This is a genomic window from Variovorax sp. GW821-FHT09B05, assembly GCF_059418265.1.
The window spans coordinates 397,369-849,285 of sequence record NZ_JBWKPN010000001.1 but is presented as its reverse complement, the minus strand read 5'-3'; the positions used below and the strand labels follow the sequence as shown (position 1 = coordinate 849,285).

Sequence of the window (451,917 nt, the reverse complement as noted above, 5' to 3'; positions counted from 1 at the left end):
TCCATTGCCGCCCGCGGTCTTCGGCTTGCTCGCGGGCCGCGCGGCGAGCGCCGGCTTCTCGCCCGCGAACAGGAAGACCCAGGCCAGCAGCCCCGCGAGGCCGGTGGCGGCGAAGGCCCAGCGCACGCCCAGCGTGCTGGCGATGCCCATCAGCAGGGCCGGCGCGATGGCGCCACCGACGAAGCCCGCGAAGGTGTGGACCGAGAAGGCCTTGCCCATGCGCGCGCTGTCGATGCCGGCGGAGAGCATCGCGTAGTCGGCCGGGTGGTAGACGCCATTGGCGATGCCCGCCAGCGCCATCGCGGCGAGCAGCCAGGCGTAGTGGCCCGAGAACGCGAGCGAGCCGAAGGCCGCGCTGCCCAGCAGCAGGCCGGCCATCAGCAGGCGCCGCGCGCCGAAGCGGTCGACCGCGAAGCCCAGCGGCGCCTGTACCAGCGCCGAGACCACGTTGAACACGCTGAGCGCGAGGCCGAGCTCGACGAAGCTCAGGCCCCACGCGCCGGGCAACACCGGCAGCAGCGCGGGCAGCGCCATGATGTGCAGGTGGCTGACGAGGTGGGCGGCGGAGACCTGCGCGAGCAGGCCGGTCTTGGGAAGGGGCATGGCCGGGGGCGTCGAAAGGACGGCGCATTGTGCGGCAAGCCCGGCGTCCGCGCTTGCCGTCCCCCGCTCAGGCGATCACTGCACCGCGACGAACTCCCCGCCCTTCACCTGCAGCAGCACGCCGCCATAGCTCGGGTTGCGCCCCGCGTCCACGCTCCAGGTGCCGTTGCCCAGCACCATCGGCACCTTGTTGAGCTTCGCGAGCTCGTCGCGGATCTTCGTGCGGTCGGGGTTCGGGCCCGCGTTCTTCACCGCCTGCACCGCGACCTGGCCCAGCGCGTAGCCCATGCCGGCCCAGTTGTCGGGCGCGGCCTTGTACTTGGCCTGGTAGGCCTTCACGAAGGCCTGGTTCATCGGCGAGGGATTGTTCGGCGAATAGTCCGACACGAAGTAGGTGCCCTCGACCGCCTTGCCGCCGGCCTTGATGAAGCCGGCCGAGCCCAGCGTCGAGGGGCCGATGAACTTGACCTTCGATTCGAGCCCGGCCTGGCGGATCTGCAGGATCAGGTTGGCCGAGACCTCGGCCGGGGCGGCGATGAAGATGGCGTCGGTGGGCGTGGTCGCGACCTTGGTCGCGAGCGCGAGGAAGTTCGAGTCGGAGGAGATGAACTTCTCGTCGGCCGCGATGGTGACGCCGGCCTTGGCGAAGTAGTCGGCCAGCGCGTTCTTCTGGCCGATGTAGCCGTCGCTGCTCTGGTCGTGCAGCAGCACCACGCGCTTCACGCCGAGCTTCTCCGAGGCCAGCTTGCCGAGGAAGCCCATGATGTCGGTCGGCGTGGCCTGGATCTTGAAGGCCCAGGGGCCGGTGGCCAGGATGCCGGGCGAGCTGCCGATGGCGAGGATCGGCAGCTTGAGGTCGTTGGCCACCGGCGCGCCGGCCAGGGCCTCGGCGCTGACCGTGGGGCCGAGGATCAGCATCACGTTGTCGCGCTTGCCGAACTGGTTGACGAGGTTGATGACCTGGCCCTTGTCGCCCGCGGTGTCGCCCTCGACGATCCTGAACTTGTTGCCGCCCGGCAGCCCCTGCGCGTTGGCTTCCTCCAGCGCGAGCTTCATGGCGTTCTGGATCGGCACGCCGCCGAAGGCGTAGGTGCCGGTCATGGCGTTGAACACGCCGACGGGGATCTCATTGCCCTGCCCGAAGGCGAGGCCGCTGAAGGCGAGAAGCAGCGCGCCGGCGACGGCGGCTCTGCGATGCATGGTCATGGTGTGTCTCCAAGGGCGCGCGAAGGTGCGCGGTTTTTCTCAGGGGGCCATGGCAGTGTCTTCATGCATCCGGGTTGCGTCAGTCCCCATCACAGGGGACGGACCGACCCGAAGCAGCGCCGGGCCTACTCGGCCACGAGATTCAGCGGCAGCACGTCGAGCGTGCGCAGCGTGTTGACCGGCCGCCAGCGCGATGCGCCCGCGGGCTCGATGCGCTGCACGCGCCGCACCAGCGCGCCGAGGATGCTCTCGGCCTCGAGCCGCGAGATCATCTGGCCGATGCACACGTGCGCGCCCACGCCGAAGGCGCGGTGCACGCCCGCGGTCTGGCGCGTGACGTCGAAGCGCGCGGGGTCGGGCCACTGGCGCGGGTCGCGGTTGGCGGCGCCCATGTGGTAGCCGACCTTGGTGTCGGCACGCAGCCGCACGCCGCCGAGCTCGACCTCGCCCGTGGTGGTGCGGAACATCACCTGCGCCGGCGACTCCAGGCGCAGCGCCTCCTCGAACGCGCCCTTGATGAGCGCCGGGTTGGCTTTCACGAGCGCGAACTGGTCGGGGTGCTCGGCCAGCAGCTTGAGCGTCGAGCCGATGCCGGCGATGGTGGTGTCGACGCCGGCGCGGAAGAAGGAGCGCACGTGCAGCGGCGCCGTCCCCTTGTCGAAGTGGCCCGCGTCCTCGGCCTCGTAGATCTTCTCGGCGAAGCCGCCGGGCAGCGTGTGCTCGCGCTGCAGCACCTGCTGGTACCAGTCCATGATCGGCGCGGCACGCTCGAGCGCCTGCGCCACGCGCTCGTTGTTTGGCCCGAGCTGGTTGAAGTTGAGCTCGCCCGTGAGCTTGATGCGCTCGGGCGGCACCGCGATGCCGAGCACGGCCGGGAACACCTCGAGCACGTAGGCCTCGGTGATGTCGGCCACGCCGTCGACGCGGCCGCGCGCCACCGCGGCCTCGGCGATCTCCTCGGCGCGCTGCGCGAACTTCTCCTTCCAGCTCTTCACGACCAGCGGCGACAGGATGCGCTGCAGTGCGGCGCGCACGCGCGTGTGCTCGGGCGGGTCGATCTCCGAGATCGGGCTGCGCGTGCGCCAAGCGCCGGGCTTGCGGATGTCGCTCATGCCCACGCCGCCCTCGACCGTGAAGCGCTCGAAGTCGCTCGCGACGATGCCGGCCTCGGCATGGCGCGTGACGGCGTAGTAGCCATGCGGCGCGACGTAGACCGCGGGCGCCATCTCGCGCATGCGGTCGAACAGCGGATAGGGATCGGCGATGTTCGCGTCGGAGAACGGGTCCTCGTCGAGGACCGGTGCGTCGGGGATCGACAGGGTGGCGGTGGCGTTCATGGGTCGGTCCTTTTCAATCCGCGCTCGGCAGCACGCGCACGGTCATGTCGGCGATGCGCCAGCCCTCGCCGGTGCGCCGGAAGCGCAGCTCGTACTTGCCGAACATCGCGATCTTGCCGGGGCCGTCGCGCCAGTCGGTGATGAGCGCGCGCGCATGGCCGTGGGCCTCGTCGGCGCCTTCGCCGGGCACGGCGTAGAAGTCGGTCATCTGGTGGTGCATGCGCTGCCTGAACTTCTTCTTCATCACCTCTTCCATCAGCGCGAGCAGATGGTCGCGGCCGTGGATGGTTTCGGGCGGCAGGCCGCTGCCGCCCTGCGAGGCCGGCGGCGAGTTGGCTCGGGTCCAGCTGGCGTCCTCGGTGAACAGCTGGGCGAAGTCGGGATCGCCGGCGTCGGCCAGGTGGCCGTAGCGGGCGAACAGGGAACGGATCTCGAGCTCGTCCTCGACGGGCAGTTGCGGAAAGCGCATGGGGTCTCCAGGGTCGGCACAGTGCTTTGCCCAGTGTCCGCAGGCGCGCCGCGCGCGTCTGTCCCCATGCGGGGGACGGCGGCCCCGGGCGCACCCGTACCACCGCAAGGGGACATACAACCAAGGGCCGCATTCCGATGATCGCCGCCATGCTGATGCAACAACTACTCAATGGCGTGGTCGTGGGCAGCGTCTATGCGCTGTTCGCGCTCGGGTTTACCCTTCTGTTCGGGGTCAACCACATCATGAACATGGCCCACGGCTCGGTGTTCATGTGGGGCGCGTTTGCGGGCCTGTACGCGGTCACGGTGCTCGACGCGCCGATCTACGTCGCCCTGCTGATCGGCATGCTCGCGGGCGGGCTGGTGTCGGTGGCGCTCGACCTGTTCGCGTTCCGCCCGCTGCGCCGCCGCGGCGCGCCCGAGTTCTCGGCCATCGTGTCCTCGATCGGCGCCGACCTGGTGCTGCTGGCACTGGCGCAGAAGCTGTCGAACACGGCCGTGATGCGCTTTCCCTTCGATGCCTTCCCGGTGGTCATCTACACCATCGGCGGCGTGCGCGTGCAGCTGCTGCAGCTGGTGATCGTGGCACTGGTGGTGGCGATGGTGTTCGGCCTGGTCTGGTACCTCTACCGCACCGGCTTCGGCCAGCGCATCCGCTGCGTGGCCTATTCGGAGCAGACCTCGCGATTGCTGGGCATCAACCCCGGGCCGGTGAACATGCAGGTGTTCCTGATCTCGGGCGCGCTCGCGGGCATGGCCGGCGTGCTGATCGGGCTGGTCTTCAACTCGGTGCACTTCGCGATGGGCGAGCCGCTGCTGCTGCGCGCCTTCGTGATCATCATCCTCGGCGGGCTCGGCAGCATTCCGGGCGCGCTGATCGCGGGGCTCGCGATCGGCATCGTGCAGACGCTCGCGGTGGCCTACGTGTCCTCGGGCGTGGCGGAGGCGATCGTCTTCACCGCGCTGTTCGTCGTCATCCTGGTCCGGCCCACCGGGCTGTTCGGTCAATCGTCCGCCGCCATGCGGGTGCAACGCGCATGATGAACTTCTTCTACACCTACCAGTCGCTGTTCGACCACATCCTGGTCTACGCGATGCTCGCGATGAGCCAGTACGTGGTGCTGCGCGCGGGCGTGTTCTCGCTCGGCAGCGCGGGCTTCGCCGCCATCGGCGCCTATGGTTGCGCGCTGCTGGTGGTCAAGGCCGGCTGGCCGCCGCTGGCGGCGATCGCCGCGGGCACGGCGCTCGGCGGCGCGGCGAGCGCGGTGCTGGCCTTTCCGCTGTCGCGGCTGCGCGGCGTGTTCCAGGCGGTCGCCACCCTGGCCATGGTGCAGATCGTGCTGTCGGCCACGCAGAACTGGACCAGCGTGACCAACGGCGCGATCGGCATCAGCGGCATTCCGAAGGTGGCCGGCACCGGCGAGCTGCTGCTGATCGTGGTCGCGGTGGTGGTGCTGCTGGCCGCGATGGGGCGCCACAGCATCGGCCGCGCGATGGACGTGATCCGCGAGGACGAGACCGTGGCCGTGTCGCTCGGCATCTCGGTGCCCTACCACCAGCGCATCGCCTTCATCCTCTCGGGCCTGCTCGCGGGCCTGGGCGGCGCGCTGCAGACCTCGAGCAGCTACGCCATCACGCCCGGCGAGTTCGGCTTCGGCATGCTGGTGGCGGTGCTCGCGATGGTGGTGCTCGGCGGGCGCACCTCGGTGTGGGGCGCGCTCGTGGGCGCGGCCATCCTCACCACCCTGCCCGAGCTGTTCCGCGTGTTCGCCGACTACCGCAACGTGGTGCAGGGCATCCTGCTGATGCTGGTGATCGTCTACCTGCCGCGCGGCGTGGCCGACACCGCGATCGCGCTGCTGCACGACCGCCGGCTGCGGCGCCAGGCGGGCCATGCGCCGCGCGCGCCCGCGTCACCGGCGGTGCCCAAGGCACCCATCGTCAAGACATCGATCGAAGGAGGCGTGCGCCCATGACCGCGACCCTGGTTCTCGAAGGCGTGGCCCGCCATTTCGGCGGCGTGCCGGCCGTCGACGGCCTGAGCCTGCAGGTGCCGGCCGGCCAGATCACCGGCCTGATCGGCCCCAACGGCGCGGGCAAGACCACGGTGGTCAACCTGATCACCGGGCTGCTGCACCTGACCGCGGGCCGGGTGCTGCTCGAGGGCCGCGACGTGTCGCGCGACGAGGCGCCTGTGCTCGCCCGCGCCGGCGTGGCGCGCACCTTCCAGAACATCCGGCTGGTGCCCGACGCGAGCGTGCGCGAGAACGTGGTGGCGGGCTTCCACCGGCACGAGAAGTCCGGCCTGTGGGCCAACCTGCTGGGCCTGCCGTCGGCGCGCGCCGAGGCGCGCGAACTCGATGCGCGCGCGATGGAACTGCTCGAGCGCTTCGGCATGGCCGCGCTGGCCGAGCACCGCGCGGGCAGCCTCTCGTACGGCCACCAGCGCCGCATCGAGATGATGCGCGCGCTGGCCACCAGCCCCAAGCTGCTGCTGCTCGACGAGCCCGTGGCCGGCATGAACGACGCCGAGGCCGAGAGCCTCGCCGGCATCTTCCGCAACGTGGCCGCGAGCGGCGTGGCGGTGCTGCTGATCGAGCACAACATGCGCTTCGTCATGTCGCTGTGCTCGCACCTGTACGTGCTGGCCTCGGGCCGGCTGATCGCCGATGGCCTGCCCGAGGCGGTGGGTCGCGATCCGAAGGTCGTCGAAGCCTATCTGGGAGCCTGAACCATGCTCGAGATCCGAAACCTCGACGTCCACTACCGCGGCATCCAGGCGCTGCGCGGCGTGAGCCTCCATGTGAAGCAGGGCGAGATCTTCGCGCTGATCGGCCCCAACGGCGCCGGCAAGTCGAGCCTGGTGAACGCGCTCTCGGGCCTCGTGCCCGCGGGCGGCGAGATCCGCTTCGATGGCCAGCCGCTGGGCCGCATGCCCCCGCACCTGCGCTCGCGCGCCGGCATCATCCAGGTGCCCGAAGGCCGGCGCGTGATCGCGCCCTTGTCGGTGGCCGAGAACCTCGAACTCGGCCGCCAGGCCGCCGGCGTGCGCGGCAGCGATGCGAAGGACCTGGAGCGCGTGCATGCGCTGTTCCCGGTGCTGAAAGACCGGCGCAATCAGCTCTCGGGCTCGCTGTCGGGCGGCCAGCAGCAGATGCTCGCGATCGGCCGCGCGCTGATGGCGCGCCCGCGCGTGCTGATGCTCGACGAGCCCAGCCTCGGGCTCGCGCCCGTGATCATCAAGGAGGTGTTCCGCGCGCTGGTGCAGCTCAACCGCGAGGGCATGACCATCCTGCTGGTGGAGCAGAACGCGCGCCTCGCGCTGCAGACCGCGCACCGCGCCGCGGTGCTAGAGCAGGGGCGCATCGTGCATGAGGGCATGGCGAGCGAGTTGGCGAACGATCCGGTGATTGCGGACCACTACTTCGGGCGTGCAGGCCTGATCGCCTGATCGGCGCGCTCGGGGTCAGGCGGTGGTGATCGTCTTCGGCTCGAGGAATGCCTCGAGCCCGAACACCCCGAACTCACGCCCGATGCCCGACTGCTTGACCCCGCCGAAGGGCGCGAGCAGGTCGGGCGCGATGCGGTTGACGAGCACCGTGCCGGCCTCGAGGCGCGCGGCGACGCGGCTGGCGCGCCGCGCATCGGACGAGAACACATAGGCCTGCAGTCCATAGGGCGAGTCGTTGGCGATCGCGACGGCCTCGTCTTCGCCTTCGTAACCGAGCACCGACAACACCGGACCGAAGATCTCCTCGCGCGCGATGTCCATGTCGTTGCGCACATCGGCGAACACCGTGGGCCTGACGTACCAGCCGCGCGACAGCCCCTCGGGCCGGCCTTCGCCGCCGGCCACGAGCGTCGCGCCCTGTTCCTTGCCGCGCCGGATGAAGCGCTGGATGCGCTCGAACTGGGATGCGTTCAGCAGCGGCCCGATGGCCGTGGCCGGATCGCGCGGATCGCCCACGCGCAACGCTGTTGCGATGGCGGCGATGCGCTCGATCGCTTCCCGCATGCGCGCACGCGGGATCAGGAGCCGCGTGCCCGCGACGCAGGCCTGGCCGTTGTTCATGAAGGCTGCGTTGAGCGCCAGCGGCAGCGCGTTCGCGAAGTCGGCGTCGTCGAGCACGATCGAGGCCGACTTGCCGGTGAGCGCGAGGCTCACGCGCTTCATGGTGTCGAGCGCGGCGCGCGCGATCAGCTTGCCCGTGGGCGTCGAGCCCGTGAACGACAGCTTCGCGATGCCGGGATGGGTGGCGATCTCGTCGCCCACGTCGGCGCCGCGGCCGAGCAGCACATTGAACGCGCCCGCGGGCAGGCCCGCGTCGTGCAGCGCCTCGGTCACCACCTGAGCCTGGATCGGCCCCAGCTCGCTGGGCTTGATGACCGACGCGCAGCCCGCCGCGATCGCCGAGGCGAGCTTGCTGCAGACCGAGCCGGCGACGCTGTTCCACGGCGCGATCAGCCCGGCCACGCCGACCGGCGCCATCGTCACCGTGGAATCGCCCACGCGGCGCGTGAACTCGAAGGCCTCGAGCGCGCGCGCCGCGTTGGCGAAGCATTGTGAGGCGTAGTCGCTGACCCACTGGGCGCGCGCGAGCGGGCCGCCGTACTCCTCGATGGTCGCGTCGCGGATCGCGTCGGTGCGCGCGAGCACGGCGGTGCGCAAGCGCTCGAGCATCTCGATGCGCTCGGCCTTGCCGCTGGCGGCCAGCGCGGGCTGGGCGCGCTGCGCGGCCTCGATGGCGCGTCTCGCGTCGTCGCGGTTGGCGAGCGTCGCGGTGCCGATGCGCTGCTCGGTCGCGGGGTTGGCGATCTCAACGATCTCGGTGCCCTGCACGGGCACGAGGGCGCCGTCGATGTAGGCCTTGTCGATGTTCCACATGGTGCTGACTCCTGACGGGTACCGCCGGATGGCGGGTTGAAGGCAGTCTAGGAATCCGCCATCGTTTTGAGAATCCGATCAAAATGAGATGACTCATCCAGAAAATCGGAACAATGCACAAGAGCGGCCTGATCGAACTCGAGGTGGTGCTGGCAGTCGCGCGGCGGCAGGGCTTTCGCGCCGCGGCGGTGGAACTGGAGATGTCGACCACCGCCGTCAGCAACGCCGTGTCGAGCCTCGAGGCCCGGCTCGGCGCGCGGCTGTTCCATCGCACCACGCGCAGCGTCTCGCTGACCGAGGCCGGCCGGCAGTTCGTCGCGCAGATCGGCCCGGCCGTCACGAACATTCGCGATGCGATGGACAGCGTCGGCGAGCGCCGCGCCACGCTGGGCGGCACCCTGCGCATCAACAGCGCGCTGGGCGCGGCGCTGATGGTGTTCCGGCCGCTCGTGGCGGAGTTCCTGCGCCGTCATCCGGGCGTGACCGTCGACATCGTCACCGAGGGCCGCATGGTCGACATCGTCGCCGAGGGCTTCGACGCCGGCCTGCGCCTCGCGCCGCTGGTGCCGCGCGACATGGTGCGCGTGCCGCTCGGCGGCAGCCTGCGAATGGCCGTGGTGGCGTCGGCCGAGTACTTCGCGAATCGGCCCCGGCCCGAGGTGCCCGCCGACCTGATGCAACACGCCTGCATCCGCGCGCGCCTGCCGAGCGGCGTGCCCTCACCGTGGGAGTTCGCGCAAGGCGGCGAGCCTTTCACTGTCGATGTGCCGGGGCCACTGGTGCTCGACGCGCCGATGCTGATGCTGGAGGCGGTGCGGCAAGGCGCGGGCGTGGCGCAGCTGGCCGAGTGGTATGTGGCGGAGGACATCGCGAGCGGTCGGCTGGTGCGCGTGCTCGACGAGTGGACGGTGCCTGTGCCGGGGTTGTGCCTTTATTACGCGGGGCATCGGCATTTGCCTGCGGCGTTGCGGGCGTTGGTGGATCTGGTGCATGAGCTGCGGGCGGGTGAGGAGAAACGAAGCGTCGGGGCAGGGAGGGCGAAAGCAAAGCGCGCAGGTGGCGCGGCAAGGTCGAGCGGACGTTGATTCGGATCAGGGTGTCGAGGTAGATTTCGGGTGGTCAGCGCAGGCGTGAAGCGAAGGGAGTGGAAAAAATGGCAACCACTGGCAGTGGAGAGCGGATGCCGAAAGGCAAGCCGCATGACGACGCAATGGCCGAGCTGTACCGCAGCGATCCGGCCCTTGCGATGGACGTCATCAATGACATCCTGGCCGACGGCGACCAGGCCGAGCTGCTGATCGTGCTGCGCCAGATGACGCAGGCATTCGGCGGGGTGCGGGCCGTGGCCGAGCAGGGGCAGCTGGATCCGACCCAGCTCTAGCGCACGTTGTCGGCGAAGGGCAACCCTGCCTCCTTCGATGCCAACGCCCGCTCGACAGCTTGCTTGGCATGCGCCACAAACGCCGCCACTTCAACCTGCCGCGCCGCCAGATCGTCCGCCGCCTGCCCCAGATAAGCCTCCCTCGCCCGCGCCATCAACGGCCGCAGTTCATCAGACAGCCGTTCGATCACCCAAACCGCAGCCGCATCCTTCGAAGCAATGCCACCGGTCGCGGCACTGAACCAGATACGCGCCAGCGCGAGCACCACGTTGCGCTCGTCGCCATCCCAGTCCGAAGGTTCGTTCCAGATGCCGATGGTGTCGTGCAGCGCCTGTGCGAAGTCGCTCGCGGGCACCGGATCGAACAAGGTCTCGGCCACCGGCCCGATCAGCGCGACGCTGTGCTGCCTGGCCTTGGTCAGCAGGATCGCGAGGTCGCGGTCGATCTCGGGCGCGTCGAAGACGCCGGCCTTCAACTGGTCGCGCAGCCATTCGCCGAACTGCAGTTCGCGTCGCGGCGGGTAGCGCCAGGGCAGCACCTCGTCGTGCACGACGATCGTCACCTCGAGCGGGCGCAGCGCCGCGTCGGTACCGGGCGGGGCCGACACCGAAAGCAGGTCGGTCATCAGCGCCTGCCGGGTCGCGGCCGTCAGCGGCGCGGTCACGCAGACCAGCAGGTCGATGTCGCTCTCGGGCTGGAGGCCGCCGTCGACGGCCGAGCCGAACAGGTGGAGGGATTCGATGGTGCCGGGCAGATGGCGTTCGAGCACGACGCGCGAGAGCGAGAGTTGCGGTGCGATGTCGATGGGGAGCAATGCGGTCATCGGGGCAGGGCTGGGTGGAGCGGCAAAGCGCCTATTCGAGCGTCCTCCACCCCTGCGTGCAATCGTGCACCTGCCCGTACCAGGGGCATTCCTCTGTCCGAAGCTGCGCAGACTCCTAGAGATCCAGCACCAAGGCCGGGCTGCAGGCGCGCGAGCAGCACACCATCATCGTCTTGTGGCTGGCCCGCTCGGCATCGGTCAGGATCTCGTCGCGGTGGTCCGGCACGCCCTCGAGCACGCGGACCTCGCAGGCGCCGCAGATGCCTTGCCGGCACGAGTAGTCCACGTCCACGCCGGCCTCGAGCAATGCGTCGAGGGTGCTCATGTCCGGTTTCACGAGCACGCGTCGATTGCTTTTCGCGAGCCGGACTTCGAAGCTTCCCGCATCCGCGGGCGGTGCGGCGGCACCGAAGCGTTCCATGTGCACGCGCGCCGGATCGAGATCCCGCGTCGCCTCGGCGAAGGCATCCAGCATGCCCGCGGGACCGCAGCAATAGAAATGCGCTCCGGGCTCCGCCTTTGCCACGAGCGCGGCCAGGTCGAGGCGTCCGGCGGTCTCGCTGTCGTGCAGGCAGACCCGGTCGCCCAGCTGTCGAAGCTCGCGCACGAAAGGTGCCGCCGCGGTGCCGCGCGCGGCATAGTGCAGGCGCCAGGAGCGGCCCGCACGCTCGAGCGCACGCGCCATCGGAAGCAGCGGCGTGATGCCGATGCCTCCCGCGATCAGCACGGCGGGACCCGTGTCGTCGGCCAGGGCGAAATGATTGCGCGGCGCCGAGACCCGGATCAGGTCGCCGACACGAAGACGCTCGTGCACATGGGCGGAGCCACCCTGGCCGGATGGCTCGCGCTTCACGGCCAGCACGTAGATGCCTTCGTCGCCACGCACGACGGAGTACGGGCGGGTCAGTCCATCGCGCAGGCGCACGTCGACGTGGGCGCCAGGTGATGCCGGGGGGAGTTCCAGGCCATCGACGCCGCTCAGCTCCATGCTGAGCACGTCGGGCGACTCCAGGCGCATGGCGCTCACCTGAACCCGCAGGAGCTCGTCGGCCTGCGAGGGGGTGTCGGTGGTCGTTTGCTGCATGTCCATTCGAGGCCGCATCGGATGCGGCCTCGTCATCCTTCCTCGTTACTGCTGCACGGCCAGGCCGGCTGCCTTGATCACCTTGCTGAACTTGGTGACGTCCTTCTCGAGCCACTTGCGCGCCTCGGCCGAGCCCACGAAGGTGGGCTGCACGTCGAGGTCGTTGAGCTTCTTCACGATCTCGGGGTCCTTCATCGTGGTCTGCAGCGCGGACTCGAGCTTGGCGATCACCGGCGCCGGCGTGCCCGCGGGCGCCGACAGGGTCACGAGCTGCTCGTTGTCGTCCATCTCCGCGTAGCCCTGCTCGCCCGTCGTGCCGACCTGGGGCATGGCCTTGAGCCGTTCATGGCGCTGCACCGCGATGTTGTGGATGCCGTTGCCCTCGAAGTTGCGCACGATGGTGCTGTAGGGCAGCGCGCAGGCCTGCACCTCGCCGGCCTTCAGCGCGGTGAGCGCGGGTGCCACGCCGTTGTAGGGCACGTGGATCACGTTGAGCGCGGTCCCGGTCTTCGCCTTGACCAGGCCCTTGAACATCTCGAGCTGGAGGTGGTTCAGTCCGCTCACGCCCGTCGTGCAGAAGCTCAGGCCGCCGGCCCTTTCGTGCGACAGCTTCACCAGTTCGGGCAGGGTCTTGGCCTGCACCGACGCGTTGGTCGCGAACAGCGAGGTGTAGACGGCCACGCCACCCAGCGGGGCATAGTCCTTCAGCTGGTACTCGAAGTTCGGAACGATCAGGTTCAGGAAGCCGAAGGCCGAGCCGGAGGCGATGAACAGCGTGTATCCGTCCGGCTTGGCCTGGGCGACGTAGCGCGCTCCCACGGCGCTGCCGGCGCCGGGGCGGTTCACCACCAGCACCGGCTGGCCGAGCAGGTCGCGCAGCTTCTCGGCGATGACGCGCGCCGTCGCATCGAGGCTGCCGCCGGGTGCGAAGGGCACGATGATGCTCACCGGCTGCCTGGGGTAATCGGTCTCGGCCGCCTGGCTCTGCGCGAGGCCGAGGCTGAAGAGGCCGGCCAGAACAATGGAACGGATCAGCGCTCGCGCGCCGGGTCGGGCATGGGGGGATTTCATCGTGGTCTCCTGGTGTTTGGTATGTAGGGGTGGGGCAGCAGGGCGTGGGGCCTCTTGTGCTGCCGTTGTTTGCAACCGGCTCAGGCCGAGGCGGCTGGCAGATCCTTGGGGCGCGCGGTGCCCATGAGCTCGTCGGACTCGGTGGGGTCGAGGCTTTCGGGCAGAACCGTCTGCGTGGCGCGAACGCCGTAGAGGTACGGGTGGTCCGGTCCAACGGGCCGCTGGCCGTCCACGCAGGCGCGCGCCGCCTCCATGAGCGAGCGGCGCATCGCGACCACGGCACGGTCGCTGCTCCCCAGGTGCTCGCGGGTGCGGTCCACGATGGGACCTGCCGACTCCGACACCATCGCGTCCTGCGCGCGGATGCCCGCGATGCCCGTGAAGGAGACGGTCTTCTGCTGCTGCCGATCGATCAGGTAGTCGTTGTCCAGCCGCTCGGTGGGACGCGTGGTGCCGGGAATCACCCGGCGGTGCGCATAGTCGCCGTTGCGCCAGGCCGTGAGTTCCTTCTCCTCCAGCGGACGGTCCGGCCGGAAGGTGGCGCACAGCACCCAGCAGCGCTCGTCGTTCATCGGCACCCACATGCGCACCAGCCGGGCTTCGGCGGGGTGCGGCGGAATCATCGTGTAGAACGGCAGCAGGAACTGGTTCACGCGCCAGTAGCGCTGGCTCTCGTCGACGCGACGGCCATTGCAGGCCAGGAAGCCGGAAGGCGTCGGCACGATCTTCCACAGCGGCGCCTTGTCGTTCTTGAAGAAGCGCCCCGTCAGCGCGCGGTCGTCGTCGTGGGTCTTGTCGACGAGGCTGTGCAGGAAGCCCACGTGCGCGCTGTCGAGCTCTCCCTCCATGGCCTGCGCATAGTTGCAATCCTGTTCCCAGCGCGAGACGTAGACGTGCGAGGAAGGCAGCCCGAGCCACTCGAAGTCGGGCAGCGGCGGCATCTTGTCGGGATCGCCCATGTAGACCCAGAGCACGCCGCCGGCGATGCGCGCCGGGTAGGCGCGCGCGCGCACCTTGCATCGCATGGGGCTGTCGGATGCCTCGGTCGGCATGTCGAGGCACTCGCCATCGACGCCGAATTTCCAGCCGTGGTAGACGCAGCGAACGCCGCCTTCCTCGTTGCGTCCGAAGAAGAGGCTGGCACCGCGGTGCGGGCAGTGCTGGTCGAGCACGCCGACCCGGCCTTCGGTGTCGCGGAACACCACGAGTGCTTCGCCGAGCAGTTGCAGGCGCACCGGCGCCTCGTCGGCGGCCGGCACTTCGGCCTCGGTCATGGCCGGTGTCCAGAAGCAGCGCATCAGTTGGCCCATGGGAGTGTCGGGGCCGGTGCGGGTCAGGAGGTTGTTGTTTTCTTTGCTGAGCATGGTTCGCGTGGGGGTTGTCTTGGAATGGAGGAAGTCAGTCCGCGGGATCGGCGTCGAGGCTGTCGTCGCCCATGCGCGGCAGGTTCTCGATCAGCTGGTGCAGGTCCGCGCGCAATCGCTTGACCTGGGCCGCGCTCATGCCGTGGGTCAGGCGCGTCTCGCGCTGCAGTGAGGTGCTGTAGAGCTCCTGCGAGAGCGAGCGCCCGGTTTCGGTCAGGCTGATCGTCATCTCCCGCCCATGCCGGGCGAGAACGACCAGGCCCTGCTGGCTCAGGACCTGGAGGCTTCGGCTGGCCGCCGCCTTGTCGACATCGGCGGCGGCGGCCACGAACGCGGCACTGCATTCATGCTCGACGCCTAGCGCCAGCAGCAGCCGGTATTCGGTGGTCCCGATGTCCCAGCGCTGCATGTAGTAGCTCGAAGCGCTGCGGCTCAACCGCACGGACAGGCTCGTGACCAGCCAGCCGATGAAGTCGGTGGCGAGCCCGGGCACCGGGCGTCCCACGACGGGGTCATGGCCGTCGTGTCTGCGCTCCTGCGTCCTGGCGGGAGGGCTGGCGCGCTGGGCGCGCCGAGGTGCGGAAGGCGTTTTCTTGGCCGGCATGGTGAGTTGGGAAGCTTGCGAAACGCTAATTGTTGATCTATCAACGTTGATGTGTCAACAATGGATTCGACGGGCCTCCGATGCATGCGTTGGCGCTGCTCAGTCGGCCGTGGCCCCGGTCGCCTTGATCACGGGCGCCCACTTGAGGATGTCGCCGCGGATCCGCTGGTCGTACTCCTGCGGCGAGGAGCCCACGGGGTCGAGGCCCATCGTCAGCAGGCGGTCGGCGAAGGCCTTTGCCCGCACCGATCGCGCGATGTCGGAACTGATCCTGGCGATGACGGCGGAGGGCGTGCCCGCGGGCGCGACCAGGCCGACGCTGCTGGTGGCCGAGACATCGGGAACCGTCTCCGCGACCACGGGAATGTCGGGCACGCTGGCTGGCCGCTTCGGGCTGAACAGGGCGATCGGCTTGAGCTTGCCGGCCTTGATGAGCGCCTCGCTGGCGTAGTACGTGTCCATCAGCAGGGGCACCTGGCCGCCCATCACGTCCTGCTGCGCGGGAGCGCCTCCGCGGTAGGGGACATGCACGATGTTGACGCCGGTCCTGGACTTGAGAAGCTCCATCACGAGGTGATGGGCCGTGCCGCTGCCGGGACTGGCATAGCTGAGCTTGCCGGGATCCTTGCGCGCGAGTTCGAGCACCTCCTGCAGGTTGTTGGCCGGCAGCGATGGATTGGCCACGAGGATGATGTGCTGCACGCCGATCTCCGAGATGGGCAGCAGATCCTTCAGGGTGTCGTAGGGAAGGTTCGGGCGCAGCGTGGGATTGATGGCATGAGAGGACACCACGATCCCGAGGGTGTAGCCGTCGGGCTGTGCCTTCGCCACCGTGTTGGTTGCCAGCACGGTCCCGGCCCCCGGCCTGTTGTCCGCGATGACCGGCTGTCTCCAGAGTTCGCCGAGGTGCTGGCCGACCAGCCGGCCCTGCGAGTCGGTGGATCCTCCCGGCGGAAAGGGAATGATCAGCCGGACCGGATGGTTGGGCCAGGGGTCCTGCGCGCGGGCTGCCCAGGGGCCGAACGCCAGCGGCAGCAGGAAGAGCGCGGAGCGGCTTCTGTATTTCATGGGGGTCTGTCTCCTGTGAATGTTCTGTCTCTTGCTCGGCAAGGCGCCATCCATCCAAGCATCCGGTCCCGGTCCGTCTCGGCCCGAAACCGCGCCTTGATACTTGCATTATGAAAATAAAAAACCAAGCCCGCAATCGGTGTTTGGCATCCCCGGACAGATGGGCGAGGCGGTTCAAGGCCACCGCGCGCGACCGGGTCGCTGCGCTATCCTCGGAAACCCTTGCTCAAGCAGCTCGCGCTGGCAGTCATGGCCTCAAAGAAGAAGCTTCCCCTGGAGAACTGGATCTCCTACCGTTTCGGCCTGGTGGCCTCTCGCGTCGGCGCGGTGATGGCCGCCAAGTACGTCGAACAGCACCAGCTCACGATGCCGGCCTGGCGCTCGTTGGCCGTGATCGCTCGCTATGGGCCTCTTTCGGCGGGCGAGCTGGGCGCCAAGACCTCCTCGGATCCCTATCGGGTGGTGCGTTCCATCGATCTGCTGGTCAAGCGGGGCCTGATCACGCGCGAAGCGGACCCCGCCGACCGCCGGCGCGCCAGCCTGCAACTGACCCCACAGGGCCGCTCGACCTACGACGAGATCGAGCAGGGCGCGATGACCAACGAATTCTTCCTGCGCGCGGGGCTGACCAGCCAGGAAGTGCGCAGCCTCGAGAGCATCCTGGAACGCATCGATGCGCAGGTGGCGGCGCTCGCGCAAGGCGTGCTGGCCACGAGGCAAGGCGAAGACGATTGAAGGGCCCGCGCTCGTGTCATGCGGGCACGGCGCATGGTTTCTCGCGGGCATGAGCCGACTTGCGAGGCGACATAATCATTTGCATAATGCAATTAATTGATCCCGATGACGGGGTCGAGGCAATGTCGCCAGCGTCCACTTCGCAAGCCCTCATCCATGAACGACACCGCGTCTCCTCGTCAGCAACCGATCGTGTTTCTCGGCAAGCGCCAGCAGGGCGGTGGCTATGGCAAGCAGCCCGGGCGTTCCGACGACTTCCTGACCTTGGTGGAACCGGGAACGCCGTGCGGGGAGCTGATGCGCCGCTATTGGCATCCGGTCGGGATCTCGGCCAAGGTCACGAGCGATCCGGCGAAGGTGCGGATCCTCGGGGAGGACCTGATCCTCTTTCGCGATGGCAAGGGTCGCGCGGGATTGCTGCACGAGCATTGCGCGCACCGTGGAAGCTCGCTGTACTACGGCAAGGTCGAGGACGACGGCATCCGCTGCTGCTATCACGGATGGCTGTTCGCCGTGGACGGCGCATGCGTCGAGCAGCCGTGCGAGCCCGGCGGCGGACAGCATCGCGACAAGTGCCGGCAGCCCTGGTATCCGGTGGAGGAGCGCTACGGCCTGGTGTTCGCCTACATGGGGCCGCTCGATGCGATGCCCCCGCTGCCGCGCTATGACGTCCTGGAGGAGCTGGGGCCGGACGAGGAGCTGCAGCAGGAGGACAAGAGCTTCTACATCGGCGGCGGCACGACGGCCGAGAACCCCGTGGCGCCCTACAGCTGGCTGCAGAACTTCGAGAACGTGATGGATCCCTTCCATGTCGTGATCCTGCATTCCCGCTTCAGCGGCGTGCAGTTCAGGCAGCAGATGGCCGTCATGCCGAATGTCGAGTGGGAACTGTGCGACCACGGCGTGATGTATCGATCGGTCCGCCAGACCGAGTCGGGCGTGCTCACGCGCATCACGCAAACCCTGCTGCCGAACGTGCGCATCGTTCCCTCGATCGAGCTCACGCCCGGCAAGGGCCGCGAGGTGGCGTGGCTGGTTCCCGTCGACAGCCATCACCACCGCTCGTTCGGCGTGGCCAGGGTGCCGAAGAACGAGGAACCGCTCTATGCACGCCGCTCGCGGATGGCGACGCACGAGGGCAAGACGTGGTGGGAGATGAGCGAGCAGGAGCACAAGCAGTTTCCCGACGACTATGAAGCGCAGTCCAGCCAGGGGAGCATCCCGGCCCACAGCGACGAGCACCTCGCGACGAGCGACAAGGGCGTCGTGATGCTGAGGCGGCTCCTGACCCGGCAGATCCGCGCGATCCAGGAAGGCGCCATCCCCGAGGGCACCGGGCCCGAGTCGCGGCGAGTGATCGTGCGGGCGGGCAACTACTTCGAGTGAGGTCCGATGGCGCGGACCCTGGCGTCGTCCTGAAGGATGCGGAATCGCGCGCTGGCTAGCGCGTCGCGATCAACAGCAGACCGGCCGCCGCCAGCGCCACGGTCCAGCCCAGTCGCAACGTCCGGCCCTTGAGCAGCCGCGGATGCCGCGCGATGCCGCGGCACACGCTGGTGGCGATCAGCCCGGTGGCCAGCAACATCGCCGCCGTGTGCACCGCGACCGCGGCGAGCGCCAGCGCCATCGAGCCCGATGCGGTGATGGCCCGCGCGGGATCGCCGGCGAGGCACAGCGGCACGAGCGCGGGCACCAGCATGAGCCCGGCGCCATGCGCGGTCGCCATCGCGAAGGACCAGCCCGCGAGGCCCGCATGGCCGGCTCGCAAGCCGATGGTGGATCGACCGCTGCGAAACAACCGGTAGGCCGCCGCGCCTAGAAGCAGCGCACCGGCCAGCACCTGCACCAGCGCACGGTCCAGCCACAGCCCCTGCGCGACGACCAAGGCCACGATCGCGACCGATGCGAAATGCCCGACGGCAATCGGCAGCAGCGCGCGCCGTGCCTTTCCAGCGTCACGCGCCCGCACGCCCCAGGCCGCGGCAAACATCCAGCCATTGGCCGGACTCAGCCCATGGAAGGCGCCGAGTCCCGCGACAGCCAGCCAGGGCCAGAGCGCGGTCATGGAAGGTCTCAGCCGCGCGATCCGCAGCACGCATGCGCCGCGGGCCGCGTCTCGTAGCGGTCGTGATGCCGCACCCACGCCATCGTGTGCTCGAGCCCTTCTTCGTCGCGCCCCTTGGGCACGAGGTCGATCAGCGGATAGGCGCCCATCATCACCTCCACGCCGCGGCCATAGCGCGAGTAGGTGTGGAACACCTGGCCCGCCGTGTCCTTGAAGAACACGCTGATGCCGGGCGCCTCGGTCTGCGGAAAGGGCTGCATGGCGAAGTTGTAGTAGACCGAGCCGCTCGCGAATTCCTCGGGCGTGAAGCTGACGTGGAAGTCGTGGTTGAAGTCGTTGCGCGCCGACGAGACCCATTTGAACCGCCAGCCCATGCGCTCGCGAAAGCGCTCGATCTCGGGCAGCGCATTGCGCGAGACCACGAGCAGCGTGACGTCGCGCGCGGCCAGGTGCGGGGCGGCGCCGTCGTTGTGGTCGGCCATGTACGAACAGCTCGGGCAGCCCTGTTCCCAGCCCGGCGCGAACATGAAGTGCTGCACCAGCAACTGGCTGCGGCCCTCGAACAGATCGGCCAGCGCGCGCGGGCCGTCGGGCGTGTCGAAGACGTAGTCCTTCTCGACACGCACCCAGGGCAGGGCGCGGCGTTCGCGCGCGATCTGGTCGCCCAGTCGCGTGAGTTCCTTCTCGCGTTCCAGCAGGGCGCGGCGCGCCTCGGTCCATTGCGCCCTGGAGACGACGGCGTGGTGCGCCGTGCCTGCTTCGGTGGTCGTTGCATTCATCGGATGCTCCTTGCGTGAGGTTCGGTGGATCAGTGCGCGGGCCGGCGCACCGCGCGGACCTTGCCGCTCGGGCCGCCGCCGCAGTAGAAGAGGCCGGCGCCGTCGGACTCGAGCCCGCTGACGCCGGTGCCGCGCGGCATCTCGAGCCGCTCGAGCACCTCGCCGCTGCGCGGGTCGATGCGGCGGATGTCGCTCTCCTCGGCCTCCCAGGTGCCGTGCCACAGTTCGCCGTCGACCCAGGTCACGCCGGTGACGAAGCGGTTGCACTCGATGGTGCGGCGCACGGCACCGGTCGCGGGATCGATCTCGTGGATCTTGCGGTCGCGGTACTGGCCCACCCACAGGCTGCCCTCGGCCCAGGTCAGGCCCGAGTCGCTGCCCTGGCCGGGCGCGGGGATCGAGGCCAGCACTTGGCCGGTGGCGGGATCGATCTTGTCGATGCGGGCCTCGGCGATCTGGTAGAGGTGCGTGCCGTCGAAGGCCGTGCCGGCATCGCAGGTGCGGTCCAGCGCCTTCGTGGTCTCGCCGCTGTCGGGGTCGAAGGCCACCAGCTTCTCGCCGGTGGCGGCCCAGACGCGCTGGCCGTCGTGGGTCACGCCGTGCACCTGGGTGGCGCCCGCGAAGGGCCCGTACTCGCGCACGATCTCGGCCGCCCGGGCCCTGGAACTGTCGTGGATGGTCTTGGCTGTCATGGTTGGCTCCTTGGGGGGGCACCGGACATCGGCGCCTTGGAGACAACTCTATGCAATCGCGAGCGTGGAGGGGAGTAACAAGATCGTCGTGAAACCGGCCAGCGGCGGTGCCAGCCAGCGCCGCGCGCGGGTCTGGCCGATGGCGCGCACGCGGCCCTCGGCCTCGAGCTCGGCCAGCGCGCGCTGCACGGTGCGCTGGCTGGCGTCGAGCGCGAGCGCCAGCGCCGAGGTCGACCAGGCGGCGCCGTCGGACAGCAGCGCCAGCAGCGCGGCCTGCTCGCCGGCGATCGGTGGCGCCAGCACTGAGACGGGCCGCTCGTCGTGCGGCCGCAGCACGAAGCCACGCGCGCTGGCCTCGATGCGCGCCAGCGGCTTGACCAGCGCGCGCAGCCGGCCGATCTCGACGCGCAGGCGCGCGCGGTGGGTCTCGTCGGGGTCGCGCGTGCGAAACACCTGCGCGATCAAGGCTTCGCGATCGATGTCGCCTGGCCAGGCTTCGGCCAGCGCGAGGGCGAGCGCGAACAGCACCGGCCGGCGCGCCAGCGCGCGCCACGTCGTGCCCGCGCCCACGGCGCGACGGCAGGCATCGACCACCAGCGTGCCCGAGTCGAGCAGCGCCTCGACCTCGTCAAGCCGCAGCATCCGTTCGCCGCCGGGAAAGCGTTGCCGCGCGGCGGGACGGTCGAGCGCGGCGCGCGTGTCGACCACCTCGGCCAGCAGGGCCGGCACGCCCGCATGCTCGGCGGCGATGCGCGCACGGGCCAGGGCGTCGCGCGCCGGCGCGGTGCGCAGGGAACGCAGCGCCAGCTCGGCGGTGGCGAGCTCGGCCACGGCCGCGAGCGAAGCCGGCAGGCCCTGGCCGTCTAGATGGGCCAGCGCGTCGCGCGCCTCGTCGAGCCGTCCGAGCAGCAGCGATCGCCGCGCCGCGATCAGCCAGGCCTGCAGCGCGTTGGCGGGATCGGCATGCGCCTCGAGCGTGGCGGCGGCCGCCAGCAGCGCGCGCGGCGAGCCGCCGAGGTCGCGCATCGCCAGCGCCACCTCGGCCTCGGCGACCACGCAGCGCGCGCGTGCCAGCGCCTCGTGCGCGCCGAAGCCGCGCGCGGCGCGGCGCAGCAGTTCGCGGGCGCGCGCATGGTCGCCGAGCTGGGCCATGGCGATACCGCGCAGCGCCAGCGCCGGCGGATCGTCGCGCAGCGCGACCCGCTTGAGCGCGCCGAGCGCATCGCCCGCGGCCAGCGCGCGCGCGGCGGCGGCGATCAGGGAGTCCATCGAAGCGGCGCCGCTATTCGATCCAGGTCCGCGCGCCCACGCCCTGGTACTGGCGTCGGTAGGCCGAGGGCGTGGTGCCCACCACCTGCCGGAACCGGCGCGCGAAGTGGGCCGGCTCGGCGAAGCCCGTGCTCTCGCCGATCTCGGCCGCCGAGGCCGAGGTGAAGACCAGCAGCGTCTTGGCGCGGTCGATGCGCCGCTCGGTCACGATCTCGAGGAAGGTCTTGCCGGTCTCGCTCTTGAGCAGGTGCGCCAGGTGGGTGGCCGACACGTGGCTGGCCTGCGCCGCGTCGCCCAGGGTCAGTTCCTGCGCCAGGTTCTGCGTGATGTAGCGGATGCAGCGCAGCACCGCCTGCTTGTACGACTGCAGCACCATGCCCTGGGCCTCGCAATGGCGGAAGTCATCGCCGTAGCGCCGCCACACCATGCCGATCAGGTTCAGCAGGTGGCCTCGGATCAGCAGGTGGCTGGCCGTGTCCTCGCCCGAGGGCCGCTGCGCCTCCTGCGTCATGCGCTCGCACAGCGCCTGCAGCGCTTCAGTCTCGGCCGCGTCGAAGCGGAAGTCCAGGCAGTGCTGGAAGCGGAACGGCGCGAGCTCGGGCGCGCGCGCCAGCGGCACCTCCGACAGCTCGAACACGTCGAGGTCGAGCGAGGGCAGCAGGTAGTCCTTGCTGATGTTGATGATGTGGAACACGCCGTCGGCCGCGTTCGGGATGTAGTGGACCAGGAAGGGCAGCACGAAGCTCACCGTGCCCGGCCCGATGGGGCGCTGGCCGCCGCCGATGTAGTGCGTGGTCTCGCCGCGCGTGTTGACGTAGATCTGGAAGTACTCGTGCCGGTGCGGCACCGGGTTCGGCAGGATGTTGGTCTGGTCGTGGATGCCGAAGTAGGCGCGCTGCGCCCGCGTGGCCATGGTGTAGTTGCTGATGGCGGCGCGCGCGGCGCGGGCGGGGCCAGGGTGCGGCGGAAGCGGGTCGATGAGGGAGGGCGCTGGTTGCATGGCGGGCCTGGCACGAGGAATCGCAAGGATTGCATATCTTTGCGCAAGCCTGTGCGTTGAGGCCGAAGGGCCTCGTTCCTAGACTCTAGCCACTCCTTCCACAACCTTCCAGAGAGACAACCGCAATGTCCCCCAGTCCCGCGCCCGGCGCCGCCGATGCCCTCCAGGTCGCCCCCATCTCCATCGACATCGTCGGCAGCGATCGGCAGTTCCCCGTGCGCCGCGTCTACTGCGTGGGCCGCAACTACCTGGCCCACATCCGCGAGATGAAGGAGGGCGACGAGCGCGATCCGCCGTTCTTCTTCCAGAAGCCGGCCGATGCCGTGGTGACCGACGGCCGCGTGCCCTATCCGACGCTGACCGAGGACTTCCAGTTCGAGTTCGAGCTGGTGGTGGCGATCGGCAGCGAGGCCTCGGACGTCTCGCCCGACACCGCGCTCGACCATGTGTTCGGTTACGCGGCCGGCCTCGACATGACGCGCCGCGACCGCCAGCGCGAGTGCAACAAGCGCGGCCTGCCGTGGGAGCAGGGCAAGTCCTTCGACCATTCGGCGCCCTGCGGCCCGATCCATCCGGTGGCGCGCGTCGGCCACATCCGCTCGGGCGCGCTGAACCTCGCGGTCAACGGCAGCGTGCGGCAGGATTCGGTGCTCGAGAAGATGATCTGGAACGTGCACGAGATCGTCAGCGAGCTCTCGAAGCAGTACCGCCTGCTGCCCGGCGACCTGATCTTCACCGGCACGCCCGAGGGCGTGGGCCCGGTGCAGCGCGGCGATCGGCTCACGGGCCGCATCGAGGGCCTCGCGCCGCTGCAGGTCGAGATCGTCTGAACGCACAAGGCCAAGGAGACACCGCATGAAACCGCTCGAACGCATCGCCTACTCGGCCATCGCCGACCGTCCCGCCCGCCGGCTGCCCGGCGGCAAGCGGCTCGCCGTCTGGGTCATCGTCAACGTCGAGGAATGGAACATCGACGAGACCATGCCGCGCACCGTGCTCACGCCGCCGGCCGGCGGCTCGCCCATGCCCGACATCCCGAACTGGGCCTGGCACGAGTACGGCAACCGCGTCGGCTTCTGGCGCATGCTCGAGGCGATCGACGCGCTCGGCATTCCCGCCACGCTCGCCATCAACGGCTCGGCCATCGGGGCCTACGAGCCGATCGCCCGCGCGGCGAAGGCGCGCGATTGGGAATTCATCGGCCACGGCTTCGGCCAGCGCAACATGCAGAAGGTGCCCGACGAGGCCGAGGACATCGCCAGGACCACCGAGGCGATCCGCGCCTACACCGGCAAGCGCCCGCGCGGCTGGCTCGGCCCGGGCCTCACCGAGACCTGGCACACGCCCGACATCCTGGCCGAGCAGGGCTACGAGTACGTCTGCGACTGGGTGCTCGACGACCAGCCGGTGGAGCTGAAGACGCGCAACGGCGGCCACATCGTCAACGTGCCCTACACGCAGGAATGCAACGACGTGGCGATGATGCTGATCCAGCACCACAAGGCCAGCGAGTACCGCGACCGCGCCATCGACCAGTTCGAGCAGCTGTACGCCGACGCCAGGGACTCGGCGCGCGTGATGGCGCTGGTGGTGCATCCGTACATCATGGGCGCGCCGCACCGGCTGCGCTACTTCCGCGAGGCGCTGGCGCACATCCGCGAGCGCGAGGACGTCGGCTTCTTCACCGGCGAGCAGATCCTCGACTGGCATCTCGCGACGCGCGACGCCGCTTGAGACCCGCCCCGGCGCGCGCCGCCGGGGCTGCCTTTTCCCCAGAACAAGAGTCTCGCCCCGGCGAGAAGGAGACAGATCGTGCATTCCACCACCTCGGCCCTGCCGCTGGCCGGCGACGCGCGCCGCGAGGCGCCCATCAGCGGCCTAGAGATCGCCATGTTCCTGGTGCTGCTCGCGTCCTACGCGCTCAATGCGATGGACCGGCAGATCTTTCCGCTGATCGCGGCCGACGTGCGCCGCGAGTTCGGCTTCGGGCTGGCCGACACCGGCCTGCTGTCGACCATCTTCACGCTCGGCATGGCGGTGGCCGGCGTGCCCACCGGCTACCTGCTGGCGCGGCTGTCGCGCAAGACCGTGCTGCAGATCGGCATCGCCATCTTCTCGCTGGGCACGCTGCTCACGGCCTACTCGCACGGCTTCGCCGACATGATCGCCTACCGTGCGGCCACCGGCATCGGCGAGGCGATGCAGCTCACGGTGGTGATCGCCATCGCGGCCAGCCATTTCGCGCGCTACCGCGCCACGGCCGTGGGCGCGATCAACTTCTCGTTCGGCATCGGCGCGATCGTCGGGCCGCTGCTAGGCGGCCACCTGATCGGCGCCGAGCGCGACTGGCGGCTGCCGCTGGTGGTGTTCGGCGTGGCGGGCTTCGCGGCCATGGCGCTGATCGCGCTCACGGTGGGCCGGCGCATGACCGAGAACGTGGCCGCGACCGACACGCGCGCCGACCAGCGCGGCGCCGAGCGCATGTGGAACCGCAACACCGTGCTGCTGACCGCGATGAGCGTGATCGGCGGCCTGTGCATCTACGGCTACCTCGGCATGTACCCGACCTTCCTGCGCGAGCACCTGCACTACACGCCGGCCGACACCGGCCGCGTCATGAGCATCTTCGGCTTCGGCGTGTTCGCCTCCATCTTCGGCGGCTGGCTCGGTGACCGCTTCCATCCCAAGCTGGTGCTGTCGCTGAGCTTCGTCGGCACCGGGTTGCTGGGTTTCCTGCTGTTCTCCGGGCCCACCGGCATGTGGGTGCAGTCCGCGCTGTCCTTCGCCTGGGGCCTGGTGGTCAGCGGCGTGCTCTACGTGAACCTGGCCGGCTACCACATCAAGGCAGTGCGGGCCGCGCTCACCAACCGCGCCACTGGCGTGTTCGTCACCACGCTCTACGGCGCGGGCGCCTTCGCGGGCTACATCATCGGCGCCATCGCCGCGCGCCTGGGCTGGGGCTCGGCCGGGTTGCTGCAGATCACGCTGCTGGCGGCCGTGGGCGTGGTGCTGACGGCGCTGCTGCGCACCGACCGCATGTCGCTGCCGGCGCGCAAGCCGTGACCACGGCCTTCGAATGGGCGCTGCTCGGCGGCGCCGCGGCGCTGGCCGGCGCGCTCAACGCGGTGGCGGGCGGCGGCAGCTTCCTCACCCTGCCGGCACTGGCGCTGGTCGGCGTGCCGCTGGTGTCGGCCAATGCCACCGGCACCGCCGCGCTGCTGCCGGGCTACCTGGCCGGGGCCTGGGCGCTGCGGCGCGAGCTCGCGGGGCCGATGTCGCCCTCGCTGCTTCGGCTGGGCGTGCTCTCGGTGCTCGGTGGCGCGGCCGGTGCGGCGCTGTTGCTGTCGACCTCGAACCAGGCCTTCGGCCGCATCGTGCCCTGGCTGCTGCTGGCCGCGACGCTGCTGTTCGCGATCGGGCCTGCGCTGGTGCGCCGCCGTGCCGCTACCGCCGCGCCGGGGCGTGCCTGGCTCGCCGACCTGGGCATCGTGGCGGTCGCGGTCTACGGCGGCTACTTCAACGGCGGCCTCGGCATCCTGCTGCTCGCGGTGCTCGGCGCGCTCGGGCATGCGGACATGGGCCGCATGAACGGCATCAAGAACTTCGTCTCGGCCATCCTCACGCTGATGGCGGTCGCGATCTACGCGGCCAGCGGCGCGATCGTCTGGACCCATGCGCTGTGGATGGCGCTCGGCGCCACGGCCGGCGGCTATGCGGGCGGCACGGCCGCACGGCGGCTGCGGCCGGAGCTGGTGCGTGGGTTCGTGGTGCTGACGGGGCTTGCGATGACGGGGGCCTTCTTTCTCAACGCGCGCTGAGGCGCGCGATCCTTTTCCTCACTTCCTCACCGGGACAGCCCATGCAAACCAGCAAGAGAGACTTCATCCGCCTGGCCGGCGCCCTGGCCGTGGCCGCCACCGGCGCGCCAGCGCTCGCCGCTCCGGCGCGGGCCAGCCGCGGCAGCTACCTGATCCGCAACGGCGCGGTGATCACGGTCGACCGCGCCACCGGCACCCTGCCGCGCGCCGACGTGCTGGTGCGCGACGGCACCATCGAGAAGGTGGGCCGCGGCCTGCGCGCACCGGGCGTCGAGGTGATCGACGCCACCGACCGCATCGTGATGCCGGGCTTCGTCAATTCCCACTACCACCTGTGGAGCGCGATCGGCCGCAGCTTCACGGCGCGCGAGGGCTTCTCCTACTACCCGGCCAAGGGCGCGACCTCCACGCTCTACACGCCCGAGGACTTCTACAACAGCGTGCTGCTGGGCTGCGCCGAGCTGGCCCATGGCGGGACCACCACCGTGCACAACTGGTCGCACAACACGCGCTCGCCGGCCCATGCCGACGCCGAGCTGCGCGCGCACCGGCAGTCGCTGCTGCGCGCGCGCTATTCCTATGGCCACGTCGACCAGATGCCGGCCGATGAACTCAACCGCTACGAGGACCTGGCGCGCGTGCGGCGCGACTGGTTCGGCGAACGTTCGCCGCTGGCCGGCCTGGTGCACCTGGGGCTGAACCTGCGCGGCCCGCAGCAGAGCACCGAGGCCGTCTTCCACGAGGAGATGAAGTTCGCCAAGGCCAGCGGGCTGCCGGTCGCGATCCATGCGCCGCAGGAAGCACCCAACAACGTCGACGCGCTCGACTACGAGCGGCGCGGCTACCTCGGGCCCGATTTCATGATCGCCCACTACGTGCCCGCGAGCCCGGCCGACCTCGCGGCGCTCGCGCGCACGAGGACGCCGCTGAGCTTCGCCACCCATTCCGAGCTGCGCCTCAGCGGCACCGGCGACGCGCGCGCCGCGCTGTTCGCGATGCGCGCGGCGGGCCTCGCGGTCTCGTTGTCGAGCGACGCCACCTCGATCGCGCCGCCCGACATGTTCGAAGCGATGCGCTTCACCTGGAACCTCGGCGTGCCCTGGGCCGGCACGCCGAGCGCGGGCGCGAAGCCGGTGGGCGTGCACGAGGTGATCGAGATGGCGACGATCAACGGCGCCATCGCGCTGGGGCTCGGCGATGTCACGGGCTCGATCGTCGAGGGCAAGCGCGCCGACATCATCCTGGTGCGCACCGACGACCTCAACATCGGCCCGGTCGGTAATGCCGAGACCGCGATCGTGCAGAGCGGCAGCGCCGCCAACGTCGAGACCGTGATGGTCGACGGCCGCATCGTCAAGCGCGGCGGCCGCCTGGTGGCCTACGACACCCCGGCCATCATGCGCCGCGCGCGCCAGTCGGCCGAGCGGATTCGCGCCGCGGCGGGGGCGGCCCTGCAGTCCTGAATTCAGCGCCCGCATGCAAGCGCCGGGCTTCGGCGCTGACACGTGTCCACCATTGACTCCCATGCGTCGGGCCTGTTGTTCGGTGAGCATCAGGAGCTGACGGGGCTCGCGATGACAGGGGCCTTCTTTCTCGATGCGCGCTGAGGGTATGGGTCGTTTGCAGCACACTTGTGCTACATTGGCTTGCGGCCGCTGGCCGAGAGAAGGACCTGCATGTCTACCACCACCATTCGAATCGAAGACGCTCTGAAGGCAAGGATTGCAGCGGCCGCGGAGCGTGCAGGGAAGACATCTCATGGATTCATCCTCGACACGCTCGCGGAGACCGTCGAGCGCAGCGAGATGGATGAGGAACTGCACCGCGTGGCGGAGGAGCGGTGGGCCTTGCTGCTGCAAACCCGGCAGACCGTCTCCTGGACTGACGCCAAGGCGTATCTCGAGGCCCGCGCCAAGGGAGACAAGCCGCGCCGCCCGCGCGCGCGCGCGTGAGGGCGAGCTGACCCTGTGGCGCACATCGAGCTCGCCCCAGCCGTGCTCGAGGACATCGATCGCTTCGTGGAGCACATGGTGCTTCACCAAGCGGTAGACATGCCCAAGCGGGTCGACGAAATCATCCAGGCGATTCAAGTCCTGGCCCACAGTCCGCTGATCGGAAGGCCGGTGCGGCAAGGCAAGCGAGAGCTGGTGATCGGCAAAGGCGTTCGTGGATACGTCGCGCTCTACCGCTACTTGGCCGAGATCGATACCGTCTTCATCCTTGCGCTTCGCGCGCAGCGCGAATCGGGGTTCAAACACTAGCGCGGCGAATACAGCGCCCGCCTACAAGCGCCGTGCTCCGGCACTGACGGGTCCCCACCCGCCCGGCCCCCACCATCGGTCCCCATGCGCCGGGCCTGTTGCCCGGCAAGCACCAGGAGCCGCACATGACGAAAAAAATAGGATCGCTGGCAGCCGGTGCTGCCCTGCTGGGATCGTTCTTCCTCGCGATCCTCGCGCCCATGGCCTGGGCGGTGGAGAAGGACGATGCCGCCGGCGCCACGGTCATCCAGACCGCCGCGCCGGCCTGCGAGGCCACGGCCGCGCACGACGGCGTCTTCACCAAGACCTGCCTCAAGTAGCCGTCATTCGGCCTTGATGCCGCGCTCGCGCACCACGCGGCCCCACTTGGCGGTCTCGGACTGGATGTACTGGGTGAACTGCTCGGGCGTGCCGCCCACCGGGTCGATGCCCGCCTCGCCGAGCTTGCGCCGGATCTCGGCCGGCGCGATGGCCTTGAGATAGGCCGCCTGCAGCGCCTGCACCACGGCGTCGGGCGTGCCGGTGCGCACGCTGAAGCCCTGCCAGCCCTCGACCTCGAAACCCTTCACGCCCTGCTCGGCCACGGTCGGCACCTCGGGATAGGCCGCGATGCGCCTGGCGCCGGCGGCGGCGATCGGGCGCAGCCGGCCCGACTCGATGTGCGGCCGCGCGGTGGCGCGGTCGAGGAACATCAAACCCACCTGGCCGCCCAGCAGGTCCTGCACCGCGGGGCCGCCGCCCTTGTAGGTGATGGCCACCAGCTTCATGCCGGTCTCGCGCGCCAGCAACTCGGTGGCGAGATGGTGCGTGGTGCCCACGCTCGGCGAAGCGTAGTTCAGGCCCTCGGGCGTGCGCGCGGCCAGCGCGATCAGTTCCTGCAGGTTGCGCACCGGCAGCGTGTTCGGATTGACCACCAGCAGGAAGTCGAACTTCGCCGTCATGGTCACGGTGCGCAGGTCCTTGAGCGGGTCGTACGACAGCTTGTCGAACATCGCCGGGTTCACCGCGTAGGTGGTCATGTCGCCGAGCAGGAAGGTGTGGCCGTCGGGCGCGAGCTGCTTGGCCACGGCGGTCGCGCCGATGATGCCGGAGGCGCCGGGGCGGTTGTCCACGATCACCGGCTGGCCCAGCACCTCGCCCATGCCGGGCGCGACCAGGCGCGCGAAGAAGTCGGTGCCGCCGCCGGCCGGGTAGGGCACGATCAGGCGGATCGGCTGGCTGGGCCAGCTGCCTTGCGCGGCGGCGCCGAAGGTCGCGGGGGCCAGGGCGCCGGTGGCCAGGAGCGAAAGCAGGGTGCGTCGTTGCATGGTGGCTGTCTCCTCGTTCGTTGGAATGTCAGGCCGCGAGATCGCGCTGCAGGATCTTCGCGAAGGCCGCCGCGAGTTGTCCGCGCGCGCTGTCGCTGCGGCCCATGGCGCGCCAGGCCACGTGCTGGTCGGGCCGCACCAGGATCGCGCCGTCCGACGAGACACCGCGCAGGCAGCGCCAGGTGCCCTCGACGTCGCGCACCGCGGCCGTGTCGTGGATCTCGACGATGTCCACCGGCAGGCCCGCACCATGCGCCAGCGTGGCCGCGGCATCGGCCCAGGCCGAGCCCTGGCGGCCGGTCAGCAGCGTGAAGCGGCCCGGGCGTACCAGGTCGAGCGTGGAGATCCTCTTGCCATCGCGCTCGAGCCAGGCATGCGGCAGCCGGTGGCCGGGCCGGGTGGTGGGCACGTAGGTCTGGCCCAGCGGATCGCGCTCGGGCGTGGGCGTACCGTCGGGCATCACCGCGCCGAGGTCGTAGTGGTAGCCGAGCTCGATGTCGTGCGCCTGCCATTCCATGCGCTGCACTTCCATGATCTGCGCGAGGCGCGCGCGCCGCGTGCGGCCCTCGGCGTCGTCGGCGAAGTAGCGGCGGAAGTTCGCCTGGCTCAGCTCGGCATTGCCGCGCACGAGGCCGATGCCGGCATCGGTGAGCTGGTGGTTCTGGAAGGTCATCAGCGCCCACTGGATGTTGAACGCGGCCACCGGGCGGCGCTCGGCCTCGTAGCTGTCGAGCAGGCTGTCGTGCGCCTCGCCCTTCAGCACCGCCGCGAGCTTCCAGGCCAGGTTGTGCGCGTCCTGGATCGCCGAGTTCAGGCCCAGGCCGGTGGTCGGCGGATGGCGGTGCGCGGCATCGCCCGCGAGCAGCGCGCGGCCCCAGCGGTAGCGGTCGACCAGCACGCCCTCGACCGTCCAGTGGCCGATGCCGATGATGTCCGGATGCAGGTCGGGGATCTTGAGCAGCTCGCGCATGCGCGGCAGCAGCGACGACTCCTCGAAGCGCGAGGGATCGTCGGGCCGGAAGCTGAAGTGGAACATCCACTCCTCGGAATGCCGGCCGAAGCGCGTGGGCCCGAGCTGGCCCAGCACGCCGCTGGCCCAGGAGCCGCCCTCGGGGTTGACGAACCAGGTGGTCATCGAGTGGTCGTCGTCCCAGTACTTCGAGAGGTCGGCGCGGAAGTAGACCGTGACCATGTGCGCGAGGTCGGTCGCGCCGCTCATCACCGCGCCCAGCGCCGGGCCCACGGTCTTGCCGCCGTCGGCGCCGATCAGGTACTTCGCGCGCACGCGGTACTCCTCGCCGCTGTCGCGATCGAGCACGCGCGCGGTCACGCCGTCCTCGTCCTGCTCGAAGGACTGCAGCTGATGGTGGTAGCGCACCTGCGCGTTCGCTTCGGCCGAGGCCAGCTCGCGCAGCAGCGGCTCCATGCGCACCTGCGGGTAGAGCGTGGATTCGCAGGGGCTGTCCTTCGCATAGTGCTGCGCGAGCGAGCCGCCGCCGAAGGATTCGATGCGGTAGAAGGTGCGACGGTCGAGTTCGCCGTCGCCGGCCAGCGTGGTGCACCAGCGGATGTGCGAGATGTGGGCCAGCGGCATCGAGCGCTCGTAGACGCGCTCGGCCACCTCGAATTGGCGCAGCAGCTCCATGGTGCGCTGGCTGATGTAGCGCGCCTTGGGCAGCCGGCCCGGCGCCGGATGGCGTTCGATCAGCAGGCTGGCGATGCCCTGGCGCGAGAGGAACAGCGAGGCCGCGAGGCCGCAGCCTCCGCCGCCGACGATGAGAACGGGAACGTCGATGTCTTGCATGGTCATTTCTGGAGCGTGGGATCGGGGCAGGAGGTGCGGGCGGTGATGCGCGCGAACAGCGCGCGGTGGCCCTGCGTCATCGCGGCATCGGTGTCGCCGCGCTGGCGCGCCAGCGCCTCGGCGAGTTCGCGCCAGTCGGCGGGCGAGAGGTAGTCGGCGGCCACTGGCAGCACGTAGCTTTCCTCGACCTCCATGTGGCCGAGGTAGACGGTGGCATGCGTGTGCAGCAGCAACTGGAAGGATTCACGGTGCACCTCGCCCATCAGCTCCCAGGCGGTCAGCGCATGCTCGAGCTCGCGCACCGACGATTCGCCGCGCTCGTGCTCGGCCTCGAGCCGGGCCAGCACCGGGCGCAGCGCCGGGCAGCGCTCGCGGATCTTCGGGAACAGCAGCTCGCTCTCGCTCGCGTGGTGCATGCGCGCGGGCATCTCGTCGAGGTAGAACAGCATGGCGCGCAGCTCGTCGAAATCGGGCCGGCGGGCCGAGCGGCGCGCCTGCTCGACGCTGTCGCCCAGGGCCCGCAGCACCGTCGCGAGGGCCTGGTGATCCTCGAGGATCAGCTGGACGGCGGAGGGTTGGAGCAGGGGTGGCATCGGTGCGACTCGGGCATGGCCTCATTGGGGCACAGCCGGGCGCCGGGGTCAGTCCCGCTGCAGGGGACGCTCGAGGGGGCTAGTGCAGCGCGCGCGAGGCCATGGTCTGGAAGCGCTCCGCGCTCCAGCGGCCCCAGCGCGCGAGGTACCAGGTCAGCAGCTCGCGTTCGCTGCCGATCACCAGCCGCTGGTAGGCGCGCTTGCGGTAGGTCTTCACGGTCTCCTCGCTCACGGCGAGGTCGAGCGCGATGCCGACCGACGACAGCCCGTAGAGGATGCGCGCGCAGACCTCGGCCTCGCGTCGCGGCAGCGGGCTGGTCGCCACGATGCAGTTCTCGATCTCGTCGAGCGTGGTCAGCGCCTGCGACACGTCGGGCCGGCTCTGGCAGACGTCGGCATGCTTCGAGAGCATCGCCAGCAGCAGTTCGGCCGCCTGCGCGAGGCGCTCGATGCCGTCGTGCGCGAACGGCGTGTGCGGGTCGGCGCGCAGCACGCTGAGGCCGAAGGCGCCGTTGGTGCCGCGGCCGCACAGCAGGATGCGGTCGCGCACGTGCGGGTAGACGCGCGGGCGCAGGTCGTCGTACTCGTGGTCGCTGAAGTCGACGTGGATGATGGTAGCGGCCGCGCCGTCGACGCGGCGCTGGGCTTCCGTCATGGCCGGGTCGTGCTTCCACAGGCCCTGCTTGACGTAGCTCTCGACGCGGTCGCGCGCGGTGCGCTCGGGCTGCACGCAGCAGGCCGCCACTTCGCGCAGTTCGTCCTGGCCGAGGCGGAACGCCGCGAAGTGATCGGCGCCGCACAGCGCATGCAGGTAGTTCGCGAGCGCGGGGGCGAAGCGCTCGCTGCCCATGCCGTCGACCAGGCGCGCGAGCTGCGCTTCCGAGGTGGAGGCGACCGGGGGCCGGTCCTGGATCGTCACCGTCATCATCGTTGTCTCCTGGGGTGCTGCCATGCGCCTTCGAGGGCGCTCGCTGCCCGGACTTCTGTGTTCCGGGCAGGTTTCAAATTCCGTAATCAGATTACGCTCATCGAAATCCTGACTGTGTGAGGAGAAACCCTCCGCTGCGCTGCGGCAGGCGGTTTCAGCCCCAGCCCATGCGGCGCGAAACGTCCTCGGCGCGCGCCGACAGCACGGTCGCCACATGGCCGTCGAGCCGGGTGTCGATCAGGCCGGCCGAGCCCATCACGGTGATCACGCCGGCCACCGCGCCCGCGTGGTCGAAGATCGGCGCCGACACGCCGTGCAGCCCCGGATTGAGGTCGCCCTGGATGCGCGCGAGCTTGCGTTTGCGCACCGACTCGAACAGCGCGTCGACATCGGCGCGCGTCATCCGGCCGGCCGCCGGGTTCGGCGTCGCGCCCGGATGCGGCACGCCCGAGAGCTCGCGATCGATCAGCGGCGCCGTGACCGAGGCCGGCAGGTAGGCGCCGAAGATGCGGCCGGTGGAGGAGGTCAGCATCGGCATCACCGAGCCGGGGCGACCGCTGATGATCAGCGCGTCGTTGGTCTCCTCGAAGCGCACGAAGGTCGGGCCGGCCGCGCCCCAGACCGCGAGGCCGACGGTGAAGCCGAGCTCGTCGCGCAGCTCGCCGAGGGTGGGCGAGGCCACCTGCACCACGTTGAGCCGGCGCAGCGCCGCGAGGCCCAGCCGCACCGCCAGCGGCCCGAGCCGGTAGCCGCCGCTGGCGGCATCGCGCTCGGCCAGCCCGTTGCGGCAGAAGCTCACGAGGTAGCGGTGCGCCTTCGGCGGCTGCATCTCGGCGCGCTCGGCCACGGTCTTGAGCATCAGCGGCGCGCCGGTGTCGATCAGCGCGGACAGCACGCGCACCGCGGTGTCGACCGCCTGCACGCCGCCCGCGTCCTCGTCACCGGCACCGGGGCCCGCGCCGGTCGTCTCGTCGGCGCCATGGCCGGACTTCGCATCTTTCAGGGGGGAGGGCGGGACCATCCGCACGAGACTAGCACGGGCATAGTCGCTGCCTGCCCCCCTGCGGCGGGACAGACAGCCGCCGCGCGATGGCTATGGTGGCGGCCATGATCCACGAACTGCGCCTTTACTCGGTGGCACCGGGCCGCATGGCCGACGTGCACGACCGCTTCAACCGCCACTTCCCGGCCCTGTTCGAGAAGCACGGCGTCGACTGCGTCGCGCGCTGGCAGGCCGTGGCCGGCCCCGACGCGCCGCGCTTCGCCTACCTGATGGCCTACCGCGACTATGCGCACCGCGAGGCCGTGTGGGCCAGCTTCTATGCCGATGCCGAATGGTGGCGCGTGCGCGCCGAGACCAACGCGGGCCACGAGATGGTGGAACGCCACGACCTGTTCTTCCTGAAGCCGAACGCGGCCTGGCCGGCGCTCGCGGCGGCCGAGGCCGCGGAGCCCGTGGGCGGCCTGCACGAGCTGGTGCAGCAGCAGATCGCGCCCGGGCAGAACGCCAACGCCAATGTGTTCCTGCACGAGACCTGGCTGCCGCGCGTGCGCGAGGCCGGCGCGCGCGTGCTCGCGGTGTGGGACATGGCGGCCGGTGCCGGCATGCAGAAGATCGTGCTGCTCTACGCCTGGCCCGATGCCGCGGCCTGGCATGCCGGCCGCCAGCGGCTGGACCGCGATGCCGCGCTGCAGGCCGAGTTCGCGGCGCAGCGCGCGCGCCATGGCACGGCGCTGTTCCAGCGCGCCGAGGTCAACCTGCTCGAGCCTGCGCCTGGCGCGACCATCCGCGCCGGGCTGGGCCGCATCGCCTGATGCCGCCGCTGAAGATCGCGCTGGTGGGCGGCAGCGGGCGCGTGGGGCGCCACATCGCGCTCGAGGCCGAGCGGCGCGGCCACCTGCTGCGATCGTTGCCGCGCGCCGAATTCGACGTGTTCGATGCGGCGGCGCTCGCGCGCGGGCTGCGGGGGCGGGACGTGCTGGTCAGCGCCTATGGCGCGCCGGCCGAGCTGGCGCAGCTGCTGGTGCGTGCCACGGCCTCGATGCTGGAGGCCGCGCGCACGGCGGGCGTCGCGCGCATCGTCACCGTGGGCGGTGCCGGTGGCCTCGCGGTGGCGCCGGGCCGGCGGTTGGCCGACACGGCGGACTTCCCGGCCGAGCTATTGCCCAAGGTCAAGGCGCACGAGGAGGCGGTGGCCCTGCTCGCGGCCTCGGGGCTCGACTGGACCTGCCTCGCGCCCGCCGCGCGCATCGCGCCGGGCGAGCGCAGCGGCCGCTACCGCTGCGCGGTCGGGGCGCTGGTCAGCGATGCGCAGGGCCGCAGCGGCATCTCGTATGCCGACTTCGCCTGCGCGCTGGTCGACGAGCTCGAGGCCCGGCGCCATTCGAGGCAGCTGGTCGGCATCGGCGATTGACCCGCGGGCCGTTCAGGGCACAGCCAGCGGATCGGCCCGGCAGGGCTGCAGCAGCACCGTGCCGCAGGCCGGATAGGCCGCGGGCCCCTTGACGTCCTCGAGCACGCCGAAGCGCACCAGCGAGTCGTACTTCGCGGTGTGCAGCACGTGGATGCGCTGCTTCAGCGAGTAGGTGTCGAACACCATGCCGCCGGTCTGGGCCGGCGTGTCGATCCAGATGCGCAGCCGCGAGCCCTGGCGGAAGTAGTGGCCCATCCTGTGCAGCTCGACGCGCGCGAGCACCGGGCGTCCGGGCAGCAGCGCCTCGAGCTGGTCGGGCTGCTCGAGATGCACGGGTAGCAGCGGCGTCGAGCGCGCCGCGTCGAGCCGGCGGTTCGACAGCCGCAGCCAGCCGCGCTGCACGTAGGTCTCCTGCCCGTCGGGCCGCAGTTCGGTGACCGTGACCTGCAGGTCGGCATCGCCGCCGTCAGCCGTGACCCAGAGGTCGGCGCTGCCCGATCCGTAGACCAGCATGTCGGCGGCCAGCGGCGCCGAGGTGTAGGCCAGGCTGGTCTTCTTCCAGTCGGCCGGCAGCGCGCCCCAGAAGCCGTTGCCCGCCACGTCGTTGACGGCCACGCCAACGCCCGGGTAGTCGTAGCCGTCGGCCGCGCCCGGCACGGCCTGCGCGGAGAGCACGCCGCCCGCGCCGAGGCGGAACTCGCGCACCGCGAGGTCGCCGGCCTGGATCGGGCCCTTCTGCACCACCCAGCGCGGCACCGGCGCGGCGCGCTGTTCGAGCGGCGTGCGGCCACCGCCCGAGGCTTCCATCCACACGGTGGTGCGCGGCGTGTCGCGCTCGAAGCCGTTGTCGCGGCCCTTCACGAAGCGGTCGAGAAAACGCAGCGCGGTGGCCTGGAAGGCGGTGGCGAAGTACATGTCGTGGCGGCCGTTCGACTGGAAGCGCCACAGCTTCGCGGGATCGAGCTTCGCGTGGTAGTGGCCGCCGCGCGCCGTGATCGCCTGGTCCTGGAACGACTCGAAGGACAGCACCGGCACCTCGATGCGGTCGGCGTGGCGCGACAGGTCGAAGCTGTTCATGTAGTCGTCGCGCAGCGGATGCGAGAGGTAGAGGTTCATCACCGAGCGGTTCTCCTCGGCCGCGAGGTTCTTCTCGATCTGCGCCAGGCAGCCCGCGTCGCCTTCCTCCTTCGCGGTGCCTGCCACCACCTGGTGCCAGTAAGCGCGGAACACGACCCGGAACGGCGTGATGAAGCCGGGCTGCAGCACGCCGCCGGGCATCAGCGCGTCGCGGTAGTCCACCAGCGGCACGCCGGGCACGATGGCGCGCAGGTGCGGCGGCCGGAACTGCGCCGCCGCGAGTTGCGAGGAGCCGCCGTAGGAGGCGCTGACCATGCCCACGTTGCCGTCGGACCAGGGCTGCGCGGCCGCGAACTCCACCGCCTCGGCACCGTGCCGGCCGAGTTGCGGGCGCGTGTATTCGAGCGGGCCGTTCGAGCAGCCGGTGCCGGCGGTGTTGACGCCCATCACCGCATAGCCGGCCTCGAGCAGCCGCTGGTCGAGGTCGAGCGCCATCGAGGTCTGGTGCTTGAGGTAGGCCGAGCCGCCGATCGAGCCGGCGTCGTAGCCGTTGACGGTCAGCGCCACGGGAAAGCGGCCCGGGCCCTTGGGCAGCAGCACGGTGTAGCGCAGCCGGTGGCCGTCGGCGGTGGCGATGTAGCCCGTGAGGCGGCGGTCCCAGAACGGCGCCGCGGGGCCCTGTTCGGGAAACGCGAAGGGGCGCGCCACCGGCAGGCCGGTGTCGGGGTCGAGCTTCGCCTCCTGCGCATGGGAGCACAGCGGCGCGGCACATGCCGCGGCGAGCGCGAGCAGTGTCGCGATGGTCGTTTTCATGGTTCGGTGTCCTCGAGAAATGTCCGCCGAGGGCTTGGCGCTTGCGCGCGCGCCCTTCTCGCCCTTTGCGCATGATGCCCATGGCGCAGCGGTGGCACCCCCCCGAAAGTGAGAGGGGCGGGTCTGGCTTTCGGGCCGTGCCGGCGCCGCTCCCGCCCCGCGTGCGCGCCCTATTTGCCCCGCTTCGCCTTCGCCGCGCTCTTCGTCACGTTGAGCGCCACCGCTTCCTGGATCAGCGCCTTGAAGGCCTGCGCATCGACCGTCTCGCCTTCGCCGATGTCGATCGCGCGCCGCGCATTGCCCTCGAGGCTCGCATTGAACAGGCCGGTCGCATCCGCGAGCGAAGCGCCCTTGGCGAAGGTCAGCTTCACCTTTCCCTTGTACGACTCGCCGGTGCAGACGATGCCGTCGTGCGACCAGGTCGGCGTGCCCATCCACTTGAGCTCCTCGACGATCTCCGGATCGGCCTCCTTGATCAGTTGCCGCATCCGGCCCAGGGTCTGGGTGCGCCAGTCGCCGAGCTCGGCGATCTTCTGGTCGATCTGCGCGGAGATCGCGGGGTCGGTGCCCGACTCGGATTTCTTCATGGGTGCTCCTGGCTTTCTTCCATGGGGCCGGGCGGATCCGGCCCCCTGCGTGGGAACGCATTCTGCATACGCGCGGCGCATGCCGGAAGAAAAGCGCCGTGGGCGCGCGGCCTCAGCCGATGGTCCGCGGCTGCGCCGCCGCCCGCTGCCGCAGGCTCAGCGCGAAGCCCGCGCCAATCGCCAGCAGCGCGGCCGCGCAGGCCAGGAACACCGGCCGCGTGCCGATGCGGTCCACCGCCGCCGAGGCCACGGCCACGCCGAGTGCGATGCCGAGGAACATGGTGGAGGCGAACAGGCTCACCGCGGTGCCGCGCAGTGCGGGCACCATCTGCGTGGCATGGGTCTGCAAGGTGCCGTGCAGCGCGTAGAAGCCCAGGCCCGCCACCAGGCAGGCCGGCAGCGCCAGCGCCCAGTGTTGGCCGAGCGCGAGCGCCAGCCAGCCCAGGCCCAGCGCGATGCCGCCGCCCAGCACCAGCCCGCCTTCGCCAAATATCGCCAGCAGCCGGCGCGCCGCGAAGGCATAGAAGAAGCCACCCACGCCGTAGAGCGCCACCACGCCCGCCGCGCTCGAGAGCCCGAGGCCGTACTCGCGTACCAGGAAGGCCGGCAGGAAGGCCAGGCCCGAGAAGGCGAAGGCGCCCTCGGCCATCACCACCAGCAGCATCCAGCGCGCCCAGGGCTCGGCCAGCACGCGCAGGATGTCGCGCAGGTGCCCATGGCCATGGCCGGAGGGCGCGCGCACCGGCTCGGCGCGTACTTCGCGGTTGAGGCTGATCGCGAGTCCGCCGATGCAGAACACCACCGCGAGCAGCGCGAACACCGCGCGCCAGCCCAGCCATTCGGTGAGCACGCCCGACACCCACTGCCCGGCGATCATCCCGCCCAGCGACAGCATCAGGAAGCGCGCCAGCACCGGCTGCCGCTCGGCATAGGGCACCGTGTCGCCGACCCAGGCCAGCACCAGCGCGATGATGCCGGCCGCCGCGGCGCCGGCGAGAAAGCGCGCCACCACGAGCATCTCGAGGCTCAGCGCCGCCAGCGCGAGCAGGTTGCCGGCCACGCAGCCCAGCGCCGCGAAGCCGATGGTGCGGCGCTTGCCGAAGCGGTCGCCGAGCGGGCCGAACAGCAGCTGCAGCAGCCCATAAGCCACCGCGTAGACCGACACCGTGAGCGCCGCGCGGCCCGTGGTGACGCCGAAGGTCTGCGCCAGCGCTGGCAGCATCGGGTCGCAGACGCGCATCATCGCGCTGCTGCAGCAATGCACCGTGGCCAACGCCGCCAGGCCACCGGGCCGCACGCGGGTCATCGGGCCTGCGCGTCCTGCTTCTCGAAGCCGGGGCGGGGAATCAGCGACAGCCAGGCGGTGCTGAGGCCGCCGTCGACCAGCAGGTCCTGCCCGTTCACGTAGCCCGAGCGCGGGCTGGCCAGGAAGGCCACCACCTCGGCGATGTCCTTCGGCCCGCTGATGCGCCCGGCCGGCACGATGGCCTCGCGCTTCGCGAGCACCTCGGGCTGGGTATAGATGCCCTCGGTGAGCGGCGTGCGCACCATCGCCGGGCTCACCACGTTGCTGCGGATGCGGTGCTCGCCGAGCTCCACCGCCAGCAGCTGCGACAGCATCTTCACGCCCGCCTTGCTGATGCTGTAGGGACCGCTGTAGGGCTGCGGCACGCGGCCCGAGATCGAGGCCACGTGCACCATGCTGCCGCCGCCCGCGGCGATCATCTGGCGGCCGAAGGCCTGCGCGCACAGCAGGAAGCCGTCGAGGTTCACCGCCATCAGCCGGTGCCAGCGCTCGATGTCGATGTCCATCAGCGCCGCGGCGTAGATCGTGGCCGCGTTGTTCACCAGCACGTCGCAGCGCCCGAGCTCGCGCTCGACGGCGGCCGCGGCGCGTTCCACGTCGGCCTTGTCGGTGATGTCGCAGCCCAGCGCGATGGCGCGTGCGCCGCTTTCCGCGATGTCGGCGGCGGCGCGGGCCGCGCCCGCTTCGTCGCGGTCGAGCAGCGCCACCCTGGCGCCCACCGACGCGAGCTCGCGCGCGATCTCGATGCCGATGCCGCCGGCCGCGCCGGTGACCACGCAGACCTTGTCTTCCAGTTGCAGCCAGTTCGCGGTCATGGCGTCAGACCTGCGGGTTGGCGATGCGCAGCACCAGGCCGTCGAGCGCCGCGCTCATCACGAGCTGGCACGAGAGCCGGCTCGTGGCCTGGCGCGGCGCGGCCGTGTAGTCGAGCATCTGGTCCTCGGTCGAGGCCATGGCGGGCAGTGCGTCCGCGGGGCCGTCTTCCACGAAGACATGGCAGGTGGCGCAACTGAGCGAGCCGCCGCAGTCGCCGACGATTTCGTCGATGCCGTGGTCGCAGGCGGCGCGCATGAGGTTGGTGCCGACGGGAACGTCGACGTCGCGGCGGGCGCCGCCGGCGCAGATGAAGGTGGCCTTGGTCATGGCGCCACTGTCGGGCGCGCTCGCCCCGGTGTCAGTCCCCTCGGAGGGGACGGGCGCGGCGCGGCACTCCTGCGCACACTCGCGGCATGCAATCCATCGCCATCCATCGCCACGGCGGCCCCGAGGTCCTCGAAGCCCTGAACCTCGAACTGCCGCCGCCCGCGCCGCGCCAGGTGCGCGTGCGCCACACCGCCATCGGCCTCAACTTCTCCGACATCAACGTGCGCAACGGCGGCTTCTACCTCGGCCGTGGGCCGCGCTTCCCCGTCATCCTCGGCAACGAGGCCGCCGGCGTGGTGGAGGCCGTGGGCACCGAGGTCACCGAATGGCGCGCGGGCGACCGCGTCGCCTATGCCGGCACCGGCGGCCTGTTCTTCCAGGACACCGGCGCCTACGCCGAGGCGCGCAACCTGCCGGCCGACTGCCTGGTGCGCCTGCCCGACGACATCGACGACCGCCAGGCCGCCGCCATGCTGCTCAAGGGACTGACCGCCTCGGTGGTCATCCACCGCTGCCACCGGCCGCAGCCCGGCGACACCATCCTCGTACACGCCGCCGCGAGCGGCGTCGGCAGCCTGCTCGCGCAATGGAGCCGGCACCTGGGCGCCACCGTGATCGGCACCGTCGGTTCGCAGGCCAAGGCCGAGTTCGCGCGCGCGCACGGCTGCGACCACACCATCCTCTACCGCCAGGAAGATTTCGTGGCCGCCACGAAGCAGCTCGCGCCGCAGGGCCTGGCGGCCGTGTTCGACGGCGTCGGCAAGGACACCTTCATCCCGTCCTTCGACTGCATGCGCCCCTTCGGCGCCGTGGTGAACTACGGCAATGCCTCGGGCCCCGTGCCGCCCTTCGACCTGATGCTGCTGGCGCAGAAGGGCTGCCTCGCGCTGCACCGGCCGGGCTTCGGCTTCCACGCCATCACGCCCGAGACGCGGACCCAGGCCTGCGGCGAACTGTTCGACCTGGTGCGCGGCGGCGCGCTGAAGGTCGAGGTGAGCCGGACCTATGCGCTGGCCGACGCGGCGCTGGCGCATGCGGACGTGGAGCAGGGGAGGACGGTGGGGTCGGTGTTGTTGATACCGTGAAGTGATCGTCCGGGCTGAGCTTGTCGAAGCCTCGCGCAGCGCTTTGCCGCATCGACGCGGCGGTATTCTCCTTTCATGAACTACAAGGTTTCGACCGATCGAACGGTGACGTGGCAGGAGTTTGGTGCCCTGATGGAATCGGTGGGGTGGGGCTCGGGGTACGACGAAGCGGCGTTTGCCAGTACGAGCCGGGCCTATCCGTTGATTGCCCATGCACGTTCCGACGAGGGGATGCTTCTCGGCTATGTCTCGGCGTTCAGCGATGGCGCATTCAGCACCATGCTGGGTGAACTGCTCGTTCATCCTTCGGCACGGAGCTCCGGCATCGGACGATCCCTGCTGCGTACGGTCGAGGCCGAGTTTCCCGGCATTCCGATCTACGTGAAGGCACTGGGCGAAGCCAAGCGGTTTTTCGAGGCATGCGGCTATCGCAGGCCCCGGACCGAGATGACGGTTTTGTTCAAGGTGCCGGGTCCATCTCTATAGATCCTGGAGGCCTCGCGTCAAGCATCGCTGTTGAGCCGATTCGAATCGGTTCCTATAGTCAAGCTCGATCGGGGGCGCATTCGACTTGCCGCAGTCGAGGCCCGCGTCTAGCATGCCGTTCGTCCGCAACCACACAGCCCCCGGGGAGGCACCATGGAACTTCACACCGCGCGCATCTTCGTCCAGGACCTCGGCGATGCCGCCCGTTTCTACGAACAGACACTGGGCCTGCCATTGAAGGCCGATGGGCGCGAGCATGGCTATTGCGTGTTCGGCTCGGGGCCGTTGAGCCTGGTGGTCGAACGTGTCGACGAGGACGCCCCGACGGAGGACCAAGTGCTCGTGGGACGGTTCACGGGGTTGTCCTTCGACGTGAAGGACATCGACGCGAAGTACAAGGAACTCTCGTCGCTCGGCGTCGCGTTCAGCGGGCTTCCCGAGCGGCAGCAATGGGGCGGGATTCTCGCGACGCTGCGCGACCCGGCGGGCAACGAGATCCAGATCGTGCAGCAGCCCTGACGGCACGGCCCAAGGAAAGAAGACGTGCCGAAGAAATTCTTCAACCTGCGCTTCGACAGCGAATCTCCGCAGGACTCCGTGGGCGGGGCCTATCTGGCGCCCGAGGGCCAGGGCCTGCCGTGTTGCACCCGGTGCGACCGGCAGATGATTCCCTTCCTTCAGTTCACGCTGCCTCGCGCGGCCGAGCTTCCGTTTGTCGACGGAAGCAGGCTGTCGGTGCTGATGTGCCCCGAGCACAACGAGATCCCGAGCTTCGAGTCCTTCGAAGCGCTGCCACCGGCCTACTGGGACCAGGGCGAAGGCCACTGGTTCGCATCGCTCGAAAAGCCGCGGCCCATGCATCGCGTGCCCAGTCCCCCCGTTCTGCAGACCGCCGAACTCGTGATGGCCGATGCGCCCGCCGACGAGTACTACCGCATCGCAGTGGGTGGCGAGCCCGAGTGGGTGCAGGACGAAGAAAGCTTCACCTGTTCGTGCGGCTCGCCGATGGAATTCGTGTGCCAGGTCAGCGACAGCTTCCAGTTTCTCAAGTTGCCCGATGCACCCGAGCAGCCCGACGGTTCTTCGGCCCGAGGCTATGTGCTGTTTCTGGGCAACGAGGTCTACGTGTTCGCATGCGCGCGGCAATGCGATCCGCGGGCCGTGTGGGTCACGGTGCAGAACTGATCGCGCCCTCTCTGCGCTTGCGCGCAGCCGTGGCCTCTGCCTAGCCCCCCGAGCGCCGTCGTCCTACCTGCTCGCCACCCCTGTTTTCCTAGAGTGCATTCACTGCAGCCGCACAGGGCGGCTCGGTGACAAAGACACTCAACCAGACAGGGGCCTTCTCATGAAAAAACATCTTCTCGTTCTCGCCATCGCATCGAGCTTCTTCGCCATGGGCGCAGCCAACGCGGCCGACGGCATGACCAAGGACCAGTACAAGGTCGCCAAGGAAAAGATCGAGGCCGATTACAAGGTCGCCAAGGCCCAGTGCGACACGATGAAGGACAACGCCAAGGACGTCTGCGAGAAGCAGGCCAAGGGCACGGAGAACGTGGCCAAGGCCGAACTCGAACAGCAATACAAGCCGACCGCCGGCCACGCCAAGAAGGTCGCGGAAGAGAAGGCCACGGCCACCTACGAAGTCGCCAAGGAAAAGTGCGATGACCAGTCGGGCGATGCCAAGAACGCTTGCGTGAACCAGGCCAAGGCCGATCACGACAAGGCCAAGGCCGACATCAAGGCCATGAAGGGCTGAGAAAGCCCATGAAGGTGCCCGCGCGAGCGGGCGCCTTGCAGTGGCCGCAGCCGCTGCAGGCCTAGCGTTCGCCGGGCCAGATATCCCGCATCCGCTCGGCTTCCTGCGCGAATTGCTCCGCCAGGAAGTCCAGCAGCGCCCGCACCCGCGGAACCATGTACTGCGTGGCATGCCGTATCGCGTACACACCCGGTTCCTTCGCCACGTACTCCGGTAGCAGGATCCGAAGCCGGCCGCACCGCACATCCTCGGCCGCATCCCAGATCGTCTTGCGCGCGATGCCTCGTCCCGCCAGCGTCCAGGCGCGCACGAGTCCTCCATCGTTCGTTTCCCATGCATCGGCCATCGGCACCGTGTGCTGCCAGGTCTCGCCGCCTCGCGCGAAGTGGAATTCGTTGAGCGGCCCGGCCGCGGTCGCCAGCACGATGAAGCGATGGCCCGCGAGCGCCTCGGGCGTGCGTGGCGTGCCGTGGCGCTCCAGGTAGTCGGGCGAGGCGCAGAGCACCCGGCAATTGGGTGCCAGCCGCCGTGCGACCAGGGCGCTGCTCTCGGGCTGCCCGAAACGGATCGCGAGGTCGACGTTGTCCTGGTGGAGGTTCGACACCGAGTCGGTCAGTGTCAATGCCACCCGTACGCCGGGGTGAAGGCTCGCGAACATGTCCAGCCACCGATCGAGCACCTGCCGCCCGAAGTCGGTGGAGGCCGAGATCCTGACCTTGCCCTGCACCATGCCCTGCCCCTCGCGCAGCAGGGCTTCCACCTCATGGATGCTCTGCAGCGCGACCTCGCAATGCGCCAGATAGAGCCGGCCTTCCTCGGTCAGCCGCAGGTGCCGGGTCGTGCGGTCGAGCAGCTTCGCGCGCAAGGCCGTCTCCAGCTTCTTCAGCCGGGCGCTCGCCGCCGCGGGCGACAAGCCCAGCTTGCGTCCAGCGGCGGAGAGGCTGCCCGTCGAAGCCGTCTCCGCGAACAGGCGCATGTCGCCCCATCGATCGGTTGCCATCTTTCACTTGGATTTGAAGTTCATTCAATTTTCCGCCCAATTATCAAAGTTGGAGCGCAGTCACACACTGCCCGCTTCCGTCCTGGCTGGCCAGGACCCCGCACACACAGGAAGCATCCGACATGACACGAGCCATCGGCGCAGCAGCGCGCCCCAGCGACCTTTCCTCCGAGCCGGATGCAGCCACGCGGCTGCCTTGGGCCGCGCTGCTCGCGCTGACCCTGACCAGCTTCATGGCCACGGCGAACGAGGCGGTGCCCGCGGGCCTGCTGCCGCAGATCGCGCGGGGCCTGGGGGTGTCCGAGGCCTGGGCCGGACAGTTCGTCACGCTGTGCGCGCTCGGCGCCGGATTGGCCGCCATTCCGCTCACGGCGGCCACCCGCGCGTGGTCGCGCCGCAAGGTGCTGTTGCTCGCGCTGGCCGGGTTCTGTGCCTGCAATGCCGTGACCGCGCTCTCCACCCACCTCGCGCTCTCGCTGGCTGCGCGCCTCGTCGTCGGCCTGGCGACCGGCCTGGCCTGGAGCGAACTGGCGACCTGTGCCCGGCGCCTGGTGCCGAGCCGCCTGCAAGGTCGCGCGCTGGCGATCGTCATGGTCGGCATTCCGCTGGCCTTGTCGTTCGGCGTGCCGATGGCCGCGTGGCTCGGTCGTCAGATCGGCTGGCGCTGGATGTTCGGCGGCATGTCCGCGATCGGTCTGGTGCTGGTGGTCTGGGTGCGCGCGAGCGTTCCGGACCTGCCGGGCCGGGACAGCGGCGAGCGGGCGGACTATCGCCGGGTGCTGGCCACGCCCGGCGTCGGGCCGGTGCTGCTGATCGTCATGCTCTGGATCTTCGCGCACTACCTGCTCTACACGTACATCGCGCCATTCCTCGCGCAGCGCGGCCTGCTCGACCGGCTCGATACCCTGCTGCTGAGCTTCGGGCTGGCCACGGCCATCGGCCTCTGGGGCGTGGGCTGGTTCGTCGACCGTCATCTGCGTGCGTTGCTCCTGGGATCGCTCGGCACTTTCGCGGCGGTCGGCGTGGCGCTGGGAGAGGCCGGTTCATCCTTCGCGCTCGTGTTCATCGGCGTGTGCGTGTGGGGATTGAGCTTCAGCGGCGCGCCCACGCTGCTGCAGACCGCGCTGGCCGATGCGGCGGGAGACACGTCCGACATCGCGCAGTCGATGCTGGTCACGGTCTTCAACCTGTCGTTCGCGGCCAGCGGCCTGCTGGGAGGCGTGCTGCTCGGCACCGTGGGCAGCGCGGTGTTTCCCTGGCTCATGGCGGCGTTGGCATGCGCGGGAGCATGGGTGGCGTGGCGCTTTAGGGCCAGCGCGTTCCCTTCGGACCGGCGTCGCGCGTCGACGCGCTGAGATCGGGCCCTGGCCCGGTGCTGACAGCGGGGCGGTCCGGAACAGGCACTCGGCTCTATGGCACGATGCGCGCCAAGAAACCCGAAGACGAGGAGACGGCCATGTCCTTGCTGCGACGCTTGCGCGGAGAGCCCCGATTCGCGATGCCCTGCCTTGGCAGAACCTTGACGCTGTATCGGCAGGGTTCGCAGCTCGGATTGCTCACCGGTCTGGGGACTGTTGCGCTGTTCAATCTTCCCTGGCATCTGGTGGTGGGCGGCGAGGAAGTGGCCCGGCCCTTGGTCGCCGTTGCCGGGGCTTATCTTGCTGCGACGCTCATTGCGTCGCGTGCGCCGGTCGAGATGGATGCACGTGACGCCGCGTCTCGCTGGCTTTGACTACCGCTGCCGGCTGGAAGCCGGCTCTTGAATCATGAGCAACTTCGAGATCTACACCCCAACCACTGAAGAGGTGCACTCGGGCGAGTTGGGCCGCCGCATGCGGCAGTTCAACTATCGGTTTGTCGGCGAGTACGGGCAGGTACAGCCGGTCTGGGTCAGCGCAAAGGACGACACGGGTGGGCTCGTGGGTGGGTTGCGCGGATTCGTGTTCCTGCATTGGCTGAACGTGGAGCTGCTGTTCGTGGACGATGCGGCTCGGCACCAAGGCCTGGGCGCAAGGTTGCTCGCAACGGCGGAAGAGAAAGCCCGCGAGCTGGGTGCGCGCAATGCGACGTTGAATACCTTCGAATGGCAAGCGCGTGAGTTCTATCTCAAGCAGGGCTACGAGGAGTTCGGGCGCATCGATGACTACGTTCAGGGCTTCTACGTGGCGTACATGAAGAAGGCGCTGTAGTCATAGTGCTTGCTGAGCATGGTGGGAATTCATTGGATGAGCGAGCGCGAAGCACATAGGGTCGGTCGAAGTGCGGATTCCATTTCGACAACGCCGACTTCAATGATCAGGCCAGTTGCAACCCAAACCGAAGTGGCGCATGGGATCTGAAATCGTCGTGCTGTTTGCGCCTCTTGGTGTGCTGAGCCTCGCATGCCTTGTCTACGGATTTCGCGCCCCTGGTCAGCGCCTGTCCACCTTCGCATGGTTGCTCGTCACGTTGCTGGCAAGCCTCGGGGTCGTCTCGTTTTCGGGCGGGAGCATCGCCATATTCTCAGTCGTTGGAGGGCTGCTGCTGACGTCGGCAGCCGTGGTCGCGGTCTTGGTGTCGGCGGCGACTGCTGTGGCGAAGAAGGCGCGTTCATTTCGCAGTCGTGACTGATCAGAGAGCGCCCGCTATCGGTCTTCATCCTACTGGTCCATTCGCCGCTCACGCTACTTATCAAATGGACCGCCACCCTGAGCGTGCCTAGCTGGAGTCATTCTTTGGGACTGCCAGTGTGTCCGAGTACGTCAGCACGACCGGAGACTGGCACTATGACATCCGGCGTTTCGATTTCTCCTCCGCGGAAGGCCACGTGATTTGCCGCTTTGCTCCGGGGGATGGGGCGATTTCTTTCGACTATTCAGTGGCCGGTATGGCGAGATGGAATATCGCGCTGGTTGGTCTGAGCTCACTTGATGTGGAAACGTCAGCAGGAAACCTCCTTCTCGTGGGCCGTGTGAGGGTCGCGGTCTCGCAGCGCAGCCGGAAAATTTCGGCTGGCAAGCGCCAGCGTGATGTGTGTGGCGACCGCGCCCGAGACACCGGCCGCCCGCGTTCGGCGCTGCAACAGTCAGGAGCGCTTGTAGCCCTTCAGCAGGGATTCCGGAACGAATGTCAGATTGCCTCTTGCCCGGGAACAGGCAACGTAAAGCTTGTTGCGCGTCTCCGGGTTGATGTCCCGGAAGCTGCCGGCATTCCAAGCCTTCACGTTGCCGGGATTCAGTACCACGCATACATCCTCATAGCGGTCCATGCCCTTGGACGCGCCCCAGTTCTGGGAGAAGCAGCCGTACTTCTGGTGCTCTTTGTAGAACAGTTTGACCGTTCCAGGATCTTGGTAGAGGGCCGCAACCGCTGGCGGGTCATCCTCGAAGCGTACAGCAGTGATCCGCTCGTCATGCGCCTGGATGTCGATGCCGATCTTCTCCGAGATGAAGTCGCACACGCTCTTGCTGCAGCGGCGGCTGCGCTTGAGGCTGTCGGTATCGACCTTCATCCGAGCTCGCTCAAACCTTTTCTTGTAGGCATCGTAGTTCTCATGCAGGTTGGCATTGACGTTGCCGTCACGGCTCGTGTCGAAGGTGTGCTGATGGAAGTCGCCGACGAAGCTCATGTTCACCTGGGCTGCGCTGATGCTTAACAGAAAGTTGAAGTCATGCCCACCGAAATCCTGGACCTCGTCGACGAAGAAGACGTCGAAGTACTTTTCAATGCGGGCCACCACCGCTCCGACCAAGCCGGACTGCTCGATAAACTTCGCGAGGCGGTTTGCATAGAGCCACCGGCCAGGCGACATGTAGCGCCGGTCATCGGTCAGGGGGTAGACCGGAAACCGGTCGGGCGCATTGAAGGTAATGCCGCGCGTGTTCTTCTTCGAGCGCAGGAAAGGCCGGTAGCAGAAGCTGTGCAGGAACCGGAAGTAGGTGTAGATCGCGATATTGGGCGGTAAGTAGCCGAAGCGCTCAATGACCTTGGCGCGTAGGTTGTCGTGGTTGGCCTCGGTATACGTGACCAGCAGGAAGCGTCTCACCTCGTCCAGCGCAGAAACCAGGCGGGTAGTCTTGCCCGATCCAGCGACCGCAAAGACTACGCTCTTATCCACGCCACCGCCTGCTGGATGTAGGCCGGGGCTGCCAGTGCGGCGCCTTTCTTCTCCAGCAACTGGAACGCGGCGTCGGTCTTGTTCTTCAGCATATAGTCCTCGACGCTCAGGGTCTTGCGGCTCGCCGCGAACAGATCCTCGCAGGCGGCCTGGTTGGCCTGGTACATGCAGACCTCGAAGGTATGGCGGGTGTTGTCGGGATCCGCAAAGACCTGGATGGACGCCGAAACGTGGTCCACGTAGTTCGCGACGCAGTTGGCTGTATGGTCTTTGTCGTTGTCGCGGATCGCTGCCACCTTGATGCCCAGCAGCTTGGCAAGTTCGAGGTAGCGCTTGAAGCTGGTGCCATCGACCGAGATCACATGGATGCCGTCGGCATCCAGGCTGCACCCGGGTGCGCTGATCTTATAGAGGGCTTCCATGAGGATGAACTCCGCGTCGCCCTCGACAAGGATCGCCTTCTTGCACAAGGCTAGCTCCAGGACGTTGTTGTCGGGGGCCTTCATGAAGAACTCGGCGGTTCCCGGACTGAGATCCTTCAGGCTGGCTGGCCGCGACGGGGTTTCCTCGCTCAGGATCAGGACCTTCCGGAGATTCAGCCGCGTGGCGATGAAGCTGCTGTGCGTGGCGACAAAGAGCTGCTTCTTAACGGATGCGCGGATACGCTCGATCAGCTTGCGCATATGCACCTGGCTGAGATGGTTCTCCGGCTCTTCCAACAGCAGCACGTCAAGTGCATGCTCACGGTTGCGCAGTGCGAACTCGGTCTTGATGAAGCACTGCCGGCCCTTGCCCTTGCTGTCCACCGGGATGTCGTCCTCGGTGATGATGATGTCGGTCTCGACGCTGGATTTCGGGCTGGTCCTGACGTCGAACTTGTAGGCGTCTAGCGCGTCGTTCATCGTCTTGAAGACGTCATCCTTAAATTTCGCCTTCGCTTTACGGTACTCGAAGCCGTGCAGGTTGCGCTGGGCAACGCTCGCATGCGCTGCATACATTGAGCGCGTGTATTCACGCGTGGCGTGCTCGTTGTTGATTAGCGAGCTGTCGATCAGCAGGTGCCGCAGCGGTTTCTTGTAGGTAAAGACAGGGTCGTCCGTGAACGTCAGGAAATGCACGCTGTAGTACTCGAAGGGGAAGTTCTCGTGCTTCTCCGCCAGGATGGCTTGAATTTCCTTCGTGTACTCGTCGACAGGCTTGCACACCATCTTGATGCCCAGGTGGTCGGCACCCTTGCTGTTGTTGCGCCCATCCAAGTCATGGCGGCCCGGCAGGTCATCGAAATAGACTTCGATCAGCAGTACGGGCAGATCGGCAATTTTCCTGGCGCCCGCGAGAAACTCGGCGATGCAGTCGGCGTTGAACAGCGCTTCGAGCCCAATGCCCTCGACCTTGCTACGACTGGCGCTCAGCACCATGTCCATGGCCTGCAGCACCGAACTTTTCCCGGCTTCGTTGCCGCCAACGAGGATGTTCAACTCCGGATCGAATTCCAGTTCCAGCGCCTTGAAGCGCTTGAAATTTTTGAGCACTAACCGCCGTATTGTTCCCACGCCATTTTCTCCCATTCAGTACCGAATTAGATCGGCAATGCTCGCGATGCCGCCCTGCTTGGCGCGCTATCGGATCTACACATCCAGGATGGTACCCGCGGTGAATCCCGACGATGTTAGAGAACGGCCTGGCGACGCTACAGCGAATGCTTGGTCGGCTACGGTTCCCAGAGCGGTCCTCCATGCTGAAAGCGTGACGGACAGTAACCGCTGCGAAATGCTCGGTTGCTTAGTCGTCGTCGGATTGAGACTAGTTGGAGCCATTCGCAAAGCGCGCTTCGAGCGGCGGATATCCGCCCCTTTTGCCGGCATCTTTTGATCGGATTTGACACCGGTGGAGCTGCGCTGTTCAACGCTCCAAGCGAAAAGTTAATCAGGCGCTCGCGCGAGATTCCGTAGCTAGCCGACAGTTGCAGGTACGGTATGGGCAGCATTAAGACGGCCGCACCTTCGCGAATCAAGCCTTCGGCCTCCGGTTCCAGTAAGCGTCCCGAAGCGCCGTGAAAAGTGTGACGTCACCATCGAAGAGCCGCTCGGCGATCTCGGTATCCGGCAAGCGCTGCAACTGTGCACCTTGCGCAATCCCCAAGATTTCAGAAGCAGCCCACGAACCGCAAGCCGCAATCCGCTGGACATCAGCGCTGTGATTGGCAAGTGTGTACTCGCGCCAGTCTGGGATGTCTTTCAACACGCACAGCACGCTGTGGCCCAGCGAGTCGTAGTCGATCCAGTTGTGCTCTGTCGGATAAACCTCACCCCCAAGTCCTCGGCCGTCCAGGCTCCTCCAGTAGTCAGCGCCGTCACTGAGCAGCAGACGTTCTGCATTCCATGAATCATTTAGCAGCGTATGCGCCCGGTTCAAGTTGAAGCGTCCACGAAACTGCTGCTTGTCGGCGCACTGATGCACGAACCGCTCGGTGAGCAGATACGCGTGCACGTCGAGTTGCCGGAGGTTATGTCCCTCGGGGGTCGACATGAATTGGGCGTAGTCGAACTCATCAAAAAAGTGGCGCACTTGCTGGTGTCGGATGCGCCCCAGCTGCGTTAACGTCGGGATGAGCGCCATCGAAATCTTCGACAGCCTTCGCGCGCAGGCCGCAAACTGGAGCACAGCCCTGAACTCCGGCGCAGCCAGGAAGGCCGTGAGCGAGAGTGCAATGAGTTTCTTGATCGGCACCTCCAGATTGGTGCCGGGCTGCTGGGCACCAAGCCAGGCAGGCATCCAACTAGCCTCACGTCCTGACTTGCCGAACTCTATGAGGGTTCTTAGAGCCTGCGACACGTAGTGGTCGTTCAAGTTCCCAGGATGGTCCGGAAACATCGCGTACATCAACTCGAACGCGCCCGGCTTCGCCTTGTCTACTAGAGACTTGGCGACAACCTCGAGGCCGCGCGCTGTCTGGCCTGAAAAGAACTCGGTCGCGACAATGTCCCGGATAGATGCCTTTTCAATCGTTCTGCGCCATTGTGCGTCTTCGTCAGTGGAGGGTTTTACTTTTCGCCAGTTTTCGTAAACCGTCGCACGCGCATCCTGCACCCGCCGTTGCATGGCATCCGAAAACTCCTCAATTCGGCCGGGCGTCATCTCCAGCTGCAGGACGCGGCTGGCCACCTTGAGCGCGCGCCGCTTCTGGAAGAACCAAGCCTGCCACGGACCGAGCAGAGCCTGCAACACGTGGAATTGCTCCGGCAGCTTCTTGACCTCTACGCGCGCGGCTGGCTGGGTGACGCTCTCATCGCGGTCATACACCTCAAAAACTCGCCCGTCACATAGCACAACGAGAGCAGCGTCGATTTCCGGATGCACCGCATACAGCAGCGCCTGTTGCAATTCCGCGGAGGTGAACTTCAGGGGCTTGCGCTTGACCTTCTTAGCCTCGATCACCCAGAAGGCCTGTGACCACAAAGTCATTCGGTAGTCGATGAACAAGTCGCCGTCGGCCACTTTCAGGTGCTTTTCACGCTGTGTGGAGAAGTAGGTTTCCTTGGCATAGCCCAGGAGCCGGATGACGGGATCAATGATCTCTGCCCGGACATCTTCCTCCGAATAGGTCGAGACGTCGTACTTCGAAATGCGCTCCAGCTCTGCGATCTGCGCTGGGGTTAGAGGCCGTGGAGCCTTCGAGTGGAGCAGCAGCTCTCTGATGTCAGCAGCGGTTTCGATTTGAGGGCGTTTGGAGGCCATGGAGATTCGACGAGCGTGGCTAATGCGCTTGCATTATCGGGGCGGTGTGGTCAACGAGCACGGGCCTCGGCCGTGTACGAGCGACCGGTTTGGCCGATAGTACATATTCGCCTCGCCACAGCCAACGTCAGGAACCTGCACAGCCGACTCTCATGGCGAGCCTCTGAAGAGGCTATTGAGATCTTCCTACGACTTGCGTTGAGCGCCTGCTTTTCGGTGCGACCGATGTTCGCGATGGAGCAAAAAACCGCCTCTGACTCAGACCATTGAGCCAATCCCCCATCTGCAAGCTGTCGCCCGCCTCGGCGAACGCTAGCAGCAGCGCGACCAGCTCACAGCCGTAAAGCAATCGCCTCCCGTCGTTGCTATTCGCAATGGCTGCTAACGGATCGCGCCAGTCAGAGCCCAATAGCCCCCACGATGTGATCCGCCAACAACCCAGCCGCCCGCGGCAGACCAGTCGCCCGATGCAGCCGTATATCCGCCCCAGGCAACCGCGGCATGCCATCGCGTTCCGACAGCGCCCGCAGCCTCGGCGGAAAGGTGCCCGACTTCACCACCGTCACCGCCAGTCCCTGCGCCGCAATGGACTCCACGGCCGCGAGGCTATGGCTCACGAAGGCCAGTCGCCATGGCCGCCCCGACGCATCGAGCGCCTCGGTCGCCCATTGGCGGAACAGGCAGCCCTGCGGATAGAGCGCGACCGGCAGCGGGTCCTGCGATTCCACCGATTGAGAAACGGCGGTGGCCCAGACCGCCTGCTCGCGCCGCAGCAGCTCGCCGCCGCCCTGGCCTTCGGGATGCATCGCGATCACGAGGTCGAAGTCCTCGCCCAGTCGCTCGGGCATGCGCGCGGTCAGGCCGGTCTCCATCTCGATGTGGATGCGCGGGTAGGCGGCCACGAAGCTGGCGAGCACGGGCGGCACGACGAAGCTGCCGTAGTCGTCCATGACGCCGAGCCGCACGCGGCCCTCGACCTTGTGTTGCTGCAGATGGCCCACCGCCTCGTCGTTGAGCAGCAGGATGCGGCGCGCATAACCGAGCAGCCCCTCGCCCGCGAGGCTCAGCTCGACGGTGACCTTGGTGCGGTGAAAGAGCGCGGTGCCCAGCCGCTCCTCGAGCCGCTTGATCTGCATGCTCACGGCCGACTGCGTGCGGTTCAGCGCCGTTGCCGCGCGGGTGAACGAACGGTGGTCGGCCACGGCCACGAAGGCCTTCAGCAGCTCGGGATCGAGCGTCGGGATGCTCATTCGATTCGTTGATCAGAGTGACCAAATAAATTCCATTGATTGATGATAGAGGGCTGCCTACGCTGCTGTCACTTCATCGATCAGGGAGTACGAGCGTGGGAGAACTCTTGGGCATCGCGGCCGCGATGCTGTCCAGCGCGCTGGGCGGCGCCGCGGTGGGCGCAACGCGCTATGTCGCGGGTGTCATCGATCCGGTGGCGCTCGGCGCCTTTCGCTTCGGCATCGGCTTCTGCCTGTTGCTGCCGATGGCGCTGCTGCGCACCGGCGAGTCGTGGCCCGCGCCGCACGACTGGCCCGCGGCCGCCGGGCTGGGGCTGTTGTTCTTCGGGCTGTTCTCGTTGCTCTTCAATGCCTCGCTGCACCACACGACCGCCGCGCGCGGCGCGCTGGCGCTGTCGGCGCTGCCGCTGCTCACCATGGCGGTGGCGGGCGTACTGCGCGTCGAGCCCTTCACGCGCCGCAAGACGATCGGCGTGCTGATCGCGATGGCGGGCGTGGGGCTGGCGCTGCTGTCGGGGTTGCGCACCGCACCGCCCGATGCCTGGCGCGGCGACCTGCTGATGCTCGCGGCCGCGCTGTGCATGGCGTTCTACAGCGTGGGCTCGCGTCCGCTGATCCGTCGTTCGGGGCCGCTGACCTTCACGGCCGTGGCGATGGCGGTCGGCGCGCTGTGCCTCACGGGCATCGCCTGGCAGGGCCGCAGCTTCGCGCCGGTGGCTTCCTTCAGCACGGCCCAATGGCTGGCCATCGCCTACCTCGGCGTGTTCGGCGGCGCGATCGTCTTCTTCCTCTGGGCCTTCGCGCTCGGCCGCACCACGCCCACGCGCGTGGCGATCTCGATGACGGTCAATCCGGTGGCGGCCGGCCTGGTGGGCGCCTGGCTGCTGGCGGAGCCGCTGCGGTGGAACCTCGTCGTGGGGCTGCTGGCCGTGCTGGCGGGGATCGTGATTGCGGCGACCAGAGCGGCGCGCGGGTAGGTCGAGTGTGCACTCGGTAAAGAAGACCCCTGTACCTCCACCGGGGGACTGCCATCCCCCCCGCCCGGTCCTACATTCCCCCCATGACCGAGTCCTTCACCGTCCAGACCGAGTGGGTGCACCTCCAGTACGACGAGCACGCCGCCTTCACCGAGACCTACGGCTTCTCCGGCAACCAGGGCGCGGTGAACCTCGAGGCGATCCGCTTCAGGCCCGAGGGCCAGGCGTCCGACACGCTGATGGTCTTCATGCATCCCGCGTCGACGCTGCAACTGCTGCCGGTGCCGCGCGCGATGGCGGCCACCGGCGCGCACGTGCTGTGCGCGGGCAGCCGCTACCAGCGCAACGACACGGCGCTGATCATGGAAAAAGTGTTCCTCGACCTGAGCGCCTATATCCGCCATGCGAAGCAGGTCTGGGGCTATCGCCACGTGGTGCTGGTGGGCTGGTCGGGCGGCGGGGCACTGGCGGTGAGCTACCAGGCCGAAGCCGAGGACCCGCGCATCACGCACACACCTGCTGGCGACGCGGTCGATCTCAAGGGCAAGGGGCTGATCCCGGCCGACGCGGTGATCTACCAGGCCGCGCACCTCTCGCGCGCGCACCTGCTGGCCGAGACCATCGATCCCTCGGTGAAGGACGAGCTGAACCCCGACGACCGCGACGTCGAGTTCGACATCTACGACCCGCGCAACCCGAACCAGCCGCCGTATTCGCCGGCCTACATCCAGCGCTACCGCGTGGCGCAACTCGACCGCATGCGCCGCATCACGGCCTGGGCGCGGTCGAAGCTGGCCGAGCTCCAGGCGCGCAACACCGGCGAGATGGAACGGCCCTTCCTCGTGCACCGCACGCTGGCCGATCCGCGCTTTCTCGATTCCACGCTCGATCCCAACGACCGCCGGCCGCGCTGGTGCTACATGGGCAATCCGGAGACGGTGAACTCCGGGCCGGTCGGGCTCGCGCGCTTCACCACCTTGCGCAGTTGGCTGTCGCAATGGTCGCTCGACGACTCCTGCGGCAACGGACTCGAAGGCGCGCGCCGCATCCGCGTGCCGCTGCTGGTGATCGAGAACAGCGCCGACGACGCGGTGCCGACCACGCATCCCAGGATGCTGTTCGAGGCCGCGGCCTCGCCCGACAAGCTCTTTCGCGTGGTGAAGGGCGCGACCCACTACTACGCCGGCCAGCCCGAGCTGCTGCAGGAAGCCACGGCGCTGATCCGCGGCTGGCTGCAGGAGCGCGACCTGCTCGAGCGCTGAGCCCGTGAAGACCGGCGCTGTCGCCGCAGTCGCTGCGATGGGGCCGGCGCTGGTCGTCGGCGTGGTCACGCTCTCGACCGCGGTCCAGCCGCTGGGCACCGACCTCTACCTCGCGGCGCTGCCCGCGATCCGCAACGAGTACGCGGCGCGCGTGGGCGTGGTGCAGCTCACGCTCGCGGTGCTGGTGTTCAGCTTCGGATTGAGCCAGCTGCTGTGGGGCCCGGCTTTCGACCGCTTCGGCCGCCGGCCGGTGCTGGTGGCGGGCTTCCTGCTGTACGCGGCGGGCGCCGCGGTGGGCGCGATGGCGCCGAACATCGAGGTGCTGATCGCCGCGCGCGCGGCGCAGGGCCTGGGCATCGCGGCCTGCATGGTCTGCGGCCGCGCGATCGTGCGCGACCTGTTCGAGCAGCAGCACGGCACGCATGTGATGACGGTCGCGATGTCGGTGCTGGCCTGCCTCACGATGCTGATACCCGTGACCGGCGCGCTGCTGGCCCAGACCCTGGGCTGGCGCGCCACGCTGTGGTCGATGGCGCTGTGCGGCCTGGCCGGCGCGCTGCTGGTGCTCGCGCGCGTGCCCGAGACGGCGCGCGCGCTCAAGCCCGATGCGTTGCGCCTCGGCCCGCTGCTCGCGGGCTATGCACGCATCGCGCGCGATCCGGCCTTCCAGTCGTGGACCTTGCTCAACGCCTTCGGCTACGCGGCCAACTTCGGCTTCTTCTCGAGCTCGGCCTACCTCTTCATCGAGACCTTCGGTGTCTCGCGCGTGGGCTTCGGGCTGGTGATCGGCGGTGCCTCGGTCACCTACCTCGCGGGCACCATGCTGTGCCGGCGCTGGATCGCGGCGCACGGCATCGTGACCTCGGTGCGGCGCGCGGGTTTCCTGTCGCTGCTGGCCGCGCTGCTGCTGGTGGTGCCGCAGCTTGCCGGCGCGCACACGGCCGGCACGCTCACGGCGGGCCTGTGGCTGATGCTGCTGGCCTACGGCATCCACCAGCCCTGCGGCCACGTCGGCATGGCCACGCCGTTCCCGCTGCAGGCCGGCGCGGCCTCGGCGCTCGGCGGCTTCATCTTCGCGGGCGCGGCCTTCCTCTGCGGCGGCTGGATGGGCCTGATGTACCGCAGCGGCAGCGCCGCCGTGCTGTCGCTCACCACGGGCGTGCTCGCGGCCGCGGCCGGCACGATCGCGCTGACCTTGGTACAACGTCATGGCCGGCCCGTGCCCGCGCGGCCCGCCGTGCCCTGAATCCCCGCTTTCCATTCCTTCCAGGAGACATCATGCGCAACGACAACGCCTACATCGTCGGCTGGGGCCACACCCCCTTCGGCAAGCTCGACAACGCCGAGCTCGAGCAGCTCATCCGCGACGCCGTGCAACCCGCGCTCGACAGCGCGGGCGTGGCGGCCGAGGACATCGACGGCATCTTCGTGGGCCACTTCAACGCCGGCTTCGTCGGCCAGGACTTCACGGCCGCGCTGCCCGCGGTGGCCATGCCCGAGTTCCGCCACACGCCGGCCGTGCGCTGCGAGAACGCCTGCGCCACCGGCTCGGCCGCGATCTGGGCCGCGCTCGACGCCATGGCCGCGGGCCGCATGAAGCGCACGCTGGTGATCGGCATGGAGCGCATGAACGGCCTGCGCACGCCCGAAGTGGCGGCCACGCTGATCAAGTGCTCGTACGTGAAGGAGGAGGGCGCCGACCCGGCCGGCTTCGCGGGCATCTTCGGCGGCATCGCGAGCAACTACTTCGAGCGCTTCGGCGACCAGTCGGACGCGCTCGCGGCCATCGCGGCCAAGAACCACGCCAACGGCATGCACAACCCCTATGCCCACATGCGGCGCGACTTCGGCTTCGACTTCTGCCGCACGCCCTCGGACAAGAACCCCTTCGTGTCGGGACCGCTCAAGCGGTCCGACTGCTCGCTGGTGTCCGACGGCGCGGCCGCGCTGGTGCTGTCGACCGAGCCGCTCGCGGGCGCCAGGGTGCCCGCGGTGCGCTGGCGCTCGCGCACGCACGTCAACGACTTCCTGCCGATGTCGCGGCGCGATCCGACGAAGTTCGAGGGCGCGGCCATGGCGTGGAAGAAGGGCCTGGCCTCGGCCGGCGCCTCGCTCGACGACCTGGGCTTCGTCGAGACGCACGACTGCTTCACCATCGCCGAGCTGCTCGAGTACGAGGCCATGGGGCTGGCGCCGCACGGCGAGGGCGCGCGCGTGATCCTCGACGGCGTAACGCGCAAGGACGGCCGGCTGCCGGTCAACCCCTCGGGCGGGCTCAAGTCCAAGGGTCATCCGATCGGCGCCACCGGCGTGTCGCAGCACGTGATGGCCGCGATGCAGCTCTCGGGTACGGCCGGCGGCATGCAGGTCGAGCGCACGCGCATGGGCGCGGTGTTCAACATGGGCGGCTCGGCGGTGGCCAGCTACCTCAGCATCCTGGAGCCGGCCTCGTGAGTGCGGCGCAGGCGATGAACCTGGGCCGGCTGCTCACGCAGACGGCCGCGCTCTTTGCCGAGCGGCCGGGCCTCATCCAGGAAGGCGGCCGCAGCTGGACCTGGGGCGAGATCGAAGCGCGGGTGGCCGCGATGACCGCGGCGCTGCGCGCGCTCGGACTGAAGAAGGGCGACCGCATCCTCGTGCAGTCGCGCAACAACCTGCAGATGTTCGAGAGCTGCTGGGTCGCGTTCCGCCTCGGCTGCGTCTGGGTGCCGACCAATTTCCGGCTCACGCCGCCCGAGGTGGCCTACCTCGGCGCATCGAGCGGCGCGGTCGCGATGATCGTGGAGGACATCTTCCCCGGCCACACCGACGCGGTGCGCGCGGCCTCGCCGGCGCTCGCGCACGTGGTCGCGATCGGCCGCGCGCGCGAGGGTGAGCATTCGTACGAGGAGCTGCTGCGCGCGCACGAGGCGCACGACGCAGCGCAGTCCGAACACGAGACCGTCGACCGCGACGACCCGCTGTGGTTCTTCTACACCTCGGGCACCACCGGTCGGCCCAAGGCCGGCGTGCTCACGCACGGGCAGATGGCCTTCGTGGTCGCCAACCACCTGGCCGACCTGATCCCGGGCACGACCGAACACGACCGCTCGATCGCGGTCGCGCCGCTGTCGCACGGCGCGGGCATCCATGCGCTGCTCAACGTGGCGCGCGGCGCGGCCACCGTGCTGCCGGCCAGCGAGAAGCTCGACCCCGAGGCCTTCTGGGCCTCGGTGCAGGCGCATCGCGTCAGCAACCTCTTCACCGTGCCGACCATCGTCAAGATGCTGGTCGAGCATCCGGCGGTCGACCGCTATGACCACAGTTCGCTGCGCCATGTGATCTACGCGGGCGCGCCGATGTACCGCGCCGACCAGAAGCTCGCGCTGCAGAAGCTCGGCAAGGTGCTGGTGCAGTACTTCGGGCTCGGCGAGGTCACCGGCAACATCACGGTGCTGCCCGCCGCCATGCATTCGGCCGACGACGAGGACCCGAACGCCAACATCGGTTCGTGCGGCCGCGCGCGCACCGGCATGGAGGTGGCGATCCTCGATGCCGACTTGCGCCGCCTGCCCACGGGCGAGGTCGGCGAGATCTGCGTGCGCGGCCCCGCCGTGTTCGCGGGCTACCACGGCAACGAGGAGGCCACGCGCAAGGCGCTGCGCGGCGGATGGTTCCACACCGGCGACCTCGGCCGGCTCGATGCGCGCGGCCTGCTCTACATCACCGGCCGCGAGTCCGACATGTACATCTCGGGCGGCTCCAACGTCTACCCGCGCGAGGTCGAGGAGGTGCTGCTCACGCATCCCGCGGTGGCCGAGGTGGCGGTGCTCGGCGTGCCCGATCCCAAGTGGGGCGAGGTCGGCGTGGCCGTGGTGGTGCGGCGCGAGGGCACGCAGATCGACTGCGATGCGCTGATCGCGCACCTCGACGGACGCTGTGCGCGCTACCGCTGGCCGCACCACGTGTTCTTCTGGGAGGCCTTGCCGAAGTCGGGCTACGGGAAGATCGCGAAGAAGGACATCCGGCAACTGCTGGTCGAGCGCGGGGAGATCGCGGCGTAGGCGGCGGCTTGCTTCAGGCCATGGCGCGCGAGGTCGCCCACATCGCCTCGACCAGCCGGTCGATATCCGCCGCGTCCGCCCACAGGTGGGTCGACACCCGCACGGCCCAGTGCCGCTGGGTGGCGCCGATGACCGGGACATCGACGTTGCGGATCAGGAAGCCCGGCGCGTGGTCGCTCATGAGCCTGGCCACGAAGCTGGCGGACTTCTCCCTGTTGCCGATGTCCGCCGGGTTCACGAAGGGATTGAACGAGGTGATCGCCGACAGCAGCCTGGGATCGTCCTTGGGCGAGTAGAGCCGGTCCACGCCCCACTTCTCGGCGATGCGCTCCTTGAGGTAGCTCGCCAGGGCCAGGTCGTAGGTCTCGATCTTCTTGCGGCCGATCTGGTCCCAGAGCTGGCCGGCCTTGACCAGCCCGTTCCACAGCGGCAGATGCATGCTGCCGCACACGCTGACCTGCGCGGCGATGTCGTAGGTCGCAGTCTGGTTGGTGCTGCGCGCCATCGGCTTGGCGAAGCTCGAGGTGTGAACGGGATACCACGTCGGCAGGGGCAGCGGGTTCGATGCCGCGCGGATCTTGTTGCGCACGATCAGGATGCCGGTCGATCCGGGCCCGCACTGCCACTTGTGGCCGGCACCGGACATGAAGTCCATGCCGAGCCTGGCGTAGTCGTAATGCATCATGCCCGGCAGATGCGCGCCGTCGACGATGCTGATCAGCTCGTACTTCCTGACGACGGTCATCAGTTCCTCGATCGGCAGCATGGTGCCGGTCTTGTAGGTGGGCGAGGACCACATCATGGCGCGCACCCGCTTGCCCGCGTTGCGCAGTTCGAGGATGCGCTGCTCGAAGAGATCGGCGTAGTCCGAGGCCCGCTGCGCGTTGCCCACCGGCAGCTCCACCCTCGACACCTCGATGCCGTAGCGGGCCTGCGCGATCCACAGCGGCGTGTCGCCGCCGATGTGCTCGTGGTTGGTCGTCACGACGACGTCGCCGCTCTTCCAGTCCAGGCCCAGGATCGCGTGGCACATGCCCGAGGAAGTGTTGGCCGAGAGCGCCAGCTCGTCGGGGTCGACCCCGAAGGCCGGCGCCAGCGCCTTGCGCTGCTCCATGAGGTCGGTGTAGCCGCTCGCCGATTCCCTGGCCTTCGCGCGGTTCTCCTCGTCGAACAGGTCGAGCACCAGCTTCGGCATCGATCCCGCGGTGCCGATGTTCATGAAGGTCTTCGCCGGGTTGAGCACGAACATGCCCTGGACCTGGGTCCAGAAGGCTTCGTCCTCGAGCAGGCGAAGGCGCAGTTGATCGGCCGCGGTGGGCAGCGTTCCCGCGAAGGCGATGCCGCCGCCGTCGCCACCCCCGCAGCCCGAGAGTTGGCCCAGCGCGGCGAGTCCGGCGCCCGCGCCCAGCACGCGCAGGAAATCCCGTCGCTTGGCGGACCATCGGTCGGCCGCTCGAACCGAAAGGTCCGGATGCGCGTTGGCGGCTTGCGTGCGTGGCTCGGCTGGATGCATTGTGTTTCTCCCTGCGTTGGCTCGATGAATGAATGGACAGCGGGTATCCGGTGGCGGCGCTACCTTCTTCCGGCGACGACCGCGATCTCGATCAGCACGTCGCGCGGCAGCCTCGCCACCTGCACCGTGGCGCGCGCGGGCGGCTGGCTCTTGAAGTACTCGCCGTACACGCGGTTCATCGCGGCGAAGTCGTTCAGGTCCTTCATGTAGACCGTGCTCATCAGCACGTCGGCGTGCGAGAGCCCCTGCGAGGCGAGCTTCTCGCCGATGTGGTCGAGCACCGCCTTGGTCTGCTCCTCGATGGTGGTGCCCTGGGTCGCGGTGCCCTTCGCATCCAGCGGGAGCACGCCCGAGAGATAGACGAGGCCGCCGTGCGCGACCATCTGCGAGTACGGGCCGATCGCCGGATAGATCCGGTCGGTCGAGAGCACCTGCCTGGCGGATGGCGGCGGCAGGGCGCAACCGGTCAGAAGCGCGGCGAGTGCGATCGCTGACAGCAGCGCGGGGCGGCGCGTGTGATGGTGCATGTGGTTTTCTCCCTCGGGGCACGATGAAAGGAATCGGTGCTGTGTCGTCGTGCTGGCGACCCGGGAAATTCTGCGGACCGTGCCGCCACGCACTCAGAGGACTTCTCCCCGCGTAGTCCTACGCGAAATATTCGCCGGCGCATTGCATGGCGTCCGCGGGAGATCGCGGTGCAATATCGCGGTGTTCGAACGGAAGAGGGATGGGAAAGATGAAAAGCAAGACCACGTTGCTGCTCACGCTCGTGCCGACCGCATTCACCCTGGCTGCGATCCTGCTGGCTGTCTACTTCTATTCGATCGAGCTCAGCAACCAGCAGCACCGGTTGCTCAAGGACGCGTTGATCGCGAGCAAGATGGCCGAGCTGCGCGGCTACGTGAAGCTCGCCCGCAGTGCCCTGCCATCGCGCGAGCAGCTCGAAGGCGGCGAGACGGACGAACGATCCGGGCGCTTCGCCGACCTGCTGTCGCGCCTCGACTTCGGCACCGACGGCTACTTCTTCCTCTACGACGACAAGGGCCGCAACCTGATGCATCCGCGGCAGCCCGACCTGGTCGGCCAGGACCTGATGGAGATGCGCGATCCCTACGGCGGCACGCCCATCAAGGACCTGGTGGCCGCGAGCAACCAGGGCGGCGGCTTCGTCTACTACTACTGGAACAAGCCCTCGGAGCGGCGCACCGTGCGCAAGCTCGGCTACGTGGAGCCGGTGTCGCCGTACCGCTGGATGCTGGGCACGGGCCTCTATGTCGACGACATCGAGAAGAGCATCCGGGAATTCGATGCACGGGCGCGGGCGAACATCCATGGCGGGCTGCTGGTGCTGCTGGCCGTGTCGGTGCTGTGCATCCTGCTCATCAGCGGCACCGGGCTGGCCCTGAACCTGCGCAACCAGCATCGCGCGACCGAGGCGCTGCGACAGCTCGCGCGCCGCGTCGTGCGCTCGCAGGAGGACGAGCGGGCGCGGGTGGCGCGCGACCTGCACGACGGCATCGGCCAGATCCTGGTGTCGATCAAGTGGCTGCTCGAAACCGCGATGGCGACGCAGGGGCGGGCCGCCGGACCCGCGGCCGTCCTGCCCGGCAAGCTGGGCTCGACGCAGTCGTTCCTGCAGCGCGCGCTCGAGCGCCTGGGCCAGGCCTTGCTCGAGATCCACCACATCTCGAACGACCTGCGGCCGGCCGCGCTGCAGGACCTGGGCCTGGCGGCGGCGCTGCGATCGATGGTGCTGGCGATCGGCGAGGAGGGCGGCCCGCGGGTTCGCTTCTCGGCCCACGGCGCGGGCGGCGAACTCACGCCGCAGCAGGGAACGGCGCTGTTCCGCATCTGCCAGGAGGCATTGACGAATGCGCGGCGGCATGCGGCCGCGCAGCGCATCGACGTGGTGCTGCTGTCCGCGTCGCGGCGCGTGATCCTGAGCGTTCGCGACGACGGCAAGGGATTCAACCCGCAGCGCGCGCATGCCGGTGGCGACGGCGGATCGGGACTCAGCCACATGCGGGAGCGCATGCTGATGCTGGGCGGAACGCTGTCCATCGACTCCACGGCTGCCGGGACCACGGTCACCGCGGTGCTGGAGCCGAGGGGCGCGGCATGAGCGCCGCGCCGGGCCGCCCCAGGCAAGCTCGCAGCGCAGTGCGAAGCACGAAGGGACTTCGATGAGCCAGTGCGACACCGTCAGCATCCTGCTGGTCGACGACCATCCCTTCGTTCGCGAAGGCGTGCGGGCACGCCTGGAGGCGGTTCCGGACTTCCGGGTCGTGGCGGAGGCCGACAACGCGGTGGATGGCCTGAGCCTCGCGCTGATGCATTCGCCGTCGCTGCTGCTGACCGACATCGGCATGGGCGGCATGACGGGCCTGCAGCTGGCCGAGAGCTGCCAGCAGCGACTCCCCGGCATGGCCGTGATCGTGCTGTCGATGCATGGCAGCCTCGATTACTTCGAGCGCGCGTTCCGGGCCGGCGCCAGGGGCTACGTGCTGAAGCACGCACCGGCCGACGAGCTCGTCGGTGCGATCCACGTCGTCGTCGGCGGCGGCAGCTATTTCAGTCCCGAGTTGATGCACCGGCGAGTCGGCGAATGCGGTGCCTCTTCAGATCGACTCCACCGGCTGACGGCGCGCGAGCGCTTCATCCTCGCGGGCGTCGCGCGCGGCCTGTCGAACCGCCAGATCGCGGCCGAACTGCAGATCTCGGCGCGCACCGTCGAAAGCTACAGGTTCAGCCTGAAGCGCAAGCTCGACATCACGGGCCAGGCGGCGCTGGTCAAGTTCGCGGTCGAGAGCGTGGCGGGTCTGGCGCGGGAAGTTCCGATGTTCGAGGGCGGTGCCGATCCCGGGGCCGGCCGTCGCGGCACCGTCACTGGCGATTCGGGCAGGCCGTGACGGCGTAGTGGTCGTCGTCCGTCAGGACGACCTTCACCTCGGGCAGCGCCGACAGGTGCCGTAGCAGCCCGGCATCGTTGACCGTCGACAGCAGGATCGCGGCCTCGCCGAAGGTGGCGGCCGTGACCGGCGTGTAGCGCGCGGCGTTCATCGAGAAGGCATCGGCCCCCACGAACGCATAGGCCAGCTTCATGAAGGCCGCATGCAGCCGGTACAACGGCGCACCGTACTTCCGATCATTGGGGCTGATGGCATAGCTGGTGTGCACGCCCTGGTCGGCCAGCCAGGACAGGTACAGCGGCTGGCTCGATTCCACGAACGCGCGCTCGGTGAGGCCGTAGCGCTCGAGCAGCGCGCTGAGCCGGTGCGTCGCCTGGTGGGCGGTCCAGGGCGAGAGCTTTCGCAGATCCTTCGCATCGAGCCAGAAGAGGCCGTTGCGCGGGGCGCTCGACAGCACCGCTTCCAGCCGCAGCGGCCGGCCGTCGAACAGGGTGTAGGGCCGGTCGTGCGAGACCACGAAGTCGTCCAGCTCGGGGTCGAAGAGCACGTCGATCTCCACGCCGGCCGCGCCGCGCCTGAAGGCCTCCGCCACGGCCCGCAGGCTGTTCTCGCCACCGGTGGCCGCATGGCCGCGATGGGCCCAGGCCTTCTGGCAGGAGGCAAAGACGAAGGCCGATGCCCGCGCCGCCGCCTGCCGGTAGAGCAGGTCGCTCAGCGACAGCAGGAGGCCGAACAGGAAGAGCGGCACCAGCAGCCATCGCCACCGGCGCCATCGAGCGGTTGCACCAGCCATGGAACCTCGCGGGCGGAAAGTGGAGGGAGTGCGATGCGGGCCAGCGGATTGGCCGGTGCAGTGTAGGTGGCTTGCGGCCGGGCCGAGGCGCGAGGCGCCTTGCCCCGCTATATTGAAAGCCTTTGGCAACTACAGAGAAATCAACATGGCAAAAGCCTATTGGGTCAGTGCATACCGTGCCGTCAAGGACGCCGACAAACTCGCGGCCTACGCGAAGCTGGCCGGTCCGGCCATCGCCGCGGGCGGCGGGCGTTTCCTGGCACGCGGCCTGCCCGCCAAGACCTACGAATACGGCCTGGCTGAACGCACCGTGCTGATCGAGTTCGACAGCGTGGCGCAGGCTACGGCCACCCACGACAGCCCCGACTACCAGGCCGCGCTGGTCGCGCTGGGCGACGGCGCCGAGCGCGATCTGCGGATCATCGAAGGCACCTGAGCGAAGCGGGAGCGGGCCGGACCGGGGCCCGCTTCAGTCCAGCGTGATCCCCGTGCGCCTGGACAGCGCCGCGTACTTGTCGACCTGCTGACGCAGGAAGGCGGCGAAGGCCGCCGGCGGCGCGACCGAGACCACCACCCCGCCGGCCGCCAGCCGGTCGTGCACCTGCGGGGTCTGCAGGGTCCGTGCGAGTGCGCTGCTCAGCGCCTCGACCTGCACCGGCGGCGTGTGCGCCGGTGCCACGAAACCATAGAAGCCGATCAGCTCGAAGCCGGGCAGCGACTCCGCGATCGCGGGCAGCTGCGGATAGGACGCGGCCCGCTGCGCGCTGGTGATGCCCAGCGCGCGCAGGCGCTGCGACTGCAGGTGCGGCAGCGCGCTCTCCAGGGTGACGAAGGCCAGCGGCAGATCGCCGTTGAGCAGCGCGCGGTAGATCTGCGCGCTGCCGTTGTAGGGCACGTGCTCGAGCGTCACGTCGGCCTCGATGGCGAGCAGCTCGCCGGCCAGGTGCGACACCGAGCCGATGCCCAGCGACGCGTACTGCAGCGGCGGATCGGTGCGCCTTGCCAGCGCGATCAACTGGGCCACGTCGCGCGCGGCGAAGCCCGGCTGCGTGACCAGCACGACGATCGAATGGCCGCCGAGGCACAGGGGCTCGAAATCGTCGAGCGCGTCGTAGGGCATCTGCTGGCGCATGGCCTCGTTGGCGGCATGCGGCGAGAACACCATGCCGATGGTGTTGCCGTCGGGCGCGGCCATGGCCACGGCCTGCGTGCCGACGATCATGCCGCCGCCCGCGCGGTTGTCGACCACCACCGGCCGATCGAGCACGCTCGACAGCTCCCTGGCGATCAGCCGTGCCATGAAGTCGGCGGCGCCGCCCGGGGCCTGCGGCACGATCATGCGCAGAGGCCGGCCCGTGTCATTGGCGGCCAGCGCGTGGCGGCCGGACAGGCCGGCGCACGCGATGGCGGCGAGCATCGCGCGCCGCGTCGCCAGCGTGCCGCCGTTCACCGCCGCAGCCTGCGCGAGGCGCGCCGGAACTCGTCGGCCAGCGCCGCGGCCGAGGGGGTCAGCGGCCGCTTCGTCGGCGTCACGAGATGCTGCACGGCCGGCGGCAGATCGAGCTTGATGGGCAGGACCTTGAGCAGCCCGCGTTCGCGCAAGGGCTCCAGCCCGCCCAGGCTGTTGAGCGTGACGAGGTCGCTCTGCAGCAGCATCGACACCAGCGCGCTCGAGGAATCGCAATGCGCCACCAGCGTCGGCGCCGGCAGGCCCTGCCGGGTCATCAGCGTGACGATCATCGGCCCGCCCGACTGCTGCACGCTGTAGAGCCAGCCATAGGGCACCAGCGCGGCCAGGTCGCGCGCATCGGCGGCCGGATGGCCCGCGCGCACGACGATGCCCATGTCGGAGCTGCACAGCTGCTCGGTGTGCAGGTCGGACAGGCTCTGGTCGGTGGGCAGCGGGCCGACCGCGAAGTCGATCCTGGCTTCGCGCAGCGCCGCGATGGTCGATGACGAGCGGCCGCCGAGCACGCTGATCAACGCATTCGGCGTGTGCTCGCGAAAGCGCGCCACCGCCGTGGGCAGCAGCATGGCCTCGGCCGTGGCCGACAGGCCCACCGTGATCAGCTTGCGGCCCTCGCCGCCGGCGCTCTCGAGCTCTTCCTGCAGATGGCGCAGCTCGGCATCGATCACGCGCGCGCGGCGCAGCACGATGCGGCCGAACTCGGTGGGCTCGACGCCGCGCGCGGAGCGCACCAGCAGCGGCACGCCCAGCGATTTCTCGAGCGCGGTGAGGTTCTTGCTGACGGCCGCCTGCGCAAGGCCGAGCTTGCGCGCGGCGGATCGAACGCTGCCGGTTTCGATGACGGCTATCAGATCTCGGAGGTGGGCCTCGCGCACTTTGTCTCGTGTCTCGTTGTCGTTGTGATCGGTCGGATTATCCGGCAAGCGTTCCCGGGGCGCAGCGGAGCCGCGGGCGTGTGCTGCATGCGCCGCAACGAGGGAAACGCCAGCATCCATGCGGGTTTGCGGCGTTCGCGGTGCATCGGGAGCCGATGACATGTGCCCACCTTTGGTGAACGAGTTAACCGCCGATGTCCTTCCGGGGCGCCACGGGCCGCGACTAACCTCTGCCGCTTTCGCGCCGCGGCGCCGGCGCATCCGAACAAGAACAGAGACATGCGACTTCCCGCTACAGATCGCGCCAGGCCTTCATGAACAGGTCCCTCCTGTCGCTCGCGCTGGTCGCGGCCTTTCCCTGCGTTGCAACCGATGCCATGGCCCAGGACGCGCCCGAGCGCGCCAGGTCGCTCGGCATCGTCACGGTCACCGGCGCCCGGCCGAGTTCGCTGCCCACGCAGATACCCACCACCATCGAGGGCGTGACGCGCGCCGAGATCGAGACGCGCGTGAACGCCACCGACAGCGAGGACGCGCTCAAGTACCTGCCGAGCCTGCTGGTGCGCAAGCGCTACATCGGCGACTACAACCACGCGATCCTTTCCACGCGCGCCTCGGGCACCGGCAACAGCGCGCGCTCGGCCGTCTATGCCGACGGCATCCTGCTGTCGAACTACCTGGGCAACGGCATCGCCAACGGCACCAACTTCGCGCCGCGCTGGGGCCTGGTCACGGCCGAGGAGATCGAGCGGGTCGACGTGATGTACGGCCCGTTCTCGGCCGCGTACCCGGGCAACTCGGCGGGCGCGGTGGTCGACTACGTGACGCGCATGCCCGACAAGCTCGAGGCCCATGTGAAGGCGGGCTTCTCCTCGCAGCCCAACGAGCTCTACCGCACGAAGAAGCGCTTCAACGGCTGGCAGACCAGCGCCTCGCTGGGCAGCCGCAGCGGCGACTGGTCATGGTGGATCGACGTCAACCGCACCGACAGCCAGGGGCAGCCGCTGACCTTCACCACGGCGACGCTGGCCTCCACCGTGGCCAGCGGCGCGGGAACGCCGGTGTTCGGCGCGGTGCCCGGCCTCAACACCACCAACGCCCCGTGGCTGATCCTCGGCGCGGGCACGCAGTACCGCACCGTGCAGGACCACGCCAAGCTCAAGCTGGCCTACGACATCTCGCCCACGCTGCGCGCGAGCTACACGCTCGGCTGGTGGCAGAACGCGGGCAGCGGGCAGAGCGAGAGCTATCTCGTCGATGCACGCGGCCAGCCGGTCTACAGCGGGCCGGTCAATATCGGCGGGCGCAGCTTCACGCTCGCGCCCACGGCCTTTCCGTGGACCGAGGACCGCGCCACGCACTTCATGCACGGGCTGTCCGTCAAGAGCAACACCCAGGGCGCCTTCGACTGGGAGGTGGCCGCCAGCCTCTACGACTACGCCAAGGACACGCAGCGCTCGCCCACGGTCGCGCTGCCGCTGGCGGCCCTCGGCGGTGCCGGCACCTTGCAGGACCAGGGCGGCACCGGCTGGAACACGCTCGCGGCCAAGGGCACCTGGCGCCCGCAGGGCGTGGGCGGTGCGCACGTGGTCGACTTCGGTGTCGGCCGCGATGCCTACAAGCTGGTCATCGCCAAGACCAACGTGCTCGGCGACTGGCAGGACGGCCCCGCGTTCACGCCCGTGAGCCAGGTGGGCGGGCGCAGCCAGACGCTGAGCGCCTGGGCGCAGGACGCGTGGTCCTTCGCGCCGCAATGGAAGACCGTGCTCGGGCTTCGCTACGAGAAGTGGAAGGCCACGGACGGCTTCACCGCCACGGCCACGAGTGCGCAGCCCTATGCCTCGCGCAGCGAGTCCGACCTCTCGCCCAAGGCCGCCCTGGCCTACCAGCTCGCGCCTTCGACGGTGATCAAGGCCTCGGTGGGCCGCGCGGTGCGCTATCCGACGGTGGGCGAACTCTATGGCGCGACCTCGGGCGGCGCGCTCTCGTTCGTCAACGACCCGAACCTCAAGCCCGAGAAGTCGTGGACCGGCGAACTCACGGCCGAACAGGACCTGGGCAACGGCCTGCTGCGCGCCACGCTGTTCCACGAGACCACGAAAAACGCGCTCTATAGCCAGTTGATCCCGAACTCGACCGTCTCGCGCGTGCAGAACGTCGATCGGATGCGCACCACCGGCGTGGAGCTTGCCTACACCGGGCAGGACGTCGGCATCCAGGGCCTCGACCTCGGCGGCAGCCTGACCTATGCCGATTCGAAGACGGTGGCCGACGCGGCCTTTCCGGCGGCGGTGGGCAAGTGGCAGCCGCGCGTGCCGCGCTGGCGCGCCACGGCCTACGCCACCTACAAGCCCGATGCGCGCTGGGCCTTCACGGTGGCCGCGCGCTACAGCGGCCGGCAGTACTCGAACCTCGACAACAGCGACGTCAACGCCTTCGCCTACTTCGGGGCGAGCCGCTACTTCACGGTGGACCTGCGCGTCCGCTACCAGATCGACAAGCAGTGGTCGGCGGCCTTCGGCATCGACAACGCGAACAACGACCGCTACTGGAACTTCCACCCGTACCCGCAACGCACCTACACGGCCGAACTGCGCTTCGACCTGTGAGGGGCCGCGCTGCGCTCAGGGCGCGGCGGGCCGGGGCGGTTGCGCCCAGAGCTTGTCGCTCGACCAGTGCAGGTGGACGATGCGGAAGCTGTCGCCGGCACGGCGCACGATCGCGGTCTCCTGCATCACCTGGTCGATGGGCTTGCCGTCGGGCAGCTTGCCGGTCACGTGGTAGGTGCTGAGCACCCAGCGCTCGTTGCCGCTGCCGCCGAGGCGGCGTGTCTGCAGGGTCCAGGTGGAGACGGCCGCCATGTCGATGTCGCCCGGCAGGTGGCTCAGCGCATAGGCCTCGATCGTCGGGTCGGTGACGCCGAACTCGAACACCACCAATGAACGGTCGAGGTAGGAGAGCGCACCGCCCGTGTCCTTGCGCTTGAGCGCGGCGTGGAAGCCGTCGACCGCGTCGGCCGGCAGCTTCACGGTCTGCGCTCCCGCCGCGGCGGCCAGGACCAGGCTCGTGGCGGCGAGCAGCAGCCTACGCATGAGGGTCGACCAGCTTGGGGTCGATCAATTCGATGATGACGATGTCGCCGGCGTTCACGCCTTCCATCGAGGGATCGGTGGCGCGCACCGTGAGCTCGTCGGGCGTATTGCTCTTGAGCCACAGGGTGCGGCCGAACATCTTGCCGCGGATGAAGGTGAGTCGCCAGCCGCGCATCTCGTTGCGCTGGGGCGCCACCATGCCCGGGCCGATCGGTTCGAAGCGCAAGGTAGCGATGCGGCCCGCCTTGCCGGCCTGGCCCACGCCGGTCACCTTGGCCGTGAAGCGCCGCAGCGCGGGGTCGACCGCGTCGTGGCCGGCCACCGCGTGCTGTGCGAGCAGCAGGGCCGCGGCCATGGCCGAGGCCCGCGCGCCGGCGAGGATCCATGTCGTCAGCAACATCGCTGTCCCTTGCCTCCATTCAAAGAAGCCGGCGATGTTATCGACGCGGCGCGCGCGCGCAAGGGAGGGCCACGCGTTGCGATCGATGTCCGCGCGCGCGGAAAACGCGTGACGTCGGTGCCGCAACGCCAATGTCGGCGAGGGTTTGCAGCGAGCCTGGCAAGGCGATGCACGTGCTCACCTGCGACGAACGTTTTAACCGTTGGTCGTCTTCTGACGCAGGACTTTCACAACTAATCTCTGCGCCCACTCCACAACCACATCGACATCCATGCAGGCTTCCGTGACGCATCGCATCCGCTGGCCCTGGTGGCTCGTGGCGGTGCTCGCCGTCGCGCTGTCGGCCACGTGGTGGTGGCCGTCGTCCGATGAGGCCATCGTGCCGATGCCGCCGGTCGCTGTGGCTCCCGCACCTGCGATGGCACCGGCACCGAAGCCCGTGCCGGTGGCCGCGAAGCCGATCGATGCCGCGCTGTCGGTCTCGGCCTTCAAGCTCGTCGGCACGGTCGTGGCGGCCGATGGCGTGGACAGCTTCGCGCTGATGCGCCGCGCCGGCGATTCGCAGCTGTTGCAACTGCGTGTCGGTGGCCACGTCGAGGGCCTGACCGTCAGCGCGATCCAGCCCGACAGCGTCGTGCTCGCGGGCGCGGGGCAGTCGGTCGTGATCGAGACCGACCGCACCGTCGCATCGCCGCTGCCTTCCCGCCCGGCCCACCCGCCGGAGCCGGACGTGGAACCGGCATTCGCGGGCGACCCCGCCCCCTTCGGACATTGACGCGAAGACTTTCCCCTGGCCCCGTGTTTTTTGACAGAGAAAGAAGAACCATGAAGAGAAGACAAGCCCCCAGAGCCAACCTGCTGTTGGTTGGCGCCCTCGCCAGCGCCTTGCTGCTCGCCGCGTGCGGCGGCAGCAACGACAGCGCGCCGCTCATCGTCGGCTCCGCACCGCCACCCGCGGGATCCACCGACCAGCCGCCCACCGACACCGGGCCTGTGGCCCAGGACTACGTGACACCGCCGCGGCTGTGCGAGCCCGGCCCCGGGGACCAGGGAGAGCCGGGCGTCAATGGCCACATCCCCAAGTCGGCGATGTACGACGCCACTGCCAATCCCGATGGCTTCCAGGGCTACTGGTGCGGCGCGCGCAAGGTCGCGCAGAACACGCTGTTCGGCCGCGGCGCCTTCGGCGACCTGCAGATCAAGGCCAAGGGCTCGACGCGCTGCGCCTATGCCTCCAACCGCGATGGCGCGGCCGGCGGCGATGCCGCGCTGACCACCGGCATCATCGTGTTCGACATGAAGACGCCGACGAAGATGCAGGTCGTGCCCGCGAGCGGCGACACCACGGTCGTCGGCACCGCGCCGTCGGCCAGCGTCAAGACCACGAGCACCAACAAGTGGGGCGAGGAAACCACCGCCGCCACGCCGGTCAACCCGAACGGCAAGATCCTGCGCACTCCGGCCGCGCTCGAAGCCTACTCGGGGCTCGAGCTGTCGGGCGACCTGCTGGTGGCCGGCTACAAGGACAACAAGATGGTGGACGTCTACGACGTCAGCGACTGCCTGCACCCGGTGCCGCTGAACGCGAGCTACCAGTCCTCGGGCGGCCACCACGACGGCTGGCTCTCGCCCGACGGCAAGACCTGGTACGGCGTGCCCTTCGGCACCACGGCCAAGGACGGCGGCACCACGCTCATCACCGGCGGCACCTCGCCCACGGACGACAACTTCGCCAACTACACCATCGACAACAAGCGCGTCGACCTGCACATCACCAACCTCGACGATCCGAAGAACCCGAAGCTGCTGCTGAGCTGGAACCGCTCGCAGCTGCCCGACGAGGTGAAGAACAACAAGAACTGGCGCATCATGGCCGCGACCAACATCCATGACGTCAGCACCAACCCCGACGGCACGCGGCTCTATCTCGCGGTGTACGGCGGCGGCGGCCAGGTGGCCGGCAACCTGCCCACGCCCACCACCACCTTCTGGCGCGACCAGACCTGCGCCAACGGCCTGCTGATCATGGACTCGAGCGACATCGTCAAGCGCGCGGCCGATCCGAAGCTGAAGTACGTCAGCTTCCTCTCGTGGTGCGACCAGCAGCCGAACCCCGAGTTCGAGCAGGGCGGCTATGCGCGCATGACCTCGACGGCCGCGACGCACGCCACCGAATGGGTGCGGCACGTCAATGGCAAGGAGTACATCGTCTCGACCGACGAGTCGTACGCCCTGACGACCAGCGACACCAACGGCCTGCCGAACCAGTGCAAGCAGCAGAGCTTCGGCCGCATGATCGACATCTCGGACGAGAAGCATCCGAAGATCGTCGGCACCTACGAGCAGGATGCCAACAAGGCCAGCGTCTGCCCGACGCTGGTGGCCGAGGGCGGCAACGTCCCGATGGTCCACTACCTGAACTTCGACGACCGCAACCACATGCGCGTGGCCGTCTACGCGGCCGCATCGGGCGGCATCCGCTTCGCCGACTGGACCGATCCCACCAGCCCGAAGGAGATCGGCTACTACGTCGCGCGGCGCAACACGCCGAGCAAGATGGACTTCACGCGTCCCGACCCGCGCTACGACGCCGAGAACTGCCTCTACTACACCGGCTGGAACCAGGGTGGCCTGGTCTCGCTCGAGCTGACCAACCCGCAGTACAACCCGTGCATGAGCCGCAGCGCGAACGTCAGCGGCAAGGTGGCGACCGCGCAGGGCGACATCACGGTGGCGCTGAAGGCCGGCCGCGACAGCAAGGGCGCTAGCGTCAGCCTGAGCATCGAAGGCCTGGGCAACAAGGTGCAGCTGGGCGCGGTGACGCGCCTGGGCTCGGCCATCGACGCCGATGGCGCGCAGGTCACGGCCACCAGCAACTCGGTGCAGATCGACGCCGACGGCAGCTTCGACGGCCAGCCCGCGAAGTTCCGCCTGCAGGTGACCGACAATGGCGGCAACAAGGGCTTCTTCTCGCTGAGCTGCACCGAAGGCTGCTCGTTCACGACCAATGGCTACCTGCAGAGCGGCGGGAAGCTGGCGGTGGCGAACCTCAAGAGCTGAAGATGCCAAGGACCGCGCATGTCTGTTGACCTTCGCTCGCGCGGTCGATAACATCGCGGCACTTTCAAAACGCCCTCCCGGTTCGCCGGGAGGGCGTTTTCTTTTTGTTCCGCAACTTCCATGGAACCCAGAGATGAAAGCAGCCCTCGAGATTCGCCCCGCATCGCACGCCGGCCTCGGATACGTCCGGCATGGCCATGGGCCGATCCGCGTGCTGGTCCTGCACGACTGGCTCGGCGATCACGCGAACTACGACGCGCTCCTGCCCTGGCTCGACGGCCAGGCGTTCACCCATGTCTTCGCCGACCTGCGCGGCTATGGGCTGTCGATCGCGCTGCCGGGCGAGTGCACGGTGAAGGAGATCGCCGCGGACTGCCTCGCGCTCGCCGACCGCCTCGGCTGGCGGGGCTTCCATGTCCTCGGCCATTCGATGACCGGGATGGTCACGCAACGCCTCGCGGCGGACGCGCCTTCGCGCATCGCGAGCGCGATCGCCGTGTGCCCGGTTTCAGCTGCCGGCAACAGGCTGGGTCCGGAGGCCTTGGCCTTCTTTGCCAGCACGGCCGACGATGACAACGCGCTTCGGCGGCTGTTCAGGTTCGTCGGCGGGGGCTTGCCCGACGAATGGGTCGAGGAGAAGCTGCGGCACCGCCGCGAGGCGGTGGCGCCCGCGTGCCGCAGGCGCTACCTCGACATGCTGGTCACGGCCGATTTCGCCGACGAGGTGCGGGGGCTAGAAACGCCGTTCCTGGTCGTCGTCGGCGATAGGGATCCGGGGCTCGATGCGGAGGCGATGAAGCACACCTTCCTTGCGTGGCATCCGAACGCGGAGCTGCAGGTGGTGCCCGATTGCGGTCATTACCCGATGCAGCAGCATCCGTCGTACTTCGCGGGTGTGGTCGAGAGCTTTCTGAAGCGCCAGGCCGCCTTGGCTTGACGCCGCTCACCCCACGATCGGCTGCGCCATGATCCAGAGGCTCAGGCTCGTATAGGCCACCATCAGCACGAGCATCGGCAACTGGCTCAGCATCGCCGCGCGGTGGTTCGCGAAGCGGCGCGTGGCCTCGACATGGGCGACGACCACCGCGAGCACATGGCCGACGACGATCAGCGTCACGGCCGTGTACCAGTAGACGGCCGGGCTCACGATGCCGAGGTCGACCGTGCGGCCGCGCGTACCGAACAGGTTCCAGCCCCAGCCGAAGGGATCGGAGGCGAGCGGAACGATGAACTGCCCTGTTGTCAGCAGCAGCGAGGCATAGTGCGCGAGGTGGTAGGCCACGGCAATCGGCACCAGGCTCCAGACCATGGCATTCACGGCCGCGCGTTCGGTGCTGCCGGCCAGGCGCAGCATCCACGCGCCCACGCCGCGGAAGATCAGCACGAAGGCCACGGGGAACAGCAGCAGCATGACGCTGTTGAGCCACTGGGTCTCGTCCATGCCGGTCGCGGAAGACAGCGTGAACAGCGTCTCGGCCACCGTGCGCGAGGTCTGGGCGGCGGTGCCGATGCGGTCCATCAGCGGGGTTTCGTGGAAGCCGTCGAAGGTGACGGTGGCGAGCATCAGCAGCACGAAGGCCGCCACCGAATTCGGCACCGGCTCGGTCGTCAGCAGCCCCGCACCGTAGGGCCGAAGCCGCAGGCGCGCGGGCTCGGTCGGCGTCGAGCCACGCAGCTCGAGCGGCGCGAAGCGGCCCAGCACGCGGAAGGCCATCGCGAAGGCATCGGCCCGGTGGCGCCAGGCCTCCACGCCGAACAGCAGCATGCCGGCCCAGCTCAGCAACGCATAGCCCAGCAGGGCGCCGGCGAGGGCGGAGGGCAGGTCCTTGTCCTGCCACACCAGCTCGGTCCAGGCGAAGGCGAAGAACAGCGCGACCGCCGGCCAGGCGCCCAGCCATTTCGGCCAGGGCAGGCCCAGCGATTCGCGGCCGCCGCCGACCAGGCGCGCGGCGGCGCGGTACAGCGTGGGCAGCGGGTTGACGATCTCCCACAGGTCGCCGACCAGCGCGCAGAAGAAGGCCATGCCGACCCACCACAGCACCCAGACCATCGTGACGATCAGGTTCGCATAGGCGTCGGAATTGCCGAGGAAGCCGGTGGCCAGCGTCAGCACGAACAGCGCGCAGCCCAGCGCTCGCAGCACGGCCGCGACCGGATGCGCGATGCGGCGCAGCGGCGCGAAGCGCAGCAGGTCGGTGTCGCGCAGGAAGGAGGAACCGAAGTCGTGGCGCCGCGCGAACAGCGCGAGCGCCGCGAAGGTCAGCACGAGGGTCGCGCCGGCGCCCGTGAGCCACAGCCACAGCGGCAGCGGCAGGTCGAAGCGCTGGCCGAAGCCGTGCGCCCGCGCGCCGGCCGAGGCGCACGCGATCGCGAGACCGGTCCCGAAGCGAAGCGTTTTCAGGGCGCGCCTAGGGATGGACTTCGATGAACATCACGGCGCGGTGGTTGCCCGGGCCGTGGCGATGCTCGTGCACCGGGAAGCGGCCCGCGAGGCTGGCCTTGAAGCTCAGCAGCGCCGGCGCGGGCGGCGTCACCTGGGCCTCGATGTCGTAGCCGTGCAGGTGCAGCACCAGGGGCTGGTCGCTGACCACGCTGATCTGCACCTGGTCGCCCTGGCGCACCTTCAGCGTGTCGTCGCCCTTGATGCGGCCGCCCACGAGCTCGACCGAGAACTTCGGCGAGGCGGCCGCGGCGGCGCCCGCGAGCGCCGCCAGCGCCGCCAGGGCGATCAGCCGCAGGCGCAGGCGGTTCGGATTCGTCGTCATGGCGCGGTCCATGCTCAGTCCGCGTACTGGCCGGCCGCCTTGATGACCGCGCCCCACTTCTCGATCTCGGTCTCGACGAACTTCTTGTGCTCCGGACCGTTGACGCGGGCGTCGGTGATGATCACGGCGCCGAGCCCTTCCTGGCTCTTGATGAAGGCCGGGTCCTTGAGCGCCACCTTCAGCGCCGCATTGAGCTTGTCGGTGACTGCCTTGGGCGTGCCCGCGGGCGCGAACAGGCCATGCCAGATGCTGACGTTGAAGCCCTTCAGGCCGCTCTCGTCGAGCGTGGGCAGCGCGGCCAGCACCGGCGTCTTCAGGCGCTGCTGCGTGGTCACGGCATAGGCCCTGACCATGTTGCCCTCGATCTGCGCGGTGGTGTTGGTGGTCTGGTCGCACATGATGTCGACCTGGCCGCCGATCAGGTCGGTCATGGCCGGTGCCGTGCCCTTGTAGGGAATGGTCTGCGGCGCGATCTTCAGCGCGCTCTGCAGCATCAGGCCGCACAGGTGCGAGGCCGAGCCGATGCCGGCGTTGGCGAGGTTGGTCTTGCTGCCGTTGGTCTCGAGCCACTTGCGCAGCTCGGTGAAGTTGTTCGCGGGCACCGACTTTGAGCTGATGAGCGTCATCGGCACTTCGTTGATCAGGCCCAGGTATTCGAAGCCCTCGAGGGTCTTGTAGGGCAGCTTGCGGTACAGCGAGGGCGAGGTCGCCATGCTCACATGGTGCAGCATCAGCGTGTAGCCGTCGTTGGCCGCGCGCGCCGCCTTGGCGGCGCCGAGCGTGCCGCCGGCGCCGCCGGTGTTGTCGATGGTGATCGCCACGTTGCCCAGCGGCTTGCGCAGCGCCTCGGCGAAGTCGCGTGCCACCTTGTCGGTGGGGCCGCCGGCCGCGAAGGGCACCACGATCATGATCGGTTTGTCGGGATACTCGGCGAACGCAGGAAGGGCGGCGAGGGCCGCGATCGCGATCGTGAACAGGCGCTTCATTGATGTCTCGTTATGGGTGAAGCCGAAAATGCTATAGCCCACCCACGCCGCGCAGAAGACGCCTGGTTGTTAAGGCGGTCACCTTAGGTGAACACCGACAGCCTGGGCATCGGTGGCGCCCGATGCCCGGCCGTGCGAACTCAGAGGCTCGCGAGCGGCAGCCGCGACCGATAGCGCGAGCGTCCCTGCGGATAGAGGCCGACCGAGCACTGCACCAGCTTGCCCGCGCCATCGAACCAGTGGCGCGTGACCTGCAGGCAGGGCGAGCCGGGCACTGCATCCAGGCGCTCGGCCAGGCGGGATTCGAGTGGCGCCGCGTCGATCTCCTGTTCCACCACCGCGACGCCCACGCCGTAGAGCCGCTCGATCAGCTTGAAGACCGGGCCGTTCCATGCTTCCAGCCGCTCGGCCACGCCCGCGAACTCGGGCCGCATGTAGAGCCACAGCGCGCCGGTGGGGCGCGCTTCGCCGCGCAGGTAGCGCAGCGTGTCGAGGAAGAGCCACTGGCTGCCCGGCTCGGCCTGCAGCAGGCCGGCCAATTGCTCGTCGGCGGCGACGAGCCCGGCGCGCTCCAGCTTGAGCTGCGTGGTGCGCGCGGCCTCCATGATGCTTTCGAGCGTCTGCTGCGAATGCACGAAGAAGGGCGTGGGATTGCGCGCCAGCACATGGGTGCCGATGCCGGCGCGCGAATCGATCACGCCGAGCTTGCGCAGCGCGCTCATGGCCTCGCGCAGGCGGTAGCGCGTGGCACCGAACTGCGCCTGCAACTGGGCTTCGGAAGGCAGCAGGCTGCCGACGGGATAACGGCCTTCGTCGATCTCGCGGACGATGGCGTCGACGATGTCCTGGATGGTCAACGCCGCGCCGGCACTTGTTGGATGCGCCATGAAGAGATAATATTCGAATATTCGACTAATTAGGCGAAGCAGACGCCACTGGAGACAAACGCATGCATCGTAGAGACTTTATCCGCGCGCTGTCCGCAGGCGCCGCACTGCCGCTGGCCGGCGGGGCACCGCTGGCGCTGGCCGACACCTACCCGAGCAAGCCGATCCGGCTGGTGGTGACGCAGGGCACGGGCTCGGGCAGCGACGTGATCGGGCGCCTGCTCGCGAGCAAGCTCGGCGAGCGGCTCAAGCAGAGCGTGTACGTGGAGAACAAGGCCGGTGGCGGCGGCATCATCGGCCACCAGTTCGTGCTCGACCAGCCGGCCGATGGCTACACGCTGCTGCTGAGCACCACCGCGCCGCTGGTGGTGGTGCCCGCGATGAACCGCAACGCGAAGTTCCACCTGCGCGACTTCACCGCGGTGGCCGCGGCGCTGCGCAGCCCCTACATGGTGCTGGTCGGCACCCAGCCCGACAGCCCGCGCAGCCTGCAGGAACTGACGAAGCGGCTGGCCGCGGCGCCATCGAGCTATTCGTCCTCCGGCACCGGCACGCTCACGCACCTGGCGACCGAGATGTACCTGCAGCAGGTCCATGCCAAGGCCACCCACGTGCCCTACAAGGGCAGCGGGCAGTCGCTGGCCGACCTCGCGGGTGGGCAGGTGCTGTTCTCGACCGACTCGCCGATCGCCGCCGGCGCGCTGATCCGCGGCGGGCGGCTGCGGGCCCTGGCCGTGACCTCGGCGCAGCGCCTGGCCACTTATCCCGAGGTGCCGACGATGGCCGAGCTCGGCTACCCCGGCCTCACGCTCAACACCATGGGCGGGTTGTTCGGTCCCTCGAAGCTGCCCGCGCCCATCGTCGAGCGCATCAGCACCGAGATGGCGGCCGTGATGTCCTCGCCCGAGGTCAAGGCCCAGTTCGCGAGCATGGAGACCGAGCCGCTGGTGATGCCGGTCGAGAGCTTCCGCACCCAGATGCTGAAGGACGCGCCGGTGTGGGAAGGCGTGGTGGCCCGCCTGGGCATCACCGCCGATTGAGGAGCCGCCGATGGACGCCCACCGCATTCGCTGCGCGCTGTTCGTGCCGGTGCTCGAGCCGCGCTTCTTCGCGCGCGCGGGCGAGCGCGGCGCGCAGGCGCTGATCCTCGATCTCGAGGACGCGATCGCGCCGCAGCGCAAGGCCGAGGCGCGGCTCGCGCTGGCGCATGCGGCCGGCGCGCTGCGCGGCACCGGCCTGCCGCTGATGGCGCGCGTGAATGCCGAGGCCGAACTGCTCGATGCCGACCTCGAGGCCTGTGTCGCCGCGGGCGTCGATGCCGTCATGCTGCCCAAGGTCGAGTCGCCGAGCGAGGTGCGCGCGGCGGTCGTGCACCTCGAGCGGCATGCGCGCGAGCGCGGCTCGAACGGACCGCGCTCGCTGGTCGCGCTGATCGAAACCCCGCGCGGCGTGCTGCGCGCCGATGCGATCGCGGCCGCCCATCCCGCCTTGCGCGCGCTGGGCTTCGGTGCCGAGGACTATGCGGCCGCGATCGGCCGGCCGCCGCATGCCGACCTGCTGGTGCCCGCGGCGGCGCGCGTCGCCATGTGCGCCGCTGCCGAGGGCCTGGCCTGCTGGGGACTGGCCGCCTCCATTGCCGAGCTCGACGACCTGGACGCGCTCGAAGACGCGGCGCGGCTGTCGCACCGTCTCGGCTTCGGCGGCACGCCCGCCGTGCATCCGGCGCAGGTGCAGGTCTTCAACCGTGTCTTCGCGCCCACCGAGGCCGAGATCGCGCAGGCCCGCAAGGTGCTCGAGGCGCATGCCCGCGCCGACGCCGAGGGCCTGGGCGCGCTGCGGCTCGATGGCCGCATGATCGATCGCCCCATGGTCGATCGCGCGCGGCGCCTGCTCGCCTAGTTCTTCATCACCCCCCACGACCCGAAACGACCACATCGATGGCGCAACAGATACTCGACGGCATCCAGGTGCTGGACTTCACCACCTACATCGCGGGCCCCTACGGCGCGAGCCTGCTGGGCGACCTCGGCGCCGACGTGATCAAGATCGAGGCGCCCGAGGGCGACCCGATGCGTTACTACCCCTCGACCCTGCCCGGCGAGAGCCGCGCCTTCATCGGCGTGAACCGCAACAAGCGCAGCATCGTGCTCGACCTCAAGCAGCCCGCGGACCGCGAGGCCTGCCACCGGCTCGTGGCTCAGGCCGACGTGGTGCTGCACAACTTCCGCCCCGGCGTGGCCGAGCGGCTGGCGCTGGACTGCGACACGCTGACCGCGATCCAGCCGCGCCTGATCTATTGCAGCTTCACCGGCTATGGCCCCGACGGTCCGCAGGCGCAGCGCCCCGGCTTCGACCAGGTACTGCAATGCCGCACCGGCATCGCCAGGGCACAGGGTTATCCGGGCGACGAGCCGCGCGTGGTGTGGGGATCGGCCGTCGACTTCTACGGCGCGAGCCTGATCGCCACCGGCATCTGCGCCGCGCTGTTCCAGCGCGAACGCACCGGCCTGCCGCAACGCGTCGATACCTCGTTGCTGCAAGCGGCGCTCGCCATGCAGGCGGGTCGCATGGTGTGGGCCGAAGGCGAGGGCCCCGGCGTCGACCGCGACCTGCGCGGCGGCGCGCTCTCGGGCATCCACCCCACGCGCGAAGGCTACGTCTACCTGCAGGCCCAGACCCCGCCGTTCTGGGAGGCATTGTGCGAACTCACGGGCCTCGCGCATCTGGCGCGCGATCCGCGCTTTGCCGACATGCGCCTGCGCAAGGCCAACGAGGCCGAGCTGGTGCCGCAGTTGCGCGCCGCGCTGATGCGGCACGGTGCCCGCGAATGGGAAGCGATCTTCGGTACGCGCGTGCCATGCACCGTGGTGCGCGGCATCGAGGAGGTGTTCGACGACGAGCAGGTCGAACACCAGGGGCTGCTGGCGACGCATGCGCATCCCACGCTGGGCAGCTACCGCGCGGTGGTGGAGCCGATCCGCTTCAATGGCGAGCGCGGGGTGAAGCGGGAGGCGAGGGCGCCGATGCTGGGGGAGCATACGGTGCAGGTCGTGGGTGGACGGGTCGAGCGCGCCTGACGCGGAGAGTGCTTCGGCGGTTGCTAGACTGACGTCGACGCAATCCTTATCAGACTCGGCGAAATGACATCGACGGCATCAGACGTTGTTCCCATCAGCGAGGCGCGCGCTCGTCTTTTTGCACTCGCCACGGCGGTGGTCGAAAGCGGCTCGGAGAAGGTGCTGACCAGGAATGGCGTGCCTTACGTCGCGTTGGTCGATGCGCGTCGCCTGGACTACTACCATGTCCTCCAAGCGGAGCACGCGAAGCTCGTGTTGGCTGAAGATGCCATCACTGGCTTGCGGGAGGCCTTGATCGGGTCGTTCGTGCCCGATGAGGAATTGGAAGAAGCACTCGGCGTTCGACCGGCACCGTGAGCGCTCGCGGCTGCGGCAGGATTCTGGCGATTCCATTGGCCGCCACTACCATCCGCCTGTCAACGCGTTTCTCAGCAACCACGACATGACCGCCGACCCCGACCTCAACATCGCCGAGATCCTCTACGAATCGGGAACCATCCGATTCCGCTACGCGAGGGTGATGTCGCCCGACAGGACGCGATGGATCCGGCATGGCTTGTTCGTGGCCTATCACGAGAACGGCACGGTGGCATCGGAAGGCCACTACGTCGACGGCAAGGAAGAGGGGCTCTGGCGCGACTTCCATCCCGATAGCCGGCTGGCCTCCGAGGGCCACTATCGCGATGGGCGCGAAGTCGGCGTGTGGCGCTTCTGGAATGCCGATGGGACTGAAGGGCCGAGCGAGAGCCACGGCGGTTGAGGGCAGAGGCCGTGCCGAAGCTGTGGCAAATCAAGCTTCGATGAGCGCGCGTGGCGCGTCACCCAATGCACGAAACGACCCGGATTTCTGGACGTTGAAACCAGGAGGGAACCAGGATGAATATCGGATTTCGCATCGCCACCTTCGCCGCTTTTTTCGTGCTCATCAACTGGGTGGTCGGCGGTGCGTGGGGTGTCATCCTCGGCTTGAGCATGGCATTCATCGGGACCGTGTTTCTTCACAGCTACGTGAAGGAGCGCAGGGAAAAGGCAGGCTTGGGCTCCGAGGCTGAACTCCAGCGCACGCCACCGCCGGCGGCCGAACTTCGCCTGATCGATGCGCACAAGACCTTGAATTGGGCACGCCTGTGTTTCCTGCTTATGGTGATGGGCTTCTTCTTCGCGGGCTCTCCGGACACACGGTATGCAACGTACAACACGGCGGGATATGTCACGCTTTTCTTCGCGTTCCACGTGCTGATCGGGCGTGCGGCGGTCCTGGCCGAACGAAGCTGGGTCGGCTATGGGCTGCTGCCTCTCTTGCTGCCCGGCCTCGGCGGGCTCGTCGCCTTTGGCGTGCTGCGTCATAGGGTCCCCTATCCCGACCAGCGTTCCCTGCCGCGGTAGTCCATTGAGGCTTTGGACGCCGGCCATGCTGAGGCGCGGTCGCTTGCGCTCGCGATCTCCAAAGCATCCGTCCCATTGGAACCTCTTCCACCCTCCAACCCATTGGAAGATCCTTCCAGCCCCGATCCCCGCCGATCTCGTTGACCCTGCCTGGCGCATCCGTTCGAATGCCTCACGTTTCGAACCCGCACCAACCAGCGCAAGGAGTCACACCAATGCAAACCCAACGCACCCGCATGACGCGGGACAACACCGCCGTTCTGCTCATCGATCACCAGGTCGGCCTGATGACCGGCGTGCGCGACATGACGGTCAGCGACCTCAAGCACAACGTCGTCGGCCTCGCGAAGGCGGCCAAGGTCCTGGGCCTGCCGATCGTCGCGGTGACGACGGCGCGCGACAGCATGTGGGGGCCGACGGCCTCCGAGCTCAAGGACGCCTTGGGCGGCGGCGAGATCATGGACCGCTCGACGGTCAACGCCTGGGACTACCCGCCGTTCGTGGAGGCGGTGAAGGCGACCAAGCGCGATCACCTGATCATCGCGGGGCTGTCCTTCGAGGTCTGCGCCTCGCTGCCGGCGATCTCGGCGCGCGAGGAGGGCTATCAGCCGATCATCGCCATCGACGCCTGCGGCACCTTCTCGGCCGCCAAGCGCGAAGCGGGCATCGCGCGCCTGACGACGCTCGGCATCGAGATCTCCGACTACGCGACCTTGATGGTCGAGATCATGGGCGACAACGCCGATCCGAAGGCGCTCGACGTGTATGCCGCGCTCGACATGCCGTTCGCGGTGCTGATGGGCCAGGTGGCCGGAGCGCTGTCGCGATGAGCGCTGCCTTCGACGTCATCGTTGTCGGTGGCGGCTCGGCGGGCGCGGTGCTCGCGCATCGGCTCAGCGCCGATCCCGCGCGCCAGGTGCTGCTGCTCGAAGCCGGCGAAGCCTACCGGCCGAACGTGTTTCCGCGCGACCTCGCGGATGCCGACACGGCCGGTGGGCCCGATGGCCACGACTGGGGCTACCAGGCCGAGACCGGCCTCGCGGGACGCAGCATCCATGCACCGCGCGGCAAGACGCTGGGCGGCAGCTCGGCCGTCAACGCGGCGGTGGCGATGCGCTCGCGGCCCGAGGACTTCGCGAAGTGGCGCGCGTTGGGCATCGAGGGCTGGCAATGGCCCGAGCTGCTCGAGGCCTTCAAGGCGATCGAGAACACGCCCGACGGCGACGACGCGTTCCGCGGCCGCGCGGGGCCGCTGCCGATCCGCAACCGGCGGCGCGACGAGTTGACGCCTGCGCTCAATGGCTTCGTCGATGCAACGGCCGCACTCGGCTTCGCGCGCGTCGCGGACTTCAACGGCGAGCAGCAGGCCGGCGTCGCGCCGTATCCGCTCAACGTGATCTCGGGGCGGCGCATCAACACCGGCATCGCCTTCCTCGGCGAGGACGTGCGCGCGCGGCCCAACCTCACGATCCGTGGCGGCGTGGAGATCGACCGCGTGCTGTTCGAGGAAGGGCGCGCGGTGGGCGTGGTCGATGCCGAGGGCGAGAGCCATCGCGCGGGCCAGGTGATCCTCAGCGCGGGCGCCTTCGGCAGTCCGGCGATCCTCATGCGATCGGGCATCGGTCCCGCGCCGCACCTAGCGTCGCTGGGTATTCCGCTGGTGGCGGAACTGCCGGTGGGGCAGGGGCTGCAGGAGCATCCGTTCTACTACAACGTCTATGCGCTGACGCCCGAGGCGGCCGGCATGCATCCCGCGGCGGGCGCGATCCTCTGGGCCGCGTCCTCGCAGGCCGAGCCCGGCGACCTCGATCTGCACATCTCGGCCACCCATCTGTTCGATCCGGCGCTGAGCCCGACGGGCGGCGCGATCGTGCTGGCGGTGTCGGTGACGCAGCCCGAGGCGACCGGCAGCCTCGAGCTGGCCGACCGCGATCCGCGCAGCGCGCCGCGCATCCGCTACAACCTGCTGGGCACGCCGCGCGACATGGCGCGCATGCTCGAGGCCGTGCGGCTGTCGCGCGCGATCGGGCGGCAGTCGCCGTTCGCGCAGATGGTCGCGGCCGAGATGGCGCCGGGGCCGGAGTTCTCGGATGGCGACGACCTGCAGCGCGCGATCGAGCAGCAGCTCGACGGCTACGCGCACCCGACCTCGACCTGCCGCATGGGGCCGCCCGGCCAGGGCGTGGTCGATGGCGGCGGCCGCGTGCACGGCGTGCCGGGCCTGTTCGTGATCGACGCGTCGATCATGCCCAGGGCACCGAGCGCGCCGCCCAACATCACCACCATGATGATGGCCTGGCATCTCGCGGGCCACGGCTTCGGAGCTCGCTGATGGCCCTCGTTCCCATCGATCCACAGGACATCGCCGCGGCGCGCGCGCTGCGCCTCGAGTTCGGCCGCTTCTGGTCCACCGCGCCGGGCACGCCGCGCGACATCTACGACCGCTTCATCGCACAGACGCCCACCGCTTCCGAAGTCGCGGCGCGCGAGGCCGTCGACGAAGCCGCTTCCGGCTGGTGGGTCGAGCCCGCGCAGGCCGTGCCCGGGCGCGCGCTGCTGTTCATCCATGGCGGCGGCTATGGCCTCGGCCATGCGAACGCCTATGTCGGATTGGCCAGCCAGCTCGCGGCACGCACGCGCGTGCCGGCCTTCGTGCTCGAGTACCCGCTGGCGCCCGAGGCCGTGCTGCCTGCCGCGCGCGACCTCGCGCTGCGCACGCTCGCGGGGCTGGCATCGCGCTTCGGCGCGGTGGCGGTGGTGGGCGACTCGGCCGGTGGCGGCCTGTCGCTCGCGACCGTGCTCGAGGCCGCGAGGCAGGGCATCGCCGTGTCCTCGCTGGTCGCGTTCTCGCCCTGGACCGACCTGAGCCTGAGCGGCGCGAGCGCACAGGAACTGGCCGTCGGCGATCCGCTGCTCGACGTCGGCTACCTGCGTGCTTCGGCCGCGGCCTATCTGGGCGGCGCGCCGGCCATCGATCCGCGCGGCTCTCCGTTGTTCGATGCCGACCTGCGGCGCCTGCCGCCCACGCTGGTCCAGGTCGGCTCGGACGAGGTGCTGCGCGACGATTCGCGCCGTCTCGCGGAGGCGGCCGGCCAGGCGGGCGCGCAGGTCGAGCTCGAGGAGTGGCAGGGCATGCACCATGTGTTCCAGCTCAACACCCGCGAGCTGGCCAGCGCGCGCAAGGCGCTCGACCGCGCGGCCGCGTTCTTGTCGCGCCACTGGAACGCCTGACCCTTTGCCCGGGTCCGCGCGTGGCCGGTGCGCGCGGAACGTGCTAAGTTGCCGCGGACTCGGAAGAACCCATCGGCGAAAGACACGCGTGCTCGACCTCAACGACTTTCGGTACTTCGTGGAAGTGATCGACCGGGGCAGCCTCTCGGCCGCGGCGCGCGCGCTGCAGCGGCCGGTCTCGACGATCAGCTACCGTATCCAGCAGCTCGAGGCCGAGCTCGGCCTGACGCTGCTGGCGCGCACCTCGCGGCGCATCACGCTGACCGAATCGGGCGAGGCCTTCTACGGCCACGCGGTCGCCACCATCGCGCGCGCCAACGAGGCCGAGGCGGCGATGCGCAGCCGCAGCACCGAGCCGACCGGCACCGTGCGCTACACGGTGTCGGTCGCGACCTCGCAGTTCGCGATGACCGAGATGGTCGCGAGCTTTCTCGCGAAGTACCCGAAGGTCAACCTGCTGCAGGACGCGAGCGATGCCAACGTCGACATCGTGGCCGACCGCTACGACTTCGCGATCCGCGCCTACTCGGGTGCGCTGCCCGATTCGAACCTGGTGCAGCGCGCGCTCGCGGAAGCGCCCTGGCACCTGTTCGCGGCGCCCGAGTTCCTCGAAACCGCCGGCGCCATCGAGACGCCCGACGACCTGCGGGGTTGCGCCACCCTGATCATGAAGCGCGGGTCGCTCACGCCCGCGTGGCTGCTCAAGCGCGAGGACGACCGCGCGCAGACCGCGCAGGTCGCGATCCGCCCGCGCATGGAGGGCACCTGCATGGTGACCCTGAAGCGCGCGGCCGAGGCGCGCATGGGCGTGGTCGCATTGCCGGCCTACATCTGCCGCGACGAGCTGCGCGCCGGCCGCCTGCGGCGCGTGCTGCCCGACTGGGTGGCGGCCGATTCGACCATCTCGGCACTGATGCCGAGCCGGCGCGGCATGAGCGCCGCGGCGCGCGCCTTCATCGAGCACCTCGTCGAGGCCTTTCCCGCCGCCGTCCGGCTCGACTGAGCGCAAGCGCAACCCCTGTGATCCGACCCGCCGCGCCGATGCGGCGGCGCAGTCGCGCGCGCCATCAGGGTTTACGCAAAGACGTGGCCTCGGCATCGATGTCTACAATATGGACATAAATCCACAATATGGACAATCGATATGCCCCTCGATGATTCGGACCCGACCCCGAAGATGCCCTACCAGTACCCGAATCCTCCGGACGCGTTGCCCGAGATCGTGGTGCAGCACGCGATCCCGACCGACGAGCGCCTGTGGGTCCCGCAGGCCGAGAACGTGTGGTTCCGGCCGCTGTGCCTGAACGCGAGCCAGGGCTACTGGATGAACCTGCTGAAGGTGCGCAAGTCGGGCGTGCTGAGCCGCCACCGCCATCCGCAGGCGGTGCACGGCTTCGTGCTCAAGGGGCGCTGGCGCTATCTCGAGCACGACTGGGAAGCCACCGAGGGCAGCTACGTGTTCGAGCCGCCGGGCGAGACGCACACGCTGTACGTGCCCGAGGACGTCGAGGAAATGATCACCTACTTCCAGGTCAACGGTGTCATGTACTACACCGACCCCTGGGGCAAGGGCATGGGCTACGAGGACGTGTTCACCAAGATCGACATGTGCCGCAAGCACTTCGACAACGTCGGCCTCGGCGCGGACTACGTCAAGCAGTTCATCCGATGAGCACGACGGCCTACGGCCGCGCCGGCTACGACTTCGCGGGCGCGGTGGCGGTGGTCACCGGCGGTGCCAGCGGCATCGGCGCGGAGGTCGCGGCGCAGCTGCGCCGCAGCGGCGCGCGGGTGGCAGTGTGGGACATGGCCGAGGTCACTGCGAACGACGACGCCTGGCAGGTCGACGTGAGCGATCTCGCCATGGTCGAGCACGCGGCCGCCGCGGTGGTCGCGCACTTCGGCCGCATCGACTTCGTGGTCAACAGCGCGGGCTTCGCGGGACCGACGGTGCCGCTCGATGCCTACGACCCCGCCACGTGGCGCCGCATCGTCGACGTGAACCTGGTCGGCACCTTCAACGTGTGCCGCGCCGTGGTGCCGCACCTGCGTGCCGCGGGCGCGGGGCGCATCGTCAACATCGCCTCGCTGGCCGGCAAGGAGGGCACGCCCAATGCCTCGGCCTACAGCGCGGCCAAGGCCGGCGTGATCGCGCTGACCAAGTCGCTCGGCAAGGAGCTCGCGACCACCGGCATCCTGGTGAACGCGATCGCTCCGGCCGCGGTGCGCACGCCGATCCTCGAGCAGATGTCGGCCGAGCACGTGCAGACCATGATCGGCAAGAGCCCGATGCAGCGCCTGGGCGAGAGCGCCGAGGTGGCCGAGATGGTGGCCTGGCTGTGCTCGGGCTCGTGCAGCTTCAGCACCGGCGCCACCTTCGATCTCTCGGGCGGTCGGGCCACGTACTGAAGCGCCGCCAAGTTTTTTTCGGTCCCATTCATTTTCAAACCACGGAGACACACCCCATGATTCGCTTCGCCTCGAAACTGCAACGCCTCGCGGCGCTGTCGCTGCTGCCGGTGGCGGCGCTGCTGGCCGCGGCGCCCGCCTCGGCGCAACCGCGCGACTATCCCAACAAGCCGGTCGAGCTGGTGGTGCCGTTCCAGCCCGGCGGCGGCACCGACGCACTGGCGCGCGCCTTCGCCGATGCCACGCGCAAGCACATGCCGCAGAGCATGATCATCGTTAACAAGCCCGGCGCCAGCGGTGCCATCGGCTGGCAGGACGTGATCAACGCCAAGCCCGACGGCTACCGCCTCGCGGTGGTCACGGTGGAACTCACGACGCTGCCGCACATGGGTCTCGCCAAGTTTACCTACGAGGACCTCGCGCCCATCGCGCGCCTCAATGCCGACCAGGCCGCGATCACCGTGCGCGCCGATGCGCCGTGGAACACCATCGAGGAGTTCCTGGCCGCCGCCAGGAAGGACAGCGGCAAGCTCAGCGTGGGCAATGCCGGCAACGGCTCGATCTGGCACCTGGCGGCCGCCGCGCTCGAGGACAAGACCAGCGTGAAGTTCAACCACACGCCGTTCCAGGGCGCCGGCCCCGCGGTGCTCGCGTTGATGGGCGGCCACATCGACGCGGTGGCGGTGAGCCCGGCCGAGGTCACGACCTACGTGCAGGCCGGCAAGCTCAAGACGCTGGCCGTGATGGCCGAGCAGCGCGTGAAGGGCTTCGAGAAGGTGCCCACGCTCAAGGAACGCAACATCGACCTGGTGATCGGCACCTGGCGCGGCATCGCGGCGCCGAAGAACACGCCGCCCGAGGTCATCGCCTACCTGAAGACCGTGAGCCAGCAGGCCGCCAACGAGCCGGCCTTCCGCGAGGTGCTCGACAAGCAGAACCTGGGCTTCGCCTATGCCGACGACGTCGCCTTCAAGGCCACGATGGCCAAGGACAGCGCCTACTTCAAGACGCTGATGGGCAAGCTCGACATCAAGAACTGATCCACGCAAAGGCAACTCCCTCTTCATGACTTACGAGGCAGCACTCTTCAAGGGCAAGCGGGCACTGGTGTCCGGTGCCACCCAGGGCATCGGCGCCGTGATCGCCAACCACCTGGCCGCGCTCGGCGCGCAGGTCACGGCCATCGGCCTGGGCAACGGCGACGGCACGCTCGATGCCGCGGTCGAGGTCCGGCAGGCCGACGTGACCTCGGACGCGAGCCTCGAGGCCGCGATCGGCGGCATCGAGCGCCTGGACATCGTCTTCAACTGCGCCGGCATCATCCAGCGCGGCGCGGAGCACGACCTCGCGGTGTTCGAGAAGGTGCTGGCCGTGAACCTCACCGGCACGATGCGCGTGTGCGGCATGACGCGCGAGCGCCTCAAGGCGAGCGGCGGTTGCATCGTCAACACGGCCTCGATGCTGAGCTTCTTCGGCGGCGGGCTGGTGCCCGGCTATGCCTCGAGCAAGGGCGGCGTGGCCCAGCTCACCAAGTCGCTGGCGATCGCCTACGCGGCCAACGGCATCCGCGTGAACGCGATCGCGCCGGGCTGGATCGCGACGCCGCTCACGAAACCGCTGCAGGACGATCCCGCGCGCGCGGGCCCGATCCTCGCGCGCACGCCGCTGGGCCGCTGGGGCACGCCCGACGACGTGGCGCGCGCCGCGATGTTCCTCTGCACGCCGGCCGCGTCGTTCATGACCGGCGTGGTGCTGCCGGTCGACGGCGGCTACATGGTGAGCTGAGGGCGCGCCCGATGCGCGTGGACTGGATGGAGGGTATGGATAATGGCCCGGCCCTCGTTCCCGCCGGTGCCCGCGCCGGCCTCGTCCCTTCGTCCATGCCCGCTCCCCGGTCTTCCTCCGCCGCTCCCGCTTCTTCCGCCGCTTCCGCGAACCAGGTCGCGGGCACCGCCTCGTTCTCCAAGTTCATGCACGTGCTGCAACTGGTGGCCGATGCGCAGGAGCCGGTCAACGTCGCGGCGCTGATGCGCGCGAGCGGCTATCCGCGGCCCACGGTGCACCGCATCGTCGCGGCGCTGATCGCCGAGCGCCTGCTGGTCGAGCACCCGCACAGCGCGACCCTGGGGCTGGGCCCGCGGCTGATCCAGCTCGCGAGCCGCAGCTGGGGCCGTTCCGAGCTGCGGCTGGCGGCCGTCGACGAGCTCAAGCGGCTGCGCGACCTCACGGGCGAGACCGTGCACCTGGCCGTGCCCAACGACACGACCATGGTCTACATCGAGAAGCTCGAGAGCCCGAGCGCGGTGCGCATGGCCTCGCGCATCGGCACCAGCGTGTCGCTGCACGCCACCGCCGTCGGCAAGGCCTACATGGCGGCGCTCGACGACGGCGCGCTGCAGGCGCTGGTCCAGCGCCTGCCGATGCCGCGCTACACGCCCAACACCACCGTCGATGCCGCAGCGCTGCGCGCCGAGGTGCAGAAGACGCGCGAGCGCGGCTGGTCGGTCGACAACGAAGAGAACGAAGCCGGCATCTTCTGCTTCGGCGCGGTGATCCGCGGCGTGGGCGGCGTGCCGGTGGCGGCGATCAGCGTGAGCACGCTGGTGTTCCGCCAGAAGGAGGACCCGGCCCAGGCCTACGTGGCACCGCTGCTCGAGGCCTGCCGCGTCATCTCGGAGCGCATCGCGCAGACGCCTTCGCTGTCGGGCAGCGACGTGCTCTGAAGCGCGTGCGGCTCAGGCCAGCGCCTTGAGCTGGAAGCCCGGCGCCCGCGCTTCTTCCTCGCTCAGCGCCACGCCCTTGGCCAGCAGCCGGCGCGCCAGCATGTGATCGCCCGCGCGGTTGAGCGTCTCGACCGCCGCGAGGCGGCCTTCGCGGATGCACAGCACGGTGGCGGCCGGTGAAGCCGCATCGCGCAGAACCACGTGCGCATCGTCGGCCGCGCGCAGCCCGGCGATCTGCAGCCTGAGTTCGCCCTGGTCGCTCCAGAACCACGGCACCGGGCCGTGCGCCACCGTCTTGCCTGTGAGCCGCGCCGCCACGCTGCGCGCCTGGTCGCCGGCGTTCTGCACCGACTCGAGCCGGATGGGGCGACCGCTGACCGGATCCGGAAAGGCCGCCACGTCGCCGATGGCCGAGATCGCCGGATCGGAACTCAGCAGCTGCGCATCAACGCGGATGCCGTTGTCGACCGCGAGCCCGGCCTGCGCCGCGAGCTGCGTGCGCGGCTCGGCACCGATGCCCACCACCACGAGGTCGGCCGGCAACGTCTCGCCGTCGGCGGTGCGCACCGCCGCGATCCCGCCCTCGCGGCCCGCATGGCCCTCCAGCGCCGTCACGCCGCAGCCGAAGCGCAGCCGCGTGCCGCGGCCCTCGTGCGAAGCCGCCACGGCCTGCGCGCTGTGCGGCGAGGCGGCCCGCGCCAGCGCGCGATCGGCCACGTCGAGCACCGTCACGTCCAGGCCCAAGGCACGCGCCACCGAGGCGAACTCGAGCCCGATGAAGCCGGCGCCGATCACCACCGCGCGCCGGCTGTCGGCCAGCCGCTCGCGCAGCCGGTCGGCATCGTCCAGCGTCTGCAGGCTCATCACGCCCTCGAGCTCCGCGCCCTCGACGCGCATGCGGCGCGGGCTCGATCCGGTGGCGATCACGAGATGGTCATAGGCGATCGCCTGGCCCGACGTCAGCACCACGCGCTGCGCGGCGCGGTCGATCAGCTCGACGCGGCCCCGCACGCGCTGCACGCGCTGTTCCTCGAAGAAGCGCTCGGGCCGGAAATGCAGGTCGCTCGCGCTCGCCTTCGCGAGCAGGTAGGCCTTCGACAGCGGCGGCCGCTGGTAGGGCAGGCTGGCCTCGTCGCCGACCAGCACGATGGCGCCCTCGAAGCCTTCCTGGCGCAGCGAGGCGCAGCACTGGAAGCCCGCATGGCCCGCGCCGACGATCACGACCTGTTGCATGGCGCGCGCATCGGGTGTGGGGAGAAGAGGGCGCGCACGGGCGCCCATGCGTCGCGATGCCGCGCGGCGTCGGGCCGCTTTTCAGGCGCGCTCGGGGCCTGGATCGAGGGCCGCCCGCCGTCGGGCGCGTCGGTGTCGAGCTTGTAAGGGATCAGCCATTCCATCTGCGTGTCTCCTGCAGCGCGATGGTGTTCGCAGGGGCCCGGCTTGTCTGTCCCCGCTGTAGGGGACGCGTGCGGTGCCTGGCGAGGATCTACTTGATTCGAAGGATGCCAAGGAACGGGCCCGTCTCAATACTTCCGCCGCGGAGCACCCGGAGGGGGCGCTTCAACTCACGCCTCGAGGCGGATAGGAGATCGAAAGCATGAGAACCCTGCAACATATCCGTCGCTGCGCATTCGCAGCGGCTGCGCTCGGGATCGCTCTGCCGGCTGCGCTGGCCCAGTCGGCCGCGCCGGAATTTCCGGCGGAGGCCGTGGCACTGACGCCCGAGACGCTCAAGGGCCTCAACGGCAAGAAGTTCGTGGGCACGCGCGTGGACGGCACGGGCTGGACGATGGACTTCGGCCCCGACGACTACTTCCGGCTGGCGTACCGGCGCGGCGGCACCGGTGCCGGGCCCGGTGGAGGCATCTTCGACGGCACGGTCCGGCTCGATGGCACGAAGCTGTGCCAGGACATGCGCAAGGCCCTCGAAAGCCGATGCAACGAGGTGCGCCTGAAAGGCAACGAGCTGTTCTATCAGCGGGGCTCCAACGGCGAGATCGTGGTTCTCACGGCACAGTGAAATCCGATCCCGCTGGCCTGCGATCCGGCGCACGGGGGCGCTGCTGCGTGACCGGGTTGCAGCGGCGCATGCACCGATGCGAAAACCCGCCAGTCCTGGCCGCTGAATTCCTCGCGCCCCGGACGGCGACACAGCCCGATCGCCGCTGACGGTTGCCGCCGAGGGCGCCGATCCTCGTCGACGCTCGAGTGGGGCGAGCCGCTCGCATCTCTCTTTCGACACCTCGGCAGTCCGGCCCGCCAGGCCAACCGAATCCAGTGGCCCCAGCAGGATGGCCGACCGCAAATGTCGGCAACGTCCCACGGATCGCGCCGCCGGGCGGGGGAATACTCCCCGGTCCAGCCGAGGGGGAACCGGCGCGAACCCACTGTCCGAGAGAACAAAACACATGCCAGATCCCGCCGCCGAGTGGCTGTCCATCGCCAACCTGTCGGACGCCGATCACCGGCAGATGATCGATGCGGTCACCGACTACGCGATCTTCTTCCTCGATCCCGACGGCATGGTGCTGAGCTGGAATGCCGGTGCGCGGCTCGTCAGCGGCTACGAAGGTTCCGAAATCCTCGGGCGCCATGTCTCGATGCTCTATCCGGCCGAAGCGCAGCAGCGCGACGGCCCGCGCCAGGAGCTCGCGCAGGCACGCGAGGCGGGCCATTTCGAGGACGAGGGCTGGCGCGTGCGCAAGGACGGCACGCGCTTCTGGGCCAGCGTGGTCATCACGCGGCTCACCGGGCCCGACGGCACGGTGCGCGGCTTCTCCAAGATCACGCGCGACCTCAGCGAGCGGCGCCTGCAGGACGAACTGCTGCGCGCGAGCGAGGAGCGCTTCCGGCTGCTGGTCGAGGGCGTGAAGGACTATGCGATCTTCATGCTCGACCCCGCGGGCCACGTGATCAGCTGGAACGCGGGCGCGCAGAAGAACAAGGGCTACGAGGCGGCCGAGATCATCGGCCGGCACTTCTCGACCTTCTATCCGCCCGACGTGGCCGCCAGCGGCTGGCCCGCGCAAGAGCTGCGCAACGCGCTGCGCGACGGCCGCTTCGAGGACGAGGGCTGGCGCGTGCGCAAGGACGGCAGCCGCTTCTGGGCCAGCGTGGTCATCACGGCGCTGTACGACGCGGCGGGGCACCACAAGGGTTTCGCCAAGGTCACGCGCGACCTCAGCGAGCGCCGGCGCATCACCGCGCTGGAGGACGAGGGACGGCGCATGGCCACCTTTCTCGCGATGCTCGGGCACGAGCTGCGCAACCCGCTCGCGCCGATCTCGAATGCGCTCGAGCTGCTCAAGCGCGAGAAGATCGAATCGCGCATCTTCAACAGCACGCGCGACATCATCGACCGGCAGCTGCGGCAGATGACCCGGCTGATCGACGACCTGCTCGACGTGGGCCGCATCACCAGCGGCAAGATCCACCTCGAGGCCAAGCCGGTGCGGCTGCGCGACGTGATCCACGACGCGGTCGAGACGGTGCGTCCGCTGGTCGCGCTGAAGTCGCAGGTGCTCGACCTGCAGGTCGATGGCGCCGACCCCTGGGTCACGGGCGACCGGGCGCGGCTGGTGCAGGTGGTCAGCAACCTGGTGCACAACGCCGCCAAGTTCACCGACAACGGCGGGCGCATCGAGCTGCGGCTCGGCGCCGGCCCCACCGCGCCCGGCGTCGCGGGCGCCAGCCCGATCGAGGCCGAGATCGTGGTGCGCGACACCGGCCCGGGCATCGCGCCGCAGGACGTCCACCGCATCTTCGACCTGTTCGTGCAGGGCGAGCAGGACGCCGCGCGGTCCAAGGGCGGCCTCGGCCTCGGGCTGAGCCTGGTGCAGCAGCTGGTCGCGCTGCACGGCGGGCGGGTCAGCGTGTTCAGCAGCGGGCACGCGGGCGAGGGCAGCGAATTCATCGTCAACCTGGCCGCCGTGGCCGAGCCGCTGGCGGGCGAGGGCGCCTCGGGCCGGGCGCCCGGCGAGCGGCTGGTGCTGGTGGTCGACGACAACCAGGACGCCGCCGAGACCATGGCGCTGCTGATGGACGCGCTGGGCTATGCCAGCGCGGTCGTGCACGACGGCTTCGCGGCGATCGAGGCGGTCAAGGCCGGCCGGCCCGACGTCGTGCTGCTCGACATCGGCCTGCCCGGCATCGACGGCCACGAGGTCGCGCGCCGGCTGCGCGCCGAACTGGTCGACCCGCCCGCGCTGATCGCCGTGACCGGCTACGGCCAGCCCAGCGACCGCGACACCAGCTTCGAGACCGGCTTCCTCGGCCATCTGACCAAGCCGGTGGACGTGGACCGGCTGGCGCGGATGCTGGAGCGGCTGTTCCAGGAGGAGCGGCCAGGGAGCGTGGCGGGCTGAAGCGCCGCGCGCAAGGTCCTCAGCCGCCGCGCTTCACCAGCGTCATGAACTCCAGCCCCTGGACCTTGCTGGAGCGCATGTCGAACATCGACAGCACCGACTGACCGAGCAGCGGCAGGCAGTCGGCACAGGTGATGGCCTGCACGTTCTTCAGCTCGAAGCGGCCGATGCGGATGGCATCGATCACGATCGCCTTGGCGACGACCCGGCGGCCGTCGGCGGTGAACATCCTGACGCTCGGATCGACGACGCGGTAGGGCACCTTCGATTGCCGCAGCGTCTCTTCCGCCAGCGACAGCCGCGTGGCGCCGGTGTCGACCATGAAGGCCATGGCCTTGGCTTCGCCGAGGTTGACCGGCGCGAAGAAGTGCCCGCCGTAGGCCGGCAGGCGCAGGCCGGCGCGCTCCGGGGCCGCGGCGCCGCCGCCCTGGTCGATGGCGGTCTCGATGGCGATGCGCTGGCCCGCGAAATAGAGCGGGCTGCCGCGCGCTTGGGCCTGGCTGTCGTAGGCCTGCAGCAGCGACAGGGCTTCGTAGGGCCGGCCGGCCGCGACCAGCAGGCGCGCGAGCTTGGCGCGCACGTCCACCAGCGCGGGCTGCGCCGCCAGCGCCTTGTAGGACCACGCGATGGCCTCCTCGCCGCGGCCCAGCTTCGAGAGGCTGTCGGCATGGAAGGCGAACAGGTCGTAGGCGCCTTCGCCGAGCGCTTCCGCGCGCTCGAAGTTCTCGACCGCCTGCTGGTGCTTGCCGCGCCGGGCCTGTGCCATGCCGAGGTTGGCGAGGCCGAGGGTGTCGCCGGGCAGCAGGCGCACGTAGTCCTGCCAGTTGGCTTCCTCGCAGGCCAGGTCGGCTTCGCGCGCGCAGCGCCCGGCCTGGCGCCGGAAGTCCTCGGCCGTGAGGTTGTCCTTGTTGAGCCAGCGCTGCCAGTAGCCGCGGGTGGTGGCGATGCTCGCGAAGGACACGGCCGCCAGCACGAGGCAGGTCCAGGCGAAGACCTTGACGCCGCGGCGCTGGCTGAAGCGGTGGTCCCAGAGCGAGCAGAGCAGCACCACGACGAAGGGCCAGAGCAGGGCGCCCAGCGCGGTGCCGATGCGGAACGCGGGGGACATCGCTTCCGAGCGCCCGAAGAACAGCGTGGTGGCCTCGAGCGCCGCCAGCGAGAGGGCCGCCAGGCCCCACAGCAGCGGACCGGCCTTGCGCCCGCGCTCGCGGTCGTCGCGCAGGAAGCCCGGCTCCCAGCCGGGGGCCGCGGCTGCGATGTCTCCCGTCCACTGCGGTTCGCGCCGCGATCCCGTGTGCTCGTCCATGAGGTCCTCCCGAGGCACCGGCGTTGTGTGCGTGTTCCCGCGCGAGCGGGGGCCGGTTGCCGCAAAAATGTGTCGGAAAGTATACCTAGCCGGGGTGTCGCGGGCCTGGCATCGCGCCGGGCCCGAGCGGCCGGCGGTGGCGCGATCCGCGCCGAGAATCCCCGCATGGACCTGCTCAAGACCTTCGCCCTCTTCGTCGCCACGGCCCTGGCCGAGATCGTGGGCTGCTACCTGCCCTATCTCTGGCTGCGCCAGGGCCATTCGGCCTGGCTGCTGCTGCCCGCGGCGGTCTCGCTGGCGCTGTTCGCCTGGCTGCTGACCCTGCACCCGACCGCGGCGGGCCGGGTCTACGCGGCCTACGGCGGGGTCTACATCGGCGTGGCGGTGCTGTGGCTCTGGGCGGTCGACAAGGTGCAGCCGAGCGTGACCGACTGGGTCGGCGTGGGGGTCAGCCTGCTCGGCATGTTCATCATCATGGCCGGGCCGCGGCTGGTGCGCTGACAAGGTGTGAATAAACCTGCTGCGCCCCCCGATCTCGCACCTGCGGTCCTCACCGTACAGAGTACGGCTCCGGTCCTCGGCGCGACCTCGGGGCGCTCGCTACGGTTTCTTCACACCTTGTGAGCGGCGGCAGGGACATCGGATCGGCGGTAGATTCGGCTTTCGCTATGTCGGCCGGAATATCGCGCAATCGCATTTCGTGGATGGGGCTCATACGCCGGCGCGGATCGCGCCGCCCGGATGCGCCGCGCAGAATGCCGGCCTGTCGCCTGCTGATCACCGAGGAACCCCGATGAGCCTGGATGCCGTTGTGCCCGTGGAGCCGCGCCGCGCCGCGAGCGAAAGTCCGAACCCGCCGGCAAGCGCGCTGCTGCACGTGCTGGGCGGCGTGCCGCGGCCGGCCGCGTTCGCGCGCGAGGCGCTCGAGCGCCTCGCGCGCCACGACCTCGGCCCGACCCAGGTGCTGTGCTATTCGGGCCGTGCCGTGGCGCAGGTCGACAGCTACGCGGGCGCGCGGCTGATCGACGTGCTCGATGCCTGCGGCTTTTCCGAGCGGCCGCGCTCGGAGCTCAAGCGCTGCGTGGTGGTTGCGCTCGGCGACGACGGCTACCAGGCCATCTTCAGCTGGAACGAGCTTTACAACAGCACCATCGGCGAGAAGGCGCTGGTCTTGTACGAGAAGAACGGTGGCCCGCTCGAGCCGCACCTGGGCGCGCTGTGCCTGATCTCGGCCAACGACGCGCGCCTCGGGCCGCGCCATCTGCGCGGGCTGTCGCAGATCGCCGTGAAGATGCCCTGAGCCCCGGCTTGGAGCCCGGTCGCCGGGAGCGTCGACAATAGGCCCCAAGATTCAGGACAGGAGCTCCCCCATGAAAAACGTCACCATCCCCCCCGGTATCGGCGTGCGCAACGACGGCCCCTTCGTGCTGTTCGGCGGCGTCAACGTGCTCGAGTCGAAGGACCTGGCGCTGCGCACCGCCGAGGAGTTCGTGCGCGTCACCGGCAAGCTCGGCATTCCCTACGTGTTCAAGGGAAGCTTCGACAAGGCCAACCGCTCGTCGATCCACTCGTACCGCGGCCCCGGCCTCGACGAGGGCCTGCGCATCCTGCAGGAGGTCAAGTCGGCCTTCGGCGTGCCGGTGCTGACCGACGTCCACGAGCCGGCCCAGGCCGCGCCGGTGGCCGAGGTGGTCGACGTGCTGCAGCTGCCCGCCTTCCTCGCGCGCCAGACCGACCTGGTGGTGGCGCTCGCCAGGACCGGCCGCGTCATCAACATCAAGAAGCCGCAGTTCCTGAGCCCGAGCCAGATGTTCAACATCGTCGAGAAGTTCAGGGAAGCGGGCAACGACCAGATCATCCTGTGCGACCGCGGCACCTGCTTCGGCTACGACAACCTGGTGGTCGACATGCTGGGCTTCGGCGTGATGAAGAAGACCACGGGCGACCTGCCGGTGATCTTCGACGTGACCCATGCGCTGCAGCAGCGCGAGGCCGGCGCCGCCGCTTCGGGCGGCCGTCGCGAGCAGCTCGTGGACCTCGCGCGCGCCGGCATGGCGCTGGGCCTCGCGGGCCTGTTCATCGAGGCCCACCCCGATCCGGCCCAGGCCAAGTGCGATGGACCGAGCGCGCTGCCGCTGCACCAGCTCGAGCCCTTGATGACGCAACTCAAGTCGCTCGACGACCTCGTGAAGTCGTTCCCCGTCCTGAAGATCTAGCTTTCTTCAGACCGTCATGCGGGGCTGCGAGCATCCCCGCATGTTCGGCCCTCTCATCTCCATCGCGCTGACGGTGGAACAGCACGACACGAGCGAGTACTACTGGGTGCTGCTCGAATCGTTCGACGGTTCGCCCGAGTACGAGCGCCTGCTCGAAGCCGCGGCGGGATTCCCCACCTACCTCGATGCGCTCCAGGCCGGCTTTGCCGTGCTCAAGGGCCTGTCGGAAGACCTCGCGGTCGGTCCGCGCGACGACCGGCGGGCGCGGTATTTCTAGCGCTCAGCGCCGGACGTAGCGCGTGGCCGTGAGCGCCTCGGAGACTCCCGAGGTCTTGTGGTCGACATAGCCGCGCTCGCGCAGCGCCTGGCGGATCGCGCTGTCGCCGATCGAGGCGCCGCGCCCCTTGGGATGGACGACCCAGAGCCCGGGGCAGGGCAGCGCGGCATGCGCCTCGAGCGTGGCCGCGAGCTCGGCGTCGCTGCGGACCACGGCCACGACCGAATGCGCGGCCGCTGCGTCGTCGGTGCGCGCGCCGCGCAGCGCTTCGGTCAGCGCCGCATCGTCGACGCGGCCGAGCACGAACGCGGGCTGCGCCGGTCCCACGCCGAGCTTGGACGCGAGCGAGGGCGGCGGCGTGGCGATCTTCGTGGCCCAGCGCTGGCTCTCGGTGTCGCCGAGCGCCAGCGCGACCGCTTCGCCGTTCGCCTCGAAGCGCAGCTCGCCGGCCGTGGCCTGCACCTGCGCCAAGGCCGCGATCGCATAGCGGCGCTTGAGGGCGCCGCGCAGGATCAGCTCGGTCGATTCGAGCAGGGCCTTGACCTCGGCCGATTCGTCGCCGACGCGCGCGGCGCAGGTCGCTTCACGTCCCATGTTGTGTCTCCATCCTCGTCTCCTGCGGTGGTGGGCGACGCATTATCCGGATGCGGGCCCGGGAGGCCGTGGGCATTTTCGAGAGGACAATCGCGGGAGCTCCCCCGACACCACCCCACGACCATGCCCCGCCTCGACGACCCCCTTCACGACGCCGAAATCGGCTCCCGCGACAGCACGCTCGACACCACCCGGATCGACGACGTGCGCATCGGCGCCGTGCGCCCGCTCATGACCCCCGCGCTGCTGCAGGAGCGCGTGCCGGTGCGCGACAACACCCTGGCGCTGGTCGAGGGTGCCCGCGCCGCGATCGCCGACGTGCTGCACGGCCGCGACGACCGGCTGGTGGTGGTGGTCGGCCCGTGCTCGATCCATGACCACGACCAGGCCATCGAGTACGCGCAGCGCCTCAAGAAGGTGGCCGATTCGCTGCAGGACGACCTGCTGATCGTGATGCGCGCCTACTTCGAGAAGCCGCGCACCACCGTGGGCTGGAAGGGCTACATCAACGACCCGCACCTGGACGGCAGCTTCGCCATCAACGAGGGCCTGGAGCGCGCGCGGCGCCTGCTGCTCGAGCTGACCACGCTGGGCCTGCCGACCGGCACCGAGTTCCTCGACCTGCTGAGTCCGCAGTTCATCGCCGACCTGATCGCCTGGGGCGCCATCGGCGCGCGCACCACCGAGAGCCAGAGCCACCGGCAACTGGCCTCGGGCCTGAGCTGCCCCGTCGGTTTCAAGAACGGCACCGACGGCAGCGTCAAGGTCGCGGCCGACGCCATCCTCGCGGCCCGCGCGCCGCATGCCTTCATGGGCATGACCAAGATGGGCATGGCGGCGATCTTCGAAACCCGCGGCAACGACGACTGCCATGTGATCCTGCGCGGCGGCAAGGCGCCCAACTATTCGGCCGCGGACGTCGAGTCCAGCTGCCAGGCGCTGCTGGCGAACGGCCTGCGGCCGCAGGTCATGATCGACGTCTCGCACGGCAACAGCAGCAAGCAGCACCAGCGCCAGATCGTGGTGGCCGAGGACGTCGCGGCGCAGATCGCGGGCGGCGAGCGACGCATCACCGGCCTCATGATCGAGAGCCACCTCGAGGAAGGGCGGCAGGACCTCCAGCCCGGCGTGGCGCTCAAGCACGGCGTGTCGATCACCGATGCCTGCATCGGCTTTGCGCAGACGGTGCCGGTGCTCGAGGGGCTGGCTTCGGCGGTGAAGGCAAGGCGGCGGTTGGCGAAGGGCTGAGGGGATCCGGGCGCATTGCTTGCCCGCGGTCTCGTTCGCACCTTGCATCCAGAAAACCGCGGGAGGAACCGTGCGCTTCGTCTTCGTCTGCCTGCTCGCCCTGCTGAGCGCCTGTCACAGCGCGCCGCGGGTCGAAGCGAGAAACTTCGAACTGAACCTGGCCGAGAACTGGATCGATACCGAGGTGCGTGGCGAGGGCGTGTGGAGCTTCATCTCGAAGGAGCCGCTGGCGTCTCTGGTGATTTCCGAGCACCTGGTCTCCGTGCGCGAGGGGCAGATCTACGCGGTCGCGGCCGGCGTGGTCCGCGAGCGGAAAAAGCTCGAACGCCAGGTGAGGGGCGGCCGCACGATCCATTTTCTCGACGACTCCGTCCGGATGAACGAGGACGAGACAGCGGCGGAGATCTCCTATCTCGGTCGCATCGAGGGGAGCGATGAATATATCCACTACATCGCGTACGTGTCCCGCTTCCGCATTCATGGTTTCTGGGTGTCGGTGGAGACGTCCGACCCGCAGGCCGCCACGGCCGTTCTCGCGACGGTGTTGAAAGGTTTGAAGAGCAAGCCGTCCTAGACAGGGAGCGCCGCCTCGAGCGGTCGATGCGGCATGCCATGATCCAGCCAGAAAGAAGGGGTGGCTTCATGGAACGTCTAGAGGGAATCCGGATGGATCGACGACAACTGCTCATCGGCATCGCCGCGCTGCCTGTCGCCGCGTGGGCGGCGCCGCAGGGGGAATACGCCTTCGTGGACGCGAAGTCGCTGGCGCGTGTCGGCGAACCGCGGCGCGTGAAGCTGGCCGAGTCGATCGCATGGTCCCGATCGAGCAAGAACACCGAGTACGGCCTGCTCGCGGGGGACTACGCGTACCTCGCCGACTTCGACGGCGGACGGCTGTTCTTCGGCAGCGACGCGTCCACCTACATGCGATCGCCCCGTGGCGAATACTTGCTCGCGCCCGGCGGACTGTGGCTCGGCAATGGGACCACGCGGTCGCGCTTCCTCATCGTTCAGCGCGCCGATACCTTGCGCCGGGGTTCGAGCCTGGCGGCGGTGCAGGAGGCCACGCCGGGTTCGCCATGGCTTCCGCCTGGGCTGGCGCTGCTCGATGCCCTGACGCAATGGGCCAGCGAGGGCGTGGTCATGCTGCTGCCCGAGATCGAGGACGCCAAGGTGGAGGCGTCGCTTCGCGCGGCCTTCGAGTTCTGACCTCGGGGCCTGCGGTTTCGATCGAAGCCCGAGCCTAGTTCGATGACGCCAACTCGGCCGCCTCGGCCCGCTTGCCGCCGACCAGTGCGCCCTTCGCAAACGCATGGCTGCCAAGCCCCCGCGCGGTGACCAGATGCGCGGCCCCGCCCTGCCCATTCACATCGACCAGGAACTCCGAGCTGAGCACCGGCGCGCCGCAGAAATCGAAGATGCCGTGGTCGATCTGCGTGCGCATCGCCTTGTCGTAGCCGTGCCGCGCATAGGTGCCGCCGTCCGCGCCGCCGATGCCGATCAGGTGGATCGGGAGGTGGCCGAGCCGCTTGCCGAGCGAGCCGTCGGGCCGCTCGTCGTAGGCCCAGCCGTTGGAGAACACGCGGTCGATCCAGCCCTTGAGCTGGCCCGGGAACGACCACCAGTAGACGGGATAGACGAGCACCAGCGCGTCGGCGCGGTCGATGCGTTGCTGCTCGCGCAGCACGTCGGCCGGCAGCGGCGCCTGCAGCAGGTAGGCGGTGGCATCGGCCTGGCTGAAGGCCGGCTGGAAGCCCTCCGCGGCGAGGTCGGCGATCTCGGTGCTGTGGTCGCCGGAGGCCTCGACGCCTTCGGCGAACGAGCGCGCGATGGCGTGCGTGAGCGACTGCGGGGAGGGATGGCTGACGACGATGAGGGCATGCATGGAGGTGGTTCCTTTGAGGCTGGGTGTAAACTACCTTTAGTAGTCTACGCTTCGTAGGTTACCTTTGGTAGTTTAAGGATGTCAAGCAACCCGACGAAACCGGCCGTGCAAGTCGCGGCGAAGAAGCGCCTGCCCAAGGAGGAACGCAACCGCCAGCTGCTGGACGTGGCGTGGTCCATCGTGCGCGGCGAAGGCACCGACGCGCTCACGCTGGGCTACCTGGCCGAGCGCGCGGGCGTGACCAAGCCCGTGGTCTACGACCATTTCGGCACGCGCACCGGGCTGCTCGGCGTGCTCTACGAGGAGTACGACGGCCGGCAGCACGCACTGATGGACGAGGCCCTGCGGGCGTCGGCCCGGTCGCTGCCGGCCGTGGCGAAGGTGATCGCCGCCACCTACCTCAACTGCGTGATGGAGATGGGCCGCGAGATGCCGGGCGTGAGCGCCGCGCTGGCCGGCTCGCCCGAACTCGATGCGCTCAAGAAGGAGCACGAGGCGTTGTTTCTCGCCAAGTGCCGCGATGCACTGCAGCCCTTTGCCAAGCAGCCGCTCGCGCTCGCGGGCATGCGCGCGATGCTGGGCACGGCCGAGGCCGTCTCGTTCGCGGCGGCCGCGGGCGAAATCGATCCGGCGGACGCGGAGCACGAGATCTACGACGCCATCGTGCGGATCGCGCGCAGGACCTGAGCTGTTCGCGTTGGTGCCCGCTCAGTCTTCTTCGAACACCGACGAGGCCTCGAGCCAGAAGCCTCCGATCATCCCGACCGTGAGCGCCCCGATGGCGCACCACAGGCTCAGGAAGGTGTGGATGTTGTAGTGCCCGGGACGCTGCGCCAGCGCGGCCGACAGCTCGGGTTCGACGATCCCGCCGAGGCCGCGCGCGGCCGCGAAGTCGAAGCCGGCGGCGCCGAGGAAATGGACCGCCACCAGCAGCGGCAGCATCGTGATGAACGGCAGCCAGGCACCGCGCACCTTGCGCCACGCCAGCAGGTAGGCGGCCAGCAGCAGCACCGCGCCCACCACGATCGTGCCCAGCACCACGGGGCGGCGGGTCAGCGGCAGCAACCAGGGCCAGAGCCATTGCAGCGGATAGAGCGGCCATTCCGCGTTCGGCGCCAGCCCGCCCGGCCGCGCGAAGGCCTGCCAGCCCAGCGCGAGCGTGGCGCGTCCCACCAGTGCCGAGGCGCAGGCCACCGCCGCGATGCCGAGGCAGGCGATGCGCAGCGGCGAGCTGCGCGGCTGCGGCCACACATGCGGCGGCAGGGCAGGCATCGGCGGATCGCCCACGCGCCATGAGCGCGTCGTGACGATCACCGAGGCACGCGGGGTGGCCAGCTCGCCGCGCACCAGCCAGTCGGTTGCCAGCACCGCGAGCGCGAAGGCCATCGCGGCCGTGAGCCAGGCGCAGGCACCGGGCATCTCGACGAAGCCGAACGGCGTGAGCATCGGCAGTTCGCCATAGACGAGCCCGGCGCAGCCGTAGGCCAGCATGATCGGAACGCAGCAGATCAGGGCCGCGCGCGTCAGCAGCACGTCGCTGCGGGCCGGCTGGTCGCGCAGTGACTGGAGGCGCGACCATGCGCGGGTCAGGCTCATCGGTCCAATCTTCGTCGGAGTGGTCGGGGCCTCGGCCGAGGCCCCTTTGGCATCGACGTTAGCACGCCGCTTCGCCGAGCCCGGCCACGAATCTAGGAGCACCCCGAGCTCGGCAGCTTGCGCACGATCAGCCGCGCCGCATCCACCGTCGTATCGCTGCGCAAGGCGCTGCCGAATGCCAAGAGGTATGCAGTGATGGCGGCCTCCACCGCTTCGCCGGGACGGCACGCCGGGAGATCCATGCGGCTGCAGAAATCCGCTGCTGCGTTCGGCATCGGGTTGTCGCGAACCATGTCCGACACATGGCTCAGGGCGAAGCGCGGCAGCGCCTGGGTCAAGGTCAACCAGCGTCGCACCACCTCGATCCGCGCGACGCGCTCGTAGGCCTCGTGGTCGGCGGGCGTCAGTTGCTCGAAGAACCGCGGGGCCAGCGTTTCGCCGGCCTGGGACACGGCGCGGAGCAAGGGCTCGTCCGCGGGTGTTCCGGCAGGCACGAGGCTGATGTTGCGCAGGCGCGCGGCCGCACCGGGAACCAGCGTCTCCAGCGTCGCGTCGACTTCCGCCCGCAGGCCCTGCGCGTCGGCCAGTCGCCCCACCCGTGCCAGCGGCCAGCCCCAGTAGCGCCCGGAGTTGATGTCGACGATCGCGTCGCTCGCCTTGACCAGCGCGACCTCGACTTCGTGCAGCGCCAGGCCCCGTCGAATCTGCGCCGAGCCGCGCACGGCGTCCCAGGACGCGAGCTCGTCGGCATTGAACACGTGCGTCGCCAGGACCGGCAGCACGTTCCGCAGCGCCACCGAGTAGGGTTCGGGCGGCAGGTCGGTGTGACCCTCGCCTGTCATCCAGTGGAAGACCTCGGTGCTGGCCGTGACCATCGCGGGCGCGGGTCGTTCGGGAAAGCGGGGATCGAACGCGGTGCAGCGTCCCAGCAGCAGCGTGCGTCGCGCATTCTCGTGCGCGACCAGCCAGACATCGATGCCGAGCGCGACGTTCTTGATCCAGGCGGCAGACCCGGCGAGGCCATGAGGCACCTGCACGGACAGGGCCTGTGCGCGCGAAGCATCGGGCAGCAGCGCGCCTGCGAGCAGCAGCATCGCCAAGGCCTTGCGAACGGGCGCCCGCACGATCGAGCGGCGCGCCATGGCGCCGGCCGATGACAGGGTGGCGTGCTTCTTCATCTGTCTGGGGGAGCGCATGACGACGCGCGTGTTCGTTCCGGGGGCGTCATGGCGAACGGCAATGCTCGCCAGCGACGGATCACGGCGACACGATATCGCAAGCAGCGACGCAGCCGCCGGCCCGGCGCTTCATGAAATTTTCATGACAAAGCGCAGTTCCGCCCGCCCCGGACCGTCTTGTCTTCGAGGCCCGCCCCGTCCGCGCGCCTCGACCCTGTTCGTCGGCGCATCGTGCGGCTGGGCCCACCTTGCTCCTGAAAGACCGCCATGACCGTTTCGTCCGCCACACCCTCGCCGCGCGCCGCCGGAGCGAGCACGCGGACGTGGCGCTTCTGCGCGGCATTGGCCGTCGCGCTCGCGGGGCTGGCGTTCGGCCTGCCGCTGCAGGCGGCGATGCCATGGCCGAGCTCGGGGCTCGCGGAGCTGGTCAAGAGCTACGGGCCGGCCGTGGTCCACATCGGCGTGGAGCGGCCTTCGGCGCCGGCACGCCGCCTCAGCGACCGCTGGCTGCTGCTGGTGCCCGGCGCGCAGCCGCAGCCCGCCGAGACCGACCAGGCCAGCCTGGGCACGGGCTTTCTCATCAGCGCCGACGGGCTGATCCTGACCAACGCGCACGTGGTGGCGCGCGGTACGCAGATCACGGTGAAGCTGCCGGACCGGCGCGAGTTCCGCGCGCGGCTGGTCGGGCTCGACGCGGTGGCCGACGTGGCCTTGCTCAAGATCGATGCGAGCGGCCTGCCCACGGTGCGCATCGGCGAGCCCTCGAGCGTGGAGCCGGGCGACGGCGTGGTGGCGATCGGTTCGCCCTACGGCTTCGGCAACTCGGTGACGGCCGGCATCGTGAGCGCGAAGGGGCGCCTGCTGCCGGGCGCGGAGTACATGCAGTTCCTGCAGACCGACGTGCCGATCAACCCCGGCAATTCGGGCGGGCCGCTGTTCAACCTGCGCGGCGAGGTGATCGGGATCAATTCGCGCATCTACAGCCGCAGCGGCGGCTACCAGGGCCTCTCGTTCGCGATTCCGATCGACGCGGCCATGCGCATCAAGGACCAGCTGCTGGCCACCGGCAAGGTCACGCGCGGGCGCATCGGCGTGTCGGTACAGGAGGTGGGGCAGGCGCTGGCCGACACCTTCCGCCTGCCGCGCCCGGCCGGCGCGCTGGTGAACTACGTGGAGCCGCGCGGCGCGGCCGAGACCGGCGGGCTGAGGCCGGGCGACGTGATCCTGGCGGTGCAAGGCCGCGAGGTGGTGCAGGCGGCCGATGCGCTGGGCTTCATCGCCGAACAGACGCCGGGCGACAGCGTGCGCCTGATGGTGTGGCGCGACCGCACGGAGCAGGTGCTCGAGGTGCGCGTCGACGGCTTCGAGACGCCGCCGCTGGCCACCGGCGCCGCGAGCGCGCCGTCGCGCCTGGGCTTCGCGGTGCGTCCGCTGGCGCCGGCCGAGCGGCAGCTGCTGCGCGTGGAGGGCGGCCTGCTGGTGCAGCGCGTGAACGCGGCGGCCTCGCGCGCGGGGGTGCAGCCGGGCGACCTGATCCTCGCGCTCAACGGCCAGCCGATCGACAGCGCCGAGGCGCTGGCGCAGCAGCTCGACACGGCCGACGGCACGGCGGCGCTGCTGGTGCAGCGCGCGGGCACGCGCATCTTCGTGCCGATCTGTACCCGCGCGGGCGAGCCGCGCTGCGGATGAGCGGGAAGGGCGGTCGCGGCGGCGCTGCGTGAAATTTTCGTGACAAACAACAGGTGCGCGGCGCCTCGATCGTTCTGGCACAGAGCCTTCACGACCGCCCGCCCATGACCGAGCCCCAGCCTCTCCTGTTCGCGCTTTTCCGCCAGCCAGTGCCCGGCTGCCTTCGCGCGCGGGCGGCATGGTGAGCGGCATCCGCGCGTGCCGCGGGCGCGGCGCTGTCACCCGAAGGTCATCGCGGCTGCCTAGCATCCGCCGCGCAACTCCTCACGGTGGACCCTTCGCAGATGCACACGCTCGCCGGCGCGCCCGGGCCGCTCCGCCGCGCACGGCCAGCCCCTGCCTTTCACGCCCGCCGTCTTCTGCTCGCGTGCTGGGTGGCCGTCATGGGCCTGTGCGTGGCCGCGGGCGCGGCGCGGGCCGAGGCCGTGGCAACGCTGTTCGACCTGCCGGGCGGTCCGCTCAAGGACGCGCTGGCGCGCTACGACACGGCGACGCGCATGTCGGTGTTCTTCCCGTCCGAGCTGGTCGAGGGCCGCAGCGCCGCGCCGGTGCGCGGCCGCATGGCGCCCGAGCAGGCGCTGCATCGCCTGCTCGAAGGCAGCGGACTGGTCGCGCGCCTGGTCGCGCCCGAGGCCTTCGTGCTGCAACCCGCGGGGCCGGACGACGCCGTGCCGCCCGAGCCCGTGCCGGCCGTTGTGGTCGAGCGCGGCTACGAGCAACGGCTGGAATCGCGGCTGCTGCGCGCGCTGTGCGAGCGCGGCGACCTCGCGCTCGGCAGCTACCGCTTGGCGCTGCGCGTGCAGGTCGACACCGGCGGCCGTGCCGCCCAGGTGCGGCTGCTCGACAGCACCGGCGACCGGGCGCGCGACGGTGCCATCGTCGAGACGCTGCGCCGTGTCGATGTGGGCCAGGCGCCGGCCGATCCGGCGCGGCCCTTCGTGCTGCTGCTGCGCGCGCGCACGGCCGACGCGGCGCCGGTGTGCCCGGGCGCCGGCCGGGCCGCGGCGCCATGAGCGCCGCCACGGGCCTCGCATGAGTGCCAACAGCCTCGGGGCGCTGCGCGAGCTGCTGACCCAGCGCTACGACGAGTTCAAGCGCCGCCTGACCTGGCGCCTGGGCTCGGTCGAGCTGGCGAGCGATGCGCTGCACGACACCTGGGTGCGGCTCGACGAGCGCAAGGAGTCGTCGGGCCCGCTGACCAATCCGGCCGCCTACCTGATGCGCATGGCAGTCAACGTGGCGCTCGACCGCATCGAGCGCGACGGGCGCTACATGAGCGCCGACGACATGGGCGCGCTGATGGACGAGCTGGTCGATCCGGCCCCCGGCCCCGACGAGGTGGCCGCGGCGCGCGACGAGATCGAGGCGCTGGCGCGCGTCATCGACGGCATGCCGCCGCGCCGGCGCGCGATCTTTCTCGCGGTGCGCGTGGACGAGCTGTCCAACCAGGCCGCGGCGGCCCGCTTCGGCGTGTCGGCGCGACTGATCGGCCTGGAGCTCAAGCGTGCGCACGAGCATTGCATGGCGCACGGGAACAGGGAAAAAAAATGAAAAGCGTGCCGATTCCGTTCGCGCCGGCGGTCTAGTGAGTGAAGCCTTGCCGAACATGACATATCCCGGATCGATGCCCCCGCGCGAAACGACCGACGCCATCGAGCGCCAGGCGATCGCGTGGATGAGCCAGGTCGCGGCCGGCCGCATGACGCAGGCCGACGGCGCGGCGATGCGGCGCTGGTGCGAGGCCGACCCCGCGCACCGGGCCGCGCTGGCCGCGGCGCGCCGCCAGTGGACGCTGTTGGGTGCCGCGGGGCAACTGGTGGCGGCCCGCGCGCCGTCGTCATCGCAACCGCAGGCGTCGACGACCCAGCGCGCGCAGCGCGAACCGCGCTTCGCCCCGGGCCGGCGCGCGCTGTTCGGCGGCGCGCTGGGCTTCACGGCCGTGGCCGCCGCGGCCATGGTGCATCCGCCGCTGGGCCTGTGGCCTTCGCTGGGCGAGCTGCGCGCCGACCACCGCACGGGCATCGGCGAGCGCCGCAAGGTGGCGCTCGCCGAGGGCGTGACGGTCGAGCTCAACACGCGCTCGGGCATCGTGGTGCGCGAAGGCCGCGTGCCGCTGCAGGAGGTCGAGCTGATCGCCGGCGAGGCGGCCATCGAGGTGCGGGACGCGCGCATCCGCACCGTGGTCGAAGCGGGGGCGGGCCGTCTCACGGCCCGGCCCGGACCGCTGGGGCCGCATGCGCTGTTCGCGCTGCGGCGCCAGGGCGCGCGCGTGGTCGTGGTCTGCCTCGAGGGCCGGCTCGAGGTGGCGCATGCCGCGGGCGGCGTGCTGCTCGAGGCACATCAGCAGCTGGACTGGGACGAGCGTACCCACGGGCCGGTCGCGACGCTCGCGGGCGCCGAGCTCGCGCGGCGAGTGGCCTGGCGCGAGGGCTACCTGCGCTTCGTCGACACGCCGCTGGGCGAGGTGATCGACGAGATCAACCGCTACCGCCCCGGCCAGGTCGTGCTGCTCGACGGGCAATTGGCGGCGCGCCAGATGACGGGGCGCTTCCAGATCGGCGGGCTGGACCTGGCCATCGTGCAGATGAAGCAGTCGCTGGGCCTGAAGGTGCGTTCGCTGCCCGGCGGCGTGGTGCTGCTGGGCTGAAGCGGCGATTCGACGAGGACCCGCCGCGCTGTCACGAAAGCTTCAAAAGAAAAGCTTGCCGATCGCGCGGTGCCCGGCGGTCTAGTCAAGGAGCGCTGTCGACCTGGAGGTCGCGGCGCGCAGGACTCGAACTGCGGCATTCACCTGACTGGATCGGCATCACATGAACACGCGTATTTCTCTCGGCGGCCAGCGTGCGGGCGCTCCCACTTTCTCGCTGCGGCTCAAGCCTCTGGCGCATGCGCTCGCGGCGATGCTCGCCGCGGGCGGCGTCATGCAGGGCGCGCACGCGCAGCGGGCCTTCGGGCCGGCCTGGTTCGCCAGCAAGAACGTGGCGCAAAGCATGGCCACGGCCACGGGACGCATGCCCGACGGCACGCCCGCCGCGTCGCTGACGAACCCGCTCGCGCTGCAGCAGCGCGACAACGCCCAGTTGCGGCGCTCGATGGACAACCTGAACCTGGCCGCGCGCGGCATCGCGGCGCAGCAGGCGGCCCAGGACGCGGCGCGCCAGGCGGCGCTCGACGGCGGCTCGGACATTCCCGAGGGCCTGGCCGATGGCGGCCTGAAGGTCGACACCAACAGCCTCACGGCCGGCTGGCTCAACGCGCGCGCGCCGGTGCAGACCGTGGCGGGCGGACGCACCGTGGTCGGCATCGAGCAGACCGACGAGAAGGCGATATTGAACTGGGAGAGCTTCAACGTCGGCCGCAACACCACGGTGCAGTTCGACCAGAAGGGCGGGGCGAAGCCCGACGGCAGCAATGCATGGATCGCGTTGAACCGCATCAACGACCCGAGCGGCCGGCCGAGCCGGATCGCGGGCCAGATCAAGGCCGACGGCTCGGTCTACCTGATCAACCGCAACGGCATCGTCTTCACCGGCTCGAGCCAGGTCAACACGCGCACGCTGGTGGCCTCGAGCCTGGCGCTGTCGGACAAGCAGTTCAACCTCGGCATCAACAACGCGCAGGTGTTCAAGGACGCCACGGGCCAGGCCAACGACTTCGCGATCCCGCAGTTCGGCGCCTTCGCCTCGGCCGCGCCCGACATCTACGGCAGCTACGTGGCCGGCAACGGCACGGTGCCCGACCGGCTCGGCGGCGTCGACCGCTTCGACCCGGGCGCGGCGCCCGGCGCGGTGCAGGTGCAGGCCGGCGCTCGGCTCGAGGTGGCGAGCGGCGGCAAGGTGATGCTGTTCGCGCCCAAGGTCCACAACGCCGGGCGCATCTCGGCGCCCGACGGGCAGGTGATCCTCGCGGCCGGCGAGAACGTCTTCCTCAACACGGTCCGGAACACCACCGCCAACGGCACCATCGATGCCAACGCCATCCGCGGCCTCGACGTGGCCGCCGCGGCCGCGCCGGGCTGGGCCATGCCGTGGGCCTTCGTGAGCAGCGCCATCCGCACCGGCACCGATCCGTTCAACCCCGGCTTCGTCGAGGCCATCGCCCAGCACGTGCTGCCCGAGATGGCCGCGCGCGCCGACGCGGTCGGCTACGACGTGACCAACAGCGGCATCGTGCAGTCCGAGCGCGGCAACATCACGCTGCAGGCGCGCGACGTGCATCAGAACGGCGTGGCGCTGGCGACCACCGCGCTCAACAACCGCAGCGGCTCGATCCTGCTGCGCGCCTGGGGCCAGGGCACGCACATCTACGTCAACGACGACCCCAGCAACATCCTGCTGAGCTGGCAGGCCGGCACGCTGACGCTGGGCCAGGGCAGCGTCACGCGCATCCTGCCCGATGCCTCCGACACCAGCGAGATCGAGACCACCGCGCTGGCCACGCGCTACAAGCCGGGCGCGATCGGGCTGTACGGCCGGTTGATCGACGTGCAGGCGGGCGCTGGCGTGCTCGTGCCCTCGGGCACGATCAGCGTGGAGTCGGCGGCCAACCCGCTGCCGACCCAGTTGCCGGGCTACCGGCCCGACAGCCTGGGCGACGGCAGCCGCATCTACATCGACAGCGGTGCCTACCTGAGCGTGGCCGGCCTGCAGGGCGCGGCGGTGCCGATGGCGCGCAACTTCATCGAGGCCGAGCTGCGCATCAACGAGCTGCGCGACTCGCCGCTGCTGCTGAACGCATGGGTGCGCGGCAAGAAGGTGATCGTCGACCGCCGCGCCGGCGGCGTGTTCGAGGACGGCCCGATGGCCGGCGTGCTGTGGGTGAAGGACGCGGCGGGCAACTACCTGCCCGGCAGCTGGGCCGGCACGCCGCTGGGCGACGTGACCGGCTGGGTCGGCGTGGGCATGACCGACCTGAACGAGCTGTCGACGGACGCCGGCAAGATCACGATGCGCGCGGGCGGCTCGGTCATCACCCGCGCGGGCTCGCTGCTCGACGTGTCGGGCGGCTCGGTGCGCTACACCGACGGCCTCAACACAGCGACCAAGCTCATGGGCGCGGACGGCCGGGTCTACACCATGGACCGCGCGCTGCCCGACGGCAGCTACACCGGCATCGCCGGGCGCTACACCGACGGCCATGCGCGCTGGGGCGTGTCCGACAGCTGGAGCAGCGCGGTGATCGGGCGCGACAGCGTCGAGGCCGGCTACACCGAGGGCCGCAAGGCCGGCGCGGTGCAGATCTTCGCGGGCAGCGCGATGGTGCTGGAAGGCGACTACGCGGGCGGCGTGGTGGTGGGCGACCGGCAGCAGAAGCAGCCGACGAAGAACGCGGGCGGCGAACTGCAACTCGGTGGCGGCAGCGTCGAGGACCGGCCGTGGTCGCCCAACCGCATCGTCATCGCCCGCGATCCGCACCGGCTGGACGCCGCCTTCCAGGCCGGCTCGGCGCTGGACAGCGCCTACGAGGCCCAGCCCGATCCCGATGCGGCCAATCAGGCGATCGGCAAGGTGACCTTCCTGTCGGACGAGGTGCTCAGCCGCTCGGGCATGGGCCGCATCGTGCTCAACATCTCGGGCGACTACGGCTTCGTGCTGGAGTCCGGCGCCTCGCTCGACCTGTCGCCGGGCGCCACCTTCATCGCCAGCGGCGGCGACCGCTCGACCAACCCGATGCACATCGACGGCGCCATCCGCGCACCGGGCGGCAGCATCGTGCTCGGCACCATGGACGGCCCGCTGACCCTGGGCGCCGAGGCCCGGCTCGACGTCGGCGGCCAGTGGATCAACGCCTGGCGCGACGGCATGGCGCCCGCGCGCTGGGCCATGGACGGCGGCGCCATCGCGCTGCAGGTGGGCGAGCTGCGGGTCGACCCCGCGGCGGTGCTCGACGTGTCGGGCGGCGGCCGCGTCGACCGCGCGAAGAACGGCCTGCCGGGGCTGCGCGTGGGCAATGCCGGCTCGCTCACGCTGAGCGGGCTGACGGACAAGACCGACCTGTCGACCTTCGACATCCGCGCCTATGCCGCGGGCTCGGCCGGACGGCTGGTGCTCGAAACCAAGGCCAATGTGCAGATCGGCGGCACGGCGCCCGTGCCGGTCGAACCCGCCGAGCCGGCCGCGCCCGATGCCCCGGCGGCACCGGGCGTGCTGGTGCTTCCCGCCACGCTGTACGCCGACCGCGGCTTCGGCGACGTCACGGTGCGGGTGACCGCGGCCGAGGGCGGCCGCATCGCCGTGCCCGAGGACGTCGGCGTGTCGCAGTCCGTGAAGGGCATCGACCTCAGCGCCTTCGCCTACCGCGAGCTGGAGACCGGCGCGCGCCTGGCCAGCCTGGCGCCGGTGGGCGAGCTGCGGCTCGAGGAGCGCCTGCAGCGCGCGCCCGCCTCGCTGAGGCTCGTGGTCGACAGCGGCTCGATCGACGTCGGCGCCGGTGCCGTGCTGCGCACCGACGTCGGCGGCGCGCTGACGCTGTCGGCCGTGGCCGGCGCGCTCACGGTGAACGGCACGCTGGAGGCGCCCGCGGGGCGCATCGAACTCAACGGCAAGTCGATCGCGCTGGCCTCGGGCGCGCAGCTGCTGGCGCGCGGCGTGCCGGTGATCCGGCCCGATGCGCGCGGCTGGCGCACGGGCGAGGTGCTGCCGGGCGGTGACATCGTGCTGAGCAACGGCGTGACCGGCGCGGCCCTGGCGCTGGACCCGGGCGCGCGCATCGACGTCTCGGGCGCCAGCGGCGAGTTCGACGAGCCGACCTACCGGCGCTTCGGCGGCGCCGAGGTGCGCAGCGTGGTGCGCGACAGCGACGGCGGCAGCATCCGCCTGTTCGGCGCCGGCGTAGTGGGCTCCGCGATGGTCGGCAAGGCCGGCGGCCCCACGGCCGTGGGTGGCTCGCTGTCGATCGTCGATGCCGGCGGCGAATCGGGCGGCGACCCGGTCGTGCTGCCGGGGCGCTCCTACTACTGGCGCGACCCCGTGACGGGCGCCATCAAGAGCTCGGCCTCCTACGCCAGCATTCCCGACCTCGACCTGTTCGACGAGTACGGCACCGAGCCGCTCAAGCTGACGGCCGCGATGCGCCTCGCGATCCTGGGCCTCAAGACCCAGGTGCAGACGGGCATGGAGGTGGTGGTGGACCTCGATGCGCCCGGCTCGGGCGGCATGAAGAACCCGTCCGAGGTGAACCCCGCCATCAGCGCCGCGGTGGTCAGCCTGCTCAACCGCTACTTCTACTCCGACGCGGCGGCCAGCAAGCACATCGTGATTCCCGACATCCAGGTCGCGCCGACCATCCGCATCGCGGCCGGCTCGCTGGGCGCGGGCGGCTTCGACACGGTCTCGCTGCAGTCGGGCACGATCACGCTGGGCAATGGCGTGGACCTCGGCGTGCGCGGCGCGCTGAACCTCATGGGCACGCTGACCAACGGCGCCACGGGCGGCAGCGCGCGGCTGTCGGCACCGCGCATCACGCTCGAAGCGCGCGCGCCCTACACCGCCGCGCAGTGGACCGACGCGGCGAAGCTGGGCGGCCAGCTGACGCTCGAGGCCCGCCTGCTCGAGGTGGGGCGCGACGCGCTGGACGGCGCGGCGGGCACGCGCATCGCGGGCTTCGCGAACACGCTGCTGCAGGCCGACGAGATCCGTTTGGGCGCCGAGGTGCCGAGCCAGATCAACACCACGGACAGCCTGCGCGTGGGCCTCGATGTCGACGGCCGGCTGGTGCTGCGGGCCGGCCAGGTCTATCCGGCCACGGCCACCACGGCGGTCATCCGCGCGGGCCAGTCGATCGCCGTCGAGCGCCTGGGCGACGCGGGCGCGCCCGCGCTCTCGGCCGGCGGCACGCTGCGGCTGGAGGCGCCGGTGATCGACCAGAACGGCGTGCTGCGCGCGCCCTTCGGCGCCATCGCGCTCGAAGCCAGCGAGCGCCTGACCCTCGGCACCGACAGCCTGACCTCGGTGTCGGGCCGGGGCCTGGTGCTGCCCTACGGCACGCTGTCCAACGACGAGCACTGGCAGGACCCGACGCAGCGGCTGAACACCGCGCTGCCCTCCGACAGCGCGCTGGTCGCGCCGCCCGAGAAGCGCATCGCGATGAAGGCGCCCAACGTCGACCTCGCCAAGGGTGCGGTGGTCGACATCGCCGGCGGCGGCGACCTGTACGCCTGGGAGTTCGTGCCGGGCCCCGGCGGCTCGCACGACGTGCTGGCCACGCCGGGCATGTACGCCGTGCTGCCGGGCTACGGCAGCACCGCGCCGCCCAGCGGCACGGCGGCCGGCGAGCGCGTGTGGCTCGCGGGCGGCGGCGGCCTGGCCGCCGGCTGGTACACGCTGCTGCCCGCGCGCTACGCCATGCTGCCCGGCGCCTTCGCCGTGCAGACCACGGGCACGCCGTGGGCCGGGCCGGTGGCGGCCGGCGCGGTGGCGCCCGACGGCAGCATCCTCATGCAGGGCAAGGGCGGCAACGCGCTCGGCGGCAGGCAGGACGGCGTGGCCTCCGCATGGCGCGTGATGTCGGGCGCCACGCTGCGCCAGTACACCGAATACAACGAGGCCTTCGCCAACGACTTCTTCGCGTCCGACGCCTTCAAGCTGACGCAGTACCGCCTGAGCGGGCAGGACGTCGTCACGCCGCGGCTGCCGCGCGACGGCGGCGCGGTGGTGTTCGACGCCACGCAGCGCCTGACGCTGGACGGCACGTTGCGCTCGGCGCCCGACGCCGGCGGGCGTGGCGGGCTGGTCGACATCGCGGGCAGCCGCATCGCCATCGTCGGCGCGGCGCAGGACGCGGGCACGCTGCGCGCCGACGGCTACCTGGTGATCGACGCGGCCAGCCTGTCGGGCTTCGGCGCCGGCAGCCTGCTGGTGGGCGGCACGCGCACCGGCGACCCGCTGGGCACGCGGGTCGACGTGACGGCCACCGACATCGTGCTGCGCAACGGCGCGGACTCGGCGCTCGCGGGCCCCGAGATCATCCTGGCGGCCACCGACCGGGTGGCGATTGACGCGGGCAGCGTGCTGCGCGCCGTGGGCGATGCCGGCAGCGGCACCAGCGACCTCGTGATGACGCCGCGGCAGGCCGCGGTCTACGACACCAAGGGCACGCCGGGCGTGGGCGACGACGTGCTGCTGACGCCCTCGCGCGACTGGGGCGCGCTGGTGCGCGTGGCCAACGGCGAGGCCATCGCGGTGCGGCGCGAGAACGTCGACATCGGCACCGGCGGGCTGGTCGGCATCGGCGCGGGGGCCGTGCTCGAAGGCGGCGCGGCGCTGCTGATCGATGCCACGCGCACCACCGAGCTCGCGAGCTCGGCGCGCATCGCCGGGCGCGCGCTGTCGGTGTCCTCGGGTCGCGTCGGCTTCGGCGGCGGCACCGAGGGGCTGGTGCTCGACGCGGCGGCGCTGGCGCAACTGGCCAACTCCGAGCGCCTCACGCTGCGCAGCTATTCGAACTTCGACTTCTACCGTTCCGTCGACCTGGGCGCGTCGGGCCTGCGCGCATTGACGCTCGACGGCGCGGGCTTCGCGGGCCACGGCAACGGCGACATCGTCATCCGCGGCGATGCGATCGCGCTGGTCAACACGCTGGGTGCCGCCACGGCGGGCGGCACGGGCGGCGGCAGCTTCACGCTCGACGCCGGCACGCTGACCCTGGGCGCGGGCCAGAAGACCGTCTCGGGCTTCGGCAATGTCACGCTGGCGGGTCGCGGCCAGATCGTGGCCGAGGGCACGGGCGGCATCGACGTCGGCGCCAGCGCGCTCACCTTGCGCACGCCGCTGCTCACGGGGCGCGGCGGCGCGGCGCAGTCGATCGTCACCACCGGCGCGCTGCAGGCACTGGAAGGCGAGGGCGCGCCGGACGACCGCTCCGCGCAGAGCCTGCAGGCCAGCCTGGGTTCGCGCCTGAGCCTCAGCGGCGGCAGCGTGCGCTTCGCCACCCGCGCGGTGGCGCTCGGCGGCAGCGTCGACATGACGGCCACGGCCGGCGACGTGGTGCTGGCCGAGGGCGCGCGGGTCGACGTGGGCGGCTTCGCGAAGCAGTTCTTCGACATGGCGGAATACGCGGACGCGGGCCGCATCGGCCTGTCGGCCGTGGGCGGCGACGTGCGCCTGGAGACCGGCAGCCGCCTCGACCTCGCGGCCCATGCCGCCGGCGGCAGCGCCGGCACGCTGACGCTGGCCGCCTCGGGCGGCGGCACCGTCGTGCTCGACGGCGCCATCGCCGCGCAGGCCGGCACCGGCGGCCATGCGGGCGCGTTCTCGCTCGACATCGCCGCGCTGCCCGATTTCGCGGGCTTCAGCCAGCGCCTGAACGAGGCCGGCTTCAACCGCTCGCGCCAGTTCCGCATCCGCCAGGGCGACGTGGTGCTCGCGGGCACGACCACGGTGGAGGACTTCGGCCTCACCACCGACCAGGGCCGCATCGACATCGTCGGCACGGTCGACGCGCGTGCCGCCTACGGGGGCGCGATCCGCATCACCGGCGGCAACGGCGTGGCGATGGAGCAGGGCGCGCGCCTGCTCGCGGGCGCCACCACCGAGCTGGGCAGCGGCCGCGTCACGCTCGAGGCCGCGGGCGGCCAGCTCGACCTGCGCGGCGGCGCGATCGACGTGGCCGGCGGCGACGCCGGCGCGGTGCGACTGCGTGCGCGGCGCAACGCCGCCAACACCGACCTGGCCGTGACCCGGCTGGCGCTCGAGGTGACCGGTGCGCGCTCGAGCGTGCTCGAAGGCGTGCGCAGCTACGACAGCGACCGCGTCGATGCCGTCAAGGCCGAGGCCGTCGCCGATGCCAATGCCTTCGCGGCCGGCGCCGACGCCGTGCGCGCGCGCCTGGGCACCGGCATGGCCGTGATGCCCGGCATCGAGATCCGCAGCGCGGGCGACCTCGTGCTCGGCAGCGACTGGAACCTGATGAGCGACTTCGCCGGCGCGCGCGAAGGCAGCCTCACGCTGCGCGCGGGCGGCAACCTGATCGTCGGCGGCCACCTGAGCGACGGCTTCGACCGGGCCGACCGCGGCGGCGTGCTGCAGGCACCGGCCTCGTGGAACCTGCGCCTGGTCGCGGGCGGCGACCTCGACTCGGCCAACGGGCTCGCGCTCAAGCCGCTGGCGGCGCTGGCCGCGGGGCAGGGCAACATCGTGGTGGGCAGCGCCAACACCAGCACCGACCCGGCCGTCGACAACGGCGCGGGCAAGCTGATCCGCACCGGTAGCGGCGACATCGAGGTGCGCGCCGGGCGCGACCTGACGCTGGCGCACAAGGACTCGGTGATCTACACCGCGGGCCGCAGGGACACCACGGCCTGGAGCGACTTCACCACCGCCCGCGCCGACGCGAGCTACGGCGTGGGCGGCGGCAACCTCGACATCGACGCGCACGGCAGCATCAGCGCGCAGCTGTCGGGCCAGCGCTTCACCCAGTGGCTCAACCGGCAGGGCAACCTCGACCGCAACCTGGCGTTCGGCCCATACAGCCTGGAGAACGGCTACGTCGACGGCCAGCCGGTTCCGATCATGGAGCGCGCGCAGCAGTCGAGCTGGTGGATCAACTACGGCGAGTTCCAGCAGGGCGTGGCCGCCTTCGGCGGCGGCAACGTCAAGGTGCGCGCGGGCGGCGACCTCGGCAACCTGGTGGTCGCGCTGACCAGCAACATGCGCATGCGCGGCGGCCGCACGCCGGGCGAGGCGATGCGCATGGAGGTGCGCAACGGCGGCGCGATGACGGTGGATGCCGGCGGCGCCATCCGCGGCGGCCAGTACTACGTGGCGCGCGGCGCGGGCGAGATCACGGCCGGCGAGACCGCGGTCGGCTTCGACGTGACGGTCGCCAGGTCGGGCGCGCAGACCCAGGTGTTCCCGATCGCGCCGGTGCTCGCGCTCGGCGATGCGACCCTGAGCCTGCGCACCGCCGGCGACCTGCGCCTGCAGTCGGTGATCGACCCGCTGCTGGTGCGCTACGGCGACGGCTACGTGCCCGACAGCCCCAGTGGCCGGATGCGCGACTACGGCGCCTACATGAGCGGCTACACCGAGCGCAGCGCACTCAGCCTGGCCTCGGCCGGCGGCGACGTGACGCTGGTCAACCAGGCCGTGTTCGCCTTCCGCGACCTGGTGCTGACCGATGCGACCACGCCCGCGGACGGCCTGATCGGCATGGGTGCCAACCGCTACCCCGCGCTGACGCATGCGGTGGCGATGAACGGCTCGCTCGATCTGCAGGGCCCGATGTACGTGATGCCGGGCAGCAGCAACGACGTGCGCCTGATGGCGCAGAAGGACGTGCGCTTCGACAACCGCAACTTCAGCGCGCTGATGGCCGTGGGGCGTGCCGAGTTCAACAGCACCTACCAGAACGAGCCGTATGCCGAGGTGGTGATGGCGCGCGCCACGCCCGCCACCATCCCGACGGCCTTCGCGCCGCTGGGCGGCCTGTATGGCGTGCAGATGGAGGCGCTGCTGCGCAACGACATCGGCGCCTACTTCCAGGGCACCCGGCAGGACTTCTATCAGAAGGAAGGCAACCCCGATCGACTGGCCCTGGCGGGCGACTACGAGCCCAGCCGCATCTACGCGGCCGGCGGTTCGATCCTGGGCGCTGACGTGATGGCCAGCGAGCAGACCTGGCTGCGCGCCGGCACCGACATCCGCGGCGTGCGCCTGAGCGCGCGCAACGTGCATGCGAGCGACACCACCCTGCTGGAGGCCGGCAACGACATCCTGGCGATGACCTATGTGCGCACGCCCTATGCCTTCACCGACAACACCGGCAACGTGTCGGTGCAGGGCGCCGGTGCGCTGGTGCTGTCGGCCGGGCGCGACGTGTATGCCGACGACCTGAAGATCCAGACCCTGGGCAACCAGCGCTACGACGGCGCCAACCGGCCGGCCTTGCTGACCCAGGTCAACGGCCTGTCCGAGCAGGGTGCTTCCATCACCGTGATGGCGGGCATGAACCGGCCCGCGGCCTACGAGGCATTCAGCGCCGCCTACCTCGATCCGTCGAAGGTGGCGTCCATGCCCGAGTATCTGAAGGTGCGCGGCGACGACGGCAGCGTGCTGCCGCTGTACCTGAGCGACCTGGCCGAGACCCGCGCCGGCGGCCAGCAGAAGGTGGTGCGGCGCGGCCTGGTGTCGTACATGCTCGACATGACCGGCGAGAAGCTCGCGCCGCTCGAGGCCTGGACCCGCTTCCAGGCCCTGCCCGAACTGGCGCGCCAGCAGTTCCTGCGCCAGGTCTACCTGCTCGAACTGCGCGAGGCGGGGCGCGACCAGAACGAGCCCGGCGTGGAAGGCCTGCCGCGCAACGGCGGCTACAACCGCGGCTACGCGGCCATCGCCACGCTGTTCCCGGGCAGCGACTGGCAGGGCAACGTGGCGGCCAACAAGCTGATGCTGCGCACCATGGCCGGCGGCGACATCGACGTGCTCACGCCCGGCGGCGGGCTGCAGGTGGCGGCGCTGGGCGCCACCGTGCCCGACGGCTACGGCCTGGTGACGCTGGCCTCGGGCCACATCGGCATCTTCGCGAAGGACGACGTCACGGTGAACCGCTCGCGCATCCTGTCCTTCGTGCCCGAGGCGACCGACCGCGGCAGCGACCAGATCATCTGGTCGAGCGTGGGCGACATCGACGCCGGCAAGGGCTCGAAGACCGTGCGCGTGCCCTCGGCCGCCGAGGTCGTCACCGATCTCGACGGCGTGACCGTGGTGCGCGAGAAGTCCGACATGAGCGGCAGCGGCATCGGCACCGTGGGCGATGGCGACGTCGACCTGGTAGCGCCGAAGGGCACCGTCAACGCCGGCGATGCCGGCGTGCGCGTGGCGGGCAACCTCAACATCGCGGCGCTGCAGGTGCTCAATGCCGACAACATCCAGGTCAAGGGCGAATCCAGGGGCCTGCCGGTGGCCGTGGCCGTGAACATCGGCGCGCTCACGAACGCGAGCGCCGCGGCATCGCAGGCGGCCATGGCCGCGCAGGACGTGGTGCAGCGCGAGCGCGCCGCCGGCCGCCAGGCCTTGCCTTCGGTCTTCACCGTGCGGGTGCTCGGCTTCGGCAACGAGCCCCTGCCCACGAACGAAGCCCCGCGGCGCGACGACAAGGCGGCCGGCGACGGCGGCCGCGGTGCCTTGCAGGTGGTCGGGCAGATGGCGCTGGACGCGGCTCAGCTGGAGCAACTGACGCCGGTCGAGCGGCGCAATCTGATGCGGCGTTGAGGGCGGTGCGGGGCGCGGCGCTCAGGGTGCGCCGCGCGGCGCCGGCTCGAACGCCGGCGGATCGAAGGCCGTGATCGCCGGCAGCTCGCCGCGCCACAACGCCACCTCCACGCGCGCGCTCTGCGCCGCGCAGCCTTGCGCCAGCTTCGAACTGCCGACATCGGGCGTCACCACGTTCGGATTGCCATGCTTCTCGAGGCTGCCCGGTGCCTGCGCGTCGAGCGGGTCGTACCACGCGCCGGTGGCGATCTGCGCCACGCCGGGCCGCACGTCGTCGGACAGCACGGCGCCCGCGAGGAAGGCGCCGCGTGCATTGAAGACGCGCACCACGTCGCCGGCCGCGATGCCGCGCTCGCGCGCGTCCCGCGCATTGAGCGTGATCGGTTCGCGGCCCGCGATCTTCGAGGCGCGGCTCAGCGCGCCATGGTCGTACTGGCTGTGCAGGCGCGTCGCGGGCTGGTTCGACAGCAGCTGGATCGGCCCCTCCGGCGCCTCGGGTTCGAACCAGTGGGCATGGCCCGGGCAATCGTCGTAGCCGAAGCCCGCGATGCGCTCGGAGTACAGCTCGATGCGCCCCGAGGGCGTGGGCAGGGCATGGGCGAGGGGGTCGGCGCGAAAGGGCGCGAGCAGCACCACCGGTTCGCTCGCCACCGCGTTCGTGCGGCCGATGTCGATGCGGCCGATCTCCCAGAAGGCATCGAACGAAGGCAGCACCAGTCCGGCGGCCTCGGCACGCGGCCGCGCGACTTCCCACAGATGCCGCAGCCATTCGCGCGCATCGCGGCCCTCGGTGTAGGCCGGCGCGATGTCCAGCCGCTCGGCCAGCCGCGACAGGATGTCGTAGTCGTCGCGCGCCTCGCCCACGGGCGCGATCGCCGCATGCATCGCGACCATGAAGCGCTCGCTGCCAGCGCTGCCGATGTCGTCGCGCTCCAGCGTGGTGGTGGCGGGCAGCACGATGTCGGAGTGGCGGGCCTGCGCGGTCCAGTACTGCTCGTGCGTGATGACGGTCTCGGGCCGGCGCCAGGCCTCGAGGGTGCGGTTGAGGTCTTGGTGGTGGTGGAACACGTTGCCGCCGGCCCAGTACACGAGCCGGATGTCGGGGTAGTGGTGCCGGCCGCCGTTGTAGTCGAAGGGGGCGCCGGGGTTCAGCAGCATGTCGGCGATGCGCGCGACCGGAATGAAGTCGGCCACCGGGTTCACGCCCTGCGGCAGGCGCGCGCCCGAGAAGCTGCCGTGGCCGCTGCCGATGTAGTTCATGCAGCCGTAGCCCAGGCCGAAGCCGCCGCCCGGCAGGCCGATCTGTCCAAGCAGGGTGGCCAGGGTGACGGTCATCCAGAACGGCTGCTCGCCGTGCCGCGCGCGCTGCAGCGAGTAGGTGCAGTTCACCAGCGTGCGGCTGCGCGCCATGCGGCGCGCGAGCGTGGCGATGGCTTCGGCCGCGATGCCGCTGCGCTCGGCGGCCCAGGCCGGTGTCTTGGGCACGCCGTCGGCGTGGCCCAGGATGTAGTCGCGCACTTGGTCGAAGCCGACCGCGTGGCTGCGGCAGAAGGCCTCGTCGTGCAGGCCCTCGTCGATCAGCACGAAGGCCAGGCCCAGCATCAGCGCGGTGTCGGTGCCGGGGCGCAGCGGCAGCCATTCGGCATCGGACACGGCGTCGAGGTCGGCGCGCACCGGGCTGAGGTTGACGAAGCGCGTGCGGCCCGAGGCCGCCATGCGCCGCAGCGCCGGTGCCACGCCATGGTCGCTCGCGCCGCCGGGGCTCACCTGCGTGTTGCGCAGCGGCAGGCCGCCGAAGGCCACGAACAGCTCGCAGTGCTGTTCGAGCACGTCCCAGCTCGTGTGGTTCTGCAGCAGCGCGTCCATGCCGTCGACGATGTGCGGCAGCAGCACGCGGCCGGCGCCGAGGCTGTAGCTGTCCTTGCTGTGGACGTAGCCGCCGAAGGCGTTGAGGAAGCGGTGCAGCTGGCTCTGCGCATGGTGGAAGCGGCCCGCGCTCGACCAGCCGTAGCTGCCGCCGTAGATCGCCCGGTTGCCATGCGCCTGCTTCACGCGCCGCAGCTCCTGCGCCACCAGGTCGAGCGCCTCGTCCCACGGCAGCTCGACGAAGGCCTCGCGTCCGCGCCGGTCGCCGCTGCGGTGCCGCGTGGCGGCATCGAGAAAACCGCGGCGCACCGCGGGGCGCCGCACGCGCGTGGGCGAATCGACCGCGCCGACCATCGAGGCACCGATCGGCGAGGGCGCCGCGTCCCATTCGGCGGGCCGCATGGCCACGAGGCGGCCGTTCTCGACCACGGGGCGGTACACGCCCCAGTGGGTGGATGTCAGCGGCATGGGGCCGGACTCCGCGCGGGCCTCACAGCCGCGCGAGGTAGTCCGTGACCTTGGCCTTCTGCGGCAGGATCTTGCGCTCAGACAGCCAGTCGGAGGCCTTCTGGAATTCCTGAAGGAACTTCGCGTCCTGCACGCCGCGCACGTCCCAGCGGCGCTTGAGCTTGACCAGGGTGTCGCGCACCGCGTCGCTGTAGCCGGCGTCCTGCTGGTTCAGCGTCTCGGCCTCCACCGGATGCTCGCTGATCCACTTCGCCTCGGCCGCATAGGCCGCGTTCACGGCGCGCACGATGGCCACGTTCTCCTCGGCGAACTTGCGGTGCGTGACGTAGGAGTTGAAGTCGATCAGGAAGTCGAGGTCGCGGCCCTCGAAGAAGACGTCGTGCGCCTTGTACTCGGTGCGCGCGATGTCCACGCCCGGGCTCCACATCGACCAGGCGTCGATCTTGCCCTGCGCGAAGGCCGGGCCGGCGTCGGGTGGATTGAGGTAGACGAACTTGACCTTGCTGCGGTCGATGTTGTGCTTCTCGAGCGCGGCCACCAGCAGGAACTCGCCGAGGCCCGAGCGGTTGACCGCGACCGACTTGCCCACCAGGTCCTGCACCTTGTCGATGCCCGAGCCGTCCTTGGCGATGATCGCGGTGCTGCGCGGCTCGACGATGGCGAACTGCGTGAACACCAGCGGCGAGCCCGCGAGCATGGCGGCCAGCGCGGGCGTGGTGCTCCCGCCGAAGCCGAAGTCGGCGCTGCCGCCGGTCACGGCCTGCAGCGAGGGCGCATGGTTGGGGAAGGGGCCGATCCACTGCACCTTGATGCCGTCCTTGGCGAGCAGCTTCTCGAACTCGCCGCGGTTCTTGGCCAGCGCGGGCAGGCCGCCGCGGCCCCAGGTGAGGCGCACGGTGTCGGTGTTGCGCGTGGCCTTGGCCGGGCCGGCGGCCTGTGCCTGGGCCAGGCCCGTGGCCAGGGCGCCGGCGCCGACGACGGCGGTCTGCAGGAAGCTGCGGCGCGAGGCCGGGGAGAACGAGGAGGTCATGAAGGGAGGAGGCCGGTGGAGAAAGGAAAACGAAAAGGAGGTTCAGGCGGGCACGCTGTCGGCCGCCACGCCGAGCTCGGCCAGCAGCGCCTCGCGCAGCGCCGTGGCATCGGGATGGGTGCGCCTGGCATTGGCCTCGGGCGACACGGCGTACTCGCTCGCGATCGCGCCGTCGCGCATCACGAGCACGCGGTCGGCCAGCGCCACCGCCTCGTCGACGTCGTGCGTGACCAGCAGCACGCCGGGCCGGTGGCGGCGCACGAGTTCCTTCACCAGGCCATGCATGCGGATGCGCGTGAGCGCGTCGAGCGCGGCGAAGGGTTCGTCGAGCAGCAGCAACCGGGGCTCGCGCACCAATGCGCGCGCCAGCGCCACGCGCTGCGCCTGGCCGCCCGAGAGGTTGCGCGGCCAGTCGTCGAGCCGGTCGCCGAGGCCGACCTCTGCCAGCGCGGCCTGCGCCAGCGCCTTGCCGGTGGCCTCGTCGAGGCCCAGCGAGACATTGCGCCAGAGCGAATCCCACGGCAGCAGCCGGTGTTCCTGGAACACCACCGCGGGCTGACGCGGTCCGTCGATGCGCCCGCCGTCGATGGCATCGAGGCCGGCGAGCGCGCGCAGCAGCGTGGTCTTGCCGCAGCCGCTCTCGCCGAGCAGCGCGACGAATTCGCCGCGTGCGATGCGCAGGTCGAGCCCGCCGATCACGGTGCGCTCGCCATAGCGGCGCTGCAGGCCGTGCACGACGACGGCGGGGGCCTCGGGTTGCGATGCCGCAGCGCTCATCGACGTTCTCCGGCGGCGTAGTTGGGATGCCAGGCCAGCAGCCGGCGCTCGAGCAGCCGCGCCACCGCATCCGAGGCCACGCCGATGGTGGCGTAGACCACGATGGTCAGCACGATCACGTCGGTGCGCAGGAACTCGCGCGCATCCATCGCGAGGTAGCCGATGCCCGAGCTGGTGGCGATGGTCTCGGCGATCACCAGCGCGAGCCAGGCCACCGCGAGCGCATAGCGCACGCCCGCGAGGATCGAGGGCAGGGCGCCCGGCAGCACGATGCGCCGGATCAGCGTCGCGTTGCTCAGGCCCGTCACGCGGCCGAGCTCGAGCAGCTTGGGGTCGACCTGCCGGATGCCCAGCACGGTGTTGATGTAGATCGGGAACATCACGCCCAGCGACACCAGGAAGATCTTGCCGCCCTCGTCCACGCCGAACCAGACGATCACCAGCGGCAGCATCGCGAGGAAGGGAATGGCGCGGATCATCTGGATGCTGCGGTCGAACAGCGCCTCGGCCAGCCGCGAGAAGCCCACCACCGTGCCGAGCGCGAAGCCGATCGAACCGCCGATCACGAAGCCGGTGGCCGCGCGCAGCAGGCTGGTGCCCATGTCGCTGATCAGCCGTCCTTCCTGGATCAGGCCCCAGGCCGTGGCCGCCACCTTGCTGGGCGCGGGCAGCACGTGGATCGAGAGATAGCCGGCGCGCGCCGCCAGCTCCCACACCACCAGCACCAGGGCCGGCACCAGCCAGGAGATCAGCAGCAACTGGTTGCGCGACAGCAGGCGCGGCGCGCGGCGGGGCGACGGTGGCTTGGTGGCCGGCACGGCAGCAGCGGGTGCCGTGGGCAGCGGGAGGTTGTCGAAGACATGAGACATCGAGGCGAGGCTTTCCATGAGGGTCCCCGTGAGTCGGGAGCCGGCGCAGGCTAGCGCGCGCTTACCTGCGGGCCAAAGAACAAAAACGGATCAACGTATGCGGATTCCGTGCTTGCATTGCGCGCGCCAGGGCCAAGACTGGGAGCGGCTGTCCCTCGGGCAGCGTGTCTTCTCGTTGGTAACCCCACGCCGCGAGGCGGTTTATTCTTCGCGCCATGACCTTGCTGCTCGACGCCACCTTCCCCCGCACGCTGGTGCAACTGGTCGAACGCTTCGGCGCCAGCCCGGTCACGCGCATCGAAGCCTGGCTGTTCGAGGACGCGCCCATGCGCCAGGCCGCCGAGCAGGCGCTCGCCGCGGCGGGCGTGCAGGCCGTGCTGCGCAGCGCCTACAAGCCGCTGGTGCATTTCTTTCTCGAGGAGTTCGAGGGAGATGGCGCGACCTCGGTCGAGGTCCGCACGCCCGCGGGCCAGGGCCAGCGCTTTCGCCTCGAGGCCTATCCGCTGGCCGGCCTGCTCGGCGAGAGCGTCGCGCTGCGTTTCGCCGAAGGCGAGCTGCCCGGCGAGCACCTCGTGACGGCCGGAGAACGGCAGTGGCGCGTGTTCGCGCCCAACGATGCCACCGCCTCGCCCTGCGGCTGGTTGCGCGTCTGGGACGGCGATGCGCTGGTGCACGACGCCGCGCTGCCCACCGAGTTCGAGGCCGCCTGCGCGGCCGCGCTCGATGCGGTGCGCGGCCATGCCTGGAGCTACACGCTGCCGCTGTTCGACACGCTCGAGATCGCGATCGCCACCACCGGCATCGAGCGCCGGCTGCCCTTCGGCGAGGAGACGATCGACACCTTCGAGGCGCTGCACGAGGACTGCTACTACGGCGCGCTCGAGTTCTTCAAGGCGCGCGCCGGCCTCGACGATGCCGACCGCACGCTGCAGCCCGGCCACATCGTGCCGCTGATCTCGCGCAGCGAGGACGACACGCGGGTCACGGTGCGGCTGGCCGCGCATCGGCGGGTCGACCCGCCCGTCGACACCACGCTGGTGCTCGACACCGCTGACCGCTCGCTGGCTCCGGTCGAGGTCGAGGCCGCGATGGAACGCCTGCCCGGCGAGCGCTTCGGCGTGACCTCGTTCCAGGGCCGCCCGGTCGCGGGCCTGCATGTGCGCGGCACGCTGCCTGGCCTGGTGGTCACGGCCGGCCAGCATGCGAACGAGAGCTCGGGCGTGGTCGGTGCCCTGCGCGCGGCGCCGCTGCTCAATGCGCTGCCGGGCGCGCACTATGCGCTGGTCGCGCTCGAGAACCCCGACGGTGCGGCGCTGCATCACCGGCTCCAGCAGGCCGACCCCACGCACATGGCGCATGCCGCGCGCTACACCGCGCTGGGCGACGACCTCGAGGCGCGCACGAAGCCGCCGTTCGGCGAGAAGGCGCCGCGGCTCGAGGCGATCGCGCGCACCGGCGCGCGCCTGCACCTGAGCCTGCATGGCTACCCGGCGCACGAATGGACGCGCCCGCGCGCCGGCTACGTGCCGCGCGGCAGCGAGCTATGGACGGTGCCCAAGGGCTTCTTCCTGATCCTGCGTCAGCACCGCGGCCACGACGGCCTGCGCTTCCTCGATGCGCTCACGAAGGAGCTGCTCGCGGGCTCGACCGAGCTGGCCGCGTTCAATGCGCTCCAGCAGCGCATGTGGCATGCCCACGTGGGCGAGCTGCCGTTCGCGCCCATCAATGGCATTCCCTGCATGGTGATCACCGACGAGCGCTCGACCGTGCCGTTCACGCTGATCAGCGAGTTCCCCGACGAGACCGTGCGCGGCGCGGCCTTCAGGCTCGCGCACACGACGCAGATGCGGACCGTGCTGGCGGCGGCGCGGCTCTACTGGGACGGACTTCTGGATTGAGCGGATGAAAGGCGCGGGAGCACTCCATGCGCGCTGAGCGAGATAGCTTCTGCGAAAACTTTCGTTAGCCGCGAAGCCCTGAGCTTCGAAGATCGGCGCTGCCCGTGCACGGGCGTTCGCCCGGGCCTGCACGGCCGGCGCCGCGCGCGCCGACTCCTTGTCCTTTCTTCCAGGCGCGGACTCGTCCGCGCGGCTTTCCCACGTTCCTTTCCGTCGTCATGAAGATCTCCCTTGCCCTTGCTTCCCCGCGGCGCGCGCTGCCGCGCATCCTCCTGGCCGGCCTGCTCGCGGCCTGCGGCATGAACCTCGCGCTGGCCGCCGACACGCCGCGCCAGGGCGGCGAGGTGGTCTTCGGCGTCACCACCGATCCGATCTGCTTCAACCCGCACCGCTCGACGCAGCAGAACTCCTACATCCTGATCCGCAACTACATCGACTCGCTGGTCGCCAAGGGCAAGGGCGGCAAGTTCCTGCCCTGGCTGGCGCAGGAGTGGAGCGTCTCGCCCGACGGCAAGACCTACGCCTTCAAGCTCAAGCCGGGCCTGCAGTTCCATGACGGCACGCCGCTCGACGCGGCGGCCGTGAAGTTCAACTTCGATTTCGTGCGCGACACCAAGAACACCAATGCCGCGGGCGAACTGCTCAAGGCGGTGGAGCGCGTGCAGGTGGTGTCGGCCAGCGAAGTGCGGCTGCAGCTGGCCCGGCCCGACTCGGGCCTGCTCGAATCGATCGCCAGCGTGCGGCTGGGCCTGATCTCGCCGAAGTCGCTGCAGTCGGGCGACGACCTCTGCGGCGGCGGCCCCGCCATCGCGGGCAGCGGCCCGTTCCTGTTCCAGAACTACGTGCGCGGCCAGTCGGCCGGCTTCGCGCGCAACCCGCGCTACCAGTGGGCGCCCGGCTATGCGGCGCACCAGGGCCCGGCCTGGCTGGACCGCGTGACGGTGCGCTTCCTGCCCGAGTACGCGGTGCGCGCGGGCGCGCTGAGCTCGGGCCAGGTCGACGTGATCGAGGGCGTGCAGCCCACCGACGTGGGCCTGTTCAAGGACCAGCCGGGCTTCCAGTTCCTGGTCGGACCGGCGGGCGCACAGACCTCGTTCACGCTCAACGTCAACTACACGATCCCGCCGGCCACCGACGTGCGCGTGCGCCGCGCATTGCGCGACGGCGCCGACATCGACGCGCTGGTCAAGAGCGTCTACCGCGGCACCTACCGCCGCGCCTGGTCGAACATCGGCCCCGACAGCTTCTTCTACAACAAGGCGCTCGAAGGCAGCTGGGGCAACAACCCGGCCGCGGCCAACAAGCTGCTCGACGAAGCGGGCTGGACCAGCCGCGACGCCGAAGGCTTTCGCACCAAGGACGGCCAGCGCCTGACCATCGAGGTCGGCTATCCGCAGCCCTTCGTGCGCGACAACCGCGACGTGCTGATCCAGGGCCTGCAGGCGCAGCTGCGCAAGAACCTGGGCTTCGACCTGCGGCTGCGCTTCGTCACCGGCGGCGAGTGGGCGCAGCAGCTGCAGAAGGGCTCGTGGAGCATCTATCCCAACACCTACCTGCCGGCCGACGCGGCGCAGGAGCTGCAGGGCAACATCGGCGAGAGCGGCTTCATCCGCGCGGTGGCCGAAAAGGGCGACAAGACGCTGTTCGGCTACATCAACGACGCGCTGGCCTCGACCAACCTCGACGAGAAGAAGAAGCTGGTCGACGCGGCGCAGCGCCACGCGGTGGACCAGGGCATCATCGTGCCGCTGTTCTCGGCCAACTACCAGCTCGCGGCCAAGAGCCGGGTGCGCGGCCTGTCGTTCGAGACGCAGCTCGACTCGCCGTCGAACTTCCACGACGTGTGGCTGTCGGAGCGCTGAGCCCGTCATGTGGCGACTGGTGATCTCGCGGCTGGGCGCCGGCCTGCTGGTGGCGTGGGGCAGCGCCACCGCGGCCTTCCTGGCCCTGCATGCGCTGCCGGGCCGGGTCGAGGACATCCTGGCCGGCGACCTCGACTACCCGGGCCTGCGCGAGGCCATCGCGGCCGAGTGGGGGCTGGACCGACCGCTGTGGGAGCAGTACCTGGGCTTCCTGGCGCGCATCGCCAGCGGCGACTTCGGTACCTCGTACGAACTGCGCCAGCCGGTGGCGCGCGTGGTGATGGCGCAGCTGTGGCCCACGGTCGAGCTCGCGCTCGCGGCCGGCGTGCTGGCGCTGCTGTTCGCGGTGGTGGTGGCCACGCTGACCTCGGGCCGCGGACGCTTCGCGCGCGCGGCGGCCTCCACGCTGGAGCTGGTGTTCGCCTCCACGCCGGTGTTCTGGCTCGGCATCCTGCTGCTGATGGCCTTCTCGTTCACGCTGCGCTGGTTTCCGGTCTCGGGCGCGGCCGACTGGCGCGCGCTGGTGCTGCCGGCGACCGCGCTGGCGCTGCCGACCGCGGGCCTGCTGGCGCAGGTGCTGCGCGAGGCGATGGAGCGCGCGCTCGAACAGCCCTTCGTGGTCACGGTGCGCGCGCGCGGCCTGGGCGAGCTGTGGCTGCGCCTGCGGCACGTGCTGCGCCATGCGGCGCTGCCGGTGGTCACGCTCGGCGGCTGGATCATCGGCGGCCTGCTCGGCGGCGCCGTCATCACCGAGAAGGTGTTCGGCCGGCCCGGCCTGGGCACGGTCACGCTCAACGCGGTGCTGAGCCAGGACGCGCCCGTGGTGCTCGCGGTGGTGCTGCTGGCGGCCTTCATCCACGTCGCGGCGTCCACCCTGCTGGACCTGCTCTATGCACTGATCGATCCGAGGCTCAAGGCATCATGATTTCCGCATCCGATACCGTCGCGCTGCCCGCGGGCAGCGCTCCCGCGTCGAGCGCACCGCGCCGGCGCCTGCCGCCGCTCGCGGTGCTGCTGTCGGCGCTGTTCGTCGCGCTGCTGGTGATCGCCACCGTCGCGCCGCGCTGGCTGGCGCCGCTCGATCCGCTCGAGGGCGACTTCCTCGCGGTGCTGCAGCCGCCGGGCGCCGAGCATCCCTTCGGCACCGACCGGCTCGGCCGCGACGTGCTGTCGCGCACCGTGCATGGCGCGCGCTACTCGCTGTTCATCGGCATCGGCGGCACGGCGATTTCTGTGCTGGCCGGCGTGCTGCTGGGCCTGGTGGCGGGGCAGAAGCAATGGCTGCTCGACGAGGGGCTGTCGCGGCTGTTCGACGTGATCTCGTCCTTTCCGGGCGTGCTGCTGGCGATGCTGGTGGTGGTGTTCCTCGGCCCGGGGCTGGCCAACATCGCGCTCGCAGTCGGCATCGCGGGCATTCCGAAGTTCGCGCGCGTGGTGCGCGCGCAGACGCGCATCGTGCGCCAGGCCGACTACGTGACCCATGCCTACATCTACGGCCGCAGCCGCGCCCAGGTGTTCTTCGGCCACCTGCTGCCCAACGTGCTGGTGGCGGTGCCCGTGACCGCCACTGTCTACGTGGGATCGACCGTGCTCGCGGCCTCGGGCCTGAGCTTCCTGGGCCTCGGCCCGCAGCCGCCCACGCCCGAGTGGGGCGTGATGCTGGCCGAGAGCCGCGACGTGCTGCGCGTGGCCTGGTGGCCCGGCGTGTTCCCGGGCGCGGCCATCACGCTCACGGTGATCTCGTTCACCGTGCTCGGCCACCATCTGCAGCGGCGCTTCGAGGGGAGGCTGGCATGAGCGAAGTGCCGCTGGTCGACGTCGAGGGCCTCACGGTCCGCTTCGACACGCCCGCGGGCGAGCGCACCGTGGTCGAGGCGCTCGACCTGCGCATCGCGCGCGGCGAATGCGTGGCGCTGGTCGGCGAGTCGGGCTCGGGCAAGAGCGTGACCGCGCGCAGCCTGCTCGCGCTCGCGGGGCCGGGCGCGCGCGCGAACGCGCGCAAATTCCTGATCGACGGGCGCGACGCGAACCGCTTCGATGCCACCGACTGGCGCCGCCTGCGCGGCACCTTCGCGGGGCTGGTGATGCAGGACGCGCTGGTGTCGCTCGATCCGCTGCGCCCCATCGGCCGCGAGGTCGGCGAGGTGCTCGAGCATCACGGCCTGCTGCGCGGCCGCACGGCGGTGCGCCGGCGCGTGCTGGAAACGCTCGCGCGCGTAGGCATGCCCGATCCCGAACGCCGCATCGGCCAGTACGCGCACCAGCTCTCGGGCGGGTTGCGCCAGCGCGCGCTGATCGCCGCCGCCATCGCGGGCCTGCCGCCGCTGATCGTGGCCGACGAGCCCACCACCGCGCTCGACGCGGCGCTGCAGAAGCAGGTGATCGAGGTGCTGGCGCGGCGCGTGCGCGACGAAGGCAGCGGCCTGCTGCTGATCAGCCACGACCTGTCGGCGGTGGCGGGCATCGCCGACCGCGTGCTGGTGATGCGGTACGGCCGCGTGCTCGAGCAAGGCCCGGTGCGCGACGTGCTGTCGAGCCCGCGCCATGGCTACACCCGGCAGCTGATCGCGGCCGTGCCCTCGACCTCCTCGCGCGGCAGCCGGCTGTCATCGGCGCGTTTCGAGGCGGCGGGCGAGGGCCCCGAGGCGCGGCTGCGCATCGTGCGCGAGCCGCTGCCGCCGCGCGCACCCGTGCCGGCCGCGCAGGCACCGGTGCTCGAGGTCCAGGGCATCGGCAAGCGCTTCGCGGTGCGGCGCGGGCTGGGCCCGCGCGAGGACTTCGTGGCGCTCGAGGACCTGTCGTTCTCGATCGCGGCCGGCGAGGTGCTCGGCCTGGTCGGCGAATCGGGCTCGGGCAAGTCCACCTGCGCCAAGATCGTGCTCGGCCTGCTCGAGCCCGACGCGGGCACGGTGCGGCTGCTGGGCCAGCCGTGGTCGGGCATTTCCGAGGCTGTGCGCCGGCCGCTGCGGCCGCGGCTGCAGTACATCCCGCAGGATCCGCTGAGCAGCTTCGATCCGCGCTACCGCGTGTCGCAGGTGATCGCCGAGAACCTGCAGGGCCTGCCGCGCGCCGAGGTGGGCGCGCGCATCGCGGCGCTGCTGCAGCAGGTGGGCCTGGCGCCCGAGCTGGCCGAGCGCTTTCCGCGTTCGCTCTCGGGCGGCCAGCGCCAGCGCGTGGCGATCGCGCGCGCGCTCGCGGCGCAGCCCGCGCTGATCGTCTGCGACGAGCCGGTGTCGGCGCTCGACGTCTCGGTGCAGGCCCAGGTGATCGACCTGATCGCCGAGCTGCAGTCGCGGCTGGGCACGGCGCTGCTGTTCATCTCGCACGACATCAACCTCGTGCGCCACGTGGCCGACCGCGTGCTGGTGCTCAACCGTGGCCGGCTGGTCGAGCAGGGGCCGGTGGAGGAGGTGCTGTCGCGGCCTGCGCACGACTACACGCGTTCGCTGCTGGCCGCGGTGCCCGAGCCGCTGGCGGCTTGAGGCCGGCGCTCAGGCCAGCACGTCCACCGTCAGGAATTTCGCGAAGCGCGCCGGGTCGGTGCTCTTCTTGAGCACCCCCACCTGCTTGAGGTCGACTGCATAGCTCTCGATCTCCTTCGCGAGATCGAAGCGCTTGGCGTGGTGCGTGTAGCCGATGGTCGAGAGGATGCTGCCGAGGTCCTGCTGCGCCACCTTCGGGAACAGCTTGCTCACCGCGCGCCCGGCCTCGTTGGGGTTCTCGGCGATGAAATCCGCCGCCTGGTGCAGCGAGCGAACCACGGCCGCCACCTGCTGCGGATTGCGCTTCACCAGTTCGCCGCGTGCCGCGACGATGCAGCACAGCCGGTCCTTGAAGTCGCCCTTGAGGATGTTGGCGATCTCGAGGTAGGCGCCGGGGTTGCGCTTCTCGATCAGGTAGAGGTTCGGGTCCGAGTCGGCGATGACGTCGATCTCGCCCTTCTTCTGCGCGATGTCGAGCTGGTCGGCCGGGAACACGCGCCACTGCACGTCCTGGTCGGGGTTCACGCCGCGCCGCGCCAGCGCGGTCGAGAAGAACTGGCGGCCATAGCCCGCGGGACTCGAGACGCCGATGGTCTTGCCCTTCACGGCCTCGATGCTCGCGATGCCCGAGGTCTTGGGCGCGAGCACGCGGATGCAGCCCGCGTGCGCGGTGCCCACCACCTTCACGTCGAAGCCCGCTTCCAGCGGCTTGAGCCAGGCATGGATCAGGCCCAGCGAGATGTCGGCCTTGCCGGTGGCGATCGATTCGAGCACCTGGTCGACCGCGCCCGCGAAATTGATGATCTCCACCTTCACGTTGTTCTTCGCGAAGTAGCCCAGCTCATTGGCGACCACGATCGGGCTCAGGCACAGGCCGGTGCCGGTCCACGACAGCGTGATCGGCTTGTCGTTGTCGGCGCCCCAGGCACGGCGGCCCAGCAGGCCGAGGCTGGCGGCGCCGAGCGCGGCGGCGGCACCGCGCACCAGCGTGCGGCGGCTCGGCGGAAGCGGGAGGGAAGGCAGCGAAGCGGTCATCGAAGGAACTCCAGGCAGGGTGGCATGCGAAGCCGTCGACCGTATCGGCGGGCCTGCGCCACGGCAACTTCGGAATGCGCATGTGCAAGCGCGCCGCCGGTGCGCGGCGCGGATCGATCCGCGCCTTCGTCGCGCAGCGAGATTGCTTGTGCGAAAACTTTCCTTTCCCGCCATGGCGCGGCCTTCGAAGATCGGCCGCAGCAAAAAACCGGCAACCGAAAAGAGAAAGTCATGCACACACGCAGTGTTCTTCGCGCCTTGGGCGCACTCGTCCTCGCCTCGACCGCGCTCTGGTCGCAGACCGCGGCCCTCGCGCAATCGCAGACCCTGCGCGTGGGCGTGCGCGGCGGCGTCGACGAGGAGATCTGGGAAGTGGTCACCAAGGTCGCCAAGCGCAACGGCCTCGAGGTCAAACCCGTGGTCATCACCGGCTCGGCCAGCCCCAACGAGGCGCTCAACAACGGCGACCTCGAGGCCAACTCGTTCCAGCACATCCCCTTCCTCAACGACCAGGTCAAGCAGCGCGGCTACAAGCTGGTCAGCGTGGGCAACACCTACATCTCGCCGATCGCCTTCTATTCGAAGAAGCACAAGGCCTTCAAGGACCTGCCCGACGGCGCCAAGCTCGGCATCCCCGACGACCCGAGCAACCAGACGCGCGCGCTGGTCGTGCTGCGCGACCAGGGCGTGCTCACCTTGCGCGAGGGCTTCGATCCCTTCAAGGGCACCGCCACGCTGGCCGACGTGACCGGCTACAGGAAGAAGGTGCAGCTGGTGGAGGCCGCCTCGGTGGTGCTCGCGCGTTCGCTCGAGGACGTGGACGCCTCGGCCATCGTCAACACCTTCGCCTACCAGGCCGGCCTGATCGCTACGCGCGACGGCCTCGCGGTCGAGAAGAAGGAGAACAACCCCTACGTCAACATCATCGTGGTGCGCGAGAAGGACAAGAACGCGGCCTGGGTCAAGCCGCTGGTCCAGGCCTACCAGTCGGAGGAAGTGCGCCAGTTCATCCAGACGCGGTACCAGGGTTCGGTACTGCCCGTCTTCTGAGCGCCGCGACGACGCCGGCGGCGCCGGCCCACATCGTCTTCGAGCAGGTCTCCAAGAGTTACGCGGGCGCGGCCGGCACGGTGGCGGCGCTCGAGGCGGTCTCGTTCGCCGTCGAGCGCGGCGAGGTCTTCGGCATCATCGGACGCAGCGGCGCTGGCAAGTCCACGCTGCTGCGCACCATCAATGCGCTCGAGGCCGCGAGCGGCGGCACGGTGCGCGTCGACGGCGTGGACGTCGGCGGCCTCGACGAGGACGGCCTGGTCGCGCTGCGCCGGCGCATAGGCATGATCTTCCAGCACTTCAATCTGCTGTCGGCCAAGACTGTGCGCGACAACGTCGCACTGCCGCTCAAGGTGGCGGGCGTGGAACCGCGGCGCATCCGCGAGCGCGTGGACGAGCTGCTCGAGCTCGTGGGCCTGGCCGACAAGGCTGATGCCTGGCCGGCGCAGCTCTCGGGCGGGCAGAAGCAGCGCGTGGGCATCGCGCGCGCGCTGGTGCACCGGCCGCAGATCCTGCTGTGTGACGAGGCGACCTCGGCGCTCGATCCCGAGACCACGCAATCGATCCTCGCGCTGCTGCGCGACATCAACCGGCGCTTCGGCCTCACGGTGGTGCTGATCACGCACGACATGGCGGTGATCCGCGAGGTCTGCGACCGCGTGCTGGTGCTCGACCGTGGCCGCCTCGTCGAGCTCGGCGAGGTGTGGCGCGTGTTCGGCAAGCCGCGGGCCGAGGCCACGCGCGCGCTGCTGCAACCGCTGCTGCACGACCTGCCGGGCGACCTCGCGGCGGCGCTGGTGCCCGACCTCGAAAACCTCGAAGGCATCCCGGGCCGGCCGGCCCTGCGGGTGCTGAGCCTGGGCTTCGACGGCGCCGCGCGGCCGCGGGGCCTGCCCTTCGAGGCACTGGCCGCGCTGGGCCCGGGCGCGACCTGGCTGCACGGCGGGCTCGACCGCATCCGCGGCCATGCGCAGGGCCGGCTGCTGGTGGCCGTGCCGGTGGGCGCGGACCCTTCTTTCGACATCGACGCCGCGCGCCAGGCGCTCGGGGCCGACCGCATCGAGGTCCTGGGCTATGTCCACGCCGCAGATTGACAAGTACGTCCAGGCCTTCTTCCAGACGCTGCTGATGGTGGGCATCTCGGCCTTCATCGCGATCGCGCTGGGGCTGGTGCTGGCGGTGGTGCTCACGGTGACGGCGCCGCGCAACCTCTATCCGCGGCGGCGCTTCCACAGGGCGCTGTCGATCGCGGTGAACGTCTGCCGGGCGATCCCTTTCATCATCCTGCTGATCGCGCTGCTGCCGGTCACGCGCTTCCTGGTCGGCACCACGCTCGGCACCTGGGCCGCGGTGGTGCCGCTGGCGGCCAACCTGATCCCGTTCTATGCGCGCATCGCGCAGGTCAGCCTCAACGACGTCGACCCGGGCCTGGTCGAGGCCGCGCGCGCCATGGGCTGCCGGCGCTGGCACATCGTGCGCCACGTGCTGCTGCCCGAGGCGCTGCCCGGGATCATCGGCGGCATGACGGTCAGCGTGATCGCGATGGTCAATGCCTCGGCCATGGCGGGCGCGGTGGGCGCTGGCGGCCTCGGCGACCTGGCGATCCGCTACGGCTACGAGCGCTACGAGACGCGCGTGATGTTCGAGGTGATCGTGATCCTGATCGCGCTGGTGTCGGCGATCCAGTTCGTCGGCGAGTGGCTGGCGCGGCGCGTCGACCACCGGCGCTGAACGCGCCGCGCATATCCATGCGCCGGAATGTTCTAAGCGAACGGGGTCCGGTTCGGCATCATGCGTGCAGCCGCCGCGGCAGGCGTCGCCGTTCTCCGATCCCGCGTTCCGGCCCGCCCCCGCTTTCCGCTTCCTCTTCTCCACCGCAGGCCGCCATCCAGTGTCCTCTTCTTCCGCTCTCCAGGGCACGCCATCGGCGGCCGATCCCTTCGCCGAGGACTTCGGCATCTTCACCGAGCCGGTGCTCGCGCTCGCGAACACCCTGGCCGCCAGCGCCGCCGAGCGCGACCGCGCGGGCGGCACGGCATTGGCCGAACGCGCGCTGCTGCGCCGCAGCGGCCTGCTCACGCTCGCGATCCCCGCGGCCCATGGCGGCCAGCAGGCGGCCTGGCCGCTGATCTTCCGCATCCTGCGCCGGCTCGCGCAGGCCGACAGCTCGCTCGCGCACCTGTTCGGCTTCCAGCACCTGCAGGTGGCGAGCGTGCTGCTGTTCGGTTCCGAGGCGCAGCAGGCGCGCTTCCTCGGCGAGGCGGTGGAGAAGCGCTGGTTCTGGGGCAATGCCGTGAATGCGCGCGACACCCGGCTGCAGGCGGCGCGCACCGACGACGGCATCGAGATCGACGGCGTGAAGGGCTTCTGCTCGGGCGCCCCGGACTCCGACGTGCTCAATGTCTCGGTGGTGCTCGGCCCCGAGCCGACCGACCGGCTGTTCGCCGTGGTGCCGACCTCGCGCGCGGGCATCACGGTGCTCGGCGACTGGGACAACATGGGCCAGCGCCAGACCGACAGCGGCAACGTCGAGTTCCGGCGCGTGCGCATCGCGCACGACGAGATCCTCGGCCCGCCCGGCGTGGCCTCGAGCCCGCGCGCCACGCTGCGCAACCTGATCGGCCAGATCGTGCTGACCGAGATCTACCTCGGCAATGCCTTCGGCGCGCTGCGCGCCGCCATCGAGCACCTGCGCGCCCACACCCAGCCCTGGCCCATGGCCGGGGTGGAGCGCGCCGAGGACGACCGGCTGCTGCAGCTGCGCGCGGGCGAGATGTGGTCGGCGCTGCAGGCCGCCACGGCGCTGTCGAACCAGACCAACGAACGCTTCCAGCAGGCCTGGGAGCAGGGCTTCGCGCTCACGGCCGACAGCCGCGGGGCGCTCGCGATCGACGTGGCCGCGGCGCGCACGCAGGCCGCGCGCACGGCGCTGCACGTCACCTCGCAGATCTTCGAGCTGGTGGGCGCGCGCGGCACCGCCTCGAAGCACAACCTCGACCGCTACTGGCGCAACGTGCGCGTGCACACGCTGCACGACCCGCTCGACTATCGGCACCAGGGCATCGGCGCCTGGCTGCTGGCGGGGGACGTGCCCAATCCCTACGGTTACGGGTGAGGTGGGCCGTTGTGGGCCGTTGTGTCCCCTGCCTGTCGCGCGTGACCCGCACGGCCGGCGCATCGATTCGCTACAGGAAGATTTCGCGCGTATCGGTCGTGAACTCGGGTTCCGCCTCGAGCTGGCGCAGGTGGAAGTCCAGCGTGAGCTTCCACCCGTCCGCGCCGAATTGCTCCTGCCTGCACTCGAGCCAGCCGTCTCCGTCCCAGCTGTCCAGCGTGGTCGCGACCACAGTGCCTCCCTCAACGGGGATTTCTTCCCTGGAATGGAGCGTGTCCTTGCTGGAGTTGGCAAAACGCATCGGCGCGTGCAGCGGCGGTGCAACGATGGTGATGACTTTCAGCTCGCTGTCGATCGCGACCTCGCCCAGGGCGGCGCAGTGATAGTCGCTCGACAGCAGGATCACGTTCGCGATCCTCTTGCGGCGGATGAGTTCGAAGATCCGCTGGCGATCCTCGCGGGCCAGCTGCCAGGTGTCGCAATCGCGCGGTGACGGGTTGCCGTCGCCGCTCTTGAGGCCGGGCGCAATGACCGATCCCGATACCAGCCACTTGGGCCTGCGCGCGGGTTGCCTGTCCAGCCAGTCCTCGAGCACGGCCCATGCCGCCTCGGTCAGTATCCGGCGCGTGGGCTTGAGCGTGCGCTGCGTGCGGGAGTCCAGCACCAGCATCGATGCGCATCCCGCCTCGAAGCTGTAGAAGTTGGTCAGCGAGGAGTCCGGCGCCACTTGCGGGAAGTGGATCAGGCTCGCGTCCGGCAAGAGGAGATTCGATGCAGCGCCAGGTCTCGAAGGCACGGAGGCAGAGGCCGGACCATGCACGCGCTGGAATGCGTGGAATGCGGAAAGCGCGGTCTGGGTTCGTTGTTCGCTCTCGTTCTCGGCCTGGAATTGTTCGAGCGTCCAGTTGTCGTTGATCTCGTGATCGTCGATGACCATCATGAGGGGAATCCGGGCCGCCACTGCGCGGAATCCGGGCGAGCCGAACGCGCTCCGGTAGCGCGGCACCACGCGTTCGATGGACGAGGACGTGTCGAAGAAGCCGGCACGCGCATCCGCGTAGATCTGGTCCCCCAGCATGAGCATGAAGCGCGGGGAGAGGCGCTCGGCACCGGCCGCGATCGCCTTCAGCGAGTGATCGGCGCGGTCGGCCTCGAGGCCCGTGATGCCCGGATGCCGGCATCCCGCGGCGAGGAAGACGACCGGGTCGGAACCGTTGGCCGACATCGCGCTGTCCGGTACGCGAACCTCGGCGCGATCGATGGGGCCCGGCTGGCGGATCAGGTGAGACAGCGTTCCGGGCGCGGCGCTGTAGGCGATGGCGGCAAGCGCTTCCTGTCGAGCCGTTTGCACCGCGATGAGCGCGTCGGCCGATTCCTCATCCAGCGGCTTCTTGGGCAGGATGCGGTCTTTGACCGCGGGCTGATCGCGCAATGTCCGGATCAGGTCGGGGCCGTGGAGCTTGAGCAGCAGTTCCCCGAGATTCAGATCGACAAGGTCCGCAAGCGGAAAGAGATGGCTGTAGGGGCGCAGTTCGCCCGGCATCGCGGGCCGGTGCCAGCCGCTCGGGAAGCGGGGGGGCCTGTCGGCGCTCGAGGTTTCCAGCGCTGGCGGCGCGCTGGCATAGGTGTAGACACCCAGGACCTTGATGCGCACGTCGCGGGCGCGCGCGGGAAGCACGACGTCGGCGACCACCGTGGCCACCGGGTAGCTTGCGACGGGCGTCCGCGATCCGCCGATCGTCGGCACCGCCGGTCGGGAGGGAAACAGCTCGGTGTCGAGTTCCCAGATGGCCGCGTCGCGGCACGACTTGCCATCCAGCGTGTACTCGGCGACGGTGAAGGCATCGGCCAGCGTGTCGGAGCTCATGCTGTCGAACTCGGCCCAGACGCGCACGAGCACCTGGTCGTTCTTGGCCGGCCGCACCCAGCCGACGAGCGGGCCGGTCATGGGAAGGCGCGCGTGGCTGGTCATGGTGGGCTTGCCCGGCACCGGGAGGCCGCGCTGCCACGCTTCGCCGAAGAAGAACTCGATGTGCGGATACACCTCCTGGGGCGCCAGGTGGCCGATCGTGCAATCGAAGTGCGCGTAGTCCTTCAGCCGCAGCGTCGACACCCGGCCGTACTGGCGCACGCCCTGCTCGTTCACGTCGGCATCGTTGATGTTGCCGAAGATGCGGTTGATCTGGTCGCGCGTGCGGTCGAGCGATTCGATGTCGAACAGCCGATTGGCCGTTCCCTGCATGAGCAGCAGGGGCATGTCCATGCGATCGCTCACGATCTGGTCGGAGAGGTAGTTGCGCCCGTCGTAGTCGACCATGCGCTCGTACTCGACGCACTTCACGCCATGCAGGAACACGCCGAGATTGGCGCGTCCGAAGTAGGTGTCCAGCTTCTTGTGGCTCTCCTCGCCGAGCTTGTCGTGGTCGACCAAGCGGCTCAGGAAGCCGGCCATGCGCTTGCAGGTGGTGGAGTCGTGGCGAAGCACCCGCAGGTCGCTTTCGCCCGGGCATGGCTGGTCGCCGCCGAAGGTTCCGAACAGGCGGTCGAGCATCGAGTGCATCAAGTCCGGCGCGACCATGCCGGCGGCGAAGTGCAGGTGGTCGCGCCCCACGATGTTGTGGATGAACGAGCCCAACTGCAACCGTGCCTGCGCCGTGGTCGAACCGATGACGTAGGGCAGGAATTGCGAGAACGAGACGCCCGCGAGGCGGTCGATCTTCTCGCGCCTGTTGCGCGGATGCTCGATCTGGAGAAAACCCTCCGCCAGCGACATCGCGAGCGAGGCCGAGCCCACGCAGTGGCTGAAGCAGAAGATGCGCAGACGCCTGGCGAGGTCGTCGGTCCTGTCCTCCGGCGGGAGATGGCCGGACTCGATCAGCTCCTTGGCGAGCACCTCGCAGACCGCATCCACGCCGGTCGGAATATCGAAGGCCGCGATGTCGTCCATGGTCGAGAAGCGCGCCGAGGCGGCGAGCAGGGGGCTGACGCGGTATTCGAGCATCCACACGTCCCAGCCCTCGTGCAGGAGGCGGGCTGCCAGGCAGTCCTTGCCGAGCTCCGGCGCCACGAAGGTCAAGGTCGATTGGGCGAAGCCATTGATCAACAGGATGGCCTTGGCCTTCTTGAGCCCCTCGCCGTGTCGCGTGTCGTCCAGCACCTGCAGGGGCTGCGGCTGCGGGTAGCGCACCAGCGCGAGGCGAACGGGCTTGTCCGTCTGCGGGGCGCGGACGCTGTCATGCACGGCCAGCTGGTAGATCCGCGGCTGGACCTCCACGTCGCCGTGCGTGCGGATCGTCGGAAATGCCTTCAGTGAACAGGCCGCGTAGAAGGTCAGCAGGTCCGGGTCGGGATCGGGGTTGGGATGGGGCGGTGGTGGCCCGCCGGGCGCGGGTGACGAGGTCGTCGGCTCGGTCTTCGGCAGGCCTGGCGCATAGTCCGGCGCCCGGAAGTCGAGGATGCGCGACAGCGCCAAGGCCCGCACCATCATCAACGGGTACCCGGCCATGTCGAGCAATGCGCCGAGGCTGTCGCCCGCAGGGCCAGCCTGCGGCAGCATGCTGCGGACGATCTGGGGCAGGTCCATGGCCAGGCGGCCATGCATAACCTGCCGTTTCCGCGCGCCTTGCGCGTCGGTCTCGAACAGGCGGACATCGAGCTCGCCGAGCTGGGCCCAGATGCTTCGGCGCGGGACGGGCGGCCAGCCGCCATTGCGGATGCGGTCGAGCAGCCATTGGCGCAGATCGGCCCCCGAGGCCGCGGCCTCGACGCGTTTGGATCCGAGCAGCAGATAGGTGGCAGGAGGGCCGGCATCCGGGGCCAGGTCGGCGACCAGGTTCAAGCGGTACTCGAAGACTCGCACGTCGGTGGCGTGCCACAGCGTCTTCGCGCCGCTGACGAGCGTGCGCAGCCAGGAGCGCTGCTTCCGGGCGGGTTGTCGATCGTTCTCCTCTCCCGGCGCCGATGCGCGTGGCGACTTGATCCAGTCGGGCAGCCAGCGGTTGAACGCGTAGGTGAGCAGGACCGGCAGGAACCGGCGCGCCCGCTGCAGGACCGAAGTTTCGGCGCGGCGGAACAGCTGCACTGTTCCGCCCTCGACCCGCAGGCAGAGGTCCGGCCCCGTCTTGCAGCTCAGCAGGAAACGCGGTGCCTCGAGCGGCGCGCCATCGTCTTGCGCGAAGGCCAGGGCTTTCACCTCGTGCTGCGGGTCACGCAGAAAGGCCTGCCAATCGGGAACCTCCAGCCGCACCGTGAGCGTGGCCGTCCTGTTGTCCCTGGCCTGGGCCTTGGCCGGGGCGAAGGCGTCGTCCATAAGCACTTCGCCACTCAGCACCTCGGCGAGCACGGCACCCGTCGGCGCGGTCACGTCCGTCTCGAAAGGCCGAGGCGCGGGTGGCGGCGCGAGGGCGATGTCGCTGTCGCTGTTGCGAGCGGGCGCGGCGTCGATGCCCCGCGCCATCAGTTCGCCCGCAATGTCCTGCGCGATGCGCGCGCAACTGCGTTCGGCCAGCGCGGTGATGGTCAGCAGCGGATTCACGCCGAGCGAGGTCGGAATGATGGAGCCATCGAGCACGTACAGCCCTTCGTGCAAGTTGCCCTGGGCGTCGAACACCTGGCCCAGGTGGTTGCAGACGCCATGCTGCGCGTCCTCGGCCATGCGGCATCCGCCGAGCGGATGCACGGTCACTCGCGCGCCGCCGAGATCGGGGCCTTCGAGCAGATCGCCAAGCTGCGCGGGCAACAGGTTGGTGGCCGGATTGCGCACGTAGAGGGCATCCTGGCCCATCTTCTCGACAGCGGGAGCCATGCGGGAATGCTGCAGATCGGTAGCCGACTCGCTCTCGGGAGCGGGAGTGGGACCACGCTCCGGCCACAGCCATCGCACGCGGTCGCTGCCGGCGTCGAAGCGGATCTCTCCCAGGCATGGGTCGTGTCCCATGCCCAGCAGCGTCAGCGTACGGGTGAGGATCTGCGCCTGCGGGGCCATCGGGTCACTGCCGGAGGATGCGGGAATGCGCCACCGGTCGAGGCGCGAGACCGTCGACAGCGTCTGCACCAGTTCCTGGAACACCGTGCCCAACAGTCCCGGTATCGCGCCGTCCTGTACCAGCGAGTCGCGCTGGCCGTCCGTCGCATCGCGGATCCGGATCATCGACGAGATGGTCGGGCCCACGTCCTTTCTCTGGTCACGGACCGACGCGGTGCGGCCGACGGCATGCACCGGCGCGTCCAGGCCGGTCGCGCAGGCAATGTCGTCGCCATTGCCCGAAACGCGCCGCCCCAGGTGCTCGAGCGGCAGCGAGAGCGCCTCGGTGCTTGCCTGGCCTTCGGACAGCCGCAGCGTGGCGTCCGGCTGGCCCGATCGCATCAGGATCTCGGTGGATCCGAAGGTGCCTGCCGAGAGGACCACGCGACGGGCCAGCACTTCGTAGATCCAGTCCTGGCAGCCGTCGTTGCCGGCGCGCTCGATGTCCCGGCGCAGCCTGCGCTCGGCGGTCCGCACGAACTGGATCGCCCAGGGATAGTCGGTGGAGGTCGAGCGCGCGATGCGCAGCACGCTGAGACCCGTGAACATGCGTGCGCCGGCCAGGCGCGCGGCAGGCAGGTAGGTCTTGGCCAGGCTGAGCTTGGCGTTGTGATTGCAGCCTGACACGCAGTTGCCGCAGCCCGTGCAGGGCAGGCGCGTACCCAGCGGTCCGGTATAGGGCTCGTAGCCTTCGTCGCCTGCCTCCCGCGTGGCGGCCGGGGACGTCCGCGGCGGCAGCTTCTTGCCGAAATGAACGGCCACCGGCACTTCCTCGAAGGTCGAACGAAGATCGCCGCCGAGCGTGGCCTCGACCTTGTCGTGCAAGGCCTGCATGCTGCGGTACTTCGGCGTCTCGCGCGGATCGAAGTAACGCCCCGGGGCCCCGACCTCGGACAACTCCAGCCGCTCCCGTGCCTTCGAATACCACTCCACCAGACCCTCGGCACGGATTTCGGGGGGCCATTCCCTGCGCCCCAGGACCTCCGGGTCGGCGGCCAGTCCGACGCCCGCATTGATCAGGCTGCCGCCTCCCAGCCCGTTGCCCACCAGCGCGCCGATGCGTTCGCCCAGCCGCAGGTCGAACAGCGCGTCTTCGTAGCCCATCACCTGCACGCCGCCGGTCTGGCTCGTCTCGGCCCGAACGTGGCCTCCCACCTGGCTCAGGTCGGTCGGGAACTCGCCGGCGACCCATTCGTTGCCGCGCTCGAGCATGCACACGCTGGCACCCGTTTCGGCGGTGCGCAGCGCGGCGACCGAGCCACCGTAGCCCGAGCCCACGACGACGACATCGAAGCGGCGTGCTTCGGCTGCCATGGCGATCAACTTCTCCGCGCTCTCCGACAGCCAGTGCATTTCGCGTCTCCTCAGTCCATGGTCCGAAAAATTCCGAGCATCCGCCGCAGCTCGCCCGGGTCCACCGGTTTGTCGAGCTTGGGCAGGCCCGAGTCCGACAGCTCCTTGAGGACGGCCTCGTCCGATTCACCGGTGACCACGATGACGCCGAGGTCCGGGTGCTGTGCGCGCAGTTCCGCGATGGCCTCGAGCCCGTTCAGGCCGGGCTCGAAGCGGTAGTCGACCATGACGACGTCGGGCTGCCATGCCTCGGTGCGCAACTGCTCGATCTGCGCACGCGTGCGGCACAGCCGCACATCGCAGGCCCATTGCGACAGCAGGGCCCGCGTGGCGTCGAGCACGGCCTGATCGTCGTCGACGACCAAGACCTTCAGGCCCGCGACCTCCGGGACCGCCTGCGCGGCCGCGTCGTCGTCGCCGGGCGCGTCGGTGTCTTGCGCATCGGCCGACACCAGCGGCAGCGTGATGGCGATGCAGGTGCCGCGATGGGTCTGGGGATCGGTCTCGGTCAGCGAGAGGTGACAGCCCAAGGACCTGGCGAAGCCCCGCACGATCGAAAGACCCAGGCCCATGCCGTTGGTGGAAGCGGTGTCGGAGCCGCGAAAGAACTCGTCGAAGATCTGTTCGCGCTGCTCCGGCGGGATGCCCGGCCCGGTGTCCGATACGCTGACCGTCGCCTGCTGCCCATGCACCGCGAGCGCGAGCCGTACGGCGCCTTTTTCGCCATGCTTGAGCGCGTTGTCGAGCAGATTGCGAACGATGCGTTCGAACAGCGCGGGATCGGTGTACACATGGGCGCGTTCGATCTGGCAGTCCCAGCGCCGGTCCCGGTCCAGGCAGAGGATGCGGTACTCGGTATCGAGGCGCACCACGAGCTGGTGCAGCGGCAGGTTGCGCGGGTTGGGACGCACGGTGCCGCTGTCGATCCTGGACAGGTCGAGGATCTCGGAGAAGAGATGGTTGAGACCCGCGAGCGCCAGTCCCAGCGCCTCGCGTGCGCTGGCCAGGGCGTGCGGGTCGCTGGCGCGCGCGAGCACGCCACCCAGCAGGCTGATGGCATGCAGCGGCTGCCGCAGGTCGTGGCTGGCGTTCATGATGAAGCGCGTCTTGGCCGCATTGGCGGCCGACAACTGGCGAACCAGCCTGGCGTTCCAGTTCCGGATCTCGATGCCCTCGGTCACCCGGCGAGCGAAGTTGAGCGCGAACATCGTGAGCACCATCCAGTAGATGACGAGTCCGGCGAGTACCGCGAACGCATCGACGTAGCGTGCCCTGAACCAGCCCGCGACAATGCCGCCCAGCATGAGCCCCAGATAGGTCGTGTAGATCGCCGGAATGCTGCCCAGGGACGGCAGACCTGCCACGCACCAGCAACAGAAGAAGAGCGTGAGCAGGAAGCGCTGCTCGGCGTCCACATGGGGAAAAGCGAAGACCGGCAGTGTCGCGATGGTCAATGCCATGACGACGGAACTCGAGCTCAGCAGACGGCGCGTGCGCACGATGCCTCCAGGCGCATCGAGCGTTTTCGCGACGCGGCCGAGCAGGGCATTCCGGCCCAGCAGGACTGCCGCCGTGGCACCGGCCCAGGCCGCGGCGCCTGCCCATCCGACGCCTGGCGCCGCAATGGCGGCGATGATCACCGCGCCCGCGATCGCGAGGTAGGAGGCGCGCGTCGACTGCGCCAGCGTGAGCCGCAGGATCTCGCGCTGTGCGTCGTCATTGTCCAAGGGCGATCCCCCGGCGATGCGCTTCGATCACGGCCTGGGCGCGCGAATTCACGTTGAGTGACCGGAACACCGCCACCGTGTGGCTCTTGACCGTGCCCTCGGACAACGCGAGCGCCCGGGCGATCTGCTTGCTTTGCATGCCGCGCAGCAGGCAGTCGAGCACTTCGCGTTGGCGCGGCGAGAGTCGCAGCGCATCGACGGGGGCGTCGATCGGGTGGCCCGCATAGCCGGCCGGCAGCGTCAGGCGCCTCTGGACCGCTTCTTTCAGCGCCAGGAACAGCGCGTTCTCGGTGCAGGACTTGAAGAGATAGCTGGACGCGCCTGCCGCGAGCGCGGCGGTCACGCTCGAGGCGCTTTCGTCCGCCGACAGGATCATCACGGGAAGCTCGGGCCTCAGCTTCTTGGCCTCGATGAGCATCTCGAGCCCCGATCGCCCTGGCAATTGCAGGTCCAGGGTCAGCAGATCGAAGTGGCGGCGGCCCTGCAGCGCGTCGACCAGTTCCTCCGCATTGCCCGTTTCGGTGACTTCGCAGCCACCCGACGCCTCTCGCGCCAGCAGTCGCACCGCCGTCCGGATCGCTGGGTGATCGTCGCAGATCAACAGGTTGAACAAAGTGCTCCTCCAGGCCTGTCCGGCTTGTTTGATGACGGTCTCTCTCCATCGCGGGTTCGCATCCTGCCATCAATTCGAGGCCGGAAACTATCCGTTTGGATGAGCCGAAGTGTGGATGCCGACGAGCGGCCGCCTGATTAGCCTTGGAGTGCGCGGTGCCATGCCAATTGCCGCGACCAGGAACGAGGACGAGGGCCTGGGCCGATGGCGCAGCTGGAGGTAGAGATGGAAGAAACGAGCTTGCAAGCGAGGGACCGCTTCCATGTGCACCCACCGTCGGAGGGGGCGACGGGGTGGGCATGGCGGGCCATCACGGTCGGCCTACCTGATCCGGTGGGCGCCGGGTCGATGCGCGTGCTTCGGATGCCGCTCGAGGGTGCCGCCCTGGCGTCCCTGCTGAGCTCATTGGCCGACGGGGAGTCGGTCATGCTCCAGAAGGTCGGCGACGACGGCCGGACGCTCGCCGTGACGCTTCCCTGCGCGGATCACGCGGCCGAATGGCCTCGGTCATCGGCGGCGGGCGTGCCTACGAACGCGACGCCATGGAACAAGCATTCCTCAGTGGACGCGCTTCGCAGGGCGCTTTGCATCACGGCCGCGGAAGCACGTGTCCTGACCGCACTCATGAGCGGCGAGTTGCCCAAGCAGTATGCGGCTCGGACGGGGTTGTCCGTGCACACGGTCAGGAGCCATATCTCGTCCCTGCTGTCGAAGACGGGCTGCCGGCGTCAGCTGGATGTGGTCCGCATGGGCCTGTCGCTCGCGGCGCGCGATGCCTGAGCCTCGTCCCGGGACGCAGGAGCCTCGGCTCTGCATGGCCGACTCGTGCCAGTGGCGCAGCAGCGGCGTTCAGCTCCTGCCGACCCGATAGAAGGTCGGCGGCGGCGTGCCGTTGACCGCGAAGGCGCCGACCTGGCGCTCGCGGTAGACGCGCGGGTTGTGCGAGGAGATGGTGCGCGCATTGCGCCAGTAGCGGTCCAGCCCGTGCGTGCGCAGCGTGGCCGAGGCGCCGAGCGCGTCGAACAGCTCGGTGCTCGCGTCGAGTACCAGCCGCGTGACGACCGAGACCGCCTGGTCCACCTCCACGTGCGAGGCGGCCGCGGCGGCGGCGCGCGCCTCGTCGGGCAGCACGCCGTCGAGGTGCGCATCGTGCGCGCGCTGCAGCGCGCCGGCCGCCTGCAGCACGATCGCGCTCGCGCCATAGGCCGCGCTGCGGCCGCGGCCCACCACCTGCAGGATCTGCGGATCGTCGGACACGCGCGCGGCATTGCCGTGGCTGTAGCTGCGGTCGCGCTCGCGCACGCGCTGCGCGAGGTCGTCGCTCGAGGCGCGCGCGATGCCGGCCAGCGAGGCCAGGTGCACGGTCTGGAAGTAGGGTGAGGCGTAGGGAAAGCGCAGCTTGCTCGGGTTGACCCACAGCGGATCGATCGCCACGTCCTCGAAGGTGGCGGTGCCGCTCGCGGTGAGCGCCTGGCCGAAGCCGTCCCAGTCGTCGAGCACCTGCACGCCCGCGGCTTGGCGCGGCACCGAGATCATCGTGGGCTGGCCTTCGTCGTCGTCGGCCACGGCGTTGATCCAGTCGGCGAACAGCGAGCCGGTGGTGTAGAACTTGCGCCCGTCGAGCCGCAACCCGCGCGGCGTGGCGCGCAGCCGGGTCGAGAAGGCGCCGACCTTGGCGTCGCCGGTCTCCGAGAAGCCCGAGCCCACGAGCTCGCCCGCGGCGAGCCGCTCGAGCCAGTGCGTGCGCCACGGCGACTCGGGCGCGAGCAGCACGTCCTCGGAGAAGCCGAAGTGCGCGCGCAGGGCGTTGACCACGTTGGTGTCGGCCGCGCCGAGCTCGGTCAGCAGCGCGAACAGCTCGACCAGGCTGGCGTCGGCGCCGCCGCGTTCGACCGGCAGGCGCAGCCGCGCGAAGCCGGCCTCGCGCAGCCAGCCGATCTCCTCGTGCGGCAGCTGGTGCGCGAGGTCGCGCGCCACCGCGCCCTCGCGGATGCGTGCGAACACGGCGCGGAACGGCCGCGCGAGTTCGTCGTAGCGCGCGCTGGGCGGTGCGCCCCAGGGATGGTCGATGGCGGAGGTGGGCGTCATGCGGGAAAGAGAGAAGAGGGGGAGGGGGAAGGCCGGCGCGATTCTGGGACGCGCATCGGCCGTGCGGAACGAACGATTGCGCACATCCATATGCGGCCCTTCCCATGGCCGCCGCGCATGCCTGCCATGCGCGCGGCGCACCCCGTACGGCGCATAGACGAAGTTCGCAGAAGCACATGCGAAAGTCGAGGTTCACGCGCCGCGCACGGCGCGCAGAATGGCCGCAGCCCTAGTCTGCACACGCGCAGCCCGCCGGCCGCGCCATCCATCCCATGCCCCAAACCCCCCTCAAGATCGTCGCCCTGTCCGGCGGCCTGCAACGCCCCTCGCGCACCCTGGTGCTGGTCGAGGAGCTGATCGAAGGCATCGCCCAGGCGATCCCCGTCGAGAGCCGCGTGATCGAGATCGGCAACCTGGTGCCGCAGTTCGGCGCGGTGCTCTACCGCCCGCAACTGCCGGCCGCGGTCGAGGAAGCCCTCGTGGCCCTCGAGTCGGCCGACCTGGTGATCGCCGCCAGCCCCGTGTTCCGCGGCGCCTACAGCGGCCTGTTCAAGCACTTCCTCGACTTCGTGCACCACGATGCGCTGATCGACAAGCCGGTGCTGCTGGCCGCGACCGGCGGCAGCGAGCGCCATGCGCTGGTGATCGACCACCAGCTGCGGCCGCTGTTCAGCTTCTTCCAGTCGCACACGTTGCCGATCGGCGTCTACGCCACCGACCGCGATTTCGAGAACTACCAGGTGCGCAGCGAACTGCTGCGCGCGCGCATCGCGCTGGCGGTCTCGCGCGCGCTGCCGGTGCTGCGGCAATTGCAGCCGCAGGCCGAGCGCGCCGCCGCGCCGCGGCCGCAGCTGCACGCCGTGGCCTGAAGCCGGGCCCCGGCGAGCAACTGCGGCCGCCGGAGGTCAATGCACCTTCGGGAAGCCGTGGCGCTCGGCCAGCAGCGCGAGGATGCGGCGCGTGTCGGTGACGAAACGCAAGGCGCCGAGCGACTGCGCGTCGGCCGGTGCCGGCGGCTCGTCGCCGAACACCAGCACCGGCAGGCTCTGGTGCGCCTCGTCGAGCAGCGCCACCACGGCCGCGCGCGGGCGCGGGAACGGCAGCCGGTGCACCTCGAGGCGCGCGGCCTGTTCGGGCGCCGAGGCCAGCAGCCCCTCGATGGGCAGGCCGTCGGGGCAGACGAAGGCATCGCCCGGGTGCTGGTCGTCGGTGAAGCCTGCCTCGAGCAGGAAGAGTCGGTCGCGGCTCATGCGAGGAATCCTTTGGAAGTCGGTGAAATGAAGAACCCAACGATGGAGCGAAGCCGCTCGCGGGCGAACGAAGAAAAGCACATGTGCATATCCGCATCGCGCGCTTGCGTTGCGGTGGTGGAGGCACGGCGATGAGCGAACCCACCGAATTCCTCTGGTATGTCCCCAACCAGGTCGTGGCCGGCCATCGCGGCGACGCCGCCGTCGAAGGCCACAACAGCCTCGACACGCTGACCCGGCATGCCCTGGCGCTCGAGGCGCACGGCTGGAAGGGCGCGCTGCTCGGCGCCGGCTGGGGCCGGCCCGACACCTTCACGGTGGCGACCGCGCTGGCCGCGCGCACCACCACCTTCGAGCCGCTGATCGCGATCCGCCCCGGCTACTGGCGACCCGCGCAGTTCGCATCGGCCGCGGCCACGCTCGACCACCTGAGCGGCGGCCGGGTGCGCATCAACATCGTCTCGGGCAAGGACCAGCTCGCGGCCTATGGCGACAGCGAGGGCGACCCCGAGCAGCGCTATGCGCGCACGCGCGAGTTCATCCACCTGGTGCGCCGGCTCTGGACCGAGGAGGGCGTGACCTACCGCGGCGAGCACTTCGGCGTGGAGAACGCCACCGTGCAGCCGCGCATCGAGGTGCGCGGCGCGCGACGCCATCCGACGATCTATTTCGGCGGCGCCTCCGAGGCGGCCGAGCGGGTGTCGGCGACCGAGGCCGACGTGCAGCTGTTCTGGGGCGAGCCGCGCGACGGCATCGAGGAACGCATCGAGCGGCTGAAGGCGCTGAGCCGCAGCCTCGACCGCGATATTCCGCCGCTGCGCTTCGGGCTGCGGGTCACGACGCTGGTGCGCGACACCACCGAGGAGGCCTGGGCCGATGCCGAGGCCAAGGTGGCGCAGATGGCGCGCGGCGCGGCGCCCGGCGAGCCCGACCGCGCGCAGGCCGTGGGCCAGCGCCGGCTGCTGCAGTTGCACGAGCGCGGCGAGGTGCTCGACGACAACCTCTACACCACGCCCGGCAAGTACGGCGGCGGCGGTGCCGCCACCACCTGGCTCGTGGGCTCGGCGCAGGACGTCGCGCGCTCGCTGCGCAAGTACCAGGCGCTGGGCATCACGCACTTCGTGCTGTCCGACACGCCCTACCTCGACGAGATCCGCCGGCAGGGCGAGCAGTTGCTGCCGCTGCTGCGCGATGCCGCCGCATAACCCTTCCTCATCGCCATGACCTCTGCTTCTTCCCACGGGCCCGGCCCGCGCTTCGGCATCTGGGCGCTGGTGCACGGCAGCCGCGCCGCGCTGCAGGACCCCGACGAGCCCTACGACGCCTCCTGGCGGCGCAACCGCGCGCTGGTGCTCGAGGCCGAGCGGCTCGGTTTCGACTCGGTGCTGGTGGCGCAGCACACGGTCAATCCGCACGATGGCGAGAGCGCGCAGCTCGAGGCCTGGACGGCGGCCGCGGCGCTGGCCGCGCTGACCTCGCGCATCGAGATCATCGCGGCCATCAAGCCCTATCTCTATCACCCGGCGGTGCTCGCGAAGATGGCGCTGGGCATCGAGGAGATCAGCGGCGGGCGCTTCGCGATCAACCTCGTCAATGCCTGGAACCGGCCCGAGCTCGAGCGCGCCGGCATTCCCTTCGCCGAGCACGATGCGCGCTATGCCTATGGCCGCGAATGGATCGAGGTGGTGGAGTCGCTGCTGCGCGGCGAGCGCACGCGCTTCGCGGGCGAGCACTTCAAGCTCGACGACTACCGGCTGAGCCCGGCGGGCCTGCACCGCGCGCGGCCGCGCATCTACGTGGGCGGCGAATCGGAGCCGGCGCGCGCGCTGGTGGCCGAGCGCGGCGACACCTGGTTCATCAACGGCCAGCCGCTGGCCGACGTGCAGGCGCTGATCGCCGACCTGCGGCGCCGCGAGCGACCGGCCGGCTGGGCGCCGCTGCAGTTCGGGCTTTCGGCCTTCGTGGTCGCGCGCGAGACCGACGAGGAGGCGCGCGCCGAGCATGCGCGCCTGCTCGCGCTCGCGGCGCTCGACGCGCCGCTGCGCGCGGCCAACAAACCCAACATCGATCCCAAGGCCGTGATGTTCCAGACCGCGCAGAAGTCGCCGCGCGTGGGCTCGAACGGCGGCACCGCGGCCGAGCTCGTGGGCAGCTACGACAGCGTGGCGCGCCGCATCGAGGCCTTCCACGCGGCCGGCATCGAGCTGTTCATGCTGCAGTTCCAGCCCTTCGAAGCGGAGATGCGCCGCTTCGCCGATCATGTGCTGCCGCGCGTGGCCGGCGCGGCCGCGCGATCGCTCGCAGCACGCGTGGATGCCGCCCTGGCCTGAGAGCGTCCATTTCGAGAAAGAGAAGCGTCCCATGTCCATCGCATCCCTTGTCGCCATGCCCGGCCGTCACTCGGACCGGCGCCGCGCGCTGCTGCTGGGCCTGGCCGTGGCCGCCGTCGCGCCCGCTGCCGTGGGCTCGACCGATCCCGCGCTCGCCGCGCTGCAGTCGGCCATCGACGGCCCGCAGCGCAGCGCGGCCAACCGCGCGCGCGACGGTGCGCGGCATCCGCTCGAGACGCTGTCCTTCTTCGGCCTGCGGCCCGAGTGGTCGGTGGTCGAGATCGCACCGGGCGGCGGCTGGTACACCGAGATCCTCGCGCCCTTCCTGAAAGCCCGCGGCCGCCTCTACGCGGCCCATGCGCCGGCCGACGGCACGCCCGAGCAGCAACGCGCCCGCGCGGCCTTCGCGAAGAAGCTCGCGGACGATCCCGCCAACTACGGCCGCGTGGTGCTCGGCACTTTGCCCACCGACCGCTTCACCGACATCCATCCGCCCGGTGGCGCCGACGCGGTGCTGACCTTCCGCAACATCCACAACTGGATCGCCGACGGCCATTTCGACGAGACCTTGCGCGCCTTCCACGACGTGCTCAAGCCCGGTGGCGTGCTCGGCGTGGAGGAGCATCGCGCGCTGCCCGGCACATCGCTCGCACGGACCATCGACAGCGGCTACGTGGCGCAGGACTTCGTGATCGCGCGCGCCCGCGCGGCCGGCTTCGTGTTCGACGGCGAGAGCGAGATCAACGCCAATCCGCGCGACACGCACGACCATGCGAACGGCGTCTGGGCGTTGCCGCCGACCCTGCGCGGGGGCGAGGTGGAGCGCGCGAAGTACCTCGCCATCGGCGAATCGGACCGCATGACGCTGCGCTTCGTGAAGCCGCGGCGCGGGCCGGCGCGCACATAGGAAAAGCGCATAAGCAAGCGCGCGCAGCGCATTCGACAAGCGGCGGGCCGCGGTTCAGCATCGCGGCCTCTACCGACTTGCTTCGAGGTGTGCTCTTGTCTTCCGGATCCGACTTCTCCTTGCGCCGCCGACAGGTCGCGCCCACGCTGCTGGCTTTGGCCACCGGGCTTTCGCTGCCCGCCAGGTCCCAGGCGCAGAACACCTTGCCCAAGGAGGTGAAGATCGGCTTCCAGAAGGGCTCGGCCGTGCTGGTGCTGGCGCGCAAGCAGCAGGTGGTGGAGAAGCGCCTCAAGGCGCTGGGCGTAGGCAGCGTCAAGTGGGTCGAGTTCCAGTTCGGCCCGCCGATGCTCGAGGCGCTGGGCGCGGGCGTCATCGACCTGGGCTCGGTCGGCGACACGCCGCCGGTGTTCGCGCAGGCCGGCGGCTCCGACCTCGTCTATGCGGCCGCCACGCCCTCGGCGCAGCATGCGGTGCTGGTGCCGAAGAACTCGCCGATCCGTACACTGGCCGATCTCAAGGGCAAGAAGGTCGCGTTCGGCAAGGGCTCGAGCGCGCAGAACGTGACGATCAAGGCGCTGGCCACCGCGGGCCTGGGCTTCCAGGACATCCAGCCCATCTACCTGTCGCCGGCCGATGCCACCGCCGCCTTCAACGGCGGCAACATCGACGCCTGGGTGGTCTGGGATCCCTACTACGCGATCGCCGAGGAGCGCTATGGCGCCCGCGTCGTCGCCGACACCACCGACAAGCGGCTCACCAGTGCTTCCTACTACATGGCCGGCCGCGACTTCGCCACGCGCCATCCCGCGGTGCTGGCGGCCGTGCTCGACGAACTGCGCCTGCTCACCGTCTGGTCGGGCCAGCACCGCGACGAACTGGCCGCCATCGCGGCCGAGGCCACGGGCATCGACGTCAAGCCCTGGTCGGCCGCCTTCGCGCGCGCGGAGTTCTCGCTCGGGCCCGTGACCGAGGCGCATATCGCGCAACAGCAGCAGCTGGCCGATGCCTTCCAGGCACTGGGGATCATTCCGCGGCGGATCAGTGTGCGGGAGATCGTCTGGCGGGCGCCTGGGGTGTTCTGACGAATCCAGGTCGTGCAACCACGACGGGCGGTGGCGTGGAGTCCCGGTGGTTTCGTTGGCGCGATCAATGTGAGCGCAGCGCGAGTGCCTCGCGCACGAGGGCGAAGACTTCGGGGTCCATCTTCCTGGCCTGGAGGTCCTTGTACTCCTCGGCAATCGAGCGATCGAGCAGAGCCGTTCCATCGGGGCTGAAGCGGATCAGACCGGCATCGAACAGGCGGTGGATATCCACGCGCAGCAGCATGCAGTTGGACCAGAGTGCCCGACCGCCGTTCCTGGCCTCGTCGATGTGGGCGATATCGAGGATCGCTTCGGTCGTGGTGCCGGTGATGGCGCAAGCGCCATTCTTCTTCAGCATCTCGTCCCGCAACTGGGCTTGACCGGGGCGTGCCACGCGAAGGTAGGTGTCGTAGCTCATGTCGGCGAAGAATGCCGCATCTTCTTCATTGACGATCCTGCAATGCCTGGCGTTGCCATTCCATTTTTTCGGATCGTCCTTGTCGGTCCACCGCGCTTCGGCAGTTCTCTTGCCCAGGTCGACCGAGATTTCGGAGACCCCCCAGCGAACCTGATCCTTGCTGAGCTCTTCGTTGTGCTCGTGCTCATACCGCAAGGAAATCTCGAGCGTCGACGCCTCGAGGCGCCACTTGACGCAGGTTGCCTTGTACTTGACCCGCTTGCGTTCGGCCGGCCACCACTCGGTGGTTGCCACCGTGGCGCCTGGTTCAAGCGGGGCGAGGGTGTCGAACTGCAGATACTCGCAACCGTAGTCCCATTCGACGCGCAAAAGAATGACTGCCATTTTTTCAGGTCCCGGTGAAGAGATTTTTCGTTGAAGGAAGGAAAAGCATCGCCTGCGAGTGCTCGCTGGCTCGAATCGATAGCCGCCGGGACAAGACTCAAGCGCGCAGCGCCGTCACCTCGATCTCGATCTTCATGCGCGGATCGGCCAACCCCGCCGAGATCATCATCGCCGCGGGGCGCACCTCGCCGAAGTACTTGCGCAGCACCGGCCAGCAGGCCTCGAACTCGGCGCCGTCGGGCAGTACGTAGGTCACGCGCACCACGTCGCGCAGGCTGGCGCCGGCTTCCTGCAGCGCCGCCTCGATGTTCTTCAGGCATTGCTCCGCCTGTTCGACCACGTCGTCCGAGATGGTCATGGTGCGGTAGTCGAAGCCCGTGGTGCCCGAGACGAACACCCAGTCGCCCGCGACGACGGCGCGCGAGTAGCCGATCTGTTGTTCGAAGGTGGAGCCGGAGCTGATGAGCTTTCTGGTCATGGGAGCCTTTGCGAAATTGGTGGGTGGGGGCCGGGGACGGCGGCTCGACTCTACCGGCCGGGGGCCAGGCCCGTTTTCGGCCGAGCCCGGCATCCTCTAAAATGAGAACCATTCTTATTAATCCGATGCCCCCGTCCCCCGGGGCACCGGCCAGAGGTCCTCTTGGCGTTCACCGAAGCCGCATCCGCTCAGCCCGTCGAAGTCCTGTACAGCGACCACCATGGTTGGCTGCGCGGCTGGTTGCGCAAGCGCCTGGGCAATGCCTTCGATGCGGCCGACATCGCGCACGACACCTACCTGCGCATCCTCTCGACCGGCCGCGTGCCGCAGCCCGAGGAGTCGCGCCGCCACCTGACGCAGATCGCCAACGGCCTGGTGATCGACCTGTACCGGCGCCGGCAGATCGAGGCCGCTTACCTCGAGGCCATCGCCTGCATGCCCGCGGCGCTGGCACCCTCGGAGGAGGAACGCGCGCTCGCGGTCGAGGCGCTGGTCGAGGTCGACACCATCCTGCACGGCCTGCCGGCCAAGGCGCGCACGGCCTTGCTGCTGTGCCGGCTCGAGGGGCTGAGCTACCGCGAGATCGCGCAGCGCCTGAATGTCAGCGTCTCCTCGGTCGAGAAGTACGTCGCGGCCGGCCTGCAGGCCTGCTACCGGGTGATGCATGGCTGACGCGCGCATGAACCCGAGCCCCGCGCTGCCGGGCCCGCTCGATCCCGCGGTGGTGCGGCGCGCGGCCGAATGGATGGCGCGGCTCTGGTCGGGCGAGGCCAGCGACCAGGACCGTGCCGCCTGCGAACGCTGGCGCGCCCAGCATCCCGACCATGAACGCGCCTGGAACCGGCTGCAGTCCTTCGAGGACAAGCTCCATGCCCTGCCGCGCGAAGCCGCGCGCCACGCGCTGCGCGAGCCGGTGCGCACGGGCCGGCGCCGCGCGCTGCAATTGCTGGGGCTGACGGCCGCCGTCGGTGGCATCGCCGCGGCCCTGCGCGGCACCGAGGCCTGGCAGCTCGCCGCGTCCGACCACAGCACGCGCACCGGCGAGATCCGCGAGATCGCGCTGCCCGACGGCACGCGCGTGGTGCTGGGCACGGCCACCGCCATCGACCTGCGCTTCGACGCGCACGAACGCCGACTGGTGCTGCGCGCCGGCGAGATCCTGGTGACCACCGCCCCCGATCCCGCCAGCGCGCACCGCCCGTTCCGCGTCCACAGCCGGCAGGGCAGCGTGGAGGCGCTGGGCACGCGCTTCATCGTGCGGCAGGAGGCCGAGGCCTCGCGCGTGGCCGTGTTCGAGGGCGCGGTGGCGGTGCGGCCGGCGCGAGCGCCCGAGGCCGTGGTGCGCGTGGGCGCGGGGCAGGGCACCGTGTTCTTCGCCGACCGTGCGCAGGACCCCGATGCCGTGGCCGACAGCGCGGCCGCCTGGACCCGCGGCGTGCTGGTGGCCGAGGACATGCGCGTCGCCGATTTCGTCGCCGAGCTGGCGCGCTACCGGCCCGGCGTGCTGCGCTGCGATCCCGAGGTGGCCGAGCTGCGCGTGACCGGCGTGTTCTCGCTGCGCGACACCGACCGCGCGCTCGAGAACCTCGCGCTCGCGCTGCCGGTGTCGGCGGCCTACCGCACGCGCTACTGGGTCACGGTGCGGGCCCGGTAGACGGGCCGACGCCCGTGCCTGCGAACGGCGACCGAAACTTTTTTCGATTTTTTTGCGTTGCCGCTTGAGGTTCCGCCTTTCTCGTCCGGAAGACATGGGAGCACCAGACATCTTCCGAACTGAAAGGACCCCCGTCATGGCGAAACGCCTCCCGCAGCGCCCCCTCCCTCCACGCAGTCCGAGGCGCGCCGCCCCGATGACCGCGCCGAGCCGCCTCGCGGCCGCGCTCTGGATGGGGCTCGCGCTCGGCGCGACGACCGTCGGCCTCGCGCAGGCCCAGCCCGCGGGCCAGGCCGCGGCCGATGCCAGGCGCGGCTTCAACATTCCCGCCGGCCCGCTCGATCGCGCGCTCGGCAGTTTCGCGAGCGCCGCGGGTGTCGAGCTGTCGGTCGATGCCAGCCTGCTGCGCGGCCGCAGCAGCGCCGGCCTGGCGGGCAGCTTCACGGTGCGCGAAGGCTTCGCCGAGCTGCTGCGTGGCCATGGCCTGCAGGCCGTGCGCCAGGCCAATGGCAGCTTCACGCTCGATGTGGCACCCCCGCCGCCAGCGCCGACCGGGGCGGGCGAGGTGCAGGCCGGCCACGGCATGCTGCCCGAGGTGCGCGTGCACGACAGCGCGCCGCCCGAGACCGCCACCGGCCCGGTGGTCGGCTATGTCGCGAAGCGCAGCGCCAGCGGCACCAAGACCGATGCCTCGCTGCTGGAGACGCCGCAGCTCGTGAACGTGGTGACGCGCACGCAGATGGACGACCAGGGCGCGCGCACCGTGGCCGAGGCGCTGCGCTACACGGCCGGCGTGCTGGCCGAGCCCAACGGCTTCGACGTGCGCTACGACTGGAACTACATCCGCGGCTTCAACACCTTCGGCACCCAGTGGCTCGACGGCCTGCCGCTGCCCGGCGACCCGGCCAGCTATGCAGTGCCGCGCATTCCGGGCTATGCGCTCGAGCGCGTCGAAGTGGTCAAGGGGCCGGCCTCGGTGCTCTACGGCAAGGCCATACCGGGCGGCCTGGTGAACCAGGTGACGAAGCGGCCGCAGGCGGTCGCGCAGCGCGAGGTGCGGCTGTCGGCCACCCACTTCGGCGGCGCCGAGCTCGCCACCGACCTCACGGGTCCGCTCGACGAGGACGGCAAGTTCCTCTACCGGCTGATCGCGCTGCGGCGCGATGCGCACACGCAGGTCGACCTGGAGCGCGACCGCCAGACCATGATCGCGCCCAGCCTCACGTGGCGGCCGTCGGCCGACACCTCGCTCACCGTGCAGGCCCACTACCAGAAGGACGATCCGCGCATGAGCCCGCGCTTCTACCCGGTGGTGGGCTCGCATGTGCCGAGCCCGCTGTTCGGCTACATCCCGCGCAGCCTGTACCTGGGCGAGCCGTCGACCGACAGCTTCAACCGCAGCTACAAGTCGCTGGGCTACAGCTTCGAGCACCGCTTCAACGACACGGTCTCGGTGCGCCAGAACCTGCGCTACGGCCATGCCGCGCAGGACATGTTCCTGGTGCGCGTGCATCCCTTCAATGCCTACCGGTCCGACGGCCACACGCTCAACCGCGTCTCGGCGATCTCCGACGACGACATCCGCTCGCTCTCCGTCGACACCCAGCTCGAGGCGCGCCTGCGCACCGGCCCGCTCGCGCACACGCTGCTGGCCGGCGTCGACCACCTGCGCGGCAAGCTGTCCTTCAACTTCGCCAACAGCGCCATCGGCGTGCCGCCGCTCGACGTGCTGAACCCGGTCTATGGCCTGCCGGTCACGCGGCCGACCAGCTACACCAACTCGACCTTCCAGGCGGTGCGCCAGACCGGGCTGTACCTGCAGGACCAGATCCGCTGGGGCCGCGCCATCGCCACGCTGGGCCTGCGCCACGACCGCTCGTCCATAGATACCACCAACCGCATGCTGGCCTCGCGCCCCGTGGTGCCGACCGAGGACTCGGCCACCACCGGCCGCATCGGCCTGGGCTACGTGTTCGACAACGGCGTCGCGCCCTATGCGAGCTATTCCACCTCGTTCCTGCCGGTCACCGGCGTGGACCGCTACAACCAGCCGTTCCGCGCGCAGAAGGGCCGGCAGTTCGAGCTCGGCCTGAAGTACGAGCCGACCGGCGGCTGGGGTTTCATGACCGCGTCGCTCTACCAGAACGACCTCGAGAACAGCCTCACGCCCGACCCGATGGACTCGCAGCGCTCGGTGCAGTCGGGCCGCCAGCGCCTGCGCGGCCTCGAGCTCGAGGCCAAGGCCGAGCTCACGAAGCGGCTCAGCATGATCGCGGCCTATTCGTACACCGACTCCGAGGTGCGCAGCAGCAACGACCGCAACCAGTTGGGCCGCCCCACGCTGCGCACGCCGCGGCACCAGGCCTCGGCCTGGCTCGATTACCGCTTCGAGAGCGTGCCCGGCCTGCAGGCCGGCATCGGCGCGCGCTACATGTCGGCCTACGACACCGCCGGTACCTACGACCCCTACCTGCGCGTGCCCGCGCTGTTCCTGTGGGACCTCGGCGCCTCCTACGACCTCGGCCTGCTCGGCGATGCCTGGAAGGGCGCGCGGCTGCGGCTGACGGTGGCCAACGTGTCGGACCGGCGCTATGTCTCGCACTGCCTGATGCTGGCCGGCTCGCCCTGCAACTACGGCGCGCGCCGCACCGCCACCGCCACGCTCTCGTACGCCTGGTGATGGCGGTGCTCGCGGGTCTTTGCACGGTGCTCGGCGCGCTGTGCGTGTACCGGGCCGCGCCGCACCAGCGGCTTGGCGGCGCAGTGTCGAAGCCGCGCGCGTGGCGCGGCATCGGTGGCGTGCTGGTCGCACTCGGTGCGTGGTTGTTCTGCCGCGCGCTGCAGCCGGCAGCCGGCCTCTTCAGCGCCCTCACGCTCGTGATGTGCGCGTGGATCGCGCTGCCGTACGCCACCGCGCTGCGGCGCTCGCCGAGCGAGGACCGCCATGGCGCGCGCTGAGGACCGGAGCGGCGCGACCTGGTGCGCTCTCGCGCTCGCGGGCGCGCTGCCCGGCTTCGCGCTCGCGATCGCGCTGTCGGGCCTGTTCGCCTGGCTCGGGCCGGGCGGCATGGCGCCGCTCAACAAGTACCAGTTCAACATGTGGATCGTGCCGCCGCTGTGGCTGGGCATCTGCTCGGCGGTGTTCATGTTCCGCTCGGCACTGCGTGCCTGGGCCTGGCTGGGTGGCGCCACCGCCGTGGCGGGCGCGGTACTGTTCGCCATGCGCCATCTCTCGGGCTGAGCCATGCGCGCCGACACCCTTCGCACCTACAAGACGGTCCACACCTGGACCGGCATCGTCGCGGGCCTCGCGCTCTTCATCGCCTTCTATGCCGGCGCCCTGACCATGTTCAAGGGCCCGCTCGACCGCTGGGCCACGCCGCCCGCCGTGGCGGCGGCGCCGTCGCCGGGCGCCGATGAACTGATCGCGCAGACGCTGGCCGCGCGGCCCGATGCGCGCGCCGACTTCACCTTGCACCGGGCGCGCCACGGCGCGCCCGAGCGCCTTGCGTGGAAGGCGCGCGGCGAGGAGCGCGGCTGGAGCGCCAGCTTCGCGCCCGACGGCACGCTGCGCATCGCACCTGACGCGCCAGCTGGCCTCGGCCAGTTCATCGACGTGGTGCACCGCACCGTCGCGCTGCCGGTCGACCTCGAGACCGGCACGCTGGTCATGGCCATCGTCAGCGCGCTCTATGCGCTGGCGATCGTCTCGGGCGTGGTCGTGCTGTGGCCGACGCTGGTGAAGGACTTCTTCGCCTTGCGCGTCGGGCGCAACCTCAAGCGCATGTGGCTCGACGCGCACAACGTGATCGGCATCGTGAGCCTGCCGTTCCATCTGGTCATGGCGCTGAGCGCGGTGGTGTTCGGCATGCACGACCTGATCTACGACGCGCAGAAGGCCGCGGTCTACGGCGAGCCACGCTTCGAGCAGATCTGGAAGGCCAGCGGCCCCTTCAGTGCGATCCGCCCCGATCCCGCGCCGGCCGCGCTGCTGCCGCTGCCCGCGCTCGAGGCGCGCGTGCGCGCGCAGGCCGAGGGCTTCGTGCCGCACACGTTGCGCTTCCGTGGTGCCGGCACGGCCGGTGCCGCGGTCTGGATCGCGGGCGACATGCCGTGCTGCATGACGCGCCAGGCGCAGGGTTCGTTCGTGCTGGCGAGCGCGGTCGACGGCCGGTTGCTGCACACCGAGTACCTGGCGGGGCAGCAATCGGGCTGGATGGCCTCGGTCTCGGCCTTCTTCGCGCTGCATTTCGGCGCCTATGGCGGCGGCACGGTGCGCTGGGGTTATTTCTTCCTCGGGCTGGCCGGGGCCTTTCTCTTCTATTCGGGCAACCTGCTGTGGGTGGAGTCGCGCCGGCGCGCCGAGCGCGGCGGGGTGCCCGTCGAGCAACGCCGCTCGAGCCGGTGGATGGCCGCGGGCACGGTCGGCGTGTCGCTGGGCTGCGTGGCGGCGCTGTCGCTCACGGTGGCGGCCGAGAAGTGGCTGTGGGCCTGGCAGGGCGAGGTGCTGGCGCCGTGGCGCGAGCAGGTCTATCACGCGGTGTTCCTGGGCAGCGTGGCCTGGGCCTTCCTGCGCGGCGCCTCGCGGGGCGCGGTCGAGCTGCTCTGGCTGGCCGCGGCCGCGGCCTTGGCGGTGCCGCTGACCAGCATCGCCGGGTGGCTGCTGCCGTCCTCGGGGTCGTGGCTGCGCGCCGATGCGCTGGGCGTGGACGCCATCGCGCTGCTCGGCGCCGGTGCCTTTGCCTGGATGGCGCTGCGCACGGCGCGCCGCGTGCGCGAGGGGCCGGTGGACAGCGTCTGGGCCGCGCCCGCACCTCGGCCGGCAGGCTGAGCCCGGGACGCGCTCGCGCCGGGCGCGGCGACGGCGCGCTTTCCGCAGGCCCGCCACGCCGCTGTCCGACAAGCCCGGCATGCCCCCAAACTGTAAATTCCTGTGTCAGCGAACCGGATTCTTCGGTTATTTTCCCTGCCGACCCGGCGGGGCCCGGTCGCAACAACGAGGAGCAAACGCGTGAGGCATTGGTGGCTGGCGGCGGGTCTTTCAGTGGCGGGCAGCCTGGCATGGGCGCAGCCCGCATGGTTCACCGTGGTCGGCGATCCGCTCGACAAGTCGGCCGACACGGTTCAGGTCGACCCCAACCGCATCGCGGCAACGCCGCCCGCGGAAGGCGAGGCCGCGCCCGAGAAGCCGCTGATCGAGATGAACGTGCGCGTGAACCGCTCGGGCCCGCGCTTCAACTGGGACCGTGTCCCCTACCGCTCGTACGAATCGCGCGTGGTCTTCGACTGCCACGCGAAGAGCGCGACCTATGTGCAGGCGCGCTTCTATGCCGAGCCGCTGTGGCGCGGCGAGCCGCACCAGATCGCCGATTACAGCGCGGCGCCCAAGCCGATGCGCTTTCTCGACATGACGCCGAATCCGACGGCGCGGATCGTGCGGGCGGCTTGCCGGATGCGGGCGAGCTGAGCAGTGCGGGTTGCCGACCGACCGGCATGATTTGTCAACGTAAGCTATTGATGGGATTGAAGTTTCGAGTATTTCTTGGGTAAGGTGATAAAAAGGAAGCGACACCAAGGCACCCATGAAACTCGAGGATCGCATGCACCCGCCATCGCGCGCGCACGAGGGGCGCACTTGCTGCGATCTGGTGTTGCCCACCACCGGTGTAGCGACCTTCATCCGCGACCTCGCGCTCAAGTTCGGTGTGAGTTACACCATCACCCCCACGGATCGATGGGCAGAGACGGCCACGCTGCTGGCGGGTGACGAGGCCCGCTCTGGCGAGGTCCAGGATCTGCTGATCGCACTGAAGCGGGCGGGCAAGCTCTCCACCCAGGACATGGCGACCTTGCTGGTCAACCATCTGCGCGAGCAGAAGCTGCGTGTTCGATCCGTTGAGGATGTTGCCAAGCGAGGATGATCGGTAACGGGACTACCGCATCGAACCCGACGCATGAGGTAGTCCCCATTCCGTTGTCAGCCCGTGCCATGACCGCCAACGCACGCAGCCGCCAACGGGTTCCCCCGCGGCGGCTGCATTGCCCCTCGAGGGGGCGCTCAATCAGCGAACGAAAACGTCGAGCCGCTTACTTCGCCGTAGGCATCACGAACTCCGCCCCCTTCGGCGTGCTCTCGGGCCAGCGCTGCATGATCGACTTCTGCTTCGTATAGAAGCGCACGCCTTCCTCGCCATAGGCGTGCATGTCGCCGAACAGCGAGCGCTTCCAGCCGCCGAAGCCGTGCCAGGCCATCGGCACCGGGATCGGCACGTTGATGCCGACCATGCCGACCTGGATGCGGCGGCCGAATTCGCGGGCCACGTTGCCGTCGCGGGTGAAGCAGCTCACGCCGTTGCCGAATTCGTGGTCATTGACGAGGTCGACGGCGTCCTTGAAGTTGGCGACGCGCACGCACGACAGCACCGGGCCGAAGATCTCTTCCTTGTAGATGCGCATCTCGGGCGTGACGTGGTCGAACAGGGTGCCTCCCATCCAGAAGCCGTCGTCGCAGCCCTTGCCGGCCTTGGCGCCGTCGAACTGGCGGCCATCGACCAGCAGCTTCGCGCCTTCCTTCTCGCCCTGGGCGATATAGCCGGTGATGCGCTCGTGCGCGGCGCGCGTGACGATCGGGCCCATCTCGGCCTCGAGGTTCTCGCCGTCGAGCACCTTCAGCGTCTTGGTGCGCTCGATCAGCTTCGGCATGATCTTCTCGGCCGCGTCGCCCACCAGCACCGCCACGCTGATCGCCATGCAGCGCTCGCCGGCCGAGCCGTAGCCCGCGCCGATCAGCGCGTCGACGGCCTGGTCGATGTCGGCGTCGGGCATCACCACCATGTGGTTCTTGGCGCCGCCCAGGGCCTGCACGCGCTTGCCGTGGCGCGCGCCGGTCTCGTAGATGTAGTTGGCGATCGGGGTCGAGCCCACGAAGCTCACGGCCTTGACGTCGGGATGCTCGAGCAGCGCGTCGACCGCGGCCTTGTCGCCCTGCACCACGTTGAACACGCCGTCGGGCAGGCCGGCCTGCTTGAGCAGCTCGGCGATGCGCAGCGAGGGGCTCGGGTCGGTCGGGCTGGGCTTGAGGATGAAGGTGTTGCCCGCGGCGATCGCCACCGGGAACATCCACATCGGCACCATCACCGGGAAGTTGAAGGGCGTGATGCCCGCGACCACGCCCAGCGGCTGGCGCAGGGTCCAGTTGTCGATGCCGGTCGAGACCTGGTCGGTGAAGTCGCCCTTGAGCAGCTGCGGAATGCCGCAGGCGAACTCGACGATGTCGATGCCGCGGCTGACTTCGCCCTGGGCGTCGGTGAACACCTTGCCGTGCTCGGCGGTGATCAGGTGGGCCAGTTCGTCCTTGTGCTCGTTGAGCAGCTGCAGGAACTTGAACATCACGCGGGCGCGGCGAATCGGCGGCGTGTCGGCCCAGGCCGGGAAGGCAGCCTGCGCGGCGGCCACGGCGGTGGCGACCTGGCTGGCGTCGGCCAGGCCGGCGCGGCCGGTGACGGCGCCGGTGGCGGGGTTGGTCACGTCCTGCGTGCGGCCCGAGGTGTTGGCGACGGCCTGGCCGGCGATGTAGTGATCGATGGACTGGATGGGCATGGTGCGTGTCTCTCGTGTGAAAGGAGGCGGGGATGCGAAGGAATGCGGGGGGTCGAGGGCCAGTTTATGCAGCGCGCTCGTCCTCGCCTAGACGCGAAGCTTGAACTTATTGTTTGCGATAGTGAACAATGGATCCATGAAGACCCAAAATATCGAGTCGCTCTGGACCCACCTGCACTGGCTCACGGTGCTGGCGCAGCAGGGCAGCTTCACGGCGGCGGCGCTGCGGCTCAACGTGAGCAAGGCGGCCATGAGCCAGCGCATCGCCGAGCTCGAGCGCGCGGCCGGCGCCTCGCTGGTGCAGCGCACTACGCGCAGCGTGCGGCTCACCGAGGCCGGCCAGCGGCTGGTGGAGGACATGCGCGGGCCCTTCGAGCAGATCGCCCACAGCTTCGAGGGCGTGCGCGACCTGGCCGGCGTGCCGCGCGGGCTGGTGCGCGTCACCGCGCCGGTGGCGCTGGCGCGCCAGCAACTGGTGCCGCGGCTCGCGGCCTTCCTGCGCGCGCAGCCTGAGGTGCGCATCGAGCTCGACATGTCCGATCGCCTGAGCTCGCTCGCGATGGAGGGCTTCGACCTCGCGATCCGCCACACGGCCGCGCCGCCCGACACCCACGTCGCCTGGACCCTGTGCGACACCCGCTCGGTGCTGGTCGCGAGCCGTGCCTACCTGCGCCGCCGCGGCACGCCGCGCGAGCCGCAGGCGCTGGCCGAGCACGACTGCCTGCACTACCCGCGCGCGCAGGAAACGCCGACCTGGCATTTCGAGGCGCGCGCCGCGGCCTCGAAGGCGGCGGTGCAGCGCATCACGGTGCCGGTGTCGGGGCCGCTGGTGGCCAACAACAGCGAGGCGTTGCGCGACGCGGCAGTGAGCGGTCTGGGCATCGCGCTGGTGCCCGACTTCAGCGCGCAGTCGGCGCTGCAGTCGGGCAAGCTGCAGGAGGTGCTGCCGCAATGGCGTTCGGTCGGTGCCTTCGGCGAGAAGCTCTACGCGATCCGCCCCTATGCCACCCATGTGCCGCGCGCGGTGGCCGTGTTCGTGGCCTGGCTGCGCGAGACGCTGGCCGAGGGCTTCGACGCGTGAACGAAGCACCGACAATGCAACGCCACGGCGCGAGCGCGCCGCACCCTCCCATCCTTTCATGACACGTTTTCTCCACACGGCCGACTGGCAGATCGGCCGCCAGTTCGCGAGCTTCGACCCCGAGCACGCGCCGATCCTGGCCGAGGCGCGCATCGCCGTGGTCGAACGCCTCGCCGCGCTCGCGCTCGAGCACCGGGTCGACGCGGTGCTGGTCGCGGGCGACGTGTTCGATGCCCAGACCGTGTCCGAGCGCACGCTGCGCCGGCTGTTCAATGCACTCGCCGCCTATCCGGGCCCCTGGCTGCTGATCCCCGGCAACCACGACGCCGCGCTGGCCGAGAGCGTGTGGACCCGCGCGCAGCGCCTGGGCGCGGTGCCGCCCCATGTGCACCTGCTGCTCGCGCCCGAGCTGCGCCTGTTCGAGGCCCAGGGCTTCGCGGTGCTGCCCGCGCCGCTCGCGCAGCGTCACACCTACAACGACCTGACGGCCTGGTTCGACGAGGCCGACACGCCCGCGGGCCTGCTGCGCATCGGCCTCGCGCACGGCAGCGTGCAGGGCCTGCTGTCGGAGGACATCGATTCGGCCAACCCGATCGCGCCCGAGCGCGCGGCGAGCGCGCGGCTCGACTACCTGGCGCTCGGCGACTGGCACGGCTGCAAGCGCATCGACGCGCGCACCTGGTACGCGGGCACGCCCGAGCCCGACCGCTTCAAGGACAACGGCTCGGGCCAGGCGCTGCTGGTCGAGATCGACGCGCCCGGCGCCGAGCCGCGCGTCACGCAGCTGCAGGTCGGCCGCTTCCGCTGGCAGGCCATCGCCGGCGTGTTGCAGGTCACGACCGACGCCGATGCGCTCGAAGCGCAGCTCGAGGGGCTCGATGCGCACGACGTGGTCGACCTGCGCGTGCAGGGCCGCATCGACCTCGCGGGACTGCAGCGGCTGCAGGCCGCGATCGGCCGCGCGGAGGCGCGCGCGCGCCATCTGCAGGCCGACCTGTCGGCGCTGCGGCTCGAGCCCACCGACGAGGACATCGCGGGCCTGCGCGCCGACGGCTACCTCGGCGAGGTGATGCAGGAGCTGCGCGAGGCCCAGGCCGGCGCGGACCCGGCGCAGGCGCGCATCGCGCAGGACGCGCTGGCGCTGCTCGCGGCCGAACTCGCGCGCGGCGCGGCGGAGGGGGCCCGGCCATGAAGCTGCAGATCACCCGCTTGCGCGTCGAACAGCTGCGGCGCTTTCGCGCGCCGTTCGAACTCGATGGCTTCGAGCCCGGGCTCAACATCGTCGCGGCCGCCAACGAGGCCGGCAAGAGCACGCTGGTGCGCGCCATTCGCGCGGCCTTCTTCGAACGCCACCGTTCCACCCAGGTCGAGGACCTGCGCCCCTGGGGCGAGGGCACGGGTGCCGCGCCGCAGGTCGAGCTCGACTTCCTGCTGGACGGCCAGCCGCACCGGCTCATGAAGAGCTTCCTCGCGAAGAAGCGCTGCGTGCTCGATGCCGGCGCGCGCAGCCTCGAGGGCACCGAGGCCGAGGACCACCTGGCGCAGTTGTTCGGCTTCTCGTTCGCGGCCAAGGGCGCGAGCCGGCCCGAGAACTGGGGCATTCCGGGGCTGCTGTGGGTGGAGCAGGGACGCGGCCAGGAGCTCGACGTGAGCCATGCGCGCGACCACCTGCACGATGCGCTGCGCGACCCGGCCGGCGATGCCGCGGCGCCGCTGGCCGCGAGCGGCGGCGATGCGCTGCTCGACAGCCTGCGCGCACAGCGCGACGAGCTGCTGACCTCGACCGGCAAGCCGCGCGCCGCCTATGCCGAGGTCATCGAGCAGGCCGCCGCGCTGCAGGCGCAGCGTGCCGTGCTCGATGCGCAGATCACCACCTACCGCGAGCAGGTCGACCAGCTCGCGCTGATGCGCCAGCAGCACCAGGCCGACGAGACGGCCCGGCCCTGGGATGGCCTGCGTGAGGAACTGCAAGCCGCGCAGACGCGCAACGAGTCACTGCAGGCCGGCCAGGCGCAATTGCTTGGCGACCGCGCGCGGCTGCGGCAGCTGCAGGACACGCGCGACCTGCTCGCCAAGGCGCTCGAAGGCCTGGCGCAGCAGCAGGCGACCGCGCAGGCGCGCGAGCGGGCCGCCGAGGAGGCCGAGCGCCAACTGCGCGAGAGCGACGAGGCCGTGGCCCAGGCGCGCACGCAGGCCGATGCGGCGCAACGGCGCGTCGATGCCGCGCGCGAGGCCTGGCGCGCGGCGAGCCAGGAAGCGCAGCGGCGCGGCCTGCAGCAGCAACTGCAGCAGGCGCAGGCCGAAGTCGCGCGCCATGCCGAGAACCTCGCGCGCGCCGAGGAGGCGCAGGAGCGGCTCGCGGCCCTGCGCGCCACGGCCGCTTCCACACCGGCGATCCAGCCGGCCGAACTCGATCGGCTGCTCAAGCTCGAGCGCGCCGAGCGCGATGCCGACCTGCGCCGCCAGGCTGTCGCCACGCGATTGCAGTTCATGCTGCCCGAAGGCCAGGCGCTGCGCCTGCAGGCGCGCGGCGAAAGCCACGAGCTGCGCGCCGAGGGCGAACGGCTCGTCGACGCGCCCGCCACGCTGCACCTGCCCGGTGGCGGGCAACTGATCATCACGCCCGGCGGCAACGACCTCGCGGGCCTGGCGCGCCAGCATGCCGATGCGCGCGAGGCGCTGCTGGCGGCGCTGCGCTCGCTCGGCGTGGACGAGGTCGCGCAGGCCCAGGCGCGGCAGCGCGCCGCGGCCGACCTCGAGGCCCAGACCCGGCTCGCGCAGCAGGCGCTGGCGATCGTCGCGCCGCGCGGCATCGACACGCTGCGCGGCGAGCATGCCCAGGCGCAGGCCCGCCATGCGGGCGCGCAGGTCGCGCTCGAACGGCTGCCCGCACCGCCCGAGGGCGAGTTGCCCTCGATGGAAGAGGCCGAGGCCGCGCAGGAAGCCGCCGTGACGGCCGAGCAGGCGCTGCGCAAGACCCTGGGCGAGGCGCAGCGCCGCCAGTCGGCCGCGCAGGGCGCGAGCGAGGCGGCACGGCGCGAACTGGCCGCGGCCCAGGCCACGCTGGCCGACCCGGGCCGTCAGCAGCGCCAGGCGCAGGCGAACCAGCAACTGCTGGCCGCGAGCGCCGAGGCCGATGCCCTGGCCGCGCGCATCGATCGCACCGAGACCGAATTGCAGGCCGCGCGGCCCGACATCGTGCTGCAGGACATCGAGCGGCTGCGGCGCAGCATCGAGCAACTGATGCGCGGCCACCAGCAACGGCGCGAACAGTTGCTGGTGCTCGAGAGCGGCCTGCAGCAGGCTGGCGCCCAGGGCCTCGAGGAACAGCGCGAGGCGCTGGCCGGCCAGCTCGCGCAGGCCCAGCGCCGGCAGGCCGACCTGCAGCGCCGCGCCGAGGCGCTGTCGCTGCTGTGCCGCAAGCTCGAGCAGAAGCGGCAGGCCACGCTGACCCGGTTGCAGGCGCCGCTGCAGGCGCGCATGCAGCACTACCTGCCGTTGCTGATGCCCGGCGCCACGGTGGAGATGGATGCGGGACTCGCGCCCGCCACGCTCACGCGCGCGCGCCTGGGCGGCGCGGTCGAGAGCGGTCAGTTGCAGGAATTGAGCTTCGGCGCGCGCGAGCAGTTGCGGCTCATCAGCCGCTTCGCCTATGCCGACCTGTTGCAGGAGGCGGGTCGTCCGACCCTGCTGATCCTCGACGACGCGCTGGTGCACAGCGACGCGCCGCGTCTGGCGCAGATGAAGCGCGTGCTGTTCGACGCGGCGCAGCGGCACCAGGTGCTGCTGTTCACCTGTCACCCCGAGGACTGGCGGGACATGGGGGTGGCGCTGCGGCCGCTGGCCTGAGCGGGCCGCGCCCGGCTGGCCTTACTTCGCCAGCCCGACCGGCATGCTCGCCAGCGAAATCTCTTCGGGTTGCGTCTGCATCGACACGGCCGACACGGGTGCCTGCGCCACGGCCGCCCGCTCGCGCTGCACCGCGAGGTAGAGGCAGGCCATCGTGACGACGACCACCAGCAGCGACACGAGCACGGTCCATGTGGCGAGCGATGCCTCCTTGTGGCCGCTGCCATCCGCCATCCAGTTCTTTTGCGCCACAGCCATTTTGGGAACCTCCAGGAATATGGCCGCAATGATCGCGAGGGGCGCCGGGGGAGGCACGTCGGACGGCGCCGATGGCGCATGTAACTGAATGCCTCCTGCGGCTGGCGGCGGCCTGCTCAGTCGGCCGCGACCAGCTTGAGCCCGATCACGCCCGCGAGGATCAGCCCTATGCACAGCAGCCGCAGCGGCGCCGCCGAATCGCCGAGCGCGAGCACGCCGACGATCGCGGTGCCCGCGGCGCCGATGCCGGTCCAGACCGCGTAGCCCGTGCCCATGGGCAGGGTGCGCATCGAGAACGACAGCAGCACCACGCTCGACAGCCCCGTGGCGACCGTGAACAGGGCCGGCACCAGCCGCGTGAAGCCCTCGGAGGACTTCATCGCGAAGGCGAAGGCGATCTCCAGCAGCCCGGCGATGCCGAGCAGGGTCCAGGCCACGCTCAGGCCTTGGCGGCGGCCGCGGCTGCCGCCGGCGTGGCGCGGAAGGTCACGCCGAGGCGGTTGAAGGCATTCATCAGGCCGATGGCATAGGTCAGGTCGACCAGTTCCTTCTCGCCGAATTCGGCGATGGCGGCCTGGTAGTCGGCATCGGGCACGCCGGTGTCGGCCACGCGGGTCACCGATTCCGACCAGGCCAGCGCGGCGCGTTCGCGCGCGCTGAACACGGCGCCGGCTTCGTGCCACACCGGCACCAGCACCAGCTTGTCGACGGCGAGGCCGCCCTTGAGCAGGTCGCGCGAATGCATGTCGATGCAGTAGGCGCAGCCGTTGATCTGCGAGACGCGCAGGTAGACGAGGTCGACCAGTTCCTTGGGCAGGCCGCTCTTCTGGAGAGCGGCGTACACCCCGCCGAAGGCCTTGTAGCCTTCGGGCGAAACCTTGGCGTAGTCGATGCGATGGGTCATGACGGATCCTCTGGAAGCAATGTGCGTTGAATGAAGAACCGTATGGTGCCGCGGCTTGGTCTACTTCAGAAGAGCCATGATCTACCTTGCGTTCTAGGCCATGATCCGGCCGCGGCGCTTCACATCAGCGGCAGGATCCGCCGTGCGAGCCGCTCGGCCGTGGCGGTGGAATCGACGTTCGTGAAGGCCACCATCAGCGCGGGCGCGATGTCCCGGTCGACGGCCCAGTCGGTCAGTGCCTCCGCGAACAGGCCTTCCTCGCGCATGCGCGCGACCAGCCGGCGGTCGGAGCGCCGGCCCTGCAGCCGCAGGATCAGGTGCATGCCGCCGGGCTGTTCGTCGATGCGCACCTTGGCGCCGAGCACGCGCTCGAGCCCGATGCGGGTCGCGTCGCGGCGCTCGGCATAGAGCCTGCGCATGCGCTGGATGTGGCGCGCGAAATGCCCTTCGGCGATGAAGTCGGCGACGATGGCCTGCGTGAGCTGCGGGCTGCCGCCCGCGAACATCGCCTGGGTCCGTTCGAAGCGCTCGACCTGCGCCTCGGGCACGACGAGGTAGGCCAGCCGCAGGCTCGGGAACAGCACCTTGCTGAAGGTGCCGGCATAGATCACGCGGCCGTCGCGGTCCAGGCTCTTGAGCGCGGGCAGCGGGCGGCCGGCATAGCGGTACTCGCCGTCGTAGTCGTCCTCGACGATCCACGACTGGTTGCGCCGGGCCCAGTCGAGCAGCGCGAGCCGGCGCGGCAGCGACAGCGAGACGCACAGCGGGCTCTGGTGCGCGGGCGTGACCACCGCGGCACGCGCCTTCGGGGCGAGCCGCAAGCCCTCGGCCACCACCAGGCCCTCGGCGTCCACCGGCACGGCCACGCCCGCGAGCCGCATCGCGGCCAGCAGTTCGCGCGTGGGCGGATAGCCGGGGTTCTCGAACCACACGCGGTCGGCGGGCTTGAGCAGCGCCTGCGCGACCAGCTCGAGCGTGTGGCGGTAGCCCGAGGTGAGGAAGACCTGCGAGGGCGCGCAGTCGATGCCGCGCGATACGTGCAGGTAGGCGGCGATCCCGGCGCGCAGCGCGGGCAGGCCCGGCATGGCCGGATGGGTCATGTCGATCGGTTGCATCGCGCGCGCGGCGCGTGCGCCCAGCCGCGCCCAGATCTTGCGCGGGAAGACGTCGAGCGCCGGCAGGCCCATCTGGAACGGCAGGATCGAATCGGGCCGGAAGCTCGGCTTGTAAGGGCTGGCCGCCGGCGCCGGCTGCTCGCGCGCGACCGGCATGCGCGGGCGCAGGCTCGGCGACACCACCGTGCCCGCCTGCCCGCGGGCCTGGATGTAGCCCTCGGCCGCGAGCAGGCCGTAGGCGGCATCGATGGTGCCGCGCGCCAGCCCCAGCTCCTGCGTGAGCGCGCGCGCCGAGGGGATGCGGTCGCCGGGGTTCAGCGTGCCGCTCGCGATCGCGTTGCGAAAACGCCCGTAGATCTGCCGGTAGTAGGGCTCCGGCGACTTCGGGTCCAGCGGCGAGAGATGGGTGACGGTCCCTGCGGCCATGGCGTGATCGAGGAGAGAAGAAGGTGCGCGGGATCGTAGCACCGGGCCATCGATCATGGTCCATTCGATATGTCGATTCATGGCTCTTCATGGCAGGCCATGCAATTTTTAGAATCGCCGCCATCACATCATGGGGAGCGAACGATGAACATCCTGCACCTGGACTGCAGCACGCGCGGGCAAGACTCCGAGAGCCGTCGGCTCTCGCACAGGATCGTCGAGCACCTTCGCCGGCAGGCGCCCGCGGCGCTGCTCGTGCGGCGCGCGATCGGCGATGGCGGCCTCGCGCACATCGACGCCAACTACGCCTCGGGGCAGCACTCGGCCACGGCCGAGGTCGCGCCGCGGGGCGCGGTCGCGACTTCCGATGCCCTGATCGAGGAACTCGAGAAGGCCGACGTCGTGGTCATCGGCACGCCGATGCACAACCTGAGCCTGCCCTCGGTGCTCAAGGCCTGGATCGACCACGTGGTGCGCGCCCGCCGCACCTTCCGCATGACGCCCGAGGGCAAGGTCGGCATGCTGCGCGACCGGCCCGTGTTCATCGCGATTGCCTCGGGCGGCCGCTTCTCGGGCGAGCGCGCGCGGCAGCCCGATTTCCTCACGCCCTATCTGCGCGCCATCCTCGGCAGCATCGGGCTGACCGAACTGCACTTCTTCTCGGTGCAGGGCACGGGACTGGGCGAAGCGGCCGTGGCCGAGGCGAGGTCCGCGGCGGACCTCGCGCTCGCGGCGCACTTCGCGAACTAGTTCAGTCTCAGGCGAACATCGCGCGCGAGATGCCCGCGCGCCGCAGCATGGCCTCGAACACCAGCCGGTTGACGGGGCCGCGCCCCGCGACGCGCGTGGCCGGCACGGTCTCGAGGATCTCGGCGGGGATCGCGCGGTTCGACCCGCGCCCGGCATCGGACGCGAGCTGGATCTCGCAGGCGCGCTGCAGGGTCCACAGGCGGTTGAAGGCGGTCGGGATGTCGGGCCCCGCGGTCAGCAGCCCGTGGTTGCGCAGGATCAGGTGGTTGGCCTTGCCGAGCGAGCGCACCAGCCGCGGCTGCTCGTCGAGGTTCGTGGTCACGCCCTCGTAGTCATGGTAGGCCACGTCGCCGTACATCATCGCGCTGTAGAAGTTGTCGTGCCGCAGGCCCTCTTCCTTCGAGGCGACGGCGCAGCCCGCGGTGGTGTGCACGTGCATGATGCAGTGCGCATCGGGCCGCGCGGCATGCACCGCGCTGTGGATCACGAAGCCCGCCTTGTTGACCGTGTAGGCGCTCTCGCTTTGCGAGTTGCCGCCGATGTCGGTGCAGATCAGGTTCAGTGGCGTGACCTCGGCGTAGTGCAGGCCGAAGGGGTTGATCAGGTAGCGCGCTTCCGATCCCTCGCCGGCCTCGTCCACGCGCAGCGTGATGTGGTTGAAGATCAGCTCGGTCCAGCCGAGGTGGTCGAACAGCCGGTAGCAGCAGGCCAGGTCGAGCCGGGCAGTCCATTCGGCGGCCGACATGCCGGCCGGCGCGGGGGGAGCGGGTGGGGCCGAGGCCGCATCCATCGTCATTCGTGTGTCTCCTGGGTTCTTCGTTCAAATCGTGGGTGCGCTGGTCAGTCGACGGTGGCGCCGGTCGACTTGATGACCGCACCCCAGCGGTTCACTTCCTTGTCGATCCAGCGCGAGAAATCCTCGGGCGAGCCGGCCACCACGTCGAATTCCAGCTCCCGGAGTTTCGCGCTGATCTCGGGCGAGCGCACGATCTTCACGATCTCGGCATTGAGCCGGTCGATCACGGGCCGCGGCGTGCCGCCGGGCGCGAGGAAGCCGACCCACGACGTGGCGACGAAATCGGGATAGCCCGACTCGACCATCGTCGGCACCTCGGGCACGTTCGCGAAGCGCTTCTCGCCCGTGGTCGCGATCACGCGCAGCCGGCCGTCCTTGACGAACTGCTGCACGTTGCCCGGCACCAGGAAGGCGCTCTGCACGTTGCCGGCCACCAGGTCGACCAGCGCCGGCCCGGCGCCCTTGTACGGCACGTGCGTGATGTCGACCTGCGCGGCGGACTTCAGCATCTCCATCGTCAGGTGCGAGGCGCTGCCCACCGCCACCGAGGCATACGACAGCCCGCCCTTACGCGCCTTGGCCAGCGCCACGAACTCGGCCGGCGTCTTCGCGGGCAGGTCGGCATTGACCACGAGGTACTGCGGCGAGGTCACGGCCAGCGTGATCGGCGCGAGGTCCTTGCGCGGATCGAAGGGCATCTTGCGGAACAGCGTGGCGTTGATCGCGATCGGCCCGTTGTAGCCCACCAGCAGCGTGTGGCCGTCGGGCGGCGACTTGGCGACGTAGTCGGCGCCGATGTTGCCGCCCGCGCCGGGCCGGTTCTCGACGATCACCGGCTGGCCCAGCGCCTCCTGCAGCTTCGGCTGCACCAGCCGCGCCACCGTGTCGTTGGTGCTGCCGGTGATCGGCACGATGATGCGCACCGGCTTGGTGGGCGCCCAGGGCGCGGCGGTGCTGGCACCGGCCAGCACGGCCAGGCCGAGCAGGCTCGCGAATCTCTTCAGGCGGATCATGGCGTCTCCTTGGCGGGGCTATTTCTGCGGCGCGGGAATGGAGGCGATCACGCCTGCCCATTTGTCCGACTCGGCATGGATGAAGCTCTTGAACCCGGCCGGCCCGAGGTAGCGCGGTTCGGCCGCGAGCCCGACGATCTGCGACTGCACCTCGGGCTTGGCGACCACGGCCTGGATCGCGCCCGCGAGCTTCTCGATCGCCTCGGGCGGTGCCTTGGCGGGCGCGAACAGGCCCATCCACGCGGTGGCCGAGTAGCCGGGCACGCCGCCCTCGGCGATGGTCGGAATTTCGGGCGCCACCGCGCTGCGCGTGGCGCTGGTCACGCCGAGCGCCACCAGCGCGCCGCTCTTGATGTGCGGATAGGCCGAGGTCAGGTCGACCACCGCCACCGGCAACTGGCCGCCGAGCAGGTCGGTCACTGCGGGACCGCTGCCGCGGTAGGGCACGGCGACCAGCTTGAGCTTCGCCATGCTGGCCAGCAGTTCGCCCGCGAGGTGTTGCGCGGTGTACTGGCCGGTGGTGCCGTAGCTCGTGCCCTCGGGCGTGGCGCGCGCCTTCTCGATGAAGCCGCGCAGGTCGCGCAGCCCGGTCTTCGCGCCGGCCACCAGCACCAGCGGGATGTCGGCCACCTTCGCGACCGGCGCGAGCTGCTCCTGCGGCTTGAGCGGCGCGGCATCGGGCAGGTTCGGATTGACCACGATCGCGCCGGTGGCGCCCATGCCGATGGTGTAGCCGTCGGGCGCGGACTTCGCCACGCCGATCAGGCCGGTGGCGCCGCCGCCGCCGGGCTTGTTGTCGACCACCACGGGCTGGCCCAGCGAGGCCGAGAGCTCGCGTCCGACGATGCGCGCGATGCCGTCGGCCGAGGCGCCGGGCGCGAAGGGCACGACCAGCGTCACGGGCCGGGAAGGAAAGGGTTGGGCCGTGGCAGCGAAGGCGCAAAGCGCGAGGGCGGCGCTCGCGAGCGCACGCGCGTTGAAGCGCGTCGAGAGGATCTTCATGGGGCTTGTCTCCGGTGTGTGGGGGGCGTCGACGGATGGCCGGGCTTCGACGGCCCGGTCCTGCCTGTCGCGTGTCGATGTCAGTCGGGCGCGAGGTCCTTGATGTCCTCGCAATGGATCAGCTCTTCGTCGCCCGCGGCGAAGTCGCCGCGTGGCGCGCTCAGGATGCGCAGCTGCACCCAGATGCCGTCGCCCATGTTCTCGATGATCTCGCCGATGGCGCCGCTGCGCAGTTCGAGCCGGCGGCCCGGCTCGAGGTGCATGATGTTCAGCATGGGCGGGCCTCAGAAGAACATGGTGAGGTTCTTGGCCAGCAGCACGTTCTGGCCGAGCCGGATCTCGCGCCGCGCGAGCTGCCACCGGCCGTCTACGCGCCGCAGCACGTCGCTGCGCTTGCCGGCGAAGTAGTACTCCTCGTGCTCGCAGCGGTTCTGGTAGATCAGGAAGCCGCTGAGCACCGACACCTCCTGCTGGCCGGCCGCGTTCTCTTCGATCGCGGTGAGCTGCACGTTGGTGACGAGGCGGCACAGCCGCGACAACGGCTCCTCGGCCCAGTGCACGCCGGTGAGGATCTGCTCGGCGCGCTTGGTCAGGGTCCACTTGCCCTCGTTGAACCAGCTCATGTCCTTCTCGTAGCGGGTCTTCTCGCGCGTCTCGTGCTGGCCGAACTTGACGTTGAACATCATCGGCATGAAGTACACGAGGTCCTCGGCCAGCGTGTCCAGCCATTCGCGAAAGCGCCGCTGGTCGAGCATCTCGGCCTCGTCGTAGAGGAACTCCTCGATATCGCGCTTGAGTTCGTAGTAGCGCGCGTCGCGTGGCGGCCTCGGCGGCGGGCTGGCGACGGCGGTCGGTTCGGTGAGGGTCTCGGTCATCGATGCGTCCTTCGTGGGAGGTTCGGTCAGGAATTCGGTGCGGGCGGGATCGGTCCGCCCTGGTTCGCGAAGCAGCCGACGTCGACCACCGTGCCCGAGACGGTGGCGGCGTCGTCGGACAGCAGGAAGGCCACGGCATTGGCCAGGTCGCGCCCGGTGGCCGGGCGGCCCGCCACCGTGCCCGCGACCTTGCGGCCCGCGAACAGCGCGGTGTCGCCGCCCACGCGGCCCACGCTCATGCCCGAGACGATGCCGCCGCCGCCGGGAATCGCGAGGTTCACGCGGACGTGCTGGTGGAAATGGTCGTAGGCCATCGCGGTGGTGAGCGCGAGCACCGCGCCCTTGCTGGCCGCGTAGGCCGCCATGTTGGGCTTGCCATGGCCGGCGCCCGAGCCGATGTTGACGATCGAGCCGCCGCGCTGCGCGGCCATCGTGGGGATGACGGCGCGCGAGGCGAGGTACACGCCCTTCACGTTGACGGCCAGGATGCGGTCGAACATCTCTTCGCTCGTGTCGAGCACCGTGCCGAGCGGGCCGATGGCGGCGTTGTTGACGAGGCCGTCGATGCGGCCGAAGCGCGACAGCGCGCGTTCGACCACGCGTTCGACGTCGGCGGCGCTGGACACATCGGCCTCGAGCACCTCGATGCGCTCGGCCAGGCCCGCGGCCTCGGCCGCGGCGCGCACGCCCTCGAGGCCTTGCGCGGTGCTCGAGACCTGCGGCTGCGCGAGCCCGAAGGCCAGCACGCGGTGGCCGCGCCGGGCCAGTTCGAGCGCGATGGCTTCGCCGAGGCCGAAGGTGCCGCCGGTGACGAGGGTGACGGGCTGGTGCGCCATGCCTGCCATGCCTGCTATTTCCGCGGCCATCATCCGGCGAAGCTCGCCGCGCCGGTGTCGTGGCGGCCCAGCAGGGTGTCCCAGTCGGCGCCGTCCATGTAGTCGCGCCAGCGGCGGTAGAACTGGCGCGGGTTCTCCTCGCTGACCTGCAGGCTCACGTTGCCGGGCACCGGGCCCTCGGTCGTGACCTTGCCCATCGACTGCTGGTAGTTGTAGGGATAGCGCTTGGCGATGGTGCCGCGGCTGCCGGCGGTGGCGTAGTTCCAGTTCTCCATGTCGTCCTGCTCGGTCATGCCGGCCGGGCCCGAATAGCGCATGTAGTAGGTGCGCAGGAAGTCCTTCACCTCCTGCGGCGCGTCGGCATCGACCAGGAAGAAGCGCCAGGCCTCGGTCGACTCCGGCCCGTTGGGATGCCACACGCAGAGGTTGCGCGGCTGCTTGCCGTGGAACGAAGTGTTTGGGTAGATGGTGCCGACGAAGGGCACCAGCCGGTTCTTCTCGGCGCCGAGCCGGCGCTTGCGCTCCTCGTGGCAATGGCGGAAGTACTCGGCGATCACCGGGTTGTTCTTGTAGGTGTCGACGAAGGGCGTGTCTTCCGGCAGCAGCGCGCTGTGCACGCCGTGGCCGGCGGGGAAGTTCACCCACAGGTGCTGCGCGTACTCGAGCTCGTTGTCGCGCCGGCCCTTCACGCCGACCTCGGCGCTCGGGCCGATGCCGATCAGGTCGACCGAGCGGTGGCTCACGTTGTGATAGGTGTCGCCGAGGAAGTTCTCGGCCGCGAACTTCCAGTTGCAGGGGATCACCCATTTCTGCACGCCCACCAGCACCTCGGAGCCGCCCTCGCGGCCGTCGCGGCAGTCGAGCGCGAGGTCGAGGTGCGCGCGCGCGTCGCCCAGGTAGGTGAGGAAGTCGGGCGCGTCCTTGTCCCAGGTGGCCCACACCGTGCCCTTGTAGATCGCGAGCTGCGCGACCTCGATCAGCGACCAGTTCTCCTTCTCGAGGCAGCCGTCGTAGATGGCCTTGAACTGCGGCACGCCGAACAGCTTGCCCTCGGTGGTGTAGCTCCAGCTGTGATAGGGGCAGGTGAAGAGCTGCGTGTTGCCGTGGTCGTACTGGCACACCTTCATGCCGCGGTGGCGGCAGGAGTTGAGGAACACGTGCACCTTGTTCTTCTTGTCGCGCGTGAGGATCACCGACTCCGCGCCCATGCGCGAGGTGAAGTAGTCGCCGGGCTTGGGGATCTGGCTCTCGTGGCCCACGAAGAGCCAGGCGCGCGTGAACACCTTCTCGAGCTCTTCCTCGTAGACGTCCTTGCTCGAGAAGATCTCGCGGCTGATCGTGCCCTGCTTGAGGTCGACCATCCGGTGATAGACCATCGGTGTCGTCGTCGTCATTCGTTGCGTCCTTGTCGTCGTGTGCGTCGGGTGGGGAATCGGAAAGCGGCGCTTCAGTTGAAGCGTTCGCAGAGCATGTCGGCGCGTGCCAGGCCGGCCGAGGCCGCGGCGCTGCGGCCGGCCTCGACCATCGGCGGCGGACCGCACAGGTAGATGCGCGTGGCGGGATCGAGCGCGAGCGTGCCGATCAGGTCGGTGGCATAGCCGCCATGGCAGGCGTCGCCGGGCTCGGCCTCGGCGGCCAGGCGCACCTCGAGCGCCGGCAGCCGTTGCTTGAGCTGTTCGATCCGCTCGAGCGCGAACAGGTGGGCGCTTGTGCGCACGCCGAGCAGCAGCGTGGTCGGCTGCATCGCCTCGCCTTCGCGCGCGGCGATCGCCTCGAGCATCGAGAGGAAGGGCGCGAGCCCGGTGCCGCCGGCCACGAACAGGCGCGGGCGCGGTTCCTGGCGCAGGAAGAAGCTGCCGCGCGGTTCGCTGAGTTCGAGCGTGGCGCCGACCGCGGCCGACTGCGCGAGCCAGCTCGAGAAGGCGCCGCCGTCGACCAGCCGCACGTAGAACACCAGCGTGCTGTCGCCCGAGGCATTGGCCATCGAGTAGGAGCGCCAGGCCTCGCTGCCCGCGGCGCGCAGGCGCACGTACTGGCCCGGCTGGAAAGTCACGGGCGCATCGACGCGGACCTCGAGCCGCATCGTCTCCAGCGCCACGCGCTCGAGCGCGCTCACCGTGCCTTCGATCGGCGGTGGCTCCTCGGCCGTGGCCTCGGAGAGGTCGTAGGGCAGTTCGATCACGCAGTCTTCCGCCGTGACGCGCGAGACGCAGCACAAGGTGGCGCCGTCCGCGCGGTCGGCATCGGGCAGCACCGCGCGGTCGTAGTCGCCGAGTTCGACGCTGCCGCAGACCAGCTGCGCGGTGCAGGTGCCGCACTGGCCGTTGCTGCAGTCGGTGAGCAGATTGAGCCCGGCCTCGGCGGCCGCGGCCACGACGGTGTCGCCGGGATTCGCATCGACGCGGCGCGTGCCGCCATCGGCGAAGAGCAGGGTGATCGCGACGCTGGCGCTCATCGGTGGTTCCTTCGGTGCGCCGATCAGTCGACCTTGAGGTTGGCGTTCTTCGCGAGCGCGGTCCAGCGCGCGATGTCGGCGGCGATCTGCCTGCCGAAGGCCGCGCTGTCGACATGGCCCGGCTCCATGCCGAGGGCCTGCAGCTTCTTCACGGTGTCGGGCTCGGCCAGCACTTCCTTGAGCGCGGCGCGGATGCGGTCCGCCACCTCGGTGGGCGTGCCCGCGGGCGCCACCAGGCCGGTCCAGATCGGCACGTCGTAGCCGGGCGTGCCCGACTCGGCGATGGTCGGCACCTGCGGCAGCACGCTCGAGCGCTTCGCCGTCGTCACCGCCACGGCCTTGAGCCGGCCGGCCTGGATCTGCGGCAGCACCGCCGCGATGTCGAGGAAGCCGAGATCGACCTCGTTGCCCAGCAGTGCGGTGATGACCGGCCCGGTGCCCTTGTAGTTGACGTGCGTGAACTTCGCGCCGCCTTCGCTGGTGTAGAGCTCGGCCGCGAGCTGGAACGAGGACGAGGCCACGCCGTGGTTGAGGCCGCCGGCCGGCGCCTTGGCCGCGAGCGCCTTGAGCTCGGCCATGGTCTTCGCGCTCGACGCGGCGTTGGTCGTCACCACCAGCGGGAACGAGCCCAGCAGCGCCACCGGCTGGAAGTCCTTGACCGGGTCGTAGGGCAGCTTGCCGTAGACCGCCGGGTTCACCGTCATCGCGCCCGACGAGGCCACGAACAGCGTGTAGCCGTCGGCCGGCGCCTTGGCCACCAGCTCGGCCGCAATGATCGAGTTGGCACCCGCGCGGTTGTCGACCACGAAGGACTGCTTGAGCCGCTCCGAGAGCTTGACCGAGATCAGCCGGGCCAGGATGTCGTTGGTGCCACCGGGCGCGAAGCCGACCACCACGCGCACCGGCTTGTCGGGGTAGATGGCGTGCGCGGGGGCGGCCAGCGCAGCGAGGCAGAGGGCCGCGGCCGCCAGCAACGAGCGGCCGCGGAGGCGGGAAGGGGTGGCGGGGTTCATCGTGTCTCCAATCGCTTTTTGATGGCTGATTGTCCGTTGTATGGACTGTACGCTCATTATACGGACAAGATTCGATCGCGCAATCGGGCCGCGCCGGTGCGGCCGCGCGGCGTGGGGGAGGGGATCGGGCGGGAAGCGAAAATGCCGCGATGCAAAGCGACAACACAGGAGGGGCCATGGAGCCGAAGGAGAAGAACTCGGAGAACGTGCGCGCGGTCAACCGCGCCCTCGACATCCTTCTGGCGTTCACCAAGGACGACGCCGAGCTCACCGCCGGCGAGCTGCTGCAGCGCGTGGACCTGAGCCGGCCCACGCTCTACCGCATCCTCTACACGCTCGAGACCAAGGGCTTCATCGTCTCGGTCGGCGACCCGCAGCGCTTCCGGCTCGGGCCTTCAGTGGCGCGGCTGTCGCACGTGTGGACCGAGACGCTGGACCTGTCGGCGCTGGCCGAATCGATCATGCGCGAGCTGTGGAGCGAAACCCGCGAGACGGTCGCGATGTTCGTGGCGCAGGGCGAGATGCGCCTGTGCCTGGCCGAGATGCCGAGCCCGCAGCCGCTGAACTTCAAGCGCGGCGTCGGCTACACCGAGCGCATCGCGCGCGGCGCCAGCGGCCGCGCGATCCTGGCCTTCATGCCCGGGGCCGACGAGGGCCTCGCGCACTACACCAAGGACCTGAAGATCGACCTCAAGAAACTGCGCGCCGAACTCGAACGCACGCGCGAGCGCGGCTATGCCGTGAGCCGCGACGAACTGATCGAAGGCGCCGTGGCCGTGGCCGCGCCGTTCTACAACGGCCGCGGCGTCGCGGGATCGATCGGCATCTTCGGCCCGGCCGCGCGCATCGGCGAGGGGCATGTGGAGGCGCTGGGGCGGCAGGTGGTCGCGGCTTGCGCGCGGCTGTCGCAGGCGTTGGGGGTGAAGGGGGCGGGGGAGGCTCCACCCACGTCACTGCCATGACGATGTAACAAACATCCGTAGGATGTCCGGACTCATACAAAGAGGGAGTTCGCGATGGCAGGGAGACGATGCGCTCCTCCGGCTTGGCTCGGAGTGGCGATGCTGCTGACCGCCTGTGGCGGCGGTGGGGGTGGTGGTGGCGGGTTTCCGATGATCGCGCCGCCCGCGGCCGTGGCGCCGCCGGCCGCACCGCCGGAACCGGCGCCGGAGCCCGAGGCCGATCCGATGGCGATCACGCCCTATACCTACCAACTGGGCACGCAGGACATCAGCGATCCGAAGGCCTTGCTGGCGGAGCTGCACAGCACCCGGATGAGCGGCTTCCTGGTCTACCTCTCCTTCGGCATCCATGACCTGGTCAAGGGCGAGCAGAGGGCGCTCTATCAGAAGAAGGGCAACGCGGCCGGCTACGAGCATCGGATCCGGCCCATGAACGAGGCCAGGACCCTGGCCAGCATGCAGTCGCAGGGCGCCGAGGGCTATCGGATCACGGGCGACCAGTTCACCGAGACGGAGTTCAACGCGATCCTGAGCAAGGCCACCGACAGCACCACGACCTACGAATTCGTCGATACCGGCATGGTGTTGGGGCTGGACGGCATTCCGTCGAATCTCCTGGCCACGTTCAACAAGCTGGGACAGCAGGGCTATTGCGCGTTCGATTCCATCTACCCGGACGGCAAGCTGGTGCTGGGGCGCGAAGTGCCCACCTCGGCGCGCTGCGTCTTCGAGCTGGTGCCCACGCGCTCGGAGGCCAGCCATCGCGAGAACGTGGAGCAGCTGAACGCGCAGGGCGCCAAGGGCGCGAAGTTCGTCACGGGACTCTCTTCGTCGGGCGAGCCGAAGAACCTGTTCGTCCGGGACGAAACCCAGCGAAGCACCTTCAGCTACCGCATCGTGGACACCTCGTCCTTCGAGGCGCCGACCGCGATCGAGTCGGCCGTGAAGGCGGTCGCGCTGTTCAACCAGGAAGGCGAGAGCGGCGCCAAGCCCTATCGGGTGTTCAGCGATCCCGGGGGGCGGCCGTACACGGTCTTCATGACCGCCCGCGGCTGCAAGGGCCTGCTGTGCTGATCGCCTAGAGCGTCTCGGCCGGATCGAAATCCAGCTCCACCTTGGCCCCGTTCGGATCGTGGCAGAACAGCTGCCAGGTCCCCGCGCCCGCCTGCTGCCGCAACTCGTACTTCACGCCCGCCGCGTCGAAGCGCGCCTTCACCGCGCGCAGGTCCTGCGCGGTGAAGGCCATGTGGTCGATGACGCCGGTGCGTTGCGCGGGCACGGGGCGGCCGAAGTACAGGTGCAGCACGGCCTGCGGCCCGCTGCCGTAGAGCCAGGCGCCCGGAAAGCCGAGGTCGGGCCGGTGGCCCACGCGCAGGCCGAGCAGGCCGGTGTAGAAGTCCAGCGTCTGGCGCTCGTCTTCCGCGGTGACGGTGAAGTGGTTCATGCCGACGATCACGGGCGTTCTCCTTGCATAGCGTTAACAGGCCCTAGGCCAGCAGAACCAAGGCGCCGATGCTGGCGCGCGATTCGAGGCGTTCGTGGGCGCGCGCCGCGGCATCGAGCGCGAAGCGTTCGATCGGCGGCTTGCGGATGGCGCCGCTGGCGAGCGCATCCCACAGGCGCTGCGCGCGCTCGGCCAGTTGCGCGGGCGTGGCGACGTAGTCGAACACCACGGGGCGCGAGAAGCTCAGCGACTTGGCGATCAGCAGGTCGGGCGGCAGCGCGGCCAGCGCGCCGCTGGCCTGGCCGAGGCTGATCCAGTGGCCGCGGCGCGCGAGCGCCGCATGGTTCTCGGCGCGCGCGGCCTCGCCGAGGCCGTCGACCAGCACGTCGACGCCGCCGCAGGCGCGCTGTACCGCATCGGCGAAGCGGTAGTCGCGCGTGACGATCACGTGCTCGCAGCCATGGTCGCGCGCGACGCGCGCCTTCTCCTCGCTCGAGACGGTGCCCACCACGACCGCGCCGAGGCTGCGCGCCCAGGAACACAGCAGCAGGCCGACACCGCCGGCCGCGGCATGCACGAGGATGCGCGTGCCGCGCTGCACGCGGCCGAGGTCGCGCAGCAGGTAGTCGGCCGTGAGGCCCTTGAGCAGCAGCGCCGCGGCCTCGTCGTCCTCGACGGCCGCGGGCAGCCGCACCACCCAGTCCGCGGGCACCGAGCGCACGCTGCGGTAGGCGCCGGGCACGGGCCCGAGGTAGGCCACGCGGTCGCCGGGAAAGAGGCCGCTGACGCCGGGGCCGACATCGATCACGCTGCCGGCCGCTTCCATGCCGGGCACGCCGGGCGCGCCCTCCGACACCGGCAGCATCGACGGCATCCAGCCGCGGCGCAGGTAGACGTCGAGGAAGTTCACGCCGATCGCGCGCTGGCGGATGCGCACCTCGCCCTCGGCGGGCGCCGGCGCTTCGTCGTCGCGCGGGCGCAGGACCTCGGGGCCGCCATAGGCTTCGAGGCCCACGCTGCGCCGGGGCAGCGCGAGCGCGGCCGATGCGGCGATGCCCGCGGAAGACGTGGGCGCCCCGCGCTCGAGGTAGCGCCGCAGGTTCTCGAACCCCGCCTCGTACACGCCGCGCGCCACCGTGTCGCGCAGTTCGCGTTCGCGGCCCGGCGGCGTGGCGAAGGTCGATTCCCAGTGCCAGAAGGTGCGGTCGCCGTCGGTCACGGGCTTCAGGGTGACGGTTGCCACGTAGCGCTGCAGCGGTAGCGTGGCCTCGACGATGCAGTAGGTGCTTTTGTGTTCGCTGTCAGACAGGCTCAGCAGCTGCTCGCGGATGCGGTTGCCGTCGCGCAGCGTGAAGCTGCGCACGCAGCCCACCTGGTCGCCGCGCTCGTCGCCCTCGATGCGGCTGGCCTCCACCACCTCGTGCCAGTCGGCATGGCTGTTGAAGTCGCGCAGCACCGCCCACACGCGCTCGATCGGCGCGTCGATGACGGTGGAGCGCACGACCCGCTGCAGCATCAGCGGCCTCCGAAGTGCCGCTTCAGCGCATCGAAGCCGCCCTGAAACACGCCCTCGCCGATCGAGTCGGCCAGCTCGCGCTCGCGGTGTTCCTCGCAGTCGAACTCGGCGCTCCATTCGGCGAAGCAGCGCCCGCCGTCGGTCACCGGCGTGAGCTTGAGCGTCGCCGTGTAGTGGCTCACGCCCATCGGACTCTCGAGGATCTCGTAGCTGCAGCTGTAGTCGTAGTCCGAGAGCGCGAGCAGCCGCTCGCGGATCATGCCGCCGTCGCGCAGGTGGAAATGGCGGATGCAGCCCACGCGGTCGGCCGGCTGGTTGTTCTCGATCCGGCTGTCGGCGATCAGCGGATGCCATTGCGGCAGGCCGTTGAAGTCGCGCACGCGCGCCCACACGTTGTCGGCGCTCGCGTCGATCACGCTCGAGACGTAGACGTTCACCATGCCTTATTCCTTGGGCGTGCCGGCGCCCAGCGCGGCACGCGCGCCGCTGCTCTCGTTGACCAGCTTCTGGATGTCGCCGCCCTCGATGCCGATCTCGCGCAGCAGCTGGTCGACCAGCGGTGCCTGGGCGCGGAAACGCAGCGCCGAATTGACCAGCCCGTCGGCGAAGTTGCCGCCGCCCTCGGCATTGCGCGCGCCGCCCGAGGAGCCACCGAAGCCGTCGACCTGCAGGATCTTGATGCCCTCGATGCGCTCCATCGGCCGCACCGACTCGCGGATGATGCCCTCGGCCTTCTCCACCAGCCGCATGCGCAGGGCCGACATGCGCGCCTCGGGCGTGAGCATGTTGTGCGCCTCGTTCATCCAGCGCGCGGCCTCGGCCTCGATCTCGGCGCGCACGCGCGTGGCATCGGCGCGGATCTTCTCGGCGTCGGCATCGGCCTCGGCCTGGGCACGCAGCGCGGCGCCGCGGTGCGCGCTCGCGTCGTGCTCGGCCTGGGCCGCGGAGGTCAGCCGCAGCGCCTCGCGCTCGGCGATCAGCGCGGCCGCGATCAGCTCGATGGTCTTCTTGCGCTCGGCGCTCTCGACCTCGCGCGCGGTGAACACCTTCTCCTCGGCCGTCACCGCCTGGGCGCGCGCGGCCTCGGCCTCGGCCTGGGCCTCGCTCTGCGCCTTGCTCTCGCGCGCCACGGCGATCGAGCGCTGCTGCTCGGCCAGCTCGAGCGAGGTGCGGCGCTCGAGCTCGGCGCTCTGGATCGCGCGCTCCTTGCCGATGCGCTCCTCCTCGAGGGTCTGCTCGGAGCGGATGCGCGCCGCATCGATGCTCTGGCGCGCCGCGATCTGCGCGCTCTCGGCATGCTGCTCGCGCTGGGCACGCTCGATCGCCACCTCGGCGCGCTGGCGCGAGCGCGCCATCTCGACCTCGCGCTGCTGCGTCAGCCGCGCATGCTCGCTCTCGCGGTCGATCTCCAGCGACAGTTTCTCGGCCTCGAGGTTCTTGTTGCGGATCGCGATCAGCGTGTCCTGCTCGACGTCGTTGCGCTGCTTCTTGCGGTGCTCGATCTGCTCGGTCAGCCGCGTCAGGCCTTCCGCGTCGAAGGCATTGCTCGGGTTGAAGAACTCCATGCCGGTCTGGTCCAGCTGCGTGAGCGAGGCGGCCTCGAGCTCGAGGCCGTTGTTGGTCAGGTCCTCGGCCACTGCCTCGCGCACCCGCTTGACGTAGGCGCCGCGCTTCTCGTGCAGCTCCTCCATCGTCATCTCGGCCGCGGCGGTGCGCAGCGCGTCGACGAACTTGCCCTCGACCAGCTCCTTGAGCTGCTCGGGTTCCATGGTGCGCAGGCCCAGCGTCTGCGCGGCCACCGCCACCGCCTCGGCCTTGGCCGCCACGCGCACGTAGAACTCGGCGATCACGTCCACGCGCATGCGGTCCTTGGTGATCAGCGCCTTGTCGCGCCCGCGGCTGACCTCCAGCCGCAACGTGTTCATGTTGACCGGGATCACGTCGTGCACGATCGGCAGCACGAAGGCGCCGCCGTCGAGCACCACCTTCTGCCCGCCGAGGCCGGTGCGCACGAAGGCGCGTTCCTTGGAACTGCGCAGGTAGAGCCAGTGCAGCAGCAGGACGACGATCGCGACCGCGATCGCCACCACCAGCAGCCCGAGGATGAAACTTCCGAATTGAGAACCTGACATGGATGTCGTCTCCTGGTTTATCGCGTGATCTGAACGAAGCGGCGCGTGGTCTCGGTCAGCGCCACCTCCGCGGGCAGGCGCTCCATCGAGCTGGCGCCATAGAAGCCGTCGCAGGCGGGGCAGCGCGCGAGCACGTACTGCGCATCCTCCGGCGTGGCGATCGGGCCGCCGTGGAAAAGCACGATCACCCCGGGGTTCACTTCCTGCGCGGCCGCGGCCCAGCGGTTGATCAGCGGCACGCAGTCGTCGAGCTTCAGCGAGGTCTCGGCGCCGATCGCGCCGCCCGTGGTCAGGCCCAGGTGGCACACCACGATGTCGGCGCCCGCGCCGGCCATGGCGCGCGCATCGGCCTCGCTGAAGACATAGGGCGTGGTCAGCAGGTCGAGGGCGCGCGCTCGCGCCACGAGCTCGACCTCGAGGCCGTAGCCCATGCCGGTCTCCTCGAGGTTGGCGCGGAAGGTGCCGTCGATCAGGCCCACGGTCGGGAAGTTCTGGATGCCCGAGAAGCCGAGCGCGATCAGCCGGTGCAGGAACTCGTCGGGGATCATGAACGGGTCGGTGCCGTTCACGCCCGCGAGCACCGGCGTGTGCTTGACCACCGGCAGCACCTCGCGCGCCATCTCGCAGACGATCTCGTTGGCATTGCCGTAGGCCATCAGCCCCGCGAGCGAGCCGCGCCCGGCCATGCGGTAGCGGCCCGAGTTGTAGATCACGATCAGGTCGATGCCGCCGGCTTCCTCGCACTTGGCCGACAGGCCGGTGCCGGCGCCGCCGCCGATCAGCGGCCGGCCCGAGGCGATCTTGGCGCGGAAGCGCTCCAGCAGCGCGGTGCGTGAGATGCGGGTCATGGTGATGGGCTCCTCCTGGGTTGTCCTTGGCTCATGCCCGGCGCGCACCGGGCATGGCCCGCGAGACCTCGCGCCAGGCCTCGACCAGCGCATCGGCGAAGGCTTCGTCGTTGATGTGCAGCGGCAGCCGCTTGAGCTGGCGGTTCGGCCCCGGCCGGAAGCCGGCCTCGAGCGCCGCGAACAGCGCGCGGTCGGCCTCGGGGTCGTGAAAGGGCTGGCCCGGCCGGTCGATGGCCGAGACGCCGCCCTCGGGAATGAGGAAGCGCACCGGCCCGCGCATCGCGTTGAGCTTGGCGGCGATGAACTCGCCGATGGCGCGGCATTCGTCGGCCGTGGTGCGCATCAGCGTCACCGTCGTGTTGTGGCGATAGAGATTGCGCGCCCGGAAGCGCTCGGGCACGGTGTCCCAGGCACCGAAGTTCACCATGTCGAGCGCGCCGCACGAGCCCACGTAGGGCAGGGCGTGGCGCGCGAACACGTCGAGGCGGTCGGGCCCGGCCGACAGCACGCCGCCCGCGATCTCGTCGGCCACCTCGGTGGTCGACACGTCGATCGCGCCCGCGAGCAAGCCCGAATCCGCGAGCTTCTCCATCGACTGGCCGCCCACGCCGGTGGCATGGAACACCAGGCAGTCCCAGTCGTCCTCGAGCCGCCGCGTCACGGCCTGCACGCAGGGCGTGGTCACGCCGAACATCGTGAGGCCGATGGCGGGCCGGGTCACGGCCGAGACCGAGGCCGGATGCGCCACCATGCCGGCCAGCGCATTGGCCGCGTTCGATAGCACGCTCTCGCTGATGCGGTTGATGCCCTGCACGTCGGTGACCGAATACATCATGCAGATGTCGCTCGGGCCCACGTAGGGCCGCGTGTCGCCGCTGGCCATGGTCGAGACCATGAGCTTGGGCACGCCGATCGGCAGCGCGCGCATGCCCTGCGTCGCCATCGAGGTGCCGCCCGAGCCGCCGGCCGAGATCAGGCCGCCGAGGTCGCGCCGCGTGCGCAGGAAGGCCTCGAAGGCCAGGCCCATGGCGGCGGTGGCGCTGCCGCGGTCGCCGCTGAACACCGCCGACTCACCCTTGGGATGGTGGCGCGCCACCTCGCGCGGATGCACGCTCGCGGTCGAGGGCTTGCCCGAGGTCGAGAGGTCGACCGTGACCACGCGCAGGCCCAGCCGCTCGATGCACTGGCGCAGGAAGAACAGCTCGCGGCTCTTGGTGTCGAAGGTGCCGGCCACGTAGGCCGCGCGCACGCTGCTCGCGGCCACCGGGAAGTCGAACACCTGGCCCGAGGCGGCCGCGGGCTGCGCCGGTTCGGGCGCGGGCTCGGGCGGTGCGATCAGGCGCGGGATGTCGGCCGCGGGCGCGGCCGTGCCGCCGGCATTCCAGCGCGTGAAGCCGCGCACGCTGGCCGGCGCGAGGTCGTCGAGCGAGGGCGCGCCGTCGCCATGGGCGCGGCGCACGGTGTAGACGCGCGGCGCGTTGTCGCGGCCGTCGTCCTCGCCCATGCGCGGTGCCGGCTGCTCCGCCTCGGCCTCGTCGCCGTGGCCGCCCGAGCGCACGCCCAGCAGCTTCTCCTGCAGCTCGCGGTCGGCCGCGAGTTCGGCCGCCGGCATTTCGCGCGCGATGCGGCCGTTGACCATCAGGCCGATGCGGTCGGCCACCGAGATCGCCACGCCGAGGTTCTGCTCGATCAGCAGCACCGCGATGCGGCCTTCGGCCGCGAGGTCGCGCAGCGCCTGCGCCACCTGGTCGACGATGACCGGCGCCAGGCCCTCGGTCGGTTCGTCCATCACCAGCAGCTTGGGGTTCAACAGCAGCGCGCGGCCGATCGCCAGCATCTGCTGCTCGCCGCCCGAGAGCTGGGCGCCGCCATTGCCGCGCCGCTCGGCCAGCCGCGGGAACATCGCATAGACGCGGTCGACCTCGCGCCGGCGGCTGGCCACCAGCCGCAACGTCTCGTCGACCGAGAGCGAGGGCCACACGCGCCGGCCCTGCGGCACGTAGGCGATGCCGCGGCGCGTGATCTCGTTGGGCGCCAGGCCCAGGATCTCCTCGCCGCCGAAGCGCACGCTGCCGCGCGCCGGCACCAGGCCGGTGAGCGCGTTGCACAGCGTGGTCTTGCCCATGCCGTTGCGCCCGACGATGCCGAGCACGCCGCGCTCCAGCGACAGGCTCACGCCCTGCAGCGCATGGGCACGGCCGTAGTAGACGTCGAGGCCCTCGACCACCAGCGCGGTGGACCGGCCGGCCGCCGTGTCGCGATCGCCGCCGCCGAACCAGGCCATCAGTGCTTGCTCCCCATGTAGATCGCCTGCACCTGCGCATCGCCCTCGATCTCGGCCGGGCTGCCGGTGCGCAGCACGCGGCCGTTGTGCATCACTGTCACGCGGTCGACCACGCGCAGCGCGATGTCCAGGTCGTGCTCGATCAGCACGAAGCTCATGTGCGCGGGCAGCGAGGTCAACAGCGCCACCAGCTCGCGCCGCTCGGCCGGCGAGAGGCCGGCCGCGGGCTCGTCGAACAGGATCAGCCGCGGCGCGCCGGCCAGCGCCATGCCGATCTCGAGCTGGCGCTGCTGGCCGTGCGCGAGGTTCGCGACCTTCTCGTCGGCGATGTGCGAAAGGCGCGCGCGCTCGAGCAGGTCCTCGGTCGCGCGCGTGCTGGCATGGCCGGCGCCGGGCCGGCGGAAGCTGAAGCGGCCGCTGGCCACGCCGCGCACCGCGAGGAACAGGTTGTCGCGCACCGAGAGGTCGCGAAACAGCAGCGAGGACTGGTAGGTGCGCCGCAGGCCCTTGCGGATGCGGTCCTGCGGCGGCAGGTCGGTGATGTCCTCGCCGAAGAAGTGGATGCGTCCCGCGGTCGGCGGGAAGTCGCCCGTGATGGCGTTGAACAGCGTGGTCTTGCCGGCGCCGTTCGATCCGAGGATGGCGTACTTCTGGCCCGCCGTGACCGCGAGCGAGACGCCGTCGACCGCGCGCAGCGCACCGAAGGCGCGCGTCACGCCGTCCAGACGCAGCGCGTCGCCCGACAGGAGCTGCGTGCTCCCGCCGCGGGCGGGCTGGGGCGTGCGCGAAGCGGGCGGTCGCAGCGTGGTGATCGTGGCCATCCTGGATGTCTCGAAGTGGGGTGGGCGCGCGGGGCGGACCCCGCGCGTTCGTTCGACGGTGGTCGCCGGCCTCAGGTCCGGCAGTCCGGCACGTCGCGCGTGCCCATCCCCATCTTCTTGAATTCGGCCTCCGACAGCCCCAGCGTCTGCGAGATGTTCGGCACCGACTTCACGACCTTGTTGTAGAACGAGCCGTCGGGCGCCTTGCTCACCTCGGTGATGTAGGTCGTGCCCACGCCGTTGCGGTTGGCATCGATCTTCACGTCGCCGGCCGGGCCCTTGAAGTTGGTCTTCTGCAGCGCCTCGCGGTAGGCCTTCTGGTTGTTCGACAGGTCGCCCTTGACCGCGTCGAGCGCATCGAGCGTGGCCTTGGTGTTGATGTAGTAGAGATAGGCGAACAGCGACGGGCTCGGGAAGCCGTCCTTGAAGCTGGCCTTGTAGTCGGCCACGAACTTCTTCCACTCGGGCGTGTCGATCGAGTCGGCCATCGGGCCCGCCGAGGCCGTGCCCAAGAGCGATTCGCGGCGCTTGCCCTTGAAGTTCAGCACCGTCTGGTCGACCGTGATCGAGCCGCCGATCATCGGCTTGTCGCCGCCGGCCTGCTCGTACTGGGTCAGGAAGTTCACCGCGTCGGAGCCGCCGAGCACCACCACCAGCGCATCGACGTTCTTCGGGATCTTCGCGATCACCGAGGCGTAGTCCTTGGTGCCCAGCGGCACCCAGGCCTTGTCGACCACCTTGCCGCCCTTGGCGCAGTAGCTGGCCATGAAGCCCTGCACCTGCGAGTAGGGGAAGCCGTAGTCCTCGGCGATCAGGAAGGTGCGCTTGTAGCCCTTGGACAGCGCATGCTCGCCCAGGCCCACCATCCACTGCGCGCCCTCGGTGTTGAAGCGGTAGAAGTTGGGCGCCGGGTCCTGCAGCGTCGCGGCCTGCGCGCCGGCCGAGCCGTTGATGAAGGTGACGTTGGGCTGCGTCTTCGCGTAGTTCTTGACCGCGATGCCCTCGTCGCCCGACAGCGGGCCGATCATGATCTGCACCTTGTCCTGCTCGACCGCCTTGCGCGTCGAGTTCACGGCCTTGTCGGGCGTGGCGTCCGACGAGACCTTCACGAACTCGATCTTCTTGCCGCCGGCCATGCCCTTCTTCTCCTTCAGCGCGAGGTCGGCGCCGCGCATGCCGTCCTGGCCCGGCGCCGCGAACGGTCCCTCGAGCGAGGCCAGCAGGCCGATCTTGAGGGTTTCCTGCGCCTGCGCGAGGCCCGCGGCCCCGGCCATCGCAAACAATGCCGCGGCGGCGACGATGCTGCGTCCGAACACGTTCTCGACTCTCTTCATGTCTCGCTCCTTCTTATCGCTGGTGAATGCGGCCTGAGCCACGGGTGGGGAAAGGTGCGCCCAGGCGCGTGCGCAAGCGATGCCACAGGCCCAGCAGTCCGTCGGGGGAAAAGAGGACGATCGCGAGGAAGACCCCGCCGATCACGAGATTGAAGCGTTCGCGGTCGACCAGGTCGATGGCGAAGTTCTGCAGCAGCACGAAGACGATCGCGCCGATGAAGGCACCGATGGGGTGCTTCATGCCGCCGAGCACGGCGATGATGAGGATGTTGATCATCGCGCCGATGCCGAGCGTGCCGGGCGAGATGCGGCCGTTGTACCAGACCAGCAGCACGCCGCCGACCGCGGCCAGGAAGCCCGAGACCGCATAGGCCGCGACCCGGTGCGCCGTGACGTCGAAGCCCAGCGCCTGCATGCGGCGCGGGTTGTCGCGGATGCCCTGCAGCGCCACGCCGAAGGGCGCGCGGATCAGGTGCTTGATGAAGAAATAGCCCGCCACCGAGCAGCCCAGCGTGAGCAGGTAGAAGGGCACGGGCTCGCGCAGGTCGAGCCCGAACACGGTGGGCGCGGCCAGCTTGCTGAAGCCCTGGAAGCCGTTGAACAGCGTGTAGTTCTGCTGCGCGAGGTAGAAGAAGGCCACGCCCACGGCCAGCGTGATCATGATGGTGTAGATGCCCTCGGTGCGCACCGAGAGCCAGCCCACCGCGGCCGAGAACAGCGTGGCCAGCGCCAGCGCGACGAGCACCGCGAGCCACCAGGGCCAGCCCAGGCTGATCGCCGTGTTGCTGCTGCTGCCCACGATCGCGACCACGTAGGCCGCGAAGCCCGCCACCGTCATCTGCGCGAGCGAGACCATGCCGCCATAGCCGCCGAGGAAGGTCAGCGACAGCGCGATCAACCCGAGCGCGAGCGACTGGGCGCCGATCTGGAAGGTGAAGAAGGGCGAGGCGACGAAGGGATAGACCAGCACCAGCAGCGCGACCAGCACATGGCGCCAGCGCACGGGGCGCAGCAGCCTGCCCAGCCAGCGCGGCAGCTCGCCGTGGGCCGGCGGCGGCTCGGCGGGTTGCGATGGCGATGCGACCGCGCGCGGCAACGCGGTGACGCGCGCCTCCTGAGCGGGCATCGCACCGCCCGACTTCATGGCACGGCGCCACTGCGCGGCGCTCATGCGGCTTTCCCCATCAGCCCGCGCGGCTTGAATGCCAGCGCGACGACCATGATCACGAAGGTGAAGACCACGCTGTAGGTCGGCGCATAGGCCAGGCCGAACTGCTCGGCCAGCCCGATCAGCAGCGCGCCGATGGCGGCACCGACCACGCTGCCCATGCCGCCGACGATCACCACCACCAGCGAGGCCAGCAGGTAGCGCGTGTCCTCGCCCGGCGAGATCGACAGGGCCGTGCCGCCGACCACGCCGGCCAGGCCCGCGAGGCCGGCGCCGATCGCGAAGGTCAGCGCGAACACCAGCTGCACGTTGACGCCCGAGGCGGCCAGCATGCCGCGGTCGTCGACGCCGGCGCGGATCATCATGCCGATGCGCGTGCGCGCCAGCAGCAGCCACAGGCCCACGCCGATCAGCACCGAGGCCAGCAGCACCACCAGCCGGTAGGTCGGGAACTTCTCGACCAGCGGCAGCGTGGTCGAGCCGTAGATCCACGAGGGCGGATCGAAGGTGTAGATCTCGGCGCCCCAGATCCACAGCATCAGGTCGGCGAACACGATCGACAGGCCGATGGTCACCAGCGTCTGGCGCAGGTCCTGGCCCTGCATGTGGCGGAACACCAGCAGCTGCATCAGCAGGCCCAGCACCGCGGCCGCGAGGAAGCCCGCGATTACCGCGAGCACCCAGGAGCCGGTGTGCTCGCCGACGAACCAGCCCACGTAGGCACCGAACAGGTAGAGCGAGCCGTGCGCGAGGTTCACGTTGCGCATCAGCCCGAACACCAGCGTGAAGCCGCTGGCCACGAGGAAGTAGAGCGAGGCCAGCGTGAGCCCGTTGAGCAGCGTCTTGAAGAACAGCGAGGCGTTGTCGGCCACGGCCCAGACCGCGAACACCGCGATCGGCACGCCGAGCACCAGCCACAGGGCCCAGCGCGTGAGGGCGGCGCGCGTCATGCGGCGCGCTCCCAGCCCCGGTCCCAGCCGCGCTCGGACGCGATCGCCGGTGCCTTGGCGAACTCGCCGTCCTTCATCACGGCCAGGATGCGCTTCGCATCGCGCAGGATCGAAAGGTTGGCCAGCGGATCGCCGTCGACCAGCATCAGGTCGGCGAGGTAGCCTTCCTTGACGAGGCCGAGATCGTCGGGCCGCATCATGATCTGGCCGCCGTAGAGTGTGGTCGAGCGGATCGCCTCCATCGGCGTGAAGCCCAGGTACTTGACGAAGAACTCGAGGTCGCGCGCGTTCTGCGTGTGCGGCGTGAAGGCGAAGCCGTAGTCGCCGCCGGGCAGCACGCGGATGCCGCGCTTGTGCATCTTCGCGAGCGAGACGCAGGCCGCGTCCCATTCGATCTGGTAGCCCATGTCGGCCGCCATCTGGTAGGTCACGCCATAGGGCTCGGCCTCGTGCAGCATGGCGTAGAGGATGGCGATGCCGGGCGCGACGAAGACGCGGTCCTTCGCGGCCTCGAGCATGTCGAGCGCCTCCTCGTCGACGAAGCTCGCGTGGTAGATCAGGTCGATGCCGTGGCGCAGCGCCTGCTTCACGCTCTCCGACGAGCGCGCATGCGCCACGCCGCGCTTGCCGCGGATCTTGACCTCGCGCATCGCCGCGGCCACCTCCTCGTCGAGCATCCAGGTGGTTTCCGAGGGCGACTGCGGCGTGAAGTTGTCGCCCGAGAGGTTGAGCTTGATCGAGTCGACGCCGTACTTGAGGAACAGGCGCACCGCCTTGCGCATCTCGTCGGCGCCCGAGATGTTCACGCCGAAGCTGAACTCGGGAAAGGGCAGGTGCGGCAGCGTCTCGTCGCCCAGGCCGCCGAGCACCGTGATCTCCTGGCTCGCCGCGAGGTAGCGCGGGCCCGGTACCTGGCCCGAGTTGATCGCGTTGCGGATCACCACGTCGAGCCGCGGCTTGGCGCAGGCCGCGCCCACGCAGGAAGTGAAGCCGGCCTCGAGGTAGCGCTTCGCGACCTTGGCGCACCACAGCACGTGCTCCTCGAGCGGCATGGTCTGGATCGCCGCGAGCGTGGCGGCGTCGTTCCACGAGAAGTGCGTGTGGGCCTCGCACATGCCGGGCATGAGCGTGGCGCCCGCGCCGTCGATCACGGTGGCGCCGCCGGGCGCGATCGGCGCGGTGCTGCGGCCGACCTGCCGGATGCGGTTGCCGCGCACCAGCACGCTGCCGCTGTAGGGGTTCTGCCCCGTGCCGTCGAGGATGCGCACGTTGGTGAAGACGACGTCGGCCATGCGGTGCTCCGGTCGGTGATCGGTGGTCGCGGGCGAGCCTAGGCGGCCCAGCGGGTGGGAGAGGCGACACGCAGGCCCTGCGCCTGGCGCAGCGGCGGGGCGCGGTGGAACTCGCCGTCCTTCATGACGGCCAGGATGCGCGACTTGTCCTGCAGCACCGTGATGTCGGCCAGCGGGTCGCCGTCGACGAGCAGGATGTCGGCCAGGTAGCCCTCGCGGATGTAGCCCAGCACCTTGCCCATGCGCATCATCGGACCGCCCCAGGCGGTGGCCGACAGCAGCGCCTCCATCGGGCTCATGCCCACGTACTTCACGAAGTACTCGAGGTCCTTGGCATTGGTGCCGTGCGGCGTCCAGGCGAAGCCGTAGTCGCCGCCCGGCAGGATGCGGATGCCGCGCTTGCGCATCGCGCGCATGCTCTCCACCGCGGCATCGAGCTCGCGGTGGTAGCCCATCTTCGTGGTGACTTCCTTCGTCAGGCCCCACTGGCTCGCGTGGTGGCAGGTGTTGATCAGCCACGCGAGGCCGGGCGCGATGAAGTGCTCCATCTTGTGCGCCTCGAGCAGGTCGAGCGCCTCGCTGTCGGTGAAGCTCGCGTGGTAGATCACCTCGATGCCGTGCTTCACGCACTGCTTGATCGACCAGGTCGAGCGCGCATGCGCGGCCACGCGCTTGCCCCAGGCCTTGGCTTCCTCCACGCAGACGCGGATCTCCTCCTCGGTGAACTGGCTCATCTCGCTGGGCATGCCGGTGATCGACTCGCCCGAGAGATTGATCTTGAGCGAATCGACGCCGTACTTGGCGAACATGCGCACGCAGCGGCGCATCTCCTCGGCGCCGCTGACCACCGCGCCGAAGGCGAACTCGGGCTGCGGCAGGTGCGGCTGCGTGGTGTCGCCGAGCCCACCGGGCACGGTGATCTCCTGGCTCGCGGCCAGGTAGCGCGGGCCGACGATGGTGCCGTCGTTGATGGCGTTGCGGATCACCACGTCGAGCCGCGGCTTGGCGGTGGCGGCGCCCACGCAACTGGTCCAGCCCATGTCGAGGTAGCGCTTCGCGACCTCGGCGCACCACAGGATGTGCTCCTCGGGCGGCATGCGCTGGATCGCGTCGAGGCTGGGCTGGTCGTTCCACGAGAAATGCGTGTGGGCCTCGACCATGCCGGGCATCAGGAAGGCGCCCGCGCCGTCGATGACCTGGGCGCCATGCACGGGCGCGGAGCGCGCGCCGTGCGAGGTCTTCAGGACGCGCGCGATGCGGTTGCCCTGCACCAGCACGTCGCCGGTGAAGGGCGCCTCGCCGCCGCCGTCGAAGATGCGGACGTTGGTGAACAGCACGTCGGCCACGGTCAGCTCCTCGCCTGCGCCGCCAGGAATTCGCGCAACTCGCGCTGGCACTCGTCGGGGCGCTCGACGGGTGTCCAATGGCCGCACTTCGGCAGCACCACCACGCGCTTGCTCGCGGCACGGTGCAGCCGGTCGGCCATGGCGCGCACGGCCTGCGGCGGCGCCACGCCGTCCTCGTCGCCGGTCACCAGCAGCACCGCGGCCTCGATGTTCTCCACCGCCGCGGGCTGCGCGCCGGCCAGGGCCTCGCAGCTGCGGGCATAGGCTTCGCCGTCTTGCCGCATCAGGCTCTCGCGCACGAAGGCCACCGCCACCGGCAGTCGCTGCCGCGTGTCGGCCGAGATCGCGCCCTGCAGCAGCGCTTGCGTGATCTCGTGCATGCCCGCCGCGCCGCCGCGTGCCTTGTCGGCACGGGCCTTCATCGCGGTGCGCGCCGCGTCGGGCGGCGCGATCAGCGGGCCGAACAGCGCGAGGCTCGCGACGCACCTGGGATGCGCCGCGGCGATGTGCTGGCAGACGATGGTGCCCATCGAATGGCCGACCCAGTGCGCGCGCTGGATGCCCAGGCGCTCGCAGACCGAGAGCACGGTCGCTACGTAGCGCTCGATCGTGAGCGGCCCTTCGGCGCGCTGCGAGCGACCGCTGCCCGGCAGGTCGATGCGCACCACGCGATGGCGCGCCAGCGCGGGCATCAGCGGCGTGTAGGTGTTCGAGCTGCCGCCCAGGCCATGCACGCAGACGACCACCGGGCCTTCGCCCTCGTCCTCCACCGCGATGCGGTCGATGAGCTGGAAGCTCATGCCAGCGCCTCGAAGCGGTTCTCGATGACGCCGATGCCGTCGATCTCGATGCGCACCGTGTCGCCCCGGCCCAGCCATTGCGGCGGGTTCAGGCCCATGCCCACGCCCGAGGGCGTGCCGGTGGCGATCACGTCGCCCGGATGCAGCGTGATGCCGCGCGAGCAGGTCTCGATCAGCGTCGGGATGTCGAAGATCATGTCGCGCGTCAGGCCGTCCTGGCGCAGCGCGCCGTTGACCCAGCCGCGCACGCGCGTGGCGCGGCCGTCCATCTCGTCGGCGGTCACGATCCACGGGCCCATCGGGCAGAAGGTGTCGAAGCTCTTGCCGAGGTCCCACTGCTGGTGGCGCATCTGCACGTCGCGCGCCGTGACGTCGTTGACGATGGTGTAGCCGAACACGTGCTCCATCGCCTGCGAGCGCGGGATGTCGCGCCCGCCGCGGCCGATGATCACCGCGAGCTCGGATTCGTAGTCGATCTGCACCGACACCGAGGAGCGCGGCAGCCGCACCGGATCGTGCGGGCCGATCACGCATTCGCCGAGCTTGCCGAAGACGATCGGCCACGGATCGCTCTCGGGCATGCTGCTGCGGAACACCGAGCCCGCGAGTTCGGCCGCATGCGCGCGGTAGTTGCGCCCGACGCAGAACAGGCCGCGCAGCGGGCGCGGCAGCGGGGCGCGCAGGGTGATCACCTCGACCGGCAGCCGCGTGCCCGAGGGCTGCGGCAGCGGCTCGTTGCGTGCCAGCGCCTCGATCAGCGGCAGCACGCCGCGCGAGGCGTCGCCCACCGCCAATGGCGTGGCTTCCCGGCCGTCGGCCGAGATCGTGCCCGCATGGTTGCGGCCACCCCAACTCCAGCTTGCGAAGCGCATCGACTTTGTCTCCATATGGCCCCGAGGTCGTCGCGCTGTGCGCCGATCGCCTCGGTGGCTCCGGAAGTCATCTAGGGATTTTTGAGACTTGCGTCTCAAATCTGGGTGCGCGGATCATACGAGCCGTGTCACCATCTCCACAAGACGACTTCCGCATTTCCGAACCCCGTACAAACCCGATGGCAAGACTCAAGCACACACCGAGCGAGGCGCCGCGCGCGCCGGAACGCGGCGTTCGCGCCGCCACCTTCCGCCAGCTGCTGCAGGCCGCGATGGACATCATTCGATTGAAGGGCCACATCCCCTCGGTGGCCGAAGCGGCGGCGCGATCGAACGTGTCGCGCGCCACTGCCTACCGCTACTTCCCGAGCCGCAGCGCGCTGGTCACCGCGGTGGTCGACAGCTCGCTGGGCCCGGTGCGCCAGATGGCGTCGGACAACCCGAACGGCCGCGAGCGGCTGCACGAGCTGTTCTGCCAGACCTTCCCGCGCTTCAAGGAATTCGAGGCGCCGATGCGCGCCGCGGCGCAGCTCTCGCTCGAGCAATGGGGCCTCGAGCGCGCGGGCCTGCTGGCCGAGGAACCGTACCGGCGCGGCCATCGCGTGCGCATCCTCGAGCATGCGCTCGAGCCGATGTCGCCGCTCTTGAGCCCGCGCATGCGCGACCGGCTGCACCATGCCCTCTCGATCGTCTACGGCATCGAGCCCTACGTGGTGCTCAAGGACATCTGGGGCCTCGAGGACCGGGAGGTCGAGCGCACCGCGCTGTGGATGGCCGATGCATTGGTCGATGCGGCGCTGCGCGACTCGGCGGCGAAGCGCGCGGCGGCTGAAGCCGCGGCGGCGTCGACACCGCCGCCGGCCCCCGAATGGTTCGATGCGCAATACAACAACCGCGCGCGCATTCCCGAGCATCCGTCGATCCTGAAGTACTGGGCCGATGCATCGGCGCAGGCGCTGCAGCGGCCCGAATGGATTCGCGATGTGGCCTACGGCGACGACGAGAGCGAGCGGCTCGACATCCTGCCGGCCGCATCGGGTGTCGAAAAGGCGCCCGTCTTCGTCTACATCCACGGCGGTTACTGGCGCGCGCTCGACAAGCGCGACCATGCCTTCCTCGCGCCGCCGCTGGCCGATGCCGGCGCCACCTTCGTGCAGCTCAACTACGCGCTGTGCCCGGCGGTCGACATCGAGCACATCGCGCGGCAGATGACGCAGGCGCTGGCCTGGGTGCATCGCAACATCGCGGCGCATGGCGGCGATCCCGCGCGCATCGTCGTCGCGGGCCATTCGGCCGGCGGCCACCTCGCCACCATGCTGCTGGCCTGCGACTGGCAACGGGTCGGGCCCGACCTGCCGCGCGATCTCGTCAAGGCGGCGCTGCCGATCTCGGGCGTCTACGAGCTCGAGCCCTTGCGGCACGCGCCTTTCCTCGCGGCCGACATCGGGCTGACCGAGGCCTCGGCGCTGCGGCTGAGTCCGGCCGCCATGCCCGCGCCGAAGCAGGGCACCTTGGTGACCGTGGTCGGCGGCGACGAGAGCGAGGAGTTCCACCGCCAGGCCGAGCTGATCGCCAGCGCCTGGGGCCCCCGCGTGGTGGTGGGCGCCGAGCGGCCCGCGAACCGCAACCACATGAGCGTGCTGGCCGATCTCGTGGACCCGGCATCGGGCACGCACCGGCAGGCGCTGGGCCTGCTCGGGCTCGCCGATCCGGCGCGCTGAGCCCCGGTCCTCGCGCGGGCCGTACCACGGCGGGGGTCTGGAAGCCCCACGACGTGGCGCGCCCACGTCCGACAAACCACCGGGGGGCCTCGCGTCGTACAAGTTGCTCAACCTGCTTCAACTTCATTCCCAGGAGAGCAATCGATGAGCGACAAGAAGCCGAATCCCGTGATCAATGCGGTGTCCAACGTCGTGGCGGCCCTGCGCGCCGATGACGACCAGATCGCGGTGGCCAAGGCCCACGAATCCCTCGAGCCCGAGGCGATCGAGAAACTCACGCCCGAGGAGGCACGCCGGCAGCCGACCGTGGCCGATGCCGTGAAGAAGGTGCTCGAGCAGCAGAACCGCTCGGCCGTGCCCGAGACCCTGGTGCCGGGCGTCACCACGCGCGAGCTCACGGTCGATGGCGCCACCGGCCCGCTGGCCGCCACGCTCTACACGCCCGCGGGGCAGGGGCCCTTCCCCGTCGTCCTGTATTTCCATGGCGGCGGCTGGGTGATCGCGAACCGGCAGGTGTACGACGGCGGCGCGCGCGGCCTGGCCGCGGCCGCGCAGGCGATGGTGCTGTCGGTCGACTACCGGCTCGCGCCCGAGCACAAGTTTCCCGCCGCATGGGACGACGCGCTGGCCGCCTACCGCTGGCTCGCGGCGAACGCGGCCTCGTTCGGCGGCGACGCTTCGCGCCTCGCGCTCGCGGGCGAATCGGCCGGCGGCAATCTCGCGGTGGCCACGGCGATCGCCGCGCGCGACGCCGGCCTGCGCGCGCCGCGCCATGTGCTGTCGGTCTACCCCGTCACGCAGACCAGCCGCAACACCGAGTCCTACCTCGAGAACGCGATCGCCAAGCCGCTCAACCGCGCGATGATGGACTGGTTCTTCACCCACGTGACGCGCGGCGAGCAGGACCTCGACGACCCGCGGCTGTCGCTGGTCGACGCGCAGCTCGCCGGCTTGGCGCCGGTCACCATCGTCAATGCGCGGCTCGATCCGCTGCGCAGCGATGGCGCGAGGCTCGAGAGCGCCCTGATCGACGCGGGCGTGGAGGTCGCGCGCAAGGAATTCGAGGGCGTGGCGCACGAGTTCTTCGGCGCCGCGGCGGTGCTCGAGAAGGCCAGGGACGCGCAGGCCTTCGCGGGCGAGCGGCTGCGGCGATCGTTCGCGCCCTGAAGGCCGGACCCACACGATGGCGAAAACACCATGAGCCTGACCGGTTACCTCGTCGAGGACAACCCCCTGATTCGCGACAGCCTGATCGCGACGCTGGAGGAGCTCGCGCCCGTGCACATGGTCGGCAGCGCGGAGACCCAGGCCGAGGCCGTGGCCTGGCTGCACGATGCCGACGGCCAATGGGACGTGGCCGTGGTCGATCTCTTCCTGCGCCACGGCACCGGCTTCGGCGTGCTCATGGGCTGCAGGGATCGCCTGCCGCGCCAGCGCATGGTGATCTTCTCGAACTTCGCGACCAAAGACATGCGCGAGCGCGCGCTGCTGCTGGGCGCCGATGCGGTGTTCGACAAGTCGACGGAGATCGAGGGCCTGCTGCGCTTTCTCGAGGAGACCGAGCGCGCGGTCGACCGGTCCTGAAGCGGCGCGCTACAGCGCCTCGATGTCGGGCAGCACCCAGGAGCGGTCGAAGTAGGCCGCGAGTGGGCCGAAGAGACGGAAATAGACGTACCAGGAATGCCCCGGCGTGGTGGGAATCCAGTTCTTCTCGAGGCCCGGCGCAGGCGTCGGGCCCAGCACGATGTCGACCGACCCATCGGCGTTCTTCGCCAGGTCCTGGCGCGAGGAGCGATCGACGATCTGCTGCGCATTCTCGACCAGGCCGCGGGTCTGCGTGTCGTACAGCGTGACCGACCAGAACAGCCTGGCGGGCACGTCCGCCGGCACGCGCAGGCGGTAGCTGCGCGCGCCGTCGAACGGGGCCGCCTTCGCGTCGTAATAGGCGGCGAGATAGGCCGCGCCGACGCCGGGCGTCCGCGTCAGCACGGCCGCCGAGGTGCCGGTGACTTCGTAGAAGAAGGCCGTGCGCTCCTCGAACAGCGTGCCGCCGGGCACGTCCTGCGCGTTGTCGAAGCCGGGCGCGATCAGGTATTCCCAGTGGGTGTCGGGCCGATAGCGCATGCCGGGGATGCGCTTGCGGAAGGCGATGGCCTTGGCCGTGGCCTCGCCCACGATCGCGGCCTTCTCCAGCGCGGCCTGTTGCCGGGCATCGGGCGCGAAGGGGCGATCGGCGCCGATGCCGAGCGGCGCGAGCAGGGCGGCGAAGAAGCGGTCGCGATCCTCCACGGGCTCTCCCCGTAGCGCGTTCGCCAGCCGTTGCCAGTAGGCGAGGCCCTGCGGATGCGCCATGCTCGTCAGTTCGCCCTCGGGCTTGAAGCGCAGCAGGCGTGTCCTTGCCGCGGCAGGCTGCTGGCCGGGCGGATGGACGCGCAGGGCCGAGAAGACCGTTTCCACCTGCGCCAGGTCGGCATCGAGTCCGCGGCAGAACAGCAGGACCTTGAAGGTGCGCGATCGCAGCAGCTGCGCGCCGGCCGGCAGCTCGCCCGGCGCCTGCTGCCCCGGACCGAGCAGCACGAACACGGCGCCTCGGCCCGCATCGGGCCCGGTCATGCCGACATCGCACAGGGGACGGTCCCACCAGTCGATCAGCGAGCCCGCGGTCGCGCCCGGCGGATAGTGGAGCACCAGCGGTTGCCGCGAAAGATCGAGGAAGGCGAAGACATAGGGCGTGGTGACGTTCGAGCCGAGCATCGCGCTGACGTCGCGGTAGCCCGACACCCGCACGAAGTCGCCGCTGCGGGCGCCCGCGTTGTCGACCAGCATCTGCCGCGCGCTTTCCATGCCGACGGTCGGGATGGCCCAGAGATAGCTCATCACGGCGCTCTGATGGTCGAGCGCCTGGTAGAGACTGTCCACGGTGCGCGCCGTGGGCATGCCGAGCTCGAACTCGAGCGCGCCGGCCTGCGTGTCGACCGCGGGGCGCCTGCCCGCGCCCTGGCCGGTGCCCGCGGCCGTGGGTTTCGAACTCAGCAGCGCCAGGTCGTGGTCAGCTTGAAGGCGCCTCGTCGATTCAATGCCATGAACATCGGTCCTCGAATGCTTGCAGCCTGCGTCAGTCTGGAAAACGCAGCACGGCCTTGATGGTCCGGCCCTGCTCGCCGTCTTCCACGGCCTCGTTGATCTGGTCGAAGGCATAGAACCGGATCAGCTTGTCGAAGGGGAAGCGCCCCTGCCGATACAGCTCGACCAGCTTCGGGATGAACAGGTCGGGCACCGAGTCGCCTTCGCAGATGCCGCGGATCTTGCGGCCCAGCAGCAGGCCCCAGGTGTCGAGGCCGATCTCGCTGCCGAAGGCGGGTGCGCCGATCATGCCGCACTCGCCCATGATCTGGATCGAATCGACGGCCTGGCGCAGGGCCGAGAGGTTGCCCGAGGTCTCGAGCGAGAACTGGGTGCCGCCGCCGCCGGTGATCTCCTGGATGCGCCGCACCGGATCGGTGGTCCGCGGGTTGACCACATGGGTGGCGCCGAGCTCGAGCGCGAACTGCAGGCGCGCCTCGTTCGGGTCGACGCAGATGCGGATCGCGCAGCCGGTCACGTTGGCCGCGAGCAGCGCCGAGAGTCCGACCGAGCCCGCGCCGTAGATGGCGATCGAATCGCCGGCCTGCGGGCGCAGCGAGTTGATGACCGCGCCCGCGCCGGTCTGCACGCCGCAGCCCAGCGGCCCCATGATCTCGAGCGGCACGTCGGACGGGATCTTCACCACGCTGCGTTCGGTGCCCAGCGCATGGGTCGCGAACGAGGACTGGTTGAAGAAGGCCCCGTGCACGACGTCGCTGCCCTGGTGCATGGTGGGCGTTCCGTCCATGCGCGCGAAGCCGAAGTTGGCCTTGAAGAAGTGCCGGCAGTACATGGGCTTGCCGGTCTGGCAGGTGTCGCAGTGGCCGCAGAAGTTGCAGCTCATCACGACGTGATCGCCGGGTTTCAGTTTGCTCACGCGGCTGCCGACCTGTTCGACGATGCCCGCGCCTTCGTGGCCATACACCGCGGGGAAGGGCGCCGGCACCACCTGGTCCCGCGGCAGGGTGTCGGTGTGGCAGACGCCGCAGCTCTTCATGCGGATGAGCACCTCGTCGTCGCGCGGCGCCTCCAGTTCGATGTCCTCGAGGGTGAACTTGCCACCCTTCTCGCGCATGACGGCGGCTGTGATCTGCATGGGATGACCTCTTTGGATGTAGGGAGTGGGGAAGGGCGAAGCGCTGCGTGCCGCGGGCTCAGGCCCTGGGGGCGAACCACGGGGCCGCCACCTGCGTCTGGATCGTCACGGCCTTGAGGTGCGTGTACATGTTGAGCGTCTCGTGGCAGTACTCGCTGCCGATCCCGCTTTCCTTGAAGCCGCCGAAGGGCGAGCCGCTCGCGAGGTTGAAGTAGTGGTTGATCCACACCGAGCCGGCCTGCAGCCGGTCGGCCGTGTCCCAGGCGTTGCGCAGGTTGCTGGTGTAGAGGCCGGCGGCCAGGCCGTAGCGCACGCCGTTGGCCTCCTCGATCATCCGGTCGTGGTCCTTCCAGCGGATCACGCTGAGCACCGGGCCGAAGATCTCCTCCTGCGCGATGCGCATGCGGTTGTCGGCCTCGAACACGGTCGGCGCGATGAAGTGGCCGTGGGCCTGCCCCTCGACGTCGATGCGCTGGCCGCCGGTCATCAGCCGTGCGCCCTCGGCCTTGCCGATGTCGATGTAGTTCATCACGCGCCGGCCCTGCTCGGGCGACACGAGGTTCGAGAGCACGGTGTCGGGCGCGAGCGCCGCGCCGACCCGCACGCGCTCCATGCCGGCGACGAGGCGGTCCATCACGGCGTCGTAGACCGCGTCGTGCACGAACAGCCGGGTGCCCGCGAGGCAGGACTGGCCGTTGCAGTACAGGGTCGCGAACATCGCGTTGTCGACCACCGCGTCGATGTCCTCGATGTCGGGAAAGATGATGTTCGGGCTCTTGCCGCCCAGTTCCAGCGACACCGGAACCAGCCGGTCGGCGCCGGCGCGCGAGATGATCCGCCCGACCTCGCTGCTGCCCGTGAAGGCCAGCTTCGCCACGCCGGGGTGCGCGGTCAGCGCGGCCCCGGCCTCCTCGCCGAAGCCGGGCACGATGTTGATGACGCCGGGCGGAAAGATCTTCGCGATGTGCCGGCACAGCTCCAGCGTGCTGAGCGAGGCGTTCTCGTCGGGTTTCAGCACCACCGTGTTGCCCGCCGCGATCGCCGGCGCGATCTTGAAGGCCGCCATGATCGCGGGCACGTTCCACGGAATGATCTGGCCGCACACGCCATAGGGCTCGCGCCTGGCGACCAGGTAGCCGCCGGGGATCGGGCGGCCGAATCCCTCGTGCGTGAGGGCCGCGGCCGCGAAGTAGCGGTACTGCGAGATCGCGAACTGGTGATCGAGGCCGGTCTCGAACAGGCGCCGGCCGATGTCGATCGAATCGATGCGCGCGAGGCGCTGCTGATCGGCCTCCACGGCCGCCGCCAGCTTCAGCAGCAGGGCCGAGCGCTCCTCGGGCGCGGTGGCGCGCCAGGCCGGGAAGGCCCTGGCGGCGGCCCGCACGGCCGCATCGACCTCGGCCGCGCCGCAGCGCGCGATGCGCGCGACCTGCTCGCCGGTGCCCGAATGCCGCGCCTCGAAGGTCGGACCGTCGACCGGCTGGAACGCGTTGTCGATGAAGGCACCGTAGGTTTCGGAAAGACCGAGGTCGTGGATCGAGCTCATCAAGGGACTCCTGTGCATGGATGGATGGGGGCGCGACCGGCCTGTGGGGCACGGTCGGCTCGGCTGGCGCCAGTCTTCAGGAAGACGCGCCGCGCCGCGATCCGGAATGCGAAGCGCTATCCGCGATGCGCAGGACGAGGGCTCCGGGCGTTCCCGCATCGCGTCGCTCAGCGAGGGAACGCGAGGGAACGCGAGGGAACGCACCCCTAGAATGCGGGCCCGGCGGCAGCATGCAGAAGCTGTCGCGCCGTCTGTGGAAGGGGCGACCATGCACTATCGGACCCATGATCTCGACGAAGCCATCCACGCCGTGGGCGCCGTGTACTGCCCGCACGAGCTCCACCTGGATCGCCGGGCCAAGGCCCTGGACACTCGGCTGAGCGCGACCGAGGCGAGGCCGCTGGCGCTGGTCCAGCTCGCCTACGGCGCGCGCGTGGAGGTCGACGCGGGCGAGTTCCCCGGCCTGTTCCTGTTCATGCGCTGCACCGCCGGCGAAGGCACCGTGTCGCAGGGCAGCCGCAGCGCCACCTGGCGCGCCGGCACGACGATCCCCGTATCGGCGGGCCGGCCGACCCGCTTCGATTTCGGTGCCAGCTTCGAGCAGATCACCTTTCGGCCCGACACGGCGACGCTGGAGGCGTGCTGCGCCAGCCTCGTCGGCCGTCCGCTGGACGACGGGCTGAAGTTCGACCCCGTGCCGTTCACGCCGGCGCTCGAGCGTTCATGGTCCGGCGTGTGGGACCTGGTCGACACCTTGCCCGCGGCGCTGCCGGCCCCGGCGTACCGTTCGCTCGAGCAGTTCGTTCTCATGTCCCTGCTGCACGGGCATCCGCACAACTACACCGGCTGGATGCGCGGAGAGCGGCCGGCATCGCGGCCCGCGCGCCTCGCGGGCCTGGCCGAGGCGCTCATTCACGACCGCATCGCGGACCCGTCGCTGACGGTGTCCGACATCGCCTCGTCGCTGGGCGTGGGCGTGCGTGCCTTGCAGCTGGCGTTCCAGGCGCACCGGGGGATGACGCCGACGGCCTACCTGCGGCAGATCCGCCTCGCGCAGGTGCGCGAGCGATTGCTGGACGGCGCGGACGACGACACGGTGACGGACATCGCGTTCGCCCACGGCTTCTTTCATCTGAGCCGCCTCGCGCAGCAGTACAAGGCGCAATTCGGCGAGGCGCCATCGGACACCCTGCGCGCGCGCCATCGCCGGACGGCATGATGGGCGCATGCCTCGTTCCAACCCCTCATCCATGCCAGAACCCGTTTTCCGCCAGGCCCTTCCTTCCGATGCCGAACGCTGCTACGCGATAGAGATCGGCGCCTACGAGGGCGACGAAGCCGCCACCCTGGCCAAGATCCGCACGCGCATCGACCAGTACCCGCAGGGCTTCCTCGTCATGGAGCTCGAGGGGCAGCTCATCGGCTTCATCAACAGCGGGTGCGCGCACGAGGTCGTGATGTCGGACGAGGCCTTCAAGGAGCTGGTCGGCCACGACGCCGCGGCGCCCAACGTCGTGATCATGTCCGTGGTCATCGATCCCCTGTTCCAGGGGCGCGGGTACGCCAGCGTGATGATGAAGACCTTCGTCGACCGGATGCGGCGGGCGGGCAAGCAAACGATCCACCTGATGTGCAAGGAGCGCCACGTGGCGCTCTATGCACGGCAGGGGTACGGCTACGTGAGGCCTTCGCCGTCCGACCATGGCGGGATGTCCTGGCACGAGATGCTGATGGTGCTCTAGCGGGCACCATCAGCTCTGCCGCAGGCTCTCAGCCTTCGTTGGTCGGAGGCAGGAAGCAGAAGGCCATCGGCGTGTCCTTCTGGTAGTCCAGCGCCACGCCGTAGCAGTCCTCGGTGTGGTCGATCTCCACGCCGATCACCGTGGGCACGTACGAATCGGTATTGACGATCGGCACGTCGCTGGCCTGGTACTTGTTCTGGATGAAGAAGTAGCCGAGTTCCTCGGTCGACACCAGGTTCCACAACTGGCGATCCCGGATGTCGTCCTGCCGCGCCTGGACCGTGACCCTGGAGGCCGCGCCGGTGTCGTCGCCCGCCAGCGTCATGACGAAGTTCGTGCCCATGGCGGTCTTCAGGTACCACCATCCCGGGGCTTCGACGGAGGGCACGAATTCCCAGAGCTGGTTCTTCACATCGGGGTCGGCCATGGACTTCTTGCTGTAGGCGATCACCTGCGCGCCGGCTTGGTAGGACGCGTCCTTCACATCGAGCACGCGGACGATGCTGCCCTTGTGCCGGATGAAGAACAGCGCGCCCTTGACGGGCGTGGTCTGGCTGGCCTTGGGCGGGGTCGCGGCCTTGGGTGTCGCGGCGGCGGGGCTCTTCGCAACGGGCCGGGACGTGGTGCCCGTCGTCACCACGTTCTTGCTCCAGTAGTTCTCGATCAACGCCAGCGCGTCGGTGATGTCCACGGTCTGGCCGTGGCGCTGCAGCAGCGAGATCGCCTGGGTATTGGTCGAGTTCTCGGGGATGAAGCAGGGCAGCCGCGGATTGATGTTGACGTAGCGATCGCCCAGCAGCATCTTGGCGATGTGGGGCATGAGTTCCGACGAGGTCCCGTTCAGGCTGAGGTCGAGCACGGGCGACGACCGCTTCTGGTTCATGAGGAACGGCGTGATGTTGTCGAAGGGATTGCCGTCCCCTTCCATCCACTGCTGGGCGCCCCAGTCGTGGGTGTCGCTCTGCAGCCAATAGGGCATGTAGCCCGTGCCGATCGTGATGGCCGCGATCTGGTCGAGGGCGTAGCCGCTGCGCACCGCGAGCGCGATCGCCGCCACCGTCGGGTCGTGGTTGAAGAAGGCGCCATCGACGTTCCCGTCGATGGACCCCAGCTGGCCCGGCATGGCGCCGCTGGACGTCGCGGCCACCGCGATGGGGGTGTCGCCGTTGCCGTCGAGGCCGTCCAGCCGGTCCCGGTCGCTGCCGAGCATGTTCGTGAACATCATCGGCTTCCACGGCGTGGGCATCATCTTGTTGTCGCGGTCGGGTTCGACCTGGCCGACGTTGAACGAGACGAGCAGGACGTCCTTGCGCGCGTCGGCGATCTTCGTGTCGAAGTGGATGGCCTTCTGGCTGCCCAGCACCTTGTCGATCGAGTAGGCGGGCGTCCGCGGGTCGGGGTTCATGGCGTTGTAGAAGTTCAGTTCATCGCCGGTGAACATGTCGATCAGGTCCTTCGGCGTCTTGTGCCCCAGCAATTCGCTCGAGATGATCGCGCCGGTCGAGCAGCCGGCGAACATTCTCGTTTCGTCCAGCAGCGCCTTGTTGGCGTCGTACAGGCGCTGGAGGATGGTGGCGGAGAGCAGGCCGCGGATGCCGCCGCCGACGAACGAGAGAATTGTGTAATGGCCGGGAAGAGTCGACATTGCGAAAGCTCCTTCAGATGAGTTGACCCCATGCGGGGAGTCGCAGTGTCGAGTGCCGCTATTGCAATTGCACCTTACTTTTTCTTGCAGTGGATATCTCTATGCAATGGAGAAATTGCCAATTAGGCCTATTGGCTGACAACGGATTTCAGTGGGGAATGGCGGAGGTCGTGGGGTCAATCAGGCGCCCGCGAAGTTCGCCATGGATCGGTCACCGGAATCGGTGAGGCAGGAAGTTTCGGGGTGTCGCGACCTCGGCCACCCATGGCCATGGAGTGCGAAGCGCCATTCGCACGGTCTTGCCGCCGCGTCGGGGGAAATTTCTTCGAAGTGCCGCTAGTCGCCGAACCAGAAGATCACCCAGATGCCGACGGAGCTGTAGGCGACGAACATGGCCAGCATCTCGCGTTGAAGCGCCAGGCGCGCGTACTGCAGGCGAATACGAACCATCATGTCGACCCCCTCTCTCCACGGCCGCTCCCTTCGGTGGAGATTGCGCGAGGCTTGTCCATTCGTCAAGCCGAAATTAGTTCACGCGGAGAGCGGCGACATAGAGATGCAATTGCGTCGCAATAGCGAAGTAATTGAACAGGGAGTCGCACAAGACGATTGGCCTTCAGGCACCCGCCGAAATGATCAGCGAATGCGTGGCGTCGACCGCTTCAGACTCAGTTCGATCCCCGCGGCGAACTCTGGAGGGCATCGACCAGAAAGTCGACCATCACCCGCACCTTTGCGCTGAGATGGCGACGGCTGGCGTAGATCGCGAGGATGTCGATCGGCGGCATGCGATAGCCGGGCATGACCTCGACCAGTCGCCCGGCCTGCACGTCGTCGCCAATCACGAAACTCGGTTGCCAGATGACGCCGGCGCCGGCAAGCGCCGCCGCACGAGCGGTTTCGCCATTGTTGGCCCGCAAGGCCCAGCGCACGCGAACCGATTCCAGCGACCCGCCGGGGCCGGCGAACTGCCACTCGTCGGAGGTCGCGCCGTAGGTATAGCCCAGGCACAGGTGCCGCGACAGGTCCGCGGGCACCTCGGGCATGCCATGCCTCGCCAGGTAGTCGGGCGAGGCGCACACGAGGTTCTGCGAACGCCCCAGGTTGCGCGCGATGTGATTGCCCGAGGTGGTCCGCGAGATGCGGATCGCCAGGTCGTAGCCCTCCTCGACGATGTCGACCACGCGGTCGATGAGCGCGATGTCGAGTTCGACATCGGGGTACTTCGCCATGAACTTCGGCCACAGCGGCGCCAGCACGAGGCTGCCGAAGCTCAGCGGCGCATTGAGGCGCAGCCGCCCGCGCGGCTGCAGCGACGCGGTGGTCGCGAGCGCCTCGGTCTCCGCCACTTCTTCGAGGATCGACTTCGCCCGGTCGAACAGGGCTTCGCCGCCCTCGGTGAGCGACAGGCGGCGCGAGGTGCGGTTGATCAGCCGCGTGCGCAGGTGGGCTTCGAGCTCGTTGACGTAGCGCGTCACGTTGGCCGGGGAGGTGTCGAGCGCGTCGGCCGCCTTGACGAAGCTGCCGCGCGCGACCACGGTCACGAACACCTCGTATGCACGCAATCGGTCCATGGCCCTGGGCTCCAATCATTCATGAAAGCTGAATGAGTAAACCACTTTTGGGGCCTTTCTGGAAGTGAAGCTGAATCATAAATTCGCTTCACCCCAAAACACGGACCGAAAGGCCTAGACATGAACACCCCCCATCCCGCCCCCACCCGCCGCGCGCTGATCGCCGGCGCCGCCGCATTCGGCGCCGCGCTGAGCTTCGGCCCCGTGGCGCACGCCGCGCCCGCTGTCGACGCGGTACCGGGCTTTCGCGCAGGCAGCGCCGAGGTGAACGGCACCCGCATCGACTACCGCATCGGCGGCACCGGGCCGGCCATCGTGCTGCTGCACGGCTACGCCGAGACCGGCCACATGTGGAACCCGCTGATGCCGCTGCTGGCCAAGACGCACACCGTGCTCGTGCCCGATCTGCGCGGCGCGGGCAATTCGTCGAAGCCCGAGAGCGGCTACGGCAAGAAGAACATGGCCGTCGACATCCACGAGCTCGTCAAGTCGCTCGGCATCCGCAACGTGAGCATCGTCGGCCACGACATCGGCCTGATGGTGGCCTACGCCTATGCCGCGCAGTTTCCGTCGGAGACCGACAAGGTGGTGCTCATGGACGCCTTCCTGCCCGGCATCGGCCAATGGCAGAACGTCTGGCTGCTGCGCGACCTCTGGCATTTCCATTTCCACGGCCCGACGCCGCTGGCGCTGGTGCACGGACGCGAGCGCATCTACTTCGAGCATTTCTGGAACGACTTCGCGGCCGATCCCAAGCGCTCGGTGCCCGAGGCCGATCGCCGCTTCTATGCCAAGGCCTATGCGCAGCCCGGCGGCATGCGCGCCGGTTTCGAGTACTTCAAGGCCTTCGAGCAGGACGCGGCTGAGTTCGCCGAACTGGGCAAGACGCCGCTGCCGATGCCGATGCTGGTGCTGTCCGGGGAAAAGGCCGGTGGCACTTTCCTGATCGAACAGGGCAAGATGGTCGCGACCAACGTGCAGGGCGTGATCGTCAAGGGCTCCGGCCACTGGCTGATGGAAGAGGCGCCCGACCAGGTCATTCCCGCGCTGGTCAATTTCCTGGGCTGACAGGCAACCCATCTCGTCATCGACACAAGGAGCATCGACATGGATCTTCAACTGAAGGGCAAGCTGGCCCTGGTCAGCGGCAGCACCGCCGGCATCGGCTATGCGATCGCGCACACGCTGGCCCAGGAGGGCGCCAGCGTCATCGTCAACGGCCGGTCGCAGACCGCGGTCGACGAGGCGGTGGAGCGCATCCGCTCGCAGACGCAGGGCACGGTGGTCGGCTACGCCGGCGATCTCAGCCGCGCCGACGCCGCCGAGGAACTCGTGCGCCGCCATCCCGGCATCGGCATCCTCGTCAACAACCTCGGCATCTTCGAGGCCAAGGCCTTCGAGGACATTCCCGATGAGGACTGGCTGCGCTTCTTCGACGTCAACGTGCTGAGCGGCGTGCGCCTTGCGCGCCTGGTGCTGCCGGAGATGAAGCGAGCGAACTGGGGCAGGATCATCTTCATCTCGAGCGAAAGCGCGGTGCAGATACCGACCGAGATGATCCACTACGGCGTGACGAAGACCGCGCAGCTCGCGGTGTCGCGCGGGCTCGCGGAATCGGTCGCCGGCACGAACATCACGGTGAACAGCGTGCTGCCCGGACCGACGAAATCGCGCGGCGTCGGCGACTTCGTCGAGGGCATGGCGCGCTCGAGCAGCAAGAGCTTCGAGCAGGTCGAGGCGGAGTTCTTCGACCATGTTCGCCCGACCTCGCTGATCAAGCGTTTTGCGTCGCCGCAGGAGGTGGCCTCGCTCGTGGCCTATGTGGCGAGCCCGCTCGCGTCGGCGACCACGGGCGCGGCGCTTCGCGTGGATGGGGGCGTGGTCAAGAGCGCCTTCTGAGCTCGCTGGCGCGGGGCGCTCCTCGAGGCCGTCTTTGGTATCGTGCGGTCGAATCGCAGGGCGGTGTACGCCGCCTGGCGATGCGGGCTCGACACCCGACGACGGGCTCAACGATCGCGAGGAGACGCGCAATGGTGGTGCGGCAGTGGTGAGCGAGCACGCAGCGGCACGGCCGCCGATCCGCATCGGGCGCCTTCGGCGTGCGTCGTGTGTGGCCGCGGTGACTGAGTGCGGGATCGTAGCAACGAACATCGATCGGATGGCGCTGCACGATCGGTGTTGGCCTACCGTGAGAAGCGGAACCCGCGGCCAGGTCTGCAGCTCACCCAGATGACGGCGCTGAGCAGGCCCAGCGATGCGATGGCCAACGCGAAGCCGGCGGGGTTGGTGCCCATCGATCCAAAGGGGGCGCAACGCGGGGGCGAGTAGCTCTTGGCCCTTGGTGCCAGAGCTTCACAGGCAACGTAGGTTCCGGAGGGTGTTCTGTAGCCCTTGCCAGGTTGTGCGAACAGCATCTCGGTGGCTATGCTCAGTGCGAACAGAAATGGAAGCGTGACGAGCAGCTGCACGCCGATCCATGTCCGTCGACGTGTCGCTCGCGCTTTTTCGTCTGGTGCGTACACGGAATCCGGGATTCTCAACATGTGAGGAGCTATCGGCGGGGCCTTGCTGCAGCCAATTCGTCACAGGCGGCGAGCGCCTGATCGGTGCTTCGAATGGATTCGAAGAGTGGCCGCTCCGACGCTCGAAGCCGCGCATTCTCGGCGTCGATGTCTTCGAGCGCCCGATCCAGCAAGGCGCGGCGCTGGGCGGTCGTGGGAGCCAGTTCCTCGAGCCTGTCGATGTAGCGCGCCGACAAGCGCATCCAGCGCATCGCGGCGGCACGCGTTCCGTCTTTGGAGATGTCTTCCACGGTCCGGGAGGCCAGCGCGACACAGTAGGCGAGTTGTTGTTCCGCACCGCGGTTCTCCGTGGCGTGGGTCGACGAGACGAGCACGGCGAGCGCGAACCATAGACCTTGCTTCATATGCATCTGTCGAAGTTGTGCAGGTGGGGCGCGACGAATGGATCTACCGTCGATGGTATCGATGTTGCTGCAGCTTCAACGCGGCACCTGGGCATCGGCTTCCTTGACCGGGCATGCCGGAGCATTGACGGACTTGCCGGGCGCGATGACACCGCCTTCGTACACGCAACGATGCAGCGGGCGATCGGGCCAGCGCGCTTCGTACCACTGCACGCGGCCAGCGATGTAGTAGGCGGTGATGACCTTCTCCATGGTGGACGGCGCATTGCCATCGCCGATCCAGCCGTATTGGCAACCGGTGAACGAATTCGGAACCGGCTGAGGATCGACGATGAAATCGAAGCCGTGCGTGTGGGTGACTTCGGTGCCCGCGCGCGGTGAAGCCCGGGAACAGAGTTCGGCCGCGCTCGCAACCCCCGCGCACAAGGCAGCGGTCGAAACGATCATCGGGATGAACAGCCTGTACAGGCGCATGGGTCGATTCCTTGCATGACGGGTCACGCCGGCCTCATGCATCGGCCGGTGCGCAATTCTCGTCCAAGGCCGGGCATCAGACCCGGAACCAGACCTTGAACGTCACGTACAGCGCATACCCCAGCGCGAGAACGAGCCACACCATGTAGAAGATGTTCGACCAATACTCCCCCGCATGCGTCGTCAGCGCATACACCTGCCCCGAGCAGGCCTTGCCGAGGCACGGCACCTCGCCCCGGATCAGCGCGCGCAAGGTGGAGACGAAGAGATAGCACGCGATGGCGCCGGCCACGAGAAAGCCGACCGGTCCGACGAAGCCCTTGGTGAGCTCGTCGTTCTCGTCGCGGTTGCCCTTCTTCAGCAGGCTCTGCCCGAAGCGGTACCAGGCGAATCCCAGCAGGAGCATCAGCGAGTAATAGAGAAAGTCACGCATGGCATCGAAGGGGCGAGGGCGGTCGAAAGCACGGCTTCGTCACGAAGCCGTCGCGGCCACGGCGTGGCCTTCGTCGCATTTTCCGACAGCCGGCTCCCCGGTTCTTCCGATGCCGTCCGCGCCATTCGGCCTGGCCGCGGTCCATGCGCGAGCGCCCAGGCCCTTCGGGGATGAAGTGGCTCGAGCCGGCGCTCAGCCTTCGCAACGCCTCGACGGAAGCGCGTCCATCCCCCTTGATTCCGTCAGGCCGCCTTGGCAGGCACCGGCGTGTTGAGCAACTGCTGCTCCCAGAGGTACGCGATGCCGCTGCCTCCCGCGTGTTGCGTGATCACCTGGGTCAATGCAGCGGCGCTCTCGGTGCGTGCCCAGTCGCGCTGCCATTCCGAGGCGACCGCGAGCCAGGTGAGCATGTTCGCGCCGGCCGCGATCATTCGCTGGATCGCGACCTGGTGCGACTCGACGGAGACGCCGCCGGACGCGTCGGTGACCACGGTGACGTCCCAGCCTTCGCCGAGCGCCTGGATCGTCGGCATCGCGACGCAGACCTCGGTCCACAGGCCCGCGATGATCAGTTGCTTGCGGCCCGTGGCCTTGACCACATCGACCACCGCCTTGTCCTGCCAGGTGTTGATGAACGTACGGTCGATGACCTCCTGCCCGGGGAAGACCTCGGTGAGCTGGGGAAAGAGGAGGCCGCCGCGCTCGGCGATCACGCTCGTCAGGATGGTGGGGACGCCGAAGGCCTTGGCGGCCTTCGCGAGGCCGACGGTGTTGTTGATGACCATCTGCGGTTCGTGACTGTTCAGGTTCGCGAGCTGGTAGGGCTGGTGGTCGATCAGGACGAGGACCGAGTCTTCGGGACGAAGAAGCGAAGAGAGGCCGTTGCGAGAAGTCATTGCTGGTTCCTGTGTTGCCGCTGTCAGCGGGAGGGGTTCTGGACGACGGCACCGCTCGTGGCGATGCCGTCCGCAGGGAGTATTGCGATCCCGCTCTTCGCCCGGTAGTACCATTCTTCGGCGAACTGTGTCGCGATTGGAGGAACGCCAGCTTGGACATCGAGGACCTGCGTACATTCGTCGAAGTGGCCAGTGCCGGAGGGGTGTCGCCGGCGGCGGTGCGACTGGGCATCTCGAAGTCGATGGTGAGTCGGCGACTGCTTCGGCTCGAAGCGGAACTGGGTGTTCAACTGCTCGCGCGATCCACGCGCGGCGCCGCGCTCACGGAAGCCGGCAGCACGTTCCGCGACTACGCGGCCAAGGTCTGCGTCGACATCGACACGGCGATGGAGACGATCCTGCCCGCGGGCGAGCTTCGCGGCCGCCTGAGGATCGCGGTGCCATTGAGTTTCGGCCCGACGCACTTCGCGCCCATGCTCGCCGAGATGGCGAAGCGCCATCCCCAGCTCCACATCCAGACCTGCTACAGCGACAGATTCGTCGATCTGATCGCCGAAGGCTTCGACTGCGCGATCCGGGTCGGCTATCTCGAGGACTCCAACCTCATTGCAAGAAGCGTCGGCCCGATCTACGGCAAGCTCGTGGCGAGCCCGAGCTATATCAGCGCGCACGGGTCGCCCGAGACTCCGGACGAACTCGGTGCCCATGAAGCGCTGATGCAGGGCACCGAGGCCTGGCAACTGATGGATGGCGACCGGATCATCACGGTCCGACCGCAGGGACGATTCAAGGCCGACAACGGCACGGCACTGGTCGCCGCCGCGGTGGCGGGCCTCGGGATCGCCTATGTGCCGGACTGGCTCACGCATGAATACATCGCCGCCGGTGCGCTGGTGCCGGTCATGACGCGCTATCCACCGCCCCCCGCAGGGGCTTACGTCATCCGGCCGCCCGGCCAGCATCCGGCCAGGAAGATACGCGTGCTGACCGAACTGCTGATCGAGCACTGCGAGCGGTTGTCGCATCCCGCGTGAGCTGGGGACAACCCACGCCGGCGGGCGCTTCGGGAACGCTCCGTTCGGCGCACTGGCCCAGGGCCTGGCGCAGCGTCGTGTCCACGGTACGCAGCGAGATGCACAGCCAGTCGGCGACGTCTTCGCGCGTTCGTTCCTCGATGCGCAGCGCGACCAGCACGGCGCGATGCCGACGAGGCAAAGCTCGCAGGGCACGGTCCAATGCCAGCACTTCGGAGCGCTGCTCGGCGATCTCGTGAGGGCCGGGCGTGGCGTCCGCCAAGGCGTCCAGGTCGACCTCCTCCATGCTCACCGTGCGCCGAGCGCGCGCGCCGCGCAGCCGATCGATCGCCGCGTTGCAGGCGACCCGGTAGACGTAGGCCTGCCGGTTGGGCAGCGGCACCGCCAGGCTGCTTTCACCCAGGCGCAACCATGCGTCGTGCAGGCATTCGCTGGCCATGTCCGCGCAGCCGAACTTGCGCGCCAGCTGGCGTTTCAAGCCGTCGTAGTTCATGACCAGCACGTCGCGCAGCGCGAGGCTGTCGTCGATCCCGGCGAGATCCTCCTGCGCAGCAGGGGCGGCCGCGGGCATCTCCAGGTACTGCACAACGCTCAGGTCCATGGCGGATCGATCCTCGGGTTGGGGGACGTGCCATCCCAGGCCTCGCGCGAAGCGAGGCCTGCGAAAGCGCGGACGCGGAGAGAGCGGAGCTATCGATCCCGCTGCAGGCTGCGACGTTCGTCGTCGGTCAGGCGGGCCCATTGCCTGGGATCGATGTTGTTTCCCAGCCCCACGATCTGCGCGACGCTGGAGGCGTTGTAGGGGCGCGGAACGCCGGACTGCGCGCCTGGACGGGGCAAGCTATCCGTGCCTTTTTCGTCGGGCACCTCGTTGCCGAAACCGAGCACGCGTACCGTGAACACCGAGGGCAGCGCCTGGCGCGCGGCCGTGCGTTCGCGCTGCACCGTGTCCTGCGCGGCCATCGCGGCCTGCGATGCCGCGGCACTCGCATTGGTCAAGGCGCTCACGTTCACCGACGCGACCACCGGCAACCCGGCCGATTCACCCTTGACCTGGATGTTGGCCGCGTTCACCACCTGCAGCGCCGCGAGATTGACATTGCCCGAAACGCGGATGCCTGCTTCGCCCGCGTCGATCGTGCCCAAGGGCGCGATCAGGTCCACGTCGCCCGGCGGCACTTCGGGAATCGGATCGAGCGTGGCGATGCCCGCGCCCGTGCTCGGCACGTTGGGCGACAGCTTCACATTACCCAGCGTGTCGTACTCGCGCTTGGGCGGCGTGTACACCAGCGTCGTCTTCGAGCCGCGACCCGCGTTGATGTCGCCCTCGGCGGACCACGCGAGGATGTCGCCGCCGAAGGTGGTCATGATGCGCGACAGGCCCAGCAGGATGCTGCCCTTGCTGTACATGTCGATGCTGCCTTCGCCTTGCGTGAGCAGGCCGGCGGGCACGGCGGTCTCGCCCGCCGCGGGCGTGACGCCTTCCACGCCGACGATCGTCTGGCCGCCGGGCGTCAGCGTCTGGATGTCGCCGCCCGCCACCGTGCGGATGCCCGCATTGCTGCCCGTGCCCTGGAACAGGGTGATGTTGCCGTCGCGCACGAGCGGATGGCCGCCGGCGTCCTGCTCGGGGAACAGCGCCGCGATCGCGTTGCGCCCGCGCAGGTAGCTGCCGTAGCGCTTGCTGTCGGGGTCGTTGTACTCGCGTCCGCCCGCGGTCAGCTCGGCGTAGAACACTTCGCGCACGAAGACGCGCTGCTGCTCGGGCGGCAGCGCTTCGAAGTACGCCAACGCATCGGCCGGCGACGACGACGCGTGGCCGAAGCGCTGCTGCAGCCATTGCATGAGTTCGCCCTCGTAGCTCCTGACCACCTTGCCGGGCTGATCGGCCAGCGCCCCCGAGGCATCGATCGCGTTGGCCGGATCGAGGTAGCGGCGTGCGAAGCCCGCGAAATCGCTGGCACCCACGCCCGGCGTGCCGGCGCCCAGGCCGGCCTGCACCACGATGCTCGCCCCCGGGCGCTTGTCGCTCGCCGTGACCGGCCCGAGGCTGGAGAAGGATGCGACGTTGCCCAGGTAGACGTCGCCACCCGCGCTCACTTCCAGCGTGCCCGGGCCGAGCACCGAGAAGCCCGCATTGCTGGCGTTCACGTAGAAGATGTTGCCGCCCGCGGCCACCATGGACACGTCGGTCTGCGCGCCGTGGGCGATCAATCCGCTGCTGTTCACGATGTCGCCGGCGGCCAGCATGCGCAGGGGCTTCGAGCTCAGGTAGGAGATCGTGTGCGTGCCGTCGCCGTTGTTCAGGTCGATCAGCTCGCCCAGCTGCACGTTCTGGATGTCGCCGCTCAGGGCGTAGATGCGCGAGACCGCGTCCTTGCCGGCCATGCTGTCGTCGGTGAGGGTGTTCGGGCCGAACATGAACAGCGTGCCGCCGGTGCCGCCGAAGCGACCGGTGTCCACGTTGTAGCTGGTCCTGTAGGCCGCGTCGGCGAAGCCGCCGTCCGGAACCGCGCTCCAATAGTTCGATGCCAGCGGGTTCGCGTCGTCGAAGCCGCCCGACGCCTGCAGGCGCCACGCGGGACGCAGCGGTGTCGTCATCGACGAGGCCGAGGTTCCGAGCACGGAGACCGCGCCGGCCACGCTGAAGACATTGTTCTCGGCGACGCCCGAGACCCGGGCACCGGCCAGCATCTCGAGATGGCCTCCGGGCGCTGGCATCAGGTCCATGTCGCTCGCGTAGTAGATGCTGCCGCCCGGTGCCACGGCACTGAGGACCGGCGGCAGGTAGCGGGTGTTGCTGATGACCCCGTTGGTGAAGCTGCTGGCGTTGCCGCTGCCCAGCGGCGCGAGATTGCCGCCGGCCGAGAACAGCTCGACGCCGGTGGCGCCGGTCCACAGCGTGTACCAGCTCGCCGCCGAACCGCGGCTGCCGTCCGCCAGCGTCGCATCGGTCTCCAGCCGCTCTTCGACCAGGCCGGGATCGACGAGCCGGTCCAGCACCAGGTCGCCCAGCGTTTCCACCCGCACCGGGCCATCGCCGGGCGCGAAGCTGGCGCCGGCCCGGCTGGCGGCGGAGTACGCGGTGTAGGGATCCGGTGCGCGCGGATCGCCGCCGAGCCGCCCGTTGTAGTTGGTCAGCTGCACCACGCCCACGGCCGCGGCCCGCACCGTCGTGTCGCCGCGCAGGTTGGCATAGAGGCCGCCGAAGATGCGTCCACCGGCGTTCACCGACAGCGTGCCCCCGCCGGTCTGCATCACATTGCCATCGATCACGCGGCCGCTACCGCCCACGGCCACCGCGATGGCGTGGGTCGCGTCGTCGCGGTCGCTGCCGATGTCGCCGCCCGCGCGCACCGTGGCATTGCCGCCGCCCAAGGCGCCCAGGCCCGAGTAGGCGGCCAGTCCCAGGCTGGAGGTGAAGGGGCTCTGGCCCGGACCGTCGAGCACATAGGTGCCGAAGTTGATGCCCCAGCCGGTGGCCTGGCCGAGCTCGGTGCCGCCCTGGCGCAGCAGCCAGTTGCCGACCGCTTCGGTATTGGCCTCGCGCAGTCCGCGGATGTCGCCGCCGGCCGCGAGCGTGAAGTCGCCGCCGCTGGTCGTGTACCACATGCGCTCGGGGTTGAGCGCCGCCAGATAGGCATCGCGCGCGATCACGTTGCTGCCCAGGGTGGTGCCGTCGGGCTGCAGCTCGCGCGGCGCGTTCCAGACCGAGCCGGCGCCGGTGCCGGGCACCCAGGTGCCGGCGGTGTACACGCCGTAGGGCGACTGCTGCTCGTAGTCGCCGGCCGCGTAGAGCTCGAGGTCGCCCGTGCCGGTGCGCAGCACGCTCACGCCGGGCACGGTCACACCGAGGCCCTTACCCTGCAGGTTCACGCTGAAGGGATCGTTGAGCACGATGCCGCCCGCGCTGCGGCCCAGCACCGCGCGCGAATCGGCCGCGGCGAGGTCGGCGCCGCCCACCAGCCGCATCGACCACGAGGCGCTGCCCGCGTCGAGCATCGGCGCCAGCGCCCAGATCGCTCGCTCGCCGACCAGCGCCGACGCGCTGGTGACGAACATGCCCGCCGGCAAGGTCTTGCCGGCCGGGATGTCGAGCGGCGTGGGCAATGCATAGCCCTGGAACACCGACACATCGGTGCCGGCGCGCCAGGTGGTGGCGACGAGCTTCATCGCGGTGGCGCCCACGTCGGCGAGCTGGATGGCGTTCATCCCGGCCTTGAGCACGGTGCCGGCGGGCAGCCGCAGGTTGGCGGTCGTGGTTCCGATGACGCCGACCAGCGACGAGGTGTTGGTGCCGGCCCGGATCACGGTGCCGTTGGGCAGCACGATGTCGGCGGCGATGACGACATCGGCCCTGACGCGGTTGGAGATCGCGTTGCCGCCCAGCACGATATCGACGGGCAGCGGCGTCGCGTCGGACAGGAAGATCGGCGTGTTCGCTTCCACCTGGAAATCGAAATCGAGCGCGCCGCTGAACGGCAGCGTGCTGCCGGCGTCCACCGTGATGCCGCCCGCGGGGATGGCGTAGTCCGTGTCCAGCGTCACGAAGGAGAACACGGTGTCGTAGATGGCGCCGTCGGGCGACGCGCGCGGCGGCGAGAAGCCGTCGTTGATGCTGCCGTTGATGTGCAGCGCGCCGCCCGCGCGCAGCGTGAGCACGCCCGCCTCGCCCGAGCCGCGTCGCGACGGGTCGGCGTCCGGTCCGTAGCGGTAGCCCGAGAGGTCCAGGTCGCCCGAGGTGTTGAGGTCGCCGGTGGTGCGGATCTCGACGCCGGGTCGCAGGTGGAAGGCTGGCCCCGAAGCCTTGAGCCCCGCGAGCCGGCCCTGCAGGTCGGCGTTGGTCCAGGCCGCGTCGATGAAGGCGCGGCTGCGCACGTCGATCTGGTCCAGCCCGGCCACGCCGTCGGCACCGATGGGCGCGCCGCCGGCATCGCCGTTGTCCTGCTTCACCGTGCCGTTCGCATCGGTGGGCTGGTAGGTCCAGAAGCCATTGACCGCCACACTGGCCGCGCCGCGGATGGCGAGCGCCTGGCCCGCCTCGATGCGCAGGTCGCCGCTGGTCTCGCCGGTGCGAACGGCGTTGATGTTCAACTGCCCGCGCGCCACGTCGTCGGCCGAGCGCAGGTCGAGCGTGGCACCACCGGCCAGGCGCACCGTGCCCTGCGTGGCGCCCAGCGAGATCCTGGCGCGGTTCGAGGCATCGATCGCCGCGCCGCGGCCGTCGGTGACCAGGCGCGTGCCGTGCGCGTCGAGCACCGCGCTCGCGGCCAGCGAGAGATCGTCGCGCGCCGACAGCGTGATGCTGCCCGCGCCGGGTCCAGAGGCGTCGATGGTGCCGTGCACCGCGAGGCTGCCGCCATCGGTGGCGATGCTCACCGTGCGCGCGCGCACGCCGTCGCCCACGTCGAGGTCGCCGGTCTTGAGGGTGAAATCGCGCGCGCCGAAGAAGCCGGCGTCGCTCAGCCGCTGGTTCAGTGCCGTGAACTCGGCGCCGCCGATGGACGCCTGCGTCAGCGCGAAGCGGCCGTCCTCGTAGCCTTCGCCACCGCCGCTGGCCCGCAGCGTGCCGGCCAGGCTCGCCGCGCCCCGGGGCGTCTCCAGCGTCAGCGAACCGGCATGGTGATGGCCGGCCGACACGTCGATGGTCGATCCCGCCGCCTGCGCGATGCCGCCTGCGTCGCTGTGCAACGAGACATCGCCGCCCCAGCTGTACTTGGTGACGTCGAAGAAGGCGATGGCACGGCCCGCGAGGTCGACGTCGGCATGCTCGCCGAGCGCGATGTCGCCGTCGGCGCGCACCACCAGCTTGCCGCTGGGCAGCGCCACGGCGGTGTCGAGTTGGACCGACTTCGCATCGAGCGTGAGGGTGGCGCCCAGCGCCTGCACCGCGGCGGTGTCGGCCGCGGTCGCACCCTGCGGTGCGCTCAGGCGCAGGGTGCCGCCGGCCACGTACTTCATGTTCGCGGCGGCCTCGCCGGTCAGCAGCGGCGTGACGATCGTCAGGTCGCCACCGCTGCGCGTGCCGTCGGCCGCCTGGGTGCCGCTCACGAGCAGCGTGCCGGCGTTGTTGGCGGTCACGCGCTCGGAGGCCTTGACGGTCACGCCGGCGAAGCCCAGCGCCAGCCGGTCGAGCGCGGCCTGGCGCTGCTGCTGGCTCATCGCGTCGTAGCCGAAGCTCACGGTCTGCGCGTCGATCACGAGCTGGCCGCTGCCGGTGCCCGGCCCGCCCGGTTCCACCGGCGTGGGCGGCGCGCTGGCGTAGGGGCCATCGCCGCCGACGTCGGTCGGCGTGCCGACGCCCGTCGAGATGCCGCTCCAGACGAAGTTGCGCGTGGCGATGCGCACCGTGTCGTCGGCGCTGCCCCAGCCGTAGAAAGCCGGTGTGTTGAACACCATCTGCACCGGCGATTCGCCGGTGTCGAGCGTGACGCTGCCGTAGAAATTGAAGGCGCCGCCCGCGGTGAGGCTCAGGCGTTCGAGCGCGGGCACGCCATCGGAGGGCGAGGGGCGCAGCAGCCGGTCGAGCACGGCCTGCGTGAGGTGCCAGCCCGGCCGCAGCGCGCCCGAGGCCTGCGCGGCCGCCAGGCTGTCGGCGTTGCCGATGTCGATCTGGTCCTGCGACACCGTCAGGTAGCGCGCGCCGATGTTCACGTCGCCGAGTTCCAGCCCGCCGGGCGCGACGAAGGCGATGGTGCCCTCGGTCAGCAGCGCCGCGCCGTCCTTGACCGCGATCTGGCTCGCGCCGCTCGAGGGCAGGAAGTCGAGCCAGCCGTTGCCCACCGCGAGCACCGCCGGGCCGAAGTCCCCTCGGTTGAGCACGTTCGCATAGACGTAGCCGAGCGACGAATCGAGCAGGTGGCCGCCGAAGCCCCGCGTGTCGATGGTCGCGCCGCCGTCGACCGTCACGGCCAGGCCCGCGAGGAACACCTGGCCCGCCTTGAGCACGCTGCCCTCGCGCAGCTCGACGCCGGGGCCGCCCGAGAAGAAGAGCCGCGCGCTTTCGCCCGAGGTGGAGCCGCCCGCGAAGTAGGTCCAGGCACCGCCCATCAGCAAGGTCGGCGCCGCGAAGGCATTGAGCGCGCCATCGGCCAGCGACAGGCTGCCCGTCGTCGGCGCGGCATCCCGCGGGCGCACCTCCATGATCGCGTTGCTGCTGACGATCATCGTGCCGTCCACCCCATCGATGCCGCCGCCCGTGACACCGCCGAAACGCGCCGTGCCTTCGAACACCAGCGGGTCGCGCACCTTGTCGCTCGGAGCGAGGACCAGGCTGAGGAGCTTGCCGTCCTCGGGCAGCCGCGAGCGCACGGTGTCGAACTGCCCGGCCTGCGCCTGCAGGAACTGGCTGAAGCTGGTCTCGTTGTATTGCGCCAGCTTGCGCACCGCCTGGCCCGGCAGCAGCAGGACCTCGGTGGCCTGGCCGCTGCGCGCGCCGGTGCCCGCGATCCCCTGCGTGGCGAGCGTGCGCCACGCGCCGCCGGGCAGCGCGGTGGCGAGCGTGGCGTCGTGCAGCGCCGCCTGTGCGCCGAGTTCCACACGCCAGGCGCCGGGCATCAGCGCAAAGCTCGAGGGCAGCAGCGTGTAGGTGCCCGGCGGCAGGCCCGGCACGCCAGTGCCGATGGTGATCTGCCGGCCGATGGCCGGGTCGCCCGCGCCCTTGTCGAGGATGACCGGCGCGTAGTCCGAGGCATAGCCCGGCACGATCGCGTAGACGCCGTTGCCGGCGCGGCTGTTGCCGTAGAGCGCGGGGTTGGCATTGGCCAGCGGCGTGTTCAGCACGTTGACCGAGCCGCCACGGCCCGAGACGAAGCCCTCGCCGTGCAGCGTGCCCCCGCCCGAGAGATCGAGCACCGCGCCTTTCTCGCCGATCAGTTGCGTGGCGCCGATGTTGATGCCGGTGGCCAGCACGCTGCCGTCCGCGGTCTTGGTCCCGCTGTTGTCGCCACGCGAGACGAAGGTATCCGCGAGGTTGTATTGCGTGGTGTAGCGCCCGTTGGGCGACGCGCCCTGGTAGGTGACGCCGTCGACCGTGCCGCCGAATGGCATCTCCATGCCGGCGGCGCTCACCGAGGTGAGGCTGCCGGTGCGCAGGATCACCCGCGGGTCGGTCTGTACGGGGCTCACGGTGCCGACCCGGTCCAGGACCATGATGCCCTGCCAGTCGGTGCCCAGCGACCCGCCCGTCGTGTTGAGCGAGATCACGCCCAGCGGCGCGCGCACCACGCCGCCCTGGTCGACCGTGCCGCCGAGCAGCACCAGCTGGCCGAAGGCGGAGTAGGGCACGTCGGGCACGGCACCGGTGCTCGAGCGGATCGTGAGCGTGCTGTCGGGAGCGATGCCGCTGCTGCGATTGCCCGCGACGAGGGCCGCGTAGGCACCCGAGACGGGGTAGACCTGGGCCGCCTCGACCTCGAGGTTGCCGGGCGCGTTGAGGCCGCCCGACAGGCGCAGGTCGCCGTTGCTGTGCAGCAGGATGTCGGCGAAGCCATCGAGGTCCGCGCCCTGGGCCACGGGGCCCGCGCCGCGCTGGCCGAGGGCGCCGGAGAGCACCGCGCCGTAGACATCGATCAGGTCGGCCGCCAGCGTCAGCCGGCTGCGGCCGGCCGGCGCATCGCCGGCTCTCGCGAGATAGAGGCCCGGCGCGGCGTCGGTGGACGACAGGGTGGGCAGGGCCCAGGCGCCGCCGTCGAGCCGGATGTAGGGCGCGGCCAGGCGCACCTGGGCGTCGGGCGTGCGGTCGGACACGGTCAGCACGCCGTGCTGCAGGTTCAGGCTGCGGCCCAGCGAGAGATCGAGGTCGCCTTCGAAGAGGATGCGGTCGTGCGTGGACAGGGTCAGCGCATCGAAGCCGCCGGCCTTGAGCTGGTCGGCCCCGAGCGCGGCGCGCCCGAACACCAGGTGCTCGTCCGCCTGGCCCGCGGCCAGGTCGGCGGCCAGGCCGCTGGGCCGCGCGTTCTGCGCCAGCTCGATGGTGTAGAGCGACGTGCTCGCGGTATCCGGCAGTGCCGGATCGGATGCGTAGATGCGGTTGTCCAGGTACAGCGCGAGCGAACCGCCCAGCGCGCCGGTGCCGCCCGACTGCGCGCGCAGCGTGCCGTCGAGCAGGATGCCGTTGTAGGAATGCAGTTCGATGCCGCCGCCGTTGCTGGCCAGCGTCAGTTGTCGCGTCGTGGCATGGGGAGCGCTTCCGGCCGCGGCGTCGAGCACGGCCGAGGTGCCGGAGGCATCGAGCAGCGCGCCGGGGCGCACGACGATGAAGGCATCGCTCGTGCCCACGGCGATGGTGCCGCCATCGGGCACCACGCCGTAGGCACGGCCCTGGCTGTCGCGGGCCACGTAGGCATGGCCGGAGACATCGAGCATCGCCTCGTCGCCGATCCACACCGAGCGCGTGCCGTCGTAGCGCAGGCCGTTCGCGTCGGCCGGCAGGCTCGCGAGATCGATCCGGCCGCCCCAGGCATTCACGCGGCCTTCCACCGTGAGCTGGCCCTCGGCGTGCAGCGCGACGGACTGGCCCGGGTCGACGCCGATGACGGCCCCGCGGCCGATCGTGAGCGGCGCCTCGTCGCTCGCGACCTGCGAGCCCGCGCTCAACGACAGGCTCGCGCCGCCGCGCTGCGTCAGCACGCCGTGCACGGCATCCTCCGCATACAGCGGCGGCGTCCAGCGCGACAGCGCCTCGGTCGGCGCGGCGCCGGTGGGCACGTCGCGCGCCGTCGCGGGGTTCGCGAGCAGCACCGGCATCGCGACCTCGATCACCGTGCCGTCGGCCACCTGCAGGCCATCGCGCGCCTGGATGTCGTAGTGCGAGAAGCCGGTGCGGAACAAGGCGGTGTCGAGCGTCGTCGTCGCTGCCACCGGCAGCGCGCGGGAGGACGCATGGCCGGCCGCGAGCACGGTGCCCGCCGGCATCACCAGCGCGTCGGCGGCGACGTCGCCGGCCGCGTAACGGGTCGTTTGCGGCGGCGTCGGGATGCCGCGCGGAAAGGCATCCGCGGGGACCACGTAGCCGGCGGGCAGCGAGCCCTGGATGCCGACCATCACGGCACCCGCGGGCACCGTCTGGCCGGGGAAATAGAACCCCAGGTCCCGGGTCTGCACGAAGGAGATGCCCTCCGGCACCACCCAGGGCGCCGCCGCGCTCAGCGGCTGGTCCGGCCTGACATCGACCGGCGTGTCGGTGCCCAGCTGGCGTCCCGGCGCGAGCAGTGACACGGTGATCGAGAAATCGACCGGCACCGTCTGGCCGGCCTCGATGCGGTAGTCCTCGGCCAGGCGCAGGTTGACCTGCGCGGCTTCGCCGGGCCGCAGCACCTGGCGGCCGCCCAGCAGCGGCGCGCCGATGCCGATCGCGCGGCCCGATGCGATGGTCAGCGTGCCGCCGCCGCTCACGCCGTAGGCACGCAGCTCGCCGTCGAGCTGCAGCGGGGCATCGATGGCCTTGTCGTTGGCCTGCGCGACATAGCCGGCAGCCAGCGTCACATCGCCGCCGTGGCCGCCGCGCAGCGACCCGTCGCTCATCAGCGCGGCACCGGAGGACACGTCGACGAGCGTGCCGGCCGCGAGCGTCGTCGCGCCGCTGCTGCGGATGTCGACCCGCCCGCCTTCGATGTACGGCAAGCCCGCGCCTTCGCCCGGCGCGAGCACGAGGTTGCTCCAGAGGCCGCGCGCATCGAGGGTGGCGCCGCCGGAGACCACGACCTCGGTCGGCTGGCCGAACGGGGCTTCCATCAGCTGTTCCGTCGAGATGCCCGTTTCCTGCACGGTGCTCAGCACATTGCCCAGCGTGATCCGGCCGCCGCGCGCGCTGAGGTCGGCGTTGACGTGGACCCGCGGCGCATACAGCGCGATGGCACCGCCCGGCACCACGGACAGCGGTGCATCCACCGCCATGCTCGCCGTGCCGCCGGCCAGCACTTGTCCGAGCGCCCAGTCGTTCAGGCGCGCGCTGTCGACGTGGAGCACGTCCTTTCGCGCCTGCGGCAACGGGCCGTCGGGCGACAGGCCTTCGCCGAGATCGGGCAGGTCGTTGCCGAACACGATGGATGCGAAGCTCGGCGTGAAGTTGTGGAACACGCCTTGCGATCCGTTCTTCGGATTGGCGTTGTAGGCCGTGAGGTAGTTGCCGAGGATCAGTTGCGCGGCGAGCGCCGCGGCATCATGCGATTGGCCGTAGCCATCCATTCCGTCATCGCGCTTGATCGTTTGGCGCGGGCCCTGGTACACGTTCGACGTGATGTCGCCCTCGAGCACGGCCGCACCGGTCGAGACGATCAACTGGCCCGCATCGCGGCCCACCGTGTAGCCGTTCTCGAGCCGCTGCTGCGGCCCGATCAACGGGTTGTAGAAGAAGCCCGTGGTCTTGTCGCCCCAGCGCTTGTGTGCGTCCTCGTAGCCCTTGTAGAGGCCCGTGTACTGCACATCGGCGGGCGCGCTCGAGACTTCGTAGAGCCGGCCGTCGGCCCCTTTGAGCCAGCTTTGCTTGATCATCCCGGTCTGCACGTCCAGCGTGCCGCCCGAGAGGTTGATGTTCGAGCCCGCCTGCGCGACCAGCTCGTTGCCCGCGAACACCACGCTGCCGCCCTGCGCGCCCCACTCGCCCACCGTGTGGCCCTGCAGGCCCAGGTAGCCGCCGACCTCGAGCAGGCCGCCCGGCGTGTACCAGCGCTCCTTGTCGTAGCCGCCCACGCCGGCCGCCACGCGCAGCAGCTTGCGCCGGTCGATCCACACGTTGCTGTTGTTGAGCATCGTGGTGTCGCGGTTCAGCGGCGCATCGCGCTGCTCGTTGCCCTGGATGTTGATCTCGACGTTGTTCGAGGACATCGCGACCTGCACGCCCACGGCGCCCGAGACATCGAGCCGCGCGCCATTGGCCACCGTGCTGCGGCCATTGCTCGCGGCCACCGCGATCTGGCCGCCCGTGGCCAGCGTGGTCGAGCCGCCCTCGAACACCACGCCGCCGCCCGAGACGATCTCGATGCGCGACTGGTCGCGGCGGTCGTCGAGGCGCGCGAGGTTGTCGAAGCCTCCCGACGCCGCGATGCGGCGTGCCAGGTCCTGCACGGCCGAATCGGCGATCAATGCATCGCGCTGGCTGTCCAGTGCGGTGCGGCCGTTCTGGTCATCGAGCAGGATGGCATTGAGGCCACGCGCGGTCACCGTGACGCTGCCGAGCTTGTCGCTGGCCGAGTTCAGCAGATGGATGGTGCCGCGCGTGTCCACCGTCGTCGTGGACACGGCCACGCCATCCTGCACCACCTTGCGGCCCGCGAGCGTGATATCGCCTTCGGGCGCCTGCAGCAAGCCGGTGTTCGTCACTGCGCCCGCCGTGCTGTCAGCGTTGAACTGCGGCGCGACCTCGTTGCCGCGCGTGGTCGCGTACTGGTTGCCCGTGGTGCTCTGGCCGGGCCGCACGATGAAGAAGTCGCCGGCCGCCATCTGCACCTGGCCGCGCGGCGTGGTGATGGCTCCGGCGTTGCTGACTTCCTTGCCGAGCAGAAGCGCATAGCCACCGCCTTGCGTGACGGTCGTCGGCACCGCGGTGTTGATGCGCGCACCGGCCTGCACCTCGACCTTGCCATTGGCATCGGTGAAGCTCGGCGTGTAGGCCCCGCTTTCCTGCGCGCTGTAGATGCCGCGCGCCTTGAACTGGTCATCGCCGATCCTGGCAGCGGCCGCCACGAGGTTGCGTGTATCGGTCTGGCTCGAGCCGCTGAACACGATGCCGTTGCGGTTCGCGATCAGCACCGTGCCATCGGCCTTGATCTGTCCCTGGATCTGCGAAGGCCGTGCCTGCGGGTCGTTGACGCGGTTGAGCACCGCCCAATCCGTCTGCTGCTTGAAATCGACCGTGGTGCGCTTGCCGACGTTGAAGGTCTCCCAGTTGAGGATCGCGCGATCGCCGGTCTGCCGGATGGTGACCGTGGTGCGGCCATCACCGCCTTGCGATTGCACAGGGGCCTGCGCGTTGAGCCAGCCGGCAGTGAGTGAGTTCGTGTCGACACGCAGCCCACCATCGGCAAGGCCATCGGGCACCGACGAAGGATCGTCCAAGGAAGCCTGCCGTGCGGCGGCTTGCGCGGCCTGCTGCGCCGCGATGCTCTGCGCCGCAAGGTTCAGGTTGCCGAGCGAACGCTGCAACTGCTCGCGCGCCTGCTGCTGTTGCGCGCTCGGCGTGTTGAGCGAGGACACCGGCAGGCCATTGGGCAAACGCCCCGTAGCGATCGCCTGTCCCTGCGCGATGTTCTTCTGCGCCATCCAGGCGGCACTGAACGCACGCTGCTGCGCATGCGCCGCACCCGCCGCGCCGATCGCAGCCAGCATCAGCGTGATGACCCGTGCCACCGGTGCCATCCTGAATACCGAAACCTCCCCGCCTGCCCTGTGGTCCTTCGCGCCGCGCTGCCGTGTGCTCATTGAAATGCCCGCTGATAGGTTGTGTCGATATCAAGCGGCCGTCCGACTCCTGCCGGCCAGCCAAGTCCGTGTCCATTCACGCGGTACTGCGACGGGTCGCGAGCAGTGCGCAAATCTTCTGTGGGACTAAGACAAATGGCAGCCAACGAGTCCGCAAACTTTTTTTGTTTTCTTTTTGAAGCGAGGCGCTGCCCCAACGCGCATCGAACAGGAGAGCCCCTCGCGGATGACGCGACGCGATGGTGTCCGTCAGCTCAGAACGTACAGGCCACCCGGCAGGGAGCGGGCTTTCAGGTCATAGGTGCGCTGCAGCAGCGACAGGGCCTCGCTCAAGGAGGCAATGTAGAAACTGCCGCTCACGGGCATGTCGCGCACCGATGCATTCATCAGCAGCACGCGGCCAGGGCGGTAGCGGTTGATCTCGGCGATCACTTCCGCCAGCCGGGTGTTGTTGAACACCAGTTCCCCCTTTCGCCAAGCCGATGCCTGCGCGGGATCGACGGTGCTCGCGAGGCCCAGCGTGCCGCCGTCATAGATCAGCTGTTGATGGGCGGCCAGGCGGCGTTCCCCGCGTGGATGCTCCACGCGGGCCGAGCCCTCGATGCAGGTCACGCAGATCTTCCCTTCCAGGTTTCGCACCTCGAAGCGTCCGTCCTCGGCGAGGCTGCGGCCGGTCCCGGCCACGACCGCGAAAGCGCGGCCGCCGGAGGCCATCGCGGGCCTGTCGATGTCGACGGCCGCCTCTCCGCTCAACAGCTCGATCCCCGTGGTCTCGCCGCCCGCGCCCTGACGACGGATGCGGGTCTGGGTGTTCAACGTCACCTTGACCCGAGGAGCCAGCTCGAGCGCCTGCTGCTCGCCGGTCGCGGTACGGTAGTCCGCCCCCCATTCGCCGGCGGCCGGCCAGAGGCCGGCCGGTGGATACACCAGGGCAACGCCCGCCACCGCCGCGGCGCCGGTCGCAGCGGCCAGGAAGGCGCGGCGGTTTCGCGGATCGCGCGCGCGTTCTTGCTTGCCTCGCTCACGCGCGGCAACGGCATCGGGCATGCGACGCAGCGCGGCGCCGGCCACGGGCTTGAGCGTCGTCCACTGCTGCTTGGCGGCCCGAAAGGCGCTCTCGTGCGCCGGGCTCGCGTGCAACCAGCGTTCGAAGCCTTCGACATCCCAGGCCTTGGCATCGCCGGACGTGAGCAGGCGCAGCCACACCCAAGCCTGCTGGAAGGGCTCGTCGGAGGGACTCGCTCGATGGTCGGCACTGATCTTCATGGCGCTACCTCAGGGGCTCGCACGCCCGGGGCTGCATTCATCAAGACAAATGGCGCGGCATCGGTCCGCAAACTTTTTTTCATCGGCGTGACATCCGGGCCGTCAATTGGTCGTGCGCGTGCTTCAGTTCATATTCGACCGTGCGCTTGGAGCATCCCATGCGCCGGGCCGCCTCCTCCTGGGTCACGCCCTCCCAGTGCACCAGGATGAAGATGTCCCGGCGGCGCGCGGGCATGCGCTCCACCCACTGGATCAGGATCTCCATCTCCTCGCGGGATTCGGCGGTCTGCGCCGGACCGGGCGCCGGATCGGACAGGTCCGCGAGCGCGTCGATCTCCTCGATCGACACCGAGCGGCTCTGCCGCCGCTGGACGTTCACCGCCAGGTTGATGGCCATGCGCACCAGGTAGCTGCCCGGACTCTGGATCGATCCCTCCACCTCGTGGGTCTTCAGGCGCAGCCAGGCATCGTGCAGTGCATCGCTGGCCAGGTCGTTGTTGCCGACCAGCCGGGCAATGCGCTGCTTGAGCGTGCCGTAGTGCTTGGTGAGGTAACCGATCAGGAGCAGGCGGGCTTCTTCGCTCATGGCCGCAGCGCTCCGGCAGCGCACGGCGTTTCATCGCCGTGGCCCTCGTCGGGTGGCGCGATCAGCAGGGTCACCGGCTGTGGCAGCCCGGACGGCGGGGGACCGCCCACGCGCACCCCCTGCAGAACCGTCAGCACCGCGGCGTCCCGCGGTGCGTCGCCGGTGGAGCTCAACAGGCGCGGTTGGCGGATCTGCCCGGCGGCATCCAAGCGAAAGCGCATCAGCGAGCGATAGCTGCCTGGCCGGGTCCGGGCGTCGGCACACAGGGCCTCGAGCACGCGTGCCTGGATCTCGCCCGGATAGCCGGACAGGTCGTTCAGGCGGGCGCGCGGGGCGACGGACGACGGATCGAGCGCCATCAGCACGAAGCCGGCACGCGGACCGGCGTCGGCCCTCTCGGCCGTGAGGCCGGTGCCCTCGAGCAGCAGAAACAGGGCGGCCGCCGCCGAGTAACGGCCCTGCACGGCGGCTGCCGAACGGCCGTCGACCAGGTCGCTGCGAAAGAGCGTGGGTTGCCGCGTCAGCGACGCATAGAGGCGCAGTGCATCGGCGAGCGGCTGGGCAGGAAGATCGAAGTCGAAGCGCTCCGCGGCAAGCTCGGGGTCGGCCGCGGCGAGTTGCACGGCGCGCATGTCGGCCGGCCATGCCGACTGCATGACCAGGGCGAGCAGCGCCGCCTGCATCGTACGAACGCCGGTCGAGCCGGCCACGCGCAGGAACATGCGGCTCAGCCAGCGAATCTGGATCGGCCGCGCGTCGGCTTTCCGCAGCAGCAGTACCGTGTTCGCCGCAGTTGCGATGGGAAGGCTCGAGACCGATTCGACACGATGCAGACGCCGTGGGGGAACCCGGCATGGTGCGACGGCTGCGTGACAGGGCTGTTGCAACGCGTGCTGCATCGGCTTGCGCGGACAGGGGCCGAACGAGCGGAAGAGCCGGCGTCGTTGTCGCCGTTCTGTCACGTACATGTAAACAAATCGAACTAGCCTCGCCGACAACTTGCTGAGCGGTCTGCCTCGGGCACTTTCATTTCAACTTCCGGACGTGTGCGATAGCAGATGACAGCTAACCCGGCATCGGTCAGTGTGCTGGCACTGACAGGGTGCCTGCTGTGGGGCTGCCTCGCGTTCATGGGCACGCTGCTGGTGGCTTCGGAGGCGCGGGCGCAAGTGCCGGCGGCATCCGATGCCGTGATCACGAATCCATTCCTCTTCGACATTGCCGCCCAGGACCTGGGCAGCGCGCTCAACGCCTACAGCCGCCTGACCGGCCTCGCCGTGATGATCGACAGCGCCGACGCGAAGCGCCAGGCCGGCGCGGTGCAGGGCAGCTTCGGCGCGGACGAGGCGCTGCGGCAACTGCTCGCGGGAACGGGGCTGCGCGCGCGCCATGCCGATGCGCAGTCCGTCGTGATCTCCGCAGCGGACGATCCGGCGCCCGCCACCGCGGTGCCGCCGGTCGCTACGACGGGAGGCCCCGACATCCCGGGCATCACCGGCAGGAACCCCGACTTCATGGCCTACATCGCGCGGGTGCAGCAGAGCCTGCGCGATGCGCTGTGCGCGTCGCCGCAGACCCGGCCCGGCCCGTACCGGCTGGCGTTGCAGCTTCGCCTCGATGCGCGCGGCATGGTCGAGCGCTTCCGGCTGCTCGACACGACGGGGCAGGCAACACGCGACGCGGCGATCGCCCGGGTGCTGCGGCGCATGGCCGTGGGTGCGCCGCCGCCCGCCGCGATGGCGCAGCCGGTTTCGATCCTGTTGCTGCCCGAAGGGCCCTCGGCGCGCCCGCAATGCCCGTCCGTCATCGAGGGCGAAGGGGAGGGCGCGGCCCTGACCGCCGCGCGCACGCCGGACGCGTTCCGGATCGTCGGGCCCTGAGCCACGCCATGCCGGATTCGCTTCGCTCCACGCTGCGCCTGCGCCTGACCGCGCGCTATGCGGAGCTGCGCCGCAGCCTGGAGCGCATCGTGGGCTCGCGCGACGACGCCGCCGATGCGTTGCAGGAAACCTGGGTGCGGCTCGAGGCGACGGCCACGGCGGGCTCGGTGCGCAATGCCGATGCCTACCTGCTGCGCATGGCCGCCAACATCGCGATCGACACGCACCGCCACAACAACGTGCTGCTGACCGATGGCGACGTGGAGGCGCTGATGAACATCGCCGACGAGGTGGGCGATCCGCTGCGCACGGTCGCGGCGCGCAGCGAGCTCGCCACGCTCGATGAAGTGCTCGCGGAGATGCCGCCGCGGCGCCGCGCGATCCTGATCGCGGCGCGCATGGACGGCCTGCTCAACACGGAGATCGCCGAGCGCTTCGGGATTTCCGAGAGCTCGGTGGAAAAGGAGCTGCGCCACGCCATGCGCCATTGCCGCGAGCGCATGGCGCAGTCCGATGCGGTCGAGCGTTCGAACGTCGCGGGCCGTCGGAGATACTGATGTTCATGAGCGCCGACCGCAACGCCCACGCCTCGATCCGCGAACAGGCCGACGCCTGGTGGGCGCGGCTGCGCTCGGGTCGGGCCACGCGCGCCGATGCCGAAGCGCTGCGCCAGTGGTGCGCGCAGAGCGCCGAGCACGCACGGGCCTGGCGCGAAGTGAAGAAGGCCTGGGAGGCGCTGGAGCCGGCCGCCGCCCGGGCGGTGCAGGCGGATCCCTCGGCGGCGTTTCCCGAGCGGCCGCGGCGCGCGGCCGCACCAGCCTACCGGCCTGGCCGGCGTGCCTTCGTCGCGGGCGCGGTGGCGGCGTCGGCCACCACCTTCCTGGCCTTCAGGCCGCCGCTGGGGCTGTGGCCGTCGGTCGCGGAACTGGGCGCCGACTACCGCACGGGCACCGGCGAACAGCGGCAGGTGGCGCTGTCCGACCAGGTCAGCGTGCAGATGAACACGCAGACCCGCATGAACCTGAAAGCCGGCGAGGCCGGCGACGGCATCGAGCTGGTGGCGGGCGAGGCCGAGATCCTCGCGGGCCCGCAGCGGCCGTTCGCGGTGTATGCGGGGGCCGGGCGGCTGCTGGCGCGTTCCGCGCGCTTCAACGTGCGCCACACCGGCCCGCAGGTGTGCGTGAGCTGCCTCGAGGGCACGGTCGACGTCGACCTGGCGGGCCAGCACCGCGTGCTCGAGCGCGGCCTGCAGCTGGTCTACGACGCGCAGGGCGCGCGCGCCGCGGTGGCCGTCGATCCGGCGAGCGTCAGCGCCTGGCGCAGCGGCGCGCTGATCTTCACCGACGTGCCGCTGGCCGAGGTGATCGACGAGATCAACCGCTATCGGCCGGGCCGCGTCATCCTGCGCAATGCCGAGATGGGACGCCGGCCGGTGCAGATGCGCTTCGCCATCCACCAGACCGACACGGCGTTGACGATGATCCGCGAGCTGTACGGCGCCAAGCTGACGGCGCTGCCGGGCAACATCGTGCTGATGAGCTGAGCGGCTTCACCGCTCCTTAGCCACAGCGGCGGCTGCCCCAAGTCGCGGGTAGCGCGCGAAATTCTGGAAAAAAAGTTCGAGAAGCATTGCGACTTCTTTCGACGAGGCACGTCATCGAGGCATGGATGTCCTTTTCCCATGCGTCGCGTGCCCGGGGCCGGCGTCCTTCGTCACCCTTTCAAACAGTTCCAGGAAAGTACCCTCATGAAATCGTTCCATGCAGCGGCGCGCCGCAAGGCCGTCGGCAGGCCGCCCGCGTCGTCTGCGCCGGCCTCGCAGGGGCTGGGCTGGCGCCTGACGCCGCCGGCATCGGCCGTCGCCGCGCTCCTGATCGCCGCGGGTGCGGGCGGCAGCGCGCATGCGCAGCACGCCTTCAGCGCGGGCTGGATGGCGCAGAAGAACATGGCGCAGAGCACGGCGATGGCCACGGGCCGGCTGCCCAACGGCATGCCGGCCTCCACGCTGACGAACCCGCAGGCGCAGCAGCAGCAGGCCAGCGCGCAGTTGCAGCGTTCGATCGGCAACCTCAACCTGGCCGCGCAGGCAATCGCGGCGCAGCAGGCGGCGCAGGCGGCCGCGCGCCAGGCCGCGCAGAACGATCCCTCGTCGGTGCCCGACGGTCTCGCCGACGGTGGCCTGAAGGTCGATACCGATTCGCTGACTGCCGGCTGGCTCAACGCCAATGCGCCGGTGCAATCGCAGGTCGGCGGCCGCACGCAGGTCGCGATCCAGCAGACCGGCGACAAGGCGATCCTCAATTGGGAGAGCTTCAACGTCGGCAGGAACACGACGGTGCAGTTCCAGCAGCAGCCCGATTGGGCTGTGCTCAACCGCGTCAACGACCCGCAGGCACGGCCTTCGCAGATCCAGGGCCAGATCAAGGGCGACGGCACGGTGCTGATCGCCAACCGCAACGGCGTGCTGTTCTCGGGCAGCAGCCAGGTCGACACACGCAACCTGGTGGCGGCAGCCGCGAAGATCGGCGACGAGCAGTTCAAGGCGCGCGGCATCTACAGCGCGCAGCAGGACGGGACCTATGCACCCAGCTTCACCGACGCGCTGGGCAGCGTGAAGGTCGAGGCCGGCGCGCGGATTGCGACCACGGCGCCCGCCTCCGTCACGCAGGGCGGCGGCTATGTGCTGCTGCTGGGCACCGAGGTCGGCAATGCCGGGCAGATCAGCACGCCGCGCGGCCAGGTCCAGCTGGCGGCCGGCGATTCCTTCCTCATCCGCGCCGGCCAGGCCACGACGGCGAATGCCTATGCGACCACGCGCGGCAACGAGGTCTCGCCGCAGTTCAAGGTCGACAGCACGGCGGGCGCGGTGAGCAACACCGGCCTGCTGCAGGCGCCCGAAGGCGACATCACGCTCGCGGGCCGCCAGGTGGTGCAGGACGGCGTCGCGCTCGCCACCACCACCGTCAATGCCCGCGGCAGCATCCACCTGCTGAACTCGGCCAGCGATGCGCTGGGCAGGGTGACCATCGGCGCGCACGCCACCAACGCCATCGTGCTCGACGACAGCGCCGGCAGCGCGCTCGACAGCCAGCGCGACGCCTTGATCGCCGAGTCGGCGAAGCAGGACCTGGCGCGGCTGACGGTGCCGGTCACGCCCGGCGTGTTCGACAACCTGGCGCGCATGGACGACCGCCGCGACCTGTCGCGGGTGGAGATCGTCTCGGGCGGCGACGTCGGCTTCGAGGGCGGCTCGCTGACCCTGGCCACCGGCGGCCAGGTCGCGGTGAGCGCGAAGGGCCGCAGCAACGTCGCGAGCCAGGCCCGGCTCGACGTCTCCGGCGCGGTCGGCGTGCAGGTGGCGATGGCCTCGAACAACGTCGAGATCAACGTGCAGGGCAACGAGCAGCGCGATGCACCGCTGAACCGCGACACCACCCGGCTCAACAACGCCAACGTGTGGATCGACCGCCGGAAGCTGCTCTACGTGCCCGCCGGCGTCGGCGGCTACGACAAGGAACGCTGGTACACGCAAGGCGGCCTGCTCGAGGTCGGCGGCTACCTGGGCCTGCAGGGCCACGGCATTGGCGAGTGGGCCGCGCAGGGCGGCAGCATCGCCTTCGCGGGCGGCGAGCTCGTCACGCAGAAGGGCTCGAACCTCAACCTCTCGGGCGGCACGCTGGACGTGCAGACCGGCATGCTGCGCCAGAGCTGGCTCAAGGGCGCGGACGGGCGCCTCTACCGCGTCGACGATGCGCCGGCGGACGTGCAGTACCAGGGCCTGTACAAGGGCTACGAGGACGCGCACCCGCGCTGGGGCGACGAGAACACGGCCTACTACTACAACCCGCTGATCGGGCCGCAGCAGCGGCTGGAGAGCGGCTACACGATCGGCCGCGACGCGGGGCAACTGATCGTGGCCACCGGCGCCGCGGTGCTCGAAGGCGATGTCACGGCCACCGCCTACCAGGGGCCGCGGCAGGTGCAGAAGCCGCAGGCCGGGCTCGACGGCTACGGGCAATCGCAGTTCGCGGCCGCGCGCGCGGCGCAGTGGATGCTGGGCGACTGGCGCACGGCGATGAACACCGATGCGAAGAACGGCCCGCTGGGGATCTTCCACAACCTGGCGCCGACCTCGAACGAGATCGTGTTCGCGCCCGACACGGCCGCGGTCGCGGACAGCCTGCAGGGCGGCAGCCAGGCCGCGCCGCTGCCCGAGGAACTGCAGGGCAAGGTGGTGGTGGACAGCCGCCTCGTCGACGGCTTCGGCCTGGGCACGCTCATGGCTGCCGCGAAGAACGGCGTGACGGTCGACGGCGAGCTCGCGGTGACGCCTGGCGGCGTCATCCGGCTCTACGCGCCGCAGGTCGACGTCAACGCCGACCTCACGGCGCGCGGCGGCGAGATCGCGCTGGGCAACGTGCGCGCCGTCACGCTGACCACGGGCCGGACCGTCGACCAGGCGATCTATGCCGCCACGGGCAAGACGACGCAGGTCACGGTCGGCGCGGGCGTGATGCTCGATGCACGCGGCCTGTGGAGCAACCTGCAGCAGGACGCCGGCGACATCGCGTTCGCGCCCTACATCGACGGCGGCAGCGTGTCGATCCGCAGCATCGGCGACGTGCGGCTGGGCGCGGGCAGCGTGGTCGACGTCTCCTCGGGCGCCTCGGTCGGCCAGAACGGCGCATTGACCGGCGGCAGGGGCGGCGACATCGCGCTCGCGGCCAGCATCAACCTCAACGACGGCAGCAACCGCGCGCCGGGCCATGCGGAACTGCAACTCGGTGGCACCTTGCGCGGCTACGGCGTCGCGGGTGGGGGCAGCCTCAGCATCGAGTCGGGCACGGCGATCGGCATCGGCGGCGAGGTGCTGCGCAACCCCGGCGAGCTGATGGCCGGCGAAGGCGCGCAGGTGAGCCTGCGGCTGCTGCACGACTACGTGATCCAGCCCGGCGAGACGGTGCCGGTCGACCAGATCACCGTCAGCCGGCTCGCGCCGGGCGAGCAGGTGCAGGCCACGGTCGTGCCCGCGCTGAGTTACGGCACCTCGGTGGTGGTCACGGCGGCCGCGTGGCGCCTGAGCCCCGGCCAGGTCGCCTACGGCATCGACGCGCGCGGCGCCACCAGCCTGTTCCAATCGGGCAGCGTGGTGCCGGCCGGCATCAGCCTCTACTACATCTCGCAGTTCGCGGCCGGCGACGTGGTGCCCGCCGATGCCTTCCCCGACGGCATCCCGATCCCGCCCAGCACCCAGCACTACGCACCCGGCAGCGTCGCGAGCGCGCCGATCCGGCTCGCGGCCGGCACGCTGCTCGCGCCGGGCGTGGTGCTGCAGCGCGACAGCGCGGTGCAGCCGGTGCTCGGCCTCGATCCCTCGCTGTTCCGCAGCGGCTTCTCGCACTACACCGTGACGGGCCACGACGGCGTTGCCGTGCTCGACGGCACGCAACTGGACGTGCGCATGCCGGTCTACCGCTGGGACGGCAGCGCGCCGCTGCCGCCGACCGGCACCGAGACGGCGCGCGCGCTGCAGCTGTGGACGCCGCCGCTCTACACCGAGGACCCGCTGCACGCGAAGCTCGCGCAGCGCGGCGGCGCCAGCCTGGCGCTGGGTTCGCAGGTCGCGGGCACCACCATCGGTGCGGTGTCCGACGTGGTGCCGCTGTCGATCGGGGCGGGCGCGGTGGTCACGGTCGATCCGGGCCAGGAGATCGCGCTGCTCAGCAGCGGCGGCCAGGTCACCATCGACGGCACGCTCAACGCCTGGGGCGGCCGCATCTCGGTCGCGTCGCTCAACCTGGCGGCCGGCGGGCCGGGCACCTCGATCTGGATCGGCGACGACGCGCGGCTCGACGTGGCGGCGCGGCCCTACGTGGCGCGCGACACGCTGGGCCGGCCCTACGGCATCGCGCCCGATGGCGGGTCCATCGAGCTGGGCCTGGCGCAGGCCTTCATCGTGGTGCGGCCCGGTGCGGTGCTCGACGCCTCGGGCAGCCAGGCCGGCATCGATCTCGCGGCCGGCGGCGCCGCGTCGGCGCCCGCGCATCCGGTGCAGATCGCGGGCGACGGCGGCAGCATCGCGCTGCGCTCCTACGACGGCATGTTCCTCGACGGCCAACTGCTGGCGCGTGCCGGCGGTGCCGGCGCGGCGGGCGGCACGCTCACGCTGGAGATGAACAACCGCATCTACGACACGGCCACCGACGACGACCAGGTGCTGCACCGCATCACGCTGTCGCAGCGGCACGTGCCGACCGCGCTGCCGTCCACGCTGCGGCCCGGCCAAACCGATGCGGCGTTGCGCTGGGGCAATGCGGCGCTGGGCGTCGACCAGGTCGAGGCCGGCGGCTTCGATGCGCTGACGCTGTATGCGCACGACCTGATGGTGTTCGACGGCGACGTCGATCTCTCGCTCGGGCGCAGCCTCAACTTCAAGAGCGGCGTGTTCACCATGGCCGACGGCACGCCCACGGCGCAGGTCCGCATCGCGGCACCCTACATCCGGCTCGACGGCGGCGTCGACTGGACGCCGAACGGCAGCCGCTACCAGCCCGGCCTGGTCGGGCCGACGGCCGGGCCCGGTGTCTCGAAGGGCAGCCTGCTGTCGCTCTCGGGCGACCTGATCGACATCTACGGCCAGGTGCTCGACGGCATGAGCGTGTACCTCGGCGGCGCGGGACCGATGGTGCCGGCGCACACGGCCACGGCGCTGGCCTTCGACACGACGGCGCTCACCAGCAGCGGCGACATTCGCTTCGCGGGCGCGGTGACATCGAGCGGCGACATCGTGGCCACCGCGGCGCAGCTCTATCCGATGAGCGGCAAGTACGGCGGCCTGCTCGCGGGCGCCAGGGGCAACGGCACCAGCGGCGGCATCGATCCCGACAGCGTGCTCGCGATCCGCTCGAACGGCAATGCCGCGCCGGTGCCGGCCTCGGTGTTCGGCGCCCTGCTGCTGGCCGGCGGCACGGTCGACCAGGGCGGCGTGGTGCGCGCGCCGCTCGGCGTCATCGCGCTCAACGAACTCGGCGGCCCGCTCACCAACATCGCCTGGCAGACCGCGGCCGGTGCGAACCGCCTGTTCGACGGCAAGGTGGTGCTGCGCGACGGCAGCCTGACCTCGGTCAGCGCGCAGGGGCTGGTCATGCCCTTCGGAGGCACCCAGGACGGCCTGACCTACCAGGGCGCGAGCGGCACGCTGTTCGACCTCGCGCAGGCGCAGGTCAACATCGCGATCGCCGGCAAGTCGATCCAGGTCGAGCCCGGCGCGGTGCTCGATCTCTCGGGCGGCGGCCAATTGATGGGCGAGGGCTTCGTCTCGGGCCGCGGCGGCTCGGTCAATGTGCTGGCCACGCCGCTGTACAACGCCAACCCGGCGCTCAACCGCTACAGCAGCGCCGGCAACGCGGTGTATGCGGTCGTGCCCGGCTATGCCGCGGCCTATGCGCCGACCCTCGCCGACAAGGGCGCGGGCGATCCCGCCATCGGCCAGCAGGTGACGGTGGGGGCCGGCGTGCCGGGCCTGCCCGCGGGCACCTACACGCTGCTGCCGGCCAGCTATGCGCTGCTGCCCGGTGCCTTCCGCGTCGAGCTCGGCGCGCCGCAGGACGCACTGCTGCCGGCACGCCAGTCGGGCCTGGTGGCCGTGCCCGGCGGCTCGTGGCGCACCGAGGGCACGCTGCAACTGGCCGGCACCGGCATCCGCGAATCGCTGCCGCGCGAACTGCTGCTGACGCCCGGCCAGGCGGTGCGCAGCTACACCCAGTTCAACGAAACCAGCTATGCCGACTTCGCGCTCTCGCAGGCGGCGCAGTTCGATGGCCGGCGCGCGCGCCTGCCGTCGGACGGCAAGACCCTGCTGCTGGACTTCAGGCAGAGCGACGAGGTGGCCGCGCCGCTGCGCTTCGGCGGCAGCGCGCGCTTCGACGCCGCGGCCGGCGGCATCCCGGGCCAGCTCTTCGTGATCGGCAATGCCGACATGGAGATCACCGGCCCCGGCGCGGCCCCGGTGCCCGGCGCGATCTCGCTCGCGGCCAGCGAGCTCAGCGCCTTCGGCGCCAGCACGCTGGCCCTGGGCGGCTGGTACACCTACTTCAACGGCCTGGATTCGTCGGGCGACGGCGCGCGCCTGTACTTCACGCAGGTCTACAACGGCGGCAACGCGCTGCACGTGCGCGACGGCGCCACCCTGCGCGCGGGCCAGATCTTCCTGCTCGGGCGCGACGAGGTCACGGTGGACGGCGGCGCCACGCTCGACACGCGCGGCTTCGGCTCCCCCGGCATCGACTCCGACCTCGGCTACATCTATGCCAACAACCTGCGCAGCAGCGCCACCAGCGACACGCCCGCGGTGCTGGCGGTGGGCAACGGCTGGCTCGACTTCCTGCCGTCGGTGGGGCCGGGCCGCGTCACCGTGGCCGACGGCGCCACCTTGCTGACCGAAGGCACCATCGCCTTCGCCGCGCCCGGCGATCTGGTGCTCGGCGATGCGCGGCTGGGCGCGCGCTACCTCTCGGTGTCGCAGAACCAGATCAACATCGGCACCGCCGATTCGCTCGCCGCGGCGCGGGCCGCCGGTGCGCTGCCCGCGGGCTGGCAACTGACCCAGGACGTGCTCGACCGGCTGCTGCGCCCGGCCGCCGACGCGGGCGTGCCGGCACTCGAGCGGCTGAGCCTGTCGGCCGGCGGGGCCTTCAATTTCTTCGGCTCGCTCTCGCTCGACACCGGCAACGCGCAGGCCCAGCTGGTGCTCAACACGCCGGCCTTCTACGGCTGGGGCGACAGCGCGGACACGGTGCGCATCGCGACCCGCTCGCTGGTGTGGAACGGCGTCGCGACCGGTGCCGGCACCGTCGCCAGTCCCTACGCCAGCGCACTGCCCGCGCCGGTGCAGGCCGGCGGCCCGGGCACCGGCAGCGGCCGGCTGGTGATCGATGCGCAGAGCGTGCAGTTCGGCTACGACGCGCTGAGCCGGCCGCAGGCGCAGGCCACGCTCGACCGCGTCGCGCTCGGCTTCGCCGGTGTCGAGATCAATGCCAGCGACAGCATCGTGTCCAACAGCGCCGGCTCGCTCTCGGTCGGCCATGCGCGCGGCGCCGACGGCCGGCTGGTGGACGGCGACCTGCGCATGAACACGCCGCTGCTCGCGGGCCAGGCCGGCTCGTCGATGCGTTATGCGGCCGGCGGCGCGCTGCGCATCGCCACGCCCGAGGGCGTGGCGGTCGCCGACACGGCGGCCTTCGACGAACTCGGAGGCCGCATCGCGCTGCAGGGGCGCTCGGTGTCGCTCGACACCGCCGTGGCGCTGCCCAGCGGCAGGCTCGACGTGCAGGCCGAGGGCGACATCGCGCTCGGCGACCACGCGCAGATCGACCTGGCGGGCCGCGGCATCGCCTTCTTCGACCTCACGCGCTACAGCTGGGGCGGCAGCGTGACGCTGACCAGCACCGGCGGCAGCATCGCGCAGGGCGCGGGCTCGCGCATCGACGTCTCGGCCGCCCACAACGACGCCGGCTCGCTGAGCGCGAGCGCGCTCGGCGCGGGCGGGCAGGTCCGGCTCGGCGGCACGCTGCACGGGCAGGGCGGCGGCACGCAGGAGGGCCGCGGCTTCGCGGACGGCCGCTTCACGCTGGCGGCCGACCGCTTCGGCGATGCCGACTTCGCGGCCTACAACACGCAGCTCGACGGCGCGGGTTTCTTCGGCGCGCGCGATTTCACGCTCGGCAGCGGCGACCTGCGCGTGGGCAGCCTGCGCGCGCACGAAGTCAGCATCACGGTCAATGGCGGCAGCCTGGCCATCGACGGCCGCATCGACGCCTCGGGCGCCGACGTCGGCAGCATCGCGCTGGCGGCGCGCGACGATCTCTCGCTGGGTGCCGGCGCGGTGCTCGACGCGCACGGCACGCGGCTCGCGGTCGACAGCCAGGGCCAGGCCATCGATGCCTCGAACCGGGCCCGGGTCTCGCTCGCCACCACGGCCGGCACCTTGCGGCTGGCCGGCGGCGCCAGCGTCGACCTGCGCGCGGCCGACGACGTGGCGCGCGGCCAGCTCGGCCTCGCGGCGCCGCGCCTCGGCGAGACCGCCGGCGACCTCAGGATCGAGGCCGGCGGCGCGCTGTCGGTCAAGGGTGCCGCGAGCATCGCGCTCGATGCCTTCTGGACCTACACGCCCACGGATGCGAACGGCACCGTCACACAGGACAACGGCGATGCGGCCGGCGGCGCGGTCGGCGCCAACGGCAAGGTGGGCCTGAACCAGGTCGACCGGCGCAACGCCGCCTTCATTGACGCGGCCTGGGCCAACGCCGGCCTGCGGGGCCGGCTCGCGGGGCTCACGGCCTACGGCGATGCCTTCCACCTGCGCCCCGGCGTGGAGATCCGCGCCAGCGGCGACCTGAGCACCGAGGGCGACCTCGATCTCTCGGGCCTGCGCTACGGCCCGAAGGCCGATCCCGCGCGGCGCGGCGCGGGCGAGCCGGGCACGATCGTGCTGCGCGCCGCGGGCGACCTGAACATCCGCGGCAGCATCAACGACGGCTTCGCGCCACCGGGCGCCACGCCCGACGACAACGGCTGGGCGGACCGCCCGACCGGTGCCGACGGCACGCAGGGCCGCATGTGGGCGACGGCGCCGATGCTCGCGCCCGGCATGCAGTCCTGGTCGATGCGGCTGGTCAGCGGCGCCGACCTGCAGAGCGCCGACAGCCGCGTCGTGCTGCCGTCGTCGCGGCTCGGCGGCAAGGGCGCGCTGGTGCTCGACGACCTGCACTATGCGGGTACCGCGGGCGATGCGCCCTTCGCCGCGGTGAGCGTGGTGCGCACCGGCACCGGCGACCTCGGGCTCTATGCCGGCGGCAGCTACGTGCAGAAGTCGCCGTTCGGGGTCTACACCGCCGGCACGCAGCTGGCGGACACCGGCCCCGACTCGGGCTACAACGCGCCGCGCTCGCTGCAGTCCGACGGCACGGCCTTCGGTCCCTACCAGGACGCCTACGGCGCCACCCTCGGCGCGCAGCGCATGTGGTACACGGGCGGCGGCGGCGACCTGAACCTCTGGGCACAGGGCGACATCACGGGCTTCCAGGACGCCGGCACGCAATCGGTCGGCGAATGGCTCTGGCGCCAGGGCGGCGATGCGCTGGGCCAGAAGACCGGCTGGGGCATCAACTTCGGCAGCTACGCGGTCGACAGCGACGGCTTCAACTACTCGCTCACGCTGCCGGCCTTCTCGGGCATCGGCGCGCTCGGCGGTGGCAACGTGTCGGTGCGCGCCGGCGGCAACATCGGCAGCCCGCACGGCTGGAACGATTCGAGCTCCAAGCCCGGCCTGGACGGCATCGCGGTCGCGGTGGGCGGCAGCGGGCGCGTGGTCGACGGCCGGCTGCAGCAGACCGGCGGCGGCACGCTGCGCGTGAGCGCGGGCGGCGGCATCTACGCCGGCGTGTACGCCAACCTGCGCGGCGACACCCTGGTCGACGCACAGCACGCGGGCACGCTCGAGCTCAAGAACTACGGCGCGCGCAACACCGACCCGCGCACGCTCGATCCGCGCACCGCCTATGCGGCCGAGACGCGCGATGCGCTGAACTTCGCGCCCGGCGACGGCACGGTGTCGGTGCGCACGCTGGGCGACCTGGCGCTCAACACGCTGATCGACCCGGGCCGCGTGGGCCAGCACGTCGACACCGCCGTGCCGCTGGACGGCAATCCCACCGGCGGCGCGGGCGCGACCTGGTTCACGCTGTGGTCCGAGGACAGCGGCGCCGAGCTGTTCTCGGCCGGCGGCAACCTCACGGCCTTCGGCACCACGCTCACGCAGTTCCTGCCGCCGGTGATGCGCGCGGTGGCCGCGGGCGGCAGCATCTACAACGCCCCGGCCAATTCGGCCACCCTGATGCTGCCCTCGCCGCGCGGCGCCCTCGACCTGCTCGCCAAGGGCAGCGTGGTGGGCGACTCGGCCAACAACCCGGCCAACAACACCGGGCAGATCGGCCTGCTCGGCAGCTCGCGCGCGACGCTGGCGACGCCGCTGAACCCGGCCTGGCGCGTGATCCAGACCGGCACCGTCGGCGACTACATCGTCGCGAGCAACTACTGGACCGCGCCCTATCCCTTCTCGTACATCGACCCGTTCGACTACACGGCGATCTACGAGCACCTGTACGACTACTACGGTGCCCACGGCTACATGGGCATCGGCGGCACGCCGTTCGTGTTCGGGCCCAACACCCTGACCGACGACAGCGCGGCCGGCAACGGCACGCCGATCCACGTCTATGCGGTGCACGGCGACGTGCTCGGGCTGCAGCTGGGCCTGGAGCTGGTGACCGACACCAGCGCGCCGAACTCGCCGGGGCCGCTGTACTACCAGGCCTCGAAGCCGGTGCGCGTTCTCGCGGGTGGCGACATCGTCGGCAGCCGCGGCCTGATCGTGCACGACGCGCCCACCGACGTGTCGATGATCGCGGCCGGCGGCAGCGTGATCCAGAGCAACTTCGACATCGCCGGGCCGGGCACCCTCGAGGTCAGCGCGGGCCGGCAGATCTACCAGGGCAACAGCGCCAGCCTCACCAGCCTGGGCGGCATCGAGAGCGGCGACCTGCGCCCGGGCGCCAGCATCGTGCTGCAGGCCGGCCTGGGCGCCGGGCTGCCCGGGCAAGGCGCGAGCGATTTCGCGGGCTTCGCGGCGCGCTACCTCGATCCGGCCCATGCCAGCGATGCCTCGCGCGCGCTGGCCGACCAGCCGGGCAAGGTCGCCAAGACCTACGACGCCGAACTGGCGCAATGGCTGCGGGAGCGCTTCGGCTACGCGGCCGCGTCGGCCGCCGATGCGCTGGCCTACTTCGAGGCCCTGGCGCCCGAGCAGCAGCGCATCTTCGTGCGCCAGGTGTTCTATGCCGAGCTCACGGCCGGCGGGCGCGAGTACAACGACGCGAGCAGCAAGCGCTTCGGCAGCTACCTGCGCGGGCGCGATGCCATCGCGGCGCTGTTCCCGGGCGTCGATGCGCAGGGCCGGGTCATCGTGCACGACGGCGGCATCACGCTCTACCAGGGCGCGAACACCAATGCCGGCGTGCGCACCGTGGCGGGCGGCGACATCCAGACGCTGGCGCCCGGCGGCACGACGCTGGTGGGCGTGGAGGGCATCACGCCATCGAGCCTCTCGGGCGTCACGCCCGCGGGCCTCGTGACGCAGGGCGAGGGCAGCATCGACATGTACAGCGAGGGCAGCATCCTGCTGGGCCTGTCGCGCATCATGACCACCTTCGGCGGCGACATCCTCGCGTGGTCGGCCACGGGCGACATCAATGCCGGCCGCGGCGCCAAGACCACGCTGGTCTACACGCCGCCCAAGCGCGAGTACGACACACTGGGCAACGTGAAGCTCTCGCCGAACGTGCCGAGCACCGGCGCGGGCATCGCGACGCTGAACCCGATTCCCGAAGTGCCGCCGGGCGACGTCGACCTGATCGCGCCGCTGGGCACCATCGACGCGGGCGAGGCCGGCATTCGCGTGTCGGGCAACGTCAACCTCGCGGCGCTGCAAGTGGTCAACGCGGCCAACATCCAGGTGCAGGGAAAGAGCGCCGGCATTCCCGTGGTGGCCGCGGTGAACGTGGGCGCGCTGACCAATGCCAGCGCCGCCGCCTCGCAGGCCGCGATGGCGGCGCAGGACACGGTGCAGCGCGAACGCACGGCCGCGCGCCAGGCCTTGCCCTCGGTCTTCACGGTGCGCGTGCTGGGCTTCGGCAACGAGAGCCCGGCGGGCAACCCCGATGCGCCGGCGAACGCGCCGCGCAGGGAGCCGGCCAGCTACGACGCGACCAGTTCGGTGCGCGTGCTGGGCGTCGGCGACCTGCCCGATTCGGCGCGCCGGCAACTCACGCCGCGGGAGCGCGCCAACCTCGGCCTGTAGCGCGCCGGACCGGCGCGCCTTCGGTGGATTCGGGCTGCCGTGACCGGCAGGCCCGGCCGCCGCATGCCTTCTTCACCCGAGCATCACCACCATGACCCCCTCCCTTCATGCGAGCGCGGCGCGTCCGGCATCCGGTGGCCGCTGGGCCGCGTCCTTCGAGCCCCTGGACTTCGGGCGCGAAATGCCGTCGCGCGAACGCGGGGAACAGCGCGGCGCAACGGAAGGCATTGGCCCCGATCTGCAGGTGTTCCTGGTGGCGAACTACGCGCGCCTGCACCGGCGCCTGATGCACCACCTAGGATGTCCCGACCTGGCCAGCGACAGCCTGCACGATGCGTGGATCCGCCTCGGTGATCGAACCTCCGCGCAGGCGGCGCAAAGCCCCGAGGCCTATGTCTACCGCGTCGCCTGCAATGCGGCGACCGACCGGCTGCGTGCCGACAGGCCGTGGCAGTACGCGAGCGATGCCGAGACCGAGCTCGAGCATCTCGCCGATCTCTCGCCGGGCCCCGAGGCCATCGCCGATGCGCGCTCCGAACTCGCGGCGGTGGAGCGCGCCTTGCAGCACCTGCCGCAGCGCCACCGCTCGGTGCTGATCGGGTTGCGCATCGAGGAGATGACGCGCGAGGAGGTCGCCCGGCGCTGCGACCTGAGCCTGCGGCGGGTCGACACGGTGCTGCGACGGACGCTGGACCACTGCGCGTCGTCGGTCAGCGTGAACAGGCTCTAGAGCGACGCCACCGCCGCCACGGCCCGCTTGCCCGCATTCGCCGCCTGCGGGTGCGCGTGCGCCGCGCACATCGATGCGATCTCGCGCAGCGCTTCGGACGGACGCTTCGCGATCTCCACCGCGAGCGCTTCCGCCACGAAGATGTTCTCGTGCGATGCGAGCTCGCGCAGCAGCCCGGTATCGCGCAGGTCCAGCGAGGGAATGAAGGCAACGGCCCCATCCTCGTCGTCCGCGGAAGCGAGCAGCGAGCGGATCAGCGCGCCCACGCCCGCCTGGTCGTTCGCGGGCGGCGATACCGAGGGATGGAAGTCCTCGATCTCCCGATCGTCGGCGGCAGCGCGCCGGACCGCGTCGAGAAAGTCCTCGACGTCGGCGAACACCACGCGCGAGTCGCCGTCGTGGCTCAGGTACAGGACCGCGCCGGCCAGTGGCGGCGCGGTCAGCAGCAGGTGGTGGTTGCTCGTCTGCGGATCGTCGAGCACCAGGCCGTCGAGCCGCCGCAATATCGGGAGCGACCGCAGGTCCAGGCTCCAGCGGACGATGTCGTCACCGGAAAGCAGCGACGCGCCGGAGAAGTCCTGACCCTGGATCCGCGCCAGGTAGGCATCGAGTGCTTGCCGTGCAGCCGCCGAGATGGATTCAGGCGATTCGGGGGGATGGGAGGAGGGGGTGCTCGACATGGACCGATGGTATCGGCGGCCCGGCGGGTGACGTGCTGCTCGTGCCAGTGCCACTTCATCATGAACATACCGATTGGTATCTATAGAAGGGTAAATCGCCGAGCGACACCAGATAGTCAAAGGAATCGCATAGAACCTGTCCTCGAGCCCGAGGGTCACCCTCGATTGACTGCGCGCCATACCTAATAGTATGTTTCGTCTGCTGCCGGCGGCGTGACACGACTCCACGCGCAGCCCTTCTTTGGCCTCTCTCTTCAAGAAAGCTCCGCCCATGGACAAGCCACGCTGGCAACACCGCCCCGAAGGATCGAACTGGGGCGATTTCGGCCCCGACGACCAGATCGGCCGCATGAACCTGCTGACACCGGCCACGCGCCTGCGCGCCTTCCGCGAGGTCGAGCACGGCACGGCGTTCTGCCTGAGCCTGCCGCTCGACCATCCGGGCGGCAACACGCTGTTCCAGCACCGCAAGGCGCCGAAGTTCGTCTACGAGAAGCGCGGCGACAGCTTCAACTTCAACTATCGGCTGTCGAACGTGAACGACTGCTTCTGCGACGTGATCTCGGACGACGCGGTGCTGATGTTCCTGCAGTACTCGACGCAGTGGGACGGCCTCGGCCACGTGGGCCAGATGTTCGATGCCGACGGCGACGGCCGGCCCGAGAAGGTCTACTACAACGGCTTTCGCGCCGGCATCGAGATCGTCGGCCCCGACGACGCCGAACGCGGCTGGGGCGCGCGCTCGATCGGCATCGAGCGCATGGCCACGGCCGGCGTGCAGGGCCGCGGCGTGCTGGTCGACCTCGAGCGCATCCACGGCCGCGAGCGCGCGCTGGTGGGCTACGACGGCCTGATGGCCGCGCTCGAGGCGCAGGGCGCGAGCGTGGAGCAGGGCGACTTCCTGTGCCTCTACACCGGCTTTGCCGACCTGATCCTCGAGATGAACAAGCAGCCCGACGGCGAGGTGCTGGCGCGCTCGTGCGCGGTGCTCGACGGCCGCGACGAGAAGCTGCTGCAGTGGATCACCGACTCGGGCATCGTCGCGATCTGCGCCGACAACTTCGCGGTCGAGGCCTATCCGGCCCGGCCGGGCGCGAACGGCTCGTACCCCGGGCTACCGCTGCATGCGCACTGCCTCTTCAAGCTCGGCCTGCACCTGGGCGAGCTCTGGTATTTCGCCGAGCTCGCGCAATGGCTGCGCGCGCACAAGCGCTCGAGCTTCCTGCTGACCGCGCCGCCGCTGCGGCTGCCGGGCGCGGTGGGCTCGCCGGTCACGCCGGTGGCGACGGTCTGAAGCGCGCGCATCGACACGCGCGAACCGACGAAGAACCAAGGAGACAAGAGACATGCGAATCCGATCGAAGACCCTGGCGCTGGCCGCCGCGCTGGCCCTGCCGCTGCTGCCGCTGGCCGCGGCGGCGCAGGCCGATGCCGCGGCCAACTGGCCGACCAAGCCCGTCACGCTGGTCGTGCCGTTTCCGCCCGGCGGCACCAGCGACGTGGTGGGGCGCCAGCTCGCGGTGCAGCTCGGCGAGGCGATGGGCGGCACCTTCATCATCGACAACAAGGCCGGCGCGGCGACCGCGATCGGCGCTTCGTTCGTGGCGCGCGCGCCCAAGGACGGCCACACGTTGCTGCTGTCGGCCGGCAGCACCTTCACCACCACGCCGCACCTGATCGACAAGCTGCCGTACAAGCTCGAGGACTTCGCGCCGGTGGCGGCGGTCGCCACCGTGCCCTTCGCCTTCGTGGTGAAGAAGGACTTCCCCGCGAAGACGGTGGCCGAGTACGTGGCCTATGCCAAGGCCAACCCCGGCAAGATCAACAACGCCACCAACGGGCAGGGCAGCATGGTCCACCTGCTGGGCGAGCTGATCGCCACCGGCCTCGACGTGAAGATGACGCAGGTGCACTACAAGGGCGCGGCGCCGGCCACCATGGACATGATCGGCGGCATCGTCGATTCGAACGTGGAGGCGCTCACGAGCGCGCTGCCGAACGTGAACGCGGGCAAGTACCGCGCGATCGCGGTGCTCAGCGCCGACCGCCAGCCGCTGATGCCCGAGGTGCCGACCTTCAAGGAGCTCGGCTATCCCTCGATCGTGGGCGAGACCTGGTATGCGGTGTTCGCGCCGGCCGGCACGCCCAAGCCGGTGATCGACAAGCTCAATGCGGCGCTGCGCAAGGTCACGACCTCGAAGCGCTTCGCCGATGCGATGCACAAGATCGGCAACGAGGCCAAGGCGAGCACGCCCGGCGAGCTGATCGAGGTGACGCAGCAGCAGAGCCAGAAGTGGGGCGAGCTCATCACGCGCCTCAACATCAAGGCGGAGTGAGATCCGCGGGCCGCCTGGCGCGGCCTGCCGGTCAGGGCAGGTAGCGCAAGTCGCGCATCGCCTGCAGGTGCTCGACGATGCATTGCTCGGTGTCGATGCAGTCGCCGAAGCCGGCCTGCCGCAGCTTGACGGTGGACACCAGCGGCGGCAGCGCGAGCGGGCGCCGCGCGGCCCAGGTCGCCTCGGCGTACTGCCACGAGAGGCCGATCAGCGCATCGAGGTCGCGCTCGCGCAGGCCCTCGCGCTGCGCGATCCGCTGCCACAGCGCGGCCTGCGCGGGCATCTCCTCGCGCAGGCGCGTGCCCGTGGCTTCGCCCAGCGGCATCTCGAAGAAGGCCGCCAGCCGCTCGAACAGGCTGGCCCAGACCACCACGTCGCCGTTGGCGATGTTGAAGGCCTCGCCGTGCGCGCGCGGCTCGTGCCAGGCCCATTCAATGGCCTTGGCGATCAGGCGCGCGTCGGTGCACTCGGTCAGCAGGTGCGGATGGGCGGGACAGGCCAGCGGCTGGCCGCGCTCGCGCGCGAGCACCGCGTAGGCACCGATCGCGGCCACCGGGTTCATCGCGCTGCCGGTCGCCACGCCCAGCACGATCTGCGGCCGGAACACGGTCCAGCCGAAGCGCGCGCGCGCCGCGCGCTCGGCCACCAGGTCCTGCTGGTCGAAGTAGAAGTTGGCGTGGTCGCGCACCGCGTCCTGTTCGCGCGCGGGCACGCGCATCGGCCGGCCCGTGTGCACGCCATAGGCCTTGGTGCCCTGCAGCAGCGTGACGTGCCGCAGGGGCGCGCCCTCGAGCGCGTCGAGCGTGTGGCGCAGCATGCGGTTGTTGAGCTCAATGTTCTCGCTCGCGCGCCAGCCCTGCAGCAGGTCGGGCTGCTCGTTGAGCGCGGCATAGACCAGGTGCGTGGCATCGCGGTGCGGCGCCAGCGCCTCGCGCGTGGCCCGGGCATCGCGCAGGTCGGCCGAGACCCAGGTCGCGTCGGGCGCGAAGTCGGGCCGCCTGCGCGCCAGGCCCACGGCATGCAGGCCGGGCCGGGCCGCGAAACGTTCCATCGCGGCGCGCCCGACCACGCCGAGCGCGCCCGCCACCAGCACCTTGTCCATGGCCTCAGTCCTCCGTGGTCAGCACGACCTTGCCGTGCACGCGGCGTTGCACCAGGTCGTCGAGCGCATCGGCCGCGCGCTCGAGCGGATAGCGCGCCGAGACATGGGGCCGCAGCCGCCCGTCGCCGACCCATTGCATCAGCTCGCGCAGGTTGGCGGCATTGCGCTCGGGCTCGTTGCGCGTGAAGGCGCCCCAGAAAACGCCGAGCACCGCGCAGCCCTTGAGCAGCGGCAGGTTCAGCGGCAGGCTCGGGATGCGGCCGGCCGCGAAGCCCACCACCAGGAAGCGACCGCGCCAGGCCATGCCGCGCAGCGCGGGCTCGCTGTAGTCGCCGCCGACCGGGTCGTAGACCACGTCCACGCCGCGGCCGCCGGTCAGCGCCTTGATGCGCTCGCGCAGGTCCTCGGCGGCGTAGTCGATCAGCTCGTCGGCGCCATGGTCGCGGCACACGGCGAGCTTGGCCGGGCTCGAGGCCGCCGCGATCACGCGCGCACCCATCGCCTTGCCGAGCTCCACCGCCGCCAGGCCCACGCCGCCCGCGGCGCCGAGCACCAGCAGCGTCTCGCCGGGCTGCAGCACGGCGCGATCCTTCAGCGCATGGTGCGAGGTGCCGTAGGTGAGCGTGAAGGCCGCGGCGGTCGCGAAGTCCATGCCATCGGGCATCGGCAGCGTGCGCGCGGCCTCGGCCACCACCTCCTCCGCATAGCCGCCCCAGGTGGTGGCGGCGATCACGCGGTCGCCGGGCTTGAACTGCGTGACGCCTTCGCCCACCGCGTTGACGATGCCGGCGACCTCGCCGCCGGGCGAGAACGGCAGCTCGGGCTTGAACTGGTACTGGCCCTGGATGATCAGCGTGTCGGGAAAGTTGACGCCGCAGGCCTTGACCGACACCACCAGCCGGCCCGGGCCGGCCACGGGCGAGGGCACTTCCTCCACCACCAGCGAGGAGGGCGGCCCGAACTGCTTGCAGAGCACCGCCCTCATGGCCGTTCCCCCTGCGCGATCGCACCTTCGGCGCCCAGCTCGGCGAGCTCGGCGTCGCCGACCGCGAGCAGCTCGCGCAGCACCTCGTGCGTGTGCTGGCCCAGCAGCGGCGGCGGCCGCTTGTATTCGACCGGCGTGGCCGAGAAGTTCAGCGGATTGGCCACCACCGACAGCGAACCCGACAGCGGATGCGCGATCTCGCGCACCATCTCGCGATGCCGGATCTGCGGATCGTCGAACACCTGGCGGAAGTCGTTGATCGGCCCGCTGGGCACGTTGGCCTCGCGCAGCAGCGGCAGCCAGTGGGCGAGCGGCTGCCGGCGCAGGATGTCGGCGATCGCAGGCACCAGCGCCTCGCGGTTCGCCACGCGCTCGGGCGTGGTCGCGAAGCGCGGGTCGGCCGGCCATTCGGGATGGCCGAGCACGCGCGCGAGCGAGGCGAACTGCGAGTCGTTGCCCACGGCGATCATCATCGGCCCGTCGGCGCAGGCGAAGTCCTGGTAGGGGCAGGTCAGCTGCGAGCGGATGCCCACGCGCTGCGGCAACTGGCCGGCCACCAGGTAGCTCATCGCCATCGAGGAGGTGGCGGCCACCTGCGCGTCGAGCAGCGCGAGGTCGATGTACTGGCCCACGCCGCTGACCGTGTCGCGGTGGTGCAGCGCGGCCAGGATGCCGATGGTGGCGTAGAAGCCCGCGGTGGTGTCCGACACCGGGTAGCCCGCGCGCTGCGGCCCCGCGCCGGGCTCGCCGTCGGGAATGCCGGTCAGGCTCATCACGCCGCTCATCGACTGGAAGATCAGGTCGTAGCCCGGCATGGCGCTGTAGGGACCCGACTGGCCGAAGCCGCTGATCGAGCAATACACCAGCTTGGGATTGACGCGCGCCAGCGAGGCGTGGTCGAGCCCGTAGCGCGCGAGGTCGCCGGCCTTGAAGTTCTCGACCACCACGTCGGCGCAGGCCGCGAGCCGGCGGATCAGCCGCTGGCCCGCGGGCTTGGCCATGTCGATGGCGATCGAGCGCTTGCCGCGGTTGAGCGCGAGGAAGGTCGAGCGCTCCTGCGTCTCGCCGCCCGCGCGGTCCTTCAGGCGCGCGCCCTGCTGGCGCACGTCGTCGCCGATGCCGGGGCGCTCGACCTTGATCACGTCGGCGCCGAAGTCGGCCAGCATCTGCGTGGCCCAGGGGCCCGAGAGCACGCGGCTCAGGTCGAGCACGCGGATTTTCGAAAGCAGTCCACTCATCGGGTGTGTCCTCAGGCGGTTTCGAGATGGCCGTTGTCGATGACGACGACGCCGCGCGCGGGCACGCTGGCGCGGAAGGCGGCGCGGGTCGGTCCCTCGCGCCAGAGTTCGAGCCGCACCGTCTCGCCGGGGAACACGGGCGAGGAGAAGCGCCCGCCCATCTCGCGCAGCGCGGTGGGGTCGCCGTCGCACCAGCGCTTGACGATGCCGTGGCCCGCCACGCCGAAGGTCGCGAGGCCGTGCAGGATCGGGCGCGCGAAGCCGGCCTCGCGCGCGATCGCCGGCACCGCATGCAGCGGGTTGTAGTCGCCGCACAGCCGGTAGATCAGCGCCGACTGCGGCGAGGTCGGCAGCTCGATCGCGGCATCGGGCGCGCGCGCCGGTATGGCGTGCGGCGCGGGTTGCGCGCGGCGCTCGCCGCCGAAGCCGCCGTCGCCGCGGCAGAACACCGTCTGGCGCACGGTGGCCAGCAGCTCGCCGCTGTGCATGTCGGCGATCTCGCGCTCGACGAAGATCAGCGCGCCGCGGCCCTCGCCCTTGTCGATCAGGTCGACGATGCGGCTGGTGCCGCGCACCGAGGCCTTGGCGGGCAGCGGCCGGTGGATGCGCGTCGAATGCTCGCCGTGCACCGTGCGCACCCAGTCCAGGCCCAGCGGCAGGTCGCGCATCCAGAAGCCGGGGTAGCCCATCACGTTGGCCATGGTGGGCTGCACCTTGAGCCGGGTCTCGTCGACGAAGGCCAGGTCGGCCTCGTCCATCGGGTCCAGGCCCACGCCGATGCCCAGCGCGTAGACGATGCATTGCTGCCAGTCGTAGTGCTGCTCGATCCGCGGGATCTGGGCGGCCAGCAGCCGTTCGGGGTCGATGGTCATGCGGTCCTCACAAGGTGGCGGCCGTGCCGAGGATGGCGGTGGCCTGGCTCGACAGCACGCCGCCGTTGGCATGCGCGAGCGAAATCTCGACGCCCTCGACCTGCCGCGCGCCGGCGCTGCCGCGCAGTTGCTCGACCGACTCGATCACGGTGAACAGGCCGTACATGCCCGGGTGGTTGCACGACAGGCCGCCGCCGTTGGTGTTGACCGGCAGCCGCCCGCCCGGCGAGATGGCGCCCGAGGACACCATCGCGCCAGCCTCGCCCTTGGCGCAGAAGCCCAGGTCCTCGAGGAACAGCAGCGTGTTGATGGTGAAGGCGTCGTAGACCATCAGGTGGTCGATGTCCTTCGGCCCGACGCCGGCCATCGCATAGGCGCGCTGGCCCGATTCGACCGCGCAGGTGGTCGTGAGGTCGGGCATGGCCGAGATCTGGCGGTGGCTCACGGCCACGCCGGTGCCCAGCACGTAGGCCGCGGGCCGCGGCATGTCGCGCGCGCGCTCGGCGCGCGTGAGCACCAGCGCCGCGCCGCCGTCGGTCACCAGGCAGCTGTCGGCCTTGGTCAGCGGATCGCTGATCATGCGCGAGGCCAGCACCTCGGCGCGGCTCAGCGGATCGCGCGCGAAGGCATCGGGATTGAGTCGCGCCCAGTCGCGCGCGGCCACCGCCACGTCGGCCAGTTGCTCGCGCGTGGTGCCGTACTGGTGCATGTGGCGCGCCGCGGCCAGCGCGTAGCTCGACAGCGGATAGCGCGGGCGAAACGGCGACTCGTAGGGCTGCGGATCGGGCATCGAGGCCAGCTTGCCGCCGGCCGTGAGCTGGTTGGAGCCATAGCAGATCAGCGCGACCTCGCACAGGCCGAGCTCGAGCGCCATCAGCGCCGACTGCAGGTGGAACAGGAAGGAGGCGCCGCCGACCATGGTGCCGTCGGCATGCCGGGGCTTGATGCCCAGGCGCTCCGCGACGTTGAGCACCGGCAGGCCCGAGGTCGACATGGCGCAGAACAGGCCGTCGACCTGCGACATGCGCAGGCCGCAGTCCTCGAGCGCGAGCACGGCCGCTTCCTGCAGCTGGTCGAAGGGCGTGCGGCCGGGCGCGTTCCAGCGCCGCGTGTTGCCGATGCCGACGATGGCGCCGCGGCCGCGCAGGGAATGCGCCGCGCGGCTCATGGCGCGTCTCCCTCGGCCGGCGCGAAGACCACGAAGGGCTCCTCGCCGGGCACGATGCGTGCCCGCACGCGCTGGCCGATGCGCACCGCGTCGGGCGCGACGTCCTCCACGCGGCTCATCATGCGCGCGCCGCCCTCGAGGTCGACCAGCGCCACGTTGTAGTCGCCCGCGCGGTCGCGCACGGTGGTCAGCGAATACACGCTGCCCAGCCCCGGCGAGGCGCGCCATTGCAGCCGCGGGCTGCCGCAGGCGCGGCACACCAGCGCAGGCGGGAAGCGCACCGCGGCGCAGTCCTCGCAGTGCTGCAGCATCAGCCGGCCTTCCTGCAGCGCCTGCAGGTACTGCGCATCGGGGCCGGGGCCGTCGAATCGGGTGTCGGTGGCCATGGCGTCACTTGCCCTGCCACACGGGCTTGCGCTTCTCGGCGAAGGCGGCCGAGCCCTCGCGCGCATCGGCCGAGCTGAACACGTGCTCGGTCAGCGCGGCCTGGCGTTCCCACAGCTCGGCGGCGGGCCAGTCCTGCGACTCGACCACCACGCGCTTGCTCGCGGCCACCGACAGCGGGCCGTTGGCCGCGATGGTCTGCGCCAGCCGGCGCGCCTCGGCCAGTGCCTCGCCGGGCGCGGCGAGCCGGTTGACCAGGCCGTAGTGGTAGGCGCGCGCGGCCGGGAACATGTCGCCCGTGAGCGCGAGCTCGAGCGCGATGCGGTAGGGCAACTGGCGCGGCAGCCGCACCAGGCCGCCGGCGGTCGCGGCCAGGCCGCGCTTGACCTCGGGCACGCCGAACTGGGCGTTGTCGGCCGCCACCACCATGTCGCAGGCCAGCACCAGCTCGAAGCCGCCGGCCAGCGCATAGCCCTCGACCGCGGCGATCAGCGGCTTCACGGGCGGCTTCGCGGTCAGGCCGCCGAAGCCGCGGCCCTCGATGCTCGGGCGCTCGCCGCGCAGGAAGCCCTTGAGGTCCATGCCGGCGCAGAAGGTGCCGCCGGCACCGGTGAGGATGCCGATGCGCAGGTCGTCGCGCCGGTCGAGCTCGTCGAGCGCGGCCGCGATGCCGCGCGCCACCGCGAGCGTGGCCGCGTTGCGCGCCTGCGGGCGGTTGATGGTGATGGTCAGGATGCCGTCGCTGCTGTCGACGAGGACTTCTTCGGTCATGGGTGCTTCCTCTGGGGGGAGAAGGGTGAACGGAGGTAGGGCGACTCAGCGCGGCGCCATGCGCAGCGCGCCGTCGAGCCGGATGGTTTCGCCGTTGAGCATCGGGTTGCTCACGATGTGCAGCGCGAGCTGCGCGTATTCGTCGGGCGTGCCCAGCCGCGAGGGATGCGGCACCGAGGCGCCGAGCGAGAGGCGCGCCGCCTCCGACACGCGCGCGAGCATCGGCGTGTCGAAGATGCCGGGCGCGATGGTGCACACGCGGATCGCCTTGCTCGCGAGGTCGCGCGCCGCCACGATGGTCAGGCCCACCACGCCGGCCTTCGACGAGGCATAGCCGATCTGCCCGATCTGGCCCTCGTAGGCCGCCACCGAGGCGGTCAGCACGCAGACGCCGCGCTCGCCCTCGGCCGTGTGCTCGTTGCGCGCCATGCGCGTGGCCGCCAGCCGCAGCGTGTTGAAGGTGCCGACCAGGTTGATGCGCACGATGTTCTCGTAGGTTTCGAGCGAACCCGGGCTGCCGTCCTTGTCGACCAGCCGCACCGGGCCGCCGCGGCCCGCGCAGTGCACCAGCACGCGCAGCGGACCGAAGGACTCGGCCACGTCGCAGGCTGCGTTCATGTCGACCTCGCTGGTGACGTCGGCGGGCGCGAAGCGGACCCGTTCGCCGAGGCTCTTCGCGATGGCCTCGCCCTGCGAGGAGGGCAGGTCGGCGATCACCACGCTGGCGCCCGCCGCGTGCAGCCGATGGACCGTGGCGAGGCCCAGGCCCGATGCGCCGCCGGTGACGAGCGCGCTGATTCCTTCTGTGTTCATGAGTGCTTGCCTTGTGCAGTTGGGAAGATGCGTCGGTTCATGATACATACCGATGAGTATCGTTGCAACGAGACCGGGATGGATTCGCGTGGCATGCCACCTGTCCCATAGGGTATTCGCCTAGGGTTCTTTCATCGCGATGGCGTTGACCCGATTAAATACTCAATGGTATGTTTGCTCCGCGGCACGATCTGCGCCGCCTGGCCCGAGGTCGCGCACCGCGCAAGGAGACGAGATGGATCCGACACGACGCATGTTTTCGATGGCCGCGATCGCCGCGGCGGCACTGGCTTCGGGGGCGGGCGCGATGGCGCAGTCGCCCGCGCCGATCAAGGTCGGCGTGATCCTTCCGCTGTCGGGCGGCGCGGGGCCGCAGGGCCAGCACGTGACCGAGGCGATCCAGGCCATGGCCGCGCTCATCAACGAGGCCGGCGGCGTGCTCGGGCGGCCGATCGAAGTGCTGGTGCGCGACGACGAATCGACGCCGGCGGTCGGCGTGTCGCGCGCCAACGAACTGATCGGGCAGGGTGTGGCCGTGATCATCGAAGGCTGGAACAGCCCGGTGGCGCTGGCGATGCAGCCGGTGATCGCGCGCGCCGGCGTGCTCGACATCACGACCTTCGCGAGCGCCGATGCGGTGCTCTCCGGCGAGGGCAACCCGCTCGCGATCCGCCTCAATGCCTCCAACTCGCAGGGCGGCGCCGCGGTCGCGCAGGCCATCGCCACCGGCTTCAAGGGCCGGCGCATCGCCTTCCTGACCGAGAACGACGCCTACGGCATCGGCACGCAACAGGCGATCGAGGCCGGGCTCAAGGCGTTGAACCACGACTACCAGAAGGTGGCCGAGGAGAAGTTCCCGTTCACGCAGTCGGACTTCCGCATCGCGCTGACCAGCATCCGCGCCGCCAATCCCGACGTGACCGTCGCGATCAATGCCAACGAGGGCCTGGGCATGCCCGCGATCCTGCGCCAGTTCAAGCAGGGCCGCGTGCCGGGCCAGCTGCTCGCCGCGCTGGGCACGGTGGCGCCGAGCGTGATCTCGGTGGCGGGCGAGGCCGCCAACGGCGTGGCCGGCGTGGACATCTACTTTCCCGACGTCGAGCCCTTCGCCTCCGATCCCGTCAACAAGCGCTTCGTCGCGCGCTCGCAGGCGATGTTCAAGCGCACGCCCGACAAGTTCATGGCGGTGGGCGCGGCCGCGCTGCAGTTCTGGGCCATGGCGGCGAACGAACTCAAGACGCTGGAGCGCGAGCCGCTGGCGCGCCGCATCCGCGGCGGCAGCTTCAAGGGCACGGTGTTCGGCGACGTGAGCTTCGCGCCCAACGGGCAGCTGCAGCTGCCCACCCATGCCTTCACGGTCAGCAACGGCGCGATCGTCGTGCAGAAGCCGGCCGGCCGATAGACGACGAAGAGCCTTTCCCTTCCATAACGAGCTGGAGACACACCATGAAGCTGATTCGGAACCTGATGACGGCGGCGGGCCTGGGCCTCGCGCTGTTCGGCCTCGCGCCGGCCCAGGCGCAGACGCCGCCGACCGTCAAGGTCGGCACCATCTTCCCGCTGTCGGGCGGCGCGGGCCCGCAGGGGCAGCACGTGACGCAGGCGATCCAGGCGATGGCGGCGGTCATCAACGAGAGCGGCGGCGTGCTGGGCCGGCGCATCGAGATCGTCTCGCGCGACGACGAGTCGACGCCGGCCGTGGGCGTCTCGCGCGCCACCGAGCTCGTGAGCTCGGGCGTCGCGGTGATCATCGAGGGCTGGAACAGCCCGGTCACGCTCGCGATGCAGCCGGTGATCGCGCGCGCCGGCGTGCTCGACATCACGGCGGTCTCGAAGGCCGATCCGATCCTCTCGGGCGAAGGCAATCCGCTGGCGGTGCGGCTCAACAGCTCGAACTCGCAGGACGGCGCGGTGATCGCGAACTACATCGCGAAGGTGGTGAAGGCCAAGCGCGTGGCCTTCCTGACCGAGAACGACGCCTACGGCAACGGCGCGCAGGAATCGATCGAGGGCGAGCTCAAGAAGCTCGGCTATGCCTACGAGAAGGTGGCCGAGGAGAAATTCCCGTTCGCGCAGGCCGACTTCCGCGTGGCGCTGACCAACGTGCGCGCCGCCAACCCCGACATCACGGTGGCGATCAACGCCAACGAGGGCCTGGGCATGCCCGCGATCATCCGCCAGGCCAGGCAGTCGCGGCTGCCGGGCGCGCTGGTGGCCGCGGTGGGCACGGTCGCGCCCAGCGTGATCGACGTGGCCGGCGATGCAGCGCACGGGCTGGTCAGCGCAGACATCTACTTCCCGGCCGTGGAGCCCTTCGTCTCGAACCCCGCCAACCAGCGCTTCGTGGCGAAGACGCAGGAGCTCTTCAAGTACACGCCCGACAAGTTCATGGCGCTGGGCGCCACCTCGCTGCAGGTGTGGGCGATGGCCGCCAACGAGCTCAAGACGCTGGACCGCGAGGCGATCGCCAGGCGCATCCGCGGCGGCAGCTTCAAGGGCACGGTGATGGGCGACCTGACTTTCGAGCCCAACGGCCAGCTGCTGTCGCACCACTACCTGTTCAAGGTGGACGGCCGCAAGATCGTGGTGCAGCAGTGAGCCGGGCATGCACAGCGACGCGATGAACCCGGCGACCGCCAACGCCACCGCCCCGCCCGCGCTGCGCGTGGAAGGCCTGGGCGTGCGCTACGGCGCGCTGGTCGCGCTCGACGGCGTGGGCTGGGAGGTGGCGCCCGGCGAGCTGCTGGGCATCATCGGCCCGAACGGCGCCGGCAAGAGCTCCTGCTACGACGCGGTGACCGCGATGGTGCGGCGCGGCGGCCGCGTGAGCCTGCACGGGCGCGACGTGACGGCGGTGCCGCCCTATGGCCTCGCGGGCCTGGGCCTGAAGCGCGCGTTCCAGCAGAACGCCTTCTTCGACGACCTCAGCGTGCTCGGCAACTTCGTCGCCGTGCTCGGCGCGCAGGCGCACGCGGGCCTGTGGTCGAGCGTGCTCAACCCGGTCGGCGCCGCGCGCCGGCGCGGCGAGGCCGAGGATTTCGCGGCGCGCCAACTGGTGCGCTTCGGCATCCCGGCGCTCTATCACGCGATGAGCCCGAAGGAGATCCCCTACGGCGTGCAGCGCATGCTGTCGATCGCGCTGGCCTACGGCGCGGGCGCCAGCGTGCTGCTGCTCGACGAGCCGGCCGCGGGCCTGGGCGGCGAGGACATGGCGGCGCTGGTCGCGCTGCTGTCCGCGCTCAAGCGCGAGGGCGTGGCGCTGGTGGTGATCGAGCACCACATGGAACTGATCATGGCCGTGGCCGACCGCATCTGCGTGCTCGACCTGGGCCGCCAACTCGCCTACGGCACGCCGGCCGAGATCCAGCGGGATCCGCGCGTGCGCGAGGCCTACCTGGGGAAGGCGCAATGAGCCGCACGGATCAGGACACGGTGCTCGAGGTGCGCGGCCTCGCGGTCTCCTACGCGGGCAACCGCGCGGTGGCGCTCGATGCGCTGCGCGTGGGACGCGGCGAGATCCTCGGCGTGATCGGCGCCAACGGGGCCGGCAAGTCGACGCTGGTGAACGCGCTCGCGGGCTGGTCGCGCGGCGATCCGCGCGTGGCCGGCGAGGTGGTGCTGAACGGCGAGCGCATCGATGCCTGGCCCACGCACGACCGCGTGCGCGCCGGCCTGCTGCTGGTGCCCGAGGGGCGGCTGGTGTTCTCGCGCATGAGCGTGGAGGAGAACCTCTCGACCGCCTTCGCGCCGCTGGCCGCGCCCGGGCGCAAGGTCTACACGCGCGACGAGATCTACGGCCTGTTCCCGCGCCTGCACGAGCGCCGCGGCCACCTGGGCGCGCAGCTCTCGGGCGGCGAGCGCCAGATGCTGGGCATCGGGCGCGCGCTGATGATGGGCCCGCGCCTGCTGCTGCTCGACGAACCCTCGATCGGCCTGGCGCCGATGCTGGTCTCGCAGGTGTTGCAGACCATGCGAACGCTGGCCCGCTCGGGCCTTTCCATCCTGCTGGTCGAACAGAACGTGCGCGCCGCCATGGAGGTGGTCGACCGCCTCGTGCTGCTGGAGCGCGGCCGCGTGGTCCTCGAGGGACCGGCGGCCGAGTTCGGCAACGACCCGCGCATCGCGCAAGCCTACCTCGGAGCCCACGCGGCATGAACCTGTTGCAACAACTCATCAACGGCATCGTGCTCGGCCATGCCTACGCGCTGGTCGCGATCGGCTGGACCGTGCTGCTGGGCGTGGCACGCCTGGTGAACTTCGGCCACGGCCAGATGTACATGCTCGGCGCCTTCGTCAGCTGGTGGGCCGTGACGCGCGCCGGCGTGCCCTACGCGCTGGCGCTGCCGATCGCCATGGCGGTGGGCGCGGCCTTCGGCGTGGCGATGCAGCGCGTGATGCTGCGCGCGACCTTCGAGCAGAACCTGGTCTCGATCATGATCATGACGCTGGGCTTCGGCTACGTGCTGCAGGGCGCGGCGGCGCTGATCTTCGGCTCCACCGGCCAGATCCTCGAGACCGCGCTGTCGCAGCGCGAGATCGACATCGGCGATCTCTGGCTGACCTGGCAGGACGCGGCCATCGTGCTGGCCGCGATCGCGGTCTTCATCGGCCTGAAGTGGACGCTCGACGGCACCCGCACCGGGCGGCTGGTGCGCATGGTGGCGGAAGACCCGAAGCTGGCGCAGCTCGCCGGCGTCAACGTGCGGCGCGTCTACTACGGCGTGTTCGCGTTCGAGGGCGCGGCGGTCGCGTTCGCGGCCGGCATGGTCGCGCCGCGAACGCCGATCCTCACCTCGATGGGCTTCGAGGAGGTCATCATGACCTTCGTGGTGGTGGTGCTCGGCGGCATCGGCAGCGTGGCGGGCAGCTACGTGGCGGGCGTGGCGCTGGGCATCTTCACGGCGCTGTTCGGCGCGCTGGTCTCGCCGGCCTACACCACGGCCGCGGCCTTCCTGGTGCTGATCGCGGTGCTGGTATTGCGGCCCGGCGGCCTGGGCGCCGGCGCGCGCGGGGGAGTGCACTGATGGCCCGCCTGCGTCCGCAGCGCGCCGCGCTGCCCATCGTCGCCGTGCTCGTGCTGTTCGCGCCGGGCTGGCTCGGCGGCGGCGCCTCGGTCTACAGCGCGGCCGTGCTGATCGCGATCCTGGCCGTGCTGTCCTACGGCCTCGACGTGATCGTCTCCGACCTCGGCGAGGTCAGCCTCGGCCATACCGTGTTCTTCGCGGTAGGGGCCTACACCACGGCGCTGCTGTCCACGCGCGCCGGTGCCGGTTCCTGGGCCACGCTCGGCGCCTCGATCGCGCTGGCGCTGGTGTTCGCCGCGGCCATCGGGCTGGTGACGCTGCGGCTGCGCGAGTTCGTGTTCTCGCTCGTCACCTACGCGATGGCGGTGGTGGCGATGACGCTGGCGGCCAACTGGGCCTTCCTCGGCGGCTCCGACGGCGTGCGCGGGCTGCCGATGCTCGATCTCTCGATCGGGCCGCTGACGCTGACCGCGCGCAACGACAAGGAGCTCTGGCCCTACGCCTTCGCGCTGCTGGTGGTGGTGATCTACCTGGTCGATCGCTTCCGCCATTCGCAGCTCGGCGCGGCGGCCATCATGACCCACCTGAACCCGCGGCTCGCGACCATCGGCGGCATCGACCCGGCGCGCGTGCGGCTGCAGGTGTTCCTGTTCTCGGCGCCGATCAGCGCGCTGGCCGGCTGGCTCTACGCCTACCAGCGCGCCTACGTCAGCGCCGACATCCTGGAGAACTACTTCCTGATCCTGATGCTGACGGCCGTGGTGCTGGTCGGGCGCCGGCAGCTGCTGGGCCCGCTGCTGGCGACGGCGCTGGTGCTGGTGCAGGAGAAGTTCTTCTCGCTCGGCGGCTACGTCGACAAGATCGTGCTGGGCAGCGTGCTGGTGCTGATCCTGGCTTTCTTCCCGCAGGGGCTGATGGGCCTGGCGCGTCCGCTGGGCCGCCTGTTCCGCTCGCGCGCCGCCCCGGCCACACCTTCTTTGACCACCCTGGAGACTCCCAAGTGACCGTGATCTGGACCCCCTCGCTCGACGACGCCGCCACCCGCTGGCAACAACTGGCCGACCGCCTCGGGCGCGAACGCTTCGCGCCGCTGGCGCCCGAGCTCGACCGCGACCAGCGCTATCCCTGGGAGACCATCGAGGCGCTGGTGGCGCACCGCTTCACCGGCCTGTTCCTGCCCACGCAGTGGGGCGGCGAGGGCCAGAGCCTGACCGCCACCGTGGCCGCGGTCGAGACGCTGGGCATGCATTGCGCGTCGACCGCCGCGATCATGTGCGCCTACCAGCTCGGCGCCTTCCCGATCCTGCTGGCCGGCACCGACGCGCAGAAGGACTTCTACCTGCGCGAGATGACGCAGGGCCGCGCCACCAGCTTCGCGCTGTCCGAGCGCGTGGCGGGCTCGGATGCCGCGGCCATCGAGGCCACGGCGGTGCGCGAGGGCGAGGGCTGGCGCCTGCGCGGCGAGAAGTACTGGATCGGCAACGGCGGCGCCTCGCGCTACTACGTGGTGTTCGCCAAGACCGACCCGGCCGCGGGCGGGCGCGGCATCTCGGCCTTCATGGTCGACAAGGAGAAGCCCGGCGCGGTGGTCGACGAGCTGTCCGACAAGATGGGCATCCGCGGCACCCAGACCTCGAACCTGCGCGTCGACGTGGTGGTGCCCGACAGCGCGCGCATCGGCGAGCTCAACCGCGCGCTGCGGCTGGCGCTGCAGACGCTCAACGTGGGCCGCATCATGGTGTCGGCGCAGTCGATGGGGCTGGCGCTCGCGGCCTTCCGCGAGGCCTCGCAGCGCGCCGTCGAGCGCCGCACCTTCGGCCAGCCGATCGGCGAGAACCAGGGCATCGGCTTCAAGCTGGCCGACATGGCGACCGAGATCTCGGCCGCCCGCATGATGCTGTACGAGGCCGCGCGCGCCTACGACGCCGGCGCCGACGTCTCGAACCTCGGCGCCATGGCCAAGCTCTTCACTTCCGAGGTGGCCCACCGGGCGGCGGACAATGCGGTCCAGATCTGGGGCGGCATGGGCTACTGCAAGCCGACGGTCGCGGAACGGCTGTACCGCGACCAGCGCATCCTCGAGATCTACGAGGGATCGTCCGAAATCCAGCGGCTGGTGTTGTCACGCGCCGTGCGCAAGGAGGCGGAAGATCGGGTGAAGTGAATCACGAAAGAGAAGAGGTTGGCGATGGCGAGTGCACAACAGGCAGTGGTGGATCCGGGCGGCAACGAGTCGCGCAACGAGATCCTGCAGGCGGCGGCGGAACTTTTCATGGAGCTGGGCTATGCGGCGACGTCGATCGACGCGGTGGCGCAGCGCCTGGGCGCCACCAAGGGCCGCATCTATCACCACTACCGCAGCAAGGCCGACCTCTTCTTCGACGTGCAGATCGCCGCGATGAACCGGCTCAACGAGCAGGTCGAGCCGATCGCGCGCGGCGCGGGCGACCCGCTCGAGCGCCTGTCCGCGATGGCGCTGCGCCATACCCAGATCCTGCTGACCGAGCTGCCGATGCAGAAGGTGGCGGTGCAGGGACTGGAGCGGCACCTGCTGGGCGCCTCCTCGGGCGCCAAGCGGCTGCGCTCGGTGGTCAAGATGCGCGACGACTACGAACAGATGTTCGTCGAGGTGATCGACGACGGGGTGCGCGCGGGCCTGTTCGTCGACCAGCCGGCGAAGCTCATCACCAAGCCCTTCTTCGGCGCGCTCAACTGGGCCACCGTCTGGTACAGCCAGCGGCGGCTGCAGAGCGCCGAGGCGGTGGACGACATCGCACATGCCCTGGCAGCCTTCGCGCTGCGCGGGCTTCTCAAGGATCCAAACCATGAAGCAGCAAGAAAGACAGCCCTTTTCCGAGACCATCTGGGATGAGAGGGAGACCTGGTCGCGCGACCGCATCGAGGCCTTCCAGCTCGATGCCCTGCGCCGCCAGCTCGAGCGCGTGGGGCGCACCAGCAGCCACTACCGCAAGGTGTTCGCCGAGGTCGGCTTCGAGCCCGGCGACCTGAAGAGCTTCGCCGACCTGCGCCGGCTGCCGTTCACGCGCAAGGCCGACTACGTCGCCGGTCTCGAGGCACAGCCCCCGTTCGGCGCCCTGGCCGCCGTCGAACCCGGCGAGGCCGTGCGGGTGCATTTCTCCTCCGGCACCACGGCCCGGCCCGCGCCGGTGCTCTGGACCCAGGCCGACATCGAACGCTGGGCCGACCTCTACGCGCGCTACCTCTATGCGCAGGGCCTGCGGCGCGGCGACATCTTCCAGTGCATGTTCAACTACGCGTGGTTCGTCGGCGGCCTCGGCGCCACGCTCGCGGCCCAGCACCTGGGCGCGCTGGTGATCCCGGCCTCCTCGGGCGACACCGAGCGCCAGATCGAGACCATCTTCCAGTACGGCAGCCAGTGCGTGATCGGCACGCCCTCGTTCATGGCCCACATGGCCGAGGCAGCCGAGAAGCTGGGGCGCGACCTGACCACCTCGCGCGTGAAGATGGTCTGCGTGGGCGGCGAGCCCGGCGCCAGCATCCCCGGCACGCGCGAGCGCATCGAGCGCCAGTGGGGCGCGAAGATGTTCGACTGCTACGGCGCGCTCGAATGCCAGCCGATCGGCTGGGACACCGCCGCGCAGCTCGGCCCGACGCTGGCCGAGGACTTCATCTACGTCGAGGTGCTGCATCCCGACACGAAGGAGCCGGTGGCCGACGGCGAGCGTGGCGTGCTGGTGCTGACCCACCTCGACAAGCAGGCCTGCCCGCTGGTGCGCTGGTGGACCGGCGACATGGTGGTGCGCGACAGCCGCGCCGCGCCCGACGGCCGCACCCATGCGCGCCTGGCCGGCGGCGTGCTGGGCCGCGCCGACGACATGCTGATCATCCGCGGCGTGAACCTGTTCCCCTCGGCGGTCGAGGACATCGTGCGCGCCTTCCCGGGCCTGAGCAACGAGTACCTGCTGGTGCTCGACGACAGCGTGAAGGACCCGCACACCGGCTTCCTCACCGGCGTGAAGCTGCGCGTGGAGCGCGCGGCGGGCGCGCCGGCCGACCTCGGCGAGCGGCTGTCGCAGCGGCTGCGCGAGAAGCTGCAGGTGCGCTTCCATGTCGAGGTGGTCGAGTCCGGCACCCTGCCGCGCACCATCCACAAGGCCACGCGGGTGGTGCATGCCTGAGGCGCGGGCCCAGGGCCTGCCGCGCCCGCTGGCCGGCCGGCGCGTGGTCGACCTGTCGCAGTTCATCGCCGGGCCCACCGCGGCCCAGTACCTCGCGGACTTCGGCGCCGAGGTCACGAAGGTCGAGTCGCCGCAGGGCGACGGCGTGCGCACCCTGCCGGGCAACGGCTTCGGCAGCTACTACGCGCGCAGCTTCAACACCGGCAAGACCAGCCGGGTGCTGAACCTGCGCGAGGCCGCCGACCGCGCGGCGCTCGATGCCATGCTCGAGGAGGCCGATGCCTTCGTCTGCAACCTCGCGCCCGCGTCACTGAGCGGCCTGGGCCTGGACGGGCCGACGCTGCGCGAACGCTTCCCGCGGCTGGTGATCGTGCTGATCTCGGGCTACGGCCAGCAGGATGCGCGCATCTGCATGGACACCATCGCGCAGTGCGAGTCGGGCTTCGCGCTGCTCAACGGCGACGAGGACGGCTCGCCGCGCTTGTCGACCAGCTGGCCGATCGATATGTTCTGCGGCATGTACGCCGGCATGAGCTGCGCCATGGCCATGCTCGACCCCGCGCGCCAGGGCTGCCTGGTCGACCTGTCGATGATGGAGGTGGCGGCCAGCATGCTGATCGGGCCGGCGATGCTCGCGGTCAGCGAGGGCGACCCGCTCGATCCGCCGATGGGCAACCGCGACCGCGCCTCCGCGCCCTCGAGCATCTACCGCTGCGCCGACGGCCACGTCTACATCCTCGGCGGGCTCGATGCCTACTGGCGCCGGCTGCGGCCGCTGGTGGGCGCCGACGACGCGCCGATCAAGGAGCGCATCGCGCGCGCCGCGCATTTCGACGCCCAGGTCGAGGCCTGGACGCTGCCGCGCCGGCGCGACGAGGTGCTGGCGCAGATGCGGGCGCTGCAGATACCGGCCGGCAACGTGCGGCCGCCCGAGGAGGCGCTGGCCATGATCCGCGCGCTGCGCCCCGGCGCGGTCTCGCGGGCGCTGCCATCGGGCGAGCACGTGCCCGCGTTCCCGGCGCTGTTCGACGGGCAGCGGCTGCCGCGCAGCGCGACCCCGCACGTGGGTGGCGGCCTGCGCTTCGCCTGAAGCCGCGTCCTTTCCCCTTCTTCCATCCTTTCGATCCGAGGAGCCTTCGATGGCCAGCACTTCTTCCCTTCCCGCCGCCGACGCGCTGCGGGTCATGCGGCCCGGCGTCCACCAGGGACGCTCGGCCTTCATCACCGGCGCCGGCTCCGGCATCGGCCGCGCGATCGCGCTGCGGCTGATGGCGCTGGGCATGGACGTCTTCGGCACCGGCCGCCGCGCCGAGGCGCTCGAGGAGACCGGCCAGCTGGCCGAGGGCCTCGCGGGCCGCTTCGGCTTCGAGACCTGCAACGTGCGCGACACCGAGGCGATCGAGGCACTGGTCGCGCGCGTCGGCCAGCGCCAGGGCATCGACCTGCTGGTGAACAACGCGGGCGGCCAGTTCTTCGCGCCCGCCACCGGCATCAGCCGCAAGGGCTGGGACGCCGTGATCGACGTCAACCTGTCGGCCATCTTCGTCGTCACCAAGGCCGCCTATCCCTTCCTCAAGGCGCGCAAGGGCTCGGTGGTCAACATCTCGCTGTCGGGCGTGGACCGCGGCTCGATGGGCATCGCGCACTCGATCGCCGCGCGCGCCGGCGTGCTGGGCCTGATGCGCACGCTGGCGCTCGAATGGGCCAGGGACGACATCGCGCTCAACTGCATCGGCCCCGGCGCGGTATTGACCGAGGGCCTGGCCGGCGAGGCCGCGAAGGCGATGCTCGACCGGCTGGTCGACGCCACGCCGATGGGCCGCGCCACCAGCGTGGAGGAGGTGGCCGAGCTGGTCGCCTTCCTCGCCACGCCGGCCGCGCACCTCATGACCGGCCAGCTAATCCAGATCGACGGCGCGGCCCACCTGGGTGCGGGCCTGCACATGCTGGCGGCCTGAAGCGATGGACGGCGCTCTCTCGCATGTGAAGGTGCTCGACCTGTCGCGCGTGCTGGCCGGCCCCTGGGCCTCGCAGATGCTCGCCGACCTCGGCGCCGACGTGATCAAGGTCGAGCGGCCCGGCAGCGGCGACGACACGCGCAGATGGGGCCCGCCCTTCCTGCACGACCGCGACGGCCAGCCCACGCCCGACGCGGCCTACTACCTGTGCGCCAACCGCAACAAGCGCTCGGTCACCATCGACATCACCACGGCCGAGGGCCAGCAACTGGTGCGTGAGCTCGCGGCGCGCTGCGACGTGCTGGTGGAGAACTACAAGGTCGGCGGCCTCGCGCAGTACGGCCTCGACTACGCCACGCTGCATGCCGAGTTCCCGCGGCTGGTCTATTGCTCGATCACCGGCTTCGGCCAGACCGGTCCCTATGCGCCGCGCGCGGGCTACGACTTCCTGGTGCAGGCCATGGGCGGGCTCATGAGCGTTACCGGCCGCGCGGAATCGGAGGAGGGCGCCGGCCCGCTCAAGGTCGGTGTCGCGGTGGCGGACCTGTTCACCGGCCTCTACGCCTCGAACGCGATCCTGGCCGCGCTGGCCTACCGCGAGCGCAGCGGCACGGGCCAGCACATCGACCTCGCGCTGCTCGACGTGCAGGTGGCCTGCATGGCGAACCAGGGCATGAACTTCCTCTACGGCGGCCGCTCGCCGGGCCGGCTCGGCAATGCGCATCCCAACGTGGTGCCGTACCAGGACTTCCCGACCGCCGACGGCGACGTGATCATCGCGGTCGGCAACGACGGCCAGTTCGCGCGGCTGTGCGCGGCCATCGGCCGGCCGGCGCTGGCCACCGACGAGCGCTTCGCGACCAACCTCGCGCGCATCGCGCACCGCGTCGAGCTGATCCGGCTGCTGCGCGAATGCACGCTGACGCGCTCCACCGACGAATGGGTGGCGGCGCTCGAGGCGGCCGAGGTGCCCTGCGGCCCGATCAACGACCTCGCGCGCGTGTTCGAGGACGCGCAGGTGATCGCGCGCGGCATGAAGATCGAGGTCGAGCACGCCACGGCCGGTGCCATTCCGCTGGTGGCCAATCCGATCCGGCTGTCGACCTCGCCGGTGGTCTACCGGCGCGCGCCGCCGACCCTGGGCCAGCACACGCGCGAGGTGCTGGCCGACGAGCTCGGCTGCGATGCCGAACGGATCGACCGGCTCGCGGCAAGCCGCGTCATCTGAGCGGCTTCAGGCCAGGCGCAGCTCGGGCGGCGGCACCGCCGAGGCCGCGGGCAGCTCCGCGCGCAGGAAGTCGATCAGCGCACGCAGCTTCGCGGGCACGCGGCGCCGGTCGGGGTAGTAGAGCGTGAGGCCCGGCAACACCGGGCTCCAGTCCGCCAGCAGCCGCACCAGCAGGCCCTGCTCGATCAGCGGCTCGATGTAGCCGTTGATCATGTAGGCGACGCCGATGCCGTCGAGCGCCGCGCGCACCAGCGTGGCCGAGTCGTTGAGCACGAGCCGGCCGTCGATCGCGAGCTGCAGCGTCTCGTCGCCGCGCGCGAACTGCCAGCGCTCGACCTGGCCGGTGGTGACGTGGCGAAAGCCGATGCAGTCGTGCGCCAGCAGTTCGGTGGGATGCACGGGCGTGCCGTGGCGCGCGAGGTAGTCGGGCGAGGCGATCACGTGCGCCTCGATGCGCGGCCCGATCCTGACCGCGATCATGTCCTTCTCGACCAGGTCGCCGAAGCGGATGCCGGCATCGAAGCCCTGGGCCACGATGTCCACCAGCTGGTTCTCGATCCGCAATTCGAGCTTGATGTCGGGGAAGCGGTCGAGAAAGCGCCGCAGCACCGGCTGCAGGCCGATGGTGTAGCCAGCGCGCGGCACGTTGAGCCGCAGCAGGCCGCTCGGATGGTCGGCCTCGCGGCCCAGCTCTTCGGAGACGGCAGCGAGCTCCGACACCACCGGCCGCACCTTCTCGAGATAGCGCTCGCCGACCTCGGTGAGGCTCACGCTGCGCGTGGTGCGGTTGAACAGCGTGATGCCGAGGCGCCGCTCAAGGCTGCGGATCGACTGGCTCACGGCCGAGGGCGTGACGCCCAGGCGCACCGCGGCGGCCGAGAAGCCGCGTTCCTCCGCCGCCACGATGAAGGCGATGAGTCCATCCAGCAGGTCCTGGCGCATGCGGCGCTCTCCATTGCGATATCGAAGCGCCGAGTCTAGTGGCGGCCTTGCGATCTGTTAGCCGGCCTTGAAAGCCCATGCAGCGCTGGCGGCTTGTCGCGCCGCGCTCTGCTGCGTAGCCTGCGCCGGTCCTCTCACACCATTCCACTGTTTGGAATCGAGCGGTGTCGCGAGCCGCGCGCCCTTCCTACCATGCATCCATTCTTCCTATCCACCGAGACAGCGGCCATCACGGCCCCAAGGAGACTTCCATGAGCGCGAGCACGCAAAGCGCGGGCGTCAGGCCCTTCTTGATCGGCGCCACCTGGACAACAGGCCAGGGCACGCCCTTCGAATCGATCAACCCCGCCACCGGCGCTCTCAACGGCCTGATCGGCAGTGCGAGCCGCGAGGACGTGGACCTCGCGGTGCGCACCGCCAAGGCCGCGCAGGCCCGGCCCGAGTGGCGCGCGACGCTGCCGCACCGGCGCGCGGCGATCCTGCACCGCATCGCCGACCTGATCGAGGCCAACGCCGAGGAGCTGGCCGAGCGCCAGATGCGCGAGAACGGCAAGCTGCGCGCCGAGTGCGTGGCGCAGGCGGCCGGCGGCGCGGCGGCCTACCGCTACTTCGCGTCGATCTGCGAGACCATGCCGGCCGAAGTGGCGCCCTCGCGCGGCGACCATCTTTCGATGGTGCTCTACGAGCCCTTCGGCGTGGTGGCCGCGATCACGCCCTGGAATTCGCCGCTCACGCTCGAGTCGCAGAAGGTGGCGGCGGCGCTCGCGGCCGGCAACGCGGTGGTGCTGAAGCCCTCGGAGTTCACGCCCACCATCGCGCTGCGCGTGGCCGAGCTCGCGCTCGAGGCCGGCCTGCCGCCGGGCATCCTCAACGTCGTGACCGGCCTCGGCGCCGAGACCGGCTCGGCGCTGGTCGCGCATCCCGAGGTGCGGCTGATCTCGTTCACCGGCGGCACCGCCACCGGCAAAGCGATCGCGCGCGAGGCCGCGGGCCGCATGGCCGCGGTGGCGCTCGAGCTCGGCGGCAAGTCGCCGCACATCGTGTTCGCCGACGCCGACCTCGACAAGGCGCTGCAGGGCGTGCTGCATGGCGTGTTCTCATCCAGCGGCCAGTCGTGCATCGCGGGCACGCGGCTGTTCGTCGAGCGCGGCATCCACGACGCCTTCGTCGCGCGGCTGGTGCAGGCCGCCAAGGCGCTGCGCGTGGGGCCGCCCGACGATGCGCGCTCGCAGGTGGCGCCGCTGTCGTCCTTCGTGCACCGCGACAAGGTCGAGGCCATGGTCAACATGGCGCGCGAGGACGGCGCCGAGGTGCTGGCCGGCGGCAGCCGCCCGGCCGATCCCGCGCTGGCCGACGGCGCCTACTACCTGCCCACCCTCATCGGTGGGGTGACGAACGATGCGCGCATCTGCCAGCAGGAGGTGTTCGGCCCGGTGCTGTGCGTGATGCCCTTCGACGGCGAGGAGGATCTCGTCGCGCAGGCCAACGACACTTTCTTCGGCCTGGCCGCGGGCGTGTGGACGCGCGACTTTCCGAAGGCCTGGCGCGTGGCGCGCGCGGTCGAGGCCGGCACGGTCTGGATCAACACCTACAAGACGCTCAGCGTGTCGGTGCCCTTCGGTGGCTTCAAGGAAAGCGGCTCGGGCCGCGAGAAGGGCTTCTTCGGCATCCGCACCTATCAAGAGGCCAAGACCGTGATGGTGGGGCTCTGAGATGACGCTGCGGACCCTGGGTTTCGTCGGCCTCGGCGTGATGGGCGAGCCCATGTGCGCCAACCTCGCGGCGAAGAGCGGCGCGCGCGTGCTGTGCCATGACCTCGATGCCGCGCCGATGCGGCGGCTGGCCGAGCGCGGCGCGGTGCCGGCCGACTCGCTGCGCGCATTGGCGCTCGAGGCCTCGGTGGTGTTCCTCTGCCTCGCGAGCGCGCAGGCGGCGGAGTCGGTGGTCGAGGCGCTCGCCGAGGCCTGGCAAAGCAGCGAAGGCGTTCGCACCGTGGTCGACATGGGCACCACCTCCGTGCTGGCCACGCGCCGCATGGCCGAGCGGCTCGCGCAGGCCGGCCACCGCTTCGTCGACGCACCGGTGGCGCGCATGCCCGCGGCCGCCATCGCGGGCACGCTGAGCATCATGGCCGGCGGCGCGGCCGAGGACGTGAGCGCGCTGATGCCCCACTTCCGCTGCATGGGCAGCGACATCACGCACTGCGGCGGCACCGGCGCGGGCCAGGTGGTGAAGATCCTGCACAACACCGTGCTGTTCGAGGCCGTGCAGGCCCTGGCCGAGGCGATGGCCGTGGCGCGCGCGCACGGCGTGGATGGCGCGGTGCTGCTCGATGCCATCGAACTGGGCTCGGCCGACAGCCGCGCCGCGCGCGTGCAGGGCCGCGAGGCGCTGCTGCCGCGCCATTACCCCGAGGGCCGCTTCGCGACGCGCTATGCGCTCAAGGACGTGAGCCTCGCGCTCGAACTCGCGCAGGCCGCGGGGCTCGAGGCCGCGATGGCGCGCGAGACGGCGTCGACGCTGCGGCGCACGATCGACGCGGGCTGGGGCGACCGCTATTACCCGGCGCTCTACGAGCTCGTGTCGGGTGCGCCGCCGCGCGACGCCGCGAACGACTGAAGTCTTTCTCTTCTTCTCCCGATTCATCACAACGCATGCCGCACCAGCGGCAGGAGACAGCCATGACCGCTTCCTTCCTCTTTCTTCTCTCGCGGCGCGCCGCCCTCGGCGGCCTGCTCGCGCTGGGCCTCGCCGCCTCCGCGGCCGCCGCCTTCCCCGACAAGCCCATCACGCTCGTCGTGCCCTTCCCCGCGGGCGGCGCCACCGACGCGATGGCGCGCTTCACCGCGACCCGGCTCTCGAAGGAGCTGGGCAAGCCCGTGGTGGTCGACAACCGCGGCGGTGCCGGCGGCGCGATCGCGGCCGAGGTGGCGCTGGCCGCGCCGAAGGATGGCTACACGCTGTTCTTCACCACCACCGGCACGATGGCGATCAACCCCTTCATCTACCGCAAGCTCAAGTACAACCCGCTGACCGACTTCGAGCCCATCGGCAACGTGGCCTCGGCCTCGAACGTGCTGGTGGTGCATCCCTCGGTGAAGGCGAACACGGTGGCCGAGCTGATCGCGCTGGCCAAGGCCAACCCCGGCAAGCTCACTTATGCCTCGGCCGGCATCGGCGCCTCGAGCCACCTGTCGGGCGCGCTGTTCGAGAGCATGACCGGCACGCAGATGCTGCACGTGCCCTACAAGGGCTCCGCGCCCGCGCTGTCGGATTTCCTCGCGGGCCGCGTCGACATGATGTTCGACACCGCCTCGACCCATGCGCCCTACGTCAAGGCCGGCAAGATCCGCGCGCTGGCCGTGACCAGCCCGCGCAAGTCGCCCGCCTTCCCCGGCGTGCCCTCGATCGCCGAGGCCGGCGTGCCGGGCTACGACGTCTCGATCTGGTTCGGCGTGGCCGCGCCCGCGGGCGTGCCCAAGTCCGCGATCGACCGCCTCTCGGCCGCGCTCGAGAAGGCCTGGCAGGCCCCCGACATCAAGGCCGCGCTGGCCGAGGTGGCGGCCGATCCGCAGTACCTGGGGCCGGCCGAGTACAAGCGATTCATCGCGGCGGAGCACCAGAAGTGGGGGCGGATCGTGAAGGCGGCGGGGGCCGAAGGGCAGGACTGACTGGCTGGCCCGGGGCTGCGTGGCTCCGATGTACTCAGCGCCGCCACAAGGCCATGAAATCGAAGGAGAGCTGTCGCTGGTGGCGAATCGAGAGCAGATGGATCCGGCCATCGATTCGCGCGTAGAGCAGCAGGTAGTGCGTCATCACGTACTCGCGCAGTTCGCCGTCCTTGGCGAGTGCGCCGAGCTGCTTGATCAGTCGTGCCGTGCCATTGGCGACTTCCACCGAGCGGGTCGGTCGCTCGAGGAACAGGCGCCCCATGCCAGGGAAGCTCTCGAGGTTGGGGATGACGGTGTCCGCCAGTTCCTCCAGCAGCGTGTCGAAAGCGTGCGGCGCCTCGGCGTCGATCAGGAAGGCTTCGATCTCTTCGAGGTTTCGCTCGAAGTTCGCTGTGAGCTTGACGGTGCTCTTCGCGGTCACGGTGCGGCGTCGCCGGTCACCCGGCGGATTTGGCCGCGCGGCGACGCTGGATGGCGGACAGAGCGCTTCGCGCGTCCTTGACCTTGCCGGCAGCGACGTCGGCCAGGCCCCGGCTGGCGTCCTCGATCAGCAGCAGGTGGATGCGTTCGCGCTCGAGCTGGTGGTAGTAGTCGAGCCGCTGCGCATCGATGATGGCCACATAGCTCTCGCCATTCTTGGTGATGATCTTCTCAGCTCCGGCCTTCACTTCGTCGACCAGTTCGGACAGGTTCGCCCTGGCCTGCGACAGCGGAATCACGTCAGCGGCTGAGATGGCCATGGCCGGCTCCTTGAGGTTGATTTGTACAGAATTCTGCACATTATAGAGATCCCGCCTCAGCGCTCGGCAAACCCATCCGTCGCCCGCAGCAACCGATCGAGGATCCCGGGCTCCGAATACGCATGCCCCGCTCCCTCGATCAGGTGGAACTCCGCCTCGGGCCAGGCCTTGTACAGGGCCCAGGCGTAGCGCGCGGGGCAGGGCATGTCGTAGCGGCCGTGCACGATCACGCCCGGGATGCCGTGCAGCCGGTGCGCGTCGCGCAGCAGCTGGCCGTCCTCGAGCCAGGCGTCGTGCACGAAGTAGTGGTTCTCCAGCCGCGCGAAGGCCAGCGCGAAATGGTCGTCGGCATGCGAGGCAGCGAGCGCTGGGCTCGGCAGCAGCGTGATGGTCTGGCCTTCCCAGACGCTCCAGGCGCGCGCGGCCTCGATCTGCGCCACCGGGTCGTCGCCGGTCAGTCGCTTGCGGTAGGCCGCGATCATGTCGCCGCGCTCGGCCTCGGGGATCGGGGCCTGGAACTGCTCCCATCGGTCGGGGAACATCTCCGACACGCCGAACTGGTAGTACCAGTCGAGCTCGGCACGCGTGACGGTGTAGATGCCGCGCAGCACCAGTTCGCTGACGCGCTCGGGGTGCTTCTGCGCATAGGCCAGCGCCAGCGTCGAACCCCACGAACCGCCGAACACCAGCCAGCGCTCGGCGCCCACCAGTTCGCGCAGGCGTTCGATGTCGGCCACCAGGTGCCAGGTGGTGTTGGCCTCGAGGCCCGCATGCGGCTGCGACAGGCCGCAGCCGCGCTGGTCGAACAGCAGCAGGTCGTAACGCGAGGGATCGAACAGCCGCCGGTGCTCGGGCGAGATGCCGCCGCCCGGGCCGCCGTGCAGGAACACCGCGGGCTTGGCGCCGGGCGTGCCCACGCGCTCGTAGCGGATGCGGTGGCCGTCGCCCACGTCGAGCATGCCGCTCTCGTAGGGTTCGATCGGGGGATAGGGCTGGCGCAGGGTGTCGGTCATTCGATGCTTCCTTCGGGGTTCATGCAAAGCCGCGCGCGAGCGCGCGTTCCACGTCGGCCACCAGCGCGAGCAGCGCCGGCGAGAGTTCGCGCACCACGCTCGCGAGCGATTCGCTGCTGGAGACGCTGAGGTTGAGCACATAGCCCGAGGCGCCCGGCGCTTCGTCGGGCTGCGCGGCGGGCAGGCGGATCGGCGCGGCGAGCGCCACCACCTCGGGCTGCCAGGCGGCGGCGCAGAAGCCGCGCGTGTTCACGCTGGCGATGGCGGCCTCGATCTCCTCGCGCAGCGCCGGCCACTGCTCGCGCCGGCGCTGCTTGAACAGCGCATAGAGCGCCTTGCGCCGCGGTTCGCCGGCCGTGGCCAGCCAGGCGCGTCCGAGCGAGGTGAGTTCCATCGGCACGCGCTGGCCCGAGACCACGTTGCGCAGCGACACGCGCCGGTTGTAGCGGATCGACTCGAGGTAGACCATCTCGTCGCGGTCGGGCGCGGCCAGGCCGACGTTGATGCGGCGCGACTCGGCCAGCGCGCGCATCTTCGGCGCGGCCAGCGACAGCACGCTGGAGCCCGAGCGCATCGCATGCGCGAGGCTCAGCACCGCGGGCGCCAGCCGGTAGGCGCGCTGGCCCGCATCGACCTGCAGCATGCCCGCACCCACCAGCGTCTGCGTGAGTCGGCTCACGGTGGAGCGCGACAGGCCGGTGCGGTCGGCGAGCTCGGCATTGCCCAGCAGCTCGGAGCCTGGCCTGAAGGCGCGCAGGATCTCCACGCCGCGTTCCAGCGAACGGTTGGCCGGCGAGATGCCGGGCTTCTGCTCGAGTGAGGGGGTCATGCGGCTCATGGGGGCTCCATCCAGGCCTAGGCTTCGATTCCATTGCTTGGAATTGGGGGAGTGTATGCGCAGGCCCTCGTGCCTATGCTTTTCCCCTATGGCGCAGCGAGCTTTTTCCGCCCGCGCCGACAAGGAGACAGCATGCAATTTCGAATCGACGGGCGCGCGCGGCGCGTGCTCATGAGCCTGGCAACCGGCCTGGCCCTCGCCTTGGCGATGGGCGGCGCGGCCGCGCAGGCCTTCCCCACGAAGCAACCGATCCGCCTCGTCGTGCCGTTCGCGGCCGGCGGCGGCACCGACGTGATCGCGCGCGTGCTTGGCGCGGGCATCGGCGCCGAACTGAAGCAGTCGGTGATCGTCGAGAACAAGCCCGGCGCCGGCACCATCATCGGCAGCGACTACGTCGCCAAGAGCGCGCCCGACGGCTACACGCTGCTGATGGCGACCTTCGCGCACGCGGTCAACCCCAGCCTGCAGCCCAGGCTGCCTTACGACCAGGCCAAGGCCTTCGCACCATTGAGCCTGGTCGGCCGCTCGCCCAATGTGCTGGTGGTGCGCAGCGACCGCGACTTCCGCTCGGTGGCCGACCTGCTCGCGTTCGCGAGGGCGCATCCCGGCAAGCTCAGCTACGGCTCGTTCGGCAACGGCACCTCGGCGCACCTGGCGGGCGAACTCTTCAAGCGGCTCGCGCAGGTCGACCTCACGCACGTGCCGTACCGCGGCTCGGCGCCCGCGCTGACCGACCTGCTCGGCGGTCAGATCGACCTGATGTTCACCACCGCCGCGAGCGTGGCGCCCTACATCGCGAGCGGCAAGCTGCGCGCGCTGGCCGTGACCTCGCCGCAGCGCTCTCCGGCCATGCCTTCTGTGCCCACGGTGGCCGAGAGCGGCGTGCCCGGCTACGTGGCCGAGAGCTGGTACGGGCTCTATGCGCCGGCCGGCACGCCCACCGAGGTGGTGGCGCGGCTCGATGCCGCGATCCGCAAGGCGGCGCACAGCGAGACTTTCAGCAAGCGCATCGCCGACGAGGGCATCGTGGTGATCGCCTCGCCGCCCGAGGAACTGACGCGCTATGTCGCCGCCGAGCAGGCCCGCTGGGGCCAGCCGGTGCGCGAGGCGCACATCCAGCTCGACTGAGCGAGCCCTCTTCCATTCTTCATCCCCTTGCCGACATGACCACTCCCACCTCTTCCATCCAGCTTCGCACCGAGGACGGCGTCGCCATCCTCACGCTCGACCGCTCCGAGGTGCGCAACGCCGTCGACGACGCCATGCGCGGCGAACTCATGGCCGCGCTCGAGCGCGTGAACCGCGACGACAGCGTGCGCGCGCTGGTGCTCACCGGCGCGGGCAGGGCCTTCTGCGCGGGCGGCGACATCCGCGCGATGCAGCAGCGCATGCAGGCACCGGCCGGCGATATCGCCTACAACGGCTGGGCGCGGCAGCAGCGCACCCATCACGCACTGAGCGCGCTGCACGACCTGCCCAAGCCCACCATTGCCGCGGTGAACGGCGCCTCCACCGGCCTGGGCACCGACCTCGCGATGGCCTGCGACTTCGTGATCGCCTCCGAGCCGCATGCCAGCTTCGCCTGGAACTACGTGCTGCGCGGGCTGATTCCCGATGGCGGCGGCATGTACTTCCTGCCGCGCCGCGTGGGCCTGGCGCGCGCCAAGGCGCTGATCTTCACGGGCCGCACCGTGCGCGCCAACGAGGCGATCGAGCTCGGCATCGCCGACCGCCTGAGCACGCCCGAGGCGCTGCTGGCCGACGCGACGGGCTGGGCGCGCGAACTCGGCGCGGGCTCGCGCACCGCGGTCGCCCTGGCCAAGGGCATCCTGAACCAGAGCTTCGAGCTGCAGGCCGAACAGGTCTTCGGCCTCGGCAGCCAGGCGCAGGCGATCTGCTACACCTCGAACGAGCACCGTGCTTCGGTCGAGGCCTTCCTCGCGAAGTCGGCGGCCAAGGAGGGCGCGCGATGAGCGATGCCAGCTCCCCCATCTCTCGCCTGATCCGCCCGCGCAGCGTGGCGGTGATCGGCGCTTCGGCCGATCTCGCGAAGACCTCGGGCCGGCCCGTCGCCTATCTGCAGAAGCATGGCTTCACGGGCGCGATCCATCCGGTGAACCCGAAGGCCGAGACCATCGCGGGCCTGCGCTGCTACCCCGACATCGGCGCGCTGCCCGAGGCGCCCGATGTCGCGATCGTGCTGCTGGGCGCCGAGCGTGCGCAGGCCGCGGTGCGCGAACTCGCGGCGCGGGGCTGCGCCGCGGCGATCGTGCTCGCGAGCGGCTATGCCGAGACCGGCGCGCAAGGGCAGCAGCGCCAGCGCGAGCTGCTCGAGGCGGCTGGCGGCATGCGCCTGCTCGGGCCCAACACCATCGGGCTGGTGAACCTCACCGACCGCATCACGCTGTCGGCCAGCGGCGCGCTCGAGGCCGACGACCTCGTGGCCGGCGGCATCGCGGTGGTGTCGCAGAGCGGCGGCATCCTGGGCTCGCTGCTCTCGCGCGGCGCGGCGCGCGGCATCGGCTTCTCGAAGCTGGTCTCCACCAGCAACGAGGCCGACCTCGACCTCGCCGATTTCGTCGACCACCTGGCCGAGGACGAGGCCACGCGCGTGATCGCGCTCTACATGGAGGGCGTGCGCGACGTCGCGAAGTTCCGCGCCGCCGCCGCCAAGGCGCGGCGCGCGGGCAAGCCGCTGGTGGTGTTCAAGATCGGCCGTTCCGAATCGGGCGCGCAGGCCGCGGCCTCGCACACCGGCGCGCTGGCCGGTGCCGACCGCATGTACGACGCGCTGTTCCGCGAGGTGGGCGCGATCCGCGCGCGCGACTTCTCCGACCTGCTCGACCTGCCGGCCGCGCTGGCCACGGGCCGCCGCCTCGGCGGGCGCCGCGTGGCCATCCTCACCTCGACCGGCGGCGCCGGCACGCTGGTGGCCGACAGTCTCGGCGTGGCCGGCTTCGAGGCGCCGCCGCCCGACGCGGCCACCGCCGAGGTCCTGCGCACGCTGCAGGCCGACGGGCCCTCGGTGCTCGACCGCAATCCCATCGACGTGACCCTGGCCGGCCTGCAGCCGCAACTGCTGCGCCGCGCGCTCGGCGCGCTGCTCGACAGCCCGGGCTACGACGCGGTGGTGGTCATCGTCGGCTCGTCGGCGCTGGCCATGCCCGACCTCGTCGCCGATGCGATCCGCGACTGCCTGCCGGGCACGACCAAGCCGGTGCTGGCCTACGTGAGCCCGCATGCGCCGGCCGTGGCCGTGCTGCTCAACGGTCGCGGCGTGCCGGCTTTCAGCGCGCCCGAGAGCTGCACCGTGGCGCTGCAGGGCATGCTGATGCAGGACGGTGCGACGCCGGTGGACGCCGTGTCGGCGGGCGCCATCGTCGACCTCGCGGGCCTGCCCGCGCAGGGCTCGTTCGACGAGGCCGAGGCCAAGGCGCTGTTCGCGCGCTTCGGCGTGCCGGGCGTGCGCGAGGTCGCGGTGCGCGATGCGCGGCAGGCGGCCGAGGCCGCGCCCGCCCTGGGCGAGAAGGTGGTGCTCAAGATCCTGTCGCGCCGCATCACCCACAAGACCGAGGTCGGCGGCGTGGCCGTGGCCGTGCCCGCATCGCAGGTGGCCGCACGCGTGGCTCGCATGCACGACGACGTGGCGACCGCCACCGGCCAGGCGCCCGAGGGCTACCTGGTGCAGGAGATGGTCATGGGCGGCACCGAGATGATCCTCGGCCTGCACCGCGATGCGCTCGGCACCGCGCTGCTGATCGGCATGGGCGGCGTGACCGCAGAGCTCGTCGGCGACACCGTGCTGCGCATGGTGCCGCCGGGTGGCGCGCTGGTGCGCGAGGAAGCCGCCGCGATGCTGCGCGAGCTGAAGACCTGGCCGCTGCTCGACGGCTATCGCGGCCGGGCGCCGGCCGATGTCGAGGCACTGGTCGACGCGATCGTCGCGTTCTCGCGCATGGCGGGGCAACTGGGCGAACGGCTCGAGACGGCAGAGATCAATCCGCTGTTCGTGCTGGCGAAGGGGCAGGGGGTGAAGGCGGCCGATGGGGTGGTGGTGCTGGCGGGGGGCTGAAGAGCTTCGATCAGCAGGCCTGCGCTATCCTCGATCGACCATGACCGAACTGCGCATCACCACCGACAAAGCGGCGATCGACGTCGCCCTGGTTCACCGCTTCCTCAGCGAGAGCTCGATCTGGGGCCGAGGCATTCCGCTGTCCACCGTGCAGCGTTCGATCGAGCACTCCCTGTGCTTCAGCGGTTTCATCGGTGCCGACCAGGTGGCCTTCGCCCGCGTGATCTCCGACCACGCAACCTTCGCGAACCTGGTCGACGTGTTCGTGCTGCCCGAGCATCGGGGGAGGGGGTACATCAAGGTGCTCATGCAGGCGGTGATGGGCTTTCCCGCGTTGCAGGGGCTGCGTCGCTTCACGCTGGCGACGGGCGATGCGCACGGGCTTTACGAGCGGTTCGGGTTCACGGCACCGTTGAGGCCGCAGTCGTTGATGGAGCGGTATTTCCCGAATCTCTACACCTCACGGGATTGAGGTAGACGGCTGCTCGAAGCAGTCGATTTCGAAACTCTCAACACGGTTGAGAGAGATTTCCTGGCGTTCGTGCCTTCGTGCCCGCGGCCTCAACCCGATCCAGGGCGGCGCGAGGTACTCGGGGCGCGCGGGAAAAAAACAAGGAGGAGCGTGATCGGAAGACCGACCCCACTCCTTCCGGCCCGGCAACGCTCAAGCTGCCTTCAAGGCATCCTGCCCATACGTCCCCGCCGCCCGCACATCCGCCGGATCGAAGCTCGCCCCCGCCCCCTGCTGTTCGCGTTGCACCGCGAGCCGCGCGCCCTCCTGCGCAGCCATGTCGAACAGGCGATTGGGATCGTGCCGGCGCAGTTGCAGCGCGGCTGCTTCCAGCCCGGCGGCGATCTCGATCTCGCGCTGGCCCGAAGCCATGCCGTCGAGCAGCAGGCCGGCCGCGATAGCGGGCTCCATGCCCTGGTCGATGTTCGCGTCGGAACGGCCGCGGGCGCTGCCGTCGGCGCCGAGCGCATTGATCGACACCGCGGTGCGCACCGAGCCCGGCAGCGCGACGCTGACGCGGATGCCGTAGGCCTGCTCGACCTCGGCGCGCAGGGCATCGAAGTAGCCCTGGACCGCATGCTTGGCGCCGCTGTAGCCGGTGCGCAGCGGCGCGCCGACCTTGCCGGCCACCGAGCCGATCACGGCGATGTGGCCGCTGCGGCGCTCGGCCATGCGCGGCAGCACGAGCTGGGTGAGGGCGACGGGTGCGAGGTAGTCGACCTCGATCAGGCGGCGATAGACGGCGAGGTCGGTGTCGATGGCGAGGCTGCGCTGGGCGATGCCGGCGTTGTTGATCAGCACGTCGATCTGGCCCTGCCAGCCGGCGGCGCGCTCGACGATGGCCGGCAGGGCGTCGTAGTCGGTGGCCTCGAAGGGCAGTACCAGCACGCGCTCGGGGGCGCGCGCCGCGAGGGCGGCCAGCGGCTCGGGGCGGCGGCCGGAGGCGATCACGCGCGCGCCGCGCTCGAGCAGCGCGAGTGCGAGGGCCTCGCCGATGCCGGAGGAAGCGCCGGTCACCCATGCGGTCTTGTTCTCGAAGTACATCTGAAAGCTTTCCTTGACGTGGAGCGGTGTGGGATCCCGCGGCGCGTGTCGGTGTGTTGGATTCGGATGTTCTGCTCCGACGAGGCCGCGGGCGTGGCGTGCGCCTCGGTCATTGTGGGGGCACCGCAAGGGCCTGACCATCGGCCAATGGGGGTAATGCAAGAGTGTGCAGTGGCCTGGCGAGGGGCGGCCAAAGGTGGTCGGTGGGCGCGAGCCTTCGGCGCCCCTGGCCGCCAGTGCGGCCTCTACTTGCCCTTGGCCGGCGCGGTGGCGACGGGCGCGCCCTGCGTCGCGGGCGCGGGCTTGTCCCGCTCGCTGCTCACCCACGTCAGTGCGTAGACGACCAGCACGACGGCGACCGCGGCGATCGCGCTCCACATCACGATACCGGGCTTCTGGTGGTTCTGTCCCTGGTTGGTTCCGGTCGGCATGGTGTCCCTCTCTGTCTGTAGTACCGCGGTGCGGGGAACTCCAAGCTAACAGGCCACACGCGCGCGGCTGTCGGACGCGCGCCAGTGCCCGACGTCAGCCAACCGGACAGCCTGTGTCGCCGCAGCCTTCGCCCGCGGCCGCTTCTTCTTCGCGAACCGCATCGGCGATCAACGGCGCGGCGACGTCCTCGGCCGCGAGCTGGCCGATGGCCGCGCCCAGCGACATGTCGTCGAGCAGGCCGAAGTGGCTCAGCCGCAGCTGCCCCTGCCTGTCGATCAGCACCACGCTCGGCGTGCCCTGGAACTGGTAGGCGCGCATGGTCTGCGGAATGCTGCTGCCGGGCGAGGGCCGGTCGATGCCGATCGGGAAGACGTAGCGGTACTCGCGCACGAAGGCCTCGAGCGCCGCGGGCGTCATGACCTCGTGGTGCTCGAACACCGAGTGCAGCCCGATCACCGCGACGTCCTTCGCGGCGAACAGTTGCCGGGTCTTCTTCGCCTGCGGCAGGCCGTGCGTGGCGCAGGCCGGGCACAGCATCTGGAAGGCATGCAGCACCACGACCTTGCCGCGCAGCGATTCGAGCGTGACGGGGGCCTCGGTGCTGAGCCAGCGCTCGACCTGCAGTTCGGGCGCCGGGGGATGGATTCTCGACATGGTTGATGGCTCCAATGCAATGGCAACGCCCCGGCGCTCGTGCTCAAGCAGCCGCGCGCAGCTTCACGCCCGGGAAATCCACGGGCACGTCGAAGGCGACATTCACATAGTTCGTGAACAGGTTCAAGGCCACGTGCGCAAGGAGCTCGACGATCTGCCGGTCGTCGAAGCCCGCGTCGCGCAGCGCCTGCACTTCGGCGGCGTCGATCTGTCCGCGCTGCTCGACCACCGCGAGCGCGAAGCGCAGCGCCGCGGCGGTCTGCGGATCGGCGGACTCGCCGTGCTGCGCGGCCGTCATCTCTGCCGACGAGGCGCCGGCCTTGCGGCCCAGCGCCGTGTGCGCGGCCAGGCAGTAGTGGCAGGCATTGCGGTCGGCGATCGCCACCGCGATCTTCTCGCCGAGCTGCGCGGGAATCACGCCGCCGCCGAGCGCGCCGAACGATCCCCACAGGCTCTGGAGCGCGGCCGGCGAGTTGGCGACGGCGCGGAACATGTTGGGCGTGGCACCGAAGGCGCCGTGGATCTGCGAGAGCAGCGCCTGGGTGTCGCCGGTGGCTTCGGCGGGGGAGACGAGGGGGATGCGGGACATGGTGATTTCCTTCAGGGAGTTGTGTCGGTGAAGGAAGTTTGCTGGCGATCCTCGTATGATTCGGATCGTTTTATCCATTAAACATATCTTTTCGTCCGAATGGCCGCGCCACCTCCCATCGACAGGCTGTCCTCGCTGCTCGAGCGCTTCCGCGTGCGCGCGCACCTGTTCCACAACGGCCCGCTGTGCGGCACCACGAGCTTCGCGGCCGAGCCGGGGCGCGGCTTTCTGCACGTGCTGCGCCGTGGCGAGATGGTGGTCACGCATGCCGCGCGCAGCGGCGCGCCGCGCAAGCTGGTCGTGAAGGAACCAAGCCTGCTGTTCTATCCGCGCCCGCTGTCCCACCACTTCCACAATGCGCCCGTCGAAGGCTCGGACTTCGTCTGCGCGACGCTGGACTTCGATGGCGGCGAGACGCATCCGCTGGCGCGCGCGCTGCCGCCGCTGATCCGCCTGCCGCTGCGCGAGGTCGAGGGGATCGAGCAGTCGCTCGCGCTGCTGTTCTCCGAGACCACGCGCGTGCAGTGCGGCCACCGGCTGCTGGCCGACCGCCTGTTCGAGGTGGTGCTGATCCAGCTGCTGCGCTGGCTGCTCGATCATCCGGAGCACAGCGAACTGCCGCCGGGCCTGCTGACGGGGCTCGGCGATCCTCGGCTCGCGCGCGTGCTGGTCGGCCTGCACGAGCGGCCCGGCGAGCCCTGGCCGCTCGAGCAGATGGCGCGCGAGGCGGGCCTGTCGCGCAGTGCCTTCGCGCAGCGCTTTCGCGAGGTGGTGGGCACCACGCCCGCCGACTACCTCGCGCTCTGGCGGCTCAGCATCGCGCAGGCGCAACTGCGTTGCGGTGCCTCGGTGAAGACCATTGCCGACGAACTCGGCTATGCCAATGCCTCGGCGCTGTCGCGCGTGTTCGCGCAGAAGCTGGGCGTGTCGCCGCGCGAGTGGCTGGCGGCGCGGCGCGAAGGCTCCTGAGGCATCGCCGGTCCAGGGCCGGCCGCGGCGACGCGGGTGCGATCAGATGCTGGATCCGGCCTTCACGCGCTTCGCCGCGGCACGCAGCAGCACGCGCGAGTAGAGCTTGTGGAAGCCCGTCAGCGCATCGATCGTCCAGCCGAGGCCGCCCTGCGCGCGCGGCAGGACGGCCGAGCCGAAGAACAGCGTGGTCTGCGGTGCCGCGCCGTCCGCGCGCGGCGCCACCATGAGCCAGCTGCGCGTGCGTCCGGTCGCCAGCACGATCTGGTCGGCCGCGCGCGCCTCGACGCGCCAGGCCGAGAAGGTCTCGACATGGCCCGCGGCCAGGGCGGCCGCATCGACGTCGTTCGCACGCCGTCCGAGCACCACACCGAGCAGCCAGCGCTCGGGCTTGAAGGCCGGCGAGGTATAGAAGGCCTCGACGTAGGCGGCCAGCGGCACGCGGCCGTCGACGGCGAGCGCGTGGCAGTCGGTGTAGGCGCCCGTGCCCTCGTAGCGGGCGAGCAGGGCATGCGCGGGCAGGGCGCGGATCTCGATCGGATTCATGGGGCGGCGGCGGTCGCACGAGGATGCGTGCCCGTGCATTGTGCGGTGCCGTGCCCCGTGCCCGGCGTCAATCGACCCGGACCTTGGCCGCCTTCACGATCTGGTCGTACTTCGCGAGGTCGGCGCGGATCTGCTGGCCGAACTCCGCGGGCGTGTTGCCCAGCGCCGAGATGCCCAGCGACGCCAGCCGCTCGCGCACCTCGGGCGACTGCACCACCGCATGCAGCTCGCGCTGCAGCCGGTCGACGATGGGCTGCGGCGTCTTCGCGGGCGCAAGGATGCCGATCCACGAGCTCGACTCGAAGCCCGGCACGCCCGATTCGGCGACCGTGGGCACCTCGGGCAGCGAGGCCAGCCGCTGCGCGCTCGACACGGCGATCGGGCGGATCTGGCCCTTCTGCACGAAGGGATAGGCGCCGGCCACCGCGGTGTAGAGCATCGGCAACGAGCCGCCGACGAGGTCGGTCATCGACTGTCCGCCGCCCTTGTAGGGCACGTGCACGAAGTTCGCGCCGGTGCGGGCCTTGAGCAGTTCGCCGGCCAGGTGCGGCGTGCTGCCGGTGCCCGCGCTGCCGTAGGACACGCCGCCCGGGTTGGTCTTCGAATAGGCCACCAGCTCGGACAGCGTCTTCGCGGGCACCGACGGATGCACGACGATGATCAGCACCGCGTCGCCGATCTTGCTGACCGGCACGAAGTCCTTGAGGGTGTCGAACGGCACCTTGGCATAGACGTGCGGATTGATGACCAGCGTGCCGTCGAAGCCCAGCAGCAGCGTGTAGCCGTCGGGCGCCGCGCTGGCCACCATCTGCGTGCCGATGTTGCCCGAGGCGCCGGGCCGGTTGTCGACCACCACGCTCTGGCCCAGGCGCGCGCCGAGCTTGTCGGCCACCACGCGCGCGCCGGTGTCGGTCACGCCGCCGGGTGTGAAGGGCACGATCAGGCGGATCGGCTTGTTCGGGTAGTCCTGCTGCGCGGCCGCGGGGCCCATGGCCAGAGCGAGCGGCAGTGCGGCCGTGAGCAGGCGCGCCAGCGTGTTCTTCCATCCATTCATCGCTTGTCTCCTTCGTTCGTTCTTCGTTTCGCTCTTGGTTTCGTTCAGCGCTTCAGGCCCTGCTTCGCGAGCCACTGGTCGACGCGCTCGGCAATCGCATCCGAGTTGCGGTCCATCATGAGCATGTGAGAGTTGCCGCGCCAGCCGAGCTCGGGCAGCAGCAGCCGGTCGCCCGTGCCGCCGGCCGCGATCAGCCGCTGGCGGAAGTTCTCCTGCTGCGCCGTGATGCGGGCCCAGAACGGATAGCGCTCGAGGTTGTCGCCCCACACCCACAGCATGGGCACGCCCTTGAGGCGCGCAAAGTCGGTGGTCTCGGGGTTCGGCGAGCCCGAGGTCTCGACGGCGACGATGGCCTTGACCTTGTCGGGGTACCTGAGCGCCGAATTGAAGGCGAAGTTGCCGCCCTGGCTGTGGACCACGATCACGCAGGGGCAGGCCTTCTGCACATAGGCGTCGTAGGCCGCCTGCGTGGCCGCGTCGTTGGTGCTCCAGCGCGGTATCGACTGCTTGGCGAACTGGTCGAAGCTGGCCACCGGGAACTGCGTGCCCGGCAGCGCGCGGCGCTTCGCGGGATCGGTGTCGTACGAGCCCGTCTCGCCGATGCGAAACAGCTCCCAGCCTTCCTTCTTCGGCCGGAAGAAGGGTTCGCTCTTGAAGATCTCGGGATAGCGCGCCCACGAGGCGCGGCCGCGCTCGACCGCGTCGCTCACGTACACGTCCCAGCCGGCGCGCAGGAAGTGGTTCTCCCAGCCGGGCTGGCCGTCGGGCTTGGTCTCCCAGGTCACGCCCGAGAGGCCGCCGCCATGCCACAGCAGCAGCGGATAGCGGCCCTTCGGGTTCGCCAGGCGCGTGTAGCGCGCATAGAGCGCCTCGACCTCGAAGTCGCCGTTGGGGTCGAACTTCAGCGGCGGCGCGCCGGGCGTGAACACCAGTTCCTTCTCGGGCAGGCCCGAGAGCGTGACGGCGCGTCCGCCCACGTGGTAGCTGCCGACGTCGGCCACCTGCAGCGCGCCCGTCGAGCAGCCTGCCAGCGCCGCGGCCGCGATGCCGGGCAGCGCGAGCTTCCATGCATTTCTCATCTCTTGTCTCCGTTGTTGTCGGTGTGGGCGAGCGCGCTATCGCGCCCAGCGCTTCTCGAAGTCCCAGACCTCCTCGAAGCCGATGCGCCGGCAGAACTCGTTGAAGTCGAACAGATCGTCGCCCAGTGCCAGGCTGCCTCCGCTGGCCTTCAGATGACGCAGCGCGCGTTCCATCGCGGCCGCGGCCGCGAGGCTGGTCATCGACGGATAGATGGCGAGCGAGAAGCCGATCTCCTGCAGCGCCTGCGCGTCCAGCATCGGCGTCTTCCCGCCATCGGACATGTTGGCCATCATCGGCAGCTCGAAGGCCTCGCAGGCGCGGCGCATCTCGTCCTCGGACTGCGGCGCCTCGAAGAACAGGATGTCGGCGCCCGCGCGCGCATAGGCCTCGAGCCGGCGCAGCGCCTCGTCGACGCCGAGCTCGGCGCGCGCATCGGTGCGCGCGATGATCAGGAAGTTCTTTTTATCCTCGCGCGCCTCGGCGGCCACGCGGATCTTGTCGACCATGTCCTGCACCGGCACGCAGCGCTTGAACGGCGTGTGGCCGCACTTCTTCGGAAACTCCTGGTCCTCGAGCTGGATGGCCGTGACGCCGGCCGCCTCGTAGCCGCGCACCGTGTGGTGCACGTTGAGCAGGCCGCCGTAGCCCGTGTCGGCATCGGCGATGACGGCCGCGCCGCCGCTGCTGCGCACCAGCGTCGCCATGCGGTCGAGCATCTGGGTGTAGGTGGCGATGCCCGCATCGGGCAGGCCCAGGCTCGAGGCCGTGAGCCAGAAGCCCGAGCCGTAGACGATGTCGAAGCCGACCTTGGCCGCCATGGTGGCGGCGATCATGTCCTGCAGGCCGGGGATGACGATGAACTCGCGGCGCTCGAGCTTCTCGCGCAGAAGGGGGCTGGCCATCGTCACTCGGCCCGGATGCCGCCGCGTTGCGCGACCAGCGTCCACTTCTTCGTCTCGGCCGCGAGGAAGCTGCGGAACTCGGCCGGCGGCGTGAGCGTGATGTGCGCGCCCTGGTCCTCCATCTGCTTGAGCACGGCCGGGTCGGCCGCCACCTTCTTCAGGTCCTGGTTGATCTGCGCGACGATCGGCGCGGGCAGGCCGGCCGGGCCGAACAGGCCGTACCAGCTCAGCGACTCCACGCCGTCGAGGCCGGCTTCCTTGAAGGTCATCGCATCGGGGAACAGCGCCATGCGCTGGGTGTCGGCCACGCCGACCACGCGCAGCGCGCCCGAGCGCACATGGGGCAGGGCGGTCAGCACGCTGGTCACGCCCATCGGCAGGTGGCCGCCGATGATGTCGACCATGATCGGCGCGCCGCCCTTGTAGGGCACGCCGGTCGATTGCAGCTTGCCGGCCTGGCGGATCATCTCGCCGGTCAGCCGGGTCTGGCCCTCGGAATAGCCCACGCCCAGCGGCTCCTTGCGCGCCGCCTCGATCACGTCGCGCAGCGTCTTGTAGGGGCCGTTGGCCTGCACCACCAGCACCGAGGGCGAGTTCGCGATGTTGGTGATCGGCGTGAAGGCCTTGTCGGTGTCGTAGGGCAGGCTCTTCATCAGCACCGGGTTGACCGCGTGCGAACCCACCACCAGCAGCAGCGTGTGGCCGTCGGCCGGCGCGCGCGCGACGAAGTTCGAGCCGATCACGCCGTTGGCGCCGGTGCGGTTGTCCACCACCACCGACTGGCCCCACAGGTCCGACAGGCGCTGCGCCATCAGCCGGCCCACGATGTCGGTGCCGCCGCCCGCGGAGTAGGGCACGACCAGCGTGACGGGCTTGGTCGGGAACTTGGCGGCCGGTGCCTGCGCCCAGGCACCGGTCGCGGCCAGGGCCGCCAGCGCGGCGAGCGCCGTGCGGCGGGTGGGATGCGCGGTGCAGGGAGTCGATGGGTTCGTCATGTGTTGGCTGTCTCCGGGGATGTGTTGTTGGATGAATTCGTCTTCTCGCGCTGGCGCCGCAGCCAGGCGATCGCGCGGCCGCCGAGCGGTCGCTGCAGCCGTTCCTGCGCGAAATCGATCGCCTCGAGCAGGCCGTCGAGCGAGATGCCGGTGGAAAAGCCGCTGCGCTCGGCCATCAGCACCAGGTCTTCGGTGGCGAGGTTGCCGGCGGCACCAGGCGCGAACGGGCAGCCGCCGATGCCGCCCACGCTGGCGTCGAAGCGGCGGATGCCGGCCTCGAGCGCGGCCCAGGCATTGGCGACCGCCATGCCGCGCGTGTCGTGCAGGTGGATCGCGAGCCGTTCGGGCGCGATGGCTTCGGCGAGCACGCGCATGCGTTCCTTCACCATGCCCGGCGAGGCCGAGCCGATGGTGTCGGCGATCACGATCTCGCCGGCGCCCGCGGCCTGCATGCGCCGGGCGAGGCGCAGCACCTCGGCCAGCGGCGTCTCGCCCTCGAACGGGCAGTCGAAGGCCACGGCCACGTAGGCGCGCGTGCGCAGGCCCAGCGCTTGCGCCGCGGCCAGCGTGCGTTCGCTGACCTCGGTCGCCTGCTCCAGGCCCATGTTGATGTTGCGCTGGTTCATGGTCTCGGTGGCCGAGAGCACGACCGCGATCTCGGCCGCGCCGGCCGCATGCGCGCGCTCCAGCCCCTTGAGGTTGGGCACCAGCACCGAGCAGCGCAGCTCGGGCAGCGCCGCGTGCACCAGCGGCAGCAGCTCGGCCGCGTCGGCCATCTGCGGCACGGCCTTGGGCGACACGAAGCTGGTGGCCTCGATGCTGCGCACGCCAGCGGCCGCGAGCAGTTGCACCAGGCGCAGCTTGTCGTTGACGCCCAGGTGCACCGGCTGGTTCTGCAGGCCGTCGCGCGGCGCGACGTCGGTGATGTGGATGGCTTCCATCGGCATCTTCAGGCGATGGTGCCGGCCTGGCGCAGCGCGTCCAGCTTCGCGTCGGAATAGCCGACCCAGTCGCCGAGCACGCGGCGCGTGTGCTCGCCGAGCGACGGCGGGCTGCCGTAGGCCTGGGGCGCGGCGGCCGAGAGCTTGATCGGGTTGCCCGGCATGCGCACGGTCTCGCCGGTGTGCAGCGGCACCTCGACCACCATGTCGCGCGCCAGCACCTGCGTGTCGCTCAGGGCCTGCGCGAAGTCGTTGACCGGCCCGCACGGAATGCGCGCCTGGCGCAGCCGCTCGAGCCAGTGGGCGGTCGGCTGCTTGCGCAGTTCGCCGGCGATCAGCGCGTCGATCTCGGCCTTGGCCGCGAAGCGCACCGGCTGCTGCCGGTAAGCCGGGTCGCGCAGCTCCGGCAGGTCGATGAACTCGACGAAGCGCTCGAAGAAGGGGTCTCCGATGCAGGCGATGATGATGTGGCCGTCGGCCGTGGGATAGCTGTTGTAGGGCACGTGCACGAAGTGGCCGTTGCCGATGCCCGCGGGCACGTGGCCCGACATCAGGTGCATGGTCGCCATGTAGTTGAGCAGCGAGATCTGCGCGTCGAGCATCGAGATGTCGACGTGCTGCCCGCGTCCGGTGCGCTCGCGCTCGGCCAGCGCCGCCAGCACGCCCATCGCGCCGAACATGCCGCCGCCGAGGTCGCCGATCGGGATGCCGCTGCGCGTGGGGCCGCTCTCGGGCGTGCCGGTGATCGACATGCCGCCGCCCATCGCCTGCACCACCTGGTCGAAGGCCGGGCGCTGCGTCTCGGGGCCGGTCTGGCCGAAGCCCGTGACCGAGCAGGTCACGATGCGCGGGTTGACCTGCGACAGCGAGTCGAAGTCGATGCCCAGGCGCTGCGTGACGCCGACGCTGAAGTTGTCGAACACCACGTCGGCCCGGCGCACCAGGTCGAGGAACACGGCCTTGCCCTCGGCGCTCTTGAGGTCCACGCAGACGCTCTCCTTGTTGCGGTTCAGCGTGAGGTAGTAGGCGCCCATGCCGCCGCGCGCGTAGTCGGGATCGTTCTCCAGCAGGCGCCGGGTGCCTTCGCCGCTGCCGGGCGGCTCGACCTTGATGGTGCGCGCGCCGAGGTCGGCCAGCAGCATGGTGCCGTAGGGGCCCGACAGCATGTGCGTCAGGTCGAGCACCGTGATGTGTTCGAGTGCCAAGTCGTGTGTCTCCTGAAAGACCTTCGTGTTGCACGGCATGTGCCAGCGCGCGGGTCTGGAGGCAAGTCGTTGATGTGAAAGGGTATTTTTTAGAAGGCTCGGGTTTTTACTGTGTCTTGTGCGACATGAATGAAACACGACGCGTGTTTCAATGCGATCCATGATGGAACGCCCGCTCCCCTCCGACCCGGCCTCGCCCGCGCGCCGCGGCCTGCCGCGCCTGTGCTTCCTGAGCTACCGCCAGATCCGCGAATTCGCGATGCCCGTGGTGGCCGAGTACGTCGGCCGCGCCGAGATCGAGGTGGTCGACGGCACCTTCGGCGACGCGCTCGCGATCGCGCGTGACCGCCTCGAACGCGGGCTGGTCGATGCCTTCGTCAGCGCGGGCTCGAACGCGAGCATCCTGCGCGCCGGCCTCGAGGCGCCGGTGGCGACGATCCAGCTCGGCGGCTTCGACCTGATGCAGGCGCTGATCAAGGCGCGGCGCATCGCCAAGCGCGTGGGCGTGGTGATGTACGGCCAGACCATTCCCGAGCTCGACGAGGTCAAGGACCTGCTCAACATCGAGGTCAGCCAGTACGCCTACCGCACGCCCGACGACGCACGCCAGCGCTTCGAGTCATTGCGCCGCGAGGGCTTCGACGTGATCGTGGGTTCGAGCCTGGTGGTGGAGCTGGCGCAGCAGGCGGGGCTGCACGGCCTGCTGGCCTATTCGCTCGCGAGCATCCGCAAGGGCTTCGAGGACGCGATGGAGCTCGCGCGCGTGGCGCGGCTCGAGGCCGGACGCTACGAGCAGCTCAACGGCGTGCTGCACAACCTGCAGGAGGCGGTGCTCGCGGTCGACCGCGACAACCGCATCATCGCGGTCAACCCGCCGATGCAGCTGCTGCTGGGCCATGCGCCCGCGCGCCTGCTGGGACGCTCGCTCGAGGTGATGCAGCCTGAGCTGTCGCTGCGGGCCACGCTCGACCAGGGCCTGGAGGAGCGCGCGCTGGTGCAGCGCTTTGCGCAGCGCGACTGGGTGGTGAACCGCACGCCGATCCGCGAGCACGGCGAGATCGTCGGCGCCGCGCTCACGCTCTACGACGCGCGCGCGATCCAGGAGGCCGACACCAGCCTGCGCATGCAGCACGGCCGCCGCCAGAGCGCGGCGCGGCATCGCTTCGCGAGCCTGGTAGGCCACAGCCCGGCTTTCGCGCGCGCCGTGCAGACCGCGCAGCGCTTCGCGCGCAACGACCTCACGGTGCTGATCGCGGGCGAGAGCGGCGTGGGCAAGGAACTGTTCGCGCAGTCGATCCACAACGAGAGCACCCGCGCGGGCCGGCCCTTCGTGGCTGTGAACTGCGCGGCCTTTCCCGAGGCGCTGCTCGAAAGCGAGCTGTTCGGCTACGAGGAAGGCGCCTTCACCGGCTCGCGGCGCGGCGGCAAGCGCGGCCTGTTCGAGACCGCGCACACCGGCACCCTGTTCCTCGACGAGATCGGCGACATGCCGCTGCACCTGCAGACGCGCCTGCTGCGCGTGCTGCAGGAGCGCGAGATCACGCGGCTGGGCGCGACCGCGCCGATTCCCGTCGACGTGCGCGTGATCGCCGCCACGCACCAGCCGCTGCAGCAGATGATCGCCGAGCGGCGCTTTCGCCAGGACCTCTACTACCGCATCAACACGTTGCGCCTGGTGCTGCCGCCGCTGCGCGAGCGGCGCGAGGACGTGGCGCTGCTCGCGCAGGTGCTGGTGGAGCGCTGCCTGCAGCGGCAGGGCCATGGCGCGCTCGATGCGCGGCGTGCGCTGGCACCGCTGATGCCGCGCCTGCTGGCCTACGGCTGGCCTGGCAACGTGCGCGAACTCGAGAACGTGGGCGAGCGCATCGCCGTGTTCCTCATGCAGTTCGAGCGGGTCGAGGAGATTCGCTGGGAGGAGCTGCGGCACGAGTGTCCGGAGCTGTTCGCGGACGAGAGCGCCGCGCCGGTCGAGGTGAGCGGCGTGCCCGCGAAGTCGCAATGGCGCGAACTGTTGGCCGCGAACGGCGGCAACCGGCAGCAGACCGCGCGGCAGCTGGGGGTGAGCCGATCGACGTTGTGGCGGTGGGTGCGGGAGATGGAGAATGCCGAGGAGCTATGAGACCGAGTCAGGCCAGGGAAGATCGACGACCCGCACTGATCAGACCAGCCTGGGCTGGTTGATTGTTCTTACGCAATGGAGTGCGACATGAAGAATGGAATGCGCCCGGTCCATCCGGGTGAAGTCCTTCGCGAGGACTACCTGAAGCCGCTCGGCATGACGGCGAACGCGTTGGCGAAGGCGCTGCACGTGCCCGCTTCGCGCATCAACGACATCGTGCTCGAGCGTCGCGGCATCACGCCGGACACGGCCCTGCGTTTGGTGCGCTATTTCGGCGGTGAGGAGGCCGACGCGCAGGGCTGGATCACCATGCAGGCGACCTACGACTTCAAGATCGTCGCCAAGGCGGTGGGCAAGGCGATCTCCAGGGAGGTGTCGCCGCGGGCTGCGGACGACGACCGCCTGGCGCTCACTTCGTAAGGGCGCACTGGCGGTCAGAGGCACGAGGGCCGCGGGCCCTCGGTCCCTCAGTCCCGTCGACTTACTTGTTCGGCGCAGCCGCCGGCCCCGCCGGCAGCGCCGCGATGCCGTCCGCCTTCACATAGGTCAGCGTCGTCACATAGCTCACGCTGTCGAACTTCTCGGGCCCGTTGGCACCGGGCCGCTCGCCGGCCACGGCGTCGCTGACGCTGACTTCGGCCACGTAGGTGCCCTGCCACGGCAGGTCGAACTTCACCAGGCCCTGTTCGTCGGTGTGGCCTTCCTTGGCCCAGCCCGATTGCGTGACCAGCGCGACCTTGGTCTTGGCCTTGGGCTGGCCCTTGAAGAACAGCTTGAACTCGCCGGCATTGCCCGCGGGCACGATGTCGAGCACCAGCTTCGGCTGCAGCGGCGCGAAGCCGGTGACCAGGCGCGCGGCCGGGTGGTAGCGGCCGACGGTCTGCTTGTCGCCCTGCTTGCGGTTGAACAGCGGATAGCCCGCGTCCTCGGCCACGATGCTCTCGCCGGCCGCGGCGCCGAAGGGCAGCGCGAAGCCGCTGGCGGTCTTCTGCGCGTCGACGCTCTGCTCGCCCTTGGCCGACACCAGGGTGGCGGTGGGCTTGCCGAACTTGTCGAGCAGGCCCGGCGAGACCTCGCGCAGGTTCTCGCCGAATTCGCCGAAGCGCACGACGGCGGTCTTCTCGCCGGCCGGCTGCTCGATCCAGATCTGGTGCGCCTGCGCGGCACCCGCGAAGCCCAGCAGGGCGAAGGCGGCGGTGGCGATGGCGTTGATGCGGTTCATGCGTAAAGCTCCTTGGTTCAGGTTCAGAAATCGACGGTGGCCGACAGCATCAGCGTGCGCGGCGCGCCCACGGTGACGTAGGTGCTGGTCACCCAGTAGTTCTTGTCGAACACGTTCTCGAGGTTGGCGCGGAAGGTCACGGGCTTGCCGCCCATCTTCGTGGCGTAGCGCGCGCCGATGTCGAGTCGCGTCCAGCCCGGCACGCGCAGGATGTTGGCGGCGTCGGCATACACGGAAGACGTGTGGATCACACGGCCGTTCAGGCTCAGGCCCGCCACCCACGGCGTGTCCCAGTCCAGGCCCAGGTTGAAGGTGCGGTCGGGCACGCCGGCCGCGTCCTTGCCCTGGTTGGTGCCACCGGCGGTGCGCGTGAGCTTGGCGTCGTTGAAGGCCGCGCTGGCCATCACGCGCAGGCCCTGCTGGAGCTCGCCGTAGGCCGTGAACTCGAGGCCGCGGTTGCGCTGCTCGCCGCCGAAGCTGTAGACCAGCGTGGCCGGGTCGGTGAGGGCGTTGGGTCGCGTGATCTGGTAGACGGCGGCCTGCGTCGTGAGGCGGCCCCAGTCGACCTTCACGCCGGCTTCGTACTGCTTCGACTTCTGCGGTGCGAAGGTCTCGCCGACGTTGGCCGTGCCCGGGCCGGCCGTGCCGCCGCGCGTGAGGCCGGCCGTGTAGTTGGCATACACCGAGACGTTCTGCACCGGCTTGAACACCAGGCCCACCAGCGGCGAGGTCGCGCTGGCCTTGTAGCGGCTGGTCGATGCGCCCGAGGTCTGCGAGAAGTTCTCCTGCTCGATGGTCTGGTCGCGCAGGCCCAGCGTCGCGAGGAAGCGACCGTCGGCGAAGGACATGGTGTCGGCCAGCACCACGCTCGACTGCTTGAGCTCGGCCGACTTCACCGCGGGCGTGCGCGGCGTGGTCACCAGCGGCAGCGGAGAGGGAAAGTACAGGCTCGACGGATTCGTGGTGCGCGAGGTCGCATAGAAGAAGCCCGACTCCTGGTCGAGCAGGTTCACGCCGAGCGCCACCGTGTGGCCCACGCCGCCGGTCTTGAACCTGGTGCGCACGCCGGCGTCGGCCGCGGTGGTCTTGCTGTAGAAGTCGTAGTAGGCGTTCGAGACGTTGAAGTTGCCCAGCGAATTGGGCCGGCCGCTCGGGAACACCTGCTGGTAGTCGAGGTCGGTGTAGCCCACGCTGCCGTAGACCATGGTGCTGTCGCTGATGTCGTACTCGACGCGCGAGATGGCCGTCTTGACGTTGTCGTTCAGCTCGGTGCCCGGGTAGAAGTTCAGGCGCGCCGACGGCGGTTCGGGAATGCGCGTGATGCCGGCCGCGAAGCTGGTCTGCGGGCGGAACTCGCGCGTCTCGCCCTTGCTCGCGAAGGCGTCGAGCGACCAGCGCAGGCGCGTGCCGAGGTAGTCGAGGCCCAGCGAGCCCAGGCCTAGCTTCTGCTTGCCGTTGTCGATGTTGCCTTCGCCGTTGCGGAACACGCCGTTGACGCGCACGCCCCACTGGTTCTCGTCGCCGAAGCGGCGGCCCACGTCGAGGTGCGTGCCGAGCTGGCCCTTGCCCATGTAGGTGGTGGTCAGGCGCGTGAGCGGCGCATCGGCCGCGCGCTTGGTCACCACGTTGATGCTACCGCCCACGCTGCCGCTGGGGCCGACGCCGTTGGCCAGCGCGCCCGGGCCCTTGAGCACCTCGACGCGCTCGATCATCTCGAGCGGCACGCGCGTGGTGGGCGTGAGGCCGAACAGGCCATTGAGCCCGATGTCGGCGTTGGGCACGGTGAAGCCGCGGATCTGGAAGTCGTCGCCGAAGCCGCCGCGCGAGGTCAGCGGGCGCACCGAGGCGTCGTTCATCACCACGTCGGCCACGCTCAGCGCCTGCTGGTTCTGGATCAGCTCGGCCGTGTAGTTGGTGGTGCTGAACGGCACGTTCATCAGGTCGGTGATGCCCAGGATGCCGAGGCTGCCGCCGCGCGCGAACTGGCCGCCGGCATAGGTCTTCTGCAGGCCGCCGATGGCCTCGGCTTCGCCCGAGACGACGACCTCGCCGAGCTGGCCCTGCGCAGGGGCTGTGGTGGTCTGGGCCGCGGCGCTCGCGGCCGCGAAGGCCAGGCAGGCGGCCAGGCAATGGCGCGCCAGCGGGCGGAGGGAGGAGGGCGGAAGGGAAGAGGCGGTGCGGGACGGGGAAGCGGCGGACGAGGGCATCGGTCAGGAATCGGCGAGAAAAGGCAGGCACCGGCGAGCCGGTGCGCGGGGCGGGGCGAGGTCGGAATCGGGACGGCACGACGCGGGTGGGCCAGCGTGGCCGGGCTCTGGCGAGCTTGTTATGAATGAAAACGATTCTCATCATAGGTTGGGGTCGCTGCAAACCTTCCTATGCCTTTTGACCTTTGTGGACAAATGTGTCCTCAAGACCACAGCCGCCCGTGGCCCGCCGCCGCGGCGCGAAACCTCGCGCAGCGACGCGCCGATACTGTGGGCCGATGCCTCCCATCCCCGTGCCTCCGTTGTCGCCTCCACTGCTTCGTCGACGCAGTTGCCTGATGCTGGCGGCGGCCGCCCTGCTGAGCGCCTGCGCGCCGCCACCACGCCAGTTCCAGGGCAGCTTCCTGCAACCCTGGAAGAGCCACGAATCGCTCTCCATCGACGAATGGCGGCGCCGGTTGCGCATCACGCGCGCGCTGGGCTGCGACGAGATCGTGTTGCAGTGGAGCGCCCTCTACGGCGGTGCGTTCGACTGGGCGCCGCCCGACAGCCTGCTTGCCATGCTGTTCGAGGAAGCCGCGCGCGAAGGTATGGGCATCCGCATGGGCCTGCCCTACGACGAAGGCTGGTGGAAGGCCATGGGGTCGACGGACCCGGCGGTGCTGCAGTCGCTGCTGACCACCGCGCGGGATCGCTGCCTGCGGTTCATGGAATCGGCCCGCTGGCCGAAGCTGCCGGGCTTTCGCGGCTGGTACCTGCCTTACGAGATCGACCAGTACAACTGGGCGACGGCCGAGCGACGCGGGCAACTGGTGAACTGGCTCGACGGCATCGCAACGGTCGCCCGCCGCACGGGCGGCCAGCCGCTCGCGGTGTCGACCTTCTTCAGCCGGCTGCCGACCGAGGGCTCGCTCGCGGAACTCTGGTCGCAGATCCTCGACCGCGTGCCGCTGCGACCCATGTTGCAGGACGGCGTGGGCGTGGCCGGTATGGACAATCTCGCGGGGCTCGAGCCACTGCGCGCGCTGTTGCGGCGGCGTGGCGTGGCCTTCGATCTGGTGGTCGAGCTGTTCGAACAGTTGCCCGCCGCGCCGGGTGGCGAGGAGGGTTTCAAGGCGCGCGCAGCGACGCCCGAGCGCGTGCGCCGGCAGATGGAGATCGCGCGCGGCTATGGCGCCGAGCGCGTGATTGCGTTCGCGATCGATCCGTGGGTGCTCGATGACGCGCCCGAGGCGAAGCGGCTGCGCGAGGACTGGGGCGTCCTGCCCTGACCGGACGCCTAGTACGACAGGGTCAGATTCAAGAACACCCCCTTCGCCCGCCCCGCCACCCCTCCCAGCGTGGTCCGGTACTGCAAGCTCGCATCCACGTGCGAGCGCTGCGCGTTGTAGCGGTCCTCGTTGAACCAGTAGCGCAGGTTGATGCCCACGCCCGCGCCGGCCGACCAGCTCGATCCGAGGTCGGACAGGGCGACGCTGTCGAAGCCCGCGATCGGCACGCCGCTGGCGCGGTTGCGGTTGGAGAACCAATCCGCGGCGAGCGTGACGTGGGGGAAGAACACGAGGCGGTCGTTGTAGTCGGTGACGAAGCTGCGCCCGATGCGCACCTCGCCCGCGGCGAAGCCCTGGCCGCGCTTGAGGCGGCCGCTGCCGTCGGCGAGCACGTTGCCGGCGGTGTCGCGCACGGTGTAGGCGGCCGGCATGTCGAGCAGGGTGTAGCCGGCCTGCAGGTAGCCTTCCATGGTGAACCAGCTGCGCGTGTCGAGCCGCCGGCCGGTGCCCTCGTAGAAGCCGTAGAGCAGGTAGGCTTGCCAGCCGCCCGAGCCTGTGTCTGCGCGGTAGTCGAGGGCCGCGGAGCGGTTGTTGAGCTGGCAGCGCAGGCTCGCGGGCGCGGGATCGATGGCGCCCGAACGCGTGGCGCTGCCCAGCATGAACTGCCGCTCGAGGCCGAAGGTGAGCCCGGTCGCGGTGTCGGGCGTGTAGCGCACGCCGAGGGCGCCGCTGGTCGAGGGCAGCCCCGCGATGCCGCGGGTGCGCTGTTCGGGCGTGATGCCGATGCCGCCGCAGGGGTTCTGCACGAGCTGCGCGGCGGTCACGTCGGTGCCGGCGTGCAGGGTGGTCGAGAGGCGGCCGTAGACGTCGAAGATGCTGCGGTTGGTGTTGAGAATGCCGCTCGGGCGCCAGAACACCTCGGTGGTGTTGAAGCTCGCGTTGCCGGGCACGGCCACTGGCTGGCCGGGCAGTCCGAAGGAGGCGGCATGCGCGCCGCGGTAGCCGACGGTGCTGTTCACGCCCCATTCGCGCGCATAGCTGGCGATGGTGCCGCGCAGGTCGTGGAGCTGCTGACGGTCGAGCGAGAGCCAGCCCACGTCCTCGTCGTCGACGGCCTGGCGCAGCGTGGCGGCCGCGCCGGCGCGGTCGCCGGTGCCGGCGGCCGCTTGCGCCTCGTCGAGCAAGTTGCTGCGCGGGGCCTGGCCGGTGTGGCGGGCCGCGACGAAGTCCTGCAGCGCGAGCGCCGGGTCCTTGTTCGCGATGTGCAGGTAGCCGCGCTGGCGCAACAGGGTGGCGTCGGCGGGTTGCGCGGCGATCGCGGTGTCGAGCCGCTGCAGCGCTTGCTGGCGTTCCGCGGTCGTGCCCGCGGCGAGCGTGGTGGTCAGCAGCTTCTGGCGCGATGCGTCGTCGGGCCGTTCGGCCGCGGCCTGCTTCGCCAGCGCGATGGCCTCGGGATAGCGCTTCTGCGCATAGGCCGCGTAGGCGCGCGTGGCGGCATCGCCGGCTTTCGGCGTGTCCCAGGGAGCGAGCGTGCAGGCCGGGCCCTCGGGCGTGTCGTTGCAGAGCTTCACGGGCGCATAGGCGGTGACCGGTGGCGTGGCGGGCGAGCCCCATCCGCTCGCAGCGTCCTCGGCCCGCTGGCGGCGCGAGCGCACCTGCGTGTCGTCGGGCGGCAGCGGCGCGAGCAGCGTGCGCGCGCGCTCGCCGTCGTGCGCGGCCAGCGCAAGGTCGGCGCCGATCAGGCGTGCATCGCGGCGCTGTGCCTCGTCGACCTGCGCGTCGGCGACCACGGCATCGACATCCTGTTGCGCCTCGCCGCCGCGCGACAGCTGCTGGCGCAGGTAGGCGCGCTGCAGCCGCAAGGCCGCGCTGTCTTCCTGCGCTGCCATTGCGTCGGTGGTTGCCTGTTCGGCGCCTTCGATGTCGGGCACGGCCTGCAGCGCATCGATCAGCAACTGGCGGTGGCTGGCGACGTCGGGCGCGATGCGCACCGCCTCGCGGGCCTCGTCGACGGCCGCGCGCGGCTGCTGGCGCGACAGCGCGTCGTAGGCCTTCTGCGCATGCTGTTGCGCGATCGAACGGCTGCCCTGCCGCACGCGCGCGGCGATCTCGGCGGCGTTCGGCGCACCCAGCTCCAGCGCGGTGGCTGCCGCCTGTGCGAGTTCGTCGGAGCGCTGCTGCCGCGCGAGCGCGTCGAGCCACAGCAGCACCCAGGGGCCCTGGCTCGGATCGGCGCGCACCGCTTGTTCGGCCGACCTCGCCGCCTCGGCATCGCGGCCGTCGGCGTAGTCGCGGTAGGCCTGCGCCGCGAGCGGGAAGCCCGCGCGGTAGGCCTCGGTGCCGGGCGTGCCGCCGGCGGGCGTGGCGCGCAGGTTGGCCAGTGCCGTGCGCAGCGCCGCGTTGCCATGGCCCTGGTCGATGGCGCGCTCGGCCGCGCGCGCGGCCTCGTCGTTGCGCCCCAGCTTCTGCAGCGCATACACGCGCAGCAGGTGCACGCGCTGCGCGGCGGGTTGCAGCCGCAAGGCCGCATCGGCGCGCGCGAGCGCGGTCTCGAACTCGCCGCGGCCATAGGCCTTGAAGGCCTGGTCGGCCAGTTGCCAGGCGCGGCCGTGCGACGAGCGCTTGCGCGGCGCGGTGCGCGTCGGCACCGGCGCGGCACCGGGCGCGGAAGCGGAAGCGGTTGAGGTCGACGTCGAGGGCGAAGGCGCGGCCGGCAGTGAATGCACGGCGGCGAACGCGGGCACGGCGGGCCAGGCCGCGGCCAGCGCGACCGCCAGCAGCGTGCGGTTGTCGAGCCCCTTCATGCCGGCACTCCCTGCGCGCCCTGCGGCGCGAGCGGCGCCAGCACCGAATCGCCGCGCTGGAACGAGATCGCCTCCTCGAGCGTGCCCGCGTCGAGCCAGCCCTGCTCGAGCAGGATGCTGCCGAGCTTGCGGCCCGTGCCGCGCTGGATCGTGAGCGCGTTGTCGAGCTGCGCCTCGTCGATCGCGCGCCACGACAGCAGCACCTCGCCCAGCCGCTGGCGCTGCTGCACCAGCTGGTCGGCCGAGGGGAAGTCGTGCATGGTCTTGTCCCACACCAGCCGCTTGCCGAACAGCTTGTGCGAGAGGAACAGTTTCCATGCGCGCGCCGCGGCCATGGCGTTGATGAAGTTGCCGATCACCATGCGCGGGATCGACAGCAGCCCGTGCTCCCAGCCATAGAGCGCCGACACGAAATGGAAGCGCTGCGCGAAGCGCAGCAGCAGCGCCACGGCATTGAGCTCCATCACCGTCATGAGCCAGCCGCCCGACTGGAAGATCGACGGGTAGTAGACGGTCCACCAGCCCATGGCGTCGGCGAAGAAGAAGACCAGGAAATTGAGCATCAGCAAATAGCCGAGGATGGCCACGAAGGCGGTGAACAGGCCCTTGCGGTCGCGGAACAGCAGGTACTTGGTGGCCAGCGAACCGGCCCAGCCCATCTGCTCCCAGCCCTGCAGTCCGATGCCCAGGGTCCAGCGCGCCTTCTGGCGGTAGGCGGTGCGGAAGGTGTCGGGGAAGTACTCGCGCACGCCCAGCGGCATGCGCAGCGAGCCGAGCTTCTCGCTGCCCGCGCCGAACCAGGCGGTGCGCCGCGTCACGTACTCGACGTCGAACTTGCCGAAGATCTGCTTCATGCCGAGCCGGCCCAGGCGCGCGCCGATGTCGTAGTCCTCGGTCAGGCTGGCGGTGTTGAAGGGCTGGTTGTCGAGCTCCGCGGCCAGCGTCTGCAGCGCGCGGTGCGAGAAGCAGGTGCCGACGCCGGCCGAGGGCACCATGCGCGACAGGCTCTCGCGCACCACGAGGTCCTTGCTGTGCCACTCGGCGAACTCGTCCATGTAGGTGCCGGCCACCAGCTCGAACCAGTGGCGCTCGAGCGAGGTCACGGGCAGCTGGATGAAGTCCATCCGCGGCAGCAGGTAGTTGAAGTACTTGAGCTCGAGCGGATGCAGCACGTCCTCGCTGTCGTGCAGCACGACGCCCGCGAAGGGCTCGCCCATGGTGCGCTCGTGCTGGAACAGCGCCTGCACCACCCAGTTGAGGCAGTCGGCCTTGCAGGTCGGGCCGTCGTGCGGCACCTCCACGCGCACCAATTGGCGGTAGCGCCGGCGCATGCGCTCCACCTCGGCGATGGTGCGCGCGTCGTTGCGGTAGGTGCCGACGAAGATGGCGTAGTTCTTGTACTCGAGCGTCGACACCATGTTGGCGAGCATCGGCGCGATCACGTCGTACTCGAGCCAGGCCGGCACCATGATGGCCATCGACTGCTCGCGCGCCTCGCGCAGCTGCGCGGCGGTCAGGCGCCGGTAGCGGCGGCGCACGGTCAGCGAGCGGTAGATCTCGCGCACCCAGTACCAGGCATCGACGAACAGGTCGTCGATGCTCGACAGCAGGATCACCACGCCGACGACCGCGGTCACGATCTCCAGACCGCGGTAGTAGTCGGCCAGCAGGAAGGGTCCGTAGAGCTCGAACATGCGGCTTCGGTCGGGTCCTCAGTGCTGCGACTTGGCCGCATGGCGGCGCCGCGCGCGCCAGGCCAGCAGGATCAGCAGCAGCAGCGCGAACACGGCCACGCCGATCACCGGCATGCCCCAGGCGGCGTACGAGCGCCATTCGAAGAACGCGCCTTCGCCGCCGCGGCGCGCGCTCTCGTCCGCGGGATTGCCGCTGTCGAGCCAGCTCACGGGGCCGTCGACGCCGAGCATCGCGATGTCGCCGCGGTTCAGCACGAAGGGCTTGGCCGGCACCACGGGGCGCACGCCGATCGGCTGCCATTGCATGCCGTCCTGGCCGTGCGCGCGGCTCACCTCGATGGCGCTCAGCTGCGACAGGTCGTCGACCTCGAGCCACGGCGCCTTGCGGCCATGGATGCGCAGGCTCGCGTCCTTGACCTCGACCTTCGAGGCGGCGCCGTCGACCGCCACCTGCAGCGCGAGGAAGGGCTTGCTCGGCGAGAAGGCGCCGGACTGCGTCACCACCAGCTCGGAGCGCACCGGCGTCACGCCGGCGGCCACCGCCATGCGCACCAGGCGCGCGAGGCTCGCGGGCGCGTCGGCCAGCCAGGCCTGCGGCACGGCGACCTGCGGGTTGCCCGACATCAGCGGCAGCAGGCCGACGAAGCTGCCATCGGGCTGCGCGTCGCCCGCGCGCACGAAGCTGGTGGGCAGCACGTTGACCGGGAAGCCCTGCGGCATCTCCTGGCAGTCGTTCGAATAGGGCTGGCGCTGGAAGGACACGCGCACCACGTTGCTCAGGCCCAGCGCATAGCCGGGAATGCGCGCATCGAGGCGCTCGGGTCGACCATCGGCCTCCAGGCGCTTGGCCGACAGCAGCACGTCGTTCCAGAACACCGAGGCCACGGGCCGCGTGGACGAGGCGCCGGGCGCGGCGGCCACGTCGATCACCAGCTCGGAGGGCATGCGGCCGTTGGCCGCGACCACGCCCAGCGGCAGGGTGGCGGTCCACTCGCCGCGCGACACCACGTCGAAGCCGGCCTCGCTGGCGCCCAGGCTGTTGAGGCGGATCGCCGGACGTTCGCTCGCATCGGGCGCGTCGGCCGTGCGCACGCCGGCCTGGCGCGACACCAGCAGGTTGCGCCAGGTCTCGGCGAAGACGCCGGCCGCCTGCGCGCCCGCGTTCTCGGGCACCACGATCACCGGATGCGCGCCCAGCGTGGCGAGGCGCACCTGGCCGGCGCTGGCGGCATCCGCGGCGAGCGCGGTCTGCTGCTCGCGCCAGAGCGCGAAGGCGCGCAGCGCGTCGGTGTCGCCCGCGAACTGCACGGCCAGCGCCTCGAGCGCCTTGGCGATCTGCTGGCGCAGCGCCGTGTCGGCCACCAGCACATCGCCGCTGGCCGCGGTGGCGCCGAGCACCAGCAGCGCGCCGACCTCGGCCTCGTTCTTGAGTTCGTAGCGCGCGTTGCCGCCGGCGAGACCGGCGAAGGCCGGCAGCGCGGCGAGCCCCGCGGGCACCTGCCAGCCCGAGGTGTCGACGACGTCGCCGGCCACCGGGAAGGACTGGATCTGCACGCGGCGGTTGGCCTGCTCGAGCGCGACGCCGAGGCGCCAGGCGCTGTCGTAGCTGGTCTTGGAGAGATTGCGCGAAGCCACCAGCAGGACCGGGCGCGCGGGCAGCGTGGCCCAGGCATCGGCGAGGCTGGTCAGCGCGCCGCTGTTGAAGCGGTAGTTGAAGCGCGTCTCGGGCGAGATCGCGAGCACGTTGCCGGTCGAGCGCTCGAGTTCGCAGACGCGGCGCGCCACGTTGTTCGACCACTGGACGCCGAGGCGCACGAAGTTCGCGCTGCGCGCGACGCCGGTGTCGACCTTGAGGTTCTGGCTCGCGTCGCCCTCGGCCGCCTCGATGCGGCGCGCCTGCACCGGCCGGCCGTTGACCGTCAGCAGCATCGAGGTGCTTCCGCCCTCGGCCTTGTGATAGCGGCCGCTGAAGTCGATGCTGGCCTCGGCCAATGCAAGGCGGCGCGGCACCGGCAGGTAGAACTCCTGGCGGCTGTCGAAGCCGTTGAGCAGCACGGTGTCGCCGATGCCGAGGTCCGACAGCGCGAAGCTGCGGTTGACCCAGGTCTCGCCCTGCAGGCGCTGCAGCGCATCGCTCGCGGGGCTGGCGTGTGCGAGGAAGGAGGTGCTCAGGGCGAGCAGGGCGATCGGGGCGATCCGTCGTGAGAACAGAGAAGGCATGGAGAGACTCGGCAGGAAAGCTTGAATAAAGAGGGGCGCCGTTCGGCGCTCAGGGCACGAACTCGGCGGTGTGCCGTTCGCACAGCACGTCCACGATGCGCTGGCTCGCGCGCGCGTCGCCGTAGGGATTGCCGCGGCGGCAGAACTCGGCATGCACGGCGGGGTCGTCGAGCAGGCGGCGCGCCTCGCCCACGATGCGTTCGGGCGAGGTGCCCACCAGCCGCACGGTGCCGGCGGCCACGGCCTCGGGGCGCTCGGTCACGTCGCGCATCACCAGCACCGGCTTGCCCAGCGAGGGCGCCTCTTCCTGCACGCCGCCCGAGTCGGTCAGGATCAGGTAGGCGCGCTGCATGAACCAGACGAAGTCGAGGTAGCCCAGCGGCGCGATCAGGTGCACGTTGGGCAGGCCCGACAGCTGGGCCTTGACCACGTCGTGCACGTTGGGGTTCAGGTGCACCGGGTAGACGATCTGCACGTCGTCGCGCAGCGCCAGTTCGCGCAGCGCGGCGCAGATGTTGCGAAAGCCCTCGCCGAAGTTCTCGCGGCGGTGGCCGGTGACCAGCACCAGCCGGCGCCTGGCATCGACCCAGCCGTGGCGCTTCTCGAGCGTGGCGGCCAGCGGGCGGTCGGACTCGAGCCGCTCGACCGTGGCCGCGAGCGCGTCGATCACCGTGTTGCCCGTGACCCAGATGCGCCCCGGCGGCTTCTCGGCGAGCAGGGCATGGCGCGAGGAGGGCGTGGGCGCGAACATCCAGCTGCTGACCGAATCGACGAAGCGGCGGTTGAGCTCCTCGGGGAAGGGCGAGCGGATGTCGCCGCTGCGCAGGCCGGCCTCGACGTGGCCGACCGGAATGCGGCGATGGAAGGCGGCCATGGCGCAGGCCGCGGCGGTGGTGGTGTCGCCGTGCACCAGCACGCAGTCGGGCTGCTCGGCCTCGAGCACCGCGTCGGCGCCCGCGATCAGGCGGCCGTAGAGTCCGTTGAGCGACTGGTTGGGCCGCATCACGTCGAGGTCGTGGTCGGCCTCGAGGTCGAACAGCGACATCACCTGGGTCAGCATCTCGCGATGCTGGCCGGTCACGCACACGGTGCTGCGCACGCGCGGCTCGCGGCGCAGGGCGGCGACGAGGGGGGCCATCTTGATGGCCTCGGGACGGGTCCCGAAGATCGACAGTACGTGCATTTCGAGGAGTCAGTGGCTGGTGCCGACGCACAGCCTCCCCGCGTGTGGACGCAAGGCGGCGGCAAGCCGGACACGAACAAATGAATAAAGGGGTACTCGCGTACCCCCTCAGGGCGGGACCGGTCTGCGCCGTCTGACCCTCGAAGCCGACAGTGTAACTAAAGATTTAACAAATCATCAACAATTGAAAACGGAAGTGTCTACTTTTTGGCACTTCGGGCCGCCGAGTCGGCGGCCCGCCCGCTCAGCCCGCGCGTCGCGCCACGTCCACCACCGCGGCCGCGAAGGCCTGGGGCGCTTCCTGCGGCAGGTTGTGGCCGATGCCGCCGTCGACCTGCCGGTGCTCGTAGAAGCCCGAGAACTTCTTCGCGTAGCTGGCGGGCTCCGGGTGCGGCGCGCCGTTGGCATCGCCTTCGAGCGTGATGGTCGGCACGGTGATCACGGGCGCCTTGGCGAGCCGGTCCTCGAGCGGCTGGTACCTGGCCTCGCCCTCGGCCAGGCCGAGGCGCCAGCGGTAGTTGTGGATCACGATCGCGACGTGGTCGGGGTTGTCGAAGGCGCGCGCGCTGCGTTCGAAGGTCGCGGCATCGAAGTTCCACTTGGGCGAGGCGAGTTGCCAGATCAGCTTCGAGAACGCGTTGCGGTTCTTGTCGTAGCCCAGGCGGCCGCGCTCGGTCGCGAAGTAGTACTGGTACCACCACTGGAATTCGGCCTCGGGCGGCAGCGGGTTCTTGCCGGCCTCCTGGCTGCCGATCAGGTAGCCGCTGACCGACACCAGCGCCTTCACGCGCTCGGGCTGCAGCGCCGCCATGATGCAGGCCGTGCGCGCGCCCCAGTCGCAGCCGGCGACCGTCGCGCTGCGGATCTGCAGCGCGTCCATCAGCGCGAAGATGTCGGCCGCCACCACCGACTGCTGGCCGTTGCGTGGCGTGTCGGCCGAGAGAAAGCGCGTGGCGCCGTAGCCGCGCAGGTAGGGCACGATCACGCGGAAGCCCGCGGCCGCGAGCAGCGGCGCGACGTCGACGAACATGTGGATGTCGTAGGGCCAGCCATGCAGCAGGAGCACCGGCGCGCCGTTGGCGGGGCCGGCCTCGAAATAGGCGACGTTGAGCACGCCCGCATCGATGTGCTTGAGCGGCTCGAGGCGCCGCGGCGTGCCGCCGGCGGACGGCGTGTTCGACTGCGCGAACGCGGGAACGACCGCCGCGAACTGGGCCGTGGCGAGGCCGATGGCGGCCTTGGCGAGGAACGAGCGGCGCTCGAGCGGGGAGGAAAGCGTCATGGGAACTCCTTGCGAATGGTGGTGGATGGCATCGGGCCGAAGGCCTGTCGCGCCGGTGTCGTTCGCGGTGCCTGGCGATCGATGGCGCGGATGTTCATTCGCGGGAGCGGCCGGGGACCGGGGCTGCGTATCGCTGTGTATCCGGGGCGGGTTCGCAGACAGTAAATTTCGTTTTTTCGCGAGGAGGGTCGCTATGTCCAAGGAATCCGCATTCACGATGAAGCTGGAGTCTGAGCTGCGCGAGTTCGTGCGCAATCAGCGCGAGGTTCCGGAGCTCGAAGCATTTGTGGCGCGAAAGGTGGAGGCCGGTCGACGCGACGTGCGAGTCGGAGAGGGGCGCCCGCATGACGAGGTCGAAGCGGACTTTGGCGCGCGACGAAAGCAACTGCTCCAACGAAGCATCAAGGCTGACGCGTGACGGTTCGACGGACTCCTCAGGAATGAGACTATCGATAACTCGAGCCGTCGCATCCGCGCGGCCCGCCTGCCTGCCGACTTGCCCGCGCGGGCAGCTCCTACGTGGCGCGGCCGCGCGCTCCATAGACTCGTTCTCAGTCATTGAAGACCCGGACAACGAGAGGACCATCCGAATGAGCTTCGAGGAAAGAATCGACCTGTGGGAACACGCGTTCATCTGCCGTGCTGAACCCGACGGCAGCGGCCGCTACCTGGCGCGGCTCGACTATGCGGGCGGCCCCGCCTTTATCGCCGATGAACTGCCCGCGGACGACCTCGGGCACGGCAGTGCTGAGGAGGCGCTGCGGCAGGCTCAGCTGCAGGCCATGCGATGGGTGCACGACCGCACGGGCGACGCGCAGGGCCAGTTCTGAGTTTCGCGCTCTGGGCGCCGAGCCTCGGCAGGCTCAGGCTGGCGGCGATCGCAGCGCGGCCGCGAGGAAATCCACCAGCGCCGCCACGCGCCGGCTCGGCGCACCGCCCGGAAAGACCGCGAACAGGTCGATCGGCCCCGCCACGTAGCCGCCCAGCACCCCCTCCAGCGCACCGGCCTCGAGCTCGTGCCGGATGTCCTGCCGGTTCTTGAAGATCACGCCCACGCCGTTCACGGCCCATTCGCGCAGCACCGAGCCGTCGCTGGCCTCGCGGTCGCCCGACACCTTGACGTTGAAGGGCCGGCCGCCGTCGCGAAAGGTCCAGGCCGCGAGCGGCGCGCCGGGCCGCGCGAGCACCAGGCAGTTGTGCTGCGCCAGTTCGCTTGGATGCGCCGGCCGGCCGCGCGCGTTCCAGTAGGCCGGCGCGGCGCAGACCAGGCGCTCGCCGGGCACCAGCAGGCGGGCCTGCAGGTTCGAGTCGGGCAGGGGACCGAAGCGGATCGCGAGGTCCATGTGGGTCTCGATCAGGTCGATGGTGCTGTCGCTGAGATGCAGCCCGATGCGCACGCGCGGATGGCGCTGCTGGAAGGCGTCGAGCAGCGGCCGCAGCTGCGAGCGGCCGAAGTCGTTGGTGGCGGTGACGCGCACCGGGCCCGACAGCTCGCCCTGCTGGCGCAGGCCGCCCAGCGCCGCATCCCATTCCGAGACGATGCGGCGCGCGTCCGCCACCAGCGAGTCGCCTTCGTGCGTGAAGGCCAGCCGCCGCGTCGACCGCTGCATGAGCCGCGCACCGACCTCCTGCTCGAGCTGGTTGATGGCCAGGGTCACGGTCGAGGTGGCGACGGCGCGCTGGCGCGCGACCCCCGAGAAGCTGCCCCATTCGGCAACGTCGATCAGCAGGCGCAGGGCGTCGATCCGGTCCATTGTTCGAGGATGTCGAAAGGTGATTTGGAGATGCGCCGGATTATCAATGTATCGATGCAGAAATACGATCGCGGCCATCGACCAAGGAACCCCATGAACATCCACTTCAACCACCGCCGCGTGCTCGTCACCGGCTCCACCAACGGCATCGGCTTCGCCACCGCCCGGGGCTTCCTGGCCGCGGGCGCCGAGGTCGTGATCAACGGCCGAAGCGAGGCTGGCGTGGCGGCCGCGCTGGCGCGGCTGGGCGACGCGGCCTCGCGCGCCCACGGCTTCGCGGGCGATCTCTCGACGCCCGAGGCCTGCGCGGCGCTGCAGGCGCGCCATTCCGAGTTCGACATCGTGGTGAACAACCTCGGCGTCTTCGGACCGCAGGACTTCTTCGACACGCCCGATGCGGAATGGGAGCGCTTCTTCCAGACCAACGTGATGTCGGGCGTGCGCTGCGCGCGCGCCTATGCGCCGGGCATGGTCGCGCGCGGCTGGGGCCGCATCGTGTTCGTGTCCTCGGAGTCGGCGCTCAACATCCCGGCCGACATGGTCCATTACGGCTTCTCGAAGACGGCGCAGCTGGCCGTCTCGCGCGGCCTCGCGAAGCGGCTGGCCGGCACCGGCGTGACGGTCAATGCCGTGCTGCCCGGGCCCACGCTGTCCGAAGGCGTGGCCGACATGCTGCGGGCCGAGGTGGAAGCCTCGGGCCGCGACCTGGAGGCGGTCGCGGCGGACTTCGTCACCACGCACCGCGGCTCGTCGATCATCCGCCGCGCCGCGCGCGTGGAAGAGGTCGCGAACATGATCCTCTACGCCAGCTCCGAGCAGGCCTCGGCCACCACCGGTGCCGCGCTGCGCGTCGATGGCGGCGTGGTCGACAGCATCGTCTAGCGCCGCCTCCTTTCCCGATTCCCTTCGTCCCGTTCCAGCCGCCCGCGCCACCGCGCGCGAACGGAGGACGGGGCTCGTCCGCAAGCTTCCTCCAAGGAGATTCCCATGTCCCATCCGTACCCGATCCTCCAGGCCATCGAAGAGCGCCGCACCACCAACCTGTTCGATCCCGCGCGCGGCATCGACGACGAGCGCATCGAGGAACTGGTGCGCCTGGCCACGACCGCGCCGACCTCGTTCAACCTGCAGAACTGGCGCTTCGTCGCCGTGCGCACGCCCGAACAGAAGGCGCGGCTGCGTGCGCTGGCCTGGGACCAGGCCAAGGTCAGCGAAGCCGCCGTGACCTTCATCGTCTGCGGCCAGCTCGCCGACCACCGCACGCTGCCCGATCGCCTCGCGGGCGCCGTCGCGGCCGGCTTCATGCCGGCGGAGATGGTCCCGGGCTGGGAAGGCGCGGCCAAGAGCCTCTACTTCGAGCAGCCGCAGCGCCAGCGCGACGAGGCGGTGCGCAGCGCGACCTTCGGCGCCGGCGCGCTCATCTACGCGGCGCAGGCGATGGGGCTGGGCTCCGCGCCGATGATCGGCTTCGATGCGCCCGCGGTCGCCGAGGCCTTCGCGCTGGCGGCCGACGAGATCCCGGTGCTGCTGCTGGCCATCGGGTACGCCACGCCCCAGAACTGGCCGCGCAAGCCGCGCCGGCCGCTGGCGCAGGTGCTGCAGCTGGTCTGAGCCGCCCCTGTCGGCGCAGGCCGACGCCCCGAAGGGCAAAAGGACGAAGGGCGGCGCGTGGCATCCGGTGCGCAATGGGTTAAGGGGGTGAGGACTCCCGCCACCAGTTGCCCACCATGGTCGATCTCCCATCAGGTCACGACCCCTCGAGCGGCCCGTCTTCCGACGAACTCTCGCGGCGGGTGAGGAGCGATCAGCTGCTGTCGGTGCAGCGCAGCGTGCGCGCCGTCGTGCCCTCGGGCATGGCCGTGGGCTGCGTGACCGCCGGGGTCGCGCTCTATGCCTCGGTGCACTGGGCCGGGCCGGCCGCATGGCTGCTGCTGGTCGTTCTGTCCAATGCCTACCGGGCCCATGTCTGCCGGTCGCTGCGCGCGGTCGAGCAGGCCGTGGCCGGCATGGACGAGCGCGAACTCGCGAGGCGCTTTCGCCGCATCACCTTGTCGTCCCTGCTGTCGGGCTGCGTGTGGGCGCTGCTGCCGCTGTTCTGTGACAGCGAGAACCCATCGGAAACGCTGTTCTTCCTGACCATCGTCTGCGGCGTCTGCGCCGGCTCCGTGATCTTCAGCGCGGCCTATGCGCCGGTGCCGATCGTCTTCGTGACGCCCGCGCTGGCCGCGGTCACCGCGTGGCTGCTCCATGCCGGCGGCTTTCATCACAACGCGCTCGCGGCGATGGTCTTCGTCTACCTGTGCACGCTGGTCTACGCCTCGCGACGCGGCGAGCGCGCGTTTCGCGCCAGCAGCCGGCTGAAGAACGAGGCGCTGTTCATGGCGGCCGAGCTGCAGCGCACCCATGCCGAGTCCACGCGCGCGACGCGCGAGCTGGACTTTCGCGCCAACCACGATTCGCTGACCGGCCTGCTCAACCGCGAGGGCTTCGCGAAGGCGGCCGCGCGCTTCGAGGTCGCGCAGGCCGACGTGGCGCCGCATGCCGCGCTGATGCTGGACCTCGACGGCTTCAAGGCCATCAACGATGCCTTCGGCCACAAGACCGGCGACCGCGTGCTGCAGGACGTCGGCCGGTGGCTGCAGCAACGGCTGGCGCAGCATGACGCGGTGGTCGGCCGCTGGGGCGGCGACGAGTTCGCGGTTTTCTATCGCCCGCAAGGCGCGGCCGATGCGCCCGAGCACGTGGCGCAGGGGCTCATCGACTCGATCGGCCATGCCACCTCGCACTACGGCGGCCAGCTCGGCGTGAGCGTGGGCATCTGCACCAGCCTCGACCGCTCGGCCGAGGAGATGCTGAGCTTCTCGGACGAAGCGCTCTACGAAGCCAAGCGGCGCGGGCGCAACCGCTGCCATCGCTTCGACGAGGTGTTGCACGGCCGCCTGCTGCGCCGGCGCGACATCGAGCGCGACATGGTCGAGGCCATGGCTACGCGCGCCATCTGCGCCTGGTACCAGCCGATCCTCGCCGACCGCGGGCGGCGCCTGCACAGCCTCGAGGCCGTGCTGCGCTGGCGGCATCCGAAGCACGGCTGGGTCGCGCCGGGCGAAGTGATCTTCGCGGCCGCGAGCACGGGCCTGGCCGAGCGCCTGCTGCACCACATCCTCGAGGAGGTCTGCCATGGCCTGGTGCAACTCGGTGGCATCGGCGGCGCCTTCGCCGAACTGCCGGTGGCGATGAACGTGTCGCCGCGCGAGATGTCGCAGCTGCCGGTCGATGTCATCACCGCGCAGGTGCTCGCGGCGCACGGCCTGCCGCCGCGCCGCCTGCAGATCGAGATCACCGAGGAGGTCGCGCTCGACACCTCGACCGCGCGCGCCCGGCTGCGTGCGCTGGCCGAGTCCGGCGTCGCGGTCGCGATCGACGATTTCGGCGTCGGCTACTCCTCGCTGGCCTCGCTGCGCGGCGAGCACGTGCACCAGGTGAAGATCGACCGCAGCTTCGTGTTCGGCCTCGATTCCTCGCCGGCCAGTTGCCTGATGGTGGAGGCGGTGGTGCGGCTGGGACGCTCGATGGACATCGAGGTGGTGGCCGAGGGCGTCGAGAGCCAGGAGGAGTTCGAGACGCTCGCGCGGCTTGGGTGTCCGCTGCTGCAGGGGTTCTATTTCATGCGGCCGGCGCCGTTGGGGCAGGTGGTGGCGTGGGCGGAGCGGCGCCGGGACTCCCTTCCCGTCACGATGGCGTCGAGGTCCTGAGCGATGGATGCGGGCAGCTTGCACGGAAGCTGTCGATCGACCCCTGCGTCGCCACCAGCTCCTGCGCCAGCCAACCCCTGAATGCGCGCAGCGGCGGATAGTCCTTCTTCTCGCCGGGATAGACCAGGTAGTAGGCGAGGTCCTCGCTGGCCATGTGGGGGTACGGCACGGCCAGCCGGCCTTGCTCGATGTCGTCGGCCACGAGGAAGTAGGGCGCGAGCCCGATGCCGAGGCTGGCGGTGACCACCTGCACGATCATCAGGTAGTGCTCGAACACGGGTCCCGGCGGCGTATGTCCCATCTCCACGCCCAGGCTCCCGAGCCAGAAGTTCCACGAGTCCATGCGCGAGGCCAGGTGCACGAGCGTGTAGTCCAGCAGCCGGCGCGGCTCGTCGAACGGGCCGTAGCGGCGCAGGAAATCCGGGCTGCAGATCGGCACCACCGCGTCCTGCAGCAGGAACTCCATCTCGGCGCCGCTCCATGAGGCCTTGGCGCCGAAATGAATGGCCGCATCGATGTCCTCGATGTGGAAGTTGAACGGCGACAGGTGGGTGGTGAGGTTCAGGATGACGTCGGGATGGCGCGCCGAGAAATCGGAATAGCGCGGCATCAGCCACCGGGCCGCGATGCTGGGCAGCACCGCGAGGTTGAAACGGCCGCTGCTGCGGCCCCCGGCCTTGAGCTCGACCGACGCGGCCTCGAGCTTGTGCAGCAGCGGCTGGATGCGCCGCAGGTACGCATCGGCCGCCGGCGTGAGCGTCAATCGCTTGCCTTCACGCACGAACAGCAGCGTACCGAGTTCGTCCTCCAGGGCCTTGATGAGCTTGCTGATCGCGCCCTGCGTGACGCACAACTCGTCGGCCGCGCGGGTGAAGCTGTGGTGCCGGGCACTGGCCTCGAACGCCAGCAGGCACGAAAGGGAGGGCGTGTGGGTTCGCATTCAATGCATGAGCGTTGGTCATCCACCAAGGAGGAAAAATCGCTTTCGGCCGTGCAACGCAATTTTCATAATCGTCGCGGACACGCCGCATTCTAGGGAGAACAGGCGTAATTCCCATCGTTTTCAGGCACGCCGTCTTTCTCCGGATCCATGAGCAATGGAATTGGTGGCGACGCTGAATCGGCCGCCTTGGCATGGACCGCACAGGAGAAGAAATTGCCTCACGAGACATCGTTGCCCCGGGTCGTTCGCGCCGCCCGCGGGACCGAACTTCGAACCCGCAGCTGGCGCACGGAAGGGCCGTTGCGCATGCTGATGAACAACCTCGATCCGGACGTTGCGGAGAATCCCGCGCAATTGATCGTCTATGGCGGCGTGGGGCGCGCGGCGCGCAATTGGGAGGCCTTCGATCGCATCGTCGAAACGCTCGAGCGGCTGGACGACGACCACACCCTGCTGGTGCAGTCCGGCAAACCCGTGGGCGTGTTCCGTACCCATGCGATGGCGCCGCGCGTGTTGATCGCCAATTCCAATCTCGTGCCCAAATGGGCCACGCAGGACCACTTCAACGAGCTCGAGCGCAAGGGCCTGATGATGTTCGGCCAGATGACGGCCGGCTCCTGGTTCTACATCGGCAGCCAGGGCACGGTGCAGGGCACCTACGAGACCTATGCGGAGGTCGGGCGCCGGCATTTCGGCGGCTCGATGGAGGGCCGATGGATGCTCACCGCGGGGCTCGGCGGCATGGGCGGCTCGCAACCCCTGGCCGGGCGGATGACGGGGGCCGCGATCCTCGTGGTGGAGTGCCAGCAGAGCCGCATCGACATGCGCCTGCGCACCGGCTACCTCGACGTGCAGGCGCGCGATCTCGCGCATGCGCTCGAACTCGTCGACGAGGCGCGTGCGCAGCGCCGCGGGTTGTCGATCGCGCTGTGCGGCAATGCCGCCGAGGTCCTGCCCGAGATCGTTCGGCGCGGCCTGTGTCCCGACGTGGTGACCGACCAGACCGCCGCGCACGACCTGCTGCACGGCTACCTGCCCGCCGGCTGGGACGTGGCGCGCTGGGAGGCGGCGCGCGCGAGCGACCCCCGCGCGGTCGAGCAGGCGGCGCGCGCATCGATCGCGCTGCATGTGCGCGCGATGCTGGACTTCAAGGCGCGCGGCGCCGTGGTGTTCGACTACGGCAACAACATCCGCCAGGTCGCGCTCGATGAAGGCGTGACACAGGCCTTCGACTTTCCGTCGTTCGTGGTGGCCTATGTCCGGCCGCTGTTCTGCGAGGGCAAGGGGCCTTTCCGCTGGGTCGCGCTGTCGGGCGATCCGCAGGACATCTACAAGACGGACGAGCGCCTGCGCGCCTTGTTCCCGCGGGACCAGGCGCTGGGCCGCTGGCTCACGATGGCACGCGAGTGCGTCAGGTTCCAGGGCCTGCCCGCGCGCATCTGCTGGCTCGGCCTGGGCGAGCGGCACCTCGCGGGGCTCGCGATCAACGAGATGGTGCGCAACGGCGAGCTCAGCGGTCCGATCGCCATCAGCCGCGATCACATGGACTCGGGCTCGGTGGCCAGCCCGAACCGCGAGACCGAAGGCATGCTCGACGGTTCCGACGCCGTGGCCGACTGGCCGCTCTTGAACGCGCTGCTCAACACGGCCTGCGGTGCCGACTGGGTCAGCATCCATCACGGCGGCGGCGTGGGCATGGGCTATTCGATCCACGCGGGCATGGCGCTGGTGGCCGATGGCACGCAAGGCACCGACGAGCGCATCGCGCGGCTGCTCTGGAACGATCCCGCCACCGGCGTGATGCGCCACGCCGACGCGGGCTACGAGATCGCCGCGCGCACCGCGCGCGAGCGCCAACTGGACCTGCCTTCGCTGGCAGCCTGACTCTGAAGGAGCACGTCATGAAATGGACAAGGTACTTCCTGGCCCTCGGGCTCGTCGTCGGCGCGTCGATGGCCTCGGCGCAGACCAGGCACGTGGCGATCGCGAACATGGTCGACATTCCCCAGCTGATCCAGGTCAAGACCGGGCTCGTGGACGCACTGCGCGGCGCGGGCTACGTCGAAGGCCAGAACCTCAGGCTCGACTACCTGTCGGCCCAGGGCAACGCGGGCATCGCCACGCAGATCCTGCGCAAGTTCGTCGGCGATGCGCCCGACGTGATCGTCACCATCACCACGCCGATGGCGCAGGCCGCCTTGTCGGCGACGAGGGCGGTGCCCGTGGTCTTCACCGTGGTGACCGATCCGCTCGGCGCCAAGGTGGTCCCGTCGCTGAAGCGTCCGGGCGGCAATGCCACCGGCATCTCCGACCTCGCGCCGATCGAGCGGCAGCTGCGCCTGATCAAGGCCTTCATGCCGCAGGCCAGGCGCCTGGGGGTGATCTACAACACCGGGCTCGATGGCTCGCGCTACCAGATCGAGGTGCTCAAGCCGCTGCTCAAGGTCCATGGCATGACGCTGGTCGAGGCGAATGCGCCCACCTCCAACGAGGTCGGTTCGGCCATGCGTTCGCTCGTGGGCAAGACGGACGTGGTCTGGATTCCCAACGATCCGACCGTGTACGCGGCGCTCGAATCGGCGGTGCGCATCGGTCAGGAACAGAAGATTCCCGTGTTCACGGCCGAGACCCGCACCGTGGAGCGCGGCGCGGTGGCTTCGATCGGCTTCGACTACAACGCCGTCGGCGAGGAAGCGGCCCGCCAGGTCGTCAAGATCCTCAAGGGCGCGAAGCCCGGCGATATCGACGTGGAAACGCCGCAGGTGTTTCGCACGGTCGTGAACCAGCGCGCCGCGCAGGCCGCGGGCCTGAGCATCCCGGACGACGTGGCCCGCCAGGCCAACATCGTCAATCGCTGAGGAGGGCGGGATGAATTTCTACGCCTTGCTGGGCGCGCTCGAGACGGGGCTGATCTTCGGCTTCGTCGCGCTCGGAACCTACATCACCTTTCGCCTGCTGAAGTTCCCCGACATCACGGTGGAGGGCAGCTTCCCGCTCGGCGGTGCCGTGGCCGCCGCATCGATCGTCGCGGGCGCCAACCCCTACCTGGCCACCTTGCTGGCCTTCGTCGCCGGCATGCTCGCGGGTTCGCTCACGGCGTTTCTCAACGTCCGGCTGCGCATCCTGCACATCCTCAGCGGCATCCTGGCCTCGGTCGCGATGTATTCGGTGAACATGCGCATCATGGGGCGGCCCAACACGCCCTTGCTGGGCACCGACACGGTGTTCACGGGGCTGGGCGCGCACTTCGTCGGCAGTGCCTATGCGGTGCCGCTCGTGCTCGTCCTGCTGTGCGTGGCGATCGTCCTGCTGCTCAACCGCTTCCTCGCCTCCGAAACCGGCCTGGCCCTGCGGGCGACCGGCGCCAATCCGCGGATGGCGGCCGCCTACGGCATCCACACCGGCCGCATGACCTGGCTGGGGCTCGCCATGGCGAACGGGCTGTCCGCTCTCGGCGGCGCGCTTTTCGCGCAAACGCAAGGCTCGGCCGACGTCAACATGGGCGGCGGCGTGGTGGTCGTCGGCTTTGCCGCCGTGATCGGCGGCGGGGTGCTGATCAGGAACACGACCATCGTGCGCGCGACCTTGTCCGCGCTGGTGGGCGCCGTGCTCTATCGCATCGCGGTGGCGCTGGCCCTGGACGTCGACAGCATCGGGCTCACGCCCTCGGACTTGAACATGGTGACCGCGGCGCTCGTGGCACTGGCACTGGTTGCGCCCGGCGTGGGCCTGGCCGGTGCATTGCGCGGGAGAAAAGCATGATCAGGGTCGAGAAGCTGGATGTGGTCTTCAATCCCGGCTCCGCGCTCGAGAACCACGTGCTGCGCGGCCTGTCGCTGGACATCCCCCAGCAGCAGTTCATCACGGTGATCGGTTCCAACGGCGCCGGCAAGTCCACCTTGCTCAATGTGCTCGCGGGAGAGACGACCCCCACCGGCGGGGCCGTCACGATCGACGGCGAAGCCATCGCCGGCTGGCCGGTCGCGCGTCGCGCCGGGGCCATCGCCCGTGTCTTCCAGGACCCGCTGGCGGGCACCTGCGAGGAACTGACGATCGAGGAAAACATGGCCATCGCCCTGGCGCGCGGCCATGCGCGCGGACTGGGTCACGCGGTGACGGCGCCTCGGCGCGAGCGCATCCGCGCCGCGCTGGCCCGGCTCGGCCTCGGGCTGGAGAACCGGCTGCACGACCGCATGGGCCTGCTCTCGGGCGGGCAGCGCCAGGCGATCAGCCTGCTGATGGCGTCGCTCAACGCGTCGAGCCTGCTGCTGCTCGACGAGCACACGGCCGCGCTCGATCCGCGCACCTCGGAGTTCGTGATGAAGCTGACGGATGACCTCGTGCGTGAGCTCAAGCTCACGGTGCTGATGGTCACGCACAGCATGCGCCAGGCACTCGATCACGGCGACCGGACCATCATGCTGCACCAGGGGCGCATCGTCTTCGACATCGCCGGCAGCGAACGCGAGCGGCTCGATGTTCCGGACCTGCTGGCGCTGTTCTCCCAGCGCAGCGGCAAGGAACTCAGCGACGACAGCCTTCTTCTGGGATGACCCTCTCATGACCCAACAACAACTTCTGAACGGCCTGCGCATCGTCGACCTGTCGCGCGTGATGTCGGGGCCTTACTGCACCGCGCTGCTGGCCGACGTGGGGGCCGAGGTGATCAAGATCGAGACGCCCGTGACCGGCGACGACTCGCGCCACTTCGGCCCCTTCGTCGACGGCCGCAGCGTCTACTTCTCCTTGCTGAACCGCAACAAGAAGAGCGTCACGCTCAATCTCAAGGACGAGCGCGCCCGCGAGATGCTGTATGCGCTGGTCGATACCGCCGATGCGGTGGTCGAGAACTTCCGCCCCGGCGTCGCGCAGCGGCTGGGGGTGGACTACGAGACGCTGAAGGCACGCAATCCCTCGCTGGTCTACCTGAGCATCTCGGGCTTCGGGCAGCAGGGCGAATTCAAGGGGCGGCCGGCCTATGACCTGATCATCCAGGCCATGTCCGGGCTCATGAGCACCACGGGCCGTCCCGGGCAGGAGCCCACCTGCGTGGGCGACTCGGTGGCGGACCTCGTGACGGGCCTGTTCGGTGCCTGGTCGCTGATGACGGCGCTGTTCGCCCGCGAGCGGGATGGCCAGGGGCGCCAGATCGACCTGTCGATGTTCGATGCGATGCTGGCCCTGCAGCTCACCAGCGCGAGCCGCCTGTTCGCCAGCGGCACGGCGCCGCAGCGCGTGGGCAACCGCCATCCCGTGACGTCGCCGGTGGACTGCTTCGAGGCCCGCGACGGCTGGGCGGTGATCGTGGTCAGCAACGACGGGTTCTTCCGCCGCTTCGCGCCGTTGATCGGCAAGCCCGAGTGGGTCGAGGACCCGCGCTTCGTCGACAACCTGCAGCGCGCGCGCAATGAGCCGACGCTGAAGGCGGCGATCACGGCATGGTCGCGCGAGCGGACCGTGGACGAGGTGGTCCAGGCCTGCCTGGAGGCCGACGTGCCGGCGGGCCCGGTCTGGGATCTGCAGCAGGCCCATGCGCAGTCCGCGCGGCAGGATCGAGGACGGGTCGCCCAGGCGCAGGATGCCGAGCGCCCCTGGCCGTTCGTGCTGCAGCCGGCCGTGTTCTCTTCGGGGGATCCGGCGAAGGTCCAGGCCGACCCCTTGTTGGGTGCGCACACCGACGAGGTGTTGCAGGGCATCGGCATCGCGCCGGCGGATCTTGCGCAACTGCGCGCGCGGGGGGCCGTATGAAGTCGTGGATCGTCAGGGACGTCACGCAGCCTCCGGAGCTCATGGAGATGCCGCTGCCGCATCCCAAGCCGGGCCAGGTGCTGGTGCGCGTGGCCGCTGCCGGGCTCAACTTCTCGGACGTGCTGATGACGCGCGGCGCCTACCAGATCCGGCCGCCGCTGCCCTTCACCCCGGGCCAGGAGATCAGCGGCATCGTCGAGAGCGTTTCGGGCGGTGGCGCCTTCAGCCCCGGCGACCGGGTCGCCACCAAGGTCATGTGGGGCGGCTTCGCGCAGTTCGCCGTGGCCGAGGCCTCGTGGCTGGTGCGCGTGCCCGAGGAAGTCCCGCTGGCCGAGGCCGCCGTGCTGCCGGTGGTCTGGCCGACCGCGTGGATCGCCTTGTTCGCACGGGCCCGGTTGCAGGCGGGCGAGACGGTGCTGGTGCACGCGGCCGCCGGCGGGGTCGGGCTGGCGGCCACCCAGCTCGCGGTTCGGGCCGGTGCGCGCGTCATCGCCACCGCGGGCGGCCAGGACAAGCTCGCGCATTGCAGGGAGCGCGGGGCTTCGGTCTGCATCGACTACCGCGAGGACGACTGGGTCGAGCAGGTGATGCAGGCCACCGGCGGCAAGGGCGTGGATGTGCTCATCGATCCCGTGGGGGGCGATATCACGGACCGCAGCGTCAAGTGCCTGGCCCATGGCGCGCGCCTATGCCTCGTGGGTTTCTCGAGCGGACGCATTCCCGAGATCCGCGCCAACCGTCTCCTGCTCAAGAGCGCGTCGGCGCTGGGCATCTACTGGAGCCATGAGCGCGACCTGCCTTTGATCGGGCAGGCGCTGGACGACGTGCTGGCCGGTTTCAGGCACCAGCAACTGCACGCCGACGTGGGCGGCCGCTACGCTTTCAGCGAGTTGCCTCGTGCGTTGGCCGATCTGCAGGAGCGGCGCACCTTCGGCAAGCTGGTGCTCCTGCCCGACGGCAATCCCTGACCCGGCGTTCGGCGGCCCGGGCAAGCCCAGGTGCCCGCGCGCATCCTCCGACGCCCCGACCCGGCGCGAGCGCCGGCCGTCGCCTCGCTCGTATACATTCGCCACGAAAGCGGAACACGAGGGGCGAGGATGACGGTCGGCAAGGAACGGGGCATCGCCAGCAGCCGGATGGCGGCATGCCAGGCGCGGGGATCCGGGAACGCGGCGCGCCCGTGTTCCCTTGACGGGCGTGCCCGGCCATGAACGCGCAGGTGCTCGCGGCGCTGCAGTCGCTCGGCCTTTCGGAAGACACGGACGGCAAGGCGGTACGCCGCGCCTATGCCGCGCAGCTCAAGCAGATCGACGTCGCCGCGGAGCCCGCGCGGTTCCAGGCGCTGCGCGAGCGCTATGAGCTCGTGCTGGCCTGGCTCGCGCACCGCGATGCCGCCGCGCGCGACGCGCCGGACCCGACACCCGCTTCGCCGGAGGAGGCGGCGCCGACCCCGGCGGCACCTGCGAGCGGCCCCGTCGACGACGCCGCTGCGCCGTCCCGGATGCAGCGGTCCGACGACTACGCCCGCGCGGTGTTCGATGCCCTCATGGCCCGTCTCGCCGCGGCCGGGACACCGGACCGGCACGAAGCACGGGCGGCGCTGGATGCCGCGCTCGAGGACCCGCGGCTGCTGGATGTGGATGCACGGTTCCTGTTCGAGCTGGGCGTGGCCTCGTGGCTGGCCAACGGCTGGCGCCCCGGGCACGAGAAGGTGTTCGCCCCGGCCGTCGGTGCCTTCCGCTGGCGCGAGGAAGCGGCGTCGCTCTCGAGGCTGGGCCGTTCCGGCGTCATCATCGACCACGCGATCCAGGAGCTGGATGCGTACGACAGCCTGCCCGAGGGCACGCGCGAGCGCCTGCGCGAACCGATCCGGCAGCTGCGCTCGCCGGACAAGCCGGGCGTGCGCCGGCTCGCGAAGTCGCTGCCGCTGGCCGAGCAGGCGGTGCGCAACTTCCCCCACTGGCTGCACATCGTCACCAACCCCTCGAACATCGAGCGCTGGCGCGCATGGGAAGCGGCCATTCCGGCGTGGCGGCGCTTCGTGGCGTTCGCGCCCGCGCGGCCCAAGGCGCGGCCGGTGCCGACGGGCAACGCGGCGTCCGCCAGCAATCCGTGGGTGGTGGTGATGTGCCTGGTCGGCATGATGGGGCTCGCGTCGACGCTGTCGAGGCTCTCGACGCCGCCCGCCCCGGCCCCGGCGCCGCATCGCACGCTGGCACCCTTGCCGCGCGCGCCGAGCGCACCGGCGGCTTCGTTCCCCGCGCTTGCACCTTCGTCGCCGTTGCCCTTGGCCGCGGCGCCGGCGCGACCTCCGGCACCGACGGCACCGGCCATCGCACCGGCCGCGCTGGTGCAGCAGCCCTACGCCACGCTGCCGGAGGCAAGGAAGCTGGCCGCCTCGCTCGGCAAGGGCAAGGCCGACGTGCTCAAGTGCAACGACGCGATCCGCATCCTCGAGCTTCATGCCAAGGAATTCGAGAAAGGATCGTTCGGCCGCTCCTTCGACAGCCTGATGATCAACTGCCTCATGGGCAAGCTCGCGATGTTTCCCTATCCGCTGATCGACCGGGCGATCAAGCGCGAGTTCGGGCGGCGGGCGGGCGATGCGACCGCGGGGCTGTCGGAGATCCGGGGCCTGTCGCCCCTGCCCGTGATGCCCCGGCCGGCACCGGTCCGTCCGGTGATGGCTTCGCCGCCGAGCATGACGATGCCGTCCTCCGATCCTTCCGCGCCGTCCGTGCTGAGACCACCGGGATCCGCGAACCCGTGGGCGGTGCCGCCGCCGACGCCAGGCCCCTAGATCGCCCCGGACCGGTCGCGAGACGGCCTGCCCGCCGACGCGGCACAGCCCGCGGCGCCCCTACGATACCGACCCTGGACAGGCGCACCAAGGGATACGCCCAGCACGCGGACGCACTCATGAAGAACGGCGAGACACACGGCGGGCCCGGCACCGCACTGCAGCACGAGGGACATTTCCGGCCCGACGGCACGCTCGCCGCCGCCTTCCTGCGCGAGCACGACTGGGCGCGCTCGGCGCTCGGGCCGCCGCAGGGCTGGTCCGGCGCGCTGCGCCACGCGGTGTCGCTGATGCTCGATTCGGCCCTGCCGATGTGGCTGGCCTGGGGCGACGCCCTGGGCATGGTCTACAACGAGCCGTACGCCCGGGTCCTCGGGGGCAAGCATCCCGCAGCTCTGGGCGCACCGCTGGCCGAGGTCTGGGCGGAGATCTGGCCCGAGGTCGGGCCGCTGGTCGAGACGGCGCTGGCCGGCAGCCCGGTCCATCGCGAGGACCTGCCGCTGGTCGTGAACCGCGAGGGGCTGGAGGAACAGACCTGGTTCACCTTCTCCTATGCGCCGCTGCGCGACGAACAGGGCGCCGTGCGCGGCCTGCTGTGCACCGTCTGGGAGACCACCGCCCAGGTGCTGGCCCGGCGCCGGCTGGCCGACAAGGAGGACGAGGCGACGCGGCGCCAGGCCCAGCGCACGGAGACCGAGGAGCGCTACCGGCTCGCGGTGCTGGCCACCAACGACGCGGTCTGGGACTGGCGCCTGTCCGACGGCCACGTGGTCTGGAACCAGGCGCTGACCACGCTGTTCGGCCACACGGAGGAGGAGACCAGCGCCGACTGGTGGCTCGACCACATCCATCCCGAGGATCGCGCGCGTGTCGAGACCGGCATCCATGCCGTGATCGACGGCGGCGGGACGGCCTGGACGCAGGAGTACCGCTTCCTGCGCAAGGACGGCAGCCATGCCGAGGTGTTCGACCGCGGTACCGTGCTGCGCGACGCGCAGGGCCGGCCGCTGCGCATGATCGGCGCCATGCTCGACCTGAGCGAGCGCAAGGCCTCCGAGCTCGCGCTGCGCGAGAGCCATCGGCAGTTCCGCACCCTGTTCGAGACCATCGACGAGGGCTTCTGCGTCATCGAATTCCTCGACGGCCCGCATGGGCCGATGAGCGACTACATCCACGTCACGGCCAACCCGGCCTACCTGGCCAATGCCGGCATCGCCGACGTGGTGGGCCAGCGGGTGCGCGAGATGGTGCCCGACGAGGCCGACGGCTGGGTCGACATCTACCGCCGCGTGCTGCTCACGGGCGAGCCGGTGCGCTTCGAGCGCGAGCTGGTGCGCACCGGCCGCTTCCTGGAGCTGGCCGCCTTCCGCGTCGAGCCGCCCGAGCGCCGCCAGGTCGCCGTGCTGTTCCAGGACGTGACCCAGCGCCACCGCGCCGAGCGCGCGCTGCTCGAACTCAACGACTCGCTCGAGCACCGCGTGGCCGAGGAGGTCGCGCAGCGGCTCAAGACCGAGGAGGCGCTGCGCCAGGCGCAGAAGATGGAAGCGGTGGGCCAGCTCACCGGCGGCATCGCGCACGACTTCAACAACATGCTCGCGGTGGTGATCGGCTCGCTCGACCTGCTGGGGCGCCAGCTCGCGGCCGACGACGTTCGCGCCCGGCGCTACGTCGAGGCCGCGCGCGACGGCGCGAAGCGCGCCGCGCTGCTGACGCAGCGCCTGCTCGCCTTCTCGCGCCAGCAGCCGCTGCGCCCCGAGTCGCTCGATGCCAACCGGCTGGTGGCGGGCATGTCGGACCTGCTGCGCCGCTCGCTCAGCGGCGCGATCCAGCTCGAGACCGTGCTGGCCGGCGGCCTGTGGCGCACGCATGCCGACCCCAACCAGCTCGAGAACGTGATCCTCAACCTCGCGGTCAACGGGCGCGACGCCATGCCCGATGGCGGGCGACTCACCATCGAGACCGCCAACACCCACCTCGACGAGCGCTATGCGGTCGAGCACCTCGGCCTCTCGTCCGGGCAGTACGTGATGATCGCCGTCAGCGACACCGGCTCGGGCATGCCCGCCGAGGTGGTCGCCAAGGCCTTCGATCCCTTCTTCACCACCAAGGAGGTGGGCCGCGGCACGGGGCTGGGCCTGAGCCAGGTCTATGGCTTCGTCAAGCAGTCGGGCGGCCACGTGAAGATCTATTCGGAGGTCGGCGAGGGCACGGCCGTGAAGGTCTACCTGCCGCGCCTGCTCGGCGCGCCCGCCGAGGACGAGAAGGCCGAGGCGGCTCCCGACACGCCGCTGGGCGGCACCGAGGAGCTGATCCTCGTGGTGGAGGACGAGCCCGCGGTGCGGCAGCTCACGGTCGCGGCGCTCACCGAGCTCGGCTACCGCGTGCTGCAGGCCGACGGCGCCGTGGCGGCGCTGAAGCTGATCGATGCCCATCCCGAGATCCAGCTGCTGTTCACCGACGTCGTGATGCCCGAGACCAACGGCCGCAAGCTGGCCGACGAGGCGCTGCGGCGGCGGCCCGAACTCAAGGTGCTGTTCACCACGGGCTACACGCGCAACGCGGTGGTCCACAACGGCGTGCTCGACGCGGGCGTGCACCTGATCGGCAAGCCCTTCACGATCGAGGAACTGGCCGCGCGCGTGCGCGAGGTGCTCGACGCGTCCTAGGACGCGGCGATCAGGGCAGCCGCAGCGCCTCGCTGTCGGCGAAGGCCCGGGCGAGATAGTCCATCACCGCGCGCACCGTGGCCGAGCGCTTGAGCTCACGGTGCGTGACCAGCCAGATCGCATGCTCGAAGGGCGCGCCGCCGGGCTCGAGCTTCACCAGCGCGGGCTCCGCGTCGCCGAGGAAGCAGGGCAGGCCCGCGACGCCGGCGCCGGCACGCGCGGCGACGAGCTGGCTGCTGATGTCGCCGAGCTCGCAGCTCACCGGGCGCTCGCCCGCGTTGCCGAGCAGCCAGCGCTGCTGGGGCATGTCGGCGAAGCGGTCGTCGTAGGCGATGAAGGTCCAGCGCGCGGGCTCCGCGAGGGCGGGGTAGTCGCGGCCCGCATAGAGCGCGAAGGGAATGCGGCCGACGCGGCGCGCGATGTTGTTCGGTTCGCTGGGCCGCACATGGCGCAGCGCGAGGTCCGCCTCGCCGCGGCTCAGCGAGACCTGCTGGGCCTCGGAGCGCACCGACAGCTGGATGTCGGGGTAGACCGCATGGAAGTCTGCCATGCGCGCGGCGAGGAAGTGCGTGGCCAGCACCGGCGAGGCGCTCAATGTCACCTTGCCGCGCAGCGACACCTGCCGCGCCTGGCTGCGCCGCGCGATGGCGAAGGAGGCGCTCTCCATCGCCTTGGCCTGCTCGAAGACCTCGAGGCCCGCGGCCGTCAGGCGGCAGGCGCGCGGCAGCCGCTCCACCAGCGGCAATCCCAGCTCGGCCTCGAGCGCGGCCAGCCGGCGGCTCACCGTCGCATGGTCGACGCGCAGCGAACGCGCGGCGCTCGACAGCGTGCCGGCGCGACCGACGGCCAGGAAATGGCGCAGGTTCTCCCAGTCGAACATGGTGTTGTTTATCTGTGCGTTTTCTCGCAGTGAGTCCGCGATTTTAGGGAATTCACGCACAGAACGCCGCGGCGCACCATCGCCTCCTCTTCATGGATGTAAAGGGTGGAACATGCGAACCGGATCGTCTTCGCGCCGGGGCACGCTGGTGGCCGCGTCGCTGGGCTTCGTCGTGGTGCTGCTCGACGTGAGCGTGGTCAATGTCGCGCTCGATGCGCTGCTGCGCGAGTTCCGCACCGACGTGGCCGGGCTGCAATGGGTGGTCAATGCCTACACGCTGGTGTTCGCGGCCCTGCTGCTGAGCAGCGGCGCGCTCGGCGACTGCTTCGGGCCGCGCCGCATCTACCTCGGCGGCCTCGCGCTGTTCACCGTGGCCTCGGTCGCCTGCGGCGCGGCGCCCGGGCTCGGCACGCTGGTGGCGGCGCGCCTGCTGCAGGGCGTCGGCGCGGCGCTGCTGGTGCCTAACTCGCTGCTGATGCTGCAGCGGGCCTTCGCGGACCCGGTCGAGCGCAGCCGCGCGATCGGCTGGTGGGGCGCGATCGGCGGCATCGCGATGGCGGCCGGGCCGGTGCTCGGCGGCGTGCTGGTCGCGCACGGGGGCTGGCGCAGCATCTTCCTGATCAACCTGCCGATCGGCCTGCTGGCCGGGGCCCTGACCCTGCGCCACGTGGCCGCCGACGGGCTAGGCCATGCGCGGCGCCTCGACGGGCCCGGGCAACTGGCCGCCGTGCTGACGGCGACGCTGGTCGAGGCCGGGCGGCTGGGCTGGACCAGCGCCTGGGTCGCGGGCGGGCTGCTGCTGACGCTCGCGGCGGGCGGGGCCTTCGTCTGGATCGAGGCTCGCAGCGCCGCGCCAATGCTGCCGCTGGGCCTGCTGCGCATCCGCGCCTTCGCGATCGCCTCCCTGTGCGGCGTGGTCGTCAACTTCGGCTACTACGGGCTGGTCTTCGTCTTCAGCCTGTTCTTCCAGGTCCAGCAGCACCTGTCGCCGCAGCAGACCGGCCTGGCCTTCCTGCCGATGACGCTGGTGCTGATGGGCGCCAGCGTGCTCGCGGGCCGGCTCGTCACGCGCATCGGCGCGCGGCGGCTGATGATGATGGGGCTGGGCCTGGCGGCCTGCGGCTATGCGCTGCTGCTGCCGGTGCGCATCGAGGGCGCCTATGCCTGGCTGGTCTTGCCGATGCTGCTGGCCGCGAGTGGCACGGCGCTGTGCGTGCCGACGATGACCAACCTCGCGCTGTCCTCGGTCGAGGCCTCGCGCGCGGGCATCGCCTCGGGCGTGCTGAATGCTTCGCGCCAGGTCGGCGGGCTGCTCGGGGTCGCCGTGTTCGGCCACCTAGTGCGCCACACCGCGCCGCAGGCCTTCCTGCGCGGCATGCAGCTGTCGACGGGCATCGCCGCCGTGCTGCTGCTGCTGGGCTGCGCGCTGTGCTGGTGGCGGCTCGAGCCGCTGCCGTGCCGCCGATGAAGGCGGTGGCGGGCCGCGCTCAGGCCGCGGCGCGCACCGCGAGCCAGTCGAACAGCTGCGAGGCCGGCAGCGCGCGCGAGTACAGGAAGCCCTGCAGCTCGTCGCAGCCCATCGTCAGCAGGATGTCGCGCTGGATCTCGTTCTCGACCCCCTCGGCCACCACGCTCAGGCCCAGCGCATGCGCGAGCCGGATCACGGCGTCGACCACGGCGCGCGAATCCTCCTTGGATTCGAGGTCCTGCACGAAGCTGCGGTCGATCTTGACCTGGCGCGCCGGCAGCCGGCGCAACTGGCTCAGGCTCGAGTAGCCGGTGCCGAAATCGTCGATCGACAGGAACACGCCCACGGCCGCCAGGCCCTCGAAGGTGCGGTGCGTGGCGCGGATGTCCTCCATCGCCACCGACTCGGTGATCTCGCACAGCAGCAGCGAGGCCGGCACCGCATGCCGGGCCAGCGCGCGCTCGACGCGCTCGACGAAATCCACCTCGCGCAACTGCATGACCGACAGGTTCACCGCCACCGGCATCGACAGGCCCTGCGTGCGCCACTGGGCGATCTGCCGGCAGGCCTCGTCGAGGATCCAGTCGCCCAGGCGCACGATCATGCCGAAGCGCTCGGCCAGGCCGATGAACTGCGCCGGCCCGATCAGGCCGAGCTCGGGGTGGTTCCACCGCACCAGCGCCTCCACGCCGCTGAGCGAGCCGTCGCGCCCGTCCATCTTCGGCTGGTAGTGCAGCTCGAACTGGTTCAGGTCGACGGCCCGGCGCAGGTCGCTCTGCAGCCGCAGCTGCGCCGCCACGTCGGAGCCCATGTGTGATTCGAACATCACGTAGTTCGCGCCGCCGGCGCGCTTGGCGATGTACATCGCGGCGTCGGCATTGGCCACGAGCTTGTCGGGCTCGCCCTGGCCGGGGTAGACCACGATGCCGATCGAGCAGGCGATCTGCAGCGGCTTGTCCTGCAGCGAGAAGGGCTCGGCCAGCTTGCGCAGCGCGCGGTTGGCGACCTGGGCGGCCTCGGCCGCATCGCTCACGCCCTCGAGCAGCAGCAGGAACTCGTCGCCGCCGATGCGCGCCACCGTGTCGCCGTCGCCCGCGACGTCCATCAGCCGCTTGGCCGCGGCACGCAGGATCTCGTCGCCGGCCGCGTGGCCGAAGGAGTCGTTGATCGGCTTGAAGCCGTCGAGGTCGACGAACAGGATCGCCACGCGTTCCTTCAGCAGCGGCTGGTTGACGCGCGCCATGCGCGCCAGCGCGTGTTCCAACCGGTCCTCGAACAGCACGCGGTTGGGCAGGCCGGTCAGCGCGTCGGTGAAGGCATGGCGCTGCAGCTCGCGGTTGGCGTGGGTGAGCTCGGCGTTGGCGTCCTCGAGCGACAGCGCCAGGCGCTGCGTGACCATCTGCATGCGCGCCTCGAGGATCGAGCCGAGCAGCGTGCCCAGCAGCAGCACGCACGAAGCCAGCACCACGATGACCGTCAGCCCCGTGCCGTGCAGCTCGCCGGCGCTCAGGCAGACCGAATCGGGCGCGAAATTGGCCGCCGCCATGCCCGTGTAGTGCATGCCGCAGATCGCCACGCCCATCACCAGCGCGGCCAGCAGCTGCACGGCCGGGCGCCGGGCGGCGCTCACGCGGACCAGGTTGCGCATGATCAGCAGCGCCACCGCCGAGGCGCCGATGCCGATCAGCGCGGACAGCCCCACGATCACGGGCTGCCACAGGATGCCGGGCGCCATCTGCAGCGCCGCCATGCCGATGTAGTGCATGCCGCAGATGCCGCCGCCCATGACCAGCGAGGCCACGCCCAGCCGCCCGAGGCTGTAGTTGGGCCGGCTCGCGACCCACAGCGCCACCCCGGAGGCCGCGACCGCCGCGACCCACGACAGGAAGGTGTACCAGCCCGAGAAGCCCAGCTCGATCGGCAGCGTGAAGCCCAGCATGCCCACGAAATGCATCGACCAGATGCCCGTGCCCAGCACCACCGAGCCGACGCTCCACCACAGCGGCTGGAAATTTCCGCCGGGCCCGCGCATGCGCCGCGACAGGTCGAGCGCGACGAAGGAGGCCAGGGTGGCGATCAGCAGGGAGGCCGCGACGATCAGCGGGTCGTGGTGGGAAGGGAGAAAGAGAGACGGGGCGTTCACCGCCCGAGTATCTCGCGAGCATGTAACAAGGGGTTGATGCGGGGGCGAGTGGCCGTGCCGTGGAACCGGGCACTCCTAGCTAGTCGCGCGCGGGGACGGAAGGCCGGGTCCAGGGTGTCGCCTGGGAGACGGCCTGCCTCGCCATCGCCTCGATCACCGCCAGCTTCGGCACCAGCGGCGCCGGCGAAGCCGTGCGGCTGTGCGTCAGTGACACGGTGACCAGCGCCTGCGCGAGGCGCACGGTCACCTCGACGGGATCGAGCAGGGCGAGCGGGAAGTCGGGCGCGATCTTGCGCGCCGCGGTACTCAGCGCGCCGCTGTCGAAGCACAGCACCTCGGCGCCTTGTTCGAGGCATTCCCACAGCGTGGCGCGCAGCGCATGCGGCGCATCCGGCTCGGCCGTGCGCAGCGCCGCGCAATGGCGCTCGATGCCCCACTGGCGCTGCGCGGCGGCGGCGCGCACGGCGCGTTCGCGCGTGCCGGCGATCAGCGCGAAGCGGCCGCCGAGCGTGAGCGCATGCAGCGCCACGGTCTTGCCGGTGGCGAGCACGGGCAGCGCGAGCATCGAGCGCAGCGCGTTCGCGCCGCCGTCGTCGAGGGCATCGACGCACACGGCATCGAAGCCCTCTTCGGCGGCATGGCGGCCGGCCTCGAACACGGCGAGGTCTTCGAGCGCGGCGTCGACAAAGCCGCCGGCGGCACTCCAGGCGCCGCCGACGGCGCGGTACGTTGCGTCGATGTCGGATTCGAAGGCCGGTCGCGGCGCGGCGTTCGCGGGCTCGGAGAACGCGTGCGGCTGCAGGACGAGGATGCGGGTCATGGCGGGTTCGTCGAAGGAAGAAGGGGTCTCAGGCCTCGGCGCGCGCGCCGGCCGCGAGCACCGCGGCGAGCCATTCGGGCCGCGGCACGGCCTGCGGTGGATAGGCGCGCGGGCTGTGGGGCGCGCGCAGCCGCACCGCGGCCTCGGCCAGTGCGTAGCTCAGCGGGCCTGGATTGACCACCGGCACCGGCAGCCGCTGCGCCAGGTGCGGATGCGCCTGGTGCATGGTGGTCGAGCCGAGGATGATCACGTCGGCCCCGTCCTCGCGCACGCATTGCAGCGCCACCTCCTCGAGCCGCGGGAACACTTCCTCCTCCTTGCCGGCCAGCAGGTTGCGGTTGTCGGGCCGCAGGTTGGCGGCGCGCACCGAGGCGCAATGCGCCTGCAGCCCCAGCTCGGCGATGGTCTTGCGGTACAGCGGCTGCCAGGCGTCCCACATGGTGAGGATCGAGAAGCGGCGCCCGAGCATCATCGCCGTGAGCATCGCGTGGCGGCCGGGGCCGATCACGGGAATGGCGAGCGCGGCGCGCAGCGCGGTCATGCCGGTGTCGCTCATGGTGTCGATGCACACGGCATCGAAGCCCTCGCGTTCGGCGCCGAGGCCCACCTCGAGGATCGACAGCTCGGCGATCACCGAGTCGTGCCCGCTCACGTAGTTGGAGGGCGCGACCTGGGTGGTGCGGTACTCGAGCGTGGTGCCGCCTTGCAACTGCACGGCGCGCGATTGCTCGCGGCGCTGCGCGAGGTTGTGGGCGTCGAGCGGGAAGGGGACGATGACCAGGATGCGTGTCACTTGGAGACCTCGTTGTCGCGGGGGATGGCGCCCGCCGCTCAGTGCGCGGACCGGTGCTCGAGCCGGCTCAGCATCCGCACCACGGGCCACAGGATGGCCAGGTAGATCAGCGCGGCCAGCACCATCGGCGTGGCGTTGTAGGTGGCGGCGCGCGCCATGTCGGCGTTGTAGAGCAGCTCGGGCATGGCCACCACGCTCGCGAGCGAGGTGAGCTTGACGACCTCGACGATGTTGGAGACCAGGTCGGGCAGCACGTTGCGCACGGCCTGCGGCACGACGATGTAGGCCTGGGTGGTGAAGCGGCCGAGGCCGGTGGAGGCCGCGGCCTCGCGCTGGCCCGGGCCCACGGACTCGAGGCCGGCGCGGAACACCTCGCAGAAGTAGCTGGTCATGCTCAGCACGAGCGCCACGCACACCGCCGCGAACGGCGAGAGCCGCACGCCGAAGAAGGGCAGGCCCGAGTAGGTGAAGATCAGGATCACCAGCGGCGGCAGCGAGCGGAACAGGTCGACGAAGACCACCACCAGCCAGCGCAGCCAGCGCAGCCAGCGCTGGCGCGCGCCGCCGGCGATGGCCGCGAGCAGGCCCGAGGCGAGGCCCACGGGGATGGTGCACAGGCAGATCAGCAGCGTGACCCACAGCCCCTGCATCAGCAGCGGAAAGACCTCCGCCATGATCGAGAGGTCGAAGAACTGTTCGAGAAGCTGGTTCATGGCGGTCCTGGCGGCACGGTGGCGCGGGTGGTCAGCGGCGCTTCCAGCGGAAGCGGCGTTCGATCGCGCGGCCCAGCGCAACGAAGGGCACGAAGATCGCGAGGTAGGCGACGGCCGCCATGAACAGCGGCGTGCCGCTGCCGCTGAAGGACTGGGCGGTCGAGGCCTGGTTGAGGATCTCGGGCACGCCGATGACCGTGCCCAGCGCCGAGTTCTTGGTGATGGCGATGGTGCGGTTGGTCAGCGGCGGCACCGTGATGCGCAGGGCCTGCGGCAGTACCACGTAGACATAGGCCTGCGTGAAGCCCAGGCCGGTGGAACGCGCGGCCTCCCACTGGCCCTTCGGCACCGACAGCAGCCCGGCCCAGAAGATCTCCTCGGCGAAGGCCGCGAGCACCAGGCTCAGCACCAGCCACAGCACGACGAAGGCCGACAGGCTCAGGCCCGCGTTCGGCAGACCGAAGAAGGCCAGCAGGATCACGACCAGCGGCGGCAGCGCGCGGAAGATGTCGACGAAGCCGACGATCAGCAGGTTCAGCGCACGGATGCGGTAGACGCGCACCGACGCGAGCGCCAGGCCCAGCGCGATGCCGGTCACGATGACCGCCGCGGCCACCTGCAGCGTGACCACGGCGCCGGCCGCGATGTTCGGGCCGTAGGTGCGGAAGATCGCGGGGTTCGCGAAGACCTCGAGGAAGCGTTGCCATTCCATGGTGCCGGGTTCTCTCTTGTCGTTCTTCTCAATGCAGCGCGTCGGTCATGAAGTCGCGCGCGCGGCTGCCCGGCGGCGCCGCGAGGATCTGCGCGGGCGAGCCCTGCTCGACGACGACGCCGTGCTCCATGAAGACGATGCGATCGGCGGCGTCGCGCGCGAAGCGCATCTCGTGGCTGACCACGACCATGGTGACGCCGGTCTTCTTGAGTTCCTGCATCACCTGCAGCACCTCGGACACCAGCTCTGGATCGAGCGCCGAGGTGGGCTCGTCGAACAGCATGATCTTCGGCTCGAGCGCCAGCGCGCGCGCGATCGCCGCGCGCTGCTGCTGCCCGCCCGAGAGCTCGCCCGGATAGGCCCTGGCTTTGTGCGCCAGGCCCACGCGTTCCAGCGCGGCGAGGCCCGCGCGGTCGGCCTCGGCGGCGGACAGGCCTCGCACCTTGCGCAGCGCGAGCGTCACGTTGGAGAGCACGCGCAGGTGCGGATAGAGGTTGAACTGCTGGAACACCATGCCCACGCGCTGGCGCAGCAGGTTGAGGTTCGTGCGCGGCGAGAGCAGGTCCTCGCCGTCGACGGTGATCGAGCCGCCATCGGGCTCCTCGAGCCGGTTGCAGCAGCGCAGCAGGGTCGACTTGCCCGAGCCCGAGGGACCGATGATGAAGACCAGCTCGCCCGGCGCGATCGACAAGTCGATGGACTTGAGCACCTCGTTGCCGCCGAAATGCTTGCGCAGTCCGTGGATCTGCAGGATGGGCGCGTTCATGCGTGGCACTTCCGTCGGGTCATGGCCGCGGCCTTCATTTCTTGCAGTTCGCCGGATGCGGCGCGGCGTCGTGGCCGGGCAGGCCCGCCACGCCATAGCCGGGTTCGACGGTGGTGGCGACCGAGCCGGCCGCGGGCGCGACGCCGAACCACTTCTCGTAGAGCTTGGCGACCTCGCCGCGCGCCTTGAGGCATTCGAGCGCGCCCTCGACCTCGTTGCGCAGCGCGACCGAGTCCTTGCGGAAGGCCATCGAGAACACCTCGCCGGTCGCATGCCGGTAGCCGGGCCGCAGCCGCGGGTTCTTCTTGACCGCCCAGGCGACCTCGGTGGTGTTGGTGAGCGCGGCCGCGCTGCGTCCCGAGATCACGGCCGCGATGGCGTCGTTGGTGGTGCCGTAGGACTCGACGATCCAACCCGTGGTAGGTGCCTGCGCGCGTGCCCAGGCGTCGTAGGCCGCGCCCTTGTTGACCGAGATGGTCTTGCCGCGGTAGGACTCCAGCGTTTCGAGCGGCGCCGAGGCGGCCGTCACGAACTGGTAATCGGTGTTGAGGAAGCCCTCGGTGAAGATCATGCTCTCGGCGCGCAGCGGCGTGGCCGTGACGGGCGCGCCGACGAAGTCGATGTTGCCGGCCTGCATCGCGGGGAACACGCCCGAGTACTGCATGGCCGCGACGTCGATCCTGCGTCCCAGCTGCGTGCCGATGGCTGCGAGCAGGTCGATGCTGAAGCCCTCGAGGCCGCCGCTGAGCCTGGTCATCGCGAAGGGCGCGGCCACGGGGTCGACCGCGGTGCGAAGCGGCGCCGGCTGCGCGAGCGCGGTGGAAGCGGTGAAGGCCACGAGGCCGAGCGCGAGCAGTGCCGCCTTGAGTGAGCTATGCAACATGCGGTCTTTCCTTGGAACAGTGGATGAATCGGTCGGCGATGTCGCCCGCGGTGGTGACGAGCAGGTCGCTGCGTTCGCGCAGCAGCTCGAGGGTCTGGCGCAGGTAGCGGATGCGGTGCGGCGCACCGAACAGCCAGGGATGGATGCCGATCGAGAACACGCGGCCCTCGGGCAGGGCCGCGGCGCCGTCGAGCATGTCGCGCACCAGGCCGGGAAAGCGCTCGGGCGCGATGCGCCGCAGGGCGATGGTCTGCACGTCGTCGAGCTCGGTGGGCGCGGGCAGCGCGACCAGCCCGCGCGGCAGCTCGCCGGTCGCCTGCCAGTAGGGCTGGTCGTCGTTCGGCCAGTCGAGCGTGTAGGCGAAGCCCGCTTCGCGCAGCAGCGCGCCGGTGCGCGGCGTCAAGCCGTGGTCCTGGCCGAGCCAGCCGCGCAGCGGCGTGGGGCAGGCCGAGGCGACGATGTCGCGGCAGGCGACGATGAACGCGCGCTCCTCGGCCTCGTCCATGCGCGCGCTGATCATGCGGTTGGCCGAGAAGCCGTGCACCGCTACCTCCCAGCCGCGCCGCACGATCTCGGCCACCAGCTCGGGATGGGTCTGGACCACGGCCGCGCCGAGCGCGACCGTGGGCGCGACGCCGAATTCGTCGAGCAGCGCAAGGATGCGCCAGACGCCGACGCGGTTGCCGTAGGCGCGCGAGCTCCAGGTGCGGAACTCGGGCGCGAAGGTGCCGAACTCGCCCTTGAAACGCGGGTCGCGCAGGCTGCCCTCGGGCGGCGCGAGCTCCCAGTGCTCGAGCTGCAGCACCAGGCAGGCCGCGAGCCGGCGCGTGCCGAACGAGAGCGCGGGGCGCGCGGGCAGCGGCTCGAAGTCGTAGAGCGCGTGGTCCATGCCGCGCGGCGCCGGCTGCGCGCGGGGCAGGGGCGAGCCGCTCATGGCGCGGCTCCCGTTTGCGCGTACATGGAATCGCGTGCCGCATCGGCCGCCAGCGTGGCCTCGTAGCCGTTGGCGTAGTACCAGTCGGCGATCTCCTCGCCGGTGGCGAACCACACCTTGTCGTGCGAGGCGATGTGGCGCAGCGCCGCCTCGAGGTAGCGCAGGCGGTGCGGCCGGCCCATGATGTACGGGTGGAACGCGATGTTCATGACGCGCGGCTGCACCTCGCCCTCGGCATACAGCGTGTCGAACATGTCCTGCGCGATGCGCAGGAACTCGGGGCCCTCGGCGGCGCCGGCATGCAGCACCGCGTCGTTGAGCTCGGTCTGGTAGGGCAGGCTGATGAGCCTGCCGCTGCGCACCGCGATCGGCGTCGGCTGGTCGTCGTGGTAGAGGTCGCAGTAGTACTTGAAGCCGGCCTCGGCCACGAGGTCGGGCGTGCGCAGCGTGTGCGAGATGGCCGGCGAGAACCAGCCCGCCATGCGCCGGCCCGTGAGGCGGCGGAAGCGCTCGACGCAGTTCGCGATCAGCGCGCGCTCGGCGTCCTCGTCGAGGTCCCACAGGTACTGGGTGTTGTAGATGCCGTGGCACATCGTGTCCCAGCCGCGTGCCTCGCAGGCTTCCATGATCTGCGGATAGCGCTCGAAGTTGGCGAGGCTCAGCGACACCGTCGCGCGGATGCCGAGGCGATCAAACAGTTCGAAGATCGGCCAGACGCCGACGCGGTTGCCGTAGTCCTTGGCGCCGTAGCCGAGCACGTCGGGATGCGGCATGCGCGGCCAGGGGTCGCGCACGCGCACCGGGTCGGGCAGCCATTCGTAGTGCTCGAGGTTGGGACAGACCCAGACCGCGATGCGCGCGCCGCCGGGCAGCGTGAGCCGGGGCCGCTGGAAGATGGAGCCGCCGCGCAGGCGGTCGGGGTCGCGCACCTGCATGGCGTCAGCGCGTCGCGGGGGCGTCGGGCCAGGTCGCCAGCACTTCGGCGGCGGTGGCATGCGGATAGCGGGCGCGCATGAACTGCAGCGAGCCCTCGTGCAGCGCGGCGCTGGTGCTGCTCAGCAGCTCGGGCACCGTCACCATGTAGTAGTCGTGGTAGGAGCCGCCGCGCAGCGTGGACTCCACGCAGCCCTCGGTCGAGTTGCCGACCAGCACCAGGGTCTGGATGCCGCGCGCGCGCAGCAGGCCGTCGAGCGGCGTGCGCACGAAGGCGTCGGGGCGGAACTTCTCCACCACCACGTCGCGCGGGCCGGGCACCAGCCCGTCGACCAGCTCGGCGCCCCAGCTGCCCTTGAGCGTGTACTCGGGCGTCTTGCCGTCGCGGCACTTGAAGCGCAGCCAGGCCGGCGAATCGCTCAGGCCGTGCGGTAGCGTGAGCTGGCGGATGAAGGCCACCATCACCTGCCGCGCCTGCACCTCGCGCACGAAGGCCGAGAGCGCGGGCACCGAGGCGGCGATGGCGCCGATGTCCTTGCCATTGCGCGCGAAGTGGCCGTCGGGGTGGCAGAAGTCGTTCTGCATGTCGATCACCACGACGGCGGTGTGCCGCGGGTCGACCAGTTCGGCCAGCGTGTCGAGGACGGGAACGCCTTGGATGGTGCGCATGCTGTGGATCGCTTTCGGTTTTGAATTTCTATCTGGTAGAATTTATTTCTCTCTGATAGAAAATCATAGGCGAGCTCTTTCCACAAAGTCAAACTGGGGCAGACCCCGAGGAGCATGGACATGACGCCCAAGGGCAAGACAACGGCCGCGCGCAAGACCGCGGCCGCGGCCGATCCACAGGCCGATTCGCAGGCCGATTCGCAGGCCGAGGCCGAGACCAGGGACAAGCCGCGCGTCGAGGCCGTCGAGCGCGCGCTGTCGGTGCTGGAGGCCTTCGCCGACGGCACCGCGCGCATGCCGCTGAGCGAGATCTCGGCGCGCACCGGCTTCTATCCGAGCACCGTGCTGCGGCTCTTCCATTCGCTCGAGCACTTCGGCTACCTGCATCGCGACGACGACGGCTTCTTCCGCCTCGGCCCCTCGCTGTGGCGGCTCGGCGTGCTCTACCAGAACACCTTCGACCTCGAGCGCCATGTGCGTCCCGTGCTCGACCGCCTCGTCGAGCGCCTGGGCGAGACCGCGGCCTTCTACATCCGCGAGGGCGACCGGCGCATCTGCCTGTACCGCCGCTTCGCCGCCAGCTCGATCGGCCATCACGTGGAGGAGGGCGCCGAGCTGCCGATGGACCGCGGCGCGAGCGCGCACGTGCTGATGGCCTTCACCGGCGCCAAGGGCGCGAAGTACGACGCGGTGCGGCGCGACGGGCTCTACGTGTCCTATGGCGAGCGCAATCCCGATGCGAATGCGATCGCGGTGCCGGTCCACGGACAGGGCGATGCCTTCGTCGGCGCACTGAGCATCATCGGCCCGGTCAACCGGCTCGTGGGTGCCACCATCGACAAGAGCATTCCGGTGCTGCAGGAGGCCGCGCAGGCCCTGGCGCGCAGCCTGCGCGGACGCTAGGAGCCTGCGCCGCTCAGCGGCTCAGCCGCTCGACCATGAAGTCGACGAAGACGCGCATCTTCGGCGGCAGGTGCCGGTCGGGCAGCCACACCGCCGAGATCGTGGCGCCAAAGGGCGGGCGCACGGTCCAGTCCGGCAGCAGCCGCACGATGCTGCCCTGGCGCAAGTCCTCGTCGACCACGAAGTCGGGCAGTAGCGCTACGCCCAGGCCCTGGCGCACCGCGTCGCGCAGCGACTCGCTGCTGTTGACCAGCAGGTTGCCGCTGACGCGTACGGCGCGCACGCCGCGCGGGCCGTCGGCGCCGTCGAAGCGCCAGAGCTGGTGGGTCTCGCCCTCGCCATAGCGAAGGCAGTTGAGGGCGGCGAGGTCTTCGGGGCTGGCGGGCGCGGCCACGCGCGCGAGATAGTTGGGCGCCGCGCACAGCAGGTACGCGGTGCTGCCCAGCGGCCGCGCGACCGCGCCCGCGGGCAGTTCGCGCGTGGTGCGGATCGCGATGTCGAAGCCTTCTTCCGCCAAGTCCACCGAGCGGTCGAGCAGCACCAGCTGCACCCGCATCTCGGGATAGGCCTCGAGGAAGGCCGGCAGCGCCGGCGCGACCACCCGCCGCCCGAGCGTCATAGGCGCCGTGACGCGCAGCAAGCCCATCGGCCGCTGCAGCAGCGAGGCGACCTCGCCGCCCGCGCTGCGGCACAGCGCGATCGCCTCGGCGGTGCGGTCGTACAGCGTCTGGCCGGCGGCGGTGGGGCTCAGGCTGCGCGTGGTGCGGCGCAGCAGTTGCACGTCGAGCAGCGTCTCCAGCCGCGCGATCTGCTTGCTCACGGCCGACTTGCTGGTGCCGAGCATGCGCGCGGCGCCGGTGAAGCTTCGGGCCTCGACGACGCAGGCGAACACGGCGATGCCGGCCATCTGTTCGGGAAGGTGGTCGCTCATGGAGGAGGTCCTCGGCGGTTGGGAGAGAGGACTGTTTCCAAATGGAAACAGCGAGACTGGAGATCTCGAGATTGTCTCCATTTCGGCGCTGGCGAATACTGCGCGGCTCTCAATCAACCTGGAGTGAATCAGCCATGGATCTCAAACTATCGGGCAAGGTCGCGATCGTGACCGGCGCGAGCATCGGCGTGGGCCGCGCGATCGCGCGCTCGCTGGCCCAGGAGGGGGCCAGGCTGGCCATCGTCGCGCGCGGCAAGGAGCGGCTCGAGGCGGTCGCCGACGCGCTCGCGGCCGACGGCTTCGAACGCCCGCTGGTGCTGGCCCGCGACATCACGCAGCCGGACACGCCGTCCGTGGTGCGCGCTGCGGTGCTCGAGGCCTTCGGTAGCGCCGACATTCTGGTGAACAACGCGGGCGGCTCGCGGCCCTTCGAGGGGCTGGGCACGGCGCGCCAGTGGGAGGATGCGATGGCGCTGAACTTCCATGCGGCACGCGAGCTGACCCATGCGCTGATCGACGACATGCGCGCGCGGGGCTTCGGCCGCATCGTGAACATCACGGGCGGGGACGAGCCGGTGGCGATCAACGGCGCGGTGCCGCCCAATGGCGCGACGCACATCTGGGCCAAGGCGCTGTCGCGCCACGTCGCGAAGGACGGCATCACGATCAATTCGATTCCGCCGGGGCGTATCCACTCCGAGCAGGTCGACCACAAGCTGCTGCCGACCGAGGAGGCGCAGCGGCGCTGGGTGGAAGAGAACTGTCCCGCGGGCTACATCGGCGAGCCCGAGGACCTGTCGGCGCTGGTCGCGTTGCTGTGTTCGCCGCTGGCGCGCTACATCACGGGCCAGGTGATCCACGTCGATGGCGGGGCGCGGCGCTTCTCGCACTGAGGCGAGCGCGGGGCGCGGACGTCAGCGCCGCGCGCCGAAGGCCGTGACCACGTAGTCGGAGAGTTCGAAGCCCAGTTCCGCCGCGATGACCTTGAGGCGGTTCTCGATCTCGGGGTCGAAGAACTCGAGCACGTCGCCGGTCTTGGTGCACACCAGGTGGCCGTGGTGGCGCTCGCGGTCGTTGAGCTCGTAGACGGCCTTGTTGTTGCCGAGCTGGCTCTTCTTGAGCAGGCCGGTCTGCTCGAACTGGGCCAGCACGCGGTAGACGGTGGCGAGACCCAGGTCGGTCTGTTCGGCGAGCAGCTGGCGGTAGACGTCTTCCGCCGCCATGTGCCGCTGCTTGCTGGTGCGGAACAGGTCCAGCACCTTCAGGCGCGGCAGGGTGGCCTTGAGCCCGGTCTGCTTCAGGTCGGGAGCGGCGGCGTGCTCGTCCATGCGCGTGCGTCCGGTCGATGTTCGTCGGCGTGGGAAAAAAATGCATGGCTGGCCGGTGAACCGATGGCTAGCAAAAAACGACCCTTGGAGACCGTTGAGTCTCGGAGTCGCCCCACGATGAAACTGAAACTACTTGGTCAGGATAAGCTTGCCCAGCTTGGTGGCCTGCAGCCTGTACACGAATCCGTTGTGCGAGATCTCGACCACCTTCTGGCCGCGCAGCAGCGCCGCGCTGTCGAGACTGTCCGTCACCATTGCGGCGTCGTCGAATGGGCGAACCACCTCCGGCGCGGCGGCTTCGCGGGCGACTTCGTCCGCGAGCACCGGCTCGTGCACGAAGGCCTCCACCGTCAGGGCGACGGGCTGCGGCGTCGCAGCGCGGCGCACGCGCAGGGTCGGGCGGTGGCTCGTCAGTCCCGACGGGGACGGTTGGCTTCCTTGAGAGAGGAGAGCTTGCATGGTGGCGGTGGTCGCTTCGGAATGAAGCTGGTTGGTGACTTGGCTCGACTATAGCATTGAATGAGAGTGATTCGCATTAATGAAAAATGAATTTTCATGCGGCGGGTGAAAAGAGCGCGTTGAGCTCGCCGACCGACAGCATGCGTTCATCCATCGCATCGAAGCGGCCGTGCGCGAAGGCCTCGCTCGCGAGCTGGCCCACCAGGCCCAGCGCCGCCTGCAGCGGACCGCAGCCCAGGCTGATGCGGCGTGCGCCGGCCTGGCCGAGGCTCTCGGCCGTGGGCGCGCCGGCATAGCCCGCGTACACGTTCACCGGCAAGGCGACCGCGCGGGACAGGCCTTCGATCTCCTCGGGGCTCGACAGGCCGGGCACGAAGATGCCGTCCGCGCCCGCCGCCGCGCAGAGCGCCGCGCGGCGCAGCGTTTCCTCGAAGCGCGCCGCCAGGTCGTCCCAGGGGACGATGTGGGTGTCGGTGCGCGCATTGATGAAGAAGCGCGCATCGAGCGCGCGGATCGCGGCGATGCGCTCGCACAGCACTTCGGGCGGCGCCAGCTCGCGCGTGCCGGGCCGCGTGCCGTCCTCGATGTTGATGCCGGCCACGCCCAGGTCGATGAGCGCGGCCGCCACGTCGCGCACCGCCTGCGAGCCGTCGCCGTAGCCGCGTTCGAGGTCCACGCTGACCGGCACGCGCGCCACGCGGCAGATGCGCGCGCAGGCCGCGATCAGTTCGCCGGCGGGCATCCGTTCGCCGTCCGCGTAGCCGAGCGACCACGCGATGCCCGCGCTGGTGGTGGCGATGGCGCTCGCGCCCGCGTGTTCGATGACGCGGGCGCTGGCGGCGTCCCAGGCGTTCACGAGGATCAGGGGCGCGGGGGCCGTGTGCAGGCGATGGAAGAGGTCGGTCTGGGATGGCATGGGCTCTGGCTGTTGGATAAAGGTGGCCAGAGCTTAGGAAAGGCGCGTCGCAGCGGCTTGGAAAAAACTGCGGTCGCGCGCATTGGATAGTGCTGCCGGCGGAGGCGTGGTCGTCCCCAAGAAGCGGTCATTTGATGGAGAGATGGCAACAAATGGCGACCGAAATTTTCCGAATGTCGTCCTGCCTCGAATTCAAGCCCCCGGGGTCGCTCAGCCGCCTTGTCGCCAGCGAGGCTGCACTGTTTTCTCTTTGCAACGGCCCGAATCAAGACTGACGAAAAACGGAGCTAACAGTTAGGAAACGTTGCTACGCCATTCATAATTGTGTCAAAACGTTCTAACCGTAAACAAGACATCGAGACATCGCCATGAATATCGCCTTCAGAAGCCTGTGGAATGCCGCCACGGGCAGTTGGGTCGCCGTACCAGAAACGAGCCGTGCTCGAGGCAAGCGCAGCATGTCGACGGCGGTCGCAGGGGTCGCGATCACGCTTTTCGCCACCAGCTTCTTTCCCGCGCAGGCCGTGTGCACGGTGTCTGGGTCGAACGTGAACTGCTTCGGGGCCGCCAATCCGCTGGCGCCGAACTACTCCAACGGCGCAAACAACCTGAACGTCACCTTGAATCCCGGCGCATCCGTGGGCGTGCTCCTGGGCTTGGGCGGCAACGCGATGACGCTCAGCGGCACGGGTCTCACGGTGATCAACCATGGCCGGATCGATCCCACCGTGCTCGGGACCGGGTTGGGCGTGCTGTCGTCGGGCTTGGTCATGGGCAATGGATTCGGCAGCACACAGACGGTGACCAACATCGGTGCGCTCAACGGTACGACGGGGTTGATCGTGGGCGTGACGGGGTTGGCGCTGGCATTGCAAAACGGCGCTGGTGGCAGCTCGAACATCACGAACACCGGCACGATGGCCACGACCGGCATCATCGGTGCGACCCTGCTAGGACCGGACGCCGGTGTGATGGCTGCGTACGGTGGTGCGCAAGTGAACGTGGACAACTCCGGCACCATCACCGGGCGTGTCGCATTGGGCACCTCGACCGGGGGCAACACCTTCACCAATTCGGGCACGGTCAACGGCAGCGTTTCACTCGGCGCGAATAGCAAGAACCTGTTCGTGGCGACCACCGATTCGTCGGTCAATGCCGCGGGCGGAACCGCGTTGTCGACCGATCTTGCGATCGGTGCCATCACGATCAACTTCGCCGCGACGGGTACCGTCGACGGCGGCTCCGGCGGCGACAACACGCTGAGCCTGCGGCAGGGCACGTCGGCCTCGGGCGCCATCGCCAACGGCAGCTTTCTCAATTTCAACAAGCTCGACGTCGAAAGCGGCACCTGGGCGCTGAACGGCGCCTCGGGCGTGAGCCAGGCGACGCTGGGATCGGGTGCGACCGCCGTGGTCGACAACGCGCAGTCGCTGGGCAAGGGCACGGTCACTTCGAACGGCGGGACGCTGGAAGCCGCGGTACCCGGTCTCTCGCTCGCCAACGACGTCGTTCTCGGCACCGGCGGGCTGACCGTCGCGGGCGCGAACGACGTACAACTCTCAGGCGTGATCTCGGGTGGCGGGGACCTCACGCAAGCCAGCGGCGCCACGCTGGTGCTCAGCGGCAACAACGTATACACGGGCAACTCGGTCGTGCGCAATGGCACGCTGCAGGTCGCCAGCGATGCCAATCTCGGCCTGGGTGGGCTCGTGCTCGACGGCGGTACGCTCGCAGCGACCGGCGATCTGACGAGCGCACGCAGCGTGGTGATCCTGGCCAACACGGGGCGCATCACGAGTTCGGGCTCCGCCATCACCCTGACCGGCGCCATCGACGGCGGCGGAGCGCTGAGCGTCCAGTCGAACGGTGGCGCGATCTCGCTCACGAACACCGCCAACGACTTCCGCGGCTTCGTCAACCTCGCGGGCGGTGCCACGCAGATCAAGGCGGCCAATTCGCTGACGCTGGGCGACATCGCGACCGCTGCGCTGACGGCCGAAAGCGGCGGCACGCTGTCGCTCGGCCAGGGCAGTGCCACATCGATCGATGCCACCAGCGCAGGCGGGGCCGTCGTCCAGGGGGGAGCGATCAGCGTCGTCGGCGCGACCACCATCTCCGCCGCTGCGGGCACTGGCGCCATCACGCTCAACAACACGGGCAACGACTTCGGCGGCGTGGTGCATCTGACCGGCGGTACGACGGAGATCGCCGACGCGAACGCATTGACGCTGGGCAACCTCGCAACGGGCGACCTCACCGCAACCAGCAACGGGGCGCTCTCGCTCGGCCAGGGAAGCGCCGCCTCGATCAATGCCACGAGCAACAACGGCGCCATCGTTCAGTCCGGCGCGCTGGCGGTTGCCGGCACCACCACGCTGAATGCAGGCACGGGCACCATCACGCTGACGGAAGCGACGAACAGCTTCGGCGGCGCATTGGGCATCGCCGGCGGCAACACCTCGATCGTCGCGGCCTCGGGCCTGACGCTGGGCGACGGCTCGGTCGGCGGCACGCTGGCTCTCACGAGCGGCGGCGCGATCACCCAGACCGGTTCGCTGTCGGTCGTCGGCACCAGCAGCTTCGGCGCCACGGGCGCCATCGCGCTGACCGATGCGAACAACGATTTCGGCGCCGCGGTCAGCCTCCAGGGCAGCAGCATCGCCATCCGCGACCGCAACGACCTCACCGTGTCGTCGCTGGCCAACGGCACCAATGGCAGCGTCTCGGTGATCGCGGGCGGCCAGCTCGTGCTGCCGAGCCAGGCCATCGATGCCGGCACCGGCAACGTGGTCCTGGCCGCGGAAGGCGGGCAACTGGGCATCAACAACGCCGTGCGCGGCGCCAACGTCACGCTGGGCGGGCGCGATGGCATTGCATTGGCTGCCGATGTCGAGACGGCCGGCACCTTGAGCCTGAACAGCGGCCAGGGCATCGCGCAGTCCAGCGGCATGATCACCGCGGGCACGTTGACCGGCAGCGCCGTGGGCGCGGTGACGCTGTCCAACGAGATCAACCAGATCGGCACGCTCGGCGACTTCAGCGCGCAGGGCCTGACCGTGAAAAGCAGTCTTCAGCTGAACGTCACCGGCAAGGTGGACGGCGGTGCCAGCACCTACCTGATGGGAACCAACCTGTCGATCTCGGGCACCGTGAGCGGGACCAGTACGGTGCTGAACTCGACCGGCTCGATCCTGCAGACCCAGTCGGGCGCGATCGTCGCCGACACCCTGAGCGGCAGCGCCGTGGGCGTCGTCGACCTGACCGGCGCCAACATGGTCGCGACCCTGGGCGATTTCGACGCCGGCAGCATTCCCAGCTTCGGAGACTTCAGCCTCGCCAATGGACGGGCACTGAGCATCACCGGCAACGTGATCGCCGGCAATCTCTCGTTCGACGTGAGCAAGGGCGCGGTGGTGACGGGATCGCTGGCGACGAGAGCGCCAGGCGGCACGACCACCATCGCCGCGGGCACGCGGATCCAGATCGGCGATGGCGGCACGGCGGGCAGCATCTCGGGCGACGTGGTCGCCAACGGCGAGCTGGCCTTCGATCGTTCCGACACCGTGAGCTTCGGCGGCAGCATCGGCGGGTCCGGCAGCCTGGCGCAGGCTGGCAGCGGCAGCCTCGATCTCACCGGCGCCAGCACCTATGCGGGCGGCACGACGGTGGCCGCGGGCACGTTGAGCGTGAACAACAAGAGCGGCAGCGCGACCGGCACGGGTGCCGTGCAGGTCCAGGCCGGTGCCACGCTCGCGGGCAACGGCAGCATCGCGGGCGCGGTCACGGTGGACAAGGGCGGCGTGCTGTCCGCGGGCAACGGCGGTCCCGGCACGCTCACCCTGGGCAGCCTCAGCCTGAATGCGGGCTCGGTGCTGAACTACGAGCTGGGCCAGGCCGGCGTGGCCGGCGGCTCGCTCAACGACCTGATCAACGTCAACGGCAACCTGCAGCTCGACGGCACGCTCAACGTGAGCGAGACCGCGGGCGGCAAGTTCGGCGCGGGCCTGTATCGGCTCATCAACTACACCGGCACGCTGACCGACAACGGCCTGGACATCGGCACCGCGCCGATGGCCGCGAAGAACCTGCAGGTGCAGACCGCGGTGGCGAACCAGGTCAACCTGGTCAACAGCGAAGGCGTGACGCTCACGCTGTGGGACGGCAGCGATCCTGCGAACTTCAACGACGGCAAGGTCGCGGGCGGCAGCGGCACCTGGCGCGCGGGTGGCTCGACCGCGAGCTGGACCGGCATCGACGGCAAGCTCAATGGCGGCTGGCAGCAGGACGGCGTCGCCATCTTCAGCGGCCAGGCCGGCACCGTCACGGTCGACAACAAGGGCGCGGGCGGGCCGGTGCGCCTGGGCGGCGCGCAGTTCGCGGTCAACGGCTACACGGTCAACGGCGACGCGCTCACGATCAGCGCACCCCAGACGGTGGTGCGCGTGGGCGACGGCACCGGCGCCAGCGCGGGCATGACCGCGACCATCAATGCTGCCATCGGCGGCACGGGCGGGCTGGTGAAGGACGAGGGCGGCACGCTGGTGCTGGGCGGCAACAACAGCTATACGGGCGGCACGACGGTCAAGGGCGGCATCCTGCAGATCGCGGCCGACAACAACCTCGGCGCCTTCGGCACGGGCCTCGCGCTCGATGGCGGCACGCTGCGCATTGCCACGGGTTCTGGGCCGCTCTTCGCTCCGCGGACGGTCGCGCTGGGCACGGGCGGCGGCACCCTCGATGTAGGCAACAGCAACTTCGCGGTGGGCGGTCCCATCAGCGGCAAGGGGCAACTCACCATCACTGGCAAGGGCGGCACCCTGAGCCTGGTGGCGGCCAACAGCTACAGCGGCGGCACGGCGCTGCAGGACGCTGTCACCGTCTCCACGGCTGCCAGCGGCGTGTTCGGCAGCGGCGTCGTGCAGCAACAGGGCAACGGTTCATTCGTGTTCCTGGCGGGCTCGGCCAGCGCCGGCAGCAACAGTTACAGCGTCGGGCGCGCGGCCACGGGCGACATCAACAACCGGCTCGCGTTCGGGCAGACCGCGACGGGCGGCAGCGCGAACATCACGGTGAACGGTTCGGGCTGGCAGGCGCCGGCCGGCAATGCATTGCAGTTCGGCGACAACGCGACTGCTGGCACGGCCACGATCAACAATTTGGGCGGTTCGGTCTACTTCCTGCAAAGTGGCAGTGCCGGTGGCGCGACGATCGCCAATGGCAACAACAGCCTCTTGAGCTTCATTGGCTCGGCCACGGCCGCCAACGCGAAGATCACCAATGCGAGCGGTGGTCTGATGCGCTTCGCCGACAGCAGCTCGGGCGCGGGTGCCACGGTCAGCAACGCCGCTGGCGGCGTGGTCGATGTCTCGGGCTCGACCGCCAAGACCGGTGTCGAACTGGGTTCGCTCTCGGGCGCGGGCGGTGTCGTTCTCGGCGCCACGCGGCTCACCGTGGGCGGGCTGAACACCAGCGATGCCATCTCGGGCGTCGTCAGCGACAAGGGCAGCGTGTTCACGCAGCCGGGCTCGGGCACGGGCGGCTCGATCGTCAAGGTGGGCAGCGGCACGCTCGCGCTGAGCGGTGCCAACAGCTACACCGGTGGCACGACTGTGACAGCGGGCACGCTCGCCGTGAACAACGCGAGCGGCAGCGCGACCGGAACGGGCGCCGTGCAGGTGCAGTCGGGCGCGACGCTCGCGGGCAGCGGCAGCATCGCGGGCGCGGTGAGCATCGCCAACGGCGGCGTGCTGTCGGCGGGCAACGGCGGTGCCGGCACCCTGACCATGGGCAGCCTCGACCTGAGCCCGGGCGCGGTGCTGAACTACCAGCTGGGCCAAGTCGGTGTGGCGGGCGGTTCGTTCAACGACCTCATCAACGTCAACGGCAACCTGCGGCTGGACGGCACGCTCAACGTGAGTGAGACCGCCGGCGGCAAGTTCGGCGCGGGCCTCTATCGCCTCATCAACTACACCGGTGCGTTGACCGACAACGGCTTGGTGATCGGCAGCGCTCCGACGAGCAAGCTCTCGCTGCAGACCTCGGTCGCGAACCAGGTCAACCTGCTCAACGGCGACGGCCTGGTGCTGAACCTCTGGGATGGCGGCAACGCGGCCAACTTCAACGACGGCAAGATCGCCGGCGGCTCGGGCACCTGGCGCGCGGGCGTGCCCGGCGACAACTGGACCGACGCCAACGGCCTGGCCAACGGCACCTGGGTGCAGGACGGCTTCGCGATCTTCAGCGGCCAGTCCGGCACCGTCAAGGTGGACAACAAGGGCGGGTTCGGACCGGTGCGCCTGGGAGGCGCGCAGTTCGCTGTCGACGGCTACACGATCAACGGCGACCCGCTCACCATCAGCGCCCCTCAGGCGGTGGTGCGCGTGGGTGACGGCACGGCCTCGAGCGCGGGCATGACCGCGACCATCGCCGCTTCGATCGGCGGCGCAGGCGGGCTGGTGAAGGACGACGGCGGCACGCTGGTGCTCACCGGCAACAACAGCTACACGGGGGGCACCACCATCAAGGGCGGCATCCTGCAGATCTCCGCCGACAACAACCTCGGTGCCTTCGGCACGGGGCTCGCGATCGACGGCGGCACCTTGCGCATTGCGGCCGGCTCCGCGCCGTCTTTCGCCTCGCGCGCGCTCGTGCTGGGCGCGGGCGGCGGCACCATCGACCTGGGCAACAGCCTCTTCGGCCTCGGCGGTCCGATCAGCGGCAACGGCCTGCTGACCGTCACGGGCAAGGGCGGCAACCTCGGCCTGGTGGCGGCCAACAGCTACAGCGGCGGCACCGTGGCGCAGGGCGGCGCGAGCATCGGCGTCGCCGCGAGCGCGGCCTTCGGCAGCGGCGCGGTGCAGCAGCAGGGCAGCGACACGTGGGTGTACTTCTACAACTCGGCCAGCGCCGGCGGCAACAGCTACACCATCGCGCGCGCCGGCACGGCCGACAGCAACAACCGCCTGAGCTTCAGCGCGAACTCGACCGCTGGCAACGCGACCATCACGGTCAATGGCACGGACTGGAAGTCGCCAGTGGCGAACTACCTGCTGTTCGGCGAGAACACGAGCGCCGGCACGGCCACCATCTTCAACCAGGGCGGCTCGGTCTACTTCCAGCAGGCCTCGACCGCGGCCAGCGCAACCATCGCCAATGGCGCCAACAGCGCCCTGAGCTTCCTGGGCTCGTCCAGCGTCGGCAGCGCGAAGATCAGCAACGCGAAGGGCGGCCTCGTCTACTTCGCCGAGAGTGCCTCGGGCGCGGGTGGGTCGATCTCCAACGCCGCGGGCGGCGTGGTCGACGTGTCGGGCTCGATCGCGAAGACCGGTGTCGAACTGGGCTCGCTCTCGGGCGCCGGTGGCGTGGTGCTTGGCGCCACGCGACTCACACTCGGCGGCCTCGGCACCAGCGATGCCATCTCCGGCACGGTCAGCGACAAGGGTGGTGCCTTCGGGGTACCCGGCCCGGGCGTAGGCGGCTCCATCGTCAAGGTGGGCGCGGGCACGCTCACGCTGAGCGGCGCCAACACCTACACCGGTGGCACGACGGTGGCGGCCGGCACGCTCGCCGTGAACAACGCCAGCGGCAGCGCGACCGGCACGGGCGCGGTGCAGATCCAGGGCGGCGCGACGCTCGCTGGCAGCGGCAGCATCGCGGGCGCGGTGAGCATCGCCAAGGGCGGCGTGCTGTCTGCCGGCGACGGCGGTCCCGGCACGCTGACGGTGGGCGGCCTGAGCCTCGCCGATGGCGCAGTGCTCAACTACCAGCTCGGCCAGGCCAACACCGTGGGCGGTCCGCTCAACGACCTCGTCAACGTCAACGGCGACCTGCGCCTGGACGGCACGCTCAACGTCGCGCAGTCCACGGGCGGCAGCTTCGGCGCGGGCCTGTACCGGCTCATCAGCTACACCGACGGCCTGATCGACGCCGGCCTGGACATCGGCACCGCGCCGGGCGCCAAGACCGACCTGCAGGTGCAGACCTCGGTGGCCAAGCAGGTCAACCTGGTCAACCGCGCGGGCCTGTCGCTGAACTTCTGGGATGGCGGCGACCCGGGCAAGTACAACGACGGCCAGATCGCCGGCGGCAGCGGCACCTGGCGCGTGGGCGTGCCGGGCGATGGCTGGACCGGTGCGGACGGCAAGATCAACGCCGCCTGGGTGCAGGACCAGTTCGCCGTCTTCAGCGGCACCGTCAGCATCGTCAGCGTGGACGGCGGCAACGGCACCGTGCGCATCACCGGCGCGCAGTTCGCCACCGACGGCTACCGCGTGCAGGGCGACGCGATCCAACTCGGCAACGCGGCCACCACCGTGCGCGTGGGCGACGGCACCGCGGCTGGCGCGGGCATGAGCGCGACCATCGCGTCCTCGCTCACCGGCACGGGCGGCCTGGTCAAGGAAGACCTGGGCACGCTGGTGCTCGAGGGCAGCAACAGCTACAGCGGCGGCACCACCATCAAGGGCGGTATCCTGCAGATCGCATCGGACGCCAACCTCGGCGCGGCCACGGGTGGCCTCGCGCTCGAAGGCGCCACCCTGCACGTGACCGGCGACACCGCCGGCACGCGTGCCGTGAGCCTGGGCGCGGGCAGCAACACCTTCGACATCGACCTGAGCCGCACGCTGGCGCTCAACGGCGCCGTGAGCGGCGCGGGCGGCCTGCGCAAGACCGGCCTGGGCACCCTGCAACTCGGCGCGGCCAACGGCTATGCGGGCGGCACCGAAGTGGCGGCGGGTTCGCTGCAGGCGCTGGTCACGGACGCGCTGGGCACGGGCCCGGTGTCGGTCGCGGGCAATGCCTCGCTGGCCTTCACCAACAAGGCCGACGCGGGCAAGCTCGCGATCACCTTGGCACAGCGCGGCAGTGCGCCGACCGACAACGGTGGCTTCCTGGCCTTCAGCGACAGCAGCTCGGCCGGCAGCGCGACCATCACGGCGAACAAGGACGCCACGGTCGAGTTCCGCGACACCTCGAGCGCGGGCAATGCCGTGATCGAGAACCGCGGCGGCATCACCACCCTGTGGTTCAACGCGAACGGCGGCAAGGCGCAGATCACCAACTTCGATGGCGGCCAGATCAACATGCTCGACGACGCGAGCGCCGGACAGGCGCGCTTCGTCAACGAGAGCGGCGGCCTGATCGACCTGTATGACCGCGTGAGCGCGGACCAGGCGATGGTGGTGAACAACAAGGGCGCGCTGCTGCGCATCAGCAAGCTCGCCACCACGGGCGTGGGCATCGGCTCGCTCGAAGGCGCGGGCGATGTGCTGCTGGGCGCGAAGGCGCTGACCACGGGCGGGTTGAACACCAGCACGACCGTGTCGGGCACGATCAGTGGCACGGGCGGTTCGATAGTCAAGGTGGGCAGCGGCACGCTGTCGCTCACGGGGGCCAGCACCTACACCGGCGGCACCACCATCGCCGCGGGCACGCTCGCCGTGAATAACACGAGCGGTAGCGCGACGGGTACGGGTGCGGTTCAGGTGCAGGGCGGTGCAGCGCTCGCGGGCAACGGCAGCGTCTCAGGTGCGGTCAGCATCACCAAGGGAGGCATCTTGTCTGCAGGCAATGGCGGCGTCGGCACGCTGACGCTCGGCAGCCTCAGCCTCGCCGAAGGCGCGGTGCTCAGCTACGACCTGGGCCAGGCCAACACCGTCGGTGGCGCGCTCAACGACCACGTGCAGGTCAACGGCAACCTGCAACTCGACGGCACGCTCAATGTGGCGCAATCGAAGGGCGGCGTGTTCGGCGCGGGCATCTATCGCCTCATCGACTACACCGGCAGCCTGACGGACAACGGCCTGGACATCGGCAGCGCGCCGATCGCGGCCAAGGACCTGCAAGTCCAGACCTCGGTGGCCAAACAGGTCAATCTGGTGAACCGTACAGGCCTGTCGCTGAACTTCTGGGACGGCGGCGACAACACGAAGTACAACGACGGCAAGATTGCGGGCGGCCCGGGCACCTGGCGCGTGGGCGTGCCGGGCGATGGCTGGACTGGTGCGGACGGCGAGATCAACGCGGCCTGGGCGCAGGATCAGTTCGCGGTGTTCAGCGGCACGGGCGGCACGGTCACGGTCAGCAATGCCGGCGGCACGGTGCGCATCAATGGCGCGCAGTTCGCGGCTGACGGGTATGTGCTGCAGGGCGATGCGATCGAGCTGGGTGCTTCGGGCACGGTGGTGCGTGTGGGTGACGGCTCGGGCACCGATGTGACGCGCAGCGCAAGCGTGAACGTCGCGCTGACCGGCGCAGGTGGCCTAGTCAAGGACGACGTGGGTCGCCTGGTCCTCGGAGGCACCAACACCTACACGGGTGGCACCACGGTCAAGGCCGGCGTTCTGCAAGGCAATACGGCGAGCCTGCAAGGCGGCATCGTCAACGATGCCGAGGTTGTGTTCGACCAAGACAAGACCGGCAGCTACGCGGGCATGATGAGCGGCAGCGGCAAGCTGCGCAAGATCGGCACGGGCACGCTGACGCTGACCAGCGCCAACAGCTACGCAGGCGGTACCTTCGTCGATGCCGGCACGCTGGCCACTGACGTGACCGGTGCCCTCGGCAGCGGCGCGGCGAGCGTGGCCTCGGGCGGCACGCTGCAACTGGGTGGCAGCTTCGATGCAGGCACCACGTCCATCGGCAACCAGGGAACAGTGCGCTTCCAGGGCAAGGCGAGCGCGGGAACGTCGACCATCACCAATGCCGCGGGCGGCGTGCTGGCCTTCGCGGACGACGCGACGGCCGACAAGGCCACGGTGCTCAACCAGGCCGGCGCGCAGGTGCGCATCGACCAGGCGACCACGGGCGTGAGCTTCGGCTCGCTGAGCGGCGCGGGCGAGTTCGTGCTAGGCGCCAAGGCGCTCACGTTGGGCGCGAGCGGCGACAACACCACGCTGTCGGGCACGATCAGCGGCAACGGCGGTTCGATCGTCAAGGTGGGCGGCGGAACGCTGACGCTCACGGGCGCGAACACCTACACCGGTGGTACCACCGTCGGTGCGGGCACGCTGAGCGTGAACAACAAGAGCGGCAGCGCGACGGGTACGGGCGCGGTGCAGGTGCAATCGGGCGCGACGCTCGCTGGCAGCGGCAGCATCGCGGGCGCGGTCACCATCGACAAGGGCGGCATCCTCGCGGCGGGCAACAGCCCGGGCACGCTGACGCTGGGTGCGCTCACGCTCGCGGGCGGCTCCACGCTGAACTACGAGTTGGGCCAAGCCGGTGTTCCCGGCGGTGCGCTGAATGACCTGATCAACGTCACGGGCAACCTGCAACTCGACGGGACCTTGAACATTGCGCAGTCGGCGGGCGGCAGCTTCGGCCCGGGCCTCTACAGGCTCATGAGCTACGGCGGCAGCTTCACCGACAACGGCCTGGACATCGGCACGGTGCCGGGCTCGGCCAAGGCGGCGGACCTGCAAGTGCAGACCTCGGTGGCGAACCAGGTCAATCTGGTGAACAAGGCTGGCCTGTCGCTGAACTTCTGGGACGGCGGCGACAGCACCAAGTACAACGACGGCCAGATCGCCGGCGGCAGCGGCACCTGGCGCGTGGGCAACCCGCAGCCCTCGATGGATGCCTGGACCGACATGGACGGCAAGGTCAACGCCAACTGGGCGCAGAACCAGTTCGCGGTGTTCGGCGGCAAGGCCGGCACGGTGACGGTGGATGCGGTCGGCGGCGCTGTGCGCATCGCGGGTGCGCAGTTCGCCACCGACGGTTATGTGGTGCAGGGCGATGGCATCGTGGTGGACAACGCCAACTCGGTGATCCGCGTGGGCGATGGCACGGCCGCGGGCGCGACTATGACGGCGACCCTCAATGTGGCGCTCTCGGGCACAGGTGGCATCTCGAAGGAGGATGCGGGCCGACTGATCCTCGGTGGTACCAACACCTATACCGGTGGCACCACCGTCAAGGGTGGTGTGCTGCAGGGCAGCGCGACGAGCCTGCAGGGCAACATCGTCAACAACGCCGAGGTGGCGTTCGACCAGGGCAAGACGGCGGGCACCTACGCGGGTGTGATGAGCGGCACGGGCAAGCTGCGCAAGATCGGCACGGGCACGCTGACCTTGAGCAGCGCCAACAGCTACAGCGGTGGCACGCTGGTGGATGCGGGCACGCTCGCCACCGAAGTGACAGGCGCACTCGGCAGCGGCGCGGCAAGCGTTGCATCGGGTGCCACGCTGCAGTTCGGCGGCAAGGCGGATGCGGGCAAGCTCGCGATCGCCAATGCCGGCACGCTGCAACTGCAAGACACCGCTAGCGCTGCAGGCGCTACGGTGACCAACGCGGCGGGCGCGCAGGTGCGCATCGATCTGACGACCACTGGGACGAGCATTGGCTCGCTCGGTGGTGCAGGCGATGTGGTGCTCGGCACCAAGGCGCTGACTACCGGTGCGCTCGGCACTGACAACACGATCTCGGGCGCTATCACCGGCACCACGGGTTCACTGGTCAAGGTCGGTGCGGGCACGCTCACGTTGGCAGGCACCGCGACCTACAGCGGCGAGACCCGCATCGCGGCAGGTACCTTGAAGGCAGGCGCCACCAACGCCTTCAGCGCTGCGTCCAGTGCTGTAGTCGCCAGCGGCGCCACGCTCGACCTCGGCGGCTTCAGCCAGAAGATGGCCGGCCTCACCAACGCTGGCACGGTCTCCCTGCTCGGAACAGTCCCAGGCACCACCTTGACGCTGACCGGCCCCTACGTCGGCAACAACGGCGTGCTGCGCCTCGGCGCCAAGCTCGACAACCCGGGCATCGCAGACCGCCTGGTGCTCGATGGCGCTACCGCATCCGCCAGCGGGAAGACCACCGTGCAGGTCACCAACCTCGGTGGCCTGGGCGCCCGCACGAGCGGCGCGGGCATCGAGCTGATCAGCGCGAAGAACGGCGCAACCACTACCGCACAGACCACTAAGGACGCCTTCGTGCTCTCGGGCGGCCGCGTCGACGCCGGTGCCTACGAGTACCGCCTGTACGCGGGCGACGCAGGCGGCGAGGGCGAGAACTGGTACCTGCGCACAGAAGCAGAACCCGGAGCCTCGCTGCCGACGTACCGCGCCGAAGCTTCATTGTTCGCTGCCCTGCCGAACCAATTGCGCCAGAGCAACCTCGGCATGCTCGCCAGCCTGAGCCAGCGCATCGGCGACGACGATGTGCGCGGCAGCGGCGGCGCAAGCTCGAGCATCGACGGTGGTAACCGCCGTGCTTGGGGCCGTCTGATCTCCACCGACATGGACATCCGCCAGGGCGGCACTGTCTCGCCGCACGCCGAGGGCCGCGTGAGCGGTCTGCAGGCCGGTACCGACCTGTGGGCCAATGCGAACTGGCGCGCAGGCATCTATGTCGGCCAGCTCGAAGGCGATACACGCGTCAGCGGCTTCAGCAGTGGACTCCTGAACGGCGCTGCCGGCCGCAACGACCTGCGCAGCCAGTACCTGGGCCTGTACGGTACGTTCACGAGCGACGACGGCTTCTATGCGGACACGGTGCTGCAAGCCGGCCGCCACCGCTACACGGTGCAACCGCAGCTGAGCGCGGGTGTGACAGGCAAGGGCAACAGCTTCCTGGCCTCGATCGAGGTCGGCAAGGCCTTCGCGCTCGGCACGGGTGGCTGGTCGGTGGAGCCGCAGCTGCAGCTGATTCATCAGCGCCTGCGGCTGGACGACGTGGCGATCCCTGGCGCGCTGGTGCAGCAGGACGCCGACAGCAGCTGGACCGCACGCGCAGGCGTGCGCATCAAGGGCAGCTTCGCGACGAGCGCGGGCACGCTACAGCCCTACGCGCGCCTGAACGTCTATCGCAGCTCGAAGGGCAACGACATCGCCCGCTTCGTGAACCCGGCAGCCATCACGCCGGTGGGCGCACCAATCGGCGGCACGAGCACCGAACTGGCAGCAGGCTTCACGCTGGCGCTGAGCCAGCGCACGAGCCTGTACGGCGAACTCGGCAAGCAGTGGGCCTCGGGTGGCGTGGCGCGCGTGGGCAGCTCGGTCAACGCGGGGGTGGGCGTTCGCGTGAAGTGGTGAGGATGAGGACCGGGCAGGCGGCAGGCGCGACAACCGCGACTACGCCTGCCCGTTCTCGCCCGCGGCCCGGATCCATTTCGCCCCGGTCCACTCGCCGCTGTCGACCGCGGCCTCCATGCAGCGCTTGAGTTCGCCGACCACGCATTGCCCCGCGGTGGAAGTGCGGCGCGTCGTGGGCAGCGCCAGGTAGATGCTGCGCGCGAACTCGGGCGCCGCGATCGGGGCGGCCGACAGCAGGCCGCGTTCGAGCTCGCTGCGAATCGCGACCGCCGGCAGCACCGAGAAGCCCACGCCCTGAACGACGAGGTCGCGCTGGACCGACAGCGCATTCGTCTCGGCCGCGATCCGAAACGGCACGTCCGCGACCGCGCACGCATGCTCCACGAGCCCGCGCAGGTTGTGCGGCCGGCTCGGCAGCACCAGCGGTGCCTGGCCCAGCGCGCGGACCTTCACGGGCTTCTTCAGCGAGAGTCCGTGCGCCGCCGGCGCGGTGAGGCACAGCACCTCCTTGAGCAAGGGCTCGAGACTCACGCTCGGCCGTTGCGGGGCGTCGTACAGCAGCGCCATGTCGAGCTCGCCCGTCTCGAGCCAGCGCGCGAGATGATCCGTGTAGCCCACCGACAGCGACACCTGCACGCCGGGGTAGCGCTCCTTGAGCGCCAGCACCAGCGGCGCGGCCAGCAGCTCGCAGCTGCTCGGCAGCAATCCCACGTGGACGATGCCCGCGATCGACGGGCCCGAGGGCTGGATCTCCGACCTCGCGTTGTCGAGCTCGCGCAGCGCGCGCCGCGAGTACTCCACGAGCGTGCGGCCCGCCTCCGTCAGCACCATGCCGCCGCGGCTGCGCTCGAAGAGCAGCGCGCCGAGGTCGTCCTCCAGCAGCTTGAGCTGCCGCGAGATCGCGGGCTGCACCACATGAAGAAGCTCGGCGGCGCGCGTCACGCTGCCGGTGTCCGCGATCGCCAGAAAGGCCCGAATCTGCCGCGTGTCCATCGCGTTTCCTGCCAGCAAAAAAAGTGATTTATCGATCAGAAATGGTAATTCGACGGCATGTGAAATGCAAATTTATGATCCACCCACTTCACACCGACACCCGCATCCGCGAGTGACCCGGCAGCCCAGGAGACAGGACCATGGACATTCAGAAGAACCTCATCGGCGGCGAATGGATCGCCGGCCAGGAATCGATCGCCAGCATCAACCCGTCGGACACCCACGACGTGGTGGGCCAGTTCGCGCTGGCCGACGCGGCACAGGTCCGCCAGGCCGTGGCGGCCGCGCGCGCCGCCCAGCCGGCCTGGGCGGCAACGACCACGCAGGTCCGCAGCGACCTGCTGCAACGCACGGCGCACGAGCTCTTCGCGCGCCGCGAGCAGATCGGCGAGCTGGTCTCGCGCGAAGCCGGCAAGACCCGCGCCGAAGGCATCGGCGAAGTCACGCGGGCCAGCCAGATCTTCGGCTTCTTCGCCGGCGAGGCCGTGCGCTACGGCGGCGAGAACCTCCCGTCGGTGCGGCCGAACATCGGCGTGCAGACCAGCCGCGAGCCGATCGGCGTGGTGGGGCTGATCACGCCGTGGAACTTCCCCATCGCCATCGCCGCCTGGAAGATCGCGCCCGCGCTGGCCTTCGGCAACACGCTGCTGCTCAAGCCTTCCGAGGAGACGCCCGCGGTGGCGAGCGAGCTCTTCCGCGTGCTCGAGCGCAACGGTCTGCCCGCGGGCGTCGCCAACCTGGTGAATGGCCATGGTGCGGTCGCGGGCGCGGCCATCGTCGAAGGCGTCGACGCGCTGAGCTTCACGGGCAGCGTCGCCACCGGCCGCAAGCTGGCCCAGGCCGCGGTCGCAAGGATGGTGCGCGTGCAGCTCGAGATGGGCGGCAAGAACCCGCTCGTCGTGCTCGACGACGCCGACCTGCCGCAGGCGGTGGAGTGCGCGCTGAACGGCGCCTTCTTCTCGGCCGGCCAGCGCTGCACCGCGTCCAGCCGGCTGATCGTGACCGACGGCATCCACGACCGCTTCGTCGAGGCCCTGCGTGCACGCATGCGCGAAGTTCAGGTGGGCCACGCCCTGGCGGCGGGCACCGACATCGGCCCGGTGATCAACCAGCGCCAGCTCGACATGATCCAGCGCTACATCTCGGTCGGCAAGGACGAGGGTGCCCGGCTCATCGAAGGCGGTGCCGTGCTCGAGCGTTCGACGCCCGGGTTCTTCATGGCGCCCACGCTGTTCGTCGACACCCGCAACGACATGCGCATCAACCGCGAGGAGGTGTTCGGCCCGTTCGCCACGGTGATCCGCGCCCGCGACTACGAGGAAGCGCTCGCGCTGGCCAACGACACCGAATACGGCCTCTCGGCCGGGATCTGCACCCAATCCCACAAGCACGCGACCCACTTCCGCCTGAACGTGAAGAGCGGACTGGCCATGGTCAACCTGCCGACCGCGGGCCTCGATTACCACGTGCCCTTCGGCGGCACCAAGGGCTCGAGCTTCGGCCCGCGCGAGCAGGGGAGCTACGCCGCCGATTTCTACACGCTGACCAAGACCGCCTACATCGGGCATTGATACCAGGAACCACCGGAGACATCGAATGGAAAAAATCGGCTTCATCGGGCTCGGGCGCATGGGCAAGTCCATGGCCCTGAACCTGCGAAAACAGGGCTACCCGCTCGTGGTCCACGACCTGAACGTCGCGGCGGTCAACGAGCTGGTCGATGCCGGCGCGGCGAGCGCGCAGAGCATCGCGCAGATCGCGCGCGAGTGTTCGATCGTCGCGACGATGCTGCCCAGCTCGACCGAAGTGGAGCAGGTGGCCCTGGGCGCGGAAGGCATCTTCGCCAACGCACGCAAGGGCAACATCCTGCTCGACATGAGCACCATCGATCCGCTGACCACCGACCGGCTGGCCGTGGCGGCGCGCGCGGCCGGGCAGTCCGTGGTCGACGCGCCCGTGGGCCGCCTGGCCGAACACGCGGACCGCGGCGAATCGCTGTTCATGGTCGGCGCGACCGACGAGGACTTCGCTCGCGTGCGGCCGCTGCTCGATGTCATGGGCTCGACCGTCTACCACTGCGGCGACGTCGGCACGGGCGGCCGGACCAAGCTGGTCAACAACTACGTCGCGGTCACGCTGTGCCAGGTCAACGCCGAGGCGCTCGCGCTGTCGCAGCGTTTTGGGCTCGACATCACCCGCACCCTGCAGGTGCTCTACGGCACCTCGGCGACCAACGGGCAGTTGCGCCTGAACTTCCCGAACAAGGTGCTGGTGGGCGACACCACGCCGGGCTTCACGATCGACCTCGCGCACAAGGACATGGCGCTGGTGATGGGCGCGGCCCACGCGGCCAGGGTGCCGATGCCGGTGGCCGCCGCGGTCTTCGAATCGTTCAGCCTGGCGCGCGCCAGCGAGTACGGAAAGATCGATTTCTCGGGCATTGCCGATGCGGTCTGCGACCTCGCGAGGATCGAGCGCGCACGGGTGCCCGCGGGCTGGAAGGCCGCCTGACGACGGCCAGCGCTTTCGAACGGAACGAGTCCGGCAAGAGGCTCGATCTCTAGCTTCCCGATCCACATAAAGCGCAGCCGAAGCATCGGCTGCCAAGGAGACAAACAATGAGAATGCATGCCATCGCCCTGGCCGTCCTCGCGGGACTGCCCTGGATCCAGAACGCCAGCGCGCAAGCCGCGCCCGATCGCTTCAAGATCGGCTTCGTCACCGACATGTCGGGGCCGTACTCCGACTTCGACGGCGCCGGCGGTCTCGACGCGGTCCGCATGGCCATCGCGGATTTCGGCGGCAAGGTGCTGGGCCGGCCGATCGAGGTGCTGTCCGCCGATCACCAGAACAAGGCCGACATCGCGGCCAACAAGGCGCGCCAGTGGTGGGACCAGGACAAGGTCGAGCTGGTCATCGCGGGGTCCAACTCCTCGGCGTCGCTGGCGATCAGCAACATCTCGAAGGAAAAGAAGAAGGTCTTCATCTCCGCTGGCGCGGGCGCCGACAGCCTGACGGAAGAGGCCTGCCAGCCCTATCTCGTGCGCTACACCTACAGCACCTCGGCCCAGGCGCGCGGCACGGCGACGGCCATGGTGGAGCAGGGCGGCAAGAGCTGGTACTTCGTGACCGCGGACTATGCCTTCGGCTACTCGCTCGAGAAGGCCAGCATCGACGTGGTCCAGGCCAGCGGCGGCACCGTCAAGGGCAGCGTGCGCCATCCGCTGAGCGCGAGCGACTTCTCGTCCTACCTGACGCAGGCGCAGGCATCGGGCGCGCAGGTGGTCGGCCTCGCCAACGGCGGCAGCGACCTCATCACCTCGATCAAGACGGCCAAGGAGTTCGGCATCAGCAGCAAGATGCGCCTCGCCGGCCTCATGGTGTTCATCACCGACGTGCACAGCCTCGGCCTCGACACCACCAGCGGCATGTACCTGACCGATGGCTGGTACTGGGACCTCAACGACAAGTCGCGCGCCTTCGCGACCCGCTTCTACGAGAAGCACAAGAAGATGCCCACCACCTTTCAGGCCGGCGACTACTCGGCCACGCTGAGCTACCTCAAGGCGGTGGAAGCGGCGCAGAGCACCGACGCCGACAAGGTGATGGCCGCGCTCAAGTCGCTCAAGATCGACGACATGTTCGCGCAGGGCTACATCCGCGCGGATGGCGCGATGGTGCACGACATGTACCTGATGCAGGTCAAGAAGCGCAGCGAATCGAAGCAGCCGTGGGACTACTACAAGGTGGTCTCGAAGATCCCGGGCGAGCAGGCCTATGCGCCGACGAAGCCCGGCGCCTGCCACCTGATGCCGAAGAGCTGATCAGCGCCGAAGCCGTGCCGCCGCCGCGTCTCGCGCGGCGCGCGGCCGCACGGCTTTTTTTCTTTGCCCCACTCTCTTTGCCATGTCGTATCGCACGGACATCATTCTCGAAACACGCCAGCTCACCAAGGAATTCAAGGGTTTCACCGCGGTCAGCAAGGTCAACCTCTCGGTCGTGCGCGGTTCGATCCACGCGCTCATCGGACCCAACGGCGCAGGCAAGACGACCTGCTTCAACCTGCTCACGAAGTTCCTCGAGCCCACCAGCGGCACGATCCTGTTCAACGGCCAGGACATCACCGGCGAGCGCCCCGCGCAGATCGCGCGGCGCGGCATCATCCGCTCGTTCCAGATCTCGGCCGTGTTCCCGCACCTCACGCTGCTGGAGAACGTGCGCCTGGGGCTGCAGCGCCGGCTGGGCACCTCGTACCACTTCTGGAAGAGCGAGAAGTCGCTCGAGCCCTTGAACGCCCGGGCACGCGAGCTGCTCGCGGAGGTCGGGTTGGAAGAACTCGCCGAAGAGCAGACCGTGAACCTGCCCTATGGCCGCAAGCGCGCGCTCGAGATCGCGACCACGCTCGCGATGGAGCCCGAGCTGATGCTGCTCGACGAGCCCACGCAGGGCATGGGCCACGAGGACGTGCACCGCGTGGCCGAGCTGATCAAGCGCGTGTCGGCGGGCCGCACCATCCTGATGGTCGAACACAACATGAGCGTGGTCTCGACCATCGCCGACACCATCACCGTGCTGCAGCGTGGCGCCGTGCTGGCCGAAGGCCCGTATGCGGAAGTCTCGAAGAACCCGCAGGTCATGGAAGCCTACATGGGCACCACGGACGGCCAACTGCAGGGAGCCCACTGATGACCGCCGCATTGGAAATCAAGGGCCTGCAGGCCTGGTACGGCGAATCGCATGTGCTGCACGGCGTCGACATGGTCGTGCAGCCCGGCGAGGTCGTCACTTTGCTGGGCCGCAATGGCGCGGGCCGCACGACCACGCTGCGCGCGATCATGGGCCTGACCGGCGCGCGCAAGGGCAGCATCGAGGTCAATGGCCGGGAGACGATCGCGATGCCCACGCACCGCATCGCGCACCTGGGCATCGGCTACTGCCCCGAGGAACGGGGCATCTTCGCGAGCCTGTCGTGCGAGGAGAACCTGATGCTGCCGCCCGAGCTCAAGGGCGCGGGGCAGGGCATGTCGGTCGACGAGATCTACGCGATGTTCCCGAACCTGGCGGAGCGCCGCCATAGCCAGGGCACGCGGCTGTCGGGTGGCGAGCAGCAGATGCTGGCGGTGGCGCGGATCCTGCGCACGGGCGCCAAGCTGCTCTTGCTCGACGAGATCTCCGAAGGCCTGGCGCCGGTGATCGTGCAGGCGCTGGCGCGAATGATCACGACCTTGCGTTCCAAGGGCTACACCATCGTGATGGTGGAGCAGAACTTCCGCTTCGCGGCGCCGCTGGCCGATCGCTTCTACGTGATGGAACACGGCCGCATCGTCCTGAAGTTCGGCGCCGACGAGCTCGAAGCCCGGATGCCTGTGCTCAACGAATTGCTGGGAGTCTGAGGCGATGACGACTGTCTTTGGTTTTCCCGTGCAGTCCCTGCTGAGCCAACTGCTGCTGGGCCTGGTCAACGGGTCGTTCTATGCGATCCTGAGCCTTGGGCTCGCTGTGATTTTCGGGCTGCTCAACGTCATCAACTTCGCGCATGGCGCGCTGTTCATGGTGGGCGCGGTGTTCAGCTGGATGGCGATGAGCTACTTCGGTGTCAGCTACTGGGCGATGCTCGCCGTGGCGCCGCTGGTCGTCGGCCTGCTCGGCGTGCTGATCGAGCGCCTGTTCCTGCGCTGGATCTACAAGCTCGACCATCTCTACGGCCTGTTGCTCACCTTGGGCCTCACGCTGCTGATCGAAGGCGCGTTCCGCTCGGTCTATGGTGTCTCGGGCCTGAGCTACCACACGCCCGCGGCACTGGCCAGCGCCAGTGACCTGGGCTTCATGGTGCTGCCCAACTACCGCGCCTGGGTGGTCGTGGCCTCGCTCGCCGTGTGCTTCGCCACCTGGTATGCGATCGAGAAGACGCGGCTGGGCGCTTACCTGCGCGCGGGCACCGAGAACCCGCGGCTGGTGGAAGCCTTCGGCGTCAACGTGCCGCTGATGATCACGCTGACCTATGCCTTCGGCTGCGGCCTGGCCGCCTTCGCCGGCGTGCTGGCCGCGCCGGTGATGCAGGTCTCGCCGCTGATGGGGCAGAACCTGATCATCGTGGTGTTCGCCGTCGTCGTGATCGGCGGCATGGGCTCGATCATGGGGGCCATCCTCACCGGCCTGGGCCTGGGCGTGATCGAAGGCCTCACCAAGGTGTTCTACCCGGAGGCCTCGTCCTCGGTCGTGTTCGTGATCATGGTCATCGTGCTGCTGGTGCGCCCGGCCGGCCTGTTCGGCAAAGAAAAGTGAGTCCGCGGTCATGAAGAAGATTTCTCTCGTCCTCTATCCGCTGCTGCTCGCCGGGCTGCTGCTCGCGCCTTTCCTCGGCGCCTATCCGGTGTTCGTGATGAAGCTGCTGTGCTTCGCGCTGTTCGCGGCCGCCTTCAACCTGCTGCTGGGTTTCGCCGGCCTGCTGTCCTTCGGGCACGCGGCGTTCCTGGGCTGTTCGGCCTATGTCGCGGGCCAGGCCATGAAGGCCTGGGGCCTGACGCCCGAGCTCGGCCTGGTCGCGGGCACGCTCACCGGCGCCTTGCTCGGTTGGGTCTTCGGTTCGCTGGCGATCCGCCGCCAAGGCATCTACTTCGCGATGATCACGCTGGCGCTCGCGCAGATGATGTTCTTCGTCGCGCTGCAGGCGAGGTTCACCGGTGGCGAGGACGGCCTGCAGGGCGTGCCGCGCGGCAAGCTGTTTGGCCTGCTCGACCTGAGCAACGACCTCACGATGTACTACGTCGCGCTCGCCGTGTGCGTGCTGGCCTTCCTGCTGATCGTGCGCACCGTCCATTCGCCGTTCGGGCAGGTGCTCAAGGGCATCAAGGAGAACGAGCCGCGCGCGCTCTCGCTGGGCTACGACGTCGGCCGCTTCAAGCTGCTGGCCTTCGTGATCTCGGCGGCGCTGTCGGGCCTCGCGGGTTCGCTCAAGACGCTGGTGCTGGGCTTCGCCACCTTGTCCGACGTGCACTGGACCGCGTCGGGCCAGGTCGTGCTGATGACGCTGGTGGGCGGATTCGGCACCCTGTCGGGCCCGCTGGTGGGATCGGCCGTGGTGGTGCTGCTGGAGAACAAGCTCGGCGAGTTCGGCAGCCTGCTCGCGCGCCTCACCACCATCGAGTGGTTCAACACGCTGGGCGAGTCGGTGACCATGGTCACGGGCCTGATCTTCGTGGTGTGCGTGCTGGCCTTCCGCAAGGGGATCATGGGCGAGGTGGTGGCGTTCATGGAACGGCGCCGCCCGTAGCCGGCCCGAGCGCGCGCCGGATGACGATGCCATCAGAAAAACCTATGGTGGTATCAATACGTTGTAGTTTTCGGCGCCGCGCGCGGATCCTAGGATCCGTGCCACATGAATGAAGAACAAGGCCTTCGCGCCCCTGGCCGCATCGGGCTGTCGCAATCGGGCTTCATCGCCACGGTCACCATCGAGAACCCCGGCCGGCGCAATGCGCTGACCGTGGCGATGTGGGAGGCGCTGCAGGCGGTGTTCGCCGACCTGCGGCAAAGCGACACGCTGCGCTGCGTGGTGCTGCGCGGTGCGGCGGGCAACTTCGCGGCCGGCGCCGATATCTCGGAGTTCGAGCAGGTGCGCGCCACGCGCGAGCAGGTGACGGCATTCCACGAGCAGTGCGTGTCCGGTGCCCTGCGCGCCATCCACGACCTGCCCGTGCCGGTGATCGCGCTGATCGAGGGCGCCTGCGCGGGCGGCGGCCTGGAGATCGCCTCGGTCTGCGACCTGCGCATCGCGGGCCGCGGCGCCCGCCTCGGCATCCCGATCCGGCTGCTGGGCTTTCCGCTCGCGCTCGGCGAGATGGAGTGGCTCTACCGGCTCGCCGGTCCCGCGCTCACGGCCGAGCTGCTGTTCGAAGGCCGCATGCTCGATGCGCAGACCGCGTGGGCCAAGGGCCTGCTGACCGACGTGGTGGACGATGTGGATGTCGAGCGGCGCGCCCAGGCGGCCGCGGACGCCGTCGCACAGAGTGCGCCGCTGGCGGTTCGCGCGCTCAAGCGGCAACTGCGCCGCCTGATGGAAGACCCGAGTCCCGTGACGCGGGAAGAACGCCTGGCGAGCTATGCGTTCGCGGACACGCAGGACTACCGCACGGGACTGCGCGCCTTTCGCGAGAAGACCCGTCCCGAATTCATCGGCCGCTAGCAACCCTGGCCGGCACCGTGCCGATCGCCCCTCAAGAAAGCTGCTCATGACCCAAGCGCTGCCCCTCGCGGGCCTCCGCGTGCTCGACCTCTCGCGGGCGCTGTCCGGCCCGTTCTGCTCGATGATCCTCGGCGACTTCGGTGCCGAGGTCGTGAAGATCGAGCCGGCGCCGCACGGCGACATGGTGCGGCAGTGGGGTCCTTTCGCCGAGGACACCAGCGTCTACTACCTCTCTGGCAACCGCAACAAGAAGAGCGTGGCGCTGGACTTCCGCCACCCCGAGGGCCTGGCGATCGTGCGCGAGATGGCATCGAAGGCCGATATCCTGGTGGAGAACTTCCGCGCCGGCGTGATGGCGCAGATGGGCATGGGCCAGGCCGAGCTCATGGCGCTGAATCCCGGGCTGATCCACGGCAGCATCACCGGCTTCGGCAGCGACGGCCCCAAGGGACACTGGCCGGGCTTCGACCAGATCGCGCAGGGCTTCTCGGGCTTCATGAGCTTCACGGGCACGCCCGAGTCCGGCCCGCAGCGCGTGGGCGTGGCGATCGGCGATCTCACCTCCGGCATGTGGACCGCCATGGGCATCCTCGCGGCGGTGATCCAGCGCCAGGCCAGCGGCCAAGGTCAGAAGGTCGAGACCTCGCTGCTGGCGAGCCTGGTCGGCTTGCTCAGCGTGCAGGGGCAGCGCTATCTGTCGCTCGGCGAGGTGCCGGCGCCGGTGGGCAATGTGCATCCGGTGATCGCGCCGTATGGCGTGTTCGAGGCGCAGGACGGGCCGCTGAACATCGGTGGCGCCACGCAGGAGCAATGGGTGAAGATCGCCCGCCTGCTCGGCCTGGAGGCGCTGCTGTCGGATCCGCGCTTCGTCAACAACGCGGCGCGCATGCAGCACCGCATCGCGCTCAAGGAGCTGCTCGAGGAACGCCTGCGCACGCAGCCGCGCGCGGCCTGGACCGCGCAGATGGTCGCGCTGGGCATTCCGGCGGGGCCGATCAACGACATCGCCGACGTGTTCGCCGATCCGCAGGTGCGGCACTGCGGGCTGGTCGAGGAGTTCACCCATCCCGTCATCGGGCCCATGCGGCAGGTCGGCAACCCGGTGCGCATCGACGGCTTGCGCGACGGCAGCGTGCGCCTGCCGCCACCGCTGCTCGGGGAACACACGGTCGAAGTGCTGCGGGATTTCGGCTATGGTCGCGAGCGCATCGACGCCTGGCTCGCCGACGGTGTCGTGAGCCAGTACGGGCTCGGCTGAGTTCGGCCCCCTCCTTTCCACCATCGGCCTGCCCTCGCGCCCGGGCGGCCATCACCCCTTCTCGCCATGGAAATACGCCAGCTGCGCTACTTCGTCGCGATCGTCGACAGCGGCTCGCTCTCGCGCGCGGCGGCGCTGGTCCACATCGTCCAGCCCGCGCTGAGCCAGCAGATGACCCAGCTCGAGGAAGAGCTCGGCACCCAGCTGCTGCAGCGCAGCGTCAAGGGCGTCACGCCGACCGATGCGGGGCAGGCGCTGTACCGCCATGCGCAGCAGATCCTCAAGCTCGCGGGCGACACGAAGAACGTGGTGAAGGCATCGGACGCGGGCCTGAGCGGGCGCGTGCGGCTCGGGCTGCCGTCGAGCATCGCGATGGTGCTGGTCGGGCCGCTGATCGCCGCGCTCGAGGAGCGCCATCCGCAGATCGTGCTCGAGGTCTACGAGAGCCCCAGCACCTTCCTCGCGGCGCACCTGATCAACGAGCGCGTCGAGCTCAGCGTGCTGGTCGACGACGTGGCGCTGCCCGGCATCGAGGCGGTGCCGCTGGTGGACGAGCCGCTGTACTTCGTGCAGCCGCGCCGCAAGCCGCTGGTGCGCGCGGGCCGTAGCATCGACCTGCCGACGGTGGCCAGCGTGCCGCTGATGCTCACGACGCAGGTCACCACGCTGCGCGACCTGGTCGACCGCGCCTTCGCCAAGGCGGGCGTGGCGCCGCAGATCAAGGCCGAGGCGAGCTCGATCCACACCGTGCTGGCCATGGTCGCGCAGGGCGGCGCGGGCACCGTGATCCCGCATTCGGCACTGGCCTGGCATGCCGCCGCGCAGTTGCTGCGCCAGACCCCGATCGAGCCGCAGATCGTGCGCCGCGCGACGCTCGCGCATTCGCGCCTGAACCGGTTGCAGCCCGCCGCCGCCTGCGTGCACGCACTGATCGTGAGCGTGGTGCGCGAGCTGGTGCGCTCCCGCCGCTGGGACGGGGCGCGGCTGGTGGCCGGCAGCTGAGCACGTGCGTGCGGCGCCATCGGTCGGCGCTATACCGGTAGCAGGATTTCGTAGTGTTCAGTTCGGGAGGCCGTCCCTACAGTCGACTGCACAAATCGACGGAGACACCATGAACATCCTCAGGGCCACACGGCTCGTATCCTGGGCGCTGATCGCCATGCCCCTGCTGGCGGGCGCGCAGCCCGACTATCCCGCGCGCCAACCCGTGCGTCTGATCGTGACCTTCGCGCCGGGTGGCGGCTCCGACACCATCGCGCGCTCGCTCAACGCCAAGATGAGCGAGAAGCTCGGCCAGACGGTCATCGTGGAGAACAAGCCCGGCGCCGGCGGATCGATCGCCACGGACTACGTCGCGAAGGCCGCGCCCGACGGCTACACGGTGCTGTTCACCGTCTCCTCGCACAGCATCAACCAGGCCCTGTACCCCTCGCTGCCCTTCAACACCGAGCGCGACCTGCGCGGTGTCACGCTGATCGGTGCGCTGCCGCAGGTGCTCGCGGTCCATCCATCGGTGCCGGCCAGCAATCTCAAGGAGTGGATCGCGCTGGGCCAGCGCGATCCGCGGTACCGCCAGTACGCGACCGGCGGCATCGGCTCGCCGGGCCACTTCGCGGGCGGGCTGCTGCAGTCGATGGCCAAGCTGTCGCTGCAGCACATTCCCTACCGCGGCGCGGGACCCGCGATCGCGGACGTGGTGGGCAACCAGGTGCCCGCGGTGTTCGGCACCCTGAGCGGCGCGCTGCCGCACATCCGCAGCGGCAAGCTCAAGGCGATCGCCGTGACCTCGAAGGAGCGCTCGCCGCTGCTGCCCGAGGTACAGACCATCGCGGAATCGGTGCCCGGCTACGAATCCGACACCTGGATCGGCACCTTCGTGCCGCACGGCACGCCGCAGGCCGTGGTCGACAAGCTGCACCAGGCCACGCTCGCAGCCCTGGCCGACAACGAGGTCAAGGCACGCATGGAGACCCAGGCCGGGCGCGTGATCGGCGGCTCGCCCGAGGCGCTCGACAAGCTGGTCTCGCAGGAGATCGTGCAGTTCACGCGCGTGGTGCGCGAGCAGGGGATCAAGCCCGAGTAGGCGCTCGATCGAGCGAGCTGGTGGCTACCGCGCCGCGCCCTTGGCGGGGCATGGGTAGAGCTCGCGCATGTGCAGCCGGAACGCCTGCTCCATCGGCATCGTCCGCTGTTCGGGCGGCAGCCGCAGCAGGAAGGGGATCAGCGTGTCGGTGGTGATCTTCGCGGACTTGCCGGGGCAGCTGTCGATCGTGGTGCCCGCGGCCCTGGCCTTGAGCACATCGGTGCGGTAGTTGTCGCCGATGTTCGCCAGCCCGCGGATCGCCGCGACGTAGTCGGCGTTCTGCTCGGCGCGCTCGGGACCGAGCTCGCCGAGCACCTGCGCGCCGCGCAGGAAGTCTTCCACCGTCAGCGATGCGCTGTGGTCGGGCCCGATGGACGGCGGGAGATCGCGCGAAGGCGTCTGCGCCAGCGCTGCCGGGCCGGCGAACACCGCGAGCAGAAGGGCGGCACCGGCAAGGCGCCGCACAAGTTCAGAGACTGTTGGCTTCACCACCGGGCAGGTTGTAGGTCTCGGAGCCGGGGAATGCCGCGGAAGGCTTGGGAATCGCGCGCCTGTGGATGGCCGCGAAGCTCAGGCAGCAGGCGGCGCCGACGATGGGGATGAGCCATACCAGGGCCAGCTGCCATGCGCGCTGCGGCCCCGAGTAGAAATCGCTGCGCAGCACCACGACCGTTGCGGCCAGGTCGCCCGCGAGGACCGCGATGGCGATGGCTGCGAGGACGTAGGGGAGGGGGCCGTGCAATGGGTGTGCTCTGGGGAGGGGTCGAACGAATGTAGCGACGTGGTTGCGCGGGCGTCAACGGCCTGGAACAGATTGACACAGCGGAAACGTCTTTCGCTCCTCGATGCCGCTTCAATGCGCGGCGGCTTCGGCCGCCTCGTCCGGCAGGCTCCCCTTCGATTTCACGAACGCCTGCATGTGCTTCAGGAAGGCGTTCGCCGCCGGCGTCAGCTCCGCGTCGCTGCGCGAATAGACGCCCATGTTCCGCTTGACCGTCGGCCGCACCAGCATCCGCGTCTGCACGCCGGTGCGGCGCGAGAGCTGGCGCACGTTGATCGGCAGCGCGGCCACGCCCATGCCTGCGGCCACCATGCTGATCAGCGTGGAGGAGAAGGTCGCGACATGCGCGGGCACCGGCCGCAGGCCAACGGAATCGAAGGCCGCGTCGGCCAGCGCGCGCGACGGGCTCTGGTCGGACAGGCTGATCAGCGGATGCTTGGCCAGCTCGCGCCAGGTGACGGCGCCGCGTTCCGCGAGCGGATGGCCATCGGGCACCAGCGCCACCAGATGGTCCTGGTAGAGCGTGACCTCCGTCAGCCCCGGCTCGCCTTCGACCAGCGTGCCGACGCCGAGGTCGACCTCGCCGCGGCGCACCTGGTCGCGGATGGTCTCCTCGAAGCCGTCCTTGAGGATGCACTGGATACCCGGATGGCGCTGCTGGAACGACTGGATCACCCAGGGCAGCAGCGTGGCGGCGATCACGATGGAGGCGGCCACCGTGACCCGTCCGCGCTTGACCTCGGCCAGCGCGCGCGATCCGGCGACCGCGGCCTCGAGGTCCTCGAGCGCCTTGCGCGCCAGCGGCAGGAACTCGGCGCCCGCCTCGGTCAGCTGGACCACGCGTGTGCTGCGGTAGAACAGCCGCAGCCCGATCTGCTCCTCGAGTTCCTTGACCAGCGTGGACAACGCGGAGGGCGAGAGGTGCATGCGCTCGGCCGCGCGGGCGAAAGCCCCGACCTCGGCCACCGCGAGGAAGGCGCGGATCTGGCGCAGCGTAATATTCATCTTTGGCGAATAATCGTTCGGATCATTCTGATTGTCCAAGCATTGAGCCGGTGCTGCAATGGCGCCGTCCATCGATCAGGAGCATCCCCATGACGACATCCGCCACGGCGAACACCGCCCCGCGCGCCGAAGACCGGCCCGCATCCTCGACCAGTCCGCGGCGTGTCGCCGCCGCGAGCCTGGTCGGCACCACGCTGGAGTTCTACGACCACTTCGTCTTCGGCACGGCGGCGGCGCTGGTGTTTCCGAAGCTGTTCTTCCCGCAGACCGATCCCTTCGTCGCGACCATCCTGTCGCTGCTGTCGTACGGCATCGCCTTCGTCGCGCGGCCGGTGGGGGCCGCGATCTTCGGCTCGCTGGGCGACAAGCTCGGGCGGCGCTTCGTGCTGGTCTCGACCTTGCTGGTCATGGGCCTGTCGACCTTCCTGATCGGGCTGCTGCCGACCTACGAGCACGTCGGGCTGCTCGCGCCGCTGCTGCTGGCGGTGCTGCGCTTCGCCCAAGGGCTCGCGCTGGGCGGCGAATGGGGCGGGGCGGCGCTGATGGTCAACGAGTTCGATGCCAGTGGGCGCCGCCGCGGCTTCTACGGCAGCCTGGTGCAGGTCGCGAGCCCGATCGGCGTGCTGATCGCCAATGCGATGTTCGGCTTCATGAACACGGTCACCACCGACGCGCAGTTCATGGACTGGGGCTGGCGCGTGCCCTTCCTCGCGAGCATCCTGCTCGTGGGCATCGGCTACTTCATCCGTCGCACGATCGAGGAATCCCCGGTCTTCAAGAGCCTCGAGAAGAGCGACCACAAGGCCGAGGCGCCGCTGGCCGAGACACTGCGCAAGCACTGGCGCCAGGTGCTGCTGGCGATCGGGGTGCGCGCCGGCGAGGGCGTCATCTGGTATGTGTTCTCGCTGCTGCTGTTGATCTACGTGCCGAACCGGCTCGGCCTGCCGCGGCAGGTGGCCTTGAACGCCGTGCTGTGGGGCGCGGCGGTCGGCGTGGTCGCGATCCCGCTGTTCGGCGCGCTGTCCGACCGCTTCGGCCGCAAGCCGATGCTGCTGCTCGGCGTGGCGGCCTCGATCGTCTGGTCGTTCGCGTACTTTCCGCTGCTGGAGACGCGCAATCCCTCGCTGGTGGTGCTCGCCTCGGCGATCGGCATGGTCTGCCAGGCCTCGCTGTGGGCGCCGCTCGCGGCCTTCATCCCCGACATGTTCGAGTCCAGGGTGCGGTGCACGGGCGCATCGCTGGGCTTCCAGCTCGCGGGCGTGTTCGGCGGCGCGCTCGCGCCCAGCATCTGCGTCTGGCTGCTCGACCGCTTCGACAGCCCGCTGTCGATCTCGATCTACTGCACCCTCGGCCTGCTGCTGATCGGGGTCTGCGTGGCGAAGGCGAAGGTGCAGCGATGAGCGAGGCGGTGCGTGACTTCATCGGCTACGGGCGCGCGCGTCCCGACTTCGAATGGCCGGGCGGGCGACGCGTCGCGCTCAGCGTGGTCGTCAACTACGAGGAGGGCGCGGAGAACTGCGTGCTCGAGGGCGATACCTTTTCGGAGGTGCTCAACAGCGACGTGTCGGGCGCGACGGCGCGCGCCGGGCGACGCAACCTGGTGGTGGAGTCGCACTACGAATACGGCAGCCGGGCCGGCCATTGGCGCATCCTCGACCTGCTCGCCGAATGCCGGGTGCCGGCCACCTACTTCGCGGTGTCGGGCGCGCTCGAGAAGCATCCCGAGGCCGCGCGATCGATCGTCGAGGCCGGGCACGAGGTGGTCTCGCACGGCGCGCGATGGATCGACTACGACGAGGTGCCCGAAACGACCGAGCGCGCACACATGGTTCGTTCGCTGGACGTGCTCGAGCGCCTGTGCGGCGAACGCCCGGTCGGCTGGTACACCGGCCGCGTCAGCCCGCGCACACGCGCGCTCGCCGTCGAGCAGGGACTGCAGTACGACTCGGATGCCTACAACGACGACCTGCCGTACTGGACGCGGGTCGGCGACAAGCCGCATCTGGTGCTGCCCTACAGCTTCGACTGCAACGACATGCGCTTTGCCTCGGCGCCGGGCTTCGACACGCCCGACGACTTCACCGACCACCTGCGGCGCACGCTCGCCTGCCTGCGGCGCGAAGGACGCCGGCAGGCGTCGATGATGTCGATCGGCCTGCACCTGCGCCTGGCCGGGCGGCCCGGGCGCGCGGAGGCGCTGCGCGAGTTCCTGCTCGCGGCCTCCGAATTCCCCGATGTCTGGTTCTGCCGGCGGCGCGACATCGCGCAGTTCTGGCGGCACCGCTTTCCGGCCACGCCATGACGGCGAGGACGCTGTTCCTCAATCCGAACTCGAGCCGCGAGATCACGGCCACGCTGCGGCGCCACATCGCGCGTGGCGGCTGGCCGTCCGGATGCTGGGCTGCCGCCGAGGTCGAGGCGGCGCCACGGATCATCGGCTCCGCCGCCGACAACGCGCGGGCCGAGGCGGCGCTGGCGTGCGCGCTGCCGGTCCTGAGCGAGGGCTTCGACCGGGTGGTGGCGATGTCGTCGGTCGACACGGGCTACGAGATCGTGCGCGGGCGCTTCGGCGATGCGGCCCATGGTTTCACGCGCAGCGTGCTGGCGCGGCGCCGGGAGCTCGGGCACCGGCTCGACATCGTGACCTTCGACCGCGGAATGACGGCGCTCTATGAGGCCGCCTTCGAGGCGACGGGTCATGCGTGCGTGATCGACGGCTGGCAGGTGGTCGATCTCGCGCCGGCCGTCATCGCCGCGCAGCCTGAGATCGCGCTGGATGCGCTGCGCGAGCGCTGCAAGAGCTTCGGCGGGCGGCAGCCGGTCTTCGTGGTCGGCGTGGTCGGTCTGGCGCTTGCCGCGGGGCTGCGCGATGCCGGCATGCGGCAGGTGATCGATCCGGTGGCGGACCTGCTCGCCTGGCTCGGCGAGGGCTGATGCGCCGACGGCCCGCTCAGTCCCAGCGCGCGAGAACCCGCGCAGCCGGCGTCGCCTCGCGCGCCGCCGGCCCCTGCACCCGCGACGGCGTGCGCGAGAAACGCGGCGCCGGTGCCGGCTGCCGCACGCCTTCCACATCGACGAAGGACTCGCGCGCGCCGTGGTGCGGATGCGCGGGCGCTTCGCTCAGCGCGAGCACGGGCGCGACGCAGGCATCGCTGCCGTCGAACAGAGCGGTCCACTCGTCGCGGCCGCGGGTGCGGAACAAGCGCTCGAACTCGGCGCGCAGGGCGGGCCAGCGCGCGCGGTCGTGCTGCGCATCGCGCAGCGCGGGGTCGACGCCCAGGCGCTCGCACAGCTCGGCGAAGAACTGCGGCTCGATCGGCCCGATGCAGACATGGCGACCATCGCCGGTGGCGTAGCTGCCGTAGTAGGGCGCGCCGCCGTCGAGCGCATTGGTGCCGCGTTCCTCGCGGAAGGTGCCCCGCATCGCGCTGGTGGCGAACAGGCTCATCAGCGAGTTCACGCCGTCGACGATGGCCGCGTCGACCACCTGGCCTTGCCCTGAGCGCCGGCTCTCGAGCAGCGCGGCCAGGATGCCGACGACGAGGTAGAGGCTGCCGCCGCCGTAGTCGCCCACGAGGTTCAGCGGCGGCACCGGCGCGCCGCCGGCCGGGCCGATGGCATGCAGCGCGCCGGTCAGCGCGATGTAGTTGATGTCGTGGCCCGCGGCTTGGGCGAGCGGGCCGTGCTGTCCCCAGCCGGTCATGCGGCCGTAGACCAGCCGTGGATTGCGCCGCAGCGCCTCGTCGGGGCCCAGGCCCAGGCGCTCCATCACGCCGGGCCGGAAGCCCTCGACCAGCACGTCGGCGCGCGCCAGCAGGCCCAGCACCTCCTCGCGCGAGCCCGGGTCCTTGAGGTCGGCCAGCACCACGGTGCGGCCGCGGCCCGTGATGTCGCTGCGGTCGCCGAGGCGGCGCGCGGGGCGGTCGATGGTGATCACGTCGGCGCCCATGTCCGACAGCAGCATGCAGGCGAAGGGCGCGGGCCCGAGGCCGGCGAACTCGAGGACGCGCAGGCCGGCGAGCGGGCCGCTGGCCTCGTGGGGAGTGGAGGTGGGATTCATCGTGGGGAGGAAAGTGTGTGGGGGTTCTGTCGTGCCGCATGCCGCGCGATGCGCCAGCCGAACACGATCGCGGGCCCGAGCGTGATGCCCGGGCCCGGATAGGCGCCGCGCATGATCGAGGCCATGTCGTTGCCGCAGGCGTAGAGGCCCGCGATGGGTTGCCCGTCCGTGTCGAGCACGGCGCCGTCGGCATCGGTGGCCAGACCCGCGCTCGATGCGGCTTCGCCGGGCCAGACCGCCAGCGCGGAGAACGGCGGCTGCGCGATCGGGCCGAGGCAGGGGTTCGGTGCATGCGCCGCATCGCCGTTGAAGCGGCCGAGCTCGGTGCTGCCCTTGCCGAAGTCCGGGTCCTCGCCGGCTTCGGCATGGCGGTTGTGGCGCGCGACGGTGGCTGCCAGCGTGCGCGCATCGATGCCCAGCCGCGCGGCCAGTGCGTCGATGTCGTGCGCGAGCACGAGATAGCCCGATGCCTCGTGCCGCCGCAGCGCGCTCGCGCGCGTGCCGGGCGGGATCGTGCCGAGGCCGTAGGCGCGCACGAAGGCCGCGTCGCAGACCAGCCAGGCCGGCGGCGTCGATGCACCGGGGCGCATGCGCGCGAGCAGGGCCTCGACGAAGTGGTGGTACGAGGCGCTCTCGTCGACGAAGCGGCGCCCGTCGGCATCGACCGCGATCAGCCCGGGCTTGGCGCGGTCGAGGTACAGGTGCGGAAAGAGCCCGGGTTCGCCATCGGCGCGCGGTGCCAGCGAGACGGGCTGCCAGAAGAAGTCGCCCCGATGGCGTTCGAGCCGCGCGCCGGCGCGCAGCGCGGCATCGAGGCCCTCGCCGCGGTTGCCTTCGAAGGACTGCGGCCGCAACGTGCGCGGCGACACGCCGGCCGGCGCGAGCTGGGCCCGCAACGCCGCATGATGGCCGACACCGCCGGTGGCGAGCACCACGCCGAGGCGGCTCTCGATGCGCCGCGTCGATCCCTCGTGGTCGAACACGCCGCCCGTGACGCGACCCGCCGAGAGCTCGAGCCGCTGCAGCCGCATGCCGAAGCGCACCGTCACGCCGGCCTGCCGCAGGCTGGAGTACAGCCGCGCGACGAGCGCATTGCCCAGCACCAGGCGCGTGCCGCGCGCATGCGCGAGCCGGTCGCGCGCATGGCGCAGCACCAGCCGCGCGGCATGGCGGAAGTTCGCGACGCTGCGCCAGCGGTAGGCCAGGGCCTGCACGTCGGCCTTGTTGGCCATCATGCCGCCGAGCACCATGAACTCGGGCATCGGCGCACGGATGCGTTCGAAGTCGCGGCCCAGCCGCCGGCCGTCGAAGGGCAGCGGCGAGAGCGCGCGTCCCGCCACGGCAGCGCCGGGCAGCGCGAGATAGTCGGGATGGCGGCCGGCCGAGGCGAAGCGCAGTTCCGAACGAGCCTCGAGGAAAGCGATCGCCTCGGGGGCGCTCGCGAGATAGGCGGCGCGCAGCCCGCGCGGATCGTCCTCGCCGAGGATCGCGTCGAGATAGCGCGCGGCCTCGGCGGCCGAGTCGGCAAAGCCCGCGGCAGCGCCCTGCGCATTGCCCGGCACCCACAGCGTGCCGGCCGAGGTGGCGGTGGTGCCGCCGACCTGCTCGTCGGCCTCGCACAGCACCACGTCGAGGCCCATGAGCGCGGCCGAGAGCGCGGCACTCATGCCGCCCGCGCCGGCGCCGATCACGAGCAGGTCGCAGGTGTCGGCTTCCAGGCCTTCGGTGCGCGCGGACTCAGGCACGCCGCCACTGCAGCAGCGCGTACGGCGGCTGCGCATCCGGATGGTGTTCGAACACGCCCTCGACCTCGGCGCCGATCTCCACCGCCTGCATCGGATCGCCGAGCAGGTTGCCGACCATGCGCACGTTGCCGGCACCGGGCAGTTCGACCAGCACCACGAGGTAGGCGCCATGGTCCTTGAGCGCCGCATGCGCGGGATGCCACACGCGCTCCCAGCTGAAGATGCGGCCGCGCGGAGCGACTTCCACCCAGGCGGGATCGAAGGCATGGCAGCCGTGGCAGATCCACTCGGGGCCGAACTGCCAGGTGCCGCAGTGCGCGCAGCGCTGCACGCGCAGCACGCCTTCGCGCAGGCCTTGCCAGTAGGGTTGCGACAATCCGTCGGGCTCCGACACGGGGATCGGCAGGCCCGCGGGCAGGTAGCGCTTCTCGTCGTTCGCGTCGTTCGTGTCGTTCACAGCACGTTCTCCGATGCCAGCAGCAGGTCGCTCGCGGGCGTGACCATGGGGCCGCCGATCACCAGCGCCACGTCGCTGCGCGCCGCCTGGCTGGTCGAGCTGCCGCGCACCTGGCGCACCGCCTCGAGCACCAGCTCGAAGCCGTGCATGTAGCACTCGGCGAGGTTGCCGCCGCTGGTGTTGAGCGGCAGCCGGCCCGTGGGGGCGACGAGGTTCTCGAGCGTGAGGAAGTCGTTGGCCTCGCCGGGTTCGAAGAAGCCATGCTCGGCCAGTGCCATCGCCACGCCGCCGGTGAAGTTCTCGTAGCTCTGCACCACGCCGACGTCGGCCGGTGCGATGCCGGCCATGGCGTAGAGGTCGGGCGCCACGGTGTCGAAGCCCGCGCTCGCATAGCGCGGTGCGTTGTGCGGATGGGCGCCGGCGCGAAAGCCCGAGCCCGAGGCCGCGCCGAGCAGGTAGGCGGGCTTGTGCGCGAAATCCTTCGCGCGCTCTGCCGCCACCAGTACGATGGCGGCGGCACCGTCGTTCTCCATGCAGCAGTCGTAGAGGTGGAAGGGCTCGGCGATCCAGCGCGAGGCGTCGTACTTCGCGGCGTCGAGCGGCTTGCCGTGCATCACGGCGCGCGGATTGGCCTGCGCATGGTGGTAGGAGGCGAGCGCGATGGCGCGCAGCGCCTCCTGCCGCACGCCGTGTTCGTGCATGAAGCGCCGCACGCGCATCGCGAAGCGCTGCGGCGGCGAGAGCACGCCATGGGGCATGAGGTAGGCCTTCTCGCCGGAGATGGTGTCGATGCCGCCGACCTGGCCGAAGCGCCCGTGCTGGCCCTGCGCGAGCGCGCGGAACACGACCACGCAGTCGGCCAGGCCGGCCGCGATGGCGGCCGCGCCGTTGGCCACCGCCGCCGCGCAGCCGCCGCCACCGCCGCCCCACTGCATGGTGGCCGAGCGCAGGCGGTGGATGCCCAGCGCGGCCGCCAGCCGCGAGGCCTCGCTGCGGTCGTCGCTGTACGAGGCGAAGCCGTCGATCTCGCGCGGATCGAGGCCCGCGTCGGCGCAGGCGGCGAGGATGGCCTTGAGCGCGAGCTTGAACTCCGCGTCGGGCGACTGGCCGTGGCGGTAGTAGGTCGTCTCGCCGATGCCGACCACGGCGACCCGGCCGCGCAGCGTGCGGGTGGTCATGCCGGCGTGCCGGCGGGTTCGTGCCGCTCGGCGGGTGGGCCGAAGGCGCCGGCGCGCGCGAGCGCCGCGAAGCGTTCTTCGTCGTAGCCCAGCGCTTCGCGCAGCACCTCCTGCGTGTGCTGGCCGACGGTGGGCGCGGCCACGGGGTCGGCGATCGGCGTGCGCGAGTAGCGGATCGGCAGCGCCATGTTCGGCACCCAGCCCACCTGCGGATGCGGGATGCGCGTCACCAGCCGGCGTTCGCGCGCCTCGGGCGAGCGGATGGCCTCGCCGACCGAGCGCACCTGGCCGCAGGGCACGCCGGCCGCGCGCATGCGCGACTGCCAATGCGACCAGGGCTGCTTCGCGAAGGCCTCGCCGAGCAGCGCGAACAGCACCTCGCGCCGCTGCGAGCGCTCGCGGCCGCTGGCGTAGGCCGGGTCGGCGGCCACGTCGGGCCGTTCGAGCACCTGCGTCATCAGGCGCTGGAAGATCTTGTTGTTGCCGCAGTTGATGTAGAACGAGCCGTCCTGGGCCTCGAACACGCCCGAGGGGCAGGTGTCGGGGCTGGTGTTGCCGTGGCGCTGCGGCTCGGCGCCGCTGAACACGTGCTGCAGCGTCGCATAGCCGGTCATCAGCACCGCGTTGTCGAACAGCGCCACCTCCACCGCCTGCCCGCGGCCCGTGCGCTCGCGCGCCACCAGCGCGCCGAGGATCGCGTTGGCCGCCATCATCGCGGTGCTGATGTCCATCACCGGCGACAGCGCGCGCACGCCCTGGCGGTCGGCATAGCCGTTCATCGAAACGAAGCCGCTCTCGGCCTGCGCGATCGGGTCGAAGCCCAGGCGGTCGGCGAAGGCGCCCTCGCGGCCGTAGGCCGACACCGAGCAGTAGACGAGTTCGGGGTTGGCCTTGCGGCAGCTCTCGTAATCGAGTCCGAAGCGCTCCATCACGCCGGTGGAGAAGTTCTCGACCACGACGTCGGCGCTCGCGATCAGGGCGCGCGCCACCTCGAGGCCCTCGGCCGTCTTCAGGTCCAGCGCCACGCTGCGCTTGTTGCGGTTCGACCAGAGGAAGGGCGCGCCCTGCGCGAGCTCGGGATGCACCGGCGGGTATTGGCGGAAGTCGTCGCCGCGCCCGGGCGCCTCGATCTTGATCACGTCGGCGCCCATGTCGGCCAGGATCATGGTGGCGAAGGGGCCGGCGATGAAGTGGGTGAAGTCCACCACCTTGATGCCGGCCAGCGCCTGCGGCGCGCCCGCGGGGCGCGGCTGGTGCTCGGGGAAATCGGATTCCAGTTTTTCAAGCATGGAGGCGGTTCTCACATCTGGATGTTGGCCTTGCGCACGACCGGGCCCCACTGGCCCATCTCGTCGCGGATCAGCTTCTCGAGCTCCTGAGGCGTGCTGCTGCGCGCCTCGACGTTGCGCGCCGAGAACATCTTGCGCACCTCGGGTCGCGCCACTGCGGTCACGATCGCGTCGTGCAGCTTCGTGACGATCTCGTCGGGCGTGTCCTTCGGCGCGAGCACGCCGAACCAGGCCGAGCTGCGGAAGCCCGGCACCTCGTCGGCGATGGCCTGCAAGCCCGGCACGGTCTCGGTGGCCTTGGGCGTGCCCACGGCCAGGTAGCGCACCCGGCCCGAGCTCACCAGCGTGGCGCCGTCCAGGCCGGTCACGAAGGCGGCCTGCAGCTGGCCGCCGGCGAAGGCGGTCATCATCGGCGCGCCGCCGTTGTAGGGGATGTGCTGCAGGCGCAGGCCCGCGGCCTCGTTGAAGTACTCGGCCGTCAGGTGCGACAGCGAGCCGTTGCCGACCGAGCCGACGTTGAGCGCGTTGCCGTTCTTCTTCGCATAGGCGAGGAAGTCCTTCAGCGTCTTCGCCGGGCTGTCGGCGGGCACGGCCAGGATCATCGGCGTGATCGCCACGGTGGAGATCGGGCGCAGGTCCTTGAGTTCGTCGTAGGGCACCTTGCGCATCAGCGAGACCACCGCGTTCGGGCCGGTGTTGCCGAACACCAGCGTGTAGCCGTCGGGCGCGGCCTTGGCCACGTAGTCGGTGCCGATGGTGCCGCCCGCGCCGGGCTTGTTCTCGACGATCACCGTCTGGCCCAGCGTCTCGCTCATCGACTGCTGGATGGCGCGCGCGAGCTGGTCGGTGCTGCCGCCGGCCGCATAGGGCACGATCATGCGGATCGGCTTGTTCGGGTAGCCGCCCTGTGCCCAGGCGGGCAGGGCGCCGAGCGCGAGCGCGGCGCAGGCGGCGCCCAGCAGCGCGCGGCGGTGGAGGGAAGTGGTCGTCATCGGGGGGCTCCTTGGGTTCGTGGGTGTCGTGTCAATCCGTGGCGCCGAGCACGCTCGACCAGTAGCTGCGCGCGCGGTCCATGTGGCGCAGGATCAGCAGCTGCGCCTTGGCCGCGTCGCGCGCGCGGATGTGGCCGAGCAGGCGGCGGTGGTCGAGCAGCGAGGCGCGGCCCTGCACCGTGTCGGCGAACATCGCCTCGCGGCGCCGGCCGGTGAAGCGGTAGAAGGCATGCAGCACGCGCACCAGCACCGAGTTGTGGGTGGCATCGACCAGCGCGACGTGGAACTCGGTGTCGGCCGCGGCGATGTTGCCGCCCTCGGCCAGCACCTGCTCGGTGCGCTGCAGCACGGCTTCCATGCGCGCCAGGTCAGCCTCGGTGCGGCGCTGGCAGGCCAGGCCCGCGGCCAGCACCTCGAGGTGGCCGCGCACCTCCATCGTCTCTGCCACTTCCACCGGCGTGGGCACGGCGCCCATGTCGGTGAGCATCACCAGCGCTTCGAAGCTGCCTTCGCGCTCGACGTGCCGCAGGTAGATGCCCGAGTTGGGCCGCGATTCGACGATGCGCAGCGTGACCAGCGTGGCCAGCGCCTCGCGCACCGCGTTGCGGCCGACGCCGAGGCGCTCGGCGAGGTCGCGCTCGGAGGGCAGCCGGTCGCCCGGTTGCAGCCGCCGGTCGCGCAGGTAGGCGAGGATGCCGGCGATGGCGCCGTTGCCCGCGCCCGCCGCGTTGGAAGCACTGGCCTCCTGCGGTTCAACCGTGGTCTCGAGCCGGGTCGTCATGGACTGCTCCCTTGCCTCAGAGGTCCAGGACCAGCGTCTTCGAGCGCGAGCCCGAGCAGCAGATCATGATCGCCTCGTTCGACTGCTTCTCCTGCGCATCCAGGTAGTCGTCGCGATGGTCGGGTTCGCCCGCGATCACGCGCGTGCGGCAGGTGCCGCACACGCCCGCGCTGCAGGCATAGGGCACGTCGATCGCGTTGTCGAGCAGCGTGTCGAGGATGGTCTTGCCCGGCGCCACCGCGAGGCGCTGGCCGCTGCGCTCGAGCACCACCTCGTAGCCGCCCTCGGTGGCGGCCGCGCTGCCGGCGGCGAAGCGCTCGAAGTGCACCGTGTGCGCGGGCCGGCCGGCGCAGGCCTCGACGAAGGCATCGATCATGCGCGCCGGGCCGCAGCAGTACAGGTGCGCGCCGGCGGGTGCGTTGCGCACGATGGCCGCGATGTCCAGCCGCTCGGCGCGCGAGGAGCCGAAGCAGAACTCGACCTCGCCGCGACCGCGTCCGCCCTGCATGGCGCGCAGCGTGTCGGCGAAGGCGGTCTCCTCGGGCGAGCGGCCCGCGTAGTGCAACTGCCAGCGCCGGCCCAGTTCCTCGAGCCGGTGCAGCATCGACAGGATCGGCGTGATGCCGATGCCGCCGGCGATGAAGACCGAGTGCGCGGCCTCTTCGTCCAGCGCGAAGTCGTTGCCGGGCAGGCTGGCGCGGATGCGGTCGCCCACGCGCGGCTGCGCATGCATCCAGGCCGAGCCGCCGCGGCCCTGCGCGTCGCGCTGCACCGCCACCACGTAGCGCGCGGCATCCGAGGGCGCGTTGAGCAGCGAATAGCTTCGGATCATCTCGCGCGGCAGGTGCAGGTCGATGTGCGCGCCGGCCGTGAACGGCGGCAGCGGCCGGCCATCGGCCGACACGAACTCGTACGACGCGATGCCGCGTGCCTCCAGCCGGATCTGGCGCAGGCACAGGTCCAGCGGCGCGGGGTTGCCCAGGCTCATGGCGTGTAGCCGAAGTCGGCGCCCAGGCGCGCGGTCATCAGCTCGCGGCCCGATTCGCTCCAGGCCTCGCCGGCCGGCAGCGTGAGCGACACCGCGCGCACCATCGGCAGGTCGGGGTCCTCGATGCGCGGCGGGCGCTGCTGGCGCACCGAGAGGTTGCGCACCGTCTCGAGCAGCAGGCGCCGCGTCATCGCGATGCCGGTGTCGCTCATGCCCAGGTGCTCCTTCGAGCGGTCGTAGATCGGCGCCACGCCCGACTGGCAGGCCGCGTCCTGCACCCACAGGCCGGGCAGGCCCGAGAACCAGGTCTTGGTCTGCGCGTCGTAGTTGAAGAGGAAGGCGCTCTGCAGATTGAACTTGGTCCAGTACTTCGCGAAGGGCTCGGTGGCGGGCCGCGGCGCATAGGCGTTGACGCTCGGGTGGCCGGTCTCGCGGCCGCCGTGGCCGTTGTCGAACAGCTTGCGCGTCTTCTCGTAGAACTTCTGCGCCGGCGTGTACGAGAACATGATGCACAGCGTGTGGTGGTCGTCCAGCGGCACCCAGGCGTGGCCGCTGAGCTCGGGGTAGTTCGACTGCGGCGGCACCAGCGTGTAGAAGGGCAGCAGGAACTGGTTGACGCGCCAGTAGTGGGTGTTCTCGTCGAGCACGCGCTTGGAGGCCACGCTCATGCCGAAGTCCTGGCGCTTGCATTCGAAGGTGGGACGCAGGTCCTTCTTCGCGGTCCAGTCGCTGATCGCGCCCTGCTGGTCGATGCGCCCGTGCAGGATCGGCGCGTGGGCCGAGTCGATCTCGCCCTCCACGGCCTGCAGCCAGTTGCATTCCTGCACGCGGAAGCTCACGTACACGTTCTCCTCGGGCACCAGGTTCCACTCGAGGTTCGGCAGCGGCGGCGGGTTCTCTCGGTCGGGCCCCATGTAGGTCCAGACGATGCCGTTGCGCTCGCGGCAGGGGTAGTTCTTGATCGTGACCGTGTCCTTGAGCCGGCTCTGCGCGGGCTCGGCCGGCGTGTCCTGCACGCGGCCGTCAACGCCGAACTTCCAGCCGTGGTAGATGCAGCGCACGCCGCAGTCCTCGTTGCGGCCGAACACCAGCGGCGCGCCGCGGTGCGGGCAGGCGTGGTCGATCAGGCCGACGCGGCCCTCGCTGTCGCGGAACGCGATCAGCTCCTCGCCGAGCAGGCGCACGCGCTGCGGCTGGCCGTCGGTCTCGAGGTCGCGGCTGGGCAGGAAGGGGATCCAGTAGAGGCGCATCAGCTCGCCCATGGGCGTGCCGGCGCCGACGCGCACGAGGGTTTCGTTGTCTTCTTGCGAGAGCATGGCTGCGGTGTTCCTTGTGGGGCAGGGCCATCCGGCGTGGTGGACCACCTTGGATGACCAGATTGGTAGGACCAATGCTAAATTCGAGCCCGCGCGATGCAAAGCTTTTGTCTCAATAACCTTGTGAATGGATCAACCATAGATGGTCGAGGCGAGCGAGGTGGCCGCCGTCGCGCATGTCTTTCGCCGCGTCGCCAGCGCGAGCGCGCCGGCACGGTTAGGCTCCCTCGTCTTCATCCCGTTGCCAGAGCCATGACCACTTCCCCGCCCGTTCCCGCGCCGGATCTCGCCGCGGCCCTCGACACCGTGCTCGACGCGCGCTACAGCTGCCGCGGCTACCTCGCCGACCCGGTGCCGCGCGAGGTCATCGACGCGATCCTGCGCGCCGCCCAGCGCACGGCCTCGTGGTGCAACTCGCAGCCCTGGCAGGTGATCGTGACCGGCGCGGCCGCCACCGAGCGCCTGCGCGCGGCGATGGCCACGCCCGAGGCGCTGGTCGACCAGGGTTTCGAGATCGCGCCGCCCGCCGAATACCGCGGTGTCTATCGCGAGCGCCGCCGCGAATGCGGCTTCCAGCTCTACGACAGCGTGGGCATCGCCCATGGCGACCGCGAGGCCTCGGCGCGCCAGGGGCTGCTGAACTTCTCGTTCTTCGGTGCGCCGCACGTGGCGCTGATCCACACCGATGCCGCGCTTGGCGCCTATGGCGCGCTGGACTGCGGCGCCTACGTGTCGAACTTCATGCTGGCCGCGCGCAGCCGCGGCGTGGCGAGCATCGCGCAGGCCGCGCTGGCCTCGCGCGCGAAATTCCTGCACCGCTGGTTCGACATCCCGGAAGACCGCCAGGTGGTCTGCGGGATCTCCTTCGGCTACGAGGACACGGCGCACCCGGCCAATGGTTTCCGCACCTCGCGCGCTGCCGTCGGCGATGCCGCGCGCTGGGTGGAGGACTGATCCGGCCGCCCGCGCTCAGGGGCTGCGTTCGGCCAGGTAGTGGCGCGTGAGCACCGGCTCTTCCGGCACCTGGAAGCTGCGCGCGAGCGCCTCCAGCTCGTGGCGCGCGACGGTGGCCCGCGCGCGCTGGCGCAGGTAGTCGGCCCACGAGGTGACGATGAAGCGCTCGACGTAGCGGCTCGGGTCGTCGAGGTCGCGGTAGACGCGCCAGAAGGTGGCGCCGTCGCGCTTGCGCGGCACCGCGAGCTGCTGCACCGCATCGAGGAAGCGCCGCGCGTCGGCATCGCGGATGCGGTAGACCACCTCGACGGCGACCGGCCCGGCCTCGAACTCGGGCTCGTGCTGCACCGAGAACTCCTCGTGCAGCGGCGCCAGCGTGACCTCGTCGTCCGCGCCCATGCGCAGCGGATACGGCCGTGCCAGCGCGATGCTCGCGAGCATGCCCGCGGCCGACAGGCACAGCGCCGCGCTCAGCCCGATCAGCGATGACATCGCCCCCCAGAGCGCGGAGCCGAGCGCGAAGGCACCGAGCGAGCACAGCGTGTGCATCGACGCGGCGCGTGCGCGCACCCAGGCCGGCGCGCTGGTCTGGGTCGCGGCGTTGAAGGTCGACATCATCGTCATCCAGGCCGCGCCGCCGAGCACGAAGCTGGCGCACACGAGCGGCCGCCAGGTCGAGAGCGCGCCCACCAGCATCGCGCCCGAGAACACGAGGCAGCAGCCGGCGGCCAGCGCATCGAGCGAGAAGCGCGAGCGCATGCGCCCGACGAAGAAGCCGGCGGCGACGGCGCCCGTGCCGAGGCAGGCCATCAGCAGGCCGTAGCCCGCCGCGCCCAGTCCGAGGCGCTGCTGCGCGATCACCGGCAGCAGGGCCCACAGGGCCGAGCCGAGCCCGCTGAAGCCGGCCGTGCGCACCAGCTGCGCGAAGATCGCGGGCGAATGGCGCGCATAGCGCAGCGCGCTGAGCATGCCGCCCCACAGCCGCTCGGCCGGCAGGCGCCCGGGCGAGGGCGGCCGCGGCGGCCAGCGCCGTGTGGCCCAGCTCATGCCGAAGGCGGTCAGCAGCGCGACCGCGAACACGGCGGCGCCGCCGGTCAGCGCGAACAGCACGCCCGCGAGTCCGGGGCCGACGGCGCGCGCGCCGTTGAAGGTCATCGACACCAGCGTGATGGCCAGCGGCAGTTCGGTGCGCGCCACCGTGTCGCTGACGGCGGAGTTCCACGAGGGCGACTGCAGCGCCGTGCAAACGCCCAGCAGGAAGGTGAAGAACAGCAGCCCGCCCGGGCCGATCCAGCCGGCCAGCGCGAGCAGCGTGAGCGTCAGCGCGGCGAGCCCGTAGACGCCCTGGATGCGCAGCATCAGCCGTCGGCGGTCGATGGTGTCGGCCAGCACGCCAGCGGGCAGCGACAGCAGGAACATCGGCAGGAAGGAGGCGGTCTGGACCAGCGCCGAGAGGAAGGACGAGGCCGTGAGCTCGATCATCAGCCACGAGGCCGCCATGTTCTGCATCGCATTGCCGACGAAGAACAGGCTGCCGGCGCCCCACAGCCCCCGGAAGGCGGGCTGGGCGAGTGGACTCCAGAGCGAGGCTGCGTTCGGGGCGGTGGGATTGCTGGGATTCAAGCGCGGGGCGATCGGCGGCGGGCGAGGCAAATCATATAGATGCACGCGCCGGCCCGCTGGCGGCGCGCCCGGCCAACGGTTTCCGCACCTCGCGCGCGGCCGTCGGCGACGCCGCGCGCTGGGTCGAGGAGTGACCTCGTAGCGAACCGGCGGCGCCGCTCAGTCTTTGCCGCGTCGCTTCTGTGTCGCGACCGGAGGCGGCAGCGCACCGCGCACCACCTGCTGGAGCTGGCGCACCGAAGGCAGCTTGCCGCGCAATTCCGCCGGCAGGGCGGCCTGCAACTGGTACTCCGCCACGCCGATAGGATTGGTCTTGCTGCGCAAGGCGAACTCGACCTCCAGGTTGTCCTTTTCGGCGCACAGGATGATGCCGATCGACGGAGCGTCGCCGGGCGCGCGCTCGCTGTCGTTGAGCAGGTTGAGATAGAAGTCCATCTTGCCCGCGTACTCGGGTTCGAAGGAGCCGACCTTCAGTTCCACGGCGACCAGGGCCTTGAGGAAGCGGTGGTAGAAGAGCAGGTCGATGAAGTATTCCTTGCGTCCCAGCACGAGGCGGTGCTGGCGGCCGATGAAGCAGAAGCCGTAGCCCAGTTCGAGGATGAAGTCGCGCAGCCTGTCGAGGAGCCGGGTTTCCAGCTCGCGTTCCTTCACCGCCTGGCGGATGCCCAGGAACTCGAGGCTGTAGCTGCTCTTGAGGACCTCCTCGGCCTGCTCGGCCATGGCGGGCGGCAGCACCCGCGGGAAATTGTGGCTCTTGCCCTCCGCGCGCGAGCGTTCCCAGGCGCCGGCCTTGATCTGGTTGAGCAGAATGTTGCGGCTCCAGCCCAGCGCGGCGCTGGCGCGCAGGTAGTACAGGCGCTGTGCCGGGTCGGCGGTCTTGCCCAGAATCTGCAGGTGATGACCCCAGGGGATTTCTGCGACGAGCTGTCGCAGAGAGTCGTTGCCGCCGAACAGCATGGCTTTTCGTGCGGCGCTGAGTCGGTGGGTATTGCGCCCCGAGTTCTTGCTCTTGGAACTTTCTGCGACAAGCTGTCGCAGAAATCCGGGCTCGCTGTAGGCCTCGACCATGCGCCGCATGTCCCAGACATTGCGCGCCGAGAAGCCTTGGGTGCCGGGGAAGGCCGCGCGCAAGTCCCGGGCGATGCGTTCCACCACGGCCTCGCCCCAGGCTTGCGCCTGCTGCTTGTGGAGGATGGCTTCGCCGATGTCCCAGTACAAGGCGATCAGGCCGTGATTGACCGCGCGGGCCGCGGACTGGCGAGCCGCCGCGACACGTTTCTTGAGCGCTTCGATGAAGGATGCGTAGTCGACTGGTTCGTCGCTGGGCAAGGTCATGCGCGCACTATAGGGTAGCCCCACTGTGCCGCATGCGGCGCCCGCTCAGACCTTGATGCGCCCGGTCGCGACCAGCTTCTGCGTCAGCGCGAGCTGCTCGGCCAGGAAGCTCGACAGCTTCTGCGGGCCCCAGCCGGCGGGCTCGAAACCCAGCTCGAGCAGCTTGGGCGCCACGTCGGGCAGCTTCACGATGCGCGCCATCTCGGCATCGAGCTTGTCGATGATGGCCTTGGGCGTGGAGGCCGGCGCGAACAGCGCGCCGAAGCCCGGCATGTTCACGTCGGGGAAGCCGGCCTCGGCGAAGGTGGGCACGTCGGGATAGAGCGGAAAGCGCGTCGGGCTCGCGACCGCGAGCGCGCGGATCTTGCCCGGGTAGCGCGAGACCCCGCCCAGCGACACCACGGCGGTGTCGATCTGGCCGCCGATCAGGTCCTGCAGCGCCGGCGCCTCGCCCTTGTAGGGCACATGCACGGTGTCGATGCCCGCGGCCATGTTCAGCAGCTCGCCCACGAAGTTGCCGCCCGAGCCGGGGCCGTAGGAGCCGTACGAGACCTTGCCGGGCCTGGACTTGGCGAGCGCCACCAGCTGGTCGAGCGTCCTGACGTTGAGCGACTCGCGCACGCCGATGGCGATGGGCGTGAGCGCCAGCATGCCGATGGGCGCGAGGTCGGCGAGCTTGTAGGGCTGCTGCGCGGGCTGCAGCACGAGGTTGCTGATCAGCGCGCTGTAGCTGACGCCGAGCGTGTAGCCGTCGGGCGTGGCGCGCGCCACCGCGGAGGCCGCGATCGCGCCGCTCGCGCCGGCCCTCGACTCGACGATGCAGGGCTGGCCCCAGGACTCGGTGAGCTTCTGGCCGATGACCCGCATCATCGTGTCGTGCCCGCCGCCGGCCGGCGTGGGAATGATGAACTTGATGACGTTGTCGGGATAGCCCGGCGCGGCGCGCACGGCCAGGGGAAAGGCGGGCAGCGCCGTGGCGCCCAGCAGGCCGAGGCCGGTGGCCAGCGCGTGGCGGCGGGAGTGGGTCATGAGGCTTGTCTCCTGGTCGGATGGTTTGTGATGTAATTGGTTGAACCATAGCGAAACCAGGGATGATGGTCAATTGGAGCCTGTGCCAGGGCAGGCACAGGCACAGGCACACTATCGGCTCGGCATCCAGCCATCGACGTTCGTGATCCAGAGGAGGAAAGGAGCCATGTCGGAATCCGCACCAGTCTTCGCGCCCGTGCGCATGCGCCGCGCCTTCGAGGCGATTTGCGACCAGATCCGCCAGCAGGTGGTGGAGGGCGTGCTGAGCGCCGGCGACCGCCTGCCCAGCGAGCGCGAGCTGTCCGAGCAGTTCGGCGTGAGCCGCAGCGGCGTGCGCGAGGCGCTGCGCAGCCTCGAGATGGCCGGCATGGTCGAGGCCGTGACCGGCATCAACGGCGGCTTCTACATCAAGCAGTCGCATCCCGAGGGCATCACGCAGGCGGTGCGCGACATGGTGGCGCTCAAGCAGGTGCCGGTGTCGGACCTGACCGAGGCCCGCATCCTGCTGTGCGGGCTGGCGATCCGGCTGGCCTGCGAGCGCGCGACCGAGGAGGACTTCGCCGCCATCGAGGCCGACATCGAGCGCTTCGCCGAGCTGGTGAAGCAGGGCCGGCCGGTGCGCGACAGCGGCCAGATCACGGAGTTCTACCGCCTGATCGGCCGCGCCACCCACAACGAGGTGATCGTGATGCTGATCGACGCCCTGTCGGAAATCCTGCGCGGCCTGATCGCGCAGCTGCAGACGCCGCACAGCAACGTGGTGCAGGTGCGCCGCAAGGTGCTGCGCCTGATGCGCGAGCGCGATGCGGACAAGGCCGGCGCCGCGCTGGCCAAGCACCTCAATGCCCTGAACGTGCTGCTGCTCGAGATGGAGCGCAAGAAGCCGGCGCGCTGAGCCGCGCCGGCCCGGGGCGCGTTCAGCGCGGCAGGCCGAGCCCGCGCTGCGCGATCAGGCTGCGCTGGATCTCGTTGGTGCCGATGCTGATCACCCACATCAGCGCATGGCGCAGGTTCTGCTCGATGCGCCCGCGCAGCACCGCGCCGGGGCTGCCCTCGCCGAGCGTGCCTTCCATGCCGAGCAGGTCGAGCGCCACCTCGCCGAAGCGCTCCATCAGTTCGCCCGAATAGACCTTGCTCGCGGCCGCGTCGTGCAGCGGCGTCTCGCCCGCGTCGACGCGCTCGGCGCAGTGCATCATCATGCGGCGCCCGGCCTCGATCTGCCCCGCGAGATCGGCGATGCGCTCGCGCACCAGCGGATCGAGGCGCATCGGCCGGCCGTCGGCACCCGTCGCGCCGCGCAGGTGCTCGCACAGCTGCTCGAAGGCATGCGCCACCTTCATCACGATGCCGCCGCCGATGAAGCCGCGCTCGGTGGCCAGCGCCCCGACCAGCACCTTCCAGCCGCCATGGAGCTCGCCCACCATCGCCTCGGCCGGCACGCGCACGCCGTCGTAGAAGACATTGGCGAAGCTGCCGCCGTACATCGTGGTCGAGGTGCGGATGGTGATGCCGGGCGTGTCCATCGGCACGATGAACAGGCTCAGGCCGGCATGCGGCGGGCTCGCCTCGGGGTCGGTGCGCGTGGCCAGCAGCATGTAGTCGCCCCAGTAGGTGGTGGTCCAGATCTTCTGGCCGTCGATCACGTAGTGGTCGCCGTCGCGTACCGCGCGGGTGCGCATCGACGCGAGGTCGGAGCCCGCGTCGGGCTCGCTGTAGCCCATGCCGTAGATCGCCTCGCCGCGCAGGATCTCGGGCAGGTAGCGCGCCTGCTGCGCCGCGCTGCCGTGCACCTGCAGCATCGCGGCCTGCACCGGCGCGCCCACGCGCGGCGCCTCGGCGCGTTCCATCTCCTCGACGAAGGCCAGTTGCTCGAAGGCGCCGCGCGCCTGGCCGCCGAAGCGTTGCGGCCAGGAGAGCCCGATCCAGCCGGTGCGGCCGAGCGCGCACGCGAACTCGCGGTCGTACTCGCGCGCCTTGAAGTCCAGCGCCTCGTGTGCGGCCTTGCGCTCGCCCGACCAGTGCGTCTGCAACCAGGCGCGCACCTCCTCGCGAAAGGCGTTGCCGGCCGGGCCCAGGTCGTATTCGGGCAGCATGCGCGGCGTCTCGCCGAGGAAGTGATCGGCCAGCGCCTCGCGCGCGCGGCGCCCACCGCCGTGGCGCAGCACGTCGAGGTGCACCTGCTTGAAATGGCGCGGCGCCTCGTGCTCCTCGCTGTAGCCGATGGCGCCGAAGGTGTGCTGCGTCTCCAGCGACACCCGCCGCAGCGTCGTCGCGGCCAGCGCGCAGGCCGCCTCGGCGAACACGCGCCAGTTGTCGGCGCCGAGGTCGTGCTGGCGCGCGGCGCCGGCCTGCGTGAGCCGTGCGCCCAGCAACGCGATATGGGCGTCGGCGAGCTTGTGCTGGATCGCCTGGAAGCTGCCGATCGGGCGGCCGAACTGCCGGCGCTCGCCGGCGTACGCCACGGCGAGCTCGAAGGCGCGTTCGGCGGCGCCGGTGGCGCGCGCGCACAGCGCGAGGCGGGCCATCGCGTGCAGCGCGTCGAGCTGCTCCTCGGACAGTGTGAGGACGGTGGCGGCGATCCCGTCCAGCGCGACGCGGAACAGCCCCTGCGTTCCCATCGCTGGCGTGGCCTCGATGCGCACGCCGGGCGCGCGCAGGTCGGCCAGCGCGAGCGCGGGGCCGTCCACCACCACCGCGAGGTGGGTGGCGCTGTCGGCATGCTCGACGAAGGCGAGTTCGCCATGGAGCTTGCCGTCGTCGTCGATGCGCGCCTGGCCCGCGCCGCGGTCGCCGTCGAAGGCCCCGAAGCACAGCACCACGCGCGCCTCGCCGGCGCGTTGCAGCGCGAGCAGAGCAGGCTCCTCGCCCTGCGGCGTGCGCGGCGCCGCGAGGTTCAGCAGCGTGCCGTGGTGCAGCGGCAGCGTGCAACCCGCGCGGCCCAGTTCCTCCATGACCAGCGCGATCTCGCGCAGGCCGCCCTCCGAGGGATCCGATCCCAAGGCGGCAAGGCCCTGCGCCGCGAGCTGCTGCCACAGCGCCTGCACGCGCGCGGGTTCGCGTGCCCATGGCACGGCGGTGGCGGGCGGCCAGTGGCGCTCGAGGAAGCCGCGCACCGAGTCGCGCAGCAGGGCGCGCTCTTCGTCGCCGGGAAGGGTGGTCGGGGGCATGGGCGTGTCTCTCCTGGATCTCGGAAAGATTGAATGGTAGAACCATTAATGTGATCCGGCAACAGGCACCACCGCGAGGGCTTGGCCTGCGGCGGCCTGCGCAACGCCGCCCCTTATCATTTGGCTCAAAGGTCCAACTTTTAGTTTTTCCAACGGAGGATTCCCCATGGACGCCAAAGAACCGTCGCCGCCCGCGGCCGACGCACGGAGCGCCAAGTTCCAGCCCATTCGTTCCGCGCGTGCCTTCGAGGAGATCGCCCAGCAGATCCGCGGCGAGCTGTCGCAGGGCCGGCTCAAGGTCGGCACGCGGCTGCCGTCGGAGCGCGCGCTGTCCGAGCAGTTCGGCGTGTCGCGCAACACGCTGCGCGAGGCGCTGCGCTCGCTCGAGCACGCGGGCCTGATCCGGCTGCAGAAGGGCGCCAGCGGCGGCGCCTTCATCAGCGGGCGCAGCGGCGACGCCATCGCCACCGGCCTGATGGACATGTACCACATGGGCGCGATCCAGCCGGCGCAGCTCACCGAGGCGCGCATTTGGCTCGAGTCGATCCTGGTGCGCGAGGCCTGCGCGCGCGCCACGCCCGCCGACCTCGAGGCGCTGGCCGCCAACATCGACGCCGCCGAAGAAGCGCTGCGGCGCGACGACTTCCCCGCGCGCGCGGCGACCAACCTCGAGTTCCACCGCATCCTCGCGCGCATGACCGGCAATCCGATCATGGTGATCGTGATGAACGGCGTGCTCAACGTGCTGGCCGAGTTCATCGGCCAGATCGGCCACGAGGAGAACGCCTACGTGCTGCCTTCGCGTCGCCGCTTCCTCAAGCACCTCGCGGCCAAGGACGCCGACGCGGCCGCGGCGGAGATGGAGTCCAGCCTCAAGCGGCTGCAGCGCAGCTACCTGTCGAAGGTAGGGGAGGACGCCGCGCAGGAGGCTCCGGCCGCCGCGCCGGCGCCGCGCAAGGCGGCGGCCAAGGCCCCGGCTGAAAAGCCGGCCGTGAAGGCGGCCGCGAAGTCAGCCACCCGCGCCACGAAGACGACGCGCTGAACCCGCGCGGCGCGCGGCGCCGCCCCTCGCCCGATCCGCCAAGGACCGCCCGCCGCAAGGCGCGCGGTCCTTTCTTCTTGCGCGCCCGGCAGGTGAAATCCGCTTGACAGTGCCATGGTTGATTCCTAGGATCAATTAATGGTTGAACCAAATATCAAGCAAACGATGCCGGTTGACGACGAGCCGTCGACCGGCGAGCTGCTCGCCGTGCTGCTGGCACGCGACTTCGCCGATGGCGAGAAGGTCATCATCGGCACCAACTCCGACATCCAGCTGGCCGCCTGCAACCTCGCGCGCGAGATGCAGGCGCCGCGGCTGTGGTGGATCTCGGGGCCCGGCGGCATGGTGAACCCGGTGCGCGACCACCTGCTGTCCACGGCCGACTCGGAGAACATCGAGTCGTCCGAGGCCTGGATGGACCTGCCGAACATGATCGATTTCATCGACTGGAAGATCCATTTCTTCGACTTCGCGATCCTCTCGGCGCTGCAGGTCGACCGCTTCGGCAACATCAACACGGTGGTGGTCGGCGACCAGGCCCGGCCCAAGGTGCGCGGCCCCGGCACGGTGGGCATCAGCGCGCTGTGCGGGCTCGCCAAGCGCTTCTACGTCGCGCTCACGCGCCACGATCCGGGCGCCTTCGTGCCGCGCGTCGACTTCCTCTGCGGACCCGGCCACATGGAAGGCGGCAATTCGCGCGAGGAGGCCGGCCTGCCGCCGGGCGGGCCTCGCCTGGTGGTGTCGCCGCTGGGCGTGTTCGACTTCGAGCCCGTGAGCAAGGCCATGCGCGTGCGCTCTATCCATCCGGGCGTGACGCTCGAGCAGATCCGCAAGGCCACCGGCTTCGAGCTGGTGGTGGAGGGCACGCCGCCCGTCACGCCCATGCCCGAGCCCGAGGAGCTGCGCCTGCTGCGCACCCGCGTCGACACGCGCGGCACCCTGCGCCGCAAGTTCCCCTGAAGAGACGAGCCATGAGCCCCACCAACAAAAGCAAGCTGACCACTCTCGACGAGGCCGTGTCGGTCATCCAGGACGGCCAGCGCGTCGGCCTGGGCGGCTGGATCTTCAATGCCCAGCCGATGGCGCTGGTGCGCGCGCTGATCCGCAAGGGCGCGCGCGACCTCGACCTGGTGCCCGCGCCCGGCTCGATCGCGCCGGACATGCTGATCGGCGCCGGCTGCGCGCGCAGCACCGCCTGCGTATTCATCAGCTTCGAGCAGTTCGGCCTCGCGCCGCACTTCCGCCGCCGCGCCGAGGCCGGCACGCTGAAGGTGTACGAGCTCGACGGGCCCGGCATCGCCGGAGGCTTGCGCGCCGGCATCTGCGACATGCCCTGGACCGCGATCCCCGACCTGGGCACCGACCTGCCGCGCCACACGCCCGAGCACTACTGGCCGCTGCCCTCGAAGCCCGGCGAACGCAAGATGCTCGCCGCCGCCGCGATCAAGCCCGACGTGTGCCTGCTCCATGCGCAGCAGGCCGACGAGTACGGCAACGTGCAGTACCTCGCGACGCCGTTCTTCGACGCGATGCTCGCGCAGGCCTCGCGCCACGTGATCGTCTCGGTGGACCGCATCGTGTCGTCCGACACCATCCGCCGCTCGAACCACCTGACCAAGCTGCCGAGCGTGATGGTCGACGCGGTGGTGGAAGCGCCCTATGGCGCCCATCCGAGCGCCTCGCCCACGCTGTACCGCGCCGACGAGCGCCACCTGCGCGAGTACGTGAAGGCGAGCGCCGACGACGCGGCCTTCGAGGCCTACCTCGCGCGCTATGCGCGCGGCACCGCGGCGCATGCCGGCTACCTCGACGCGCTCGGCGGCGCGCGCCTGGCCGGTCTCGCCGTGACGGAGAGCAACCTTGGCTGAGCCGACCGCCAACCCCGCCGCCGCGAAGCCCGGCGTGCTCGACGGCGTGCGCGTGCTCGACTTCACCGCGATGATGTCGGGCCCCTACTGCACGCGGCTGATGGCCGACCTCGGCGCCGAGGTCATCAAGGTGGAGCCGCCCGAGGGCGACCACATCCGGCTGCGGCCGCCGCGTCGCCAGGGCCGCAGCACCTACTTCGCGCAGCTCAACGCCGGCAAGAAGAGCCTCGCGCTCGATCTCAAGAAGCCCGAGGCGGTCGCGCTGGTGCGCGAGCTCGTCGGCCAGTGCGACGTGCTGGTGGAGAACTACCGCCCCGGCGTGATGCAGCGCCTGGGCCTCGACTACGCGACGCTCTCGGCGCTGAACCCGCGCCTGGTGTACTGCTCGATCTCGGGCTTCGGGCAGGAGGGTTCATGGTCGGGCCGCAGCGCCTACGCGCCGGTGCTGCACGCGGCCAGCGGCTACGACATGGCCAACCTCGACTACCAGGAGGGCGACGTCGAGCGGCCGCTGAAGAACGGCATCTTCGTGGCCGACGTGCTCGGCGGCTCGCTGGCCTTCGGCGCGATCCAGAGCGCGCTGTTCCGCGCCGCGCGCACCGGCGAGGGTGACCACATCGACCTCGCGCTGATGGACGCGATGCTGGGCCTGCTCGTCTACGAGTGCCAGGAGGCGCAGTTCCCGGCCGAGCGGCGCCGCCCGCTCTATCGCCCGACCAAGGCGAAGGACGGCTTCCTGCTGATCGCGCCCGTGAGCCAGAACAATTTCGAGGCGCTGGCGCGCGGCACCGGCCATCCCGAATGGATCACCGACGCGCGCTTCGCGACCAGCCAGGAGCGCGAGCACCACTGGGGCGCGTTGATGCAGCTGCTCGACGACTGGGCCGCCGATCGCAGCGCCGCGCAGTGCGAGGCCGAGATGAATGCCGCGGGCGTGCCGTGTTCGCGCTACTTCACCGTGCGCGAGGCGATGAAGCTGCCGCCGCTGGTGGAGCGCCAGGCCTTCCAGACCATCGACGACGGCGCCGGCGCGTTCCAGGTGCCCAACCCCGCCTTCCGCTTCGCCCGCACCGCGGCGCATGCGCGCGGCAGCGTGTCCGAGCTCGGTGCCGACGGCCCCGCGCTGCTGGGCAGCCTGCTCGGGCTCGGCGAGGAGCGGATCGCGGCGCTGCGCGAGAGCCGCGCGCTGCACGTGCGCGGCTGAGACACACAACGAAGGAGACAGACATGATGAACAGTTGGATGCGCCTGCCGGGAGTCGCCGGCAAGGCGAAGGGCCCGGTGCGCGCCGCGGCCCGGGGTTTCTGGGCCGCGTTGCTCGCGGCCGGCGCGCTCGCGCTGCCGCAGGCCGGCATCGCCCAGTCCGCGGCGTCGGATTTCCCGAACCGCCCGATCACCATCGTCGTGCCCTATCCGCCGGGCGGCACCACCGACGTGCTCGCGCGCGTGCTGCAAGAGCCGATGCAGCGCTTCCTCAAGCAGCCCGTGATCATCGAGAACAAGGCCGGCGCCTCGGCCGTGCTGGGCACCAAGTTCGTCGCCAAGGCGCCGGCCAACGGCTACACCCTGCTGTTCCCCAACAACGGCCTGGTGATCTCGCCGCAGGTCTCGAAGGAGGCCGACTACGCGCCGCTGAAGGACTTCGCACCGGTGTCGCTGGTGTCGCTGCAGCCGATGATCCTCGCGATCAATCCCTCGGTGCCCGCGAAGTCGGTGCAGGAGCTGATCGACTACGCGAAGGCCAATCCGCGCAAGCTCGATTTCGCGACCGCCGGGCCGGCCTCCTTCGGCCACCTCGCCACCGAGCTCTTCAGCCGGCGCGCCGGCGTCGAGATGACCCATATCCCCTACAAGGGCCAGGCCCCGACCACCCAGGCCATCCTGACCGGCGAGTCGAAGGTGCTGCTGAGCACGAGCTCGTCGCAGATGAATGCCTTCATCAAGGAGGGCAGGGTGCGCCTGCTCGGCGTGTCCTCGCTGCAGCCTTCGCCGCTCGCGCCCGGCGCGCCGCCGATCGCCAACACGCTGCCGGGCTTCAACCCCGAGGTCTGGTTCGGCCTGTTCGCCCCGGCGGGCACGCCGCGCGAGGTGGTGGCCCGGCTCAACGACGCGATCGTGAAGTCGCTGGCGCTGCCCGAGGTGAAGGAGAAGTTCGAGACCGCCGGGGCGGCGGCCACCGGCAGCACGCCCGAGCAGCTCGGGGCGCGGATCGCGGAGGAGTATGCGACGTGGACCTCGGTGATCCGCGAAGCCAATATCCGGACCGACTAGGCCGCGGCGATACCCGCGCGCGGCCCGATCGGGCCGCGCCTGTCAGGCCGGCGCAAACATCGGCACCGCGAACCCACCCTCCGCCGGCTTGAAACACACCTTCACGCGATCGCCGATGCGCAGCGCATCGAGATCGGCATCGACGATGTTGGTGAGCATCGTCACCCCTTCGTCGAGCGTGACGTAGGCGATCGCATAGGGGATCGGGCCGGCGCGGCGGGTCACGCTCACGCTGTAGATCGTGCCGAGACCGCTGGCGTCTTCCCAGGCGGTGTCGCCCAGGCAGTAGGGGCACAGCGCGCGCGGATACCAGTGGACCTTGGCGCAGGCGGTGCAGCGCTTGATGCGCAGCACGCCTTCGCGCGCGGCGTTCCAGTAGGCCTCGGTGGCGGCGTCGACGATCGGCGCGGCCAGCGCGCGTTCCTGATAGGGGGTGCTCATCTTCAGTTCCTTTCGAGGATCAGGGTGGCGCTGCCGTGGCGCGAGCCGAGCAGGCCGCCCGTGCCCTGCGCGAGCGCGAGGCCGCAGCCGGGGACCTGCACCTTCGGATGCGCCTCGCCGCGCAGCTGGCGCACGGCCTCGATGACCTTGGTGATGCCGCCGCGGTTGGCGGGATGGTTGTTGCACAGGCCGCCGCCATCGGTGTTGAACGGCAGCTTGCCGACGCCCGAGATCAGGTTGCCGTCGGCCACGAAGCGGCCGCCTTCGCCCTTGCGGCAGAAGCCCAGGTCCTCGAGCTGCATCAGCACGGTGATGGTGAAGCTGTCGTAGATCGAGGCGTACTGGATGTCGGCCGGCGTCACGCCCGCTTCGGCGAACGCGATCGGGCCCGAGACGGCGGCGCCCGAGTAGGTGAGGTCGAGCTGGCCATTGGCCTGGCCCTTCACGGTCTCGCCGGCGCCGAGCACGCTGACCACGGGCCGTGCGAGCGAGCGCGCGATCTCGGGGCGCACCACCAGCAGCGCGCCGCCGCCGTCGCTCACGACGCAGCAGTCGAGCTTGTGCAGCGGGTCGGAGATCATCGGCGAGGCCAGCACCTCCTCCACCGTGACGGGATCGCGCAGCATCGCGTTCGGGTTGTGCTGCGCATGCGCGGCGGCGGCGACCTTGATCCAGGCGAGCTGCTCGCTGGTGGTGCCGAACTCGTGCATGTGGCGCGCCGCGGCCAGCGCGTACATGTTGACCGTCACCGGTGCATAGGGCATTTCCCAGGCCACGTCGGGCGTGGCCGCGGTCACGTTGCGCGGGCCGGTGCCCACGCCGCTGGCCTCGCTGCGCGGGCGTCCCGCGAGCGTGATCAGCGCCACGTTGCACTTGCCCGCGGCGATGGCCTGCGCGGCATGCGAGACCTGCACCAGGTAGGCGGAGCCGCCGGTGTCGGTGCTGTCGACATGGCGCACCTTGAGGCCGAGGTAGTCGACCATGCTCAGCGGGCCCATGCCCGGCGCGTCGCCCGCGCAGAAATAGCCGTCGACGTCCTGCAGCGAAAGGCCGGCGTCGGCCAGCGCGCCGCGCGCGCATTCGGCATGCAGCTGCGGCACCGTCTTGTCGGGCGCCTTGCGCGTGGGGTGTTCGAAAGCGCCCGCGATGCAGGCCTGTCGCTTGATGCTCATTCCAATGGCTCCGTGTGATCGCCCGTTGCGGGCTCGGGGTGCGTCGCGCCGGCCGGATCATCGCCGTCCCGCCTTGACGCTGTGTCGCGAGGCTGATTATCATTGGTTCAACCAAAATAAATCAACAGGCAAATCGGCGGCGCTGTCTCTCGCGCGATGCCGCGGCCCGGCGAAGACCAAGGACGACAGCCATGACCCCGCACGATTCGAAGCATTGGCCGCGCACCCTGCCGCGCGACATCGACGTTCCGCCCACCAACCTGTGCGCGAACCTGCTGGTGTCCGCCATGCGTTCTCCGCAGCGCGCGGTGGTGGTCGACGATTTCGGCAGCCTGTCGTACGCGGCGCTGGTGGAGCAGGTGGAGCGCATCGCCGCCTTCCTGCAGAACGAGCTGGCGGTGCGGCTGGGCGACCGCGTGCTGCTCTACCTGCCCAACGGCCGTGGCTGGATCGCGGCCTACTTCGCGATCCTGCGCATCAACGCGGTGGTGGTGCCCGTCAACCCGATGAACAAGCGCGACGAGCTGCCGCACTACCTCGAGGACAGCGAGGCGGTGGTGGCCTTCTGCGGCGCGGACAACGTGGCGGAGCTGCTGGCGGTGCCGGGCGCGCACCGGCTGCGCCGCGTGGTGATCGTCGGCAGCCCGGGGCCGGTGGAGGACCTGGTGGAAGCCGCCGAGCCGTCGTCGGATGCGGCATCCGGCGCATCGCGCACCATCGGCCTGCGCCGCGTGCTGGCGGCCGCCGGCGCACCCGCCACCCCGCTCGAGCACCTGCCCGATGCGCTCGCGCTGATCCTCTACAGCTCGGGCTCCACCGGCGTGCCCAAGGGCTGCATGCACACGCACCGCACGCTCAACGCCAGCACGGTCGCGGTCGCGCACTGGATGGGCATGGTCCCGCATTCGGTGCAGCTGGTGGCGCTGCCGTACTTCCACATCACCGGCATGCAGAACCTGCTGAACGCGCCGATCTACGGCGGCGGCACGCTGGTGCTGATGAAGCGCTGGGACCGCGACCAGGCCGCGACACTGATCGCACGGCACCGGGTCAGCCACTGGACGGCGATGCCGACCATGGTGATCGACTTCCTCGCGAGCCCGCGGCTGGCCGAATACGACCTCAGTTCGGTCCGCCGCATCGGCGGTGGCGGCGCGGGCATGCCCGAGGCCGTGTGCGAGCGCCTGAAGCAGTTGACCGGCCTCGATTTCCTCGAGGGCTACGGGCTGTCGGAAACGGCGCATGTCTCGGGCAACCCGCCGCAGGCCTTCAAGCGCCAGTGCCTGGGCATGCCGCTGTTCGGCACCGACCTGCGCATCGTCGACCCCGAGACCCTGCGCGAGCTGCCGCCCGGCGAGGTGGGCGAGATCGTGATGTCGGGGCCGCAGGTGTTCGCGGGCTACTGGCGCAACGAGCAGGCCACACGCGCGGCGCTGCTGGAGATCGACGGGCGGCGCTTCGTGCGCAGCGGCGATCTCGGGCGGCGCGACGAGGACGGCTACTTCTTCATCGTCGACCGGCTCAAGCGCATGGTCAATGCCTCGGGCTACAAGGTCTGGCCGGCCGAGGTCGAGGCGATGCTGCACGAGCACCCGGCCATCGCCGAGGCCTGCGTGATCGCCGCGCACGATCCCTACCGCGGCGAGACCGTGAAGGCGGTGGTGGTGCTGCGCGAGGCGCATGCGGGCCACGTGCGCGAGGCCGACGTCATCGAATGGGCGAAGCAGAAGATGGCCGCCTACAAGTACCCGCGGCTGGTCGAGTTCGTGCGCGAGCTGCCCAAGTCGCCGACCGGAAAGATCGCCTGGCGCCAGCTGCAGGACGCCGAGCGCGCGAAGGCCGCGATGGCGTCCGCCTGAGCGAACCGCATCGCCTCGTACATCCAGTTCAACCCCCATCCATCATCCAACGGAGACCTATGCAGAACCTCGTCAATCTCGAAGGCCGAACCATCGTCGTGACCGGCGCCGGGCAGGGCATCGGCAAGGCGATCGCGACGCTCGCCGTGGAGCTCGGCGGCAACGTCGTCGCGCTCGACCTCAACCCCGACACGCTGGGCACGGCAATGTCCGCGCTGCCCGCCAACCGCGTGCAGCAGGTGGTCGGCAGCGTGACCGACGCGGACCTCGCCGCGCGCGCCGTCGCCGAGGCCGTGGAGCGCTTCGGCGGCGTGCATGGCCTGGTGAACAACGCCGGCATCACGCGCCCCGCCATGATCGAGAAGATGACGCCGCAGCAATGGCAGGAGGTGATCGACGTGCACCTCACCGGCACCTTCTACTGGCTGCAGGCCGTGGGCCGCCACATGGTGGCGCGCGCGAAGGCGGGCGACACCAGCGGCGGCGCCATCGTCAACATCTCCTCCGACGCCGGCCGCAAGGGCTCGATCGGCCAGGTCAACTATGCGGCCGCCAAGGCCGGCATGCTGGGCGTCACGATGACGGCGGCGCGCGAATGGGGCCGCTACAACATCCGCACCAACTCGATCTGCTTCGGCGTGGTCGAGACCCCGATGACCGAGGTGGTGCGCGGCGAGAAATTTCGCGACGGCATGCTCGCGCAGATTCCGCTGGGCCGCTGGTCCACGCCCGAGGAGGTGGTCAAGACGGTGTGCTTCCTGATGTCGGACGCGGCCTCCTACATCACCGGCCAGCACCTGGGGGTCAACGGCGGCTTCCACATCAGCCTGTAGGTACGGGGCGAACCATGTACATGCCGCCCCACAGCAAGCTGCGGCTCGATCCGCAGGACGAGTACAACCACGTGCCCGAGGCCGTGTCCAACTACAACGAGAGCGCGTACTTCAATGCCTTCGACAGCGCGCGCGGCATCGGGGCCTGGATGCGCCTGGGCAACCGGCCGCACGAGGGGCATGCCGAGCTCAGCTGCTGCGTCTACCTGCCCGACGGGCGCGTGGGCTTCATGCACCAGCGGCCGAAGATCGAGCACAACGAGACCCTGGACGCGGGCGGCATGCGCTTCGAGGTGGTCGAGCCCTTCAGGCACCTGCGCGTGCGCTACGAGGGCGAGCTGCTGCTGATGGACGACCCGCATGCGATGGCCGACCCGAGCAGCGCCTTCAAGCGCTATCCCAAGCGGCCCGCCTCGATCGCGCTCGACTTCCGCGGCGTTTCGCCGATGCACGGCGGCGAGATCGTTGCGCTCGACGGCAGCCCGATCGTGCTGGACCCCGAGCATGCGGTGTACCGCGGCCACATCGAGCAGAACATGGCGGTGGCCGGCCACATCGCGGTGGACGGCCTGCGCTTCGAGATCGCGGGGCACGGCTACCGCGACAAGTCCTGGGGCCCGCGCCACTGGCACAGCTTCTACTGGTACAAGTGGCTGCCCGTGACCTTCGACGATGACTTCGGCGTGCTGCTGTCGATCAAGGGCCGCAAGGGGCAGCCGAACCACGTGAGCGGCAACGTGCTGCGCGACGGCCGCTACGAACCGGTGATCGACGGGCGCATCGAGACCGATTACGACGCGCAGCACTATCCGCGCGCCTTCACCGCGCAGGTCCGTACGGCCGAGCGCAGCTACACCCTGACCGGCAAGGTCGGCGCGCTGGTGCCGCTGCGGCATCGCCGCGCGGCCGGCGGCACCGGCGACTACACGCGCATCACCGAGGGCATCACCGAGTACCGCTGCGAAGGGCGTAGCGCGCTGGGCATGTCGGAGTACTGCGACCTGATGGTGGACGGCGTGCCGATCTCGGTGCGCGAGACGGAGGCGCGATGAAGACCCTCGACTACCGGCTCGACGACGGCGTGGCGACGCTCACGCTCAACCGTCCCGAGGCGAAGAACGCGCTCGATCCGACGATGGCCGACGAACTCGGCGAATGCCTCGCCGCGATCCGCGCCGACGAGGCCGTGCGGGTGCTGGTGCTCGCCGGTGCCGGCGGCGCGTTCTGCGCGGGCGGCGACGTCAAGGCCATGGGGCAGGGCGGACCACGCACACCCGAGCAGCGGCGCGCCGGCATGGCGCGCTACACGCGCATCTGCACCGAGCTCATGGCGCTGGACCGCCCCGTGATCGCTGCCGTCGACGGCGTGGCCTACGGCGCGGGTTTCAGCCTGGCGCTGATGTGCGACATCGTGCTGCTCTCGGAACGCGCGCGCCTGTGCATGGTGTTCCAGCGCATCGGCCTCGTGCCCGACATGGGGGCCTTCTACACGCTGCCGCGCGTGGTGGGCCTGCAGCGCGCGAAGGAGCTGATCTTCTCGGCGCGCGAGATCGATGCGGCCGAGGCGCTGCGCCTGGGCCTGGCGATGGAGGTCCTGCCCGCCGAGGCGCTGGCGGCGCGCGCGCAGGCGATCGCGCGCAGCTTCGCGGGCGCTTCGCCGGTGGCGATGAGCATCGCCAAGCGCGCCCTGCAGGCCTCGCTCGGCAGCGACCTCCAGACGCTGCTCGAGATCGAGTCGTCCGGCCAGGCGCTGGCCTCGAACAGCGACTACGCGAAGGAGGCGGTGCGGCGCTTCGCGGCGCGCGAGCCCGCGCAGTTCCGCTGGCCGCCTGTCGCGTGAAGCGCGGCGACCTCGACAGATTCACCGACACGACAAGGCAAGCGACGATGCTCGACTATCAGAAGGCCCGCGACTGGCAATCCGGCGAGGTGCGCCACGACTACGCACCGAGGGACACCATGCTCTATGCGCTCGGCCTCGGCCTGGGCGCCGATCCGCTCGACGAAAGGCAACTGCGCTTCGTCTACGAGAAGGAACTCGCGGCGCTGCCGACCATGGCCGCGGTGCTGGCTTCGCCGGGTTTCTGGATGCGCGAGCGGCGCGAGATCGGCATCGACTTCATGAAGCTGGTGCACGGCGAACAGGCGCTGCGCCTGCATGCGCCATTGCCGCCGTCGGGCACGGTGCTCGGGCGCACGCGGGTCACGCGCGTGGTCGACAAGGGCGAGGGCAAGGGCGCGGTGCTGCATGTGGAGAAGGAACTGGCCGATGCCGAGGGCCGGGCGCTCGCCACCGTCGAGAGCGTGTATTTCCTGCGCGGCGACGGCGGCTTCTCCCAGGCCGACGGGCGCAGCGACGAAGCTGCCGCGCCGGCACCGGCCACGCCCGAGGTCGCGCCCGAACACGTGCTGGACCTGCCCACGCGGCCCGACCAGGCGCTGCTCTACCGGCTCTCGGGCGACCTCAACCCGCTGCATGCCGAGCCGGCCTTCGCGGCCAAGGTGGGCTTCGCGAAACCGATCCTGCATGGCCTCGCGACCTGGGGCATCGCGGGCCGGGGCCTGCTCGAGGCGCATGCCGGCCTCGATCCGGCGCGGCTGGTGGCGATGCGCGCGCGCCTGTCGGCGCCGGTCTATCCGGGCGAGACCATCCGCCTCGAGAGCTGGCGCAACGGCAACGAGGTGGCGTTCCGCGCCCGCGTGCTCGAGCGCGATGTGCTGGTGTTGACGCACGGCCGCGCCGAGCTGCGATGAAGGCCTGGCGCGTCGAGGCGATCGGCGATCCGGCCGGCCTGCGCCTCGTCGACGTGCCCCTGCCCGAACCGGCCGCCGACGAGTACCTCGTGAAGGTCGAGGCGGCGGGCCTCAACTTCCTCGACACCCTGCTGGTCGAGGGTCGCTACCAGGTGCGGCCCGCGCTGCCGTTCACGCCTGGCATGGAGGTGGTCGGCACCGTGGTCGGCGGGCCCGAGACGGGGCTGCGCGTGGCGGCCGCGACGCCGTCGGGGCGCTTCGGTGGCTTCGCGGAGTACGCGCTGGTGCCGCGCGCCGAGGCGGTGGTGCTCGAGGCCGACGTGCCGCCCGGCGTGGCGCTCGCATTGCGCGGCAACTATCCCACCGCGCTGTACGCGCTGCGCCATGCGGGCCGCCTGGCGGCCGGCGAGACCCTGCTGGTGCACGCGGGCGCGGGCGGCGTGGGCAGCGCGGCCGTGCAGTTGGGCAAGGCCATGGGCGCGCGCGTGATCGCCACGGCGGGCAGCGACGCCAAGCGCGAGCTCTGCCGCGCGCTGGGCGCGGATGCGGTGGTCGACTACGGCGATGCCGGCTGGGTCGACGCGGTGCGTGCGCTCGCCCCGCGCGGCGTGGACCTCGTCTTCGATCCGGTGGGCGGCGAGGTCGGTGCGCAAAGCGCGCGCTGCCTCGGCTTCGGCGCGCGGCTGCTGGTGGTCGGCTTCGCCGGCGGTGCGCTCACGCAACTGCCGGCCAATAGGCTGCTGCTCGCCAATGCCTCGGCCATCGGCGTGCTGTGGGGCGAGGTGCGCAAGCGCGAGCCGGCCCTGGCGAGCCGGCTGGCGCAGGAGATCCGCGACTGGTGGCGCGAAGGGCGCCTGCGCCCGCTCGAGGCCACGGTCTTCGACTTCGCGCGGCTGCCCGAGGCGCTGGCCGCCCTGGCGCAGCGGCGCACCTGCGGCAAGGCGATCCTCAGGATGTCCCCGATGTCGCCGACGGAACGTGCAGGATCGAGTTCGCTTGCGTAGAATCAATGGTTCTACCAAAGGAGACATGATGGACTTCAACCTGCCCGCCGACGCCGAGGAGATGCGCGTCGCCACGCGAGACGCCGTCGACGCGCTGCTCAAGCTCGAACCGCGCTACCACGAGACCGGGGAAGTGCCCGAGCAGGTCGAGAGCACCCTGCGCGAGATGGGCTTCTACGGCATGGCGATCCCCGAGGCCTACGGCGGCATGCCCGTGGACCACCTCACGAGCGTGGCGGTGCAGCTGGAGCTCGCGCGGCTGCCGCCGCAGTTCTGGCCCTTCGTGCGCTCGGCCATCGGGCCCGGCGTGCACATCATCGTGGACCACGGCAGCGAGGCCCTCAAGAAGAAGTGGCTGCCCGAGATCGCCTCGGGCCGCTCGCGCAACTGCATCGCGATCACCGAGCCGCATGCGGGCTCCGACGCAGCGCGGATGCTGACCTCCGCCAGGCGCGAGGGCGATCACTACGTGCTCAACGGCACGAAGACCTTCATCTCGAACGCCAACCACGCGCATTCGATCACCGTGCTGGCCTCGACCGACCGCGCGGCCGGCAAGCATGGCATCTCGGCCTTCCTGCTCGACACCACCACGCCGGGCTTCGAGGTGGCGCGCACCATGCCGACCATGGGCTGGATGGACGACAGCCTCTGCGAGATCACCTTCACCGACTGCCGCATCCCGGTGGAGAACCTGCTGGGCGAGGAGGGCCGCGGCCTCTCGTACGCGATGTCGGGGCTCAACGAGGGCCGCCTCAACGTGGGCTGCCAGGCACTGGGCCCGGCGCAGATCGCGCTCGACGAGACCATCGAGCATGCGCGCACGCGCGTCACCTTCGGGCAGGCGCTGGCCGAGCACCAGGCGATCCAGCACATGATCGCCGACATGGCGATGGACCTGCATGCCGCGCGCATGGTGCTGTTCGAGGCCGTGTGGCGCGCCACGCGCGGCGAGGATGCGCGCATGAAGGCCTCGATGGTGAAGGTGATCTGCACCGAGGCGGCCTGCCGCATCGCCGACAAGGCGCTGCAGATCTTCGGCGGCTCGGGCTACTGCCGCGGCACCATCGTCGAGCGCGTGTACCGCGACCTGCGGGTGCTGCGCATCTACGAGGGGGCCTCGGAGATCCACCGCAACATGATTGCGCGGCAGTTGCTGGCTTGAAGCAAGGCCGGGGCGGGCGCGACGCCCGCGCCCGGCTTCAGCGCATGAGTTCGCGCGCGATCACCACGCGCTGGATCTGGTTGGTCCCCTCGAAGATCTGGTTGAGCTTGGCGTCGCGCATCATCTTCTCGACCGGATAGTCCCTCACGTAGCCGTAGCCGCCGAAGACCTGCACCGCGTCGGTCGTGACCTTCATCGCGACGTCGCTCGCGAAGCACTTGGCCATGCTCGCGAACTTGGGCAGCGCGGCCCAGTCGCCGGTGTCGGCCAGGCGCGCGGTCTCGTAGACCAGGCAGCGCGCGGCCTCGATCTGCATCGCCATGTCGGCCAGCATGAACTGGATGCCCTGGAACTCGATGATGGCGCGCTTGAACTGGCGCCGCTGCTTGGCATAGGCCAGCGCCGCGTCGAGCGCGCCCTGCGCCAGCCCGACCGAGGCCGCGGCGATGGCGGGGCGGTTGAGGTCGAGCGCGCGCATCGCCGAGCGAAAGCCCCTGCCTTCCTCGCCGAGGCGGTTCTCGGCCGGCACGCGCACGTTGTCGAGGTAGATCGGCACGTTGATCGTGCCCTTCATGCCCATCTTGCGCTCGTTGCGCCCGAAGCTCAGGCCCTTGCTGTTCTTCACGTCGACGATGAAGGGGCTGATGTCGTCGGCGCCGCCGCCTTCGCCGGTTTTGGCGAAGACCAGGATGTAGTCGGCGCGGCTGCCGAAGGTGCACCACTGCTTCTGGCCGTTGAGCACGTAGCTGTCGCCGTCGGCCACCGCGCGCGTGCGCATGCCGCCCACGTCGCTGCCGCAGTCCGGTTCCGACAGCGCGATCGCCGTCACCGTGCGGCCCTCGGCCAGCAGCGGCAGGAAGCGATGCTTCTGTTCCTCGGTGCCGAAGTGCATCAGCGGCAGCGCGAACATGGTGTTCATGCCGGCCATCAGCGCGCACGATTCCGACACGCGCGAGATCTCCTCGCGCGCGATGCACACCATCGTGAGGTTGGCGCCGGGGCCGCCGTAGGCCTCGGGCACCCACAGCTGCAGCAGCCCCATGTCGCCGTAGATCGGGATCAGCTCCTCGGGAAAGCGGTCGTTCTCGTCGATCTCGGCGGCGATGGGCGCGACATGGCGCTCGACCATGCGGCGCACGCCGTCGCGAAAGGCGATCTGTTCTTCGGTGAAGTTCATGGGGGGAGGTCCTTGGTGATCCAGCGGGGGTTGTTGATGGCCAGCGCTTCGGCCAGCGCGGCGCGCAGGTGCGCCGCGACGCCGGGCGCGTCGGGGTCGAGCCGGCCGTCGCGCAGCGCATCGGCCAGCGCGAGGGAAGGGGAGGCGGGGAAGCTATCGCCCTGCAGCAATGCGAGCAGGCGCTCACGCGCTGCCGCGTCGTGCGCGGCGCCGAGCCGCAGCTCGCGCTCGACGATGCGCAGCACGTTGATCGCGATGCGGGTCTGGAAGCGGTGGTAGCCCTCGAGCGAGGGCATCAGCTCGTCCTCGAGATAGCGCGCGGTCGCCGCGAGCAGGGTGGGGGCGGGCGGTACGCTGTCGGACATGGCCGCGGCTCCTTTCTTCAACGATCGACGAGCTGGAAGAAGTCCCACAGCGGCTCTTCCATGCGCCGGCCCACGGCGCACAGCTCGAGGCTCGCGGGCGTGCCGTCGTCGCGCGTGGCGAGGCCGCGGCGCACGCAGCCGATGGCCCACTTGAGGTTGGAGAAGGCCTCCCAGAAGCGCACGCGCGCGGGATCGACAGGCGCGCCGCCGGCGCGCTCGTAGGCCGCGTACAGGTCCTCGCGCGCACCGAAGCCGCCGACCTCGGGCGCGGCGCCGAAGCGCCAGGTCCGCATGCAAAGCACGCCGAGGTCCTGCATCGGATCGCCGCGGCGCGCGATCTCCCAGTCGAGCACGCAGCGGATGCCCTCGGGCCCGACGATCAGGTTGCCGGTTCGGAAGTCCGCATGCACCAGCGCGTCGGCGTCGTCCGTGGGCAGGTGGCGGCGCACCCATTGCAGCGCGAATTCGAGCGCGGGATGACGAAAGCCCGTGGCATCGAGCAGGCCCGCGTACACCGCGAGTTCCTGCGCGGGCGAGAGCCGCTGCAGGAAATCCAGTCCCGTGGTGGGCATGCGATGGATCGTCGCGAGGATCCGTCCGGCCTGTTCCGCCATCGCGGCGCGTGCGCCGGCATGCGCGGGATCGGAGACCAGCTTGCGTCCCAGCGTCTCGCCTTCCACATGTTCGGTGATGTACCCGCGCCCGAGGCCGTCGTGCAGGTCGAGGATGGCGCGCACCCTGGGCGCCGGCACGCCGTGGCTGCGCGCGGCGATCATCAGCCGCGCGTCGTCGGCGGCATCGAGCTTGGGCGCCGACGATTCCTTCCTCTCGGGCGCGGCCGCGGGCGCCTGCTGCAGGATCAGCGCAAGCCGGCCGTCGGCGGTCGCGAGCTCGAAAGACCAGGTGGTCTTGGTCGCGCCGCCCGTGAGGCGGCGCAGCGCCTCGACGCGGCCGTGCAGGCCCGCATGGCGGCCCAGCGCTGCGGCGAGCCGTTGCGCCATCGCTTCCGTGGCGGGTTCCATCTCAGATCCTGCGGCCGGCGCCTTGCCAGAACGGGTCGCGCAGGCGGCGCTTGAAGATCTTGCCGCTGTCCTCGCGCGGCAGCGTCGCGTGGAAATCGATGCGGCGCGGGACCTTGTACCGGGCCAGCCGCTCGGCGAGGAAGGCGCGGATCGCTTCCGCGTCGGGCGCGGCGCCGGGCATGCATTCGATGGCCGCGGCCAGCGACTCGCCCATCTCGTCGTCGGGAATGCCGAACACCGCGCAGTCGCGTACCGCGGGGCATTGCAGCAGCACGGCTTCGATCTCGGCCGGATAGATGTTCACGCCGGCCGAGATCACCATGTCGGCGCGGCGGTCGCACAGGTAGAGGTGCTCGTCCTTGACGTAGCCCACGTCGCCGCAACTGATCAGCCCGTCGCGCTCGACCTCGCGGCGCTTCTCGGGATGGTTGTGGTACGTGAAGTCGGCGTAGGCCGGCACGCGCACGAAGATCTCGCCGACCTCTCCCGGTGCGACCGGGCGGCCGTCCTCGCCGTAGAGCGCCATGCGCGCGCCGGGCGTCAGCCGGCCCACGCTGCCCGGAAACTCCAGCCAGTCCTGCGGCGTGCTCAGCGTGGCGGTGCCGACCTCGGTGCCGCCATAGGTCTCGTAAACCACCGGTCCCCACCAGTCCATGAGCGCGCGCTTGGTATCGGGCGCGCAGGGCGCGCCGGTGTGGGTGACCCAGCGCAGCGAGCCCAGGTCGTAGCGGCGGCGCACCGCCTCGGGCAGCTTGAGCATGCGCACGAACATCGTGGGCACGGCCACCATGTGGCTGATGCGGTGGCGTTCGATCGCGGCGAGCACGGCCTCGGGATCGAACTTGGTCTGCATCGCCAGCAGCTCGCAGGCCGGCAGCGCCTGGCGTGCGTAGGCATTGGGCGAGGCGTGGTACAGCGGCCCCGCGATCAGCGCGCGCACGCCCGGCTGCAGGCCATATACGCTGCGCAGCAGTTCGACATAGGCGCGTGCTTGCTCGGGCGTGGCCGCCTCGCGCCGCACGCCCTTGGCGCGGCCGGTGGTGCCCGAGGTGTAGATCATGGTGGCGCGGCTACGCATCGGCGGGCCGTCCCAGGGCGCGAAGCCCGCGAGCCAGGCGTTCCATTCGAACGCATCGGTCGGTGGCGCGGCATCTTCCTCGGTCAACGAGAAGGCGCGCATTGCCTCAGGTGGCGTCGGTACTGTCACGACGATGATGTCCGCGGGGATGCGGTCGCGCACCGGTGCGAGCAGGTCGGCGTGGCCCATGAGCACGCGCGGGCGCGCGTCCTCGACGATGTAGAGCACCTCCTCGGGTTTGCCGTGCCAGTTGATGGGCACGGCGTAGGCGCCGAGCGCGGCCGCGGCCTGCTGCGCCTCGAGGAAGGCGAAGTCGTTGCGCAGCAGCAGTGCCACCGCGTCGCCCTCGAGCACGCCGAGCGCGTCGAGGCCGCGTGCGGCCTGCAGGGCGCGGCGGGTCAGCAGGTCGCGTTCCATGGCGCGCCCGTCGAGGATCACCTGGCTCATGTCGTCGTGTCTCCGGTGGGGGGCGAACGGCGGCTCCGTCCACCAGGGGTAGGGCGCGGGCATGCCGGTGCTGACGGCATCCGGAAAGCGCGCGGGCCGCTTCTCGCGGAACGAGGCCACGCCCTCGGCCGCGTCGGCCGAGGCGCCGCGCGAGCGCAGTGCGGCGCTTTCGAGGCGATGGGCCTCCATCGGATGCGGCGCGCCGAGCATGCGCCACATCAGTTGCCGCGTGAGCGCGACCGACACCGGTGCCGCATGCGTGGCGATCTCCGCGGCCAGCGATTGCGCGCGTGCCAGCAGCTCGCCGGGTTCGCACAGTTCGCTCACGAGCCCGCCCGCGCGGGCTTCCTCGGCATCGAAGACATGGCCGCCCATGCTCCATTCCAGCGCCTTCGAGATGCCGGCCACGCGCGGCAGGAACCAGCTCGCGCAGGCATCGGGCACGATGCCGCGGCGCGCGAAGACGAAACCGAAGCGCGCGTCGCGCGAGGCGATGCGGATGTCCATCGGCAGCAGCATCGAGGCGCCGATGCCGACCGCCGCGCCGTTCACGGCGGCGATCAGCGGCTTGGTGCTCGCGAACAGGCGCAGCGCGAGCACGCCGCCGCCATCGCGGCCCGGCTCCTCGCCGGATTCGGCGTCGCGCGCGGCCGCGGCCGGGTCGAAGGCCTGCGCGCCTTCCGACAGGTCGAAGCCGGCGCAGAAGGCACGGCCCGCGCCGGTGATCACGATGGCGCGCACCGCGTCCTGCGCATCCACGAGGTCGAGTGCCTGGCACAGCTCGCGGCGCATGGCGCGCGTCATCGCGTTCATGCGCTCGGGGCGGTGCAGCGTCAGCGTGAGCACCGGGCCCGACAGGTCCCAGCGCAAGGTCTCGAAAGTGGGACCGCTCATGCCATCGCCGCCAGCCGCGCCGACTGCGCGTCGACATCGCCGAAGAGCTGGTCGAGCAGCGCGAGGCGGCGCAGGCAATGGCCCACCGTGTACTCCTCGGTCATGCCGATGCCGCCGTGCAACTGGATCGCGGCGTGGCACAGGCTGCGGCCGTGGCGGCCGATCATGAGCTTGGCGCGCGCGAGGTCGGCGCGCGCGCCGGGTGCGTCGAGATCGTCGGCGGCGACCGCCGCCACCAGCGCCATGCTGCGACACATCTCGAGGCTCACGAGCATTTCCGCCGCACGGTGGCGCAATGCCTGGTTCTCGCCGATCAGACGGCCGAACTGGCGGCGCGTCTTCAGGTAGTCGACGGAAAGCCGGTAGGCCGACTCCATGAGGCCGACGGCATCGGCGCAGACCGCGGCGGTGCCGGCGGCCAGCGTTCCCTCGAGCGCGCGCAGCGCGGTGGCGGCATCGTGCGGATCGTGCAGCGGCAGCACGGTGGCGGATTCGAAGCGCAGTTCGCCGGCCGGCGTGTCGTCGACCAGGCGATGGGCACGGCAATGCACGCCCGGGTCGTCGGCATCGACCAGGAACAGGGCGAGGCCCTGCGCATCGTCGGGTGCGCCCGCCACGCGCGCGCTGACCACGACATGGTGGGCGGCCGTGGCATGCAGCACGTTGCATTTCGCGCCGTCGAGCCGCCAGCGTTCGCCATCGCGGCGCGCGACGATCTCGATCCACAGCGGGGCCTGGTGCCCGGCCGCTTCGTCGTGGGCCCAGGCCAGGCGGACTTCGCCGCTGGCCACGCCGGGCAGCAGCCGCGCCTGCAGGGCGTCGTCGCCCGCGAGCCGCAGCGCGGTGGCGCCGAGCACGACCGAGGCGAGAAAGGGCTCGAGCGACAGCGCGCGGCCGAGTTCCTGCATCACCGGCAGCAGGTCGACGGCGCCGCCGCCGAAGCCGCCGTGGGCCTGCGGCAAGGGCAGGGCGGTCAGGCCCAGCTCGGCCAGTTGTCGCCACACCGCTTCGCTCCAGCCGGCGGGCGTGGCGGCGATCGCGCGGCGCTGCTCGAAGCCGTAGACATCGCCGAGCAGGCGCGAGAGGCTGGCCTGCAGCGCCTGCTGCTCTTCATTCAGTTCGAAGTTCATGCGGGCCTATCCCAGGATCGTCTTGGAAAGAATGTCCTTCTGGACCTCGCTCGTGCCGCCGTAGATGCTGGCGGCGCGGCTGTAGAAGTAGCGCATCGCCAGCGGCCCGCCCCAGTGCTCCGCGCCGGGCCCGTCGTGCGCGCGGCGCTCCATCGCCGCGGGGCCGGCGATGCGCTGCAGCAGCTGCGCGATCTCCTGCTGCAGCTCGGTGCCCTTGAGCTTGAGCACCGAGGCGAAGCCCGGGTTCTTCTGCGCCGTGTCGCTCGACAGCAGGAAGCGCCAGTTCGTGACCTCGAGCGCGCGAATCTCGGCGTCGAGCACGGCCATCTCGGCGCGCAGCCGCGGGCTGTCGAGCAGCGGCCGTCCGGCCTGGGTGAGGCGGCCGGCCAGCTCGCGCGCATAGTCCAGCCGCTCGCGGCACAGGCCCACGTTGGCGATGCCGGTGCGCTCGTTCATCAGCAGGTACTTGGCGCAGTCCCAGCCGCGGCCTTCCTCGCCCACGAGGTTGTCGACCGGCACGCGCACCGCGTCGAAGAAGACCTCGTTGAGATGGTGCTGGCCGTCGATCGAGGTGATCGGGCGGATCGTGATGCCGGGGCTGCGCAGGTCGATCAGCAGGAAGGAGATGCCGTGCTGCTTGCTGCCCGTGCCGTCGGTGCGCACCAGCGCGAACACCCAGTCGGCCAGATGCGCGGTGGTGGTCCAGATCTTCTGGCCGTCGACGACGTAGTGTTCGTCCTCGCCTTCGCCTTCCCGCCTGGCCGAGGTGCGCAGCGAGGCCAGGTCGGAACCCGAGCCCGGCTCGGAGAAGCCCTGGCAGAACCAGAGGTCGAGGTTCGCGAGCTTGGGCATGAAGAAGCGCTTCTGCGCCTCGGTGCCGAACTTCAGCAGTACCGGCCCGAGCATGCCCACGTTGAACACCTGCGGCAGCGGCGCCGGCGCGCGGAACAGCTCGTCGAGCAGGATCAGCCGCTCGGCCTGGCCGAGCTCGGCGCCGCCGTACTCACGCGGCCAGTGCGGCGCGGCCCAGCCTTTCTCGTTGAGGATGCGCTGCCAGGTGACGGTGTCCTGCTTGCGCGGCGGATGGCCCAGGCGCAGGCGTTCGCGGATGTCGGCGGGAAGCCGGTCCTTGATGAATCGACGGACCTCGTTGCGGAAAGTGGCTTGATCGGGGGGCGTGTCTAGATCCATCGGGCGAAGCAGCGGTGGCTGAGAGTGGGCTCGGGCCATCATATGCCGGACTTCTTATTGGATCAACCATTGAGTTTCAGGTTGATATCCTTGTGATGCCCGATCCGGCAAATCTATCCAATGAGTGTTATGTAAAATCAATGATTCTGTTGTTGGGTGTGCCTCTGGCCCGTTTGGCCGTGAAGCTCAGCAATCAGTCCCGAGACGGAAATGCTTCGTCGATCTGCCGTGAACGCGCGACTTCATCGGCGTGCAGGTAGATCGACGTGGTCTGCAGGGAGGCGTGCCGCAGGTTGTCGCGAACGATGGTGAGCTCGGCCCCCCGCGCCAGCGCGTGGGTCGCGTGCGTGTGACGCATCCAGTGCGGACTGGCGAGGCAGAGCTTTTCGGCGAGCGCAGGACTGTCCTTCGCCACCATTTCACCTGCAAGCAGGAAGAATCGGCGCAGGATGCTCCAGAGCCTGGCCGAGGTGATCCCTTCGGTGCTATCGAGATCGATGCTGCCGATCAACGGCAAGGTCGGATTCCAGCGCGCACGGGTGGTCGGAATGCTGCGCTGGCGCAGGTAGCGATCGAGTGCCGCCCGGGCCAGCGAGGGCAAGGCCACCTTGGCCGTCTTTGCGCCCTTGCCCACGAGATGCAGCCAGTGGTCGCCGCAGCTGTCGATCTCGATCTGGCCGAGCTTCGCGCCGACCAGTTCGCTCACGCGCAGTCCCGTCGCATAGGCGAAATCGAGGACGAAACGCAGCCTCTGCGCGGCGGGAAGGGCCCACCCTCTCCCCCACTCCAGCCCGTCGGCGATCGTGCGGATGAGCCCCCACTCCCCCTCGCTGAAGAAGCGAGCGGCGGCCAGGGACCGAACCGATGCGCCACCTCGAACCTTGATGCCGGCGAAAGGGTTGGCCAGGGTGTATCGCTGCTGCATGAGCCAGCGGAACATGGCACCGACGACCGACAGCGCATAGGCGGTGGAGCGCGCTGACAGGTCTCCCGCGAACGGCCGCCAATCGCTCGCGCCGCGCGGGCGCGCAGGGCCGACCCAGCGACCTCGGGGTGACGGACGGCGCAGGAAGGCTCGATAGGCAACCGCGTCCTCGGTGGTCAACGAAGAAAGGGCCCGCCCCCTCTCGAGGATCGACCAGAGGATGAGCCGCTCCGCTTCCTTGCGATAGGCCCGTTGTGTCGCAGGCGATTCCTGAAGAGCCAGCCAAGTCTGGACTGCCTGGTAGTCGTTGCTTGCCCCGAGTGCGCAGGTGGCCGGCGGCGCGCGAAAGGTGCCGCAGGATCCGTCGACATCGTTCGGGACATGAAGCCGTTCCCACGGCACCACGTCGTTCGGCGCGTCGGGAACGACGAGCGCGCGTGCGCGCTCCGTCAGTTCGGGATGCGCTGCGAAGAGAGCCTCGACCTGGCGCGCGCCCGCGGCTCCGAGTCCCGGGACCGCAACCCACCAACGTCGCCGGCGCGGCACTCGCACGGTGAGTTCCGCGAGCGTTCGGATGCCATGGCCGCGCAATGCCTTCGCGATGCGTGGCGGCAACCAGGCTTCGACGTCGTCCGTCACCAAGGGCGCGGGCGGTGGCAGCTTGCGCAGGATTTCGATGGCATTGCGCACCGCTTCTGCCCGTGCCACGCGCTCCGTGGCGGGATGCGTGAGCAGCGCGGCGATGTCGGCACGACGACGTGCTTCGGCGAGCGCGACCAGTTGGCGTCGAACGGCGCCCAGGACCGCGCGGGAAGACTGTCCGTCGGTGCTCGTGTGCCCGAGGTATTGGGCCACGCTGGCGCGTGCACTCATTCCCGCATACCAGGCGCGCAATGCCGCCAAGGCGGCCTGGCCGGGGAAGCCCTCCTCGCCTCGGTCACTAGGCCTTGCGGCTGCTTCGGAGGTGGGCGGGCTACTTTTCATGGGGAGAGATTCTCTCCCCAATCAATCTGTTGTGATAAGAAGGGTTATCGAAGTAGCACGGGTTGACCGATGGGCACAGCACCTGCAATCCGATCGGCCTGAAGTGCCTGTGTCCTGGCCCAAAGTTGCTCGGCGCGTCCAGCGTCGAGTGCATAGGACCTGACACCGTCGGCAAACGGATTGGGCGAATCGTTCACCGGAGCGACGGCACAGTCCTCGAGATAGCGGCCTCCTATCTCGTCCGCGTCGGCAACGACTGCCGCCCAGACCGAAGTCGCCGCTGCCTGTCCGACATCTTTCAGTTGCCCTGGGGGAAGACCTGCTTCAGCACGCGCCTTGCCCACGGTTTCGAACAGGCCTTGCAATTGCTCTGCCGAGAAGTTGCGCGGCAGTTCGGTCAGGCTGTTGCCCGGCATCACCGCCGCCGCCCGGACGCCACGGTCACGATGACGCTTGTCGAATTCCACCGCAAACAGGGTCTCCGCCGTCTTCGATCGACCGTACGCGACGAACGGGTCGTAGGGCTGTTGCGAGAAGTTCGGATCGTCGAGGTCCACATCGGCAACGCGGTGCGCCTGGGACGACAACATGACCAGGCGACCGTTGTCGACGAGAAGCGGTTCGATCCGATGGATCAGAACGAAGTGGCCCAGGTAGTTGGTCGCGAACTGGATCTCGCAGCCGTCGTCCGTCAGACCGAAGGGCGTGGCCATCACGCCGGCGTTGGCGATGATGGCGTCGAACGGACGGCCGTCGGCGAGCAGTCTGTCGGCGCTGGCGCGCACGCTTCGCAGGGATGCGAGATCGAGTTCGCCCAGCTCGAAGCTGCCTCCGGCCTGCGCCGCCGCATCGCGCACCGATGCCGTTGCCGCCTGGGCCTTGGCCAGGTCCCTCACCAGTCCCACAACGCTGGCACCACGCGAGACGAGCGCACGCGCGGTCTCGACACCGATCCCCGCCGATGTTCCCGTGACGAGGAAGCGCTTGCCCTTCAGATCGGCACCCGCCAGCACGTCTTGGGCGGTCGATTTCGCATCAAATTTCTTGCTCATGTCTTGGTCCTTGCACGTTGTTCAGTTCGAATTTCATTGGCAGAGCCGCTGAAGCTCAGACGGCCAGGCCGCCGGCCACGTCGATCACGCTGCCAGTCATGTAGGCGCCGTTCGGTCCGACCAGGAAGCAGACCAGGGCCGCCACTTCCTCGAGCGTCGCGATGCGGCGTATCGGATGCAGATTCAGGAGCGCCTCCGGCACTCCGTCCCCGAGGACCTCGGCCGCCATGTCGGTCGGCATGACGCCCGGCTGCACGACGTTGACGGTGATGTCGCGACTGCCGAGGTCGCGCGCCACGCCCTTCGCATAGCCGACCAGGGCCGCCTTGCTTCCCGCGTAGTCGGCGGCCCCGGCGAAAGGAACATGGGTGCCCAGCAGGGAGCCGATGAAGACGATGCGCCCGCCATCGGAAAGCACCGGTGCCGCCGCGCGCGTGGTGGCCACCGTTCCCATCACGTTGACCTGCCACTGCCGGTCGAGGTTGACCGTGTCGAGTGCGGGATCGTCGACGGTCTTGCCTTGCACGGCGATGCCGGCGTTGTTGACGAGGATGTCGATCCGGCCGAAGTGCGACAGCACCTGGTCGACCATGGGCTTCGCTGCGGTCGTGTCGGCCTGGTCGCTTTGGATGGCCAGGGCCCGAACGCCCTTGGCTTTCAATTTCGCCACCACCGCATTCGCCTTTTCCTCAGAGGCAACATAGGTGATCGCGATGTCGGCACCAAGGTCGGCCAACGCTTCTGCCGTCGCGGCACCCAGCCCCCGCGAACCGCCAGTGATGAGGGCAAGCTTGCCCTTCAAGAATTGCTGCATGACATGCTCTTTCGAAGACAACCGCGCGCCGTGTCCCGGGCATCGGGAATTCATAACGATCGGTATCGTAACGAACGATATGAAAATGGACGAGGAGCGTCAAGCGGTTTAATATCGATCGTTACGAAAAAACCAAGGTGGTGTGACCGATGGGACGTCAGCGCGAATTCGATGTGGAGCAGGCGCTAGACGCCGCGCTGACCATGTTCTGGCGCAAGGGCTACGAGGGCACCTCGTACACCGATCTGACGCAAGCCATTGGCGTCGAACGCCCGGCGCTCTATTCGGCGTTCGGCAACAAGGAAGCCCTGTTCCGGCAGGCGCTGGAGCGCTACTACGCCCACTACCTGGCGTTCTTCCCCGCGGCGCTCGAGTTGCCGACCTCGCGCGAGGTTGCCGCGCACATCCTCTACAACACGGCGGAACTGAACACCCGCGACCCCGAACGCACCGGTTGCCTGGCGATACACGGCGTGCTGGCCGGATCGGACGACGCGGAGCCGGTGCGTCGAGCACTGGTCGAGGCCCGTGCCGCAGCTCAGGCGACGTTGCAGGAGCGCTTCGAGCGCGCCAAGCGCGAGGGTGACCTGCCCTCCGATGCGAAGTGCGATGCGCTGGCGGCCTATGTCTGTGCCGTGTGCCACGGCATGGCAGTGCAGGCCAAGGCAGGCTTCAGCCGCGAAGTGCTGGAGGCCGTCGCCGATCAAGCGCTTGCCACCTGGCCAGGCAGCGGCCGGTCCTCGGGCAGATAGTCGCAGGGTAGGTGCCGATTTCCGGGCTATAATGGAAGGCTTCGCGGCTGTAGCTCAGCTGGATAGAGTACTTGGCTACGAACCAAGGGGTCGTGGGTTCGATTCCTGCCAGCCGCACCAGAATTTCGGTTCTAGATCTACGGGTTAGACGTTCAGGCGTCTAGCCCGTTTTTCTTTGTGCGCGACCTTCGCGGCTACTTGGCGAACAGCATCTCGATGTTCGCGAAGGCCTTGATCTCGATCGCGTTGCCCGACGGATCGAGGAAGAACATCGTCGCCTGCTCGCCCGCTTCGCCCTTGAAGCGGATGTAGGGTTCGATGATGAACCGGATGCCGGCCGCCTTCAGCCGGTCCGCCATCGCGTCCCAATCGGCGCGCGGAAGCACGATGCCCATGTGGCGCACCGGAACGCCCTTGCCGTCGACATCGTTCTTCTGCGCGGTCCCGGCCTCTTCGGGCGAGAGATGGGCAACGATCTGGTGGCCGTAGAAATTGAAGTCGATCCAGTCCGGAGAACTGCGGCCCTCGGGGCAGCCGAGGGTCTCGCCATAGAACCGGCGCGCGAGCGCGAGGTCATGCACGGGAAAAGCGACATGGAACGGCGACAGCATCGCGGGGTTGGTGCGGGGGGCAAGCATCGGGGTCCTCGGTGTGGTTGTACAGGCCCGAACGATAGGCATGCCGATGCAATAAAAAAAGCAATTAATATTGCGGTTTTAGACAAATATTTTTTGTATGAAGCCGAGAGGTCCGGGCTCGCCCCCGGTGCTCGAGAACAGCAGATCGCTTCCATGATCCGAGAACTGAAGACCCTTCTGGCGGTCGCGAGCGAGGGCACCTTCTCGGCCGCCGGCGACAAGATCGGACTCACCCAGTCGGCCATCAGCGCCCAGATGCAGCGCCTCGAAGCCGAAGTGGGCCACGACCTCTTCGACCGCGCCGGCCGCACCGCCCGCCTCAACGATCGCGGGCACCAGATGGTCGGCCAGGCCGAGCAGCTCATCCGCATGTATTCGGACCTGTGCGCCGGCAAGCTCGGAACGCCGACCTCGTTCCGGTTCAGCCTCGGCTCGATCGCTTCGGCGCAATCGCACCTGCTGCCCGAGGCGATCGCGCGCTTCCATCGGCAGTTTCCGGAGGTCCGGACACGGCTGGTGCCGGGCCTCTCGATGGACCTGGCCCAGCTCGTCGATGCCGGCGAACTCGAGATGGCGATCGTCATCCGGCCGCCCTTCTCCCTGCACAGCGACCTGAGATGGACCACGCTGGCGCAGGAGCCTTTCCGGCTCATCGTTCCGAGGGATGCGCCGGACATCGGCTGGCGGGAGCTGCTCATGACGATCCCCTTCATCCGCTACGACCGCGCATCGCTGGCCGGCCGGCAGGTGGACCGGTTCCTACGGCGCGAACATATCTCCGTGAAGGATGTCTGCGAGGCGGACGAACTCGATGCGCTGATCCGCCTGGTCGCGCTCGGCCTGGGCGCCTCGCTGGTGCCGCAGACGATGCGCAACCGCCGCTGGCCCGCGGCGGTCCGTGTCATCGACCTCGAGGACGACACCTTCCATCGGGACATCGGCCTGGTTCATCGCAGCAAGCGCAACATGAATGAGGCCTCGCGCGCGCTCGCGCACCTGATCACCGATGCCTATGGCGCGGTGCCGCCCGAGGCTTGAACGCGAGGGCATCGGCGCCTGCATGCCCTCCCGCGTCGATCACGCCACCGCCGCGCGTGCGAGTGCCGCATCCTGATCGGGTGTTCCGCCGGACACCCCCAGCGCACCGATCAACACACCGTCGCCATCGAACAGCGGCAAGCCGCCGCCCATCAGCAGCAGACCGCCCGCGTGGATGTGGTCGAAGTGCGGCGCCGGTACCCCCACCTGCAGCGGCGCATTCAGCGCTTCGCTCGGCATCCTGAACATCACGGAGGCGCGGGCTTTGGCGACGGCCAGTTCGCTCGAGGCGAGCCACGCATCGTCCATGCGCGAAAAGGTGACGAGGTTCGCGCCGCGGTCGAGGACCGCGAACACCGCGTTCACGCCGGCCTCTTGTGCAGCCTGCCGGCCCCGGGCCACCACGCGGTGGGCATGGTCGATGGCGATGTCAGGCATTCTGCGACCACTCCGTCGCCTGCCACTGCCTGGCGGCATCGATCGTCGCCAGCGGACGCATCGTGCGGTAGAGGTGCTCGTCGGCGGGAATGATCTCGACCATCGCGTCGATCATTTCCTGCGGATCGGCCTGATCGAGCAGGCTCCCGCTGAAGTCGGGCATCGGCACGACCGCCTTGTCGGCGTCGTACCACTGCACGAAGCTCTCGGCCCCGGTGTCGTTGAAGCCGGTGCCGAAGACGCCGGGGTTGACGGTCGCGACCTTGATGCCGAAGGGCGCGAGCTCCGCTTTCATCGATCCGGCAATGGCTTCGATCGCGTGCTTGGTCGCGCAGTAGATGCCGAGGAAAGGCACCACCAGGATGCCGCCCATCGACGAGGTCCACACCACCTTGCCCGAGCGGCGCGCCACCATCCTGGGCAGGATGGCCTGCACCAACTGCAGATGGCCGAACACGTTGATGTCGAACGACTCGCGCACGCGCTGCATCGGGATGTCGGCGATCGAGCCGCCCTCCATGACGCCGGCGTTGAGCACCAGCACGTCGGGATCGAAGGAGCCCGCGTGCGCGATGTCGATGCCGTCGAGCAGGTTGAGCTTGATCACCTCCATCTCGACCCCTGCGGCGGCCGCATCCGCGCGCAGGCCGCGGACCTGCGGCCAGGTTTCGGCGGCGGCCACCACCTGGTGACCTCGTCGGGCCAGTTCGATGGCCGAGCCGCGGCCGAAGCCCGAGCTCGCACCCGTGATCAAGATCTTCTGGGACATGGTTCGAATACCTTTCGTGTGACTGTGCGAGCCAGTCTAGGAAGGCCATACCATTCGGACAATCCCACCAACGCTTGTTGCTCCGATGAATCCCGTTCATCAATTCAAGGGCTGCGATCTGTTCGCCCTGAATGTCTTTCTTTCGGTCGCGACGCATCGCAGCTTTCGTGCCGCGGGCCGGGAGCTGGACATCACGGCATCGGCCGTCAGCCACTCCATCAAGACGCTCGAGCAGCGCCTGGCCGTGAGACTGCTGAACCGGACCACGCGCAGCATGTCGTTGACCGATGCCGGAGAGCGGCTGGCGGTCAAGCTGCGGCCCAGCTTGTCGTCGCTCACGCAGGCCTTGCAGGAGGTCGACGAGTTTCAGCACACCCCGAGCGGCACGATACGCATCAATTCCAGCGAAGGCGCGGTTCGCCTGGTGCTGCGGCCCTTGCTCGCGCGCTTCGTGCGCACCTATCCGCAGGTCCATCTCGACATCGTCTGCGACGGGAGGCTCGGCGACGTCGTGGCCGACGGCTTCGACGCGGGTATTCGCCTGTTCGAAGCCGTGCCGCAGGACATGATTTCGGTGCGCGTGGGCGGGCCGGTGCGTTTTGCGGCCGTTGCCTCGCCGAGCTACCTCGCGGCACGCGGTCGGCCCGCCGTGCCGCAGGACCTGCACCAGCACGACTGCATCCGGTTCCGTTTCGAGAGCGGTGCCATCTATCGCTGGGAGTTCGCCCGCCATGGCGTCGAGGAGAGCATCGACGTCAAGGGGCCGATCACCCTCACCGACCAGCCGCTGATGGTCGATGCCGCGATCGAGGGCATCGGCATCGCCTTCGTGCCCGATCACCTCGCCCTGGAGGCATTGCGCGACGGCAGGCTCGAACGCGTGCTGGATGAATGGTGTCCCGCCTATCCGGGCCTGTGTCTCTACTATCCCGGACACCGCCACGTCCCCGGTGCCTTGCGTGCACTGATCGACATGGTGCGCGACGGGGCCTCGTGAGGACGCTTCCTCGCTCGAATATTTCGCGAGAGCGCGCCAGGCATCGCAACCGGTCGCGTTCGAACCCTCTTGAGTTGCCCCGCAACGTCCCGACCTGCAGGGTCTACGGCCCGCGCGTTGCGCCCCCGCGATCGTTGTCGTAGCCTGCACTTCCCGTGGACCTGCACTCGTTTCACCCCTCCGTCGCCCGCTGGTTCCTGCGAACCTTCCCCGGCCCCACCTCGGCCCAGGCCCAGGCGTGGCCGGCGATCCGTGCCGGGCGCGACACGCTGGTGGCCGCGCCCACCGGCTCGGGCAAGACGCTCACGGCCTTCCTCGCGGCGCTCGACGACCTGGTGCGCCGCGGCCTCGAACCCGCCGGCCTGCCCGACGAGACGGCCGTCGTCTACGTCTCGCCGCTGAAGGCACTGTCCAACGACATCCGCCTGAACCTCGACGCGCCGCTCGCGGGCATCCGCGCCGAGCTGGCGGCGCTGGGGCTGCCCGAGGTCGACATCCGCACCGCCGTGCGCACCGGCGACACGCCGCAGCGCGAGCGCCAGCAGAGCCTGCGCCGGCCGCCGCACGTGCTGGTGACCACGCCCGAGTCGCTCTACGTGCTGCTGGGCTCCGCCTCGGGCCGCCAGATGCTGTCGACGGTGCGCAGCGTGATCGTCGACGAGATTCACGCCATCGCCGCGAGCAAGCGCGGCAGCCACCTGGCGCTGTCGCTGGAGCGATTGCAGGAGCTCTGCACGGCGCAAGGCGGCGCGCGGCCGGTGCGCATCGGCCTGTCGGCCACGCAGAAGCCCATCGACGAGGTGGCGCGCTTCCTGGTCGGCGCGGGCGCGCTGCGCGCCGACGGCACGGCCGATTGCGAGATCGTCGACATCGGCTATGCCAAGCAGCGCGACCTCGCGCTCGAGTTGCCGCCCACACCGCTCGAGGCCGTGATGTCGGGCGACCAGTGGACGCAGGTCTATGCGCGCGTGGCCGAGCTGGTGTGGCTGCACAAGACCACGCTGGTGTTCGTCAACACGCGCCGCATGGCCGAGCGCGCGGCGCGGCACCTGGGCGACATCCTCGGCAAGGAGGCGGTGGCCGCGCACCACGGCAGCCTGTCGAAGGAGACGCGGCTGGCCGCCGAGCAGCGCCTGAAACGCGGCGAGCTCAAGGTGCTCGTCGCCACGGCCTCGCTCGAACTGGGCCTGGACATCGGCGACGTCGACCTCGTGTGCCAGCTCGGCTCGCCGCGCGCCATCGCCACCTTCCTGCAGCGCGCCGGACGTTCGGGCCATGCGGTGGGCGGCGTGCCGAAGGCGCGGCTGTTCGCGCAGTCGCGCGACGAGCTGGTCGAATGCGCCGCCCTGCTCGACTGCATCCGCCGCGGCGAGCTCGACGCGCTGCGCGTGCTGCCGGCGCCGCTGGACGTGCTGGCGCAGCAGATCGTGGCCGAGACCGCCTGCCGCGAATGGAATGAGGACCAGCTGTTCGCCCTCGTGCGCCGCGCCTGGCCCTATGCCCAGCTTTCGCAGGCGCGCTTCATGGAGGTGGTGCGCATGGTGTCCGAGGGCTTTGCAACCCGGCAGGGCCAGCGCGCGGGCTATGTGCACCGCGATGCCGTGCACCACCTGCTGCGCGAACGCAAGGGCGCGCGCATGACCGCGCTGACCTCCGGCGGCACCATCCCCGAGACCGGCGACTACACGGTCGTGCTGGAGCCGCAGGCCGACAAGATCGGCACCGTCAACGAGGACTTCGCGGTCGAGAGCCTCGCGGGCGACGTGTTCCAGCTGGGCAACACCAGCTACCGCATCCTCAAGATCGAGCCGGGCCGCGTGCGGGTGGAGGACGCGCAGGGCGCGGCGCCCAACATCCCGTTCTGGCTCGGCGAGGCGCCGGGGCGCAGCGACGAGCTGTCGTTCGGCGTGTCGCGGCTGCGCGAGGAGGTGTCGCAGGCGCTCGCAGCGGGCGGCCACGACGCGGCGATGGCGCTGCTGACGCAGACCATCGGCCTCGATGAGGAGGCAGCGCGCCAGATCGTCGCGCATCTCGCGCAGGCGCGCGCCGTGCTCGGCGAGTTGCCCACGCAGCACACGCTCGTGATGGAACGCTTCTTCGATGCCTCGGGCGGCATGCAGCTGGTGATCCACGCGCCCTTCGGCAGCCGGCTCAACCGCGCCTGGGGCCTGGCGTTGCGCAAGCGCTTCTGCCGCACCTTCAACTTCGAACTGCAGGCCGCGGCGACCGAGGACGCGATCGTGCTGTCGCTCTCCACCAGCCACAGCTTCCCGCTCGACGAGGTGGCGCGCTACCTGCATTCGGCTTCGGCGCTGCATGTGCTGGTGCAGGCGCTGCTCGACGCGCCCCTGTTCGGCGTGCGCTGGCGCTGGAACGCCACCACCGCGCTCGCGCTGCCGCGCTTCACGGGTGGGCGCAAGGTGGCGCCGCAGCTGCAGCGCATGCGTTCCGAGGACCTGCTCGCGGCCGTCTTTCCCGATCAGGTCGCGTGCGCGGAGAACATCGTCGGCGAGCGCGAGATCCCCGAGCATCCGCTGGTCGCGCAGACGCTCGACGACTGCCTGCACGACGCGATGGACGCCGACGGCTGGCTCGCGCTGCTGCGGCGCATGGAGGCCGGCGCGGTGCGCGTGCTGGCGCGCGACCTGCCCGCGCCCTCGCCGCTCGCGCTCGAGGCCCTGAACGCGCGGCCCTATGCCTTCCTCGACGACGCGCCGCTGGAAGAACGCCGCACGCAGGCCGTGCAGAACCGGCGCTACACCGATCCGCAGAGCGCGGACGACGTCGGCCAGCTCGACGCGCAGGCCATTGCGAGCGTGCGCGAGGAGGCCTGGCCGCAGCCGCGCAGCGCCGACGAGATGCACGAGGCGCTCGGCATGCTCGGCGCCTTGAGCGACGACGAAGTGGCGCAGCAGGCGGACTGGAAGAAATGGCTGACGGCACTGGCCAAGGCCGGCCGCGCGACACGCCTGATCTTCGAAGGCAAGGGCCGCGCCGCACGCGGCCTGTGGTTGACGGCCGAGCAGCTCGGGCTGCTGCGCGCCGTGGCACCCGATGCGCCGATGCAGCCCGCCATCGTCGCGCCGGATGACGCCGAGCAGCCCGCCGATCGCGACACCGCGCTGCGCGAACTGCTGCGCTCGCGCCTGGGCGGGCTTGGCCCCGTGACCGTCGCGCAGCTCGCCGCGCCGCTCTTCCTGTCGGCGGCGGAGGTCGAAGGCGCCCTGCTCGCGCTGCAGGCCGAAGGCAGCGTGCTGCAGGGCCGCTTCACGCCCGGCGGCACCGAGCCCGAATGGTGCGAGCGCCATCTGCTGGCACGCATCCATCGCTACACGCTCGGGCGCCTGCGCCGCGAGATCGAACCGGTCGAGCCGCGCGACTTCGTGCGTTTTCTCTTCGAATGGCAGCACATCGGCGCGGGCTCGCGCGTGAGCGGCCCGGAAGCGCTGTCGGGCATCCTCTCGCAGCTCGAAGGCTACGAAGCGCCCGCGCCGCTGTGGGAGGCCGAACTGCTGCCCGCGCGTGTGAGCGACTACGCGGGCGCCTGGCTCGACGACCTGTGCACCGCCGGGCGCGTGCTGTGGACGCGGCTGCGGCCGACGGCCACCGAGGGGCGCAAGGGCGCGGGCAGCCTGTCGCTGCGCGCCACCCCGGTGGTGCTGCTGCCGCGCCGCAGTTCGGCGCTGTGGACCACGCTCGCGCCCGCGCCTGCCGACGACGACAACCTGGGCTCGCGCGCTGCACGCGTCGCCACGCACCTGGCCCAGCACGGCGCCTGCTTCTTCGACGAGATCGCGCACGGCACCCGGCTGCTGCCGGTCGAGATCGAGGAGGCGCTGACCGAACTGGTCGCCAAGGGCCGCGCGCGCTGCGACAGCTACGCGGGCCTGCGCGCCCTGCTGGTGCCGGCCGCCAAGCGCGCCTCGGCCGACCTGCGGCGCCGGCGGCGCGCGCCCCTCTTCAGCATCGAGGACGCCGGGCGCTGGACATTGGTACGGCCCCCTGCCGCCGCCGAGGCGATGGCGGCCAGCTCCGCCGAGGCGATCGAGCAGGTGGTGCACGTGCTGCTGCGCCGCTACGGCGTCGTCTGCTGGCGGCTGCTCGAGCGCGAAGCCGCGTGGCTGCCGCCCTGGCGCGAGCTGGTGCGGGTGTGCCGCCGGCTCGAGGCGCGCGGCGAGATCCGTGGCGGCCGCTTCATCGCTGGCGTGTCGGGCGAGCAGTTCGCCTTGCCCGAGGCGGTGGCGTCGATGCGGCGGGTGCGCCGCGAGCCGGGCGACGGCGCGCTGATCGCGCTCGCGGCCAGCGACCCGGCCAACCTGCTGGGCACGGTCGTGAACGGTCCGAAGGTGCCGCGGGTCGCGGGCTCGCGCGTGCTGTACTGCGACGGCGTGCCGATCGCCACCAGCGTGGCGGGAGAGATCAGCCTGCTGGTCGAGCTCGATGCCGCGCGGGCGCAGGCGGCGAGGCGTGCGCTCTCGCTCGAGCCCTCGCTGCGCAGCCACGAACTCGCCGCACAACCGTCGGCCTGAAGCCGAGCGACCGCCTCAGTTGGCCTCGGCGCCGTGCCCGCCGCCGCGCGTCACGACCTCGACCGACTGCACGCCTTCCAGCGTCTCGAGCCGCCGCACGAAGTTGCCGATGTCGGCCGACGACACGCGCACCAGCTGCACCGTGATGTCGTCGAGGTCTCCACCCGGCCGCACCGCGACCAGGAAGCGCCGCAACCGCGCGGGCTGCAGCTCGAGCCCCTGCTCCAGCGACTCCGGGCTCACCGCGCCGTGCGTCGCGACCACGCGCAGCCGGCAGCTCTGGCTGCGCGCGCGGTAGGCCTCTTCGAGCGGCTTGATGCCCGCGAGGATCACCAGGATGATCACGGTCGAGGCGGCGGCCGGAAAGTAGAGCCCGCCGCCGACCGCGAGCCCGATCGCGGCCACGGTCCAGATGCTCGCGGCGGTCGTGAGCCCGCGCACGATCTCCCCGCGCGCGAGGATCGCGCCGGCACCGAGGAAGCCGATGCCCGACACCACCTGCGCGGCCGCGCGCGACGGGTCGAGCACCACGTGCTCGCCGCGCAGGCTGTCCGCGAAGCCATAGGCCGACACCAGCATGAAGAGACAGGCGCCCACGCTCACCAGCATGTGCGTGCGGATGCCCGCGGCCCACAGCAGGCGCTCGCGCTCCAGGCCGACCAGGCTGCCGAGCGCGGCCGCGACGAACAGGCGCAGCAGCGTCTCGCCATGGGACAGAAGAACGTTGCCATGCAGCATGGAAAGGGCCGGCGTCATTCGGTGAAGTTGTCCTTGATCAGGTCCACCACGTCCGACGAGCGCCCGCCGAGCACCGCCTTGGCGGAGTACAGCATCGTGCCCGCGACCTGGCTGAACTCCACCTTCGGCGGCATCACCAGTTCCGTGCGGTTGACCTTCACGTCCAGCAGCGCCGGCCCGGGATGCGCGAGGAAGGCGCGCACGGCATCGGGCAGCTGCTCGGCGCGCTCCACCTTCTGCCCGTAGAAGCCGATCACCTCCGCCAGCCGCGCGAAGTCGGGGTTCAGCAGGTCGGTGTAGTTGTCGAGCAGCCCCTCGACCTTCTGCTCGAGCTCCACGAAGTTCAGGCTCGCGTTGTTGTAGACCACGACCTTGATCGGCAGCTTCTCCTGCACGGCCGTCATCAGGTCGCCCAGCAGCATCGCGATGCCGCCGTCGCCCGACAGCGAGATCACCTGCCGGCCCGGAAAGGCCTTCTGCGCACCCAGCGCCTGCGGCATGGCGTTGGCCATGGTCCCGTGCAGCAGGCTCACGAGCGTGCGACGGCGCCCGTTCATCGTGAGGTGGCGCAGCGACCACACCATCGGGCTGCCGCCATCGGCCGTGAAGACGGCGTCGTCGGCCGCCAGTTCGTCGATCACGCGCGTGAGGTGCTGCGGATGGATCAGCCCCGCCTTGCCGGGCCGCTCGTCGCGGCGCAGCGTTTCCAGCGAGGCCTTGCGATGGCGCAGGCAGTCGTCGAGAAAGCTGCGGTCGGCACGCTCCTCGAGCAGGGGGATCAGCGCCTCGACCGTGTGCGCGATGTCGCCCACCAGCCCCAGCGCCACCGGATGGCGGCGCCCGAGATGGCTGCCGTCGACGTCGATCTGCAGGATGGTCGCCTTGGCCGGATAGAACTGGCTCCATGCGAAGTCGGCGCCCAGCAGCAGCAGCGTGTCGCACTCCTGCAGCGCGCGGTAGCCCGACTCCACGCCGAAGATGCCGGTCATGCCCATGTTGAAGGGGTTGTCGTACTCCACGAAGTCCTTGGCGCGCGAGGTGTGGGCGATCGGCGCCTTCAGGCACTGGCCGAGCGCCAGCAGCATCTCGTGCGCGCCCTCGCAGCCATGGCCCGCATAGATCGCGATCTTCTTTCCCTTGCCGATCAGGGCCGCCAGCTGCGCGAGTTCGGCATCGTTGGGCCGGATCACCGGCGCGGCGCGGTGCACCGAGAAGCCCAGGCCCTCCTTCACCTCGGTCTGCGCGATGTCGCTCGGCAAGATGACGACGGCCACGCCGCGCCGCGACAGCGCCGCCTGCGCCGCGAGCGCCACCACGCGCTGCGCCTGCTCGGCCGACTGCACCTGCTCGCAGAAGACGCTGCAGCCCGCGTAGAGCGACTTGAAGTCCACCTCCTGCGGAAACTCCATGCCGAGCTCGGCCGTCACGATCTGGCTCGCGATCAGCACCACGGGCGCGCGGTTGCGGTTCGCCTCGAAGACGCCGTTGATGAAGTGCAGCCCGCCCGGCCCGCACGAACCCGCGCAGAGGCTCAGCTCGCCCGTCAGGTACGACTCCGCGCCGGCGGCGAAGGCGGCCGCTTCCTCGTGGCGCACATGCACCCATTCGATCTCGCTGCGGCGGATCGCGTCGGTCACGTGGTTCAGCGTGTCGCCGACGATCCCGTAGCAACGTCTGGCGCCGGCCTTCTGCAGGGTTTCGATGACGAGGTCGGCGACTTTCTTGTGGGCCATGCGGGGCTTCCTTTGCGACAAAGAAAAGAGGCTACGCATGCGCTCCGCGCGGCCCGTGGGCAGCCGTCGGAATCGTGGGTAGGATTTCGCCGCACAGGCAGAATGCGCCAAACATCCCGCAAAAGCCCGACGGCGGCAACCACTCCGCCCCGTCGCGAGACAACCCACCCGATGCAATCGACCGGAACCCTGCGCGGCATCGCCGCGATGCTGCTGGCCTGCGCCTTCTTCGCCTGCATGGACGCGCTGCTCAAGACCCTGGCCGCGCACTATCCGCCGGCGCAGGTGATGGCACTGCGCGGCCTCACGGCCCTGCCCCTGGTCTGCCTCTACGTCGCCTGGCGCCGCGAGGCGGCCGGCGTCTTCAACCGCCGGTTGCGCTGGCGGCTGCACCTGCTGCGCGCCGTGCTGAACATGGCGATGCTCGTGCTCTTCGTCCATGGCCTCAAGACCCTGGGGCTGGCCGAGGCCTACACGCTCACCTTCATCGCGCCGCTGCTGATGGTGCTGATCGCCGTGCCGATGCTCGGCGAGTCGATCCACGCGCGGCACTGGATCGCCATCGGGCTGGGCTTCGCGGGCGTGGTGATCGCGCTGCGGCCCGAGCAAGGCGCCTTCCTCTCGGCGGGCGCCATCGCGATCCTGGTGGCCGCCGTCTGCTATGCGCTGTCGAACATGCTGGGCCGGCTCATCAGCCGCACCGAGCCGAGCGCCGCGCTGGTGTTCTGGACCACCGTCGGCATGGCCCTGGGCGGCAGCCTGCTGGCGGCGCCGCAATGGGTGCCGATCCGCGCCGAGCACGCATGGATGCTCGCGGGCCTCGCCCTCAGCGGCTTCCTCGGGCAACTGGCGATCGCCGAGGCGTTCCGCCACGGCCAGGCGGCCGCCATCGCGCCCTTCGAGTACAGCGCGCTGGCCTGGGCCATCCTGCTCGACTGGCTGTTCTGGCAGGCCGTGCCCGATGCCTGGACCCTGGGTGGCGGCGCGCTGATCGTCGCGAGCGGCCTGTGGCTGGCGCGCAGCGAAGCCTCGCGATCGGCCCGCAACAAGCAGCAGCCGGCGGCCTCCGCGACGCGCCCCTCGTCATGAGCGCGCCGGCAGCGCGGCGCTCGCAACCCCCTCGGCACGGTGCCCGGCGATCCGGCGACCGGCCATGTGCGAGGTGAAGATCGCCAGCATGAAGACGCCCACGCTCAGCAGGCTCAGGTAGTGGGCACCGAGCAGATGGATGCCCACGGCGCCCAGGATGCCGGCCGTCGTCACGCCGAGGTAGGTCGCCGCGGTATTGAGGCCGAGCAGCACCGGCGCGATGGGCGGCGCGATATTGACCAGCCGATACTGCTGCGGCCCCTGGATGCCCCAGCCCGTCGCCCCCCAGATCGCGACCGCCACGACGGCGGGCCCTAGCGAGGCGCTGGTCCAGGGCAGGAAGGCCATGTCCACCGCCTGGGCCGCCAGCACCACGAACATGACCCTCGTCGGACTCGTCCTGTCGAGCACGCGCGCCAGTGCGATGTTGGTGAGCGTTCCGCTGGCGCCCCAGACCACCAGCAGCGCGCCGAACACCAGCGCGTTGACCAGCACGCGATCGAACACGACCGAGAAGTAGACGTAGACCAGGAAGTTGCCCGCCATGCCCAGGTAGGTGGTCAGCAGGGTCCAGCCGATGCGCGAATCCTTCAGCGGCGCCAGGCGCGCCCTGAGACCGATCCTCGGCGTCAGCGGCACCTGCCTGAGCAGCACCAGGATGCCCAGGCCCGCCGCCAGCCCCACGGCCGAGACGAAGTACATCGTCCAGCGCCAGTCGCCGAGTCCCCCGAGCACCGTGCCGATCGGCGAGCCCAGCGCCGTGGCCGCCGTCAGGCCCGCGACGATCACGGCGATCGCCTGGCCGCGGCGGTTCGGCGCCACGATGCTCGCGCCCGTCCCGGTCGCGGTCGGGGAGTACATGGCCGCGCCCAGCCCGGCGAACACGCGCGACACCAGCGCGACCGCGAAGCTGGGCGCGAGCGCCGTGGCGAGGTTCGCGAGCACGAAGATGCCGAGCCCCGCCAGCATCAGCTGCTTGCGCGGGACGTTGCCCGCCACGGCGGCGATCGTCGGCGCCAGCAGCGCATAGGCGATCGCATAGAGCGTCGTCAACTGGCCGGCCACTGCGATGTCGACGTCGAAGCTGTGCGCCAGTTGCGGCAGGATGCCGGCCATCACGAAGGTGTCCGTGCCGAGCGCGAACATCCCGAGGGCCAGCACCAGCAATCGCTTGTCCATGGCTTTTCCCTCAGCGCGATGCAACGAAGAGCCGCTGCACCTCGGCGAACGGCTTGGCGTCGGCCGAGAGCGGATCGGAGTGGCCGGTCTCGAGGAAGCCCCGGGCGGCGCGCTCGGCCTGCCCCCACACCAGCTGCGGGATCGCGGACCCCGCGCTGAGGCGCCGCACGCCGAGCTTGTAGAGCGCCGCCGCGCCGGGCAGGCCACCCCAGGCCATGACGTTCAGCGGCAGCCGCGTGGCGAGGGCGACGTCCTCGATCTCCGTCGACTCGCGCAGGCCCGGCACGAACAGGCCGTCGGCGCCCGCGGCCGAGTACAGCGTCGCGCGCCGGATCGTTTCTTCCACGCGCTCCGAGGGCTCCGCGAGCCCGGCGAGGACGACGTCGGTGCGCGCGTTCACGAACAGGTCGGCGTTCGTCCGGTGCAGGAAGGCCCGGATCGCCTCGATCTTGGCCGCCAGGATCGCCGGGGCGTCCCGTCCGTCCTCGATGTTGATGCCCATCACGCCGAGGTCGAGCAGCCGCTGCACGAGATCGACGACGGCCTTCGGCTCGTCCGAATAGCCGTTCTCGATGTCGACCGACAGCGGCACCGTGAGCACCCTGGCGATCCTCGCGACCGCACCGACGGCTTCGTCGACCGGCAGCGCCCGGCCGTCCGCATGGCCCAGCGACCAGGCGAGCCCCGCGCTGGTGGTGGCGATGGCCGCGGCACCGGCGTGCTCGAACAGCCGGGCCGAGGCCGCGTCCCAGGCATTGGGCAACACCAGCGGCGTGGCGGCGCGGTGAAGCTGGCGGAAATGCGCGACCGTGTTGCTCGCCGGGTCGAGGTGGGTGGAAGTCAATGCGTGCTCCTGAAGTGGGCCCCTAGCGGGGTGACAGGCATGGATCTTCGGTCTAAACTTCGATGGCGTTAAGGTCAGGTTTCCGTCTTTTTGCGCCATGGGTTCGCCCTGTGCGCACCATGGAACGAGGTATCGGATGATTCGTGTCGGCGTGGTGATCTATCCCGGTTTTCAGCTGCTCACCCTGGCGGTGGTCTCGGTGTTCGAGTACGCCAACATGTCGCTGGCCGAGCCGCTGTATGTCCACACCCTGCTGTCCGAGCACGGCGGGCCCGTCCGGTCCTCGTGCGGCGTGGAGGTCGGCACGGTGCCGTTCGGCAACGCGCGCTACGACACCGTGCTGGTGGTCGGCGATACCGTCGTGACCGAGGGTTCCCCCGCCATGCTGGCCTTCCTGCGCAAGTCGGCGCGCCGCGCGCGGCGCATGGGCGCGGCCTGCACCGGCGCCTTCAACCTCGCGCAGGCCGGGCTGCTCGACGGCAAGCGCGCGACCACGCACTGGGCCCACGTGGTCAAGATGCGGCGCCATCACCCGGAGGTGCTGCTCGAGGAGGACAGCATCTTCGTGCAGGACGGCAGCGTCTGGACCTCGGCCGGCGCCACCGCCTGCATCGACCTCGGGCTGGCCCTCGTCGAGGAGGACTGCGGTGCCGATGTCGCCAAGCTGGTGGCGAAGCGCATGGTCGTGTACCACCGGCGCACCGGCGGCCAGTCGCAGCATTCCGCGCTGCTCGAGCTGCGCCCGCGCACCGACCGCATCCAGAAGGCGCTCACCTATGCGAAGAGCCACCTGACGAACGAGCTCTCGCTCGAGGAGCTCGCCGAGGCCGCCAGCCTCAGCCCGCGCCAGTTCGGCCGCGTGTTCAGGGAGGAGACCGGCCAGACGCCCGCCAAGGCGATCGAGCGGCTGCGCACCGAGACCGCGCGGCTGATGATCGAGTCGCAGCTGCTGCCGATCGAGACCGTGGCGCGCGACACCGGCTTCGGCGATCCCGACCGCATGCGCCGGGCCTTCCTGCGGGCCTATGGGCAGCCGCCGCAGGTCATTCGCCGGGCCAATCGGTCGGAGGCGCGGCGCGCCTGAGGGATCCGGGGCGCGCGTTCCGCAGGCGCGCGTCCGACAACGCAATCGCCGCGCACCGACACCGCGCGCCGCTTCGCCTGCCCAAGCTGCGGCGCTTCAATGTCCAGGAGCAGCAGCATGCAACGTTTCATCGATCGCGTCGTCATCGTCACGGGCGCCGGTTCCGGCATCGGCGAGGCCACGGCCCGCCGTTTCTCGCAGGAGGGCGCCAGCGTCGTGCTCGCCGGCGACACCAAGGCCAAGCTCGAACGCGTCGCCGCCGACCTGCCGCCCGAACGCACGCTGGTCAAGCTCACCGACGTGTCGAACTACAAGCAGGTGCAGGCCCTGGTGGCCGCCACCATCAAGCGCTTCGGCGCGCTGCATGTGCTGTTCAACAACGCCGGCATCGCGGTCGAGGGCAGCGTGACCGAGGCGCCTTTCGACGGCTGGGCGAAGACCATGGCGACCAATGTCGGCGGCGTGTTCCACGGCTGCCGCGCGGCCATGCCGCACCTGATCGCGAGCCGCGGCTGCATCGTCAACACCGGCTCGGTCTCGGGGCTCGGCGGCGATTGGGCGCTCGGCTTCTACAACGCCTCGAAGGGCGCGATCGTCAACTTCACCAAGGCCCTTGCGCTCGACCATGGCAAGGACGGCGTGCGCGTCAACGCCGTCTGCCCGAGCCTGACCTTCACGCCGATGACCGAGGACATGAAGGGCGACCGCAAGCTGATGGCGAAATTCCGCGAGCGCATTCCGCTGGGGCGCGGGGCCGAGCCTTCGGAGATCGCGGCGGTCGTGGCCTTCCTGGCGAGCGACGACGCGAGCTTCGTCTCGGGCGTGGCGCTGCCGGTGGACGGCGGGCTCATGGCCTCGAACGGGCAGCCCAACATGGCCTGAGGCGGCGCGCTCGCAGGATGCGTCATTCCTGCGTGGCGATGCGCTGCAGGCCTACGCGATGCGGGCAACCCCGAACCGAGTGTCATGGCTCCCACGAAACCCAACCAGGAGCCCCACATGACCACCAAACGCGCCGAACCCGACGCCTGCAGCCTGCTCGACACCGACCACAAGAACGTGAAGAAGCTGTTCACGGCCTACGACGAACTCGTCGGCTCGAAGGCCGCGAGCGCGACCGCGAAGAAGCGCCAGCTGGCGCAGCAGATCTGCGCCGAACTCACGGTGCACACCCAGATCGAGGAAGAGATCTTCTATCCGGCGGTGCGCGAAGCGATCAAGGAAACCGACCTGCTCGACGAGGCAGAGGTCGAGCACGCCAGCGCCAAGGACCTGATCGCCCAGATCCAGGACGCCGAGGAGATCGACGAGATGTTCGATGCCAAGGTCAAGGTGCTGGGCGAATACATCGACCACCACGTCAAGGAAGAGCGCAACGAGATGTTCCCCAAGGCACGCGCGGCCAAGGGCCTGGACCTCGTGACGATGCGCGAGCTGATGGCGGCGCGCAAGGAAGAGCTGATGGCCGAACTCACGGCGGCGGCTTGATTCATCGCGCCCCGTATCGAGCCCGCCGCGTGCGGGCTCAATCCGTGCGCTCGGCCTTCGAGAGAGCAGCCCTGCCCTCCGGCGTCACCCGAAAGATGATCGAGGGGCCCTGGGTCAATGGAACGCCAGGCGGCGGAAGCCGGGCCTCGATCAGGCCCGCGGCCTCGAGAACGATGGCGTTGCGGATGTCGGCCTCTTCATGAAGGGCGAGCGGAAACTGCGAATCCTTGATGCGGCGTAGAAAATCCATCGGCATGGGTGACCTCCGACGGGCGCGGATGGTAGCCAAGACCGCGGGGGTTGCGCCATGTCATTTCACTACCGAATGCCCGGGAATGGGTTCCGGGCCCGCTCCGGCCTTGCGCCCCCGGCTCGACCGCGCGGGCCGACGGCTGGGCATTTCCCCGAGGATGCCCGGCTGCTGACGCTGCGCGCGCGTCAACGCAGAGAGCCCTTCGGCGGTCACTTCGAGCACGATGGCGCGCGGAATGTAGAACTCGCCCGTTCGCTCCCGCAACGGCCGATCGAAGGTCGCGCGCACCAGGCCCGCGGCCTCCAGCGAGAGCAGCTGTTCGATCTCGTCGCGCGAGGTGGACTCGGCCGGCAGCCGCCGCTGCCAGAAGGTGGCCAGCAGCTTCATGCTGACGAGCACCCGCTGCTGCCGTTCGCTGAGCATCTTCGAACGCATTCCTGCCACCTCCCGGTCGAAACCGAATCCTTGCCCCCTGCACCGGGTTATCGGCCACGGACCGCGCGGCAGGCGTAGGCGCGTTTCCGGTTCCCGCGACGTCCAGGCGCCCTGCGCATTCCGGGGCCGTCGGTGCGCCACGACGAGCTGGCGCGGCGGGCACCTACACGGCGCCCCGGGCCCGAGCCCCACCGTGAGGCATCGATCAGTCAACCAACCCACCCAGGAGCTACACCATGACCACCGCATCCATCACCAGCGACGAAGTCCTGTCGATCCTCAACGACCTGCTCGAGAACTCGCGCGACGGCGAATACGGATTCCGCGCCTGCGCCGACGAAGTCGAAGACACGCAGGTCAAGCAGGTCTTCGAGAACCGCGCGGTCCAATGCGCCGCGGCCGCCGAAGAGTTGGCCACCCTGATCCGCGCGCTCGGCGGCAAGGCGGACCAGGGCGGCAGCGTCAGCGGCGCATTGCACCGCGGCTGGGTCCATGTGAAGGGCACGCTGGGTGCCGACAGCGCCCTGTCGATGCTCGAGGAGTGCGAACGCGGCGAGGACTCGGCGGTCGCCCGCTACCGCAAGGCGCTGAAGAACGACCTGCCGGCCGAAGTGCTCGCCGTCGTGCAGCGGCAGGCCGACGGTGCCCAGCGCAACCACGACCAGATCCGCGACCTGCGCGACCAGTACAAGGCCAAGGGCTGAGCATGGCCACGCGCAAGCCCATGTCGCCCGTGAACATCGAGCAGAACCGCGAGGTCGGCATCGACACGCCGCTGGACGGCAGCCGCATGGGCCGCGAGGCCGGCAAGCCCTCGGGCGATCCGGGCGAGCGCGGCCACGATGCGCCCGCACCCGGCACCGAGGGCGCCAAGCCGCCCGCGCAGACCCGGCGCAACGGCGAGAAGGCCTAGCCGGCCGGCGGGCGCCTTGTCGCTGCTCATCGAGTCAATCCCTCAGGAGGTCCCATGACAGACGATCCCAAGAAGACCGCGCTCGATCGCAAGCTCATCGCGCTGCACGAACCCCATGAAGTCCGTTCGTGGACCCAGAGCCTGGGCTGCACCGAGACCCAGCTTCGCGACGCGGTGAAGGCCGTCGGCAATTCGGCCGACGAAGTCCGCCAGTACCTGGCCGAGAAACTCAAATGAAGCGTCTTCGGCGGCGCGAGGAGCTCGCGCGGCAGCCCTATCCCGGTCCCGGCCGGCGCTCGACGCAGTGAACGACGCCGCGAGCTTCGAGACCTACGAACATCCGGCCGGCGGCTGGGGTTCGTTGAAGGCGGTGGGCAGCATCCTGCTGCGTGAGCACATTCCCATCCTGGGCGCGCGGGCCCTGCTCCAGCAGAACAAGCCCGATGGCTTCGCCTGCGTGAGCTGTGCCTGGGCCAAGCCCGGCCATCCGCGCACGGCCGAGTTCTGCGAGAACGGCGCCAAGGCTACGGCCTGGGAACTCACGGCCAAGCGCATGCCGCCGGCATTCTTCGAGCAGCACACGGTCACGCAACTGCTCGGCTGGAGCGACCACGAACTCGAGGCCGGCGGCCGTCTTACGCGGCCGATGCGCTGGGACGCCGCGAGCGACCGCTACCTCGAAGTCTCATGGGATGACGCCTTCGCGGAGATCGGTGCCGAGCTACGCGCGCTGCGCCACGAGGATCCAGCCTCGGTGGTGTTCTATGCCTCGGGCCGCGCCTCGCTCGAGACCAGCTATCTCTACCAGCTGCTGGCGCGCCTGTACGGCAACAACAACCTGCCCGACAGCTCCAATATGTGCCACGAGACCACCTCGGTGGCGCTGCCCGAGACCATCGGCGTGCCCGTGGGCACGGTGCGGCTCGACGACTTCGCGCATTGCGACGCGATCTTCATCTTCGGCCACAACACCGGCGTCAGCAGCCCGCGCATGCTGCACCAGCTGCAGGAGGCGCGCCAGCGCGGCGCGAAGATCGTGACCTTCAACCCGCTGCGCGAACCCGGGCTGGTGCACTTCGCCAATCCGCAGTCGCCGGTGCAGATGCTCACGCCCGCCGAGACGCAAGTCAGCACCCAGTACCTGCAGGTGCGCAACGGCGGCGACCTCGCGGCGCTCGCGGGCCTGTGCAAGGCGCTGGTGGCGGCCGATGACGCGGCGCTCGCGGCCGGCGCGCCGCGCGTGCTCGATGCCGGCTTTCTCGCCACGCACACCGAGGGCTTCGAGGATTTCGCCACCTGGCTGCGCGAGGTCTCGTGGACCGTCATCGCCGCGGAATCGGGCCTGACGCGCGAGGCGCTCGAACAGGCGGCCGCCACCTTCGCCGAGTCGCGTGCCGTGATCGGCATCTACGGCATGGGCCTGACCCAGCATGTGGAGGGTGTCGCGAACGTGCAGATGGTGTCGAACCTGCTGCTGCTCGGCGGCCATATCGGCCGGCCTGGCGCGGGCATCTGCCCGGTGCGCGGCCACTCGAACGTGCAGGGCCAGCGCACCGTGGGCATCACCGAGAAGCCCGAGCTCGCGCCGCTCGACGCGATGGCGAAGCTTTACCGCTTCGAGCCGCCGCGCGAGAAGGGCCTCAACACGGTGGAGGCCTGCCGCGGCGTGCTCGACGGCTCGGTGCGCGCCTTCGTCGCGCTCGGCGGCAACTTCACGCGCGCCGTGCCCGACACCGACCGCATCGAGCCCGCATGGAAGAAGCTGCGCCTCACGGTCAACATCGCCACCAAGCTCAACCGCAGCCACCTGGTGCATGGCGAGGTGTCGTACCTCCTGCCCTGCCTGGGCCGTATCGAGATCGACCGCCAGGCCGGCGGCGAGCAGTCGGTGTCGGTCGAGGACTCCACCGGCGTCATGCATGCGTCGCGCGGCATGGCCGAGCCCGCTGCCGATACGCTGCGCTCCGAGGTCGCGATCGTCGCGGGCATCGCACTCGCCACCCTGCCGCCGAACCCGGCCGTGCCCTGGGAGGCCTGGGTCGAGAACTATGCGCGCATCCGCGAGCACATCGCGCAGGTGCTGCCCGAGGTGTTCCATGACTTCAATGCGCGGCTCGAAGATCCGGCGGGCTTTCCTCGGCCGCTGCCCGCGCGCGAGCGCGTGTGGAAGACGAAGAACGGCAAGGCCAACTTCAAGGGCTACGGCCTGTTGCGCGAGGGCGCGGCGCCATCGCAGCAGGTGCTGCGGCTCATGACCCTGCGCAGCGACGACCAGTTCAACACCTCCATCTACAGCCTCGACGACCGCTTCCGCGGCATCCACGGCACGCGCCGCGTGCTGCTGATGAATGCGCGCGACATGGCGCGGCTGGCGCTGGCCGAGGGCGACATGGTCGATGTGAACGCCGAAGGTTTCGAGGACGCCGAGCGCCGGGTGACGGGCTTGCGCGTCACGCCCTACGACCTGCCCGAGGGCTGCGTGGGCGGCTACTACCCCGAGTGCAATCCGCTGATTCCGCTCGAGCACTTCGCGCGCCAGAGCATGGTGCCGGCGGCGAAGGCGATTCCCGTGCGCGTGGCGCTCAGCCCGGTCGCCTGAACGCCGCGTCCGGCGTCATCGTCAGTCCGTGCCGGTGGCGTCGGTGCGCTCCGCATTGGTGGTGCTGCGCGAACCCTTGAGATGGAGTTCGATGTCCGAGGCATTCGGGCCGACGGCACGAATGGCCTCCTCGACCTGCTCGACGGTGGCGTCCAGCTTGCGGGCGAGCTGCGCGACGTCCGCGGCGGACTTGGCATCGATCTTCGGCGAGGCATCGTTGTGAAGGGTCATGAAAGTGCTCCGGAAATCGGGTTGTGAACAAAGGCGCGGGCCAGCGCCGCAAAGCTGCGACGGTCGCGACGACCGCGCGGCCGCGGGTCTTCAGGCCCCGGATCGGGCCTTCACCTCGGCCTCCGCGTCCAGCCAGTCCTGCTCGGCGTTGCCCTCGGTCTTTCCGCGGCGCTCGTAGGCGGCATAGGCGGCTTCGCGGATCGCCTGTTCCCGGTCGGTCTCGCCGGTTTCCTTCGGCGCGGCCGCCGCGGCGTCGTCCAGGCCTTCGGTGAGCGAATCGACCGGTGGGTTCGCGCCACCCGCGGGCGCGACCAGGGGCTGGTCGCCGCCATTCTTCGAACTTGCCATCTGAGGCTCCTTGCAGTGTTGGGTTCGATGGACGGTAAGCCGGCCAGCCGGCGGCTCCGTCTCTTCTTTGCGAACAATCTCGTAGGAGCAGGTCGCCCCGCGCCGACATGCCGTCGGCGGCGCGCGCGCCACGGGCGCAGGCGCACTCCTGCAAGAGGATGCGCGCGAGGATGTCGCGGGCGGGCCGCCTGCGCACGCACGCTGCGACGGATCGCAGGAGCACTCGCCCATATGTCAGACATCCAGCCTTTTCCACGCCCAGACCCTCGAGAGGACGACGATGGCCCCGTGGGCGGCATGCCCAACACCGTCACCGTCGCCTATGCCGGCAAGTCGCTCTGGCTCGCGCGCTTCGATCGCTTCGCCAGCCGCGTCACGCGCTGGGCTGGAACCCCGACCGCCTTCTGCGTCGCCTTGATGGCGGTGGCCGCCTGGGCGCTGTGCGGGCCGCTGTTCAAGTTCTCGGAGAACTGGCAGCTGGTGATCAACACCGGCACGACGATCGTGACCTTCCTCATGGTGTTCCTGATCCAGCAGAGCCAGAACAAGGACAGCGTGGCCGTGCACCTCAAGCTCGACGAACTGCTCGCCACCAGCCAGCGCGCGAGCAATCGCATGATCGGCATCGAGGCGCTGGACGAGCAGGAGCTGCAGCGCGTGGCCGCGTTCTATGCCCGTCTCGCGGAACGCGCCAAGGCTGGCAACCTGACGTCCGAGGCCGCGCAGAAGGTGGCGATGGGCAGGGACATGGCCAAGTGCGCGGAACGGTCGGAGTCCGCGGCGCGCTCCTGAGAACTTCCCCCCTTTCTTCCCTTGACATGCACGGAGAACCCGCCATGACCGATCCCCGCGAAGCAGGCCCCAGGCCGCCCTTCTCGACCCCCCAGCAGCAGCCGCCCGGCCTCGAATCCGAGATGTCGCCGCGTCCCGACTTCGGCGAGAGCTCGTACGTGGGCGCCGGCAAGCTGCTCGGCAAGGCCGCCCTGATCACCGGCGGCGACAGCGGCATCGGCCGCGCCGTCGCGCTGGCCTTCGCGCGCGAAGGTGCGGACGTGGTGATCTCGTACCTGGCCGAAGAGGAATCCGATGCGCAGGTCACCCGCGGCCTGGTCGAAGGCGCCGGGCGCCGGTGCGTGCTCGCGCCCGGAGACATCCGCGAGGAGGCGCAGTGCCAGGCCTTGGTGGCCACCACGCTCGAGCATTTCGGGCGCATCGACGTGCTGGTGAACAACGCCGCCTTCCAGATGTCGCACAAGTCGCTCGAGCAGATCAGCGCCGAGGAGTTCGACCGCACCTTCCGCACCAACGTCTACGCGAACTTCTACCTCTGCAAGGCCGCGGTGCCGCATATGAAGCCCGGCAGCTCGATCATCAGCACCGCCTCGGTCAATGCCGACAAGCCCAATGCCACGCTGGTGGCCTACGCCGCGACCAAGGGCGCGATCCAGAACCTCTCGGGCGGCATGGCGCAGCTGCTCGCCGACAAGGGCATCCGCGTGAACTGCGTGGCACCTGGCCCCTTCTGGACGCCGCTGATCCCCTCGACCCTGCCGGCCGGCAATGTCAGGGAGTTCGGCACGCAGACGCCGATGAAGCGCCCGGGCCAGCCGCGCGAGCTGCAGGCCGTCTACGTGCTGCTGGCCTCCGACGAAGGCAGCTATATCTCGGGCGCGACGATTCCCGTGACCGGCGGCGTGCCCTTCCTGTGAATGCGGAGCCTAGGCCGCGCAGCGCGCGAGCGGCAGATGCAGCAGCGCCTGGCGCAGCGTGGTGTCGACCCGCCGCAGCGACAGGCCGTGGCGCACCGCCACTTCCTCGCGCGTGAGCTCGTGCACCCGCAGCGCCACCAGGATGTGCTGGTGACGCAGCGGCAGCACCCGCATCGCGCGCTCCACGGCCTGGAGATCGGAGCGCGCCTCGGCGATCAGCTCCGGCCCGGGCGACTGGTCTGCCAGGTGCTCGAGCGTTTCCTGCGCGCCATCCGCCGACTGCCACGGCCGCTCCGCGCGCAGCCGGTCCATGGCCGCGTTGCAGGCGACGCGGTAGACATAGGCCAGCGGGCTTTGCACGCCCGCGAAGGCCGTGCCGGCCAGCCGCAGCCAGGCATCGTGCAGGCTCTCGCTGGCCGCGTCGGCACTGCCCAGGTGGCGTGCGAGCCGGCGATGCAGCTGCGCGTAGTTCGCCACCAGCAGCGCCTGGAAGTCCGGCGACGGCGCACGGTCGATCCCTGCGGCATCGCCGCAGGACACGGACATCGGCGAGTTCATGGCGGGTGGCCGGGCTAGCGTCCGCGCGGCAGGCCGCGGCGTTCGTTCTCGGTCAGCCGCGCGATCTGCGCGTCGGTCAGCGCGCCATGCCCCAGCATCTGGATGAAGCCCGAGGGGTCGTAGCTGGCCTGCTCCGCCGGCTTGCGCGGCACCGGCCCGCCGCCCTCCCCGCCTTGTGTACCGCCTCCACCGCCCGGACCGGCCGCGGGCTCGTTGCCGAAGCCGAGCACGCGCACCGTGAACACCGAGGGCAAGGCCTGGCGTGCGGACTTGCGTTCGCGCTGCACCGTGTCCTGCGCCGCCATCGCGGCCTGCGAGGCGGCCGCGCTCGCGTTGGTGAGCGCGCCCACGTTGACAGACGCCACCACCGGCAGCCCGGCCGACTCGCCCTTGACCTGGATGTTGGCCGCGTTCACCACCTGCAGCGCCGCGAGGTTCACGTTGCCCGAGACGCGAATCCCAGCCTCGCCCGCGTCGATGGTGCCCAAGGGCGCGATCAGGTCGACGTCGCCCGGCGGCACTTCCGGAATCGGATCGAGCGTCGCGATGCCGGCACCGGTGCTCGGCACGTTGGGCGAGAGCTTCACGTTGCCCAGCGTGTCGTACTCGCGCTTGGGCGGCGTGTAGACCACGGTGGTCTTCGAGCCCCGGCCGGCATTGATGTCGCCCGTGGCCGACCATGCGAGGATGTCGCCGCCGAAGGTGGTCATGATGCGCGACAGGCCCAGCAGGATGCTGCCCTGGCTGTACATCTGGATGCTGCCCTCGCCCTGGGTCAGCAGGCCCGCGGGCACCGCGTCCTCCTTGATCGAAGGTGTCACGCCCTCCACGCCGACGACGGTCTGGCCGCCCGGCGCCAGGGTCTGGATGCCGCCGCCCACGACCGTGCGGATGCCCGCGTTGCTGTCCACGCCCTGGTAGAGCGTGATGTCGCCCGCGCGCCGGATCGGCCGGCCGGCCGCATCGGTGTCGGGGAACAGCGTGGCGATGGCATCGCGCCCGCGCAGATAGCTGCCGTAGCGCGGGCTGTCGGCGTCGTTGTACTCGCGCCCGCCGGCCGTGAGCTCGGCGAAATAGACCTGCCGCACGAAGATGCGCTGCTGCTCGGCGGGCAAGGCCAGGAAGTAGGCCAGGGCATCGGCCCCGCCCGGGCCCGCATAGCCGTAGCGCTGGCCCAGCCACTGGGCCAGTTCGGCCTCGTAGGTCCGCGCGACCTTGCCGGGCTGGTCGGCCAGCGGCTGGCCGGTGGCGGCGAGCCGGGTTGCGTCGAGGTAGCGCCGCGCGAAGCCGGTGTAGTCGACCGTGCCCTCGCCCGGCGCGCCCGCGCCCAGGCCCGCCTGCAACGTGATGCCCGCGCCCGGCCGCGTGTCGCCGGGGACCAGCGGGCCCAGGCTGGTCAGGCTGGCCTGGCTGCCCTGGTAGATCTGTCCGCCCGCCGAGACCTCGAGCGAGCCGGGACCGGCGATCGTCCAGCCGGTGAACAGCACGCTGCCTTGCGCCGCGATCAGCGACACGTCGTTGGCGCCGTTCTGCACGATCAGGCCGCGGGTGTCGACGATGTCGCCGCCGGCCACCATGCGCAGCGGACCGGCGGACTGGTAGTACGGCATCGAGAGGCCGCCCGTGGCGAGCGCGTCGGTCATGTAGATGCGTCCCGACTGGATGCCGACGATGTCGCCTTTCAGCGCATAGATGCGCGTGCCCTGGCCGCCGAGCGTGCTGTCGTCGACGACGTTGTTGGGCCCGAACATGAACATCGTGCCTTCGATGACCACGCGGTCGAGCGGCGTATCGGCGTTGCCCCAGTAGTTGGAGTCGAGCACCTTGCGGCCGCGGCTGTCGAGCTCCCCGCCCAGGCGCCAGGCCGGATTCAGCGGGGTGGCGATGCTGTTCGCCGAGGCGCCCAGGATGGCGATCGGCGAGGAGCCGTTGGAGACGTTGTTGGCGGCATCGCCGCTGATCAGGTCGCGCGCCAGCAGCTCGAGCGCGCTGTGCGAGGACGGCATCAGCAGCACCTCGCCGCCGGTCGCGTAGTAGATGCTGCCGCCCAGCGCCGCCGCGCGCAGCACCGAGGGAACGACATTGCCGCTCTTGACGATGGGCGTGAGGTTGCCGCCGGCCGACACCAGGTCGATCTGCGTGGCCGGCGTCCACAGGGTGAACCAGGTCGATCCGAAGCCGGTGATGCCGTCCGCGTTGGTGCCCGCGGTTTCGCTGACGGGCGTGTCGCGGCCGGGATCGGTGAAGGTGTTCACCGCCAGGTCGCCCAGCGTGCGCACGCGCACCGCGCCGTCGCCCGGCGCGAAGCTGGCCTCGCCGCTGGAGCGGCTGGCATAGGGGGTGTAGGGGTCGAGCGGGCGCTGGTCGCGCAAGCGATAGCCATAGCCCTGCAGCCGTTCGCTGCCCACGCTGCCGGCCGTCACGGTGGTATCGCCGCGCAGGCCCACGAACATCCCGCCGTTGACCTGGCCGCCCGCGCTCACGTCGAGCGTACCGCCGCCGGTCTGCAGCAACTGCCCGTCCACCACGCGGCCGCTGCCGGCCGCCGCCACCACGAGGCTGCGGTTGCCTTCGCCCAACGTCGCCCCGTCGGGCAGGCCGATGTTGCCGCCCGCGCGCACCGTGACGTTGCCGCCGCCCAGCGTGCCCACGCCCGTGAAGGCGGGCAGCTCCAGCAACTGGGGAAAGGGCGCGGCGCTGTTGAACGAGTAGGTGCCGAAGTTGATGCCCCAGGCGGTCGGCTGGTCCAGGCCCGCGCCGCCCTGGCGCCACAGCCAGGTGCCGATCGACTGGCTGTCCCGGGCCTGGAAGCCCAGGATGTCGCCTTGCGCGGCCAGCGTGAAGTCGCCGCCCTGCGTGGGCATCCACATGCGCGTGCTGTTGAGCGTGGGCTCGTAGGCGCCGTTGGCCGCGCCGAGCACGGTGCCGTCGGTCTGCAGCCCGCGGTCCAGGTTGAACGGCGCGCTCGCCGCGCCGTCGATGGCGGCGCCGGCGGTGTAGACGCCGAACGGCGACTTCTGCACGTAGTTGCCGCCGGCCAGCAGCTCGAGGTCGCCGGTGCCGGTGCGGATCACGCTGCTGCCGATCGAGACCACGGGCGATGCCAGGCCGATCAGGTGCGCGTCCTCCAGCGTGATGTTGCCCATGCCGCCCAGCTGGCCGGCCGCGTGCAGCGCGCGCGTGTCCGCGCTGCCCAGGTCCGCGCCCGCCACCAGCCGCATCGACCACGACTGCATGCCCGGCGCCAGCATCGGCGCCATCGCCCATTGCCGGCCCTGGGTGCCGTCCGGCCCCACCGGACGCGTCGGCGCGATGGCGCCGCCCACGTAGCCCTGCACCACGGTGTTGACGGGAAGAACGGAGCCGGCCGGCACGGTGAAGTCCTCGGTCAGCAAGGCGCCGTTGGTCAGGAAACCCAGCGGCGCGCCCGCCGGGATGGTGATGGACGACAACACGACCGATCCCATGCCCACGTTGAAGCCGGCGCCGAAGGTCTGGCCCTGGTTGAGCACGGTCTGCGCGGGGATGACCTCGCCCTTGCGGTACAGCACCGAGCCATCGGCGTTGTACACATTGGCGGTCGCCACCGTGTCGTAGGAGAAGAAGGCTTCGAGCACCTGGGCCTCCGCCGGCAGGGTCGCGTTGGGGTTGACGGCGATGCTGTAGAAGAAGCCCGGATCGGTGATCGTGATCGCGAAATTCAAGGTGGCATCGGACGGGAACAAGGTGAAGGCCTGCACCGTCACGGGGGTGGGAATGTTCACCGCACTGGTCAGGGTGCCGACCGGCAATTGCACGCCCCAGCCGTTGTCGTCAGGCGAGGCACCGGGCGGCGCGAAGCCGTCGCTGATGCTGCCGTTGATCTTCAGGTCGCCCGTGGCGCGCAGCACCAGCACGCCCGGTTCGCCCGAGCCGCGCAGGGCCGGGTCGGCACCGGGGCCGTAGCGGTAGCCCGAGAGGTCGATGTCGCCCTCGGTCGACAGGCTGCCCGTGCCGTCGAGCTCGACGCCGGGGCGCAGGTGATAGGCCGCGCCATAGGCGCGCAGGCCGGCCAGGCGGCCCTGCAGGCCGTCGTTGGCCCATGCCGCGTCGATGAAGCGTCGGCTGTCGACGTCGATGCCGTCGAGCAGCTGCTGGTCGATGACCGTGCCGTCCGCCAGCGTGTAGGTGCGGAAGCCCACCACGGCGATGGAGGCGGCGCCGCGGATGTTCAGGGGCCCGGCCGCCTGGATCGCGATGTCGTTGTCGCGGGACGCATCGGCGGGATCGGGACCGCGGCGCGGCGCGGCGATCTCCACCTGGCCGCGCGCGATGCCGTCGGGCGTGCTCAGGTCCAGCGTGGCGCCGGGCTGCAGCGTGACGCTGCCGCGCGTCGAGCTCAGCGCGATGTGCGCGCGGTTGGATGCGTCGATCTGCTGGCCGTTGCTGTCGACGGCCAGCTGCGTGGCATGCACGTCCAGCACCGACGAGGCACTCAGGGTCAGGTCGCCGCTGGCGGTCAGCGCGATGCTGCCCGGCCCGCGGCCCGATGCATCGAGCTTGCCGTTCACCGTCAGGCTGCCGTCGTCGAGCACGATCGCGATCTTGTTCGCGCGCACGCCGTCGCCGACCGCCAGGTCGCCATGCGCGATGCGGAAGCCGCGCAGCGCGGTGAAGCCGGCGTCGTTGAGCTGCGTGTTCAGAGCGGCGAAGCCGGCGTTGTCGAGCGCGCCCACCTGCTCGATGAAGCTGCCCTGCGCAAAGCCCGGCCCGCCGCTGCCGCGCAGCGTGCCGTTCCATTGCACGCTGGCGCCATCGGCCAGCGCGCTCGCCTGGATCGAGCCTGCGTCGCTCGCGGCGGCGGAGACGTCGATGGTCGATCCGGCCTGCTGCGCGATGCTGCCGCCCGTGCTGGTCGCGGTCAGCGCGCCGCCCCAGGAATCGCGCGACACGTCGTAGAACGTCACGTGGCGCCCGCTCAGGTCGATGGCGGCGTTCGCGCCGAAGACGATGTCGCCCGTGCCTTGCACGTCGAGCTTGCCGGTGGGCAGGGCGATGGCGGTGTCCAGCGTCACCTTGCGGCCGCTGAAGGCCAGCGAGGCGCCCAGGTCCTGCACCTCGTTCGTGCGGCCCGCCGTCGCGCCCTCGGGCAGCGCGACATGGATGTCGCCGCCGGCCGCATAGCGCATGGTCGCGCCGCTGGCGCCGGTCAGCAGCGGCGTGCGGATGTCGAGCGCGCCGCCTTGCAGCGCGCCCGAGGCATCGCGCGTCAGGCCCACCGACAGCGAGCCCTTGTTGTTGGCCGTCACCGCCCGGGCGGCGTCGATGGTGACGTCGGCGAAGCCCAGCGCCACGCGGTCGAGCGCGGTCTGGCTCTGCGCGCGGGCATGGGCGTCGTAGCCGAAGATCATCGTGTTGACGTCCAGCACCAGGTGGCCCGCGCCGGAGCCCGGACCGCCGGGCACGGTCGCCACCGGGTCCGCGCTCGCGTACGGCGAGTCGTTCGTTCCCAGGCCCGAGCGCACGCCGTTCCACACCAGCGTGTCGGTGACCAGGCGCACCTCGTCGCCCGCGTTGCCCCAGCCATAGAAGGCCGGCGTGTTGATGGCCAGCTGCGCCTTCGACTCCCCGGTGTCGAGCGTGACCGTTCCGTAGAAGTTGAGGGTGTCGGCGGTCAGCGCCAGCCGTTCCAGCGCGGGCAGGCCGCTGTCGGTGGCGGGCCGCAGCAGGCGCGCGAGCACGTCCTGCGTCAGCCGCCAGCCCGTGGGCAGCACGCCGGCGGCATCGGCCTGCGCCAGGGCCGCGTCGTTGCCGATGTTGATCTGGTGCTGCGCCACCGTCACGAAGCGCGCGCCCAGGTTGACGTTGCCCAGGCTCAGGTCGCCCGGCGCCAGGAAGGCGACCGTGCCGGTGGTCAGCAGGCTGGCGCCGTCGGCCACGCGGATGCGGCCCGTGCCCTGTGCGGGCAGGAAGTCGAGGAAGCCGTTGGCGACCGCCAGCACCGCGGGCCCGCTGGCCGTGGGGGCCAGGAAGTTGGCATAGAGGTAGCCGAGGCTGGAGTCGGCCGCCGGGTCGGCGAAGCCGCGGGTGTCGAGCACGGCCGAGGTGTCGACCGACAGGTCGTTGCCGATCAGGAAGATCTGGCCGGCCTTGAGCGCCGCGCCTTCGCCCACGTGGACCGTGCCCGCGCCCCCCATCGTGAAGTAGACGCGCGGGCTGTCGCTCTGGTTGGTGTTGCCGTCGAAATAGCTGGTCCAGCCGCCGATGGAGATCGACGCGGCATTCATCGCATTGAGGTCGCTCGCCGCGAGCGTGATGCGCCCCGGCACGGGCGTGGCGCCATCGGCCGTGACGTCGATGGCCGCGTTGCCGGTCACGATCACGCGACCGGCCCCGCCGCCCTGCGCGCCGCCCATCAGCGCCTGGCCCTCGAAGCTGAGCGCGTCGCCGCCCGCGTCCGAGCGCATCAGGTCGAAGCGCAGGATCTTGCCGTCGGCCGGCAGCAGCGGCCGCACGCGGCCGAAGCGGGCCGCCTGCTGGATGGCGAAGTCCGAGTAGCTGGTCTCGTTGTACTGCGAGAACCGGCGCACCGCGGCGCCCGGCGTCACCAGCACGGCGGTGGGCAGGCTGTCGCGAATGCCGGTGCCGGCCAGCGACAGCACGCCGCTGGTCTGCCACGAACCGTTGGGCACGGCCACGGCGGGCTGCCGCGCCAGCCCCGGCGTCGCGGACGGGCCGGTGGCGACCTCGACGCGGAAGGCGCCCGGCAGCAGCGCATAGCTCGAGGGCAGCAGCGTGTAGGTGCCGGCAGGCAGGCCGGGCACGTCGGCGCCGATCTGGATCTGCCGCCCGATGGCCGGATCGCCGGCCCCCTTGTCGGCGATGACGGGCGCATAGGCCGAGGCATAGCCGGGCAGCACCGCATAGACCTGGTTCGAGGCCGCGCTGTAGCGGTTGCCCGCGGGATTGGCGTTGTACAGCGGCGTGGCCAGCACATCGACCGAACCGCCGCGCCCGGTGACGAAGCCCTGGCCGCGCAGGTCGCCGCCGCCCGAGGCGTCGAGCGTCGCGCCCGCCTCGACCACGACGTGCTGGCCGCCCAGGCTGATGCCCGAGAGCAGCTCGCCGCCGTCCTTGACGCCGCCGGGCAGGCCCGTGAAGGCGGGGGCACCGCGGTAGTC

General features: G+C 70.2%; 387 protein-coding genes, 1 tRNA gene and 2 pseudogenes (2 of these 390 cut by a window edge). 196 read left to right on the top strand and 194 right to left on the bottom strand.

Going from position 1 to position 451,917, the window contains the following annotated elements; genetic code table 11:
- From AC07RM_RS03600 to AC07RM_RS03585, 4 genes are all read right to left on the bottom strand, one after another.
- Positions 1-603, bottom strand: partial view of an MFS transporter gene (locus tag AC07RM_RS03600; RefSeq protein ID WP_495333051.1) — the start only. 609 nt of this gene lie to the left of the window's left edge; only the first 603 of its 1,212 coding nucleotides appear in the window; the start codon lies at positions 601-603; the stop codon falls past the left edge of the window.
- A gap of 75 nt (positions 604-678) precedes the next feature.
- Positions 679-1,809 (bottom strand): ABC transporter substrate-binding protein, encoded by a 1,131-nt coding sequence (locus AC07RM_RS03595; RefSeq protein ID WP_495333049.1) that lies wholly within the window; start codon positions 1,807-1,809, stop codon positions 679-681.
- A 125-nt stretch (positions 1,810-1,934) separates the two neighbouring features.
- Complete coding sequence (locus AC07RM_RS03590) at positions 1,935-3,146, bottom strand: cytochrome P450 (protein ID WP_495333047.1); 1,212 nt, start codon at positions 3,144-3,146, stop codon at positions 1,935-1,937.
- A 13-nt stretch (positions 3,147-3,159) separates the two neighbouring features.
- Complete coding sequence (locus tag AC07RM_RS03585) at positions 3,160-3,615, bottom strand: nuclear transport factor 2 family protein (protein ID WP_398495726.1); 456 nt, start codon at positions 3,613-3,615, stop codon at positions 3,160-3,162.
- Between the two features lie 137 nt (positions 3,616-3,752).
- Here AC07RM_RS03585 and AC07RM_RS03580 point away from each other — a divergent pair, with 137 nt between their 5' ends.
- The 4 genes from AC07RM_RS03580 to AC07RM_RS03565 are packed head-to-tail and all read left to right on the top strand — an operon-like array spanning position 3,753 to position 7,068.
- On the top strand, positions 3,753-4,658 hold the full coding sequence (locus AC07RM_RS03580) for a branched-chain amino acid ABC transporter permease (protein ID WP_256222704.1): 906 nt from the start codon (positions 3,753-3,755) through the stop codon (positions 4,656-4,658).
- The gene (locus AC07RM_RS03575; protein ID WP_495333044.1) at positions 4,655-5,593 is read left to right on the top strand and encodes a branched-chain amino acid ABC transporter permease; all 939 of its coding nucleotides are present in this window, start codon (positions 4,655-4,657) and stop codon (positions 5,591-5,593) included. The genes AC07RM_RS03580 and AC07RM_RS03575 overlap by 4 nt, the downstream gene beginning before the upstream one ends.
- Positions 5,590-6,348, top strand: a complete 759-nt coding sequence (locus tag AC07RM_RS03570; protein ID WP_495333042.1) for an ABC transporter ATP-binding protein — start codon at positions 5,590-5,592, stop codon at positions 6,346-6,348. The genes AC07RM_RS03575 and AC07RM_RS03570 overlap by 4 nt, the downstream gene beginning before the upstream one ends.
- A gap of 3 nt (positions 6,349-6,351) precedes the next feature.
- Entirely contained in the window at positions 6,352-7,068 is a 717-nt protein-coding gene (locus tag AC07RM_RS03565) for an ABC transporter ATP-binding protein (RefSeq protein WP_495333040.1), read from the top strand.
- A 15-nt stretch (positions 7,069-7,083) separates the two neighbouring features.
- Here AC07RM_RS03565 and AC07RM_RS03560 read toward each other — a convergent pair whose 3' ends face one another.
- A complete protein-coding gene (locus tag AC07RM_RS03560) occupies positions 7,084-8,502 on the bottom strand; it encodes an aldehyde dehydrogenase family protein (protein ID WP_495333038.1) in 1,419 nt (472 codons plus the stop codon).
- 113 nt (positions 8,503-8,615) lie between these two features.
- On the opposite strand from AC07RM_RS03560, the gene AC07RM_RS03555 reads away from it, so the two are divergent.
- Together AC07RM_RS03555 and AC07RM_RS03550 are read left to right on the top strand one after the other, a co-directional pair.
- Positions 8,616-9,587 (top strand): LysR family transcriptional regulator, encoded by a 972-nt coding sequence (locus tag AC07RM_RS03555; RefSeq protein WP_495333036.1) that lies wholly within the window; start codon positions 8,616-8,618, stop codon positions 9,585-9,587.
- A gap of 95 nt (positions 9,588-9,682) precedes the next feature.
- A pseudogene (locus AC07RM_RS03550) lies at positions 9,683-9,880 on the top strand (addiction module antidote protein); the annotation flags it as partial.
- Here the strand turns inward: AC07RM_RS03550 and AC07RM_RS03545 are convergent.
- The 6 genes from AC07RM_RS03545 to AC07RM_RS03520 all read right to left on the bottom strand — a co-directional run bounded on the left by AC07RM_RS03545 (position 9,880) and on the right by AC07RM_RS03520 (position 15,898).
- Complete coding sequence (locus tag AC07RM_RS03545; protein WP_495333034.1) at positions 9,880-10,707, bottom strand: AadA family aminoglycoside 3''-O-nucleotidyltransferase; 828 nt, start codon at positions 10,705-10,707, stop codon at positions 9,880-9,882. The pseudogene AC07RM_RS03550 and the gene AC07RM_RS03545 overlap by 1 nt on opposite strands.
- Positions 10,708-10,822: 115 nt before the next feature.
- Entirely contained in the window at positions 10,823-11,791 is a 969-nt protein-coding gene (locus tag AC07RM_RS03540; protein WP_495333032.1) for a PDR/VanB family oxidoreductase, read from the bottom strand.
- 45 nt (positions 11,792-11,836) lie between these two features.
- Entirely contained in the window at positions 11,837-12,862 is a 1,026-nt protein-coding gene (locus AC07RM_RS03535; RefSeq protein WP_495333030.1) for a Bug family tripartite tricarboxylate transporter substrate binding protein, read from the bottom strand.
- Positions 12,863-12,942: 80 nt separating this feature from the next.
- On the bottom strand, positions 12,943-14,226 hold the full coding sequence (locus AC07RM_RS03530) for a Rieske 2Fe-2S domain-containing protein (RefSeq protein ID WP_495333028.1): 1,284 nt from the start codon (positions 14,224-14,226) through the stop codon (positions 12,943-12,945).
- A gap of 34 nt (positions 14,227-14,260) precedes the next feature.
- Positions 14,261-14,830 (bottom strand): MarR family transcriptional regulator, encoded by a 570-nt coding sequence (locus tag AC07RM_RS03525; RefSeq protein WP_172705342.1) that lies wholly within the window; start codon positions 14,828-14,830, stop codon positions 14,261-14,263.
- 99 nt (positions 14,831-14,929) lie between these two features.
- Positions 14,930-15,898 (bottom strand): Bug family tripartite tricarboxylate transporter substrate binding protein, encoded by a 969-nt coding sequence (locus AC07RM_RS03520; RefSeq protein WP_495333026.1) that lies wholly within the window; start codon positions 15,896-15,898, stop codon positions 14,930-14,932.
- A gap of 222 nt (positions 15,899-16,120) precedes the next feature.
- Here AC07RM_RS03520 and AC07RM_RS03515 point away from each other — a divergent pair, with 222 nt between their 5' ends.
- Together AC07RM_RS03515 and AC07RM_RS03510 are read left to right on the top strand one after the other, a co-directional pair.
- A complete protein-coding gene (locus tag AC07RM_RS03515) occupies positions 16,121-16,633 on the top strand; it encodes a MarR family winged helix-turn-helix transcriptional regulator (RefSeq protein WP_208513398.1) in 513 nt (170 codons plus the stop codon).
- Between the two features lie 156 nt (positions 16,634-16,789).
- The gene (locus AC07RM_RS03510; RefSeq protein ID WP_495333024.1) at positions 16,790-18,019 is read left to right on the top strand and encodes a Rieske 2Fe-2S domain-containing protein; all 1,230 of its coding nucleotides are present in this window, start codon (positions 16,790-16,792) and stop codon (positions 18,017-18,019) included.
- Between the two features lie 55 nt (positions 18,020-18,074).
- Here AC07RM_RS03510 and AC07RM_RS03505 read toward each other — a convergent pair whose 3' ends face one another.
- The 5 genes from AC07RM_RS03505 to AC07RM_RS03485 are packed head-to-tail and all read right to left on the bottom strand — an operon-like array spanning position 18,075 to position 22,438.
- On the bottom strand, positions 18,075-18,698 hold the full coding sequence (locus tag AC07RM_RS03505) for a hypothetical protein (RefSeq protein WP_495333022.1): 624 nt from the start codon (positions 18,696-18,698) through the stop codon (positions 18,075-18,077).
- A gap of 8 nt (positions 18,699-18,706) precedes the next feature.
- Positions 18,707-19,477 (bottom strand): DUF899 domain-containing protein, encoded by a 771-nt coding sequence (locus AC07RM_RS03500; RefSeq protein ID WP_495333020.1) that lies wholly within the window; start codon positions 19,475-19,477, stop codon positions 18,707-18,709.
- Between the two features lie 29 nt (positions 19,478-19,506).
- Positions 19,507-20,169 carry a Vgb family protein gene (locus AC07RM_RS03495; RefSeq protein WP_431514410.1) on the bottom strand — a complete coding sequence of 221 codons (663 nt, stop codon included), beginning with the start codon at positions 20,167-20,169 and terminating at the stop codon, positions 19,507-19,509.
- A gap of 48 nt (positions 20,170-20,217) precedes the next feature.
- Positions 20,218-21,438 (bottom strand): helix-turn-helix domain-containing protein, encoded by a 1,221-nt coding sequence (locus tag AC07RM_RS03490; RefSeq protein ID WP_495333018.1) that lies wholly within the window; start codon positions 21,436-21,438, stop codon positions 20,218-20,220.
- Positions 21,439-21,451: 13 nt separating this feature from the next.
- Positions 21,452-22,438, bottom strand: coding sequence for an AraC family transcriptional regulator (locus tag AC07RM_RS03485; RefSeq protein WP_495333016.1), 987 nt, complete (start codon positions 22,436-22,438; stop codon positions 21,452-21,454).
- 125 nt (positions 22,439-22,563) lie between these two features.
- Here AC07RM_RS03485 and AC07RM_RS03480 point away from each other — a divergent pair, with 125 nt between their 5' ends.
- The 8 genes from AC07RM_RS03480 (at position 22,564) to AC07RM_RS03445 (ending at position 28,837) form a co-directional block, all read left to right on the top strand.
- On the top strand, positions 22,564-23,268 hold the full coding sequence (locus AC07RM_RS03480) for a fumarylacetoacetate hydrolase family protein (RefSeq protein WP_495333014.1): 705 nt from the start codon (positions 22,564-22,566) through the stop codon (positions 23,266-23,268).
- A 25-nt stretch (positions 23,269-23,293) separates the two neighbouring features.
- Positions 23,294-24,172, top strand: a complete 879-nt coding sequence (locus tag AC07RM_RS03475) for a polysaccharide deacetylase family protein (RefSeq protein ID WP_422098847.1) — start codon at positions 23,294-23,296, stop codon at positions 24,170-24,172.
- Positions 24,173-24,250: 78 nt separating this feature from the next.
- Positions 24,251-25,501 carry an MFS transporter gene (locus tag AC07RM_RS03470; RefSeq protein ID WP_495333011.1) on the top strand — a complete coding sequence of 417 codons (1,251 nt, stop codon included), beginning with the start codon at positions 24,251-24,253 and terminating at the stop codon, positions 25,499-25,501.
- Complete coding sequence (locus AC07RM_RS03465; protein WP_495333009.1) at positions 25,498-26,256, top strand: sulfite exporter TauE/SafE family protein; 759 nt, start codon at positions 25,498-25,500, stop codon at positions 26,254-26,256. Before AC07RM_RS03470 ends, AC07RM_RS03465 begins: the two co-directional genes overlap by 4 nt.
- A 41-nt stretch (positions 26,257-26,297) precedes the next feature.
- The gene (locus tag AC07RM_RS03460) at positions 26,298-27,719 is read left to right on the top strand and encodes an amidohydrolase family protein (RefSeq protein WP_495333007.1); all 1,422 of its coding nucleotides are present in this window, start codon (positions 26,298-26,300) and stop codon (positions 27,717-27,719) included.
- Positions 27,720-27,932: 213 nt separating this feature from the next.
- The gene (locus tag AC07RM_RS03455; protein WP_495333005.1) at positions 27,933-28,208 is read left to right on the top strand and encodes a CopG family transcriptional regulator; all 276 of its coding nucleotides are present in this window, start codon (positions 27,933-27,935) and stop codon (positions 28,206-28,208) included.
- A 15-nt stretch (positions 28,209-28,223) separates the two neighbouring features.
- Complete coding sequence (locus tag AC07RM_RS03450) at positions 28,224-28,517, top strand: type II toxin-antitoxin system RelE/ParE family toxin (RefSeq protein WP_495333003.1); 294 nt, start codon at positions 28,224-28,226, stop codon at positions 28,515-28,517.
- A 125-nt stretch (positions 28,518-28,642) separates the two neighbouring features.
- Positions 28,643-28,837: a hypothetical protein gene (locus AC07RM_RS03445; RefSeq protein ID WP_143129235.1), complete on the top strand. Its 195-nt coding sequence runs from the start codon at positions 28,643-28,645 to the stop codon at positions 28,835-28,837.
- Positions 28,838-28,840: 3 nt separating this feature from the next.
- Here the strand turns inward: AC07RM_RS03445 and AC07RM_RS03440 are convergent, their stop codons facing one another.
- The 5 genes from AC07RM_RS03440 to AC07RM_RS03420 form a co-directional block, all read right to left on the bottom strand.
- On the bottom strand, positions 28,841-29,824 hold the full coding sequence (locus tag AC07RM_RS03440) for a Bug family tripartite tricarboxylate transporter substrate binding protein (protein WP_495333001.1): 984 nt from the start codon (positions 29,822-29,824) through the stop codon (positions 28,841-28,843).
- A gap of 28 nt (positions 29,825-29,852) precedes the next feature.
- On the bottom strand, positions 29,853-31,628 hold the full coding sequence (locus tag AC07RM_RS03435; RefSeq protein ID WP_495332999.1) for an FAD-dependent monooxygenase: 1,776 nt from the start codon (positions 31,626-31,628) through the stop codon (positions 29,853-29,855).
- Positions 31,629-31,630: 2 nt separating this feature from the next.
- A complete protein-coding gene (locus AC07RM_RS03430; protein ID WP_093347053.1) occupies positions 31,631-32,221 on the bottom strand; it encodes a hemerythrin domain-containing protein in 591 nt (196 codons plus the stop codon).
- Between the two features lie 79 nt (positions 32,222-32,300).
- Complete coding sequence (locus tag AC07RM_RS03425) at positions 32,301-33,146, bottom strand: helix-turn-helix transcriptional regulator (RefSeq protein ID WP_296785943.1); 846 nt, start codon at positions 33,144-33,146, stop codon at positions 32,301-32,303.
- A gap of 157 nt (positions 33,147-33,303) precedes the next feature.
- On the bottom strand, positions 33,304-34,170 hold the full coding sequence (locus tag AC07RM_RS03420) for an IclR family transcriptional regulator (protein WP_431514377.1): 867 nt from the start codon (positions 34,168-34,170) through the stop codon (positions 33,304-33,306).
- Positions 34,171-34,256: 86 nt separating this feature from the next.
- Between AC07RM_RS03420 and AC07RM_RS03415 the strand changes: the two genes are divergently transcribed.
- Both AC07RM_RS03415 and AC07RM_RS03410 read left to right on the top strand, forming a co-directional pair.
- Positions 34,257-34,964 carry an NIPSNAP family protein gene (locus AC07RM_RS03415; RefSeq protein ID WP_495332996.1) on the top strand — a complete coding sequence of 236 codons (708 nt, stop codon included), beginning with the start codon at positions 34,257-34,259 and terminating at the stop codon, positions 34,962-34,964.
- On the top strand, positions 34,964-35,563 hold the full coding sequence (locus AC07RM_RS03410; protein WP_495332994.1) for an NAD(P)-dependent oxidoreductase: 600 nt from the start codon (positions 34,964-34,966) through the stop codon (positions 35,561-35,563). Before AC07RM_RS03415 ends, AC07RM_RS03410 begins: the two co-directional genes overlap by 1 nt.
- A 12-nt stretch (positions 35,564-35,575) precedes the next feature.
- On the opposite strand, the gene AC07RM_RS03405 is transcribed toward AC07RM_RS03410, so the two are convergent.
- The 5 genes from AC07RM_RS03405 to AC07RM_RS03385 all read right to left on the bottom strand — a co-directional run bounded on the left by AC07RM_RS03405 (position 35,576) and on the right by AC07RM_RS03385 (position 40,489).
- The gene (locus tag AC07RM_RS03405) at positions 35,576-37,453 is read right to left on the bottom strand and encodes a CocE/NonD family hydrolase (protein WP_495332992.1); all 1,878 of its coding nucleotides are present in this window, start codon (positions 37,451-37,453) and stop codon (positions 35,576-35,578) included.
- 170 nt (positions 37,454-37,623) lie between these two features.
- The gene (locus AC07RM_RS03400; protein ID WP_495332990.1) at positions 37,624-38,040 is read right to left on the bottom strand and encodes a DUF1801 domain-containing protein; all 417 of its coding nucleotides are present in this window, start codon (positions 38,038-38,040) and stop codon (positions 37,624-37,626) included.
- 112 nt (positions 38,041-38,152) lie between these two features.
- Positions 38,153-39,346, bottom strand: coding sequence for an MFS transporter (locus tag AC07RM_RS03395; RefSeq protein WP_495332988.1), 1,194 nt, complete (start codon positions 39,344-39,346; stop codon positions 38,153-38,155).
- Positions 39,343-40,161, bottom strand: coding sequence for an SDR family NAD(P)-dependent oxidoreductase (locus tag AC07RM_RS03390; RefSeq protein WP_203206908.1), 819 nt, complete (start codon positions 40,159-40,161; stop codon positions 39,343-39,345). The genes AC07RM_RS03395 and AC07RM_RS03390 overlap by 4 nt, the downstream gene beginning before the upstream one ends.
- Positions 40,162-40,165: 4 nt before the next feature.
- A complete protein-coding gene (locus AC07RM_RS03385; protein ID WP_495332986.1) occupies positions 40,166-40,489 on the bottom strand; it encodes a 2Fe-2S iron-sulfur cluster-binding protein in 324 nt (107 codons plus the stop codon).
- A gap of 86 nt (positions 40,490-40,575) precedes the next feature.
- Here AC07RM_RS03385 and AC07RM_RS03380 point away from each other — a divergent pair, with 86 nt between their 5' ends.
- The 5 genes from AC07RM_RS03380 to AC07RM_RS03360 all read left to right on the top strand — a co-directional run bounded on the left by AC07RM_RS03380 (position 40,576) and on the right by AC07RM_RS03360 (position 43,816).
- Positions 40,576-41,574 carry a quinone oxidoreductase family protein gene (locus AC07RM_RS03380; RefSeq protein ID WP_495332984.1) on the top strand — a complete coding sequence of 333 codons (999 nt, stop codon included), beginning with the start codon at positions 40,576-40,578 and terminating at the stop codon, positions 41,572-41,574.
- Positions 41,575-41,649: 75 nt separating this feature from the next.
- A complete protein-coding gene (locus AC07RM_RS03375; RefSeq protein WP_495332982.1) occupies positions 41,650-42,060 on the top strand; it encodes a GNAT family N-acetyltransferase in 411 nt (136 codons plus the stop codon).
- Positions 42,061-42,213: 153 nt separating this feature from the next.
- Complete coding sequence (locus tag AC07RM_RS03370; RefSeq protein ID WP_093347087.1) at positions 42,214-42,579, top strand: VOC family protein; 366 nt, start codon at positions 42,214-42,216, stop codon at positions 42,577-42,579.
- A 24-nt stretch (positions 42,580-42,603) separates the two neighbouring features.
- Positions 42,604-43,245 (top strand): hypothetical protein, encoded by a 642-nt coding sequence (locus tag AC07RM_RS03365; RefSeq protein WP_495332980.1) that lies wholly within the window; start codon positions 42,604-42,606, stop codon positions 43,243-43,245.
- 160 nt (positions 43,246-43,405) lie between these two features.
- Entirely contained in the window at positions 43,406-43,816 is a 411-nt protein-coding gene (locus tag AC07RM_RS03360; RefSeq protein WP_495332978.1) for a hypothetical protein, read from the top strand.
- Positions 43,817-43,877: 61 nt separating this feature from the next.
- Here AC07RM_RS03360 and AC07RM_RS03355 read toward each other — a convergent pair whose 3' ends face one another.
- Positions 43,878-44,816 carry a LysR family transcriptional regulator gene (locus tag AC07RM_RS03355; RefSeq protein ID WP_495332976.1) on the bottom strand — a complete coding sequence of 313 codons (939 nt, stop codon included), beginning with the start codon at positions 44,814-44,816 and terminating at the stop codon, positions 43,878-43,880.
- A gap of 122 nt (positions 44,817-44,938) precedes the next feature.
- On the opposite strand from AC07RM_RS03355, the gene AC07RM_RS03350 reads away from it, so the two are divergent.
- The 4 genes from AC07RM_RS03350 to AC07RM_RS03335 all read left to right on the top strand — a co-directional run bounded on the left by AC07RM_RS03350 (position 44,939) and on the right by AC07RM_RS03335 (position 47,426).
- The gene (locus AC07RM_RS03350) at positions 44,939-46,171 is read left to right on the top strand and encodes an MFS transporter (RefSeq protein WP_495332975.1); all 1,233 of its coding nucleotides are present in this window, start codon (positions 44,939-44,941) and stop codon (positions 46,169-46,171) included.
- Between the two features lie 65 nt (positions 46,172-46,236).
- Positions 46,237-46,548, top strand: coding sequence for a hypothetical protein (locus AC07RM_RS03345; protein WP_495332973.1), 312 nt, complete (start codon positions 46,237-46,239; stop codon positions 46,546-46,548).
- A gap of 34 nt (positions 46,549-46,582) precedes the next feature.
- Positions 46,583-47,005, top strand: coding sequence for a GNAT family N-acetyltransferase (locus AC07RM_RS03340; RefSeq protein ID WP_495332971.1), 423 nt, complete (start codon positions 46,583-46,585; stop codon positions 47,003-47,005).
- Positions 47,006-47,144: 139 nt separating this feature from the next.
- A complete protein-coding gene (locus tag AC07RM_RS03335; protein ID WP_495332969.1) occupies positions 47,145-47,426 on the top strand; it encodes a hypothetical protein in 282 nt (93 codons plus the stop codon).
- Between the two features lie 454 nt (positions 47,427-47,880).
- On the opposite strand, the gene AC07RM_RS03330 is transcribed toward AC07RM_RS03335, so the two are convergent.
- The 4 genes from AC07RM_RS03330 to AC07RM_RS03315 form a co-directional block, all read right to left on the bottom strand.
- On the bottom strand, positions 47,881-48,912 hold the full coding sequence (locus AC07RM_RS03330) for a DEAD/DEAH box helicase family protein (protein ID WP_495332968.1): 1,032 nt from the start codon (positions 48,910-48,912) through the stop codon (positions 47,881-47,883).
- Positions 48,897-50,444 carry an ATP-dependent nuclease gene (locus tag AC07RM_RS03325; RefSeq protein ID WP_495332966.1) on the bottom strand — a complete coding sequence of 516 codons (1,548 nt, stop codon included), beginning with the start codon at positions 50,442-50,444 and terminating at the stop codon, positions 48,897-48,899. Before AC07RM_RS03325 ends, AC07RM_RS03330 begins: the two co-directional genes overlap by 16 nt.
- A gap of 478 nt (positions 50,445-50,922) precedes the next feature.
- Complete coding sequence (locus AC07RM_RS03320) at positions 50,923-52,650, bottom strand: hypothetical protein (RefSeq protein ID WP_495332964.1); 1,728 nt, start codon at positions 52,648-52,650, stop codon at positions 50,923-50,925.
- 398 nt (positions 52,651-53,048) lie between these two features.
- On the bottom strand, positions 53,049-53,900 hold the full coding sequence (locus AC07RM_RS03315) for a LysR family transcriptional regulator (RefSeq protein WP_495332962.1): 852 nt from the start codon (positions 53,898-53,900) through the stop codon (positions 53,049-53,051).
- A gap of 95 nt (positions 53,901-53,995) precedes the next feature.
- Between AC07RM_RS03315 and AC07RM_RS03310 the strand changes: the two genes are divergently transcribed.
- The 5 genes from AC07RM_RS03310 to AC07RM_RS03290 all read left to right on the top strand — a co-directional run bounded on the left by AC07RM_RS03310 (position 53,996) and on the right by AC07RM_RS03290 (position 60,182).
- Complete coding sequence (locus tag AC07RM_RS03310) at positions 53,996-54,877, top strand: DMT family transporter (RefSeq protein ID WP_495332960.1); 882 nt, start codon at positions 53,996-53,998, stop codon at positions 54,875-54,877.
- A gap of 83 nt (positions 54,878-54,960) precedes the next feature.
- A complete protein-coding gene (locus AC07RM_RS03305) occupies positions 54,961-56,139 on the top strand; it encodes an alpha/beta hydrolase (protein ID WP_495332958.1) in 1,179 nt (392 codons plus the stop codon).
- A 4-nt stretch (positions 56,140-56,143) separates the two neighbouring features.
- The gene (locus tag AC07RM_RS03300; protein WP_495332956.1) at positions 56,144-57,385 is read left to right on the top strand and encodes an MFS transporter; all 1,242 of its coding nucleotides are present in this window, start codon (positions 56,144-56,146) and stop codon (positions 57,383-57,385) included.
- 32 nt (positions 57,386-57,417) lie between these two features.
- Entirely contained in the window at positions 57,418-58,593 is a 1,176-nt protein-coding gene (locus AC07RM_RS03295; RefSeq protein ID WP_495332954.1) for an acetyl-CoA acetyltransferase, read from the top strand.
- Positions 58,594-58,607: 14 nt separating this feature from the next.
- Positions 58,608-60,182, top strand: coding sequence for an acyl-CoA synthetase (locus AC07RM_RS03290; RefSeq protein WP_495333414.1), 1,575 nt, complete (start codon positions 58,608-58,610; stop codon positions 60,180-60,182).
- A 13-nt stretch (positions 60,183-60,195) separates the two neighbouring features.
- Here AC07RM_RS03290 and AC07RM_RS03285 read toward each other — a convergent pair whose 3' ends face one another.
- Together AC07RM_RS03285 and AC07RM_RS03280 are read right to left on the bottom strand one after the other, a co-directional pair.
- Positions 60,196-61,695 carry an aminotransferase class V-fold PLP-dependent enzyme gene (locus AC07RM_RS03285; protein WP_495332952.1) on the bottom strand — a complete coding sequence of 500 codons (1,500 nt, stop codon included), beginning with the start codon at positions 61,693-61,695 and terminating at the stop codon, positions 60,196-60,198.
- 59 nt (positions 61,696-61,754) lie between these two features.
- On the bottom strand, positions 61,755-62,222 hold the full coding sequence (locus tag AC07RM_RS03280; protein ID WP_431514350.1) for a Rid family detoxifying hydrolase: 468 nt from the start codon (positions 62,220-62,222) through the stop codon (positions 61,755-61,757).
- Between the two features lie 209 nt (positions 62,223-62,431).
- On the opposite strand from AC07RM_RS03280, the gene AC07RM_RS03275 reads away from it, so the two are divergent.
- Together AC07RM_RS03275 and AC07RM_RS03270 are read left to right on the top strand one after the other, a co-directional pair.
- Positions 62,432-63,817: a cache domain-containing protein gene (locus AC07RM_RS03275; RefSeq protein WP_495332949.1), complete on the top strand. Its 1,386-nt coding sequence runs from the start codon at positions 62,432-62,434 to the stop codon at positions 63,815-63,817.
- Between the two features lie 61 nt (positions 63,818-63,878).
- Positions 63,879-64,604 (top strand): response regulator, encoded by a 726-nt coding sequence (locus tag AC07RM_RS03270; RefSeq protein WP_495332947.1) that lies wholly within the window; start codon positions 63,879-63,881, stop codon positions 64,602-64,604.
- Here AC07RM_RS03270 and AC07RM_RS03265 read toward each other — a convergent pair.
- Positions 64,579-65,397, bottom strand: coding sequence for a glycerophosphodiester phosphodiesterase (locus AC07RM_RS03265; protein ID WP_495332945.1), 819 nt, complete (start codon positions 65,395-65,397; stop codon positions 64,579-64,581). The two genes, AC07RM_RS03270 and AC07RM_RS03265, sit on opposite strands and share 26 nt — an antisense overlap.
- A 145-nt stretch (positions 65,398-65,542) precedes the next feature.
- Here AC07RM_RS03265 and AC07RM_RS03260 point away from each other — a divergent pair, with 145 nt between their 5' ends.
- The gene (locus AC07RM_RS03260) at positions 65,543-65,833 is read left to right on the top strand and encodes a DUF1330 domain-containing protein (RefSeq protein WP_093347137.1); all 291 of its coding nucleotides are present in this window, start codon (positions 65,543-65,545) and stop codon (positions 65,831-65,833) included.
- Between the two features lie 33 nt (positions 65,834-65,866).
- On the opposite strand, the gene AC07RM_RS03255 is transcribed toward AC07RM_RS03260, so the two are convergent.
- Positions 65,867-66,847: a tripartite tricarboxylate transporter substrate-binding protein gene (locus AC07RM_RS03255; RefSeq protein ID WP_495332943.1), complete on the bottom strand. Its 981-nt coding sequence runs from the start codon at positions 66,845-66,847 to the stop codon at positions 65,867-65,869.
- Entirely contained in the window at positions 66,844-67,740 is an 897-nt protein-coding gene (locus tag AC07RM_RS03250) for a LysR family transcriptional regulator (RefSeq protein WP_057594162.1), read from the bottom strand. The genes AC07RM_RS03255 and AC07RM_RS03250 overlap by 4 nt, the downstream gene beginning before the upstream one ends.
- 314 nt (positions 67,741-68,054) lie before the next feature.
- On the opposite strand from AC07RM_RS03250, the gene AC07RM_RS03245 reads away from it, so the two are divergent.
- The gene (locus tag AC07RM_RS03245) at positions 68,055-70,349 is read left to right on the top strand and encodes a TonB-dependent receptor (protein ID WP_495332941.1); all 2,295 of its coding nucleotides are present in this window, start codon (positions 68,055-68,057) and stop codon (positions 70,347-70,349) included.
- A gap of 15 nt (positions 70,350-70,364) precedes the next feature.
- Here the strand turns inward: AC07RM_RS03245 and AC07RM_RS03240 are convergent, their stop codons facing one another.
- Together AC07RM_RS03240 and AC07RM_RS03235 are read right to left on the bottom strand one after the other, a co-directional pair.
- Positions 70,365-70,832, bottom strand: coding sequence for a YybH family protein (locus tag AC07RM_RS03240; RefSeq protein ID WP_495332939.1), 468 nt, complete (start codon positions 70,830-70,832; stop codon positions 70,365-70,367).
- Entirely contained in the window at positions 70,825-71,232 is a 408-nt protein-coding gene (locus AC07RM_RS03235) for a hypothetical protein (protein ID WP_093347152.1), read from the bottom strand. Before AC07RM_RS03235 ends, AC07RM_RS03240 begins: the two co-directional genes overlap by 8 nt.
- 271 nt (positions 71,233-71,503) lie before the next feature.
- Between AC07RM_RS03235 and AC07RM_RS03230 the strand changes: the two genes are divergently transcribed.
- The 3 genes from AC07RM_RS03230 (at position 71,504) to AC07RM_RS03220 (ending at position 75,229) form a co-directional block, all read left to right on the top strand.
- Complete coding sequence (locus tag AC07RM_RS03230) at positions 71,504-72,007, top strand: hypothetical protein (RefSeq protein WP_495332937.1); 504 nt, start codon at positions 71,504-71,506, stop codon at positions 72,005-72,007.
- Between the two features lie 50 nt (positions 72,008-72,057).
- Positions 72,058-74,292 (top strand): LVIVD repeat-containing protein, encoded by a 2,235-nt coding sequence (locus tag AC07RM_RS03225; RefSeq protein WP_398496808.1) that lies wholly within the window; start codon positions 72,058-72,060, stop codon positions 74,290-74,292.
- A 133-nt stretch (positions 74,293-74,425) separates the two neighbouring features.
- Positions 74,426-75,229 carry an alpha/beta fold hydrolase gene (locus AC07RM_RS03220; RefSeq protein WP_495332935.1) on the top strand — a complete coding sequence of 268 codons (804 nt, stop codon included), beginning with the start codon at positions 74,426-74,428 and terminating at the stop codon, positions 75,227-75,229.
- Between the two features lie 6 nt (positions 75,230-75,235).
- Here the strand turns inward: AC07RM_RS03220 and AC07RM_RS03215 are convergent, their stop codons facing one another.
- The 4 genes from AC07RM_RS03215 to AC07RM_RS03200 form a co-directional block, all read right to left on the bottom strand.
- Positions 75,236-76,558: a hypothetical protein gene (locus AC07RM_RS03215; RefSeq protein WP_495332933.1), complete on the bottom strand. Its 1,323-nt coding sequence runs from the start codon at positions 76,556-76,558 to the stop codon at positions 75,236-75,238.
- 142 nt (positions 76,559-76,700) lie between these two features.
- Positions 76,701-77,057, bottom strand: coding sequence for a hypothetical protein (locus AC07RM_RS03210; RefSeq protein WP_495332931.1), 357 nt, complete (start codon positions 77,055-77,057; stop codon positions 76,701-76,703).
- 14 nt (positions 77,058-77,071) lie between these two features.
- Complete coding sequence (locus tag AC07RM_RS03205) at positions 77,072-78,043, bottom strand: tripartite tricarboxylate transporter substrate-binding protein (RefSeq protein ID WP_093347169.1); 972 nt, start codon at positions 78,041-78,043, stop codon at positions 77,072-77,074.
- 140 nt (positions 78,044-78,183) lie between these two features.
- Positions 78,184-78,930 (bottom strand): GntR family transcriptional regulator, encoded by a 747-nt coding sequence (locus AC07RM_RS03200; RefSeq protein WP_093347174.1) that lies wholly within the window; start codon positions 78,928-78,930, stop codon positions 78,184-78,186.
- 62 nt (positions 78,931-78,992) lie between these two features.
- Between AC07RM_RS03200 and AC07RM_RS03195 the strand changes: the two genes are divergently transcribed.
- The 15 genes from AC07RM_RS03195 to AC07RM_RS03125 all read left to right on the top strand — a co-directional run bounded on the left by AC07RM_RS03195 (position 78,993) and on the right by AC07RM_RS03125 (position 91,756).
- The gene (locus AC07RM_RS03195) at positions 78,993-79,970 is read left to right on the top strand and encodes a Bug family tripartite tricarboxylate transporter substrate binding protein (RefSeq protein WP_495332929.1); all 978 of its coding nucleotides are present in this window, start codon (positions 78,993-78,995) and stop codon (positions 79,968-79,970) included.
- Positions 79,971-79,980: 10 nt separating this feature from the next.
- The gene (locus tag AC07RM_RS03190) at positions 79,981-80,829 is read left to right on the top strand and encodes an HpcH/HpaI aldolase/citrate lyase family protein (protein WP_093347180.1); all 849 of its coding nucleotides are present in this window, start codon (positions 79,981-79,983) and stop codon (positions 80,827-80,829) included.
- Between the two features lie 38 nt (positions 80,830-80,867).
- Complete coding sequence (locus tag AC07RM_RS03185) at positions 80,868-82,007, top strand: CaiB/BaiF CoA transferase family protein (RefSeq protein ID WP_495332927.1); 1,140 nt, start codon at positions 80,868-80,870, stop codon at positions 82,005-82,007.
- Between the two features lie 63 nt (positions 82,008-82,070).
- Positions 82,071-82,364, top strand: coding sequence for a type II toxin-antitoxin system Phd/YefM family antitoxin (locus tag AC07RM_RS03180; protein WP_495332925.1), 294 nt, complete (start codon positions 82,071-82,073; stop codon positions 82,362-82,364).
- An 85-nt stretch (positions 82,365-82,449) separates the two neighbouring features.
- Positions 82,450-82,767 (top strand): toxin-antitoxin system YwqK family antitoxin, encoded by a 318-nt coding sequence (locus AC07RM_RS03175; protein WP_495332923.1) that lies wholly within the window; start codon positions 82,450-82,452, stop codon positions 82,765-82,767.
- Between the two features lie 116 nt (positions 82,768-82,883).
- On the top strand, positions 82,884-83,393 hold the full coding sequence (locus AC07RM_RS03170; RefSeq protein WP_495332921.1) for a hypothetical protein: 510 nt from the start codon (positions 82,884-82,886) through the stop codon (positions 83,391-83,393).
- Positions 83,394-83,608: 215 nt separating this feature from the next.
- Positions 83,609-84,223: an isochorismatase family protein gene (locus AC07RM_RS03165; RefSeq protein ID WP_495332919.1), complete on the top strand. Its 615-nt coding sequence runs from the start codon at positions 83,609-83,611 to the stop codon at positions 84,221-84,223.
- Positions 84,220-85,725, top strand: a complete 1,506-nt coding sequence (locus AC07RM_RS03160) for a GMC family oxidoreductase (protein ID WP_495332917.1) — start codon at positions 84,220-84,222, stop codon at positions 85,723-85,725. Before AC07RM_RS03165 ends, AC07RM_RS03160 begins: the two co-directional genes overlap by 4 nt.
- Positions 85,725-86,624, top strand: a complete 900-nt coding sequence (locus AC07RM_RS03155; protein ID WP_495332915.1) for an alpha/beta hydrolase fold domain-containing protein — start codon at positions 85,725-85,727, stop codon at positions 86,622-86,624. The genes AC07RM_RS03160 and AC07RM_RS03155 overlap by 1 nt, the downstream gene beginning before the upstream one ends.
- An 88-nt stretch (positions 86,625-86,712) precedes the next feature.
- Positions 86,713-87,627 (top strand): LysR substrate-binding domain-containing protein, encoded by a 915-nt coding sequence (locus AC07RM_RS03150; RefSeq protein ID WP_208509638.1) that lies wholly within the window; start codon positions 86,713-86,715, stop codon positions 87,625-87,627.
- A gap of 141 nt (positions 87,628-87,768) precedes the next feature.
- A complete protein-coding gene (locus AC07RM_RS03145) occupies positions 87,769-88,296 on the top strand; it encodes a 2,4'-dihydroxyacetophenone dioxygenase family protein (RefSeq protein WP_093347207.1) in 528 nt (175 codons plus the stop codon).
- Positions 88,293-89,033 (top strand): SDR family NAD(P)-dependent oxidoreductase, encoded by a 741-nt coding sequence (locus AC07RM_RS03140; RefSeq protein WP_495332912.1) that lies wholly within the window; start codon positions 88,293-88,295, stop codon positions 89,031-89,033. Before AC07RM_RS03145 ends, AC07RM_RS03140 begins: the two co-directional genes overlap by 4 nt.
- Positions 89,034-89,089: 56 nt before the next feature.
- On the top strand, positions 89,090-90,073 hold the full coding sequence (locus AC07RM_RS03135; RefSeq protein WP_431514328.1) for a tripartite tricarboxylate transporter substrate binding protein: 984 nt from the start codon (positions 89,090-89,092) through the stop codon (positions 90,071-90,073).
- A gap of 25 nt (positions 90,074-90,098) precedes the next feature.
- The gene (locus AC07RM_RS03130) at positions 90,099-90,818 is read left to right on the top strand and encodes an SDR family NAD(P)-dependent oxidoreductase (protein WP_495332909.1); all 720 of its coding nucleotides are present in this window, start codon (positions 90,099-90,101) and stop codon (positions 90,816-90,818) included.
- 95 nt (positions 90,819-90,913) lie between these two features.
- Positions 90,914-91,756, top strand: coding sequence for an IclR family transcriptional regulator (locus AC07RM_RS03125; RefSeq protein ID WP_495332907.1), 843 nt, complete (start codon positions 90,914-90,916; stop codon positions 91,754-91,756).
- A 12-nt stretch (positions 91,757-91,768) separates the two neighbouring features.
- Here the strand turns inward: AC07RM_RS03125 and AC07RM_RS03120 are convergent, their stop codons facing one another.
- Positions 91,769-92,989, bottom strand: coding sequence for an NAD(P)/FAD-dependent oxidoreductase (locus AC07RM_RS03120; protein WP_495332905.1), 1,221 nt, complete (start codon positions 92,987-92,989; stop codon positions 91,769-91,771).
- Positions 92,974-93,153 carry a hypothetical protein gene (locus AC07RM_RS03115; RefSeq protein ID WP_495332903.1) on the bottom strand — a complete coding sequence of 60 codons (180 nt, stop codon included), beginning with the start codon at positions 93,151-93,153 and terminating at the stop codon, positions 92,974-92,976. Before AC07RM_RS03115 ends, AC07RM_RS03120 begins: the two co-directional genes overlap by 16 nt.
- Positions 93,154-93,353: 200 nt before the next feature.
- Here AC07RM_RS03115 and AC07RM_RS03110 point away from each other — a divergent pair, with 200 nt between their 5' ends.
- Positions 93,354-93,776: a hypothetical protein gene (locus AC07RM_RS03110; RefSeq protein WP_495332902.1), complete on the top strand. Its 423-nt coding sequence runs from the start codon at positions 93,354-93,356 to the stop codon at positions 93,774-93,776.
- A 388-nt stretch (positions 93,777-94,164) separates the two neighbouring features.
- Positions 94,165-96,120, top strand: coding sequence for a hybrid sensor histidine kinase/response regulator (locus AC07RM_RS03105; RefSeq protein ID WP_495332900.1), 1,956 nt, complete (start codon positions 94,165-94,167; stop codon positions 96,118-96,120).
- 19 nt (positions 96,121-96,139) lie between these two features.
- On the opposite strand, the gene AC07RM_RS03100 is transcribed toward AC07RM_RS03105, so the two are convergent.
- Positions 96,140-97,426, bottom strand: a complete 1,287-nt coding sequence (locus AC07RM_RS03100; RefSeq protein ID WP_495332898.1) for a retroviral-like aspartic protease family protein — start codon at positions 97,424-97,426, stop codon at positions 96,140-96,142.
- A gap of 165 nt (positions 97,427-97,591) precedes the next feature.
- Here AC07RM_RS03100 and AC07RM_RS03095 point away from each other — a divergent pair, with 165 nt between their 5' ends.
- The 4 genes from AC07RM_RS03095 to AC07RM_RS03080 all read left to right on the top strand — a co-directional run bounded on the left by AC07RM_RS03095 (position 97,592) and on the right by AC07RM_RS03080 (position 99,919).
- Positions 97,592-97,927, top strand: a complete 336-nt coding sequence (locus AC07RM_RS03095; RefSeq protein ID WP_093347314.1) for a YnfA family protein — start codon at positions 97,592-97,594, stop codon at positions 97,925-97,927.
- 292 nt (positions 97,928-98,219) lie between these two features.
- Positions 98,220-98,726: a hypothetical protein gene (locus AC07RM_RS03090; RefSeq protein ID WP_495332895.1), complete on the top strand. Its 507-nt coding sequence runs from the start codon at positions 98,220-98,222 to the stop codon at positions 98,724-98,726.
- Positions 98,727-98,796: 70 nt separating this feature from the next.
- Entirely contained in the window at positions 98,797-99,642 is an 846-nt protein-coding gene (gene kdsA, locus AC07RM_RS03085; RefSeq protein ID WP_296795160.1) for a 3-deoxy-8-phosphooctulonate synthase, read from the top strand.
- A gap of 40 nt (positions 99,643-99,682) precedes the next feature.
- Positions 99,683-99,919 (top strand): hypothetical protein, encoded by a 237-nt coding sequence (locus tag AC07RM_RS03080; RefSeq protein WP_093352645.1) that lies wholly within the window; start codon positions 99,683-99,685, stop codon positions 99,917-99,919.
- A gap of 3 nt (positions 99,920-99,922) precedes the next feature.
- On the opposite strand, the gene AC07RM_RS03075 is transcribed toward AC07RM_RS03080, so the two are convergent.
- Positions 99,923-100,513: a hypothetical protein gene (locus AC07RM_RS03075; protein WP_495332893.1), complete on the bottom strand. Its 591-nt coding sequence runs from the start codon at positions 100,511-100,513 to the stop codon at positions 99,923-99,925.
- 123 nt (positions 100,514-100,636) lie between these two features.
- Between AC07RM_RS03075 and AC07RM_RS03070 the strand changes: the two genes are divergently transcribed.
- From AC07RM_RS03070 to AC07RM_RS03060, 3 genes are all read left to right on the top strand, one after another.
- The gene (locus tag AC07RM_RS03070) at positions 100,637-101,761 is read left to right on the top strand and encodes a 3-deoxy-7-phosphoheptulonate synthase (protein WP_495332891.1); all 1,125 of its coding nucleotides are present in this window, start codon (positions 100,637-100,639) and stop codon (positions 101,759-101,761) included.
- 70 nt (positions 101,762-101,831) lie between these two features.
- Positions 101,832-102,335 carry a hypothetical protein gene (locus tag AC07RM_RS03065; protein WP_495332889.1) on the top strand — a complete coding sequence of 168 codons (504 nt, stop codon included), beginning with the start codon at positions 101,832-101,834 and terminating at the stop codon, positions 102,333-102,335.
- A gap of 68 nt (positions 102,336-102,403) precedes the next feature.
- Entirely contained in the window at positions 102,404-102,970 is a 567-nt protein-coding gene (locus AC07RM_RS03060; RefSeq protein WP_495332887.1) for a hypothetical protein, read from the top strand.
- 34 nt (positions 102,971-103,004) lie between these two features.
- Here AC07RM_RS03060 and AC07RM_RS03055 read toward each other — a convergent pair whose 3' ends face one another.
- Positions 103,005-103,646 carry an NAD(P)H-dependent oxidoreductase gene (locus AC07RM_RS03055; protein WP_495332885.1) on the bottom strand — a complete coding sequence of 214 codons (642 nt, stop codon included), beginning with the start codon at positions 103,644-103,646 and terminating at the stop codon, positions 103,005-103,007.
- Between the two features lie 78 nt (positions 103,647-103,724).
- On the opposite strand from AC07RM_RS03055, the gene AC07RM_RS03050 reads away from it, so the two are divergent.
- Positions 103,725-104,333 carry a TetR/AcrR family transcriptional regulator gene (locus tag AC07RM_RS03050; protein ID WP_495332883.1) on the top strand — a complete coding sequence of 203 codons (609 nt, stop codon included), beginning with the start codon at positions 103,725-103,727 and terminating at the stop codon, positions 104,331-104,333.
- 21 nt (positions 104,334-104,354) lie between these two features.
- Here AC07RM_RS03050 and AC07RM_RS03045 read toward each other — a convergent pair whose 3' ends face one another.
- Positions 104,355-105,242 (bottom strand): hypothetical protein, encoded by an 888-nt coding sequence (locus AC07RM_RS03045; protein ID WP_495332882.1) that lies wholly within the window; start codon positions 105,240-105,242, stop codon positions 104,355-104,357.
- A 92-nt stretch (positions 105,243-105,334) separates the two neighbouring features.
- The gene (locus AC07RM_RS03040; RefSeq protein ID WP_495332880.1) at positions 105,335-106,420 is read right to left on the bottom strand and encodes a hypothetical protein; all 1,086 of its coding nucleotides are present in this window, start codon (positions 106,418-106,420) and stop codon (positions 105,335-105,337) included.
- A gap of 267 nt (positions 106,421-106,687) precedes the next feature.
- On the opposite strand from AC07RM_RS03040, the gene AC07RM_RS03035 reads away from it, so the two are divergent.
- The 5 genes from AC07RM_RS03035 (at position 106,688) to AC07RM_RS03015 (ending at position 122,316) form a co-directional block, all read left to right on the top strand.
- Positions 106,688-108,109, top strand: coding sequence for a trypsin-like peptidase domain-containing protein (locus AC07RM_RS03035; protein WP_495332878.1), 1,422 nt, complete (start codon positions 106,688-106,690; stop codon positions 108,107-108,109).
- A gap of 383 nt (positions 108,110-108,492) precedes the next feature.
- Positions 108,493-109,122 (top strand): STN domain-containing protein, encoded by a 630-nt coding sequence (locus AC07RM_RS03030; protein ID WP_495315793.1) that lies wholly within the window; start codon positions 108,493-108,495, stop codon positions 109,120-109,122.
- A 19-nt stretch (positions 109,123-109,141) separates the two neighbouring features.
- Complete coding sequence (locus tag AC07RM_RS03025) at positions 109,142-109,660, top strand: RNA polymerase sigma factor (RefSeq protein ID WP_093352623.1); 519 nt, start codon at positions 109,142-109,144, stop codon at positions 109,658-109,660.
- Positions 109,661-109,733: 73 nt separating this feature from the next.
- Positions 109,734-110,756: a FecR family protein gene (locus AC07RM_RS03020; RefSeq protein ID WP_495332876.1), complete on the top strand. Its 1,023-nt coding sequence runs from the start codon at positions 109,734-109,736 to the stop codon at positions 110,754-110,756.
- A 163-nt stretch (positions 110,757-110,919) separates the two neighbouring features.
- Positions 110,920-122,316, top strand: coding sequence for a filamentous hemagglutinin family protein (locus AC07RM_RS03015; protein WP_495332874.1), 11,397 nt, complete (start codon positions 110,920-110,922; stop codon positions 122,314-122,316).
- Positions 122,317-122,337: 21 nt separating this feature from the next.
- Here the strand turns inward: AC07RM_RS03015 and AC07RM_RS03010 are convergent, their stop codons facing one another.
- The 4 genes from AC07RM_RS03010 to AC07RM_RS02995 are packed head-to-tail and all read right to left on the bottom strand — an operon-like array spanning position 122,338 to position 127,344.
- Positions 122,338-124,650 (bottom strand): molybdopterin guanine dinucleotide-containing S/N-oxide reductase, encoded by a 2,313-nt coding sequence (locus AC07RM_RS03010; protein WP_495332872.1) that lies wholly within the window; start codon positions 124,648-124,650, stop codon positions 122,338-122,340.
- 22 nt (positions 124,651-124,672) lie between these two features.
- Entirely contained in the window at positions 124,673-125,680 is a 1,008-nt protein-coding gene (locus tag AC07RM_RS03005; protein WP_495332870.1) for an NrtA/SsuA/CpmA family ABC transporter substrate-binding protein, read from the bottom strand.
- 42 nt (positions 125,681-125,722) lie between these two features.
- Complete coding sequence (locus AC07RM_RS03000) at positions 125,723-126,457, bottom strand: ABC transporter ATP-binding protein (protein ID WP_495332867.1); 735 nt, start codon at positions 126,455-126,457, stop codon at positions 125,723-125,725.
- Complete coding sequence (locus AC07RM_RS02995; RefSeq protein ID WP_495332865.1) at positions 126,454-127,344, bottom strand: ABC transporter permease subunit; 891 nt, start codon at positions 127,342-127,344, stop codon at positions 126,454-126,456. The genes AC07RM_RS03000 and AC07RM_RS02995 overlap by 4 nt, the downstream gene beginning before the upstream one ends.
- A 197-nt stretch (positions 127,345-127,541) precedes the next feature.
- Between AC07RM_RS02995 and AC07RM_RS02990 the strand changes: the two genes are divergently transcribed.
- From AC07RM_RS02990 to AC07RM_RS02970, 5 genes are all read left to right on the top strand, one after another.
- Positions 127,542-129,224 carry a M14 family metallopeptidase gene (locus tag AC07RM_RS02990; RefSeq protein ID WP_495332863.1) on the top strand — a complete coding sequence of 561 codons (1,683 nt, stop codon included), beginning with the start codon at positions 127,542-127,544 and terminating at the stop codon, positions 129,222-129,224.
- Between the two features lie 218 nt (positions 129,225-129,442).
- Positions 129,443-131,086, top strand: a complete 1,644-nt coding sequence (locus tag AC07RM_RS02985) for an ABC transporter substrate-binding protein (protein WP_495332861.1) — start codon at positions 129,443-129,445, stop codon at positions 131,084-131,086.
- A gap of 7 nt (positions 131,087-131,093) precedes the next feature.
- The gene (locus AC07RM_RS02980) at positions 131,094-132,011 is read left to right on the top strand and encodes an ABC transporter permease (protein WP_495332859.1); all 918 of its coding nucleotides are present in this window, start codon (positions 131,094-131,096) and stop codon (positions 132,009-132,011) included.
- Entirely contained in the window at positions 132,008-132,883 is an 876-nt protein-coding gene (locus AC07RM_RS02975) for an ABC transporter permease (RefSeq protein ID WP_495332857.1), read from the top strand. The genes AC07RM_RS02980 and AC07RM_RS02975 overlap by 4 nt, the downstream gene beginning before the upstream one ends.
- On the top strand, positions 132,880-134,568 hold the full coding sequence (locus tag AC07RM_RS02970; RefSeq protein WP_495332855.1) for a dipeptide ABC transporter ATP-binding protein: 1,689 nt from the start codon (positions 132,880-132,882) through the stop codon (positions 134,566-134,568). The genes AC07RM_RS02975 and AC07RM_RS02970 overlap by 4 nt, the downstream gene beginning before the upstream one ends.
- Positions 134,569-134,577: 9 nt before the next feature.
- On the opposite strand, the gene AC07RM_RS02965 is transcribed toward AC07RM_RS02970, so the two are convergent.
- A complete protein-coding gene (locus AC07RM_RS02965; protein WP_495332853.1) occupies positions 134,578-135,603 on the bottom strand; it encodes an ABC transporter substrate-binding protein in 1,026 nt (341 codons plus the stop codon).
- A gap of 231 nt (positions 135,604-135,834) precedes the next feature.
- On the opposite strand from AC07RM_RS02965, the gene AC07RM_RS02960 reads away from it, so the two are divergent.
- The 4 genes from AC07RM_RS02960 to AC07RM_RS02945 all read left to right on the top strand — a co-directional run bounded on the left by AC07RM_RS02960 (position 135,835) and on the right by AC07RM_RS02945 (position 139,768).
- Entirely contained in the window at positions 135,835-136,653 is an 819-nt protein-coding gene (locus AC07RM_RS02960) for a MetQ/NlpA family ABC transporter substrate-binding protein (protein WP_495332851.1), read from the top strand.
- On the top strand, positions 136,650-137,747 hold the full coding sequence (locus AC07RM_RS02955) for a methionine ABC transporter ATP-binding protein (protein WP_495333412.1): 1,098 nt from the start codon (positions 136,650-136,652) through the stop codon (positions 137,745-137,747). Before AC07RM_RS02960 ends, AC07RM_RS02955 begins: the two co-directional genes overlap by 4 nt.
- Positions 137,728-138,384 carry a methionine ABC transporter permease gene (locus AC07RM_RS02950; RefSeq protein WP_495332849.1) on the top strand — a complete coding sequence of 219 codons (657 nt, stop codon included), beginning with the start codon at positions 137,728-137,730 and terminating at the stop codon, positions 138,382-138,384. The genes AC07RM_RS02955 and AC07RM_RS02950 overlap by 20 nt, the downstream gene beginning before the upstream one ends.
- Before the next feature lie 160 nt (positions 138,385-138,544).
- Entirely contained in the window at positions 138,545-139,768 is a 1,224-nt protein-coding gene (locus AC07RM_RS02945) for an acyl-CoA dehydrogenase family protein (RefSeq protein WP_495332847.1), read from the top strand.
- 70 nt (positions 139,769-139,838) lie between these two features.
- Here AC07RM_RS02945 and AC07RM_RS02940 read toward each other — a convergent pair whose 3' ends face one another.
- Genes AC07RM_RS02940 through AC07RM_RS02930 form a run of 3 tightly spaced genes read right to left on the bottom strand, consistent with a single transcriptional unit; the run spans position 139,839 to position 148,484 of the window.
- Positions 139,839-146,144, bottom strand: coding sequence for an alkaline phosphatase D family protein (locus AC07RM_RS02940; protein ID WP_495332845.1), 6,306 nt, complete (start codon positions 146,142-146,144; stop codon positions 139,839-139,841).
- An 11-nt stretch (positions 146,145-146,155) separates the two neighbouring features.
- Positions 146,156-147,871: a hybrid sensor histidine kinase/response regulator gene (locus AC07RM_RS02935; RefSeq protein WP_495332843.1), complete on the bottom strand. Its 1,716-nt coding sequence runs from the start codon at positions 147,869-147,871 to the stop codon at positions 146,156-146,158.
- Positions 147,861-148,484: a response regulator gene (locus tag AC07RM_RS02930; RefSeq protein WP_495332841.1), complete on the bottom strand. Its 624-nt coding sequence runs from the start codon at positions 148,482-148,484 to the stop codon at positions 147,861-147,863. Before AC07RM_RS02930 ends, AC07RM_RS02935 begins: the two co-directional genes overlap by 11 nt.
- Positions 148,485-148,688: 204 nt before the next feature.
- On the opposite strand from AC07RM_RS02930, the gene AC07RM_RS02925 reads away from it, so the two are divergent.
- Positions 148,689-149,264 (top strand): helix-turn-helix transcriptional regulator, encoded by a 576-nt coding sequence (locus tag AC07RM_RS02925; protein WP_495332840.1) that lies wholly within the window; start codon positions 148,689-148,691, stop codon positions 149,262-149,264.
- A 69-nt stretch (positions 149,265-149,333) separates the two neighbouring features.
- Here AC07RM_RS02925 and AC07RM_RS02920 read toward each other — a convergent pair whose 3' ends face one another.
- Positions 149,334-150,572 (bottom strand): acyl-CoA dehydrogenase family protein, encoded by a 1,239-nt coding sequence (locus tag AC07RM_RS02920; RefSeq protein ID WP_495332839.1) that lies wholly within the window; start codon positions 150,570-150,572, stop codon positions 149,334-149,336.
- 272 nt (positions 150,573-150,844) lie between these two features.
- Between AC07RM_RS02920 and msuE the strand changes: the two genes are divergently transcribed.
- Entirely contained in the window at positions 150,845-151,441 is a 597-nt protein-coding gene (gene msuE, locus AC07RM_RS02915; protein WP_093352586.1) for an FMN reductase, read from the top strand.
- A gap of 36 nt (positions 151,442-151,477) precedes the next feature.
- Here the strand turns inward: msuE and AC07RM_RS02910 are convergent, their stop codons facing one another.
- Entirely contained in the window at positions 151,478-151,822 is a 345-nt protein-coding gene (locus AC07RM_RS02910) for a DUF3088 domain-containing protein (protein ID WP_495332837.1), read from the bottom strand.
- Between the two features lie 131 nt (positions 151,823-151,953).
- On the opposite strand from AC07RM_RS02910, the gene AC07RM_RS02905 reads away from it, so the two are divergent.
- The 4 genes from AC07RM_RS02905 (at position 151,954) to AC07RM_RS02890 (ending at position 156,141) form a co-directional block, all read left to right on the top strand.
- A complete protein-coding gene (locus AC07RM_RS02905; RefSeq protein ID WP_495332835.1) occupies positions 151,954-153,027 on the top strand; it encodes an LLM class flavin-dependent oxidoreductase in 1,074 nt (357 codons plus the stop codon).
- 15 nt (positions 153,028-153,042) lie between these two features.
- Positions 153,043-154,152, top strand: a complete 1,110-nt coding sequence (locus tag AC07RM_RS02900) for an LLM class flavin-dependent oxidoreductase (protein WP_495332833.1) — start codon at positions 153,043-153,045, stop codon at positions 154,150-154,152.
- Positions 154,153-154,183: 31 nt separating this feature from the next.
- Positions 154,184-155,059 (top strand): class I SAM-dependent methyltransferase, encoded by an 876-nt coding sequence (locus AC07RM_RS02895; RefSeq protein ID WP_495332831.1) that lies wholly within the window; start codon positions 154,184-154,186, stop codon positions 155,057-155,059.
- A gap of 119 nt (positions 155,060-155,178) precedes the next feature.
- The gene (locus AC07RM_RS02890) at positions 155,179-156,141 is read left to right on the top strand and encodes a sulfonate ABC transporter substrate-binding protein (protein WP_495332829.1); all 963 of its coding nucleotides are present in this window, start codon (positions 155,179-155,181) and stop codon (positions 156,139-156,141) included.
- A gap of 64 nt (positions 156,142-156,205) precedes the next feature.
- On the opposite strand, the gene AC07RM_RS02885 is transcribed toward AC07RM_RS02890, so the two are convergent.
- Positions 156,206-156,943 carry an HNH endonuclease gene (locus AC07RM_RS02885; protein ID WP_495332827.1) on the bottom strand — a complete coding sequence of 246 codons (738 nt, stop codon included), beginning with the start codon at positions 156,941-156,943 and terminating at the stop codon, positions 156,206-156,208.
- Positions 156,944-157,040: 97 nt separating this feature from the next.
- Positions 157,041-157,421, bottom strand: coding sequence for a RidA family protein (locus AC07RM_RS02880; RefSeq protein WP_431514286.1), 381 nt, complete (start codon positions 157,419-157,421; stop codon positions 157,041-157,043).
- 162 nt (positions 157,422-157,583) lie between these two features.
- Between AC07RM_RS02880 and AC07RM_RS02875 the strand changes: the two genes are divergently transcribed.
- From AC07RM_RS02875 to AC07RM_RS02840, 8 genes are all read left to right on the top strand, one after another.
- On the top strand, positions 157,584-158,093 hold the full coding sequence (locus AC07RM_RS02875; protein WP_093352567.1) for a sigma-70 family RNA polymerase sigma factor: 510 nt from the start codon (positions 157,584-157,586) through the stop codon (positions 158,091-158,093).
- Positions 158,086-159,075: a FecR domain-containing protein gene (locus tag AC07RM_RS02870; RefSeq protein WP_495332826.1), complete on the top strand. Its 990-nt coding sequence runs from the start codon at positions 158,086-158,088 to the stop codon at positions 159,073-159,075. The genes AC07RM_RS02875 and AC07RM_RS02870 overlap by 8 nt, the downstream gene beginning before the upstream one ends.
- Positions 159,076-159,271: 196 nt before the next feature.
- Positions 159,272-161,755, top strand: a complete 2,484-nt coding sequence (locus tag AC07RM_RS02865; protein ID WP_495332824.1) for a TonB-dependent siderophore receptor — start codon at positions 159,272-159,274, stop codon at positions 161,753-161,755.
- Between the two features lie 5 nt (positions 161,756-161,760).
- A complete protein-coding gene (locus AC07RM_RS02860; protein ID WP_495332822.1) occupies positions 161,761-162,033 on the top strand; it encodes a hypothetical protein in 273 nt (90 codons plus the stop codon).
- A complete protein-coding gene (locus AC07RM_RS02855; protein WP_495332820.1) occupies positions 162,020-162,316 on the top strand; it encodes a hypothetical protein in 297 nt (98 codons plus the stop codon). Before AC07RM_RS02860 ends, AC07RM_RS02855 begins: the two co-directional genes overlap by 14 nt.
- A gap of 3 nt (positions 162,317-162,319) precedes the next feature.
- Positions 162,320-163,906: a PepSY-associated TM helix domain-containing protein gene (locus AC07RM_RS02850; RefSeq protein ID WP_495332818.1), complete on the top strand. Its 1,587-nt coding sequence runs from the start codon at positions 162,320-162,322 to the stop codon at positions 163,904-163,906.
- Between the two features lie 180 nt (positions 163,907-164,086).
- The gene (locus AC07RM_RS02845) at positions 164,087-164,542 is read left to right on the top strand and encodes a surface-adhesin E family protein (protein WP_495332816.1); all 456 of its coding nucleotides are present in this window, start codon (positions 164,087-164,089) and stop codon (positions 164,540-164,542) included.
- A 115-nt stretch (positions 164,543-164,657) separates the two neighbouring features.
- A complete protein-coding gene (locus AC07RM_RS02840) occupies positions 164,658-164,996 on the top strand; it encodes a hypothetical protein (RefSeq protein ID WP_495332814.1) in 339 nt (112 codons plus the stop codon).
- Between the two features lie 166 nt (positions 164,997-165,162).
- Here AC07RM_RS02840 and AC07RM_RS02835 read toward each other — a convergent pair whose 3' ends face one another.
- Positions 165,163-166,674 (bottom strand): CoA-acylating methylmalonate-semialdehyde dehydrogenase, encoded by a 1,512-nt coding sequence (locus AC07RM_RS02835; RefSeq protein ID WP_495332812.1) that lies wholly within the window; start codon positions 166,672-166,674, stop codon positions 165,163-165,165.
- 136 nt (positions 166,675-166,810) lie between these two features.
- On the opposite strand from AC07RM_RS02835, the gene AC07RM_RS02830 reads away from it, so the two are divergent.
- The 3 genes from AC07RM_RS02830 to AC07RM_RS02820 are packed head-to-tail and all read left to right on the top strand — an operon-like array spanning position 166,811 to position 171,604.
- Positions 166,811-167,755, top strand: a complete 945-nt coding sequence (locus AC07RM_RS02830) for a LysR family transcriptional regulator (RefSeq protein ID WP_057592669.1) — start codon at positions 166,811-166,813, stop codon at positions 167,753-167,755.
- Positions 167,756-167,813: 58 nt separating this feature from the next.
- Entirely contained in the window at positions 167,814-168,947 is a 1,134-nt protein-coding gene (locus AC07RM_RS02825) for a metallophosphoesterase family protein (RefSeq protein ID WP_495332810.1), read from the top strand.
- On the top strand, positions 168,944-171,604 hold the full coding sequence (locus AC07RM_RS02820) for an AAA family ATPase (protein WP_495332808.1): 2,661 nt from the start codon (positions 168,944-168,946) through the stop codon (positions 171,602-171,604). Before AC07RM_RS02825 ends, AC07RM_RS02820 begins: the two co-directional genes overlap by 4 nt.
- Positions 171,605-171,625: 21 nt before the next feature.
- On the opposite strand, the gene AC07RM_RS02815 is transcribed toward AC07RM_RS02820, so the two are convergent.
- The 4 genes from AC07RM_RS02815 to pdxR form a co-directional block, all read right to left on the bottom strand.
- Positions 171,626-171,862 carry a hypothetical protein gene (locus AC07RM_RS02815; protein ID WP_495332806.1) on the bottom strand — a complete coding sequence of 79 codons (237 nt, stop codon included), beginning with the start codon at positions 171,860-171,862 and terminating at the stop codon, positions 171,626-171,628.
- A 116-nt stretch (positions 171,863-171,978) separates the two neighbouring features.
- The gene (locus tag AC07RM_RS02810) at positions 171,979-172,299 is read right to left on the bottom strand and encodes a DMT family transporter (RefSeq protein WP_495332804.1); all 321 of its coding nucleotides are present in this window, start codon (positions 172,297-172,299) and stop codon (positions 171,979-171,981) included.
- Positions 172,300-172,301: 2 nt separating this feature from the next.
- A complete protein-coding gene (locus AC07RM_RS02805) occupies positions 172,302-172,766 on the bottom strand; it encodes a carboxymuconolactone decarboxylase family protein (protein WP_495332802.1) in 465 nt (154 codons plus the stop codon).
- A gap of 119 nt (positions 172,767-172,885) precedes the next feature.
- Positions 172,886-174,307: a MocR-like pyridoxine biosynthesis transcription factor PdxR gene (gene pdxR, locus AC07RM_RS02800; RefSeq protein ID WP_495332800.1), complete on the bottom strand. Its 1,422-nt coding sequence runs from the start codon at positions 174,305-174,307 to the stop codon at positions 172,886-172,888.
- A 144-nt stretch (positions 174,308-174,451) separates the two neighbouring features.
- On the opposite strand from pdxR, the gene AC07RM_RS02795 reads away from it, so the two are divergent.
- Positions 174,452-175,057, top strand: a complete 606-nt coding sequence (locus AC07RM_RS02795; RefSeq protein ID WP_495332799.1) for an FMN-dependent NADH-azoreductase — start codon at positions 174,452-174,454, stop codon at positions 175,055-175,057.
- Between the two features lie 7 nt (positions 175,058-175,064).
- On the opposite strand, the gene AC07RM_RS02790 is transcribed toward AC07RM_RS02795, so the two are convergent.
- From AC07RM_RS02790 to AC07RM_RS02750, 9 genes are all read right to left on the bottom strand, one after another.
- Positions 175,065-175,853 (bottom strand): class II aldolase/adducin family protein, encoded by a 789-nt coding sequence (locus tag AC07RM_RS02790; RefSeq protein WP_495332797.1) that lies wholly within the window; start codon positions 175,851-175,853, stop codon positions 175,065-175,067.
- A 44-nt stretch (positions 175,854-175,897) separates the two neighbouring features.
- Positions 175,898-176,866 (bottom strand): Bug family tripartite tricarboxylate transporter substrate binding protein, encoded by a 969-nt coding sequence (locus AC07RM_RS02785; protein WP_495332795.1) that lies wholly within the window; start codon positions 176,864-176,866, stop codon positions 175,898-175,900.
- 18 nt (positions 176,867-176,884) lie between these two features.
- Positions 176,885-177,868 carry a Bug family tripartite tricarboxylate transporter substrate binding protein gene (locus AC07RM_RS02780; RefSeq protein ID WP_495332793.1) on the bottom strand — a complete coding sequence of 328 codons (984 nt, stop codon included), beginning with the start codon at positions 177,866-177,868 and terminating at the stop codon, positions 176,885-176,887.
- An 80-nt stretch (positions 177,869-177,948) separates the two neighbouring features.
- Positions 177,949-178,143 (bottom strand): hypothetical protein, encoded by a 195-nt coding sequence (locus AC07RM_RS02775; RefSeq protein ID WP_495332791.1) that lies wholly within the window; start codon positions 178,141-178,143, stop codon positions 177,949-177,951.
- Positions 178,144-178,152: 9 nt separating this feature from the next.
- Positions 178,153-178,743, bottom strand: a complete 591-nt coding sequence (locus tag AC07RM_RS02770; RefSeq protein WP_057592676.1) for a 3-phenylpropionate/cinnamic acid dioxygenase subunit beta — start codon at positions 178,741-178,743, stop codon at positions 178,153-178,155.
- A 26-nt stretch (positions 178,744-178,769) separates the two neighbouring features.
- Positions 178,770-179,579 (bottom strand): SDR family NAD(P)-dependent oxidoreductase, encoded by an 810-nt coding sequence (locus AC07RM_RS02765; protein WP_495332789.1) that lies wholly within the window; start codon positions 179,577-179,579, stop codon positions 178,770-178,772.
- A gap of 29 nt (positions 179,580-179,608) precedes the next feature.
- Positions 179,609-180,973: an aromatic ring-hydroxylating oxygenase subunit alpha gene (locus tag AC07RM_RS02760; RefSeq protein ID WP_203207009.1), complete on the bottom strand. Its 1,365-nt coding sequence runs from the start codon at positions 180,971-180,973 to the stop codon at positions 179,609-179,611.
- A gap of 53 nt (positions 180,974-181,026) precedes the next feature.
- Entirely contained in the window at positions 181,027-182,034 is a 1,008-nt protein-coding gene (locus tag AC07RM_RS02755) for a 2Fe-2S iron-sulfur cluster-binding protein (RefSeq protein WP_495332788.1), read from the bottom strand.
- 23 nt (positions 182,035-182,057) lie between these two features.
- Positions 182,058-183,047 (bottom strand): tripartite tricarboxylate transporter substrate binding protein, encoded by a 990-nt coding sequence (locus AC07RM_RS02750; RefSeq protein WP_495332786.1) that lies wholly within the window; start codon positions 183,045-183,047, stop codon positions 182,058-182,060.
- Between the two features lie 176 nt (positions 183,048-183,223).
- On the opposite strand from AC07RM_RS02750, the gene AC07RM_RS02745 reads away from it, so the two are divergent.
- Positions 183,224-184,009, top strand: a complete 786-nt coding sequence (locus AC07RM_RS02745; protein WP_495332784.1) for an IclR family transcriptional regulator — start codon at positions 183,224-183,226, stop codon at positions 184,007-184,009.
- 99 nt (positions 184,010-184,108) lie between these two features.
- A complete protein-coding gene (locus AC07RM_RS02740; RefSeq protein ID WP_495332782.1) occupies positions 184,109-185,083 on the top strand; it encodes a hypothetical protein in 975 nt (324 codons plus the stop codon).
- A gap of 4 nt (positions 185,084-185,087) precedes the next feature.
- Here AC07RM_RS02740 and AC07RM_RS02735 read toward each other — a convergent pair whose 3' ends face one another.
- From AC07RM_RS02735 to AC07RM_RS02665, 15 genes and pseudogenes are all read right to left on the bottom strand, one after another.
- Positions 185,088-185,465, bottom strand: coding sequence for a VOC family protein (locus AC07RM_RS02735; protein ID WP_208512416.1), 378 nt, complete (start codon positions 185,463-185,465; stop codon positions 185,088-185,090).
- 31 nt (positions 185,466-185,496) lie between these two features.
- Positions 185,497-186,969, bottom strand: a complete 1,473-nt coding sequence (locus tag AC07RM_RS02730; protein WP_495332780.1) for an SRPBCC family protein — start codon at positions 186,967-186,969, stop codon at positions 185,497-185,499.
- Positions 186,969-187,409: an SRPBCC family protein gene (locus AC07RM_RS02725; protein ID WP_057592685.1), complete on the bottom strand. Its 441-nt coding sequence runs from the start codon at positions 187,407-187,409 to the stop codon at positions 186,969-186,971. The genes AC07RM_RS02730 and AC07RM_RS02725 overlap by 1 nt, the downstream gene beginning before the upstream one ends.
- 3 nt (positions 187,410-187,412) lie before the next feature.
- Positions 187,413-189,101: a flotillin family protein gene (locus tag AC07RM_RS02720; protein WP_093352505.1), complete on the bottom strand. Its 1,689-nt coding sequence runs from the start codon at positions 189,099-189,101 to the stop codon at positions 187,413-187,415.
- Positions 189,102-189,118: 17 nt separating this feature from the next.
- A complete protein-coding gene (locus AC07RM_RS02715) occupies positions 189,119-189,949 on the bottom strand; it encodes a phosphoenolpyruvate hydrolase family protein (protein WP_208512419.1) in 831 nt (276 codons plus the stop codon).
- A 31-nt stretch (positions 189,950-189,980) separates the two neighbouring features.
- Positions 189,981-191,198: a Tm-1-like ATP-binding domain-containing protein gene (locus AC07RM_RS02710; protein ID WP_495333410.1), complete on the bottom strand. Its 1,218-nt coding sequence runs from the start codon at positions 191,196-191,198 to the stop codon at positions 189,981-189,983.
- A gap of 537 nt (positions 191,199-191,735) precedes the next feature.
- Positions 191,736-192,233: pseudogene (locus AC07RM_RS02705) on the bottom strand (ABC transporter ATP-binding protein); the annotation flags it as partial.
- The gene (locus tag AC07RM_RS02700; RefSeq protein WP_495332777.1) at positions 192,233-193,054 is read right to left on the bottom strand and encodes an ABC transporter ATP-binding protein; all 822 of its coding nucleotides are present in this window, start codon (positions 193,052-193,054) and stop codon (positions 192,233-192,235) included. The gene AC07RM_RS02700 and the pseudogene AC07RM_RS02705, both read right to left, overlap by 1 nt.
- Positions 193,055-193,125: 71 nt before the next feature.
- Entirely contained in the window at positions 193,126-194,388 is a 1,263-nt protein-coding gene (locus tag AC07RM_RS02695; RefSeq protein WP_208512422.1) for an ABC transporter substrate-binding protein, read from the bottom strand.
- A 13-nt stretch (positions 194,389-194,401) separates the two neighbouring features.
- On the bottom strand, positions 194,402-195,559 hold the full coding sequence (locus AC07RM_RS02690; protein WP_495314931.1) for a branched-chain amino acid ABC transporter permease: 1,158 nt from the start codon (positions 195,557-195,559) through the stop codon (positions 194,402-194,404).
- Positions 195,556-196,506, bottom strand: coding sequence for a branched-chain amino acid ABC transporter permease (locus AC07RM_RS02685; RefSeq protein WP_057592689.1), 951 nt, complete (start codon positions 196,504-196,506; stop codon positions 195,556-195,558). Before AC07RM_RS02685 ends, AC07RM_RS02690 begins: the two co-directional genes overlap by 4 nt.
- Positions 196,503-197,798 carry a metal-dependent hydrolase family protein gene (locus AC07RM_RS02680; RefSeq protein ID WP_495332775.1) on the bottom strand — a complete coding sequence of 432 codons (1,296 nt, stop codon included), beginning with the start codon at positions 197,796-197,798 and terminating at the stop codon, positions 196,503-196,505. The genes AC07RM_RS02685 and AC07RM_RS02680 overlap by 4 nt, the downstream gene beginning before the upstream one ends.
- Positions 197,799-197,836: 38 nt before the next feature.
- Positions 197,837-199,144, bottom strand: coding sequence for a metal-dependent hydrolase family protein (locus tag AC07RM_RS02675; RefSeq protein WP_395346459.1), 1,308 nt, complete (start codon positions 199,142-199,144; stop codon positions 197,837-197,839).
- A gap of 2 nt (positions 199,145-199,146) precedes the next feature.
- The gene (locus AC07RM_RS02670) at positions 199,147-199,944 is read right to left on the bottom strand and encodes an alpha/beta fold hydrolase (protein ID WP_495332772.1); all 798 of its coding nucleotides are present in this window, start codon (positions 199,942-199,944) and stop codon (positions 199,147-199,149) included.
- A complete protein-coding gene (locus AC07RM_RS02665) occupies positions 199,941-200,816 on the bottom strand; it encodes a fumarylacetoacetate hydrolase family protein (protein WP_093352675.1) in 876 nt (291 codons plus the stop codon). The genes AC07RM_RS02670 and AC07RM_RS02665 overlap by 4 nt, the downstream gene beginning before the upstream one ends.
- A 179-nt stretch (positions 200,817-200,995) precedes the next feature.
- Here AC07RM_RS02665 and AC07RM_RS02660 point away from each other — a divergent pair, with 179 nt between their 5' ends.
- The 3 genes from AC07RM_RS02660 to AC07RM_RS02650 all read left to right on the top strand — a co-directional run bounded on the left by AC07RM_RS02660 (position 200,996) and on the right by AC07RM_RS02650 (position 204,121).
- Entirely contained in the window at positions 200,996-202,537 is a 1,542-nt protein-coding gene (locus AC07RM_RS02660; protein ID WP_495332770.1) for an alpha/beta hydrolase fold domain-containing protein, read from the top strand.
- Between the two features lie 144 nt (positions 202,538-202,681).
- Positions 202,682-203,704, top strand: coding sequence for an alpha/beta hydrolase (locus AC07RM_RS02655; protein WP_495332768.1), 1,023 nt, complete (start codon positions 202,682-202,684; stop codon positions 203,702-203,704).
- A gap of 30 nt (positions 203,705-203,734) precedes the next feature.
- Positions 203,735-204,121, top strand: coding sequence for a response regulator (locus tag AC07RM_RS02650; RefSeq protein ID WP_093352478.1), 387 nt, complete (start codon positions 203,735-203,737; stop codon positions 204,119-204,121).
- A 9-nt stretch (positions 204,122-204,130) separates the two neighbouring features.
- Here AC07RM_RS02650 and AC07RM_RS02645 read toward each other — a convergent pair whose 3' ends face one another.
- From AC07RM_RS02645 to AC07RM_RS02635, 3 genes are all read right to left on the bottom strand, one after another.
- Positions 204,131-205,474, bottom strand: a complete 1,344-nt coding sequence (locus AC07RM_RS02645) for a DUF1254 domain-containing protein (protein WP_495332766.1) — start codon at positions 205,472-205,474, stop codon at positions 204,131-204,133.
- Positions 205,475-205,652: 178 nt separating this feature from the next.
- A complete protein-coding gene (locus tag AC07RM_RS02640; protein WP_495332764.1) occupies positions 205,653-206,756 on the bottom strand; it encodes an NAD(P)-dependent alcohol dehydrogenase in 1,104 nt (367 codons plus the stop codon).
- A gap of 58 nt (positions 206,757-206,814) precedes the next feature.
- Positions 206,815-208,302 (bottom strand): aldehyde dehydrogenase family protein, encoded by a 1,488-nt coding sequence (locus AC07RM_RS02635; RefSeq protein WP_495332762.1) that lies wholly within the window; start codon positions 208,300-208,302, stop codon positions 206,815-206,817.
- A gap of 268 nt (positions 208,303-208,570) precedes the next feature.
- On the opposite strand from AC07RM_RS02635, the gene AC07RM_RS02630 reads away from it, so the two are divergent.
- Both AC07RM_RS02630 and AC07RM_RS02625 read left to right on the top strand, forming a co-directional pair.
- Positions 208,571-209,521, top strand: coding sequence for an AraC family transcriptional regulator (locus AC07RM_RS02630; RefSeq protein WP_495332760.1), 951 nt, complete (start codon positions 208,571-208,573; stop codon positions 209,519-209,521).
- Positions 209,522-209,552: 31 nt separating this feature from the next.
- Positions 209,553-210,044 (top strand): GNAT family N-acetyltransferase, encoded by a 492-nt coding sequence (locus tag AC07RM_RS02625; RefSeq protein WP_495332758.1) that lies wholly within the window; start codon positions 209,553-209,555, stop codon positions 210,042-210,044.
- Between the two features lie 28 nt (positions 210,045-210,072).
- Here the strand turns inward: AC07RM_RS02625 and AC07RM_RS02620 are convergent, their stop codons facing one another.
- Both AC07RM_RS02620 and AC07RM_RS02615 read right to left on the bottom strand, forming a co-directional pair.
- Complete coding sequence (locus AC07RM_RS02620; protein WP_495332756.1) at positions 210,073-211,689, bottom strand: patatin-like phospholipase family protein; 1,617 nt, start codon at positions 211,687-211,689, stop codon at positions 210,073-210,075.
- A gap of 668 nt (positions 211,690-212,357) precedes the next feature.
- Positions 212,358-213,263, bottom strand: coding sequence for a LysR family transcriptional regulator (locus AC07RM_RS02615; RefSeq protein WP_495332754.1), 906 nt, complete (start codon positions 213,261-213,263; stop codon positions 212,358-212,360).
- A gap of 120 nt (positions 213,264-213,383) precedes the next feature.
- Between AC07RM_RS02615 and AC07RM_RS02610 the strand changes: the two genes are divergently transcribed.
- Both AC07RM_RS02610 and AC07RM_RS02605 read left to right on the top strand, forming a co-directional pair.
- Positions 213,384-214,331, top strand: coding sequence for an alpha/beta fold hydrolase (locus AC07RM_RS02610; protein ID WP_495332753.1), 948 nt, complete (start codon positions 213,384-213,386; stop codon positions 214,329-214,331).
- 39 nt (positions 214,332-214,370) lie between these two features.
- Positions 214,371-215,162 carry an SDR family NAD(P)-dependent oxidoreductase gene (locus tag AC07RM_RS02605; RefSeq protein WP_093352452.1) on the top strand — a complete coding sequence of 264 codons (792 nt, stop codon included), beginning with the start codon at positions 214,371-214,373 and terminating at the stop codon, positions 215,160-215,162.
- Positions 215,163-215,814: 652 nt separating this feature from the next.
- Here the strand turns inward: AC07RM_RS02605 and AC07RM_RS02600 are convergent.
- The 4 genes from AC07RM_RS02600 to AC07RM_RS02585 all read right to left on the bottom strand — a co-directional run bounded on the left by AC07RM_RS02600 (position 215,815) and on the right by AC07RM_RS02585 (position 217,992).
- Positions 215,815-216,195 carry a hypothetical protein gene (locus tag AC07RM_RS02600; protein WP_208508032.1) on the bottom strand — a complete coding sequence of 127 codons (381 nt, stop codon included), beginning with the start codon at positions 216,193-216,195 and terminating at the stop codon, positions 215,815-215,817.
- 69 nt (positions 216,196-216,264) lie between these two features.
- Positions 216,265-216,663 carry a hypothetical protein gene (locus tag AC07RM_RS02595; RefSeq protein WP_495332751.1) on the bottom strand — a complete coding sequence of 133 codons (399 nt, stop codon included), beginning with the start codon at positions 216,661-216,663 and terminating at the stop codon, positions 216,265-216,267.
- 76 nt (positions 216,664-216,739) lie between these two features.
- Positions 216,740-217,096 (bottom strand): hypothetical protein, encoded by a 357-nt coding sequence (locus AC07RM_RS02590; protein ID WP_495332749.1) that lies wholly within the window; start codon positions 217,094-217,096, stop codon positions 216,740-216,742.
- Between the two features lie 242 nt (positions 217,097-217,338).
- Positions 217,339-217,992, bottom strand: coding sequence for a hydrolase (locus AC07RM_RS02585; protein ID WP_208508035.1), 654 nt, complete (start codon positions 217,990-217,992; stop codon positions 217,339-217,341).
- A gap of 152 nt (positions 217,993-218,144) precedes the next feature.
- On the opposite strand from AC07RM_RS02585, the gene AC07RM_RS02580 reads away from it, so the two are divergent.
- Positions 218,145-219,026, top strand: coding sequence for a LysR family transcriptional regulator (locus tag AC07RM_RS02580; protein WP_490875352.1), 882 nt, complete (start codon positions 218,145-218,147; stop codon positions 219,024-219,026).
- On the opposite strand, the gene AC07RM_RS02575 is transcribed toward AC07RM_RS02580, so the two are convergent.
- From AC07RM_RS02575 to AC07RM_RS02555, 5 genes are all read right to left on the bottom strand, one after another.
- A complete protein-coding gene (locus AC07RM_RS02575) occupies positions 218,932-219,627 on the bottom strand; it encodes an RNA polymerase sigma factor (protein ID WP_495332746.1) in 696 nt (231 codons plus the stop codon). The two genes, AC07RM_RS02580 and AC07RM_RS02575, sit on opposite strands and share 95 nt — an antisense overlap.
- A gap of 89 nt (positions 219,628-219,716) precedes the next feature.
- Positions 219,717-232,382: a filamentous hemagglutinin family protein gene (locus tag AC07RM_RS02570; protein WP_495332744.1), complete on the bottom strand. Its 12,666-nt coding sequence runs from the start codon at positions 232,380-232,382 to the stop codon at positions 219,717-219,719.
- A 312-nt stretch (positions 232,383-232,694) separates the two neighbouring features.
- On the bottom strand, positions 232,695-233,711 hold the full coding sequence (locus AC07RM_RS02565) for a FecR family protein (RefSeq protein ID WP_495332742.1): 1,017 nt from the start codon (positions 233,709-233,711) through the stop codon (positions 232,695-232,697).
- Positions 233,712-233,790: 79 nt separating this feature from the next.
- Positions 233,791-234,297: an RNA polymerase sigma factor gene (locus AC07RM_RS02560; protein WP_398491329.1), complete on the bottom strand. Its 507-nt coding sequence runs from the start codon at positions 234,295-234,297 to the stop codon at positions 233,791-233,793.
- Positions 234,294-235,265, bottom strand: coding sequence for a TonB C-terminal domain-containing protein (locus tag AC07RM_RS02555; protein WP_495332739.1), 972 nt, complete (start codon positions 235,263-235,265; stop codon positions 234,294-234,296). The genes AC07RM_RS02560 and AC07RM_RS02555 overlap by 4 nt, the downstream gene beginning before the upstream one ends.
- A 162-nt stretch (positions 235,266-235,427) precedes the next feature.
- Here AC07RM_RS02555 and AC07RM_RS02550 point away from each other — a divergent pair, with 162 nt between their 5' ends.
- From AC07RM_RS02550 to AC07RM_RS02530, 5 genes are all read left to right on the top strand, one after another.
- Positions 235,428-236,177, top strand: a complete 750-nt coding sequence (locus AC07RM_RS02550; RefSeq protein ID WP_495332738.1) for an STN domain-containing protein — start codon at positions 235,428-235,430, stop codon at positions 236,175-236,177.
- 8 nt (positions 236,178-236,185) lie between these two features.
- Complete coding sequence (locus tag AC07RM_RS02545; protein ID WP_093352433.1) at positions 236,186-236,734, top strand: RNA polymerase sigma factor; 549 nt, start codon at positions 236,186-236,188, stop codon at positions 236,732-236,734.
- 5 nt (positions 236,735-236,739) lie between these two features.
- Positions 236,740-237,720 (top strand): FecR family protein, encoded by a 981-nt coding sequence (locus AC07RM_RS02540; RefSeq protein WP_495332737.1) that lies wholly within the window; start codon positions 236,740-236,742, stop codon positions 237,718-237,720.
- A 204-nt stretch (positions 237,721-237,924) separates the two neighbouring features.
- Entirely contained in the window at positions 237,925-250,092 is a 12,168-nt protein-coding gene (locus AC07RM_RS02535; RefSeq protein WP_495332736.1) for a filamentous hemagglutinin family protein, read from the top strand.
- A gap of 91 nt (positions 250,093-250,183) precedes the next feature.
- Complete coding sequence (locus AC07RM_RS02530; protein WP_495332735.1) at positions 250,184-250,822, top strand: RNA polymerase sigma factor; 639 nt, start codon at positions 250,184-250,186, stop codon at positions 250,820-250,822.
- On the opposite strand, the gene AC07RM_RS02525 is transcribed toward AC07RM_RS02530, so the two are convergent.
- The gene (locus AC07RM_RS02525; protein WP_495332734.1) at positions 250,819-251,502 is read right to left on the bottom strand and encodes a hypothetical protein; all 684 of its coding nucleotides are present in this window, start codon (positions 251,500-251,502) and stop codon (positions 250,819-250,821) included. The two genes, AC07RM_RS02530 and AC07RM_RS02525, sit on opposite strands and share 4 nt — an antisense overlap.
- A 271-nt stretch (positions 251,503-251,773) precedes the next feature.
- Between AC07RM_RS02525 and AC07RM_RS02520 the strand changes: the two genes are divergently transcribed.
- Both AC07RM_RS02520 and AC07RM_RS02515 read left to right on the top strand, forming a co-directional pair.
- Positions 251,774-252,796: a cyclase family protein gene (locus tag AC07RM_RS02520; RefSeq protein ID WP_296784899.1), complete on the top strand. Its 1,023-nt coding sequence runs from the start codon at positions 251,774-251,776 to the stop codon at positions 252,794-252,796.
- 52 nt (positions 252,797-252,848) lie between these two features.
- Positions 252,849-253,838, top strand: coding sequence for a Bug family tripartite tricarboxylate transporter substrate binding protein (locus AC07RM_RS02515; RefSeq protein ID WP_495332733.1), 990 nt, complete (start codon positions 252,849-252,851; stop codon positions 253,836-253,838).
- 31 nt (positions 253,839-253,869) lie between these two features.
- On the opposite strand, the gene AC07RM_RS02510 is transcribed toward AC07RM_RS02515, so the two are convergent.
- From AC07RM_RS02510 to AC07RM_RS02475, 8 genes are read right to left on the bottom strand one after another with little or no spacing between them, the layout of a single operon-like run.
- Complete coding sequence (locus AC07RM_RS02510; protein ID WP_495332732.1) at positions 253,870-254,940, bottom strand: SDR family oxidoreductase; 1,071 nt, start codon at positions 254,938-254,940, stop codon at positions 253,870-253,872.
- A gap of 4 nt (positions 254,941-254,944) precedes the next feature.
- Positions 254,945-255,925 (bottom strand): NADPH:quinone oxidoreductase family protein, encoded by a 981-nt coding sequence (locus tag AC07RM_RS02505; protein ID WP_495332731.1) that lies wholly within the window; start codon positions 255,923-255,925, stop codon positions 254,945-254,947.
- Positions 255,922-257,163, bottom strand: coding sequence for a CaiB/BaiF CoA transferase family protein (locus AC07RM_RS02500; RefSeq protein WP_495332730.1), 1,242 nt, complete (start codon positions 257,161-257,163; stop codon positions 255,922-255,924). The genes AC07RM_RS02505 and AC07RM_RS02500 overlap by 4 nt, the downstream gene beginning before the upstream one ends.
- 11 nt (positions 257,164-257,174) lie before the next feature.
- Entirely contained in the window at positions 257,175-258,035 is an 861-nt protein-coding gene (locus AC07RM_RS02495) for a MaoC/PaaZ C-terminal domain-containing protein (RefSeq protein WP_203207045.1), read from the bottom strand.
- A 7-nt stretch (positions 258,036-258,042) separates the two neighbouring features.
- Positions 258,043-259,203: a thiolase family protein gene (locus tag AC07RM_RS02490; protein ID WP_495332729.1), complete on the bottom strand. Its 1,161-nt coding sequence runs from the start codon at positions 259,201-259,203 to the stop codon at positions 258,043-258,045.
- Positions 259,200-259,589 carry a Zn-ribbon domain-containing OB-fold protein gene (locus tag AC07RM_RS02485; RefSeq protein WP_495332727.1) on the bottom strand — a complete coding sequence of 130 codons (390 nt, stop codon included), beginning with the start codon at positions 259,587-259,589 and terminating at the stop codon, positions 259,200-259,202. Before AC07RM_RS02485 ends, AC07RM_RS02490 begins: the two co-directional genes overlap by 4 nt.
- Before the next feature lie 4 nt (positions 259,590-259,593).
- On the bottom strand, positions 259,594-260,358 hold the full coding sequence (locus tag AC07RM_RS02480) for a crotonase/enoyl-CoA hydratase family protein (RefSeq protein WP_296798944.1): 765 nt from the start codon (positions 260,356-260,358) through the stop codon (positions 259,594-259,596).
- Between the two features lie 45 nt (positions 260,359-260,403).
- Positions 260,404-261,171, bottom strand: coding sequence for an SDR family NAD(P)-dependent oxidoreductase (locus AC07RM_RS02475; protein ID WP_203207048.1), 768 nt, complete (start codon positions 261,169-261,171; stop codon positions 260,404-260,406).
- A gap of 235 nt (positions 261,172-261,406) precedes the next feature.
- On the opposite strand from AC07RM_RS02475, the gene AC07RM_RS02470 reads away from it, so the two are divergent.
- From AC07RM_RS02470 to AC07RM_RS02415, 12 genes are read left to right on the top strand one after another with little or no spacing between them, the layout of a single operon-like run.
- Positions 261,407-262,573: an ABC transporter substrate-binding protein gene (locus AC07RM_RS02470; RefSeq protein WP_256222913.1), complete on the top strand. Its 1,167-nt coding sequence runs from the start codon at positions 261,407-261,409 to the stop codon at positions 262,571-262,573.
- Between the two features lie 44 nt (positions 262,574-262,617).
- Positions 262,618-263,769 carry an ABC transporter substrate-binding protein gene (locus AC07RM_RS02465; RefSeq protein WP_495332725.1) on the top strand — a complete coding sequence of 384 codons (1,152 nt, stop codon included), beginning with the start codon at positions 262,618-262,620 and terminating at the stop codon, positions 263,767-263,769.
- A 7-nt stretch (positions 263,770-263,776) separates the two neighbouring features.
- Positions 263,777-264,583 carry an ABC transporter ATP-binding protein gene (locus AC07RM_RS02460; protein ID WP_495332723.1) on the top strand — a complete coding sequence of 269 codons (807 nt, stop codon included), beginning with the start codon at positions 263,777-263,779 and terminating at the stop codon, positions 264,581-264,583.
- Positions 264,580-265,326: an ABC transporter ATP-binding protein gene (locus AC07RM_RS02455; RefSeq protein ID WP_093352389.1), complete on the top strand. Its 747-nt coding sequence runs from the start codon at positions 264,580-264,582 to the stop codon at positions 265,324-265,326. Before AC07RM_RS02460 ends, AC07RM_RS02455 begins: the two co-directional genes overlap by 4 nt.
- Positions 265,323-266,195 (top strand): branched-chain amino acid ABC transporter permease, encoded by an 873-nt coding sequence (locus AC07RM_RS02450; RefSeq protein ID WP_093352387.1) that lies wholly within the window; start codon positions 265,323-265,325, stop codon positions 266,193-266,195. Before AC07RM_RS02455 ends, AC07RM_RS02450 begins: the two co-directional genes overlap by 4 nt.
- On the top strand, positions 266,195-267,199 hold the full coding sequence (locus AC07RM_RS02445; RefSeq protein WP_495332721.1) for a branched-chain amino acid ABC transporter permease: 1,005 nt from the start codon (positions 266,195-266,197) through the stop codon (positions 267,197-267,199). Before AC07RM_RS02450 ends, AC07RM_RS02445 begins: the two co-directional genes overlap by 1 nt.
- A complete protein-coding gene (locus AC07RM_RS02440; RefSeq protein WP_209539686.1) occupies positions 267,196-268,359 on the top strand; it encodes an acyl-CoA dehydrogenase family protein in 1,164 nt (387 codons plus the stop codon). Before AC07RM_RS02445 ends, AC07RM_RS02440 begins: the two co-directional genes overlap by 4 nt.
- A gap of 24 nt (positions 268,360-268,383) precedes the next feature.
- A complete protein-coding gene (locus AC07RM_RS02435) occupies positions 268,384-269,067 on the top strand; it encodes a TetR/AcrR family transcriptional regulator (protein WP_093352379.1) in 684 nt (227 codons plus the stop codon).
- Positions 269,021-270,355, top strand: coding sequence for a phenylacetate--CoA ligase family protein (locus tag AC07RM_RS02430; protein ID WP_495332719.1), 1,335 nt, complete (start codon positions 269,021-269,023; stop codon positions 270,353-270,355). The genes AC07RM_RS02435 and AC07RM_RS02430 overlap by 47 nt, the downstream gene beginning before the upstream one ends.
- Complete coding sequence (locus AC07RM_RS02425; RefSeq protein ID WP_495332717.1) at positions 270,348-271,445, top strand: CoA transferase; 1,098 nt, start codon at positions 270,348-270,350, stop codon at positions 271,443-271,445. The genes AC07RM_RS02430 and AC07RM_RS02425 overlap by 8 nt, the downstream gene beginning before the upstream one ends.
- Positions 271,446-271,494: 49 nt before the next feature.
- The gene (locus AC07RM_RS02420) at positions 271,495-272,313 is read left to right on the top strand and encodes an SDR family oxidoreductase (protein ID WP_495332715.1); all 819 of its coding nucleotides are present in this window, start codon (positions 271,495-271,497) and stop codon (positions 272,311-272,313) included.
- Between the two features lie 4 nt (positions 272,314-272,317).
- Positions 272,318-273,541, top strand: a complete 1,224-nt coding sequence (locus tag AC07RM_RS02415; protein WP_495332713.1) for a CaiB/BaiF CoA transferase family protein — start codon at positions 272,318-272,320, stop codon at positions 273,539-273,541.
- 6 nt (positions 273,542-273,547) lie between these two features.
- On the opposite strand, the gene AC07RM_RS02410 is transcribed toward AC07RM_RS02415, so the two are convergent.
- Positions 273,548-274,483: a LysR family transcriptional regulator gene (locus AC07RM_RS02410; RefSeq protein ID WP_495332711.1), complete on the bottom strand. Its 936-nt coding sequence runs from the start codon at positions 274,481-274,483 to the stop codon at positions 273,548-273,550.
- Between the two features lie 251 nt (positions 274,484-274,734).
- Between AC07RM_RS02410 and AC07RM_RS02405 the strand changes: the two genes are divergently transcribed.
- The 3 genes from AC07RM_RS02405 to AC07RM_RS02395 all read left to right on the top strand — a co-directional run bounded on the left by AC07RM_RS02405 (position 274,735) and on the right by AC07RM_RS02395 (position 278,154).
- Positions 274,735-276,195 (top strand): aldehyde dehydrogenase, encoded by a 1,461-nt coding sequence (locus tag AC07RM_RS02405; RefSeq protein ID WP_495332709.1) that lies wholly within the window; start codon positions 274,735-274,737, stop codon positions 276,193-276,195.
- Position 276,196: 1 nt separating this feature from the next.
- Positions 276,197-277,102 (top strand): NAD(P)-dependent oxidoreductase, encoded by a 906-nt coding sequence (locus AC07RM_RS02400; RefSeq protein WP_495332708.1) that lies wholly within the window; start codon positions 276,197-276,199, stop codon positions 277,100-277,102.
- Positions 277,103-277,164: 62 nt separating this feature from the next.
- Positions 277,165-278,154 (top strand): Bug family tripartite tricarboxylate transporter substrate binding protein, encoded by a 990-nt coding sequence (locus AC07RM_RS02395; protein ID WP_495332706.1) that lies wholly within the window; start codon positions 277,165-277,167, stop codon positions 278,152-278,154.
- 34 nt (positions 278,155-278,188) lie between these two features.
- On the opposite strand, the gene AC07RM_RS02390 is transcribed toward AC07RM_RS02395, so the two are convergent.
- From AC07RM_RS02390 to AC07RM_RS02375, 4 genes are read right to left on the bottom strand one after another with little or no spacing between them, the layout of a single operon-like run.
- On the bottom strand, positions 278,189-278,575 hold the full coding sequence (locus AC07RM_RS02390; protein ID WP_398491351.1) for a type II toxin-antitoxin system RelE/ParE family toxin: 387 nt from the start codon (positions 278,573-278,575) through the stop codon (positions 278,189-278,191).
- Between the two features lie 16 nt (positions 278,576-278,591).
- The gene (locus AC07RM_RS02385; protein WP_398491353.1) at positions 278,592-278,894 is read right to left on the bottom strand and encodes a type II toxin-antitoxin system Phd/YefM family antitoxin; all 303 of its coding nucleotides are present in this window, start codon (positions 278,892-278,894) and stop codon (positions 278,592-278,594) included.
- 56 nt (positions 278,895-278,950) lie between these two features.
- The gene (pip, locus tag AC07RM_RS02380; protein ID WP_495332704.1) at positions 278,951-279,907 is read right to left on the bottom strand and encodes a prolyl aminopeptidase; all 957 of its coding nucleotides are present in this window, start codon (positions 279,905-279,907) and stop codon (positions 278,951-278,953) included.
- Between the two features lie 19 nt (positions 279,908-279,926).
- Positions 279,927-280,745, bottom strand: a complete 819-nt coding sequence (locus AC07RM_RS02375) for an IclR family transcriptional regulator (protein ID WP_398491357.1) — start codon at positions 280,743-280,745, stop codon at positions 279,927-279,929.
- A gap of 132 nt (positions 280,746-280,877) precedes the next feature.
- On the opposite strand from AC07RM_RS02375, the gene AC07RM_RS02370 reads away from it, so the two are divergent.
- The 4 genes from AC07RM_RS02370 to AC07RM_RS02355 are packed head-to-tail and all read left to right on the top strand — an operon-like array spanning position 280,878 to position 285,289.
- On the top strand, positions 280,878-281,873 hold the full coding sequence (locus AC07RM_RS02370) for a tripartite tricarboxylate transporter substrate binding protein (protein ID WP_495332701.1): 996 nt from the start codon (positions 280,878-280,880) through the stop codon (positions 281,871-281,873).
- Between the two features lie 35 nt (positions 281,874-281,908).
- Positions 281,909-282,718, top strand: a complete 810-nt coding sequence (locus tag AC07RM_RS02365) for an enoyl-CoA hydratase/isomerase family protein (protein ID WP_495332699.1) — start codon at positions 281,909-281,911, stop codon at positions 282,716-282,718.
- Positions 282,715-284,817 carry an acetate--CoA ligase family protein gene (locus AC07RM_RS02360; RefSeq protein WP_495332697.1) on the top strand — a complete coding sequence of 701 codons (2,103 nt, stop codon included), beginning with the start codon at positions 282,715-282,717 and terminating at the stop codon, positions 284,815-284,817. The genes AC07RM_RS02365 and AC07RM_RS02360 overlap by 4 nt, the downstream gene beginning before the upstream one ends.
- Positions 284,818-284,857: 40 nt before the next feature.
- Positions 284,858-285,289 carry a GNAT family N-acetyltransferase gene (locus tag AC07RM_RS02355; RefSeq protein ID WP_495332695.1) on the top strand — a complete coding sequence of 144 codons (432 nt, stop codon included), beginning with the start codon at positions 284,858-284,860 and terminating at the stop codon, positions 285,287-285,289.
- Positions 285,290-285,481: 192 nt separating this feature from the next.
- Here AC07RM_RS02355 and AC07RM_RS02350 read toward each other — a convergent pair whose 3' ends face one another.
- The 4 genes from AC07RM_RS02350 to AC07RM_RS02335 form a co-directional block, all read right to left on the bottom strand.
- Positions 285,482-286,372, bottom strand: a complete 891-nt coding sequence (locus AC07RM_RS02350) for an SDR family NAD(P)-dependent oxidoreductase (RefSeq protein WP_495332693.1) — start codon at positions 286,370-286,372, stop codon at positions 285,482-285,484.
- A 245-nt stretch (positions 286,373-286,617) separates the two neighbouring features.
- Complete coding sequence (locus AC07RM_RS02345; RefSeq protein WP_495332691.1) at positions 286,618-286,803, bottom strand: hypothetical protein; 186 nt, start codon at positions 286,801-286,803, stop codon at positions 286,618-286,620.
- 94 nt (positions 286,804-286,897) lie between these two features.
- Positions 286,898-287,458, bottom strand: a complete 561-nt coding sequence (locus AC07RM_RS02340; protein WP_495332689.1) for a peroxiredoxin family protein — start codon at positions 287,456-287,458, stop codon at positions 286,898-286,900.
- Between the two features lie 43 nt (positions 287,459-287,501).
- Positions 287,502-288,047, bottom strand: coding sequence for a carboxymuconolactone decarboxylase family protein (locus AC07RM_RS02335; RefSeq protein WP_395346426.1), 546 nt, complete (start codon positions 288,045-288,047; stop codon positions 287,502-287,504).
- Positions 288,048-288,146: 99 nt separating this feature from the next.
- On the opposite strand from AC07RM_RS02335, the gene AC07RM_RS02330 reads away from it, so the two are divergent.
- Positions 288,147-289,016 carry an AraC family transcriptional regulator gene (locus tag AC07RM_RS02330; RefSeq protein ID WP_495332686.1) on the top strand — a complete coding sequence of 290 codons (870 nt, stop codon included), beginning with the start codon at positions 288,147-288,149 and terminating at the stop codon, positions 289,014-289,016.
- Positions 289,017-289,058: 42 nt separating this feature from the next.
- On the opposite strand, the gene AC07RM_RS02325 is transcribed toward AC07RM_RS02330, so the two are convergent.
- From AC07RM_RS02325 to AC07RM_RS02295, 7 genes are all read right to left on the bottom strand, one after another.
- A complete protein-coding gene (locus AC07RM_RS02325) occupies positions 289,059-289,562 on the bottom strand; it encodes a hypothetical protein (protein WP_495332684.1) in 504 nt (167 codons plus the stop codon).
- Positions 289,563-289,629: 67 nt separating this feature from the next.
- Complete coding sequence (locus AC07RM_RS02320) at positions 289,630-290,616, bottom strand: Bug family tripartite tricarboxylate transporter substrate binding protein (protein ID WP_495332682.1); 987 nt, start codon at positions 290,614-290,616, stop codon at positions 289,630-289,632.
- Positions 290,617-290,660: 44 nt separating this feature from the next.
- Positions 290,661-291,695, bottom strand: coding sequence for an alpha/beta hydrolase (locus AC07RM_RS02315; RefSeq protein ID WP_495332680.1), 1,035 nt, complete (start codon positions 291,693-291,695; stop codon positions 290,661-290,663).
- Between the two features lie 36 nt (positions 291,696-291,731).
- Positions 291,732-292,598 carry an isocitrate lyase/PEP mutase family protein gene (locus tag AC07RM_RS02310; protein ID WP_495332678.1) on the bottom strand — a complete coding sequence of 289 codons (867 nt, stop codon included), beginning with the start codon at positions 292,596-292,598 and terminating at the stop codon, positions 291,732-291,734.
- A 2-nt stretch (positions 292,599-292,600) separates the two neighbouring features.
- Positions 292,601-293,593: a tripartite tricarboxylate transporter substrate binding protein gene (locus tag AC07RM_RS02305; RefSeq protein WP_495332676.1), complete on the bottom strand. Its 993-nt coding sequence runs from the start codon at positions 293,591-293,593 to the stop codon at positions 292,601-292,603.
- On the bottom strand, positions 293,590-294,534 hold the full coding sequence (locus tag AC07RM_RS02300; protein ID WP_495332674.1) for a hydroxymethylglutaryl-CoA lyase: 945 nt from the start codon (positions 294,532-294,534) through the stop codon (positions 293,590-293,592). The genes AC07RM_RS02305 and AC07RM_RS02300 overlap by 4 nt, the downstream gene beginning before the upstream one ends.
- 8 nt (positions 294,535-294,542) lie before the next feature.
- Complete coding sequence (locus tag AC07RM_RS02295) at positions 294,543-295,739, bottom strand: CaiB/BaiF CoA transferase family protein (RefSeq protein ID WP_495332672.1); 1,197 nt, start codon at positions 295,737-295,739, stop codon at positions 294,543-294,545.
- Between the two features lie 163 nt (positions 295,740-295,902).
- Between AC07RM_RS02295 and prpR the strand changes: the two genes are divergently transcribed.
- Together prpR and AC07RM_RS02285 are read left to right on the top strand one after the other, a co-directional pair.
- A complete protein-coding gene (prpR, locus tag AC07RM_RS02290) occupies positions 295,903-297,858 on the top strand; it encodes a propionate catabolism operon regulatory protein PrpR (RefSeq protein WP_495332670.1) in 1,956 nt (651 codons plus the stop codon).
- An 87-nt stretch (positions 297,859-297,945) separates the two neighbouring features.
- A complete protein-coding gene (locus tag AC07RM_RS02285) occupies positions 297,946-298,278 on the top strand; it encodes a HigA family addiction module antitoxin (protein WP_431514197.1) in 333 nt (110 codons plus the stop codon).
- A 61-nt stretch (positions 298,279-298,339) separates the two neighbouring features.
- On the opposite strand, the gene AC07RM_RS02280 is transcribed toward AC07RM_RS02285, so the two are convergent.
- Entirely contained in the window at positions 298,340-299,080 is a 741-nt protein-coding gene (locus AC07RM_RS02280; RefSeq protein WP_495332668.1) for a cobalt ABC transporter substrate-binding protein, read from the bottom strand.
- Positions 299,081-299,103: 23 nt separating this feature from the next.
- Positions 299,104-301,287, bottom strand: a complete 2,184-nt coding sequence (locus tag AC07RM_RS02275) for a TonB-dependent receptor (RefSeq protein WP_495332666.1) — start codon at positions 301,285-301,287, stop codon at positions 299,104-299,106.
- A gap of 338 nt (positions 301,288-301,625) precedes the next feature.
- On the opposite strand from AC07RM_RS02275, the gene AC07RM_RS02270 reads away from it, so the two are divergent.
- Positions 301,626-302,558: a DUF4434 domain-containing protein gene (locus AC07RM_RS02270; RefSeq protein WP_495332664.1), complete on the top strand. Its 933-nt coding sequence runs from the start codon at positions 301,626-301,628 to the stop codon at positions 302,556-302,558.
- A gap of 8 nt (positions 302,559-302,566) precedes the next feature.
- On the opposite strand, the gene AC07RM_RS02265 is transcribed toward AC07RM_RS02270, so the two are convergent.
- The 5 genes from AC07RM_RS02265 to AC07RM_RS02245 all read right to left on the bottom strand — a co-directional run bounded on the left by AC07RM_RS02265 (position 302,567) and on the right by AC07RM_RS02245 (position 311,741).
- Positions 302,567-305,362, bottom strand: a complete 2,796-nt coding sequence (locus tag AC07RM_RS02265) for an NfrA family protein (RefSeq protein WP_495332662.1) — start codon at positions 305,360-305,362, stop codon at positions 302,567-302,569.
- A complete protein-coding gene (locus AC07RM_RS02260; protein WP_495332660.1) occupies positions 305,359-307,056 on the bottom strand; it encodes a glycosyl transferase family protein in 1,698 nt (565 codons plus the stop codon). Before AC07RM_RS02260 ends, AC07RM_RS02265 begins: the two co-directional genes overlap by 4 nt.
- An 18-nt stretch (positions 307,057-307,074) precedes the next feature.
- Positions 307,075-309,276 (bottom strand): cellulose biosynthesis cyclic di-GMP-binding regulatory protein BcsB, encoded by a 2,202-nt coding sequence (locus AC07RM_RS02255; RefSeq protein ID WP_495332658.1) that lies wholly within the window; start codon positions 309,274-309,276, stop codon positions 307,075-307,077.
- Between the two features lie 49 nt (positions 309,277-309,325).
- Positions 309,326-310,459, bottom strand: coding sequence for a non-hydrolyzing UDP-N-acetylglucosamine 2-epimerase (wecB, locus tag AC07RM_RS02250; protein ID WP_495332656.1), 1,134 nt, complete (start codon positions 310,457-310,459; stop codon positions 309,326-309,328).
- A 244-nt stretch (positions 310,460-310,703) separates the two neighbouring features.
- Positions 310,704-311,741: an alpha/beta fold hydrolase gene (locus tag AC07RM_RS02245; protein ID WP_495332654.1), complete on the bottom strand. Its 1,038-nt coding sequence runs from the start codon at positions 311,739-311,741 to the stop codon at positions 310,704-310,706.
- Positions 311,742-311,934: 193 nt separating this feature from the next.
- Between AC07RM_RS02245 and AC07RM_RS02240 the strand changes: the two genes are divergently transcribed.
- Both AC07RM_RS02240 and AC07RM_RS02235 read left to right on the top strand, forming a co-directional pair.
- On the top strand, positions 311,935-312,159 hold the full coding sequence (locus tag AC07RM_RS02240) for a hypothetical protein (RefSeq protein ID WP_495332652.1): 225 nt from the start codon (positions 311,935-311,937) through the stop codon (positions 312,157-312,159).
- 172 nt (positions 312,160-312,331) lie between these two features.
- Positions 312,332-312,571, top strand: coding sequence for a hypothetical protein (locus AC07RM_RS02235; RefSeq protein WP_495315072.1), 240 nt, complete (start codon positions 312,332-312,334; stop codon positions 312,569-312,571).
- A gap of 33 nt (positions 312,572-312,604) precedes the next feature.
- Here AC07RM_RS02235 and AC07RM_RS02230 read toward each other — a convergent pair whose 3' ends face one another.
- Positions 312,605-313,495, bottom strand: a complete 891-nt coding sequence (locus AC07RM_RS02230; RefSeq protein ID WP_495332650.1) for a LysR family transcriptional regulator — start codon at positions 313,493-313,495, stop codon at positions 312,605-312,607.
- Between the two features lie 93 nt (positions 313,496-313,588).
- On the opposite strand from AC07RM_RS02230, the gene AC07RM_RS02225 reads away from it, so the two are divergent.
- The 3 genes from AC07RM_RS02225 (at position 313,589) to AC07RM_RS02215 (ending at position 317,247) form a co-directional block, all read left to right on the top strand.
- Positions 313,589-314,377 (top strand): SDR family NAD(P)-dependent oxidoreductase, encoded by a 789-nt coding sequence (locus AC07RM_RS02225; RefSeq protein ID WP_495332648.1) that lies wholly within the window; start codon positions 313,589-313,591, stop codon positions 314,375-314,377.
- A 105-nt stretch (positions 314,378-314,482) separates the two neighbouring features.
- Positions 314,483-315,106, top strand: coding sequence for a nitroreductase family protein (locus AC07RM_RS02220; protein WP_398492782.1), 624 nt, complete (start codon positions 314,483-314,485; stop codon positions 315,104-315,106).
- Between the two features lie 116 nt (positions 315,107-315,222).
- Positions 315,223-317,247 carry a putative bifunctional diguanylate cyclase/phosphodiesterase gene (locus AC07RM_RS02215; protein WP_495332646.1) on the top strand — a complete coding sequence of 675 codons (2,025 nt, stop codon included), beginning with the start codon at positions 315,223-315,225 and terminating at the stop codon, positions 317,245-317,247.
- Here AC07RM_RS02215 and AC07RM_RS02210 read toward each other — a convergent pair.
- Positions 317,225-318,187 (bottom strand): LysR substrate-binding domain-containing protein, encoded by a 963-nt coding sequence (locus tag AC07RM_RS02210; RefSeq protein WP_495332644.1) that lies wholly within the window; start codon positions 318,185-318,187, stop codon positions 317,225-317,227. The two genes, AC07RM_RS02215 and AC07RM_RS02210, sit on opposite strands and share 23 nt — an antisense overlap.
- Positions 318,188-318,337: 150 nt before the next feature.
- On the opposite strand from AC07RM_RS02210, the gene hutU reads away from it, so the two are divergent.
- From hutU to AC07RM_RS02170, 8 genes are all read left to right on the top strand, one after another.
- A complete protein-coding gene (hutU, locus tag AC07RM_RS02205) occupies positions 318,338-320,074 on the top strand; it encodes a urocanate hydratase (RefSeq protein ID WP_495332642.1) in 1,737 nt (578 codons plus the stop codon).
- 17 nt (positions 320,075-320,091) lie between these two features.
- Complete coding sequence (locus AC07RM_RS02200) at positions 320,092-321,048, top strand: ABC transporter substrate-binding protein (protein WP_495332640.1); 957 nt, start codon at positions 320,092-320,094, stop codon at positions 321,046-321,048.
- A gap of 10 nt (positions 321,049-321,058) precedes the next feature.
- A complete protein-coding gene (locus AC07RM_RS02195) occupies positions 321,059-321,952 on the top strand; it encodes an ABC transporter permease (RefSeq protein ID WP_495332638.1) in 894 nt (297 codons plus the stop codon).
- Positions 321,949-322,743, top strand: coding sequence for an ABC transporter ATP-binding protein (locus AC07RM_RS02190; protein ID WP_093352261.1), 795 nt, complete (start codon positions 321,949-321,951; stop codon positions 322,741-322,743). Before AC07RM_RS02195 ends, AC07RM_RS02190 begins: the two co-directional genes overlap by 4 nt.
- Before the next feature lie 7 nt (positions 322,744-322,750).
- Entirely contained in the window at positions 322,751-323,938 is a 1,188-nt protein-coding gene (locus AC07RM_RS02185; RefSeq protein ID WP_495332636.1) for a CaiB/BaiF CoA transferase family protein, read from the top strand.
- Positions 323,935-324,906 (top strand): NADPH:quinone oxidoreductase family protein, encoded by a 972-nt coding sequence (locus tag AC07RM_RS02180; RefSeq protein WP_495332634.1) that lies wholly within the window; start codon positions 323,935-323,937, stop codon positions 324,904-324,906. Before AC07RM_RS02185 ends, AC07RM_RS02180 begins: the two co-directional genes overlap by 4 nt.
- Positions 324,907-325,145: 239 nt before the next feature.
- Positions 325,146-326,738 carry a hypothetical protein gene (locus tag AC07RM_RS02175; protein WP_495332632.1) on the top strand — a complete coding sequence of 531 codons (1,593 nt, stop codon included), beginning with the start codon at positions 325,146-325,148 and terminating at the stop codon, positions 326,736-326,738.
- A 119-nt stretch (positions 326,739-326,857) separates the two neighbouring features.
- Positions 326,858-329,404 carry a PAS domain-containing protein gene (locus AC07RM_RS02170; protein WP_495332630.1) on the top strand — a complete coding sequence of 849 codons (2,547 nt, stop codon included), beginning with the start codon at positions 326,858-326,860 and terminating at the stop codon, positions 329,402-329,404.
- Between the two features lie 10 nt (positions 329,405-329,414).
- Here the strand turns inward: AC07RM_RS02170 and AC07RM_RS02165 are convergent, their stop codons facing one another.
- A complete protein-coding gene (locus AC07RM_RS02165; RefSeq protein WP_495332628.1) occupies positions 329,415-330,284 on the bottom strand; it encodes a LysR family transcriptional regulator in 870 nt (289 codons plus the stop codon).
- 112 nt (positions 330,285-330,396) lie between these two features.
- On the opposite strand from AC07RM_RS02165, the gene AC07RM_RS02160 reads away from it, so the two are divergent.
- Positions 330,397-331,752 (top strand): MFS transporter, encoded by a 1,356-nt coding sequence (locus AC07RM_RS02160; protein WP_495332626.1) that lies wholly within the window; start codon positions 330,397-330,399, stop codon positions 331,750-331,752.
- Between the two features lie 19 nt (positions 331,753-331,771).
- Here AC07RM_RS02160 and AC07RM_RS02155 read toward each other — a convergent pair whose 3' ends face one another.
- The 10 genes from AC07RM_RS02155 to AC07RM_RS02110 form a co-directional block, all read right to left on the bottom strand.
- Positions 331,772-333,895, bottom strand: coding sequence for a putative bifunctional diguanylate cyclase/phosphodiesterase (locus AC07RM_RS02155; protein ID WP_093352242.1), 2,124 nt, complete (start codon positions 333,893-333,895; stop codon positions 331,772-331,774).
- A gap of 79 nt (positions 333,896-333,974) precedes the next feature.
- Complete coding sequence (locus AC07RM_RS02150; protein WP_495332624.1) at positions 333,975-334,715, bottom strand: aspartate/glutamate racemase family protein; 741 nt, start codon at positions 334,713-334,715, stop codon at positions 333,975-333,977.
- 28 nt (positions 334,716-334,743) lie between these two features.
- Positions 334,744-335,508: an aspartate/glutamate racemase family protein gene (locus tag AC07RM_RS02145; protein ID WP_495332622.1), complete on the bottom strand. Its 765-nt coding sequence runs from the start codon at positions 335,506-335,508 to the stop codon at positions 334,744-334,746.
- A gap of 38 nt (positions 335,509-335,546) precedes the next feature.
- The gene (locus tag AC07RM_RS02140; RefSeq protein ID WP_495332620.1) at positions 335,547-336,221 is read right to left on the bottom strand and encodes an amino acid ABC transporter permease; all 675 of its coding nucleotides are present in this window, start codon (positions 336,219-336,221) and stop codon (positions 335,547-335,549) included.
- 31 nt (positions 336,222-336,252) lie between these two features.
- Entirely contained in the window at positions 336,253-336,933 is a 681-nt protein-coding gene (locus AC07RM_RS02135) for an amino acid ABC transporter permease (RefSeq protein WP_209539618.1), read from the bottom strand.
- A gap of 28 nt (positions 336,934-336,961) precedes the next feature.
- Positions 336,962-337,699, bottom strand: coding sequence for an amino acid ABC transporter ATP-binding protein (locus AC07RM_RS02130; protein ID WP_395346371.1), 738 nt, complete (start codon positions 337,697-337,699; stop codon positions 336,962-336,964).
- 34 nt (positions 337,700-337,733) lie between these two features.
- Positions 337,734-338,582 carry a transporter substrate-binding domain-containing protein gene (locus AC07RM_RS02125; protein WP_495332617.1) on the bottom strand — a complete coding sequence of 283 codons (849 nt, stop codon included), beginning with the start codon at positions 338,580-338,582 and terminating at the stop codon, positions 337,734-337,736.
- Positions 338,572-339,516, bottom strand: coding sequence for a polysaccharide deacetylase family protein (locus AC07RM_RS02120; protein ID WP_495332616.1), 945 nt, complete (start codon positions 339,514-339,516; stop codon positions 338,572-338,574). The genes AC07RM_RS02125 and AC07RM_RS02120 overlap by 11 nt, the downstream gene beginning before the upstream one ends.
- Positions 339,513-340,451 (bottom strand): polysaccharide deacetylase family protein, encoded by a 939-nt coding sequence (locus AC07RM_RS02115; protein WP_495332614.1) that lies wholly within the window; start codon positions 340,449-340,451, stop codon positions 339,513-339,515. Before AC07RM_RS02115 ends, AC07RM_RS02120 begins: the two co-directional genes overlap by 4 nt.
- A gap of 4 nt (positions 340,452-340,455) precedes the next feature.
- Positions 340,456-341,118, bottom strand: coding sequence for a cysteine hydrolase family protein (locus AC07RM_RS02110; RefSeq protein WP_203207135.1), 663 nt, complete (start codon positions 341,116-341,118; stop codon positions 340,456-340,458).
- Between the two features lie 120 nt (positions 341,119-341,238).
- Here AC07RM_RS02110 and AC07RM_RS02105 point away from each other — a divergent pair, with 120 nt between their 5' ends.
- On the top strand, positions 341,239-342,021 hold the full coding sequence (locus AC07RM_RS02105) for an IclR family transcriptional regulator (RefSeq protein WP_495332612.1): 783 nt from the start codon (positions 341,239-341,241) through the stop codon (positions 342,019-342,021).
- A 13-nt stretch (positions 342,022-342,034) separates the two neighbouring features.
- On the opposite strand, the gene AC07RM_RS02100 is transcribed toward AC07RM_RS02105, so the two are convergent.
- Positions 342,035-342,952: a LysR family transcriptional regulator gene (locus tag AC07RM_RS02100; RefSeq protein WP_495332610.1), complete on the bottom strand. Its 918-nt coding sequence runs from the start codon at positions 342,950-342,952 to the stop codon at positions 342,035-342,037.
- Between the two features lie 134 nt (positions 342,953-343,086).
- Here AC07RM_RS02100 and AC07RM_RS02095 point away from each other — a divergent pair, with 134 nt between their 5' ends.
- Entirely contained in the window at positions 343,087-343,845 is a 759-nt protein-coding gene (locus tag AC07RM_RS02095; protein ID WP_495332608.1) for an SDR family NAD(P)-dependent oxidoreductase, read from the top strand.
- Between the two features lie 21 nt (positions 343,846-343,866).
- Here the strand turns inward: AC07RM_RS02095 and AC07RM_RS02090 are convergent, their stop codons facing one another.
- The 3 genes from AC07RM_RS02090 to AC07RM_RS02080 all read right to left on the bottom strand — a co-directional run bounded on the left by AC07RM_RS02090 (position 343,867) and on the right by AC07RM_RS02080 (position 345,655).
- On the bottom strand, positions 343,867-344,280 hold the full coding sequence (locus AC07RM_RS02090) for a ferric uptake regulation protein (protein WP_093352239.1): 414 nt from the start codon (positions 344,278-344,280) through the stop codon (positions 343,867-343,869).
- Between the two features lie 129 nt (positions 344,281-344,409).
- Complete coding sequence (gene hemP / locus AC07RM_RS02085; RefSeq protein WP_495333408.1) at positions 344,410-344,562, bottom strand: hemin uptake protein HemP; 153 nt, start codon at positions 344,560-344,562, stop codon at positions 344,410-344,412.
- A gap of 271 nt (positions 344,563-344,833) precedes the next feature.
- Positions 344,834-345,655: an isocitrate lyase/PEP mutase family protein gene (locus tag AC07RM_RS02080; RefSeq protein ID WP_495332606.1), complete on the bottom strand. Its 822-nt coding sequence runs from the start codon at positions 345,653-345,655 to the stop codon at positions 344,834-344,836.
- Between the two features lie 368 nt (positions 345,656-346,023).
- Here AC07RM_RS02080 and AC07RM_RS02075 point away from each other — a divergent pair, with 368 nt between their 5' ends.
- The gene (locus tag AC07RM_RS02075; protein WP_495332604.1) at positions 346,024-359,688 is read left to right on the top strand and encodes an autotransporter-associated beta strand repeat-containing protein; all 13,665 of its coding nucleotides are present in this window, start codon (positions 346,024-346,026) and stop codon (positions 359,686-359,688) included.
- Positions 359,689-359,727: 39 nt separating this feature from the next.
- On the opposite strand, the gene AC07RM_RS02070 is transcribed toward AC07RM_RS02075, so the two are convergent.
- Positions 359,728-360,681 carry a LysR family transcriptional regulator gene (locus tag AC07RM_RS02070; RefSeq protein ID WP_495332602.1) on the bottom strand — a complete coding sequence of 318 codons (954 nt, stop codon included), beginning with the start codon at positions 360,679-360,681 and terminating at the stop codon, positions 359,728-359,730.
- Between the two features lie 140 nt (positions 360,682-360,821).
- On the opposite strand from AC07RM_RS02070, the gene AC07RM_RS02065 reads away from it, so the two are divergent.
- The 11 genes from AC07RM_RS02065 to AC07RM_RS02015 all read left to right on the top strand — a co-directional run bounded on the left by AC07RM_RS02065 (position 360,822) and on the right by AC07RM_RS02015 (position 372,207).
- Positions 360,822-362,252, top strand: coding sequence for an aldehyde dehydrogenase family protein (locus AC07RM_RS02065; protein WP_495332600.1), 1,431 nt, complete (start codon positions 360,822-360,824; stop codon positions 362,250-362,252).
- On the top strand, positions 362,248-363,192 hold the full coding sequence (locus AC07RM_RS02060; RefSeq protein ID WP_495333406.1) for an NAD(P)-dependent oxidoreductase: 945 nt from the start codon (positions 362,248-362,250) through the stop codon (positions 363,190-363,192). Before AC07RM_RS02065 ends, AC07RM_RS02060 begins: the two co-directional genes overlap by 5 nt.
- A 107-nt stretch (positions 363,193-363,299) precedes the next feature.
- The gene (locus AC07RM_RS02055; protein ID WP_495332598.1) at positions 363,300-364,505 is read left to right on the top strand and encodes an ABC transporter substrate-binding protein; all 1,206 of its coding nucleotides are present in this window, start codon (positions 363,300-363,302) and stop codon (positions 364,503-364,505) included.
- 82 nt (positions 364,506-364,587) lie between these two features.
- A complete protein-coding gene (locus AC07RM_RS02050) occupies positions 364,588-365,367 on the top strand; it encodes an ABC transporter ATP-binding protein (RefSeq protein ID WP_444813548.1) in 780 nt (259 codons plus the stop codon).
- Positions 365,367-366,074 (top strand): ABC transporter ATP-binding protein, encoded by a 708-nt coding sequence (locus tag AC07RM_RS02045; RefSeq protein WP_495315116.1) that lies wholly within the window; start codon positions 365,367-365,369, stop codon positions 366,072-366,074. The genes AC07RM_RS02050 and AC07RM_RS02045 overlap by 1 nt, the downstream gene beginning before the upstream one ends.
- 4 nt (positions 366,075-366,078) lie before the next feature.
- Positions 366,079-366,966 carry a branched-chain amino acid ABC transporter permease gene (locus AC07RM_RS02040; RefSeq protein ID WP_495332596.1) on the top strand — a complete coding sequence of 296 codons (888 nt, stop codon included), beginning with the start codon at positions 366,079-366,081 and terminating at the stop codon, positions 366,964-366,966.
- 10 nt (positions 366,967-366,976) lie between these two features.
- On the top strand, positions 366,977-367,954 hold the full coding sequence (locus tag AC07RM_RS02035; protein WP_495332594.1) for a branched-chain amino acid ABC transporter permease: 978 nt from the start codon (positions 366,977-366,979) through the stop codon (positions 367,952-367,954).
- Between the two features lie 105 nt (positions 367,955-368,059).
- Positions 368,060-368,866 carry an enoyl-CoA hydratase-related protein gene (locus AC07RM_RS02030; protein ID WP_495332592.1) on the top strand — a complete coding sequence of 269 codons (807 nt, stop codon included), beginning with the start codon at positions 368,060-368,062 and terminating at the stop codon, positions 368,864-368,866.
- 46 nt (positions 368,867-368,912) lie between these two features.
- Complete coding sequence (locus AC07RM_RS02025; protein ID WP_495332590.1) at positions 368,913-370,124, top strand: CaiB/BaiF CoA transferase family protein; 1,212 nt, start codon at positions 368,913-368,915, stop codon at positions 370,122-370,124.
- Positions 370,125-370,190: 66 nt separating this feature from the next.
- The gene (locus AC07RM_RS02020) at positions 370,191-371,126 is read left to right on the top strand and encodes a LysR substrate-binding domain-containing protein (protein WP_495332588.1); all 936 of its coding nucleotides are present in this window, start codon (positions 370,191-370,193) and stop codon (positions 371,124-371,126) included.
- A gap of 109 nt (positions 371,127-371,235) precedes the next feature.
- The gene (locus tag AC07RM_RS02015) at positions 371,236-372,207 is read left to right on the top strand and encodes a tripartite tricarboxylate transporter substrate binding protein (RefSeq protein ID WP_093349327.1); all 972 of its coding nucleotides are present in this window, start codon (positions 371,236-371,238) and stop codon (positions 372,205-372,207) included.
- A 24-nt stretch (positions 372,208-372,231) separates the two neighbouring features.
- Here the strand turns inward: AC07RM_RS02015 and AC07RM_RS02010 are convergent, their stop codons facing one another.
- The 3 genes from AC07RM_RS02010 to AC07RM_RS02000 form a co-directional block, all read right to left on the bottom strand.
- The gene (locus AC07RM_RS02010) at positions 372,232-372,672 is read right to left on the bottom strand and encodes a hypothetical protein (protein ID WP_495332586.1); all 441 of its coding nucleotides are present in this window, start codon (positions 372,670-372,672) and stop codon (positions 372,232-372,234) included.
- 4 nt (positions 372,673-372,676) lie between these two features.
- Positions 372,677-372,949 (bottom strand): hypothetical protein, encoded by a 273-nt coding sequence (locus tag AC07RM_RS02005; protein WP_495332584.1) that lies wholly within the window; start codon positions 372,947-372,949, stop codon positions 372,677-372,679.
- Positions 372,950-373,060: 111 nt separating this feature from the next.
- The gene (locus tag AC07RM_RS02000) at positions 373,061-373,993 is read right to left on the bottom strand and encodes a LysR family transcriptional regulator (RefSeq protein WP_495332583.1); all 933 of its coding nucleotides are present in this window, start codon (positions 373,991-373,993) and stop codon (positions 373,061-373,063) included.
- 89 nt (positions 373,994-374,082) lie between these two features.
- Between AC07RM_RS02000 and AC07RM_RS01995 the strand changes: the two genes are divergently transcribed.
- The 3 genes from AC07RM_RS01995 to AC07RM_RS01985 are packed head-to-tail and all read left to right on the top strand — an operon-like array spanning position 374,083 to position 376,927.
- Positions 374,083-375,393 (top strand): MFS transporter, encoded by a 1,311-nt coding sequence (locus tag AC07RM_RS01995; protein ID WP_495332581.1) that lies wholly within the window; start codon positions 374,083-374,085, stop codon positions 375,391-375,393.
- Positions 375,390-376,295, top strand: a complete 906-nt coding sequence (locus tag AC07RM_RS01990; RefSeq protein WP_495332579.1) for a polysaccharide deacetylase family protein — start codon at positions 375,390-375,392, stop codon at positions 376,293-376,295. Before AC07RM_RS01995 ends, AC07RM_RS01990 begins: the two co-directional genes overlap by 4 nt.
- On the top strand, positions 376,292-376,927 hold the full coding sequence (locus AC07RM_RS01985; protein ID WP_495332577.1) for an aspartate/glutamate racemase family protein: 636 nt from the start codon (positions 376,292-376,294) through the stop codon (positions 376,925-376,927). Before AC07RM_RS01990 ends, AC07RM_RS01985 begins: the two co-directional genes overlap by 4 nt.
- Positions 376,928-376,943: 16 nt before the next feature.
- On the opposite strand, the gene AC07RM_RS01980 is transcribed toward AC07RM_RS01985, so the two are convergent.
- Genes AC07RM_RS01980 through AC07RM_RS01940 form a run of 9 tightly spaced genes read right to left on the bottom strand, consistent with a single transcriptional unit; the run spans position 376,944 to position 386,799 of the window.
- The gene (locus tag AC07RM_RS01980; protein WP_495332576.1) at positions 376,944-378,053 is read right to left on the bottom strand and encodes a CaiB/BaiF CoA transferase family protein; all 1,110 of its coding nucleotides are present in this window, start codon (positions 378,051-378,053) and stop codon (positions 376,944-376,946) included.
- Positions 378,050-379,798, bottom strand: a complete 1,749-nt coding sequence (locus AC07RM_RS01975; RefSeq protein ID WP_495332574.1) for an FAD-dependent oxidoreductase — start codon at positions 379,796-379,798, stop codon at positions 378,050-378,052. Before AC07RM_RS01975 ends, AC07RM_RS01980 begins: the two co-directional genes overlap by 4 nt.
- Positions 379,791-380,255 (bottom strand): Zn-ribbon domain-containing OB-fold protein, encoded by a 465-nt coding sequence (locus AC07RM_RS01970; protein WP_495332572.1) that lies wholly within the window; start codon positions 380,253-380,255, stop codon positions 379,791-379,793. The genes AC07RM_RS01975 and AC07RM_RS01970 overlap by 8 nt, the downstream gene beginning before the upstream one ends.
- The gene (locus AC07RM_RS01965; protein ID WP_495332570.1) at positions 380,252-381,433 is read right to left on the bottom strand and encodes a thiolase C-terminal domain-containing protein; all 1,182 of its coding nucleotides are present in this window, start codon (positions 381,431-381,433) and stop codon (positions 380,252-380,254) included. The genes AC07RM_RS01970 and AC07RM_RS01965 overlap by 4 nt, the downstream gene beginning before the upstream one ends.
- Positions 381,430-382,722 carry a CaiB/BaiF CoA transferase family protein gene (locus tag AC07RM_RS01960; protein ID WP_495332568.1) on the bottom strand — a complete coding sequence of 431 codons (1,293 nt, stop codon included), beginning with the start codon at positions 382,720-382,722 and terminating at the stop codon, positions 381,430-381,432. Before AC07RM_RS01960 ends, AC07RM_RS01965 begins: the two co-directional genes overlap by 4 nt.
- 11 nt (positions 382,723-382,733) lie before the next feature.
- Positions 382,734-383,714, bottom strand: a complete 981-nt coding sequence (locus AC07RM_RS01955) for a Bug family tripartite tricarboxylate transporter substrate binding protein (RefSeq protein ID WP_093349360.1) — start codon at positions 383,712-383,714, stop codon at positions 382,734-382,736.
- A gap of 31 nt (positions 383,715-383,745) precedes the next feature.
- The gene (locus AC07RM_RS01950; RefSeq protein WP_495332565.1) at positions 383,746-384,495 is read right to left on the bottom strand and encodes a FadR/GntR family transcriptional regulator; all 750 of its coding nucleotides are present in this window, start codon (positions 384,493-384,495) and stop codon (positions 383,746-383,748) included.
- Between the two features lie 16 nt (positions 384,496-384,511).
- A complete protein-coding gene (locus AC07RM_RS01945) occupies positions 384,512-385,483 on the bottom strand; it encodes a PDR/VanB family oxidoreductase (RefSeq protein ID WP_495332563.1) in 972 nt (323 codons plus the stop codon).
- Positions 385,480-386,799 carry a Rieske 2Fe-2S domain-containing protein gene (locus tag AC07RM_RS01940; RefSeq protein ID WP_495332561.1) on the bottom strand — a complete coding sequence of 440 codons (1,320 nt, stop codon included), beginning with the start codon at positions 386,797-386,799 and terminating at the stop codon, positions 385,480-385,482. The genes AC07RM_RS01945 and AC07RM_RS01940 overlap by 4 nt, the downstream gene beginning before the upstream one ends.
- A gap of 252 nt (positions 386,800-387,051) precedes the next feature.
- On the opposite strand from AC07RM_RS01940, the gene AC07RM_RS01935 reads away from it, so the two are divergent.
- Positions 387,052-387,753 (top strand): nitroreductase, encoded by a 702-nt coding sequence (locus AC07RM_RS01935; RefSeq protein ID WP_495332559.1) that lies wholly within the window; start codon positions 387,052-387,054, stop codon positions 387,751-387,753.
- Positions 387,754-387,768: 15 nt separating this feature from the next.
- Here the strand turns inward: AC07RM_RS01935 and AC07RM_RS01930 are convergent, their stop codons facing one another.
- From AC07RM_RS01930 to AC07RM_RS01920, 3 genes are all read right to left on the bottom strand, one after another.
- Positions 387,769-389,376, bottom strand: a complete 1,608-nt coding sequence (locus AC07RM_RS01930; protein WP_495332557.1) for an MFS transporter — start codon at positions 389,374-389,376, stop codon at positions 387,769-387,771.
- Between the two features lie 159 nt (positions 389,377-389,535).
- Entirely contained in the window at positions 389,536-390,711 is a 1,176-nt protein-coding gene (locus tag AC07RM_RS01925; RefSeq protein ID WP_495332555.1) for a PDDEXK nuclease domain-containing protein, read from the bottom strand.
- A 45-nt stretch (positions 390,712-390,756) separates the two neighbouring features.
- Complete coding sequence (locus tag AC07RM_RS01920) at positions 390,757-391,740, bottom strand: Bug family tripartite tricarboxylate transporter substrate binding protein (RefSeq protein WP_495332553.1); 984 nt, start codon at positions 391,738-391,740, stop codon at positions 390,757-390,759.
- A gap of 166 nt (positions 391,741-391,906) precedes the next feature.
- Between AC07RM_RS01920 and AC07RM_RS01915 the strand changes: the two genes are divergently transcribed.
- Entirely contained in the window at positions 391,907-392,635 is a 729-nt protein-coding gene (locus tag AC07RM_RS01915) for a FadR/GntR family transcriptional regulator (RefSeq protein WP_208508782.1), read from the top strand.
- Positions 392,636-392,657: 22 nt separating this feature from the next.
- Here the strand turns inward: AC07RM_RS01915 and AC07RM_RS01910 are convergent, their stop codons facing one another.
- Entirely contained in the window at positions 392,658-394,907 is a 2,250-nt protein-coding gene (locus AC07RM_RS01910) for an acyl-CoA dehydrogenase family protein (RefSeq protein WP_495332552.1), read from the bottom strand.
- A gap of 166 nt (positions 394,908-395,073) precedes the next feature.
- Here AC07RM_RS01910 and AC07RM_RS01905 point away from each other — a divergent pair, with 166 nt between their 5' ends.
- The 5 genes from AC07RM_RS01905 (at position 395,074) to AC07RM_RS01885 (ending at position 400,088) form a co-directional block, all read left to right on the top strand.
- Positions 395,074-395,949 (top strand): FadR/GntR family transcriptional regulator, encoded by an 876-nt coding sequence (locus tag AC07RM_RS01905; protein WP_495332550.1) that lies wholly within the window; start codon positions 395,074-395,076, stop codon positions 395,947-395,949.
- 165 nt (positions 395,950-396,114) lie between these two features.
- Complete coding sequence (locus tag AC07RM_RS01900) at positions 396,115-396,909, top strand: CoA-transferase subunit beta (RefSeq protein WP_495332548.1); 795 nt, start codon at positions 396,115-396,117, stop codon at positions 396,907-396,909.
- 11 nt (positions 396,910-396,920) lie between these two features.
- Positions 396,921-397,817: a CoA transferase subunit A gene (locus AC07RM_RS01895; protein WP_495332546.1), complete on the top strand. Its 897-nt coding sequence runs from the start codon at positions 396,921-396,923 to the stop codon at positions 397,815-397,817.
- A complete protein-coding gene (locus AC07RM_RS01890) occupies positions 397,810-399,021 on the top strand; it encodes a CaiB/BaiF CoA transferase family protein (protein WP_495332544.1) in 1,212 nt (403 codons plus the stop codon). The genes AC07RM_RS01895 and AC07RM_RS01890 overlap by 8 nt, the downstream gene beginning before the upstream one ends.
- Before the next feature lie 23 nt (positions 399,022-399,044).
- Entirely contained in the window at positions 399,045-400,088 is a 1,044-nt protein-coding gene (locus AC07RM_RS01885; RefSeq protein WP_209539580.1) for a Bug family tripartite tricarboxylate transporter substrate binding protein, read from the top strand.
- Between the two features lie 42 nt (positions 400,089-400,130).
- On the opposite strand, the gene AC07RM_RS01880 is transcribed toward AC07RM_RS01885, so the two are convergent.
- Entirely contained in the window at positions 400,131-400,529 is a 399-nt protein-coding gene (locus tag AC07RM_RS01880) for a Zn-ribbon domain-containing OB-fold protein (RefSeq protein WP_495315175.1), read from the bottom strand.
- A gap of 2 nt (positions 400,530-400,531) precedes the next feature.
- Positions 400,532-401,701: a thiolase family protein gene (locus AC07RM_RS01875; RefSeq protein ID WP_208513464.1), complete on the bottom strand. Its 1,170-nt coding sequence runs from the start codon at positions 401,699-401,701 to the stop codon at positions 400,532-400,534.
- A 191-nt stretch (positions 401,702-401,892) separates the two neighbouring features.
- On the opposite strand from AC07RM_RS01875, the gene AC07RM_RS01870 reads away from it, so the two are divergent.
- The 7 genes from AC07RM_RS01870 to AC07RM_RS01840 are packed head-to-tail and all read left to right on the top strand — an operon-like array spanning position 401,893 to position 409,316.
- Positions 401,893-403,560, top strand: coding sequence for a long-chain-fatty-acid--CoA ligase (locus AC07RM_RS01870; protein WP_495332541.1), 1,668 nt, complete (start codon positions 401,893-401,895; stop codon positions 403,558-403,560).
- A gap of 59 nt (positions 403,561-403,619) precedes the next feature.
- The gene (locus AC07RM_RS01865) at positions 403,620-404,393 is read left to right on the top strand and encodes an SDR family NAD(P)-dependent oxidoreductase (protein ID WP_093349409.1); all 774 of its coding nucleotides are present in this window, start codon (positions 403,620-403,622) and stop codon (positions 404,391-404,393) included.
- A gap of 14 nt (positions 404,394-404,407) precedes the next feature.
- A complete protein-coding gene (locus tag AC07RM_RS01860; RefSeq protein WP_495332539.1) occupies positions 404,408-405,445 on the top strand; it encodes a DUF7064 domain-containing protein in 1,038 nt (345 codons plus the stop codon).
- The gene (locus tag AC07RM_RS01855; protein WP_495332537.1) at positions 405,442-406,233 is read left to right on the top strand and encodes an enoyl-CoA hydratase/isomerase family protein; all 792 of its coding nucleotides are present in this window, start codon (positions 405,442-405,444) and stop codon (positions 406,231-406,233) included. Before AC07RM_RS01860 ends, AC07RM_RS01855 begins: the two co-directional genes overlap by 4 nt.
- Before the next feature lie 47 nt (positions 406,234-406,280).
- A complete protein-coding gene (locus AC07RM_RS01850; RefSeq protein WP_495332535.1) occupies positions 406,281-407,147 on the top strand; it encodes a MaoC/PaaZ C-terminal domain-containing protein in 867 nt (288 codons plus the stop codon).
- Positions 407,144-408,151, top strand: coding sequence for an NADPH:quinone oxidoreductase family protein (locus tag AC07RM_RS01845; protein WP_495332534.1), 1,008 nt, complete (start codon positions 407,144-407,146; stop codon positions 408,149-408,151). Before AC07RM_RS01850 ends, AC07RM_RS01845 begins: the two co-directional genes overlap by 4 nt.
- 28 nt (positions 408,152-408,179) lie before the next feature.
- Entirely contained in the window at positions 408,180-409,316 is a 1,137-nt protein-coding gene (locus tag AC07RM_RS01840; RefSeq protein ID WP_495332532.1) for an acyl-CoA dehydrogenase family protein, read from the top strand.
- A gap of 37 nt (positions 409,317-409,353) precedes the next feature.
- On the opposite strand, the gene AC07RM_RS01835 is transcribed toward AC07RM_RS01840, so the two are convergent.
- From AC07RM_RS01835 to AC07RM_RS01795, 9 genes are all read right to left on the bottom strand, one after another.
- Positions 409,354-410,493, bottom strand: a complete 1,140-nt coding sequence (locus tag AC07RM_RS01835; RefSeq protein WP_495332530.1) for an acyl-CoA dehydrogenase family protein — start codon at positions 410,491-410,493, stop codon at positions 409,354-409,356.
- Positions 410,490-410,858, bottom strand: a complete 369-nt coding sequence (locus AC07RM_RS01830) for a DUF6285 domain-containing protein (RefSeq protein ID WP_495332528.1) — start codon at positions 410,856-410,858, stop codon at positions 410,490-410,492. The genes AC07RM_RS01835 and AC07RM_RS01830 overlap by 4 nt, the downstream gene beginning before the upstream one ends.
- 17 nt (positions 410,859-410,875) lie before the next feature.
- Positions 410,876-411,880: a phosphotransferase family protein gene (locus AC07RM_RS01825; RefSeq protein WP_495332526.1), complete on the bottom strand. Its 1,005-nt coding sequence runs from the start codon at positions 411,878-411,880 to the stop codon at positions 410,876-410,878.
- 1 nt (position 411,881) lies between these two features.
- Positions 411,882-414,299, bottom strand: a complete 2,418-nt coding sequence (locus AC07RM_RS01820; RefSeq protein WP_495332524.1) for an acyl-CoA synthetase — start codon at positions 414,297-414,299, stop codon at positions 411,882-411,884.
- On the bottom strand, positions 414,296-415,429 hold the full coding sequence (locus AC07RM_RS01815) for an acyl-CoA dehydrogenase family protein (protein ID WP_495332522.1): 1,134 nt from the start codon (positions 415,427-415,429) through the stop codon (positions 414,296-414,298). The genes AC07RM_RS01820 and AC07RM_RS01815 overlap by 4 nt, the downstream gene beginning before the upstream one ends.
- A gap of 6 nt (positions 415,430-415,435) precedes the next feature.
- On the bottom strand, positions 415,436-416,620 hold the full coding sequence (locus AC07RM_RS01810; RefSeq protein ID WP_495332520.1) for an acyl-CoA dehydrogenase family protein: 1,185 nt from the start codon (positions 416,618-416,620) through the stop codon (positions 415,436-415,438).
- Between the two features lie 193 nt (positions 416,621-416,813).
- Positions 416,814-418,529, bottom strand: coding sequence for a site-specific integrase (locus AC07RM_RS01805; RefSeq protein WP_495332518.1), 1,716 nt, complete (start codon positions 418,527-418,529; stop codon positions 416,814-416,816).
- 44 nt (positions 418,530-418,573) lie between these two features.
- A complete protein-coding gene (locus tag AC07RM_RS01800) occupies positions 418,574-419,581 on the bottom strand; it encodes an SDR family NAD(P)-dependent oxidoreductase (protein ID WP_495332516.1) in 1,008 nt (335 codons plus the stop codon).
- A 55-nt stretch (positions 419,582-419,636) separates the two neighbouring features.
- The gene (locus AC07RM_RS01795) at positions 419,637-420,395 is read right to left on the bottom strand and encodes an SDR family NAD(P)-dependent oxidoreductase (RefSeq protein WP_495332514.1); all 759 of its coding nucleotides are present in this window, start codon (positions 420,393-420,395) and stop codon (positions 419,637-419,639) included.
- A gap of 149 nt (positions 420,396-420,544) precedes the next feature.
- Between AC07RM_RS01795 and AC07RM_RS01790 the strand changes: the two genes are divergently transcribed.
- Together AC07RM_RS01790 and AC07RM_RS01785 are read left to right on the top strand one after the other, a co-directional pair.
- Entirely contained in the window at positions 420,545-421,147 is a 603-nt protein-coding gene (locus tag AC07RM_RS01790) for a TetR/AcrR family transcriptional regulator (RefSeq protein WP_495332512.1), read from the top strand.
- A gap of 43 nt (positions 421,148-421,190) precedes the next feature.
- Positions 421,191-421,267, top strand: a tRNA-Arg gene (locus tag AC07RM_RS01785).
- A 74-nt stretch (positions 421,268-421,341) separates the two neighbouring features.
- Here the strand turns inward: AC07RM_RS01785 and AC07RM_RS01780 are convergent.
- Complete coding sequence (locus AC07RM_RS01780) at positions 421,342-421,785, bottom strand: VOC family protein (RefSeq protein WP_495332511.1); 444 nt, start codon at positions 421,783-421,785, stop codon at positions 421,342-421,344.
- 153 nt (positions 421,786-421,938) lie between these two features.
- Between AC07RM_RS01780 and AC07RM_RS01775 the strand changes: the two genes are divergently transcribed.
- Positions 421,939-422,823, top strand: a complete 885-nt coding sequence (locus tag AC07RM_RS01775; protein ID WP_495333404.1) for a LysR family transcriptional regulator — start codon at positions 421,939-421,941, stop codon at positions 422,821-422,823.
- Between the two features lie 39 nt (positions 422,824-422,862).
- On the opposite strand, the gene AC07RM_RS01770 is transcribed toward AC07RM_RS01775, so the two are convergent.
- Together AC07RM_RS01770 and AC07RM_RS01765 are read right to left on the bottom strand one after the other, a co-directional pair.
- Complete coding sequence (locus AC07RM_RS01770; protein WP_495332510.1) at positions 422,863-423,261, bottom strand: GlcG/HbpS family heme-binding protein; 399 nt, start codon at positions 423,259-423,261, stop codon at positions 422,863-422,865.
- Positions 423,254-424,030, bottom strand: coding sequence for an SDR family oxidoreductase (locus tag AC07RM_RS01765; protein ID WP_495332508.1), 777 nt, complete (start codon positions 424,028-424,030; stop codon positions 423,254-423,256). Before AC07RM_RS01765 ends, AC07RM_RS01770 begins: the two co-directional genes overlap by 8 nt.
- A gap of 85 nt (positions 424,031-424,115) precedes the next feature.
- Here AC07RM_RS01765 and AC07RM_RS01760 point away from each other — a divergent pair, with 85 nt between their 5' ends.
- Both AC07RM_RS01760 and AC07RM_RS01755 read left to right on the top strand, forming a co-directional pair.
- Positions 424,116-425,027 (top strand): LysR family transcriptional regulator, encoded by a 912-nt coding sequence (locus tag AC07RM_RS01760; RefSeq protein ID WP_495332506.1) that lies wholly within the window; start codon positions 424,116-424,118, stop codon positions 425,025-425,027.
- Between the two features lie 155 nt (positions 425,028-425,182).
- Positions 425,183-429,556 (top strand): DEAD/DEAH box helicase, encoded by a 4,374-nt coding sequence (locus AC07RM_RS01755; RefSeq protein ID WP_495332504.1) that lies wholly within the window; start codon positions 425,183-425,185, stop codon positions 429,554-429,556.
- Between the two features lie 15 nt (positions 429,557-429,571).
- On the opposite strand, the gene AC07RM_RS01750 is transcribed toward AC07RM_RS01755, so the two are convergent.
- Both AC07RM_RS01750 and AC07RM_RS01745 read right to left on the bottom strand, forming a co-directional pair.
- On the bottom strand, positions 429,572-430,294 hold the full coding sequence (locus AC07RM_RS01750) for an MgtC/SapB family protein (protein ID WP_495333402.1): 723 nt from the start codon (positions 430,292-430,294) through the stop codon (positions 429,572-429,574).
- Positions 430,295-430,308: 14 nt separating this feature from the next.
- Positions 430,309-432,027, bottom strand: coding sequence for a thiamine pyrophosphate-dependent enzyme (locus AC07RM_RS01745; protein WP_495332502.1), 1,719 nt, complete (start codon positions 432,025-432,027; stop codon positions 430,309-430,311).
- 171 nt (positions 432,028-432,198) lie between these two features.
- Here AC07RM_RS01745 and AC07RM_RS01740 point away from each other — a divergent pair, with 171 nt between their 5' ends.
- Complete coding sequence (locus AC07RM_RS01740) at positions 432,199-433,116, top strand: DMT family transporter (protein ID WP_093349534.1); 918 nt, start codon at positions 432,199-432,201, stop codon at positions 433,114-433,116.
- Here the strand turns inward: AC07RM_RS01740 and AC07RM_RS01735 are convergent.
- Both AC07RM_RS01735 and AC07RM_RS01730 read right to left on the bottom strand, forming a co-directional pair.
- Positions 433,111-434,295: an MFS transporter gene (locus AC07RM_RS01735; RefSeq protein ID WP_495332500.1), complete on the bottom strand. Its 1,185-nt coding sequence runs from the start codon at positions 434,293-434,295 to the stop codon at positions 433,111-433,113. The two genes, AC07RM_RS01740 and AC07RM_RS01735, sit on opposite strands and share 6 nt — an antisense overlap.
- Positions 434,296-434,305: 10 nt before the next feature.
- Positions 434,306-435,139, bottom strand: coding sequence for an isocitrate lyase/PEP mutase family protein (locus AC07RM_RS01730; RefSeq protein ID WP_495332498.1), 834 nt, complete (start codon positions 435,137-435,139; stop codon positions 434,306-434,308).
- Positions 435,140-435,275: 136 nt separating this feature from the next.
- Here AC07RM_RS01730 and AC07RM_RS01725 point away from each other — a divergent pair, with 136 nt between their 5' ends.
- The 3 genes from AC07RM_RS01725 (at position 435,276) to AC07RM_RS01715 (ending at position 437,711) form a co-directional block, all read left to right on the top strand.
- Entirely contained in the window at positions 435,276-436,223 is a 948-nt protein-coding gene (locus AC07RM_RS01725) for a GlxA family transcriptional regulator (protein WP_208513440.1), read from the top strand.
- A 117-nt stretch (positions 436,224-436,340) separates the two neighbouring features.
- On the top strand, positions 436,341-437,105 hold the full coding sequence (gene budC / locus AC07RM_RS01720; protein WP_093349551.1) for a meso-2,3-butanediol dehydrogenase: 765 nt from the start codon (positions 436,341-436,343) through the stop codon (positions 437,103-437,105).
- Positions 437,106-437,222: 117 nt separating this feature from the next.
- A complete protein-coding gene (locus tag AC07RM_RS01715; RefSeq protein WP_398493189.1) occupies positions 437,223-437,711 on the top strand; it encodes a hemerythrin domain-containing protein in 489 nt (162 codons plus the stop codon).
- A gap of 37 nt (positions 437,712-437,748) precedes the next feature.
- Here AC07RM_RS01715 and AC07RM_RS01710 read toward each other — a convergent pair whose 3' ends face one another.
- Positions 437,749-437,967, bottom strand: a complete 219-nt coding sequence (locus AC07RM_RS01710; protein WP_093349556.1) for a hypothetical protein — start codon at positions 437,965-437,967, stop codon at positions 437,749-437,751.
- 54 nt (positions 437,968-438,021) lie between these two features.
- A complete protein-coding gene (locus AC07RM_RS01705) occupies positions 438,022-438,399 on the bottom strand; it encodes a hypothetical protein (RefSeq protein ID WP_495332495.1) in 378 nt (125 codons plus the stop codon).
- Between the two features lie 236 nt (positions 438,400-438,635).
- On the opposite strand from AC07RM_RS01705, the gene AC07RM_RS01700 reads away from it, so the two are divergent.
- The 4 genes from AC07RM_RS01700 to AC07RM_RS01685 all read left to right on the top strand — a co-directional run bounded on the left by AC07RM_RS01700 (position 438,636) and on the right by AC07RM_RS01685 (position 441,911).
- A complete protein-coding gene (locus AC07RM_RS01700; protein WP_093349562.1) occupies positions 438,636-439,103 on the top strand; it encodes a ferritin-like domain-containing protein in 468 nt (155 codons plus the stop codon).
- A gap of 2 nt (positions 439,104-439,105) precedes the next feature.
- The gene (locus AC07RM_RS01695; RefSeq protein ID WP_495332493.1) at positions 439,106-439,312 is read left to right on the top strand and encodes a hypothetical protein; all 207 of its coding nucleotides are present in this window, start codon (positions 439,106-439,108) and stop codon (positions 439,310-439,312) included.
- A gap of 54 nt (positions 439,313-439,366) precedes the next feature.
- Positions 439,367-439,549 (top strand): DUF3606 domain-containing protein, encoded by a 183-nt coding sequence (locus AC07RM_RS01690; RefSeq protein WP_093349567.1) that lies wholly within the window; start codon positions 439,367-439,369, stop codon positions 439,547-439,549.
- A gap of 67 nt (positions 439,550-439,616) precedes the next feature.
- Positions 439,617-441,911 (top strand): FdhF/YdeP family oxidoreductase, encoded by a 2,295-nt coding sequence (locus AC07RM_RS01685; protein WP_495332491.1) that lies wholly within the window; start codon positions 439,617-439,619, stop codon positions 441,909-441,911.
- A 21-nt stretch (positions 441,912-441,932) separates the two neighbouring features.
- Here the strand turns inward: AC07RM_RS01685 and AC07RM_RS01680 are convergent, their stop codons facing one another.
- Both AC07RM_RS01680 and AC07RM_RS01675 read right to left on the bottom strand, forming a co-directional pair.
- Entirely contained in the window at positions 441,933-442,142 is a 210-nt protein-coding gene (locus AC07RM_RS01680) for a DUF3606 domain-containing protein (protein WP_495332489.1), read from the bottom strand.
- 90 nt (positions 442,143-442,232) lie between these two features.
- Positions 442,233-442,490: a DUF2934 domain-containing protein gene (locus tag AC07RM_RS01675; RefSeq protein ID WP_495332487.1), complete on the bottom strand. Its 258-nt coding sequence runs from the start codon at positions 442,488-442,490 to the stop codon at positions 442,233-442,235.
- A gap of 297 nt (positions 442,491-442,787) precedes the next feature.
- On the opposite strand from AC07RM_RS01675, the gene AC07RM_RS01670 reads away from it, so the two are divergent.
- Complete coding sequence (locus tag AC07RM_RS01670; protein WP_495332485.1) at positions 442,788-443,282, top strand: low affinity iron permease family protein; 495 nt, start codon at positions 442,788-442,790, stop codon at positions 443,280-443,282.
- Positions 443,283-443,326: 44 nt separating this feature from the next.
- On the top strand, positions 443,327-444,199 hold the full coding sequence (locus AC07RM_RS01665; protein ID WP_495332483.1) for an SDR family oxidoreductase: 873 nt from the start codon (positions 443,327-443,329) through the stop codon (positions 444,197-444,199).
- 9 nt (positions 444,200-444,208) lie between these two features.
- Here AC07RM_RS01665 and AC07RM_RS01660 read toward each other — a convergent pair whose 3' ends face one another.
- On the bottom strand, positions 444,209-444,745 hold the full coding sequence (locus AC07RM_RS01660) for an RNA polymerase sigma factor (protein ID WP_495332481.1): 537 nt from the start codon (positions 444,743-444,745) through the stop codon (positions 444,209-444,211).
- A 26-nt stretch (positions 444,746-444,771) separates the two neighbouring features.
- Positions 444,772-451,917: the 3' portion of a filamentous hemagglutinin family protein gene (locus AC07RM_RS01655; protein ID WP_495332479.1), read on the bottom strand. Its footprint extends 5,436 nt past the window's final position; only the last 7,146 of its 12,582 coding nucleotides appear in the window; its start codon lies off the right edge, out of view; the stop codon is at positions 444,772-444,774.

What these genes read in the sequence shown, in the direction of transcription:
- AC07RM_RS01925 (WP_495332555.1), bottom strand. Translation starts at nt 390,711, where the DNA reads ATGACCTTGCCCAGCGACGAACCAGTCGACTACGCATCCTTCATCGAA.
- AC07RM_RS03290 (WP_495333414.1), top strand. Translation starts at nt 58,608, where the DNA reads ATGAACCTGGGCCGGCTGCTCACGCAGACGGCCGCGCTCTTTGCCGAG.
- AC07RM_RS01700 (WP_093349562.1), top strand. Translation starts at nt 438,636, where the DNA reads ATGACCACCGCATCCATCACCAGCGACGAAGTCCTGTCGATCCTCAAC.
- AC07RM_RS03130 (WP_495332909.1), top strand. Translation starts at nt 90,099, where the DNA reads ATGACTTACGAGGCAGCACTCTTCAAGGGCAAGCGGGCACTGGTGTCC.
- AC07RM_RS02375 (WP_398491357.1), bottom strand. Translation starts at nt 280,745, where the DNA reads ATGAGCCGCATGACCCCCTCACTCGAGCAGAAGCCCGGCATCTCGCCG.
- AC07RM_RS02775 (WP_495332791.1), bottom strand. Translation starts at nt 178,143, where the DNA reads ATGCTGAACATCATGCACCTCGAGCCGGGCCGCCGGCTCGAACTGCGC.
- AC07RM_RS03020 (WP_495332876.1), top strand. Translation starts at nt 109,734, where the DNA reads ATGCCCCCGCGCGAAACGACCGACGCCATCGAGCGCCAGGCGATCGCG.
- AC07RM_RS02070 (WP_495332602.1), bottom strand. Translation starts at nt 360,681, where the DNA reads ATGGACACGCGGCAGATTCGGGCCTTTCTGGCGATCGCGGACACCGGC.
- AC07RM_RS02220 (WP_398492782.1), top strand. Translation starts at nt 314,483, where the DNA reads ATGTCCCATCCGTACCCGATCCTCCAGGCCATCGAAGAGCGCCGCACC.
- AC07RM_RS02575 (WP_495332746.1), bottom strand. Translation starts at nt 219,627, where the DNA reads ATGGACCTGAGCGTTGTGCAGTACCTGGAGATGCCCGCGGCCGCCCCT.
- AC07RM_RS02115 (WP_495332614.1), bottom strand. Translation starts at nt 340,451, where the DNA reads ATGCAGGTGCGCGACCCCGACCGCCTGCGCGGCGGCTCCATCTTCCAG.
- AC07RM_RS02830 (WP_057592669.1), top strand. Translation starts at nt 166,811, where the DNA reads ATGAAGACCCAAAATATCGAGTCGCTCTGGACCCACCTGCACTGGCTC.
- AC07RM_RS02195 (WP_495332638.1), top strand. Translation starts at nt 321,059, where the DNA reads ATGAATTTCTACGCCTTGCTGGGCGCGCTCGAGACGGGGCTGATCTTC.
- AC07RM_RS03340 (WP_495332971.1), top strand. Translation starts at nt 46,583, where the DNA reads ATGAGCAACTTCGAGATCTACACCCCAACCACTGAAGAGGTGCACTCG.
- AC07RM_RS02825 (WP_495332810.1), top strand. Translation starts at nt 167,814, where the DNA reads ATGACACGTTTTCTCCACACGGCCGACTGGCAGATCGGCCGCCAGTTC.
- AC07RM_RS03095 (WP_093347314.1), top strand. Translation starts at nt 97,592, where the DNA reads ATGGACCTGCTCAAGACCTTCGCCCTCTTCGTCGCCACGGCCCTGGCC.
- AC07RM_RS02315 (WP_495332680.1), bottom strand. Translation starts at nt 291,695, where the DNA reads ATGAGAAATGCATGGAAGCTCGCGCTGCCCGGCATCGCGGCCGCGGCG.
- AC07RM_RS02215 (WP_495332646.1), top strand. Translation starts at nt 315,223, where the DNA reads ATGGTCGATCTCCCATCAGGTCACGACCCCTCGAGCGGCCCGTCTTCC.
- AC07RM_RS03595 (WP_495333049.1), bottom strand. Translation starts at nt 1,809, where the DNA reads ATGACCATGCATCGCAGAGCCGCCGTCGCCGGCGCGCTGCTTCTCGCC.
- AC07RM_RS01985 (WP_495332577.1), top strand. Translation starts at nt 376,292, where the DNA reads ATGACGGCGAGGACGCTGTTCCTCAATCCGAACTCGAGCCGCGAGATC.
- AC07RM_RS03305 (WP_495332958.1), top strand. Translation starts at nt 54,961, where the DNA reads ATGACCGAGTCCTTCACCGTCCAGACCGAGTGGGTGCACCTCCAGTAC.
- AC07RM_RS03480 (WP_495333014.1), top strand. Translation starts at nt 22,564, where the DNA reads ATGTCCCCCAGTCCCGCGCCCGGCGCCGCCGATGCCCTCCAGGTCGCC.
- AC07RM_RS02470 (WP_256222913.1), top strand. Translation starts at nt 261,407, where the DNA reads ATGGATCCGACACGACGCATGTTTTCGATGGCCGCGATCGCCGCGGCG.
- AC07RM_RS02960 (WP_495332851.1), top strand. Translation starts at nt 135,835, where the DNA reads ATGCACACACGCAGTGTTCTTCGCGCCTTGGGCGCACTCGTCCTCGCC.
- AC07RM_RS01675 (WP_495332487.1), bottom strand. Translation starts at nt 442,490, where the DNA reads ATGGCAAGTTCGAAGAATGGCGGCGACCAGCCCCTGGTCGCGCCCGCG.
- AC07RM_RS03190 (WP_093347180.1), top strand. Translation starts at nt 79,981, where the DNA reads ATGGACGCCCACCGCATTCGCTGCGCGCTGTTCGTGCCGGTGCTCGAG.
- AC07RM_RS03320 (WP_495332964.1), bottom strand. Translation starts at nt 52,650, where the DNA reads ATGGCCTCCAAACGCCCTCAAATCGAAACCGCTGCTGACATCAGAGAG.
- AC07RM_RS03385 (WP_495332986.1), bottom strand. Translation starts at nt 40,489, where the DNA reads ATGACCAAGGCCACCTTCATCTGCGCCGGCGGCGCCCGCCGCGACGTC.
- AC07RM_RS01725 (WP_208513440.1), top strand. Translation starts at nt 435,276, where the DNA reads ATGATTCGTGTCGGCGTGGTGATCTATCCCGGTTTTCAGCTGCTCACC.
- AC07RM_RS01905 (WP_495332550.1), top strand. Translation starts at nt 395,074, where the DNA reads ATGGACGCCAAAGAACCGTCGCCGCCCGCGGCCGACGCACGGAGCGCC.
- AC07RM_RS03030 (WP_495315793.1), top strand. Translation starts at nt 108,493, where the DNA reads ATGGGCCTGTGCGTGGCCGCGGGCGCGGCGCGGGCCGAGGCCGTGGCA.
- AC07RM_RS02445 (WP_495332721.1), top strand. Translation starts at nt 266,195, where the DNA reads ATGGCCCGCCTGCGTCCGCAGCGCGCCGCGCTGCCCATCGTCGCCGTG.
- AC07RM_RS03205 (WP_093347169.1), bottom strand. Translation starts at nt 78,043, where the DNA reads ATGAAGCGCCTGTTCACGATCGCGATCGCGGCCCTCGCCGCCCTTCCT.
- AC07RM_RS02055 (WP_495332598.1), top strand. Translation starts at nt 363,300, where the DNA reads ATGAGAATGCATGCCATCGCCCTGGCCGTCCTCGCGGGACTGCCCTGG.
- AC07RM_RS03425 (WP_296785943.1), bottom strand. Translation starts at nt 33,146, where the DNA reads ATGACGGTGACGATCCAGGACCGGCCCCCGGTCGCCTCCACCTCGGAA.
- AC07RM_RS02495 (WP_203207045.1), bottom strand. Translation starts at nt 258,035, where the DNA reads ATGACCATCGACCCCGAACGGCTGCTGGCCGCCCAGATCCCGCGGATC.
- AC07RM_RS01850 (WP_495332535.1), top strand. Translation starts at nt 406,281, where the DNA reads ATGCTCGACTATCAGAAGGCCCGCGACTGGCAATCCGGCGAGGTGCGC.
- AC07RM_RS02805 (WP_495332802.1), bottom strand. Translation starts at nt 172,766, where the DNA reads ATGACCCATCGCATCGACTACGCCAAGGTTTCGCCCGAAGGCTACAAG.
- AC07RM_RS03115 (WP_495332903.1), bottom strand. Translation starts at nt 93,153, where the DNA reads ATGGAATGGCTGATCCCTTACAAGCTCGACACCGACGCGCCCGACGGC.
- AC07RM_RS03355 (WP_495332976.1), bottom strand. Translation starts at nt 44,816, where the DNA reads ATGGCAACCGATCGATGGGGCGACATGCGCCTGTTCGCGGAGACGGCT.
- AC07RM_RS01775 (WP_495333404.1), top strand. Translation starts at nt 421,939, where the DNA reads ATGATCCGAGAACTGAAGACCCTTCTGGCGGTCGCGAGCGAGGGCACC.
- AC07RM_RS02755 (WP_495332788.1), bottom strand. Translation starts at nt 182,034, where the DNA reads ATGAGCGCCAGCGTCGCGATCACCCTGCTCTTCGCCGATGGCGGCACG.
- AC07RM_RS03400 (WP_495332990.1), bottom strand. Translation starts at nt 38,040, where the DNA reads ATGAAGAAATCCGAGTCGGGCACCGACCCCGCGATCTCCGCGCAGATC.
- AC07RM_RS02780 (WP_495332793.1), bottom strand. Translation starts at nt 177,868, where the DNA reads ATGAAGATCCTCTCGACGCGCTTCAACGCGCGTGCGCTCGCGAGCGCC.
- AC07RM_RS03315 (WP_495332962.1), bottom strand. Translation starts at nt 53,900, where the DNA reads ATGAGCATCCCGACGCTCGATCCCGAGCTGCTGAAGGCCTTCGTGGCC.
- AC07RM_RS03455 (WP_495333005.1), top strand. Translation starts at nt 27,933, where the DNA reads ATGTCTACCACCACCATTCGAATCGAAGACGCTCTGAAGGCAAGGATT.
- AC07RM_RS02235 (WP_495315072.1), top strand. Translation starts at nt 312,332, where the DNA reads ATGAGCTTCGAGGAAAGAATCGACCTGTGGGAACACGCGTTCATCTGC.
- AC07RM_RS02200 (WP_495332640.1), top strand. Translation starts at nt 320,092, where the DNA reads ATGAAATGGACAAGGTACTTCCTGGCCCTCGGGCTCGTCGTCGGCGCG.
- AC07RM_RS02550 (WP_495332738.1), top strand. Translation starts at nt 235,428, where the DNA reads ATGGGCACGCTGCTGGTGGCTTCGGAGGCGCGGGCGCAAGTGCCGGCG.
- AC07RM_RS01955 (WP_093349360.1), bottom strand. Translation starts at nt 383,714, where the DNA reads ATGACGACCACTTCCCTCCACCGCCGCGCGCTGCTGGGCGCCGCCTGC.
- AC07RM_RS02405 (WP_495332709.1), top strand. Translation starts at nt 274,735, where the DNA reads ATGAGCGCGAGCACGCAAAGCGCGGGCGTCAGGCCCTTCTTGATCGGC.
- AC07RM_RS02795 (WP_495332799.1), top strand. Translation starts at nt 174,452, where the DNA reads ATGAACATCCTGCACCTGGACTGCAGCACGCGCGGGCAAGACTCCGAG.
- AC07RM_RS02090 (WP_093352239.1), bottom strand. Translation starts at nt 344,280, where the DNA reads ATGGACGAGCACGCCGCCGCTCCCGACCTGAAGCAGACCGGGCTCAAG.
- kdsA (WP_296795160.1), top strand. Translation starts at nt 98,797, where the DNA reads ATGAAAAACGTCACCATCCCCCCCGGTATCGGCGTGCGCAACGACGGC.
- AC07RM_RS01705 (WP_495332495.1), bottom strand. Translation starts at nt 438,399, where the DNA reads ATGCGTTCGAAGATGCTCAGCGAACGGCAGCAGCGGGTGCTCGTCAGC.
- AC07RM_RS03040 (WP_495332880.1), bottom strand. Translation starts at nt 106,420, where the DNA reads ATGAAGAAGCACGCCACCCTGTCATCGGCCGGCGCCATGGCGCGCCGC.
- AC07RM_RS02635 (WP_495332762.1), bottom strand. Translation starts at nt 208,302, where the DNA reads ATGAGCTCGATCCACGACCTCGGTCTTTCCGAAACCTACGGTGCCTTC.
- AC07RM_RS01815 (WP_495332522.1), bottom strand. Translation starts at nt 415,429, where the DNA reads ATGAACTTCGAACTGAATGAAGAGCAGCAGGCGCTGCAGGCCAGCCTC.
- AC07RM_RS02895 (WP_495332831.1), top strand. Translation starts at nt 154,184, where the DNA reads ATGTCCATCGCATCCCTTGTCGCCATGCCCGGCCGTCACTCGGACCGG.
- AC07RM_RS01995 (WP_495332581.1), top strand. Translation starts at nt 374,083, where the DNA reads ATGACGACATCCGCCACGGCGAACACCGCCCCGCGCGCCGAAGACCGG.
- AC07RM_RS01795 (WP_495332514.1), bottom strand. Translation starts at nt 420,395, where the DNA reads ATGCAGCAATTCTTGAAGGGCAAGCTTGCCCTCATCACTGGCGGTTCG.
- AC07RM_RS02815 (WP_495332806.1), bottom strand. Translation starts at nt 171,862, where the DNA reads ATGGCTGTGGCGCAAAAGAACTGGATGGCGGATGGCAGCGGCCACAAG.
- AC07RM_RS02715 (WP_208512419.1), bottom strand. Translation starts at nt 189,949, where the DNA reads ATGACCCGCATCTCACGCACCGCGCTGCTGGAGCGCTTCCGCGCCAAG.
- AC07RM_RS02520 (WP_296784899.1), top strand. Translation starts at nt 251,774, where the DNA reads ATGGACAAGCCACGCTGGCAACACCGCCCCGAAGGATCGAACTGGGGC.
- AC07RM_RS03140 (WP_495332912.1), top strand. Translation starts at nt 88,293, where the DNA reads ATGAGCACGACGGCCTACGGCCGCGCCGGCTACGACTTCGCGGGCGCG.
- AC07RM_RS01940 (WP_495332561.1), bottom strand. Translation starts at nt 386,799, where the DNA reads ATGCTCTCGCAAGAAGACAACGAAACCCTCGTGCGCGTCGGCGCCGGC.
- AC07RM_RS01845 (WP_495332534.1), top strand. Translation starts at nt 407,144, where the DNA reads ATGAAGGCCTGGCGCGTCGAGGCGATCGGCGATCCGGCCGGCCTGCGC.
- AC07RM_RS02245 (WP_495332654.1), bottom strand. Translation starts at nt 311,741, where the DNA reads ATGACGCTTTCCTCCCCGCTCGAGCGCCGCTCGTTCCTCGCCAAGGCC.
- AC07RM_RS02670 (WP_495332772.1), bottom strand. Translation starts at nt 199,944, where the DNA reads ATGAGCTTCCAGCTCATCGACCGCATCGCGGTGGAGGACGAGGGCGAA.
- AC07RM_RS01660 (WP_495332481.1), bottom strand. Translation starts at nt 444,745, where the DNA reads ATGTCCGTGTCCTGCGGCGATGCCGCAGGGATCGACCGTGCGCCGTCG.
- AC07RM_RS03165 (WP_495332919.1), top strand. Translation starts at nt 83,609, where the DNA reads ATGCAAACCCAACGCACCCGCATGACGCGGGACAACACCGCCGTTCTG.
- AC07RM_RS03245 (WP_495332941.1), top strand. Translation starts at nt 68,055, where the DNA reads ATGAACAGGTCCCTCCTGTCGCTCGCGCTGGTCGCGGCCTTTCCCTGC.
- AC07RM_RS02905 (WP_495332835.1), top strand. Translation starts at nt 151,954, where the DNA reads ATGAGCGAACCCACCGAATTCCTCTGGTATGTCCCCAACCAGGTCGTG.
- AC07RM_RS03545 (WP_495333034.1), bottom strand. Translation starts at nt 10,707, where the DNA reads ATGACCGCATTGCTCCCCATCGACATCGCACCGCAACTCTCGCTCTCG.
- AC07RM_RS01865 (WP_093349409.1), top strand. Translation starts at nt 403,620, where the DNA reads ATGCAGAACCTCGTCAATCTCGAAGGCCGAACCATCGTCGTGACCGGC.
- AC07RM_RS02460 (WP_495332723.1), top strand. Translation starts at nt 263,777, where the DNA reads ATGCACAGCGACGCGATGAACCCGGCGACCGCCAACGCCACCGCCCCG.
- AC07RM_RS02515 (WP_495332733.1), top strand. Translation starts at nt 252,849, where the DNA reads ATGCGAATCCGATCGAAGACCCTGGCGCTGGCCGCCGCGCTGGCCCTG.
- AC07RM_RS02790 (WP_495332797.1), bottom strand. Translation starts at nt 175,853, where the DNA reads ATGACGATGGATGCGGCCTCGGCCCCACCCGCTCCCCCCGCGCCGGCC.
- AC07RM_RS03170 (WP_495332921.1), top strand. Translation starts at nt 82,884, where the DNA reads ATGAATATCGGATTTCGCATCGCCACCTTCGCCGCTTTTTTCGTGCTC.
- AC07RM_RS03160 (WP_495332917.1), top strand. Translation starts at nt 84,220, where the DNA reads ATGAGCGCTGCCTTCGACGTCATCGTTGTCGGTGGCGGCTCGGCGGGC.
- AC07RM_RS02820 (WP_495332808.1), top strand. Translation starts at nt 168,944, where the DNA reads ATGAAGCTGCAGATCACCCGCTTGCGCGTCGAACAGCTGCGGCGCTTT.
- AC07RM_RS02240 (WP_495332652.1), top strand. Translation starts at nt 311,935, where the DNA reads ATGTCCAAGGAATCCGCATTCACGATGAAGCTGGAGTCTGAGCTGCGC.
- AC07RM_RS01770 (WP_495332510.1), bottom strand. Translation starts at nt 423,261, where the DNA reads ATGCCTGACATCGCCATCGACCATGCCCACCGCGTGGTGGCCCGGGGC.
- AC07RM_RS02020 (WP_495332588.1), top strand. Translation starts at nt 370,191, where the DNA reads ATGGAAATACGCCAGCTGCGCTACTTCGTCGCGATCGTCGACAGCGGC.
- AC07RM_RS02720 (WP_093352505.1), bottom strand. Translation starts at nt 189,101, where the DNA reads ATGTCAGGTTCTCAATTCGGAAGTTTCATCCTCGGGCTGCTGGTGGTG.
- AC07RM_RS02685 (WP_057592689.1), bottom strand. Translation starts at nt 196,506, where the DNA reads ATGACGCGCGCCGCCCTCACGCGCTGGGCCCTGTGGCTGGTGCTCGGC.
- AC07RM_RS03590 (WP_495333047.1), bottom strand. Translation starts at nt 3,146, where the DNA reads ATGAACGCCACCGCCACCCTGTCGATCCCCGACGCACCGGTCCTCGAC.
- AC07RM_RS02870 (WP_495332826.1), top strand. Translation starts at nt 158,086, where the DNA reads ATGGCTGACGCGCGCATGAACCCGAGCCCCGCGCTGCCGGGCCCGCTC.
- AC07RM_RS01950 (WP_495332565.1), bottom strand. Translation starts at nt 384,495, where the DNA reads ATGACGACCCGGCTCGAGACCACGGTTGAACCGCAGGAGGCCAGTGCT.
- AC07RM_RS02730 (WP_495332780.1), bottom strand. Translation starts at nt 186,969, where the DNA reads ATGCTGCAGCGGGTCGTGCGCTCCACCGTCATCGACGCGCCGATCGAG.
- AC07RM_RS03580 (WP_256222704.1), top strand. Translation starts at nt 3,753, where the DNA reads ATGATCGCCGCCATGCTGATGCAACAACTACTCAATGGCGTGGTCGTG.
- AC07RM_RS03175 (WP_495332923.1), top strand. Translation starts at nt 82,450, where the DNA reads ATGACCGCCGACCCCGACCTCAACATCGCCGAGATCCTCTACGAATCG.
- AC07RM_RS02185 (WP_495332636.1), top strand. Translation starts at nt 322,751, where the DNA reads ATGACCCAACAACAACTTCTGAACGGCCTGCGCATCGTCGACCTGTCG.
- AC07RM_RS01790 (WP_495332512.1), top strand. Translation starts at nt 420,545, where the DNA reads ATGGGACGTCAGCGCGAATTCGATGTGGAGCAGGCGCTAGACGCCGCG.
- AC07RM_RS01745 (WP_495332502.1), bottom strand. Translation starts at nt 432,027, where the DNA reads ATGGCCCACAAGAAAGTCGCCGACCTCGTCATCGAAACCCTGCAGAAG.
- AC07RM_RS02305 (WP_495332676.1), bottom strand. Translation starts at nt 293,593, where the DNA reads ATGACGAACCCATCGACTCCCTGCACCGCGCATCCCACCCGCCGCACG.
- AC07RM_RS02970 (WP_495332855.1), top strand. Translation starts at nt 132,880, where the DNA reads ATGAGCGAAGTGCCGCTGGTCGACGTCGAGGGCCTCACGGTCCGCTTC.
- AC07RM_RS03540 (WP_495333032.1), bottom strand. Translation starts at nt 11,791, where the DNA reads ATGCAGCAAACGACCACCGACACCCCCTCGCAGGCCGACGAGCTCCTG.
- AC07RM_RS01740 (WP_093349534.1), top strand. Translation starts at nt 432,199, where the DNA reads ATGCAATCGACCGGAACCCTGCGCGGCATCGCCGCGATGCTGCTGGCC.
- AC07RM_RS02015 (WP_093349327.1), top strand. Translation starts at nt 371,236, where the DNA reads ATGAACATCCTCAGGGCCACACGGCTCGTATCCTGGGCGCTGATCGCC.
- AC07RM_RS02100 (WP_495332610.1), bottom strand. Translation starts at nt 342,952, where the DNA reads ATGAGCGACCACCTTCCCGAACAGATGGCCGGCATCGCCGTGTTCGCC.
- AC07RM_RS02850 (WP_495332818.1), top strand. Translation starts at nt 162,320, where the DNA reads ATGCGCGCCGACACCCTTCGCACCTACAAGACGGTCCACACCTGGACC.
- AC07RM_RS02310 (WP_495332678.1), bottom strand. Translation starts at nt 292,598, where the DNA reads ATGGCCAGCCCCCTTCTGCGCGAGAAGCTCGAGCGCCGCGAGTTCATC.
- AC07RM_RS03195 (WP_495332929.1), top strand. Translation starts at nt 78,993, where the DNA reads ATGCATCGTAGAGACTTTATCCGCGCGCTGTCCGCAGGCGCCGCACTG.
- AC07RM_RS02660 (WP_495332770.1), top strand. Translation starts at nt 200,996, where the DNA reads ATGGCAAGACTCAAGCACACACCGAGCGAGGCGCCGCGCGCGCCGGAA.
- AC07RM_RS02570 (WP_495332744.1), bottom strand. Translation starts at nt 232,382, where the DNA reads ATGGCACCGGTGGCACGGGTCATCACGCTGATGCTGGCTGCGATCGGC.
- AC07RM_RS02510 (WP_495332732.1), bottom strand. Translation starts at nt 254,940, where the DNA reads ATGGACAAGGTGCTGGTGGCGGGCGCGCTCGGCGTGGTCGGGCGCGCC.
- AC07RM_RS02530 (WP_495332735.1), top strand. Translation starts at nt 250,184, where the DNA reads ATGACCCCCTCCCTTCATGCGAGCGCGGCGCGTCCGGCATCCGGTGGC.
- AC07RM_RS01760 (WP_495332506.1), top strand. Translation starts at nt 424,116, where the DNA reads ATGAATCCCGTTCATCAATTCAAGGGCTGCGATCTGTTCGCCCTGAAT.
- AC07RM_RS02630 (WP_495332760.1), top strand. Translation starts at nt 208,571, where the DNA reads ATGCACTATCGGACCCATGATCTCGACGAAGCCATCCACGCCGTGGGC.
- AC07RM_RS02900 (WP_495332833.1), top strand. Translation starts at nt 153,043, where the DNA reads ATGACCTCTGCTTCTTCCCACGGGCCCGGCCCGCGCTTCGGCATCTGG.
- AC07RM_RS03080 (WP_093352645.1), top strand. Translation starts at nt 99,683, where the DNA reads ATGTTCGGCCCTCTCATCTCCATCGCGCTGACGGTGGAACAGCACGAC.
- AC07RM_RS03220 (WP_495332935.1), top strand. Translation starts at nt 74,426, where the DNA reads ATGAAAGCAGCCCTCGAGATTCGCCCCGCATCGCACGCCGGCCTCGGA.
- AC07RM_RS02760 (WP_203207009.1), bottom strand. Translation starts at nt 180,973, where the DNA reads ATGACGACGACGACACCGATGGTCTATCACCGGATGGTCGACCTCAAG.
- AC07RM_RS02120 (WP_495332616.1), bottom strand. Translation starts at nt 339,516, where the DNA reads ATGAGCGGCTCGCCCCTGCCCCGCGCGCAGCCGGCGCCGCGCGGCATG.
- AC07RM_RS02910 (WP_495332837.1), bottom strand. Translation starts at nt 151,822, where the DNA reads ATGAGCCGCGACCGACTCTTCCTGCTCGAGGCAGGCTTCACCGACGAC.
- AC07RM_RS03430 (WP_093347053.1), bottom strand. Translation starts at nt 32,221, where the DNA reads ATGCCACCCCTGCTCCAACCCTCCGCCGTCCAGCTGATCCTCGAGGAT.
- AC07RM_RS02595 (WP_495332751.1), bottom strand. Translation starts at nt 216,663, where the DNA reads ATGCGCCTGTACAGGCTGTTCATCCCGATGATCGTTTCGACCGCTGCC.
- AC07RM_RS02050 (WP_444813548.1), top strand. Translation starts at nt 364,588, where the DNA reads ATGTCGTATCGCACGGACATCATTCTCGAAACACGCCAGCTCACCAAG.
- AC07RM_RS02320 (WP_495332682.1), bottom strand. Translation starts at nt 290,616, where the DNA reads ATGAATGGATGGAAGAACACGCTGGCGCGCCTGCTCACGGCCGCACTG.
- AC07RM_RS02560 (WP_398491329.1), bottom strand. Translation starts at nt 234,297, where the DNA reads ATGAGCGAAGAAGCCCGCCTGCTCCTGATCGGTTACCTCACCAAGCAC.
- AC07RM_RS02135 (WP_209539618.1), bottom strand. Translation starts at nt 336,933, where the DNA reads ATGGAATGGCAACGCTTCCTCGAGGTCTTCGCGAACCCCGCGATCTTC.
- AC07RM_RS02925 (WP_495332840.1), top strand. Translation starts at nt 148,689, where the DNA reads ATGGCGCAGCTGGAGGTAGAGATGGAAGAAACGAGCTTGCAAGCGAGG.
- AC07RM_RS02555 (WP_495332739.1), bottom strand. Translation starts at nt 235,265, where the DNA reads ATGTACGTGACAGAACGGCGACAACGACGCCGGCTCTTCCGCTCGTTC.
- AC07RM_RS02980 (WP_495332859.1), top strand. Translation starts at nt 131,094, where the DNA reads ATGTGGCGACTGGTGATCTCGCGGCTGGGCGCCGGCCTGCTGGTGGCG.
- AC07RM_RS02165 (WP_495332628.1), bottom strand. Translation starts at nt 330,284, where the DNA reads ATGTTCGACTGGGAGAACCTGCGCCATTTCCTGGCCGTCGGTCGCGCC.
- AC07RM_RS02395 (WP_495332706.1), top strand. Translation starts at nt 277,165, where the DNA reads ATGACCGCTTCCTTCCTCTTTCTTCTCTCGCGGCGCGCCGCCCTCGGC.
- AC07RM_RS02995 (WP_495332865.1), bottom strand. Translation starts at nt 127,344, where the DNA reads ATGGAAAGCCTCGCCTCGATGTCTCATGTCTTCGACAACCTCCCGCTG.
- AC07RM_RS03145 (WP_093347207.1), top strand. Translation starts at nt 87,769, where the DNA reads ATGCCCCTCGATGATTCGGACCCGACCCCGAAGATGCCCTACCAGTAC.
- AC07RM_RS02885 (WP_495332827.1), bottom strand. Translation starts at nt 156,943, where the DNA reads ATGGCAGTCATTCTTTTGCGCGTCGAATGGGACTACGGTTGCGAGTAT.
- budC (WP_093349551.1), top strand. Translation starts at nt 436,341, where the DNA reads ATGCAACGTTTCATCGATCGCGTCGTCATCGTCACGGGCGCCGGTTCC.
- AC07RM_RS03440 (WP_495333001.1), bottom strand. Translation starts at nt 29,824, where the DNA reads ATGCAACGACGCACCCTGCTTTCGCTCCTGGCCACCGGCGCCCTGGCC.
- AC07RM_RS03345 (WP_495332973.1), top strand. Translation starts at nt 46,237, where the DNA reads ATGCGCGCCAAGAAACCCGAAGACGAGGAGACGGCCATGTCCTTGCTG.
- AC07RM_RS02770 (WP_057592676.1), bottom strand. Translation starts at nt 178,743, where the DNA reads ATGACCGAGACCCTCACCGAACCGACCGCCGTCGCCAGCCCGCCGCCG.
- AC07RM_RS01715 (WP_398493189.1), top strand. Translation starts at nt 437,223, where the DNA reads ATGACCACCAAACGCGCCGAACCCGACGCCTGCAGCCTGCTCGACACC.
- AC07RM_RS03415 (WP_495332996.1), top strand. Translation starts at nt 34,257, where the DNA reads ATGATCCACGAACTGCGCCTTTACTCGGTGGCACCGGGCCGCATGGCC.
- AC07RM_RS03035 (WP_495332878.1), top strand. Translation starts at nt 106,688, where the DNA reads ATGACCGTTTCGTCCGCCACACCCTCGCCGCGCGCCGCCGGAGCGAGC.
- AC07RM_RS01810 (WP_495332520.1), bottom strand. Translation starts at nt 416,620, where the DNA reads ATGGATCTAGACACGCCCCCCGATCAAGCCACTTTCCGCAACGAGGTC.
- AC07RM_RS03125 (WP_495332907.1), top strand. Translation starts at nt 90,914, where the DNA reads ATGCCCGCTCCCCGGTCTTCCTCCGCCGCTCCCGCTTCTTCCGCCGCT.
- AC07RM_RS02300 (WP_495332674.1), bottom strand. Translation starts at nt 294,534, where the DNA reads ATGGAAGCCATCCACATCACCGACGTCGCGCCGCGCGACGGCCTGCAG.
- AC07RM_RS02695 (WP_208512422.1), bottom strand. Translation starts at nt 194,388, where the DNA reads ATGAAGAGAGTCGAGAACGTGTTCGGACGCAGCATCGTCGCCGCCGCG.
- AC07RM_RS02615 (WP_495332754.1), bottom strand. Translation starts at nt 213,263, where the DNA reads ATGGACCGATTGCGTGCATACGAGGTGTTCGTGACCGTGGTCGCGCGC.
- AC07RM_RS03090 (WP_495332895.1), top strand. Translation starts at nt 98,220, where the DNA reads ATGAGCCTGGATGCCGTTGTGCCCGTGGAGCCGCGCCGCGCCGCGAGC.
- AC07RM_RS01695 (WP_495332493.1), top strand. Translation starts at nt 439,106, where the DNA reads ATGGCCACGCGCAAGCCCATGTCGCCCGTGAACATCGAGCAGAACCGC.
- AC07RM_RS03180 (WP_495332925.1), top strand. Translation starts at nt 82,071, where the DNA reads ATGACATCGACGGCATCAGACGTTGTTCCCATCAGCGAGGCGCGCGCT.
- AC07RM_RS01855 (WP_495332537.1), top strand. Translation starts at nt 405,442, where the DNA reads ATGAAGACCCTCGACTACCGGCTCGACGACGGCGTGGCGACGCTCACG.
- AC07RM_RS03010 (WP_495332872.1), bottom strand. Translation starts at nt 124,650, where the DNA reads ATGCCGCTGACATCCACCCACTGGGGCGTGTACCGCCCCGTGGTCGAG.
- AC07RM_RS03060 (WP_495332887.1), top strand. Translation starts at nt 102,404, where the DNA reads ATGGAACGTCTAGAGGGAATCCGGATGGATCGACGACAACTGCTCATC.
- AC07RM_RS03390 (WP_203206908.1), bottom strand. Translation starts at nt 40,161, where the DNA reads ATGACCGCGAACTGGCTGCAACTGGAAGACAAGGTCTGCGTGGTCACC.
- AC07RM_RS03285 (WP_495332952.1), bottom strand. Translation starts at nt 61,695, where the DNA reads ATGCATCCAGCCGAGCCACGCACGCAAGCCGCCAACGCGCATCCGGAC.
- AC07RM_RS03525 (WP_172705342.1), bottom strand. Translation starts at nt 14,830, where the DNA reads ATGCCGGCCAAGAAAACGCCTTCCGCACCTCGGCGCGCCCAGCGCGCC.
- AC07RM_RS02265 (WP_495332662.1), bottom strand. Translation starts at nt 305,362, where the DNA reads ATGAAGGGGCTCGACAACCGCACGCTGCTGGCGGTCGCGCTGGCCGCG.
- AC07RM_RS01875 (WP_208513464.1), bottom strand. Translation starts at nt 401,701, where the DNA reads ATGAGCATCAAGCGACAGGCCTGCATCGCGGGCGCTTTCGAACACCCC.
- AC07RM_RS01750 (WP_495333402.1), bottom strand. Translation starts at nt 430,294, where the DNA reads ATGCTGCATGGCAACGTTCTTCTGTCCCATGGCGAGACGCTGCTGCGC.
- AC07RM_RS02525 (WP_495332734.1), bottom strand. Translation starts at nt 251,502, where the DNA reads ATGTCGAGCACCCCCTCCTCCCATCCCCCCGAATCGCCTGAATCCATC.
- AC07RM_RS02410 (WP_495332711.1), bottom strand. Translation starts at nt 274,483, where the DNA reads ATGCGCCAGGACCTGCTGGATGGACTCATCGCCTTCATCGTGGCGGCG.
- AC07RM_RS02990 (WP_495332863.1), top strand. Translation starts at nt 127,542, where the DNA reads ATGACCTTGCTGCTCGACGCCACCTTCCCCCGCACGCTGGTGCAACTG.
- AC07RM_RS02505 (WP_495332731.1), bottom strand. Translation starts at nt 255,925, where the DNA reads ATGAGGGCGGTGCTCTGCAAGCAGTTCGGGCCGCCCTCCTCGCTGGTG.
- AC07RM_RS03375 (WP_495332982.1), top strand. Translation starts at nt 41,650, where the DNA reads ATGAACTACAAGGTTTCGACCGATCGAACGGTGACGTGGCAGGAGTTT.
- wecB (WP_495332656.1), bottom strand. Translation starts at nt 310,459, where the DNA reads ATGCACGTACTGTCGATCTTCGGGACCCGTCCCGAGGCCATCAAGATG.
- AC07RM_RS02285 (WP_431514197.1), top strand. Translation starts at nt 297,946, where the DNA reads ATGAAGAATGGAATGCGCCCGGTCCATCCGGGTGAAGTCCTTCGCGAG.
- AC07RM_RS01805 (WP_495332518.1), bottom strand. Translation starts at nt 418,529, where the DNA reads ATGAAAAGTAGCCCGCCCACCTCCGAAGCAGCCGCAAGGCCTAGTGAC.
- AC07RM_RS02640 (WP_495332764.1), bottom strand. Translation starts at nt 206,756, where the DNA reads ATGCAGATCACAGCCGCCGTCATGCGCGAGAAGGGTGGCAAGTTCACC.
- AC07RM_RS03230 (WP_495332937.1), top strand. Translation starts at nt 71,504, where the DNA reads ATGCAGGCTTCCGTGACGCATCGCATCCGCTGGCCCTGGTGGCTCGTG.
- AC07RM_RS01885 (WP_209539580.1), top strand. Translation starts at nt 399,045, where the DNA reads ATGATGAACAGTTGGATGCGCCTGCCGGGAGTCGCCGGCAAGGCGAAG.
- AC07RM_RS03410 (WP_495332994.1), top strand. Translation starts at nt 34,964, where the DNA reads ATGCCGCCGCTGAAGATCGCGCTGGTGGGCGGCAGCGGGCGCGTGGGG.
- AC07RM_RS03560 (WP_495333038.1), bottom strand. Translation starts at nt 8,502, where the DNA reads ATGTGGAACATCGACAAGGCCTACATCGACGGCGCCCTCGTGCCCGTG.
- AC07RM_RS03270 (WP_495332947.1), top strand. Translation starts at nt 63,879, where the DNA reads ATGAGCCAGTGCGACACCGTCAGCATCCTGCTGGTCGACGACCATCCC.
- AC07RM_RS03055 (WP_495332885.1), bottom strand. Translation starts at nt 103,646, where the DNA reads ATGCATGCCCTCATCGTCGTCAGCCATCCCTCCCCGCAGTCGCTCACG.
- AC07RM_RS02370 (WP_495332701.1), top strand. Translation starts at nt 280,878, where the DNA reads ATGCAATTTCGAATCGACGGGCGCGCGCGGCGCGTGCTCATGAGCCTG.
- AC07RM_RS02585 (WP_208508035.1), bottom strand. Translation starts at nt 217,992, where the DNA reads ATGACTTCTCGCAACGGCCTCTCTTCGCTTCTTCGTCCCGAAGACTCG.
- AC07RM_RS02170 (WP_495332630.1), top strand. Translation starts at nt 326,858, where the DNA reads ATGAAGAACGGCGAGACACACGGCGGGCCCGGCACCGCACTGCAGCAC.
- AC07RM_RS02965 (WP_495332853.1), bottom strand. Translation starts at nt 135,603, where the DNA reads ATGACCGCTTCGCTGCCTTCCCTCCCGCTTCCGCCGAGCCGCCGCACG.
- AC07RM_RS02480 (WP_296798944.1), bottom strand. Translation starts at nt 260,358, where the DNA reads ATGACCGAAGAAGTCCTCGTCGACAGCAGCGACGGCATCCTGACCATC.
- AC07RM_RS03485 (WP_495333016.1), bottom strand. Translation starts at nt 22,438, where the DNA reads ATGCAACCAGCGCCCTCCCTCATCGACCCGCTTCCGCCGCACCCTGGC.
- AC07RM_RS02340 (WP_495332689.1), bottom strand. Translation starts at nt 287,458, where the DNA reads ATGTCGAGAATCCATCCCCCGGCGCCCGAACTGCAGGTCGAGCGCTGG.
- AC07RM_RS02000 (WP_495332583.1), bottom strand. Translation starts at nt 373,993, where the DNA reads ATGAATATTACGCTGCGCCAGATCCGCGCCTTCCTCGCGGTGGCCGAG.
- AC07RM_RS01840 (WP_495332532.1), top strand. Translation starts at nt 408,180, where the DNA reads ATGGACTTCAACCTGCCCGCCGACGCCGAGGAGATGCGCGTCGCCACG.
- AC07RM_RS02625 (WP_495332758.1), top strand. Translation starts at nt 209,553, where the DNA reads ATGCCAGAACCCGTTTTCCGCCAGGCCCTTCCTTCCGATGCCGAACGC.
- AC07RM_RS02645 (WP_495332766.1), bottom strand. Translation starts at nt 205,474, where the DNA reads ATGCCCACGGCGCGCACCGTGGACAGTCTCTACCAGGCGCTCGACCAT.
- pdxR (WP_495332800.1), bottom strand. Translation starts at nt 174,307, where the DNA reads ATGGCCGCAGGGACCGTCACCCATCTCTCGCCGCTGGACCCGAAGTCG.
- AC07RM_RS02950 (WP_495332849.1), top strand. Translation starts at nt 137,728, where the DNA reads ATGTCCACGCCGCAGATTGACAAGTACGTCCAGGCCTTCTTCCAGACG.
- AC07RM_RS02765 (WP_495332789.1), bottom strand. Translation starts at nt 179,579, where the DNA reads ATGGCGCACCAGCCCGTCACCCTCGTCACCGGCGGCACCTTCGGCCTC.
- AC07RM_RS03565 (WP_495333040.1), top strand. Translation starts at nt 6,352, where the DNA reads ATGCTCGAGATCCGAAACCTCGACGTCCACTACCGCGGCATCCAGGCG.
- AC07RM_RS02360 (WP_495332697.1), top strand. Translation starts at nt 282,715, where the DNA reads ATGAGCGATGCCAGCTCCCCCATCTCTCGCCTGATCCGCCCGCGCAGC.
- AC07RM_RS03575 (WP_495333044.1), top strand. Translation starts at nt 4,655, where the DNA reads ATGATGAACTTCTTCTACACCTACCAGTCGCTGTTCGACCACATCCTG.
- AC07RM_RS02325 (WP_495332684.1), bottom strand. Translation starts at nt 289,562, where the DNA reads ATGAATCCGATCGAGATCCGCGCCCTGCCCGCGCATGCCCTGCTCGCC.
- AC07RM_RS02350 (WP_495332693.1), bottom strand. Translation starts at nt 286,372, where the DNA reads ATGTACTTCGAGAACAAGACCGCATGGGTGACCGGCGCTTCCTCCGGC.
- AC07RM_RS01965 (WP_495332570.1), bottom strand. Translation starts at nt 381,433, where the DNA reads ATGACCACCCGCACGCTGCGCGGCCGGGTCGCCGTGGTCGGCATCGGC.
- AC07RM_RS01665 (WP_495332483.1), top strand. Translation starts at nt 443,327, where the DNA reads ATGACCGATCCCCGCGAAGCAGGCCCCAGGCCGCCCTTCTCGACCCCC.
- AC07RM_RS02160 (WP_495332626.1), top strand. Translation starts at nt 330,397, where the DNA reads ATGCGAACCGGATCGTCTTCGCGCCGGGGCACGCTGGTGGCCGCGTCG.
- AC07RM_RS03000 (WP_495332867.1), bottom strand. Translation starts at nt 126,457, where the DNA reads ATGAGCGCTGCGGCATCGCAACCCGAGGCCCCCGCCGTCGTCGTGCAC.
- AC07RM_RS03510 (WP_495333024.1), top strand. Translation starts at nt 16,790, where the DNA reads ATGAACGACACCGCGTCTCCTCGTCAGCAACCGATCGTGTTTCTCGGC.
- AC07RM_RS03445 (WP_143129235.1), top strand. Translation starts at nt 28,643, where the DNA reads ATGACGAAAAAAATAGGATCGCTGGCAGCCGGTGCTGCCCTGCTGGGA.
- AC07RM_RS02920 (WP_495332839.1), bottom strand. Translation starts at nt 150,572, where the DNA reads ATGACGCCCACCTCCGCCATCGACCATCCCTGGGGCGCACCGCCCAGC.
- AC07RM_RS03185 (WP_495332927.1), top strand. Translation starts at nt 80,868, where the DNA reads ATGGCGCAACAGATACTCGACGGCATCCAGGTGCTGGACTTCACCACC.
- AC07RM_RS03235 (WP_093347152.1), bottom strand. Translation starts at nt 71,232, where the DNA reads ATGTTGCTGACGACATGGATCCTCGCCGGCGCGCGGGCCTCGGCCATG.
- AC07RM_RS02785 (WP_495332795.1), bottom strand. Translation starts at nt 176,866, where the DNA reads ATGATCCGCCTGAAGAGATTCGCGAGCCTGCTCGGCCTGGCCGTGCTG.
- AC07RM_RS03520 (WP_495333026.1), bottom strand. Translation starts at nt 15,898, where the DNA reads ATGAAATACAGAAGCCGCTCCGCGCTCTTCCTGCTGCCGCTGGCGTTC.
- AC07RM_RS01830 (WP_495332528.1), bottom strand. Translation starts at nt 410,858, where the DNA reads ATGTCCGACAGCGTACCGCCCGCCCCCACCCTGCTCGCGGCGACCGCG.
- AC07RM_RS02125 (WP_495332617.1), bottom strand. Translation starts at nt 338,582, where the DNA reads ATGTTGCATAGCTCACTCAAGGCGGCACTGCTCGCGCTCGGCCTCGTG.
- AC07RM_RS01900 (WP_495332548.1), top strand. Translation starts at nt 396,115, where the DNA reads ATGCCGGTTGACGACGAGCCGTCGACCGGCGAGCTGCTCGCCGTGCTG.
- AC07RM_RS02540 (WP_495332737.1), top strand. Translation starts at nt 236,740, where the DNA reads ATGAGCGCCGACCGCAACGCCCACGCCTCGATCCGCGAACAGGCCGAC.
- AC07RM_RS02415 (WP_495332713.1), top strand. Translation starts at nt 272,318, where the DNA reads ATGGACGGCGCTCTCTCGCATGTGAAGGTGCTCGACCTGTCGCGCGTG.
- AC07RM_RS03360 (WP_495332978.1), top strand. Translation starts at nt 43,406, where the DNA reads ATGAAAAAACATCTTCTCGTTCTCGCCATCGCATCGAGCTTCTTCGCC.
- AC07RM_RS02740 (WP_495332782.1), top strand. Translation starts at nt 184,109, where the DNA reads ATGCTGCTGACCGCCTGTGGCGGCGGTGGGGGTGGTGGTGGCGGGTTT.
- AC07RM_RS02210 (WP_495332644.1), bottom strand. Translation starts at nt 318,187, where the DNA reads ATGCGAACCCACACGCCCTCCCTTTCGTGCCTGCTGGCGTTCGAGGCC.
- AC07RM_RS03380 (WP_495332984.1), top strand. Translation starts at nt 40,576, where the DNA reads ATGCAATCCATCGCCATCCATCGCCACGGCGGCCCCGAGGTCCTCGAA.
- AC07RM_RS03570 (WP_495333042.1), top strand. Translation starts at nt 5,590, where the DNA reads ATGACCGCGACCCTGGTTCTCGAAGGCGTGGCCCGCCATTTCGGCGGC.
- AC07RM_RS02045 (WP_495315116.1), top strand. Translation starts at nt 365,367, where the DNA reads ATGACCGCCGCATTGGAAATCAAGGGCCTGCAGGCCTGGTACGGCGAA.
- AC07RM_RS03025 (WP_093352623.1), top strand. Translation starts at nt 109,142, where the DNA reads ATGAGTGCCAACAGCCTCGGGGCGCTGCGCGAGCTGCTGACCCAGCGC.
- AC07RM_RS02065 (WP_495332600.1), top strand. Translation starts at nt 360,822, where the DNA reads ATGGACATTCAGAAGAACCTCATCGGCGGCGAATGGATCGCCGGCCAG.
- AC07RM_RS02280 (WP_495332668.1), bottom strand. Translation starts at nt 299,080, where the DNA reads ATGAACCGCATCAACGCCATCGCCACCGCCGCCTTCGCCCTGCTGGGC.
- AC07RM_RS02750 (WP_495332786.1), bottom strand. Translation starts at nt 183,047, where the DNA reads ATGAACCCCGCCACCCCTTCCCGCCTCCGCGGCCGCTCGTTGCTGGCG.
- AC07RM_RS02025 (WP_495332590.1), top strand. Translation starts at nt 368,913, where the DNA reads ATGACCCAAGCGCTGCCCCTCGCGGGCCTCCGCGTGCTCGACCTCTCG.
- AC07RM_RS02420 (WP_495332715.1), top strand. Translation starts at nt 271,495, where the DNA reads ATGGCCAGCACTTCTTCCCTTCCCGCCGCCGACGCGCTGCGGGTCATG.
- AC07RM_RS01870 (WP_495332541.1), top strand. Translation starts at nt 401,893, where the DNA reads ATGACCCCGCACGATTCGAAGCATTGGCCGCGCACCCTGCCGCGCGAC.
- AC07RM_RS02040 (WP_495332596.1), top strand. Translation starts at nt 366,079, where the DNA reads ATGACGACTGTCTTTGGTTTTCCCGTGCAGTCCCTGCTGAGCCAACTG.
- AC07RM_RS03500 (WP_495333020.1), bottom strand. Translation starts at nt 19,477, where the DNA reads ATGAATGCAACGACCACCGAAGCAGGCACGGCGCACCACGCCGTCGTC.
- AC07RM_RS02190 (WP_093352261.1), top strand. Translation starts at nt 321,949, where the DNA reads ATGATCAGGGTCGAGAAGCTGGATGTGGTCTTCAATCCCGGCTCCGCG.
- AC07RM_RS03490 (WP_495333018.1), bottom strand. Translation starts at nt 21,438, where the DNA reads ATGGACTCCCTGATCGCCGCCGCCGCGCGCGCGCTGGCCGCGGGCGAT.
- AC07RM_RS02080 (WP_495332606.1), bottom strand. Translation starts at nt 345,655, where the DNA reads ATGCCATCCCAGACCGACCTCTTCCATCGCCTGCACACGGCCCCCGCG.
- AC07RM_RS02475 (WP_203207048.1), bottom strand. Translation starts at nt 261,171, where the DNA reads ATGAACACAGAAGGAATCAGCGCGCTCGTCACCGGCGGCGCATCGGGC.
- AC07RM_RS02230 (WP_495332650.1), bottom strand. Translation starts at nt 313,495, where the DNA reads ATGGACCGGATCGACGCCCTGCGCCTGCTGATCGACGTTGCCGAATGG.
- AC07RM_RS02650 (WP_093352478.1), top strand. Translation starts at nt 203,735, where the DNA reads ATGAGCCTGACCGGTTACCTCGTCGAGGACAACCCCCTGATTCGCGAC.
- AC07RM_RS03155 (WP_495332915.1), top strand. Translation starts at nt 85,725, where the DNA reads ATGGCCCTCGTTCCCATCGATCCACAGGACATCGCCGCGGCGCGCGCG.
- AC07RM_RS02745 (WP_495332784.1), top strand. Translation starts at nt 183,224, where the DNA reads ATGGAGCCGAAGGAGAAGAACTCGGAGAACGTGCGCGCGGTCAACCGC.
- AC07RM_RS02425 (WP_495332717.1), top strand. Translation starts at nt 270,348, where the DNA reads ATGCCTGAGGCGCGGGCCCAGGGCCTGCCGCGCCCGCTGGCCGGCCGG.
- AC07RM_RS02690 (WP_495314931.1), bottom strand. Translation starts at nt 195,559, where the DNA reads ATGAGCGCCGCGCAGTGGCGCCGTGCCATGAAGTCGGGCGGTGCGATG.
- AC07RM_RS02535 (WP_495332736.1), top strand. Translation starts at nt 237,925, where the DNA reads ATGAAATCGTTCCATGCAGCGGCGCGCCGCAAGGCCGTCGGCAGGCCG.
- AC07RM_RS03015 (WP_495332874.1), top strand. Translation starts at nt 110,920, where the DNA reads ATGAACACGCGTATTTCTCTCGGCGGCCAGCGTGCGGGCGCTCCCACT.
- AC07RM_RS01920 (WP_495332553.1), bottom strand. Translation starts at nt 391,740, where the DNA reads ATGACCCACTCCCGCCGCCACGCGCTGGCCACCGGCCTCGGCCTGCTG.
- AC07RM_RS02255 (WP_495332658.1), bottom strand. Translation starts at nt 309,276, where the DNA reads ATGCCTTCTCTGTTCTCACGACGGATCGCCCCGATCGCCCTGCTCGCC.
- AC07RM_RS01820 (WP_495332524.1), bottom strand. Translation starts at nt 414,299, where the DNA reads ATGAGCGGTCCCACTTTCGAGACCTTGCGCTGGGACCTGTCGGGCCCG.
- AC07RM_RS03435 (WP_495332999.1), bottom strand. Translation starts at nt 31,628, where the DNA reads ATGCAAGACATCGACGTTCCCGTTCTCATCGTCGGCGGCGGAGGCTGC.
- AC07RM_RS02275 (WP_495332666.1), bottom strand. Translation starts at nt 301,287, where the DNA reads ATGCCCTCGTCCGCCGCTTCCCCGTCCCGCACCGCCTCTTCCCTTCCG.
- AC07RM_RS01690 (WP_093349567.1), top strand. Translation starts at nt 439,367, where the DNA reads ATGACAGACGATCCCAAGAAGACCGCGCTCGATCGCAAGCTCATCGCG.
- AC07RM_RS01825 (WP_495332526.1), bottom strand. Translation starts at nt 411,880, where the DNA reads ATGGAACCCGCCACGGAAGCGATGGCGCAACGGCTCGCCGCAGCGCTG.
- AC07RM_RS02180 (WP_495332634.1), top strand. Translation starts at nt 323,935, where the DNA reads ATGAAGTCGTGGATCGTCAGGGACGTCACGCAGCCTCCGGAGCTCATG.
- AC07RM_RS02620 (WP_495332756.1), bottom strand. Translation starts at nt 211,689, where the DNA reads ATGTCGACTCTTCCCGGCCATTACACAATTCTCTCGTTCGTCGGCGGC.
- AC07RM_RS02430 (WP_495332719.1), top strand. Translation starts at nt 269,021, where the DNA reads ATGAAGCAGCAAGAAAGACAGCCCTTTTCCGAGACCATCTGGGATGAG.
- AC07RM_RS02095 (WP_495332608.1), top strand. Translation starts at nt 343,087, where the DNA reads ATGGATCTCAAACTATCGGGCAAGGTCGCGATCGTGACCGGCGCGAGC.
- AC07RM_RS02490 (WP_495332729.1), bottom strand. Translation starts at nt 259,203, where the DNA reads ATGAGCCGCGCGGCGCATTCCCTGCGCGGCCGCGGCGCCATCGTCGGC.
- AC07RM_RS02725 (WP_057592685.1), bottom strand. Translation starts at nt 187,409, where the DNA reads ATGGTGAACGTCTACGTCTCGAGCGTGATCGACGCGAGCGCCGACAAC.
- AC07RM_RS01710 (WP_093349556.1), bottom strand. Translation starts at nt 437,967, where the DNA reads ATGCCGATGGATTTTCTACGCCGCATCAAGGATTCGCAGTTTCCGCTC.
- AC07RM_RS02840 (WP_495332814.1), top strand. Translation starts at nt 164,658, where the DNA reads ATGAAACTCGAGGATCGCATGCACCCGCCATCGCGCGCGCACGAGGGG.
- AC07RM_RS01935 (WP_495332559.1), top strand. Translation starts at nt 387,052, where the DNA reads ATGACCACTTCCCCGCCCGTTCCCGCGCCGGATCTCGCCGCGGCCCTC.
- AC07RM_RS03555 (WP_495333036.1), top strand. Translation starts at nt 8,616, where the DNA reads ATGCACAAGAGCGGCCTGATCGAACTCGAGGTGGTGCTGGCAGTCGCG.
- AC07RM_RS03110 (WP_495332902.1), top strand. Translation starts at nt 93,354, where the DNA reads ATGAGAACCCTGCAACATATCCGTCGCTGCGCATTCGCAGCGGCTGCG.
- AC07RM_RS03135 (WP_431514328.1), top strand. Translation starts at nt 89,090, where the DNA reads ATGATTCGCTTCGCCTCGAAACTGCAACGCCTCGCGGCGCTGTCGCTG.
- AC07RM_RS02140 (WP_495332620.1), bottom strand. Translation starts at nt 336,221, where the DNA reads ATGAACCAGCTTCTCGAACAGTTCTTCGACCTCTCGATCATGGCGGAG.
- AC07RM_RS03505 (WP_495333022.1), bottom strand. Translation starts at nt 18,698, where the DNA reads ATGACCGCGCTCTGGCCCTGGCTGGCTGTCGCGGGACTCGGCGCCTTC.
- AC07RM_RS03100 (WP_495332898.1), bottom strand. Translation starts at nt 97,426, where the DNA reads ATGGACGAGCACACGGGATCGCGGCGCGAACCGCAGTGGACGGGAGAC.
- AC07RM_RS03475 (WP_422098847.1), top strand. Translation starts at nt 23,294, where the DNA reads ATGAAACCGCTCGAACGCATCGCCTACTCGGCCATCGCCGACCGTCCC.
- AC07RM_RS02865 (WP_495332824.1), top strand. Translation starts at nt 159,272, where the DNA reads ATGACCGCGCCGAGCCGCCTCGCGGCCGCGCTCTGGATGGGGCTCGCG.
- AC07RM_RS02700 (WP_495332777.1), bottom strand. Translation starts at nt 193,054, where the DNA reads ATGGCCACGATCACCACGCTGCGACCGCCCGCTTCGCGCACGCCCCAG.
- AC07RM_RS02075 (WP_495332604.1), top strand. Translation starts at nt 346,024, where the DNA reads ATGAATATCGCCTTCAGAAGCCTGTGGAATGCCGCCACGGGCAGTTGG.
- AC07RM_RS03105 (WP_495332900.1), top strand. Translation starts at nt 94,165, where the DNA reads ATGCCAGATCCCGCCGCCGAGTGGCTGTCCATCGCCAACCTGTCGGAC.
- AC07RM_RS03395 (WP_495332988.1), bottom strand. Translation starts at nt 39,346, where the DNA reads ATGACCCGCGTGCGGCCCGGTGGCCTGGCGGCGTTGGCCACGGTGCAT.
- AC07RM_RS03200 (WP_093347174.1), bottom strand. Translation starts at nt 78,930, where the DNA reads ATGGCGCATCCAACAAGTGCCGGCGCGGCGTTGACCATCCAGGACATC.
- AC07RM_RS01800 (WP_495332516.1), bottom strand. Translation starts at nt 419,581, where the DNA reads ATGAGCAAGAAATTTGATGCGAAATCGACCGCCCAAGACGTGCTGGCG.
- AC07RM_RS01960 (WP_495332568.1), bottom strand. Translation starts at nt 382,722, where the DNA reads ATGCTTGAAAAACTGGAATCCGATTTCCCCGAGCACCAGCCGCGCCCC.
- AC07RM_RS03530 (WP_495333028.1), bottom strand. Translation starts at nt 14,226, where the DNA reads ATGCTCAGCAAAGAAAACAACAACCTCCTGACCCGCACCGGCCCCGAC.
- AC07RM_RS02355 (WP_495332695.1), top strand. Translation starts at nt 284,858, where the DNA reads ATGACCGAACTGCGCATCACCACCGACAAAGCGGCGATCGACGTCGCC.
- AC07RM_RS01990 (WP_495332579.1), top strand. Translation starts at nt 375,390, where the DNA reads ATGAGCGAGGCGGTGCGTGACTTCATCGGCTACGGGCGCGCGCGTCCC.
- AC07RM_RS02655 (WP_495332768.1), top strand. Translation starts at nt 202,682, where the DNA reads ATGAGCGACAAGAAGCCGAATCCCGTGATCAATGCGGTGTCCAACGTC.
- AC07RM_RS03460 (WP_495333007.1), top strand. Translation starts at nt 26,298, where the DNA reads ATGCAAACCAGCAAGAGAGACTTCATCCGCCTGGCCGGCGCCCTGGCC.
- AC07RM_RS01910 (WP_495332552.1), bottom strand. Translation starts at nt 394,907, where the DNA reads ATGCCCCCGACCACCCTTCCCGGCGACGAAGAGCGCGCCCTGCTGCGC.
- AC07RM_RS02330 (WP_495332686.1), top strand. Translation starts at nt 288,147, where the DNA reads ATGGCCGCGCCACCTCCCATCGACAGGCTGTCCTCGCTGCTCGAGCGC.
- AC07RM_RS03405 (WP_495332992.1), bottom strand. Translation starts at nt 37,453, where the DNA reads ATGAAAACGACCATCGCGACACTGCTCGCGCTCGCCGCGGCATGTGCC.
- AC07RM_RS02985 (WP_495332861.1), top strand. Translation starts at nt 129,443, where the DNA reads ATGAAGATCTCCCTTGCCCTTGCTTCCCCGCGGCGCGCGCTGCCGCGC.
- AC07RM_RS02680 (WP_495332775.1), bottom strand. Translation starts at nt 197,798, where the DNA reads ATGGCCGACGTCGTCTTCACCAACGTGCGCATCCTCGACGGCACGGGG.
- AC07RM_RS03070 (WP_495332891.1), top strand. Translation starts at nt 100,637, where the DNA reads ATGCCCCGCCTCGACGACCCCCTTCACGACGCCGAAATCGGCTCCCGC.
- AC07RM_RS01860 (WP_495332539.1), top strand. Translation starts at nt 404,408, where the DNA reads ATGTACATGCCGCCCCACAGCAAGCTGCGGCTCGATCCGCAGGACGAG.
- AC07RM_RS03050 (WP_495332883.1), top strand. Translation starts at nt 103,725, where the DNA reads ATGTCAAGCAACCCGACGAAACCGGCCGTGCAAGTCGCGGCGAAGAAG.
- AC07RM_RS03260 (WP_093347137.1), top strand. Translation starts at nt 65,543, where the DNA reads ATGGCAAAAGCCTATTGGGTCAGTGCATACCGTGCCGTCAAGGACGCC.
- AC07RM_RS02940 (WP_495332845.1), bottom strand. Translation starts at nt 146,144, where the DNA reads ATGCACTGGCTGTCGGAGAGCGCGGAGAAGTTGATCGCCATGGCAGCC.
- AC07RM_RS02335 (WP_395346426.1), bottom strand. Translation starts at nt 288,047, where the DNA reads ATGTCCCGCATCCCCCTCGTCTCCCCCGCCGAAGCCACCGGCGACACC.
- AC07RM_RS02485 (WP_495332727.1), bottom strand. Translation starts at nt 259,589, where the DNA reads ATGGCCACCGACACCCGATTCGACGGCCCCGGCCCCGATGCGCAGTAC.
- AC07RM_RS03335 (WP_495332969.1), top strand. Translation starts at nt 47,145, where the DNA reads ATGGGATCTGAAATCGTCGTGCTGTTTGCGCCTCTTGGTGTGCTGAGC.
- pip (WP_495332704.1), bottom strand. Translation starts at nt 279,907, where the DNA reads ATGACCGACACCCTGCGCCAGCCCTATCCCCCGATCGAACCCTACGAG.
- AC07RM_RS01980 (WP_495332576.1), bottom strand. Translation starts at nt 378,053, where the DNA reads ATGAATCCCACCTCCACTCCCCACGAGGCCAGCGGCCCGCTCGCCGGC.
- AC07RM_RS03420 (WP_431514377.1), bottom strand. Translation starts at nt 34,170, where the DNA reads ATGGTCCCGCCCTCCCCCCTGAAAGATGCGAAGTCCGGCCATGGCGCC.
- AC07RM_RS02600 (WP_208508032.1), bottom strand. Translation starts at nt 216,195, where the DNA reads ATGCATATGAAGCAAGGTCTATGGTTCGCGCTCGCCGTGCTCGTCTCG.
- AC07RM_RS03120 (WP_495332905.1), bottom strand. Translation starts at nt 92,989, where the DNA reads ATGCAACAGGTCGTGATCGTCGGCGCGGGCCATGCGGGCTTCCAGTGC.
- AC07RM_RS01895 (WP_495332546.1), top strand. Translation starts at nt 396,921, where the DNA reads ATGAGCCCCACCAACAAAAGCAAGCTGACCACTCTCGACGAGGCCGTG.
- AC07RM_RS01880 (WP_495315175.1), bottom strand. Translation starts at nt 400,529, where the DNA reads ATGAGCACCCCCTATCAGGAACGCGCGCTGGCCGCGCCGATCGTCGAC.
- AC07RM_RS02610 (WP_495332753.1), top strand. Translation starts at nt 213,384, where the DNA reads ATGAACACCCCCCATCCCGCCCCCACCCGCCGCGCGCTGATCGCCGGC.
- AC07RM_RS02400 (WP_495332708.1), top strand. Translation starts at nt 276,197, where the DNA reads ATGACGCTGCGGACCCTGGGTTTCGTCGGCCTCGGCGTGATGGGCGAG.
- AC07RM_RS03350 (WP_495332975.1), top strand. Translation starts at nt 44,939, where the DNA reads ATGACACGAGCCATCGGCGCAGCAGCGCGCCCCAGCGACCTTTCCTCC.
- AC07RM_RS02105 (WP_495332612.1), top strand. Translation starts at nt 341,239, where the DNA reads ATGACGCCCAAGGGCAAGACAACGGCCGCGCGCAAGACCGCGGCCGCG.
- AC07RM_RS03370 (WP_093347087.1), top strand. Translation starts at nt 42,214, where the DNA reads ATGGAACTTCACACCGCGCGCATCTTCGTCCAGGACCTCGGCGATGCC.
- AC07RM_RS02385 (WP_398491353.1), bottom strand. Translation starts at nt 278,894, where the DNA reads ATGGCCATCTCAGCCGCTGACGTGATTCCGCTGTCGCAGGCCAGGGCG.
- AC07RM_RS03585 (WP_398495726.1), bottom strand. Translation starts at nt 3,615, where the DNA reads ATGCGCTTTCCGCAACTGCCCGTCGAGGACGAGCTCGAGATCCGTTCC.
- AC07RM_RS03265 (WP_495332945.1), bottom strand. Translation starts at nt 65,397, where the DNA reads ATGGCTGGTGCAACCGCTCGATGGCGCCGGTGGCGATGGCTGCTGGTG.
- AC07RM_RS02260 (WP_495332660.1), bottom strand. Translation starts at nt 307,056, where the DNA reads ATGTTCGAGCTCTACGGACCCTTCCTGCTGGCCGACTACTACCGCGGT.
- AC07RM_RS01945 (WP_495332563.1), bottom strand. Translation starts at nt 385,483, where the DNA reads ATGAGCCTGGGCAACCCCGCGCCGCTGGACCTGTGCCTGCGCCAGATC.
- AC07RM_RS03535 (WP_495333030.1), bottom strand. Translation starts at nt 12,862, where the DNA reads ATGAAATCCCCCCATGCCCGACCCGGCGCGCGAGCGCTGATCCGTTCC.
- AC07RM_RS03045 (WP_495332882.1), bottom strand. Translation starts at nt 105,242, where the DNA reads ATGAGCCTGACCCGCGCATGGTCGCGCCTCCAGTCACTGCGCGACCAG.
- AC07RM_RS02565 (WP_495332742.1), bottom strand. Translation starts at nt 233,711, where the DNA reads ATGAAGATCAGTGCCGACCATCGAGCGAGTCCCTCCGACGAGCCCTTC.
- AC07RM_RS02150 (WP_495332624.1), bottom strand. Translation starts at nt 334,715, where the DNA reads ATGACCCGCATCCTCGTCCTGCAGCCGCACGCGTTCTCCGAGCCCGCG.
- AC07RM_RS02345 (WP_495332691.1), bottom strand. Translation starts at nt 286,803, where the DNA reads ATGCCGACCGGAACCAACCAGGGACAGAACCACCAGAAGCCCGGTATC.
- AC07RM_RS02855 (WP_495332820.1), top strand. Translation starts at nt 162,020, where the DNA reads ATGGCGCGCGCTGAGGACCGGAGCGGCGCGACCTGGTGCGCTCTCGCG.
- prpR (WP_495332670.1), top strand. Translation starts at nt 295,903, where the DNA reads ATGGAACGCCCGCTCCCCTCCGACCCGGCCTCGCCCGCGCGCCGCGGC.
- AC07RM_RS03240 (WP_495332939.1), bottom strand. Translation starts at nt 70,832, where the DNA reads ATGCGTAGGCTGCTGCTCGCCGCCACGAGCCTGGTCCTGGCCGCCGCG.
- AC07RM_RS03225 (WP_398496808.1), top strand. Translation starts at nt 72,058, where the DNA reads ATGAAGAGAAGACAAGCCCCCAGAGCCAACCTGCTGTTGGTTGGCGCC.
- AC07RM_RS02880 (WP_431514286.1), bottom strand. Translation starts at nt 157,421, where the DNA reads ATGACCAGAAAGCTCATCAGCTCCGGCTCCACCTTCGAACAACAGATC.
- AC07RM_RS01915 (WP_208508782.1), top strand. Translation starts at nt 391,907, where the DNA reads ATGTCGGAATCCGCACCAGTCTTCGCGCCCGTGCGCATGCGCCGCGCC.
- AC07RM_RS02665 (WP_093352675.1), bottom strand. Translation starts at nt 200,816, where the DNA reads ATGCGCTTCGCAAGCTGGAGTTGGGGTGGCCGCAACCATGCGGGCACG.
- AC07RM_RS02465 (WP_495332725.1), top strand. Translation starts at nt 262,618, where the DNA reads ATGAAGCTGATTCGGAACCTGATGACGGCGGCGGGCCTGGGCCTCGCG.
- AC07RM_RS02835 (WP_495332812.1), bottom strand. Translation starts at nt 166,674, where the DNA reads ATGCCCATCCAGTCCATCGATCACTACATCGCCGGCCAGGCCGTCGCC.
- AC07RM_RS02545 (WP_093352433.1), top strand. Translation starts at nt 236,186, where the DNA reads ATGCCGGATTCGCTTCGCTCCACGCTGCGCCTGCGCCTGACCGCGCGC.
- AC07RM_RS03005 (WP_495332870.1), bottom strand. Translation starts at nt 125,680, where the DNA reads ATGACCTCCTCGTTCTCCCCGGCCTCGCGCCGCAGCTTCCTGCAGACC.
- AC07RM_RS02590 (WP_495332749.1), bottom strand. Translation starts at nt 217,096, where the DNA reads ATGCGTGACTTTCTCTATTACTCGCTGATGCTCCTGCTGGGATTCGCC.
- AC07RM_RS03495 (WP_431514410.1), bottom strand. Translation starts at nt 20,169, where the DNA reads ATGACAGCCAAGACCATCCACGACAGTTCCAGGGCCCGGGCGGCCGAG.
- AC07RM_RS02605 (WP_093352452.1), top strand. Translation starts at nt 214,371, where the DNA reads ATGGATCTTCAACTGAAGGGCAAGCTGGCCCTGGTCAGCGGCAGCACC.
- AC07RM_RS01765 (WP_495332508.1), bottom strand. Translation starts at nt 424,030, where the DNA reads ATGTCCCAGAAGATCTTGATCACGGGTGCGAGCTCGGGCTTCGGCCGC.
- AC07RM_RS03075 (WP_495332893.1), bottom strand. Translation starts at nt 100,513, where the DNA reads ATGGGACGTGAAGCGACCTGCGCCGCGCGCGTCGGCGACGAATCGGCC.
- AC07RM_RS01835 (WP_495332530.1), bottom strand. Translation starts at nt 410,493, where the DNA reads ATGAACTTCACCGAAGAACAGATCGCCTTTCGCGACGGCGTGCGCCGC.
- AC07RM_RS02975 (WP_495332857.1), top strand. Translation starts at nt 132,008, where the DNA reads ATGATTTCCGCATCCGATACCGTCGCGCTGCCCGCGGGCAGCGCTCCC.
- AC07RM_RS03295 (WP_495332954.1), top strand. Translation starts at nt 57,418, where the DNA reads ATGCGCAACGACAACGCCTACATCGTCGGCTGGGGCCACACCCCCTTC.
- AC07RM_RS02130 (WP_395346371.1), bottom strand. Translation starts at nt 337,699, where the DNA reads ATGAACGCGCCCATCCTGCAGATCCACGGACTGCGCAAGCATTTCGGC.
- AC07RM_RS02365 (WP_495332699.1), top strand. Translation starts at nt 281,909, where the DNA reads ATGACCACTCCCACCTCTTCCATCCAGCTTCGCACCGAGGACGGCGTC.
- AC07RM_RS02500 (WP_495332730.1), bottom strand. Translation starts at nt 257,163, where the DNA reads ATGAGTGGACTGCTTTCGAAAATCCGCGTGCTCGACCTGAGCCGCGTG.
- AC07RM_RS02450 (WP_093352387.1), top strand. Translation starts at nt 265,323, where the DNA reads ATGAACCTGTTGCAACAACTCATCAACGGCATCGTGCTCGGCCATGCC.
- AC07RM_RS02225 (WP_495332648.1), top strand. Translation starts at nt 313,589, where the DNA reads ATGAACATCCACTTCAACCACCGCCGCGTGCTCGTCACCGGCTCCACC.
- AC07RM_RS01680 (WP_495332489.1), bottom strand. Translation starts at nt 442,142, where the DNA reads ATGACCCTTCACAACGATGCCTCGCCGAAGATCGATGCCAAGTCCGCC.
- AC07RM_RS03210 (WP_495332931.1), bottom strand. Translation starts at nt 77,057, where the DNA reads ATGACGACGAATCCGAACCGCCTGCGCCTGCGGCTGATCGCCCTGGCG.
- msuE (WP_093352586.1), top strand. Translation starts at nt 150,845, where the DNA reads ATGCCCCAAACCCCCCTCAAGATCGTCGCCCTGTCCGGCGGCCTGCAA.
- AC07RM_RS02110 (WP_203207135.1), bottom strand. Translation starts at nt 341,118, where the DNA reads ATGCGCACCATCCAAGGCGTTCCCGTCCTCGACACGCTGGCCGAACTG.
- AC07RM_RS03275 (WP_495332949.1), top strand. Translation starts at nt 62,432, where the DNA reads ATGAAAAGCAAGACCACGTTGCTGCTCACGCTCGTGCCGACCGCATTC.
- AC07RM_RS01780 (WP_495332511.1), bottom strand. Translation starts at nt 421,785, where the DNA reads ATGCTTGCCCCCCGCACCAACCCCGCGATGCTGTCGCCGTTCCATGTC.
- AC07RM_RS02035 (WP_495332594.1), top strand. Translation starts at nt 366,977, where the DNA reads ATGAAGAAGATTTCTCTCGTCCTCTATCCGCTGCTGCTCGCCGGGCTG.
- AC07RM_RS02175 (WP_495332632.1), top strand. Translation starts at nt 325,146, where the DNA reads ATGAACGCGCAGGTGCTCGCGGCGCTGCAGTCGCTCGGCCTTTCGGAA.
- AC07RM_RS01670 (WP_495332485.1), top strand. Translation starts at nt 442,788, where the DNA reads ATGCCCAACACCGTCACCGTCGCCTATGCCGGCAAGTCGCTCTGGCTC.
- AC07RM_RS01735 (WP_495332500.1), bottom strand. Translation starts at nt 434,295, where the DNA reads ATGGACAAGCGATTGCTGGTGCTGGCCCTCGGGATGTTCGCGCTCGGC.
- AC07RM_RS02270 (WP_495332664.1), top strand. Translation starts at nt 301,626, where the DNA reads ATGCTGGCGGCGGCCGCCCTGCTGAGCGCCTGCGCGCCGCCACCACGC.
- AC07RM_RS03280 (WP_431514350.1), bottom strand. Translation starts at nt 62,222, where the DNA reads ATGCACCATCACACGCGCCGCCCCGCGCTGCTGTCAGCGATCGCACTC.
- AC07RM_RS02030 (WP_495332592.1), top strand. Translation starts at nt 368,060, where the DNA reads ATGAATGAAGAACAAGGCCTTCGCGCCCCTGGCCGCATCGGGCTGTCG.
- hutU (WP_495332642.1), top strand. Translation starts at nt 318,338, where the DNA reads ATGAGCAATGGAATTGGTGGCGACGCTGAATCGGCCGCCTTGGCATGG.
- AC07RM_RS02435 (WP_093352379.1), top strand. Translation starts at nt 268,384, where the DNA reads ATGGCGAGTGCACAACAGGCAGTGGTGGATCCGGGCGGCAACGAGTCG.
- AC07RM_RS02455 (WP_093352389.1), top strand. Translation starts at nt 264,580, where the DNA reads ATGAGCCGCACGGATCAGGACACGGTGCTCGAGGTGCGCGGCCTCGCG.